Source organism: Faecalibacterium sp. 3, assembly GCF_048323735.1.
Classification (GTDB): domain Bacteria; phylum Bacillota; class Clostridia; order Oscillospirales; family Ruminococcaceae; genus Faecalibacterium; species Faecalibacterium wellingii.
This window is the reverse complement of the sequence record NZ_JBLWFN010000001.1, coordinates 228,802-690,174: the sequence shown is the minus strand read 5'-3', so window position 1 is coordinate 690,174 and position 461,373 is coordinate 228,802. Positions and strand designations below refer to the sequence as shown.

Here is a 461,373-nt window from a genome sequence, read left to right as displayed (position 1 = left end):
CTGCAGCAGCTTCCCGCCAACCCCGGGGCCGACACGGCAGAAAATATGAACCGTCTGGTGCTGCTCTCGGGCCGGATGCCTGAGACCCCGGACGAGTGCGTGGTGCATGTGATGGGCTACGGCGACCCGGTGGAGCCGGGCACGGTGCTCACCCTGCCGGAGGACACCGAACATGTGAGCAGGAAGCAGTTCACGGTAGTGGGCACCGTGCAGGACCCGCAGCATTTTTCCACGGACAAGGAGAGCAGCACCGCCGGTGACGGCCAGCTGGATGATATCGTATTCCTGCCGGAAGGCAGCCTGACCATGGATTATTATACGGCTTGCTATCTCAAGGTGAAAAATGCCGGCCTGTATGATAATTATTCGGACGAGTATCAGGCGACAGTGGATGACACAGCCGCAAGGGTAAAGGCCATCAGCGGGGCACAGTGCACAGCCCGGCGGGCGGAGCTGATCGAGGACGCCAGTGCAGAGCTGGCCGACGCCCGGGCCGAGTACAACGACAAAAAAGCCGAAGCAGACCGTCAGTTTGCGGAGGCAGAGCAGCAGCTGACCGATGCACAGGCGCAGCTGGACAGCGCCAAGGCCCAGCTGGACGCGGGCGAAGCGGAGCTTGCCGCCAGCAAAAAGGCCCTGCCGGATACCATGCAGGGCGGTGCGGACGAGCTGGTGAGCGGTGAGCAGCAGCTGCTGGAATTTGAGGATCAGCTGCAGCAGATCGAGATGCTGGTGAACCTGAAAAAGGTCGCCGACCCGCTGCTGGGCTATGCGGAAACGGCTCTGCACAACGCGCAGAAGGCGCTGGACGAGGCCGAGCCCGCCGATGAGGAATACACCGACCTGCGGGATGCCCTGCAGAAGGCGCAGGATGCTTACGACAACATCAGCGGCCAGCTGAACGGCTATCAGGCCCAGCTGGACGAGGGCAAGCGCCAGATGTATGCGCAGGGACTGATCTCTTCGCCCAGCCTTTCCAACGAGCAGCTGGTGACCGAAGCCAAAGCCGCACTGCGCCAGATGAAGGTAAAGCTTCTGCAGGGGCAGCTGCAGCTGACCACCGGCACGGCCACAGCCTACACCCAGTTCGATGCGGCGCGCACCCGGCTGGACGAGGGCTGGCAGGAATACAGGGACGGCGTGCAGCAGCTGGCCGATTCCCGCGCGGAGTACGAGAGCCGGAAGGCCGAAGCCGAACAGCAGCTGGCCGACGGCCTTGCCCAGCTGAACGACGCCGAGGAGCAGGTGAGCCAGATCAAGAGCGGCGAGTGGTATGTGCTGGACCGCGGCTCCACCATGAGCTTTGTCACCTTTGAGCAGTATGCCGACCGCATGGATGCCATTGCACGGGTGTTCCCGGTGTTCTTCTTTCTGGTGGCGGCACTGGTGGCCACTACTACCATGACCCGCATGGTGGACGAGAACCGCCTGCAGCTGGGCACCCTGAAAGCACTGGGCTACTCCAACGCAAAGATCGCAGGCAAGTACCTGTTCTATGCTCTCAGCGCCAGCGTGCTGGGCAGCATCGTGGGCATGATTATCGGCTTTGTGGTGTTCCCGCTCATCATCTGGTACGCCTACCAGATGATCTTCAGCATGTCCACCTTCACGCTGCACTTTTACCCCGGCATGGCGGCAGCCAGCGTGGCCATCAGCGCGGCCGTCATCGGTTTTGCCACATGGAGCGCCTGCCGCGCCAGCCTGAAGGAAAAGACCGCAGCCCTGCTGCTGCCCCGGGCACCTGTGGCGGGCAAGCGCATCTTTTTGGAGTACATCACCCCGCTGTGGCAGCACATGAGCTTCTCCCAAAAGACCACAGCCCGCAACCTGTTCCGCTATAAGAAGCGCTTTTTCATGACAGTGCTGGGCGTGGCGGGCTGCACGGCGCTGCTGCTCATCGGCTTTGGCATTCAGGATTCCATCCTGCCCATCGTGGACAAGCAGTCTGAGCAGCTGACCCACAACGATATGACCATCGTCCTCAGCGACGAAAAGGCACTGACCATGGAGCAGGGCCTTGCCAGCACGCTGGACAGCAGCAGTGCGGTCCGCAGCTGGGGCGCGTTCTACACAAAGTCCACCACCCTTTATAATGAAGAGGGCGGGAGCGCTGACGTCAGCATCGTGGGCGCGGAGGACGACGCCCGGATGACCGAATACTTCACCTTCCGCACCCGGGTGGGCCACAATCCCATTCCCTTTGAAGAGGACAGCGTGATCCTGACCGAAAAAACGGCCCTGAATCTGGGACTGAGCGTGGGTGATACGTTCTACGTGGAGGCTGCAGACGGGAGCCGTGTGCCGCTGACCCTGACCGGCATTGCCGAGAACTACATGTTCACCCGGCTGTATCTGTCCGGTGCGCAGCTGGAGAGCCTGCTGGGCGGCACACCGGAGTGGAATACCGTGTACGGCCTGACCGGCTGTGCCACCGAGGCGGAGTACAACGCCCTGCGCACAAAGCTGCTGGGCTGCAACTACGTCAGCAGCGTCAGCTTCACCGAGGACACCACCTCCATGTTCGGCAGCCTGATCGGCAGCCTGAACTACGTGGTGGTACTGATCATCGTGTGCGCGGCGGCACTGGCGGCGGTGGTGCTGTACAACCTGATCAGCGTCAACCTTGCCGAGCGCAAAAAGGAGCTTGCCACCATCAAGGTGCTGGGTTTCTATGACAAAGAAGTGTACCGCTACATCTTCCGCGAGATCGAGCTGTTGTCCCTCATCGGCTCCGGCGTAGGCCTGCTGCTGGGCGTGCCGCTGCACCGGTTCATCATCCTGACCGTGGAAATGGATCAGCTGATGTTCATTCGCACCATTGCACCCCGCAGCTACCTGCTGGCAGTGGCGCTGACCATGCTGTTCACCGTTGTGGTCTGCTTTGCCATGCGGCGGCATGTGCGCCATATCAGCATGGTGGAAAGCATGAAGGCACCGGAGTAATTGTTCACTCCTGCAGCGCGGCAAAGAACCGGTAAATTCATAAAAGCTTCATATAAATAACATGTTTTCGCTGAAATTATCTGGTATCCTGATATCACCGGACAGGCAGAGCCGCAACTGCCTGAATGGGTAACATGATTCCTCCTTTACAAACCAAATACCGCAAAAAATACCGCGCCCCGTCTGTTCCGCAGCAGACAGGGCGCGGCGTTTTGTTATGGACGAAAAGTACAGCGCGGGCTGCCGCTCAGACCGTCAGCCCTGCAGCCTCTTCCGCGATGGCATCTGCCTGCATCTGGGTGAGCACCCGGCACTTGACCATCCGCTTGAGCACGGTCTGGGTGCGCTTGAGGGCCAGCTCCGGGCTGCTGGCGTAGAGCGAGGGCGCGTTGGGCAGGCCCGCCAGAAACACGGCTTCGGCATCGGTCAGTTGGGCGGGTTCCTTGCCAAAGTATCCCTCGGCGGCCTGCGTGATGCCGTAGCAGCCGTTTCCAAAATAGATGGTGTTGGCGTACATCTCAAAGATCTGCTGCTTGGAGTAGGCCTTTTCCAGATCGAACGCGGCCAGCATTTCGGCGGCCTTGCGGGCCAGATGCTTGTCCTGCGTGAACAGCTCGTTCTTGGCCAGCTGCTGGGTCAGGGTGCTGCCGCCCTCGGCCAGAGAGTGGGTGCGCAGGTCGGCCAGCAGAGCGCGGGCGATGGCACCCGGGTCGATGCCCTTGTGGGTCATAAAGTGCTCGTCCTCGGTGCAGATGACCGCATTGATATAGGTCTGCGGCAGCGCATCGTAGGAGGTATAGCTCCCGCGGGCACGGATGGTGTCGTACATGGAAGCTACCGGGTAGCTGCTGGCGGCACTGCGGTACAGCTGCCTGCCCTGATAAAAGAACCAGCCGCCCGCCAGCAGTCCGCCGAGCAGCAGAATGCACAGGAAGGTGAGCAGACTCTGTGTTACAAAACGAAAGAAACGATGAAGCATCGAAAAACTCCTTTGATGATAAAAAAGAACGCTACCATAATAAACGATTTGCCGGGCTTTTGCAAGAACGGTTCCAGTATAGCAGCAAATTTTTAAGGTTTTATCAAGGAATGGAAAAAGTTCTCCGAAGAAGCAGAAAAAGTATGACTCCTGTTGCAACTGCACAAGGCTCTGCCGCAAATGCGGGCTGCGCATCGTGCAGAAAACTCAATTTGCAAAAAACTGGAATTAACCCATTGACAAACTAGGTAAGAAGGAATATAATGCAGACAACAAATCCACAAGCCTGATGGGAAATTGAAAGACCGGCTTGTAGAGGAGTGGGAAAGAGTTTTACGGGAAAGGAGGGCACGGATATGAAGCTGATTTGGAACGACCTGCTGCATGCAAACTTCCGCTGTGGGCGAATGTGCGGTGACCGGGCAGAACATCTGGCTGTGAACTGTACGATGCCCTCTTGTTGTGCACGAATGTGTGCCCGAATGTGACATGGGACAGTTTTACAGCTGAATTGTGATTGCCCGGTGCGCTTTTGTATCACGCATCGGGATTTTTTGTATCAGGAAATTATACTAAAAGTACAAATAGAGAGGTAAAATACAATGTCTAACTATAAATTTGAGACCCTGCAGCTTCACGTTGGCCAGGAGCAGGCCGATCCCGCAACCGATTCCCGCGCAGTGCCTATCTACCAGACCACTTCCTATGTGTTCCGCAACAGCCAGCACGCAGCAGACCGCTTTGGTCTGGCAGATGCCGGCAACATCTATGGCCGCCTGACCAACTCCACCCAGGACGTGTTCGAGAAGCGCATCGCTGCTCTGGAGGGCGGCGTGGCTGCTCTGGCAACCGCCTCCGGTGCCGCTGCCATCACCTACACCATCGAGGCACTGGCACAGGCCGGTGACCACATCGTGGCCCAGAAGACCATCTACGGCGGCAGCTACAACCTGCTGGAGCACACCCTGACCCAGTTCGGCGTCACCACCACCTTTGTGAACGCACACGATCTGGCCGAGGTGGAGAACGCCATCCAGCCCAACACCAAGGCGATCTATCTGGAAACTCTGGGCAACCCCAACAGTGATATCCCCGATATCGACGCCATTTCTGCCATCGCGCACAAGCACGGCCTGCCGCTGGTCATCGATAACACCTTCGGCACCCCGTACCTGATCCGTCCCATTGAGCACGGCGCAGATATCGTTGTTCATTCCGCCACCAAGTTCATCGGCGGTCACGGCACCACGCTGGGCGGCATCATCGTGGACAGCGGCAAGTTCGACTGGAAGGCAAGCGGCAAGTTCGGCAACATCGCCGATCCCAACCCCAGCTACCACGGCGTCTCCTTTGCCGATGCAGCAGGCCCTGCAGCCTTTGTCACTTACATCCGTGCGATCCTGCTGCGTGATACCGGTGCCACCATTTCTCCGTTCAACGCCTTCCTGCTGCTGCAGGGCACCGAGACCCTGAGCCTGCGCATCGAGCGCCATGTGGAGAACACCAAGAAGGTGGTCGAGTTTCTGGCAAACCACCCGCAGGTGGAGAAGGTCAACCACCCCTCCCTGCCGGATCACCCGGATCACGCCCTGTACGAGAAGTACTTCCCCAACGGCGGTGCTTCCATCTTTACCTTCAACATCAAGGGCGGCCGCGAGGAAGCATTCAAGTTCATCGATAACCTGAAGATCTTCTCTCTGCTGGCAAACGTTGCGGATGTGAAGAGCCTTGTCATCCACCCCGCTTCCACCACCCACAGCCAGCTGAACGATCAGGAGCTGGCCGAGCAGCAGATCTACCAGAACACCATCCGCCTGTCCATCGGCACCGAGCACATCGATGATATCATTGCCGATCTGGAGGCAGGCTTCGCAGCTGTCCGCGGTGAGTAAATCGCTTTCCCTTGAGCGTCTCCGACAGAGTGTGTATGTGCCTTGTCTTTTCTTCTTTTCTCTCCTTGTCTGATGAAACTATTCCCTGTATCCTGGGGCGTATCTGACACCTTAAACAGTTCCTGAACACAGCAAAAGGGCCCCTGCCAACCGGCGGGGGCTCTTTTGCGGTCAGATGTGCTTTAACCTTTGACACCGCCCAGCGCCACACCGCGGACGATGAACTTGGAGAGCAGCAGGTAGACGATGATCACCGGCAGGATGGCGATGGCCACCATCATGTACACCTTGCCCATATCGAACTTGAGGAAGTCTGCGCTGCGCAGCTGTGCAATGAGGATGGGCAGGGTCTTTTTGTCGGCGCTGTCCAGCACCAGAGCGGGGATGAAGTAGTTGTTCCAGCTGGCCACGAAGGAGAAGATGGCCTGCACGGCAAGGGCCGGCTTCATGATGGGCAGCACGATCTTATTAAAGGTATAGAACTCGCCTGCACCGTCGATGCGGGCAGCCTCCACGATCTCCATGGGCAGGGAAGCGTCCAGATACTGCTTCATGAAGAAGAACACCGTGGGTGCTGCGATGCTGGGCAGGATCAGCGGAACAAAGCTGTTTTTCAGACCCATTTTGGTGATGAGCTGCAAAAAGCCCAGAGCCGATACCTGCGTGGGCATGGTCATGATGAGCAGGATGATGGCAAAGGCGGCTTTTTTGAACCGGAAATTGTAGGCGTAGATGCCGTAAGCCGTCAGGGCCGAGAAATACACGCTGAGGGCTGCCGAGCAGGCGGAGATGATCAGGCTGTTGCGGATGCCGGTGCCCACCGGGATGTTGGCGTCTGCCAGCACGTTCCGGAAGTTGGTGACGAGGGACTTGCCCGGCAGCAGCGAGAAGCCCTTCTGAATCTCAAAATGGGTGCGGGTAGAGTTGATCACCAGCACATAGAAGAAGAACAGACACAGAAAGCTGATGAGCACCAGCACCAGATAGCACCAGGCGCGGCGTGCCGCCAGTGTTGCTTTTTCAGACTGCGTTTTCGGAGTGCGTGCCATATTCACTTGCCCCCTTTAGCTGCTGCCTTCCGGGCAGCTTTCAATTCCCTGCGCTGAGCTTTGGTCAGGCCGTCATCCTCCCGGGTGAGGGAGAAGTAGACCACCACGCACAGCACCGCACAAACGAGGAACAGCACCACCGAGACAGCACCGGCCATGCCGTAGTTCTTGCTGAACAGGTGGTTGTTCAGGTACATGATCATGGTGGTGGAGGTGCGGTCCGGCCCGCCCTTGCCGTTGGTGAGGATCTGCGGCACATCGAACATCTGCAGGCCGCCGATCATGGAGGTGATCATCACGTAGACCAGAATGGGCCGGATGAGCGGGATGGTGATCTTCCAGAACATCTGGTTCGGGGTGCAGCCGTCCAGCTCCGCAGCCTCGTACAGGGTGGGGTCCACGCCCATGATGGCTGCCATGAGCATGATGGTGGTGTTGCCGAACCACATGAGGAAATTCATCAGGCCGATGAGTCCCCGGTTGCCCCACACGGTGTTCAAAAAGCTGATGGGAGTCTTGATCCAGCCCATGCTCAGCAGCACGGCGTTCACCGGGCCGTTGTCCGAGAACAGCGCAAAGAACAGCATGGCAAAGGCCGAAGCCATGATCAGGTTGGGCATGTAGATGACCGTTTTGAAGAAGGTCTGGCCCTTCAGTTTCAGGCGCAGGTCGGTGAACCATGCCGCCAGCAGCAGCGAAACGGCGATCTGCGGGATAAAGCCGATGATCCACAGGATCAGCGTGTTGCTGAAATACTTGGGCAGGTCGGTGGCGAACAGGGTGATGTAGTTTTTCAGGCCCACAAAGCTGGGGCCGATGATCTTCAGGCCGCTGCGGTAATATTCAAAAAAGCTGTAGTAGATGGTGGATGCCAGAGGGATCAGCTGGAATACCGCGAAGATGATAAAGAACGGCGCAATGAAGATGTAGCCCCATTTCGCGTAGCTGATCGACCCTTTCTTTTTCTTTTCTCCCATAGGATCGCCTCCTGTTATCTGTAGAAAAGCAAAGAGGGCGGGCGAGATATGCCGCCCGCCCTCTGTATTTACTTTTCCGTGTCAGCGAATTGGGTCATGCCGCGATCATGCGGGCCAGACCACATCGGTCAGCTCGGGGTACTTCTCCTTGATGGCGGTCTCGAAGTTTGCCTTTGCGGTATCCTCGTCCACGTTGCCGGTGAAGTAATCCTTGAACGCATTCTGGAAGCTCTCGTTCAGGCCCTGATCGTAGGGGCCTGCGTTGGACATATCGATCTTCTTTGCAGCCTCGGCAAACAGGGCAATGTGGTTCTGGCCGCCAAGGAAGTCGGACTTGTAATCGCTGCCTGCGATCTCTTCCATGGCCTTCTCGTTGTTGGTGTAGTCCTGCGTATCCATGGTGATCTGCTTCATGATGGCTTCATCGCAGGTCAGCTTCTGCATAACATCCTTAATGGTCTCGATGTTGTCGCTGCCGGCTGCGCCGCAGATCCAGGTGCCGCCCCAGTAGTAGGGCTGAGGGCCTTCGCACACAGCGTAGTCGCCGTAGATGCCGTTGCCCACTTCCTCCTTGCCGCCCTCGGCCACAGGGGTCTCCAGCGAGTTGCCCAGTAGGGTGAAGTTGATGCCCCATGTGGAGTAGAAGAAGCCGAACACCTTGCCGGTGGGGCCCTGATCGGCCGCCCACTGGCTGTCCCACAGGCTGGACTTGTTGTTGTAGCCCTTGTCGGTGTATTCCTTGGTCTGTTCCACCCACTTCATGATGTTCTCGTCCACGGTGACGGTGGTGCCGTCCACCCACGGAGCGGCCACATTGTTGGAGAAGGTGCGGTATGCATCGTCAAAGCCGGACAGCATCTTGTAGCCCTTGGCAGAGGCCTGTGCCGCCACATCGTTGAACTTATCCCAGTCGGACAGGTGTGCCTGCACCTCGGTGGGGTCGTCGGTGCCCAGAACATCCTTGGCAATGCTGCGGCGGTATGCAAACAGGCCGGGCGTTGCCTGCCATGTGGTGCCGCGCTGGCTGCCGTCCACCGTGACGATGTCCTTGGTATACTGGTACTGACCGGCCAGATCGGAATCGGTCAGGCCGATGTCGGCCTTCACATCCAGAACGTAGTCGGAATCCACATACTTCAGCGCGTAGTCGGCCTCGATCAGGAAAATATCGATCTTGTCATCGTCGGCGGCGCTGTCCTGACTCAGCAGTGCTTCGTCCAGCTTGTTCTGATAGTTGTTGTTCTCGTTGGCGTTGATGGTCCACTTGACGGTGGTGCCGTCCTTCAGGGTGGTGGTGGACTTGTCCGCTGCGATCTCGGAGACTTCCGGATAGTAGTCGTTGAAGCGGCTCTGGAACTCGTCGTTCCAGCACCAGATGTTCAGCACCTTGCCGGCGGCAGAGGTGCCGGAAGCGGCTGCGCTGGATGCGGGAGCGGAAGAAGCGGTGCTGGTGGAAGCGGAGGAACCGCCGCAGGCAGCCAGAGCTGCACCAATGGTCACTGCGCCGGATGCGAGCAGGAAATTACGACGAGAGATCTTTTTCATAAGGGTAAACCTCCTTCATGGTTTTCCATTATCTGCAAAAAAGCTTTCTTCTTAAAAAAGGCTCCACGAACCAGAACCTTGGGAGACGGATCAGAGGCTGCGGACCGACCCGCCGTCCAGCAGCTTGCCGGAAACGCGGATCTGTTCCGGCAGGGTCACACGCGGGTGCTCGATGAACTCGATGAGCTTGTCGGCGGCGGTGCGGCCCAGCGCGGTGGTGTTCTGCCGGTAGGTCACCAGCTGGGGCTTGACCACCCGGGAAAGGTAGATGCCGTCGTAGCCCATCACCGAGATGTCCTCGGGGATCGAAAGGCCCGCTTCGCTGATGGCGTTGTAGCCGCCCAGCGCGGAGAAATCGTCCGGGAAGATGATGCAGGTGGGCCGCTGCGGCAGTGCCAGCAGGGCCATGGTCTCGGCGGCACAGCGGTCGGCATCGTGGTAGATGCCCTCCCGCACATATTCCTCCGGAACCTTCAGGCCCAACTCTTCGCTGGCCTGATAGAAGCCCGCCAGACGGTTCTCGGTGACGGCGGTCTTTTCGCCGTGGATAAAGGCGATGCGGCGGTGGCCGCAGGCCCATGCCTGCCGCACCAGAGCCTTCAGGCCGGAAACGTTGTCCGAGAGGATGGCCATGCGGTTGTTGAACACATGGTCGATGGTGACGACGGGCACCTCGCTGTTCACCAGCTCCACCACCTGCGGGTCGTAGAAGTTCACGCAGGCGATCACCACGCCGTCCACATTGCGGTAGCGGCAGTGCTCCAGATAGCTCATGCTCCGGCCGCTGATGTTGTGGTTGATGAAGGTGATGTCGTAGCCGTGCTTTTCCGCTTCCACCTTGAAGCTGTCCAGCACAGCAGAAAAATATTCGTGGGTCAGGCCGCTCTGCCGTTCGTCCACGAACAAAACGCCCAGATTGTAGGTGCGGTTGGTCTTGAGGGAACGGGCGGCGGCGTTGGGCAGGTAGCCCATGCGGTGCGCAGCGGCCCGCACCCGCTCCCGGGTGGCGGCCGAGATGTCCGGCTGGTTGTTCAGCGCCTTGCTGACCGTTGCCACCGATACACCGCATTCCTTGGCCAGATCTTTCAGGGACGGCATCACTTTGCTGCCTCCTTCAGGAAATATTGTGCGGGGATGTTCTCTGTCGATTGCTTAATCGTTTTCGCAATTTCATGATAGCGCATTGTGCATCAAAAATCAAGCGCATGAGAAAAACTTTCATTGCTTTTCATGAAAGTTTGGCGTTCTGTCCGTTTTCGGGGAAGCGGAATTGTGCATTCCGGATGGATTTCGTTACATTTCGATGAAAACTGAAAACATTTTCGCTGCGAGTTTCGCTGCCGATGTTATTACCTCTAAATGGGGTCCGGACGGTTTCGTTTCCCGCCGGCACCGGGAAGAACGGCAGCGGAACTGCGCAAGAAAGATGAAGATACGCGGGTTTGTGAACGCTGTTTCCGGAAATTTTTTTGCGGGACCCCTTGCTTTTTTGTGCGGCTTCGGCTATGCTAAAGGCGAAGAGAATGCTTCTGCCTGAGTTCTTAATCGTTTTCGCAAAACGATGCAGCCGGCTGTCCCGGCCGCTGATAAGGAGGAAGCATTTATGAGATTCGGCCATTTTGATGACGCACGCAGGGAATATGTCATCACCACCCCGCAGACCCCGCTGCCGTGGATCAACTACCTTGGCAGTGAAGACTTTTTCAGTCTGGTCTCCAACACGGCGGGCGGCTACAGCTTTTACCGGGACGCCCGGCTGCGCCGCCTGACCCGCTACCGCTACAACAGCTCTCCGCTGGACATGGACGGCCACCACATCTACATCAAGGATGGCGGCATGGTCTGGAACCCCGGCTGGCAGCCCACCAAGACGCCGCTGGACCGCTACAGCTGCCGCCACGGGTTGGGCTACACCATTCTGGAGGGCGAAAAGGACGGCATCTGCGCCGCGCAGGAGCTGTTCGTGCCCAAGGGCGATGCCTGTGAGCTGGACCGGCTGACCCTGACCAACCGCAGCGATCGTCCCCGGGAGCTGGACGTGTTCAGCTATGTGGAGTTCTGCCTGTGGGACGCTGTAGACGACAGCACCAACTTCCAGCGCAACTTCTCCACCGGCGAGGTGGAGGTGGAGCCGTGTGCCATCTACCACAAGACCGAGTACCGGGAGCGCCGCGACCACTACGCGGTGTTCTGGTCCAACACCCCCGTCACCAGCTTTGACACCGCCCGGGATGCTTTTTGCGGCGTGTACGGCGGCCCGGCAGACCCGCAGGCCGTCCGTGCCGGACACTGCAGCGGCAGCATCGCCCACGGCTGGGCACCGGTGGGTGCGCTGCACATCCATGTCACCCTTGCCCCCGGGGAGGAAAAGAAGATCCTCTTCGGTCTGGGCTACATCGAGAACCCGCAGGAGGAAAAGTTCACCGCCCCCGGCGTCATCAATAAGACCCGCGCCCACGCCATGATGGCCCGCTACGCCGACGATGCACAGGTGGATGCTGCCCGCGCCGCGCTGGCCGACCACTGGGAGAGCCTGCTGTCCGGCTACCGGCTGCAGTCCGGCGAGGAAAAGCTGGACCGCATGGTGAACCTCTGGCATCAGTACCAGTGCATGGTCACCTTCAACATGAGCCGCTCGGCCAGCTACTACGAGAGCGGCACCGGCCGCGGCATGGGCTTCCGGGACAGCTGTCAGGACCTGCTTGGCTTTGTGCACATCGTCCCCGCCCGGGCGCGGGAGCGCATTCTGGACATTGCCGCCACCCAGTTCGAGGACGGCAGCGCCTACCATCAGTATCAGCCCCTGACCAAAAAGGGCAACCGGGATGTGGGCACCGGCTTCAACGATGACCCGCTGTGGCTCATTGCTGCCACCGCCGCCTATCTGCGGGAGACAGGCGACTGGCCCATTCTGGAAGAACAGGTGGCCTTTGAGAACGACGAGCGCAAGGCACAGCCGCTTATGGAGCACCTGCGCCGCAGCTTTCGCTTTACCTGCACCCATCTTGGCCCCCACGGCCTGCCGCTCATTGGCCGTGCGGACTGGAACGACTGCCTGAACCTGAACTGCTTCTCGGAGCACCCGGGCGAGAGCTTCCAGATCACCGGTCCCAGCGAGGGCCCGGTGGCCGAGAGCGTGTTCATTGCGGGCATGTTCGTCAAGTACGGGCGCGAGTATGCAGAGCTGTGCGACCGCCTGCAGCTTGCCGATGAGGCCGCAGCTGCCCGCCGGAGCATCGACGCCGTGGAGCAGGCGGCCCTGACCGCAGGCTGGGACGGCGCATGGTTCCGGCGCGCCTACGATGCTTTCGGCAACCCTGTGGGCAGCAGGGAATGCACCGAGGGACAGATCTTCATTGAGCCGCAGGGCATGTGCGTCATGGCAGGCATCGGCAGGGAGACCGGGCAGGCCGCGCAGGCGCTCCGGAGCGTGGAGGAGCGGCTGGACACCCCATACGGCGTGGTGCTGCACCAGCCCGCCTACACCAGCTACCAGCTGAATCTGGGCGAAATTTCCAGCTATCCGCCGGGATACAAGGAGAACGCAGGCATCTTCTGCCACAACAATCCGTGGATCAGCTGCGCCGAAACCATGCTGGGCCATGGAGACCGGGCCTTTGAGGTGTATCGCAAGACCTGCCCGGCCTACATCGAGGATATTTCCGAGATCCACCGCACCGAACCCTACGTCTACAGCCAGATGGTGGCGGGCAGGGATGCACCCACCTTCGGCGAGGCGAAAAACAGCTGGCTGACCGGCACGGCCGCATGGACTTTCGTCAATGTGAGCCAGTACATTCTGGGCATCCAGCCCACGCTGGACGGCCTGCGGGTAGACCCCTGCATCCCCCACACCCTGACCGGCTACACCGTCACCCGCCGCTACCGGGGCGCAGTGTATCACATTGCAGTGGACAACACCGCCGCCGTGCAGCACGGTGTGCAGAGCATCACGGTGGACGGCAAAGCCCTTGCGGGCAATGTGCTGCCGCTGGCTGCTGCCGGGACTACAGTGCAGGTGCGGGTGACCATGGGCTAAACCGACTTTCTCTGCTTTTTCATAATAATCTCCTCATAGCCAGATCCGCTGCGCAGACCCCTGCACGGCGGGTTTGGTCTGTAAAGGCGTGAACTATCCGGCGGCATAACGATCAAAAATGCGCTCTGCGTTCACGATCATTCCCCTCCCTCTTGCAATTTTGGTGCAAAGGGTGTAGAATACAGTCACAATCAAATACAGGGGAGCTCGTGACAGCGGGCTGAGAGGAAGTATCCGAACTTCGACCCTTTTACCTGATGCGGATAATGCCGCCGTAGGAAGTCATCCATATGATTTTTTGCAGGAGGCCCCGCAGAAGGGGGTCTCCTGTTTTTTGTTGTAGCTTATTTTACTGTTTTGAGGAGGATGCCTTGTACCTTTCTGCGGGGGAGTGCCGCAGCGGACTGAGGGGGAGCGCCCTGAGTGCCGTGAATCGTCAGCGATGGGAAGCCGTGTTCCGGCGTGAGAGGAGACCAGAAAGTCTCGACCGCTTGTAGATCTTGCCTGTGCCATCCGGTACGGGCTGTTTGCGGGGGCGCTGTACGGTTTTGCTGCTCCCGCAGGAGAAAGGAGCCTTGCCTTATGAAAAATATCTCTGTGAAAAAGCTGGCGCTGGCCGGTATGCTGTGTGCTTTGTGCGTGGTGGGCAGCGTGTTCAGCTTCCCCATGTTTGGCAGCAAATGCGCACCCATCCAGCACATGGTCAACGTGACCTGCGCCGTGCTGCTTGGCCCGTGGTGGGGCCTGGGCGTGGCCTTTGTGGCCTCCCTGCTGCGCAACCTGCTGGGTCTGGGCAGCCTGATGGCCTTCCCCGGCAGCATGTTCGGTGCTTTGCTGTGCGGCCTTGTGTACGCTAAGACGAAGAACATCTTTGCCACCATGGTGGGCGAGGTGTTCGGTACCAGCATTCTGGGCGGTCTGTGCGCCTACCCGGTGGCCATCTTCCTCATGGGCAAGAGCGCCGGTGATATCGCGTTTTATGCCTACATCGTGCCTTTCCTCATCTCCACTGCCGTGGGTTCCATCATTGCGGGCGTGCTGGTGTACAGCCTGCAGCGCTCCGGCGCACTGCGCTCCATGCAGAACAGTCTTTCCTGACGGAGGGGCACCCGAATGTTCAAAACAGAATTCGAGAACCTGCGCCGCACCTGCCCGCTCATCCATAACATTACCAACTACGTCACCGTGAACGACTGCGCCAACATGGTGCTGGCCTGCGGTGCTTCGCCCATCATGGCTGACGATGCTGCCGAGGTGGAGGACATCACCACCATCTGCGGCGGACTGAACATCAACATCGGCACCCTGAACAGCCGCACCATCACCAGCATGCTGCTGGCGGGCAAAAAGGCTAACGCGCTGGGCCATCCTGTGGTGCTGGACCCGGTGGGTGCGGGTGCATCCCGCCTGCGCACCGATACGGCCTACCGCCTGCTCCGGGATGTGAAGTTCGCGGTGATCCGCGGTAATATCTCGGAGATCAAAACGCTGGCCTCCGGCGCGGGCACAACCAAGGGCGTGGATGCCGATGTGGCTGATAAAGTCACTGAGGAAAATCTGGATTCTGCCGTGGCCTTTGCCAAAAAGTTTGCGGCTCAGACCGGTGCCGTCATTGCCATCACCGGTGCCATCGACATCGTGGCCGATGCGCAAAAAGCCTATGTCATCCGCAACGGCAATCCCATGATGAGCAGCATCACCGGCACCGGATGCCAGCTCTCGGCCCTCACGGCGGCTTTCGTTACCGCCAACCCCGGCCATCCGCTGGAAGCTGCTGCAGCTGCAGTGTGCGCCATGGGCCTTGCAGGCGAGATCGCCCACAAGCGGCTCACCCCGCAGGACGGCAACGCCACCTACCGCAGCTACATCATCGATGCCATTTACAATATGACCCCGGAACAGCTGGAAGAAGGAGCAAACTATGAAGTGCGATAAGCAGAACATGCTTCTGTATGCCGTCACCGACCGCGCATGGGTGGGAAAACAGTCCCTCTATGAGCAGGTGGAAAGCGCCCTGAAGGGCGGTGTCACCTGTGTGCAGCTGCGTGAAAAAGAGCTGGACGACGAAGCTTTTCTGAAAGAGGCTGTGGAGATCCATGCTCTGTGCCAGCGCTACGGCGTGCCGTTCTTTGTGAACGACAACGTGGACATTGCCATCCGCTGCCACGCCGAGGGCGTGCATGTGGGGCAGGAGGATATGGCCGCAGCGCAGGTGCGCGCCCGTGTGGGCGAGGGAATGATGATCGGCGTTTCCGTCCACAGCGTGGAGGAAGCGCAGGAAGCTGTGAAGCACGGCGCAGACTGCCTTGGTGTGGGTGCGGCCTTTGCCACTCATACCAAGACCGATGTGGACGTTCTGCCCCACGAGACCCTGAAGGCCATCTGTGACGCCGTGGACATCCCGGTGGTGGCCATCGGCGGCATCCACAAGGAGAACATCCTGCAGCTCAAGGGCACCGGCGTGGACGGTGTGGCCCTTGTGAGCGCCATCTTTGCAGCAGATGACATCGAGACCGAGTGCCGGGAGCTGAAGGCGCTTTCCGAGCAGATCATCTGACCGATCCCGCGGCAAACCGGGGGCACCACCTTGGGCCGCGTTATAAAATTCATGGAGAAAACCAATATGAAAAGCGTATTTTGCGCAGGTGCCGGCATCCAGAACGTTCTGCTTTTTCTGAATGACGGCTACTTGCCTGCCGCCCTTGCCTGCGGGTCGGGAGTTTCTCCGAGGACCGTCCGCTGGGGTGGGACCCTGCTGCCGCAGGCAGTAGGGCGGGCGATGGAATGGCCCGATTCGTGTCCGAGGAGAAAGCTCCCGGCACGCAGACTTCCCCGCATCAATGTATGACCAGCACCCTGCTGTTCAGAGATAAACTGTCATTTGGAGGAACAGAGCGTATGCAGACTTATACCACCCAGATGGATGCCGCCCGCAAGGGCATCATCACGCCGCAGATGGAGATCGTGGCAAAAAAGGAATACCGCACCATCGAGGAGATCCGCCAGTGGGTCGCTGAGGGCAAGGTTGCCATCCCCGCCAACAAGCACCACGAGTGCCTGAACCCCGAGGGCGTCGGCTCCATGCTGCGCACCAAGATCAACGTGAACCTCGGCGTTTCCCGCGACTGCAAGGACTACAATGTGGAAATGCAGAAGGTGATGAGCGCCGTCAACATGGGCGCCGAAGCCATCATGGACCTGTCCAGCCACGGCAACACCCAGCCCTTCCGCCAGAAGCTGACCCACGAGTGCCCGGTGATGATCGGCACCGTGCCGGTGTACGATTCGGTCATCCACTACCAGCGCGATCTGGCAGAGCTGACTGCACAGGACTTCATCGATGTGGTGCGTCTGCACGCAGAGGACGGCGTGGACTTTGTCACCCTGCACTGCGGCATCACCCGCAAGACCATCGAGCAGATCCGCAAGCACAAGCGCAAGATGAACATTGTCAGCCGCGGCGGCTCTCTGGTGTTTGCATGGATGAGCATGACCGGCAACGAGAACCCCTTCTACGAGCACTTTGACGAGATCTGCGAGATCTGCGCCGAGCACGATGTGACCATCTCGCTGGGCGATGCCTGCCGTCCCGGCTGTCTGGCTGATGCCACCGATGTGTGCCAGATCGAGGAGCTGGTGCGTCTGGGCGAGCTGACCAAGCGCGCATGGGCACACAACGTGCAGGTGATGGTGGAAGGCCCCGGCCATGTGCCCCTGAATCAGGTGGCTGCCAACATGGAGGTGCAGAAGAGCATCTGCATGGGCGCACCCTTCTATGTGCTGGGACCCCTGGTCACCGATATCGCCCCCGGCTACGACCACATCACCGCTGCCATCGGCGGTGCCGTGGCAGCCGCCAGCGGTGCAGCCTTCCTGTGCTATGTGACCCCCGCCGAACATCTGGCTCTGCCCAACGTGGACGATGTGAAGCAGGGCATCGTGGCCTCCAAGATCGCTGCCCACGCCGCCGATATCGCCAAGGGCATCCCCCACGCCCGGGACATCGACGACAAGATGGGCGATGCCCGCCGCGTGCTGGACTGGGATGCGCAGTTCGCCTGCGCACTGGACCCGGAGACCGCCAAGGCCATCCGCGACGCCCGCCTGCCCGAGGACGACCACAGTGACACCTGCAGCATGTGCGGCAAGTTCTGTGCTGTGCGCAGCATGAACAAGGCGCTGGCCGGTGAGTACATCGACATTCTGTAAAAATCTTCTGTTTTGCGCGCTGCAGCGCGCATCTTCCTCCGCCGCCCGGTATGACCGCCGGGCGGCTTTTGTGTTGTAATTCCAAAAAGATTGTGTTAAAATAACAATAAGGCGCTGATTGCAAAATTGGTGGTCATGCTTTCTATCCCGTATCGCTGGTTTTTCTATTTCTACATAGAACAAGCAGAGGTCCGGGAGGAAACTTTTTTTGAAAGTACCCTGCCCGGAGCCTTGAAGGCGAAGAGCAACGGCAACGACCGCCGCCAGTGGCGGAAACAGGGAGTTGCTGTTGGGGCCGCGGCCTGCAAGATGCGAGTGCCGCCCAAGGCACGAAGCAGATGCAGGGAGCCGCAAACCGGATATATCGAATGAATCTGCTGGAGACTCTCGCGTTGCTCACGTTCATTCTCGCGTTGTTGAGCTTGATCGTGGATGTGATCCGTCTGACCGTTGAGGTTATGGCAAAGTTTTCCCATATGAAAAGCGATGATAACAAAAAAGATTGACCGCCTCACAGTTCCCCAACTCGAGCGGTCAATCTTTTTGACTAACGGGATGGAAAGCTGACCTTTGCAGTCAGCGCCCCTTCTGTTTGTAGTATAGTCGAAGCTATGTGATTTGTCAAGTTATCCTGTTCCATCGATTATTTCTATCAATATTTTAGATTTTACAATTCTTCTGTACTGTACTATAATGAAGTCATCGCCTTCATTCCATTGATCTACAGGAGGAATCTGCCTTGCTGGTAAATCTTATCGAATCCGTCTATCGCCTTTTGTGGGGCGATCTGTTCATCCTTCCGCTGGGCGGCGGCATCGGAATTTCGTTCATGGTGGTGCTGCTGCTTGCAGCGGGCATCTGGTTCACCAGCCGCACCCGTCTTCTGCCGGTGCGGCTGTTCCGGGATATGATCGCTGCCGTGTGTGAAAAAAAGCAGGGCAGGGACGGCCTTTCCTCCTTCCAGACCCTGATCATTTCCACCGCTACCCGCGTAGGCATGGGCAATCTGGTGGGCGTGGTGGCCGCTGTTTCCGCAGGCGGTGCGGGCGCTGTGTTCTGGATGTGGGTCACGGCCCTGCTGGGCGCATCCACCTCCTTTATCGAGTCCACCCTTGCCCAGAAATACCGCCAGCCCGATCCGCTGTATGGCGGCTGGCGCGGCGGCCCTGCCTATTACCTGCATGTGCTGGCTGAGCGCAAGCGCGGCAAAAAGCTCAAGCGCTCTGTGACTGCGGCCCTGTTCGCGGCGTCCGGCCTCATCTGCTGGTGCGGCATCAGTCAGGTCATCTCCAACTCGGTGAGCTCTGCCTTTGAAAATGCCTTCCACATCCCGCCGCTGGCTACAACGCTGGTGCTCACGGCTATTGCAGCGGTCATCGTGCTGCGCCGGAACGCCACCGTGAAAAGTCTGGACGTGATGGTGCCTATCATGGCGGTGTGCTATTTTGTCATCACCGTGGGCATCGTGCTGTTCAACCTGCCCAAGCTTCCGGCGGTGCTCGGACGCATTTTTACCGAGGCCTTTGGCCTGCGGCAGGCCGTGGCGGGCGGCTTTGGTGCGGTGCTGATGAACGGCGTCAAGCGCGGCCTGTTTTCCAACGAGGCGGGCAGCGGCTCGGCCCCCTGTGCGGCTGCCGCCGCAGAGTGCGACGACCCGGTCAAGATGGGCTTTGTGCAGGCGCTGGGCGTGCTGATCGATACGGTGGTGATCTGCAGCTGCACGGCGTTCCTGATGCTGCTGGTGCCGCAGGAGCGTACCGCCGGGCTGGCGGGCATGGACCTTCTGCAGAAGGCGATGCAGTACCATCTGGGCAGCTTTGGCATCGTGTTCATTGCGGTCACGCTGGCGCTGTTCAGCTTTTCCACCTTTCTGGGTGTTCTGTACTACGCCCGGGGCAATGTGGCCTACCTGTGCGGCGACAACTGGTGGAGCCAGACCGCATATAAGCTGATCGCGCTGGTCATGCTGGTGATCGGCGGAATGCAGGCCTACACGGTGGTGTGGGATCTGGGCGATGTGGGCATCGGCCTGATGACCATTTTCAATATGCTGGCGCTGGTGCCCATGGCGCATGAGGCACTGGACGCCCTGAACGACTACGAAAAACGCAAAAAGCTGCAGTAACGGCAAAGGGGCTGGTGCACCGGATGATGTGCACCAGCCCCTTTTGGTCTGTATTCAGGATGTGGGCGGCAGGCCTCAATGGGAAAAACGGCTGAGGAGAAGCCCGCCTGCAAGCCCGGCCAGTGCGGGCAGTACCCAGCCAAAGCCAATGCTGCCCAGCGGCAGAGCATTGGCAACGGCAGACAGGACTCCCAGCGGCAGGGCAGCCGCGATGCTCTGCAGGGCGGTCAGGCCCACGCACAGCGGGTACACGGCCCGGCGCTGCTCAAGGCCCGGCAGGAAGGAGAGCAGGATCAGCACGATGGCGGCGGGATAGATGGCGTTGAGCACCGGGGTGGACAGCCGGATGATGGCGGCAAGGCCAAGGTTGGACACCAGCATACTGGCCGCAGCAAAAAAGGCGGCAAGGGCAGGGTAGGGGATGTGGGGCAGCAGCTGGTGGAAATACTGTCCCACGCAGGCGATAAGGCCCACGCAGGTGTTGAAGCAGGCAATGACAAAGATGGCCGCAATGAGTACAAGGCCCGCCCGACCGAACAGCTGCTGTGCCAGAGCGGTGAGCACTTCGGCACCGGTGGCAAGGCCCGGGTATACCGCTCCGGTCTGGGCACCGGCATGGCTCAGCATGGCATAAACGGCCAGCAGCAGCCCGCCCGCCAGCAGTCCGGCCCGGATGGTGCCGCTCTCCACGGCGCGGCTCTCTGTGACGCCTCGGGCCCGGATGTTCAGCGCGATGACCGCGCCAAAGTTCAGCCCGGCCAGAGTGTCCATGGTCTGGTAGCCGTACAGGATGCCCTGCACGGTGGGCAGCGCGGCGTATTCTGCACTGGGCGCGCCGTAGTACGCGGCCAGTGGGTGGGCCAGACACCCGGCAAACAGCACCACGATGAGCAAAATCAGGCTGGGGCAGAGGATGCGGCCCAGCCAGTTGGTGAGCTTTTCCGGCCGCAGTGCCACCAGAAAGGCCGCTGCAAAAAACAGCACCGAGTAGGCCAGCTGCAGCCCGGAACCGCCGCCTATCAGCGGCACCAGCATCTGGAAGGAGGTGCTGGCGGTGCGGGGGATGGCAAGGCAGGGCCCGATGGAAAGATACACCAGAATGGTGAACACCGTGGCGAACACCGGATGGACGCGGCCGGCAAGCCTGTCCAGACCGCCCGCCCGGGCCACCGCCGTGACTCCTGCGATGGGCAGGCCGACGGCGCTGACGGCAAGGCCCGCAAAGGCAGGCCAGAGGCTGGTACCGGCCTGTGCGCCCAGATGCGGCGGGAAAATCAGGTTCCCGGCTCCGAAAAACATGGAAAATAGCGTAAAGCTGACCAAAAGCAGGCTTTTGCCGGAGAGCTTCTGCATAGGACAGACACCTCGTTTCTTTCCTGCATCAAGGATGACAGGGATTGATACAATTCAGTTTATCGTTTTATGCATTTCATGTCAAGAACTAAAAACGTGAAGAAATGTAATGCATGGCGTGACGATGTTGGATGCATTGCGGTGCACCGGTCATTGGCGTTTGGAAAAAGATGTGGTATGATACTTATACGATCCGCAGAGCGGAGGCCACTTCAGACCGTCAGGAGCAGGAAAGAACCATGAACCAACACAAACAACTTTTTGAGCGGCTGGCTGCTGCAGCCTTCTGGCTGGCGGTGTGGCAGTGCGCTGCCATGGCCGTGGGACAGGAGGTGTTTCTGGTCTCGCCGGTGCAGGCGCTGCGCACCCTTTTGCAGCTTCTGCCGCAGGCAGAGTTCTGGCAGCGGGTGGGCTTCAGCTCCGGACGCATCCTGCTGGGCTTCGGGCTGGGCGTGGTAGTCAGCGTGTTTCTGGCTGCGGCGGCGCAGGCGTGGCACGCGGCAGAGGTGCTGCTGGCACCGGTGCTGCAGCTGGTCAAGGCCACGCCGGTGGCAAGCTTCATCATTCTGGCGCTGGTGTGGGTGCGGGGAGCATCGCTTTCGGTGCTCATCAGCTTTCTGATGGTGCTGCCGGTGCTGTACGGCGCGGTGCGCACCGGCATCCGGAGCGCAGATCCACAGCTGCTGGAAATGGCAAAAGTGTTCCGCCTGCCGTTTGCCCGCCGCTTGCGGGCTGTGTGGCTGCCTGCGGTGCTGCCGGCTTTCCGGCAGGGGTGCAGCGTGGCCCTTGGCATCTGCTGGAAGAGCGGCGTAGCCGCTGAGGTGATCGGCCTGCCCAATGGCAGCATCGGCGATGCACTCTACCGGGCCAAGATCACCCTTTCCACCGGGGAGCTGTTCGCATGGACGTTTGTGATCATCCTGCTCAGCGCCGGGTTTGAAAAGCTGTTTCTGCTGTTTCTGGACCGCGTGACCCGCGCTGTGACCGGGGAGGTGCCGCAATGCTGACCATCGAGCATCTGACAAAACAGTTCGGGGAGAAAACGCTCTTCCGGGACCTCTGCCTCACGGTGGACGGCCCGGCGGTGCTGTGGGCCCCCAGCGGCTGGGGCAAGACCACCCTGCTGCGCATCCTCATGGGGCTGGACACGCCCACTGCAGGCCGGGTACGGGGCGTGGGCCGGGCCGCGGCAGTGTTTCAGGAGGACAGGCTCTGCCCGCAGCTGACGGCGCTCCAGAACGTGACGCTGGTGCTGCCCGGCAGCGAAAAACAATACAAAGGGCAAATCGAAGCGGAGTTTCAACAGCTTGGCATGGACACTGCGGCGCTGGCCCTGCCTGCAGCACGGCTTTCCGGCGGGCAGAAGCGGCGCACCGCCCTGCTGCGGGCCCTGTGGGCACCCAGTGACACCCTGCTGCTGGACGAACCCTTCACCGGCATGGACCCGGACACCCTTGCCGCCGCTGCTGCGCTGCTGCGCACCCGCTGCGGGACGGAGCCGGTGCTGCTTGCCACCCACGACCGGGAGGCCATCCGGCTGCTGGGCTGGCCGGTGATCGAGTTGGAAGCGCTGTAAAAGGCTTTAAATAAAAAGGGCTGCTGCACCGGATGATGTGCAGCGGCCCTTTACTATTTGAGAATGTTTTACAGAAAAATACGCAGAGGATGCAAAAAAAGGTCAGCCCAGCAGCTTTGCCGGGTCGAGGTAGGTGTCGCCCTGCATCACTTCCAGATGGATGTGCGTCTCCTCGGCGCATTCGTTGGGGATGCTGCCTGCGCGGCCCAGAGCCTGCCCCACGCTCACCTCGTCGCCGGTATGCACGGCAGGGTCGGCGGTGCCGCACACCCGCCAGATGCGCCCGGCACTGTCCTCGATGCACACCACACTGCCCCAGCGGCCATCGGTGTCCACGGCAGTCACTTTGCCGGCGGCAGGGGCGCATACCTGTGCGTCCTGTGCGCAGGCGTAGTCCACGCCGTTGTGGGTGCGCCAGTCGCCAAGGGTGCTGCTGTACACCAGCTCATCGCCGCTGTAGGCGTTCAAGACCCTGCCCGAGACGGGCTGCGTGGAGACAGGCGCAGCTGAACTGCTGGCAGGCGAGGATGCGCCCTGCAGTGCGGAGGGTTCGTGCACCGAACCAGAGCCAGACCGCGCCCCAGAAGAGGACGCAGAGGGTGCGGGCGGTTCGGGCTTGGGTACGTTTGCCGCAGATTCTGCGGCGTCGGTCACGGGCTGCTGCCATACATCGTCCTCCTGTGGGTCAAGGGTGAGCTGCGGCTCCGGGGCAGGTTCCTCCTGCGGGGTCGTCAGGTCGTCGTAGCTCTTTTTCAGTTCATCCCGCACGGTGCGCACTGCCCACACTCCCGCCGCTGCGGCTGCGACGAGACAGGCCAGCAGTGCCAGTGCAAAGCCCCTGCTGCGCAAAAACTTTTTGATCTGCTCCATTGTCGTTACTCCCATCTGCTGCATTGTGTACGCATTGCTTCTGGGCTTAGTGTGGGACAGCAGGGCAGGTTTTATGCATTCTTTTATTTAAATGCCCTTCGCGTTGCTCTGGGCATATTTAGAGAAAATGCTATTTCACGGGAAGGGCCGCAGCCGGAAAATGCATTTTCCCTCTGTGGCCTTCTGTGTTGATACCCAAAGCGAAGCGGAGGGTATTCTAAATGATATTACCAAACAAAAAAGGCCCTCCCTTTTCGGGAGAGCCCTTGCAGATCAAAAATCAGTTGCGGCGGCGGCTGTTCATGCCCAGCAGACGCACAACATACAGGAAGATGTTGATGAAGTCCAGATACAGGGTCAGTGCGCCGTAGATGGAAGCCTTCTCGGCCAGCTCGCCGTCATAGGCGTAGTAGGAGAACATCTGGCTCAGCTTCTGGGTGTCGTAGGCGGTCAGCAGCATGAACACTACCAGACCGACAGCGCTGTACAGCACCGTGGTAAGGAAGCTCATGCCGAACAGCATGCCCACAAAGCCGGTGATGATGAGCGCGAACAGGCCCATCATCAGCTTGGGGCCCCAGCCGGACAGATCCCGGTGGGTGGTGGTGCCGTAGACGGCCATCAGGCCAAAGTACAGCGAGGTGGCAAGGAAGGCCAGCACCAGAGTGCCCAGATCGAACACCAGGAAATAATAGCTCAGCACCATGCCGTTGAGCAGTGCATAGGCAAAGAAGGTGGCTCTTGCGCCGCCCACCGACATGCTCTGCACCCGGGAGCTCAGCACGTATACCAGAACCAGCTCGGCGATGGTGAACACCAGATACAGCGAATTGACCACATACAGCAGCGGGGTGGCAGCTGTGACAAAGGCGGCTGCAAAGGTGATGAGCAGGCCCACCGCCATCCAGCGGTAGGTGCGGTTCATATAGTCAGCCGAGGTCATAGCAGGCTCTGTATAGCCCCGATCGTAACCATTGTAATTGTAATCCATAGGGACTCCTCCAGTCTCTTTCTGCCGGAATACTTTTTTCTTGCTCCGGTCTACGGAATATAGTATACTGCATAGAAATGAACGTTTCATGAAAAAGGCTGTGATATTGTATGTCCCTTGGACTTTATTTACACATACCCTACTGTTTTTCCAAATGCAGGTACTGCGATTTCTATTCCCACCCCGGTGAGCGCGGCGTGCCGGATGCCTATGTGGAGGCTCTTGTGCGGGAGCTTGACCGCTTTGCACCGGAGAGGCCCCTGCAGCCGGACACCCTTTATTTTGGCGGCGGCACCCCCAGTCTGCTGCGCCCGGAGCAGGCAAAACGGCTCATCGATGCGGCCCGGCCCCTGCCCGGGGCAGAAATCACGCTGGAAGCAAACCCGGAGACGGTGACCGAACAGAGCCTTGCGGGCTTCCGGGAGGCGGGAGTGAACCGCATCTCCTTCGGGGTGCAGTCTGCCCGGGACACCCAACTGCGCACACTGGGCAGGCCGCACACGGCAAAGCAGGCGCGGGCTGCCTTTGCCGCCGCCCGGCGGGCAGGTTTTGCGAACATCAGCGGCGACATCATGCTGGCACTGCCCCACTACACCGAAGCCGAGTTTGACGAAACGCTGGAACTGATCGAGGAGGGCGGAGCCACCCACATTTCCGCGTATCTGCTGAAGATCGAGCCGGATTCGGCCTTTGGAAAGCACCCGCCCGAGGGTCTGCCTACCGGCGACGAGGCGGCTGATTTTTACCTCTACGCGGTGGAACAGCTGGAACACCACGGCTACCGGCAGTATGAGATCTCCAACTTTGCAAAGCCCGGCTATGAGGGGCGGCACAACCTCATCTACTGGGACTGCGGCGACTATCTGGGCCTTGGCCCGGCGGCGCACTCCTGCATGGGCGGCAGGCGGTTCTATTATCCGCCGGATACCGCTGCGTTCCTGAACGATGCCGCCGCCCCAGTGATGGACGGCAGCTGCGGCGCAGAGGATTACCTTATTTTACAGCTGCGCCTGCGCAAGGGGCTTTCGCTGGACGCCTATAAGCAGCTTTACGGCAAAGAATTTTCCACCGCACAGCTGGCCTTTGTGCAAAACTGCGTCCGGGCAGGCTATGCAAGCTTTGATGGCCACACCCTTGCCCTGACCCCGGCGGGTCTCATCGTGCAGAACAGCATCCTTGTCCAACTATTGTAATTGGTAGAAATACGGCAGAACATTGCTTTTGCGTGCCGGTTCTGGTATGATATACTCGATACAATAGGGGAATTTGGAGGAAAACAGATGGCGAAGGTGTTGATCGTAGGTGCAGGCGCGGCGGGTCTGATGGCAGCGGGTGCCGCTGTACGTCAGGGGCATCAGGTGACGGTGCTGGAACACATGGACAAGCCCGGCCAGAAGATCCTTGTCACCGGCAAGGGCCGCTGCAATGTGACCAACGACTGCCCGGCAGAGGAGTTTCTGCGCCATGTGCGCACCAACCCGCGCTTTTTGTATTCGTCGCTGGGGGCTTTCCCGCCCGCAAAGACCATGGAACTGTTCGAGGGTCTGGGCGTGGAGCTGAAGGTGGAGCGCGGACGCCGGGTGTTCCCGGTATCCGACAAGGCAGAGGAGATCCGGCAGGCCCTTCTGCGCTACGCGCAGGACGCCGACATCGTCCATGACGGCGCAAAAAAGCTGCTGCTGGAAGAGGTGGTGCCAGAGCCGGAAGCAGCTCCCGCTGCACCGGAAAACCCGCGCCACCCCAAAAAGAAAAAGGCAGGCCCGGCCCTGCGGTGCATCGGCGTGCGGGGCACCTCTGGCAGGGAGTACCGGGCAGACGCGGTGCTGGTGGCTACCGGCGGCGTGAGCTACCCCACCACCGGCTCCACCGGCGATGGCTACAGGCTGGCGCAGCAGGCCGGGCACACCCTTGTGGAGCCGGTGCCCAGTCTGGTCAGCCTTGTGAGCCATGACGCCGACTGCAAAAAAATGATGGGTCTGGCCCTGAAAAACGTCACCCTGACCCTGTTCGAGGACGACAAGGCCATCTTTGACGAGCAGGGCGAGATGCTGTTCACCCACTTTGGCATCAGCGGCCCGCTGACCCTGAGCGCATCCAGCCATCTGGGGGACATGAAAAAACACCGGTATCATGCGGAGATCGACCTCAAGCCGGCCCTCAGCGAGGAGCAGCTGTACGACCGCATCACCCGGGACTTTGCCCTGCTGGCAAACCATGCGGCGCAGGGCGCACTGGTCAAGCTTTTGCCCTCCAGCATGCAGCCGGTGATGGTGGCGCGCTGGGGCATCGACCCGGCCACAAGGGCCAACCAGATCACCCGGGAACAGAAGCGGGAGTTGGTGCAGCTGATGAAGCACTGGCGGGTGTCCATCGACGCCCGGGGCGACCTTGCCCACGCCGTGATCACCAGCGGCGGCGTGTCGGTGCGGGAGGTGGACCCCAAAACCATGCAGAGCAAAAAGGCGCTGGGCCTGTATTTTGCGGGCGAGGTGCTGGATGTGGATGCCTATACCGGCGGCTACAATCTGCAGATCGCCTTCTGCACCGCACAGAGCTTTGCAAATAATCTGTAATTACAGATAAAACAATTTTAAATGCCCTCCGCGCTGCTCTGGGCATATTTATAGGAATAGATTTTTTGATTTGTATTTTGAAAACGACTGCGGTCGTTTTCAAAATACGTTTTCACAGAAAGGGTTGTTGCCGGGATAGTCTCACAGACCGCTGCGCAACTGTTCCCGAAGGGAACGAGCAGCAGATTCAGTTGGCCGCTGCGGCCCCGCTTGTGAAAAATCAAATCTGGAAAATCTGCAGATTTTCCAGATTTGTAAATATTTAAAATAATTTTCCGCTTAAAAAGGAGAAGATATAAAATGGTATCTGTTGCAATCGACGGGCCTGCAGGTGCAGGCAAATCTACGCTGGCACGCCGTCTGGCGGCTGAAATGGGCTATATTTATGTGGATACCGGTGCCATGTACCGCGCCATCGGCTTGTATGCACTGCGTGCGGGCAAGGACCCCAAGGACAACGCAGCGGTCAACACACTGCTGCCCCAGATCAAGCTGCGGCTGGCCTCCATTGAGGGGGAACAGCACATTTATTTAAAGGAAGAGGACGTCAGCACCGCCATCCGCACCGAGGCCGCAGGCATGGCTGCTTCTGCCGTGGGCGCAAACCCGGCTGTGCGCGCCTTTCTGCTGGAGCTGCAGCGGGATATGGCCAAAAAGCAGGATGTGCTGATGGACGGCCGCGACATCGGCACGGTGGTGCTGCCGGACGCTACGGTGAAGATCTTCCTCACCGCCACGCCGGAAGCCCGCGCCACCCGGCGTTGGAAGGAGTATCAGGCCAAGGGCATCGATACTCCCTATGAAGAGGTGTTGGCCGATGTGAAGCAGCGGGACTATCAGGACACCCACCGTGCCGCCGCACCCCTGAAGCAGGCGGAGGATGCCGTGCTGCTGGATACCTCGGAGCTGGACTTCGAGCAGAGCCTTGCCGCCATGAAGAAGATCATTGCGGAGAAGGCCGGCTGAACGATTTAAAATGCCCTCCGTTTCGCTCTGGGCATATTGATCGGAAGCTTATTTTATTTCTTGTGCTTTGGAAACGACTGCGGTCGTTTCCAGAACACGCTTTCACCAGAAAAGCTGTAACGAAAAACGACATTTTCAAAAACTGCTGTATTGTCCGGTTTCGGCCCGCTTGCGAAACCGAGAATCGTATAAATTTAAGGAATAAAACGACACTATGATATTATATTACATCTTAGTACCCTTTGCATGGATCCTGTGGCACATCGGTTTCCGCATCCGTGTAGAGGGCCGCGAGAACCTGAAAAAGGTGCAGACCAAAGGCTGCATCCTTGCGCCGACCCATGTTTCCGCCATCGACCCGGTGTTCATCGTGGTCACCCGGTGGAGCAGGCGGATGGTCGTATTTGCCAAGAAGGAGCTGTTCGAGATCAACGGCTTCCTGACATGGTTCTTCCGGTGCTGCGGCGCGGTGTGCGTGCGCGGCACAAAGGATGAGATGGCTGCCATCGAGCAGACCGTTGAGGCCTGCAAAAACGGCAAGACCCTGCTCATCTTCCCGGAGGGAACCCGCGAAAAGGAAGGAAAGCTTTTGCCGCCCAAGAGCGGCCTGTTCGTCATTGCGGCGGGGGCCGGGGTGGATGTGGTGCCCTGCCGCATCCTGTACGATACGCCGGACGGAAAAATGCATCTGTTCTGCAGAGTGCGGGTGATCTACGGCGAGCCCATGCCTGCCGCCCAGTTTGCCATGGAAGGCCGGCGGGATACCAAAAAGCTGCGTGCCAACAAACAGGCTTTGCTGGATGCGTGGGAAAAGATGGGAGCGTAAAAGATGGAGATCCGAGTTGCCAAAACGGCGGGGTTCTGCTTTGGCGTCAACCGCGCCGTGGAGCTGACCTATGGACTTCTGACAGAGGGACACAGGGTCGCTACGCTGGGCCCGCTGATCCACAACCCGCAGGCGGTGGAGGATATGCAGCGCAAGGGCGCACAGGTGGTGGACACCGTGCAGGATGTGCCTGCCGGGTACGAGGTAGTCATCCGCAGCCACGGCGTGCCCCGCAGCGTTTATGACGAGCTGACGGTGCGCGGCATCCACTACCATGACGCCACCTGTCCCTTTGTGCAGAAGATCCAGCGCATCGCCGCCGAGGCCGAAAAAGCCGGGGCTGTGCTGCTGGTGGCGGGCGATAAGACCCACCCGGAAGTGCAGGGGATCGTGGGTCACACCCGCGGAGAGGTGTTCGTTTTTGCCGATCTGGCCGAATTGAAGGCGTGGAAAGGCCCCTCTGACCCGCAAAAACCCCTGTTTGCAGTTGCACAGACCACATTTCAGGTTACAAAATGGCAAGAAAGTTCGGAGTTTCTCAAAAAAGCCTATACAAACGCCCGGATTTTTGATACAATATGTAATGCGACGTGGGCGAGGCAACAGGAAGCGGAAGACCTCAGCCAAAAATGCGATATCATTGTTGTCATTGGCGGTCATCATTCTTCCAATACCCAAAAGCTGGTACAGGTCGCCGCAAAACACACGCGTGCCGTAACGGTCGAGACAGCGAGCGAACTTCGGCCGGAATGGTTTGCAGATGTTAAAGTGGCGGGCGTGACAGCCGGGGCTTCAACGCCATCGTCTATTATTGAGGAGGTACTTAACAGTATGAGCGCAGAAATCAATGACAGCATGAGCTTTGAGGAGATGCTGAATGCATCCGAGGAAAAGCGTGTTCATGCAGGCAGTATTGTGAAAGGAATCGTGACCAGCATCTCTGCCAACGAGATCCAGGTGGATATCGGAGCGAAGCAGACCGGCTTTGTCAAGCTGAGCGAGCTGACCGATGATTCCTCCGCCAAGGTCGAAGACCTGGTGAAGGTTGGCGATGAGCTGGACCTCATCGTCGAGAAGGTTATGGATCAGGATGGCGTCATCCAGCTCTCCCGCAAGAAGCTCGCATCTCGCAAGGGCATGGAAGAGATCGCTAAGGCCGCTGAGTCCGGCGAGGTCGTCGAGGGCGACGTCACCGAATTCAACAAGGGCGGCGTTGTGGTCAACGTCAAGGGCGTCAAGGTGTTCGTTCCCCGTTCTCAGGCTACTATGCGCCGTGATGAGGACTACACCGCTCTGGTTGGCCAGCACGTTCAGCTGGTTGTCACCGAGTGCTCCGGCCGCAAGATCGTCGGCAGCATCAACAAGGTGACCGCTGAGCAGAACAAGGCAAAGCGTGAAGAGTTCTGGGCAAACGTTGAGGTGGGCAAGACTTACACCGGCGTTGTCAAGAGCCTGACTTCTTACGGTGCATTCGTCGATATCGGCGGTGTGGACGGCCTGTGCCACATCAGCGAGCTGAGCTGGAACCGCATCAAGCATCCCTCTGAGGTCGTCTCCGTTGGCGACACCATCGAGGTGTATGTGAAGGACATCGACACCGAGAACCACAAGGTCTCTCTGGGCTACAAGAAGGCTGAGGACAACCCCTGGGAGCAGCTGAAGAACAACTACCCCATCGGCAGCACCTTCCATGCTCCGGTCGTGTCCCTGACCAAGTTCGGTGCATTCGTCCGTATCCTGCCGGGTATCGACGGTCTGGTCCACATCAGCGAGATCAGCAATGACCGCGTTGAGAAGGTCTCCGACGTACTGAAGGTCGGCGATATGGTCGATGTGAAGCTGCTGGATGTTGACTTCGACAAGAAGCGCATCAGCCTGTCCATGAAGGCTCTGCTGAACGACGCTGAGTAATCAGCCCCTCGTTCGGAAGAAAAGCTTCTGACACAATGCGATCAACAGCCCCGTTGCCGGGAAAACGGCGGCGGGGCTGTTTTTGTTAAGGAGAGAACCCTCTCAGTCACCTGCGGTGACAGCTCCCCCGAAGGGGAGAGCTTTTGGCAAAAGAGGGCAGGCTCGCCGCGCCCGCAATAAAACCTCGCCCTTCGGGAGAGGTGGACGCGAGCAGCGCGAGCGGACGGAGAGGGTTTGACGAACTATGATAAATTTTTTCAAGAAGCACTGGGAAGTGCTGAGCTATCTGGTTTTCGGCGTGCTGTGCACCCTGCTGAACATTGTGCTGTATGCGCTGTTCAACAAGCTGTTCGGCTACACTGCCGCCAACAGCTGGGGCAATGTGCTGGATAACATCCTGTGCATCCTGTTCGCCTACGCCACCAACCGCGCCTTTGTGTTCCGCAGCAAGACTACCGGCAAAGCCATGGCAAAAGAGTTTGGCACCTTTGTTACCTGCCGTCTGGGTACGATGCTGCTGGACACGGCGATCATGCTGGTGCTGGGCAATCTGCTGGCTGCGCAGGGTGCAGCGCTGATGGACAACTTAATGCAGGGGGCACTGAGCGTGGTGTCCCACTGGTTTGGCCCGGATACGGCCATCCAGATGGCAGCATCCTATGCAGGCACACCGGCGGGGGTCATGGATGGCTCTGCCGCTATTGCCGTCATCGGCGGTGCAGACGGCCCCACGGCGATCTTTGTTACCAGCCGCTACAATGCGCAGGCACTGTGGGGCCTTGCCGTGAAGGTCTTTTCCAATGTACTGGTGATCGTGCTGAACTATGTGTTCAGCAAGCTGATCATTTTTAAGAAAAAGTAAGCAGAACCCTCTCAGTCGCCTGACGGCGACAGATTCCCCTTTTTGCCGTCTGCGCGGCATCTTCCCCCGGACGGGGGAAGTCTTTCCTCGAAGGGCGAGCTTTTTTGCAGGAGAAGAAAAACTTCTCCTCCGAGCATAAAGCTCCCCCATTCGGGGGAGCTGGCATCGAGCGTATGCGAGATGACTGAGAGGGTTTTACAAATCATCAACACTTTAGGAGGTACGGTTTTATGAAGCGTGGTCTGAAAGGTTTTGCATTTCTGGTCTCCGGTCTGGTGCTGGGCATCATTGGTGCAACGGTCTCTGCAACTGCAATTGCCCTGAGTGCTGTCGGCATGGCAAAGGTGCGCCGTGCCAGCAAGTAAAACGGAGGAAACAAGATGAATCGTGAAGAAATTCTCTCCCATGTCGATCATACTCTGCTGAAGCCGGAGGCTACCTGGCCCCAGATCCAGACCCTGTGCGACGAAGCCATTGCAAACCACACCGCATCCGTCTGCATCAACACCTGCTATGTGAAGCAGGCGGTGGAGTATATGGCGGGCCGTATCCCGGTGTGCTGCGTGGTGGGCTTCCCTCTGGGTGCCATGGATACTGCCAGCAAGGCCTTTGAGGCAAAGACTGCCATCGAGAACGGCGCAGCCGAGGTGGATATGGTCATCAACATCGGTCGCCTGAAGAACAAGGAGTACGATGCCGTGCGCGAGGATATCCGCGCCGTGAAGCAGGCGGTGGGCGATAAGATCCTGAAGGTCATCATCGAGACCTGCCTGCTGACCGATGAGGAAAAGGAAAAGATGTGCGATATCGTCTGCGAGGCAGGCGCTGACTACATCAAGACCAGCACCGGCTTCTCCACTGCCGGTGCCAACTTCCACGATGTGGAGCTGATGGTCAAGGGCGTGCATGGCCGCTGCAAGGTCAAGGCTGCCGGCGGCATCTCCACTGTGGAGGATATGGAGACCTTCCTTGCGCTGGGTGCCGACCGTCTGGGCACCTCCCGTGCCGTTAAGATCCTAAACGGCGAACAGGCAAAGGGCTACTGAGCAAACTTTATGGAAAAGGCACGGCTGAGGCTGTGCTTTTTCTTTTTTGGGACCCCAAAAGCCGCAAAAGCTTCATCAAAATTGGAAGAATGTATAAAAAGAGTGATACTCTTCTTGACAATCTGACGAAGCAATGATAGAATATTCAACGTACCAACTGAATACCGACTTATCAAGAGCGGCTGAGGGGACAGGCCCTGTGAAGCCCGACAACCTGCGCGTGAGCGTAAGGTGCCAAATCCTGCGGGAAACCGAGAGATAAGAGTGCAACGCTCAGAGCTTTCGGGCTCTGGGCGCTTTTATTTTTCGTGCAAAAAAGCTTGAACGGAATGTTGGAGCAAGAAATACACACCCTGCTGTAAAAAATTAGGAGGCAAAACAAATGGCAAGACACCTGTTTACTTCTGAGTCCGTCACCGAAGGACATCCCGACAAGATCTGCGACCAGATCTCGGATGCCATTCTGGACGAGATCCTGACCCACGACCCCAATGCCCGCGTGGCCTGCGAGACCTGCGCATCCACCGGCCTTGTCCACATCATGGGCGAGATCACCACCAACTGCTATGTTGATTTCCAGAAGGTCGTCCGCGAGGTGGTGGCAGATATCGGCTACACCCGTGCAAAGTTCGGCTTTGACGCCGACACCTGTGCCGTCATCTCCAACATCGACGGCCAGAGCCCCGACATCGCACTGGGCACCAACGATCAGGTGGGCGGTGCAGGCGATCAGGGCATGATGTTCGGCTATGCCTGTGATGAGACCCCGGAGCTGATGCCCATGCCCATCAGTCTGGCTCACAAGCTGGCAAAGCGCCTGACCGAGGTGCGCAAGAACGGCGAGATGGACTATCTGCGTCCGGACGGCAAGAGTCAGGTCACTGTGGAGTATGACGAGAACAACAAGCCTGTGCGTGTGGATGCTGTGGTCATCTCCAGCCAGCACAGCGAGAGCGTCAGCATGGAACAGCTGCGCGCCGATGTGATGGAAAAGGTCATCAAGGCCACCATCCCCGCTGAGCTGCTGGACGAGAACACCAAGTACTATATCAACCCCACCGGCCGCTTCGTCGTGGGCGGCCCGCAGGGTGACACCGGCCTGACCGGCCGTAAGATCATCGTGGACACCTACGGCGGCTATGCCCGTCACGGCGGCGGTGCCTTCTCCGGCAAGGACCCCAGCAAGGTGGACCGCAGCGCTGCCTATGCGACCCGCTGGGTGGCAAAGAACATCGTGGCGGCAGGTCTTGCCAAGCAGTGCGAAGTGCAGGTGGCGTATGCCATCGGTGTGGCAAAGCCCGTGTCCATCATGGTGGATACCTTCGGCACCGGCACTGTTGCCGACGAAACGATCGAGAAGGCTGTGGAGAAGGTGTTTGACCTGACCCCCGCCGCCATCATCCGCGAACTTGACCTGCGCAAGCCCATCTACCGCAAGCTGGCTGCGTACGGCCACATGGGCCGCGAGGATCTGGGCGTGAAGTGGGAGAACACCGACCGCGTGGATGCGCTGAAGGCTGCGGTCGCTGCCCTGTAAGCGGAACACAAAAACGTTTTCCTTCTGGATAGAAGGTAAGTGAAGAGAAGTCCCTCTGCCTGAAAAGGCAGAGGGACTTTTTTTCGCAAAAGGAAATCTGACCATCGAGAACAGAAGGATCCAACACCGCTATAAAATCTGCTAAATCACCAAAGAAACCGGACGCATTTTATGCAAAGAAACGATTTTTCGTAGAACTCTTGCAAAATATGCGGGGGGGTAGAATACAAATTAAATTCAAAGGGGAAAATGCGTCAGAGGAGGTGACAGGGCAGGAATCGGATCATACACAGGAATTGTGAAATAAAAAAAGAAAGGAAGAACAAACAGTGAAACAGAAAAAGCAGAACCGGATCCTTGCAGCGTTGTTGGCGGTTGCCATGATGTTTCAGATGCTTCCGATGATGGCATTTGCGGCAGAGGATGCGCCTTTGAAAAAGGGTCAGGCAAAGATCGGCGAGAAAGTATACAACTCCGTACTGGAAGCGGTAAAAGATGCCCCTGCGGGTGGCACTACGACGACCATTACACTGGGTGAGGGCGAGTATACGCTGTATGACACGAATGTGACAGCAGGCAAAAACCTGACTTTTGTTGGTCAGGGAGCTGGCTTGACCACCTGGAACATCGGCTATCCGGACAGCGACCAAGGAAATCAGAACAATGCAGACTTCAGCTTTAAAGACTCGGGGACGATTACATTCCAGGATATGACGCTGAAAGCGGGTCCTTCCTATAATTATCAGGGATTTGCTCATACAGATACAACGGTCGTTGAGAATTGCGTAGTCGAGGGCATGACCGTTTATTGGGGATACAACAGTGCAACATTTAAGGATACGACTTTCAAGCCGGGTGGCTATAAATATGCACTCTGGACGTATTGCTCAAAAGACACGATCTTTGACCACTGCAAGTTTGAATGCGCGGGTAAGGCAATCTATGTTTATAACGAAGGCAACCCGCTTATCAAAATCCATTTTAAGGATTGCGAAGTAACGAACAGTTGGGCTAAGTCTGCACTGAGTGTTAATGATAGCTTCGCGAACTTCAAAATCTATATTTCGGGCGATAACAAGGTCAGCGCCCATAGAGACAGAAATACTTGCTCGAAGGTGTATGGATTTTCCGGCAACAACGGGAAAACTGAAGTCTACTATGGTGAAGAAAACGAGAATCCTGAGCTTGTGTGGCAAAATGGCCAGATGGTAACGCACAAACACAGCGATGGCGAAAAGGAAGGCAATTTCACAGTGACGCCCGGCGCTTGGAATATGACAAAGACCCCCCCGGAGCGCGAAGTGACCACGAAGTGCAACTACTGCGGCTATACAACAAAGAGCGTAGAGTACGGCTATACGCTTGGTTATGATCTGAACGGCGGTGAAAAGCCTGACGATGCCGCAGTGGATGAGTACGATACAAAGCTCCGCGGGACCAGCGATGCCCTTGCAAAGGCACCGGTTCAGGAGGGCTATCGGTTCCTGGGCTGGAAGAGCAGTGAGGACAGTTCCGTGTACCCTGCCGGTACAAAGATCTCTGAGATCACGAACCTGCCGCAGACGGGTGATATCACACTGACCGCTCAGTGGGAAGAGATCACCACCCCGGACGGTGGCTCCTCTGGCGATGGCGGCTCCGGCGACGGCGGCGCAGGCGTCGTGGTTGCCGGCGCTCTGCTGGGCGGTGCGGGCTACCTGCTGGGCACCCGCCTGTGGCTGGAGGGCACCTTTGGCTTTGTGCCCTCCAACCGCATCGAGCTGGCAATGGCTCTGTGGAAGCGCGCCGACTGCCCGGCCCCGGTGAGCACCGAGCTGTACCCCGACATTGACGAGGACGACACCGACGCACAGGCCGCCGCCCGCTGGTGCGTGGAGCAGGACCTGATGAAGGACTTTGCCCGTACCAACTCCGACGGTACCCAGACGGTCAAATTTAGACCCTATGACTATGTGTTCCGTCCCCAGTCGCTGGTCAAGTGGTACAAGCTGGAAAAACTGCTGAACGAGCAGCAGAGCACGAACGCATGAACCCACGATACTGACTGACAGACATCCAAAAGGCGCTGCCGCATTTTTGTGCGGCAGCGCCTTTTGCGCGGGGCGGCTGCGACCAAAGCAAAGGAAAAGTGTGCTTTTTGTAAAAAACACACAGACTGTGCCGAAAAACCGAAAAACAGCTGTGCAAGGCGCAGAAAATCGTCAGCTGAAACAAATTGATATGGCACAAATGTCAAATTGTGATAAAATAAAGGTAGATATGCACTTTCGTGTGACGATCATTCGGATTGTACAGCAGCAATAAGGAGTTGTGATTATGTCCATTGAAATTTCCCCGAAGTCGTTCTTTGAGCAGCCCAGCGTGGCCGATATGCGTCTCATCGCCTGCCCCGGTGCGGAGGAGCTTACCGGCCTGATCGACAAGCATCTGACCCGCTGGGCCAGAGAAGCCGGCATCGATAAGGATACCTTTATCATCCCCTGCGACTGCCCCCGCTTCCAGAGCGGCGACGCCAAGGGTCTGGTGAAGGAGTCGGTGCGCGGCGACGATATCTTCATCGTGGTCGATCCCGGCAACTACAGTGTGACCTATAAGCTGTTCAACTACGAGAACCACATGTCTCCGGACGATCACTTCGCCAACCTGAAGCGCCTGATCCAGGCAGTGGCCGGCAAGGCACACCGTGTGTCGGTCATTATGCCCAGCCTGTACGGCGGCCGTCAGCACCGCCGCGTGGTGCGCGAGAGTCTGGACTGCGCTGTGGCCCTGCAGGAGCTGCAGACCATGGGTGTGCGCAACATCATCACCTTTGATGCTCATGACCCCCGCGTGCAGAACGCTGTGCCGCTGATGAGCTTCGATAACGCAATGCCCACCTATCAGGTGCTGAAGAGCCTGCTGAAGAAGGACCCGGACATCTCCTTTGATAAGAGCAAGTTCACCGTGGTCAGCCCGGACGAGGGTGCGATGAACCGCAACATGTACTTCTCCAGTGTGCTGGGCTGCAATCTGGGCATGTTCTACAAGCGCCGCGATTACACCCGCGTGGTGAACGGCCGCAACCCCATCGTTGCCCACGAGTATCTGGGCGAGAGCGTGGAGGGCAAGACCGTCTTCATCGCTGACGATATCATCGCATCCGGCGAGAGCATGCTGGAGGTTGCCGGCAACCTGAAGGAGCGCGGCGCTGCCAACATCATCGCCAACGCCACCTTCCCCCTGTTCACCAGCGGTCTGGAGAAGTTCGACAAGGCTGTGGCTGAGGGCAAGCTGACCTACGTTGTGGGCACCAACCTGACCTACCGGATGCCTGAGCTGCTCACCCGCGACTGGTATGTGGATGTGGACGTTTCCAAGTACGCCGCATACTTCGTGGTGGCGCTGAACCACGATATGTCTGTTTCCAGCATCATCGACCCGCTGAAGAAGATCGAGAACCTGCTGGCAAGCCGTAAATAATCCATCGCATAACAAAAGCCGCCGTATCAAACGATACGGCGGCTTTTTTGCGCGCATTCTGAAAAAAATGACGATGCCGTTTGTCTGAACGATCCCTCCCGTGAAAATGCAATTCCCGGCAGACCGCAGCCTGCCGGGAATTGCTCTATCCATAAAAATAAAATTTCTGCTAAATATGCTCAGAGCGGAGAGCATGAAAATGATTTTACAGCTCGTCCTCATGGCTGCGCAGATACCGCACCAGCAGGGGCAGCTCGTAGGCCAGCATGACGACCCAGCCGACGACATAACTGTAGGGCAGCGCTTCGATCTCCAGCTTCCACATCAGCACGAACATGGCAGCTGCGGCTGCACGGAACAGCATGTTGATGGTGCTGGACACCAGCGTGACCTTCAGGTCGCCGACGCCGCGGAAGAAGCCCTGAATGCCGTTGGTGAAAGCAGGCATCAGATAGAACAGGGACACGGTGCGCAGGAAGCGCACGCCCAGATGGATGACCTCCGGGTCGGTGACGAACAGCTTCATGATGAAGGGCGCACCGCCGAAGCACACCACGGCGATCAGCACACCGTAAACACCTTCGATGCGCATGCCGCAGAGGAAGCCCTGCTTCACGCGGTCATGCTTGCCGGCGCCCCGGTTCTGTGCCATCAGGGTGGTCATGGCGTGGCCGATGTTCTGCTGCGGGGTGTAGGCAAAGTCGTCGATGCGGGAAGCTGCGGTAAATGCGGCCATGGTGCTCACGCCCATGGTGTTCACGATGGCCTGCACCGCGATCTTGCCCAGCTGCACGGTGGCCTGCTGCATGGCGCTGGCCCAGCCATAACTGACTGTTTTGCGCAGCAGACTGCCGTCAAATACCAGCCAGCGCCTGCCCAACTGCAGGATGGGCACCTTCCAGCGGATGTACAGCACGCACAGCACGCAGCACAGTGCCTCGCTGATCACGGTGGAAAGGGCGCAGCCGTTGCTGCCCCAGTTCAGAACCTCCACAAAAAACAGGTCGCCGCCGATGTTCAGCACCGAGCTGATCATCAGAAAATACAGCGCGCTTTTGCTGTCGCCCAGCGCACGCATGGTGGCGGCAAGGAAGTTATAGAAAAAGGTGAAGATCAGGCCCGCAAACACGATGCGCAGGTAGTTCACCGCAATGGGCAGGATATCGGCGGGCACCTGCATCAGCTGCAGCAGGGGCGTGGCCAGAATGACGCACAGCGCCGAGAACGCCAGCGAGAACACGGTGCCCGCAATGGCGGTGGTGGACACCTGACGTTCCACCAGCCGGGTGTCGCCTGCACCAAAGGCGGTGCTGACCAGAATGCCGGCACCCAGACACATGCCGTTGATGAACAGGATGGCCAGAGTCATGAGCGGGTTGGAGGTGCCCACAGCAGCAAGGGCTTCCTCGCCCACGAACTTGCCCACGATGATGCTGTCGGCGGCGTTGTAGGTGAGCTGGAACAGATTGCCCAGCACCAGCGGGATGGTAAAGCGGATCAGGAGCGGAGTAATGGCTCCCTTTGTCATATCGTTCGTCATTGGAATTTGGGAAGGTCCTTTCTTATAAGATGGGGAAGAGGAAGCAGGACGGAGCGGATGCGACCGGCCTGCTGTAATATTATAATGTGTTGATCAGCTGCCGCCCGGGCAGGATGGCAAGGGCGGAGCGGCTGGCCCCCACATGGATGAGCTGTGCGGCCGCCTGCAGAACAGCACCGGACGCCACCGAAGCCGGGATAGCATCGGTGTGCAGCACCTTTTGTGCGGCCCGCTGCGCGTCGGTGGTGTTTACCGCTACCACGTTGTCCACCACATAGGCGTTGAAGTTTTCCGGCACAAAGCCATAGCCTAGATCACTGATGCCGTGGGGGCCGGTGAGACCGCCGCCCAGCGCCTGCGATTCGTAAGGCTCCACGGCGGCGATGCGCACATCGTTGGTCCATGCCTTGATGGTCTCACCCACGCCCGTTACGGTGCCGCCGCTGCCCACGCCAATTACGATGGCATCCACGGCGCTCCTGCCCTCACGGGCGATGTTCTGCACGATGGCCGGGCCGGTGACGCGGCGGTGGTATTCGGGGTTGTCATCGTTGGCAAGCCAGTCCATGTAGTACCAGCCGTTGGCGGCGGCGGTCTGTGCCGCCAGACGGCGGGCACCGTTCACACCGCTGCGGGCCGGGCTGTGGCGGATCTGGGCACCCAGCCGCAGCAGGGTCTCCTGCCGCAGGGCGGGGGCGTCCTCCGGCATCACCAGCACCACCGGATGCCCGGCGGTAAGGCCCGCCAGCGTCAGCGCGGCGGCAAAGGGGCCGGAGGCAGCTTCGATGATGGGCTGGCCGGGATTCAGCTTCTTTTTCTCGATGGCGAGGGCGAGCATCCCCTCGGCAAGGCCGTCCCGGGCGGTGCCGGTGGGGCCTGCAAAGTCCAGATAGGCATACAAACGCCCTTTCAGCCCGCAGGCGGCGGCATAGCCCCGCAGCTCCACGATGGGGCAGGCGCTGAGCGTCTGGTAAAAATTGGGGTAGATCGGCACGGGAAAACTCCTTTCAAGAGGATGCATCCTGATCAGACGGTGTTTGGCAGAGGCCAGCCCTTCGGGAGAGCTGCCGAACGCAGCAAGATTGAGAGGATTTGTTTGGATACAACAATCTTATCCTAACGCAAAAGCCCCCGGTGCGTCAAGCGGTATTTTGGCAAAAACAGCGAATTTTTGCCGGATTTTCTGGAAAAAATCCCGGATTGCCCTTGACAGCAGACAGGGTATCTGCTATAATTCATCCGTAAAGCAGATGAACTTTACATCACTTCTCGAAAGCACAGGCACAAAACCGGGGGTCAGAGGATGGCAAAAGATCTGGAAATGGGCTATCTGCTGGACTTCTACGGCGAGGTGCTCACCGAAAAGCAGCGCGAGATGCTGCGCCAGTATTACAACGACGACCTTTCGCTGAGCGAGATCGGCGAAAACTTCGGCATCACCCGTCAGGGTGCGCGGGACGCCATCAAGCATGGCGAGAACGCGCTGAAGGAGCTGGAGGAAAAGGTCGGGTTTGCGGCCCGCTACCGCCGGGTGCAGCAGAAGCTGGAGGAGCTGGAGCAGATGGTCATTGATGCACGGTTCGAGTGCACCGGCCCAAATGGCCTGACCACCACCGAGTATGAACACCAGCTGACCGGGATGCTGAAGCTGATCCGTTCCATCGACGAAGCGAACGAGAGCTGAAACTTGTGAAAGGAGCACCGCACAATGGCATTTGAATCCCTTACCGACCGCCTTGCCGGTGTGTTCAAAAAGCTGCGCGGTCACGGCAAGCTGACCGAGGCAGATATCAAGGCCGCCATGCGCGAGGTGCGCATGGCACTGCTGGAAGCGGATGTCAACTATAAGGTCGCCAAGGACTTCTGCGCGAAGGTGTCCGAGCGCGCCATGGGTCAGGAGGTCATGGAGAGCCTGACCCCGGCCCAGCAGGTGGTCAAGATCGTCAACGAAGAGCTGGTTGCCCTGATGGGCGGCAGCGAAGCGGCCCGTTTGAACATCAAGAACAAGGGCCAGACCGTCATCATGCTCTGCGGCCTGCAGGGCAATGGTAAGACCACCCATGCCGCAAAGCTGGCTAAATACTTTATCAAACAGGGCCGCCGCCCCATGCTGGTGGCCTGCGATATTTACCGCCCTGCGGCTATCGATCAGCTGCAGGTGGTGGGCAAACAGGCGGGCGCACCGGTGTTCACGCTGCCGGGTGCAAAGCCGCCGGAAATTGCAAAGAAGGCGCTGGCACACGCCAGGGATTACGGCAATGACATCGTGATCCTGGATACCGCCGGCCGTCTGCAGATCGACGATGTGCTCATGCAGGAGCTGGTGGACATCAAGGAAGCCGTTCCTGTGGACGAGACCCTGCTGGTGGTGGACGCCATGGCCGGTCAGGACGCCGTGAACGTTGCCAAGACCTTCAACGAGAAGGTGAGCATCGACGGCATCATCCTCACCAAGACCGACGGCGATACCCGCGGCGGTGCGGCACTTTCGGTGCTGGCCGTCACCGGGAAGCCCATCAAGTTCCAGGGCACCGGCGAAAAGCTGGACGATCTGGATGTGTTCCATCCCGACCGCATGGCAAGCCGCATTCTGGGCATGGGCGATGTGCTGAGTCTCATCGAGCGCGCACAGGAAACGGCAGACGAAAAGGCTGCCGAAGAGACCGCCCGGCGGATGATGGAGAACAAGTTCGACATGAACGACATGCTGGACCAGTTCGCACAGATCCGCAAGATGGGCGGTGCGGGCGCGATGCTGAGCATGCTGCCCGGCAGTAGCGGCATCGATCCCAGTCAGGTCGATGAAAAGGCGTTCGATCGCATTGAGGCCATGATCTATTCCATGACCAAAGAAGAGCGCGAGAAGCCCTCCATCATCAATCCCAAGCGCAAGCGCCGCATCGCGGCCGGCAGCGGTACCACCGTGGCCGACGTGAACAAGCTGCTCAAGCAGTTTGAGATGATGCAGAAGATGATGAAGCAGTTCAAAAAGAGCCCCAAGGGCTTTGCCCGCCGCTTGGGCGGCATGATGGGAAATCCCGGTGCCTTCCGCGGGCTGAAATAATTTTTTTGTGATACAACCCCCTTGCGGGTTTGTACAATATAAACAACGCGCCCGCAAGGGCCGCACAAAACAATTTTTGGAGGATATTTACCATGGCAGTTAAGATTCGTCTGCGCCGCGTCGGCGCCAAGAAGGCTCCCTTCTATCGTGTTGTTGTTGCTGACAGCCGCTTCCCCCGCGACGGCCGTTTCATCGAGGAAATCGGCACCTACGATCCCAACCAGGAGCCCTCTGTGATCAAGATCGACGCTGAGAAGGCAAAGCAGTGGATCGCCAACGGCGCACAGCCCACTGATACCGTTCGCGTCCTGCTGAAGAAGTCCAACGTTCTGTAAGTAGGGAGGGCTGACTCATGCAGGAGCTGTTGCTGGCAGTTGCCCGCGGTCTCGTGGAGGACAAAGACGCCGTCAAGGTCACGGTGGACGAGCCCCGCGAGGACGGCACCGTCGTCTACCACCTGAGCGTGGCAGAGGGAGATATGGGCCGTGTCATCGGCAAGCAGGGCCGGATCGCAAAAGCCATTCGTGTGGTGATGCGCGCGGCTGCTGTGCGGGTCGATGAAAAGGTCCTTGTTGAGATCGACTGAGCACCCTACAGGCCCTTTGCCCTTGCGGCAAGGGGCCTTTTTGTTTCAGTGGAAGCACCCTCATCCGGCGCTGGCGCGCCACCTTCCCCCGACTGGGGGAAGGCTTTCCCGGCCGATGCACTTTCATAAGGCTTCCCCCGGCCGGGGGAAGCTGTCGAACGCAGTGAGACTGATGAGGGCGTATTGGCGCAAGTTTGATAACACAGGAGCAAAAATATGCAGCAATATCTGGAAGCGGGCAAGGTCGTGACCACCCACGGCGTGCGCGGCGAAATGAAGCTGGAGCTTTGGTGCGACGGCGTCAACTTTCTGAAAAAGGTGGGCAGATTGTACGCATCGGCCCAGGGCGGCAGGGCATGGAAGATCGTCTCCATCCGTGCGCAGGGTCAGATGGCGCTGCTGCAGCTGGAGGGCGTCAACGATATGGACGCCGCCCGTGCGCTGCGCGGGCAGGTGTTTTACTTTGACCGCAATGACGCCACCCTGCCCGCAGGCCGCTGGTATGTGGCCGATCTCATCGGGTGTGAAGTGCGGGATGCCGACACCGGCAGGGTGTACGGCGTTGTGACCAGCGTGGACCATCCCGGTGCACAGGATATCTACACCGTCAAAGCCCCCAGCGGCAAGGAATATATGTTCCCGGGCGTGGACGCCTTTTTGAAAGAGCGCAACCCGCCGGAGGGCTATCTCCTTGTCACCCCCATCCCGGGCCTGCTGGATGACGACTTTGACAGCGAACGGGAGGAAGAGTGAGCTATGGGGATGCGCGTGGACATCGTGACTCTGTTCCCGGAAATGTGCCAGCAGGTGCTGGATGCCAGCATCATCGGGCGCGCGGCAAAGAAGGGCTTTATTGAGACCCACTGCCACCAGATCCGGGACTACACCCTGAATAAACAGAAGCAGACCGACGATTACCCCTACGGCGGCGGCTGCGGCATGGTGCTGTATGCCCAGCCCATCGCAGACTGCCTGCGTGCCGTGCAGCAGGAAGTGGCTGCACAGGGCCGTCCGGCCCCGCATATCGTGTTCCTGACGGCAGGCGGCCAGCGCTATACCGAGGAGCACGCAAAGCGGCTGGCCCAGTATGATAACCTGACACTGGTATGTGGCCACTATGAGGGCATCGACGAGCGCGTGATCGAGGCATTTGCGGACGAGGAGATCTCCATCGGTGACTACATCCTCACCGGCGGCGAGCTGGCCAGCCTTGTGGTGGCAGACAGTGTGCTGCGCCTGAAGCCCGGCGTGCTGGCCGAGCAGAAGGGCTACGAGGAAGAAAGCTACTGGGACGGCCTGCTGGAGTATCCCCAGTACACCCGCCCCGAGGTGTGGGAGGGCCGCGCGGTGCCGCAGGTGCTGCTGGGCGGCGATCACCAGAAAATCGATGCATGGCGCAGTGAGCAGAGCCGGGAGCGCACCCGCCTGCGCCGCCCGGAGCTGTATGAGCAGTGGTGCAGGAGCCACCCTGTGGAGGAACTGCCCAAGTGGAAGCGCGGCGAGAACATGCGCCTTGTCAAGACCGATGAGCAGTTTGCCGCCGCCGCCCACATCTTTGTGGAGGGACGGCGTGCGACCTGTGCCGAGAACTGGACCCCGGAATACTGTGCCAGCCTCAACGAGGAAGAGTACCTGCTGCAGCTGCGGCAGGAAAAGGCCGCCGGCTGGGCATGCTATCTGCACACCACCAAGGAGGTGCCGGACGGCATCGTGAGCATTAACCACAAGGTGGGGCACATTGAACATCTGTTCGTCACCGAGGAGGCGCGCGGCAGGGGCATCGGCATGAAGATGCTGGACTTTGCCCGCAAAAAGCTCAGCGAGCACGAGCATCCGGTGCTGAGCGTGCTGAACACCAACACCCGGGCCATTGCGCTTTACACCCGCATGGGCTGGGAGCTGACCGGGGAAATGAAGCTGGAATTTGACCCCGACCGGTATCCTGCTGTGGTGCACAAATGTGCCCTTGTCCTGATGCGCTACGAGGGCGCACAGGAGCAGTAAACAGGCAGAAACAGACGGCGAGATGGAGAGCGCACAGTGCGGAAAACGCACAAAAATGGTCGAAAAACTGCACGGCCGTCGAAAAAATGTTGAAAACTTTTGTATTTACCCTCTAACCTTCGGGGAATAATTTTATTATCTTTGTACAAATAATGAAAAATGGGCCCCTTTTCATTGGAGAAACCGCCAAAAATACGCCGGAGGGCTGTACAACCGTTTCGACTTGCGCTAAAATAATCGTAACGCAACAGGCACAGGATACAGATTCTATACCCAAAACGATATTAGATAGGAGCGCTTTACTATGTACGTGAAAGAAGTTACCGTTGAAAATCAGGTTGGTCTGCACGCTCGTCCGGCTACCTTCTTCATCCAGAAGGCTAACGAGTTCAAGTCTTCCATCTGGGTCGAGAAGGAAGAACGCCGCGTGAACGCAAAGAGCCTGCTGGGCGTTCTGTCTCTGGGCATCGTGGGCGGCACCACCATCCGCATCATCGCTGACGGCGCTGATGAGCAGGCTGCAGTGGACGGCCTGATCAAGCTGGTGGAGTCCGGCTTTGCGGAGTAATCTGTACCAATAAAATGGAGCGGCGGGGGAACCTGCCGCTTTTTTGTTTTTTGCTTAAGGAGATGCCATGACCAAAGCGGAACTCTACCAGAAGGCCTGTATGCTGCCGCTGCTGCCCGGGGTGTATATCATCCGGGATAAAAGCGACACCATCATTTATATCGGCAAGGCAAAGCGGCTGCGCATCCGGGTGAGCCAGTATTTCCGCGAAGGCGTGCCCCACGACAACAAGGTCAGCCAGATGATCGCCCACGCCTATGCGTTTGATGTGATCGTGTGCCAGAGCGAGTTCGAGGCACTGGTGCTGGAAGCAAGCCAGATCAAGGCCCACACTCCCAAGTACAACATCCTGCTGAAGGACGACAAGGGCTACAGCTATATCAAGGTGACAAAGGAGCCATGGCCCCGGCTCTCCTTCGTGCTGCAAAAGGAGGAGGACGACGCCGAGTATATCGGCCCCTATACTTCCAGCTTTGCGGCCCGGCAGATGGCGGAAACGGCCATGGATGCCTTTCTGCTGCCGCGCTGCAATAAGCGCTTCCCGCAGGAGATCGGCAGGGGACGCCCCTGCCTGAATGCGCACATCGGCAAATGCATGGCGGTGTGCAGCGGAAAGATCCGCTGCGAGACCTACAACGAGGCGGTCAAGAATGCTGTGCACCTGATCCGCTATGGCAAAAAGGACATCCTGAAGATCCTTAACGAGCGGATGCAGGAGGCCTCGGACCGGCTGGAATTTGAGACGGCGGCCCTGCTGCGGGACCAGATCGCAGCCATCACCAAGGTGAGCGCCGGGCAGAAGGTCATTGTGGACCCGGATGTGGAGATGGACGTGGTGGCGCTGGCAGGCACGCCGGACAGCGTGTGTGCGGCGGTGCTGCGCTTCCGGGACGGACGGCTGACCGACAAGCGGGAGTTTTTGTTCCACGATACCTCGGACATCGCCGCCGTGCGGGAGGAATTTCTGCCCCGGTATTATCTGGATGACGAGCAGATCCCCAAGATCATTGCGGTGGATGAGCTGCCGCCGGACAGCGATGCTTTGCAGCAGGCGCTGAACGAAAAGCGCGGCAGTGAGGTGCAGCTGTATGTGCCCCAGCGGGGCGATAAGGCCCATCTGGTGGAGATGGCCCACACCAACGCGGTGGAGCGTCTTGCCCGGGAAAGCGGCCGTTACGCCCGGGAGGAAAAACTGCTGGACGAGCTGGCGCAGGTGCTGGGCCTTGCAAAGCCGCCCCGGGCTATTGAGAGTTACGATATCTCCAACTGGGGCGATGGCTCCAGCGTCTGCGGCATGGTCACCTTCAGGGATGGCAAGCCCTATAAGGCGGGCTACCGCAGATTCAAAATGAAGACAGTGGCGGGCACTGACGACTATGCATCACTGGCAGAGACCGTCTCCCGGCGGGCGGCAGAGTATGAAAAGTACGCAGAGCTTGCAAAAAAGGGAGAACCCTGCAGCAACTGGTTCGGGCAGAAGCCGGATCTGCTTTTGATGGACGGCGGCAGGGGGCAGGTGAGTGCGGCAAAAGAAGCACTGGCCGGGACTGCCCTTGCGGATGTGCCGCTCTACGGCATGGTGAAGGACGACCACCACCGTACCCGTGCCATCGTGGACAGCGAGGGGCGGGAAATTGCCATCAACATGAACCGGGGCACCTTTACCTTCATCACGGCCATTCAGGACGAGACCCATCGCTTTGCCAATGCCTACCGCAAGCAGCAGATGAAGCAGAAGAGTTATTCCTCCACCCTGACCGAGATCCCCGGCATCGGCCCCAAGACGGCCAAGGCGCTGATGGCCCAGTTTAAGAGCGTGACCGCGGTGAAGGAAGCCACGCCTGACCAGTTGGAAAACACCCCCGGCGTGGGGAAACAGACGGCACAGACCATCTACGAGTATTTTCACGCATAAAACCCTCTCAGTCATCGCTGCGCGATGCCAGCTCTCCCGAAAGGGAGAGCTTTTTGCATTCAGATGCAATGAATGTGCAGAGCTGAAAAAAACGCGATTGATGCATTTACCGGTTACGGCCCTTTCCGTGAAAAGGCAAAACCCGGCAGACCGCAGTCTGCCGGGTTTTGCAATATTAAAATGAATTTTCCGCTGAAAATGCCCAGAGCAAAGCGGAGGGCATTCAAATGATTCAGTTCTCCGCAGAAATATCCTGACCGAAATACTTCTCGCCCAGCTCTTTCAGGGTGCCATCGGCACGCAGCTCCTCAATGGCGGTGTTGATGGCTTCCAGCAGGGTGGCGCTGGCATCACCCTTGCGCAGGGGGATGGCAACGTGAGAAGCGTCCTCGGTCTGGGCCACCAGCTTGAAATCTGCGTCCGGATGGACGTTCAGGTAATCGTAGAAGGAAACATCGGCGTTCAGGGTGGCGTCGATGCGGCCGGCGGTGAGCAGCTGGATGGTCTCTTCCAGTGTGTCGATGCCCTGCACGGTGGCGCCATAGCTTTCGGCCAGCTCCATGTAGGTGGAAGCCAGACTGTTGGCGGTGGTCTTGCCCTTCAGGTCTTCAAAGCTGGTGATGTCCTCGTTGTCCTTGCGGACGGCAAGGGCGGTGTGGATGTAGCCGTAGGGCTCGGTGAAATCATAGGTCTTGGCGCGCTCGTCGGTCACTTCCACGCCGTTGCACACGATGTCGTAGCGGCCTGCGTCCAGACCGGCAAACAGGCTGTCCCAGTCGCTTTCCACGTACTCCGGCTCCACACCCAGCTTTTCGGCAATGGCGCGGGACACCTCCACGTCGTAGCCCACCAGAGTATCGGATTCGTCGTGGTAGCTCCAGGGCTGCCATGCGCCTTCCAGCGCAACGATCAGCTTGCCACTGGACTGGATGCTGGACAGCTGGTCGCCGGCAGCAGGAGCCACAGAGGCGGCCGTGCCGGAAGCAGCGGTACTGCCGGAAGAGTTGGAGCAGCCAGCCAGAGTCAGCACACCGGCAGCGGCCATAACGCTCATAAGAGAAATAAAGGTTCTGCGTTTCATAGTTGGATTCCCTTTCCTCTATAAAAATATTTGTGAAATAATCTCCTTCAGGCACAGCTGACGCTGCGCCAGCTCCCTCAAAGAGGGAGCCCTTGGCAAAGAGGGAGACTTTCTGGTTTTGCCAAAGGCCCCATCTCAGAGGGGGCTGTCTGCGAAGCAGGCTGGGGGAGTTGGTTAAACTTTACTCAGTGTGTGCGATCTTGCGCAAAAACTCGCGGGTACGCTCCTCCTTCGGGTCTGCAAAGAACTGGCGGGAGGGAGCCTGCTCCACCACTACGCCGTTCTCCATGAAAACGGTCTTGGAGGAAACATTGCGGGCAAAGCCCATCTCGTGGGTGACCACCAGCATGGTCATGCCCTCTTCGGCCAGCTGCCGCATGACCGAGAGCACCTCACCGGTCAATTCCGGGTCCAGCGCACTGGTGGGCTCGTCAAAATAGATGATCTCCGGGTCGGAGGCCAGTGCCCGGGCAATGGCCACGCGCTGCTGCTGACCGCCGGAAAGCTGACGAGGGTAGGCGTCTGCCCGGTCGGCAAGGCCCACCTTTGCCAGCATTTTCATACCCACGGCGTCCGCCTGCTCTCTGGGCATCCTGCGGGCCACGATCAGCCCCTCGGTCACGTTCTGCAGAGCGGTCTTGTTCCGGAAGAGGTTGTAGTTCTGGAACACAAAGGCCGTCTTTTTGCGCAGGCGGGCGATGTCAGCCCGGTTTGCATGGGCCAGATCAAAGCTCTCGCCGTCAAGGATCAGCTGGCCAGCGTCGGCAGTCTCAAGAAAGTTCAGACACCGCAGCAGGGTGGTCTTGCCGGAGCCGGAGGGGCCGAGAATGGCCACCACATCGCCCTTTTCTACGGTCAGGTCCACCCCGCGCAGCACCTGCAGCTCTTGGGCAGCCTTCCGCGCACTGGGACGGTGGAAGATGCCCGCATGCAGGCCGGGCTTTGCATTGGTGCGGAATGTTTTCTGCACATTGCGGATCTCTAACATTGCCATAAAACCCACACTCCTTTCTCACTGGAAGCCGTGGGCATTCAGCCGACGCTCCAGCAAAGCCTGCAGCTTGGTGATGACCGTGCAGAACAGCAGGTACACCACAGCCACCTCGCAGTAGATGGGCAGGAAGATGTAGGTGCGGGCGGCCACCCGCTGGCCCGCCATGAACAGCTCGGCCACCGTGATATTGGACGCCAGCGAGGTGTCTTTGATCATGCCGATGAGCGAGTTGGAGAGGGCAGGCACTGCCGTGCGCAGGGCCTGTGGCAGCACGATGCGGCGCATGATCTGCCACCAGCTCATGCCCACGCAGTAACCGGCTTCCAGCTGGCCCTGGGGCACGCTTTCCAGCGCACCGCGCATGGTCTCGGCACAGTAGGCACCCTCGTTGAAGGCAAAGGCGATGACCGCAGCCGGGAAAGCGTCCAGCATGATGCCCACGCTGGGCAGACCATAAAAGATGATGAACAGCTGCACCAGCAGCGGCGTGCCGCGGATGACCCAGATGTAGAACCGTGCGATCTGCCGCAGCACCGGCACATTGGCGTACTGCACCAGCGCGACGGCCACGGCAATGATCATGGCAAAAAAGAAGGAGACAAGGGTCAGCGGGATGGTCATGGTCAGGCCGGCTGTCAGGATACGCGGCAGGGCCTCCGCCAGCACGCTGACCGTGCGGTTGGAAAAAAATGCTTCAAACATGAAAAATGTTCCCTCAGAACGGTGTTCAGATACTCTCTGTGTTGTCCGGAATAAAGGTATTATAAACCTTGAAGTACACTTGAAGTCAAGGCTTTTTGCCAAATCCCTACAAAACCTACCAGAATACTATAGCATGAATCCGGATGGAGTGCAAACGGTTTGCGCAAAACGCGTGATGTGTACAAAAACGGACGACCCATCTGGAAAACTTTGTGCAATGCGGCAAGCGGTTGACGGCGCACCTGCTTTCGTGTACAATGGACGTGACAACGCGCACCGGGCAAAGCACCGGCATGGGCGCAAATTTACCGCCGGGCACAGCTGCCCTGTGCGGTGCAGACACGGAGGACACGAACGTGACAAAGAAAAAAATCGGCGTTTTGGGCGCAGGCACCTGGGGCATGGCGCTGGCACGGATGCTGTGCGTCAGCGGCAATGAGGTGCAGGTGTGGTCGGCACTGCCGGCCGAGGTGGACAGCCTTTCTGCTGCCCGGGTGCACCCCAACCTGCCGGGCATGAAGATCCCGGCAGAGCTGCAGTTCACCAAGAGCATCGAGGAGGTTTGCACCGGCAAGGATGTGCTGCTGTTTGCAGTGCCGTCGGTGTTTGTGCGCTCCACCACCGCCAAGGCCCGGCCCTATATCCCGGACGGACAGATCCTTGTGGACGTTGCCAAGGGCATGGAGCCGGATACCTTATATACCATGACCGAGGTCATCGCCGACGAGCTGAACCGTGAGGGCGGCCCCAAAGGAGTAAAGCTGGTAGCGCTCTCCGGCCCCACCCACGCCGAAGAGGTGGCGCTGGACATGCCCACCACTATCGTTTCGGCCTGCCCGGACGAACAGGCTGCAGAATTTGTGCAGGACGTGTTCAGCAACACCTGTATGCGGGTGTACACCAACCCCGATATCAAAGGCGTGGAGCTGAGCGGTGCGCTGAAGAACGTGATTGCGCTGGGCGTGGGCATCTCCACCGGCCTTGGCTACGGTGACAACGCCCGCGCGGCCCTCATCACCCGCGGCATTGCCGAGATCGCCCGGCTGGGCGTGGCCATGGGCTGCAACATCCACACCTTTGCGGGTCTGGCCGGCATCGGCGACCTGATCGTGACGGCCACCAGTATGCACAGCCGCAACAACCGCGCCGGCATCCTGATCGGCAAGGGCGAAAGTCCGGAGCAGGCCGTCAAGGAAGTCGGCATGGTGGTGGAGGGCATCAATGCACTGCCTGCCGCTATGGAGCTGGCTGCAAAGTACAATGTGGAAATGCCCATTGTGCAGACGGTGAACGCCATCGTGAAGGAGGGCATGAGCGCCAGCGATGCTCTGCGCACCCTGATGGATCGTAACCGCAAAAACGAAATGCCGCAGGGATACGAAAACAACGGGTAAAAACCAGTGAAAAGGCAGCTGACCGCAGGGTCGGCTGCCTTTTGTCCTTTTTATGGGCAGCCCGGCTGCCCTGCAGACACCGAAAACACAAAATAATTCAAATTTTTTACCAAAATCAGACGTAAAAGGGTAGAAGGTCGGGAAACTTTCTGCTATACTGAAACAGAACGCAAAAACCGGGGGACGTTTTGTGCACCCTGCCGGAGAGAAAGAGAGGAATCTGCCATGCCGTCAACCTATGCGCACCGCCGCTTTGGCGCCAATGTGCTGGAACATCTGCCGGATGAACTGCGTGCTCAGCTGGAACAGAACCGTGAGCTTTACGATATCGGCCTGCACGGGCCGGACCTGCTGTTTTATTACCATGCGGCCAAGTCCAACCCGGTGGGTGCACTGGGCAATGCCATGCACGAGGAGCCGGGGCGGGTCTTTTTTGACCGGGCGCGCAGGGTGGTGCACTGCGAGGCGGACCGGGATGCTGCGCTGGCCTATGCGCTGGGCTTTGTCTGCCATTTTGCGCTGGACAGCACCTGTCATCCCTATGTGGAGCAGTTCACCCGGGAAAGCGGTGTGACCCACTGCGAGATCGAGACCGAGTTCGACAACATGCTGCTGCGCCGGGACGGATACGACCCGCTGAAGTTTTTCACGGCCAGCCATATCCACCCGTCGGAGAAGAATGCGGGGATCATTGCGCCGTTCTACGAGGGCATCTCGGAGCAGACCGCGCTGGAAGCACTCAAGGGCATGATCTCGGTGCACAGACTCCTGCAGGCGTCCAACCCGGTCAAGCGCTGGGTGGTGCTGACCGGCATGAAGGTGGTGGGCAAATATGATATGCTGCACGGCCTTGTGGCAAATCCGCAGCCGAACCCGAAGTGCATGAAAAGCGGCAAGCAGCTGGAAGCACTGTACGCCAAGGCTCTGCCGCTGGCAGAAACGCTGATCCTGGAGTTTATGGCAAAGCTTGATACTGACGAACCGCTGGATAAGGCCTACGACCATACCTTTGGGGAGTTCTGAGTAAGTCGATGCAGGCCAGCAGGGAAAGATGCTGCTTCCCGCTGCGACCCTTTTGGTGAAAATGTGTTTGGAGCGCTCCGCGTTTGCACAGCAATGAAAGCCCCAGTGGGGCTTTTAAGCGGCGAGCGGTCTGCGTTAGCAGATGGAGGGGCTTTGCCCCGACAAGTTCCGCAGAGCGCGACAAACACGAAAATAAAAATAAAATTTCCGCTGAATATGGCCAGAACGTGAGCGGCGGCCATTTTAAATGGTGAAATCTAAAAAGAGGGGGCACCGCCCGGCGGTGCGAGAGGAAACAAGATGAAACATGAAAAATTCAAGGTGACACCTCTGGAACGCGCGTGGATCCTGTACGATGTGGGCAACTCGGCCTTTGTGCTGATGATCGCAACGCTGGTGCCCATCTTCTTCAACGCGCTGGCTGAGGCCGGCGGGCTGAGCTCGGTGGACTATCTGGCCTACTGGGGCTACGCAAGCTCGGTGGTCACGGTGATCACCGCCGTGCTGGGGCCCATTCTGGGCACGCTGGCCGACACCAGAGGCTTCAAGAAGCCCATCTTCATGCTCTGCCTGTTCGTGGGCGTGGCAGGCTGCTGTGCCATGGGCCTTGCCACGACATGGCTGCCGTTCCTGCTCATCTTCATCCTTGCAAAGATCGGTTTTTCGGGCAGTCTGGTGTTCTACGATTCCATGCTGGGCGATGTGACCACCCCGGAACGCATGGATGTTGTGTCTTCGCAGGGCTATGCATGGGGCTACATTGGCAGCTGCGTGCCCTTTGTGGTGTGCTTGGCGCTGGTGCTGGGCAGCGGAGCCATTGGCCTGAGCCAGATGACCGCCCTTTCCGTGGCACTGCTCATCACCGCCGTGTGGTGGCTGAGCACCAGCCTGCCGCTGCTGCGGAAGTATAAGCAGATCAACTATGTGGAGGTGGAGAAGCACGCCATCCAGCAGAGCTTTGTGCGCATCGGCCATACCCTCAAGCACCTGTACGAGGATAAGCAGGTGTTCTGGTTCCTGCTGGCTTTCTTCTGCTACATCGACGGCGTGTATACCATCATCGATATGGCCACCGCCTACGGCACGGCACTGGGGCTGGAGACCACCGGCCTTTTGCTGGCCCTGCTGGTGACGCAGATCGTGGCCTTCCCGTCGGCGCTGATCTTTGGACGTCTGAGCGCAAAATATCCGTCCAGCCAGCTTATCCCGGTCTGCATCGCAGCCTACACCGGCATTGCGGTGTTCGCCTTCTTCCTGACCAGCCAGTGGCAGTTCTGGGTGCTGGCCGTGCTGGTGGGCATGTTCCAGGGCGGCGTGCAGGCGCTCAGCCGCAGCCACTTTGCCAAGATCATCCCGGTGGAGAAATCCGGCGAATACTTCGGCCTGTTCGATATCTGCGGCAAGGGCGCATCCTTCCTTGGCACCATGATCGTGAGTGTGGGCAGCCAGCTGACCGGCAGCGCCAATGTGGGCATCGGAATGCTGGCGGTGCTGTTTGCGGTGGGCTTTGTGCTGTTCCGGGTCTCCTGCAGGACTGAGGACGCAAAGCAGGTGTAATAACACGATTTAAAATTGCCGATGCGTTCGCCTTGGCAATATCAGAGGAAAGATTGTTCTATAATTTTGCAAACAAGCCAGTCCTGCGGGGCTGGTTTGTTTGCTTTTTCACGGGAAGGGCGCAATGGCAAACGGCATTTTGCTGCCATTGCGCAGTAAAGATGCAGCTTTCGGCAGCGACTCTATTCGTGAAAGTGCGTTTGGAGCGGCCCGCAGGCCGCGACAAACGCGAAATAAAAATAAAATTTCCGCTGAATATGGCCAGAGTGTAACGGAGGCCATTTTAAATCGTTATTCTGGTTATTATTAACAAACCTGTAATTGTGTTTTTCGCCCTCGAATGATACAATAGAGGCAATGACTTCAAAACCGCAAAGGAGAAAACGAAATGGAACGATTTCCCGGTTATACCACCCTGCGCACCGAGCCCTGCCCGGAACAGCACGGGACCCTGACCGTGCTCACCCATGATGTGAGCGGTGCCACCGTGCTGCTGGTGGAAAATGAAGATATCAATAAGGCATTCGGCATCGGCTTCGGTACCTTCCCGTCCGATGACACCGGTGTGTTCCACATTCTGGAACACTCGGTGCTGGCGGGCAGCGAGAAGTACCCGGTCACTTCGCCGTTTCTGCAGCTGCTCAAAAGCAGCATGGCGTCCTTCCTCAATGCCATGACCTTCCCGGACAAGACCGTGTACCCCTTTGCCACTCCCAACGAGACCGACTTCAAGAACCTGATGGACGTCTACCTGAACGCGGTGTTCTGCCCGCTGGCCATGGTGGACAAGGCAGTGTTCGAGCAGGAGGGCTGGCACCGCAGTGCCGACGGCACCGTGAGCGGAGTGGTGTACAACGAGATGCAGGGTGCACTGGCCGCACCGGATGCACAGCTGGAAAATGCACTGGAACGGGCCATGTTCCCGGATACAGCCTACGGCTTTGTTTCCGGCGGTGACCCGGCCAGCATCCCGGCACTGACCTACGAAAAATATAAGCGGGTGTACCGCCGCCATTACAGTGCAGACAATTGCTGCATCACCCTTTACGGCAGGATGGATATGGCTGAAAAGCTGGAACTGCTGGACAGAGATTATCTCTCTAAAATGCCCAAGGGCACCAGCCGTCCGCGGCTGACCGTGCAGGACGAGCAGGCCGGAGCCTGCGTGGAGCTGCCCTACTACACGGAGAACCCAGAGCCGGACGAGGTGCAGTGTGCACTGGCATGGTACACCGGTGCCTTTGCGGACCGGGAGCGTCAGCTGGGCGTGGAGGTCCTGCTGGACGCCTTGCTGGGCACCAACAACTCGCCGCTGAAAGCCGCGCTGCTGGCGGAAAAGCTGGGTGCGGATATCGACATCGGCTTTGATGACAGCACCCTGCAGCCGGTGCTGGAGCTGGTGCTGCGCGGTGCTACCAAAGAGACTGCAGGCCGGTTCTCTGCCGCTGTGCGCAAGGCCGTGGACGGCATCCTGACCGAGGGCATCCCGCAGGAGCTGCTGCTGGCCTCGCTGAATGCGGCAGAGTTCGCGTCCCTTGAGCGCCCGGGCAGCCTGCCGGACGGCGTGCTGGATGCCATCAACGCTTCTACCGGCTGGCTGCACACCGGCGACCCGGCCCTGCTGCTGCACACGGACAGGCTGTTTGCTTCCCTGCGGGAAAAGATGGCCGACGGCTGGTTCGATGAGCTGCTGCGTGAGCTGTTTGCACCGGCCCCGGTGCAGGTGGTGCAGGTGCCCACCCTGCCCGGAAAGGACGAGGAGAACGCGCCTGTCCGCACAGACGGCAAGCTGGTGCTGGAACACCCGCTGACCGCCGCCGACCTTGGCGACGGCGCAAAGACTGCACCCGGAACGCGGGAACTGCTGGCCGGGGCACAGCTGCTGCATCATCCCTCGTCGGGCAGCCTGTATCTGAATTTCTACTATGACCTTGGCAATGTGAAGCCCGAGGACATGCAGTATCTTGACCTGCTGACCGATGTGCTGGACGAACTGGACAGCAGCAAGCATACCGCCCGGCAGCTGAACACCCTGCGCAGCACATGGCTGGGCGACAGCCGCGTGCAGCTGGACATCTGGACCGGCCGTCAGGAGGGCGCACCCTGCCACGCAAAGCTGAGCCTGTGCCTGAGCCTTCTGGAACGCAGTCTGGATAAGGCAGTGGAGCTGGGCGGCGAGTGGCTGTATGACACCATCCTCACCGGCCCGGCGGCAGAAGCAGCCTTTGCCCGGGTGCTGAGCCAGCAGAAGCTGAACATGGAACAGCAGTTCATCCAGCAGGGCAACGTATACGCAGCCACCCGCGCCGGTGCCCACTACACGGTGGACGGTGCGGTGAGCGAGCGCTGCAGCGGCGTGAGCTACTATAAGTTCCTGTGCGGCGTGCAGGAGCGGGGCAACTGGGCCGCTTTGGGCGAAAAGCTGGATGCTCTGCGCACCGAGGTGCTGCAGCACGCGCAGCTCACCGTCAGCCTGCACGGCAGCGAGGATGCCCTTGCCAGACTGCGCACCCTGCTGTCGGAAAGCCGCTTTGCCGCCGAGGGCCGTGCTGCGGCAAGACCCTACACCGAGCCGCTGACCCCGCCGGTGAATGAAGCCTTCGTGATCGATGGCGGCGTGAACTACGATGTGCTGGTGTGGCCCATGGAGCGCCGCAGCGACCGCAAGGTGCTGGCCCGCGTGATGAGCTACGAATACCTGTGGCACAACATCCGCGAGGTGGGCGGCGCTTACGGCACCGGAATGCTCTCCTCGGACGGTGTGGAGTACCTGTACACCTACCGCGACCCCCATGTAAAGGAAAGCTACGACACCTTTGCAAAAGGCCCGGCAGAACTGGCAGCCCGGGAGTACACCGAAAAAGATCTGAACGATTTTATCGTGGGTGCCGCAGCCAAGCTGGACACTCCCCGCAAGCCCCGCGCCGAGGCCCGGGAGATCGACCGCCGGTACTTCTGCGGCATCACGGACGAGATGGTGTCGGCCGACCGCAGAGCCCTGTGCGCTGTGGATGCTGCCCTGCTGAAGGAGCAGGCCGCAGAGCTGGGTGCCGCCATGGCAAACGGCGTGCGGGTGGTGTTTGGCAGCAAGGATGCTGTGGAAGCCGCAAAAGAATTGTTTGATACGGTAGAAACGCTGTAAGGGATGAAGGGCCAGTGTGCCGGTAGCTTTCTCCTCGGACACGAAATACGGGTTGCGGCACCCAGCAGCTGCTTCGCATCCGCTTGCATCTCGCTGGCCGCGGCCCCAACAACAGCTCCCTGTTTCCGCCACTGGCGGCGGTCACTGTTGTTGCAAGCCATTCCATCGCCCGCCCTATTGCCTTCGGCAATAGGGTCCCACCCCAACGGACGGTCCTCGGAGAAACTCCCGGCCCGCTGACCGGACGCATCTGCTGAACTGCCTACTGCAAAAGTATAAAAAGTGCCTGATGATACGAAAAATGTCATCGGGCACTTTTACTTTTTGTAAAGAAACGGAAAAATTTTAAAAGCAGGGTTGACGCGGCAAAAAAGCAGTGGTAAAGTAATGGGCGGAAAAGGCAAAAAGTGTCTTTTTACAACAGGAAAACGAGGTGGTTGTCATGGAACCTGCTGGCAGTAGCAGCAGTCTTTCTCCCCGATTATTTTATATGATGGCAGCCGCCGTTTCTGCTTTGCGCAGACCCTGCTGTGTGTGAATGCACACGGTGCGTGTTTGTGTTCCCTGAAAAGAAGAAACGAGAGCTGCCACTGAAAAGGAGGCAGCTTTTTTATGTCTGAAATTTCGATCGATACCCTCAAGACCATGCTGGCAAATCTGGATGATGCCAAAAAGTACCAGAGCCTGCGGGACGTGATGGAGACCCTGCCTGCACCCGATCTGGCTGCAGTGTTCGAGGATCTGCCTGTGGAAAAGCTCCCGGTGCTGTTCCGCCTGTGCCCCAAAGACCTTGCGGCAGATGTGTTCGCCGAGCTGACGCCCGCGGCCCAGCAGCAGCTCATCGACGGCCTGACCGATACCGAGCTGAAGGCGGTGGTGGATGAACTGTTCGTGGACGATGCCACCGACCTTGTGGAGGAGATGCCTGCGAATGTGGTCAAGCGCATTCTGGCTCAGGCAGATCCCGCTACCCGCCGCATGATCAACGAGCTGCTCAAGTATCCGGAGGACTCGGCCGGCGGCGTGATGACCACCGAGCTGATGGCGCTGCGGCCGGATATGACCGTGGCACAGGCCATGGACACGATCCGGGAAAACGGCTTTGATAAGGAGACCATCAACAACTGCTATGTGACCGACAGCAGCCGCAGGTTGGTGGGTGTGGTCTCCCTGCGGGCGCTGGTGCTGGCAAAGAACACGGAGGAGCCTATCAAGGACCTGATGGATTCCAATGTGGTCAGCGTGAGCACCACCACGGATCAGGAGGACGTCTCCAAGCTGTTCGAGAAATACGGCTTTCTGGCCATCCCGGTGGTGGACGCCGAGAACCGGCTGGTGGGCATCGTGACCATTGACGATGCCATCAGCATCCTGCAGGATGAGGCCAGCGAGGATATCGCAAAAATGAACGCCATCGGCCCCTCCGACAAGCCCTACTTCAAGCAGAGCATGTGGGACCTGTACAAGAGCCGTGCGCCGTGGCTGCTGTTCCTGATGATCAGCGCCACCTTCTCCAGTCTGGTCATTCGCGGCTACGAGGACGCACTGGCCGCTGTGACCGTGCTGACTGCATACATCCCCATGCTGACCGATGCAGGCGGCAACGCGGGCAGCCAGAGCACCTCCACCATCATCCGCGGCATGGCGGTGGGCGATATCCAGCCCCACGATCTGCCCCGCATCCTGTGGCGCGAGAGCCGCGTGGCCCTGCTGTGCGGCGGCACGCTGGCGGTGTGCAACTTTGCAAAGATGCTGCTGTTCGACCGCATTGCGGCTCCGGTGGCACTGGTGGTGTGCCTGACCCTGATCTGCACCATCCTGCTCTCGCAGATCATCGGCGGCATCCTGCCCGTGGCAGCAGAAAAGCTGCACGTAGACCCCGCTGTGATGGCTTCGCCCCTGATCACCACCATCGTGGATACCACCACGCTGCTGGTATACTTCAACATTGCAAAGGCACTGCTGCACCTGTAAAACTGAAAGAACCGCTGTCTGAGCTCCCGGAAAAGGCTGTATGACCCTTCCGGGAGCTTTTTTGAGCCAAAATACGATGCACGGCATTGCCGGGAACGGCAGACATTTGCAGAAATTTGCGGGAAAAGCGCTCAAAACCGCAAAAAGTGACGGCAGAACTGTCCCTGAAAATATTTTTCAAGATATACAAGAAATACACGGCGTCCCCAAAAGAGACCATGCAACATTTTGTAATCTTTTTGAGAGAAAAATGACATAATTTTTTGCTTTTGTAGGAAGGTTGCAAATGTATGAAAAATTGTGATGTTTCGAGAAAAGAAATTGGCGATCCCAAAAAGCATTTGTTGAAATGGCACAAAAGAACTCCTTCAATCTTGTGAACTTGTTCTCTTGCACAGGGGGCTCTGCAAGGGTATAATACGAACAGGAATTACAGGAACGTGCAAGAATGCTCCTGTGAAAATGCTGAGATACGAATTGAAGGAGAACACTATTATGAAAATGATTTCGCGTCGTGACTTCCTGAAGGCATCTGCTGTTGTTGGTGCAACTGCTGCTATGACCGCCTGCGGCGGCTCTTCCTCCACCAGCACCGCTGCTTCCAGCGTTGCTTCTTCCACCGCTGCTTCTGCCGCTGCTACCAACGGCTCTGCAAACATCGGCGTGTGCATCTATCAGTTTGCTGATAACTTCATGACCCTGTACCGCTCCGATCTGGAAGAGTACCTGAAGGACATGGGCTACTCCGTCACCATCATGGACGGCAAGAACGACCAGAACACCCAGACCGAGCAGATCAACACCTTCCTGCAGCAGGGCGTGGACGTGCTGGTCATCAACCCCGTGCAGACCACTTCCGCACAGACCATCGTTGATACCGTCAAGCCCTCTGAGACTCCTATCGTCTTCATCAACCGTGAGCCCGACAAGAGCGTTCTGGACTCCTACGCAGACAAGTGCTGCTACGTTGGTGCTGACGCACGTCAGTCCGGTACTTATCAGGGCGAGCTGATCCTGGAGACCGAGACTCAGGGCGATATCAACGGCGACGGCAAGATCACCTACATTATGTGCAAGGGCGACCCCGAGAACATCGATGCTCAGTACCGCACTGAGTACTCCATCAAGGCTCTGACCGATGCAGGCAAGGAAGTTGAGTGCCTGTACGAGTACCTGGACAACTGGGATCAGACCACCGCTCAGCAGGACGTTGCAAACGCTCTGTCTCAGTACGGCGACAAGATCGAAGTCGTCTTCTGCAACAACGACGCAATGGCACTGGGCGCTCTGCAGTCCATCCAGCAGGCTAGCCGCACCGTCGGCAAGGACATCTATCTGGTCGGCGTCGATGCTCTGGCAGAGGCTGTTCAGGACGTTCTGGATGGCAACATGACCGGTACCGTGCTGAACGACGACGTGGGTCAGGCTACTGCAGCTGCTGAGGCTACCAAGCTGTACGTCGAGGGCTCCAAGGTCGAGCAGTACTACTGGGTCGACTATGTCAAGGTGACCAAGGACAACGCTTCCGAGTACGTGAAGTAAGACCAAAGTTTCCGGAAACAATGCAAGGTGCGCAGTGGACCTTGACGGCTTGAACAAAGCTATAAAGCGCGTGCGTGCGAGAAATATTCTCCGCGCACGCGCCTTGTTTTGAAAAAAAGGTTTTTCTGCGGCCTGATGATAAACGACAAGGAGGCTCTGCGGAATGTCAGAATACCGTCTGGTAATGAAAGGCGTGGTCAAGACCTTCCCCGGCGTCAAAGCGCTGGATCACGCCCAGTTGGAGCTTCGCCCCGGTAAGGTCATGGCGCTGATGGGTGAAAACGGCGCCGGTAAGTCCACACTGATGAAATGCATGTTTGGCATTTACAAGATGGACGAGGGCGAAATTGAATACGAGGGCGAAAAAGTTACCATCACCACCCCTCTGGATGCACTGAACCGCGGCATTGCCATGGTGCATCAGGAACTGCAGCCGATTCCGGCACGTACTGTGGCCGAGAACATCTGGCTGGGCCGCTACCCCATCAAAAAGTACGGCCCTGTTACGGTGGTGGATCACGCCAAAATGTACAAGGATACGGAGGAACTGCTGAAAAAGCTGAAGCTGGAGATCAATCCCCATGCAAAGCTTGGCTCTCTGAGCATCGCACAGATGCAGATGGTGGAAATTGCAAAGGCTGTTTCCGCAAACTGCAAGGTGCTGATCCTGGACGAGCCCACTTCCTCGCTGACCGCAAACGAAGTTGAATCGCTGTTCCGCATCATGCGCGAGCTGAAGGCTCTGGGCGTGGCACTGGTCTATATCAGCCACAAGATGGACGAAATCAAGGTGATCGCGGACGAAGTCACCATCATGCGCGATGGCCAGTACATCGGTAAGTGGGACGTTGCCAACATGACCAAGGAGCAGATCATTGCAAAGATGGTCGGCCGTGAGCTGTCGAACCTGTATCCCCCGCTGGAGAACCATCCCTCGGACGAGGTGATGATGAAGGTGGAGGACTTTACCTCCATCCATCCGCGCTCCTTCCGCCACTGCAGCTTCGAGATCAAAAAAGGCGAGATCCTGGGCGTGGCCGGTCTGGTGGGCGCACAGCGCACCGAGCTGATGGAAGGCATCTTCGGCCTGCGTGCCCATACCTCCGGTAAGGTGTGGATCAAGGGCGAAGAGGTGAACATCAAGCAGCCCCGCGACGCCATCCAGAAGAGCGTGGCTCTGCTGACCGAGGACCGCCGTGCCACCGGCATCATGGGTGTGCTGAGTGTTGCGGATAACATCTCCATTGCATCGCTGGATGCCCTGCGCAAGGGCCCCATCATGCTGGACAACAAGAAGATCCTGGATCTGGTGGCTACCAACAAGGAAAAGATGGCCATCAAGGTGCCCAGTCCCAAGACCCAGATCAAGAGCCTTTCCGGCGGCAACCAGCAGAAGGTGCTGATCGCCCGGTGGCTGGCCAACAACCCCGATGTTCTCATTCTGGACGAGCCTACCCGCGGCATCGACGTTGGTGCAAAGTACGAGATCTACTGCATCATTGCCGATCTGGCAAAGCAGGGCAAGAGCATTATCATGATTTCCTCTGAAATGAGCGAGATCATCGGTATGTCCAACCGTGTCATGGTCATGTGCGATGGCCGCATCACCGGCTTTATCGACGGCAAGGACGCTACGCAGGAAAACATCATGGCGCTGGCTACCCAGTTCGAGACCGCACCTGATGCAGCTGCGGCAAATCAGTAATTAAGGAGGCTGTCTATCGTGGAAGCTACCAAAAAATTGAATGGCAAGGCTGTGGGCAAGTGGCTCAGCAACAACGCCATTATTATGATGATGCTGGCCATCACTCTGATCGTTGGCATCATTCACCCCAACTTCTTCTCCGGCACCAACATGATCAACCTGTTCAAGAACGTGTCTATCCGCTACATCATCGCGCTGGGCATTTCCGGCTGTCTGATCACCACCGGTAACGACCTGTCCGCTGGCCGTCTGGCTGGTTTTGCCGCATGTCTGGCCTGCATTTTTGCGCAGACCGAAGGCGCTTCCGGCAAGTTCTACCCCAATATGCCCACCCTGTCCACCCCCGTGGTGTTCATTCTGGTCATTGCCATCTGCGCCATCGTGGGTCTGTGCAACGGACTGGTGGTCAGCTACCTGAAGGTGCAGCCCTTCATTGCTACCTTGGGTATGCAGCAGGTGGTCTACGGTATCTGCCTTGTGTACACCGGCGGTACCCCCATCGGCTCTTTGAACAAAAACTTCACCTCTCTGGCCTCCAACACCATCATCGGTGTGCCCGTGCTGATCTGGATCGCTTTGGTGGTGGCTGCATGCTTCTGGTTCCTGTACAACAAGACCCGCCACGGCAAGTACATGTACGCCATCGGCGGCAACGAAGCTGCTGCTGAGGTGGCCGGTGTCAACGTGCACGCTACCAAGATCCGCATCTACATCCTGGCCTCCTGCATGTTCGGTCTGGCAGGCTGCCTGCTGGCTGCAAAGTCCGGCGGCGCATCCGTCAACACTGCAATGGGCTATGAGCTGGACGCCATCGCAGCCTGCACCATCGGCGGTGTTTCCACCACCGGCGGCGTTGGTACTGTTCCCGGCGTTCTGGTCGGCGTTCTGGTCTTTGAGCTGATGAAGGTGGCTCTGCAGTTCATGAACGTGAACTCCTCCTACACCTACATCGTTCAGGGCCTGGTCATCATTGTGGCTGTGGCCATCGATATCCGCAAGTATCTGGCAAAGAAGTAAGAGCTTTTTCTGTGGGTCGTCTGCTTTTGGGCAGGCGGCCCGCTTTTTTTATCTGCATTTGTGTGGTATTATAATAAAAACACCATCAGGAGGTACGTTATGGCACAGGAAAAACAGACGCCCGAAGAGCGCGAGGCTGAGCTTGCCCGGCGGGAAGCTGCCCTTGCGGCCCGGGAAGCACAGCTGGCGCAGGAACAGGCGGAGCTGGCAGACCGGAAGGCAGACTTTGAGGAAGGAAAAAAGAGCCTGCTGAACAACGGCGACAAAAACTTTGTGAATGCGAAGGAAAAAATGTACGACCATTTTCCGCTGACAGTGCACCAGATGGATATTATCATCAGGGTACTGTTTGCACTGATCGCACTGTTCCTTGTGCTGGGGGTGACCCATACCAGTTTCTTCGGGCTGTTCGGAGGGTAAGTGCATTCCTTTTCTGCAGCAGGTGATTGCATTTCATCCGCAATATGCGTATAATTTAGGATAAAAGCTCTGCCGCACTGCGGCGGCAGGAAGAGGAGTGGTGATCTTGAAAAAGAAATGGCTCGCGGCGGCACTGGCAGGCATTCTGCTGGCAGCTGCGGTTCTGAGCGGATGTGCATCGACAGAAAAGGCCAAACGGCTGCGCTTCGGTGTGGCTGGCGAGGGCGGCATCTACCGGGAGTTCGGTGAGCGGTTCGCAGCATTGGAAAACGAGACGGACAACGGGCAGGTGGAGCTGAAGGCTACCGCCGGTTCCGCAGCGAACCTGCGCCTGCTGACCGGCGAATACCTGCAGCTGGCCATTGCACAGGCAGACCTTGTGCAGGATGCCTATGACCAGACCGGCATCTTTGCCGACGAGGAGGAGGACCGCGGCTTTGGTGCCGTGGCGGCGCTGTACACCGAGACCTGTCAGGTGGTGGTGCGGGCGGATTCCGACATCCGGTCCATTGAGGACCTGCACGGCAGGACGGTGAGCATTGGCGCGGAAGAATCCGGCTCGGAGCAGAACGCGCTGCAGATCTTATCTGCCTATGGTCTGAACGACAAGATGGTGAGCATGGTAAACCTGAACTATGAGGATGCCGCTGCCCAGCTGAAGGCGGGCAGGGTGGATGCCATCTTTATGACGGTGGGTGCGCCCAGCCCGGTGCTGACCGCTCTGGCAGGCGAGTGCGGCATCCGGCTGCTGAAGGTGGACGGTGCGGCGGCACAGCGCCTGATGAGCGCTTACAGCGCCTACAACACGGTCACGCTGCCGGCAGGCACCTATCCCGGACAGACGGAGGAGGTGCAGACGGTGGGCGTGAAAGCCGTTCTGCTGGCCAGCAACGCGCTGCCTGCAAAGCAGGTGCAGCAGCTGACACAGCTTCTGTTCTCCAGCCGGGAAGGGCTGGAAGAGCAGCTGGGCATCCCGCTGGATCCGGAGGAAAACGCAGTAGAGGGCGTTGGCATCCCGTTCCATGCGGGTGCGGCCGCATACTATAAGGCGGCAGGAATTACGGTCGATCAAACGGCTGGGAACTGAGGGAAAGTAGAGCAATGAAGATCGAATTGGATATGTATCAGACACTGGCCGTTGCTGTGCTGGTGCTGATGCTGGGCAAATTTTTGCGGGAAAGGGTGCAGGTGCTGGAACGCTTCTGCATTCCGGCCCCGGTCATTGGCGGCGTGCTGTTCGCCATTTTTACCTGCGTGTGCTATGTGACCGGCGTTGCCGAGTTTGCATTTGATGATATTTTAAAGGAAGTCTGCATGGTGATGTTCTTCACCTCAGTGGGCTTTCAGGCAAACCTCAAGGTACTGAAAAGCGGCGGAAGAGCGATGATCGTGTTTCTGGGCGTGGTCATCGTGTTGATCGTCAGCCAGAACTTTGTGGCCGTGGGGCTGGCAAAGCTGCTGGGCGTGGATGCACTGGTGGGCCTTTGCACCGGCTCCATCCCCATGGTGGGCGGCCACGGCACCGCCGGTGCCTTTGGCCCGGTGCTGGAGGACTTTGGCATTCAGGGGGCCACCACCCTGTGCACGGCAGCGGCCACCTATGGCCTGATCGCAGGCAGCATGATGGGCGGCCCCATCGGCAAGATGCTCATTGAGCGGCACAACCTGCTGGCCACGGTGGTACCGGAGGATGACAGCCTGCTGGTGGAAGAAGAAATGAAGCACGAGCGCCACACCACCATGTACCCGGCGGCAAGCTTTCAGCTGATCGTCGCCATGGGCATCGGCACGGTGCTGTCCAGACTTCTGAGCCTGACGGGCATGACCTTCCCCATCTATATCGGTGCCATGATCGCGGCGGCGATCATCCGCAATGTGGGCGAATACAGCGGCCAGTACACCGTGTATATGGGCGAGATCAACGATATTGGCGGCATCTGCCTTTCGCTGTTCCTGGGCATGGCGATGATCACCCTGAAGCTGTGGCAGCTGGCAGAGCTGGCCCTGCCGCTGATCGTGCTGCTGGCCGGGCAGACCCTGTTCATGATTTTGTATGTGGTGCTGGTGGTGTTCAACATCATGGGCCGCGACTACGATGCGGCGGTCATCGTATCCGGCACCTGCGGCTTTGGCATGGGTGCAACGCCCAACGCCATGGCAAACATGCAGGCCATCTGCGATAAATATTCGCCCTCGGTCAAGGCGTATCTGCTGATCCCGCTGGTGGGCAGTCTGTTTGCGGACTTCCTGAACAGTCTGGTCATTACGGTGTTCATCAATTTTATCTGAGTGTATCTGGCGGTCCGGGCGGGGAGCCGCACCGGGAAAGGAGACGTGAAATGTCGCTTTATCACCATCTGAAAACGTGGCTCGGAAGAAAGCAGGAGCATCCCCATGAGGAAGAAACCGTGGCCTTGCCGGAGATCCATACCGGCAAGGTGGCACATCATACGGATGCAGACGGCACTCCGGCGGCAGATAAGCCGATCCACTATGATAACGTGGCTATCCCGGAAGTGCATATCCACCCGAGACGCAAATAACCCTGATTGCTAAAAAGAATAGTTCCACGCCGGACAGCCCGGAGCGAATGCGCAGGCTGTTCCGGATCACAGGAAGCAGAAAAGCTCCCGTCCATCATCAGGACGGGAGCTTTTTTGCTTGCGGTAAGATCAGCGGCTTAGAGGAACACGTACTTGAGGATGAACAGCACGGTCAGCACGTACATCAGCGGGCTGATCTTCTTTTCCTTGGCCTTGCCGGAGACGACGTTGATGATGGTCCAGGAAATGACGCCGATGGCGATGCCCTCAGAGATGCTGTAGGCAGTGGGCATGGCCAGAATGGTGAGGAAGGCGGGGATGCCCTCGCTGGGGTCGTTGAAGTCGATCTTGACGGCAGAGCCCATCATGTAGAAGCCCACGATGATCAGGGCGGGAGCCGTTGCAAAGGACGGGATGGTGAGGAACAGCGGGCTGAAGATGGTGGCCAGCAGGAACAGGATGCCGGTGGTCATAGCGGTCAGACCGGTGCGGCCGCCCTCGGTGACGCCGGAAGCGCTCTCCACGAAAGTGGTGGTGGTGGAAGTGCCCAGCACAGCGCCTGCGCAGGTGGCGATGGAGTCGGCCATCAGTGCGCCCTTGATGTGGGGCAGCTTGCCGTCCTCGTCCAGCATGTCGGCCTTGGAGGCAACACCGATCAGGGTGCCCAGCGTATCGAACAGGTCAACGAACAGGAAGGAGAACATAACGGCAAAGAAGTTCAGGATGCCAACGCCGGAGAAATCGGTCTTGAACACCTGACCAAAGGTCTTGCCCAGCGCGGAGAAGTCGAAGCTGACGAAGGCGGTGGGAATGACGGAGTACATACCTGCGTCGGGGTTGGGAACATAGATGCCGGCGATCTCGCAGAGGATGCCCAGCACCCATGTGATAAGGATGCCGTACAGGATGCCGCCCTTGACCTTCTTTACCAGCAGGATGGCGGTGATCACGATACCCAACAGGGCAAGGATCGCGCCCATGCCCACGCTGGAGAAGGTCTCGCCCTTGAAGTGCTGGTAGGTGACGAGGGTGGAATCGCTGTTGACGATCAGCTTTGCGTTCTGCAGACCGACAAAAGCAACGAACAGGCCGATGCCCACGCTGACGGCACTCTTCAGGGTCATGGGAATGGCGTTGAAGATGCCCTCACGGACGTTGGTGAGGGACAGCACGATGAAGATGATGCCCTCCACAAAGACGGCCATCAGGGCCAGCTGCCAGCTGTAACCCATGGTGAGAACGACCGTGTAGGAGAAGTAGGCGTTCAGGCCCATGCCGGGTGCCAGTGCAAACGGATAGTTGGCAAGCAGAGCCATAAGCGCAGTTCCAACAAAGGATGCCAGCGCGGTGGCGATCAGAACAGCCTCGGAATCCATGCCCGAGGCGGACAGGATATTGGGGTTGACCGCAAGGATGTAGGCCATGGTCATGAAGGTGGTGATACCAGCCATGATCTCGGTCTTGGCATCGGTGTGGTTTTCTTTCAGATGAAAGATGTTTTCTAACATGAAGAACCTCCTGATTTTAAATAAGAAGCCGTTTTCATAAACACAGCACACCGCCTGAAGGGGGTTGCCCGCATCCGTTCGGCACACCCTGCTTATAAACACAGCTCCCAAAACATCCCGCCGGTGCGTGCGGCGGGAAAGAACAAAAGCTATTGTAGCATGTTCCGCTTGGGTTTGTCCACAAAATAAACACACTTTTTTCATTTTTTGTCCAAAAATTGCAAATGAGTATGACTTTAAACGTTTCCGGGAGATTTGCCACAGGTTTCGCGTGGAAAAATACACTGCTTTCAAAAAATGACAGGATGACGTTGTTTAAAATACAACTTTGTTATACCACATGGATTTTTGCAAATCAAATATACTGTTCGGCCCTGAAAAAGTACACCCTGTCGGAATGCGGCAGACGGTGGTATCCTTTTGCCATAGCCCAGCACATCGGGGCAGAAAGGAGCTGATACCCACACCATGGGGCAGATAAAACAGGCCAAAGGGCTGGAAAGCCTGAGCCGGGCCACCGACACCCTGAGCACCCTGCTGGCGCAGGAGGTCCGGGAGCTGAATGCCCGCCAAAAGGCAGCAAAGAAAACCGGCGCGGCAGACGGCAGCACCATCAAGGGCCTCAAGGAGGCCACGGCGGTGCTCAAGGATCTGGCCGCTGTGGCCAAGACCCTGAACGATCAGGGCACGCAGACAGAGGGCACAGGATGCGGCGTGGTGATCCTGCCGCCCGTGGAGGAAGAAACATGAGCACACAGGAAGCAAGAGCGCCGGTGGTCTGGCGGCCACAACCCAGACAGGCCGAGTTCATGCGCCGCCCGGAGCCGGAAGCGCTGTACGGCGGTGCGGCAGGCGGAGGAAAAAGCGATGCGCTCATCATTGAAGCGCTGCGGCAGGTGCATATCCCGCACTACCGGGCGCTGATCCTGCGCAAGACCTACCCGCAGCTTTCCGATCTGGTGGACAAAAGCCAGATGTACTACCGCAGGGCTTTTCCGCAGGCGCAGTACAATGCCACCACCCATGTGTGGAACTTCCCCAGCGGGGCAAAGATCTATTTTGGTTCCATGCAGTACACCAAGGACCGCACCAACTATCAGGGCAAAGCCTTTGATTTTATCGGCTTTGACGAGCTGACCCACTTTGAATGGGAAGAGTACAGCTACATGATGAGCCGCAATCGTCCCACCGGCCCGGGCACCCGGGTGTACATGCGGGCCACCACCAATCCCGGCGGCATCGGCCACGGGTGGGTGAAGGCGCGGTTCATCACGCCGGCACCGCCCGGCACGCCCATTGTGGAGGAGTACACAGTCAGGCTGCCGGACGGCACCGAGCAGAAGCTGCAGCGCTCGCGGGTGTTCATCCCGTCCAGCATCTTTGATAACCCCGCCCTGCTGGCCAACGATCCCGGCTACCTTGCAAGCCTTGCCAGTATGCCGGAGGCGGAAAAGCAGGCCCTGCTCTATGGCAGCTGGGACAGCTTCAGTGGTCAGGTGTTCACCGAGTGGCGCAACGACCCGACCCATTATCAGGATCAGCGCTGGACGCATGTGATCGCACCCTTCACCATCCCGAAGCACTGGACCATCTACCGCGGGTTCGATTTTGGCTTCTCGAAACCCTTCTCGGTGGGGTGGTACGCTGCGGACGAGGACGGGCGGCTCTACCGTATCCGGGAGCTGTACGGCTGCACGGGCCGCCCCAACGAGGGCCTGCGTATCGACCCGGTGGAACAGGCCCGGCGCATCCGGGAGGCAGAGCAGAACGACCCTCTGCTGCGGGGCAGGGTGATCCACGGCATTGCCGACCCGGCCATCTTTGATGAGAGCCGCGGCGAGAGCATTGCTGCCATGATGGAGCGGGCCCCCGGCTTTTTGCACTGGGCCCCCGGCGACCACACCCGTCTGGCCGGAAAGATGCAGTTCCACTACCGGCTGAACTTTGACACGGACGGCAGGCCGATGCTGCAGGTCTTCAACACCTGCAAACACTTCATCCGCACCATCCCGAACCTTGTGTACGATGAGAGCAATGTGGAGGACATCGACACCCGGCAGGAGGATCACATCTATGACGAGTGCCGCTATGTGCTGATGGAAAACCCCATCAGCCCGCCCTGCCGCTGCGCTGCACCGCCCCTGCAGGACGACCCTCTGGAGCTGCACAAACAGGCAAGATTTTACAGAATTTAAAGGAGAAACGCGATGGACGATTATGAGAACGAGAGCCTGCCGGTGGGCGAAGCACAGGTGGCCGAGGCCATGCAGACGCTGCAGCGCTACAAGGCGGGCAAGGCCGCGCTGGACAAGCGCATTGTGGACAACGAGCTGTGGTTCCGCATGGGCCACTGGAAGAATTACCAGAACCCCATGATGCCCGGCAAGGCCCAGCCCTCCAGCGGATGGCTGTTCAACAGCATTGCCAACAAGCATGCGGACGCCATGGACAACTACCCGGAGCCCAACGTGCTGCCCCGGTCGGCAGATGACGAGGACACCGCACGGGCACTTTCCAGCGTATTGCCGGTGGTGCTGGAACAGGCCGACTACGAGCAGGTGTACAGCGACTGCTGGTGGCGCAAGCTCAAGACAGGCACCGGCGTGACCGGCATCTTCTGGGACCCGGCAATGCGCGGCGGCATCGGCGACATTGCGGTGCGCAGCGTGAACCTGCTGATGCTCTACTGGGAGCCGGGAGCAGCAGATATTCAGGCGTCGCCGGACTTTTTCAGCCTGAGCCTTGAGGATACGGCCCAGCTGAGCGCCCGGTATCCGCAGCTGCGGGGCCGCACCGCCAGTGTGCTGGATGTGCCCCGGTACATCCACGATGAAGGGCAGGACACCAGCACCAAGAGCGTGGTGGTGGACTGGTACTATAAGCGGCCAGATGCCAGTGGACGCATGGTGCTGCACTACTGCAAGTTCTGCAACGGCGTGGTGCTGTACGCCAGCCAGAACGACCCGGCACTGGCAGAAAGGGGCCTGTACGACCACGGACAGTACCCCTTTGTATTTGACCCGCTGTTCGTGGAGGAGGACAGCCCGGCGGGCTTTGGGTACATCGATGTGATGAAGGACTGCCAGACGGCCATTGACAAGATGAACCATGCCATGGACGAGAACGTGCTGCTGAGTGCAAAGCAGCGGTACGTGCTCAGCGACACGGCAGGGGTCAACGAGGAAGAGCTGGCCGATTTCAGCCGGGACATCGTGCATGTGGTGGGCCGTCTGAACGACGACAGCTTCCGTCCCCTGCAGACGGCCGGCCTGCAGGGCAACAGCCTGAGCTACCGCCAGAGCCGCATTGAGGAGCTGAAGGAGATCAGCGGCAACCGGGATATGACGCAGGGCGGCACCGCCGGCGGTGTGACCGCTGCCAGCGCCATTGCGGCCTTGCAGGAGGCAGGCTCAAAGCTTTCCCGCGATATGCTCAAGAGTGCCTACCGCGCCTTTGCCAAGCAGTGCTACCTGATCATCGAGCTGATGCGCCAGTTCTACGACGAACAGCGGGTGTTCCGCATCGTGGGCGAGAGCGGCGAGAACCGGTTCGTGCCCTTCTCGGCGCAGGCACTGCGGGCTGTGCCCGGCGGCAGCGTGGGCGGCGTGGAGCTGGGCAGCCGGGAACCGGTCTTTGATATCGTGGTCAGCGCCGCCAAGAAGAGCACCTTCAGCCGCCTTTCCCAGAACGAGACCGCAAAAGAATGCTATCAGCTGGGCTTTTTCAAGCCGGAGAATTCCGATGCCGCCCTTGCGGCACTGGACATGATGGATTTTGAAGGCATCGAGAAGGTGCGCCAGCGGGTGCGGCAGAACGGCACCCTTGCCCAGCAGCTGGCACAGCTGCAGGACCAGATGGTGCGGATGGCGGCAGTGATCGAGATGCAGGGCAGCGGCCAGAGCGATGCCGATGGCCTGACCCGCAGCGTGAGCAGCGCGTTCACGCAGAAAAACGGGCAGGCTGCAGCCGCAAAGCTGGCGGGCCTTGGCAGCGCACTGCCGGTGGCCGCTGCTGCAAGAGCCATGGATCTACATTGAAAAGGAGGTGAATTTTTATGATGAAGGTTGTTTACAGCGAAATGGATACCCCGGCCGGGATCAACTGCCGGTTGGAAGCTGCCGGTCACGCAGGCTATGCGCCTGCCGGGCAGGACATCGTGTGCGCCGGTGCCAGCACCGTAATGCAGGGGCTTGTGTGTCTGCTGGCAGGCGAAGAGAGTGCCCGCAGCGATGCCTTTGACGAGCCGGACGGCCCGCGTCTGGCGGTGCAGGCAGACGCGCCCTGCGCAGAATGGGTGCAGGGTGCCTTTGAACTGGCCAAGGCCTGCTTTGCACTGCTGGCTGAGCGCTACCCGGAGAATGTCCGCTTTGCGGATGTGAGCCGCCGGGGCGAGAAGAGCATGATGGACCTGCAGCTGTTTGCAAATGAAGGCGGCGATGCCGCCCCTGCTCCCCCGGCCCTGAGCGAAGCACAGACCCGGCAGGCAGTCGCTTCCGGCACAATGAAGCCCGGTGAAGCCGCCCCTGCCGTGCCCGCTGCGCCCCAGCCGGAACCGGAAGACCGGCCTGAGCCGCCCGTTCAGCGCCCGGAGCTGCCGCCGCTGTCCGGCCTTGCCTGCAGCACCCGGACGGCAGTGCAGGGCCTGCACGCCCGCTGGGCGGCAGAAGAAGCGGCCATGCGCCGCAGCCAGCCGGACTTCAATTTGCAGAAGGAGCTGCGCAGCCCGGAAATGCGCCGTCTGATGCAGCTGCCCGGGATGCGGGTGCAGGACGCTTACCGTCTGGCCCATTACGACGAAAACCTGCGCACCGCTGCACAGGCGGTGGAACAGGGGGTGGTGGAGCGGATCCAGCAGCGCGCCGCACGGCCCACCGAAAACGGCATCCGTCCCGGCGGTGCGGCCACCGTCCGCCCGGACGTTGCCAGCATGACCCGCGCCCAGCGCGAAGCACTGGAACGCCGTGTGCTCCACGGAGCACAGATCGAACTGTAACGTTTTGACAAGAGAAAGGAACCAGACTATGAACCACACTTTCAACATCCAGCTGTTTGCCGAGAACCTGAACACCACCGCGACCATGTCGCAGGAAATGAAGACCTTCTATGAGAAGCGTCTCATCGATCAGGCAGAGCCGCGTCTGGTGCACGACCAGTTTGCGGACTACTACCCGGTGCCCCAGAACGGCGGCAAGACCATCGAGTTCCGCAAGTATGACAGCCTGCCCAAGGCGTCCACTCCGCTGACCGAGGGCGTGACCCCCAATGGTCAGACCCTGAACGTGACCACCATTACCAGCGACCTGCACCAGTACGGCGGCTGGACCCCGCTGACCGATGTACTGCAGATGACTGCCATCGACAACAATGTGGTGCAGGCCACCCGTGTGCTGGCAAGTCAGGCGGGCCGCACCATGGACAGCATCACCCGCGATGTGCTGGCAGGCGGCACCAACGTCATCTATGCGCCCAAGCTGGCGGCAGACGGTGCCGAGACCGCCGTGACCAGCCGCAAGGCGCTGGACAAGACCTGCACCCTGACCCCGAAGCTGTTCTTCCAGGCGGCGGCACAGCTGGGTGCCATGAATGCGGACCCCATCGGCGACAGCTACATCGCCATCATCCACCCCTATGCCGCCTACGACCTCAAGACCAGCAAGGAGTTCATTGAGGTGCACAAGTACGCCGACCCGGACACCATGTTCCGTGGCGAGATCGGCAAGCTGGGCAATATCCGCTTTATCGAGACCAGCGAGGCCAAGATCTGGAAGGACGACACCTGCCCCACCGGTCTGGCTGTGTTCGGTACGCTGGTGCTGGGTGCCCATGCCTACGGTGTCACCGAGCTGGAGGGCGGCGGTCTGGAGCACATCGTCAAGCAGCTGGGCTACGGCGACGACCCGCTGAACCAGCGTGCTTCTGTGGGCTGGAAGGGCATGCGCGCGGCAGAGCGTCTGGTGGAGCAGTACATGGTGCGCATCGAGAGCGCATCCAGCTATTCCGCTTCGGCTGCTGCCAACTGAGGAACCCTCTCACCGTTGCAGTCCGCTGATGCGGCGCCGCAACGGAGCTCTCCCGAAGAACGAGCTTTGTTTAAAGGAAGGAGAAAATATGGCTGAAAAGAAAAATGTGCGCATCCGGCTGTTCAAGGACAACAGCCGCTACAAGGGCGACCTGTTCGTCAGCGTCAACGGCGTGAACTATAAGATCCGCCGGGGCGTGGAGGTGGAAGTGCCGCCCGAGGTAGCCGAGGTGCTGGAACACAGCCAGATGCAGGACGAGCTGACCGCCGCCCGCATCGCGGCAGCGGAAAACGCCGCACAGTAATCTGAAGAAAGGAAGCCCGGCTGGGAGCAGCTGCCCGGCCGGGCTTTTTCAGAAAAGGAGTGAGATCTATGACTGTAGGACAGGCGCTGGAGCGCGCCGAAGAGCTGCGCCCGGGCAGCCGCATTGCACTGGCCACCCGGCAGGCGTGGCTGCGGGAGGCAGATGCCATGCTGCGGGAACGCTTTTTCAAACACAGCATCACGGATGCCTACAACGATGTGGGCGCAGACCTTGCATGGGATGACAGCCTGCAGGATGAGGACGTTCTGCTGGCTCCGGCACCCTTTGACGCAATGTATCCCCACTATCTGTGTGCCATGACCGATGCGGCCCTTGGGGAGACCGACCGCTATGCCGGGGAACAGGCGCAGTACAACAGCATTCTGGCCGACCTTGCGGCGTGGCTGCGGCGCACCTATCCGCCGCTGACCGCCGTTCAGTGGCGCTGGTAAGGAGGTGATGGATATGGTCCTTGCAAACCGGACAAAGCTTGCAAACAGCCGCAGCCTTGTGCGGGTGTTCGGCGGGCTGAACGAGACCTACGCCTGCTCGGAAGCAGAGTACAGCGCGGGTGTGAATTTTTCGGCAAGGGATTTTCCCGCCCTGAGCACCCGCAAGCCCCGCCGGAAGCTGCACGCACTGACCGGCCTGAACGGCATGTACCACCTGAACGGTCTGCTGACCATCTGCGGGAAGGATATCATTTATACCCCGGACGCTGCCGGGGCCGACACGGTGGGCTGCACGAATGCGGTTTCCGACAGCCGCAAGGCGCTGGTAGGCATCGGCACGAAGATCCTGATTTTTCCGGACAAGCTGGCCTTTGATACGGCAGACGGCAGCGTTTCTGCGCTGGGCGCAGTATGGAAGGCAGAGGGCCAGAGCGTGCAGTTTACGCCCTGTGATGCCGCAGGCAAGACCTATCAGCCAGACAGCTATGGCAGGGAGGAACCGGAAAAGCCTGCAGACGGGCAGCTGTTTTTAAAGGTGGAGGATGAGGAGCACCCGTGGAGCAGCACCAGCACGCTGGAGGTGTACAGCGCATCCTCCGGCAACTGGACGGCAGTGCCGCTGGACTATTGCCGCATCACGGCAGCAGGCGCACAGAAGCTGTTTGCCCAGTGGGACACCGTGACGGTGTCGGGCACGGCGGCGCAGCAGGCCGGGATGTGGGAAGAACTGAACGGCGATCTGGTGGTGTATGATCTGCTGGAAAACGGCCTGCGGGTGAAGGTGACACCGAAGGGTGAATGCTTTTACGGCACACTGGTGCAGGGCGCGGACAGTGCCCGGTGGACCAGTCTGGACGGCAAAGAGACCCGCAGCTTTGCGGTGAGCACGCCGGTGCGGATGGAACGCCGCGTGCCGGATCTGGACTACATCACCGAGTGCGACAACCGGGTGTGGGGCTGCAGCAGCAAGGAAAACGTGATCTATGCCTGTAAGCTGGGCGACCCCACCAACTGGTTCTCCTACCGTGGCATCGCAGCGGACAGCTATGCCGTCACGGTGGGCAGCGATGGGGCGTTTACCGGAGCGGCCACCTGCATGGGTTATGCGCTGTTTTTTAAGGAGAACACCCTGCACAAGCTCTACGGCTCCAAGCCCTCGGACTTTCAGCTCACATCCCTGCGCTGCAGGGGCGTGGCTAAAAACGCGGCCCGCAGCCTGTGCGTGCTGAATGAGACGCTGTATTATCTTTCGCCGGACGGTGTGATGGCATGGGACGGCAGCATCCCCACCAAGGTGTCCGGTGTGCTGGATTCGGGACGCCTTTCCAATGTACAGAGCGCAGTGGGTGGCGCGCTGGATGGCCGGTATTACCTGCACATTGCCCGCGCGGCAGCGGGGGAAGGTGTGGCAAGGCTGCTGGTCTATGATACCGAGCGTGCGCTCTGGAGTGAGGAGGATGTCTGCTCCTACGAAATGACCAGCACCGGCGGACAGCTTTACCTGTGGGATGGTCAGGCCCTGTGGGCCGCAGACCCCAGCCGCGAGACCGACTGGCAGAGCACGGACGGCGTGGAGGAAAAGCTGAACTTTGAACTGGTCACAGGAGACATTGGTCTGGACGGTGCAGAGGACCGGTATCTTTCCCGGCTGACGCTGCGGCTGGATGCCGAATGCGGCAGCACGGTGACGGTGGCGGCAAGCTATGACGGAGGCCCCTGGGAAACGGTGGCGGAGCTGGCGGCGCAGAATGTGCGCCGGAGCTACGATATGCCGTTCGTTCCCCGGCGGCACGGTACATTGCGGCTGCGCCTGAAGGGCAGGGGACAGATCACCCTGCGCAGCATTGCAAAAACAGTGGCCGCTGCCAAAGGCGGCATTACAGGCGGGGAGGTGTGAAAAATGGCAAGCGTAATGGGCATCAATAAGATCGGTCTGCCCAAGCTCAGTGAGAACATGGACCCGGAGGACGCCCGCGCACTGCGCAGCTACCTGTACCAGCTGCAGGAACAGCTGCAGTATGTGCTGAGCAATCTGGATACCGAAAACATGTCAGAGGAACTGCGTACCAGACTGCAGGCTCTGTAAGAAAAGGAGTTTTTATGGCAAACAAAAAGAAACAGGACGAAGCGCTTGCTGCGGTGCAGGCACAGACGGAGGAAAATGGTCTGTCGGCGGTGCAGAGCGGTTATTCGGCTGCGGGACTGGGCAGCCGCTCGGAGGTGGAAAATGCACTGGCAAATGCCAGCTATAAGCCCAGTCAGACGGTGACGAGTGCAGAGAATGCCCTGAAGGAATGGCAGACGAACCGCCCCGACGACTACGAGAGCCGCTATCAGGATAAGATCGATCAGCTTCTGGGCCAGTTGCTGCAGCGCGGGAGCTTCCAGTACAGCTACACCAAAGACCCGCTCTACCGTCAGTACGAGCAGAACTATCTGCAGAACGCCCACAACGCCAGTGCGGATGCTGCGGCACAGGCGGCAGCACTGACCGGAGGCTACGGCTCCAGCTATGCCGCAAGTGTGGCGCAGCAGGCATACCAGCAGCAGATCGGCGCGCTGAGCAGTGCCATCCCTACGCTGTACAGTCTGGCGCTGGACACTTATACCAGCGGAGGCAACGAGCTGGTGAGCCAGCTGGACCAGCTGAACAGCAGTGAGCAGGACGCGCAGCAGCTGTACAACGACCGGCTGTCGGATTACTACACCCAGCTGCGGCAGAAGGGCGAAGCCTACAACAATGCATATGCGCAGGACTACGGACAGTATCAGGACTACCTGAACCAGCTGGGCACGCTGCACGACTACTACAGCGCACAGGAACAGCAGCAGGCAGCACGGCGCCAGCAGGCGTTCAACAATGTGGTGACTGTACTGGGCGTACTGGGCGATGCGGTGCAGATCGCCCTCAGCGGCACCACGGGTCTGGGTTCCATGGTCAGTGGACTGCTGAACACCGGCTACAACATCTATTCCGGCAACCGCCAGTACGAGGCAGACCGTGCCGACACCCAGTGGAACCAGCAGCTGCAGGAGCGGCAGTATCAGGACAGCCTGAAGCAGCAGCTCTATGAAAATGAGGCCAGCGAGCGGGAATATCAGGACAAGCTCAATCAGCAGAAGTTCAACAACGACGTCACCAGCCAGAAGCTGAACATTGCAATGGGCGAGTGGAACCTGAAAAAGAACAATGCGGCCCAGAAGGCCAGCCGGGCGGGCAGTGCGGCATCCGGCACGGCAGCTTCCGGCCGGGCGGGCAGCGGCAGCTCTTCCGGTACGGCCAACCGCAGCACGAGCAGTGCCACCCGTCTGGGCAGCGACACCTCTCGGAACGTGACGGTGCCCTACATGGCGATGCTGATGCGCAGTCAGGGCAAAAACGATACCAGCATCAGCAGTGCGCTGCGCAGGGATGGCTATTCCAGTGCAGAGATCGCGCAGATCCTGCAGCAGATGAAGCGCTGACTGCAATAAAGAAAAAGCGCTGAACAAAAAAGCATGTGCAGACCCCGGGAAACTACAGTTCTCCAAAGGGTCTGCACATGCTTTTTTAGCAGAAAATATTGGCGCGGGGGCAGAGTTCCACTGGGCATCCCGCCAAATAAAAAATCCGCCGATGCAAAGCATCAGCGGATTTTTTGGTGGGGTGCCCAGTGGGACTCGAACCCACGGTCTCCAGATCCACAATCTGGCGCGTTAACCGACTACGCTATGGGCACCACATAGATGCGCCCGAAGGGACTCGAACCCCCGGCCCACTGCTTAGAAGGCAGTTGCTCTATCCACCTGAGCTACGGGCGCACGTTGTTATCCCATTGGGTTCCTTTATGGCGGCAGCTGTGTGTCGGCACACGCTGCGAGAAGTATAATACCATATGGCCCCCATTCTGTCAAGCATAAAATGCAAAATTCTTTTTTCTTTTTTCAAAACCTGCCAGACCCGGCCTTTACAGCTGCCACATGCCCGCATAGCCCAACGCAAAACCCAGCACGGCTCCGCCAACGACATCCCGGATGTGATGCACGCCGGTCAGCACCCGGCCGATGCAGATGAGCACGGTGATGCCCACCATCGCCCAGCCGGCTTTCGGGTAGAAGTACATCCACACCATGGCCAGCACGGCGGCGCTCAGCGCATGACGGGAGGGAAAGGAGTGTCCCTTTGTTTCCTTGCGGCGCAAGGGCTCAAAGCCGGGCTGCTCATAGGGGCGGGGCAGATTGAGCTTATCGCGCAGGATGGTGCCGCCCCAGAAGGTGAACCCCGGTACGAACACCGCGCGCGCAATGGTCACCATAAAGTCCAGCGCAGCCTGACTGCCCAGCAGATGGAACAGCCGGACATTCAGCAGGCAGAGCAGCACGGGGTAGCATACAAAGGGGATGAGCGGCAGCCAGCGGTCCAGCGCCACCACACAGCGGCTGACAGCGGGGTGGGCATCCATCCAGCTGTGCAGGGCGTGATAATGTTCTGCAGTCAAAACAGATCCCTCCGCATCAGGTCGGAATTTTTACAACAGGTCAAAAGCAGGTATCCAGATAGTTTTCCACATCAAAGGGCTCCGGGGTGGAATCCTTGCGCAGATACAGCGGATGATGGGGATGTCCCTTTTTGCTGCGTCGGCCAAAGGTGACCCATGGGATCTCCCTTTCCCGGGTCAGGGCGACCATTTCCCGCATCAGGCCGGGCAGGTAGTCCCGCTTTTCGATCAGGGTGCCCCATGCCGCCCACATGGTGGGTTCGGTCTGGGCCAGAACTGCCCGGAGCCAGCGCAGATTTTCGTCGCACAGGGCACGGTCCGGCACGCGATCCATATCATTTGGGTCGGTGGCGCGCTGGGGATATACATTGAACATGATCCAGCTGTCAAAGCCGTTGGCGGCGGCAAGACGCTCCACACTTTTCAGGGTAGGGTCCAGTGCGCCGGGCTGTGCGGTGCTGGGGTTGATGCCGATGCACACCAGCGGGTGCCGGCCCACACGGCCCAGCACATAGCGGTAGGGCTGGTATGTATGGGGTTCGTAATACCAGATGCCGCCGGGGTATTCGTCGGCCTTGAGAACGGGAATCTGTTCGGTCTGCATGGGTGAGCTGCTCCTATCATCAATTACTTTCTATTATCGTACCTGAAAGTGCAGGATAAATCAACTCTTTTGTGCGGAAAATCCTCCCATAAAATCAAATTTCATGGTATACTGAAGCAGGACGCTGCGGCAGCTGGCTGCAGCGCATTGCAGCTGAAAAAAAGGAGCAACTATGCTGGAAGATTACAAGAACGCACTGAAGAGCGGCCAGCGTGCTTACCGCGCCTGCGTGGCGCGCGGCCAGTCGCCGTATCTGGCGGTGCTGGACGATATTCTGGTCAATGTGAACATTGTGGCGCAGGAGCCGCTGGGCCTTGTGGAGATCCCGGCGGAAAGCATCGTCGGCACAAAGACCAGCGGCCGTCACACCGCCTTTGCACCGAACTTTATGCCCCTGCTGGAGCCGGACACCGAGTTTGCAGGCAAGTGGTCGAACCTCTGCGATGCGCATTTGGACGAGGGCATCCACACCCCCATCATCGCCTATGAGTTCCTGAACAAATTCTATGTGCAGGAAGGCAACAAGCGGGTATCGGTGCTCAAGTATTTTGATGCGGTCAGGATCGCGGGCACGGTCACGCGGCTCGTCCCGGAACGGAACGACAGTCTGGAAAACCGTATCTACTACGAATTTCTGGATTTTTACAAGCTCTCCAAGGTCAACGATGTGCATTTCTCCCGTCTGGGGGGTTACGCAAAATTGCAGACGCTGGTGTGCAAGGCCAGCGGAGAAAGCTGGACGGATGATGATCGGCTGAGCTTTTCCTCCTTCTATACCATGTTCCGCCAGCAGTTTCTGGCTCTGGGCGGCGGCGGACTGAATCTGACTGCCGGCGATGCCATGCTGGTGTATCTGTCGGTCTACCGTTACGCGGACGCCTGCGAGAGCACGCCCAGCCAGATGAAGCAGAATCTGGAAAAGCTGTGGGATGAGGTGAAGGTGCTCACCGAGCCGCAGGCCGTGGCCCTTTCGCTGGAGCCGAAGCAGGGCCCCGGCGAACCGCTGCTGGCAAAGCTGAACATCTTTACAAAGCCCAGCGAGCTGAAGGTGGTGTTCCTGCACGAGCACAACGCCGAAAACAGCGCATGGGTGCGCGCCCACGACAAGGGCATCGAAGCGCTGCAGCAGGCGTTCCCGGACCGGGTATTCATCACCCGCAAAGAGAACATCGAGCCCGAGGTGGACGCGGAGCAGGTGCTGGAGGATGTGGCCCACGACAATGCCGACGTGGTGTTCACCTCAAGTGCCCGGATGCATACCGCCTGCCTGAAGGTGGCGGCCCAGCACCCCAAGACCCGCATCCTGAACTGTTCGCTCAACGCGCCGCATCCGCTGGTGCGCACCTACTATCCCCGCACGTATGAAGTGACCTATCTGCTGGGAATGCTGGCCGGCGTGATGGCAAGGACCGACCGCGTGGGTTATGTGGCGGCAAACCCGGTGTATGGCATCCCGGCGGCAGTAAATGCCTTTGCGCAGGGCCTGAAGACCGTGCGCCCGGAAGCAAAAGTGGTGCTGCGCTGGGCCTGCCTGCAGGACCCGGCGCACCCGCTGGATTTCTCCGACCGGCAGGATGTGGAGATCTTCTATGCCCGCGATAACCGCGAGCCGGAAGGCACCCACCGGGATTACGGCCTTGTGCGCCGCATGCCGGACGGCAGTTTGCAGCCGCTTGGCCTGCCCGTGTGGCGGTGGGATACGTTTTATATCGAGATCGTGCGTTCCATTTTTGACGGTGCATGGGACAGCGATGCTGCCGGTGCCCGGGCGGTGAATTACTGGTGGGGCATGCGCAGCGGTGCAGAGGAGATCGATTACAACAAAGACCTGCCCGCAGGCACCCTGCAGCTGCTGGATCTGATGGAAAAGATGCTGCACGAGGATGATCTGCGCATCTTCCCGGAAGACCTGTTCGCGCAGGGGCATGTGCTGCACTCGCCGGAAGCCACCCTCTACAGCCCCAAGGAGCTGATGGAGATGGACTGGCTGGACGAATGCGTGGAAGGCGGACTGCCCCACTACGATGAGCTGGATGTCAAAACCCATACGCTGATGTCCATCAACGGCATCAATACCCTGAAAGGATTTATAAAATAAGCGGCCCGCGGCCGAGAGAGAATGGAGCAAACCTGAAGTGAAAATTCTTGCAATTTCGGATGTGCCCTCTAAAGCGCTGTGGGATTACGGTACCCGGGAACATCTGGAGGGGATCGACCTGATCCTTTCCTGTGGAGACCTGCCGCAGAAGTATCTGGAATACCTTACAAACTTTACAGCAGCCCCTATTTTGTATGTCCACGGCAACCACGACGGCAGCTACCGCGAAAATGAGCCCGGCGGCTGCATCTGTGTAGACGACAGCGTTTATGTGTGGAAGGGCCTGCGCATCATGGGGCTGGGCGGCAGCATCCGCTACAACAACCGGGAGGACAGCTTTCAGTATACGGAACGGGAAATGCGCCGCCGTGCGCACAAGCTCTCGCGCAGGGCTCATCAGGTGGGAGGCATCGATCTGCTGCTGACCCATTCGCCGGCAGCGGGTCTGAATGATAGTACAGACCGCGCCCACAAGGGGTTTGAATGCTTCAACGATCTGATGGACGAATACGAGCCGCAGTGGTTCGTACACGGGCATGTGCACCTGAACTATGATGCCAAGCTGCCGCGCGTGTGCACCCGCGGCGGGACGACGGTCATCAATGCCACGGAGCGCTATGTGTTTGAGATCCCGGACCCGGACCCTGAGATCCGGAACCACCCGTTCTGGAAAAAGTGGTTTGGGGTGTAATACATCACAAAAAAGCAGCCCTGCATCGTGATGGTGCAGGGCTGCTTTTGCAATTGAAATGGAGCCATTTGTGGGAACGGAAGGCCCGCAGCGGAACAGGTGCGGAGTGCATCGCCGCAGGCCGGAAAAAGCAAGATGAAAATTACAGCTCCAGCTTGCCGGAAACTTTATTGATGACGTAGTAGGCGGCACCTTCCTCAGGCTTGATATAGACCTTGCAGGACTGCACGCCCACCTTGTGGGTGGCACGGTAATCGGCCTTGGCGCGGTCAATGATATCGGTCACGTTGTACTGCTTGCCGCTGAACTCCACGTACAGCTCCGGTGCAAGCGGGGGACGGCCGCGGCGTGCAGAGGCCTTGGCGGATTTGCGGGTCTTGGTCTCCTTCGTCTCCTTGGCCTCAGCGGCAGGAGCTTCCACAGCAGGAGCAGCCGCTGCGGTCTTTTTCTTTTCGGGCATAGATGAACCCCTCCTTGATCGTATTTGGATGCTGCACAATGGGTTGCACAGCATTGGCTCCATGAAATATATTACTTATATAATATGTTTTTGGAAATGGTTTGTAAAGTCTTTTTTGCAAAAAACTTTCGGAAAAAGGCAGGAAATCGGGAAACAAACTGTCCGGAATGCTTTTTGCGGACGCAGTGCCGTACAAATACCGCCAAAGCACAGAAAAAGGCAGACTTTTCACAGCACCTCCGAGGAAGCCGAAAAGTACAAACCTTTCGGGTTAAAAACGCGGTTTCCGGGTGCCGATTTACTCCCGGCAAAGCTTTTGCGCGTGCTGCACTACGGGCAGAAGAAGCTCCGCATCCCAGTCCTCTGCAAGGGTGAACAGCAGCTGATAAACGGCGGTCTGCGCCTGCCCCTGCGGGCGCTTTTGGGCCAGTGCGAATGCGGCGGAAAGCATTTGCAGTTTGAGGGTGCGGATCGTTTCCGGTGCGGCCCACAGGCGGGCAAGGTCGTAATCGTTCGTGTTGCCGCAGGGCATGGCGCAGGAGGCACAGCCCGGGGCAACGCGGTGCTTTTCGGTGTGTACGGTCTCCAGCATCCGGTGCAGCTTTTCCTCCGGTGCATCCGGCTGTGCGGCAAGACGAAGACCGGCGTTCAGCACCTCGTCGGTGTCGTCCGTTTTGGGCTCGCTAGTGGTGGCCCGGGCAAGCCCCACAAGGGCACCGAGAAGGGCATCTCTTGCCTGCTGGGCAGGGGTGACAGGCGCTTTTAAAAGTTCAGGCATGGCACAGTTCCTTTCAATGGATCTTTCTGCGGAAAGTATAGCCGATTTTATAGCTGTTTACAAGCGGGAAATATTTAAATCGGCGGAACACAAAAAATCCTCTAGCGTAGCGACTTGGATTTTTTGTATGGAGCCCAACTGCTTTGGGGTTACTAGGGGCGAGTAGCCCCTAGTTTGCAACGGCGACGACCGCGGCCAGCGGCCGAAACAGGGAGGAGCTGTTGGGGCAGCGGCCTGCAGGATGCGAGTGCCGCGCAAGGCACGAAGCAAACGCAGGGAGCCGCAACCCGCCGCCTCCCGCGCCTCGAAAGTAGCGGGCGCTTTTCTGGTACTCTTTTGTGCGCGCAAAAGAGTACATACTCGGCGGAGATGTTCTTTGCAAAAGGAGCGAAACTTTAAGTACGCGACTGTGCTCTACAAAAAATATTAAAATAAAAGTCCCCTCTTTCGAGGGGACAAAAGACGAAATTAAACCAACTCAGGAACCTTTGCAGCCAGCAGCTCCGCCAGCTGTGCGTGACCCTTGCGGGTCAGGTGCATGAAGTCCACCTGATTGAACTCGCAGTCCTTTGCGTCCAGGAAGTGCACGCCCTGCCGCTCGCAGATGATGCGGAGCTGCCCGGCTACACCAGCAGATTTTTCCACACAGCCATCGCCCATCACAGCGTCGTGGAAGCCTGCGCCGATGGGAGGAGGTGCCACCACCAGAATGTTGGGCTGCTTGGTGCCCCAGCAGTCCACGCTCTTGGCTTTGAGGATCAGCCGCTCCATGCCCGCAGCGATGCAGGCGGCGTTGGCACCAAAGCGCTCTTTGACGTCATTCGTGCCCAGCATGATGATAAGCAGGTCGATGACCTCATGGCTCTTGAGCAGGGCATAGATGACGCTGAGGGCATCCATGGATTCGTGGATGGGGTCCACAAACACGGTGGTGCGGCCGGAAAGGCCCTCTTCCGTCACAAGATATTCCTCGCCCAGTGCCTTCTGCAGGCGGCAGGTCCAGCGCTCCTCTTCATTGAAGCGGATGCCGTGGTCGGCGCAGTCGTTGGGGTCGGCACAGTAGCCGTGGGTGTTGGAATCACCCAGACAGAGGATATGTGTTTTCATATACAATTACTCCTTTTCCATGGTCTGTCGGAAGTAGTACACTGCGCCCACCATACCGGCGTCGTTGTGCAGCTGAGCGGCACGCACTTCCAGCCCCTCTGCAAAGGCGGGCATGACCGATGCTTTCACCTTTGCGGCAATGGGGTCGATCAGCAGTTTCTGCTGCGCGCTCACGCCGCCGCCGATCAGGATGAGCTGCGGGTTGAAGATGTGCACCATGCCGGCAAGGCCCTGTGCGATCTCGTCCGTCCATGCATCCAGCAGGGCAAGAACTGTTTCGTCGCCTGCTTCTGCGGCAGCAAAGATGGCGCGGCCATCCTTCCATGCCGGGTCTTTTTCCTGTGCGGCGCGCACCAGCGCGGTGGTGGCGGCGTAGCGTTCCCAGCAGCCCTTTGCGCCGCAGGTGCAGTTCACACCGTCCAGCGCGTGGGTGCGATAGTGGCCCAGCTCACCGCCAAGGCCCCGCGCGCCCTCCAGCAGACGGCCTCCGGTCAGGATGCCGCCGCCCACGCCGGTGCCCAGTGTCACGCCGATGACGTCCGTACAGCCCTGTGCGGCACCGACCCACACTTCACCCAGCGTCATGCAGTTGGCGTCGTTGGCCACTGTGACGGGCAGGCCGAAGTCTTCTTCCAGCGCAGCTTTGATAGGGCTGCCGATGTAGTTGGGAAAGTTGCCGCAGGTACCGGCCACGATGCCCTTGCGGCTGTCGATCTGACCGGTGGCCGAAACGCCGATGCCCGCAAGACTTTCCACCGGGATGGAATTTGCGGTCAAAAACTCCTTTGCGGCCCTGCGCACGGTGGTGAGAACAGGCGTCTGGTAGCCGTCAAAGCTGACGCTCTCTTCGCCCTTGAGCAGCACCCTGCCGGTCTCGTCCACGATGCCCAGCTTGACGGCGGTGCCGCCGATATCAATGCCAAAATACTGTTTCATCCGGCACACTCCATTTTATTTTTTTGCGGCGTTGATGGCACCGGTAAAGCGGGCCGTGATCTCTGCCGGGCGGGTGATGGCACCGCCCACCACCAGTGCGAATGCACCGGCTTCCAGCGCCTTGACCGCCTGCTCCGGGTAGTGGATGTGGCCCTCGGCAATGACCTTTGCCGGGCACTCTGCGGCCAGCCTATGGACGAAATCAAAGTCGATATCGTCAATGCCCTTGGTCTCCGGGGTATAGCCGCGCATGGTGGTGCCCACAAAGTCGGCACCGGCTTCGGCGCAGGCCATGGCGTTCTCAAAGTTGTCGCAGTCGGCCATCACCAGCTGGTCGGGGTACTTTGCCTTGATGGCGCGGATGAACTGAGCAGAGGTGGAGCCGTCCGGGCGCAGGGCACCGGTGCCCTGCACGGCAAGAATGTCCACCCCGCAGGCCACCAGCTCGTCCACTTCCTTCATGGTGACGGTGATGTACATGGGCGTGCCGGGGTAGTCCTTTTTGATGATGCCGATGACAGGCAGATCCACCACCTGCTTGATCTGGGTGATGTCCCGCACGGTGTTGGCGCGGATGCCCACAGCGCCGCTCATGGCGGCGGCTTTTGCCATCAGCGGCATCACGCCGCCCTCTTTCGTGTACAGGGGCTCGGTCTCCAGTGCCTGACAGGAGACGATCAGACCGCCCTTGATCTGAGCAAACAGCTTTTCCTTATCCATCGTTCAATCCTCCATCCGAATCTTTACAACAGCCTTGCGCACGCCCACACAGCCGTGCTGTACAAGGCCGGGTTTGTGCAGCTCTGTGGGGAAGAACAGCACAAAGCGTCCCTCACCCAGTGCACCGGTCACGACACTGGCGCTGTCCTGAAAACCGCAGTCGCCGGTAAAATCGCCGATCTCCCTGCCGGGATTTGTGGTAAAGCCCCAGCCCTCGCTGCCGGTGATGTCGAGCTGCAGGTCGGCGTACTTTTTGTGATATTCCGGGTGGTAGCCATCGTCCGAATGGAGCGTGGCATCCATCGTGTTGATAAAAACTTCCTCGCCATCCACCTCGGTGCGGCCCAGCGGCAGGCTGGCAGGATCGTGGGTCAGCAGGTAATCAATGGCCGTATCGAGATTTTTGCAAAGGCCCTTGTAGCGCGTCAGATGCTGCAGGGTATCACAGATCATAAAACGTCCCTCCAAAAATAAGCGCCCGCTCTCCCCTCTGAAAAGAGACGGAGAGGGGCGCTGCTTCAATTTTACAGCTTTGCGATGGCAGCTTCGATCATGGCCTGTGCTTCGGCCACGATGGCTTCATCTTCCGGGATCAGGCCGGGCATCGGCTCACGCACGCCGCCCAGCTCCAGACCGTACATCCGGCGCAGGATCTCCTTCTGCACTGCGTACAGGTTGCCGTGGGCTTCGCACATTTTGTAGATGATGCGGTCGGCCTCGTACTGGATCTCCTGAGCCTGCTTGATCTCGCCCTTGTTGATGTGATCGTTCATGGCCAGATACAGCTCGGGCATAACGGCGTAGGTGCCGCCGATGCCGCCGTCTGCGCCGATGACGCGGCCGGAAACAAACTGCTCATCGGGACCGTTGAACACCACAAAATTCCCCTCGCCGCGGGCGGCGATACCGGCATCCTTGAACATCTGGATGTCCTGGGTGGGCATGGAACTGTTCTTCACTGCGATCACGTTGGGGTTCTTCAGCATTTCCTTCAGCAGGCTCATGGTCAGGCCGGTGCCTGCCAGCTGCGGGATGTTGTAGATGACGAACTCGGTGTTGGGAGCAGCAGCGGACATATCGTTCCAGTACTTTGCAATGGCGTACTCCGGCAGGTGGAAGTAGATGGGGGGAATGGATGCAATGGCGTCCACACCCACGCTCTCGGCATGGCGGGCCAGCTCTACGCTGTCGGCGGTATTGTTGCAGCCGACATGCGCAATGACGGTCAGCTTGCCCTTGGCTTCGCTCATCACGGCTTCCAAAACGGCCTTGCGCTCATCCACATGCTGGTAGATGCACTCGCCGGAGGAGCCGCCTACATACACGCCCTTGACGCCCTTGGCGATCAGATGGCGGGTGAGGGCCTTGACGCCCTCGGTAGAAATATTGCCCTCTGCGTCGTAGCAGGCGTAAAAGGCGGGGATGACACCCTGATACTTTGTAATGTCTTTCATGGTTACATAATCCTTTCTTAGCCCTTAACAGCACCCATTGCGATGCCTTTGGTAAAGTACTTCTGGAAAATGAGGAAGATGATGATGATAGGCACAGCAGCCAGTGCGGCACCTGCCATGATCAGGCCAAAGTCGGTGCTGTTCTCAGCCTGCAGCTTTGCAATGCCCAGAGAAATAGTCAGGTTGCTGGTGCTGGACAGCATGATCAACTGCATGAAGTAGTCGTTCCAGCTGTTGATGAAGGTGAAGATGGCCAGCGCACCGATGCCCGGCTTGACCATGGGCAGCACGATGTCGATAAAGGTCTTGGCCTCGCTTGCGCCGTCGATGCGGGCCGCTTCCAGCATCTCAGTGGGGATGCCCTCACTGAACTGCTTCATCAGGAACACGCCAAAGGGCCAGCCCACGATGGGAAAGATAACGGCCCAGATGGTGTTGTACAGATTCAAAGAGCTCATTTCGCGCAGCAGGGGGATCAGGATGACCTGCTTGGGCAGAGCCATTGCACACACGATGAGGGTGAACAGCAGCTTGCGGCCTACAAAGCGCTTTTTTGCCAGTGCATAGCCGGCCATGGCGGCGGTGATGCAGGTGAGGATCATGGACATGACGGCCATGAACACGGTGTTGATCATCCAGCGGATGGCAGCGGGAGCGGTGGGGCCTACCGAGAAGTAGATGGGCTCGCCGTTAGCGCTGAACTTGGAGCCAAAGGGCACAGCCAGCTGCCACAGCGGGGCGCTCTTGCCGGAGAACAGCTTCTGATAGTTGGTCAGCACCCACTGGCTGGGCCACCATTCGGGGGTGGTGGCGTTGATGGCGGCACCGGTCTTGAAGGAACCGGTGATGATCCAGTACAGCGGGAAGGCGAACAGCACCGCAACGATGCTGATGAGGATCAGCGTCAGGATCATGTAGGCGCTCATCTTCTTGAGCTTGCTGGGGTGACGCTTCAACGGTTTTTGCTTTTTTGCAGCGGCATTTGCACTCATTGTCCGGCACCTCCTTTAATTATCCTGGTTGCCCAGCTTGAACTGAACAGCCGACAGAATGGCGATGATGACTGCCAGCACCACACCCATTGCGTTGCCGTAGCCGTAGCGGTACAGCTTGAAGGCGGTGTAGTAGATGTAGTACATGATGGTATCGGTGCTGTGGTTGGGGCCGCCGGAAGTCAGCAGCTGGATCAGCGCAAAGCACTGGAAGGAGTTGATGGTGGTAATGACCAGAATGTACAGGGTGGTGGGCATGATGGCGGGCCACTTGATCTTCCAGAAGCACTGGAAATCGGTGGCACCATCCACTTCTGCGGCTTCCACGATGGACTGGTCCACATTGCCCAGAGCGGAAACGTACAGCACGATGGGCTGGCCCACAGAGGTGGTGAGCAGGATCAGGATGATGCAGCCCAGAGCAAAGCGCTCATCGCCCAGCCAGTTGATGTTCTTGTCAATGAGGCCCAGAGTCTTGCCCAGATAGTTGAAGATGCCGTAGTAGTTGTTGTACATCCACTTCCACACCACGGTAACGGCCACGGAGCCGGTGACGACGGGCAGGTAGAACACGCAGCGGAAGAGGCTGGTGGCCCACTCGGGGAGGTCTACGATGGCAGAGGAGACCCACAGCGAGAAGGCGCAGGTGACGGGCACCGACACCACCACGATGATGAAGGTGTTCTTTAAGGCACCCAGAAAGATGGGGTCTGTGAACAGTTCCTTATAGTTTGCAAGCCCCACAAAGATATCGGCACGGTTCATGGTGGAATCGAAGAAGCTGGTCACCACGCACAGCACCATGGGATAGATGACGAAACCCAGGAAGAAGATCAGGCTGGGCAGCAGGAAACAGTAGGAGGCAAAGGTTTCGCGCCGTACCAGCGCACTGCTGCGCTTGGGCTCTTTGATCGCCGTTTTTGCAGCCAAAAGAATCACCGTTCCTTTCCGGTCGAGATGTTATTTTGCTTTTTTCACAAATAAAGCCCCTCCCTCGTCGGGATCTTCGAGGAAGGGGCGAAGAATCAGTAATTATCTGCCCCCGGCAGAGTGGATGGGCTTATGCCTGAGCAGCTGCGTTTGCGTTATCAACAAAGGTCTTGACGGCAGATTCAACGTCCTCACCGGAACCAACGCGCTGCAGCATGTTCCACCACTCGGTACGAGCAGTTGCCCAGCCCGGAGTGATCTGGTAGTAGTCGCCCAGATAAGCCATGAACTTGCTGTACTCGCTCATGATCTCGTTGTCGGCGTAGATATCGCCCACGCTGGTACGGACCGGGAAGTAGGTGGAAGCCAGCACGCTGTCCTTGACCTGATCGGGGTCGGCCGCGATGAAGTCGATGAAGGTCTTGGCTGCTTCGATCTTGGTCTCGTCGCCGTTATCAAAGATGCCGAAGCCCCAGATGCCGCCGCACAGCTTCGGGTCGCCGCTTTCGGTGGGGAAGGCCATGGGGAAGATCTCGTCGCCATCGTTGGTCAGACCGGCGTCGTTGTTGTCGCTGTTGGCCTGCTGTGCAATGTTCCAGCAGAAAGCCATCTGCAGGGTGCCGTTGCGGAACAGGGTGATCTCGTCGCCGCCTGCGATGGAAGCGTCAAAGTTGATGCCCTTGGTGTCGTGCAGGGTCTGGATGGCCTTGATGTTCTCGGCGGAGTCGGCAGTGTACTTGGTGTGGGCTGCATCAGTAAAGGTGCCGCCGTACATGTTGTTGATGATGGCGCGGGTGCCCTGGTCGCCGCCCTGACCTGCGCAGTAGATGGCTGCAACGTTCTCGTAACCGCCGTTGTACAGGGCGTCAACGGTCTTCAGGAAGCCGTCGGTGCTCCAGGTGTGCTTGTCGGTATCGATGTACTGGTCAGCGCCCACTTCCTTGACCTTGGTCATGTTCACGGCCATGCAGTGTGCGGTCATGCACAGGGGGTACTCGTAGTAGTTGCCGGCGGTATCCTTGCAGGCAGACTCAACGGACTCGTAGATGTCCTTCTTGGCATCGTCGGTCCACAGGTCGTTCAGCGGAGCCATGACGCCCTTTGCGCCCCAGTTTGCAACCAGACGCTCGGGACCTTCCATGATCAGGTCGGGTGCGCTGCCGCCCTCGATGGCGGTGTTCACCTGATCGTCGCCGTTGGTGTAGTCCAGATACTCCACAGTGACCTTGATGTCAGGATACTTGGCGTTGAAGCTGGAAACGAGGTTCTGAACGGTCTCGTCATTGCCCCAGCCGCCGATGGGGTATGTCCACAGCTTGATGCTGGTGGAGGAAGCGGCTGCGCCTGCAGCGGAGCTTGCGGGTGCAGAAGAAGCAGCGGTGGTAGAGCTGGAAGAACCGCCGCAGGCGGCCAGAGCGCCGGCTGCTCCCAGAATGCCAGCGGCCTTCAGGAACGAACGGCGGGAAATGCAGTTTTTCATAGTAGTTTCTCCTTCGCATTCAAGATGCTTCACGTTGATGGCGGCCTGCCGTGCCAGCGGCCGCTCTTGATGGCTCCATTATAGAAAAATATTTTCATTTTGTCCATTCACGGGTTTCATAAATTTTCAGAACAGCAATATGCATAGTGCACAAAAATGTGGGATATATGATAAAATGCAAAGAAAAGCTCCCTTTACTCTCCTGAATTTATTACAAAATGGTACAAACCTATCACTTCTGTGGTGAAAAAGAATTTCTGAACAAAAATGTAAAATTGAAAAGGTTTTTCACAAAATGGCCTGTTTTTCCATCAAAACTGTGTGCTCTGCACAGAACTGCAGGCCAAAATGTGGGCAATGCGTCTCTTGCGAAGCGGGGGTGATTCTTTTATACTTTTTATAGAAGGTGAATGAAACGGTCGGCAGCGGTTCCGGGTCTGTGGACTGCTGCGCCGGAAAAGAGGAAAAAGAAAAAATGGCAACGAATTTTTGGGAGCTGCTGCAGCAGCATCAAGGCGACCTGACAAAATCGGGCCGCACCGTGGCAGAGTACCTCCTGCAGCATGCGGGGGAAGCGCAGTACCTGTCCATTTCCTCACTGGCAAAGGAATGCTGCGTGGCAGAGGCCACCGTGTTCCGCTTCTGCCGGGCGCTGGGGTTTGAGGGCTACCACGAAATGCGCATTGCGCTGGCACAGGCCAATGCCACCGGTGCGCTGGTCAACCAGCGTGTGCCGGAACCGGACGCCGACACGGCCACCCTGTGTGAGCACGCCAGTGCCCTGCTGATGACCACCATCAACGGCACACAGAATGCGCTCTCGCCGGAAGCGGTGGACAGAGCCTCGGAGCTGCTGCGCAAGGCGCGGCAGGTGTACTGTCTGGGTCAGGGCGGCAGCATGCTGATTGCCAACGATATCTGCGCACGGTTCGCCTGCATTTCCACCAAGTTCCGCACGGCGGGCGACAGCCATCTGCAGCTGGTCACGGCCAGCCTGATGACGCCGGAGGATGTGGTGCTGTTTGTCTCCTATTCCGGTGCTACCCGGGATATGCTGGAGACCCTGCGCACAGCCAAGGCGGCAGGCGCAAAGATCATCCTGCTGACCCATTACGAGGACTCGCCCGGCGCAAAGCTGGCAGATGTCGTGCTGCTGTGCGGTGCACAGGAAAGCCCGCTGGACTCCGGCAACATCCCCATCAAGGTGGCACTGCTGTACGTGGCAGAGGTGCTTGTGCTGCGCTACACCATGGACGATCCCCAAAACGTCATGGATGCACAGGACCGCACCAGCGAAGCGCTGGCGGTGAAGATGCTGTAAGAGAAGGGCCGGCCGATCCGCAGCTCTCCCGGAAAAAACAAATGATCCGAACCGGTCACTCCATAAAGGAGGATCTGGTTCGGATCATTCTGGTTTATCGAGTGCCGATGGTGGGGGTCGAACCCACACGGTATTGCTACCAATAGATTTTGAGTCTACATCGTCTGCCATTCCGACACATCGGCTGATATCATGATTCTGAAAGAACATTGCTATTATAGCGGATTTTCGGAACAAAATCAAGACTGAGTTTCCTGCAGCTGCAAAAATCGAACGTCTGCCGAGAACGGCGGCGCCCTGCGCCGTCAGCCGGAAACACTGCCGGAGAGCCGCCCTGCACAGGGAGCAACTCTCCGGTTTCTTTGTGTCCGGGAGAAAAAACGAAAGTCCAGTCCTTGCCCGCAGGCGCAGGCTGTGTTACACTGTAAAAAACATGGGATACTAGGAGGAGATCACTTTTGAAACATCTGCATCGGTTTGTGCGCCGCGCGGCGGCGTTTGTGCTGGCGGCTGTACTGTGCGTTTGCGTACTGGCCCCGGCGGCTTCGGCAGCGGTCACCATTGGCGGGGCGGACACCACCCTGATCCCTGCCGAGGAGGAAAACTGCCTTGCGTGGCTGTTCGGCTCTTCGGATACCATCACCATGCCCTACCTGAACATCAAGGGGCAGGGCCTGCGGCGCAACGTCACGCTGGATCTGGTGGACTGTCTGGTGGGCATCACCTACACCGAGCTGGGGTCCATTGGCAGCTATGTCAGTGCCAGCGCCGCCCAGCAGGCGTGGAAGGCACAGGCTGTGGCCATCCATTCCTATCTGGAATACCACAAGCAGTACGGCTCCTCGTCCAATGCCCTCATCTACACCCCGGTGGATCAGATCCCGTCCTCGGCACGGGAGGCGATCCGCAGGGCGGTGGAGCCGGTGAAGAACGAGGTGCTCACCTATAACGGCGGCGTCTGCGACGCCGTGTGGTCGGCCAGTGCGGGCTACAACACCCAGACCGGCGTGTACGGCACCTGTTCCAGCCGGGACGCATGGGGCACCGATGTGCCGTATCTGCAGAGCGTGGAGAGCCCCTACGAGGAGCAGTACCACAACAAGCTGCGCCGGGTCATCGGAAAAGACTATACCTATAAAGAGTACAACGACAGCCGCACCGGGGAGCCCTACGTCAGCGCCGACACCACCCACAAGGATCTGGGCGGCTTTGTGCAGTACAACACCTTTGTGTCCAATGGCCGCAGCTACCGTTATATCGGCCAGTTCGTTTCCTCCCGTTACTGCTTCGACTTTGGCGCGGACGAAAGCGGCACGCCCTGCATGACCTACTACGGCTTCGGCCATGGCGTGGGCATGAGCCAGTGCGGTGCTGTGGGCTACGCACAGGAGCAGGGCATGGGCTACCGGGAGATCCTGCGCCACTACTACACCGGTGCAGGTATTTCCGCTTCCGGCAGCTCCGGCGATGGGTTCTTTGGCTGGCTGCACAGACTGTTCCACTGGTAAACAGCGGAAACTGGCAAAGAAATCCGGCAAAAACCTTCTCAAATCGTGCCGGATTTGGTATACTATAGATTATGTGATTTTTTGAGAGATCATTTTAAGATAAAAAAGTTCCATAGGAGCGGAGATCGGAATGGATCAGGAAAAAGAAACCAAACGACAGGCCGAGCGCTGCCGTGCACTGGCGCAGCGCATCGTGCGGGAGCTGACCCCCGCCAGCATTCAGGTGCTGGGCGGCAGCGGCGCACTGGCCGAAGAACTGGAAAAGACCGGCGCACAGCTGCTGCCGGAGAACGCAGAACTGGGCACCGCTGCCCTGCTGGTGGTGGAGGACCCGGAATGGGTGGACTTGCCCGCACTGCAGTGTGCACAGGTCTTGCTGGTGTGCACCGATGCATCGGCCATGGCTGACTGTGCAAAGCAGCTGGCTGCACAGGGCCTTTACCGTGATTTTGAGTGGAAGAACCGCGGCAAAGCCCTGCAGACCGCGCTGTTCTGCCGCAGCAGTGCAGTGCAGGACGTACAGCAGCTGCTGGCCGGCTATGAAATGACGCTGGATGAACTGCGGGAGCGGATGCAGCAGGCCGAACGCACCGGCGAAGAGCAGACGGCTCAGCTGGAGCGTCTGCGCAGCGACCTTTCCCTCAGCCGCAGCCACGAGAAGGATCTGGAAAAGACGCTGAACAATGTGACCAGCTCCACCTTCTGGAAGATGAGCTGGCCGCTGCGCTACTTTGTCAGCAAGGGCCGTCAGCTGACACACACCTTCCCGCCGTTCGTCTTTTTGGGTCAGCTGCGCCGGGTGGGCATTTCCGGCGTGCGTGCGCAGGCAAAGGCCAAAAAGGAATATGCGAAGCTGTTCCCGGGCAGGACCATGCGCGCCGACCGCTTTGCCAGCGCAGAGCTGCTGGTAAGGCAGGCGGCCGACCAGCCCGCCGCGCCGCGCATCAGCATCGTGGTGCCGCTGTACAATACGCCGCAGCAGTTTCTGGTGGAGCTGCTGGACTCGGTGCAGAACCAGACCTATCAGAACTGGGAGCTCTGCCTTGTGGACGCCGGTCAGGACGAGACGGTGGGCCAGACCGTAGCAGCCCGTGCTGCGGAAGACCCCCGCATCCGTTACCAGAAGCTGGAAAAGAACGAGGGCATTGCGGGCAACACCAATCAGGGCTTTGCACTGGCAACGGGCGAGTTTATCGCCCTGCTGGACCATGACGACATCCTGCACCCGTGTGCTCTGTGGTACGTGGCACAGGCCATTGCCGAACAGAGTGCAGACTTTGTGTACACCGATGAAGTGACCTTTGAGGGCGACATCGACCACCTGACTGTCTACCACTTCAAGCCGGATTATATGCTGGACAATCTGCGCTCCAACAACTATATCTGCCATCTGAGCGTGTTCAGCGCAAAGCTGCTGGCCGCTGTGGGCGGCGATGAGCGCGCTGCGTTCAACGGCAGTCAGGACTACGACCTCTATCTGCGTCTGACCGAAAAGGCGCACAAGATCGTGCATATCCCGCACCTGCTGTACTACTGGCGCTCCAGCCCCACCAGCGTGGCAAGCAACATTTCGGCCAAGACCTACTGTCTGGAAGCTGCGGTCAAGGCCCTGTATGCCCACTACGAGCGTATGGGCATCCCCGTGGACGAGGTGTCCATGATCCCGGGCACGCCGGGCTTTTACAAGACGGACTACACCATCACAAAGCCGGGCCGGGTCAGCATCCTGATCCCCAGCTGCGACCATTCCTCCGACCTGCGCACCTGCGTGGAGTCGATCTGCCGCAAGAGCACCTATGAGGATTTTGAAATCATCGTCATTGAGAACAACAGCAGGGAGCCTGCCACCTTCCGCTGCTATGAAAGGTTGCAGAAGGAACACCGGAACCTGCGGGTGATCACATGGCAGGGCACCGGCTTCAACTACAGCGCCCTGAACAACTTTGGCGCAAGGGAGGCCACCGGCGAATACCTGCTGCTGCTCAACAACGATACGGAGGTCATTTCTCCGCGCTGGATCGAAGAAATGCTCATGTACGCCCAGCAGGACCGTGTGGGCTGCGTGGGCGCAAAGCTGCTCTACCCGGACAACACCATCCAGCACGCGGGCATCGGCTTCGGCTTTTTGACCCTTGCGGCCCACATGCACAAGAACTTCCCGGTGGGCCACCCCGGCTATATGGGACGTCTGGTCTATGCACAGGATGTGTATGCAGTCACTGCCGCCTGCCTGATGGTGCGCAAGAGCGTCTACGAGCAGGTGAACGGTCTGGACGAGAGCTTTGCCGTGGCCTTCAACGATGTGGACTTCTGCGTGCGCGTGCGCGAGGCGGGCTATACCAACGTATTCACCCCCTTTGCCCAGCTGTACCACTATGAGAGCAAGAGCCGTGGTCTGGACGAGAACCCGGTCAAGCGCAAGCGCTTTATCTCAGAGGTGGAGCGCTTCCAGAAGCGGTGGGCAAAGCAGCTGGCCGCAGGTGACCCCTGCATGAACCCGAACTTTGACCTGATGAAAGAGGACTTCAGCTTTGACATCAAACCGCTGGAGTAAAACCCTCTCAGTCTGCTGCGCAGGCAGCTCTCCCGAAGGGTGAGCTTTATGAGGAATTTTTGATTGAAAAGAGGAACCCCGGTGGAGCTTTCTGCTTGTATCGTAGTTTATAACGGCGCGGATGAAGCGCTCAGGGCGGCACAGACCGTGCTGGACTGCACCCGCCGCCACCCGCTGACACTGTATCTGGTGGACAACGCCAGCCCGGACGGCAGCGGCCAGCGCCTTGCCAAGGCCGCGAAGGACGGCACCCTGCACATCCGCGAGGACCAGAAGGTGGAGGTGCTCTGCCGCACAGAGAACGGCGGCTTCGGCACCGGACACAACACGGTGCTCAGCCTGCTGCACAGCCGGGTGCACTTTATCCTGAACCCGGATATCCAGCTCACTGCGGATACGCTGAGTGACCTTGCGGACTGGATGGCACAGCACCCCGGTGTAGTGATGGCGCGGCCTGCACTTACCTTCCCGGACGGCAGGCCCCAGCGTCTGCCGCTGCGCCGGTGCAGCGTGCGGGCCATGGTATACCGCCAGCTGCCCTGCCTGAAATTCTGGGCCAAGTATAACGAGCGCTATCTGATGGCAGACAGGGACCTGACCAGCCCCACCGAGATCGAGTTCTGCACCGGCAGCTTCTCGGCGGTGGATACCGCAGCCTTCAAGGCCGTGGGCGGCTTTGATGAGGACTACTTCATGTATGTGGAGGACGCCGACCTGACCCAGAAGATGCGCACCCGGGGCAAGGCGTATCTGGTGCCCCAGTACACCGCCATCCATGCATGGCACCGCGCGGCGCACCGCAGCCTGAAGCCTTTTTTGTGGCAGCTGCGCAGCCTGCTGCGCTATTTTTCCAAGTGGGGCTTTGCGTGGTAACTCCCCCAGTCAATGCCTGCGGCATTGCCAGCCCCCTCGGAGAGGGGGCCTTTTGGGCGGAACAAATGCGAGACTGAAGGAGTTTCAGAACGGCTTTTCCGGAAAATTTTTCGGAAAAGCCGTTCTTTCTTGCTTTTTGTGTGATTTGATAGTAAAATAAAGTGAACTGCTATCCCATTTTGCCGTTCCGGGCAGGGGAGAGCAGCCCCAAAATCGTTTACAGCGGACGCAGCTCCGCTTTGAATCCATACGTCATCTGGGCGGCCTTCCGTCCGGGCGGCGTACAGCTGCACAACTTTTCAATCTATTTTAAAGGAGTGCACAAATATGAAAGGCATTATTCTCGCCGGCGGTGCCGGCACACGGCTTTACCCGCTGACCATGGTCACCAGCAAACAGCTGCTGCCGGTCTACGACAAGCCGATGATCTATTATCCTCTGTCCACGCTGATGCTGGCAGGCATTCAGGATATCCTGATCATCTCCACCCCGACCGATACGCCTCGCTTTGAGGCGCTGCTGGGTGATGGCAGCCAGTACGGCATCCATCTGCAGTATAAAGTTCAGCCCTCCCCGGACGGTCTGGCACAGGCCTTTATTCTGGGCGAAGAGTTCATTGGCGATGACTGCTGCGCCATGATCCTGGGCGATAACATCTTCTACGGCAACGGCTTCTCCAAGATCCTCAAGACCGCCGCCGCCAATGCGGAAAACAAAGGCCGCTGCACCGTGTTTGGCTACTATGTGCAGGACCCGGAGCGCTTTGGCATCGTGGAGTTCGACAAGGACGGCAAGGTGCTCAGCGTGGAGGAAAAGCCTCAGCATCCCAAGTCCAATTACGCCATCACCGGCCTGTACTTCTACAACAAGGAGGTCGTCCGGATGGCAAAGCAGGTCAAGCCCTCTGCCCGCGGAGAACTGGAGATCACCACTCTGAACGACATGTACCTGAAGAAGGACGAGCTGGATGTTCAGCTGCTGGGCCGCGGCTTTGCATGGCTGGACACCGGCACCATGGACAGTCTGGTGGAAGCAGCCGACTTTGTGCGCATGATCGAGAAGCGTCAGGGCATCAAGATCAGTGCGCCGGAAGAGATCGCATTCAAGTACGGCTGGATCGACCGCGACACCCTGATGGCAAGTGCTGAGCGCTATGGCAAGAGCCCCTATGGCCAGCACCTGAAGAATGTTGCAGACGGCAAGCTGCGCTACTAAGCAAAAGAGAGGCGTACCCATATGAAAATCATTGTTACCGGCTGCAAGGGCCAGCTGGGCACCGAGATCATCAAGCAGCTGCACGAAGGCCGCAGCGAGATCGGCCCCATCCCCGAAAAACTGCTCAACGCTACGGTGATCGCCGTGGACCTGCCGGATCTGGATATCTCCAACTATAAGATGGTGGACGAGTTCATCCGCCGCAACCGCCCGGACGTTATCATCAACTGCGCCGCCTACACCAATGTGGATGGCTGCGAGGTGAACCATGACGCCGCCTTCAAGGCAAATGCTCTGGGCCCCCGCAATTTGGCACAGGCAGCCGAAAAGACCGGTGCCCGTCTGGTGCACGTCTCCACCGACTATGTGTTCTCCGGCCGCGAGAACGGCGGCGTTGCACAGGACGAGGCCACCATTCCCGGCCCCATCAGCGCCTACGGCTCCACCAAGCTCATGGGTGAAAAGTACGTGGAACAGTTCTGCCACCGCCACTTCATCGTGCGCACCGCATGGCTCTACAGCTACTACGGCAAGAACTTCGTCAAGACCATCGTGAACGCGGGCAAAAAGTTCGGCAAGCTGGAAGTGGTCAACGACCAGTGCGGCAACCCCACAAATGCGGTGGATCTGGCCCACGAGATCCTGCAGCTGTGCGTCACCCACGAGTACGGCCTGTACCACTGCACCGGCGAGGGCATCTGCTCGTGGTATGATTTCGCTTCCGAGATCATCCGCCTGTCCGGCGTGGATGCTGCTGTGGCCCCCTGCACCAGCGAGGAATACAAGGCAAAGCACCCGGAAAGCGCCGACCGCCCCAAGTGGAGCGCACTGGACAATCGGATGCTGCGCTGCACCGTGGGCAACGATGTGCGCGACTGGAAGGATGCTCTGGCCTGCTTCTTCACCCACTGGGACGGCGACAACGGCATGAAAGACTGATGATGGATCATGTTGGATGCGATTTTTAGCAGACCTGTTAAGGCCCTGAAGCTCCTTGCAAAGGTGCAGTGTGTGCTGGCGTTTGTGCTTTCGGTCATGCTGTACGGCTATGTTTATGAGGGGCTGAAATACTTCAGTTTCTTTGCAGCCATTGTGCTGGGGTTGGTAGCTGCTGTGGTGCTCTGGATGCTGCAGATGTTCCTTGCATGGGCGATGTACGCTTTTGCAGAGCTGGTGGAGTATACCAGAGCCACCCACGAAGAACTAAGCAACATGAGCAGCGGTCTGGCAGAATATACCAAAGCAATGAGCAGGACGATCAATACCATGAACCGAGAGTTATGCGTGATTGCAAAGCACTATCATGCAGAAGAAGCCAGAGACAACAACACCGCCAGTGCGCAAGCTGCGGCGGATACAAACGATATAGAGGAAACTTGATTTATGAAAACCTATCTGATCACCGGCTGCGCCGGTTTTATTGGTTCCAACTTTGTGCATTATATGCTCAAAAAGTACCCGGAGATCCTGCTGGTCAATCTGGATAAGCTGACCTACGCCGGCAATCTGGAAAACCTGAAGGACGTGGAGGGCGACCCCCGCCATGTGTTTGTGCAGGGCGATATCTGCGACAAGGAGCTGGTAGAAAGCCTGTTCCAGAAGTATGATTTCGATTACGTCATCAACTTTGCCGCCGAGAGCCATGTGGACCGCTCCATCAAGAACCCCGAGATCTTTGTGCAGAGCAACGTGATGGGCACCGTCAACCTGCTGCAGCGTGCCAAGGAGGCATGGTACGACGCCGACGCCAAGACCTGGAAAGAGGGCAAGAAGTACCTGCAGGTGTCCACCGATGAGGTGTACGGCGCTCTGGGTGCGGACGGCTTCTTTATGGAGACCACTCCGCTGTGCCCCCACAGCCCCTATTCTTCTTCCAAGGCCAGCGCCGATATGTTCGTTATGGCGTTCCACGATACCTACGGTATGCCGGTGAACATCACCCGCTGCTCCAACAACTACGGCCCCTACCAGTTCCCGGAGAAGCTGATCCCCCTGATGATCAACAACGTCAAGCACCACAAGCAGCTGCCCGTCTACGGCGACGGTATGCAGATCCGCGACTGGCTGTATGTGGAGGATCACTGCAAGGCCATCGACATGGTGGCCAACGGCGGCAAGATCGGTGAGGTGTACAACGTGGGCGGCCACAACGAGCGCCCCAACATCTTCATCGTCAAGACCATCATCAACCAGCTGCACGACCGTCTGCAGGACGAGGGCATCAGCGAGGATCTCATCAAGCATGTGGCCGACCGTCTGGGCCACGACCGCCGCTACGGCATCGACCCCACCAAGATCAAGAACGATCTGGGCTGGTACCCCGAGACCCCCTTCGAGAAGGGCATCGTGCTCACCATCGACTGGTACCTGAACCATCAGGAGTGGATGGACCACGTCACCAGCGGCGATTACCAGAACTACTATCAGGATATGTACAAGAATAAGTAACAGCCTGTAGAGAAAAGCCCCCTCATATGGGGCTGCTGCAAAATGCGGCGTTCTGAAACTGCTGTTCTGACATCAAAGCAAGTGCAGCGCTTTTCATCAAAGACCGGAAATTTTTGATGGAGATGCGGGGCACTTGCTTTTTTGTGTTGGCTATATCGTTTTGCGGCAAAGTGTGTTAGAATAGAGCTATCAACATTTCAGGAGGGTACCTCATGCTCAAACGACTGCGCACTGCGCACCCGATCGTATTCTGTGTTCTGGCCGAAGTGGTCTTTCTGGCAAGCCTGTTTATCACCGACCTGATCTTTACCATTGTGCTGGTGCTGCTCCGGGCAGATTTTTCTGCACTGGATACATATCTCTACAGCACACTGCAGGAGCTGGTGGGCGCATTGGTGGCGGTGCTGTTTCTGGTGCGGACAGACCGTGCCGGGCTGCTGCGCCGCCGCGGCAGCGGCTTTTTCAACGGCCTGCTGGTGGGCATGTACCCGCTGGTATTCATCGGCTACAACACCTTTGGTTCGCTGCTGCTGGGCCGGCCGGAGAATGGCACGCTGCAGCCCGCTGTGCGCATCTGCACCTTTCTGGCCAACATGGCCATGGTGGGCGTGGCGGAAGAGTTCATCTTCCGGGGCGTCATCGCCCAGACCCTGCTGGAACACTTCGGCACCAGCCGTGCCGGTGTGTGGAAGGCCTGCCTGCTGTCCGGCGTGCTGTTTGGTGCGGCGCACCTGACCAATATTCTGGGCTCGGCACCTTTCGGCGTGCTGATGCAGTGCGTGTTTGCGGCTTCGCTGGGCACGCTGTTTGCCGCAGTCTACTTCCGCACCGGCAACCTCTGGGTGACGGTGTTCCTGCACGGCGCAATGGATATCTCCTCCATGCTCATCGGCGGGCTGTACGGCACCACCACGGTGGCCGAAGCTGTGAGCGGCTACGATGCCTCCATGCTTCTGTCGGTGCTGTTGTACCTGATCCCCACCGCATTTCTGCTGCGCAGGAAAAAGCTGCCGGAGGTGCAGCTGTATTGGCACCAGTACGTAAAAAAATAAAGGCAGGATGCAAAAAATATCCTTGCATTTTGCACAGGGTTCTGGTATACTGTATCTGTTACCGTGGTACGGGGCTGGGAGTATGCCCGCTTTTGGGAATGCCGTTTCCCGCCGCTGTTCCATTGGCACATAAAATTTTATAAAGAGGTATGTTACTATGAACAAGCAGGAAGTTATGGCCAAAGTCGCTCTGACCGAGAAGGACACTGGCTCTCCCGAAGTCCAGGTCGCTCTGCTGACCGCTCACATCAACGAGCTGAACGAGCACCTGAAGAAGAACCCGAACGATCACCACAGCCGCCGCGGCCTGATGAAGATGGTTGGCCGTCGCCGCAATCTGCTGGCTTATCTCCAGAAGAAGGACATCGAGCGTTACCGTGCTCTGATCGCAACTCTGGGTCTGCGTAAGTAATTTAAACAGAGGGCAGGTACCGCAAAGGTGCCTGCCTTTTGCTTTTTATATTTTCTGTACAAATGGCGGCGGCAGCGTGTTGCAGCAGTAAATCGAGCGCCTGTGCCTGCAGGCAGGGACGCTGGATTTATTGCTATGATGCGCGTGCCGCAGCCTTTGGAGAATAAAAGATCCGCAAAAATAAGGAGGCAAAAACAATGGCAATTGAATTTGGTTCCCGCAAAGAGACCTTTGAAAACTTCAAGGTCTACGAGACCATGCTGGCCGGCCGCCCGTTCAAGGTAGAAATGGGCAAGATGTGCGGCCTGTCCAACGCCAGTGCACTGATCCGCTACGGCGAGACCTGCGTCATGTGCAACGTGGTCATGAGCCCCAAGCCCCGCGAGGGCGTGGATTTCTTCCCCCTGAACGTGGAGTATGAGGAAAAGCTCTACGCCGCAGGCCGCATCCCCGGCAGCTTTATGCGCCGCGAGGGCCGCCCCGGCGAGCGCGCCATCCTGACCAGCCGCGTGGTGGACCGCCCCATGCGCCCGCTGTTCCCCAAGGAAATGCGCAACGACGTGTGCATCACCATGACCGTGATGAGCCTTGACCCGGACTGCAGCCCCGAGATCGCCGGTATGATCGGTGCCTCTCTGGTCACTGCCGTGTCCGACATCCCGTGGAACGGCCCCATCGGCGGCGTGCAGGTGGGTCTGGTGGACGGCGAGATCGTGCTGAACCCCACGCAGGAACAGCGCAAGGTGAGCGATCTGGCCCTGACCGTTGCCGCCACCATGGACAAGATCGTGATGATCGAAGCCGGTGCCAACGAGGTGGACGAGGACACCATGCTGAACGCCATCAAGGCCGCTCACGTGGAGATCAAAAAGATCATCGAGTTCATCAACAAGATCGTTGCTGAGCGCGGCAAGCCGAAGATCGATTTTCAGGTTGTGGGTCTGGATATGGACGTGTTCCACGCCATCCAGAACAAGTATCTGGACGACTTCAAGGCCGCCATGGACACCGACGACAAGAACGTGCGTGACGCCGCCCTGCTGCCCATCATGGACCGCATCGCCGAGGAGCACCCCGACCTGACCGCTGCGGACCTCGACCTCGTGAGCTACAAGATGCAGAAGTTCGTGGTGCGCCGCTGGCTGCTGGATGAGGGCAAGCGCGTGGATGGCCGCGGCATCAACGAGATCCGCCCGCTGGCTGCTGAGGTGGGCATCCTGCCCCGCGTGCACGGCTCCGGCATGTTCACCCGTGGCCAGACCCAGGTGCTGACCACCTGCACTCTGGGCGGTACCAAGGACAACCAGCTGATGGACGATCTGACCGACGAGCAGACCAAGCGCTATATCCATCACTACAACTTCCCGCCGTACTCTGTGGGCGAGGCCCGCGCACCGCGCAGCCCCGGCCGCCGCGAGATCGGCCACGGCGCACTGGCAGAGCGTGCTCTGGTGCCGGTGCTGCCCTCTCTGGAAGAGTTCCCCTACACCATCCGCTGCGTGTCTGAGGTGCTCTCTTCCAACGGCTCCACCTCTCAGGCATCCATCTGCGGCTCTACGCTGGCACTAATGGACGCAGGCGTGCCCATCAAGGCACCCGTTGCCGGCATTTCCTGCGGCCTGATCACCGAGGGCGACCGCTGGATGACCATGCTGGACATTCAGGGCGTGGAGGACTTCCACGGCGATATGGACTTCAAGGTGGGCGGCACCCGCAAGGGCATCACCGCCATCCAGATGGACATTAAGATCGACGGCCTGACCTACGACATCATTGCCGAGGCCTTCGAGAAGTGCCGCAAGGGCCGCCTGTATATTCTGGACGAGATCATTAAGCCGGTGATCGCAGAGCCTCGCCACGAGCTGAGCCGCTACGCACCCAAGATGTTCAGCATGATGATCCCCACCGATAAGATCAAGGACGTCATCGGCAAGGGCGGCAAGGTCATTCAGGACATCTGCGCCACCTGCAACTGCAAGATCGATGTGCAGGAGGACGGCCATGTGTTCGTCTCTGCCGTGGATCAGGAGGACGCAAAGCGCGCCATCTTTACCATCAAGACCATTGTGGAGGACCCCGAGATCGGTGCCATCTACAAGGGCAAGGTGACCCGCCTGATGAACTTTGGTGCTTTCGTGGAGATTGCACCGGGCAAGGAAGGTCTGGTGCACATCTCCAAGCTGGACACCAAACGTGTGGAGCGCGTGGAGGATGTGGTGGCCGTGGGTGACGCCATCGTGGTCAAGGTGACCGACATCGACCAGCAGGGCCGCATCAACCTGAGCCGCCGCGACGCCATTCTGGCTCTGGAAGCCAAGCGCGCCGAGCAGCAGGCACAGCAGTAAACAAAACCGGCTCTCCCTCCGGGAGGACCGCTGAACAGGCAAAAAAAGCATCTGCAGTCATTACGGCTGCAGATGCTTTTTTGTTGGAAAACTTATTCCGTGCAAAGCTGCGGATAAAAGCGGCTCCTCAGTGCGTTTTGTGCGTTTCATCCTTTGTGGAACTGCGTTTGCTGGGAGCGAACAGCAGCCAGAACAGCAGCACCAGAAGCAGGGGCAGCGCCATGATGGGCGCGGTGAGGATGGGCTCGATCTTGATGGCGTCAGAGGTCACACGGATGTGCTTGAGCTTGTCCGGTGTGGTGATGCGGCGTCCCCGCACCAGCAGCCGGTGAGTGTTGATGCCGTAGGGCGTGCAGGTCATCAGGGTGATGTAGTCCTTGCCCTCCGACACCTTCAGGCTGTCGGTCTCGGTGGGCAGGACGATGGAAATGTTGTCCACCTCGTAGGTGAGGGTCCGGTCCAGCACCGTGATGGTGAAGGTGTCGCCCACCTCCAGCTGATCCAGATTGGTGAACAGCTTGGCGCTGGGCAGGCCCCGGTGGGCCGAAATGACCGCGTGGGTGCTGGCACCGCCCACCGGCAGGCTGGTGCCTTCCAGATGACCGGCGGCCACCTGCAGCACGGCATCGCTGGTGCCGTGGTAGATGGGCAGCTCCACGCCGATCTTTTCAATGGTGATATAGCCCATGATACCGGTGCCGGTCACGTCCAGCGTGCTCTCGTAGGACGGGAACCGGTCCGGAAAATACAGGGCATCCGGGTCTGCGGCGATCTGCGCATTGAAGGCATCGGCCGCTTCAAAATAGGCGGTGTAATCCGCATCCGACAGTTTATCCACATCGGCGGCGTAATTGGCCACAGCACGGGTCTGGTGCAGCTGGTTGACGTAGTCGCTGATGGTGGGGTATAGCATCACGGATAGACCCACGAAAAAGACGAGGATCAGGATGATGGTGCTTTTGTTCTTTTTCATGGGCTACTCCCTAATGTTATAAGATTAAGGAAAGGATGCGGAGGCCGCTAGACCTCCGCATCTCCTGTTGCTATAGGATTTTTCCGGGGAGAAGAATTACTTGTTTTCCATGCGCTTCTTGGTGACCAGCAGGACCACTGCTGCCACCATCAGGCCGCCGCCGATGACGTAGAACAGGGTGGTGCCCATGCCGCCGGTGGAGGGCAGGGTGGTGCCGGTGTTATTGACGATATGGATACCGGCATTGTTTTCAGACACATAGGTGGTACTATCCATCGTTGCAACATTATTGCCGCTGGTCAAATCAACTTTGACACGTGCAGTAAGGCCATTGTAGCCCTGAGGTGCTTTGGTTTCCTCCAGCCAGTAAGTTCCCCTCTTCAGGCCCTTGATCGTGATTTTGGAAGCTGCATTTGTCACAATTTCAACGCCTGCTTCACCGTTAACTGCAACACGATAGGCGTTGTCACCATCAGCCACCAGATTGATCACGTTGCCGCCTTCGGAGCTGTCATACAGCTTAAACTTTGCATCAGCCAGCAGCTTGTTAGTGCTGTCGGTTTTAACTAAATCGAACATGTAGGTGTACGTATCGGTTTCACTCGTTGTGGTCTTGGCATCGTGACCGTACTTCAACTTAGCAGTGTTCTTGTTAGTGCCATTATAAACCACTGCGTCCTTATTCAAAGTGGCAGAATAAGTGACGGTAATATCGGTGCTATCGTTAGTCAGCGTGTTCAGGTAATCCGGTTTAAAAGTGACCGTAATAGTGGTGACGCCGGTAGTGCTATCGACAGCGGAAGTCATAGTGTAATCAATACCGGAAGTCAGAGTTTTATTGTTGTCGTCAGTAATAGCGATGTCATTGTTGAAGGTCAGGCCCTCGGTCATAGTATCGGTCAGTACATAACCGGTGGCACCCTTCTTGGCATAGATGACAACCTTATACTCAACCTTATCGCCGATGCTGGCATCGTTGCTCTTAACGTAGTCGCCAGTACCGTTTTTAACTGTCTTATCGATTGTGGGCTGCACATTCTTATCGTCGATTACGATCGTATCATTGGTGGTGTCCAGAGCGCACAACGTGCCAACGGTGGTGTTGATCAGATAATAGCCGGTAGGCAGGGATGCGAACTCGACCTTACCACCAGTAGCATCAGCAGTGCCATCGTTGGCAATGCTCTTCTCTTCTGCAAAAGCAAGAGCTGCTTTTGCAAAAGCAGCAGCATCCATGCTATCATTTGCCTTTACATATTTGTTGTTTACCAAAGTGAAGTAGTTCGTAAATGCCGTGCTGTTGGTAAAACCTGCATCGATCCATTTCTGGCTTACGGTGTAGGAATAGCGGCCGGGGTCGCCTTCGCCGGTGCTTTTATCATAACTCTCCAAATCAAAAATACGGTAGATCGTATAAGTCTCGCCATCGGTTGCTTGGTTGATGGTGATCTTGCCGTTATTATGTGCGCTTGCTGCAAACGCAGGCACCGCCATGGCGCACAGTAGGGCAACAGCCAGCAGAGCCGCCATGAGTTTTTTGAACGTCTTCTTCATCGTTTGTAAAAACTCCTCTCAATTTTTGCTTTTGATTCCTTTATCGGGTCCGCATACAGCGCAGGAATGACTTTGCCGCTGCGTAAGAAGGGTGCAGCCCTGCCTTCTGCATCTGCACACTCTGCAGACCCAGCACACCAGAGCGGTAAGCGTTATAGCTGTGCCGTCTGCTGTCACAAAGTAATACCGGCCCCGCCGGGACTAGGACATCAGCGAAAAACCGGACAAGGGCCAGACCCTCAGAAAGACCTTGCCCACGATCTGGCTTTTTTCCACCGTGCCGATCACACTGCTGCGGCTGTCAATGGAGGTGGCCCGATGGTCGCCCAGCACAAAATAGCGGTTTTCCGGCACCTGATAGGGGAACTTGATGTCGCATTCCCCCAAGGCAAGCTCGTCCACGTAAGGCTCGTCCAGCGTCTGACCGTTCACGGTAACAACGCCGTCCTCATCCAGCGTGATCACATCGCCCGGCAGGCCGATAACACGCTTGAGCAGAAGCTTGTTCTGCCAGTAAAAACCGCACAGGTCGCCGGTTTTCATGTCGCCGGTCTTGACCAGCAGGATGATGTCCTTGTCCTGCAGGGTGGGGTTCATGCTGTCGCCGGAGACCTGAAGCACCGGCAAAAACAGGGTGGCCAACAGCACCGCAATGGCTGCAACCACCAGCAGGGCATACACCGTGCTGCGCAGCACGCGGAGGTAGCGGCGGCGGTAAGCCAGCCGGTCACGCTCTGCCTTCACCTCGGCGGTGGAGGGGATGGGCGTGAACTTGATTTTTTGCTCTTTCATTTGTCGCATTTTTCGGCACGCTCCTCCGGCAGGAACTCCGTGCTGTGGTAGCCGTCCAGCAGCTCGCTGGCGCGGCGGTCAAAGGCGGCCCAGCGCTGCTGGATCTCCTGCTGGGTCCGCGCAAGCATGGCTTTGCAGTCGGCCTCGGTTTGGGCACGGCTGCGCGCCGCAGCCTCTGCCTGCTCGTCACACTCTTTCTGGGTGCGGGCCTTCAGGTTCGCGGCTTCGGTCTGGGCCTGCGCAAGGATCTGCTCCGCCTCGGCCTCAGCCTGTGCCCGCAGGGCATTGGCGGCGGCATCGGTGTTTTTGTTTGCGGCGCGCACCGATGCAACATACTCGTCCGCAGCGGCCTGTGCGGCTTCAAACACCTTGTTCAGCTCCAGCGCGGCCTGCGCAATGGAACCGGCGTTTTCAATATGAATCTGACGCTCCTGCAGCTGGGCAGACAGGGCAGCGTTCTCTGCCCGGAGCCTGTCCTCGGTCTGCTTGAGAGCCAGAATGATCTCGACTAATTCGGCGCGGCGCATCCGCCGCAGTTCACGGTCTGGCATAATGGTCTGTTTCTCCGCAAAAGATGGTCTGAGCGACCGGAAAAAAGTTATCAAACACAAATTTTCCGTTGTGAAAATGGCGGTTTTGAGATACCGTCTTTCCACCGGACTGCGTATATTTAAAAGTCAAACGCACAATCTATAGGATAGCATACGATGCGCAACAATACTGACACGAATGTGTAACAATATTATCACAGAAACTGCAACAGAAGCGCAACAAAAAGGACCGCTTTATGCATCTATCTGCAAAAATCATAAAAAATATTTTCCAATAAATAGAGTGCTGCTGCGGAAGATTGAAAGAATGGATGAAAACAAAAAGAACTGTCCCCTAAATGAGAACAGTTCTTGAAAATTACAGAAAACGCGGGATGCGCTCAGAAGCCCTTCAGCAGGTCGCTCAGGGTCAGGAAGGACTGATAGATCACGTTGACGTTGTTGATGATGGAGCTTGCACCCGAGAAGATGCGGGCGATGGCGTTGAACACCTTGCCCACATTCAGGAAGTCGTTGTACAGGTCGCTGGCACCGCCGTCCAGATAGACCATTTCCTCTTCATTGATGACGGCGTAATTAGCAGGCAGTTTCATAACAGACATGGGGGATCTTCCTTTCGATTGATGGTTTGATGAAGTGTAAGGCGAAAACAGGTCGTTACATAAAGGCAGCCACGGCCAGCGTGGTGAGCAGGGCACCGGCAACGGTAAGGATGCTCAGGGTCATGCCGTCATCCTGTTCCGTCTGCTCGGGCTGAGCAGGCTTGGAGGTGCTGGTGCTGCTGGAAGCGGCGGTGCTCTTGACGGTCCAGTGGGCATACACGGTGGTATCCCCCGTGAACACCGTTGAAGTGGTGACCTTTGTGCCGCCCACCGTCTCGGTGTACCAGCCATCAAAGGTGTAGCCGTCCAGCGTGGGCTGGGCGGGCAGAGCGCTGAGCTTGCCGTTCAGGTTGGTGGTAACGGCTACAACAGAGCTGGTGCCGCCCATGGCATCCAGACCAATGGTGTAGATCTGTGCGTCCTTTTGCTCTGCGGCAAAGGCGGAGGGCAGTGCACAACACAGCAGCGCCGCACTGAGCAGGCCGAGAACCAGCATTTTCAGGATCTTTTTCATAGGACTCCTCACTTTCCTGACGAGTTGGGGGATGGTGCAGCCGACTGCGGAAACACCAGAACAGACCTCGTGTCTCCCCGCCACAGGGCAGCAGACGAAAAAGTCGGGATGAGGAGGTTTATTCAGATTTATTTTTACCACACAGAGTGCAACAAAAGTGCAACAAATCGGGCAGGCTTTGATGCAGGAATGAAAAAAACCGCTTTTTTACAAATCAAGCAGCACAAAAGGCTGCGGAGGATGGCCGCAAAAGCGGAAAAGTGGAGCCTTCCCCTTGTGGAAAAACAAAGAATATGGTATAATATCTTGCACGATGCGCCATCGCCAAGCGGTAAGGCAGGGGACTTTGACTCCCCCATCGTAGGTTCGACTCCTGCTGGCGCAACCAAAAGCCCCGTCATCCTGAAAAGGCTGGCGGGGCTTTTTGCGTCACTTTTTCCACAAAGTGCGGCCGAACGGTGCAAAACTCAGCGGCGGTGGATCTTTCTGGTGGGCTTGCGGTGGTTCCAGCCATTCAGGAACGTCCACAAAAAGTAAATTGCGGCAGAGATAATACTTAGTGTTATCACAACTTTGAGATACAAACTGCCCAGAAACTCCCGGAACCGGGCCACCGTGAACAGCAGCGGGTTCAGACTGACGTCCTGCCCGGCGATCAGGTCCACCACGCCGATGGTCTCACCGGCCAGCTTCAGTTCCACGGTGCCCACCACATCGCCCTGCTGGATGGGCGCACTGACCGCATCCGGCAGGTGAAAATATTTCTGGGTCACGCTGCCGTCACCGGTGGAGGGCAGCAGGGTCATCATGCTGTCGGCGGGGTACAGCTGCAGGGAGCTGGTGTCGGAGGAATACTTCACCGGGATCTCGGCCAGCGTAAGGTCGGTGTCCAGCGCGGCCTGAATGGAAAAGCTGTCGAACACCCAGTCCATCAGCTTCACGGTCTCACACAGGGCGGGGCGGCGGTTGGCGTAGCCGAAATCGTCGCAGGTGTCGGGGCTCTGCATCACGCAGAAAATATAGGTGGCACCGTCCTTGTTGGCCCATGAAACATAGCTCTGGCGGCCGCTGTCGTTTTTAAAGGCGGTCACATCGCACATGCCGCCCTGCATGGCGCTGCGGTAGTATTTGCCGCCGCTGGATTTGCTCAGCGCGGCGTTCTGGCTGACCAGAATAGAGGACGACCGGTGCTTTTCCTTGGCGGGCATCGTAAAGGTGGGAGCACCGGAGATTTCGGCAAAGGCATCGAAGCTCATCAGGTAGCGCAGGATCAGGTACATATCCACGGCGCAGGTCACATTGCCGCTGTCGATGCCGCAGGCATCGGTCCATGTGCTGTGGGTGGTGCCGATGCGCTGGGACAGGGTGTTCATCTGGCTCACCCAGCCGGCCAGATCGCCGCCGGAAAGGGCGTAGGCCAGACCCATGGCGGCTTCGTTGGCGTTGCGGGTCAGCATGGCGTAGACGGCTTCCCGGTAAGTGAAGGTCTCGTTGGAACGCATGTCGGCGTTGTTGGTGTTGTATACATAATCCGAAATGGCGAACGGCATCTGGAAGGTGTCGTCCAGATGGTCGGCGTAGTTGGTCAGCAGCAGGGCGACGGTCATATACTTGGTCAGGCCGCCGGCCGGTACCTGCTTTGCGCTGTCCTTATCGTAGACGATGATGTTGGTGTCAGTGTTGACGATGTAGGCGCTCTGCGCCTGCACCTGATAGACCGGGGTGGGGTCGAACATAGCGCCGGCAGGCAAAAGCAGGCAGCTGAACAGGACAGCGAACGACAAAACCAGTGCAAAAATACGTTTCATGTGGACAATTCCTTTAAAAAGCGATAATATAAAACAACAGGCAGCACGGCACAAGCGCAGTGCGCCGGGTAAGAACGAGATCACAGCGGAAGGCTGTATTCTTTATAATAACAGGTTTAGCGGGGTGTGACAAGGCTTATTGTGCCGATTTCACATCCGGTCAGGGAGGACAGGAATGGTATATCTGACAGGGGACACCCACGGCGACATCGACCGCTTCAAACACGGCAAGCTGCGCTGGCTGGGCAAACGGGACACCGTGGTGGTGCTGGGCGATTTTGGTTTTGTGTGGGACGGCAGCAGGGAGGAACAGAAAAAGCTGGATTGGCTGCGCAAGCGCCCGTATACCCTGCTGTTTCTGGACGGCAGCCACGAAAACTATGATCTTTTGAAGCAGTATCCCACCGAGGAACGCTTTGGCGGCAAGGTGCAGGCACTGGGCGGCAATGTGTACCATGTGTGCCGCGGCAGCGTGCTGGAACTGGAAGGAAAAAAGTATCTGTGCTTTGGCGGTGCGGAAAGTCAGGACCGGGAGGACCGGGAACCCGGCGTGAACTGGTGGAAGGAAGAAATGCCCTCGGATGAGGAATACGCCTTCTGTGAGGAGAACCTTGCAGCCTGCGATTACAAAGTGGATTATGTGCTGACCCACGATGCGCCAAGCAGATTTTTGGATTTTACCGCCCTTGCCAGCGGCGAGAACAACCAGCTGCACAGTTTTCTGGATAAAATTTTGTTGAAGCTGACCTACGACCAGTGGTTTTTTGGCTGCTATCATAAGGATACCCAGCTTTCCACCAAAAGCCGCTGCGTGTTCTGCGATGTGATAAGCATGGGCGAACGGCACGCAAAGCGTTCCGTTCGATAACAGGGGCCGCTGCACCAGCCGTGCAGCGGCTTTTGCATTTGATGCTGTTTGTGCGCAAAAAACTCCGGATCAGTTCATGGCTCCGGCTTTCTCGAACATCTGCTGCACCTGCTGTTCCAGCAGTGCGTGCTCCGGCGCTTCCAGCAGAGGGTCTTCTGCCAGCATGGCGGCGGCCTCGCTCTGGGCGGCGTGAAGGGTGCGGGTGTCGTTCATCAGGTCGGCGATCTGCAGGGTGGGCAGGCCGTGCTGGCGGCTGCCGAAAAAGTCGCCGGGGCCGCGGGTCTCCAGATCGTACTGCGCCACCGCAAAGCCGTCCGTGGTGCTGCACAAAAATTTCAGCCGTTTTTGTACGTTTTCGCTTTGGTTGTCGCTGACAAGGAAGCACCAGCTTTCCGCAGCACCGCGTCCCACGCGGCCGCGCAGCTGGTGCAGAGCGCTCAGGCCGTAGCGCTCTGCGTTTTCGATCACCATTACGCTGGCATTGGGCACATCCACGCCCACCTCAATGACGGTGGTGGACACCAGTGCGTCCAGACGCCCGGCCTTGAAGTCCTCCATGACGGCGGCCTTCTCCTTGGGCTTCAGCTTGCCGTGCATCAGGCCTACCCGGCGGTCCGGCAGCAGGGCCTTGGCAATGTCCTCGTAGTAGCTCTTGACGGCGTTCAGCCCGCCGTCCGGCACATCCTCAATGGCCGGGCACACCAGATACACCTGCCGCCCTCTGCCGATCTCCTGATCAAGAAAATGATAGAGGTCACGCCGCTTTTTGCCGGTGATGCATCGGGTCTTGACCGGTGTGCGGCCCGGCGGCAGTTCGTCCAGAATGGAGATGTCCAGGTCGCCATAGATGAGCAGGCCCAGCGTGCGGGGGATGGGAGTGGCGCTCATCACCAGCAGATGCGGGTTCGCGGCTTTTTCGGCCAGCATCCCGCGCTGCCGCACCCCAAAGCGGTGCTGCTCGTCGATGACAGCAAGACCCAGCCGGGCAAATTCTACGCCCTCGCTGAGGATGGCGTGGGTGCCCACCACAAGGTCGGCTTCGTCGTTGCGGATGGCGGCAAGCGTGGTGCGTCGTGCAGCGGCCTTCATGCCGCCGGTCAGCAGGGCCACCCGCATCCCGAAGGGGGCAAGCATCCGGTTCAGGCCCTCGGCGTGCTGGGCGGCCAGAATTTCGGTGGGGGCCAGCAGCGCAGCCTGATACCCCGCCCGGATGCACGCCCAGATGGCGGCAGCCGCCACCAGCGTTTTGCCGCTGCCCACATCGCCCTGCAAAAGGCGGTTCATGGAGGTCTGGCCCGCCATGTCGGCCAGAATCTCGCTCACGGCCCGGCGCTGGGCACCGGTGGGGGAGAAGGGCAGACTGGCCCAGAACGGGGACGGGTCGGCAAGCTGCATGGGGGCACCGGTGGCAGCAGCACCCCGGTTTTTCATCCGGCCAATGCCCAGCTGCAGCACCAGCAGCTCTTCGTAAATGAGCCGCCGCCGGGCGGCATAGGCCTGCTCTTCCGTGGCAGGGCAGTGGATGGCCCGCACGGCATCTGCCTTGGAGAGCAGACGGTATTTTGCCAGCATTTCCGGCGGCAGCGGGTCGGGCAGCAGCTCTGCGTGGGGCAGAAGCTGACGCACACATTTGGCAATGGCATTGCTGGTCAGGCCCTCAGTCTGGGGGTAGACGGCTTCAAAAGGAGAAGCCTTGATCTGCTCGGCTGTGCGCACCTGCGGGTTGACCATCTGGCGGCGCAGCATCCCGCCGGTAACGATGCCCTGAAAATAGTATTCCTGCCCCAGCTGCAGCTTCTGGGCGGCATAGGGGTTATTGAACCATGTGATCTCCAGACTGGACACATCGTCCCCGGCGGTGAGGCGCTCCATCCGCCGCCCGCCCGGCAGGATGCGCCCGCCGGGCTTTGCGAACACCTCGGCCTTTACCACGCATTCCACATCGGCGGGGGCCTCTGCGATGGAGTAGGGCTTCGTGAAGTCGATATATCTGCGGGGGTAGTGGCACAGCAGGTCGGCCAGCGTCACGATGCCCAGCTTCTCAAATCGCTCGGCGGTCTTGGGGCCGACGCCCTTCAGGTAGCGCACCGGCGTATCCGGGGTGAGGGTGGTATGGTTTTCGGTGGGCATGGCGTCAGCTCCTTTCTATAGCAGTATAGCCATTGTAGCACGGACAGGGAACAGATGCAAACACTTTGCCTTTGCGCGGCGGCTGTGGTACACTGAATAGAAAAAAGAAAAGGGGAAATACCATGGAGATCCGCAACGCGACTATGGATGACCTGCCTGCCATTGCCGCCGTGGAGGCGGCCTGTTTTCCGGCAGCGGAGGCTGCCACGGCAGAGGAATTTGCCGGGCGGCTGGCACACTATGCAAACCACTTCTGGCTGCTGTTTGAGGATGGGCAGCTGGCGGCCTTTGTGGACGGCTTTTGCACCGACACGCCCGACCTGACCGATGCGATGTACGCAGATGCCGCCCTGCATGATGAAAACGGCGCATGGCAGATGATCTTTGGGGTGAACACCCTCCCGCGCTGCCGCTGCCAAGGCTACGCCGGGCTGCTGCTGCAGCGGGCCATTGCAGATGCCCGCGCACAGGGGCGCAGGGGGCTGGTGCTGACCTGCAAGGAAAAGCTTTTGCACTATTACGCCAAGTTCGGCTTTGTGAACGAGGGCGTTTCCGGCTCTACCCACGGCGGGGTGGTGTGGTATCAGATGCGGCTGCGGTTCTGAGAGAACGGTTTGGAATGCGCGCCGCGTGCGCTCTGCGCATAAATAGCGGAATTAGTTTTTTTATTCGGGATTCAGAAAAGCCTGCGGGCTTTTCTGAATCCCCTTTTCACGGGAGGGGTCGTGGAGGAAAACGGCATTTGCAATTCAGACCGCACTTTTAATCATTGCAGCCCTTCTGTGAAAATAGCGTTTGGAGCGCTCCGCAGAGCGCGACAAACGCGAAATAAAAATAATCATTCCGCTGAATATGTGCAGAGCGCAGCGGAGCACATTTTAAATCGTCCCACTCCCCGGCAAGGGCTACTGTTCAAAAATCCCTATGATACACAGGTGGGTTGAACAGTCACAGGCCTTGCCCCCGGCAGGAACAGCGCAAAACAAAAAATCCCGGAAGCCGAAGCTTCCGGGAATCTTTTGGAGGTGACGACCAGATTTGAACTGGTGGATGAGGGTTTTGCAGACCCTTGCCTTACCACTTGGCCACGTCACCATATAGGGAGTGATGAATACCACTCCATTGGAGCGGCCGACGAGGCTCGAACTCGCTACCTCCACCTTGGCAAGGTGGCGCTCTACCAGATGAGCTACGGCCGCATATTCGGTGCATTTTACCTTGCACCCATCATTTCTGATGCCCTGAAAACAAGTTTCAAAGTAGGTGAAAGCTTGCGCTTTCTTGGTGGCGACCCGGATCGGGCTCGAACCGACGACCCCCAGCGTGACAGGCTGGTGCTCTAACCAACTGAGCTACCGGGCCATATTGGAGCAACTTTTGCTGCTCCGTTATGGAGCGGCCGACGAGGCTCGAACTCGCTACCTCCACCTTGGCAAGGTGGCGCTCTACCAGATGAGCTACGGCCGCATATTCGGAAACCCTGCTGGGTTTCCTTGACTGGTGCCTCCGATCGGAATCGAACCAATGACACGGGGATTTTCAGTCCCCTGCTCTACCGACTGAGCTACAGAGGCGCACCGGACGATGATTATTATACCTGAAATTTCGATTTTGTAAAGGGGTAAATTCAAATTTTTTCAAGAAAATTAAAACTTTCTTAATTTTGGTCGCTTTATCGCACAAAATAAGAACGACTTTTTTGAACAGAAAGGAGAGCAAAAGGATGCGCAAAGAACATTTGACAAGATTAACAACCTATGGTTTAATAATAGAAAAAGAACACAGGCGCTTTTGCTCTTTACTCTTGCGTATACTTATATATAAGCAAAAAGAGCAAAGGCGTTTTGATTTGAAGCAAGACGGCTCCGGTTTTTAAAAGAGAGCGGGGCCGGGAGGAGCAGCATGGCAAAAAAACAGGAATATGGCAACGAGAGCATCACTTCTCTGAAAGGTGCCGACCGTGTGCGCAAGCGCCCGGCCGTCATCTTTGGTTCGGACGGCGTGGAGGGCTGTGCCCACTCCATCTTTGAGATCGTCTCCAACTCCATCGATGAAGCCCGGGACGGCCACGGCGACACCATCAACGTCACCCGCTGCAAGGACGGCAGCGTCATCGTGGAGGACTTTGGCCGCGGCATGCCTGTGGACTGGAACAACGGCGAGGGCCGCTACAACTGGGAGCTGCTGTTCTGTGAGATGTATGCAGGCGGCAAGTACGGCGAAGGCGAGGATAACTATGAGTTCAGCCTTGGCCTGAACGGTCTGGGTCTGTGCGCTACCCAGTATGCTTCTGCGTGGATGACGGCGGATATCTACCGTGACGGCTGCCACTATCACCTTGATTTTAAAAAGGGCGAGAACGTGGGCGGCCTGCACAAAGAGGAATACAAGGGCCGCCGCACCGGCAGCATCATCCACTGGAAGCCGGACGATGAGGTGTTCACCGACATTGATGTGCCCGGCAGCTATTATAAGGATGTGCTGCGCCGTCAGGCCGTGGTCAATGCAGGGCTTACCCTCAACTTTACCGATGAAAAGGAAAAAGACCCTGCCACCGGCAAGCCCTGGAAGGAGAGCTGGTGCTATGAGCACGGCATTGCGGACTATGTGGCCGAAACCGCCGGGGAGGACACCCTGACCCCGGTGTTCAGCTGCGAGAGCGAGGCGGTGGGCCGGGACCGCGAAGACCAGCCGGACTATAAGGTGCGCATGAGCGCCGCCTTCTGCTTTTCCAATAAGGTGCAGCTGCTGGAATACTACCACAACTCTTCGTGGCTGGAGCACGGCGGCAGCCCGGAGCATGCGGTGCGCACCGCCTTTGTCTACCAGATCAACAAGTACCTGAAGGAAAAGAATCTGTACAAAAAGGGCGAGAGCGCCATCAGTTTTCAGGACGTGCAGGACTGTCTGGTGTATGTGTCCTCCAGCTTTTCCACCCGCACCAGCTACGAGAACCAGACCAAAAAGGCCATCACCAACAAATTCGTCTCGCAGGCCATGACCGACTTCCTCAAGCACTATCTGGAAGTGTATTTTCTGGAAAAACCGGAGGAGGCCCAGAAGATCTGCCAGCAGGTGCTGGTGAACAAACAAAGCCGCGAACATGCGGAAAAAACGCGCCAGAGCATCAAAAAAACACTGTCCACCCAGATCGACCTTGCCAACCGGGTGCAGAAGTTCGTGGACTGCCGCACCAAGGACGCCTCCCGCCGGGAGCTGTACATCGTGGAGGGCGATTCCGCTATGGGCGCGGTCAAGTCCAGCCGGGACAGCGAGTATCAGGCCATCATGCCCATCCGCGGCAAGATCCTGAACTGCCTGAAGGCGGACTATGCCCGCATCTTCAAGTCGGACGTCATCGTGGACCTCATCAAGGTGATGGGCTGCGGCGTGGAGCTGGGCGGCAAGCACAACAAGGAGCTGGCGACCTTTAACCTCGACAACCTGCGGTTCAATAAAATCGTCATTTGTACCGATGCCGATGTGGACGGCTACCAGATCCGCACGCTGGTGCTCACCATGCTCTACCGCCTGACGCCGACCCTGATCGAGAAGGGCTATGTGTATATCGCCGAGTCGCCTTTGTACGAGATCACCACGAAGGAGCGCACCTATTTTGCCTATACCGAACCGGAAAAGGCCGCTTTTCTGGAAGAGATCGGAGAGAAAAAATATACCATCCAGCGCTCCAAAGGTCTGGGCGAGAACGACCCTGAGATGATGTGGCTGACCACCATGAACCCGGAGAGCCGCCGCCTTATTAAAGTGATGCCTACCGATGTGGTGCAGACCGCGCAGGTGTTCGACATCCTGCTGGGTGATAACCTTGCAGGCCGCAAGGAACACATTGCACAGCACGGCGCAGAGTATCTGGACGATCTGGATGTGAGCTGATGATTTTAAATTGCCTCCGCTTGCGCTCTGGCAATGACAGAGGTAACGTTATTTTAATTTGGTGATTTGTCGCAGCCTGCGGGCTGCTCCAAATCACGTTTTCACGAAGAAGGCCCCAACGGGTCACGGCATTTTAAGGGAAAAATGCAGAAAACCGGAACGGCTCCATCGGTGAAAGAGCGGCTCAGGATGGCCCGCAGGCCATCCTGAGCTGCAAAAATAAAAAATATTTTCCGCTGAATATGGGCAGAGCGAGAGCGGCGCCCATTTAAAATCGTCAAGAGGTTAGAAGATGCCTAGAAAATCGACCAAGAAAGCTATAAAGCCGGTGCGCCCGCAGCTGGGCGACGGCGTTGAAATTCTGAACGCGGGCAGCGTGCTGGAGGACCCCATCACCCGCACGCTGGAAACCAACTATATGCCCTACGCCATGAGCGTCATCGTCAGCCGCGCACTGCCGGAGATCGATGGCTTCAAGCCGGCGCACCGCAAGCTGCTGTACACCATGTACGAGATGGGCCTGCTCAAGGGCGCACGCACCAAGTCTGCCAACATCGTGGGCAGCACCATGCACCTGAACCCCCACGGCGATGCCGCCATCTACGACACCATGGTGCGCATGGGCCGCGGCAACGAGAGCCTGCTGGTGCCCTTTGTGGACAGCAAGGGCAACTTCGGCAAGGCCTACAGCCGCGATATGTCCTGCGCTGCTGCCCGTTACACCGAGGCAAAGCTGGAAGGCGTGTGCGAGGAGCTGTTCCGGGATATCGACAAGGAGACCGTGGACTTTGTGCCCAACTACGACAGCACCACCACCGAGCCTACCCTGCTGCCGGTCACATTCCCCACCATTCTGGCCAACAACACGCTGGGCATCGCGGTGGGCATGGCCTGCAACATCTGCTCCTTCAATCTGGCAGAGCTGTGCGCCACCACCGTGGCCCTGATGAAGGATGAAAAGCACGACATCTCCACCACTATGCCCGCCCCGGACTTTGTGGGCGGCGGCCAGATCCTGTACGATGAAGCGCAGATGCGTGAAATTTACGAGAACGGCCGCGGCAGCGTGAAGGTACGCGCCCGCTACAACGTGGTGCCCGGCGAAAACATGATCGAGGTGACCCAGATCCCGCCCACCACCACGGTGGAGGCCATCATGGATAAGATCGCAGAGCTGGTCAAGACCGGCAAGGTCAGGGAGATCAGCGACATGCGTGACGAGACCGACCTGAACGGCCTGAAGCTGACGCTGGACCTCAAGCGCGGCGTGGACGCCGACAAGCTGATGGCGAAGCTGTTCAAGGCCACCCCGCTGGAGGACAGTTTCAGCGCAAACTTTAACATTCTGGTGTCCGGTCAGCCCCGGGTCATGGGCGTGCGGGAAATTTTGAAGGAGTGGACGGCCTTCCGCGTGGAATGCGTGCGCCGCCGCACCTATTATGACCTGCACGGCAAGGAAAAGCGCCTGCACCTGCTGCAGGGTCTTGCCGCCATCCTGCTGGATATCGACAAGGCCATCCACATCATCCGGACCACCGAGGAGGAGACCGAGGTGGTGCCCAACCTGATGATCGGCTTTGGCATCGACGAGGTGCAGGCGGACTATGTGGCGGAGATCAAGCTGCGCCATTTGAACCGGGAATACATCCTCAAGCGCACCGGCGAGATCGAACAGCTGGAAAAGGACATCGCCGATTTGAACGATGTGCTGGCAAAGCCCGCCCGCATTCGCCGCATCATCATCAATGAACTGAACGATGTAGCGAAAAAATACGGCCAGCCCCGCCGCAGCGAGATTTTGTACGACCTGCCGGAGGAGGACGGCTCTGCCGAGGAGGAGGCTGTGCCGGATTATCCCGTGACCGTGTTCTTTACCCGGGAGGGCTACTTTAAAAAGATCCCGCCCCAGAGCCTGCGCACCGCCGGTGCCCACAAGCTGAAAGAGGGAGACGAGATCATCCAGCAGGTAGAGACCCGCAACAACGTGGAGGCGCTGTTCTTTACCGACAAGCAGCAGGTGTACAAGGTGCGTCTGGCTGAGCTGGAGGACGGCAAGGTGGCCCAGATGGGCATTTTCATCCCGGGCCGTCTGGGCATGGATGAGGGCGAAAATGTGCTGAGCATGGTCATCACCGGCGATTACAGCGGCTTTATGCTGTTCTTCTTTGCCAGCGGCAAGTGCGCCAAGATCCCCCTCAGCTCCTACGCCACCAAGCAAAACCGCCGCAAGCTTCTGAAAGCCTACTGCGACAAGGAGCCGCTGGCAACGATGCTGTTCCTGCCGGAGGAGACCGAGCTTGCCATCCGCACCAGCGCCAGCCGGATGCTGCTGGTGGGCACGGCACAGATCGCCGCAAAGGCCACTCGCGACAGTCAGGGCGTGGCGGTGGTCACCCTGAAAAAGAACCAGACCATCGCTTCGGTGGTGCCGGCGGACACGTTGGAGCTGGCGAACCCCCACCGCTACCGGGTGCGCAGCCTGCCCGCCACCGGTGCGCTGATTCGCGCCGAGGACGAGGGCGAGCAGATGAGCCTGCTGTAAAACGTTTTTTATTGCGAAATGGCTCCGCTTCGCTCTGCCATTCTCAGCGGAAGTTGATTTTAAGGATTGCAAATTGGAAAAATCTGCGGATTTTTCCAATTTGCCTTTTCACAAGAAAGGCCGCAACGGCAAACGGCATCTTGCTGCTGTCGGCTTGCAGCCGTCGTGCAGCGGAAAAATGCATTTTCCGGCAGCGACCCCACCCGTGAAAATGTGTTTGGAGCGGCCCGCAGGCCGCGACAAACACGAAAATAAAAATGGAAATTCCGCCATTATTGTCAGAGCGAAGCGGAGACAATTTTAAATCATTTCGATATAAAAGAGGAAACTGCAATGCAAAACATCGACCTGATCTGTGTGGGCAAGCTGAATGCCAGATATTTCGCCGAGGGCGTGGCCGAGTACCAGAAGCGTCTTGCCGCCTTCGCGTCCTTCCGCATCATTGAACTGCCGGAAGAGAAGATCGAAGAGAAAAACGCTTCCGATGCCGTGGTAAAAAAGGCACTGGACAAGGAGGGCAAAGCCATCCTGTCCAACGTGCGCAAGGGTGCTGCCATCGTGGCCATGTGCATTGAAGGCAGGCAGATCTCCTCCGACGAGCTGGCGCAGTTCCTTGCGGACCGCGCGAACAGCGGGGCAGGGGACGTGGCATTCGTCATTGGTTCGTCCCACGGCCTGTCCGATGAGGTGAAAAAGGCGGCTGCACTCAAGTTCAGCATGGGACGCATCACCATGCCCCACCAGCTGGCCCGCCTTGTGCTCACGGAGCAGATCTACCGTGCCTGCACCATCAATGCAGGAATGAAATACCATAAATAAGTGCAAAAACCGGTCTGTTCCCCAAAGCAGGCCGGTTTTCGGCTTTACAAGCGGCGCAAAACATGGTACAGTAAAGGTACTGTGCTTTCCCTTTGAAAAGCACGCCCGGCAGTGGGGAAAGCTGCCGGAACGATACAACAACGACACGGCAAACCAGCCGCGGACGGAAAGGATGTACTACAATGGAACAGAGCGAAAAGACCCTTGATATGATCGTCAATCTCTGCAAGAACCGTGGTTATGTGTTCCCCGGTTCCGAGATCTACGGCGGTTTGGCCAACAGCTGGGACTACGGCCCGCTGGGCGTCGAGTTCAAGAACAATGTCAAAAAGGCATGGCTGAAGAAATTCGTGCAGGAGAGCCCCTATAATGTGGGTCTGGATGCGGCCATCATCATGAACCCCCAGACCTGGGTGACCACCGGCCATGTGTCCAGCTTCTCGGACCCCCTGCTGGACTGCCGCGCCTGCAAGGCACGCCACCGCGCCGACAAGCTGATCGGTGAGGAGCACCCCGAGGTGAATGTGGATGCCATGAGCTTTGACGAGATGGATGCCTTCATCGCAGAGCATGAGGACATCGTCTGCCCCGTCTGCGGCAAGCATGACTTCACCCCCATCCGCAAGTTCAACCTGATGTTCAAGACCGCCATCGGCGTCACTGAGGACAGCTCTTCCACCTGCTATCTGCGTCCCGAGACCGCACAGGGCATCTTTGTCAACTTTGCCAACATCCAGCGCACCACCCGCCGCAAGCTGCCTTTCGGCGTGTGTCAGGTGGGCAAGGCCTTCCGTAACGAGATCACCCCGGGCAACTTCACCTTCCGCACCCGCGAGTTTGAGCAGATGGAGTGCGAGTTCTTCTGCAAGCCCGGCACCGATCTGGAATGGTTCGCTTACTGGAAGGACTACTGCGAGAACTGGCTGCTGAGCCTTGGCATCAAGAAGGAGCACCTGCGCCTGCGTGACCACGAGCCTGCAGAGCTGGCCTTCTACAGCCGCGCTACCACCGATATCGAGTACGCCTTCCCGTTCACCGACTGGGGTGAGCTGTGGGGCATTGCAGACCGTACCAACTACGACCTGACCCGCCATCAGGAGGCTTCCGGCAAGAGCCTGGAGTACTTCGACAGCGAGACCAACGAGCACTACATCCCCTACGTCATCGAGCCCTCTCTGGGCTGCGACCGTGTGGCGCTGGCCTTCCTGTGCGAGGCTTACGACGAGGAGCACCTGACCGACAGCAAGGGCAAGGAGGATATCCGCACCGTGCTGCATCTGCATCCGGCTCTGGCTCCCTACAAGTGCGCCGTGCTGCCCCTGAGCAAGAAGCTGGGCGAGAAGGCCATGGAGATCCGCAACGAGCTGAGCAAGTACTTCATGGTGGATTACGACGATACCGGTTCCATCGGCAAGCGTTACCGCCGTGAGGACGAGATCGGCACCCCGTACTGCATCACCGTGGACTTTGATACCGTGGGCGACGAGGCCAAGGGTATTGCTGCTGACAACTGCGTCACCGTCCGTGACCGCGACACTATGGAGCAGGTGCGTATGCCCATCTCCGAGCTGAAAGCTTATATCGAGAGCAAGATCGAGTTCTGAGAAAAATTCGCTTTCAGGCGATAAAAAACAGCCCCGCCGTTGCAATTTCGGCGGGGCTGTGCTATAATACAAATAAAGAAAGTGCTGTCTGGCAAACGGTCAGTACCTTTCCGGTTGGTTAATCAAAAGATGACCGCACGAGTTGGTAGCTGGGCGGTCATTTTTTGTTATTGAAGATCTTCCACGCGATATCGAAAATGCCAAAGCTCACGGTTGCAAGCAATGTGAGCAGAGCCAGAGTTTCTAAAAGCGTCATGAAGCATCACCCCCTTCGCTGCAAAGCGTCGGGGTACGACAAAAATGTTCGCCTTCCCGACGCAGGGCCGAAAAGGCATAGACCGCCTGCCGTATGTAGACAGCACTCTCAAAAGACAGTATAACAGACGTTTCCTGCTTTTTCAACAGCAGGAGGTGTCTGTTTTCTTTTTACTGGACAGAACGGCTTGTACCGGGTATACTGAAAAACAGAAAAACATGATTTTTACACCGCAGGAGGTTCTACCGTGGAAAACTTTGACGAACTGCTGAAAAAATATGCCGATTTCATCGTCCGGGTGGGGGTGAACCCGCAGCCCGGGCAGACCCTCATCATCAACTGCCCGCTGGAGGGCGCGCCGCTGGCGCGGCTGTGCGTGCGCAGCGCCTACGAAGCTGGTGCCCGGGATGTGCAGGTGAACTGGAGCGATGACGCTGTGTCCCGTGTCCGCATGGAGCTGGGCAGCGAGGAAGCGCTGACCGACCACAAGCCATGGCAGCTGCGCCGCTATCTCGACTATGCCGAAAGCGAGGGCGGCGTGTGTGTGCTGCACCTCATTGCGGACGACCCGGAGCTGTATGCCGGATTGGATGGCAACAAGATCAGCCGGGTAAATGCCGCCCGCCGCGCCTTTATGGAAGAGTGGCAGGAATACACCATGAACGACCGGGTGCAGTGGTCCATTGCGGCCCTGCCCAGCGTGCCGTGGGCAAAGAAGATCTTCCCGGAGCTGGACGCAGACGCCGCCATGGAAGCTTTGTGGAAGCTGATCTTTGACGTCTGCCGGGTCACCGGCGGCGACCCGGTGGGCGAGTGGCAGGCCCATATGGAGCGGCTCTCTACCCTGCGCGACAAAATGAATGCGCTGGATCTGGAAAGCGTGCATTTTAAAAGCAGCAACGGCACCGACCTGACCGTGGGTCTTGCGGATCAGGCTGTGTGGGAAAGCGCCGCCAGCAAGAGTGAAAAGGGTGTGGTGTTCCTGCCCAACATCCCAACGGAAGAGGTGTTCACTGCGCCCCATAAAGATAAGGTGGAGGGTGTCGTCTATGGCACCAAGCCCTATGTGTTCAACGGCCAGCTTATCAAGAACTTCCGCGTCACCTTTGAGAAGGGCCGGGTGGTGGACTACCACGCCGAGCAGGGACAGCTGCTGCTGGGCCGTCTGCTGGACGGGGATGAAGGCTCCCGCAGCATCGGCGAGGTGGCACTGGTGCCTGCAAGCAGCCCCATCAACCGCAGCGGAAAGCTGTTCTACAGCACTCTGTTTGACGAGAACGCCGCCTGTCATATCGCCTTTGGTGCCAGCTATCCCGGCACCACGAAGGGCGGCACGGCGCTTTCCAAAGAGGAGCTATTGGCCCGCGGCATGAACCAGTCGCATCTGCATGAGGATGTGATGATCGGTGCCGAGGACAGCCATATCACCGGCAAATGCCGCGATGGCCGCACCGTGGAGCTGTTCCGGGACGGCGTCTGGGTGCTGTAAAAGACTCTGCGGCGAAAAAAATCTGCGAAAATGCTTGCATAATCGCGGGATGTATGGTATATTCTAGTAGTACGATATAGTTTAACCTGAAACGTGGGCCGCAAGGTCCGCGTTTCTTGTTTGTATGGAGGTTTTTTATGGCGAAGCAGTCTGGCGGCAACACCGCCCAGAGAGTCGAAGCGCTTGTCCGCCCCACCGTGGAGGGCATGGGCCTGCGCCTGTGGGACGTGGTTTTTGAAAAGGAAGGTCCGGACTGGTATCTCCGCGTGCTCATCGATAAGGACGGCACCATGGACACGGACACCTGCGCGGATGTCTCCCATGCGCTGGACCCCATTCTGGATGAGGCAGACCCCATCGACCAGAGCTATTATCTGGAAGTTGGCAGCCCCGGCCTTGGCCGCAGGCTCACCCGCCCGGAGCACTACGAGGCCCTCAAGGGCCAGAAAGTCCGGGTAAAGCTCATTCGCCCGAACGCCGACGGCGTGCGCGAGTTTGCCGGTATCCTGACAGGCCGCGAGGGCAGCACCGTCACGGTGGACACTGATGCAGGCGCTGTCACCTTTGAGGTGAACGCCGCAGCCAGCGTGAACCTGTGCGATGATGAGAACCTGTTTGACTGATATTTGAAGACCCTCTCAGCCCGCCTTCGGCGACCGGGCACAGCCGTGCCGGAAGGGGAACAGGGCGGTATGGTGCAAGCCGTGACGGAGAGGGTCATACCAGAGAAAAGAGAACAAAAATTACAGGAGGAACCCGAAAAATGGCAGCAGCGAACAATGAATTTTTTGAAGCTCTCTCCATGCTGGAGCATGAGCGCGGCATCACCGCAGAGTACCTGATCGAGAAGATCAAGGCGGCGATCATCATTGCCGTCAAGAAGAACTATGAGGTGGAGGAAGACCATGTGAAGGTGGATATCGACCCCGCCGCAGGCCGCTTTGATGTGGCCCTGATCCAGGACGTTGTGGCTGATGAGGACTGGTACGACGAGCATTCTGAGATCGGCATCACCGAGGCACAGAAGATCCGCAAGACCTACGAGGTGGGCGACCGCATCATCACCCCGCTCAAGACCAAGGACTTTGGCCGCATTGCTGCACAGACTGCAAAGCATGTCATCCGTCAGGGTATCCGCGAGGCCGAGCGCAGCCAGCAGCTCAGCGAGATCCAGTCCCGCGCACACGACATCGTGCAGGCCACCGTCACCCGCGTTGACCCCGAGAAGGGCATCGTTGCTCTGGATCTGGGCAAGGGCGGCGAGGCCGTCCTGCCCCGCAACGAGCAGGTGCCCGGCGAGGTCTATACCGAGGGCGAGACCCTGCAGGTCTACGTTGTGGACGTGGTCAGCACCGAGCGCGGCCCCCGCGTCATGATCAGCCGCACCCACCCCGGCCTTGTCAAGCGCCTGTTCGAGCTGGAAGTGCCCGAGATCTTTGACGGCACTGTGGAGGTCAAGGCCATCAGCCGCGAGGCCGGTGCCCGCACCAAGATGGCTGTGTGGAGCAAGGACCCCAATGTCAACCCTGTTTCTGCCTGTATCGGTGAGCATGGTGCCCGCGTGGCTGCCGTGGTGGAGAAGCTGGGCGGCGAAAAGATCGATATCGTGAAGTGGAGCGAGGATATCTCCGAGTTCATCTCCGCAGCCCTGAGCCCTGCCAAGGTGGTCAAGGTGGAGCTGCTGCCCGGCGAGACCCGTTCCTGCCGCGTCACCGTGCCCGACCAGCAGCTGAGCCTTGCCATCGGCAACAAGGGCCAGAACGCCCGCCTGTGCGCACGTCTGACCGGCTACAACATCGATATCCGCCCCGAGAGCGGCTACTACGGTGAGGAAGAGCCCAAGAAGGAAGCCGAGACCGACGCCGAGTAATTCCGGCGCAGATGGCCAAAGGAGGGAAACCGGATGGCACAGAAAAAGATCCCTTCCCGCCAGTGCATCGGCTGCATGACCAGCCGCCCCAAAAAGGAGCTGGTGCGTGTGGTGCGTGCACCCAGCGGAGAGATCAGCATTGATCTGGTCGGCAAAAAGCCGGGCCGCGGAGCCTATCTCTGCCCGAACCCCGACTGCCTGACCAAGGCAAAAAAGAAAAAGGCGCTGGAGCGCTGCTTTGAGCAGCCGGTTCCCGCCGAAGTATACGAGGCATTGGCCGCACAGCTGGCCGAAGCCGCAAAGGAGGCAGCAGACAATGGCAAAGAAGAATAACACCCCCGCAAAACCCAAGCTGCCCCCGGAGGAAGCGCTGTTTCAGGCACTGAGCCTGTGCCGCAAGGCAGGCGCACTGACCATGGGCTTTGACGCCGTGGAAGATGCCTGCGTCAAGAGCAAGGCATGGCTGGTGATGGTGGCATCCGATGCCAGCGCCAAGACCGTGCAGCGCCTCAACTATTCTGTGGGCGATCTGGTGGATGTGATCACCATGCCGCTTACGCAGGATAAGCTGGCCGATATCAGCCGCAAGCCTGTGGCTGTTTATGCGGTGACCGACCGCAACCTCGCAAAGCTCTGCTTTGACCGCCTGTCGGACTGCGGAGCAATCAAAAATGAGGAGGATATGAGCGAATGATCGTAAAATATAAAGTGAGTGACTTTGCAAAGGACCTGAACGTTTCTGCCAAGAAGGTCCTGGATGAGCTGAACGCCATGGGCAGCACCGGCAAGAAGAACAGCTCCAATCTGGAAGAGAACGAGCTGAACTACCTGCTGGAGAAGTTCAGCAAGGCCGGCAGCGTGAAGGATCTGGACGAGTTCCTGAACAGCGCCAAGGCTCCCAAGGAAGAGCCCAAGGCTGCCGAGAAGAAGGCAGACAAGAAGGCAGACAAGAAGCCCGAGGCCCCCAAGGCCGAAAAGAAGCCGGAGCAGCCCGCTGCCAAGAAGGCTGAGCCTGCCCAGCAGAACAAAAACAACAATAAGCACAACGATAAAAAGCCCGAGCAGCACAAGAAGCGCGAGGAGAAGACCGTTTCCCTGAGCGAGCTGGCCCGCGAGACCGGTGCCAAGGCTGCAAATGCTCCGGCACAGGCTGTTTCTGTGCGCCGTGAGGACAATCAGGTGACCGTGGATACCCGTACCGTGGACATGAACGTGGATCGCTTCGATGCCCGCTACGATGATCTGGCTTCCACCAAGAACACCGAGAACCGCCGCAAGCCCACCCCGCAGGGCAACAAGCAGAAGTTCACCCAGCGCGGCCAGCGCCAGCGCCAGCAGTTCCAGAAGGGCAAGCGCGAGACCGAGTTCGAGCGTCTGCAGCGCATCCAGCTGGAAAAGGCCCGCAGCGCACAGCTGAAGGTGATGATCCCCGACGAGATCACCGTGGGCGAGCTGGCTGCCCGCCTGAAGCAGCAGGCCGGCAAGGTCATTGCCAAGTTCATGCAGATGGGCGAGATGCACGCCATCAACGACGTGATCGATTTCGATACCGCTTCTCTGCTGGCAGAGGAGTTCCACGCAAAGGTCGAGCACGAGGTGCATGTGACCATCGAAGAGCGCCTGTTCACGCAGGAAGAGGATTCGCAGGAGGATCTGGTGGAGCGTCCCCCGGTGGTCTGTGTCATGGGCCATGTTGACCACGGCAAGACCAGTATTCTGGACGCCATCCGCAAGACCAACGTCACCGCAGGCGAGGCCGGCGGCATCACGCAGGCCATCGGTGCATATCAGGTCAAGGTCAACGACAGCCTCATCACCTTCCTGGATACCCCGGGCCACGAGGCGTTCACCTCCATGCGTGCCCGCGGTGCCAACATGACCGATATTGCCGTTCTGGTGGTTGCTGCCGACGACGGCATCATGCCCCAGACCATCGAGTCCATCAACCACGCCAAGGCTGCAAATGTCAAGATTATCGTGGCAATGAACAAGATGGATAAGCCCACCGCAAACCCCGAGCGCGTGATGGAAGGCCTGACCAAGTACGGCATCATCACCGAGGACTGGGGCGGCGATGTAGCCTGCATCCCGGTGTCTGCCCTGACCGGCATGGGCATCAACGACCTGCTGGAGCGCATCGCTCTGGAAGCTGAGGTCATGGAGCTGAAGGCAAACCCCAACCGCCGCGCCAAGGGTGCGGTCGTCGAGGCCCGTCTGGACAAGGGCCAGGGCCCCATTGCCACCATTCTGGTGCAGAACGGCACCCTGCACTCCGGCGACGTCATCATTGCCGGTACCGCTGTGGGCCGTGTGCGCACCATGCGCAGCGACAAGGGCCAGCTGCTGAGCGATGCCGGCCCCTCTACCCCTGTGGAAATCACCGGCCTGACCGCAGTGCCGGAAGCAGGCGATCTGTTCGAGGCTGTTGAGGACGAGCGTCTGGCCCGTGAGCTGGCCGAACAGCGCGTTGCTGCCGCCAAGGAAAAGCAGTTCTCCTCCTTCCAGAAGGTCACGCTGGATAACCTGTTCAGCCAGATGGCTCAGAACGACATGAAGGAACTGGCCATCGTGGTCAAGGCCGATGTGCAGGGCTCTGCCGAGGCTGTGAAGCAGAGTCTGGAGAAGATCTCCAACGACGAGGTGCGTGTGCGCGTCATCCATGCCGGTGTCGGTGCCATCAGCAAGTCCGACGTGGATCTGGCCGATGCCTCCAACGCCATCATCATCGGCTTCAACGTCCGTCCCGACAACGTGGCCAAGGAAGAAGCTGCTGCCACCAAGGTGGAAATGCGTATGTACCGCGTCATCTATGATGCCATCAACGATGTCACCGACGCTATGAAGGGCATGCTGGCTCCCAAGTTCCGTGAGGTGTCTCTGGGCGAGCTGCAGGTGCGTCAGGTGTACAGGATCTCCAATGTGGGCACCGTTGCAGGCTGCCGTGTGACCAGCGGCAAGATCACCCGCGACAGCAAGGTGCGCGTGGTGCGTGACGGCATCGTGATCACCGAGGACGAGATCGCATCCCTGAAGCGCTTCAAGGACGACGTCAAGGAAGTGGCCGAGGGCTACGAATGCGGCGTTACTCTGGCAAAGTTTGCCGATGTCAAGGAAGGCGACGTGTACGAGGCCTTCAAGATGGAAGAGTACCGCGACTAAGATCTGAAATAACCCTCTCCGTCATTGCTGGCGCAATGCCACCTCCCCCGAGGTGGGAGGTTTGCTGAGAAACGGAACGTTTGCCGTATCCACGCAAAAAGCTCGCCCCTCGGGAGAGCTGCCGAGCGAAGCGAGGCTGAGAGGTTTTTCTTTTGTAAGGAGAATACTATGTCTCAGAAAAATATGGGCCGCCTTGCGCAGGACATGAAGCGCGAGGTCATTGCCATCATCAGCCGACTGAAGGATCCCCGGCTGGAGGGTGGTCTTTTGACTGTCACCCGTCTGGATGTGACCCCCGACCTGGATGTGGCCAAGGTATACGTGAGCGTCATGGGCCGCGAGGACGGCCCTAAGCCCGCCATCGAAGCACTGAACCGCGCAGCCGGTCATGTGCGCACCGAGGTGAGCAAAAAAATGCACATCCGCAAGGCTCCCCGCTTTATCTTTGTAGAGGATGACGGCGCAGCCTACGCAGCCCACATCAATGAGCTGCTCCGCACGCTGAACGTGAACGGCGATGCTGACACGGAAGCCGATGCACCGGAGGAGACCGAGGAATAATTCAGCCGGTGCGGAAAGGATGGATCATGGAATGACAGAGCAGTTGAATGTGCAGCAGATGGCCCAGCGCCTGATGACTGCGGACAACATTTTGATTCTGTGTCACAAAAACCCGGACGGCGATACCATTGGCTGCGGCAGTGCCCTGTACTGTGCCCTGAAAATGCTGGATAAGGAGGCAGCGGTGCTCTGCTCCGATGCCATTCCCACCCGGTATGCGTTCACCAATGCGCACATGTTCAAAGGAGAGTTTGAGCCCCAAACGGTGGTGGCTGTGGATGTTGCCAGCGTACAGCTGTTTGGCGAAAACAACGGCATGCCGCAGTATTCACGTCATGTAGACCTGTGTATCGATCATCATTCGGGCAACAGCGGCTATGCCGACTTCACCTTGCTGGATGGCAGCGCCGCAGCGGCGGCAGAGCTGCTGTACGAGGTCATCTGCGCCATGGGCGTGGCCATCACCCCACACATTGCGGACTGCCTGTACACCGGCCTTGCCACCGACACGGGATGCTTCCGCTTTTCCTCCACCACGGCCAACACCCACCTTGTGGCGGCAAAGCTCATTGAGGCGGGCTGTCATGTGGAGGAGCTGAACACCCTGCTGTTCGATACCAAGCCCCGTGAGCGCATGGAAGCGGAGCGCATCGCACGCAACCATCTGGAGTACTATCTGGACGGCCGGTGCGCGCTCATCTACCTCACCCGGGACGAGATCGAGCAGAGCGGGGTGGACCCGGCCGATCTGGAAGAATTGACCAGCCTGCCCGTGAGCATCGAAGGGGTCAAGGTAGGCCTGACCCTGCGGCAGCAGCCCGGTGGCAGCTACCGTATCAGCGTGCGCACCGCAAAGGGTGTGGATGCCTGCGCCATCGCCCGGCGTCTGGGCGGCGGCGGTCACAGCCGCGCTGCAGGCTGTGAGCTGCTGGGCAATCTGGAAAATGCAAAAAATGCAATTCTGGCAGAGGTGGAAGCCGAGCTGGACGCACCGCAGGAGGAAGCATAAATGCAGGGCATTCTGATCGTTGACAAGCCCATGGACTGGACCAGCTTCGATGTAGTGGCAAAGCTGCGCGGCGTGCTGGGCACCCGCAAGCTGGGCCACAGCGGCACGCTGGACCCCATGGCCACCGGTGTTCTGCCGGTGTTCTGCGGCGGGGCCAGCAAGGCGGTGGACCTGCAGCTGAACCACGATAAGAGCTACCGCGCGGTGCTCCGGCTGGGTGCACGCACGGATACCGGCGATGTGACCGGCACCGTGCTGGAGACCGCACCCGTCACCGCCGGGGAGCAGGAATTGCTGGCGGTGCTGCCGCAGTTCATCGGCCCGCAGATGCAGGTGCCGCCCATGTATTCGGCCATCAAGCTGAACGGCCAGCCGCTGTATAAGCTGGCCCGTGAGGGCGTGACCGTGGAACGCAGGGCGCGGCCCATTGAGATCTACCGCATCACCTACGGCGGCAGCCCGGCAGAAAATGAATATGTGCTGGATGTGCAGTGCTCCAAGGGCACCTATATCCGCACGCTGCTGGAGGATATCGCTGCCGCCATGGGTCAGAGGGGCACCATGAGCGCGCTGCGCCGCACCTCGGCCGGGGTGTACACCGAAGCTGACGCCCACACGCTGGAAGAGATCCTTGCCGCCAAAGAGCAGGGTCTGCCCGCACTGGAAGCACTGATGCTGCCGGTGGAGAGCGTGTTCGAGAGCCTGCCGCTGCTGGTGGTGGAGCCATGGGTGGAGCAGCATTTGTACAACGGCTGTCCCACCAGCCGCTACCCGGCGGCAGATGGCCGTTACCGGGTGCGCAATGCGACAGGACAGTTTTTGGGCCTTGCCAACATCGTGCAGGGCGTGCTCCGGGTAGAAAAGCTGTTCGTAGAACGAAATTGACACCCTCACCGGTCAGCTTCGCAAGAGCGGGTGAGGGCGTATCCCGAAAGAAAAGGAAACAAGACCCATGCAGATCATTTCACAGTTTGCGCCGCTGCCGCTGGCGCAGCCGGAAAAAGGCACCGCAGTGGCAATGGGCTTTTTTGACGGTATCCACATCGGCCACCGGGCAGTGATCAACGAGGCGGTGCAGTGGGCCGGAGCCAACGATGCAGCGTCGGCACTGTTCACCTTCAGGCTGCCGGTGGTGAACAAGATGAAGGGCAAACGGCTGCTCTCCACTGCAGATAAACACGCACTGGTGGCAAGCCTTGGCGTGGAGTATTACCTCACGCCGGACTTTGAGGAAATCAAGGGCCTGACGCCGGAGCAGTTCGTGCTGGGCATCGTGCGGGACTGCCGCGCCCGGGCACTGGTCTGCGGCGAAAACTTCACCTTTGGGGCCAAAGCTGCCGGAAACCCGGAGCTGCTGCGCACCCTGTGCGAGCCACTGGGCGTAAAGGTGATCGTGGTGCCCATGGCGCAGTTTGAGGAAAAGCCGGTGTCCTCCACCCGCATCCGCACCGCGCTGGAAGGCGGCGACATCCCGGCGGCAAACGCCATGCTGGGAATGCCCTACGCCATCCGGTTCGAGGTGCAGCACGGTGCAGGTCTGGGCCATACGCTGGGGGTGCCCACCATCAACCAGCTGTACCCCGAGGGCTTTCAACTGCCCCGCAGCGGCATCTATATCACCCGCACCTTCATCGGCGGCAAATGGTATCCTTCGGCCACCGGCCTTGGCAGCCGCCCCACCGTCAACGACGACGCCACCAAGGTGACCTGCGAAACCTTCATCCCGGGCTTTTCCGGCGACCTCTACGGCACCGACCCGGTGGTGGAGTTCCACGCCTACCTCAGCCCCAGCAAAAAGTTTGATACGCTGGACGAGCTGCGGGCTTGCATCAACAACGCTGCAAAGCGTGCGCAGGAATATTTTGCATAAGCGTGCATAAGAAAAAGACCTGTCCCTCCGGAGAACCCGGAAAGGCAGGTCTTTTTTGCTGCTTATTCGTAGTCGATGGGTAAAGTAGGCAGGCCGTTCAGCTCCAGCCCGGCGGTGTGTCCGGCAATGTACTGGTAATACCCCTGCGCCGCGATCATAGCGCCGTTGTCACCGCAGAATTTCAGCTCCGGCAGGTAGACCTTGGCGCCCAGCTTCTGGGCACCATCGTTCACCAGCTGGCGCAGCCGTCCGTTGGCGGCAACGCCGCCTGCCAGACACACCTGCTTTGCACCGGTATCTGCAGCAGCCAGCAGCAGCTTTTCGGCCAGAATGCCCGCAATGCGCTCCTGAAAGCTGGCGGCAAGGTCGGGTACGTTCACTTCTTCGCCCTTCATCTGAGCCTTGTTCACCTCGTTGAGCACGGCGGTCTTCAGGCCGGAAAAGCTCACGTTGTATTTGCCCTCCACATGGGGCACCGGCAGGCGGTAGGCCTTGGGGTCGCCGGTCTTGGCGGCGTTGGCCACGCTGGGGCCGCCGGGATAGGGCAGACCCAGCGTGCGGGCCACCTTGTCAAAGGCTTCACCGGCGGCATCGTCCACCGTGTGGCCGAGGATGTGGTAGTGGGTGTAGTCCTGCACCTCCACGATGTGGCTGTGCCCGCCGGAGGCCACCAGACAGAGGAAGGGCGGCTTCAGCTCCGGGTGGGTCAGGTAGAGTGCGGCGATGTGTCCCCGCAGATGGTGCACCGGCACCAGCGGCTTGCCCGCCGAGTAGGCCAGACCCTTGGCAAAGTTCACGCCCACCAGCACCGCGCCGATGAGCCCCGGCGCAAAGGTGACGGCTACGGCGTCCACATCGTCGATGGTCTTGCCTGCATCCAGCAGGGCTTTTTTGACGGTAGCACTGATAAATTCGCAGTGGCGGCGGCTGGCGATCTCCGGCACAACGCCGCCGTAAAGAGCCTGTTCTTTGACGCTGGTGGAGATGACGTTGCTCAGCAGATGCCGCCCGTCCTCCACAAGCGCTGCGGCGGTCTCGTCGCAGGTAGATTCAATTCCTAAGATGATCATTTTTCAGTGGGCCTCCAGCCAGTTTTTGCCTGCGTGCACATCGGTGCTCAGGGGCACGGCGTACTGCACGCAGCCTTCCATTTCCTCCCGCAGGATCTGCGCAGCCTTTTCGGCTTCGGCCTGCGGGGCCTCCACGATCAGTTCGTCGTGGACGGTCAGGATCAGGCGGCTTTCCATCTTTTCGTCCCGCAGCCGCTTCCATACCCGCACCATGGCCAGCTTGATCACGTCGGCCGCAGTGCCCTGAATGGGGGTGTTGCGGGCCATCCGCTCGCCGCTGGAACGGACGTTGAAGTTGGAGCTGGAAAGCTCCGGCAGGGCGCGGCGGCGGCCGAACAGGGTGGATACATAGCCCACGGCCTTGGCGTCCGCGATGGTCTTGTCCATGTAGCCGCTCACCTTGGGGAAGGCGGCCAGATAGTTCTTGAGGAAGGCGTCTGCTTCCTTCACGGTCACGCCGATGTCCTTGGCCAGACTGTAGGCACCCTTGCCGTACATGATGCCAAAGTTGATGGCCTTGGCAGAAGAGCGCAGACGGGAGGTGACCTCTTCCTGCGGGATGCCGTAAATTTTTGCGGCGGTGCTGCGGTGGATGTCCTCACCGTTCAAAAATGCCTGCTGCATGTGTTCATCACCGGTAATGTGGGCCAGAATGCGCAGCTCGATCTGGCTGTAGTCGGCATCCACCAGCACACAGCCCGGCTTTGCCACAAAGTAGGCGCGCAGCTGGCTGCCCAGCTCGGTGCGGATGGGAATGTTCTGCAGGTTGGGGTTGTCGGAGGAGAGCCGTCCGGTGCGGGCCTCGGTCTGGTTGAAGGTGGAGTGGATGCGGCCGTCCTCGCCGATCACCTTGAGCAGGCCCTCCACGTAGGTGGAGTTCAGCTTCTGGTAGGCGCGGTACTGCAGAATATCCTCCACCAGCGGGTAATCCCGCAGGCTTTCCAGCGTTTCGGCATCGGTGGACCAGCCGCGCTGAGTCTTTTTGCCGTGGGGCAGGCCCATGGTATCAAACAGCATTTCGCCCAATTGCTTCGGGCTGTTGGGGTTGAAGCTGGCGCTGCCGGTCTCCATGTGGATGCGGGTGAGCACCTGCTCCAGCTCGGTACGCAGCTTTACGCCGAACTGCTCGATGCCGTCTTTGTCCACCAGCACGCCGGTGCGGGTCATATCGGCCAGCACCTGTGCCAGCGGGAACTCGATCTCGTTGTAAAGGGCGTCCTCTCCGCAGGCGGTGATCTCGGCCTTCATCTTGCTGAACAGATCGGCAAGGCGGCCTGCGTCCGGGTAATCGGTGCAGGCAAAGGCGGCCGAGGCGCGGTAGCTGGACACCAGTTCACCGATCTGATATTTGGAGGCAGAAGCGTCCAGCAGGTAGGCGGCAAGCTTGCCGTCCCACACGATGCTGCTGCCCCAGCCGCCTGCGGCCATGGCTTTGGCGTACAGCGGCGCGGAGTTGAACACCTCCAGGGTTACGTCTGCGTTGTCCAGCAGGCGCACAAGGTCGGCGTCCTCCAGCGGGTAAACGGTGCAGTCCTGCACGGCGTACCAGCTTTCCGGCTGCAGCACCACGTTGCGGGTGCCCTGCTTGCCCATGACGGCGGGGCGGGAGGCAACCAGATAGGTACCGGAAGGAGCCAGCGGCAGGGCTTCCAGCTCTGCCTGTGCAAGCTCGATGCCGTCCTCGCCCTCCGGTGCGGCAGGGACAACGCCGGCCAGCCCAAAGCGGGGAATGAGGGAGTGGATCTCCAGCTCCTGCAAAAGGCGCACAGCCTCAGCCTTGCGGCCTTCGCCCACCTTGTAAGAGCCCTCGGCGGTGTCAATGGGCGCATCGGTGCGGATGGTGCCCAGCGTGTGGCTCAGCTCGGCCATTTCGCGGCATTCAAGAAGGTGCTCCCGCTGTTTTGGCTTGATGCGCTTGTCGTCGATGTGCTCGTACACACCCTCCAGCGAACCGAAGTTCTGCACCAGAGACAGAGCGGTCTTTTCACCGATGCCCCGCACCCCCGGGATATTATCGGAGGCATCGCCCATCAGGCTCTTTACCTCAATGAGCTGTCTGGGCTGGATGCCGTATTTTTCCTGAATGGCGTCCACATCCATCGTCACCGTTTTGCTGCGGCCCATGACAGTGGCGGCAAGCAGCACAGTGGTGGTGTCACTGACCAGCTGCAGGCTGTCCCGGTCTCCCGTGGCAAGGAAGCAGTCGTCCTTCCGGGCGGCACAGGCAGCGGCCAGCGTGCCAAGGATGTCGTCCGCCTCCCAGCCCTCGGCAGTGACGGTGCGGTAGCCAAGGTCTGCCAGCAGCTCCTTGAGCACCGGCATCTGCTGGGCCAGCTCTTCGGGCATGCCATGGCGGGTGGCCTTGTAGCCATCATACATTTTGTGGCGGAAGGTGGGGGCCTTCAGGTCAAAGGCCACGGCCACCTCGTCGGGTTCGCACTCCTTGAGCAGGGAGAGCAGGATATTCAGAAAGCCATAAATGGCGTTGGTGTATCGTCCGTCCTTGGTGGTCAGCAGCTTGATGCCGAAAAAGGCGCGGTTGGCAATGCTGTTGCCGTCAATGACCAGTAAACGCATAGTCGTGTTCCTCCGTTGCATTATTACTCATCTTATAGTATAGCACAAAACCGCACCCAGCGGGGGATTTTTGCGTAAAAAACTGCAACGGGAGCACGGGCGCTTTTGCCTGTAATTTGCAAAAAGAATGTCAAACGAAAACTGCCGCCCGGAAAGGCGGCAGTTGAGGTTCTGTCTGCAGGTGCAGGTGGTCGTGCTTCCCTCCGGCAAGCACCGGGAGAGCGTAAAAACGTATTGCCGGATCGTCGAGCGTTTACTCCTCAATGCGGATAGCGCTCACCGGGCAGGCATTGGCGGCATCCACAGCCTGCGGCACCTCCTCCGGCGGGATCGGCCCGGGCTCGGCCACTGCCAGAACGCCCTCCATGTGGAACACGGCGGGGCACAGCCCGGCACACTGGGTGCAGCCGATGCAAAGGTCTGGGTCAACGTATGCGTTCATAGAAAAAACCTCCTTGTAATCTTGCCTTGCAGGCAGTATGGCCCGTCTGGCTGCGAATTATGCCTATGCAACGGCCCGCAGCTGTGGTAAAATAGACTTTCAGGAGGGAAGTACCATGAACATTCAGATCTTCGGCACCAGTAAGTGCTTTGATACCAAAAAGGCCCAGCGCTATTTCAAGGAGCGGGGGGTCAAATTCCAGATGATCGACCTGAAGGAAAAAGAAATGAGCCGCGGCGAGTTCGACAACGTGGCTCGGGCGCTGGGCGGCTGGGAAAAACTGGTGAACCCCAAGGCCAAGGATAAGCAGACCCTTGCGCTTCTGGACGCACTGGTGGACTGGCAGAAAGAGGACAAGCTGTTTGAAAACCAGCAGCTGTTTTTAACGCCCATTGTGCGCAATGGGCGTCAGGCGACCGTGGGCTATCAGCCCGATGTCTGGAAAAGCTGGGAATGATGCAAGCTGCGTCCATTCGGCGCACTCCGCGTACTTTCACAAAAAAACCACGGGCATGGTTTTGCACAATGGGCCGGTATGTGGTATACTGAATACTGTACCATTTGACAACCCTGGGAGATACAACAAACATGAAACATTCTATTACCCCTGAAGAACATGCACGCGTGCAGCGCCGCCGCGGGCGTCAGGCACTGGGCCTTCTGGTCGCCATTCTGGTGGTCGTGGGCTTTGTTACTGTGTTGCGGGCCGGTGTGGGCGCTGTGGCCAACCTGTTCGACGATACGGCACAGAAGCAGGAATATGAGGATAAGCTGGAAGGGCTGGTGCTGTTTGACCCCATGCCCTTTGACGGCATTGAGAACATCGACGACCTGACCCTGCGCGAGGCAGCGGTGTGGGGCTGCATCTACAGCATCCAGGAAACGCAGGGCGGCTTTGACAACTACAATACCGACCCCGACACCGAACAGCTGCTGCTGCCCTCGCTGGATGTGGACGCCTACCTTGCAAAGCTGCTGGGCCCGGGCTTCAAGCTTACCCACCGCAGCTTTGAGATGGAGGACATGACCATCGAATTCGATGATGCCACCCAGTGCTACAAGATCCCCGTCACCGGCACCGTGGGCTATTACCGTGCAGTAGTGACCAAGCTGTTCAAGCGCAGCGGCAAGCTGCACGTTACCGTGGGCTACATCCCCACGGCAAGCAATGACGACAGCATCATCAATGTGTCCTCGGATACGCCCACCAAGTACATGGACTATCTGTTCGAGCGTCAGAGCGGCAGCTGGTATCTCACCGGCCTGACCGAGAGCGAGACCAAGGCCGAGAGCGCCGACAGCACATCTGCCGCAAGCCTGCCGGAGCCCATGGCAGAAAGCGATGTGCAGGATGCCATCCTTGCCACAGCCGGTTCGGATGCAGCAGATTCGGCGGCTTCTGCCGTTGAGCCGGAGACGCAGGCAGAAAACGGCGCAGACAGCGTCGTGGCCGAAGCCCCTGCTGCGGACGATGCCGCCAGCACCGCAGGGTAAAGTACAAATACAAAAGGGACCGCTGCATAGTTTTGGTGCAGCGGTCCCTTTTGCGTTTTGACCATATTCAGCGGAAATACTATTTATATTTGCTCCCCCGGGAAAATCTGCGGATTTTCCCGGCAGGGCGCAGCGGAAAATGACTTCCTGCCTGTGTGTTATTTCAGATCGAACCGTACCACCACCAGCCGGTACCACAGATACGGTACCATGTTCCAGATCATCCACAGCTCCATCAAAATGTAGTTGGGCAGATCTTTCAGGCGGAAGGGCCGCTTGCCCAGCTTGCCGGCTTTCAGCAGGGCAAAGGCCTCGTGCATCCCCTTGTCCCAGCTTTCCCCAAAGCCCTGCTTGTGGAACTTGTAGCACTTGAGCAGGTAGCCTGCAGCCAGAGGGATAAAGTTGAGCACCAGCATCAGCAGCGGCTCATTCTTGAGGGGCAGAAGGATGCTGTTGCGGCCGCTCTGCTGGCTTTTGAAAGCGTTGTACCGCACCGCGCCGGTGCTGGCACCGCAGATATGGTAGCATCTGGCAGTGGGGCAGAGCAGGTTTTTATAGCCTGCATTGTTGGCACGCCAGCTCAGATCCACATCCTCAAAGTAGGCAAAGAAGTTCTCGTCAAAATTGCCGATTTCGTCCAGAATGCTCTTGCGGTAGAGCGCCGCACCGCCGCAGGCCGAGAAGATGCGCCTGCACTTTGTGTAGCGGCTGGCGCGGCGGCCATCACCGGTCTTGCAGGCAAAGCCCATCCATGTGACATAATCGCCCGCGTCGTCGGCCAGCTCCCGGTCAAAGTGACGAATCATCAGGCTCTGCACTGCAAAAATTTTCGGGTCGGTCTCGGCGGTGCGGATGAGCTCGGCCAGCCACTGGGGCTCGGCAAAGGCGTCGTTGTTGAACAGCACCACATACTCGCTGTCGGCCAGAGCAATGCCCTGGTTCACCGCGTGGGAAAAGCCGGTGTTGGTGCCGTTTTCGATGAGGGTGAAATTTTCGCGGCTGCAATAGCTGCGGGCCTGCTCCAGACTTTCGTCGGTGGAGCCGTTGTCCACCACGATAAGCCGGAAGCTCTGCTCAGTCTGGGCGTAGACCGACTCGATGGAATCCTTGAGCCAGCCCTTGCCGTTGATGTTCGGGATCACGATGGTCGCTTTATACATAAAGACACTCCTAAGTCTGTGCACAATTACAATGCCAGTATAGCATATCCCGACGCAAAAAGAAACCGCATCCTGACAGGATGCGGTCTCCGGAACGCGAAATCACGCGGCAAGGGCTTTTTCGATGTTGGAAAGAATTGTGTCGTGATCCTCAGCACACACCAGGATCACCTCGCCGGTGGGGGCTACGGTGACGGTGGCTGCCTTGGCGACCTGATACTGGTCCTCAAGGTAGTGCTCCATGGACTGCTGTTCGCTCTGAACATAGGCTTCCAGTGCAGCCTTCACAGCGTCGGTCTTGCCCTCGGCGGGCTTCACGATGGCTATGGCATAGCTGCGCACCATCATGGAGGAAACCGAGGCGGCAAAACTCTCGTAGCTGCCGTCCTCAAGGCCCAGCAGGGGGAACACGATGTCTTTCAGCTCGTCGTTCAGCTGGTCGGCCTCATACTCGGCGCTGTAGCCGTCGATGGCGGTGAATTTGCCGTCTTCCCCTCTGGTAAAGATCATATCGTACTCGTTGTCCTCGTCGGTGCGGGCGTCGTGGATGATCTGGGAGTAGTCTTTGGGGGCGGCAGAGTCGGCCTTGCTGCCGGCAGAGCAGCCCACAAGGGCAAACAGGCACAGACCGGCAAGCAGTGCGGCGATGATACGTTTCATAAATGCATTCCTTTCCTGTGTAAAAACAGCTTCTGAAAACAGGTGCGGCGGCTTGGCATTAGTGTGTGCCGTTTTGCGCCTGCTATCCGTAATACGAACCACATCCCGGCAGGATTGCACCACAAACGTAACCTTTTTATGAACGGCTCACAGCATCAGGGCGTCCAGCTCGCCATGGTTCACGGGCGTGGAGAGAATGATCTGGGTGCTGGTGGTGCCCAGCTTCTGGAACTGCAGGATCAGATGCTCCAGCTGGGGCATGCTGCCGCAGCTCACCTTGACAAGGAAGGTGTAGGCACCGGTAACGTGGTAGCACTGCAGTACCTCCTTGCTGTTCTGCAGCAGCTCCAGAAAGGCGTCCTGCTTGGACGGTGCCACCGAAAGGCTGATGAGGGCGTCCACGTACACACGGTCGGCGGGGCGGTTCAGGGTGACGGTGTAGCCGCTGATGATGCCGTCCGTCTCCAGCTTATGGATGCGGCTGGACACCGCAGGGCTGGTCAGCGATATCTGCTCGGCAATCTCCTTGACCGGCATACGGGCATTCTTGGCAAGCAGGGAGAGAATCTTGCGATCCAGATCGTCCATGGGAATACTCCTTTTTGAAAATATGTTGGATTGTATAAAATTTTTTGAAAGTAAAGTTTTATTGTTGGTGCAAACATACAAATGCTGAAAAGGTTTGCTTTTGCTTGGGTTTGTGTTAATTATATAAAGTTTTGATGGAAAAGTAAAGACTTAATTTAAAGCAAAACCGGAAAAATCTGTTTGACAAGAAAACAAAAAGGGGTATAATACATCATGCAAGGCGGCGCGATGCACAATGTGCCTGCCGATTGGATTTGAGATTCACTACTTTATATACTTTCCCACCCCTCTATACACAAAAACCCGCTGCCAGGCGGGTTTTTGTGTTTGCTGGGGATTTTTTCTTTTTGAAAAAAGCAGTGGCAGACAATGTAATCGACCTATAGAGCAGCTGCTTTCGGCTGCGACCCCATCCGTGAAAATGCAGGCCCGGAAAGTCTGCAGACTTTCCGGGCTTGCTCTATCTCAAAATATTATTTCGCTGATGATAGCCGGAGCACAGCGGAGGCGATTTAAATCGTGTACGCCGATCAGACCAGATACCCTTCAAAGCAGTGCAGGTCCTCGGTCTTGACGATACCCTCCAGATACAGCCCGTCCTCCCGGTATTCTTCCAACTGCACGCTGCCCCGCTCCCGCATGGGGGCGGCAAGGCCCAGCTTATCGTAGGGCAGCAGCACCCGCAGAGTGTGCACCCGGTCGCTGAGCACCTCGTCCAGCTTTGCCAGCAGGGTGTCCAGACCATAGCCGGTCTTGGCGCTGGTGAGCAGGATGTCCGGGTCAAAGCTCATGGCACCCGGCTTGTCGCATTTGTTGTAGACGGTCAGGCGGGGGATGTCCGTACAGTCCAGCCCGTCCAGAACCTCGTCGGTGACGGCCAGCTGCTCTTCCCGCTGCTCATCGCCTGCGTCTGCCACCCGGATGATGACGTCCGACCATGCGGCTTCTTCCAGCGTGGACTTGAAGGCCTCCACCAGATTATGGGGCAGGCGGGACACAAAGCCCACCGTATCCACCAGCAGCACGGCCATGCCGCTGGGCAGCACCAGCTTGCGGCTGGTGGGGTCCAGTGTGGCGAACAGCATGTCCGCTTCGGCTACGCTGGGGCCGCACAGAGCATTCATCAGGCTGGATTTGCCCACGTTGGTATAGCCTACAAGGCTGATCACCGGCATACCGGTCTTGGCACGGGCCTTGCGGCTCTCGCCCCGGCGCTTTTCCATTTCGGCCAGCTTTTCAGCCAGCGCATCAATGCGGGCGTGCACATGGCGGCGGTCCAGTTCCAGCTTGGTCTCACCGGCACCACGGCGGGCACCGCCGCCGCCGCCACCGCCGCCGCCCTGACGGCTCAGTGCCTCGCCCATGCCCTGCAGACGGGGCAGACGGTAGCGCAGAAGGGCCAGCTCGGTCTGCAGCTTGCCCTCGTTGGTGACGGCGCGGCTGCGGAAAATTTCCAGAATGAGCATGGTGCGGTCGATCACTTCCAGTCCGCCCAGCGCATTGGAGATGTTGCGGATCTGGCTGCCGGTCAGTTCACCGTCAAATACGGCGCATTCTGCACCCAGACTTTCGGCGGCAAGGCTGGCTTCCTCCAGTTTGCCGCTGCCCAGCACGATGCCGGTCTCCGGGGTCTGGCGCTTCTGGGTCACCTGCGCCACGGCTTCCATGTGATTAGCTTCACACAGGGCAGAAAGCTCTGCCAGACTGCGCTCACAGTCCCACAGGCCCTGATCCAGTGCCAGCAGAATGACCTTCGTCGGGGGTGTTTCCACTAAGATATCGTAAAGTTCGCTCACGGTAAGTCCTTTCTATGTTCGTAACGCTCCCGCGTCAATAAATAGCTTTTGCATTCCACCGGTGTGCCGTCAAACTTGTGATCAACGGTGTCGTGGTGGTACACAAAACCGGCTTTTTCCATCACCCGGCCGCTGGCGGGGTTTGCCTTGGCATGGCAGCAGGTCAGCCAGTCCCCGTCAGTATGGCTGAACCAGTACGCGGTCACAGCCTTCAGCGCTTCGGTGGCAAGACCTTTATTCCACCAGCTCCGTCCGATGCAGTAGCCTGCTTCCCAGATGCCGCCCGAGGTGTCCAGCTCCGGCCAGAATGCTTTTTGACCGGCATCTCCCAACGCGGCGTTGAAGATGCCGATGCTGCCGAACACCTGTCCGGAGGCCTTTTCCACAATGGCCCACTGGTAGTAGTCCGGGTTCGGGTAGAGTGTGGCCCATGCCGCCAGCAGGCCCAGCGTTTCCAGAGCGTTTTTGTGGGGCTCCCACCGCAGAAAACGGGTCACCTGCGGGTCGGACGCCCAGTTTGCGTACATCATGTCGGCATCCTCCGGCAGCAGGCGGCGCAGAAAAAGCCGGTCAGTCTCAAACTCCTGCGTTCCGGCGTGGCGCATGGCACACACCTCCCTATTTTATAAAGTATGCATAGGATAGCACAAATTTGGCGTTCCTGCAAGCGCCGCCGCGAAAAAACGCTTGACCAGACTGCTTTTGTGCATTAAACTAAAAGCCAAGTGTTTTTGTGGGAAAAGGAGAACGCTCCATGAGTGATGTGCGTGAGATCTTGAAAAAACGCCCGCTGCTGTTCGATGGCGGCATGGGCACCTATTATAAAGCAAAGCCCGGGCAGGAGTGTGAGCAGGCGAATCTGCTGGACCCGGAAGGAGTTCTGGCCGTGCATGGTGCGTATCTGGAAGCAGGTGCCGATGCCATCAAGACCAATACCTTTGGTCTGCCGCGGATGGCGGCGGCGGGAAATCCGCTGTGGGAGGCCCTGACAGACGAGGGATGGAGGCTGGCCGCACAGGCCGCTGCAAAGACCGGCGCTGCCGTGTTCGCCGATCTTGGCCCGGCCCCGGATACGGAATCGCTCCCGGCGGCACAGATCTATACAGCCCTTGCCGAGCGGTTTGCCGCATTGGGTGCAAAGAACTTTTTGTTTGAGACGCTGAGCAGCGACGCCGGTGTGGCCGAAGCCGCGAAGCAGATCAAAGAAACGGTGCCGGACGCCTTTGTGCTGGTGTCCTTTGCGGTGCTGCCGGACGGTTACACCCGTGAGGGACGGCACTGCACCCAGCTGGTGCGCAGCATGACCGCCTGCGGCGCAGTGGATGCCGTGGGCCTGAACTGCGTTTCTGCTCCCGGTGCCATGCGCACACTGGTGCAGCAGCTGGGCAGAACAGAGCTGCCCCTGTCTGTCATGCCCAACGCAGGCTACCCGGTGGTCACCCGCACCCGGGTGCAGTATCAGGGCAGGCCGGAATATTTTGCCCGGGAGCTGGTCGGCCTTGCCGCCGAGGGTGTGCGCATTCTGGGCGGCTGCTGCGGCACTACGCCCGCCCACATTGCGGCCCTGCGCACGGCGCTGGATGCGCTGCCGGAGCAGCTGCCGGTGGCAGCGGCAGCGCCGGTACCCGCTGCCGCAAAGCCGGTAGTGGAAATGGACGATGCCTTTCTGCGCAAGCTGAACGCGGGCAAAAAGGTGATCGCTATTGAGCTGGACTCCCCCAAGGACGCCGACCTGACGGGCTATCTGGAGGGGGCCCGCCGCCTGCAGGCTGCCGGGGCCGATCTTTTGACCATTGCAGACTGCCCCATTGCCCGGGCACGGATGGATTCCTCGCTGGTGGCCTGCCGGGTGCACCGGGAGCTGGGGCTGAACGTGCTGCCCCACATGACCTGCCGCGACCGCAACCTGAACGCCACCAAGGCCCTGCTGCTGGGCCTGTATGCCGAGGGCGTGCGGGAGGTGCTGGCCATCACCGGCGACCCCATCCCCACCGCAGAGCGGGACGAGGTGAAGAACGTGTACCAGTTCAACTCCCGCAAGCTGGCGCAGTACATCGTCTCGCTGGCAGGCGAGGGTCGGGAAATGCCCTCGCCCCTCACCGTGTTCGGTGCGCTGAACCTGAACGCCCGCAACTTTGATGTGGAGCTGCGCCGTGCACAGGAAAAGCTGGAGAATGGCATGAGCGGCTTCCTCACCCAGCCGGTGCTCTCGGCACAGGCGGTGGAAAACCTGAAAAAGACCCGGGAAGCGCTGGGCAGCAGGGCAAAGATTTTGGCGGGCATCATGCCGGTGGTGAGCCAGCGCAACGCCATCTTCATGGAGAACGAGGTCAACGGCATCCATGTGGACGCTGAGATCGTCGAGCGCTTTGCCGGGCTGGACCGTGCGCAGGGCGAAGAGCTGGGACTGGAAGTCTCGGTGAAGGCTACACAGGCCGCAGCGCCCTATGCAGACGGCTTCTACCTGATGACCCCCTTCAACCGCATCGCCCTGATGGAGCGGCTCATTGCCCGGCTGAAAAAGGAAGGAATTGCAGATTAAAATGGCCGACGCGTTCGCTCTGGGACGGGTTGTGGCTCCCAGCGTATGCTACGGCCCTTGAGCGGGCCTTGCATTCTGCTGGCCACGGCCCCAACAACTCCTCTCTGTTTCTGCCACAGGCAGCGGTCGTCGTTGCATCTTCAGCGGAAAAATATTTTTTATATTTGCGTTTGTCGTGGCCTGCGGGCCACTCCAAACGCGCTTTCACGAATAAGGCCCAAACCGCAAGAGGCAGCAGGATAAATTCTTTTGAAGAAAAAGTAATTGACAAATCGCACAAAAAACGCTATATTCTTTTTATAAATGCGTTGAAGAAGAGTGCGCACTGCATTTGCCGTTCAGAGAGCCGGAGAATGCTGCGAATCCGGTACGGTCGGGCGGTGTGCTGTCACTTTGGAGCAGGAGCGGTGAGCTGAAGAGCAAGCCGCTCTCGGAGCTGTCCCACGTTACCGGGGCATCAAGGGGCGCAGGATGCTCTGCGCAATTTGGGTGGTACCGCGGTTATTACAGCCGTCCCATGGAACGTTCCGTGGGACGGCTTTTTTTCGTCCCACTTCATCATTTTTTACTGGGAGGACCCTATGAAAGAACTTGCAAAACAGTACGATCCCAGCCAGGTGGAAGACCGCATCTACCAGTTCTGGCTGGACGGCGGCTACTTCCACACGAAGGCAGACCCCGACAAGAAACCCTACACCATCGTCATGCCGCCCCCGAACGTTACCGGTCAGCTGCACATGGGCCATGCGGTGGATAACACCATGCAGGACATCCTCATCCGCACCAAGCGGATGCAGGGCTATGCCGCCCTGTGGGTGCCCGGCACCGACCACGCCTCGATTGCCACCGAGGCCAAGGTGGTGGAGGCCATGCGTGCCGAGGGCCTGACCAAGGAGATGGTGGGCCGCGATGGTTTTCTGGACCGTGCATGGGCATGGAAGACCAAGTTCGGCAACCGCATCGTCAGCCAGCTGAAGAAGCTGGGCAGCAGCTGCGACTGGGAGCGCGAGCGCTTTACCATGGACGAGGGCTGCTCTGAAGCCGTCAAGGAAGTGTTCGTGCGTCTGTACGACAAGGGCCTGATCTACCGCGGCAACCGCATGGTCAACTGGTGCCCCCACTGCAACACCTCCATTTCTGACGCCGAGGTGGAGTACGAGGAGAAGGACGGCAGCTTCTGGCACCTGCTGTACCCGGTCAAGGAGACCGGCGAGATGCTGGAGCTGGCTACCACCCGTCCCGAGACCATGCTGGGCGATACCGCTGTTGCCATCAACGGTGACGACCCCCGCTATGCCCATCTGCACGGCTGCCATGTGGTGCTGCCCCTGCTGAACAAGGAGATCCCCATTGTCTGCGATGAGCACGCCGACATGACCAAGGGCACCGGTGTGGTCAAGATCACCCCCGCCCACGACCCCAACGACTTTGAGGTGGGCCTGCGCCACAACCTGCCCATCGTGCGTGTGTTCACCTATGACGGTCACATGACCGGCGCTGCCGACAAGGCTGCTGCCGATGCTCTGTTCGCCGCCGGCAAGAACACCATCAACGAGCCTGAGGTGCTGGACTGCGGCAAGTACGCCGGCATGACCACCCTCGAGGCCCGCAAGGCCATTCTGGCCGATCTGGAAGCAGGCGGCTTCCTGAAGGAGATCGAGCCCCTCAAGCACGAGGTGGGCACCTGCTACCGCTGCCACTCCACCATCGAGCCCATGGTGTCCAAGCAGTGGTTCGTCAAGATGGAGCCGCTGGCAAAGCCCGCCATCGAGAGCGTGGAGAAGGGCGAGATCAAGTTCGTGCCCGAGCGCTTCACCAAGAACTATATGAACTGGATGAAGAACACCCGCGACTGGTGCATCAGCCGTCAGCTGTGGTGGGGCCATCAGATCCCGGCATGGTACTGCGATGACTGCGGCGAGACCGTGGTGGCAAAGTCCGCTCCCTGTGCCTGCCCCAAGTGCGGCAGCGCAAAGCTGACCCAGGACCCCGATACGCTGGATACCTGGTTCTCCTCCGCTCTGTGGCCCTTCAGCACGCTGGGCTGGCCCAATGAGGAGAGCGAAGACCTCAAGTATTTCTATCCCACCAACACCCTCGTCACCGGCTACGACATCATCGGCTTCTGGGTCAGCCGCATGATCTTCTCCGGTCTGGCCTACACCGGCAAGGCACCCTTCAGCACTGTCTGCATCCACGGCATCGTGCGCGACAGTCAGGGCCGCAAGATGTCCAAGAGCCTTGGCAACGGCATCGACCCGCTGGAGGTCATTGCCCAGTACGGCGCAGACGCCCTGCGCTTTATGCTGGTGGACGGCTCCACCCCGGGCAATGACATGCGCTATATCGAAAAGAAGGTGGAGGCTGCCCGCAACTTTGCCAATAAGCTGTGGAACGCTACCCGTTTTGTGCTGATGAACCTGCCCGAGGACTTTGAGCCGGGCCTGCCCAGCGAGGAGATGCTGGACATGAGCGACAAGTGGGTGCTCACCAAGCTGAATCAGGTGGCCGGTGCCATGACCGACAACCTCGACCACTACGAGATGGGTCTGGCCGCTGCCAAGATCAACAGCTTCATCTGGGACGTCTACTGCGACTGGTTTATCGAGATCGCAAAGCCCCGCCTGAATTCCGGCGACGCACAGCAGGCCGACACTGCCCGCCGCGTGCTGGTGTATGTGCTGGATAAGGCCCTCAAGCTGCTGCATCCCTTCATGCCCTTCATCACCGAGGAGCTGTATCAGGCTCTGCCCGGCTCTGCCGAGACCATCATGACCCAGAGCTGGCCCACCTTCGATGAAGCTCACAACTGGGCTGACGAAGAGGAAGCCTTTGAAAAAGTCATGGACTACATCAAGGCCGTGCGTACCATGCGCACTGAGATGAATGTCCACCCCGCCAAAAAGACCAGCATGATCATCGAGACTGCCGATGCAGCACCCTTCCAGAAGGCACAGGTCTATCTGGCAAAGTTCGCCTTTGCCACCGATGTGACCTTTACCGAGAAGTATGAGGGCAGCACCGACGGCATGGTGCAGGTGTCCACCCACGCTGCACGCGGCTTCATCCCCATGATGGAGCTCATCGACCGCGACAAGGAGCTGGCACGTCTGAACAAGGAAAAGGCCAAGGCCGAAAAGGAAATGGCCATGTTCGCAAACCAGCTGAACAACCCCAAGTTTGTGGAGCGCGCTCCGGCGGCACTGGTGGAGGAGATCCGCAATAAATACGCCAAGAGTCAGGACAAGCTCGCCAACATTGAACAGAGCATCAAGGCTCTGGGCTGATTTGAGCGGGGGTCGTCATAGCAGCGCACAGTGCGCTTTTCCGTGGGTCGCTGCAGGGCGGGTGCTCTTTACTCTTGCCCTCCTTGGCTGCATCGTGTTCATCTTTTCCAATTCCATGAAGATCGGCGAGGTCTCTCAGGGCTCCAGCGGCCGGGTGCTTGCCCTGCTGCAGGGAGTGCTGCGCCGTCTGGGCCATCCGGCCCTTGCCCAGCGCCTGACGGATCACATCGTGCGCAAGCTGGCGCATTTCTGCGAGTATACGCTGGAAGGCTTCCTGCTCATGCTGTGCATGCGGGTGTACACCCGGAGCTACATCTGGCACATCAGCGTGCCGCTGCTGGGCGGCGTGCTCACCGCACTGGCCGATGAGACCATCCAGATCTACTCGCCGGGCCGCAGCAGTCAGGTCACGGATGTGTGGCTGGACTCTGCCGGTGTGCTGGCAGGCATCCTTGCAGCGCTGGTGCTCATGGCGTTGTGCGGGCTGCTGTTTCATCATCGTAATAAGGAGTAACCAATGACCATCGAACAGGCAAATCAGTATTTTGCCGCCCTGCCGGACGGCTTTGCCTCCACCGAACAGCTGCGCACCGCGTTCACCGCGCCGGTGCAGAAGGTGCAGTTTGTGGGTGTGGCGGGCACGGCGGGCAAGACTGTGGTGGCCCGCCTGCTGGCGGCCATCCTGCACGCACAGGGCATCCATGCGGGTCTGTATCATGCGGGTTCCCGCCCGCTGTCGGAGCGCATCTGCATCGATGATGCTCCGGTGGACGAGGGCCTGCTGGCCTTGACGGCAGAAGCTCTTTCCGCCGCCGAGGCTCTGCCCCGGGACGCAGCAGAGCTGGCAGCAGCGGCCAACTGCTTTGGCGCAGCGGGCTGCACGCTGGCCGTGGTGGAGCTGCCGGATGCGGGCCTTGCCGAAGCGCTGCCCGGTATGCCGGTGTGCGCCGTCACCTCGGTCGGCCCGGACGGCGTGAGCCGCTCGGTGGAGCGCCTTGCCGCACTGGCGGCAGGTGTCATGCGCAAGGGCAGTATCTGCGTCACCGCGCCGGAGCAGCCTAAGGCAGTGCTGAGCGAGCTCATTGTAGCCGCAGGAAAATGCGGCTGTGAGCTGGTGGTGCCGGACCCGGAGGATATCACCTTTCTGGAAGCGGAAAAGTTTGCCAGCAAGGTGGACTACGGCGGGTACACTGTGCCGCTGGCCTTTCTGGGCCGTCACGCAGCAGGCAACGCCGCTGTGGCTGTGGAGCTTTCGCTGGCGCTCTGCCGCAAGGACTTCGACATTACAGATGAAGCCATTCTGGAGGGTCTGGCGGCGGTGGAAAACCGCAGCAGCATCCGGGTGGTCTCGCAGCGCCCGCTGGTCATTCTGGATGCCTGCCGCACTCCGCAGCAGGCAGCAGCTCTGCTGCGGGTGCTCAACATGGCCAAGGTGCGCCATATGAGTGCCATCATCGGCCTGACCGAAGAAGAAGGCGCCGAAGCATTCTTCTCCGCGCTGGAGACCGGCCTGACCCCGGAGGAACAGAAGAAGGATAAGTCCACCATGCCCGGCATGAGCGAGAATCCCTTTGATAAGGTGTATCTCGTCACGCCGCAGGGCACGGATACTGCTCTTACCGAGCGTCTGACCGAGAAGGCAAAGTATCACTTTGATGCGGAGCTGTGTGCCACTCTGGCCGAAGCGGTCAGACTGGCGCATGCCAACACCCGCCGCGGACTGCTGGTCTGCGGCAGTGAGGCTGCCGCACTGGAAGCTGCCGAACTGCTGGCAAACAGCTGAGCCGACACGCTTCCCTAAAAAATAAACGAAAGATCCCGTACACTGGAACTATGTGTACGGGATCTTTTATTTTGCAAAGGAGATGGACAAACCATGGCAACGGTAAGCTTCAGCCCGGCGGGCGAAGTGCTTTACGCCTATCTTGCAGGCGAGATCGACCACGATGCAGCGCAGAGCTTGCGCATCCAGCTGGATGATGCACTGGTCAGCCGCACCCCGCAGACCATGATCCTGGACTTTGGCGGGGTGGGATTTATGGATTCATCCGGCGTGGGGCTGATCCTGGGCCGTCAGCGCATTGCCCGCACGCTGGGCACGGCCCTGCGGGTGCAGCACACACCGTCCCAGATGGCAAAGGTGCTGCAACTGGCCCGCATCCCCTGTACGGACACAGAACAGAAGGAGGAATGACCTTATGAAAGCGGAAAATACGACAAAGCTCCAGTTCGACTCCCTCAGCGTGAACGAAAGCTACGCCCGGGGCGCTGCGGCAGCCTTTCTTGCCCGGTACGACCCCACCGTGCCGCAGCTGGCCGACATCAAAACGGCAGTGTCCGAAGCGGTGACCAACTGCATCGTCCATGCCTACCCGGATCACATCGGGCCGGTGGTCATGAGCATCGCGGTCTATCCCGGCCGGGAGGTGCATATCACGGTGTCGGACAAGGGAGTGGGCATCCCGGATATCCCGCAGGCCATGGAACCGCTGTTCACCACCGGCAACCCGGAGGAACGCTCCGGGCTGGGCTTTGCGGTGATGCAGAGCTTTATGGATAAGGTCAAGGTGACATCCAGACCCGGCAAAGGAACAAAGGTGCTGCTCATCAAGCGTCTGGCCCAGCGGGAATGATACATAAACAGGAAAGGCGGGCAGAAGCATGGTATCCGATAAGACCCGGAGGGACGCATTCATTGAACAGAACCTTGGACTGGTACACGCCTGCGCGGGGCGCTTCCGTGGGCGCGGCATGGAATACGATGATCTGTACAGTGCCGGATGCATGGGTCTTGTCAAAGCCTGCGATCACTTCGACGAAAACCGCGGCGTCTGCTTTTCCACCTATGCGGTGCCGGTGATCCTGGGCGAGATCAAAAAGCTGTTCCGGGACGGCGGCACCGTCAAGGTGAGCCGGTCTCTCAAGGAGCTTGGCATGCGGGTGCAGGCGGCACGGGAACATCATATGAAGCTCTGCGGCACAGAACCAACTCTCTCACAGCTGGCAGAAGAACTGGATGAACCGGTGGAGAACATCACCCTTGCCATTCAGGCGGCACAGCCTGCCATGAGCCTGACCCCGGAAAATACAGAGGATGGAGACCGGCAGCTGGATATCCCGGTGGATTCTCCGGAAGAAGCACTGGCCGAGCGTATCAGTCTGGAAGAGGTGCTCAGGGCTCTGCCGGAACAGGACCAGCAGCTGATCCGGCTGCGCTTTTATGGCAATAAGACCCAGAGCGAGACCGCGAAGGTGCTGCATACCACGCAGGTGCAGATCTCCCGGCGGGAACGCAGGATATTATCCCTGCTCCGGCGCCGCCTTTTGGAAGATTAGGTGTCATAATTTCCAGATTGAAAGGAAAAAACTGGGCAAAATGTAAAAAGCCGGATTTTTCAAAAAAATATGAAGAAAAAGCTTGCTTTTTGTAAAGGGCTGTGCTAAAATACATTACTGTCAGGCGGACGTCCGACAGAATGAAACAGTTCAGAACAGACGTCCTAACGTGAAGAATCGATGAGCTTCGACAAGAAACTCAAAAATAATTCAAAAAAGTGCTTGACAACTTATCACGAAAGTGATAAAATAAATAAGCTATCAGCCGCAAGGCTGAGGCGCACAGGACCTTGAAAATTGAACAATATCGAAAAACTTGTAAGGAACCTTTATGTGTTTGGAAAAACACTTAAAACAATTCCAAAAGTAATTCACACAGGACGCAAGCGATTGCGTGCTGAGCGAACAAGATTTAACACTTTTTAAGTGATAAATATCATTTATAAAGAGTTTGATCCTGGCTCAGGACGAACGCTGGCGGCGCGCCTAACACATGCAAGTCGAACGAGCGAGAGAGAGCTTGCTTTCTCGAGCGAGTGGCGAACGGGTGAGTAACGCGTGAGGAACCTGCCTCAAAGAGGGGGACAACAGTTGGAAACGACTGCTAATACCGCATAAGCCCACGGGTCGGCATCGACCAGAGGGAAAAGGAGCAATCCGCTTTGAGATGGCCTCGCGTCCGATTAGCTGGTTGGTGAGGTAATGGCCCACCAAGGCGACGATCGGTAGCCGGACTGAGAGGTTGAACGGCCACATTGGGACTGAGACACGGCCCAGACTCCTACGGGAGGCAGCAGTGGGGAATATTGCACAATGGGGGAAACCCTGATGCAGCGACGCCGCGTGGAGGAAGAAGGTCTTCGGATTGTAAACTCCTGTTGTTGGGGAAGATAATGACGGTACCCAACAAGGAAGTGACGGCTAACTACGTGCCAGCAGCCGCGGTAAAACGTAGGTCACAAGCGTTGTCCGGAATTACTGGGTGTAAAGGGAGCGCAGGCGGGAAGACAAGTTGGAAGTGAAATCTATGGGCTCAACCCATAAACTGCTTTCAAAACTGTTTTTCTTGAGTAGTGCAGAGGTAGGCGGAATTCCCGGTGTAGCGGTGGAATGCGTAGATATCGGGAGGAACACCAGTGGCGAAGGCGGCCTACTGGGCACCAACTGACGCTGAGGCTCGAAAGTGTGGGTAGCAAACAGGATTAGATACCCTGGTAGTCCACACCGTAAACGATGATTACTAGGTGTTGGAGGATTGACCCCTTCAGTGCCGCAGTTAACACAATAAGTAATCCACCTGGGGAGTACGACCGCAAGGTTGAAACTCAAAGGAATTGACGGGGGCCCGCACAAGCAGTGGAGTATGTGGTTTAATTCGACGCAACGCGAAGAACCTTACCAAGTCTTGACATCCCTTGACAGACATAGAAATATGTATTCTCTTCGGAGCAAGGAGACAGGTGGTGCATGGTTGTCGTCAGCTCGTGTCGTGAGATGTTGGGTTAAGTCCCGCAACGAGCGCAACCCTTATGGTCAGTTACTACGCAAGAGGACTCTGGCCAGACTGCCGTTGACAAAACGGAGGAAGGTGGGGATGACGTCAAATCATCATGCCCTTTATGACTTGGGCTACACACGTACTACAATGGCGTTAAACAAAGAGAAGCAAGACCGCGAGGTGGAGCAAAACTCAGAAACAACGTCCCAGTTCGGACTGCAGGCTGCAACTCGCCTGCACGAAGTCGGAATTGCTAGTAATCGTGAATCAGCATGCCACGGTGAATACGTTCCCGGGCCTTGTACACACCGCCCGTCACACCATGAGAGCCGGGGGGACCCGAAGTCGGTAGTCTAACCGCAAGGAGGACGCCGCCGAAGGTAAAACTGGTGATTGGGGTGAAGTCGTAACAAGGTAGCCGTAGGAGAACCTGCGGCTGGATCACCTCCTTTCTAAGGAGTCAGGCGAAAGAGCGACATCAAAGATGGAGATCTTTCGGACAGGTAACAAACGAGTAGAGTAGATATTGTTCGATTTTGAGGGCCCTGAAAAGGGAACTCAATTCCTAATGTGGGGGTTTAGCTCAGCTGGGAGAGCACCTGCTTTGCAAGCAGGGGGTCAAGGGTTCGATTCCCTTAATCTCCACCACATGGGCCAATAGCTCAGCTGGCTAGAGCACACGACTGATAATCGTGAGGTCGATGGTTCGAGTCCATTTTGGCCCACCATGTGATGGAAATCAAAGTACCGGGAGACCGGGCTTTGAGCAACATCACCAAGACGTACCTTGAAAACTGAATAATAACTGCGAAACAAAGATTATAGTAAGTTCTTTTTTAAGAAATATTGCAATTTCAAAAGGAAGGGTAACAATAATCTTCGTTGGCAAGAGAGAATCAAGAGGATACCAAATGTTCTTAAAAGAACGTTTGAAAGGTCAAGCGAACAAGGGCGCAGGGCGAATGCCTTGGCACTGGGAGCCGATGAAAGACGTGATAAGCTGCGATAAGCTTCGGGGAGCTGCAAATAAGCATTGATCCGGAGATTTCTGAATGAGGAAACTCACCTGGGTTCATACTCAGGTACGTTATACTGAACTTCAAAATAGGTATATCGAGGGAACCGCCTGAACTGAAACATCTAAGTAGGGCGAGGAAGAGACATCAAACGAGATTCCGTAAGTAGTGGCGAGCGAACGCGGAAGAGGGCAAACCGAGAGTAGAAATACTTTCGGGGTACGGACTGCTTTTAGGACTTAATCTGTTAACCGAACGGCATGGGAAGGCCGGTCAGAGAGTGTGAGAACCACGTAGGTGAAAACGGAGAGAGCTGCGCAGGATCCAGAGTACGGCCAGACACGTGAAACCTGGTCGGAATACGGGGGGACCACCCTCCAACCCTAAATACTACCCAGTGACCGATAGCGTATAGTACTGTGAAGGAAAGGTGAAAAGCACCCCGGGAGGGGAGTGAAAAAGAACCTGAAACCCTGTGCCTACAAGCACCTAGAGCGCGTCAAAGCGTGATAGGGTACTTTTTGTAGAACGGTCCGGCGAGCGATTGTATGCAGCAAGGTTAAGGACTTAAGGTCTGGAGCCGAAGCGAAAGCGAGTTTGAAAAGGGCGTTAAGTTGCATATAATGGGCCCGAAACCGGGTGACCTACCCATGGTCAGGTTGAAGTGGAAGTAAAATTCCATGGAGGACCGAACCGACCTCCGTTGAAAAGGCGGCGGATGAACTGTGGGTAGCGGAGAAATTCCAATCGAACCCGGAGATAGCTGGTTCTCCCCGAAATAGTTTTAGGACTAGCCTCAAGTTAGATACCTGGAGGTAAAGCACTGAATAGCCTAGCGGCCGAGAGGTTAGCGAAGCTTATCAAACTCAGAATGCCAGAGTATTGATGCTTGGGAGTCAGACAGTGTCAGATAAATGTCATTGTCAAAAGGGAAACAGCCCAGATCTACAGCTAAGGTCCCAAAGTCAGGTTAAGTGGAAAACGATGTGAAGATACGCAGACAACCAGGATGTTGGCTCAGAAGCAGCCACTCATTCAAAGAGTGCGTAATAGCTCACTGGTCGAGCGTCTTTGCGCGGAGAATTTAACGGGGCTAAACCTGACACCGAAGCTTAGGCAATACAGCAATGTATTGGGTAGGGGAGCGTTGTATACGCGGTGAAACAGTAGCGTAAGCGGCTGTGGAGTGTATAGAAGTGAGAATGCCGGAATGAGTAGCGCGAATGCAGTGAGAATCTGCATGGCCGAAAGCCTCAGGTTTCTGGAGGAAGGTTCGTCCGCTCCAGGTCAGTCGGGAGCTAAGGTGAGGCCTAACGGCGTAGCCGATGCACAGACGGTAGAGATTCCGTCACCACCAAAAGAGTTAAACACAGGGACACATATGAAGTCTCGGAGCCGGGTGTTGGTTCCGGTAGCGATCGAGGGAAATTAGTACCGAAGTCCGGGATGGAAGATGGCGAGAAAAGCTGTGTGTATTTCTGCGGTGCCCGTACCGCAAACCGACACAGGTAGGTAGGAAGAAGATTCTAAGGCCAACGGGAGAAGGGTTGTTAAGGAACTCGGCAAATTGACCCCGTAACTTCGGGAGAAGGGGTGCTGCAGCAATGCAGCCGCAGAGAATCGGCCCAAGCAACTGTTTACCAAAAACACAGGTTTGTGCTAAATCGAAAGATGACGTATACGAGCTGACGCCTGCCCGGTGCTGGAAGGTTAAGAGGAGATGTGCAAGCATTGAATCGAAGCCCCAGTGAACGGCGGCCGTAACTATAACGGTCCTAAGGTAGCGAAATTCCTTGTCAGGTAAGTTCTGACCCGCATGAAAGGCGTAATGATTTGGGCACTGTCTCAACAGCCCGCCCGGCGAAATTGTAGTACCGGTGAAGATGCCGGTTACCCGCGACAAGACGGAAAGACCCCATGGAGCTTTACTGTAGCCTAATATTGGGTTTCGATGTTGCATGCACAGGATAGATGGGACTCTGGGAAGCAGGTGCTTTGGCGCTTGTGGAGAGGCCGTTGGGATACCATCCTTGCGATATTGGAATTCTAACCTGCGCCTTTGAATCAAGGCGGGGGACATTGTTAGGTGGGCAGTTTGACTGGGGCGGTCGCCTCCTAAAGAGTAACGGAGGCGTTCAAAGGTTCGCTCAGCTTGAACGGAAATCAAGCAAAAGAGTGCAAACGCAGAAGCGAGCCTAACTGCGAGACTGACGGGTCGAGCAGTAACGAAAGTTGGAGTTAGTGATCCGGTGGTATGTGAGTGGAAATGCCATCGCTCAACGGATAAAAGTTACCCTGGGGATAACAGGCTGATCTCCCCCAAGAGTCCACATCGACGGGGAGGTTTGGCACCTCGATGTCGGCTCATCGCATCCTGGGGCTGTATTCGGTCCCAAGGGTTTGGCTGTTCGCCAATTAAAGCGGTACGCGAGCTGGGTTCAGAACGTCGTGAGACAGTTCGGTCCCTATCTGTCGTGGGCGCAGGATATTTGATGGGAGCTGTTCCTAGTACGAGAGGACCGGAGCGGACGTACCTCTGGCGCACCAGTTGTTCTGCCAAGAGCATAGCTGGGCAACTATGTACGGATCGGATAAACGCTGAAAGCATCTAAGCGTGAAGCCGACCCAAAGATAAGATATCCCATTGTTTCAAACAAGTAAGACCCCTTGAAGACTACAAGGTTGATAGGCACGATGTGTAAGTGGAGCAATCCATTCAGCAAGCGTGTACTAATAGGTCGAGGGCTTGACCACAATTCGCTTGAGACTCTCAAGAGTCAACGAAAAAATGCTAGCAGTGATTATTCAGTTTTGAAGGCACGTCCTTCTAAGAAACACTGGACAAAGTAGACCAGTTATGGTATACTGAACCAGTCAGATCGGTCGGTGTCAATGACGGTGAGGTTCCACCTGTTCCCATTCCGAACACAGAAGTTAAGCTCACTTGTGCCGAAGATAGTTCGCTGGAAACGGCGCGTGAAAATAGGTAGTCGCCGACTTTTATATGGCCCGTTGGTCAAGCGGTTAAGACAGAGGCCTCTCACGCCTTTAACATCGGTTCGATTCCGGTACGGGTCATCATATGCACCTCTAGCTCAGTTGGTAGAGCAACTGACTCTTAATCAGTGGGCCCAGGGTTCGAGTCCCTGGAGGTGCACCAATAAAAGAGCGTTGAATCGTAAGATTTGACGCTCTTTTTCGTTATGTAACCCCGAAAATTCGGGGCTTGCACGGTCAATGCACGGTTTTTGCACGGTCGGCTTTTTCGTGGGAATCCTCTGCATGGGCTGGAATTGCTTTGAAATGCGTGGTAAATTTTGCATCAGGTCAGAAGAGCCAGACGGAGCTGCGCCTTTACTTCGGGGTCTGCGTTCTTCAGAAGTTCCAGCAGAGCAGTCATAGAGATGGTCGGTTCGCCTGCGGCGGGTACAGCCTGTGGGCTGGGGCTTTCGGACTTAGCATAGAACCCTTCCTCGAACTTCTTCCCCAGTTCAACACGAGAGGACTGCTGGATATGGGCGTAGGTGTTCACCAGCATATCTGCCGTAGCGTGTCCAGTGGTTCCCTGAACGGCCTTCACATCGCCGCCGGAGATCATCAGCTGATAAGTCGCACTGGAATGCCGCAGACCGTGGAACACAATACGAGGGAACTCCGGGTGTGCATCCTGCCATTTGAGGAACTTTTTGCGAATCAGCACAGGCTCCACAGCCAGACCGTTGGGCAGACGGAACAGCATTCCGCTGTCATGGTAGCGTGCCGGATTTTTCATCTCGTCTGCCGCCAGCTGATTCAGCCACTTCTTCAGTTCCTCTTTCAGAGCAGAGGTCATGAAGATGGTACGGCAGGAGGACGCCGTTTTGGTGCTTTTCAGGATGAGAGAAGTGGTGCTGCGTTCCAGCTTGTCCGGGAATACCTTGATGATGCAGCCGTCGTCTACCTGATTCAGGGCTTCTTTACGCACTCGCTGCATGGATTTGTTGATACGGAATGTTCCGATGCCGTCCGCAGCGTCAAAGTCAATATCCTCTGGGGTCAGACCTACGATCTCGCCCTCTCGCAGTGCGCCCACCAGTGTGAGGTGGACTGCCAGATGCAGGATAGGGTCATCCATGCTGTCCAGAGCCGCCCGCATTTCCTCTACCGTCCAGATGGAGCGCTCCTGCGTGGACTTCTTGGGGCTGTCCACGGGAACAGGACTTTTGACAAGAATGCCCCATTCCACGGCGTACTGGAACGCTGTGCCCAGCAGCCGATGCACCTCATGGATCGTCGTGCCGGAAAGGAACCGCTGTTTCTGCTTTTCGGTCAATTCCTGCTTCTTTCCCTCGATATACGAACCGCAGGGCGTTTTGCTCAGGGTCGTATAGAGGTTTTCCATGTGGTAGGGCTTGAGTTTCTGCATCTCCATGCTGCCGATATAGGGGATAATAAGGTTCTGAATGGTGGAAAGATTGGATTCGTAGGTTTTGGGGGCCCACTTGTGCTTGCTGCACTGCTTGGGCAGCCAATCCATGAGGAACTCTGCTACCGTCACAGAGGACGGAATCAGGAATGTGCCAGCTGCCAGTTCATGCTCGATTTGCTTCTTTCGGTTCGTTGCCTCCTCTTTTGTGGGAAAACTTTCCCATTTGTCGCAGCTCTTGCCGTGTTCATCTTCGTAGGTGTATCGGACGCTGTAAGAGTTGCCGCGCTTCGTAATATATGCCATACTGTTTGCCTCCTTATCAAGCTGCCCGGTAGAGCCACGCATCGAAACTGTCTTTCGGTACACGGATGCTTCCGCCTACCCGTAGGACACGGAATTCGGTGGTGCTGTTGCACAGGTTGTAAGCAGAGCGCAGGCTGATGGCCAGCATTCGTGCAATATCGTTCACCGTGTACACCAGCTTCGTGGTTTCCGGGCTGTCAGTCGGAGACTTGACGGCATTGGTTTGAGTGACCACCTCCATTGTAGTGGGATTCAAGTCCTTTTGCAAGAACTTTTTCGTATAATCGGAAGATTGCACAGGGACGTTCATAGAATTACGGTCAAAATCCATAAGCATTGCTCCTTATATTGTCATATCATCTAAAAATTCAGATTAAAGTTCTACATCCTGCCTACGCCTGTGGTTTCGTTGCTGCACATTCATGGTGCGCTCCTGCTTGGGGGCAAGAATCTTTTCCAGAAAGCCGCGCACCAGTTCCGGCGCACGGTGGAGGGCATCCAGATAGGGCTTCACCTCGTACCAGAGTTCATGATACTTTTGACCCCAATGGGCTGCTTCCTTCTTGGCCGTGGAAAGTTCTTCTTTCAGGCGGCGGTTCTCCACGTCCATCATATAGCCGTGGTCAGCCTGCTTTTTCAGCTTGGAGAATTCTTCCTCGGTCAGCGAGTAGTTGCCGAGAAAGGTGCGCTTGCCAATATAATCCAGATCACGCGCATGAATGAGGGCTTCTTTCGTGAGCGTGGCCTTTTTCTGAACGGCGGCAAGCTCTTTCTCCTTTTTGGAGAGGGTTTGGCAGGTTTTAGCAAGCGACTGCGCCTGCTGGTTGGCTTGAGCAGTCAGGGCGTCCAGCCGTTCCTGCTCCCTCTGGACTTTAAACTGGGTGACAGTCAAGTGTTCTTCGGTGCTGCCGCGTTCACCGCGCTCTACATCCGTATACCCGGCATTGCGCATATAGTTGAAGAAATCGTCTTGCAGGACGCTGTACGACTTCTTCAGGACTGGTTTGCCGTTCTTTTGCAGCACAGGCTTTCCGGCATCGTCCAGCAGGGGCTTGGATGCCCACTTCTTGCTTCGGCTGACCTGCATGACGGTCTCCTTGACTGTGCCGACCAACGCCTTGTCCTTGCAGCGTTTCGACCAGAGGATCTGCTTTTCAACCACGGGCACATAGACCACATGGAGGTGGTAGTGGTAGACCTCCCGGCCTAATGCTTCGGTCATGGCACGGTTGACCTCATCGGCGTGCATGACTGCCGAGAGGATATACTGCTCACCACCCACGATTTGCACAGCAGCTTTGTAGGCATCCTCATAGAACTGCTTGGCGAACTCATAGCCGCCGTGGTTGTCAAAATAGGCAGAGTTGACATCAAAGACAAGCTCGCAATAATGGGTGGCATCCGGCTTCAGGCCGCGCGTTGAAATCGTGCCAGCGGTTTCCAGTTGGGAGAACAGGTCGGTGTAGCTGGCGGTTGGCTTTTTGAAGTGGACGTTCCATGCAGTGCGCTGGGGGATGATGTCGGGGTTCCGGTAGCTGTCCTTTTCGCGCTCGTTGTGCTGCTGGGTGTTGTCAACGGCTTTGTCTGAAACGGCGAGATTTCGGACACTGGTGCGGTCAATACCATCATTTCTTGCCAAAGGGCATCCCTCCTTTCGGGGTTCATCGAGAGGTGACGGGGAACGAAGATGCACTTCTTCGGAAGTGTAATAACCCACTATGACACTTTCATCCCTATGGTCTGCAAAGTGTAGTGGGCTCTCCGAGGGGGAACGTCTCCTGCGGGAGAGTTACAATCAAGTTCGCACAATGCGAACTTGATTGCTCCGTACGCATCCGAAAAAATCGCGTACGGAGTTCAAATAACCTGTACGGTTCGTACGGTGTACGGAAACCCGAAATATAAACGATAACACGCCTTAATTTATCTCGATTTGCCGTACGGGTGCGTACAAGTACAGACCGTACAGGTTGTACGAACTTCTTCCGTGAAAAAATGCACTTTTTATGGACAGGGGTGGACAAGCGGCTCGATGCCCACAAAGCCCCGCACCCTGCGGCCACCGGGCAGGGCGATGTTATGTACTGCACCAGAGTCCCTAGCGTGGGAACTCTGGTGTTTTTTGCTTCCTGCCTGAATATACGGAAAATTTTGCAGGAAAGGCGAAAAAGCGGCAGAACTGCAACGGAAAAAGAAAAAAGCCCTTACCGGTTGCAGGATTGCAACAGCAAGGGCGGAGAGGAAACCGTATATTGAACAAAACGGAAGAGCGTATTATAATGAGGAAAAAGCTCAAAAAGGAGGGCCGACCACATGGCACAGGAATATCTGCCCGCACCATCCAACATCCGTCTTGCGGACTTGATGAAAGAGCACAACATCAGCCAACCAGAACTCGCCAAGGAGATCGGCTGCTCCAAGAGCACCATCAGCCGTTTTATTAGTGGTGCGAAAGGAACCCTGACCCATGAGCAGGTGCTAAAGATTGCAAGGCTGTTCAAAGTGTCCACGGATTTCCTGCTGGGAGAAACCAACATCCCCGACCGCAAAAATTACGACATTGCCGAACTGGGCTTGTCCGTAGAAGCCGCAAAGAACCTCTACACAGGGCGCATCAATGCGGAGGTGGTCAACCTGCTGCTGGAAAACGCTCGCTTCGCAGAACTTACTTACCGCATATCGCAGTATTTTGATGATACTTTTGCGTCTGGTATCGCAGCACAGAATGCCATGCTTTCCACCCTGAGCAATCTGCTTCGCACGAAGGTCAAGACCCCGGAAGCAGCCAAAGCCGCAAAGGACATCAGCCTTCGGAGAAAGCCAGTATACCAAGGTGACCTTGATGACATTGAGATGTACTTCATGGCAGCGGTCAAGGAAATCAAAAAGGGCATCGGGAGCCATTACGCCGAACAGGAAGCCATGAGCAAGAAAGTGGCCGAGAAGATGTTCAATGAACTGACCAAGGGGCAGGATGTGCAGCACCCAACGATTACGGCAGAGCAGCTGACGGATGCAATGTTGGACAGTGTTTCGGGCATGGAGGGAGCTACGCCGGAAGCACTGGAACAGCTGCGGAACGGTCTGCTGGAAATCTTGCAGTCTGCCGCAGAGCAGGAAAACGCCCATGAAGCAGACGAATGAACGGCTTTGTGCGCTGGCACAGAAAGGCGATGCCGCCGCACTGGACAGCCTGATTGAAAACAACAAGTCCTTTATTGGCAAGGTGGCAAATGACCTCTTCCGCAGCATGAATCTGGCACAGTCTGGCCTGAACCTTGACACGAACGATTTGAAACAAGCGGGCAATCTGGGCTTATGGAAAGCTGTGCCGAAGTTCGATGCGGCGCGCGGCATGAAGTTCCTGACCTACGCAGCTCCGGCCATCCGCAACGCCATGATGGACATGGTGCGGGATGCCTTTGCCGCTTTTGAGCAGCGGATGGTGACGGAAGACAAGGACGGCGTCTGCTACCAGCGCGTTTCGCTGGATGAGGTTCTGCCGGGAGAAGAGCAGCTGCGGCGTATCGAAGCCATAGCCGACCCTTATGCCATGCAGCCGCAGAGTATTATGGAAGAGCAGGAATCGCGCCGGGAACTGTACGATGGCCTGAAACGGCTGACCCAACGGGAGCAGACCTATCTGCTGTACCGCTATGGCTTCACCGATGGCGAGGAACATCCGCTGATCGGCACGGCGATATACTTTCACCTGACAAAAGGCCGCGCAAAAAAGACGGAGGAACAGGTCATGGATAATTTGTGGCTGGAACTGCCGTGGTGGTTTCTTTGAATAAAAAGAAAAAATCGTGATTGTGCTACAAGTTTTCTGGAAATTTATGTGCAGCTATACGATTTTGAAAAATTTTGTGGACAAACGAAATAAATCAGGCTTAAATTTCGTTATCTAAACAAAAAGCAAGGAGGGAGCTTTGATGACTTGTAAAAATTGTGGTTATGAAAACAAGTTGGGTGTTCGATATTGCCAACGGTGCGGTCAGTATATTGAACCAAAACGGACATTGGCACAAGAAGTTAAATCGTTGGATTTTAGAAGCCTTGCTGGTGTTGGCCGTAGAGATGTGAATATTGCGCCGCTGTTTACTGCATCACCCGTTCAAACTCCAGCAAAAGCACACCAAACGCCCTCGCCTGTTGAACCGATGCCAGACGGAAGATGGTATTGCCCGGACTGCGGAACATTAAATGCTTCTTCTGAACTTTTTTGCAAAAACTGTGGAAAAGTCCGATAAATGTGAAGAAAAAACATAGAAGGAGGAAACCGTATGAAAAAGAGGGCTATAATAGTTCTTTGCCTTGCGCTGGTACTTACATTGATTGGCTGTGGAAATAATGCTCAAAGTTCAGATGAGCACAAATGTGAGGATGGATTTTTGTTTAAGTAAACAAATTTGGAAAATCCTGCAACAAATGTGTTGGTTGCTGCGTTGTCTAAGTAAAAGCTTCTGATGGAAACAAACGGGAGGTGTATGTTCTATATGAAAAGGAGCTTCATTGCAATTTCGGTTGCGACAATCATAGGATTGTCAGCTTGCTCAACAAAAGTATCCTCTTCAACTTCTATGAACTCTCCTATATCGACATCGGTGACAAGCGAGCAGGAATTTTTATCTAATCTTGAAAATGCCAGCACAAGCCAAGTACTGCAAAAGCTTAAAGAATCGGATGGTGGGTATACAGAAGATTGCTTTTCGGTGTTGACAAATCGTCTTATCAAATTCCCTCAAGACACACTGTATGTGTTGAAATATGACAAACTGATGAATGATAAAGACTTTCAGCAGCTTGTTTTATCCGGCATAAAAACAGAGCTTCCCTATAGAGGATCGGATGAAGAAAGAAATACGCTTTATCAGTATCTGGAATCCATCACTACTGATAAAGAATATGGACAAATCGCATCAGATATTTTAGGAGAACAAGCTGAAAACAAGGAGAAACCAAATCGGCAAATTGAATTTCAAACTGAAGAATTAGGACAAGCGAGCAGTGTTATTTCAATCGAACTTCCGCAAGGGTGGAAAATTCAAAAGAGAGAACAAACGCAACGTGCTGAAAATAAACCACTTGCTCTTGCAAGCCTGAATCCGTCTTATCCAGTATATGATATTTATGACAAAAATCATGTGTTGGTTGGCGCGGTTGGATACAGTACCTATGAACCATATGAAGGTGATAGAGATTCCGTGCAGATTGTTTACTCTGCACTTCGGCTAGGATCGGTTTACAGGTTTGACACGGATAATAAATACGATGTGATACAAACCACGGAACGCGGAACGACTGCACTTACAACGGTAATTTTTCAAGATGGTGCAAATTCAGAACCAGTAAACAATTTAGGCGTTCTCGCTTATGATAACGAGAAAGAATGCTTTGTTGCAATTGAACTTGAAGCAAGTTCTGTGTCGGAAAGCCAGGCATTGGAAATTGCAAAATCAATTCGCTTTTAGACATGATGGGAATAACGGTGTATAGGTGCCAGCAGATTAAGGAGAACAACTGTGAACAAAGTACCGTACTTTATGTCATTGCGGTACAGTCCTTGAAACCGGCAGCACTCCGAGATACTTTGACGGCAAGCCAATGGAGCAGTATGTGTTTCTTTCTTTGGCATTTTTCGCTGTCATTTTTATGGAAATGCTGTCTGATTTCTTGCTGGTTACAGAACGCCGCAATACATGGAAAGCGTTAAATGGAAATGTCAGCGAAGCCGAATTTCACAATCTTCAGCAAATTGTCTTGTGCGAAAATCAGAAAGTTTCCATTGAGAAAAAACTTGCAAGTACGATACTACTGGTTCTGATGATATGTGCAACTGCTGCATTTGTATGGCTCACTTTTTGGTATAAGGTTTTGTTATGAAAGAGATAATTATTGAACCACATATTGGAATTGGACAATTAAAATTAGGCATGACATCAGATGAATTAGAAAATGCTCTTCTACAAATGAAGAAACAGTGGTCGAATTCTTCTGATGAAGCAATGCAAATGGAATGTTGTGCGGAAACCGATGACCCTAATTTGATAACCGGACGATATATGGATAATGATTCGTTCTTTCTTGTGCAGTATCGGAACGGAAAAGCTGCTGAAATCGGCATCCAGCGTGATTTGTCTAAAGTGGCATCAATAAAATTGTTCGGGATGGATATGTTTAATACAGCCGCCGAGTGTATTATTGATAGCTTAATGAAAAAGGACAACGTTATTTGCAACGAAAAGGACTTGCAACTGGGAACGGAATATTTTTTTCCCGAAATTGGAGTCCGACTCTGGAGAGAGCGAGCATTTCATCCCAAACTGTTGAAAGACCCGCTATACATGGAAGAAATGCAGGCGGTATTAGAAGATGAATACCAGTATCAGTATTTTCAGATGGTTACCATAATAGGTTGAACTACTAACTAATCATGAGCCCTCTATTTGCAACGACTGCAAGTAGAGGGCTGTTGTTTTGCCTTGGATATTTTAATTAAAGGTCAATCTTCCAGTCTGCCATGGTCGCAGCCAAGTGAAAGGTAGTGTTCAATCTCACCACTCAGCACAAGCTGGGCGTACTCCAATGGCTTATTGTAGAGCAGCCAATCCAGTTCTGCCCGCTGTGCCGGGGTGTTGCCGTACTCGTCCTCAATGGCGATGCAGTCAAGGGAAAGGACAGTGCCATCCTCAAACCGGGCTTCCACCCGGTTGGTGTCCATATTGTAGCGGCAGGAAAGTAGTTTCATCATAGTAGTGTCCTCCTAGACTTGATTTTTGGTGTGCGGCCACTCAAACCAATGCCGTCAAGTCGATGGGGGATAGGTCGATTTTGTTTGTCAGAGAGTAAGTGCACGGTTTCTGCACGGATTTTGCACGGTTTCAAAACGTGCAAAGGGTACTTTTCGCTGCAAAATCCGACAAAGAGTGCAGAAATTACCAGGTGAAAAATCACGTTGCCTTGATTAAAAATAACGATAACTCGAAACTTCCATAAATTGAGACGAACCGGCGGCTTGCTCTCTTAATCAGTGGGCCCAGGGTTCGAGTCCCTGGAGGTGCACCACATCAACAAAATCCGAACTTTTTTCCGATAGGAGAAGGGTTCGGATTTTTTGTGTTCTTTGGAAAACAGAATGAATCCCTTGCTTCCATCGAAAAGCGTCCTGGACCTTATCATAAGAAAGCACGACAGACCACTGTAAGAGTGCCGTAAGGCAGAAAGGACACAAACATGAAGTACGATGAAAGAGCCTGCAAGTTCAACATGGATACCGGCTGCGTGGAGCTGCTGCTCCGGGATGGGAGAATGATCTCCATTGACTGCACTGGGGTCGAGGATGAATTGGACGTGACCATGGCGCAGAGGTCGGAGTTGGATTATCTCATCTACAATGACCCGCTGGGCTATGCGGATTTGATTCTGAATGGCGACCCGGAGGAATATTTGAAAAACGTAACCGGGAGCCATGGGTTAGAAGATTAAGGGCAAAACAAAAAACAGGGTGCGCCCTGCGGACGCACCCTGCCAAAGACCACATACGATAGCGATATGTACAACAGGGCGTTCCCCGTAGCAGAGTTCCCATAAAACAGTATTTGCAAAAGCTCCCGAAATGGGGAAGATTTGGCGTGACTTCGGTCACGCCTTTTCTTTTGCTTCCAGTTCATCCAGAGGGATGTACCCCAGCCCATCGTACTTGATATGGATGTGCTGCACCCGCTTTCCGCTGGACTTATCCGGGGCATCCACATAGATGGCCGACACCAGTTCACGGAGAGCATAAGGGGTGAGTTCTTCAATATGAACGTACTTGTGCGCTTTCTGGACGAACTTTTCAATATTCTCGATCTGCTGTTCCTGTACTTCAATTTCCTGCTGGATGGAGAGAACTTCCTCTTCCAGCTGCTTCTGTTCGGCATCGTAGCTCTGACTCATCATGTCGAAGCGGTCATCGCTAAGCTTTCCGTTAACATTGTCCTCGTAAATCTTCATGAACAGCCGTTTGAGGTCTGCGATCCGCTTCTCATTCCGGGCAAGCTGCTTCTTCAGGACAGTCAGCTTTTCGGTGCTTTCCACCCGAAGCTGCTCCTCCATGACCTTGCGGAAGTAGTCCTCATGACAGAGGATGTAGTCCGTCACCCGCTGAACATGGCTTAGCACACGGCCCTCCAAAACCTTTACCCGGATGAAGTGTCCCTTGCACTTGCTCCCGTTCTTCTTGTGCAGAGAGCAATCAAAGAAGTCTTGACTGAAGTCCCTGTGATTGGACGAACCATATTGCATCTTGGAACCGCAGTCAGCGCAGTAGACCATACCGGAGAAAATGCTGCTCTTGCCTGTCCGGGTCATGCGGTGACGCTGGCTACGAATCTCCCGAACCTTTTCAAACACATCATCGTCAATAATGCGCTCATGTGTATCCGGGAAGATAGCCTGATTTTCCACGGGATTCAGATGTCTCTTTTTATCCCAGATAGAGTTAGTATAGGTCTTAAAGTTGACTGTGCAGCCAGTGTACTCCAGGCGTTCCAGAATCGAACTTACTGCTCTTTTATCCCAGCGATAAGGGTCTTCCGGGGCGGGTGAGTTCGTACTCAGGCCATGGCTCAACTTATAGGCGGTGGGAGTCAGAACTTTGTCCACCCACAGTTGGTTTGCAATTTGGGTCGGGCCACGGCCTTCCATGCACATGGAGAAGATGCGCTTCACGATTGCAGCCGCTTCTGGATCAACAAGCCAATGTTTCAGGTTCTCCGGGTCTTTCACATAGCCGTACGGCACATTGACCGTCAGCGGTACTCCACGCTCTCCCTTGGCCTTCTGAACAGCCCGAATCTTGCGGCTGGTATCACGGGCGTAAAACTCGTTGAACCAGTTCTTAATGCCCGCAAAATCGTTGTTTACGCTGTTCGGGTCAATGGTGTCGTAGTTGTCGTTAATGGCAATGTAGCGAACGCCATACTGGGGAAAAGTGAAGTTTGTGTACAGACCTGTCAAGGCAGAATTGCGTCCCAGTCGGGACAAATCCTTCGTGATAACGATTCCTACACGCCCCGCTTCAATCTCGACCAGCATACTCTGAAAGCCGGGGCGGTCGTAGTTCGTGCCGGAATATCCATCGTCCACAAAGAACACCGGGTTCGGAAAGTGATTCTTCTTAGCGTATTCCAGAAGAATAGCCTTCTGGTTCTCAATGGACAGGCTTTCGCCGAGCCGTGCGTCCTCTTGCGACAGTCGGCAGTAAAGTGCGGTGATTTTATTCGTTGCTCCAGACATTGTTGTGTCCTCCTTACTCTGTGGAGCAACTGTCGGTACAGGATTGGTTACCGGGTCAAGTATAGCAGAATTGGACGCAGTTGTCATTCGTCTGCACCCTCATCTTCAAATTTTTGCTGGGCGTTCTTGGCAACAATGCGCTCCAGCTTCTTCAAAAAGGACTCCTTGCCCTCATAGCTGCCGGTCACGGTGTAGGTGGTGTGACCGACTTTCTCCGTGGTGGTCAGTTCTGGAATCCAGAAAGCGGACAGGTTCTTGACATGGAGGTTGCCGTTCTCGTCCACATAAGAGCTGTGTCTCTTCTGCTCTCCGGTCAAGGGCTTCCGCTTGAAATAGATTTCATTTTCGGAGATGTTCACAGTCTCGCTGGTCTGCTCTTTCGGGGCATCATCATACAGCTGTGCGAAAAATGCCAGTGCATCTTCGGGTGGTTCTTCCTCCATGAGCTGCTCGAAAACTCGCTGTTCCTCTGCCGAGAGGTTATTCCATGCGGCTTCCAACTCCTGCTCGTTGGCTGCGTTGACAAAGGCTTCGATTTCTTTTTTCATGGTGCATCCTCCTTTGGTTGCGGAAAGCATTTTTTCAAAAAGTATGGGTTTTCGTGAGAGCAAGAATCGTCCCGTGGCCACAAATTTTCAATTCTTGAAAAATTCCTGCCCCTTTGGGACAGCTTCTTGTTGGGGCGTGCCTGCCCCAAACCCTGCTAGGTGATTTCATTCTTGGTGGTTGCTATATTGCTTATATGCCTTTTCAAATCCTGATTTGTTATATATGATAAATTTATAACATTCTCCATCTTTCATGGAAATTGCTGCAACAGGAACGACCATCTGACTCCATGAAAGCTCCCTTATCTCGTTCATGGGTAATACAAGGTTGCGATACAGTGGACTGACTGTGAGCTTTTGAGTTGAATATGTAATGCTCTGTTCATCAATGTACAAACCACCGCCAATGATTCCATTATGGCATAAGCTACACACAAAAGTTTTTCCCATAATATTACCGCCTCCTATTAGTTGATGGTTGGTTAAGTTGAGTATATCATATTGATTTCCAGAAGAACACCCCTATATAGGAGATTTTAGCCGTTTTACTGCGTACGTGCGTACGAGAGATTGGTACGCACGTACGCAGCGATTTGCCCGAAGCGCACCCTATATAGCCGTTTCCCCCTCGGAGAGCCCACTACACTTTGCAGACCGCAGGGCTGAAAGCGTCATAGTGGGTTATTACACTTCCGCAGAAGTGCCTTTTCCTCGCCGCAGACAGCCCGGTGCACCTTTGTGAGAGCTTTCTGTCCGGCGAATCCACATCGCCCACAGGCGATGTGAGCAGGGATTCCAAAGGGGCGCAGCACCCTTGGCACACGACTTTGGTACAAAGTCTAGTGTGTTACACCTTTCCAGAGGTGTATACGTTCCTGAAATGCAAAAAGCCCCATACCCAACACCTTAACGGTGCGGACATGGGACTTGATGCTTCCTCGGCCTAGCCGGGTACTCCGTAACCAATCCTGACAGGCAGTTGCCGTGTCATTTTTCGAAAACTGTTTTACGGATACCCAGCAGTCGGGAACGCTCTGTTTCTCTTTGCTGGTAGTGTGATGAGCCTGTTCCGCCTGCCATGCGGCAAACTCCCGCTGGCCTTCCTCGCTGTTCCAGCAGGCAAGGATGGCCGGGTAGAACGCCCGTGCTAGACGGTCAATGACTTCATCGGGGTAGGGGGAAGTGTTTGTGGACTTTTTCTTTTTGTTCAAACGCACGCTCCTTTGATCGTCCCACCGTGGCAAAGTCGGGCGAGAAAATCAAAGTTCCAATTTTTATCAGGCGCAAGGGCGCGGAAGTTTTCCACCCTGCACTTGCGGCTGGTGGCTCATTGATGGCTTACAAGTGCCTGTCGTTATGCGGTCTTTTCAGTTTCTTCAAGGGTTTCAGCGAGAATCTGTTCCATGCAGGCTTCCAGCTCATTCAGATAGAGGGCAGGACGCTGCATCGCAAAACGGAGAACTTTCTGCTTTTCCGGGTCGGAGAGATAGCTCTGATTGTTCTTGAGCACTCGCTTCCATGTGTTCTTCATCATTTCAGTGGCTGTGCTCAAGGTTTTGTAGACCCGCATGAACTCGTCCGGGACTTGATAAGTCTTGAACTGTTCCGGGTCGGCTGTGGGCATCGGAACCGGAGTGTCGGCGTTGGGTTCTGCGTCAGCAGCTTCCATCGCTTTCGTGATCTCCGGGTGCATGATCTCGGCGAACACGTCCTGCCGCTTGTCGGGACTGCTCTGCACAAGTTTGGACATTTCATCGTTGGTGAACTTCACCTCACCGGAAAAGACTTTCTGCTTGATGCCGGGAGAGAGATTGTCTGCGATGTCGATGCCTCGTGTATAGTGGCTGGCACGAAGAACGGAGGCACGGCTGACACTGCTTTCCTCTGCGATCCGGTCGCAGGTTTTCTTCCCGGAGTGGTGGTTATCACCGTGATCACCACCACTTTTCTTTGCTAAAGTGTACTGATTGCCGTGAAAGATTTTCTCGGCTTTCTTTTCAGATTCGTACTGCTTCCCCAGCAGGTAACGCTTTTGTTCGGGGGAAAGATTGCGCCGCCCCAGCTGATTCTTGCAAATCCAAGCGAGTGCTTCCTCACGATTTGCAAAGCGGAGCGGCATGGTAGAAAAGCGGATTTCGGGATGTTTCTGAAGAATCGCATAACGGTTGTGACCATCAACAAGGGTGTTGTTCCACACGATCAAAGGAGAAATCAGCTTGCCCTCTTTGAGGATGTTTTCTTCAAGCTGCTTGAATTCATCATCGGTCAGTGGAGGGATCTGGGACTGGAACTCCGGGTCGATTTTCAGATTGATCATACGCACACTCCTTTATCTCTCCTGCTGCGCCGGTTCTTCCTCCCGGAAAAAGGACGCAACATTCTGCTTCGCGGTTTTCAGTTTGAGCAGTTCTTCCTTAGCTTCCTTGTACTGCTCGTAGAACTTTGCCTTTTCGGATGCCAGCTGCGCATACTCGGCTTCCAGCTTTTTCGGGCTGGGCAGCTTTGTGATGTTGTCTGCCTTGAAATAGGCTGCTGCCGCCCGGTATGCTGTCAGCTCTGCACGGTGCTGCTCCTCAAAGGCTGCGGGTCGCTTGGCGGTCTTTAACTGCTGTGTGATGTTCTTGGTGCTGGTGTAGGCTGCGACCTGATAGCGCAGCTCTTTGTTGGCCTTCATGCGACCTTCGAGGTCTTTCACCACTGCCAGCGAATCGTGATACTTGGTTTCCAGTTCGGCGATGCGCTGGTTCAAGGCATATTCAAAGTGTTTTATGCCATGTGGAGACACCGGAATAAATGTCTTCCGGAATGATAACGTCGGGCTCGTCGGCACTGGCGGTCTGGATCCGGGCGATATGCGCACGGCACACCTCCTCAGCGATGTTGCGGGTCGTCCGGGCATTGGAGAATTGCGGAATCTTAGTGATACCGGCGAGAAGCTCCCGAGCTGCGTCCAGACAGCTCTCTGCGAGGGGAATGTTTTTCTGTTTCAGTTGCAGCAGGAGGATCTGTGCACATTCTTCATCGCTGAAACTGCGGAAATGCACCTTCGTGAAGCGGTCGTGCAGGCCGACGTTACTTTCCATGAACCGGTTCATATCGGCATCATACCCGGCCAGAATCATCACTGTATCCTTGCGGTTTTCCTCAGCAAATGTCAACAAGTACTCTACGGCCTCTTTTTTGTAAGAATCGCCGGGGCTGTTAGCATCATAGGCAAGGGCGTAGGCTTCGTCGATGAAGATGACGCCGCCGCGCCCGCGGGCCAATGCATCCTTTGTTTTGAGCGCAGTCTGCCCTATAAAGCCGGCGATGAGATCGTTGGCCTTATAGCTGCAGAAACGGGAGGTGGAGACAAGCCCGAGGGCGTAGAATGCCTTGCCTAAAATCTTGGCAGCAGATGTTTTGCCAGTTCCGGGTGCACCCACAAAAACAGGATGTTCCAGTAAAAAGGAAAAGTCCGGATTGCGTTCTTTTTTATATTGGACGGAGCGATAAATAGCTTTGATCCAGTTGCGGATCTCGCTCATGCCGTACAAGTTGTCGAATTCCTGCATGGCTTCCTCAAAGGTGATTTGATGGCTCTGGGAGGCAATCAGCTGGGAGTAAGCTTCCGGGATATCTTGCGGCTCGAGCCAATGGACACTTTCTTGGGTGAACTGCTCTTCACAACAGCGGCCATAATAAGCGTTTTCCATTTCGGTACAAAGCCGCACCACTGCGCGGGCGTTGGAAAAGTCCGGTGTGGACTCTCTGGTATCGTACCAGTTCTTGAAGAGGATACGCAATGCAGCTTCGGTGTTGCTTTTGCAGACATAACTGGCTGCGTCTGCCTTGCTCTTGAAAATAGCCATCATCTGGTCGGTGGTATAATCCGGCAGATAATGGACGATACAACGCTCTTTCAGGCTGGAATCCATTTTCCAAAAGTTTTCCTCTTGACTGCGCTGGACGGCAAACACGCAGGTGAGCCGATGATCTTCGGTCATGGGATTGAGCAGGGCAGCAATGCTCTGCGCGCTGCACCGGTGGGCTTCGTCGATGAACAGAAGAGTGTTCTGCCGGACGGCCTGCTCGGCGGCCTCCTGCAGCTGGTCGGGGCGAATGGAGGAGGTGTTCGTGACCTCGATGGGATCACTGCGGCTGAGGAGATTAGCCGTGTACAGAGCGCGGCAGAGCAATTTGGCCAGCTGGGTCTTGCCGGTGCCGGGGTTCCCCACCAGAACGATGTGCTCTATCCGGCCGTCATTGGTCCCTTCAGCACGAAGACGTTTGCGGTAATTCAGATAACGGTCCAGAATGGGCAGGCCGGTTTCGTCCAGCCCGGGAAAGTGCCCGAACTCTTTGCGGACAGAGTCCATGGTAATGGTTTCCAATCGGCTGGCCCATTTGCCGAAATCTTCGCGCTGAATGGTGTGGCTGCCGCGCTTTACGGCAGAAGGGAGGAGCTGCCCTTCGATGAGTTCTTTCTCCACAAATCTTGCGTTGCCGAAGTGCTGGTCGCGGGACTGATATATGTTCTCCATCAATGTCTGAATGGAAGAATCGGGCATGGCGGGATCAAGGGAGTAACCAGTTTTTGCCAGAGCAGAATTAAAAATCTGGTGCAGGACATCCGGCGAATAGTCCGGAATGGTGAGAACATTCTGCTCGGTAATGCGGCTCTTCAGGCCGGGATTCATCTGGAAGAGACCCTGAATGCCGTCTGTGCTTTCTCCTTTGGAAGAAGAATAACCAGAGAAAATAAACAGGACATGGCGGGTGTCGTCGGTCATAAAATTAACAATGGCGTCGATCGCTTCCTGATTGAAGATATTGCCGCTGCCGCTGTTGCTGCTGTGGTTACGGCAAAGGGTGTAGGCTTCGTCGATGTGCAGAATGCCGCCTTCGGCTTTTTCGACCATCTGGTCTACTTTGATGGCCGTGCCGCCGATCACATCGCTGATGAGGTCGCTGGCCTTGGCCGTGACAACGTGACCAATGGGAAGAAGGCCCGCATCATGGGCGATGCGGCCGATAAGATGGACAGAAGTTGTTTTACCGGTCCCGGGATTTCCGGCGAGGAAGATACCGGGCAGATGCGGACAGGTGGGCCAGACTGTGGAGCCGGATCCTTCGAAACGCTCGGTCATCAGGCCGTGGGGTTCAGACGATGCCGGAGAAGCTTCGACGGGTTTCAGAATGCGGTGCAGCTCAGCGGTGACGCTCTCCCATCCGGCGCGGTGCTCGAGGACATACCATGGGTCAAACGCAAGCTTGCGAAGATCCTGACCAAGGAGCATGCTCAGAAAAGCATCGTCGAAGATGCGGGAAGTGCCGGGCTGGTCCAGCTGCTGGCAGATGCGGCTGTCCAGCGCACGCAGCGTAAGAGCGGAACCACTCTCGTGGTCAGAGGCTGCTTGGCGCTGGGCATAGAGCAGCTTGTCGGCGGCGGCGCGGACGCCATCGGGGAATGTTAAACCGTTCAGCAGCTGGCGACGACGCAGCAGATGGATGGTTTCATCAATGCCAAAGGAGCGGATGGAAAAAACTGCGTTGGCTTTTGGCACAAAGCGGTTCTCGCCGCAGCTTTCGAAGAAAAAGTCGAACCAGCTGCGGGTCTTTAAAAGCCCCGCAAATTCACAGCTCATGGGCTGTTTCTGCAAAAAGATCAGCAGGTTGTCCCCCCTCCATTTGTCATGCTGCAGAGAACTATAACGCGAGACGGAAGGATCACTTGCCATGAAGGCGTGGAGATCGGTAAAGACCACCGCAGTGCGATACGTGGTATTGCGCATAAAGCTGTCGCATTCGGCATAGAGGGTCTCTGGGGTCAGATTCTTCTGCTGGTAGATAAGCTTTTTTTCGGGGCTTTCCGGTGTGCTGGCCGGAGCCGGTGCCGGGGTCTTACCAGAAGGAGCAGGCTTGCGGGGGCGGCCAAAGCGGGGCATTCCTTCGGCGGGTGCTGCCGGCGCAGCGGCCGGAGCGGTCTCGTTGCCGGGGATGCTGTAACGGGCAGACTGGTCGTCATAGACATATTTGCCAAGAGCAAGGCCGGGGTCGAAATAGACCACATTGTCAAAACCTGCCTGACGCAGGAAATCCGTCAATGCAACATAGAATTCACGGGGACAGAGGTCGCGGGGAATGATGATGTCGCGGACATCACTGCACTGCAGCAGGATAACATTGCTGCCGCTGCCGCGCTGAAGAGCATCACTGAAACGGCTCATAGACAAGTTTCACTCCTTTCCAAAGGCTTCACTGGCTGACGGCATGCAGGTCTGCAGCCTGAGCAGCGGAGGAAGAAACGCCGCTGTTAGAACAGCTTGCGTGGCAAGGCACACGAAGTGCACCGCTCTGGTTCAGCGCCGCAACCAGATTATTACGCAGGGTGTCCTGTGCATGAGCACTCATGGGGGTGCCTGCCTGACGGCCGAAATTGTGTACGTTCAGGGCCACACCATGGTCGTCAGGGATAAGTTCCACAGTTACCTTTTCACCGGTGAGCGCTTTCTCGAAGTTGATATGCAGGGGTTGGCCTTCCAGACGATGCTTATAGGCATAGCCGGTACAGGTGTAGCCCTGCTGGAACATGGCACTTTGTACGAGTTCGCCGGAATCGTTTTCGCTGTAGGCATAGATCATCTGCCGTGCAGCCGTGCGTGTGGCACAATCGACATCCTGCAGCAGCTCACTGACATCGGCGCGGGCTTTGGCCAGCTCTGCAGAGCTGGCGCTTTCCAACGCATGTTCCTGCTGCTGCAGACAGGTTTTCAGTGCGGCGAAAACATCCGGCACAAAGCGAGTGAGGTCTTCGTTGTATTCGACGCCTTGATACGGCACGGTGCAGTTCTCAAGCGCATGGATGCGCGCCTGACCAGTCCGCACCATGGTGTGGATGGCAGTGCGCAGGAAGTCATCTTTCGCCTGCTGGACCAGTGCTTTTTCAAGCTGGGTGTAAACGTCTAAAGCCACTGCAGAAGCCAAACTGTGGGCGTTTTCATACAGACCGCCATTGAAGTACTCCACAGCGCGGTGGTAGTCCTCTGCAGCAGGGGAGCGGCCAAACTCAACTTCAAAGCTCTGGATGGCGATGCGGGCTGTGTCCAGCTGCTCCTGCGCAAGACGGCGGGTCTGGGCGTCATCACCTGCAAGGGTGCTGTGCAGGCGGCTCAGGTCTGCCTTGCGGGCTTCCAGCTGCGTGCGGGTCTCCTGAAACGATGCGTGCAGGTCGGCACTGTACTGGGCCAGCAGGGCGTCATTCTGGGTGCTCCATTTATGGGAAAGCGCCTCGGCTTTTGCCTGAGCAGTACGCTGCAGGCTGGCGGCATTTTCGGCGGTGGCCTTGCCGGAAGCGTGTAGTTCACGGGCGGCCTTCTGCGCGGCCTGCGCGATGTTTTGGCTGAGCGCGTCGGCAGCGGCACGCTGACGGCTCTGCAGAGCCGTATAGCGGCTTTGAAGCGCGCGGATGGCCTGCTGGTCTTCGGCGCTTTGGCGGGCGAGACGGGCCTGCTGTTCGCGCTGGCGGCTGGCCTGTTCAGCGGCGGCCTTGCGGCTGGCGTCAGCTGCAGTCTGTGCAACGACCGAAACGGCAGCTGCAGCACCGGCAACGGCGAGACCGGCAATAACGATGGGGGCGGCGAAGAAGAAGGCACCGGCAATGGCGAGAGGGATAAAGCTGTCTGCACTCATAAGAAACTCCTCTTTTATAAATCAGATGATGTCGGAACTGTATTTATTGACGGCCTGATCATCGTTGACCGTGGCAGTGAGCTGTTCGGCGGTCTGCAGTGTCATGGGGCGATCCGGCTGCAGCGGCAGCGGGTCAGCCCGCTGGGCGGCTGTGACCGGCTGGCCGGTAAGGTTGGAAAGCCTCTTTGCCATCTGTGCGGCGCGCTCCTGCGGGAGAAAACGGGTCTCAAGCTGCAGCAGAAACGCTGCACGCACGGTGGCCGCCTGCCGAAGCGGGATGGCGTAAAGGAAAACGGTGTCATGTTCTGTAGTGCCGGGGTAGCGCTTGGTCATGGTGAGCATGCGTTCTTCCCGGTAGTCGGGCGCACCGCCGGGCGTATGGCACTGCGCGCGAAAAAGGGAAGCTTTTTGGTAGTGAGCATATCCTTCGGAGATGTTGTTGCCGGGACGGCAGGCACCGTAAGTGACTGTCTCGGAAGCAAAACCCTGACTTTTCAGCAGGCCGACCGCAGACTCGAACAGATCGGCGGTATGGTTATAGCTGTCACAGGCAGAGAGCGCGTAGGAGATGCATAAACCGAGCTTGTCGGGCAGAGCGTTCAGCTTCTGGATCTCTTGATCAAGCAGAAGCGTAGGCGATACCGGTTGACCTGCGCATCTTTTGAGCCAGCCGTTGATGCCTGCATCCAGCACGGCACGGTGGCCATCCAACGTGGTGGACAGTTCGGTGTAGAGCTGATCGGACCAATAGCTGGTGTCCTGCTCACTGAGCTGCAGAAGAACGCTGCCGTCCGGGTCGGATAAGCAGCGTGTCTCCTCAGAATGGAGATGCTGCAAAATAACCTCGTAGCTCTGCCGGTAAAGGAGAAAGAGCGCTTCCAGCTCATTCTGACGGGCCTGCGTTTCGCTTGTCAGGCGGGTAACAAAGAGCCGGGCACAGTCGGCCTTGGAGAGGGCCAGAGTGTAGAGCCTGGCTTGCAGCAGGGCCTTGGCTTCCTCGCCGGCTTCGATGTAATGCTGTATGCAATGCGGGAAAAAGACGTCCACTGGCAGTGCGCATGCATCCGCGATCTGCCGCTCCAGACCAGTCAGTGCTTTCTGCGCCTTCTGCCGAAGTGCAAAGTTCCGGGCGTCGGCTTCGGCGATCAGGCGGTCCTGCTCGTTCTGCAGGGCGCGGATCTGTTCCGAGAGCTGCTGTTCATAGGCCTCTGCTTTTTCACGAAGGGCTTGGTACTGCTGACGGGAACGCTCGGCTTCGCGGATATAGACATTGCTGAAGCTTTCCTCGATGCGGCGCAGCCGTGCAGCGTAGTCCTGTTGCTGGTCGTTCCGTGCTTTTTCGTACTGCTTTTGAAGCTCGGTGATGGTTCGGCACAAGGCGGCCTGATTGCGGGACTCGTTCTCCTGAATGGTGCGGTTGGCATCTGCGATCTGGCGGCGCAGCTGCTGGATCTCCTGTTGAGGGGATGCCATTGAAACACCCCCTTTAAGTCACAGACTGAAAGCGGTCTGCGGCCTCCTGAGTGCGCTGCTGGATGAGCGTTTTCAAGGCGGCCTGTATGCGGGCGGTCAGAGATTCCGACTCCTGCAGCAGGGCGTTGACGCCGTCCTTGCCGGTGTAACAGCGCAGAGTGTCCTGATCCAGACCACTGGCGTCCAGAACCGTTTCCAGCTCCTTTTGCAGAGAACGGGCTGCAGCGGCGCGGTCAGCCAGCAGACTGCGGGCTGCTGCGATGTCGGACTGCTTGAGCTGGATCTCCTGCGCAAGCTGACCGCTTTCCTGCTTCAAAGCGGCCAGCTCGGCGGTTAGGCGGGCCAATTCTGCCTGCTGGCGGGTCAGCTGTTCCTGCTGTGCCTGAACCAGAGCTTTTTCCGGCAGAGGAGGACTTTCCTGACCGGGAGGATCAGGCACGCCCGTATCCGGTGTTGTCAGCGGCGCAGGCTCTGTGTCCGGCTGTGCGGGGGCGTCCACGATGGAAAGAAACTCGACCTGAAGGACGCCTTCACGGTCGCTCGTAATGCGCAGAGAAGAAGGGCAGGCGATCGGATAAACTTCAGAGTGAGAACCGTCTGGAAAGCAGAAGACCGCTTCAGTGCTCTCCTGTTTGCCGCGCACTTCGATGCACAGCGGGGGCATCGCGCAGCCGCCATCATAGGCCTGCACAAGAAGATTGGAAGGGTCTTCCTCGTACAGGTCGAGCTGCCAGCAGCAGCGCTGAAAAAGAGGGCGGTCCTGCGCGAGGGCTTCGGGGCCATCGCTGTTTTTCCAGAGAACAGAACAGAAATTGGGCAGTCCGCCGCTGCTTGCCTGCACCTCGCAGTCGTCCATGGCAAGCACAAAAACGGCCGGGCGCGTGGAATGAAGGATCATGGGATCATCTCTCCTTTTGAAAATTTGCGGTGAAGGCTGAGCCACTCTTCTTTGGCGCGTTCAGTGGGGATACCGGTGAGGCTGTAGACGCCGCCGTTTTTCTGGATGGTGGTGCGGCGTTCTGCAGGGACAGAAAAATAGGCGCGGTAGCGGGGTGTTAAGTGGTGGATGACCTGATTAGCTGAACCGCGAAAAGCTTTGCCGTCGTCCAGTTCGGCCCGGTAAGGGCCGTCGATGAGGGTGTCGGTGACGGCCAGCACCCGTTCGACGGCGGGTTCTTTCATAGCCCTGAGTTCGCTAAGGGTGAAGCCGGTGTAGACGATGATGCCAAGGCCGTGGCGGTGGAGATGTTCGGTCAGGTCAGCCAGAAAGGCGCTCTGACCAAACGGCTCTCCACCGCTGATGGTAATGCCCTCGGCATCCGGGCGGGCATCCAGCAGACGAGTAAGGGTCTGAAAGCTGAGTTCATACTCGGCGTCGGCATTGTTCCAGTCCGCGGCAATGCAGCCTGGACAGCTGCGGCAACAGCCATGAAACCAGAGCAGCCAGCGGCCCGGCGGCCCCAGCAGGCCGCTGGTATCATAGCTCAGCCGGTCGTAACGCAGGCGGGACATCTGCATTTTAGCGTGCTCCTTTCGAAGCCAAGATGCTCGCTTCCCACGCTTGGCCCCCTCGTCCACAATCGGTGCCAATTTTGTGCCGAATGACTGCCGTCTGCCGGTTCAGCTGGTTACGGCGGTCAAAAAGAAAGCTCTTGATGCTGCGCATGTTCTTCGCAATGGAACAAAGCTGTTCATAATCGCTCTTCTGCAGATGCGCCGGGTCTTTGCGATCGTTCAGGCGTTTGAACAGCGGGTCGATCTCACGGTTCAGGCAGGATTCTATCTCTTTCCCTTTGGCGTGGCAAAGGTCAGCAGCTGTAAAGCTGCGGAAATAAAGATTGTTATAATATTGAAAACGATCAGAGCTCAGTTTTTTGTTGCAGGTGAGCATGACGTTGGAGTAGAGCATGTCGGTCTGCTGAAGCAGGTCACTCAGGTCGTCCGCCCAAGTCATGTCGATACTGATTTGCGGGGAAGAAGGCGCACGATGGAAGGCCTTACGGGACACGGTGTTATAATTTTTTGCGGCAGCGATGTATTGCTTGACTTCAGCAGTCGTCTGGAGATGAAGGTCCTCGCGGTCGGTCAGGGTTTTCAGATTCTGGCGAAAGTTCTGTTTGGTGATGGGAGTGCGGGCGGCGCGGTTGATGTGGGTGGGAGCAGCGGGCTTGGAGGTGCTCTTAAGCGGTGCAGAGGGCTTCTGACCGGAAGAAGAGTGGGAAGAACTGCCGGAGGCCATGGCGCAAATGGCGAAGAAAATCACGAAGACAGCAATGATGATGATCATAGTGAACGGCCCTTTCTGTAAAATATGTTGTGTCATTCTGCGATGCGGAGCACGCCGTCGCTGCGGGTAAGCAGGCCGGCATCCACAAGGCGCTGCGCTTTGCGCTTGGCAGCACGGGGACTGTGAAGATAGAGCGCACGGCTCAGCTGCCGCAAGGTGATTCCTTCCGGGTGGAGTGCCACGGCGCTGAGCACCTTGGAAAGGCACTTGACCTGACGGCCCACGGCGGGAAGCTCCAGCACGTCGCACCGGAATGCGGGAGGAACGGCCGAGAACATACGGCCGACGAAACGCGTGTCGGCGAGCAGATGGAAGGAAAGGTCGTCTCCGGCACCGCTGCTCTGCATCAGATGGCAGAGCCCTTCCAGATCTTCCTGCATGGCGCCTTTGTGCAGAAAGCAGAACAGCTGCAGCATCAGCTGGACGTGGGGGTCGCAGCCCAGTTCATTTACAAGATGTTCTTCGGCGCCATCACTCATAAGCGCGAAGCCACAAAGTCTGCTTTCGCTCAGATGACCCTGCTGGAGAAAGTAAGGGGTGTCGGGCACCGTTACGAAAGTTGTGAGGTTGGAAGGGCCGTCGTGTTCATAGCGGGAGAGAACACGGCAGGTGCCGGAGCTGTTCAGACCGATAAGAGCGCCGTCACCAACATGGAATAACAGGTAACGGCCATCGTCGGGCACAGCGGCTGCGGCCAGAAGGGTGGAGGAGTATTCTTTGAGGTCGATGCCTCTGGCTGCGGCTTCTGCGGCCAGCTCGTGCAGGACAGCGTGAAGGATGTGCTGTGCTGCATCCTCGGGAGCCATCTTCCAGAGGGCGTCGAAGTGGACAGCCAGATAGCTGGCTGCGGCAGCGCTGGTGATCTGCGCGCCGGTGTCAGCCTTGGAATAGGAGCCTGCTCCGTCGGCAAGGGTGATGGCAGTGCAGCCGCCGGGGCCGATGCGCATGGCAGTGTGATCTTCACAGGGGCGGTGCTGCAGGGTGTGATGCAGGCCGGTCTTGCGGAAGTCGCAGGTTTTATAGTAGGTGAACATGTGCTTCCTCCTTACTGTTCTGCAAAATTTTTATAGTCGCGGAGATCGGTTTCGTTGAGCTCCTCACATGCATTTTTGAACTTAGAGCAGCTTACCAACATAGAACTGGAGAACTTAAAAAAGTCTACAAGAGATTTGGCGTTATCGGCACGCAGAACATGGCGGTCATCCCGCAGACCGGTAAGCTCCTGCATCAATGCGTGGTTGCAGTTGCGGCCGATCTCTACTGCAATGACTACGAGCTTGTTGGCGGCAACCTGCTCTTTGATGTATTTCTTGCTCCAAGTCATAGCGGCTTCTTCCTGATCACGAAGTTCGGGGGTGTACTCGGGCTTGCCGTCCGAGAGAAGGAACAGGATGGGCGCGGTGTATTTAATAACCGGAGAAGCATGGCGGAACTGGTCGATGCGCTGCTCCATTTGGAGCAGCGCGACCTGCAGGGCACAGCCGGTCAAAGTCAAACCTTCGCAGTGAAGGTCGATATCTTTGCCTTTCTTCTCCTGCGCTTTGACTTCAGACATCGGCTGGAGAATGAAGACATCGCTGTTGAATGTAATGATTGAGAGTTCAAGAATGTTGCTGGCAATGGGATCCTTCAGAACATCGTCATAAAATTCACAGATAAGGCGCTTGAGCAGATCCCGGTAGGGGTTCATGGATCCAGATGTGTCGATCACGATGGAGGCGGAACCGCGTTTATTGGTGTTCATCACGTTCACCGGCTGTTTGGTGGCAGCGATATAATTGCGGACGTTGGGGTTTCCCAGAATATTCTTGATCGCCATAAGATTAAAATCCTCCGTATAAATGATATTTTTTAATCAAAAAACGGCAAAATGCTGTTTTTGAAAACCTGCGATAGGGAATCAGACCATGCTGTCCCAGCTTTTGTTCTTTTTTGCCTCAAGCGGCAGTTTCTTGAGAAGCTCGTTGAAATCTGCAAGGCTGCTGCTTTCCTTCGAGATCACTTTTGCTTTGGGCGGCGGTGCCTTTTTGGCACGGGAAGGCAGGTATTTGCCGCTTTCTGCGTCATAAGCAGTAAGAGCGGGCAGATCTTCCTGGTAACGAACCAGAATGTTCAGCCAATAGCTGACGGGCCGACGCTCTTTCTCGTGAAACCATTTGCCTTCGCCGTGGAAGCTTTCCCAGAAGCCTTCCTTCAAGTAATAAGGCAGGTGGGAAATGACGTTATACCATGGACCTCCGCGAATTTTTTCTTCGGCAGGGTGCTTGTCGAACTGAAATGGGTAGATGCCTTTTTCGACATACTCGCGGTCATCCTCACAGTAAATAGAAGAGCTGTAAGGGTGACCACAGGGGGTGAGGATCTTGAAGATAAGGTTTTGCAGAATCCACACGTCATCACATTTCTTTTTGATAAAATCGAACGTACAGCTACGGATATGCTCGGGCGAGAGGTAGTCGGGCAGGCCGACATTGGTGGGAAAGACCTTCTCCTCGAAAGCAACTTGAGCCGAATCAAGGTCGATGAGATACGCATTCTGATCGTTGTCAAACAGGATGTTGCTGGTATTGATGTCGCAGAGGACAATGTTGTTGTAGTGGAGAAAATCCACTAGCTCCGTCAGAGCCACGCTCATGCGGATCTGATCGGCCTTGCTGACGTTTGGGATCAGCGCCGGGAAGGTATCATAGCTATAATCGGCAAAGGGATGTGTGTTGGAGAAGGCCGGCATGATATAGCCGATCCACTCGCGTTGCTCGTTGTACAGCATCTTTTCCGGCCACGCGAGACGGCTCATCAAAGCGGCGTCTACGGCACGCATGGCACCGAGCTTGCGTACCATGATGCGTATCTTCTCTTTTTTCATGACCGAGTTGTTTTTACTTTTGAAGATCTTCGCGCATTTGCCGTCCGGCAGCTGATACACCAGCGCTTCGCCGCCGAGACCGAGACGCTTGCCAAGCTGGACTGGCTCATAGGAACCGGTATCCTCACGGCCTTTTAGGATGTAGGCGGTACCGCCTTCACGGGGGATGCGGTCAGCTGCCAGAGCAGAGCTTTCGGGATAGGGCGCTTTGGTCTTGCCTTCCGGGTCGGGAAAGGCCGGACGCTGTTTGGCGGGGTTGGCCAAGTGCGATTTGTTGTCGATATCACGCTCGTAAATAATGCGATAACCGGGGTTTGTCTGGTTTACCTGATTGCGGTGTTCAATGAACATATGCAGGCTGCGGTTCGTACCAAGGACAAGAATGGAGGTGCTGAGATCCTGCTTTTTGATAAAGGCAGACAGCAGCTGGTTCTCACAGGCAAGCGAGCCGTTCAGCAGGTGGAGCGCATGATGCTGCTTCAGCTGCTGAACATGAGAAGCGACCGTTTCGAGGACCGGGAACTGCTGCGCATCCTTTTCCAGAGCGTCGGCTGCGGCCTTGCACAGCACGAGCTGGGTGCGAGTGCGCTGTGTGACCTTCAACTCAAGCACCTGATAGAGAATGCTGGCAGTCTGCGGTTTGCGGAGTGACATATAGGTAATGATAATGAGGTCGCGGCTCAGGATCGCGCGCTGACGCTGTTCGTGATCCACAGGGGCGGCCCGGGGTGCTGCGCCCGGGGGTGTCTTGGCCGGCAAAAAAGGAGACGGCCGCGGCGGCGTCGAGGAGGGTTTGGACGGCTTGGGGCTTGTACGCGGACCCGGCGAAGCTGCAGAAGAAAGGATCTTGCGATAAGAACCTTCTTTAAAAGCAGGAAGTTCAGCGTCTGGCGAAAGCACCAGAATGCCGCTGCTCTGCAAAGCGCTGGTGCCATCCGGGGTGGAGAGATGATATTCCTCGCAAAGGGTACGAAGGGTAGTACTCATATGGTTTCCTCCTGATCGGTTATTGAGAGTCGGCAAGAAAACCATCCGGGGTCAGCTTCTTGACCAGTACGACTGCCTTGGAATGACGTGATCGCAGATTGTTGATCTCGAGAACGTCTGCGGTCATGGCCTTGTCCTGCGTGATCAGCAGGAGAGAATGACCGTTATTGCGCAGGTAGAGAAGCTTCTCTACAAAGACCGGGTCTGCATGGACACGCTTCCTACCGCAGTCGCTGCGGCGCAGGTCCTCGTCACCGCCAAGAAGGATGATGTTGTTGTCGCGGTGGATGAGTTCCAGCACACGGCTGGCCTGTGTATGGAGCCGGGGGTCATGAAGCTTTTTCTCGAGCTCAAGCTTCACCACATAAGGAACGCAGAGGGGGCGGGAGACCGCTTTACGATAGAGCGCGTAAAAGGGAAAGAAACCGGTGTGAAGCAGGCTACAGGTGTCGATGAACACATCGTGATTTGAAACGCGGCGCAGAAACTGAAGGGTCTCGGTCCGCTGGCGCTCACGGTCAGGGCCGGGGCTGGGCTTACGGGGGTGCTGCTTTTTTGCCGGATGGGGAGGGGAACGAATGGCATATTCGGCAAGCAGTTCGGTCTCGGCTTCGGTGTTGACCGGTGCCAGTTCATGAAGAACGACACGGTGGTAGCGGTCGTGCAGGATCCCGCGAAGGTCTTCCGGCGGCAGGCCGGTCGCTTTGGAAAGTTCGAGCAGATTCATCATGAGTAGACCTCCAATCTGTAAAAGTGTGGGTCAGCGGCGAACGCTGTGCAGGATGATCCAGATGCCCAGAAGCACGATGGCAGAAGGACCAAGGATATCCAGCAGGCCACCGTTCATTGAGCGGCTGACCGCGCCCCTGACATCCAAAATGTTATACTGAATGGCAAAGGCAGTAACAGCGCCCAGAACAGCACCGGCGGTGTAGGCACCGGGAGAGAGCATCACATGTCCGTGAAAAAAGGCGGGGAGAAGCGGGATGATGAACGCACCCAGCAGCGCGCCGATGAAGATGCACTGCAAAAAAGCACGGATCGCTGCCCAGTTGACGAGGATGAACAGAAGGATGATCAAAAGAAGCACCACGGGCACCAGCCGCACCAGAAGGGGAGCGGCACGGTGGAGCATCCGACGCAGCGGGACACTGCGGCTGGGTGCTGCTTCAGGGGGTGCCGGGGCGGGAGCCGTGCTCTCTTCGCTGGCTGTGAAGTGGAGACCGCCTGTGGACGGAGCCGCTGCTTCAGGGGGTGCCGGGGAAGGCTCTGGATAAACCACCCGGCGGCGGGCAGGTGCGGGGTGTTCCTGCCCAAGATCGTGCGTGACATCCTCGATCAGGAATAACGCACAGTCTGGGCACATCGCTGCGGTATCGGGAAAGGTGCGATGGCATTTGACACACTTTTTCATGATTTGATGAAAACTCCCATGGATTTGTTGTGATGCTATTAAACAACTACGCTTCAAAAAATAATAGGGAAATAAATTTTGAACCTTTTTCGGATAATATAAGTGCGCTGCCGTCGTGGATATTTGCGGTCAGAAGCCGGTCGGGAGGAATGGGCGGCTCCTGCACTCCGGCAAACGTAAAGGCCGCATGGTGCCCCAAGCCGACGGTGACATGATGTACGATACCGTTGGTGATGAACATCTTGAAGATATCGTTGGCGTCCAGAGCACTGACACCAAGGCAGCACAGTGTGGGGTGAAGGATGATGCAGTTTGCAAGACCCAGACCCTGGAAGGTGCTGCCGATGAAAAGCATCTGCCCCGGCGCAGTTTGTAAAAGGGAAGAGGATTCCAGCGTTTTGCAGGAAACGTCGTAATCGATCAGGCAGAAGTCGCGGCGGCACTTCTGAAAAACTTCCATCTCGCCCAGCAGAGCGGCGGTGAGCATCTCCTGCCCGGCAGGGGGAGAGCACAGAACGCAGAGTTTGCCGTCGGCCAGACAGGAGTAAAGAGAACGGCGGCGCACGCCGGGCGATCCCAGAACGGCGCACTGGCTGCGGAATGCTTTCCAGAAGCCGTCAACGCCGGTGCTCCAGCTGAGATTCAGGGAATGCTCTGCCTGCTGAACAGCGTCGAGCGGCAGAGTGCTCAGGAATTCGGCGGCATTTTTGCCAAAGCTCTGCATCATGATGTCCAGATTGGAAAAGGTGAACATCTCCGGGGGCCAGTGCTCGTGCAGAAGCTGGAGCATGGTCCGCAGGAAGAAAAGGATCTCACCGGGAGATGCCTGCGCTTTCTGCACATAAATGTGCACCGGGCCCGAAAGGATGCGCATGGCATCCTCAACATCCACATTGCGGTCAAAAGGAAGGTAGGAGATATCCTGCCCCAGCCGCACGACCTTGTCGGGATACTGCTCGCGCAGCTGCCGAACGGCGGCGTCCGGCCCCTCTGACGGCAGAGTGCCGGAGTAAAGGCACAGCGTAGGGAGGCTCTTACGGGCGGCACGCTGCAGCCGGGAAGAAAAGGCGTGAAGCTTGATCTGTTTTGCATTGGAAAATTCGCCGCTGTCCACACCGCCGCAGAGGATGCAGCGGCCCTTTTCCGGCAGGGAACCGAACAAGCTGTTGGAAATGTGATTGACATGCTGATCATGCCGGCGCAACCCGGCAGCGAGGAGCATATCTGCAAAAATACCCATAAACTTCCTCCTGTTGAAGGTCTAACCGATGCAGTTTTTGGTGAAGCGGCAGCGGAAGGGCTGAGAAGAATCGGCCAGCTGAACAAAGCATTCGCCCTGCTGCAGGCCGGTAAAATCCCAAGACTCGATGCAGCGGCGGGGCGCAGGCGCGGTGTAGTCGATGCGGCCGTCGGCGCGCACAAAGCGCTGCTGTACCAGAGCGCTGCGCGTTCTGCCCTGCAAAAAGGTCTGGCTCGGTTCATCACAGTTGAAAACGAACAGATTTTGGAAAGCGCCCAGAATGGTCTGTGCTTCCCGATCGCCGTAAACGCTGTAAAGCTGGCTGACGGTCTGTAGGCCGGCCACGATGCAGCAGTTGGCCTGACGCATCAGGGTCATGGCAGGTTCCAGATACAGCAGCTTGGGCAGGCGTGCAAGTTCGTCAAGAAAGAAGTAGGTGCGGCCGCGGCCGTGATGGAAGCGGCAGCGATTGGCGATAAGGCTGTCCACGAAAAAACGAAAAGCGTAGGTCTGGCTGCGGGAGTAGTCGGGGTGGTAGTTCAGGAACAGCACTGTGGGGCCGGGACGATGTGCCACCGACTCGGCAGAGATGGAACGTTCGGGATGCGCTGCCAGCGCAAACGAACCCACAAAGACACGCTGGACCATGCGGGAGATCTCGCTCAGAACACCGTAGCCTTCGCGGCGGGCATCCGGGTCGGCCGGAAGATACATGCGCGAGCTGTAAAAATCCGGGTCGGAATTCAGAACTTTCAGAAATTCCTCATAGGTGTGGTCAAGCGCTTGGTCGGTGGTATCATCGGAAGGGGCAGCACCGCCGATCAGACGCAGAAAATTGGCGTTGTTCAGCTCGCTGTCAGCCGTGTCAGACTGCAGCAGGCACAAAAACAGGCATTCGGTAACGGCCTGCGCACCGTCCACAAAAAAGCGGTTCTGGCCCGCGTCGCGTGCGCTTTCCTCGTAGAGATAGCTGCACAGTTCGTGAACGCGCATCTTCAGCAGAAGGCTGTTGTTTTTATAAGGGAGAAGCTCGTCGAAGATGTTCCAGACGTAACGGCTGCTGAGAGAATCCAGCACCAGATCTCCCTCTTCATAGAAGGCACGCTGGTAGTCGCCCTTGATGTCGAAGAAAACGGCCAGATCATCCGGGCCCATATGGTTCAGCACCTGATCTGCCAGCAGGAAGATGGTGTTGGTCTTGCCGCAGCGGGGTTGCCCCAGAAAGAGCGTGCCGGTGGTGAGGGAGTTTTCCGGCAGGTGCAGGGAGATATACTGGTCATGGAAGTAACCCGGGAGCAGATAATCACGAGACTGCGCAGGAGAATCGCCCGGGTGCAGATAGCGGGCAGGAATGTCGTTCAGCACGGCAACGCTGCCGGAGAGTACACGTAAATTTTCCATAAAAGCTCCTTGAAAAATGTGATTAGCGTCCGTGGCCGCCAGACTTGCTGCAATGTCCAACACCGCTGCTGTGGCCGCCGGACTTGCTGCCGCCGACGGCGTGACCGCTGCAACCCGCCTGATGGGATGCGGCAATGGAACCGAGAGAAAGAGAACTGCCCGAGCTTTTGCTGTGGGCGGCAGCTGCACTTTTGTGAGAAGCCGCGATGTCGGACAGGCTGCGGGAACCTTGGGCGCTGCGGTGCGCGGGATGACCGGTGGAGTAACCGATGATGGCGTGTTTGCCGTCGGTATGCTGCACGGTGCTCTTGTAATGCGGCTTGTTGCCGTACTTTGCCTTGAGACGGGCTTCCACTACCGCTTCCCGCTGGGCAGAGCGCTGCTTGTTGTAGAACTGCCGGATGGTTTTAAAAGCTGCATGGACCTGCTCGGAGTAATTGGGACATTCAAATTTGTGAGAGCGGTTGTTGCGGCGGGTTTCCAGACGGTACAGCTTGGGATCATTCATCATCTTGCTGTAGTCTGCCTGAGACATGTTGACTCGTTCGGCTGCTTTGCGCATGACCCGTTCTTCGAACTGGTAGTTATGGCCGACATCGATCTGCCCCTTCACAAGGGGCTCCCATGTATTGGGGTCAACGGGCTGACCTTTGGTGTTGTGTGGAACGATGATGCTGTCTTTGGTGGTCTGGCTCGGGGACACCCGGCGAAGTCTTGTCATGAAATTCACCTCTTTCTGAAAGATGGAAGATTTTGAGATTTTCCCGGAACGCTGCGGTCGGAAACGCTTCGAAAATGATTCCTACTCTATACAAGCATAGATGGCTGCGGACGACTACGGGAATAAATTTTAATGATGCCAAAAGTTTATTGTGATGAAAAATATACAAATACGATAAATGACGCAAAAAATAAGCACCCTGAACCCGATAGAACAAATGTTGTTCTGGGTTCAAGGTGCTTTTGCGTACAGGGAGAAAATGCTACATCGCAATTCTGCAGCACAAAATCGCCACTGCATAAAAATAACATTTAAACGCTGAAAATTTATTCCGTCTGACAGGCCGCAAAAGAAAATGTATAATACAGCCATACTCCCCGAGGGGAGAAAATGCAAAGAAAGGAGGCGCATTGCCGTATGACGCGCATGATCGCATCGAACCGAATAGGCAGTCCCAGCCACGGTCCCCCTTGAAGGTTCAGCCGTGTGATGAATTGAACTCGTTTGTACATATTTTGCCTGCCCTCCTTTTCATAGATAGAAACCGTTTCCATAATAGATGATAAAATTCCCTTCAATTGCTTTGGTTTTCATACATGACTTTTCCTCCTTGAAATAATAAATATAAAGTTCGACAGCCGCTGCGGCATCCAAGGGAAGTGCCGCAGCGGTTTTTGCTGTCCAGACAGCCCATATAGAAAAAAGGACCCCTTCCATCCGGGAAGGAACCCTTCTTTGCGCGGGTCAGTTCAGAGACTGCCGAGCAGACCGCTGGCTTCCAGATCGACGAGGAAGGACGAATCGGTCTCATAATAGGTCTCGTAAAAGGCTGTCACGGTCCGGGCCTGATCGGCGCGGAGCACATGGATGCCGTACAGGCTGGGGATCAGCAGCAGAAGCGAGGTGATGAGCACGAAGATCCGCACGGCGGCCCGGCGGTTCCTGCGGCGAAGGATGTCGTATTCCTTGCCGCGTTTGCCCGCATCCCAAGCGTCCATATTGCGGCGGTAGCACTCATACCACAGCAGCCACAGAACGACACCGCACAAAAGAAGCACGGCGACCCCGACGAGGGGAAGGCGGTAGAGAAACTCACCTCCAAAGATGATCTCGGCGGGCAGCAGGTTCAGCGCGGTGCTTATCATACCGCCCTTGCGCCGACAGGCGTCATAGAAAATCGGGAGAAGCCACACGGCCAGCATCATGGCCATATAGAGCCATGCAGTCACGAGGGGAGACAGTGTCCCGCCGTACAGCGCGGGCTGTTCCTGGAACAAAAACCACTCCACGAGAAACGAAAACACCGCGGAGACGACCTCCGGCAGGACATGCAGAAAAAAATACATAAAAAACTCCCTTCCTTTTTGTGTGACCTTCGACCGCCGCAGAGCCAGAATTTTGGCCCGATCCTGCGGCGATTTGAGTGTAACACAGGGAAAAGAAGGGAATCTAAGGAATAAGTTTTCAGCGTTTTCTGGCGGGTCTGCGCTTCTTTTCGCGGTGCGTGCCCATCATGAAACCCAGTGTCCGGCGGGACTGCGGCACCGCCGTGGCCAGCGCACCGGCCAGCACATAGAACCGGTCGGTATAGGCGGGGCAGTAGATGTGGTGCCAGTTGGTCCCACTGGCATCGGACAGACTGTCCAGCAGGAAATTGTAGAGGCGGCAGAAGATAGCGGTCTGGTCCGACGTGACCTTACCGGCCTTCGGCTCTTCCAGAAGGCACTCAAGCTCCACATAAACGCTGGCGGACAGGGCGTCTTCCAGAAAGCTGCCGGTGGTGCGGCCCGGGCCGCCCAGCTTGTCCTCGGCGTTATCGCGCATGGCATCGAGCCAGACATGCTCCGCAGTGAACTCTGCGGGAGCCTTGCCGCGGTCTGCCGCATAGCAGTCATAGATGGCAAGGATGAGGAAAAAGAACAGCTGCAGGATATCATCGCGGGAAAGCAGGTTGCTGCCCAGAGCAATGTTCTCCTGCCAGCCGTCGAGCTTCTGCTCATCGGTCGGTCTCTTTCTGGAAGTATGATCCTCGGCATTCGGATAATACCGCTCCAGTGTACGCGAGATCTTGGAACAGAGGTTCGGCAGGCTCATTTCCAGATGGTCCTGAACGCGTTTGTAGCTGATATCTTCGCGGTCCGCCGAATAGATCGCCCGATAGGGAGCGTAGCTGGAAGGGGAAGTGAACACGGACTGGAGGGCGCTGCGCTGGCTCGGGTCCAGGATGCCGCAGGCCGTGCGGTCGCGGAAATTTTTGGGATCGGAGGAGACTTTGATCAGTTCCTGCCCCAGTTTATGGAGATATCCGGCCCAGCCGGATGCGTCTGTGGCTGTGTCCGGTCCGGCGGTGATATGGGCGGAAAGCGCATTCCGGCAGTGGAGACGACCGGCGATGTTCCAGACCGCAGCGCTGGTCCTCCGGGCACTTTCCGGATAGGCCGGGGCGGGAGCAAAGGAGGGGGCGAGCTCTTTTGCGCAGAGCAGAAAATCGTTCAGGAGCTGCAGCGCCGACTTGACTTCCTCCACATCCCACAGAGTGGCGCGCAGCAGCCACCGGCCCATCAGGAGGGCGGTGTCCTGCGGCGTGAGCCTGTCGGGAGAGGATGCCTGAAAAGAGTCTGTGTCCAGTTTGTTCTGGAACGCTTCCTTCAGTGGTTCCAGGTGGTCCATGGATGCCTTGCTCAGGACATCCACAAAATCCTCTGCGGAGAGCAGCTTTGGCGCGGCACCCTTTTCGCAGGGGAGCATCAGTTCGTCCTGCCGCTCCGGGACCGCAGCCTGAACGACCGCGTTCCAGCAGCCGTACAGCACCAGCAGATAACCGACCAGGATGCTCAGCTCCCTCTGGACAGTGTGGGAATAAGGGTAGCCCATGCGGAGCGCAAGGCAGCTCTGGCCCTGAGGCAGGGGGACCCGGTCAATCTTCATCTCCACAAGGTCCCGGCGGTGGGCGACAAGATATGCCAGCAGGTCCCGCCGGAGCGCGGGGATATCGACAGTGGGGTCCTGGGTGCGGTGCATATTGTCACAAAGCTTTCGGATATCGCTGCCCAGAAGAAGGGTGCCGCCCTTGTTTTTGTCCCCGGAGGAGGGCGGCGTGGTTTTGCCTGTATCAGCGTCGGCCTTTTTGCACTCATCCAGATAGCTCTGCAGAAGGTCAGTCACGTCATGCCAGTGGAAAGAATCTGCATGGTCCTGACCCTTGTCGAACAGCTTGAAGGTATAGCAGACGATATCCAGCGGGTCGCGCAGACTGAAACCTTCCTGACGGGTGAGGAGAAAATAGCGCTGCATCTCTTCCAGCGTCATTTTCAGCAGGAACGCGACATGGTAGGCCTCCTGGCGGTTGCCCATGCGGCGGTAAGAGATGGACCGTTTGAGGACGGACCTCCAGGCAGTGCCGGGGGCGTCGCAGCCAAGTTCTTCCCGGCACAGGAGCTTCAGATTCGCGGCGGCGGTCCGGATGATGTCTTCCGACCAGGGCTTCAGGTCTTTCGGCGCGCAGTGGACAAGATCGCTGGTCTGTGCCGTGGTGCCGTCGTTTTTGCGGAGAAGCTCCGGGTAGTGCGTCTGGATGCAGCGGCACAGGAAGATGCCCGGCGTCATGTTCTGGCCGGAGCAGGTCAGATGCTCATTGAGCTGTGATGCAGCATGGATGACCAGGTCCCAATGGATGTTGGAAAGGCCGTCGATGGGCCGCCGTGCGTTCCAGGCTTCGTTGCCCTTGCTGATCTCTTCGTCGATCCAGTCCTTTGTTTCCCGCGCCAGCAGTTCTGAAAATGTAGAGCTTCCGGTCATGAGACCACTTCCTTCCTTCGGTTCAGAGAGTGTGCGGCCCCGGCGCAAAAATTTATTCCATGGAAGAAAGGCTTCCCGGAAAGTAAAATAGACGCAGAAGTGCCGGGTCCGGAGTTCCATTATAAACGACCTGGAATGGAAAGTCCATTCGTCAGACCGCACAAATCTCAGGGAAAAACTTTGGCAGAGAGCCGTTTTTCGCTCTGGTCTGTGCAGAGGCCCGCAGGCCCCCGGGACCGGATGGCCCGAACACAGGAGGTTTGAGAGATGATAGGATCAAAAGAAGCCCAACGTGAGCCGCTGCCGGACGGAACGACCGTGATCTTCCTGAATAATAAGGAGATCGTGATCCGGTCACCCCTTGCAGAAAACAGGAACGCCCTGTTCTACGAAGCATTCGACCGGAATACCGGCCGGGTCATCGTGATGAAGGAGTTCTTCCCGGGCCATTGGGTGCGGCATGACAGTGCGCCTGTGCTGAATGGCTGGGAGCAGTACTCCGCAGAGGAGGTGAGGCGGGGCCGGCTCTATATCTGGCTGCGCCATCAGGCAGAGCGGGAACAGCAGATAAATTGGAAGCTTTGCTGCAGTGTCCGGTGCGTCATACCGGAAAAAAAGCCCCTGTATGTCGGCACGCTCCGCCTGCCGGACGGCACGGAATGGCAGAGACCGCTCGGTGTCTTTCTGGAAATGGACGGCATGACCGCAGAGCCGGGCTTCCCGCTGCGGGCGCTGATGCAGGAGTGTACCTGGCCCCGCAGCCCGGAGCATCCCTTCGGGAATCTGCGCAGGCAGGAGGGAAGCCCCGGCTCCGGAAGGAGCTGTGCGGTACCGGCGGCCGCTGTCACCATGCGGGTCTTCCGGGACATCCTGCTTGCCCTGCGCCAGCTGCACGATGCGGGATGGGTCATGGGAAAGCTGGACATCGGGGATGTTTTCGTGAAAGGGAACCTTGCGGGGGGGAGCATCCGTGGAGTGTCCTTTGTGGATGTCAGCTCTGCCCGGAAGACAGGGGAGAGCGCGGCTCCCTGCGGTCCAGGGCCGGGATTCTATGTCCCGGATCCGTTCCCGGGGCCCGCAGACGAAAAGACGGATGTCCTTCTGGCAGGATGGCTGCTGCTGAGCATGCTGTATCCTATCGCCGCCCAGAATATCCGGCTGGGCCGTCCGCTGGACTTTCTGGGAGAGATACAGACCCTGACCGAGGGCGAGAGCGTCCCGAGCGGTCTCCCGCGGGAGATGCGAGCAGAGGTGAACTGCCTGCTGCTACGGGCGACAGCACCCGACCCGGAGCAGCGCATCACACTGGACGAGATGCTGGCGGCAGTTGAGGACTGGTGCCGGAGGCTGTCCGATGCCGAAAGCTGAAACGATAAAAAATAAAGCAGGATACAGAAAAGGCCGGGAGCTGCGAAGAAACAGCTCCCGGTCCTCTTTTTGTTTATCGCTTGCCGCTCAGTCGTGGACGACGCCGTACACCTCGCGCTGACGGGCTTCCAGCGCTTCGTAGACCGAAGCGGGGAAGTGATGGCCCAGCCCGCCGTCATGGGTGGCGTTGCCGTCGCCGGGGCCGTGGAAGTCGGAACCCGCCGAGGGCAGCAGGTTGTACTGCGCCGCCAGTGCGGCCAGATGACAGCGCTGCTCGTCGGTGTAGCGGCCATAGTAGACCTCCATGCCGCTGCAGGGGCCTGCCAGCGCTTTGAAGGTGCGCAGCAGGCGGTGCTGTTCGGCATCGTCCAGCGGGTAGAAGAACAGGTGCGCCAGAATGGCGATGCCCTGTGCCTTCTGCAGGGCAGAGAGAACATCCTCGATGGGTGCATAGTCCAGCTCCGACTCGACATAGGCCAGACGCTGGCCGAAGCTGCCGATGTATATGTCGAACGCTTCATCCACCGTCTTGACATAGCCGTGGGCCACAAGGCTGCGGGCAATGTGCATTCGGCCAAGATGCTGTGGGCCGTTGCTGAAGGCCATGAGGTCTTCGTAGGTGCCGATGCCGACGCCCAGCGCGTCGAGCTTGTTCAGGATCTTGGTAACGTAGCTGCGGCGGTCGGGCTGGTTGCGGCGCAGCACAGCCTGAAGCTCCGGGCAGTCGGGGTCAAAGTTCAGGCCCACGATGTGGATCTCCACGCGGCGCTGGTCGGCGGTGCGATAAAAGCAGCTGAACTCGCAGCCGCGCAGAATGCGCAGCAGGGGGAACTGCAGGCGAAGGTCGCTCAGCTCGGCGGGGGAATAACTGTAGTTGTGGTCGGTATACGCCAGATACCGGATGCCGCTTTGAAGCGCCATCAAGCCCAGATGCGCGGGCGTATACTCGCCGTCGGAATGGATGGTGTGAGTGTGCAGATCAGCGTGATACATAGAAATATCCCTCCTTACCAGGTTCTGCGGAGGCCCGCAGCCGTCGTCAGCGAAACACCGATATACCCAAACTCCGGCCAGTCGGGTTCATCGTAGTTGTAGACCCACGCGAGCGGCTGCCCGGACTTGAGGTCCTTACGGTCCGTTTCCCACTCATCCGGGCGGTCGCTGACGAACAGATAGCTCTCGAGCTCACCGATATTCGTAAAGCTGTGGATCACATGATAAACGACCGCGTTGTAATTTTCCTCGAATTTTCTGACGCGCTCAAGCTGCTCTCCTTCGAGCTGGCTGCAGGTGCCCAGCGGAGGAGCGCTCTTGGAAACGATGCCCTCCTGCTCAAAGCACTTGATAATGGGCGGGTAGATGCCCCACAGCTTCATGCGCTCAACGGCCTCAGCCTTTTTTGCTTCGATACTTGCGTTCATAGAGTTCTCCTTTCTCATGTCCGGAAAAAAGCCGCCGGAAGTGCGGCTTTCTGCTTCAAAGCATAGCAGAGCGGCCCGGCAGCTTCTACGAGAATAAATATTTGGCGCAGGGCAGAAAGGGCGCGGCACCGCCTTGGAATATTTTGGAGGATACGCTATAATAAAGCCAGAATATCCAAACGGAGGAGGGCTTTTCATGTGGGACCAGCAAGAGACGCGCCGTGAGCCGCTGCCCGATGGAACAGTGCTGTGCACAGAGAACGGACGGTTCACGATCCAAAAGTACATCACGTCGGGCGGCTTTGCGCTGCTCTATCAGGCGCAGGAAGAAGGGCAGTTGTATCCGGTCATCCTCAAGGAGCATTTCCCACGGCAGGGTTATGTCCGGGTGGGCGGGGCTGTTCTGCCGGAGGAAGCCGCAGCCTTGCCGGAGAATGATCCGGAGCGTAAAAAAAGAATTGAAAAGATGCAGACGCTTTTTGACGAGCGGGCCAATCGCGAGATCCGCGTCGGGCAGCAGAGCCGCCAGCGCACCCGGCTCACGGTGCCGGTGGACCGAAAGCTTTCGGTACGGTCGATCCAGCTGCCGGGAAAAGACCCCTGCACGCCGCCGTACAGCTGCATTCTGGAAATGGAGTGCCTTACCGAACGGCAGGGCTTCTGGCTGAAAGATCTGTTGGAAGAAGCCGCCCAGCCCTGCAGTTCGGATCATCCTTTCGGCAACAGACGGCCGGGCTGCAGAAATTCTGTGCCGCAGTTCGCAAAGACGGTGGATCTGTTCTGCGCCCTGCTGGCGAACCTGAAACGCATCCACAGCGATGAGGATGGCAGCGGCTGCATCCATGGCGACATCAGCGCAGGCAATCTCTTTGTGGACGGCAGCCTGTCCGACGGCACGATCTTGGCCGTGTCCCTGCTGGACTTCGGCAGCGGCTGGGACGAAGAGACCGGGCCGGAGAGCGAGGTGTTCAGCACACCGGGCTTCCGTGCACCGGAACTGCAAAACGGCGGGACACCGACCCCGGCGTCCGACGTTTACGCGGTGGGGCGGCTGTTCTATGCCCTGCTGGACCCTACAGCGGCGCGCAATCTGCGGCTGGAGCGGGACCTGAGCTTCCTGGAAAGGGATGTGACGCTGACCGCAAGCCAAGCAAGACCTTCCGGGCTGGAAGGTTCCCTGCTGGCTCAGGTGAACGCGTTGCTGACCGCTGCCGCCAAGGAAGCCCCCGAAGAGCGCATCACGCTGGAAGAGATGGCGCGGCAGATGGACGAGTGGCGCCGCCGCCTGACGCCGCCGGTATGGAGCCTTGCTCAGAACGCAGGCGCGCTGAACGATGGCGAGGTGAGGGGCCGCGACGAGGACGTAAAGAACCTGCTGAACGAACTGGAAAACGAAAAGCGGAACCCCCATGTGCTGTGGGGCTTTGCGGGCATGGGCAAAACCAAAATGGCGCTTGCCGCCGCCGGCGAATGGCAGAAGCGCCACCCTCTGGGCAGAACGTATTTCGTGCGGTTCCCCGGCACGTTGGAAGCACTGTACACCACCACCTTTGCGCAGGCCATGTCGGTGGAAGCGGGCAGCAAAAAAGAAGAGTTGCTCCAGCTGGTGCAGAAACAGCTGAGCCAGTACCTGACCGAATTCGACTTGCTACTCATCGACAACTTTGACAATGACAATCTGTCTTGGGCAGAGCTGACCGGTGGCAGTGAGGACAGCATAGAACAGCAGCTTTATCGGCATCTGTGTGCGCTGCCCTGCCGTGTCCTGCTGACCACGCGTAAAGATCTGACCGCGATGACGGGCGGGTGCTTCTGTGAGGTCAAGCCGCTGAAAGACGAGGTGCTGCTGGACATCCTGCGGGACGGCTCCCGGGGGCTGCCGGACTCGGACGACGACACCCTCCGAGATATCCTCCGGCTGGTGGAGCGCCACACCATGACCGTCACCATGGTGGCCGCCCTGATGCAGTTCACCCACATCCCGGCCGGGCAGATCGCCGAGGACCTGAGCAAGGGCCAAACCATCCGGGACAACAGTCTGGAAATGCTCATCCCCAGCGAAAAGGACGGCGAGAGCCGCAACGGCACCGTGCTGCAGAACCTGACCACCCTGTTCGGGCTGGCGAAGCTGACCCCGCCGATGCGGACCCTGCTGCACCGCGCCATGTTCATCGGGGAGAGCGGGATCTCGCGGGAGCTGTTCCTCAACGCCTGCGGCCTGCGGCCGGACGACAGGGATTTCCACGCGCTGGTGGATCTGCGCTACCTGAACAGCACGGGCAGCGAGAAAGACGAGTACCTTGTCCCCCACACCCTCATCCGCAAGCTGTGCAGCCTGCGGGAGCCGGGGGCTGACGGAGAGGATGACGCCCATTTTCTGGACGGACTGTGGGAGTTTCAGGAGACGCCCGCCGACCGACGCAGCACCGCCGATATTTACTCCGCTGTGCTGGGAAAGTCCGACCCGGACGCCCGGCTCGACACCCCGCAGAAGAAGCTCTGGGCCTACCGCGCCGCGAGCCTGTACTTCCGACTTGCCGATTTCAAGAAGGCTGCGAAGTGGAACAACGCCATGATCATCGCGGAAAAGGCGCAGCCCGCCCTGCACTGGACGCTGCCGCAGCTGTATGAGAACCGGGCACTCATCTTCCGGGACCGGAAGCAGCCGCCGGAGGAGTTCGACGCCGCCATAAAAGCGATGGAATGCCTGAATGAGCTGGGCCCTTTGGAGCAAAACCCCAGTGCCGCAGCCTCAATTTATGAGACGCTTGGCCGGGCATACGGCGATGTTGGAGAGCTCCTGCTGCGGGGGCTGAGCCCCGAGGACCGGGAGGCCCTGCTGGAGCTGACCTGCCATGCCGACGCGCTTGCCTTTGGCGAGGACAGCGTGTGGGCAGGCCGGACGGATAAACGTGACTATGACGACCGCCAGCGTACCTGCTATGAGTACGCCGCAAGGCTGCGTGAAGAGCGGTTCACGTTCCACAGCTCGGACACCTTCCGCACCTACATCAATCTGGCCTACTGCGCCGGTGTGCGGGGCAAAAACGAGCCGGAGCATCTCCGGCAGGAGGCCGCACGGCAGCTGCGCTGGAGCCGGCAGGCCCTCGATATCTCCGAGAGATGCAGCACCGGCGCTTATAGCAACATCGGCCTTGCTTATGGCGCGCTGGGAGACCATGTCCCCGAGAAAGAGGCCTTCGAGACCCTGCTGGAGCGCCGCCGCCACAACTCGCAGCGCGGCGACAGCCGCCTGTACGAGCTGCAGGCCCTGTTGTATCTCATCGAAGCCTGCAAGCATGGCGGAGACAACGAAGAGGCGTCGAAACGATACAAGGAAGTTCAGGCGCTCGCCAAGCAGCTGGGCGTGGAGGAGCTATTTGCCCATAAGCTGGAGGAAGCCGGAGAGGGGCTTCTCTGACCCATAAGGAAACATTTGAACTTGGAGTTGTTCTTGAAAACACCAAAGATGCCGTTGACCTGAATCGAATGGTTCATACTCGGAGAACACTACGTTCAGAAGCAAGATTCTCGAAAGAGGATTTTCTGCACACTAGGACTTCTTTGTTTTTCTCTGGTTTACAGGTTTGAAACAACTTTCCCGAAGTGTACAGCCGGAGTAGTCTCATAAACGATGACTCGAAACTTTCAGAAATTGAGATGAACCGGCGGCTTGCTCTCTTAATCAGTGGGCCCAGGGCTCGAGTCCCTGGAGGTGCACTCACAAAAGAGCGTTGAATCGTAAGATTTGACGCTCTTTTTCGTTATGTAACCCCGAAAAATCGAGGAAAACTTTGGTAAAAAGAGAGAGGGCCGGACGGTGCCAGCCTACTTGACTTGATATGAAGTGCCGGAGATATTGTCGTTAGTTGCGTACGATAGAACGGCAATAGCGTTCACTACTTTCTGAAATCAAATTGGCAGAAGATCATGTGGCAACGAACTTTTTGCTTAATTGCACAAAAATATGCGCTGACTATGTGCAAATGAATGAAAACGTCGAAATGGTGTTGACTTTTTCAAAAGTTGTGATATCTTGTAAGCGTAGCTACGGACAATTGAATCAGCCGTCTTGATGCGGATTGTTACTGGAAGCAGGCAATACCAAAAGTACGGAACGTGTGTGAACTTTGGCACAGGTTTTGCTATTTTGGGATTGGCTGTATTTTTTTTGTCCTTTTTTGCGCAAAAATGCGATAAATCGTAAGAACGCTGCCTTGCGGCAGGCGGAGGAAACACCGTTGAAAATTGCAAAGGTTCTGAACAACAATATCGTCATTGCGGTCAATGAACGCGGCGAAGATGTCATTGCCATGGGCTGCGGAATCGCCTTTGGCAAAAAGCGCGGCGACGCGCTGGACCCCGCTAAGGTGGAGCGGCTCTTCACGAACAGCGTGCCGGAGCTTTCCGGCCGGTTCGAAGAGCTGGCAAAGGCCATCCCGGCGGAGTACATCGAAGCAGCCGAAAAGGTGATTGCCATGGCAAAGATGCAGCTGGGCAAGGAGTTGGCAGATAACCTGTATCTGTCGTTGGCCGACCACATCTATTTTACCATTCAGCGGTGGCACAGTAATATGCTGATCCGAAACCGTCTGCTGCTGGAAACGCGGATGCTCTACCCGGACGAGTTCCGGGCCGGGCAGGATGCAGTCAAATATCTGGACGAGCGGTTCAAGGTCGATCTGCCGGAGGATGAAGCGGCCTTTATTGCTTTGCATTTCGTGAATGCAAGCATGGGCATGCAGATGAATGAGACCGTGCAGATCACCCAGATCGTGCAGGAAGTCAGCAGCGTTATCCGTAACTATTTTCATCTGGAATTCGACCCTGATTCGTTGGATTACTTCCGTATGGTCACTCACATCAAATTTTTTGCGCAGCGTATCGTTGCGGGAACCTCGCTGACCTCGGATGAATCGGACATGCAGCTCTACGAGATGGTGCGCCAGAAATACGAACAGTCTTTTGCCTGCGTGCAGAGGATCGTGAGCTATCTGGAAAAGCAGTACCACACCGCCGTTTCCGGCACCGAGCAGATGTACCTGACCATCCATATAGAGCGTGTGCGCCGCAGCATACAGGAAAAATGTAAGGAGAAACTGTTATGAATGCAGATAAACTTGCCGAACGGATCGTAAAAGAAGTCGGCGGCAAAAACAATATCAAAGAGATGTTCCACTGTGTCACCCGTCTGCGCTTCTACCTGAAAGACCGCAGTGTGGTGGATGAAGAGCGCATCAAGAAGCTGGACGGTGTACTGGGCGTGCAGTTCGCCACCGATCAGTTACAGATCATCATCGGCAACGAGGTGGGCACTGTCTACAATGCCATCATCAACAAAGTTGGCTTTATCATGGACGATGCCACCGCCGAGAAGAAAAAGAAGATGCGCATCGGCGGCATCTTTGAGACCATTTCGGCTATCATCCTGCCGGTGATCCCCGCCATGGCCGGTACCGGCATCCTCAAGGGTATCATCACCATCATGACCAGCTATCTGGGCTTTGATTCGGCATCTACCCTCATCAAGATGATGACAATTGCCGCCGACTGTGTGTTCTACTTCCTGCCGTTCTTCATTGCATGGTCGGCAGCAAAGCGGTTCAAGACGGACACGGCGCTGGCTCTGATGTGCGCAGGCTTTATGCTGTACCCCACCATGACCGCCGGTCTGGCCGAGGGCGCTTCCCCGATGAGCCTGTTCGGCCTGCCCATCCCCTTTGTCAAGTACGCATCCAGCAGCATTCCCATCATTCTGACCGTGCTGGTGCTGAAATACGTGTACCAGTTCTTCGATAAGATCATTCCACAGATGCTCAAGCTGGTCTTTGTGCCCATGTTCACCGCATTGGTCATGTGCCCCATCGCTCTGGGCGTCACCGGCCCCATCGCAAACTACATCAGCAAAGGCATCGCATGGCTTTTCACTGGCATGTTCGCCGTTTCTCCGCTGCTGGCCGGTGCCGTCATCGGCGCTACCCGTTCTCTGCTGGTCTTTACCGGTATGCATCTGTCTCTGGGTGCTGTCTGCCTGCAGAACATTACCCAGTACGGCTATGACTACATCCTGCCTGTGAACACGATGGGTACTCTGGCCATCGTCGGCACCTGCCTGGGCGTCTGGGTCAAGGCAAAGAAGGAAGAAAACAAGTCCGTTGCAATGTCTGCCTTCATCTCCTCCTTCATCGGCATCACCGAGCCTGGTATCTACGGCGTCCTGCTCAAGTACAAGAAGGCTCTGATCGCTGACATCATCGCTGGCGGTGTGGCTGGTGCTTTCGTCGCTGTGGGCGGCGGCCATGCTACCGCATACGTCAACTCCTGCATCCTGTCTCTGCCCGTTTTCGTGGGCGACGGCTTCGCTTTCGTCTGCATCGGCATGGCAATTGCCGCTGCTCTGGGCTTCGGCCTGGTCATGGTCATGGGCATTGATGAGGGTGGCGACGCACCCGAGGCGGTCGCACCTGTCCATGCAGAAGTCCCCGCAGGTGAGTCCATCACGGAGACCGCCGCAGCTCCTGCGGACGGCACTCTGCTGCCCTTGAGTGAGGTGCCCGACAATGTGTTCGCTGCCGGTACTCTGGGCAAGGGCGTGGCTGTGGAGCCCACTGACGGCAAGTTCTACGCACCCTTCAATGGCACCGTCGGCACCGGAACCGGCGGCCACGCAGTGTGCCTTGTGTCTGATGGCGGCGTGGAACTGTTGATCCACATTGGCATCGACACCGTAAACCTCAAGGGCAAGCACTTTGCCATCAAGGTCAAGGAGGGCGACAAGGTGAAGGCTGGTGACCTGCTGGCCGAGGTGGATGTGGCTGCGGTGCGCGCCGAGGGCTACAAGACCACCACCCCGATCATTGTTACCAACAGCGATGATTATCTGGATGTGTTTGCAGCAGCCGAGAGCGGCAGTATCCGCCACGGTGACAAACTGCTGACTGTGATCAAGAAAGGATAAAAGCTATGGAAAACGCACGTTATACTTTCCCGGAAGGCTTTCTCTGGGGCGGCGCAGAAGCCGCTAACCAGTGTGAGGGTGCCTGGAACGAGGGCGGCAAGGGCATGACCGTTCAGGACTGCCTGCCTTACCGCAACGTAGGTGTGGCGGACTATACCAAGCAGTTTGCCTACAGCACTGCTGACCTGGAAGCCGCCCTCAAGGCCGGCCCCGAGGACAACTACCCCAAGCGCCATGGCACCGATTTCTATCACCATTATAAAGAGGATATCGCCCTGATGGCCGAGATGGGCTACAAGGTGTTCCGCACCTCCATCTGCTGGAGCCGCATCTTCACCGACCCCCGGGATGAAAAGCCCAACGAAGAGGGCATTGCCTTCTACGAGGATGTGTTCAAGGAGTGCAAGGCCCACGGCATTGAGCCGCTGGTCACCCTGAGCCACTATGACCCGCCGCTGGTCCTTGTGACTGACTTCAACGGCTGGGCATCCCGCGAGGTAATCGACCTCTTTATCAAGTACGCCCGCGTCTGCTTTGAGCGCTTTGGCAAGTACGTCAAATACTGGCTCACCTTCAACGAGGTGGACGCCATGCTGCGCCACTCCGTTACCAGCGGCGCGCTGATCCCGGACCGCTTCCCGGGCCAGAACTTTGACCAGATCGTGTATCAGGCCATGCATCACCAGATGGTGGCCAGCGCTCTGGCCGTCAAGCTGGGCCATGAGCTGTGCCCAGGGGCCATGATCGGCTGCATGATGACCCGCCTGTGCTTCTATGCCTACACCTGCAAGCCGGAGGACAACCTCGCCACCCAGCAGCGGATGCGCGGCATCTACCGCTACGTAGACATTCAGGTGTTCGGCGAGTACCCCCGCTACCTGCTCAAGGAGATCGAGCGCAAGGGCCTGCACATTAAGACGCAGCCCGAGGACGCCCAGATCCTGAAAGAGGGAACTGTGGACTTTGTGAGCTTCAGCTACTACATGACCAGCTGTATGGCCGCCCAGACCGACGGTCTGGAGATGTCCCCCGGCAACACGGTCAACGGCGTGAAGAACCCTTACCTGACCTCCAGCGAGTGGGGCTGGCAGACCGACCCCATCGGCCTGCGTATCTCTCTGGTGGAGCTGTACGACCGCTTCCGCAAACCGCTGTTCATCGTGGAGAACGGTCTGGGTGCCCGCGATACCCTGACCGAGGACGGCAAGGTGCACGACCCCTACCGCATCGAATACCTCAAGGAACACGTCAAGGCCATGAGCGATGCCATCAACATTGACGGCGTAGACCTGATCGGCTACACCTGGTGGGGCTGCATTGACCTGATCTCCGAGTCCACCCGCCAGATGTCCAAGCGTTACGGCTTTGTGTACGTCGATCTGGACGACGAGGGCCGCGGCACCTATAAGCGCTACCGCAAGGACAGCTTCTACTATTATAAAAAGCTCATTGCTGCAAATGGCAATGTGGATGCGGTAAATGAATAATCTGGACACATTGTAAACCAAAATAGAAAGCAAGCAAGTGTATCAGCTTTGGTAGGGATTTTATCAAAGATATGATGCACTTGCTTCTTTTTTCAAAAGGTAATATTCATTGAATGCCCAAATCCCTGCCATGAAGCCCCAGAACAACCGACAGAGTAAGCCCAAGCCGGCAGTGTTTCTGATGGATTTTGAACCAGAAATGCTGCTTTTTCTGTTCAAAAACCGGAAAAACAGCAGTTTGTGCCCTTGAATTGCCCGAAAAGCTTGCAGGAATGCAGGTTTTTGTGGTAATATTTAAGATATGTTCCCGTTGAGGGGAAGAAAGAGAGGGGTAATCAAATGATCAATATCTGCATCATTGCCACCATTGTGATCTATCTGGTGGGAATGCTGTTGGTTGGCTTTGTCTACAGCAAGTCCAACGAGGACAGCAGCGATTTCTACCTCGGCGGCCGTACGATGGGCCCGCTGGTCACGGCTATGAGCGCCGAAGCCAGCGATATGTCCAGCTGGCTGCTGATGGGTATGCCGGGCCTTGCATATCTCACCGGCATCGCGTCGCCGGGCTGGACGGCCATCGGCCTTGCTGTGGGCACTTGGCTCAACTGGCTCATCGTGGCCCGCCGCCTGCGCCGCTACTCGGCCAATCTGGATGCCATCACGGTGCCACAGTTCCTTTCCCTGCGGTTCCATGACCAGCGCAACCTGCTCAACGCGCTGGGCGCGGTCATCATCATCGTGTTCTTCATCCCGTACACCGCTTCCGGCTTTGCCGCCTGCGGCAAGCTGTTCAACAGCCTGTTTGGCGTGGATTACATGGCGGCCATGGTCCTGTCCGCTGTGGTCATCGTGGGCTACACCATCATGGGCGGCTTCCGCGCTGTGTCTACCACCGACCTGATCCAGTCCGTTGTCATGAGCATGGCGCTGATCGCGGTGCTGGTGTATGGCGTCAATGTGGCAGGCGGCTGGGACGTGGTTCTGGACAACGCCCGCAGCCTGCCCGGCTACCTGACTATGGCTGCAAGCCACAATGCGGCAGACAACACCGCCACCTCCTACAGTCTGCTGGACATCGCGTCCACGCTGGCATGGGGTCTGGGCTACTTCGGCATGCCCCACATCCTGCTGCGCTTCATGGCCATTGAGGACGAAAAGAAGCTGGTGCTCAGCCGCCGCATTGCAAGCGTGTGGGTGGTCATTGCCATGACCGCTTCCATCGTCATCGGCATGGTGGGTCTGGGCATGACCAAGGCGGGCGCGCTGGAGTTCCTGAGCGGCTCTTCCAGCGAGACCCTGATCGTGCGGGTGGCCAGCCTGATCGCTCAGCACGGCGTGCTGGCAGCCATTCTGGCAGGTCTGATCCTTGCCGGCATCCTTGCCGCTACCATGTCCACCGCCGACAGTCAGATGCTGGCAGCGGCCTCCAGCGTATCCCAGAACATCCTGCAGGAGTTCGGCCACATGAAGCTGACCGAGAAGCAGAGCCTGTTCGCCGCCCGCCTGACCATCATCTGCATCAGTGTGGTGGGCGTGGTGCTGGCCCGCGACCCCAACTCCAGCGTGTTCGGCATCGTCAGCTTTGCATGGGCCGGCTTCGGCGGCTCCTTTGGCGCGGTGGTGCTGTGCTCCCTGTTCTGGAAGCGCTGCAACTGGCAGGGCGCTCTGGCCGGTATGCTCTCCGGCGGCCTGATGGTCTTTGTATGGAAGTACATCATCAGCCCGCTGGGCGGCGTGTTTGGCATCTACGAGCTGCTGCCTGCCTTCCTGGTGTCTCTGATGGTCTGTGTTGTGGTGAGCCTTGTTACCCCGGCACCCTCGGCAGAGATCGAGGCAGAGTTCGACGCTGCCAAGTAAAAACGATTGGGAATGCCCTCCGCTGTGCTCTGGGCATCAATATCGGAAAAATATTTTTAGATAGTGCAAACCGGCAAAGCCTGCGGGCTTTGCCGGTTTGCTTTTTCACGGATGAGGTCGCAGAGGAAAACTGCATTTAATTCAAAAGGATCAGCCATGCTTCGCAGCATGGAAGCAGAAATCCAAAACAGAAAAAGAACAGAAGATCCAGCACGAGCCGCATCAGACGGGTAAGCGGCGTGCCGAAAGACATGGCATGAATGATAAAAAGATTCACCTCACCCCAGCGCCGGTAGTAACCGGTTTGCTCAAAATTGTTCCAGAGCTCAAGAGATAGAAATTCAAATCCGGCAAACAATGGAAAAATGACCAGGGAGGACATCCAGCCGTCGGCCTGAAGCGAACCATCGCTGAGAGTCCGCCAGTGCACAGCTAATCTGCCTGGACAGGCAAAAATTCCCCACAGGGCAAGTGCAATGCTTAATGCAAGAAGAGCAGTACGCACAGAATGCCAGTCTACAGTGTGCTGGCGGCGCAGCATGGTGAAAAAATCTTCCAAAGGAACGGGAGGAGTGTCATCTTTTTGACGGGAGTCATGACAGTGCATCAGGTCAGCGAGGGTCAGGCCCAGCACATCGGCCAGCGGCTCCAGCGTATTGATGTCTGGCAGCCCGATGCCGCGTTCCCAGCGGCTGACGGCTTTATCCGTAACGTGAAGCTGCTGAGCCAGTTCGGCCTGCGTCATGTTCCGCTCCCGGCGCACTTGTGCAAGGAATGCACCAAATTCTTTTGCATCCATTCTGCTCACATCCTTTTCCACAGGATAACACAGGAATGTGGAAAATACAACCGACGGAACGTTTACCTTCCGGTTTACAAAACAAAAAGGACGTGCTCCCTTGCGGGAACACGTCCTTTTTTATCGCTTCAGGATCAGGCGGAGATCAGCTTACAGCTGGGGGCCGGCAGAGACCAGAGCCTTGCCGTGCTCGTTGCCCTCATACTTCTTGAAGTTCTTGATGAAGCGGCTTGCCAGATCCTTGGCCTTCTCTTCCCACTGGGAAGCGTCAGCATAGGTGTCGCGAGGATCCAGAATGCCGGTGTCCACGCCGTTCAGCACGGTGGGAACCTCGAAGTCGAAGTAGGGGATCTTCTTGGTGGGCACATTGTTGATGTCACCGTTCAGGATGGCGTCGATGATGCCGCGGGTATCCTTGATGGAGATGCGCTTGCCGGTGCCGTTCCAGCCGGTGTTGACCAGATAAGCCTTGGCGCCGCTCTTCTGCATCTTCTTGACCAGCTCCTCAGCATACTTGGTGGGGTGCAGCTCCAGGAAGGCCTGGCCGAAGCATGCAGAGAAGGTGGGGGTGGGCTCGGTGATGCCGCGCTCGGTGCCTGCCAGCTTTGCAGTGAAGCCGGACAGGAAGTAGTACTGGGTCTGCTCGGGGCTCAGGATGGAGACCGGGGGCAGAACGCCGAATGCGTCAGCAGACAGGAAGATGACATTCTTTGCAGCGGGTGCAGAAGAAATGGGACGGACGATGTTCTTGATGTGGTTGATGGGGTAGGACACACGGGTGTTCTCGGTGACGCTCTTGTCGGCGAAATCGATGTGGCCCTCAGCATCCAGAGTAACGTTCTCCAGCAGAGCGTTGCGCTTGATGGCGTTGTAGATATCGGGCTCGGAGTCCTTATCCAGGTTGATGACCTTTGCGTAGCAGCCGCCCTCGAAGTTGAACACGCCGTTGTCGTCCCAGCCGTGCTCGTCATCGCCGATCAGCAGACGCTTGGGATCGGTGGACAGGGTGGTCTTGCCGGTGCCGGACAGACCGAAGAAGATAGCGGTGTTCTCGCCGTTCAGGTCGGTGTTGGCAGAGCAGTGCATGGAAGCCATGCCCTTCAGCGGCAGGAAGTAGTTCATCATGGAGAACATGCCCTTCTTCATCTCGCCGCCGTACCAGGTGTTCACGATGACCTGCTCCTTGCTGGTGATGTTGAACACAACAGCAGTCTCAGAGTTCAGGCCCAGCTCCTTGTAGTTCTCAACCTTGGCCTTGGATGCGTTGTAGACAACGAAATCGGGCTCAAAGTTCTCCAGCTCCTCAGCGGTGGGCTTGATGAACATGTTGGTGACGAAGTGTGCCTGCCATGCAACTTCCATGACAAAGCGGATGGCCATGCGGGTATCCTTGTTGGCACCGCAGAATGCATCCACCACGTACAGGCGCTTGTTGGACAGCTCCTTCTGAGCAATAGCCTTCACAGCAGCCCATGCTTCCTGAGAAGCGGGGTGGTTGTCGTTCTTGTACTCGTCAGAAGTCCACCACACGGTGTCCTTGGAGTTCTCGTCCATAACGATGAACTTGTCCTTGGGAGAACGGCCGGTGTAGATGCCGGTCATAACGTTCACAGCACCCAGCTCGCTGACCTGGCCCTTTTCGTAGCCTTCCAGACCGGGCTTGGTCTCTTCCTCGAACAGCTGCTCGTAGGAGGGGTTGTACACGATCTCAGTCGTGCCGGTAATGCCATACTTGGTAAGATCCAACTTTGCCATATTCGCTATACCTCTACTTTCGTTTGATCCATACGTCCTGTATAGGGCACAGCGTTTCCCGGCGGGCCGGGCGCTGCGCAGAAGGCTTGCAGTTTGTAAATGCAAATTCTCCTGTTTACCATTATACATAAAAGCCTTGCAAAATCAATAAATAAACCGTACTATTTGCAGAAAAGAAACAAATTTCATTAAGAAATTTAACTGCCTGAAACAATTTCAGGAAACAAAAGCAGGGGGCGAGGCCTGAAAAAATAAGGTGGAACGGCGGGAAAACAATTTTTTGATAAAATTTTGACGAGCCGGGATGCATGGCAGGATGCATGAAAAACTGCACATAAAAACGGCCCTTCCCGCAAAACGGCGCGGCAGGGAAGAGCGGAACAGGATCCACAGCCCGATTTGTGCAAAATTTACGAGATTTTGACGATTTTCATGGCAAAGAAACTTTGCCTGTGGTATACTGTATCTGACAAAAGAACAGCCCCGCTTTTTCTGTGTGCTGCATATAAAAAGGAAAAAGATCATGAAGACCATCTACATCCTGCTCACCCGGTCGGGTACCCTGCTTTCAAACCTTGTTTACGCTGCTACCGGTGCGAATTATACCCACGCTTCGCTGGCTTTTGACGAAGACCTGAGCTGCCTGTACAGCTCTACCCGCAAAAACGGCTATACCATGTTCCCGGCGGGGCCCAGCAGGGAATACCTGAACCGGGGTGTGTTCCGTCTGCGGGAGAATGTGCCCTGCGCGCTGTATGCGCTGGATGTGAGCGATGAAGCCTACATCCGTGCCCGCCGCCGTGCCGAGCACATGATGGCCCACGGCAGCCTTTACCGGTTCAACGTCATCGGTCTTGCACTCTGCGGGATGCATATCCGCTGGAACCGCCGCCGACACTATTTCTGCTCCCAGTTCGTCAGCGAGGTGCTGGAAAAGAGCGGTGCCATGGAGCTGCCCAAGCACAGCACCCTGATGCACCCGAACGACTACACCCGGCTGGAAGAGCTGCGGTGCGTATACAGGGGCACACTGGCCGGTCTGCCGCAGCGCCAGCAGATGGAATTTGACCAGAACGATACGGTGATCGGCGTATATCTGGGGCTGGCGCTGGGCCTGTTCCACACCGGCGCGGCCCGGGTGCGGGCGATTTTTTAAAAAAATGAAATTTTGTGTTGACAAAGCAGCTGCACTATGCTAAAATAGTCGAGTCGGGAGCGAACGCCCGATGCAAAATGGACGTATGGCCCGTTGGTCAAGCGGTTAAGACAGAGGCCTCTCACGCCTTTAACATCGGTTCGATTCCGGTACGGGTCACCATTTTATAGTAGTAAAACGGTCATGTGCCGTTTTATATAGATGCCTCTTTAGCTCAGTCGGTTAGAGCACCTGACTGTTAATCAGGGTGTCGCCTGTTCGAGTCAGGCAAGAGGCGCCAGCAAAGCGATGGAAGTTTTCCATCGCTTTTTTCTTTTTCCGCTGCTTTTGTTGACAGAAAATGCAGGGCGGGATATACTTAAAATAATAAGCGAAACAAGAGGAAACTCCTTCCGTCATTGCCTGCGGCAATGCCACTGCTCCCCTTTTTGTCACTTGCGTGACATCTTCCCCCGGCCGGGGGAAGTCTTTCTCATTGAGGGAGGCTTTGGCAGAACCGGAAACTTTGCCGCACCGCCAAAGGCCCCATCTCCGAGGGGGCTGGCACGGCGTAAGCCGTGACTGGGGGAGTTTGCCCTTTAAAAAAGGAGAACATCATGAAAAAAATCATTCTGACCGGCGACCGTCCCACCGGACGCCTGCATGTGGGCCACTATGTCGGTTCCCTGAAGGAGCGGGTGCGCCTGCAGAACTCCGGCGAGTACGATGAGATCTACGTTATGATCGCCGATGCACAGGCCCTGACCGACAACGCCGACAACCCGGAAAAGGTGCGCCAGAACATCCTGCAGGTGGCGCTGGATTATCTGGCCTGCGGCATCGACCCCGCCAAGACCCATATTTTCATCCAGTCCATGGTGCCGGAATTGACGGAGCTGAGCTTCTACTATATGAACCTCGTCACCGTGAGCCGCCTGCAGCGCAACCCCACCGTCAAGAGCGAGATCCATATGCGCAACTTTGAGACCAGCATCCCGGTGGGTTTCTTCTGCTACCCCATCAGTCAGGCTGCGGACATCACCGCCTTCCACGCCACCACCGTGCCCGCCGGTGAGGACCAGAAGCCCATGATCGAGCAGTGCTGCGAGATCGTGCGCAAATTCAACGCCGTTTACGGCGATACCCTGACCGAGCCGGAGATCGTGCTGCCCCAGAACGCCGCCTGCCTGCGCCTGCCCGGCATCGACGGCAAGGCCAAGATGAGCAAGAGCCTCGGCAACTGCATCTACCTGTCCGAGGAGCCGGAGGACATCAAAAAGAAGGTCATGTCCATGTACACCGACCCCAACCACCTGCGGGTGCAGGACCCCGGCAAGGTGGAGGGCAACCCGGTGTTCATTTATCTGGACGCCTTCTGCCGCCCGGAGCACTTTGCAGAGTTCTGGCCGGAATACCAGAACCTCGACGAGGTGAAGGCGCACTACCAGCGCGGCGGTCTGGGCGACGTGAAGGTGAAAAAGTTCCTGAACAGCGTCATGCAGGCCGAGCTGGAGCCCATCCGCACCCGCCGCAAGGAGTGGGAGCAGCGCCTGCCCGAGGTGGTGGAGATCCTGAAAGAGGGCAGCGCCTACGCGGAAAAGACTGCCGCCGCCACGCTGGCTGAGGTGCGCAAGTCCATGCGGATCGATTACTTCGAGAACGACAACCTGCTGAAATAAAATCTATGAGAGCGTCCGGGATGCCGCAGGTGTTCCGGACACTCTTTTCTTTTACATTTTCAAACCGGGAAGGCCTGCTGTACAAAAGCTTCCCCTTCGGGGGAGCAGGCAATGCCGAAAGGCATTGATTGAGAAGGTTCAGAAGGAGAATAAATATGTCAAAGACTGTATGGATCACCGGCGCAAGCTCCGGCATCGGGCAGGAGTTTGCACGCCGCTATGCAAAGCTGGGCTGCCGGCTCATCCTGACCGCCCGCCGCACCGACCGGCTGGAAGCGCTGGCCTCAAAACTGGGCACGCCCTGCCGCATCCTGCCCGCAGACCTTGCCCGGGAAGAGGACTGCCAGCGTCTTTTCAAGGAGCTGGAAGGGGAGACCATTGATATCTTTATCAACAACGCGGGCTTTGGCGTGTGCGGCAGCTATCTGGAGACCGACGACGCCCGGGAAGAGGAAATGATCCGGGTGAACGTGGAAGCCATGGCGCGGCTGTTCCGCTTTGCGGTGCGCAGGATGCACGCGGCAGGCGGCGGCACCATCCTGAACGTGGCGTCCTCGGCGGGGCTGCTGCCCGGCGGGCCCTATATGGCAGGCTACTATGCCAGCAAGGCCTATGTGGTCAGCCTGACCCGGGGTGTTGCCCGGGAGCTGCAGGAGCTGCACAGCCCGGTCTATGTGTGTGCGCTCTGCCCGGGGCCGGTGGATACCGAGTTCAACGACCGGGCAGGGGTGGTGTTTGCCCTCCGGGGCATCACGCCGGAGTTCTGCGTACAGGAAGCTATGCACGGCATGATGCACCGCAGGACCATCATTGTGCCTTCGGCCTTTATGCGGGCATGCACCACGGCGCAGAAGCTGCTGCCCGCCTCCCTGCTGATGCCCATTGTGGCACGGCAGCAGAAAAAGAAGATGGGATGATATAAGGAGACCGGACTGTGGGTTTGCAGTCCGGTCTTTTGCATCTGATATTAAAGTGCGATGCCCAGCAGCAGGAACAGCGCACCCAAAATACCCATGCCGCCCAGCGCGGCCTTGGTGAGCTGGCGGTCCCGCTTTTCATAATCCGCGGCGGCCTGCCCAACGTATACGGCACAGCCTGCGCTGCGGCCCTCCGGGGTACGGACCGTGACTATGGCTTTTCCGTCAGCCACGGCAGTGACGGTGCCGTCGGCGTCCACAACAGCTACAGAAGGGTCAGAGCTTGTCCATTGCAGTGCCACAGCGGAAGGTTCCTGTACAGCCACAGTGGGGATCAGGTCCTGCTGGCTGCCGATGCTGTGCAGCAAAAGAACGTCTGCATTCAGCGTGACTTTGCCAATTTCGGAAGTGACCGTTACGGTGCAGGTCAGCGTTTCTCCCTGCGTGGTGTATGCACTGATGACTGCCTTGCCGGGGGCCAGTGCCGTGACAAGGCCGCTGGCATCCACCGAAGCGACGACCGGGGCGGAACTGCTCCACCGGTAAACGGAACACCCGGCACGGGAGACAGACTTTAGTGCCAGTTGGCGGCGGGGATTGGGATTCTGCCATGTCTGGGTCATCTCCAGTGCGGTCAGTTCCAGCTCGGAACGCTCGGTCACAGGCAGTTCCGGCTGTACTGTAATGATGTAAAGCGAGGATGCTTCGGTCTGGCTGGAAGAGACGGCCCCGGCAGACAAAGGTGCGGACAGCACCAGACAGCTCAGAGCCAGAGAAGCAAAGATGATTGCGTGTTTTTTCATAGCAGGACTCCTTTTTCTTTATGAGAATTATTCTTGATTTTGAGGATACAGGAAAGTCATACTTATGTCAAGAAGAAACAGAGATAAGTCTGCAACTTTGTCAACAAGCCCAAATTTTTCCGCCGAAATTGTGCGCACCGCTAATGGCTGAAACCGTGTATACAAGATAAAACCGAAATTTTGCGGCTTTGCACGACTTTTCACGAAAAATTTTCCCGGGAAAATAAAAATACAGCAAAAATGCAGAAGAAAATGCCTTGACAGAGCCCAAAAAGAATGTTACCCTGTATACAAGAAGGATGCTAAAACCGAGAGCTCAGCTTTGGGCATCCTGCAAGGCAAGAACGGGGTTTCCCCGCAAAGGAACAATTTGATTGGAGGACTCTATTATGGCACAGTGCACTCCCAAATCTTTTGATCTGACCGGCAAGGTCGCGCTGATCACCGGCGCATCTTATGGCATCGGCATGGCGATTGCAAAGGCAATGGCAGCCAACGGTGCAACCATCGTGTTCAACGACATCAAGCAGGAGCTGGTGGATAAGGGCATCGCTGCTTACACAGAAGCAGGCATCAAGGCTCACGGCTATGTCTGCGACGTGACCGATGAGGATGCTGTCAACGCCATGGTGGCAAAGATCACCGAGGAAGTGGGCCACATCAACATTCTGGTCAACAACGCCGGTATCATCAAGCGCATCCCCATGACCGAAATGAGCGCTGCTCAGTTCCGTCAGGTCATCGATGTTGACCTGAACGCTCCCTTCATCGTGGCAAAGGCCATCATCCCCGACATGATCGCACAGGGCGGCGGCAAGATCATCAACATCTGCTCCATGATGAGCGAGCTGGGCCGTGAGACCGTCTCCGCCTACGCTGCTGCCAAGGGCGGCCTGAAGATGCTCACCAAGAACATCGCTTCTGAGTACGGCGCCTACAACATCCAGTGCAACGGTATCGGACCCGGCTACATCGCTACCCCGCAGACCGCACCTCTGCGCGAGATCCAGCCCGACGGCAGCCGTCATCCCTTCGACCAGTTCATCGTTGCCAAGACCCCCGCAGGCCGCTGGGGCGAGGCAGAGGATCTGGGCGGACCCGCTGTCTTCCTGGCTTCCGAGGCTTCTGACTTTGTCAATGGCCTGATCCTGTACGTCGATGGCGGCATTCTGGCCTACATCGGCAAGCAGCCCCAGTAAGTTCTGAGGGTATCCCACAGATCTGAAAAAACGGGGACTGTTGCACAGCGCGTGTGACAGTCCCTTTTTGCATTTGTACGGGAAAGGATGATATGCTATAATGGAGAAAAACCATCAGGACATGCCATGGGTGCCCCACGCCGACATTGCCCCGGAACCCTGCGGCCCCGGGGTGCAGCGCCGCATTCTGGCCTACGGCAGGGACGCCATGTGCGTGGAAAATACCTTTGAGACCGGCGGCGTGGGTGCCATGCACTGCCACCCCCACACCCAGATCACCTATGTGGTGTCGGGCCGCTTCCGCTTTACCATCGGAGACGAGACCCGCGAGGTGGGCCCCGGCGACACCCTGCTCAAGCAGGACGGCGTGATGCACGGCTGCGTCTGTCTGGAAGCCGGCATCCTGCTGGACTTCTTCACCCCCATGCGGGAGGACTTTGTATAACACCTGCACCTGCAGGAGAAGATCATAAAAGGAGAAGAAACTACTATGAAGATCGCACTCATCAACGAGAACAGTCAGGCCGCCAAGAATGGCATCATTGAAGCCGCCCTGAAAAAGGTGGTGGAGCCCATGGGCCACGAGGTGGTCAACTACGGCATGTACGCCGCCGATGACGCCGCACAGCTGACCTATGTGCAGTGCGGCATTCTGGCCGCCATCCTGCTGAACAGCGGCGCTGCCGACTACGTTATCACCGGCTGCGGCACCGGCGAGGGTGCCATGCTGGCCCTGAACAGCTTCCCCGGCGTTATCTGCGGCCATGTGGAGGATCCCGTGGACGCCTACACCTTTGCCCACGTCAACGACGGCAACGCCGTTGCCATGCCGTTTGCCAAGGGCTTCGGCTGGGGCGGTGAGCTGAACCTCGAGTACTGCTTCGAGAAGCTGTTCGGCTTCGGCCACGGTCAGGGCTACCCCAAGGAGCGCGTGGAGCCTGAGCAGCGCAACAAGAAGATTCTGGACGGCGTGCGTGCCGCCACCTTCAAGCCGCTGATCGAGTGCCTGAAGAGCATCGATCAGGACCTGCTGAAGGGCGCTGTGGCCGGTGCAAAGTTCAGCGAGCTGTTCTTTGCCTCCTGCAAGGATGAGGAGCTGGCAGCATACGTCAAGACCCTGCTGTAAGGGGATGCCGCTATGGGATGGCTTTATCATCTGAACACCGTTGTCACGGAAGTTCTGGAAGGATTTCTGGTGACGGCGGTGCCCATGATCGCGGGTCTGGCCGAAGTGATCGGACTGTTCATCATCATTACCAGTCTGGCCAAGGCGACCTACCACTATATCCGGACGATATTCTTCAACGATCATCATGATTTCCACCACGAGATGAGCAGCGGCCTGACCACGGCGCTGGAGTTCCTGATGTCGGCGGAGATCGCCAAGACCTTCCTTTTGCAGAATCTGGAGTCGGTGGTGCCGCTGGCCGCCACCTTTGCGCTGCGTGCCATGATGAGCCTGATGCTGCACTGGGAAATGCAGGGCGGACACCGCTCCGGTCACAAAAAAGCAGAAAACGACACAAAAGCGGAAAAGAATGACTAGGGTGCGGCTGAAAACAGAGTTTTGCCAAACTTTTGCCGCATTCCCTTTCTTCGTGTTGTGAAAAACGTAAAACCTTGACATGAGCCCTTGACACTTTTGCACAAAGGGACTATACTCTTGCCATCGAAAGCAAAGGCGCTGACGGAATTGATTCCGTCAGCGCCTTTTGTGTTTTCGGGGATATTGCCGCTCGGGGGAAGATAGAGGGTCTCCTGAGTGCAAATGAAGCGTTCCTGCGTGTGATCGGCACGGGGAACACCGCACACGCCAAAAGGTTCTGGTGGCCTTGCGGCATCACATTCGTGGGAGGTATGAAAAGTTATGTTCAGCTCCATCAACACCTGTTGGACGCTCGTGGGAGCGTTCCTCGTCTACTTTATGCAGGCGGGCTTCGCCTTGTGCGAAGCCGGTTTCACCCGTGCCAAGAACACCGGTAATATTCTGATGAAGAATATGATGGACTTCTGCATCGGCACCCCGTGCTACTGGATCATCGGCTTTGGCCTGATGTTCGGCGGCACCGGCGCACTGATCGGCGGCTTCGACCCGTTCATTCAGGGCGATTACAGCCATCTGGGTCTGGATATCCCGCTGTGGGTCTACATCGTGTTCCAGACCGTGTTCTGCGCAACGGCTGCCACCATCGTCTCCGGCTCCATGGCCGAGCGTACCAACTTCAAGGCTTACTGCGTTTACTCTGCTGCGATCTCGCTGGTGGTCTACCCCATCTGCGGCCACTGGATGTGGGGCGGCGGCTGGCTGCAGAGCATGGGCTTCCATGACTTTGCAGGCTCCGCAGCAGTCCACAATGTGGGCGGCGTCATCGCTCTGCTGGGCGCATGGATGCTGGGTCCCCGTATTGGCAAGTACGATAAGGACGGCAAGCCTCACGCCATTCCCGGCCACAACCTGACCGCCGGTGCTCTGGGCGTGTTCATCCTGTGGTTCTGCTGGTTCGGTTTCAACGGCGGCTCCTCTCTGAGCCTTGCCACCGACGAGGCCATGACCATGACCGGTCTGGTCTGCTTCAACACCAACCTTGCCGCAGCCGTTGCCACCTGTGTGACCATGATCTTCACCTGGCTGCGTTACGGCAAGCCCGATGTCTCCATGACCCTGAACGGTTCTCTGGCCGGTCTGGTGGCGATCACCGCAGGCTGCGATACCGTTTCTCCCTTCGGCGCATTCTTCATCGGCTTTGTGGCCGGCCTGCTCGTTGTTCTGAGCGTTGAGTTCTTCGATAACATCGCCAAGGTGGATGACCCTGTTGGTGCAGTTTCCGTCCACTTTGCAAACGGCGTGTGGGGCACCATTGCAGTGGGCCTGTTCTCCACCGGTGCCAACACCGAGCACGCCGGTCTGTTCTACGGCGGCGGTCTGGCACAGCTGGGCACCCAGCTGCTGGGCCTCGTGACCGTTGACCTCTATGTTGTGGTGGTGATGTTCGTTGTCTTCAAGCTCATCGATAAGTTCATCGGCCTGCGCGTTCCCGCAGAGGTGGAGATCGACGGTCTGGACATCCACGAGCATGGTCTGGCATCTGCCTACGCCGGCTTCTCCATCTCCGATGCAAACTCTGCTGTCATGGTGCCCAACGAGAACACCGACCTCGGCGAGGACGATGTGACCAAGGCCACCGACAAGCAGATCAGCGCTGCAGTCCCTGTGGTGCGGGAAGCTTCTCCCGTGATCCACGATGGCGTGTACGACACCGGGATGCACAAGGTGTCCATCATTGCAAAGCTCTCCAAGTTCGACCAGCTCAAGACCGCCCTCAACGATCTGGGTGTCACCGGCATGACGGTCACGCAGGTAATGGGTTGCGGCATCCAGAAGGGTACCAGCGAGAAATACCGCGGCGTCCCCGTGGATACTACCCTGCTGCCCAAGATCAAGGTGGAGGTCATCGTCTCCCGCATCAGCGTGGACGCTGTGGTGGAGGCCGCCAAGAAGGCTCTGTACACCGGCCATATCGGCGACGGCAAGATCTTTGTGTACAACGTGACCCGCGTGGTCAAGATCCGCACCGGCGAAGAGGACTTTGCCGCCCTGCAGGATGTGGAGTAAAACTCCCGGATTCTAACAGCTGTCCCGCTGCGGTGCAGCTGCACCGGCACGACACCGGCCTCTGCGCAGCAGCGTGATGATCGCGTTTGTGTCAGCAACGAAAGCCCCAGTGGGGCTTTCGAGTGACCAAACGGTCTGCGAAAGCAGATGGAGGGGCCTCGCCCCGACAAACTCCCTTTGTTCTCCTTTTTTCCTTTTTCCTTTTTCTGATCCGAAATCAGATCAAAGGCCCTGCTTCTGCGCACAAAGAAGCGGGGCCTTTGGCATTTGTTTTACCGGGCATGTGAAAGTTGTATAAGATCCTTTGCCATTCTTTGGTTGACATTGATAGAAAAACATGTTATGTTTTGGCGCGTATAGACAAAATCAAATCGAAATTAAGAGAGGTGCGGGGAAGAAACATGTGGAAAATAAAGGAATGGTTCCTGCATTATAAGGAAGCGATCCGGATCTCGCTGCTGGCGCTGTTCCGGTGGACGCTTCTGGCTGTGTGCACCGGCGTGCTGTGCGGCGGCATCGGAACGCTGTTCCATCTGGCAGTGGAATGGGTGACCGAGCAGCGCGCAGAGCATGTCTGGCTGCTATGGCTCCTGCCTGCGGCAGGCATCGCCATCACGGCTCTGTATAAGGTGACGGGCTGTGTCGGCAAGGGCACCAACGATGTGCTGCGGGCCGTGCAGGACGGCAGCTCGGTGACGCCGTGGCTGGTCCCGGCCATCTTTCTGGGCACTGTGCTCACCCATCTGTGCGGCGGCTCGGCCGGCCGCGAGGGCGCAGCGCTGCAGATGGGCGGCAGCATCGGCTGGAACATCGGCCGGGTGCTGCACTTCAACAATCATGACTGCCGCACGGCTACCGTGTGCGGCATGGCGGCATTTTTTTCGGCGCTGTTCGGCACGCCGCTGACCGCGACCCTGTTTGCGATGATGGTGGTGGATGTGGGCCTGATGCTGACCGTGGCCTTCGTGCCGGGCTTTCTGGCGGCGCTTATTGCATACAGCATCTCGCTGAAGGCCGGCATTGCGCCCACACGGTTTGTGATGGAAGCGCCGCCGCTGGATGCCTGGACGGTGGTGCGCACCGCCGTGCTGGCCATGTGCTGCGCGGTGGTGGCGGTGATTTTCTGCCAGATGCTGCACTTTTTTGAGCATGAGATCCCCAAACTGCTGCCGAATCCATGGGTGCGGGCTGCTGCAGGCGGTGCGGCTGTGGTGGCGCTGTCCTACCTGATGGGGGTGGGCCGCTATAACGGTGCCGGCATGGATGTCATTATGGATGCCGTTGAGCTGGAGCAGGCTCTGCCGTGGGACTTTGTGTGCAAAATGGTGCTTACGGTGCTGACCCTGAGCGTGGGCTTCAAGGGCGGCGAAGTGGTGCCGAGCTTTTACATCGGCGCGACGTTTGGCTGTGTGGTGGGGCCGCTGCTGGGGCTCCCGGCGGGCTTTTCTGCTGCAGTGGGTCTGGTGTGCGTGTTCTGCGGGGCAACCAATACGCTGGTGGCTTCCATTGTGCTGGCGGCTGAACTGTTCAGCGGGGCCGGGTTTGAGCTGATGGCGCTGGCCTGCGGCCTGAGCTATATGTTCTCCGGCTATCACAGCCTGTATTCCAGTCAGGGATTCCGCACCAGCAAGCTTTTTTCGGAATTCCTGCAGCCGAAGGAAGAAAAATGAAGAAAAAATTTCATGGCTGCGTCTCTTGATTTTTTCTGCGGGACGTGCTACAATCAGCGTAGTTTCATCCTGTAAAAGCGATGATGCGGACAAACTGAGTTCCTGTTCCTCCATGACCCAGAGAGGGCTGCCCCGCAAGGGTGCTGCAAGCAGCCTGCCATGAGCCGGAGCTCTACCACCGCAGAGCGCAGAGGAGAACCTCTGCCGGGTGCGCCCGTTACAGCACAGCGAGTGGCACGCAGAGGCGTGCAATTCGGGTGGAACCGTGGAACGTTTCTGATTTTTTCAGGCGCTTCATCCCGTGAGTAAGTGTGCGGGATGAAGCGCTTTTTTGTTTTACTTTATCTGTCAAAGGAGCAAACATTATGAAGATCATCTATAAGGACGGCCATGTGGACGAGTGCCCGCAGGACCAGGAACTGCATGTTATCCGCCACACCGCAGCCCACATCATGGCGCAGGCCATCAAGCGCCTGTATCCGCAGGCTGACTTTGCCTTCGGCCCTGCCACCGAGAACGGCTTCTACTACGATGTCGATCTGGGCGACCAGAAGCTCAGCGACGAGGATCTGGCAAACATCGAAAAAGAGATGCGCAAGATCGTCAAGGAAAACCTGCCCATCAAGCCCTTCATCCTGCCCCGCGCCGAGGCCGTGAAGCTGATGGAAGAGCGCAAGGAGAACTACAAGATCGAGCACATGGCGGATCTGGCCGAGGAGACCGAGTTCAGCTTCTTCCAGCAGGGCGAGTACGTGGATATGTGCATCGGACCCCACCTGACCTACACCAAGGCGCTGAAGGCCTTCAAGATCACCCAGCAGTCCGGCGCATACTGGAAGAACGACAAGGAAAACAAGATGCTCACCCGCATCAACGGCGTGGCCTTCCACAATCAGGAAGAGCTGGATGCATGGGAGAAGGAGCAGCAGGAGGCCCGTGAGCGCGATCACCGCAAGATCGGCAAGGAAATGGGCCTGTTCATGACCGACGATCTGGTTGGCCGCGGCCTGCCCATGTTCCTGCCCGCAGGCTACACCGTCTGGCAGGAGCTGGAGAACTATATCAAGGAGAAGGAGCGTGCACGCGGCTACCTGCACGTTATGACTCCCTGCATCGGCACTGTGAACCTGTATAAGACCTCCGGTCACTGGGATCACTACCGCGAGAACATGTTCCCCGCCATGGAGATGGAGGGCGAGAGCTATGTTCTGCGCCCGATGAACTGCCCCCATCACATGATGATCTACGCAAACCGTCCCCATTCTTACCGTGACCTGCCCATGCGCATCGGTGAGATCGCCCACGATTTCCGTTACGAGTCCTCCGGCACCCTGAAGGGCATCGAGCGCGGCCGTCACTTCTGCCAGAACGATGCTCACCTGTTCTGCACCCCGGAGCAGATCAAGAGCGAGGTCGCAAACGTGTGCGACCTGATCTTTGAGGTGTACAAGGACTTCAACATTACCGATTACCGCTGCGTGCTGAGCCTGCGTGATCCTGCCGATAAGAAGAAGTACCACGACGATGATGCCATGTGGAACCATGCAGAGCAGGCCCTGCGCGAAGTGCTGACCGAGCTGGGCATCCACTTCACCGAGGAGATCGGCGAGGCTGCTTTCTACGGCCCGAAGCTGGACGTGAACGTCAAGCCCGCCGTGGGTGCCGAGTACACCCTGTCCACCTGCCAGCTGGACTTCTGCCTGCCCGCCAAGTTCCACCTGACCTACGTGGACAAGGACGGCACCGAAAAGACCCCTGTGGTGCTGCACCGCGCCATCCTGGGCTCTCTGGACCGCTTCATGGCCTACCTGATCGAAGAGACCAAGGGCAAGTTCCCCACCTGGCTGGCTCCCACGCAGGTCAAGGTGCTGCCCGTCTCCGAAAAGACGCTGGACTACGCCGAGGGCGTGACCGAAAAGCTGGTGGAAGCCGGTGTCCGTGTTGTGCTGGACGACGACAACCAGAAGATCGGCTACAAGATCCGCGAGGCACAGCAGGTGGACCGTGTGCCCTATATGCTGGTTCTGGGTGCCAAGGAAGCCGAGGCCGGAAACATCTCGGTGCGTGACCGCAAGGGCGAGACCACCACGATGGAGCTGGATGCATTCATCGCAAAGGTGACTGCCGAGATCCGCAACCGCAGCCTGTAAGCAGACACTGCAAAACACAAAGCGCCGCTTTCCCGGCAGGGGAGAGCGGCGCTTTTTTGCATGGCAACAACGAATGTAAGGATCCGTATGGATGCCGCAAACTGAAAAAATAAAAAATACCGCTGCCTTGACTTTTTTGCAAGGATGCATATAATAAGGGTAGAGAAAGTTGATAGAGATTGAGGATTGCATCGGTCTCACACAAAAGTGAACCCCCTCGGAGTTGCCGCTCCAAGGGGGTTCTTGTGCTTACTTGCCCTTGCGGTGACGATCAAGCCACTTGCACAGATAGTTTGCCGTTACCTGCGCTGCGACAGCCACGAGAAAGTTGACTAAAATTGAGTTCATCGGTCCTCACCCCCTTCTGATGCCAGAATGGGAAGGGCAGCGTGACCAGTATAGCACAAAAATCGACAGTGTGCAATTTTTGGCAAATCACAACACATAAACGACGAAGGCCCTGTTCCGATGGGAACGGGGCCTTCGCTTATGTTATATACTCCATAAAGAGAGTTACGCGTTTTCCTTCTGGACGCTCTTGACGGCCAGAGCCTTGGCGGGCTTCATCAGCAGCACGCACACGCCGTTGAAGAGAACCGAACCCACGATGAAGGTGATGAAGAACTGGGGCAGGTGGGTGGCCAGAGCGGTGGTGTCGATGCAGGCCACGGTCAGGTAGGCAAAGCCCACGTTGTTCAGCACCTTGGGTGCGTAGGGGTGCAGGATGATGAGGATGAACAGCACCACGGCCAGCGGGATGAGGAAGCCGAAGAAGCCGCCCAGCACCGGGGTCAGGGCCGTGATGGAAAGCAGGGCGATCACGGTGAGGATCAGGCCCACGAGACCACCCAGCTCAACGGTGACGAAGCGATCTTTTACATCGCCTTCCAGCGTGAACATCATGATATTGCTCAGGAAGATCAGCCAGCTGTACTCCAGACCGGTCACATGGATGATGGCGTTGGCGATCAGGATCCACACCAGCAGCATCAGGCGGAAATACAGCAGAAAGCGCTTGGTAACGGCTTCATTCATAATAAAATACCTCTTTCTTGGTTGAATTGGAAAGCAATGCTTTCTCTTTTGAACGCATTTTGACAGGCAAAACCTGCGGTGAATGATACCAGTATACAATATTTGCATCGTAAAAACAATATTTTGCAAGCATAAATTGCATATTTTGGAAATTTTAGCTTGCAGAACGAAGAGACGATTGAAAAATGGCTCCGCTTCGCTCTGCCATTATCAGCGGAATGAATTTTATATTTTTGAGTTTGTCGCGGCCTGTGGGCCGCGACAAACTCATTTTCACACAGAGGCCCAAACGGATAGCCGCGATTGGCGGAACCCTCTCTGGCAAAACCTGACGGTTTTGCCAGCTCCCCCTTTGGGGGAGCTGGCATCGAGCAAAGCGAGATGACTGAGAGGGTCAGTCACCCAAGAGATGGCACAGCGCTTTTGATCCGGGTCAAGCTGCAAAAATTGATTTCCCTGAAGCGGAGCCATTTCAAATTGTTTTTCTGTCAAAAATGGAGTATAATGAGACCATGAATATTCTGCCGCGGCTGCGGCTCAGATATGGGAGGAACCTTATATGAAGAAACCGGTACTGGTGGTCATGGCGGCTGGCATGGGCAGCCGTTACGGCGGCATGAAGCAGATCGACCCGGTGGGCCCCAATGGTCAGGTCATCGTGGACTATTCCCTTTACGATGCCCGCCGCGCAGGCTTTGAGACGGTGATCTTTGTCATCAAGCATGAGATCGAGGACGCCTTCAAAGCAGCCATCGGCGAGCGGGTGTCCAAGGCAATGCAGGTGAAATACGCCTTCCAGCAGCTGGACGAACTGCCCGCAGGCTTTGCTGTGCCGGAGGGCCGTGTCAAGCCATGGGGCACCTGCCACGCCGTTCTGGCTGCAAAGGACCTCATCGACGGCCCCTTTGCGGTCATCAATGCCGATGATTATTACGGCCCGGAGGCCTTCCGGGTGATGTATGATTACCTGTCCACCCACGAGGACGGCAGTTATTACGACTACTGCATGGTAAGCTACCTGCTCCGGAACACCGTCTCCGAGAACGGCAGCGTGGCCCGCGGCGTGTGTGTGACCGACCCCGACGGCACCCTGCACAGCGTGACCGAGCGCACCCGCATTGAAACGTACGAGAACGGCGTGCACTTTACCGAGGACGGCGGCGAGAGCTGGACCGACCTGCCCGGCGATACCCCGGTGAGCATGAATCTGTGGGGCTTCGGCAAAAGCTTTCTGGATGAGGCTGAGCAGCGCTTTGCAGGCTGGCTGACCGAGAATCTGCCCAAAAACCCGCTCAAGTGCGAGTATTTCCTGCCGCTGGTCGTCACAGAACTCATCGAAGAGGGCAAAGCGAAGATCCAGGTGCTGCGCAGCACCGATAAATGGTACGGCGTCACCTATCGCGAGGACAAGCCGCTGGTGGTGGAGGCCATCGCCCGCAAAACGGCAGAGGGCCAGTACCCGGAAAATCTGTGGGCCTGACCATCTTGACCATTTAGAATGGCCTCCGCGTGCGCTCTGGCCATAATCAGTGGAATTATTATTTTATTTTGAACTCCAGAAAAATCTGCGGAACGTGTCGGGGCGAGGCCCCGCCATCTTGCTAAAAGCAAGACCGTTCTGCCGCTTGAAAGCCCCACTGGGGCTTTCATTGCTGCGCAAACGCGGATTTTTCTGGAGTTCTTTTTCACGGGGAGGGGGTCGAAATTGGTAAATGCTGCTGCCCGGCACAACTTTTCTGTAAAAACAAAAATCGGAAACGACCGCAGTCGTTTCCGATTTTTTAACGTTTAATTACTTATTTTGTCTGGGGGGGGGGTAAGGGATGCCCCTTCATCCGAGAAGATCCAGAGCGTTTCATCGATATGAGAGCCGCTCCTGGAGTAGGGCGTCACCTTGACGCGGAAGGTGGTGCCATCAGTCTTTTTATAGGTGTGCTCCACGATGTCGCCGGTCAGAACCTTGCTGCGGATATAGTTGTAGTCCAGCAGGTCTGCCAGACTCTCGCGGTAGGCGGGCTGCACCTGCGTATCACGGTACTGCTGCAGAACGGCGAGGAAAGAGCCGCCGGAGGTGTCCAGAATTTTCTGGAAATAGTCCGGGACGATCACACCGCGCATACGGTCGGTCTTCAGGTCCACAACGAACACGCTCTTGAACTTGGGGGCAAGGACCCGCAGGAAGTGCTCGGTATCCCGCTTTTCGGTCAGGGTCCGCTCCAGCTTCTCATTCAGGCCGCGCAGCTGGCGCTCCTGACCGTTGCGGGCGTAATAGGCCTGCTTGTCCTGCCGCATGGCAGTTTCAGCCTGATTTATGGCGTCGTCCAGCCGGTGCAGGTCATTGGTGTTCTGGATGCCCACCGAGATCTCGTACTCCTTCTCGCGCAGGAAAGCACGCATTCTGTCCACAGCCACCCACACACTGTAGGGGGGCTGGTTCGGGGTGAGGATCACAAATTCGTCACCGCCGATGCGGTAGATGCGGCTGGAAGCAAAGAACTTGCGGATCGCATTGGCAATAAAGCAGAGCATGGAGTCACCGCTGCGGTGGCCCAGATGGTTGTTGATCTCGTGCAGGCCCACCACGTCGATGCAGGTGCACACCATGGAGTCGTATTCGCTGGACTGCAGCGTCCGCAGATCGGTCTCAAAGAGGCTGCGGTTCAGCAGGCCGGTCAGGGTGTCGTGGCTGTAGGAGAAGTCCAGCTCCTCGCTGAGCTGGTCGGCCTGTGCATCCTCACGCACCACCACGGTGGCCCAGGGGTTCTGGGCGCAGCAGTTGCGGCAGGGCAGGAACTCCATGGTGATCCACACGAACTGGCCGGACACGTTTTTGCGGAAGCGGTAGGCCTCCGGCTGCTGGGTGCTGAAAACAGCAGAGCGCAGGGCCTCCAGATCGGTCTGGTCGGTGAACATCTCCGCGTCGTCCGGGTGAATCACCTTGTTCGTCACCATGCGCTCACAGTAAGCGGTAAAACCCTCCTCGGCGTCCGAACCGATACCGGGCAGGCGCGGATCCCGCTTGATGACCCGGTATTCGCCGGTGGAAAGGTTCAGCAGGGAAAGCTCCAGCACATTGTCTGCAAAGATCTGGTAGGCCTGCAGCGCCAGTGCGGTCTGCTCACTGTCGGAGACGGGGACCCGGCGGTCACGGCGCAGCAGGTCGCGGCGCATATCCCAGTAATCCTCGCTGTTGGGCTGGGCCAGCAGGGCCTCGGCGTTCTCCACCGGCATGGGCTTGTAGAAATAATAGCCCTGCGTATACAGGCAGTCGGCGGCCTGCAGCATGGAGACCTGCTCCGGCGTTTCCACGCCCTCGGCGATGATGGGCAGGTTCAGGCGGTGGGCCATATCCACCACCGATTCCACGATCTGCACGCCCTTGCTGCGGTTCTGCTGGTTCATATCGATGAGCTTCATGTCCAGCTTGATGGCGTCCACATTGGTGTCCTTGAGCATGTTCAGCGAAGAATAGCCGCTGCCGAAGTCGTCCATCATCACAGAGAAGCCCTTGCGGTGCAGGCCCTGAATGGCGTTTTCCACCAGAGAAGTATTTTCGGCCAGCATGGTCTCGGTGATCTCGGCCAGCAGGAGCTTGGGCTCCAGCTGATATTTTTCCACAAGGTCGGAGAAGATCTGCGGCACATCCAGATTGACGATATCCACCACGGAAACGTTCACGGATACCGGCACAAGATTGCTGCCGCTCTCCTGCCACTTGTGCAGGGTCTTGCAGACGGATTCCCAGATGTACTGGTCCAGCTGGGTCACAAGGCCGGTGCTTTCCAGCAGGGGCATGAACTCAGACGGGGGCACGCAGCCGCGGGTGGGGTGGTTCCAGCGCACCAGTGCTTCCATGCCCACGATGGCGCGGGTCATGCTGTTGCACTTGGGCTGCAGAAAGAAGCAGAACTCGTGATTTTTCAGGCCGTGTTCCAGCTCGCTCAGCAGCTGGCGCTGCTCCTTGATCCGGCTGAGCATGGTCGGCGTAAAGCGGTGCACACCGCCCACGGCCGGGCAGGGGTCTACCGATGCGATCTGCGCATAGCTGCACAAGGTCTGTACGTCGGCGTCCGGATGTTCGGCCACAGGGCACACACCAAAAGACAGGAAGGAGGTGACGTCCTGCCTGTGGCTGTTCACGCAGGTCTGCAGCTGGCTGATGATGGCCAGCTGCTGCTCCTTGTCGTCCGGCAGGCAGAGCACAAAATCGTCACTGCCAAAGTAGCCCACCGGAGAACCGGTCACCTTGCTGTGCTCCAGCAGAAGGGCGGCAAGGGACAGCATCAGGTTGCGCGCCTGCGGAGCACCGTACAGCTCGGTATACAGTTTGAAATGCTCGAGATCGATGGCGGCAACACACCAGTTCTCGCCCTTGTGCTGCGCCAGAAACTCCTGCAGCTGCTGCAGGAAGTCGTCTTTGCGAGCGATCCGTGCAAGCGCATCGGGCTGCGGTGCGCTGACATTTTCATTCAACTTCAGTTCTTCGGACATTGTAAATCCCTCGCTGTTAGACGTTTTCGACAAAATATGTCATTCTACAGAACAGTATAACACGATTTTAAACCTTTGGAAATAGATATTTAAAACTTTATAACAAAAAGAACGGAACGCCGGTCGGGTCCGGAAGACAGGGTATAAAAAGACCGCTGCACGGGATGCAGCGGTCTTTTGGGCAGCAGTCTCAGGCGTCCCTGCGGGTGTCGGAGTCGGCTTTCTTCGGTTCTTCTTTGGAACTTTCCCGGCGGGCAAGACCAAGGCGCAGGGCCTTGAGGGTGGTCTTTTTCACGCCGTGCTTCAGGCCGGGGAAGGCGCGCAGCATGCGGCGCGGGCCCACGATGCGGGGGGTGCGCAGCAGCTGGGCCTGCATTTCGTCGCTGCGGGCCTGCAGCTCCTCGGCCAGCTGTTCCAGACGCAGCAGCTCGGCAGCACGCTCCACCGTGCCCTTGGCGGCCAGCTGTGCGGCTTTGGCGGCTTCGGCGGTGTTGAGCTTGGCGATCTCGGAAGCATGCTTTGCGGCCTCGCGGGCCTCATCGGTCTTGGCGCGGACGGCGGCCAGCGTTTCACGCAGGGCGCGCTTTTCCGGAGCGGCTTCGCGGGCCTCGGCGGCAGCAAGCTTGAGCTGCAGGCGCTGCTCGTCCAGCTTCTGGTCGGCGTTCAGGGCGGTGGTGCCCAGCAGCTGGGTCATGGCGTCGCTGACGGCATGGATGCTGTCGGCCAGCTGTTCCATGGCGTCCAGTGTCTGGGCCAGACCAGAGGCGGCAAAGGCCGTAACGACCACGTCTGCCGCGTAGACTGCATAGAGCACACACATGACGATAAGGCCAATAAAGGGCGGGACCATGTCCACAAGGCCGGCGACGACCGGGTGGACGATGCGCATGACCACCAGCGTGCCCACGCCCCACAGCAGGCTGAATTGCAGGCAGATATAACCGCCGATGTTGAAGGGAAATTCGCTGTAGTCCCACCAGCGGGTGTGATAGAGCTTATACAGTGCCCAGCCGCCCACCAGTTCCAGCGCACTGGGCAGGATGACGCCGCCGATGTACAGCAGCAGGACGCTGTCCTGCAGAGGGGTCAGGGCGAACAGCACGATGATCATGCCGAAGCCGTAAATGGGGCACACCGGGCCGTTGAGAAAGCCGCGGTTCACCAGCTGACCGGTGGTGGCGGCGGCAAAGATGACCTCCAGACACCAGCCGGTGCAGGAATAAATGAGGAAGAAGGCCAGCACATGGTACAGCGAAAAGCCGCACACCGTGGTGGTCGTGAGAAAGTTGAGCATAAAACACCTCCCGTGAGAATCATGCTGCTGTGCAGGTCAGTTCTGCTTTTGTACGATCTTGTATTCATCGCCCGGCTCAAAGAACGGGCAGGCGGCTGTGCTGCGGGAAAGATAGCGGGCCATCTCGTCCTCGTCCAGACAGCCGCCCTGAGCACAGTACCAGCTGCCGTACTCGTCCTGCACATTGTTCAGGCAGATCTCGCAGGGGTCATTCATTGCCTTCGCCTTCCTGTGCAGCCCGGGCTTCGGCCTCGGCGGCTTCGCGGGCCTGACGCTTGAGGATCTTGGGCTCGATCCAGGTCACGCTGGCGGGGTCCGGGTTCTTGCGGGCGATCAGGGCCTTGATCTTGATGCCCATTTCGGTGAACATGCCCTCGTGCTCGGTGCGGATGTTCCACTCCGGCTCGTTCTCGTGGAGGTCGTAGGTCATCCACTCGATGTCGTAGCCGGAAGCGGGGAAGTATTCCAGACTGTCGCGGAACAGATCATCGTCGTCGGTCTTGAAGTAGATCTCGCCGCCGTCCTTGAGGAACTCGCGGTAGTTGATGAGCTGGCGCGGGTAGGTGAGACGGTGCTTGTGGGAAGAGCCGTTCTTGCTCCACGGGTTGCAGAAGTTGATGTAGATGCGGCTGACCGTATCCTCGGCGGTAATGACCCCCTTGATGCGCTCGATGTCGGTGCTCATGATCTTCACGTTGTCGATGGGGCGGCCCGCAGCCTGATAGGCGGCTTCGATCTTGCGCTTGGCGAGGATGAGCACCTTATCGGTGATATCGATGCCCAGATAGTTATTTTCCGGGTGGGCGCAGGCCAGCTGGGAGATGAAGCCGCCCTTGCCGCAGCCCAGTTCCAGCACAAAGGGCTGCTCCGGGCGGGCGTACTGACCGTGCCACTTGCCGCCCCAGATCAGCGGCTCATGCACATGGAAGTCGGCTGCCATCAGCTCGTCGTGGGCATAGGGTTTGAAACGCATTCTCATAGTTTGTTGTTCTCCTTGATGTTGTGAACCCTCTCAGCCTCGCATTCGCTCGGCAGCTCCCCCGAAAGGGGGAGCTTTTTGACTATAAGAGGGAAAGCTATTCGGTTTTGCAATAGAAGCCCCCCCACCTCGGGGGAGCTGGCAAACCCGTAAGGGTTTGACTGAGAGGGTTATTCCTGCTCCCGCAAAAATTCCTCCACCTGTTCCGGTGCAGCGGCGCAGCTGCCCTGACAGATGCCGGGCTTGCCGCCGCCGCGTCCGTTCAGGGCGGCGTTCAGGGCTTTGGTCAGGGCGCGCACGTCGCCGTCTGCCTGCGCGATGCAGTAGCCGGTGCCCTTTTCGGTGGGGGTCAGGGCGGCGCAGAGACCGGTGGTGGCTTCGGTCAGGCGCACCGCCAGTCGGTGCAGGCCGTCCGGGTCAAGGCCGGGCACTGTGCGGATGGCGTCCTCACCGGGGTTTGCCAGCTGGGCAAGCGCATCGAACAGCTGAGAACATACGCCAAAGTGTGTAAACTTGAGCGCAGTATACTCGTCGTAGACGCGATGCACCGCCACAGCGGTCTGGTCGGCCTTGGCGGAGAGCAGCGCCCCGATGTCGGCCTGACGGGCACGCATGGCCTGTGCCGCTTCCAGCGCACGGGCTCCGCATACCACACTCAGCCGCACGCCGCCCTTGTAGTTCTCGGATGCCAGAATTTTGATCTGTCCCACCTGACCGGTGGTGCGGGTGTGGGTGCCGCAGCAGGCGCAGACGTCCGCACCCGGGATGGTCACGATGCGCACCTGCCCTTCGATCTCCTTTTTGGAGCGGTAGACAAGGGCGGCAAGCTCCTCCCGGGTGGGGTAGCTGACCAGCACCGGCACATCCTGCCACACGATGCGGTTGGCGGCAAGCTCGGCTGCCCGCAGGTCCTCGGCAGAAATGGGCACGCTGGTGTCCATGCGCACGGCCTCGGAACCGATGTGGAAGCCCACGTTCTCGGCCCCGAACATCTGGTGCAGGATGCCGGAGAGGATGTGCTCGCCGGTGTGCTGCTGCATTTTGTCAAAGCGCCATTCCCAGTCGATGCAGCCGGAAACAGCGGTGCCGGGAACGGCGCTTTCCGGCAGAGCGTCCACGCTGTGCCAGAGGATGCCGTCGCGCTCGTGCACATCGGTCACATTCAGCGTGGTGCCGTCCGGCAGGGTCAGGGTGCCCCGGTCGGCGGGCTGACCGCCGCCCTCCGGGTAAAACACTGTGCCGTCCAGCGCAATGCGCCCGCCGCCGGTCTTTTCGTCCGGCTCTGCGGCAAGGATGACGCTTTCGCACTGGGTGCGGAAGGCGTCCGGTTCAAAGTATTTTTCTGTGCGCTGCATGGCGCGGGTACCTCCTGTTCAGGGTGCAGTTTGACGATTTAAAATGGCCGCCGCAGGCTCTGGCCATATTCAGCGGAAAATTTATTTTTATTTCGGGATTCAGGAAAGTCTGCGGACTTTCCTGAATCCCATTTTCACGGGTGGGGTCGTAAAGGGAAACAGCCGCTGCAACCTTTAGCGTCCTCGCCCTCTCAGGCGCTCCCGCGCAAGCCGTGACGGAGAGGGCAAGGACGGTTATCCCGTAAAAATAAGTATACCACGTTTTTTGCCTGTGGAAAATAGTCTGCGGATATGTTATGATAAGAAACAACGACATTCCCATAAAATGTTAAAAATGAGGAAGGTAATAGCATGCGTGAAAGTGGAATCCTGATGCCGGTGTCCAGCCTGCCCGGCCCTTACGGTATCGGCTGTTTTGGCAAGGAAGCCTTCAAGTTCGTGGATTTTCTGGCACAAGCGGGCCAGAAGATCTGGCAGATCCTGCCCCTGAGCCCCACCGGATACGGCGACAGCCCCTATCAGAGCTGCTCGGCCTTTGCGGGCAACCCCTATTTCATCGACCTTGACACCCTGAAGAAAGAAGGGCTGCTCACCGCCGCCCAGCTCAAGGCCGAAAAATGGGGCACGGACCCCAAAGAGGTGGACTACGGCACTTTGTATGTGAGCCGCTTTAAAGTCCTGCGCACCGCCTACGCCGCATGGCGCAAGCAGTGCGCCGGGCTGCATGGCTGTGCATATTACTTCCCGGATGATTATTATGCCTTTACCCTTGCCAACGAGGAATGGCTGGACGACTACGCCCTGTACATGGCCCTGAAAGTGGCCAACGGCATGAAGAACTGGGTGGAGTGGGACAAGCCCTACCGCCTGCGCGACAAGAAGGCCCTTGCCGCCTTTGCCGCCGAAAACGAGGAAGAGATCGGCTTCTGGAAGTTCGTGCAGTACAAGTTTGCGGCCCAGTGGCAGGCGGTGAAGGCCTACGCCAACAAAAAGGACGTGCAGATCCTGGGCGACATCCCCATCTACGTCTCTGCCGACTCGGTGGATGCATGGGTGGGCGGCGCGCTGTTTGAGTTGGATGCCGACGGCGGCTTTGCCCGTGTGGCGGGCTGCCCGCCGGATTACTTCTCTGCCGACGGTCAGCTGTGGGGCAACCCGCTGTACAACTGGGAATACCACAAAAAGACCGGCTACGCGTGGTGGGTGCGCCGGGTGCGCCACGCACTGGGCATCTACGACCTGCTGCGCATCGACCACTTCCGCGGCTTCGATACCTACTGGGCCATCCCGGCGGACAGCACCACCGCCCGCACCGGCAAGTGGGAGAACGGCCCCGGCATGGAGCTGTTCGATGCGCTGGAAGCTGCCCTTGGCAAGCTGCCCATCATTGCCGAGGACTTGGGCGAACTGTTCCCCAGCGTGCGAAAGCTGCTGGCCGACAGCACCTTCCCGGGTATGAAGGTGCTGCAGTTCGCCTTCGGCGGTGGGGACAGCGAGTATCTGCCCCACAACCACGTCAAGAACAGCGTGGTGTATCCCGGCACCCACGATAACACCACCCTGACCGACTGGTGGGAGAACGGCGCATCGGAAAAGGAAAAGGCTGCCGCTGCCGCTTACCTGCACCTGACCGGTGTAAAGCCCACCGCAAAGGAGCTGGCGGCCATCCGGACCGATGATGTCCGCATTGCTCTGCTGCGCGCAGCGCTGGGGTCGGTGGCCGACCGGGCCATCATCCCCATGTACGACTGGCTGGGTCTGGGCGCGGAAGCACACCTGAACACGCCCGGCAAGCTGGGCGGAAACTGGGCATGGCGCGCCGCAGACGGCTTTGCCGTCAAGGCACTGGCCAAGACCATTCACGACGAGTGCAGTGTGTACTGCCGCGTATAAACAGAAGGCACAGAGCGGCGGGCGCTTAGCAATTTGACGAAAATGTAAAAACTCCGGCAGAAAATTGTGCGTTTTGCTGGTAAAATCAGAAGCTGAATGGTATAATGTTGCTAAAGCGGCATTATGCCATTTTTCTTTGCCTGATGCGTTCCCGGGATTCCCGGAAACAGAGCGGCGGGCGCGGGATGCATAATGCGGCAGATGGTTCCTGAACGTATGGGGAACAGGTGACTGCACGCGGGATACGGGAGCGCCGCGTGCGCAGATGATGGGGAAAATTACATGAAGAAAGAATGTACCGAGCAGGATCTGCGGGAACTTGCGCGCTCAGCGCAGGCCGTATTTGAGGCAGTGACCCTGACCGAAGCGCCGCGTTGTGACGGCTGGCAGGACGATGGCCTGCGGGTGGACTACGAGCTGCGCAATGGCCGTGTGGACTGTGTGCTGCACCGCAGAGTGGAAGCGGACGGCAAATGCTGGGAGCTGGAAATGAGTGCACCGCTGGCAGGCAATGTGCTGCCGGAAGAGCGCATGACGCCCCGGGAGCGGGAGCTGTGCCGCGAGGATATGAGCCACGATTTCCTTACCGGCGTGTACAACCGCCGCTATCTGGAAACGGTGTTTGCCCAAAAGCTGGAACAGTGCGCAGCGCAGGGCCGCAAGGCGGCTGTGGCGCTGGTGAGCATCGACAACGGCCAGAAGCTGCGGGACACCTACGGCCAGCCTGTGATGGATCAGCTGCACTGCTTTGTGGGCAACCAGTGGAAAAAGAGCTTTGATACCCCTGCGGTCCGCGTGGTCTGCCGCCTGACCGGCAGCATCTTTGCGGTGGGCTGTCTGGACACCGACGGCAAACAGCTGGCAGAGGAGATGCGGAACCTGTATCGGCAGATGCCCCGGGAATGCATCACCACCACCGGCATGATGCGCCGGGTGCCCTTTACCCTGAGCTGCGGCGCAGCCGGGCTGGAGGATGTCTCCGCAAAGAACTGGCAGGCGCTGTACGAGCTGTGCGATGCACGTCTGCGGGAGGCACAGAACGCCGGCGGCGATCAGATGCGTGCAGAATAAAACCAGTGTATAAAATCCCCCTTTTGGCGCAGACTAAGGCCAGAAGGGGGATTTTTTGTATGGAAAACCAGAAGAACGACAATCTGAACCTGCTGGAAGCCGTGGTGCAGAACACGGAGATGGGCAAGAATACGTTGGAACAGATCGTGCCGATGACCGATGATGTGCAGTTCAAGGCCGAGCTGCTGCGCCAGCGCAATGTGTACCACCAGCTCAATCAGGAAGCACACACCGCCATCGAGGCCTGCGGCGGCACCGCGCAGGGGCAGAGCGCCATGGCAAAGCTGAACACAAAAATGGGCATCGGCATCAAGACCCTGACAGACAAGTCCACCCGCAATCTGGCCGAAATGCTCACGCAGGGCAGCGGCATGGGGGTGGTGGACTGCGTAAAGGCCCAGAAGGATTATCCCAATGCCGCGCCCGGCGCAAAGCGCCTTGCCCAAAGGCTGCAGGAGTTTCAGGAGGATAGCCGGGTAAAGCTGGAGCAGTTCTTGTAAAAGAAAACCCTCTCAGGCTCACTTTGTTCGCCAGCTCTCCCGAGGGGCGAGCCATTGGCAAAACGGAAAACGTTTCCGGAATGTCAAAAGCTCCCCCTTTCGGGGGAGCTGGCAATGCGAAGCATTGACTGAGAGGGTTCTTTTTTACAGTGCTTCCACCATCGCGGCCACGATCCTGGTGGCGGTGGCTACATATTCCGCAATGCTGAACTTTTTCACCACCAGCACCTCGTGGCCGTCCTCATCGGCGTTGTCGCTCATGGCGCGCAGGATGACGCAGGGCACACCGTTCTTGGCGGCGATCTGGCTCACAGCGGCACCCTCCATCTCCACGCAGTCGGGGGCGCATTTGGCTTCAATGGCAGCCTTGGTTTCGCTGTCGCCCACAAACAGGTCGCCGGTGGCGATCTTGCCCACCAGTGCCTTCACGCCTGCATCGGCGCAGGCCTTTTCGGCGGCGGCGATCAGCTCCGGGTCGCCGGTGTATTCCTTGAGGAACGGCGGGTTCTGGCAGATCATATCCAGCTGAGCGTCATGGTACAGTACGGTCTTGCCGATAACCACATCGCCAATGCCGATCTTCGAGGTCATATTGCCTGCGATGCCGGAGAAGATGATCTTCTCCGCGCCGAATTTTGTGATGAGCACCTGCGTGGTGGCGGCGGCATTGGCCTTGCCCATGCCGGCACAGCACACCACCACCTGTTTGCCGGCCAGCGTGCCCTTGTGGTAATCCACGCCGCCGTAGGGCTCCACGGTGACGTTTTCCAGCTTTGCACACAGCTGATCGACTTCATCGGGCATTGCGCCCATAATACCGAAAATCATAGGAAACCTCATTTACGATTTTAAATGGCCGACGTATGCGCTCTGGCCATATTCAGGGGAATGACTCTTTTTAATTCAGGAAGGCTGGGAGCGAACCCTCTCAGTCATCGCTGCGCGATGCCAGCTCCCCCTTTCGGGGAGCTGGCAAAACCGTCAGGTTTTGACTGAGAGGGTTTCTCCTTAAACGTTGAACAGGAACTCGATCACATCGCCGTCGTTGACAACGTACTCCTTGCCCTCAGTGCGCTGCAGGCCCTTGGCCTTGACGGCGGCATAATCGAAGTTGTTGGCTTCCAGATCGCTGTAGCCAATGACGCTGGCGCGGATGAAGCCGCGCTCGAAATCGCTGTGGATCTTGCCGGCAGCCTGCGGTGCCTTGGTACCCTTGCGGATGGTCCATGCGCGGCACTCCTTCTTGCCGTCGGTCAGGAAGGAGATCAGGCCCAGCAGGTCGTAGCTGGCGGTGATGAGGTTGTCCAGACCACTGGCTTCAATGCCCATTTCAGCCAGAAAAGCCTTCTTTTCCTCGGGGGAATAGTCGGCGATATCCTCCTCGGTCTTGGCGCAGATGGGAATGTAGCGTGCGCCTTCTTCCTTGGCGCGTGCGGCCACCAGCGGGACATACTTGTTGTTTTCGATGCCCTCCATCAGGTCGTCCTCGCCCACGTTGCAGGCGTACAGCACCGGCTTAGCGCTCAGCAGACCCATCTCGTGCAGCACGGTCTGCTGCTCGGCATCGCCCTCGTCAAAATCGAAGCTGCGGGCAGGCTTGCCGGCGCTCAGGTGATCGGCCAGCTGCTGCAGCCATGCGGCTTCGGCGGCAGCACCCTTGTTGTTGCCGCTCTTGGCGGCCTTTGCCATGCGGCCTGCGCGGTTCTGCACCACTTCAAGGTCGGACAGGATCAGCTCGTAGTCGATGGCATCGATGTCGGCAATGGGGTCCACGGCCTCGGCCTTGGAAACATCCTCCACCACATGGATGATGTTGTCATCGTCAAAGCAGCGCACCACATGCACAATGGCGTCGCACTCGCGGATGTGGCCCAGGAACTTGTTGCCCAGACCCGCGCCCTGACTGGCACCCTTCACAAGGCCCGCGATATCCACGAATTCCACGATGGCAGGGGTCTTTTTATTGGTCTGCCAGATCTCGGCCAGCTTGTCCAGACGCTTGTCCGGCACGGCCACGATGCCGCTGTTCGGCTCGATGGTGCAGAAGGGATAGTTTGCGGCTTCTGCATTCTTGGTGGAGGTGATGGCATTGAACAGAGTGGACTTGCCGACATTCGGCAGGCCGACGATACCTAATTTCATTTTATTATACTCCTTGCGAAAAAAGATTTTACGCTGCGGTAAAAAGCGATATTATAACAGGATAATTGTAGCACAATGGACGTTTTTTCTCAATACTCACTTCAGTGGAAACGAAAAGCCGCTCTTGGAAGAGCAGTACTGCTTTTCCAAGAGCGGTCCTTATAATTTAGGTTGTACGGGCCTTACTTGCTGATGGTAAGAGTGCCGGACGCGGTCTCTTCAAAGTGGCTGGCGTAGAATTCCTCCATCAGCCGGATGAGAGAAACGGTGTCCCGTGCACCGGCGGTCTCGTAGCAGGAGTGCATGGCCAGCTGCGGCAGGCCGATGTCCACGCAGTTCATGGATACCTGCGCCATGGCAAGGTTGCCCAGAGTGCTGCCGCCGACTTTATCGGAACGGTTGGCAAAATACTGCAGCGGGACACCGGCGCGGGCGGCAAGCTCTTTTGCCACGGCCATGCTCATGCCGTCGCTGGTGTACTTCTGGCCGGCGTGGACCTTGACCACAACGCCCTCGTTCATGTAGGTGCAGTTGTTCACATCGGTGTATTCCGGGTGGTTGGGGTGCACGGCGTGGGCGTTGTCGGCGCTGAACATGAAGCTGGACGCCACCGCACGGTGGAAGTCCTCATCGCCGGGGCAGACGTTCTGCGCGATGCGGTGCAATACATCGTACAGGAAGGTGGAAGCTGCGCCCTGCTTGGTGCCGGAACCCACTTCTTCGTTGTCGAAGAAGGCGGCAACGTTGATGGACTGGGCGCAGTGCGCGTTCAGAAAACCTTTCAGGATGCCGAACACACACTGCTGGTCGTCCAGACGGCCGGAGGAGATGAACTCCTCATTGCAGCCCCAGACGGAGGCCTTTTCGCGGATGCAGAGGAACAGGTCACTGCCAAGGATCTGCTCTTCTGCAACCTGCAGCTCGGCGGCGATCAGCTTTTTCAGCACGCCTTCCTCGGCGGCACCGCCCAGCAGGGGCAGCATATCCACCTGCTTGTTGTAGGAAGCCCTGTCGTTGACTTCGCGATCCATGTGGATGGCTACGCTGGGGATCATCAGCAGGTCGCGGTCCAGCGTGAGCAGGCGGGAGGTGATGGCATTGTTCTCCTTTATCAGCACGCGGCCTGCCACCGACAGCGGCCTGTCCATCCATGTGGAGCAGATCATGCCGCCGTAGCCCTCGGTGTTCAGCTTGGTGTACTTCCGGCCCATGTGGATCTCGGCGTTTTCCTTGATGCGGAAACAGGGGGAATCCGTGTGGGCAGCAGCCACGTTGAAGCTGTAGTTTTCCAGCTGCTCTCCCATGCGGAACGCAAGGATGCTGGAGCCGTTGCGGCAGACGAAATAGCTCCTGCCGGGCTCCAGCTGCCACCGGCGGCTCTCCAGCAGCTCGGAAAAGCCTTCCTTCAGCAGGATGTTCCGGACGGATGCAGTGGTGTGATATGCGGTAGGATTGCCGTCAATGAAGGACAGCAGCTCCTGTACTTCTTTTTCGATCATTTGGAAGAACCTCCGTGGATTTATCGGTTTGGATGCTCCTATTCTACTTCTGCGGTCTGCGCTTTGCAATAGCCGGTCCTGCGGGTGGGAAAGAATTTGTTTTACATTGCGCGGGTTCTATAGTATACTACTCCTGTTGGTAAATATCGAATCGACAGGAAAGGCAGGGAACCGTCATGGAACGCAGTGATCCGCGCTATCAGGCGTATGTGGAAATATTAAAAGAGGAGCTCATCCCGGCAATGGGCTGCACAGAGCCCATTGCACTGGCTTATGCTGCGGCCCGGGCACGCGAGGTGCTGGGCGCACTGCCCGAGAGCGTGCAACTGCAGGTGAGCGGCAGCATCATCAAAAACGTGAAGAGCGTCATCGTGCCCAACACCGGCCACCTGAAAGGCATGGAAGCCGCTGTGGCAGCGGGCATCATCGCCGGCTCGGCAGAAAAGGAGCTGGAAGTGATCTCGGAGGTCAGCGAGGACAAGAAGGCGGCCATCCGGGACTATCTGCAGACGGTGCCCATTTCCATCCAGCACATCGAGCAGGGGCATGTGTTTGATATCATCGTTACCGAGTGCAGCGGGGATTCCTACGCAAAGGTGCGCATTGCGGATTTTCACACCAACATCTGCCTGATCGAAAAAAACGGCCGGGTGCTCTACGAAAAGCCGCTGCTGAACGAGGAGGCCCGGCGGGACAGCCGGGCCGACCGCAGCCTGCTGAACATGAAGGACATCTGGGACTTTGCCGAGACCGCCGACCTGCAGGATGTGGCGGACCTGCTGGAACGTCAGATCCGCTACAACAACGCCATTGCAGAGGAGGGCCTTCTGGGCGACTATGGCGCGAACATCGGCCAGGTGCTGCTTTCCACTTACGGCAATGATGTGTCCATCCGGGCCAAGGCCAAGGCGGCCGCCGGTTCGGACGCCCGCATGAACGGCTGCGAGCTGCCGGTCATCATCAACTCCGGCAGCGGCAATCAGGGCATCACCTGCTCGGTGCCGCTTATTGAATACGCTAAGGAGCTGCACAGCGGCAAGGAAAAGCTTTACCGTGCCCTTATCATTTCCAATCTGGTGGCCATCCACGAAAAGACCGGCATCGGCACCCTGTCCGCCTACTGCGGCGCAGTCAGCGCCGGTGCGGGCGCAGGCGCGGGCATCGTATATCTGTGCGGCGACGGCTATCAGGCCGCCATCCACACGGTGGTCAATGCGCTGGCCATCGTGTCCGGCATCGTGTGCGACGGCGCAAAGGCCTCCTGCGCGGCAAAGATCGCATCCTCGGTGGACGCGGCCTTGCTTGGCTACAACATGTACAAGTGCCATCAGGAGTTCAAGGGCGGCGACGGCATCGTGATGAAGGACATCGAGACCACCATCAAGGGCATCGGGCGTCTGGGCAAGGACGGCATGAAGGAGACCAATGAGGAGATCATCCGGCTGATGATCGAGTAAGGCCGGGCCGGAATCGTGAAAAAATCATACAAATCCTTCTTTATTTTGTCATAACTCTTCCGTATAATAAGAAGTGGAATACTTTGCTGCTCTGTCCGCCCCGGCGGGCATCCGATAAAATGGGAGGAAATCATTATGGCCAACGAAAAGATCCTCGTTGTGGACGACGATACCAATATCTGCGAGCTGCTGCGGCTGTACCTGACCAAGGAGGGCTATCAGGTCACGGTGGCAAACGATGGCGAAGAAGGTCTGGAAAAGTTCAATCAGGTCAAGCCCGATATGGTGCTGCTGGATGTGATGATGCCCAAGATGGACGGGCTGGAGGTCTGCCGCCGCATCCGCAAGGCGGGCAACACCCCGGTGATGATGCTCACGGCCAAGGGCGAGACCTTTGATAAGGTGCTGGGCCTTGAACTGGGTGCAGACGATTACATGGTGAAGCCCTTTGACGCCAAGGAAGTGGTGGCCCGCATCAAGGCGGTGCTGCGCCGCTGCCAGACCACCACTGCCGCTGCCGAGAGCACCGAGGGCGTGATCGAATTCGACAACCTGCGTCTGGACATGAACAGCTATGAGCTGCGGGTCAAGGGCAAGGTGGTGGAGGCTCCCCCCAAGGAGCTGGAACTGCTGAACTGTCTGGCCTCCCATCCGAACCGCGTCTACACCCGCGACCAGCTGCTGGACGAGGTGTGGGGCTTTGAGTATTACGGCGACAGCCGCACCATTGATGTGCATGTCAAGCGCCTGCGCGAGAAGCTGGCTGGTGCTTCCGATAAATGGGAGCTGAAGACTGTATGGGGCGTTGGCTATAAGTTCGAGGTGCGTCAGTAATGCGCAAAAGTATCTCGGTGGCGTTCTTCTCGCTGGTGTCCACCCTGATGGTGCTGGGCATCGTGCTGATGGGAGCTTCGGAGTGGGTGCTGTTCAAAAACTACTTCGCCAAGGACCGCTACGAAACACTGGATCAGGTGGTGGGCGTCACCCAGCGCACGGCCCAGTATCTGGTCCAGCAGGCGGAGCTGCCGGAAGGCGATGAGCTGGACGCACTGAGCACCAAGCTGGAGATCATCGGCGAGAGCGCAGAGGCCTATCTGTTCTTTACCGACAATGACGGCCGGGTGATGATCGCTTCCAGCCCGGACAAGCTGGAGAGCCTGACCGTGCCGGAAGAAATGATGGAGAAGATCGACACTGCCGATGCGGACTACTACCATGTGTTCGGCACGCTGGACGGTATGCTGGACGGGAAAAGCTACATCACGGTCAGCGAAATGCGCAATGAGCACGGCCAGCCCAGCGGCTACCTGTTCCTGTGCTCTTCCGGCGAGCAGCTGACCCAGTTCAAGCAGCAGTTCTGGTCCAACTTTCTGCTGTCGGCCTGCGTGATGCTGCTGTGCGCCAGCATCCTGACCAAGATCCTGATGCGCCAGCTCACCGACCCGCTGCAGAAGGTGACGGACGCCGCCCAGCGCTTTGGCGGCGGAGACCTTTCGGTCCGCGTGGAAGGCGTGGAGGGCGAAGGCGAGGTGGCAGACCTTGCCCGCACCTTCAACCGCATGGCGGACAACATCCAGATGAACGACAACTCCCGGGGCCAGTTCATGGGCAACATCGCCCACGAGCTGCGCACCCCCATGACCACCATCAAGGGCTTTGTGGACGGCATTCTGGACGGTACCATCCCGCCGGATATGCAGAACCACTACCTGCAGCTGGTCAGCGAGGAAACGGGCCGTCTGGCACGGCTCATCCAGAACATGCTGGATCTCTCCAAGCTGGAAAGCGGCGAATATCAGGTGAACGCCCGGATGTTCAACATCTGGGAGACCATCACCGGTGTGGCGCTGTCGGCAGAGCAGCGCATCAACGACGGCATGATCGACATCGACGGCCTGACCATGGACGAAAAGGTGCTGGTCTACGCCGACCCCGACCTGATCCATCAGGTGGTGTATAACCTGCTGGACAACGCCATCAAGTTCACCCCGGCAGGGGGCACCATCCGCTTCAGGGTGGAAAAGCTGGGCCCGGAAGCCGAGATCTCCATCTGGAACTCCGGTCAGGGCATCAGTCCGGAGGCGCTGCCCTACGTGTTCCAGCGGTTCTACAAGGAGGACCGCTCCCGCGGCCTGCACGCCCGGGGCGCGGGTCTGGGCCTGAACATCTGCAAGGTGCTGGTGAACCTTTCCGGCGGGCAGATCCGGGTGGAGAGCCAGCAGGGCGAGTGGTGCCGGTTCGTGTTCACCCTGCCCACCGTGGCACCGAACCCCGGCGGCATGAAGCGCCTGCCGGATGAAGCCGGCGGAGAGCCCGTTGTGGAAGACCCCGCCAGCATGAAGCCCGTAGAATGAACTTCCAGCCAGACTGTCCCATGGAGCGGGGCGGTCTGGCTGTTTTGGCGTGGGGGGACCCTCTCAGTCTGCTCCCGCTGGTCGCAGCCAGCTCCCCCGAAGGGGGAGCTTTATCCGCGCTGATCGTGAGATGCATAAAAGCTCCCCCTTCGGGGGAGCTGGCATCGCGTAGCGATGACTGAGAGGGTTTTCCCGGCGACTGAGGGAGTTTACTTCGCAAATGGACAGATCTTTCCAAATACGTCATTTCGGTGAAAAAGCCGTTGGCGGGTTTGATTTTTTGGGCGTTTTCATGTAAACTAAAAGATAACCATGTCCATGCTGTTTCAGAGGCCGTGAACCGGCACAACAGCGGGACGATGGGGAATAATAAACTATAAAATAACGGAGCGTAAAGATAGAATATGGCGATCGTAAGTCCTTCGATTCTTTCTGCTGATTTTGGCAAACTGGGTGCAGACTGCCGCATGGTGCTGGATGCCGGTGCACAGATGCTGCATTACGATGTGATGGACGGCCACTTTGTGCCCAACATCAGCTTTGGTGTGCCGGTGCTCAAGAGCCTGCACAAAAACCTGCCGGATGCTTTTTATGATGTGCACCTGATGATCAGCCACCCGCTGCAGTATGCGGAAGCCTTCATCAAGGCCGGTGCCACCCTGTACAACTTCCACCTTGAGTGCGAGGACGATATTCAGGCCACCATCGATGCCGTCAGGGCGCTGGGCTGCAAGGTGGGCCTGACCATCAAGCCCGGCACCGCCCCGCAGGCGCTGGCACCCTATCTTGACCAGCTGGACCTTGTGCTGGTGATGAGCGTGGAGCCCGGCTTCGGCGGGCAGAAGTTCATGCCCTCGGCGCTGGACAAGCTGCGCTGGCTCAAGGCAGAGCGCGCGGCACGCGGCGCACACTACCTGCTGGAAGTGGACGGCGGTGTGGACAGCACCACCGCGCCCCAGTGCGTGGAAGCGGGTGCCGATATTCTGGTGGCGGGCAGTGCGGTGTTCGGTGCAGCAGACCCTGCTGCAGCGGTGCAGTACCTCGCCAGCCTTTGACCCTTGAAAGGAAAACCATTTATGGATGAATCTTTGATCCGGGAACAGGAAGCGCAGCTCCAGAAGACCGGCCGCTACTATAAGCATATCTGCTTTATGGCGGTGCCGGTGCTGTGGATGGCCTGCTTCCTGTACGGCGTGCGCCCGCTGCTGCTGTGCGGCATCGCGGTGCTCACCGGAAATCTGTGCGACCGTCTTGTTTCGCTGCTGCGCCGCCGCGTGTATCAGGCCGGTGACTTTTCCAATGAGAGCTTTGCACTCGTCATCGCCCTGCTGATGCCGGTAACAGTGGATATCTATGTTCTGATCATCGCAGTGCTTGCCGGTGTGCTCATCGGCAAGGAGATCTTCGGCGGCTACGGCAGCTACCCCTTCAACCCCGCCGCTGTGGGCTATGTGGTGGCGGCGGTGTCATGGCCGGAGCAGGTGTTCCGCTACCCCCAGCCCTACACCAGCATCCCCCTGTGGGACGCTTCCATGGTGCCGGTGTCCAGCACCATTGAGGACACCCTGCGCAGCGGCGGTATGCTGAACATCCGTTCGCTGGTGCTGAGTCTGGGCGAGTATGCCGCCCCCATGGGCACCGGCGCGGCGCTGGTGATCCTGGCCTGCGGCCTGTTCCTGTGGACCCAGAAGGACGCCCACATGTCTGCCTCGGTCAGCTTTCTGCTCACCTGTGCCCTGATCGCCTTCCTCTTCCCGCGGCAGGCGGGTCTGGCCGACAGTGCTGTGCTGGCAAATGTGCTGCCCCGCCTGCGGTGCGTGCGGGACGAGCTGCTCACCGGCGCGATCCTGTTCAGCGCAGTGTTCCTGCTCAACGAACCCTATACCTGCGTGCACCACCGCATGGGCCGCATCCTGTACGGTGTGCTGGTGGGTGTTGTGAGCATGGGCTTCCGCTACTACGGCGTGTATGAGACCGGCGTATGCTTTGCGCTGCTGGTGGTCAACAGTGTGTCGGCATGGATCGACCGCACCGAGGCAAAGCTGTATCACCTGACCCATCTGCAGGCAGATGCCGGAAAGGGGGCAGCACAATGAGACGCGCAACGGCTGAACTGATCGTAAAAGACCCCGGCAAATTTGCCCACCATGACCGGGTGTTCCTGAATAACCCGGTGGTCATGCAGGGCATGGGTCTGGCCCCGCTGGTGGTGCTTGCCACCAGCGGCCAGAATGCGGTGATGCTGGCGGCGGCGGTAGCGCTGCTGCTGGTGCCCTCCCGCGTGCTGGCCTGCCTGCTGAGCCGCCTTGTGCCCCTGTACGACGAGGACCCTGCCCCGGAAACGCTGCAGAAAAAGCTGCTGCCCCGTGCACTGGTGTACGGCTTCAGCACTGCTGTGGTGTATCTGGCGGTGTACCCCATCCTGAACATGCTGTTCGGCACCGGCCTGCTGAGCCTTGGCATCTATCTGCCCATGCTCACGGTGGAGCCGCTGCTGACCTACCGTTTCGGCCGCGTACAGGAGACGGTGCGCAAGGCCGTTTCCAAGGGCCTGCGCATCACCGTGGGCTATGCTTTGCTGCTGGTGCTGCTGGGCTGCATCCGTGAATGGCTGGCTGCAGGCACCGTGTTCGGCGTGGCAGTCAGCCGCCCGGTGCTGCCCATGGCCGGGATGCCGGCGGGCGGCTTTATCGTGCTGGGCGTGCTTTGCGCGGTATGGCGTGCGCTGGCCGCAAGGCGCAGGGCATATCTCACCAAAGAGGCGGGCAACCTTGTGGATGTGCATTCCCAGAAGGAGGCGGACCGCGAAGGATGAAAGATGTTGTTACGACCAGTGCAGTGTTCTTCAACTATGCACTGCTGGCGGTGTTCGCACAGAACGCCGTCTTTACCCGTGCGCTGGGCGTGTCCCGTCTGGTGCAGCTGGTGGGCGATGACCGCACCAGCAGCTGGCTGTTCGGTATGCAGCTGTGCATCACCCAGATCCTGGTAACGCCCTTTGCATGGTATGCCGGCAGCCGGATCGCGCCGCTGGCAAACCGTGTCCAGCTGCGCCCGCTGGTCTATATTGCCAGCATCGCCGTGGTGTGCCTGCTGGAACACGCGGTGCTGTGGCTGGCAAAGGGCCTGCCGCACCGCAGTGCACTGCTGCGCATCGTGCCGCTGGCGGGCCTGAACAGCTGTGTGCTGGGCACCGTGCTGGTGGAGCGCACCCAGAGCTTTACGCTGGGCCAGTCCTTCGGGTTTGGTCTGGGCAGCGGCCTTGGCTATGTGCTGGCGGTGCTGCTGGTAACGGAAGCCCGCCACCGCCTGCGCAGCAAGGCCATCCCGGAAGCCTTCCGCGGCCTGCCCATCACACTGGTGTACATCGGTGTGCTGGCACTGGCGATCTATGGTTTTACCGGACATTCTGTGATCCTGTGATTTTTGCAGGGAGGAGGATCGACAATGGCAAAGTATAAACGGCAGAAGGTCAAGCGCTACCACCGCAGCTTCTACAGCCGGGGCGCCCGCATCAAGCGCGGCGTTGGCATCCTGGTGCTGGTGCTGGTGGTGCTGGGCGCGGCATGGCTGGCAGCACCCCATGTGCTGGACTGGGCCACGCACACCTGGTACACCGTGGTGAAAAACCGGGATCTGGAAGCGGAATCTGCATCCCGCGCAGCGGCTTCCTCCGAAGCGGCTGCATCTGCGGCGGCAGAGGAAGCGGCCTCGTCCCAGCCGGAGCCGGAACAGCCCAAGGGACTGGACGGCAGGGCCGTCACCGGCGGCAGCTGGGCGGCGGTGGACGTGAGCGCCCTTGCCGATGACGCATCCATCCGTGCGGCGGCACAGCAGCTCAAGGCACAGGGGGCAGACTACGGCCTTGTGACCCTGAAAACACCGGATGGCAGCATCTGCTACGCTTCGCAGGTGCCGGCTGCCGCCCAGAGCATTGCCGGTACCACCGTGGACCCGGCCCGCATCGCGGCCATCTTCCGGGAAGAGGGCGTGATCCCTGTGGCCCAGCTTGCAGCCTTTAAGGACCCCATCTCCTCCCGCACCGACCGCAGCATGGCCATCCACTACGGCGACGGCCTGTGGCTGGACGCCCAGAAGGACGGCAATGCATGGCTGAATCCCTACTCCGCTGCGGCAGTGGAGTATGTGGGCGATCTGGTAGCCGAGGTGCAGGGCATGGGCTTTGAGCAGGTGGTCCTGACCAATGTCCAGTTCCCGAAGCTCAGCCGCAAACAGGACTACGGCGAGACCAGCGGCGTTTCCCGCGCGGACCAGCTCAAGGCGGATATCGCCGCCCTGCAGAGCCGCTTTGCGGGCAGTATGACCCTGTGGTTCAGCTACACGCTGGATCAGTGCAATACCAACAGCGTGTCGCTGGATGTGCCCGCTGTGACGCTGGGCATGGATAACCTGCTGGTGACGGCAGACAAGGCGGTGGACGCCGACAGCCGCACCGCACTGGAGCAGTCTGCCGCCGGACAGGGCGTGCAGCATCTGGTGCTGCACAGCGCCGACATCTTCCAGTAATGTCTCTGGTTTTATAAGAGGGAGGAATCTGCTATGAATACCAAATCCTGCTTTGCACCGGCCCATATCCTTCTGCCTTCGGCACAGATCCCGCTGGAAAAGTGGGGCTGCATCGCCTGCGACCAGTTCACCAGCGACCGGGATTACTGGCAGAAGGCCGAGGCCGCAGCAGCGGGCAGTCCCAGCACCCTGAACCTGATCCTGCCGGAGGTCTATCTGGAGGACGGCGATGCGGACGCCCGCATTGAAAAGATCCACGCCGCCATGGATGATTACGCACAGAATGTGCTCACCCGCGCGGTGGACGGCTTTATCTACGTAGAGCGCACCGAGCAGAGCGGCAAGGTGCGGCAGGGCCTTGTGGGCATGGTGGATCTGGAAGCCTACAGCTACCGCCGGGGCGAGAAATGCACGGTGCGCCCCAGCGAGAGCACCGTGGAAAGCCGCATCCCGCCCCGCATGAAGGTGCGCACCGGTGCCAGTCTGGAAACGCCTCACATCATGATGCTGGCCGATGACCCGGGCTGCACCCTCATCGAGCCGGTGGCAGCGCACAAACAGGAGCTGCCCAAGGTATACGAGGGCGAATTGATGATGAACGGCGGCCACATTGCGGGCTGGGCTGTGGAAGACCCTGCCCTCATCGCGCAGATCGAGGATGCACTGGCCGTGCTGGGCAGTCAGGAAGAGTTTGACAAAAAGTATCCGGATGCCACCCGCCGCGACCCGCTGACGCTGGCCGTGGGCGACGGCAACCACTCGCTGGCCACCGCAAAGGCCTGCTGGGAGGAGCTGAAAAAGACCCTGACGCCGGAGCAGGCAGCGGTGCATCCCGCCCGCTGGTGTCTGGCTGAGGTGTGCAATGTACACTCGCCCGCCATCGAGATCGAGCCCATCCACCGGGTGCTGTTCAATGTGGACTGCGCCACGGTGCTGCTGAGCCTGATCACGTGGAGCGACTCCAATATGGTCGGCTGCTGCTTCGGCGGCAGCAAGCAGCAGCCCTTCACGCTGGCAGGGCCGCACATGTCCAACGTGCTCAGCTTCGAGAACCCCACCGAGCCGCTGACCGTGGGCACCATCGACGATTTTATTGCGGACTATATGGAACGCCACACGGAGGCACGGGTGGATTACGTCCACGACGAGCCAGCCGTCCGCGCCCTGTGCAAAAAGGGTGCTGTGGCCTTTCTGATGCCGCCGTTTGCCAAGAGCGACCTGTTCAAGGGGGTCGTGATGGGCGGCGTGCTGCCCCGCAAGACCTTCAGCATGGGTCACGCCGAAGAAAAGCGGTACTACGTGGAGTGCCGGAAAATTACGGAATAAGCCTCTCAGTCAAAACCTGACGGTTTTGCCAGCTCCTCCAAAGGGGGGAGCTCTTCGGGATGTGCACAAAAGGGATCCTTCTTGTAAAAGTTCCCCCTTCGGGGGAGCTGGCGAGCGAACGCGAGCCGGAGAGGGTTTGTGTGCCGAACGAATCACATGAGAAATAATTAGGAGAACCATGACTTTTAAAGAATTGAATCTGTCCGCCCCGCTCCTGCGCGCTGTGCAGGAAGCAGGCTATGAGACCCCGTCGCCCATTCAGGCGGCGGCGATCCCGCCGGTGCTGTCCGGCCGGGATCTGATGGGCTGTGCCCAGACCGGTACCGGAAAGACGGCTGCTTTTGCGCTGCCCATGCTGGACCGGCTCACGGCCAATGCGCCCCGCAGAAAGGGGGCCATCCGCGCCCTGATCCTGACCCCCACCCGTGAGCTTGCCCTGCAGATCGGCGAGAGCTTTGACGCCTACGGCAAGTATCTCAAGCTGCGCAGCACCGTCATTTTTGGCGGCGTAGGGCAGGCACCGCAGGTGGAAGCGCTCAAAAAGGGGGTAGACATCCTCATTGCCTGCCCGGGACGGCTCAACGACCTGATCGGGCAGGGCTTCATCGACCTGTCGGACCTTGAGATCTTTGTGCTGGACGAAGCCGACCGGATGCTGGATATGGGCTTTGTGCACGACGTGAAAAAGGTGATCGCAAAGCTGCCCGGGGAGCGCCAGAACCTGATGTTCAGCGCCACCATGCCCACCGAGATCGAGCAGCTGGCGGCCGGCATCCTGCGCAAGCCCGCCTTTGTGAAGGTGGACCCGGTGTCCAGCACCGTGGACCGCATCCAGCAGAGCCTGTATCATGTGGAAAAGGGCAACAAGAAATTCCTGCTGCCCTGGCTCATCAAGAACCTGCAGCCCCCGGTGGTGAATGCGCTGGTGTTCAGCCGCACCAAGCACGGCGCGGATAAGATCGCAAAAGACCTCACCAAGCAGGGCATCCCGGCTGCGGCGATCCATGGCAACAAGAGCCAGACCGCCCGCGTCACCGCACTGGAAAACTTCAAGGCCGGCAAGACCAAGGTGCTGGTAGCCACCGATATCGCCGCCCGCGGCATCGACATCAGCGAGCTGTCCCACGTGTTCAACTACGACCTGCCCGAGGTGCCGGAGACCTATGTGCACCGTATCGGCCGCACGGCCCGCGCCGGTGCCGACGGTACGGCGGTCAGCTTCTGCGCACCCGAGGAGCAGGAGTATCTGGCGGGCATCGAAAAGCTGAACCGCCGCAAGATCCCTGTGGTGAGCGGCCACCCGTGGGACGGCGTGCCCGCGCCGGTGCGCCCGGAGCCGCCCGTGCGCGGCAAAAAGCCCAAGGCCGCTGCCGCCGAACCGGCAGAAAAGCAGGCCGCAAAACAGGCAAAGCCCGCAAAGAGCGAAGCAAAGCCTGAAAAAAAGGCGGCACCCGCACCCAAAGTGCAGGCGAAGCCTGTAAAAATCGAAAAAGAGGAACCACTCATGGATGATACCAAGCGCACTTCCGGCGGACGCAGCAGCGACCGCCGTTCCAATACTGGCAGCCGCCCGCGCCGGGAACAGAATGCTCCTGCCCGCGGCAGCAATGCACAGCCCAAGTTTGACCCGCACTTTGTCAGTGCGCCGGAGGCCACGCCGCTGCGCCCGGCCAAGAAGGCCCCGGCTGCACCTGCCGCCCCGGCCATCCGCACCGCCGCGCAGCCTGCACAGCAGTCCGGCGGCAGTCAGGGCCCGCGCGGCCGCCGCAATGAACGCCCGGCACGCCAGAACGGTCAGCCTGCCGCCCAGAACCAGAACGCGGAGCAGGGCCGCAGCGCAAACAACGGCCCCCGCAGCCGTCAGAACGCCCCCCGCAGTGCCCAGCCCGCAGCGGCTCGCGCACCTAAAACGGAGTCCGGCCGCCGCAGCCGTGCCGCTGTACGGGATGATGACCCGGGTCTGGTGCTCATCAGCCGCCGGCCGCCGCAGCAGAAGTTCACCAACTTTGAGGAATATATGAATGCCCACGGCGGCGCAACTGCCCCCATTGAGGATCACAGCGACGAAGTATGAGCAAAAATGAACCGTTTGCCCCATGGCAGTGCCCGCTGTGCGGGGAAAAACTGACCGGCGACAGCACCCTGAAATGTACAAAGGGCCACTGCTTCGACCGCGCAAAGGAGGGCTACTGGCACCTGCTGCCGGTGCAGAGCATGCGCACCAAGGCCCCCGGCGACAGCAAAGAGATGGTGGCGGCCCGCCGCGCGTTTCTGAATGCCGGATACTACAGCATCTTCGGCAGGGCGCTGGGAGAGCTGTGTCTGGAATACGGCCGGCCTGCCGCGCCGGATGCGCCGCTGCACCTGCTGGATGCGGGCTGCGGCGAGGGCTGGTACGACCGGTGCATCGCACAGGCCTTTGCCGAAAAGGGCAGCCGGGTGCAGCTGGCGGGCTTTGATATCGCAAAGCCTGCGGTGCGTCTGGCCGCAAAGGCCCTGCCCACGGCACAGTATGCGGTGGCGTCCAGTTTCAGCCAGCCGGTGCACACCGGCTGGGCCGACCTGCTGCTGAACTGCTTTTCGCCTTTTGCGCAGGAGGAGTTCCTGCGGGTGCTGCGCCCGGGCGGGCGGATGATCTACGTGGTGCCCGGTGCGGAGCACCTCTATCAGATGAAAGCGGTGCTTTACGAAAAGCCGTATAAAAACCCGGTGCAGCAGATCGCCTACGCAGGCTTCCGGGCCATTGGAGAGCGGGAGGTGTCGGGCCGCATCACGGTGCCGCAGGACCAGCTGGAAGCCCTGTTCGCCATGACGCCTTACTACTGGAAAACGCCCCGCGGCGGTGCAGAACGTCTTGCCGCCCTGCCGGAGCTGGAGACTGAGATCTCGTTCCGGTTCCTACTGCTGGAAAAAGAATGATGCTAAAACGCAGGGGCCGTCCACGATTTGTGGACGGCCCCTGCGTCTCTTTTTTATTTGTTCGCGGCCTTTTCCAGCTCTGCTTCCTCTGCAGCGGCTTCCGCTTCTTCCTGTTTCTGGTATTCCGGGAAGGCCGACCACATGGGCTCAATGTCCTTGCCCTTGACCCTGCGGTCGAAGTAGTTTCTGGTAATGGCCACCACGGTGCCGGACAGGGCCAGCACACCGATGAGGTTCGGGATCATCATCAGGCCGTTGAAGGTATCGGAGAGGTCCCACGCAAGACCCAGTTTCATGGTAGCGCCCACCACGGTCATGCACACGAACACCACCTTGTAGATGCGGCTTCCGGTGGTGCCGAACAGGTACTCCACAGCCTTGGTGCCGTAGTGGCTCCAGCCCAACGTGGTGGAGTAGGCGAACAGCAGGATGGAGATGGCAATGAACTTGGGGCCGAAGCTGCCAAAGGCTGCGGTGAACGCCTGACCCACCAGCGCGTTGTCCTGCACGCCGACCAGCACCGCACCGCTCTGCAGATCCACAACGCCGGTGGTCAGAATGACCAGCGCGGTGAGCGTGCAGACCACGATGGTATCCGCAAACACCTCAAACACGCCCCACATGCCCTGATGCACCGGCTCCTTGACGTTGGAGGCCGAGTTGACCATGACGGCGGAGCCGAGACCGGCTTCGTTGGAGAAGGCACCGCGCTTGAAGCCCCATGTGATGGTCTGGCTGATGCCGTAGCCCAGCGCACCGCCGCCTGCGGCGTTCAGGTTGAAGGCACCCCTGAAGATGGCGGCAAATGCTGCCGGGATATTGACTGCGTGGAGCACCACGATCACAAGTGCACCTGCAATGTAGAACAGTGCCATCAGCGGCACCAGCTTCTCGGTGACAGCGGCCACCCGCTTCAGTCCGCCAATGACGATGAGGGCTGTGACCACCATCAGGCACAGGCCGGTGACGAGGGTCGGCACGCCGAAGGCGGCGTTCATATTGCCGGCAATGGAATTGACCTGGCTCATGTTTCCGATGCCGAAGGATGCAAGGATGCAGAAGCAGGCAAACAGCACCGCCAGCACTCTGCCGATCTGCCGGCAGCCCTTTTTCGCGCCCAGACCGTCGGTGAGGTAGTACATGGCACCGCCCGACCACTCGCCCTTTTCGTTTTTGCGGCGGAAGTAGACGCCCAGCACATTCTCGGAAAAGCTGGTCATCATGCCAAGCAATGCCATGACCCACATCCAGAAGATGGCACCCGGGCCGCCGGAGACGATGGCCGTTGCCACACCCACGATGTTGCCGGTGCCGATGGTGCCCGCCAGCGCCGTGCACATGCTCTGGAACTGGCTGATGGCCATATCCTCCTTGCTGGTGTGCGCGGTGATGTCCTTGTTGGTGAAGATCGCACCGATGGTGTGCCGGAGCCAGTAGCCCATTTTACGGAACTGGAAAAAGCCCGTGCGGGCGCTCATCCAGAAGCCGGTGCAGAACAGCAGCGCCAGACCAAAGGGCCCCCACACCACACCGTTGACGGCGTTGTTCACCTGTGTGATCATCTCGACCATTCTCTCTTTTCCCCCTATACACAAAACAAAAGCGGACAGAACCTGCCAAAGGCTCTGTCCGCAAAATTCGGAGCGCTCTCATTTTCCGCAGCCGGGGCGCGCCGCATTCCCGGCTGCGCCCCATTGCGCAAAGACGATGGCTCTGTCCTTTTGCCTGAGAGATACAGCCGCCTTTCCCTGCGGCCTTACACCTTCGGCACCCGCCGCTCTGAAACGCGGGCTTCTCCAGAGTGCACGGACACTGCCTGCCGTACACGTCTTTTTCAGTTCTTCCGGCGCACAGCTGTGCGCGATAGAAAGACTATACCATATTCTGTCCTTGTGCGCAAGACATTTTATATATCATATGCTGCTTTTTCATCTGTTATGCAGACAGATGAATTTAATTTTGGTGTGACTTTTCAGGGCCGGTCGATGGGCGGCAGATCATCCCAAGGTTCCAGTGCGGGGCTATCCGGCGCAGCTCCACGGGGGCCGGTGCCCGGCTCTGCGCCGTCAAAGCCAAGCCGCTTCCCGTCCGGGCTGGCATCGCCGTTTTCTCTGGCTGTTTCATAGGAATCTGTGCCGTAATAGGCACTGGCCGGGCCGATCTCCAGCCAGAAGTCCTCCCGCTCTTTCTCTGTGATCGGTGCGGTCTCTTTGTTGTGTTTCATCTGCAAACGCCTCCTTTTCTGCATAAAGTCTTGCCTATGGGCCAAAGCTTTATGCAAAAACCGAAAGGCGGTATGTACCATGCGCAGTGGAGGTTGGAGACCTTTCTGGACATCGCTGCTGGCGTCGCTGCTGGTTCTGGTCCCGCTGGTGGGCGGCACGGTGCTGCTGTCCCGCCAGCAGCTGCGTGCCCAGCTGCGGCAGGCGGCCCGCAGCGAGAGCGGCGTGCCCGTTCAGCTGCCCCGGACGACCGATCAGCTCACAGTGCTGTTGTGCGTCTCCGGCGAACAGCCCGGCTTCGTGCTGGCCTACCTGAACGCCAGCCAGAACTGCGTGCACCTGCTCGGCGTGCCCGCCGTGCTCACAGTGCCCTTTGCCGATGAGCAGGCGGCCCTTGCGCAGTGCTATGCCGCTGCAGGCCCGGCCCGCTGCCGGGAAGCACTGATGCAGGTGCTTGCCCTGCCGGAAGATACCCGGTATCTGGCCTTCTCTCCCGATGTGCTGGAGCGCATTGCCAGCCGCTACGGTCCGGTCCGGATCGGCTTTTCCGGCGCACTGACCGAAGACGAGCTTGCCCACTATGGCCGCAGCCGGGCGGTGCAGGGCATTTCGGCCGGGGACGCCCATGCGTTTCTGTGCCAGCTGCAGGCGGACACTGCGCTTTCGCCCCAGCGCACTGCGGCGGCCCGTGCAGCCGCGTGGGACGCCTTTTTTCGGCAGAATGCAGAGCTGCTGCCCACCACCCTGCCGGACGCGCTACGGGGCGTCAGCTCTTTGCTGCTCACCGACCTGACTGCGCTGGACTACGACGCGCTGGGCCGCACGCTGGAATTTCTGGCCAACAACGGCGCCGCCGTGGAAGCGCAGGCTCTGCCCGGCCGGTGGAATGCCGCCAGCGGCACCTACACGGTCACGGATGCTTCCCGCGCCGCCGTGCAGACCTTTTTCAATGTTTCGCCCACCGAGGCACAGGACTCGTCCTTCAAGGAGCCGTAGCCCAGCACCAGTGTGCCCGCCGCCGAGGGAGCTTCGCCGGTCAGGTCATAATCGCTCAGCAGGCCCAGCTGCACGCCTTCGGCTTCGGCGGCGCGGCGCAGGGCGTCGTCCGGAGGCGGGTCCCTGAGCTTTGCCAGCAGATGCAGACCGGTGTGCAGGCCCGCAAGGGTCAGCTCCTCCGGCCCGAAGGCTGCCGTCAGCGCTGCAGCCAGTGCGTCCCGCCGGGCCTTGTAGGCCACCCGCTCCCGGGCCAGATGCCGGGTAAAATAGCCTTCTGTGATGAACCGGGCCAGCGTCTGCTGCTCAAAGCGGCTCACGGTGCCGGAATAGAGCCGGTACTTTTCTCTCCATGCGGGCAGAAGGTGCTCCGGCAGCACCATATAGGCAATGCGGATGCTGGGGGCCAGACTGCGGGAGCAGGTGGAGAGGTACACCACCGGGCCGTCTGCACCCGCCATGCCCTGCAGGCTGGGCAGGGGACGGGTGTCAAAACGGAACTCGGAGTCGTAGTCGTCCTCTATGATGTACCGCCCGCCCGGCCTGCGGGCTGCCCAGTGCAGAAGCTCGGCTCTGCGGCCCGCCGGCATGGTGACGCCGGTGGGGAACTGATGGCTGGGCGTGACGTAGCACACCGCCGCATCCGACCGGTTCAGCGCCTCCACCGAGAGGCCGTCGCCGTCCACCGGCAGACAGCAGCAGTGCACGCCGCTGTTTTCCAGCACCTGCTTTGCGCGGGGGTAGCCCGGCGTTTCCACTGCGGCCATGCCCGGCAGCAGCGGGGCCAGCAGGCTCAGCAGGTATTCCAGACCGGCTCCCACCACGATCTGGTGCGGCCCGCACTGCACGCCCCGGTATTCGGAAAGATATTCGGCCAGTGCCCGCCGCAGGGCCGGGTCGCCCTGCGCATCGCCGTGAGTGAGCAGCTCCGGCGAAGAGTACAGCAGCTCCTTCTGCAGCCGCGCCCATGTGCGGAAGGGGAACAGCCCCGGGTCCACGCCCCGGGTGGAAAGGTCGTACCGCACCGGCGGCGCGGGGGACGGCACCGGCGGCGCCGGCGGCTGGGGCAGACCGGCCGGGCGGGAGGGCAGGGCCAGATACTCCTGTACATAAAAGCCGCTGCGCTCCCGGGACTCCAGATATCCTTCCGCCGCCAGCATCTGATAGGCGGCATCCACCGTGTTCACCGAGACGGACAGCTCTGCCGCCAGACGCCGCTTGCCGGGCATCCGGACGCCTGCCGAAAGCGTACCGCTGCGCATCTCTCCGGCAAGGCTGTGGTACAGCTGTTCGTACAGCGGCACGCTGGAAGACGGGTCCAGCGCTGTGGTCAGATGGACCATAAATCATCCCTCCTGTTTGGGGATTGCACCAAACTGATACCATAAAAAAACTTTGTTCTGGGTATTTTCATGGTGTCAGTTCTGCGTATAATAGGAGCATACCCGCTGGACACCCAAATGTCAAGTAGGATTGTAGGTAAGCGGTTGCGAAGCAATCAAAGCCCCAGTGGGGCTTTGAAGCGGCGAACGGTCTTGCCGCAGGCAAGATGGAAGGGCCTCGCCCTGACAAGTTCGCATGGGTTTGGGCTGGTATTTTGGAAAATTGGAGGGAAAGTAAATCATGTCTACTACTGCAATGTGGCTGCTGCTGGCAGTCGTTGTCATCGCCATCGTCATTGGCAGTGTGCTGTACAAGCGCACCTTCACCACCGAGGAGCTGGCCCTCACCGGCGTCATGGCCGCTTTGAGCCTTGTGGCCTATCTGTTCTTCCGTGTGCCGTTCTACGGCGGCTCGTCGTTCCATCTGGGCAACACCTTCACCGCCCTGACCGCCCTGCTGCTGGACGGTGTGTCCGGCGGTCTGGCCGGTGCCATTGGTCTGGCGCTGGCCGATATCCTGGCCGGTGACCCGGGCTACGCCGTCACCACCTTTGTGCTGAAGTTCATCATCGGCATCACCTGCGGTGCTGTGGCGCACAAGGTCTTCAAGCTGCGCGAGCTGGACAGGCACAGCTCCGGCTATCTGGCAAAGGTGATCGTCTCTGCCGGTTCCGGCCTGTTCCTGAATGTGCTGACCGACCCCTTCCTTGGCTACTTCCGTAATGTGTACATCTTTGGTCAGGAGTACACCGTGGCACAGGCGCTGACCAAAATTGCAGGCGGCATCACCTTTGTGAACAGTGTGGCTTCTACCGTGTGCGTGGTGATCCTGTACCTTGCCCTGCGTCCGGCTCTGGAACGCGCCGGTCTGCTGCCCAAGGGCAAAAACTAAGCGATCTCTCTATCCTGATACAGCGCTGCTGCCCTCGTCTGCCGGACTTCTCCTATCCCCCGGCGGGCGGGGGCAGTGGTGCGTCTGCCTGCCGGGTCTGTTACGCAGGGAACGAAAAAGCGGACGGCCCTTGCTTTTGCCTGCACGGCTGCCTTATAATAAGCTCAAAAAAGGGGAGGGAGCACCCATGAGCGAATTTTCCCATCTGAAAAACAAGCTTCTGGCCGAGCAGGTGGAGGATGAGATCTACCATTATATTCTGGACACGCCGCTGGAACCGGGCACCAAGCTGCCCAATGAATTTGAACTGGGCGAAAAGTTCGGCGTGGGCCGCAGCACCGTGCGCGAAGCGGTGAAGCTGCTGTCCAGCAAGGGCATCGTGGAGGTGCGGCGGGGCTCCGGCACCTATGTGGTCACGACCGCCAAGGGTCTTTCGGACCCGCTGAACCTGCGCAGCGTGCAGGACAAGAACGCGCTGGCGCTGGATCTGGTGAATGTGCGCCTGCTGCTGGAGCCGGGCATGGCCGAGATGGCAGCGCTGAACGCTTCCGACGAGGACATCGAGCGCATCCAGCGCCTGTGCGACCGGGTGGAGAACAAGATCCACAGCGGCGATCTGTACATTGAGGACGACATCGCATTCCATACCTGCATCGCAGAGAGCAGCAAGAACATGGTGGTGGAGCAGCTGATCCCCATCATCGATACGGCGGTCATGATGTTCGTGAATGTCACCCACAAAAAGCTGACGGAGGAGACCATCCTGACCCACCGCATGATCACCGAAGCCATTGCCCGGCATGACCCCATTGGTGCCCGGTCTGCCATGGTGATGCACCTGAACTTCAACCGCAACTGCATCCGAAAGCTTTACGACGGCGAATGGGAAACCTGACGCCGCCGCATTTTACGTCCCCGCACAGCGCAAGGTCTGTGCGGGGACTTTTTATGCCTGAAGTTGTCTGATGACTTTTTAGGACGAATGACCCGGAAAAGTTGGAAAATGGTTTGAATTGTATGATGTATCCAAGATTTCAGAGCAGTATGCACGAAAAACTGGGCTGGTTATTGTCATAAAGTGGGTTCCGGCTGTGACAACTTGCAAACGATGCGGGAGTCGATTAAAATGAACATGTAAGATGTCCGACAGTCAAAAGGACGATTTGCAAAGCAGAAAAAAGAGTATTTTGGAGGTATGATCATGGAACTGCGTTCTCAGGCAGTGCGTAAACTGGCACCGGAAAACGATCCGCTGAAGATCGGCATGGGCTGGAAGGTGGACGACCTTGCAAAGCCCCAGATCATGGTGGAGAGTACCTTTGGCGACAGCCACCCCGGCAGCGCCCATCTGGATCAGTTCGTGAAGGAGGCTGTACAGGCAGTCAACACCCACGGCGGCAAGGCTGCACGCTATTTTGCAACCGATATGTGCGACGGCATCGCACAGGGCCACGACGGCATCAACTACTCGCTGCCCCACCGTGACGCCATCGTGAATCTGGTGGAGGCTCAGGCCAACGCCACCGTGTACGACGGCGGTGTGTTCATCGCCAGCTGCGACAAGTCCATGCCCGCCATGCTGATGAGCATTGGCCGCCTGAAGGATATGAGCGCCATCGTGGTCACCGGCGGCGTGATGGAGGCCCACACCCTGCCCAAGAAGTACGTGGTCAACGACCCCGCCTGCGCCATCAACGACCTGCTGACGCTGGAACAGATCGGCAAGTTCGACGCATGGGAAAAGACCGGCGTCATCCCCAACGAACAGCTGGACTACTACAAGCACAACGCCTGCCCCAGCTGCGGTGCCTGCTCCTTTATGGGCACCGCTTCCACCATGCAGATCATGGCCGAGGCACTGGGCCTGATGCTGCCGGGCACCGCCCTGATGCCCGCCACCGCCCCGGAGCTGAAGCAGGCCGCCTACGATGCCGGCGTTCAGGTGATGAAGCTGGTAGCCGAGGGCATCAAGGCCAAGGACATCGTTACCATGAAGAGCTTTGAAAACGCCATCATGGTGCACGCCGCCATCTCCGGCTCCACCAATGCCACCATGCACCTGCCCGCCATCGCCCACGAGTTCGGCTTTGAGATCGACGCTGATACCTTTGACCGGATGCACCGCGGCGCACACTATCTGCTGAACATCCGTCCCTCCGGCGACTGGCCTGCACAGTACTTCTACTATGCAGGCGGCGTGCCCCGCGTGATGGAAGAAATCAAGTCCATGCTGCATCTGGACGTGATGACCGTCACCGGCAAGACGCTGGGCGAAAATCTGGAAGAGCTGAAGAAGAACGGCTTCTACGAGCACTGCGACGAGATCCTGCAGGAAAAGACCAAGGGTCTGGGCATCAAAGTCACCCGCGAGGACATCATCCACAGCTTTGACAACGCCAAGGGCACCGACGGCAGCATCGCCATTCTGAAGGGCAATCTGGCCCCGGAGGGCAGCGTCATCAAGCACACCGCCTGCCCCAGGAACATGTTCCACGCCACCCTGCGCGCAAAGCCCTTTGACAGCGAGGAAGAGTGCATCAGCGCTGTTCTGAACAAGCAGGTCCAGCCCGGCGACGCCATCTTCATCCGTTACGAAGGCCCCCGCGGCAGCGGCATGCCCGAGATGTTCTACACCGGCGAGGCCATCTGCGCCGACCCCAAGCTGGCTTCCAGCGTAGCCCTCATCACCGACGGCCGCTTCTCCGGCGCAAGCCGCGGCCCGGTCATCGGCCATGTCAGCCCGGAGGCTGCAGTGGGCGGCCCCATCGCTCTGGTGGAAGAGGGCGACCTCATCCGCATCGATGTGCCGAACCGTCAGCTTGCCATCGTGGGCGTGAACGGTGAGGAAAAGACCCCCGAAGAGATGGAGGCCATCCTTGCCCAGCGCCGTGCCAACTGGAAGCCCAAGGCTCCCAAATACACCAAGGGCCTGCTGAAGCTCTACTCTCAGCACGCCGTCAGCCCCATGAAGGGCGCTTACATGGAGTAAGAGACGCTCCTGCGGAGGCTGGACACAAACTCAAAAATCAACTGCTCAGCGATGTTTTACTGAACGGTCTGGTGAAGGTTACGCCAAAAATAAAAAAGCGGATATTGCTTCGTCTATAAAAATCCATCGGAATCCGGTGTCCGTCTGCGGGGACGGCGCTGAAATAAGACCCAAAGCAAACATAACATCAAAAATGGAGGATATGTTTATGACAGCTGTTGCAACCCCGGACGCCGCACGGCTCGTGTTCGCCGCAGTGGCGGGCCTGATCCTTTTGCTCATCCTTATCATCAAGTTCAAAGTGCATGCCATGATCTCCATCCTGATCGGTGCGGTGGGCATCGGCCTGATGGCCGGTATGCCCCTGTCTGACATCATCGGCTCGGTCAACGAAGGCATCGGCAACACCTTAAAGGGCATCGCTCTTCTGGTGGGCCTTGGCTCCATGTTCGGCGCCATTCTGGAAGAATCCGGCGGCGCACAGACGCTGGCCGTGACCATGGTGCGCAAGTTCGGCGACGAAAAAGCCGCATGGGCGCTGGGCATCACGGGTCTGGTGGTGGCCATGCCGGTGTTCTTTGATGCCGGTCTGATCATCCTGATCCCGCTGGCCTTCTCGCTGGCAAAGCGCACCAAGCGCTCGGTCCTGTACTATGTTATCCCCCTGCTGGCCGGTCTGGCTGTCGGCCACGCCTTCATCCCTCCCACGCCGGGCCCCGTTCTGGTGGCCAGCATGCTGGGCGTTGATCTGGGCTGGGTCATCCTCATCGGCATCTTCTGCGGCATCTTCGCCATGATCGCTGCCGGTCCCATCTGGGGCTCCATCTGCGGCAAGAAGTATATGATCGAGGTGCCTGAGCACGTTGCACAGCAGGCAGATATCGACGAGAGCAAGCTGCCCAAGTTTGGCACCATCGTGGGCATCATCCTGATCCCGCTGGTCCTCATCATCGCAAACTCTGTGGCAAAGGTGGTGCCCGCTCTGGCTGGCATCCAGCCCGTTCTGGCCTTCCTCGGCGAGCCCTTCATGGCTCTGCTGCTGGCTACCATCGCTGCCATGTATCTGCTGGGCACCCGTCACGGCTATAACAATGCCCAGCTGGAAAAGATCATGACCAAGTCCCTTGAGCCCACCGGCATGATCCTGCTGGTCACCGCCTGCGGCGGCGTGCTGCGCTACATGCTGCAGAACTCCGGTCTGGGCGATGTCATCGGCAACGCCGTGGCAAACGCCAGCCTGCCGCTGGTGCTGGTGGCCTTCATCGTGGCTGCTCTGGTGCGCATCTCTGTTGGTTCCTCTACCGTGGCTATGACCATGGCAGCCGGTATCATCTCCGCAATGCCCGGCATCAGCGAGCTGAGCCCGCTGTATCTGGCCTGCGTCACCGCTGCCATCGCCGGCGGCTCCACCGTGTGCTCTCACTTCAACGACTCCGGCTTCTGGCTGGTGAAGAGCCTGGTGGGCATGGATGAAAAGACCACCCTCAAGACCTGGACCATCATGGAAACTCTGGTGGGCGGCGTCGGCTTCCTGGTGGCACTGGTCATCTCCTTCTTTGCCTGATCATCCTCATCTGCGGGGCTGTGCCTGCACACAGTCTGCGCAATGCTTTGCAAATTCCTGAAATCTCCTCAGCACAGCAGACCCCCGGGCGGTGAACCGCCCGGGGGTCTGCTGCTTTCTGTATTATAAAAGAGGCAGGTCCGGCCCGGAGGCCAGCTGGATAAAGGCGTCCATTTCCCGGGTGCAGCATTTATCCTTGTGGTAGAACATCTGGCGGTACATGGTCAACCGGAAGTCCGACACCTCCAGAATGCGCAGATCTCCTCTGGACGCAGGCTCGGCCACAGCGAAGCGCGGCAGCAGGGAAATGCCGGAGGAGCGCTCCAGCATCTTGATGATAAAGGAGGTATCGCTGATCTCAAGGCTGGGGGTCAGCTCGATCTGGCGGGAAGCCAGAAACCGGTCAAAGGTGCGGCGGTAGTTGGCATTGCGTTCGGTGAGGAAAAAGGGCTTGTCCAGAAGCTCTGCCACCCGGTAGGGCCCGGGGTGGCCCAGATCGATGTCCGGCGACGCCGCAAACACCACTTCTTCCGGGATCTCGTTGCATTTGTGCCAGCTGTTGGAGTAGCGGGGCTCGTCCAGAATGCAGATCAGGTCCACCTGACCGCGCTCCATTTTTTCAATGAGCTCTTCCGGGGAGCCGGTAGTGATCCGCAGGCTGACCTTGGGGTGCTCCAGCCGGAACTGATGCATCAGGCCGGGCAGACGGAAAAAGCAGAGGGATTCCAGTGTGCCGATATGCAGGCAGCCCTCCAGCTCGGCGTCCTCGCTCAAGGCGCGGCGGGCGTTGTGGATGGTGTCCAGAATGCTGTTGGCGTATTCCAGAAAGCACTGGCCCTGTGCGGTCAGGATCACCCGCTTGCCCATGCGGTCGAACAGGCGCACGCCCAGCTCTTCTTCCAGCGCCTTGATCTGCACGGTAACGGCAGACTGGGAATAGCCCAGACTTTCCGCTGCCTTGGAAAAGCTCTGGAACTGGGCGGCACGGATCAGGGTGTTCAGCTGGCGCACTTCCATGACAAAGCTCCTTTGCTATTAAGATTTTTAAACTATAACTTTATTTTTATGAATTTGAATCATGCGTATGTCTATGTTAAACTAAATGTGTCAACACGTCAAGTAAAAATTTGACGTTTCGTGAAAGGCTGGCCGTGCGGGCTGCGGTGGAGAGAGCGCTGTCAGGTGCCGCACAAAGGTCAGAATAGGAAAAGGAGGATTTTATTCTTATGGAAAAGAAAAAATTCAAGCTCGGACTGCTGCCGAAGCTGCTCATCGCCATCGTGCTGGGCATCATCATCGGCCAGTTCTTCCCGGTGTGGTTCTGCCGGGTCGTCGTCACGGCATCCAGCATCTTCAGCTCGTTCCTGAAGTTCATCATCCCGCTGATGATCGTGGCCTACGTCACCATGGGCATTGCCGACCTGAAGAGCGGCGCAGGCAAGCTGCTGCTCATCACGGTGGCTCTGGCCTACGGCTCCACCCTGATCGCAGGCTCGGCATCCTATCTGGTGTCTGCAAGCCTGTTCCCCAGCTTCATGAGCGAAGGCGCTCTGGAACAGATCGCCGCCACGGCTGACAACTCTCTGGCCAGCTACATCTCCATCTCCATCCCTCCGCTGCTGGACACCCTGTCTGCCGTGGTGCTGGCCTTCGTGCTGGGCCTGTGCATGTCCACCTTGCGCGGCAAGACCATCGGTGATACACTTTATAATAGCATGAAGGACTTCTCCGGCATCATTGATCAGGTGCTGCACAGCGTCATCATCCCGCTGCTGCCCCTGTACGTCTGCGGTACCTTCATCGACATGACTAAGTCCGGCAAGACCTACGCCATTCTGGGCATCCTGTGGAAGGTGTTCCTGGTGGTCATCATCATGCATCTGGTCTGCATCTTCCTGCAGTTCTGCGTTGCAGGCGCTGTGAGCCACAAGAGCCCCTTCAAGATGATCCGCAACCAGATCCCCGGTTACACCACCGCTCTGGGCACTCAGTCCTCTGCAGCCACCATCCCGGTCAACCTGCAGTGCGCTGCGGCTGATGGCGTGAGCGAGCAGATCCGCAACTTCGTGGTGCCTCTGTGCGCCAACATCCACATGGCAGGCTCCATGATCACCATTACCGCCTGCGCAACTGCCGTCTGCCTGATGAACCAGCTGCCCATCAGCCTTGCTACCGTGGTGCCCTTCATCATGACGCTGGGCGTTGCCATGGTGGCTTCTCCCGGTGCTCCCGGCGGCTCCATCATGACCGCTCTGCCCTTCCTGTACATGATCTTTGGCGCTGAGGCCGGTGACCCCAATGGCCCCATCTGCGCCATCATGGTGGCTCTGTACATCACGCAGGATTCCTTCGGCACTGCCTGCAACGTCTCTGGCGACAACGCCATCGGCGTTATCGTGGAGACCATCTACCAGAAGTTCATCAACAAGAGCAGCGCAAGCGTCTGATGCGCGGCGCGCGGTTCTTGACCTGACAGGAGTGACACCCCATGGCATTTATCAGTGTTTTTGATGTTCTGGGCCCGAACATGATCGGCCCTTCCAGCTCCCACACCGCAGGCGCGGAGATCATCGCCTTTCTGGCACAGAAGATGATCGCCCCGCCGCTGAAGCGGGCGGACTTTACCCTCTACGGTTCCTTTGCCAAGACCTACCACGGCCACGGCACCGACCGCGCCCTGCTGGGCGGCATCATGGGATTTTCGGCCGATGATACCCGCATCCGGGATTCCTTTGCCATTGCCACCGACCGCGGCCTTGGCTACAGCTTCACCCCCAATGAGGTGGAGACCGATATCCACCCCAACACGGTGGATATCCGCATGGAGAATGCGGCCGGTCAGGTAATGACCGTGCGCGGTGAATCGCTGGGCGGCGGCAAGGTGCGCATCGTGCGGATCAACGGCGTGGAGGTGGACTTTACCGGCGAGTACAATGCCCTCATCGTGGTGCAGAAGGACAAGCCCGGCGTGGTGGCGCATATCTCAAAGATCCTCAGCGACCGCGGCGTGAATATCGCATTCATGCGTCTGTTCCGCGAGGGAAAGGGACACACGGCTTACACCATCGTGGAGTCGGATGAGCGCCTGCCCGAGGGTGTGGATCAGCTGCTGCTGGCAAACCCGAACATCAACGATGTAATGGTCGTGCAGCCGTAAGGAGGGACGAGCGATGAACATGGATTTCAAGTCCGCCAAGGAGCTGCTGGACCTGTGCGAGGAAAACCAACTGCCCATTTCGGAAGTGATGCGCCAGCGGGAATGCATTCTGGGCGAAGTGCCCCGGGATGCTGTGGATCACCGCATGGCAAAGGCATGGGAGATCATGCGCGCTTCTGCCACCCAGCCGCTGAAAAAGCCCATCAAATCCATGGGCGGGCTCATTGGCGGCGAGGCCAAAAAGCTGGAAACACATTATAATAAGAAGAAAAACATCTGCGGCGATGTGCTGCAGAAGGCCATGACCTACGCCATGGCCGTGCTGGAAGTGAACGCTTCCATGGGCCTGATCGTGGCTGCACCCACCGCAGGTTTTGCAGGCGTGGTGCCGGGCATGATGCTGGCGCTGCAGGAGTGCTACCGCATCTCCGACCAGCGCATCGTGGATGCCCTGTTCAACGCCGGTGCCGTGGGCTATCTTGCCATGCGCAACGCCACCGTGGCCGGTGCCGTGGGCGGCTGTCAGGCCGAGGTGGGCATTGCGTCCGCCATGGCTGCTTCTGCCGCCGTGGAGCTGATGGGCGGCGACCCGCAGCAGTGTCTGGATGCGGCTTCCACCGTGCTGATGAACATGCTGGGCCTTGTGTGCGACCCCGTAGGCGGGCTGGTGGAGTACCCCTGCCAGAACCGCAACGCTGCCGGTGTGGCCAACGCCCTCATTGCAGCGGAACTGTCCCTGAGCGGCATCCGCCAGCTGATCCCCTTCGACCAGATGCTGGACGCCATGTACGCCGTGGGCAAGCGCCTGCCTGCCGAGCTGCGCGAGACCGCCCTTGGCGGCTGTGCCGCCACCCCCGCCGCCTGTGCCGCCTGCGGCCTGTGCAGCGGAAACTGATCTTTCAACATGCAGCGCCGCCGGTGTGGAAACGCCCGGCGGCGTTTTTGCGCATTCATGACCGGAAATGCCGGCCCAAAGGGTGGAACTTTGCATCTTTTTGTGCAAACACGCCGAAAAGATGGCCGGGATGACTGGCGCTTGTCTGCGAAATGTGATAAACTAAATGCAGAAGTGCTCTGCGCAGCCCGTGCAGAGCGGCAAAAAAGATGATAAGTGAGGTCGTTTGTGATGAAGATCATTCGTGCAAAAGATTATGCGGATATGTCCCGCAAGGCAGCCAATATCATTTCGGCACAGGTCATTATGAAGCCCAACTGCGTGCTGGGTCTGGCGACCGGCGGCACCCCCGTGGGCGCGTATGCACAGCTGGTGGACTGGTACAACAAAGGCGATTTGGATTTCTCCGAGGTCACTACTGTCAATCTGGATGAGTACCGCGGCCTGCCCAAGGAGCACCCCCAGAGCTACTGGTATTTCATGAACGAGAACCTGTTCAGCAAGGTGAATATCGACCCGGCCAAGACCAACCTGCCGGACGGCACCAATCTGGACACTGCCGCCGAGTGTGCCCGCTACAATGGCATCATCCACAAGCTGGGCGGCATCGACCTGCAGCTGCTGGGCATCGGCCCCAATGGTCATATCGGCTTCAATGAGCCGGGCGAAGCCTTTGAGCTGGAGACCCACTGTGTGGACCTTGCGCCCACTACCATCGAAGCCAACAAGCGCTTCTTTGACGGCAACGAGGCCCTTGTCCCCAAACAGGCATACACCATGGGCATCAAGACCATCATGCAGGCACGCAAGGTGCTGGTGGTAGCCAACGGTAAAGCCAAGGCACAGGCCGTCAAGGACGCCGTGACCGGCCCTGTGACCCCTGCCTGCCCCGGCAGCATCCTGCAGCTGCATCCGGACTGCGTCCTTGTGGCAGACGAGGAAGCACTGAGCCTGATCTGATCGTTCCGCGCTCTGACTGCCGCACGGTGCAATGCCGTGCGGCAGTTTTTTGCTGCCAACGGCTTTACAATCGCGTAAAAAGGCGGTATTCTTTATACGATACTTTTCTCAGGGAGGAAACCATGGATATCCGCCAGCTGCACTACTTTCTGGTATTGTGCGATGAAATGAATTACAGCCGCGCGGCACAGCGGCTGTTTTTGTCACGGCAAGCACTGCGGCAGAGCATCTCTGCGCTGGAAGCCGAGCTGTGCGGGCCGCTGTTCCTCAGCGCCCACCACAGGCTCACCCTTACCGACCGCGGCATGAGCCTGCAGCGCCATGCCGCGCCGGTGGTGGAGCAGTTCCAGCAGATGCAGGCATCCCTGCGGGCCGAGATCCAGTCGGCACAGCCGGTACGCATCGGCATCAGCGTGTCGCTGGTGCCGGACTACCTGCCCGGGCTGGAGACCCAGCTGGACAAGTTCCGCCAGCAGTACCCCCATGTGGAGATGCGCTTCCGCATGATGGACAACGATGCGGTGGCGGACGATGTGGAGCAGGGGGAGCTGGACGCGGGTCTGGTCATCGATCTGGGCTGCGCTGCGCCGGTGCTGGCCCGCACCACCCTGCGGGCAGACCCCGCCTGCCTGCTGGTGCCCCGGGGGCACGCGTTCTGGGATAAGGAGAGCATCCCGCTGGCAGAGCTGCGGGGTCAGCGGGTGCTGCTGCCCAGCCTGCGGCAGGATCTGTTCAGCCCGCTGTGGTCGGCCTGCGCCCGGGCGGGCTTTGCGCCGAATGCGGAGATCGGCCCCAGCTTCTATCAGGCCTATTACCTTGTGCAGGAGCAGCTGTGCACCTGTCTGACCCGCTACGAGCCGGGTGCCCGGCGGGAGCTGGACCGCGTGCGGGATGTGCTGCTGGAAGACCTGCCCCCGCTGTGCGTCTCTCTGGTGCAGCGGCGGGATCATTCCTCTGCCTACATCGACCTGCTGCGCGGCTACCTGATGGAGATGCTGGGTGGTTCGGCCAGCCTGCCGCCCCGCCGCGGACGGCCCGCAAAGCCGTTCTACAACTTCCCGGTGCTGTCCAGCGCTGCGGCAAAGGCTGCACCGGCCCACCCGGTGCCCGGCACCCAGCTGGACTTTGCCGGCGGCACCAACTTCCGGGAGCTGGGCGGCTATGAAGCCGACGAGGGCAAGCATGTGAAGTGGGGCCAGATCTGGCGCGGTATCCCTACTTGCAAGCTCACCGGGGAGGCCGACCGCGCGAAGCTGGATGCGCTGGGCCTGCGCCTGATCCTTGATCTGCGCAGCACGGAAGAGGCCCGCAGAGAGCCGGACTATGTGCCGGACGGCGCACGGCTGGTGCAGATCTGCGGCCTGTGCGCCGAGGATGGCCGCGAGATCTCCTTTGCGCCGGATGACATCGCCGCCCTGATGAATGGCCGCAAGGAGAACCCGGACGGCAGCTTTTTTGTGGAGACCATGTACGAGCGGATGCTGTTTGGCAATAAGGCTTTCAAGGAGCTGTTCCGCGCACTGGAAGCGGGCGAGACCCCCATCCTGTTCCACTGCTCGGCAGGAAAGGACCGCACCGGCGTGGCGGCCATGCTCATCCTGCTGGCACTGGGCGCGTCGGATGAGACCATCTGCGCGGACTATGAGCGCACGAACCTCTGCCGCAAGGCGGAGATCGAAGCACGCCTGGCAGCCCACGCCGATGAGATCGCCAGAGACCCCCGCCGCGAGAACTTCCACCGCAGTGCGGCGGGCGTCAGCCCGGAGGCAGCCCCCTTTGTGCTGCGCACCATCCGCGCAAAATACGGCAGCGCAGAAAATTATCTGGAAGCCGAATACGGCCTGACCCCGGCGCGCCTGATGCGGCTGCGCAGGATGTATCTGGAATAATATTTTTTGTTGTATATCGTGAGAAACCGGCATGGAAATCTTGAATTTCATGCCGGTTTCTGCTATTCTGTGAATCACAAAAGACATTTTCCTGCAGAAACGGCGCTTTTACGGCGCACAAAGGAGAAACTGACGATGAAACATACCCCCCCCCCGTAAGATCTCCCGCAGAACATTCCTGAAAACCGGTGCGGTTGCCGCAGCGGTCATGGCCTGCGCCGGTGCACTGAGCGCCTGCTGGGTACCGGTGGACGGTAATAGCGATATCGTGGTGACCGAAAAGATCAAAACGATCGAGGGCGTGAAATATACGATGTCGGTCGACATCATCACAGGTATAAACTTTAACCTGAATGCAGAAGCCGGAGAGGGCGTGGCTGCACCGATTTTTGATGAGAATAAGTTCAGCGTATCGTTCTATAGCGATAAAAAGAAAGGATACTATATTCAGGACGCAAAAGCTGATAGCTTTACTTTTAATAAGGAAAACGGTTCCTGCTGGGGCCGCGTATCTTCGAGCACAGTAGAGAATGCAGCCGGAATCGGCTTTGTCGATTCTGACTTTACCACGAATGACCGGGTCGAGGTGAAGTATCAGCTCGCCCCGGGAAAGAACATCATCTGGAAGATCGGGCTGGAAAGCACAGCAACTACCAGCGCGCGGTAAAAATCACGACCCGGCCCGGGCGGCGATGCCCGGGCCGGGCATTTTTGTTTTTCTGTACAAAATATTGCACGCGGGACAGGCTTTTCCTCTTGACAAGCGGGCAAATGTTTCGTACTATAAATAGTAGTATGGAATAAAAGACGCTGTGTGCAGGTCGTTCCCGTGACGCGTGTCCCTTACAGGCAGAGCCTGCCTGTTTTTATATAAGATAGAACCGTAGATAGAAAAGCTTGCAGCCTGTTCGTGCGGCATTTGCCGTGCGTGTGGTCTTGTTGCCACTTTTTGCATTGAAAGCTCACTTATAAAAAATGTTTGCAGCCTACACCTGCCCTACAGCGTCTCCTGCTTATGATTCAGAATTTTGAATTTTAACAAAGGAGAGTGAAATGCGATGTCCACGATCATCTGGATCGTGATCTTGATCGTCGCGCTTGCTGCGGGCATCGGTGCAGGCTATTTTATTGGTTACAACAACCGTAAAAAGACCGCCGAAGCCCAGATCGGCAGCGCGGAAGCCGAGGCCACCCGTCTGGTGAACGAAGCGATCAAGACCGCAGAACAGAAGCGCAAGGAAGCGGTTCTGGAAGCAAAGGACGAGGCCTTCAAGCTGAAGGCCGAGGTGGATGCCCAGAAGGCAGAAGCCGACAAGGAGATCAAACAGCGCCGTGCGGAGATCAGCCGTCAGGAGAACCGCATCGACCAGAAGGAGACCGCCCTCGACCGCAAGACCGAGGCGCTGGAACGCAAGGAAGAAGAGCTGAAAAAGCGTTCCGCTGAGGCCGAAGAGCGTCTGGCGGAGATCGACGCCCTGCGTGCCAAGGAGATGGAGCGTCTGGAAACGCTGGCCGGTCTGAGCCAGGAGGATGCCCGCGAAGTGCTGTTGCACAAGGTGGACGAGGAGCTGACCCACGAAAAGGCAGTGCGCGTTGCCGCCTATGAGACCGACCTGAAGGAGAACTGCGACAACATTGCACGCAACCTGATCGGTCAGGCCGTCAGCCGCTGCGCTGCCGACCACTGCAGCGAGACCACCGTCAGCGTGGTGCCGCTGCCCAGCGACGAAATGAAGGGCCGCATCATCGGCCGCGAGGGCCGCAACATCCGTGCGCTGGAAACGGCTACCGGTGTGGACCTGATCATCGACGATACCCCGGAGGCCATCACCCTGTCCTCCTTCGACCAGACCCGCCGCGAGGTTGCCCGCATGACGCTGGAACGACTGATCGGCGATGGCCGCATCCACCCCGCCCGCATTGAGGAGACGGTGGAAAAGTGCCGCCACGATCTGGAGCTGCAGATGAAGCGCGAGGGCGAGCGTGCCGTGATGGAGCTGGGCATCCATGGCCTGCACCCCGACCTCATCAAGCTGATCGGCCGACTGAAGTACCGCACCAGCTTTGGCCAGAACGCCCTGACCCACAGCATGGAGGTGGCATGGGTGGCCGGTCTGCTGGCAGGCGAAATGGGTGTGAATGTGACCATGGCACGCCGTGCCGGTCTGCTGCATGATATCGGCAAGGCACTGGATCACGAGATCGAGGGCAGCCATGTGCAGATCGGTGTGGATATCTGCCGCAAGTATAAGGAAAATACCCAGATCATCCATGCCATTGAGGCCCACCACGGCGACGTGGAGCCCAAGACCCCGCTGGCCTTCATCATTCAGGCTGCCGACGCCATCAGCGCTGCACGCCCGGGTGCCCGCCGCGAGAATGTGGAAAGCTACGTCAAGCGTCTGGAAAATCTGGAGGAGATCTCTTCCAGCTTTGAGGGTGTGGAGCAGGCCTTTGCCGTGCAGGCAGGCCGCGAAGTGCGCATCATGGTAAAGCCTGACGTCATCAGCGACGATCAGGTGATCCTGCTGGCACGCTCCATTGCCAAGAAGATCGAGGATACGCTGGATTACCCCGGCCAGATCAAGGTCAACGTCATCCGCGAGAGCCGCGCTGTGGAATACGCAAAATAAAGATTTGGGATCAGAGGGCCGCTGTACGATTGGGTGCAGCGGCCCTTTTTGCTGCGGAAAGCACTTGCGATCCGGCTGCAAAAAGGGTATCATGGAGAAAAACAGCTCGAAAGGGGAGACCACCGCATGAAACACACAAGGATGATCCTGACGGCGCTGATGGCGGCGGCACTGGCGCTGGCTGTGCTGGCCGGATGCAGCAGCGTGCTGGCAGGTACGGTGCACGAGGATACGGAGCAGGCCGCGGCCCTGATGAAGGAGATCGACACCGGTCTTGCCTACAGCACAGAGCTGGAAGCTTCGGCCAGCCGTCTGGCAGAATGGCTGGTGGAAGAACCCGGACAGCTGGGCACCCAGTCCGGCCTGCTTGCCCGCAAGGTGGAGCTGACAGCGGACTCCGGCAACATGACGGATACGGACCTGAATTCTTTTATCGATCATTCCAGCATATCCTCCAACATCTGGGTCAATATCCCCATCAGCGTGACCATCGGCCTTGTGCTGGATAACCAGAGCCGGGCCTTTACCGGCTACCTGTATGCACCGGCTGCCGGTCAGGCTGCCCGGAGCCTGAGCCGCTGCGCGGCAGGCTGCAGCCGGATGGGCGCTGTGTTCATCCAGTACGGCGGCGAGACCTATGTGGTGGCGCTGTTTGCGTAAAGAATAAAAGCTGATTTCCCTGCCGGAACCATGGGCCCCGGCAGGGATTTTTTGTGCTCTGCATGTGGACAGGAAAAACCGCAGAAGGCTGTTTTATGCGCAGAAAACACGAATAAACAGATGAAAATTCTTCATTTGTTTGCCTGAAAAACACAAAAAACTCATGTTTTCATGAAACTGTATTTTCTGGGAATACACCGCATCTTCAAATCTGCACAAAAATAAAAACATATTTTTCACTGACCATTGGTCAAAGCACAGAAAAACAGCCGGAAGCCTTTCTTTTTTAGGCGGAACAGCGTATAATGCGGGTATCGCACAAAGGTGTGCAAGGCTCCGGAGGAGGAGTATAAAAACCTTTGTGCATTTTTTAGAACTTACTGCTTTACCACAATAAAGCAATGAGGCATGAGAGAGAGGGAAAAAATATGAAATTCGATCGTCGTATTTCTCGCCGCAGCTTCCTGGCTGCTGCAGGCGTATCGGCTGCTGCACTGGCTCTGACTGCCTGCGGCGGCTCTTCCAGCACCGCTGCTTCCGGCTCCACCGCTGCTTCTGGTGCAGCCGCCTCTGCTGAGGGTGGTGTGCTGAACGTCATGCTGGAGACCGAAGTCCAGTCTCTGGACCCCCAGCTGGCTACCGACGGCACCTCCTTTGAGGTCATCGCCAACTACACCGACGGCCTGATGCAGATGGATGCGAACGGTGCAGCTGTGGAGGCTCTGGCAGAGAGCTATGAGCTGAGCGAGGACGGCAAGACCTACACCTTCCACCTGAAGGATGCAAAGTGGTCCAATGGCGATGCCGTTACCGCAGCCGACTTCGTGTTTGGCTGGCAGCGTGCTGTTGACCCCGCAAACGCATCCGAGTATGCCTACATGCTGAGCGATATCGGTCAGGTGGTCAACGCCGCCGACATCATTGCAGGCAGCAAGCCTGTCACCGATCTGGGCATCACCGCAGTGGACGACAAGACCCTGAAGGTGGAGCTGAATGTTCCGGTCAGCTACTTCCTGAGCCTGATGTACTTCCCCACCTTCTACCCCATGAACCAGAAGTTCTTTGAGAGCTGCGGCGATACCTACGGCACCAGCGCAGACACCGTGCTGTCCAACGGTGCATTCGTGCTGACCAGCTATGAGCCGGCCGCCACCGCTTTTGAGCTGGTGAAGAACGCCGACTACTACGATGCTGACCGCATTGCTCTGGACGGCCTGAACTATCAGGTCATCAAGGACAGCCAGCAGGCTCTGATGAGCTATCAGAACGGCGATCTGGATATCACTCTGCTGAACGGCGAGCAGGTGGAGCAGGTCAAGGACGACCCCGAGTTCACCAGCGTGGGCGCCGGCTACCTGTGGTACATCAGCCCCAACATGGATGCTGTGCCGGAGCTGGCAAACCTGAACCTGCGCCGTGCCATCACCTTTGCACTGGATCGTGATTCCATCACCAATGACGTGCTGAAGGACGGCTCTTCTCCCGCCTACACCGCAGTGCCCGCACAGTTCGCCACCGGCCCGGATGGCAGCGATTTCAGCGCCGACCAGACCAAGTTTGCAGAGTTCTGCGCATACGATCCCGACAAGGCTGCAGAGTACTACGAGCAGGCTAAGGCTGAGCTGGGCAAGGATTCCTTCTCCTTCACCATGGTCGTCGATGCCGACGATGCTCCCCAGAAGGTCGCTCAGGTCGTTCAGGAGCAGCTGCAGACCACTCTGCCCGGCTTTACTCTGGAGCTGAAGGTGGAGCCCAAGAAGCAGCGCGTGCAGGATATGCAGGACGGCAACTTTGAGATCGGCCTGACCCGCTGGGGCCCCGACTACGCCGATCCCATGACCTATCTGGGCATGTGGGTCACCGGCAACTCCAACAACTACGGTCTGTGGAGCGACGCTGACTACGATGCCATCATCGCAGAGTGCACCACCGGTGATCTGTGCACCGATCCCGAGGGCCGCTGGGAAGCCATGTATGACGCCGAGTCCATCGTGCTGGAGCAGGCCGCCATCTTCCCGCTGTATGGTCAGTGCAACGCCGAGATGATCTCTTCTGCCGTGACCGGCGTGGACTTCCACCCGGTTGCTCTGAACCGCGTCTACAAGGACGCAAAGAAGAGCGTCTGATCCTGATCGAGAACTGAAATGCCGCACAGTGGCAGCGTGATTGCCGCTGTGCGACTTTTTGGCTTTTGCACTGTCCGCGTGCGGCGCACGGCTGACCACGGCAGGCGGGAGCAGTTCTGCCCCGTGCGGGGCGGAGAAGAAACTTTAAGGGGGTCTACCCAACGTGAAAAAATACACGCTCAAGCGTATCATCACTTCGTTGTTTACGCTGCTGGCCATCCTGCTGGTGTTGTTCATCCTCATGCAGCTGATGCCCGGTTCGCCCTTCAACGATGAAAAGCTGACGCCGGAAATGCGCGCATCCCTGTACGCAAAGTACGGTCTGGATCAGCCCATTTATGTACAGTTCTTCCGCTATGTGACCAACATGCTGCGCGGTGACTTCGGCGTCAGCTACAATATCTCCAAGAACACGCCCATCTCCCAGCTGATCCAGTCCCGTCTGCCCATTTCCATCCGTGTGGGCGGCATGGCTGTTACACTGGGTGCCATCGTGGGCCTTGTGCTCGGCATCATTGCAGCCCTCAAGCGGGACACCATCTTCGACACTCTGGCCACCATTATCTCGGTCATTGGCGTGTCGGTGCCGTCTTACGTGATCGCACTGGCCCTGAGCTATACCTTTGGCTTCAAGCTCAAGTGGTTCCCCATGCTGTTCTCCGCAAAGGATGTGTTCGGCTCCAGTGTGCTGCCCAGCATCTCGCTGTCCATGTTCACCATGGCTTCCATTGCCCGCTTTACCCGCAGTGAAATGATCGAGGTTCTGGACTCCGATTATATGCTGCTGGCCGAGAGCAAGGGCATTTCCGGCCCGGCGCTGATCTTCCGCCACGCGCTGCGCAATGCGCTGATCCCCATTATCACCGTGCTGGCCCCGCTGATCGTGGACCTGATGACCGGCTCGCTGGTGGTGGAGAAGATCTTTGCCATTCCCGGTGTGGGCAGCCTGCTGGTGACGGCCATCCAGTCCAACGACTACAATGTGGTCATCAGCCTGAGCTTTATCTACAGCGCCATGTACATTGGCATCATGCTGGTCGTTGACCTGCTGTACGGCATCATCGACCCGCGCATCCGCTTGGCAAAGGGGGACGACTGATATGGCAGAAAAAGCGATTCACCTGGGCGGCGAAGCCACGGCTGATGCCATCGTCAGCGCAGTGGATACCATGTATTCCGAGCATACCTTCAACGAGAAGGACTTTGCGCTCAAGCATAACGACGCAGAGATCGCAATGGACTCGAACTTTGCCGCACAGAGCTTCTGGAAGGATGTGCGGGTGCGCTTCTTCCGCAAAAAGAGCGCGGTGCTCGGCCTGATCCTCGTGGTCTTTATCGTGCTGCTGGCGGCATTTGGCCCCGGCATGAACGAGTATACCTACTCCGGTCAGGAGCTGAGCCAGAAAAACTTTGCGCCCCGCGTGCAGGTGCTGGAAAACTTCGGCATCTTCAACGGTGACGAGAAAATGAGCACCACCACCGGTTCCAAGACGGTCAATGCCTATGTGGAAAAGGGCAAGGAGGATGTCTACTACTGGTTCGGCAGCGACACCTATGGCCGCGATATCTGGACCCGCACCTGGGAGGGTGCCCGCGTGTCCCTGATCATCGCGGTTGCCGCCGCCATCATCGATATGGTCATCGGCATGAGCTACGGCCTGATCTCCGGCTACTTTGGCGGCAAGGTGGATATGATGATGCAGCGTTTTCTGGAAGTTGCCAACGGCATTCCCCGTCTGGTGATCGTCACGCTGCTTTTGCTGGTGCTCAAGCCCGGCATGATCACCATTATCTTTGCCCTGATGCTCACCGAGTGGGTGGGCATGAGCCGCATTGCCCGCGCTGAGATGCTCAAGCTGAAGGATCAGGAGTTCGTGCTGGCTTCCCGCACGCTGGGCGCAGGCAGCTTCTTCATCATCTTCAAGGAAGTGCTGCCCAACATCATCGGACCCATCATCACGCAGGTCATGTTCAGCATCCCCACCGCAATTTTCACTGAGGCATTCCTGTCCTTTGTGGGTCTGGGCATCCCGGTGCCGCAGTGCTCGCTGGGTTCTCTGATCAGCGAGCTGTACAACAGCTTTACCACCCATCCCTATCAGATCATCCCGCCGATGGTGGTCATGAGTCTGCTGATGATGAGCTTCAACCTCGTGGCCGACGGCCTGCGCGAGGCTCTGGACCCCAAGATGAAGAGTATGTAAGGAGGAACACCCCATGCCTGAAAAGAAAAAAGAACAGGTCTTGTCGGTGCGAGACCTTGATATCACCTTTAAGACCACCGCAGGCCCGGTGCACGCCATCCGCGGCGTGAACATCGACCTGTACAAGGGCGAAACGGTGGCGCTGGTAGGCGAATCCGGTTCCGGCAAGTCCGTTACCATGAAGGCCGCCATGGGCATTCTGGCACAGAACGCCATTGTGAACAGCGGCTCCATCCAGTTCAGCTACCATCACGCCGACGGCAGCCCCGAGACGGTGAACCTGCTGCAGAAGGACAAAAAGTGGATCCGCCGCCACATCAACGGCAAGCGCATCGCCATGGTGTTTCAGGACCCCATGACCAGCCTTGACCCCACCATGCCCATCGGCAAGCAGATCATGGAGGGCATGCTGTGGCACTACAAGATGCCCAAGGATGCCGCCTACAAAAAGGCTGTGCAGCTGCTGGAAGAGGTGGGCATCACCGATGCCGAAAAGCGCATGAAGAGCTACCCGCACCAGCTGTCCGGCGGTATGCGCCAGCGTGTGGTCATTGCCATTGCACTGGCCTGCGACCCCGACCTGCTGATCTGCGACGAGCCCACCACGGCACTGGATGTGACCATTCAGGCCAAGATTCTGGAGCTGATCCGCAGCATCCAGCGTGAGCGCGGCATCTCGGTCATTTACATCACCCATGATCTGGGCGTTGTGGCAAAGGTGGCCGATTATGTGGACGTGATGTACGCAGGCAAGATCGTAGAGACCGGCACCATCGACGAGATCTTCTACGAGCCGCGCCACCCCTACACATGGGGCCTGCTTTCCGCCATGCCCGATCTGGACACCGCAGACGACCGTCTGTACACCATTCCGGGTTCGCCGCCGAACCTGCTGCATGAGAAGCAGGGCGATGCCTTTGCGCCGCGCAACCATTTTGCCCTGAACATCGACGACGAAGTGGACCCGCCCATGTTCAAGATCAGCGACACCCACTATGCAGCTACATGGCTGCTGGACCCCCGCGCACCCAAGGTGGACATGCCGCCTGAGCTTGCTCAGCGCATTGCCCGCATGCGTGCCGAGGCAGAAAAGATCAAGGAGGCGGAATAAATGGCAGGACAGAATGCTGCTCCGCTGCTGAAGGTCGAGGGCCTGAAGCAGTATTTCCGCGTGAGCAAGAGCTATACCGTCAAGGCTGTGGACAATGTCAGCTTTGAGATCTATCCCGGCGAGACCTATGGTCTGGTGGGCGAGTCCGGTTCCGGCAAGTCCACCATCGGCCGCAGCGTCATCCGCCTGTATGACCCCACTGCCGGCAAGATCACCTTTGAGGGGCAGGATATCAGCGGCAGGCTGAACCACAGCCAGAACAACACCCTGCGCACCCAGATGCAGATGATCTTTCAGGACCCCATGGCGTCCCTGAACCCCCGCAAAAAGGTGGAGGATATCATCGGCGAGGGTCTGGACATCCACCACATGTACAAGACCCGCGAAGAGCGCCGCGAAAAGGTGGAGAAAATTCTGGCCAAGGTGGGCCTTGCGCCCGAACATGCCGAGCGCTATCCCCACCAGTTCTCCGGCGGCCAGCGCCAGCGCGTGGGCATTGCCCGCGCCCTCATCATGAACCCCAAGCTCATCATCGCAGATGAGTGTATCTCGGCGCTGGATGTGTCCATTCAGGCACAGGTGGTCAACCTGATGAAGGATATCCAGCAGGAGACCGGCACGGCCTACCTGTTCATTGCGCACGACCTTTCCATGGTCAAGTACATTTCGGACCGCATCGGCGTGCTGCATCTGGGCCATCTGCTGGAGACGGGTACCACCGAAGAGATCTTCGAGAACCCCATCCATCCCTACACCCGCAGCCTGCTGTCGGCCATCCCGCTGCCGAACCCGGTGGTGGAAAAACGCCGCGTGGCTGAGACCTACGACTACGCATCTTCCGGCATCGACTACAATAAGGGCACCGATCACCTTGTGAGCGGCAGCCACTATGTCAAGTGCACCGACGAAGAGTTTGCAAAGTGGTGCAGATAAGAACAAAATGAGAAAGGCATCTGCAGCGCTGTTTCGTTGACCGAAACCACTGCAGATGCCTTTTGTTTGTCATGAACTGCATCCGACACTTTTTGACATTCCTACTGAAACGCCCCTTTTCCATTTTTTGCTCTGCCCGGCGGACACGTTTCCGCTGCGGCGGGCCGACTGATGTTTCCTATCCTCTGCTGCGGACCCCCTCTATCTGTCCGCAGCAGAACAACAAAATGCAAAAAAGCCCAGAGCGATACCGCTCCAGGTTCCTTTGTCTGTATGTACATATCATATTATAATGTCCGGGGCGGATATTATGTCCGGGGCGGATATTGTCAAGAGAAGTGAACGGGTTTCATCTCTAGGTACCCACCGATTCATCTTGTTTGGTGTTTTGCATCCACCGCACCAGCGCTTCGGCGTCCTGTTTGCCTTTGGCGTACATTTTTTCAAGGCCGGCGCGGTTCTTGGTCAGGGTGGACATTCCCTCGGTGCTGTCCGGGGCGATGATGCAGACAAGGCCCTGTCGCTCCAGCTCCCGCGCCCGCTGGACAGCCGTGTTGTACCGCCATGCCCGGCGGCGCAGCCCCTCGGCTGCAGCGGGGTAATGCGACTGCAGCAGGTGTGCCAGATGCTTGTCCCGGGCATCACTGCTCGCCAGCCCGATGGGCTTGGTCAGGATGAGAGCCACCCGGTCGCAGCCGTGGGCAAAGGCCCATTCCAGCGGGACGGGGTCGGCCAAGCCGCCATCAAAATAAGGTACGCCGTCGATGACGCAGGGCTGGTCGATGACCGGGATGCAGCAGGACGCCATGAGGATACGGTAGTCGTCCGGGTGGAGGTCTGCCTTGGTGAAATACTGCGCCTCGCCGTTCTGTGCATTAGCGGCCACCACGCAGAGCTCTGCCGGGCTGCGGGCAAGCGCCGCGTAATCCAGCGGATTCTCGCCGCCTGCATTGCTGAGGGTGCCGTAGACATAGCCCAGATCGAGATAGGAGTGCTTGCGGATGAGGTTGTGCACGCTCATGTACTCCCTGCGGAAGGAGTATTCATCGTAAAAGGGCTTATTCCGCCCATGCTGGCCTGCCAGATAGGACGTCATATTGGCGCTGCCCGCCGAAACGCCGATGCAGAGATCGAAGCGGAGGTCCTCCTCCAGGCAGCGGTCCAGCACGCCAGCGCCGTAAATGCCCCGCAGGCCGCCACCCACATCGATGACACCGTATTTCATGGTCTGTTCCTCCATCGTTTAATTCCATTTCCCTCCCAGTATAACGGGACGGCGGGAAATACTCATTGAGCAAACGGCGGGATCTGATGCAATTTGCGGCAGAAAGCAGGATCTGCCGCAATGGGGGCAAACAAAAACGGCCAGCGTATCATGTGCTCTGTGATATGTACCCCTAATCGAGAAAATCCATCCGCATATGTTCCGGCACACCTTCGTGAGCATCCTGCTGTCCAATCCCAATATCGGTGTGGCAACGGTGGCCGCAGAAGCCGGACACGCACAGCCCAGTACGACCCTTGCAATTTACACGCAGGTCTATGACAAGCGGCGCAAAGAGATCCGCAAACAGATGAGCAAAGAATTGTACAAGTAAAGCGCCTATTCATGCAAAAAGAAAAGCACGAGAGCAAAATCTCGTGCTTTTTTCTATGGGCCAGCCAGGACTTGAACCCGGGACCAAGCGGTTATGAGCCGCCAGCTCTGACCAACTGAGCTACTAGCCCGCATATTCTGCGCTGCGGCATATACCAGTATACCAAATTCCGCGCAAAATGAAAAGCACTTTGCTGCAAAAGTTTATTTTGTGCGGTGGGCTGCCAGCTTTTGCTGCATGAATTTGTCCAGCATCTCCTGCGGGAACAGCGGCTCCTTGTAGCCAAAGGCCTCGCGGATGAAGATCAGGGTCACCACAGTCTGACGGCCCGGGTCCAGCCGCAGGGAGTACAGGGTATCCAGCGGCTGCTGGGTGGGCTGGTGCAATGTCAGGTGCAAAAGGAACCCGCCGTCCTTTTCCCGGCGGCACTCATACAAAAACTCGTCCGTGTCCGGATGCTCGTCCAGACGGTCAAAGCATTCGTCAAGGGGCAGGTCGGTGCGGAACTCCGACAGACCGGAGGGCCCATACTGGCTGCGGCGGCCGTTCTCGCGCCGGGAGAGCAGAAAAACGATCACGCCCAGCACGGCGGCAAGCAGGACGATGGAAACAGCAGTGTTCATGAAGATCCTCCCAAAGAGTTTTTCTTATTGTAACACAACCCGCATCCATTTGTGCTATAATATTTTTAATTCTTTGAAAATTTTGTCAGGAGCCTGCACTCTGCTGCGGGCGGGAGGAACGCAATGAAGCTCAAATTCACACGCAAGACCTGGTACTTTTTCCTGCTGGCGGCAGCGGCAGTGTCCATGCTGGGCGGCTTTGCCGTGCTGAGCGGCATGGATTTTTCGGGGCTGGAACTGATCGTGTTCTGCATCACCGGCATCGCAGTACTGTTTCTGGCGGCGCAGAAGGGGGCACCGGCCAAGGATAAGCGCAATTACACGCTGGTGTTCGTGCTGCTGATGCTCAGCAAGCTGGCGGCAGGCGGCTGGGCGGGCGACCTGTGCTCGGCGCTGGTGTGGCCCGGCCTCCTTGCCATTGAGTACAGCCACGGAAAGCCCATCCAGCGCCCGCTGCAGCTGGTATGCATTTCGGAGGCGCTGCGCCTTTTGTTCTGGCTGCTGACCCGCTATGCGGGCATGAGCGGCCTTGCCTTCTGGACGAACATCATGTTCGTGCTGCTGGCCTGTGCCCGGGGCTGGGCGGCGCTGACCCTGTATAAGACGCAGGAGGAGACCCTGTGACCCAGCGGCGCAGGTCGAAAAAAACGGAAGTGGAGCCGCACCGCTTTGGCCGGCGCAGCTTTTTGCTGGGGGCCGGTGCCGCCGCCTGCGTGGGCGCGGGGCTGTGGCTGCGCCGCAAAGAGCTTTCCGGACAGGATAAAACAGAAAACCAACAACAAAACGTTGACAACCCGGCTCTGCCTGCAGGCGAGTGGCGGGCTGTGTGGATCAGCTATCTGGAATGGGCACTGCTGGATTTCTCCACGGCAGACACCTTCCGCGCCGGGTGCGCACAGATGCTGGACAATTGTGCGGGCCTTGGGCTGAACACGGTGCTGGCGCAGGTGCGGCCCTTCGGGGACGCGCTGTATCGCAGCAGCCTGTTCCCATGGAGCCACCTGTGCACCGGGGTGCAGGGGGCAGACCCCGGCTTTGACCCGCTGGACATCCTCCTGCAGGAGGCCCACGGGCGGGGACTCTCGGTGGAAGCGTGGCTGAACCCCTACCGGCTGCGGTCCTCTGCCGCCATGCCGCCCAGCCTTGCGGAGAATAACCTTGCCAACACCCATCCGGAGTGGGTGTGTGCGGTGGGCGACGGGCTGTATCTGAACCCGGCAGAGCCTGCCGCTGCGGATTATGTGGTGCAGGGCGTGGCAGAGCTTTTGCAGAACTATGCGGTGGATGGCATCCACTTTGACGATTACTTTTACCCCACCACCGAGGAAAGCATCGACGCGGTGCAGTTTGCGGCCAGCGGTGCGGTGGACCTTGCCGCGTGGCGGCAGCAGAATGTGACCGCACTGGTAAAGGCGGTGCACGACACGGTAAAAGCCGCAGACCCGACTTTACGGTTCGGCATCAGTCCGCAGGGGAATCCGGACAACGATCTCAACAGCCAGTACAGCGCTGTGACCGCGTGGCTGGCCGCAGGCGGCGAAGAGCAGGTGGTGGACTATCTCTGTCCGCAGGTCTACTGGGGCTATGGCTACACGCTGCAGAGCGGCAGCACCCGCTTTGCCTTTGAGAACATCGTGCCCGCGTGGCTGGCGTACCCGCGCGCAGAGGGCGTGGCGCTCTATTTTGGCTTGGGCGCGTACCGCATCGGCGTAGGTGATGGCGGCGCGAACCCGGACAGCGTGAGCGGCTGGAGCACCGGCGATGCGCTGGCCAGGCAGGTGCAGGACCTGCGCGGTCAGAACGCGGGCGGCTGGGCGCTGTACCGGTATGGCAGTCTGTTTGGTGCGGGCGCACCGGAGCAGGCCGCTGCCGAATGCGCTGCGCTGCGGGCGCTGACCGGCAAAGAAGGGTAAAATCGGGCGGCAAACCGCACAAAACAAAGCCGTCTGTCTTGTGCAGTGCGGCGAAATGCGGTATACTATAATTGTATCTGCCCGAAAAATGGGCAGAAGGATGAAAAGCAAAGAGAAGCGCGTTGCTTCGTGAGGAAACGTATGAAGATGAAAAAAAGGATCATTGCGCTGCTGCTGGCGGTCCTGCTGGCAGTGGGGCTGATTGGCTGCAAGGATGTCCTGAAGGGCATTGTGCACAAGGCGACGGGCACCTCGGACGAGGTGCAGGAAGAGGACACCACCCGCTGGGCAGATGCGACCGCCGACCCGCTGATCATTCAGGGGATCGCAGACTCCTCTGCCAAGTTTGCCGCGGCCACGGCAGACGGCTGCCTGTACGCCGTGTTCAACGGCATCTGGAGCCGCAGCACTGACTATTTCACTGCGCCCACCGGCAGCCTGAATATCATGGCCTGCGGCACCGCTGAGGGCACCCAGAAATTCAAGGTGGCACTGTGGAAAAAGGTGGATGGCGGCGCAGAGTATGTGCCGGACAGCACCTACTATATCCATACCGACGGCACCAACTACCGCTGCACCGTTTCCGGGCTGGACCCGGCGGCACAGTACCGTGTGACCATCTCCTATGATTCCAGCCGCTACTACCTGTACGGCCTGATGAAGGTGGAGGGCGTCGGCTGATGAATACACAGACTAAAAACTCTCTGCTCCTGCTGCTGTGCTCCTTTATCTGGGGTACGGCCTTTGTGGCCCAGAGCGCAGGCTCCGGGATGGGTGCCTACAGCTTTCTGGCGGGGCGCAGCTGGCTGGCTGTGCTGGTGCTGATCCCCACGGTGCTGGTATTTGACGCCATCCGCCGCAAAAACGGCACGGATGCAAAGCCAAAGACCGCCGCCGAAAAGAAAAAGCTGCTGGCGGCAGGCTTTGTGTGCGGCACCCTTCTGTTTGCTGCATCCGCTGCACAGCAGATCGGCATTACCATCAATCCGTCCACGGCAAAGGCCGGCTTCCTGACCGCCATGTATGTGGTGCTGGTGCCGGTGTTCGGCCTGTTTCTGGGCCGGAAGGGCAGTGCGCAGCTGTGGGTCAGCATGGTGGTGGCCGTGCTGGGCCTGTATCTGCTGTGCATGAAAAACGGCTTTGGCAGCATCGAATCCAGCGACTGGCTCCTGCTGAGCTGTGCAGTGCTGTTCAGCTTCCAGATCATTGCGGTGGACCACTTTTCCCCGCAGGTGGACGGCGTTCGGCTGAGCCTTGCCGAATTTCTGGTGGTATCGGTGGAAAGCACCGCTGCGGCTCTGCTGTTCGAGACACCTTCCGCAGCGCAGTTCGCGGAGAATGCGCTGCCGATCCTCTACTGCGGCATCATGTCCAGCGGCGTGGCCTACACCCTGCAGATCTTGGGCCAGCGGGACCTGAACCCCGCCATTGCCAGCCTGATCATGTGTCTGGAAAGCGTGTTCAGTGCGCTGGGCGGCTGGATGCTGCTGCACCAGAACCTTTCTGCCCGGGAAGTCTTTGGCTGCGTGCTGATCTTTGCAGCCGTGGTGCTGGCCCAGCTGCCGCTGGAAATGCTGCGCCGGGTCAAAAAGGCGTCCTGACCCATGGCAGAAAAACAGCCGGGGCCGCAGCTGCGCACGGCAGGCGGCATCCGGTACGAGCTGACCCGCAAAAAGGTGAAGAACCTGAACATCCGTGTGCGGGAGGACGGCACCGTGGCGGTGAGCGTGCCGCTGCGCACGAGCGCGGAAGCTGCGGACCGCTTTGTGGCCGAGCGCGCCCAATGGGTGCAGGAGGCCCGGGAACGTGCCCGGCGGCGTGCCGCCCGGGACGCACAGCCCCTGCCGGACAGGGAGACCGCGCTGGCGTACTTTACGGCCATGAGCGATAAGGTCTACCCGGCCTTTGCCGAAGTGCTGGGCGGACACAAACCCGTCATCAAGGTGCGCAGCATGACCAGCCGGTGGGGCGTGTGCTTTATGGCAAAACGGCAGATCACCTTTGCTTTGCAGCTGTATCATATGCCCCCGGCGGCGCAGATCTATGTGGTAGTGCATGAGTACTGCCACTTTTTGCAGCCCAACCACAGCCCGGCTTTCTGGGCCGAGGTGGCAAAGCTGCTGCCGGACTGGAAAGCCCGGCGGGCGCTTTTAAAGTAACAAAATAGTGGGAAAGCGGATGCGGGCGGTCACAGACCGGCCCGCATCCGAATTGTAAAACAGGAGGGGAGTACCCTTGGAAAACGAAAAAAAGTCCGGCGATAAATATTCAAAGCTTGCCGGCAACACATTGATCTTTGCCATTTCCAGCTTTTCGTCAAAGCTGCTCACCCTGATCGTGCAGCCGTTCCTGACCTATGCAATGGCGGAAATTTCCGATCTGGGCCTTTCCAAGATCCTGAGCCAGTACGCGAACCTGCTCATCCCGTTCGTGTCCATGGGCATGTCCAACGCCATCATCCGCTTTGGTCTGGACAAGGGCAACAGCGAAAAACAGGTGTTCACCAACGGCCTGCTGACCATTCTGGGCGGCTTTGGCCTTCTGGTGCTGTGCTGGCCCATTGCGCAGTTTCTGCCCGATATGGCACAGTACGGCCTGCTCATCTACATCTATGTGCTCATGAGCTGTCTGCGTACCCTGTGCACCCAGTTCGTGCGCAGCCGCCAGTGGAACAAGCTGGTGGCCGTGGATGGCGTGCTGTGCACCGTGGCCACCATGGCTTTCTACGTGCTGTATCTGGTGGGCTTCAAGTGGGGCGCCAACGGCTACCTGCTGGCCATCATCAGCGGCGACCTTGTCAGTGTGCTGTTCCTCTCCGTTACCGGAAAGCTGTGGAACTATGTGGAGCTGAAGGGCGTCAACAAAAACCTCTGGAAGCAGATGCTGCGCTTCTCGCTGCCCATGATCCCGGCACAGATCAGCTTCTGGATCATCAACGCATCCGACCTGTTCTTTGTGCGCGAAATGTGCAGCGGTCTGGACGGCCACAACGGCGACGCATGGAGCGGCCTGCTTTCCACCGGCTACTTCCTGCCCACCATCCTGACCACGCTGGGCCTGATCTTCTACGATGCATGGCAGCTTTCCGCTGTGACCGAGGAGGAGGGGCGCGCAAAGTTCTTTACCCAGATCTTCCGCACCTATTCCAGCGTGCTGTTCTGCTGTGCCGCCGGTATCATCTGGCTGTGCCGTCCGGTGATGCACGTGATGAAGGCCAACTACTACTATGCATGGCACTTTGTGCCCTTCCTTGTCATGGCGTCCACCTGCAGCTGCTTCAACCAGTTCATGAACAGCGTGTACGTGGTGAATAAAAAATCCACCCGCAGCATGATCACCATGATGGCGGGCGCTGTGAGCAACTGCATCATGAACTACTTCTTCATCAAGTGGTGGGGCCCGGTGGGTGCGACCTATGCCTCCTTCCTTGGCCTTGCGCTGGTGTTCACCCTGCGCGCCATCGATGCCCACAGGATGATCGGGATGCAGGTGCATCCGGGCCGCGTGCTGGTGAATGCGGCCGCACTGGTGGCAGAAGCCTTTGTGCTGCTGGCCGAGCCGCCGCTCTACGGCCTGTGGACCGGCCTGATCACGGCGGCTGTTATCCTGTACAACTTTGCAGGCGTGTGGGCCATGGCCCGCATCCTGCTGCCCCGCCTGCTGGGCCGCCGCGGCAAGGCGCTGGTGTCGGCTGTGGATGGCTGGCTGAAACGGTAAAATGTGCAAACGAAAGGCCCCGGGACATTGCGTCCCGGGGCCTTTCGCCTTTTATAAATGTGCGATACGGATGAAGCGGATAGCGGTATTACAGGGAGCCAAAGGCTCAGTGTCTGCTGTTCTTGCCCAGCAGGCTTGCCCATGCACCGGCAATCGTTAGTGCAAAGCCTCCGAGAGCCATTGCCAAGGCGGCAAACAGGCTGGTGCCGGTCTGCGGCAGGGCGTGAGCGTCCTGCACAGCGGGATTCGTGCGGTTGGCGGGCAGAACAGGGGAGTCCGGCGTATCGGCCCGTGCATCCTGTACAGGATGCAGCTGCGGGTCTTCCGGGGTGATGGAGGTATCCGGGCCGGGCTTCGGTTCCGGCTTCAGGTTGGGGTTCGGGGTGGGAGTGTCGGGCCCGTCCGGGTCAGGGGTAGGCGCGGGCAGCTCCGCATGAGCGGCTTTCAGGGCAAAGCCATTGCCAGCAGTTTTATCTACAGCGATAGTATACAGGCCAGTGGCTTGATCGTAATTGACAGTGACGCCTTCGGGCAATTCGTCCAGACTGTCAAGGAAGGCCTGAGCGGCATCGGCGTCGGCATCGAAGTTCCAGCGGCTGCCGTTGGCGTCGATGTACCAGCCGTCGATCTTGTGGCCGCAGTCAGCATCTTCCGGGCCCTTGTTCAGGATATCGCCGATGCCTGCATTGCCTACGGAGAAGGTCAGCTTGCCGCCCTTCTCAATAAAGATGTCGGCGCCTGCCTTGTCAGCACTGTTATTGTTGATGACGGTGCTGCGGCCCAGAACGGCAGAGCAGCCCGCTTCAATGCGCAGGCCGCCGCCAACAGCACCCTTGGCGTTGAAGCCGTTTCTGGGCGTGGCGTTGTTGTTCTGGATGGTGACACGGGAAGCGTCGTCGATGGTCAGGCTGCGGTGGAAACCGCCATAGGTTAGGCATGCAATACCGGTGGCATTGTTATCCGAGATGTTCAGGGTGCTGTTCCGGACGCTCAGCGAACCGTTCAAAAGTCCTGTCTCGGTGTCATTGACACCCCATGTGATCTCAACGGAAGCATTGCCTTTTTCTTCTGTGCCGGTAACAGTGACAGTGGAATTGGTGAACTCGCCCTTGCCGGTGATGCGGATGCCGCCATAGCCGTTGTCGTTGGCCGTGAGGGTGGAATTTTCTACAAGCAGATTATTGGCGTGGATGCCGTAGCCGCCGTGGTTGCCGCTGATGTTGGCGGTAGAGCCGTTCACGATCTTGACATCGGCACCATTGAAGCCGCTGCGGCCCTCCCAATCGCCGCGGTTGGCGCAGTTGGTGACGGTCAGGGTGCTGTTGTCCACCAGAACATCCAGAGCTTCCCTGCCAATGATGCCGCCATTGTTGCCATCGGCGGTGAAGGTGGAGCCATCGGTGATGTTGATGAAGTAGGTGCTGCCTTCGTTGCCGCCGCCAACGCCGTCCCATGCAATGGCATTGAAGCAGTTGTTGATGGTCAGGGTGGAGTGGTTGTTCACATTGAGCTCGTTGCGGCCGCGACCAGCCATGTAGATGCCGTGTGCCTCTGTGGCCAGACCTGTGCCATCCATGGAAAACTTGGTGTTGTCCAGCGTCAGGGCGGCATCGTGGGACATGCAGACGGCGTTCCACTTGTTATAGGTCGTGGAGCTGGCCCCCGTCATGTCAACATCCATATTCTGGAAGGTGAGATCGGAACCCCGGAGCGTGATACCAAAGATCTGAGGCTGGCCGTCTTTCGCTACGAACTTCAGCTTGGGCTTGACGGTGGTTTTTTCCTCGGTACCGCTGTCAGTTGTTGTGGTGACCGTTTTGCCTTTGATCGTCAGGTTTTTGTTCTGGAGATCGATACCGGTGGAAGTGGCATCTTTAATCACTTCAATGGTGTCGCCGCTTTCGGCTGCTTCGACGGCTGCATCAAAGCTCTTATAGCCCTTACCGTTAATGGTGGCAACATCCTCAGCGGCAGTGTTTTCCTCCGCAGGAGCGGTGGGCGCACCAGTGGGCGCAGCCGGAGCTTTTGCCAGCATCAGTACCGGGGCCTTTGCTGCGGCAAGGCCGTTGTTCTCAACGGCAGCTTGCGGCTTGGACTCGTCAGCAGGATTCTGCTTGGTTTCGTCAGTAGGATTCTGCTTGATTTCGTCAGTAGGATTCTGCTTGGTCTCGTCAGTAGGATTCTGCTTGGTCTCGTCAGTAGGATTCTGCTTGGTTTCGTCAGTAGGATTCTGCTTGATTTCGTCAGTAGGATTCTGCTTGATTTCGTCAGTAGGATTCTGCTTGGTTTCGTCAGTAGGATTCTGCTTGATTTCGTCAGTAGGATTCTGCTTGATTTCGTCAGTAGGATTCTGCTTGATTTCGTCAGTAGGATTCTGCTTGATTTCGTCAGTAGGATTCTGCTTGATTTCGTCAGTAGGATTCTGCTTGATTTCGTCAGTAGGATTCTGCTTGATTTCGTCAGTAGGATTCTGCTTGGTCTCGTCAGTAGGATTCTGCTTGGTCTCGTCAGTAGGATTCTGCTTGATTTCGTCAGTAGGATTCTGCTTGGTCTCGTCAGTAGGATTCTGCTTGATTTCGTCAGTAGGATTCTGCTTGGTTTCGTCAGTAGGATTCTGCTTGGTGTCTTCGCCAGTAGCATTCTGCTTGGTGCCTTCGCCAGTAGCATCCTGCTTGGTGTCTTCGCCAGTAGCATCCTGCTTGGACTCGCCAGTGGAAGTCGCAGTTGTAGAAGCAGAGCTGTTTACCTCAGCGTCCGCAGATTCTGCATTTGCTGCCAGAGGGCTTGCCGCAACACAGGCGGTCAGAGCCAGAGACATTGCCGCAAGCTTGAATTTTTTGTTGGTCATGATCACTCTCTCCTTCCAGATCTTCACATGTTATAAAAGGGACATAAACCGTACCGGCCCCCCATTGGCCGATCCCGGAGTTTATGCTTGTGATTTGGGTATATCACACTTTTGGAAGCCTGTCAACAAGAGGGAGAGTGCTTGAAAAAACGCTGAAAATTAGACTGAATATCTAAAAATTACAGGTATAATCCTGACAAATAGCACAAAAAGACAGAAAAATGGTAGAATGTGGGAATTTGAACGGAACGGTTTGAAACGCTTTTGAAACGGTAATGAAACGGTGCTGAGACGGTGCTGTTGCAGAACCACCGAAAGAACAAAATGTGAAACATTTGTGAAAAAGCGCGGCGCGCCCGGAAACCGGCGAAAAAAAGAAACCGCCGCACAAAACGCTGTGCAGCGGTTTCGGGATGTGGGGTACAGTTTGCATTCAATGTTCTGCACACCGGCGTCTTTCAGGCTGTGGATGTTTTTGCTTTGGCAAAACTGTACAAAGAAAGGCTTGAAAGTTTGGCATCCCTGCGTGAATGGCCCTGAAAACGGCGTGAATGTCCGTTGTGCAAAAAGAAAAGAACTGGTATACTGAAAAAAAGAGAAACGCTTTACGACCAAAGGAGGAAACACCATGCTGCAAGAAATTTCCCGCCGAAAATTTATGGAACTGACCGGTGCCGGAGCGCTGCTGCTGACTTCTGCCGGGATGATGACCGGCTGCTGCAGAGAATACCCGACCTTATTTGGCGAGTTGATCGACATGGGTGATCTGTGGATAAGATTTTCCAGAGCGGGTGTTGTCCCAGCCGGCGAAGATGGTGCAGTGTTCACCTGCACGATCAATATAAGAGCAAAAGACGCCACGCAGACCATTACGTTGAAAAAAGATGATTTTACGATAGTGGTCAACGGAACGGAACTGAAAGATTATGCTTTGAATGTTCAGTACGGGAATAATGTGCCGAACGAGATCCAGTTCACGGGAGATAAAGACTTTCTCCTCTATGGACTTAATGCCGATATCAAAACCGATGAGCAATTTGCTGAAATTATAAAAGAATTTAAAATGCAGGCAACATTCCAGCATAATGGAAAGCGCGTCAGCGCCGTAACCGGCGAGCTTAATATCGGTGGTACGTAAAACAAAGATCCCCCGTCAAGAGGCCGGAAAAGCCACTTAACGGGGGGATTTTTTTCAGTGCTGTAATTGTTTGCCCAGCCAGTTGCCGATGTCGGCAAACACTTCCTGCTTGTTCGTTTCCACCAGCAGCTCGTGCCGGGCACCGGGGTACAGCTTGCATTCAATGTTCTGCACACCGGCGTCTTTCAGGCTCTGGATGGCGCGGCGCACGCCCTTGCCCTGTTCGCCCACCGGGTCGGCGTCACCGGCAAGGAAGAGCAGCGGCAGGTCTTTGGGCATTTTTGCAAGGAAGGCCGGGTCGTGCAGGCGCAGGATGCCGCTGAACATGCTGTAGTAGGCGTTCAGCGTGAAGGTAAAGGTGCAGCGCTCGTCCGCCAGATATTTGTCCACCTCGGCGTGGTCGCGGTTGAGCCAGTCGTGGGTGGTGCGGCCCTCCAGCCCCTTATTGTAGCCCAGAAACGAGGTGTGCGCCACAAAATTGCTGCGGTAGTGCCAGCCATGAAAGACCGCCAGCACCCGGCAGAGGGTCTTGGCAAACTGCACCAGCGCTTTGGGCTGGAAGCCGGTGCCCATGATGATGGCTCCATCCAGCTCATGGCCGTATTCGCACAAATACTGCCGGGCATAAAAGGAACCCATGCTGTGGCCCAGCAGGAAATAGGGCACCCCCGGGTAAAGCTCTTTGGTGCGCACCGTCATGGCGTGCAGGTCGGCCAGCACCGCGCGGTTGCCGTCCGGCTCGGCAAAATAGCCGTAATCGTCTCTGGTGCGGATGGAACCGCCATGACCCAGATGGTCGTGGCCGGTGACCAGAATGCCCCGCCCGGCAAGATATTCTGCCAGCGGCTTATACCGGTCGATGTACTCCACCATGCCGTGGGACAGCTGCAGAATGGCTTTCACCTCGCCGTCCGGCACGCAGCGGAAGGCGTGCAGAGACCGCCCCGGCACGGTGGACGGGACGGTGAAATCGATCATCTGGCTCATGGCAGAGCCTCCTTTTTGCGTTTTTTACTATGGGAATCAACTTTTGCAGCTTGACCCGGAGCTAAAGCCTTCACCCCTTGGGGACAGATTTCCCCCGACCGGGGGAAAATGTCGCGCAGCGACAAAAGGGGGAACAGGTGGCGCGTAGCGCCGGATGAGGGGTATTTAGGGCAAAATGCTGCTGTCCTGCGCCCTCATCAGTCACCTGCGGTGACAGCTTCCCCCGACCGGGGGAAGCCTTCATGCGGAAAATTGATTTCTGTGCGTTTTTACAGTGCGCTGATCTTGCGGCGGCAGGCCGGGCAGATGCAGTAGCCTGCAAACTGCACCGAGGCTTCGTCCACCTCGCCGCAGAAATCGCAGCTGCCGGCGGGACGGTGCTTTTTGAGCACGATGGAATCACCATCCACAAAGATCTCGAGCTTGGTGTCGGTGTCCAGATGCATACTGGTGCGCAGCTCCTTGGGCAGAACGATGCGGCCCAGCGCATCGATGCCGCGGACAATTCCGGTACTTTTCATAGTTTTCCTTTCTCCTTTATCCTTTTCCTTTTTCCTGTGATAGCCAATCTGTGACACAATAGGAAAATTGTTCCAGTGGCGCTATGCTCAGTATACAAAAAAGAACAGCGTTCGTCAATGATTACGTGCTGTTTCGACAAAAAATAACCTTTTACGCGGAAAAGTAGAGAAAATAAGGCCGGGCAGACAAAAAGAAACTCCTTCCGTCATCGCTGCGCGATGCCACCCATTCCCCTTCTGGCACTTTCGTGCCACCTCCCCCGGCCGGGGGAGTCTTTCTCACGGAGGGAGGCTCTGGCGAGAAGGAGAAGTGTTCCATTCTGCCAAAGGCTCCCTCTTTGAGGGAGCTGGCACGGCGTAAGCTGTGACTGAAGGAGTAAATTTCAAAGAATCAGTTGAATTTGAAGATCTTGCGCAGCTGGCGGTAGACGCCCAGCGTGAGCTTGTCGCCGCCGGGGAACTTCAGGTCGGTCAGACCGCCCAGATTGTAGCGCACGGCGCGGTAAACGCCGGTGCTCACGTGGTCCTTGAGGTACTGCCACAGCCCGGTGCGCTTGGCCTTTGCCTCGTCGCTGCCGTCCAGCAGCAGGAAGATGTCGCTCACGGCCATCATCACGGACAGATAGTGCACCATGTAGGCATGCAGACGTCTCTGATCCTTCAGTGCGTCCAGATCCTGACAGTCGATCATATGCTTGGTGACCCGCAGCTGCTGATCCACCCGCTTGACCATGATACTCTCGTTCACGCTCTGGTCGGCACGGCCGATGAAGTAGCGGTACAGATCCAGATCCATGTAGTACATGCTTTTGACGTAGGGCAGGGGCTGGTAGACAAAGATGTTGTCCACATAGAAGGTGTGCTTGGGCAGCACCATGCCGCACTTGCGCAGCACCTCGGTGCGGTACATCACCGAGTGCATCAGGATGTTCTGGTCCGGGCGGAAGTGGCCCACATGGGTCCAGTTGAACAGGCGGTTCTGAGGGAACACGTTGGTGTAGCGCACGGTCAGGGTGGTGTTGTCCTCCACATGCTCGTACACGTAGTTGCAGATCATCATGTCCGGCGCGGTGCCGCGGGCCACCAGAGTGGTCAGGCGGGCCAGAACCTTTTTCAGGGCGTCAGTGTCCAGCCAGTCGTCGCTGTCCACTACCTTATAGTACAGGCCGGTGGCGTTGCGGATGCCCTGATTGACGCCCTCACCGTGGCCGCCATTTTCCTGATGGATGGCCTTGACGATGGTGGGATATTTGGCGGCGTACTCGTCGCAGATGGCGGGAGTATCGTCCTTCACGGAACCGTCGTCCACAAGGATGATCTCGGCCTGCTCTCCGGCAGAAAGCAGGGTCTCGATGCAATGGCGCATATATGCCGCCGAGTTGTAGCACGGAACGGCAAAGGTGATGAGTTTCTGCTGCATAAGATGATTGCTCCTTTTTCTATCAACAGTCGGCGCACAAAAAAACCGCCGGACATGGAGTTATGTGCTCCTATTATATCATTTTCGCGCCTGAAAAGCTATCATTTGCAAAAAAATTACTTTTGACATTTCGTGCTTTTTGCTGAAAAACAGGCTCTGCGCCCGCGCAAAAGCCCGGCTTTTATGGTATACTGATAGGGCTTTGAGGACACGGCGCAGAGAACTGCCCGTCAGATACAACGGAGGCAACCATGGAAAACCCGCACAGCATCCTGAAAAAAGTTTTTGGCTACGACAGCTTCCGCCCCGGGCAGGAGGAGATCGTCAGCCGCCTGCTTGCCGGGCAGGATGTACTGGCGGTGATGCCCACCGGTGCGGGCAAATCCATCTGCTATCAGGTGCCGGCACTGCTGCTGCCGGGCATCACCATCGTGGTGTCACCGCTGGTCAGCCTGATGAAGGATCAGGTGGGGGCACTGGTGCAGGCCGGCGTGGCGGCGGCGTTTCTGAACAACAGCCTCACCGACAACCAGAAGGCCCTGATGCTGTACCGCGCCCGGGAGGGCTGGTATAAGATCATCTATGTGGCTCCGGAGCGGCTGGAAATGCCCGGCTTCCAGCGGTTTGCGCAGGAACGGCCCATCAGTATGGTGACGGTGGACGAGGCCCACTGCATCAGCCAGTGGGGACAGGACTTCCGGCCCAGCTACCTGCGCATCAAAGCCTTTGTGGACAGCCTGCCCAGCCGTCCGGTGGTGGGCGCATTCACGGCAACGGCCACCGCCCATGTGCGGGACGACATCCGGGAACAGCTGGCCTTGCAGAAACCCTATGAGGTGACCACCAGCTTTGACCGTCCGAACCTCTATTTTGAGACCCGGCGGGCCCTGCCCAGCCAGAAGCCGAAGGAACTGCTGGATCTTGTGCTGAAAGAGGGCAGCAACGCGGGCATCGTCTACTGCAGCACCACCCGGCAGGTGGATGAGACCGCCCGCCTTCTGCAGAGCAGGGGCATCCGGGCTGCGGCCTACCACGCCAAGCTGGACGCGGATACCCGGCGGCAGAATCAGGACGATTTCCTCTACGACCGGGTGCAGGTCATGGTGGCGACCAATGCCTTCGGCATGGGCATCGACAAGCCCAACGTGCGGTTTGTGATCCACTATAATATGCCCAAGGATCTGGAAAGCTATTATCAGGAGGCCGGGCGTGCAGGCCGCGATGGACAGCCCGCCCGGTGCACGCTGCTCTATTCCGGCACCGATGTGCGCACCATCCGGTTCTTCATCGAGAAGGAAATGGAGGCAGACAACGGCCTGCCCGCCGATGTAAAGGCCGAAGCGGCCCGCAAGGCGGAAGAGCGGCTCAAGTATATGACCTTCTATTCCACCACGCAGGACTGCCTGCGGGGATTTCTGCTGCACTATTTCGGCGAAGCGGCACCCAAAAAATGCGGCAACTGCTCCTGCTGTCTGGCTGCAGAGCAGGAAGCCCAGCTGCAGGTGGAGTATTCCCGCCGCCGTGCGGCTGATAATGCAAGACGGCTGAGCGAGAAGCCGCGTCGTGCCAGAACGACCGCTGGAGAGCTGAGTGAGTTCGACCAGAAGCTGCTGAATGCCCTCTATGCTCAGCGCAAGCGGCTGGCTGGAAAACAGAATATCCCGGCCTTTATGGTGTTCAGCGATGCCACCCTGCGGGAGATGGTGGAGAGAAAGCCGCTGAGCACCGACGAACTGCTGAATATCAGCGGTGTGGGCGAGAAGAAAGCCGCCCGCTACGGCAATGCCTTCCTGCGCATCATCGAAGATGCCGTGGGCAGCCGGGAATAAAACATAAAATAAGAGCGCCCTGCTTTTCCACACTTGAAACCGAACTTGTGGAAAACAGAACGCTCTTTTTGTTTTGATTATTTTTCCATGGTATGGGTGGCGAATACCTTTTCGTCCTCCCACCACACGGGCTGACCGGCGGCAAGGGTCTTTTTCACATCCAGCAGACGCTGGTTGCTGCTGCCCCGGAACCGCAGGGAGATATCGTGCTTGGCTTCAACAAATTCGCCGTCCACCAGCACATCCAGCAGGCTCAACAGCTCGTCGGTGGCTTCGCACCGGGCAAGACTTGGCTCTTTGCCGGTCAGCTGTTCCCAGGTGTAGCCGGAATAGCACCACACCGTTTTGTTGGGGTACAAGGCCTTGAAGTTGCGCACAAAGGGCAGCAGCTCCCGCTGATTTTCCGGCTCCATGGGTTCGCCGCCCAGCAGGGAAAGGCCCGCGATATAGTCCGGCTGGCAGGATGCAAACACCTCGTTGCGGGTGGGTTTGTCGAAGGGCTGGCCGTAGTCAAAGTCCCACGCCACGGCATTGAAGCAGCCGGGGCAGTGGTGGCGGCAGCCGGACACGAACACGCTGGTGCGCACCCCCGGGCCGTTGGCGATGTCATAGTATTTGATGGTTGCGTAGTTCATAGATAAAACTCCATATAAAAAGCTCCCCCTCTCGGGGGAGCTGTCAATGCGAAGCGTTGACTGAGAGGGTTACAGATGCAGCACGCGGTCCTTGATCTCCTGCGTGCGGCCCTGATTCCAGAACTGGGTGCCGATATAGCCGCAGGTGCGGCGGGCAACGTTCAGCTTGTTCTGGTCGCGGTTGCCGCACTTGGGGCACTCCCACACCAGCTTGCCGTCATCCTCCACGATCTTGATCTCGCCGTCATAGCCGCAGACCTGACAGTAATCCGATTTGGTGTTCAGCTCCGCATACATGATGTTGTCATAGATGAACTGCAGCACACTTATGACGGCTTCCAGATTGTCCTGCATGTTGGGCACTTCCACATAGCTGATGGCACCGCCCGGAGACAGGCGCTGGAAGTCGCTCTCGAACTTCAGCTTGGTGAAGGCATCGATCTGCTCCGACACATGCACATGGTAGCTGTTGGTGATATAGTTCTTGTCGGTAATGCCGGGCACGATGCCAAAGCGCTTCTGCAGGCACTTGGCGAACTTGTAGGTGGTGGATTCCAGCGGGGTGCCATAGAGGGAGTAGTCGATATTCTCGGCCTTTTTCCAGGCGTTGCACTTGTCGTTCATGTGCTGCATCACGCTCAGAGCAAAGGGCTTTGCACCGGCATCGGTGTGGCTCTTGCCGGTCATATACTTCACGCACTCATACAGACCGGCATAGCCCAGACTGATGGTGGAGTAGCCGCCGAACAGCAGCTTGTCGATCTTTTCGCCCTTCTTCAGGCGGGCCAGTGCGCCGTACTGCCACAGGATGGGTGCGGCATCGCTGGGGGTGCCCAGCAGCCGCTTGTGCCGTGCCTGCAGTGCGCGGTGGCACAGGGCCAGACGGTCGTCGAAGATCTTCCAGAACTTTTCAAAGTTGCCCTTGGAGGAGAGCGCCACGTCCACCAGATTGATGGTGACAACACCCTGATTGAACCGGCCGTAGTACTTGGGCTTGCCGGTCTCGGGGTCCACATAGGGGGTCAGGAAACTGCGGCAGCCCATGCAGGTGTAGCAGTGGCCTTCGCCGTTTTTGTCCACCTTGAGCTCCAGCATCTTCTTCTCGGAGATATAGTCGGGCACCATGCGTTTTGCGGTGCACTTTGCGGCCAGCTCGGTCAGGTAGTAATAAGGAGTGCCGGGGCGGATGTTGTCCTCTTCCAGCACATAGATCAGCTTGGGGAAAGCGGGGGTGATCCACACACCGGCCTCGTTCTTCACGCCCTGATAGCGCTGGCGGATGGTCTCCTCGATGATGATGGCAAGGTCTGCCTTCTCCTGCGGATTGCGCGCCTCACCCAGATACATGAACACGGTGATAAAGGGGGCCTGACCATTGGTGGTCATCAGCGTGACCACCTGATACTGGATGGTCTGCACACCGCGGTTGATCTCGCTGCGCAGGCGGCGCTCCACGATCTCCTTCTTGCGCTCGGCAGAAACGTCCAGACCGGCCATTTCCACTTCTACCTCAGCGGCGATCTTCTTGCGGGAGACATCCACAAAGGGGGCGAGGTGGGTCAGGCTGATGCTCTGGCCGCCGTACTGGTTGGATGCCACCTGTGCAATGATCTGGGTGGCGATGTTGCAGGCGGTGGAGAAGCTGTGGGGCTTTTCAATATAGGTGCCGGAAATGACGGTGCCGTTCTGCAGCATGTCCTCCAGATTCACCAGATCGCAGTTGTGCATGTGCTGGGCAAAGTAGTCAGAATCGTGGAAGTGGATCAGACCCTCCTGATGGGCCTTGACGATCTCCGGATCCAGCAGCAGACGGGCGGTCAGATCTTTGGAGATCTCACCGGCCATATAGTCGCGCTGCACGCTGTTCACGGTGGGGTTCTTATTGGCGTTCTCCTGCTTGACCTCTTCGTTCTGGCACTCGATCAGGCTCAGAATGCGCTCATCAGTGGTGTTGGTCTGACGCTTCAGGCTCTGGATATAGCGGTAGGTGATATAGTGACGGGCGATGTCGTGGGCTTTGATGTCCATGAGCTGGTTCTCCACCATATCCTGAACCTCTTCCACACTGACAGCACGGTTCAGTGCCTGACACTGGTCAGTCACATCTGCCGCGATTTGGGTGATCTGATCCTTGGTCAGACGGCTCTGACCGCCGACCGAATCGCTGGCCTTGGTAACAGCGGTAATGATCTTGGTGATATCAAAGGGGACCTCTGCACCGTTGCGTTTGATGATCTTCATCGGCTCTCCTCCTTGTAAATAAAAGCACAGTGTGAACGGGTACCTCTTACAATAAGAGATACCCGTCTGCGCGCACGATATCCAACAAACTGAATGTAGCTCTATTCTATCACTATCTAGTGGCAAGTCAAGAAAAATACCACTACATTTTGCGTTTTGGAGTTTTAGCCAAAATTCATGGATAATTTTCAGGATAAAATCTGAGCCAAGACCTCTTGACAACGCACACCCGTTTCCATGGTGTAATATCGCAAAATATTATACGGAGAAAGCCTTATAATACATTATATAAATAAAAAGAGACACTGAGCTGCGGCGCAGTTTTCCCTGCGGTTTGCTGCTGTTTTGGGGTGAACGCAAAAAAGAATGGAAAAAATCTGTCAAAAAGTGTTGACAAGGAGGCGGGGGTGTGGTATTATACTTGAGCGCCAAGCGCTGAGGCAAAAGAATGACTTCCGGAGCCACAGCAGGAAGCCCTTGAAAAGAACCAATAGACGCTGAAAAAGTTCCAGTTTGTTCTGAGAAACTTCTTGAGTGTCCAAGTTCAGAAAGCTCAAAAGCTTCTAAAAAATAAGGCTTGACAAAAAACCACTTCGGTGGTACAATAAACAGGTCGTCAGCCGCAAGGCTGAGGCGCTACAGGACCTTGAAAATTGAACAATATCGAAAAAACTTGTAAGGAACCTTTATGTGTTTGGAAAAACACTTAAAACAATTCCAAAAGTAATTCACACAGGACGCAAGCGATTGCGTGCTGAGCGAACAAGATTTAACACTTTTAAGTGATAAATATCATTTATAAAGAGTTTGATCCTGGCTCAGGACGAACGCTGGCGGCGCGCCTAACACATGCAAGTCGAACGAGCGAGAGAGAGCTTGCTTTCTCGAGCGAGTGGCGAACGGGTGAGTAACGCGTGAGGAACCTGCCTCAAAGAGGGGGACAACAGTTGGAAACGACTGCTAATACCGCATAAGCCCACGGCTCGGCATCGAGCAGAGGGAAAAGGAGCAATCCGCTTTGAGATGGCCTCGCGTCCGATTAGCTAGTTGGTGAGGTAACGGCCCACCAAGGCGACGATCGGTAGCCGGACTGAGAGGTTGAACGGCCACATTGGGACTGAGACACGGCCCAGACTCCTACGGGAGGCAGCAGTGGGGAATATTGCACAATGGGGGAAACCCTGATGCAGCGACGCCGCGTGGAGGAAGAAGGTCTTCGGATTGTAAACTCCTGTTGTTGGGGAAGATAATGACGGTACCCAACAAGGAAGTGACGGCTAACTACGTGCCAGCAGCCGCGGTAAAACGTAGGTCACAAGCGTTGTCCGGAATTACTGGGTGTAAAGGGAGCGCAGGCGGGAAGACAAGTTGGAAGTGAAATCTATGGGCTCAACCCATAAACTGCTTTCAAAACTGTTTTTCTTGAGTAGTGCAGAGGTAGGCGGAATTCCCGGTGTAGCGGTGGAATGCGTAGATATCGGGAGGAACACCAGTGGCGAAGGCGGCCTACTGGGCACCAACTGACGCTGAGGCTCGAAAGTGTGGGTAGCAAACAGGATTAGATACCCTGGTAGTCCACACCGTAAACGATGATTACTAGGTGTTGGAGGATTGACCCCTTCAGTGCCGCAGTTAACACAATAAGTAATCCACCTGGGGAGTACGACCGCAAGGTTGAAACTCAAAGGAATTGACGGGGGCCCGCACAAGCAGTGGAGTATGTGGTTTAATTCGACGCAACGCGAAGAACCTTACCAAGTCTTGACATCCCTTGACAGACATAGAAATATGTATTCTCTTCGGAGCAAGGAGACAGGTGGTGCATGGTTGTCGTCAGCTCGTGTCGTGAGATGTTGGGTTAAGTCCCGCAACGAGCGCAACCCTTATGGTCAGTTACTACGCAAGAGGACTCTGGCCAGACTGCCGTTGACAAAACGGAGGAAGGTGGGGATGACGTCAAATCATCATGCCCTTTATGACTTGGGCTACACACGTACTACAATGGCGTTAAACAAAGAGAAGCAAGACCGCGAGGTGGAGCAAAACTCAGAAACAACGTCCCAGTTCGGACTGCAGGCTGCAACTCGCCTGCACGAAGTCGGAATTGCTAGTAATCGTGGATCAGCATGCCACGGTGAATACGTTCCCGGGCCTTGTACACACCGCCCGTCACACCATGAGAGCCGGGGGGACCCGAAGTCGGTAGTCTAACCGCAAGGAGGACGCCGCCGAAGGTAAAACTGGTGATTGGGGTGAAGTCGTAACAAGGTAGCCGTAGGAGAACCTGCGGCTGGATCACCTCCTTTCTAAGGAGTCAGGCAAGGACAGAACATCAAAAGATGGACAGTTCTTGGACAGGTTTGAACGAGTAGAGTAGATATTGTTCGATTTTGAGGGCCCTGAAAAGGACACTCAAAGACGTACCTTGAAAACTGAATAATAACTGCGAAACAAAGATTATAGTAAGTTCTTTTTAAGAAATATTGCAATTTCAAAAGGAAGGGTAACAATAATCTTCGTTGGCAAGAGAGAATCAAGAGGATACCAAATGTTCCAAGAGAACGTTTGAAAGGTCAAGCGAACAAGGGCGCAGGGCGAATGCCTTGGCACTGGGAGCCGATGAAAGACGTGATAAGCTGCGATAAGCTTCGGGGAGCTGCAAATAAGCATTGATCCGGAGATTTCTGAATGAGGAAACTCACCTGGGTTCATACTCAGGTACGTTATACTGAACTTCAAAATAGGTATATCGAGGGAACCGCCTGAACTGAAACATCTAAGTAGGGCGAGGAAGAGACATCAAACGAGATTCCGTAAGTAGTGGCGAGCGAACGCGGAAGAGGGCAAACCGAGAGTAGAAATACTTTCGGGGTACGGAGCGCATTTAGGACTTAAGTTGTTAACCGAACGGCATGGGAAGGCCGGTCAGAGAGTGTGAGAACCACGTAGGTGAAAGCGACAAGAGCCGAGCGAATTCCAGAGTACGGCCAGACACGTGAAACCTGGTCGGAATACGGGGGGACCACCCTCCAACCCTAAATACTACCCAGTGACCGATAGCGTATAGTACTGTGAAGGAAAGGTGAAAAGCACCCCGGGAGGGGAGTGAAAAAGAACCTGAAACCCTGTGCCTACAAGCACCTAGAGCGCGTCAATGCGTGATAGGGTACTTTTTGTAGAACGGTCCGGCGAGCGATTGTATGCAGCAAGGTTAAGGACTTAAGGTCTGGAGCCGAAGCGAAAGCGAGTTTGAAAAGGGCGTTAAGTTGCATACAATGGGCCCGAAACCGGGTGACCTACCCATGGTCAGGTTGAAGTGGAAGTAAAATTCCATGGAGGACCGAACCGACCTCCGTTGAAAAGGCGGCGGATGAACTGTGGGTAGCGGAGAAATTCCAATCGAACCCGGAGATAGCTGGTTCTCCCCGAAATAGTTTTAGGACTAGCCTCAAGTTAGATACCTGGAGGTAAAGCACTGAATAGCCTAGCGGCCGAGAGGTTAGCGAAGCTTATCAAACTCAGAATGCCAGAGTATTGATGCTTGGGAGTCAGACAGTGTCAGATAAATGTCATTGTCAAAAGGGAAACAGCCCAGATCTACAGCTAAGGTCCCAAAGTCAGGTTAAGTGGAAAACGATGTGAAGATACGCAGACAACCAGGATGTTGGCTCAGAAGCAGCCACTCATTCAAAGAGTGCGTAATAGCTCACTGGTCGAGCGTCTTTGCGCGGAGAATTTAACGGGGCTAAACCTGACACCGAAGCTTAGGCAATACAGCAATGTATTGGGTAGGGGAGCGTTGTATACGCGGTGAAACAGTAGCGCAAGCGGCTGTGGAGTGTATAGAAGTGAGAATGCCGGAATGAGTAGCGCGAATGCAGTGAGAATCTGCATGGCCGAAAGCCTCAGGTTTCTGGAGGAAGGTTCGTCCGCTCCAGGTCAGTCGGGAGCTAAGGTGAGGCCTAACGGCGTAGCCGATGCACAGACGGTAGAGATTCCGTCACCACCAAAAGAGTTAAACACAGGGACACATATGAAGTCTCGGAGCCGGGTGTTGGTTCCGGTAGCGATCGAGGGAAATTAGTACCGAAGTCCGGGATGGAAGATGGCGAGAAAAGCTGTGTGTATTTCTGCGGTGCCCGTACCGCAAACCGACACAGGTAGGTAGGAAGAAGATTCTAAGGCCAACGGGAGAAGGGTTGTTAAGGAACTCGGCAAATTGACCCCGTAACTTCGGGAGAAGGGGTGCTGCAGCAATGCAGCCGCAGAGAATCGGCCCAAGCAACTGTTTACCAAAAACACAGGTTTGTGCTAAATCGAAAGATGACGTATACGAGCTGACGCCTGCCCGGTGCTGGAAGGTTAAGAGGAGATGTGCAAGCATTGAATCGAAGCCCCAGTGAACGGCGGCCGTAACTATAACGGTCCTAAGGTAGCGAAATTCCTTGTCAGGTAAGTTCTGACCCGCATGAAAGGCGTAATGATTTGGGCACTGTCTCAACAGCCCGCCCGGCGAAATTGTAGTACCGGTGAAGATGCCGGTTACCCGCGACAAGACGGAAAGACCCCATGGAGCTTTACTGTAGCCTAATATTGGGTTTCGATGTTGCATGCACAGGATAGATGGGACTCTGGGAAGCAGGTGCTTTGGCGCTTGTGGAGAGGCCGTTGGGATACCATCCTTGCGATATTGGAATTCTAACCTGCGCCTTTGAATCAAGGCGGGGGACATTGTTAGGTGGGCAGTTTGACTGGGGCGGTCGCCTCCTAAAGAGTAACGGAGGCGTTCAAAGGTTCGCTCAGCTTGAACGGAAATCAAGCAAAAGAGTGCAAACGCAGAAGCGAGCCTAACTGCGAGACTGACGGGTCGAGCAGTAACGAAAGTTGGAGTTAGTGATCCGGTGGTATGTGAGTGGAAATGCCATCGCTCAACGGATAAAAGTTACCCTGGGGATAACAGGCTGATCTCCCCCAAGAGTCCACATCGACGGGGAGGTTTGGCACCTCGATGTCGGCTCATCGCATCCTGGGGCTGTATTCGGTCCCAAGGGTTTGGCTGTTCGCCAATTAAAGCGGTACGCGAGCTGGGTTCAGAACGTCGTGAGACAGTTCGGTCCCTATCTGTCGTGGGCGCAGGATATTTGATGGGAGCTGTTCCTAGTACGAGAGGACCGGAGCGGACGTACCTCTGGCGCACCAGTTGTTCTGCCAAGAGCATAGCTGGGCAACTATGTACGGATCGGATAAACGCTGAAAGCATCTAAGCGTGAAGCCGACCCAAAGATAAGATATCCCATTGTTTCAAACAAGTAAGACCCCTTGAAGACTACAAGGTTGATAGGCACGATGTGTAAGTGGAGCGATCCATTCAGCAAGCGTGTACTAATAGGTCGAGGGCTTGACCACAATTCGCTTGAGACTCTCAAGAGTCAACGAAAAAATGCTAGCAGTGATTATTCAGTTTTGAAGGCACGTCCTTCTAAGAAACACTGGACAAAGTACAACAGATATGTTATACTAGGCCAGTCAGATCGGTCGGTGTCGATGACGGTGAGGTTCCACCTGTTCCCATTCCGAACACAGAAGTTAAGCTCACTTGTGCCGAAGATAGTTCGCTGGAAACGGCGCGTGAAAATAGGTAGTCGCCGACTTGAACAAAACGCTGCAGAAGAAATTCTGAGGCGTTTTTTGTTGTCTGAACGGCTGGTTTGAAAAATGTCGTAAACGATAGAAAATGAGAGCTGCAGAGGAAACCTTTGCACTGCAGTAAAAACAGATAAAACAAGCCCGCGTCCCGGTATGCGCAGTTGCATGACCGGAACGCGGGCCGTTGCTTTTATAGGATCAATCGTCGTCGCTGTCCAGCTTGAGCACAGCGGTGAAGGCCTCACTGGGCAGGGAAACGCTGCCCAGCTGACGCATCTTCTTTTTGCCTTCCTTCTGCTTTTCCAGCAGCTTCTTTTTGCGGGAGATGTCGCCGCCGTAGCACTTGGCCAGCACGTCCTTGCGCATGGCCTTGACCGTCTCGCGGGCAATGATCTTGCCGCCGATGGCGGCCTGCACCGGGATCTCGAACAGGTTGCGGGGGATGTTGTCCCGCAGCTTCTCGCAGATGCGGCGGCCCTTGGCGTAAGCGTTATCGCGGAACACGATCATGGACAGCGCGTCCACAGGTTCGCCATTGAGCAGGAAGTCCAGCTTGACCAGATCGCTCTCACGGTACTCCTTAAACTCATAGTCGTAGCTGGCGTAGCCCCGGCTGCGGCTCTTGATGGCATCGAAGAAGTCGTACACGATCTCGCCCAGCGGCAGAGCATAGTGCAGGTCCACCCGCACATCGTCCAGATACTTCATGTCGATCAGCACGCCGCGCTTGTTCTGGCACAGATCCATCAGGCCGCCCACATAATCGTTGGGGGTGTACAGATGCACGTCCACAAAAGGCTCTTCCTGCTTGACGATGTTGGAGGGGTCCGGATAGCTGGAAGGATTGTCGATCATCTCCACGGTGCCGTCGGTCAGGGTCAGGCGGTAGCGCACGCTGGGGGTGGTGGTGATGATGTCCAGATCGAACTCTCGTTCCAGACGCTCGGTGATGATCTCCATATGCAGCAGGCCAAGGAAGCCGCAGCGGAAGCCAAAGCCCAGCGCGGCGCTGGTCTCCAGCTCAAAGGTGAGGGAGGCGTCATTCAGCTGCAGCTTTTCCAGCGCGTCCTTCAGGTCGGGGTACTTGGCGCCGTCGGCGGGGTAGATGCCGCAGAACACCATGGGCTTGACCTGACGGTAGCCGGGCAGCGCCTCCGGAGTGGGGCGGTCGGCCAGCGTGACGGTGTCACCCACGCGGGTGTCCTGCACGGTCTTGATGCTGGCGGTCAGATAGCCCACCTCGCCGGCCTGCAGCTGTGTGCAGGGGGTCAGGCTGGTGGCACCCATGTGGCCTACTTCCACCAGCGTGAACTCGGCACCGGTGGCCATCATACGGATGGTGTCGCCGGGCTTGACCGTGCCTTCAAACACGCGGATATAGACGATGACGCCCTTGTAGCTGTCGTAGATGCTGTCAAAGATCAGGGCCTTCAGGGGGGCATCCGGGTCGCCGGTGGGGGCGGGAATGTCGGTAACGACACGCTCCAGCACCTGATCCACATTCAGACCGGTCTTGGCAGAAACGCGGGGCGCGTCCAGACAGGGCAGGCCGATCACGTCCTCCACCTCCTGTGCCACCTCGTCCGGGTGGGCACTGGGCAGATCGATCTTGTTTAGGATGGGCACCAGCTCCAGATCATGTTCCAGCGCCATGTAGGTGTTTGCCAGCGTCTGGGCTTCCACGCCCTGCGTGGCGTCCACCACAAGGATGGCACCCTCACAGGCAGCCAGACTGCGGCTGACCTCATAGGCAAAGTCCACATGGCCCGGGGTATCGATAAGGTTGAACTCGTAGGTCTTGCCGTCCTTGGCGGTATAGTTCATGGTGACGGCACGGGCCTTGATGGTGATGCCGCGTTCGCGCTCGATGTCCATGTTGTCCAGAATCTGGTCTTCCATGGTGCGCTCGTCCACGCTCTTGGTCAGCTCCAGAATACGGTCCGACAGGGTGGATTTACCGTGGTCGATGTGTGCGATGATGCAGAAGTTGCGGATATTATCTCTTGCCATTCAGTTCCTCCGAAAAAGTTGAGAAGCTATGATAGAGCGGCCTGTGGTGCCGGTCATGCTTTCAGGATCCAGTCCTCGACATCCACGATCTTTCCGTGCTCAAGGTAAACGCGGGGCACGCGGCGGGACACGCCGCACAGCACCTCGTAGGAAATGGTGTCGGTCTTGCGGGCGATGGTTTCAGCCGTATCACTGACGCTGCCGCCCCACAGGATGGCTTCATCGCCCTCGCGGATGTCCGGGATGCCGGTCACATCCACCATCATCTGGTCCATGCACACGCGGCCCAGCACCGGGCAGGCCTTGCCGTGGATCTCCACGATGCCCTTGCCGCAGCTCAGCTGGCGGGGATAACCGTCAGCGTAGCCGGTGCACAGGGTGGCCACCAGCGTGGGCTTTTCGGCGGTGAAGCGGCGGCCATAGCTGGCGCTCTGACCGGGCTGCATTTCCTTGACCATGCTCACCACGGTCTTGAGGGTCATCACCGGCCGGAACTGCCCGAAGCGCACCTCGTCGCTGGGGTCGTAGCCGTAGAGGATGATGCCGGGCCGGGCCATGCAGCGCTCCCGGGCCAGTCCCTCGGGCCAGTCCGGGTGCAGCATCACGCCCGCAGAGTTGTCGCAATGAACGGTCTGCGGCTCATGGCCTGCCGCCTTGAGCGCATGGAATGCTCTGACGAACAGCGCGTGCTGCTCCGCGGTATAGACAATGTTTTCTTCGGCGGTGTCGTCGGCCACCGAGAAGTGCTGGAACATGCCGGTCATTTCCAGCCCCGGCAGCGCACAGACCGCCAGCATTTCGCGGATGGCGGCGTCAAAATCGGTGCGCAGGGCAAAGCCGATGCGGCCCATGCCGGTATCGGCCTTGAGGTGGATCTTTACCCTGCCGCCTGCCTTTACCGCAGCAGCGGAAAGGTTCTGCGCCTGCTCGGTGGAGTAGCATGCCACGGTGATATCCTCGTGGATGAGGGTCTGGGCGTACTCCGGCTGCACATGGCCCAAAATGAGGATGGGCAGAGTCTGCCCGTCCTGACGCAGCTGCATGGCCTCGGTCAGGCAGCTGACGGCCAGACAGACCGCGCCCTCCTCGGCAAAGATGCGGGCACACTGCACGGCACCGTGGCCGTAGCTGTCGGCCTTGACCACCGCGCACAGCGGCAGGGCACCGGCCCGGGCCTTGACGGCCCGGAAGTTATGACGCAGGGCGTCCAGATCGATCTCGGCCCAGACGTGTTTTTCAAAAGGTTGAGTCTGCATGATTCATTCTTCCTCGTTTGTAATTGCAAAGCTGCCGCGTCCGGTGTGGACGGGACGCCAGCCGTCGATGCCGCTCTCCTGCAGGGCGTGCAGGGTCTTTTGCCGGAAGGCGTGGTCGGTGCGGCAGCGCTCCTTGACGAACTCCTTGGTCTGTTCGCGCACGGTCACGCCGTCGGCAGGGCAGACGCTCTTGACGATGGGCAGCCCCTCGGCGTGCACTGCGGAAATGACCTCCTGCTCGGTGGCCAGCAGCATGGGCCGGATGAGGGTCAGGTCCCGGCGCGAAAGATAAGTGACCGGCGAGAAACAGCCGATGCGGCCCTCCCGCCAGAGATTCATGTAAAAGGTCTCCACGGCATCGTCCAGATGGTGGCCCAGCGCCACCTTGTTGCAGCCCAGTTCCTGCGCCGCCGTGTGCAGCGCGCCGCGCCGCAGTTTGGCGCACAGGGCGCAGGGGTTCTTCTCCTTGCGGTAGTCGAACACCACGGGGCCGATCTCGGTGCGGCGGATCTCATAGGGGATGTCGTACCGGGCAAACAGCTCCTGCAATACGGTGTAATCCATGGGCTTGCCGCCGAATTGCGGGTCCAGCGTGACGGCCTGCACCGTAAAATCAAAGCCGATGTACTTGCGCAGCTCCGCGAGGCCAATGGTCAGCGCTACGCTGTCCTTGCCGCCGGAAACGCCCACCATCACCTTGTCGCCGGGGGCGATCATTTCATAGTCCTGCACAGCCTTGCGCATCAGGCCGCACAGACGCTGCATCGCACGGGAACTGCTCATGACAGGGTCACACTTTCCACAAGATTCACAATGTCGTTGATGGAGGCCAGTTTGGTCAGGCCGGAAACATACACCACGTCACCGCTGGGGTAGGTAATGGTGGCCAGCACCGCATAATATGCCTGAATGTCGCAGCGCACGGCCTCCACCTCGGCACCGTCCACGGTCAGGTTCACCTTGCGGGGCTTGATGACGCCATAGGCCTGCTTGAGGTCTTTCTCGGACGCATCGATAAAGTCCGCGTAGCTGTCGGCGGTGCCGCGCTGCAGCAGCACGGCTTGGTAGTCCTCGCCGTCGGCACTGTCTGCCGTGGCAAGTTCCAGCACGGTGCCAAGGGTGCTGTCCTCGGTCATCTGGCACACCTTCCAGATGGAACTGTCGTAGTAAACGGAAACGCCGTTGGAGCCGGTATAGTGGGTGTCCGGGTTTGCGGGCACACTGCGGTTGACCAGCAGCGTTAATATAATGTAAGCGACGATGCCAAGGGCAACAAAGATGCCCATGGCGGCCAGCAGTTTGGAGGTGCGGCGCTGGGCAGAAGCATTGCGGTCGATCTCGTTTGACATGTAGAAAGCTCTCCTTATCCGTGTGCACAGCAAAAGCTGCCATATCCTTTATAGTATACCACACCAAGGGGCAAAATTGTAGCGGGCAGAGGCAGAAAATGTGCGGCGGCGGGCAGAAAATTTTACAGAAAATGCGTTTTTAGAAAACAAGAGGATTCAAGAGAAAACGAGAGCATTCGAGAGATTGAAAAAATTACAGCGAAAAAATCAAAAAATGCTGTTGACAGGTGCCTTTTTATGATGTATACTGACACTCGCGCCCCACAAAGGCGCCTGAAACGTTACAAAAAGCTTATCAGGAGGAAATAGATATGAGCACTACTCTCGTAAAGCCCGCTGAAGTCGAGCGCAAGTGGTACCTGCTCGACGCTGCCGGCAAGAGCCTGGGCCACGTCGCTGCTGAGGCCGCTGTTCTGCTGCGCGGCAAGCAGAAGGTCGATTACACCCCCAACGTGGACTGCGGCGATTTCGTTGTTGTCATCAACTGCGATCAGGCTGTTCTGACCGGCAAGAAGGCCGAGCAGAAGTTCCACATCACCCACAGCAAGTACATCGGCGGCCTGAAGAAGGTCCAGTACAGCAAGCTGATGGCTGAGCACAGCGATCTGGCCATGACCTACGCTGTCAAGGGCATGATCCCTTCCAACACCATCGGTGCTAAGGCTCTGACCCGCCTGCACTGCTACCAGGGTGCCGAGCACGCTCACGCAGCTCAGAAGCCCGAGAAGATCGAGTTCTAAGAAGGAGGCAATCGAACATGTACGAAACCAAACCTTATTTCTACGGCACTGGTCGTCGTAAGGATTCCGTTGCCCGCGTTCGCGTTTACACCGGCACTGGCAAGATCACCATCAACGATCGTGATATCGACAACTACTTTGGTCTGGAGACCCTGAAGCTGATCGTCCGTTCTCCGCTGGTCCTGCTGGGCCTGGAGGGCAAGTACGACGTCGTCGTCCGCGTTTCCGGCGGCGGTGTTTCCGGTCAGGCTGGCGCTATCCGCCACGGCCTGAGCCGCGCTCTGCTGCAGCAGAACGAGGAGAACCGTCCTGTCCTGAAGAAGGCTGGCTTCCTGACCCGCGATCCTCGTATGAAGGAACGTAAGAAGTACGGTCTGAAGGCTGCACGTCGTGCACCCCAGTTCTCCAAGCGCTGATTATATTTCAGATGCATTTTTACGGCTCTGCTTCGGCAGGGCCGTTTTTTGCTGTCTGTTTTCCGGAGAACTGGGGGGCACGACATCCCGCGTCAGCGGCACAGCTCAGTGCACCGCAGTTCTCCAAGTGCAACGGCGACGACCGCAGCCAGCGGCTGAAACAGGGAGGAGCTGTTGGGGCCGCGGCCAGCAAGACACGAGCACCGCTCAAGGTGCGAAGTGGATGCTGGGAGCCGCAACCCGGAGGAACTTTTCCTACGGCTCTGCTTCGGCAGGGCCGTTTTTGTTATATCTGGCAAAATATATTTTGACGTAAAAATGAACTTTTTGCCGGAGGCTTGACTTTTGCACGGAGTCGCGTATACTAGAAGTAGGCAATCACAAGGTTGATGAAGATTACCACAGGCACACAAAAGCGAACCCCCTCGGAGAGGCAACTCCGAGGGGGTTCTTCTGTGCTTACTGTCCTTTGCCGCGGCTGTCAAGCCACTTGCAAATGTAATAGGCAATCACATTTGCTCCGACAGCCACAAAAATAAACAAAGCGCCCCCACTCCGGTTTTGGAGCGGGGGCGCTTTGTCTGTGAGGGTTTACAGCCGGAAAGCTGTATGCGGAATAGGAGATTGGGACATATCAGCCAGAGCGTTCCGGCTCAGTCTGTCCGGCGGTGCAAAGCAGGGAGACACAGGTTTGTGAAAGGGGGGAAAGGTGCGGCTCAGTGCTTTGCGTTTTTGCCGAGCAGGCTGGCGAACGCGCCAGTGATCATCAGGGTCATGCCGCTGAGGGCCAGACCGATGGCGGCCAGCCAGTTCACGCCGGTCTGCGGCAGGGCATGTGCGTCCTGCACAGCGGGCAGAGCGGGGTCAGCAGGCAGAACAGGGGCGTCCGGCTTTGCGTCCTGCACGGGCGGCAGCTCGGGGGTGCCGGGCAGTACGGGCGAGTCGTGATCCTTTTCTTCAATGATCTTGTCGCCGCCGTCGTCGTCGTCGCCGTCATCGTCGGCAGGGGTCGTTACGGTTTTGGTTTCCGTAATGGGATCAAGCTCCTGACGCTCCACGTAGGAGTAGTGGTACTTCACCGAGGAGTCGGTTTTCACACAGGCCTTCTTGGAGGCTTCGGTCACTTCGGCATCCTTCGTGGTGGTGTAGTTGAACCCGAAAGCGCCGGTAAGCTTTTCAAACTCGCCATCCCACTCGGCGTTGGTGTCCGCCCAAGTCCGGTAGGTGGTGTATTCGGCAGTGCCTGCACCCGTGAAAGGCTTTTCGTAGTTGTGGTCTTCGCGGTGGTCCTGATCATACGAGCCAAACAGGCCGCTGCCGGTATCAGTATTTGTGGTCTCAGTGGGTACGGTCTTGGTGCCGGGAATCACGTCCAACAGACGGTTCGCCAGAGGTCTGGAAGTCTGTTCCACGGTCTTGTACTTGGTGATATCGGCATAGTAGTCGTAGTAGTTCTTGCCGTGTGCGGACGATTCGGTCTTGGTGACCTGTGTCAGGCCGCTGATGCGCAGGTCAAAGCCGCCAGCCCACGCACGCCCATATCCGGTATCGCCATACCCGGAGTTGACGCAGGTGTTGCTGTCTTTCGACATATAACCATATGCAGTCAGAGAGGACTCGTAGGTGTAGGCTTTATAAACCGTAGTTTCGTATTCGATGCCCAACCAGTCTGTTTCAGTTTTCGTCAGTGCCACAATGTTCGGCTTATAGTCTTCGGCGTCCGGGTGTTCGGCTCGCCATTTTTCCAGAGCCTTTTCTGCAGCTCTCTTTGTGCCGTATTCCTTGCCGTTTTCCAGAGAATTGTAGGCGATGGTGCCGGTCAGGCGGTAGTAGGCACTTTCATGAGGGTAATTGTTAGAATCAGGAGCGATCCAAGAGCCTGTATCTTGGCGCTCATACTCGTAATGGCCCTTGGAACCATCGCCGCCGTTCTGCTTGCCATCATCGTAAGAAATGGAGTCTTGGAACTTTGCCCGCTTGTCCTTTATATCCTTATTGACAAGATCCTCAGCGCTCTCGTTCCACTCGAACTTGAACTTCTTGTCGCCCTCGTTCAGCAGGATCGCATCGGCGGTGGTTTTGCCATCTTCCAGAAGCAGGTCGGAATCGGTAGCAAGGTCAAGGTGGCCGATATAGTTCGGCGTCTCACCGGTATCGTAATGGCGGCCCCAGTAGTCATGACCAATGCCTGCACCGGTATAGGATTTGTGCTCTGCATCAGCATCATCTTTCTGCTTTTTGAGCATGGCAACGATCTCATCATCGCTCATGTTTTTGTAGTTCATGGCAGTCGTGAAGGCGCGGATGATCGTTTCGATCTCGGTGTGCCGATCGAAGCGTTCGCCGTTCACTTTGATGTACTCACCCTCTTTGAGATCAGCCTGAAGCTCTGCGATTTTTGCTTTCAGTGCTGCCTCAGCTTCCTTCTGATTGGTGTCAGAAACGGAAATTGTGAAACGGGAGTCCTCGACAGCTTCTTTTGTCTTGACGGTGATGGTCTCAACGGTGGTGTTGTACTTGACGTTGTAGGTCACATTGCCGTCTTTATAGCTGGCATTGCCGTCCGAATTGACGATGACATCCGTATAACCCTTGCCTTCCAGAGCTGCCTTGATCTCCTCAGTGCCGAGCGTCGAGGTGCTGACTGTGATCGTGACAGTACCATCATCGTTGCTGTAGACGTTATCCGTGCCAGCAACCTTTTTCAGACCGCTATAGGTTTTGCCGCCTTTCTTGGTTTCGGTAAAGGTGAAGGTGCCATTTTCTTCGGTTTTCTGGAAGTTCCGCTCGATCTCGATATGAGTGGGCTCACTGGTGTCCGGAGAGGTAATGGAATCTACCTTCTTTTCGGTCATCGTCCACGTAACCTTGGTAAAGTTGGGGTTGGAGATGTCCTTCAAATCTTCAGGAGCAGAACCCTTTTCATACCTAAACTCATAGGTCTTTCCGTCCTTGGTTTTGAAGCTCTTCAACGTGCCATCTTCGTTAAGTTCAGCCTCACCGTCAAGCTCAAAACCGCCCGGAACACTCCGGAAGTCGAAGTCCTTTCCAAAGGTGGAATCCGTCTTTTCATCGTTCTGAATGAAGGTCTGGTCTTTATCGGTCCAGATCACGGTGGAGCCAGTCACTTCGGCGGAGCCGGTCTCAGTGTTCTTCTCGGCAGAAGAAGCGTTCGGCTTAACAGTGGTGGGGTCGCTGATCTTTTCAGGGCTGCTGCTGACGGTGCCCGTTTCCGTATAGATGAAGGTGTACGTTTTGCGGGTGGCGGTATCTGTCCACTCAAACTTGCCGTCTCGCACTTCGGGCAGGGTGATGTCAGCCTTCGTCAGGCTCTTGCCAGTCTCTTTGTTGATGGCTTGTGCCAGTGCATCCTTCAGGGCCTCGTCCTGTGCCGCCTTTTCGGCATCGGCCTTGGCCTGCTCCGGGGTCTTTTCGCTGCCGTCCACCTTCTGGGTGTCGGACTCCTTGCCGTGGTGGTCGGTGATGGTGATACCCAATTTGAGCACGCTGCGCAGCAGAGCGTTCTGCTCGTCGGTCACGCGGCACTTTTCGCCCTTGTCGGTGATATAGCAAAGGTTGCCTTCGTTGTCCAGAGTGTATTTTTCACTGCCGGCGTGATCGTTCAGCAGGTCCCGAAGCTCGGTGTCAGTAAGGCTGTCCAGCTTCGTGTCGGTCTCGTTCTTTGTGATGGTATAGGTCAGGTTGTTTTCCTTGTCCTCATAGGTGAAGGTGCCATCCTTGTTTTCATGGGCCTTACCCAGAATATACGTCACATTAAAGGTGTGCTCCTTGCCCTTGTCGTCCTTCACAGTGATATCGGTGGAAGGATAGGGGTAATTCGTATCTTCCTTGGTGCCGAGCTCCTCGGTTTTCTCGTGCTCCTGGCTTTCCATCGTGACGTACAGGGTGGTGCTGGTGGTCTTGGTGGCCTTGCTGGAATCCACCTTGACGGTGGTGGTCTGCTTCTGGCCCTGAGAGTCGGTGTACTCTTTGGTCAGGGTGTAGGTGCCGTCGCCGTTATCCGTGTAACCGGCTTCGATCAGCTTGGAAATGTCCAGCCCGGTCATTTTGCCAGTTTCAATTTTGTCTTCTTTGGTCAGGGTGAATTCCTTTTTGCCGTCCTTTTCCACGGCGCCGGTTACAGTGTAATCACCGAACTTGGTATCGGGTTTGGTATCCCAGCTCAGGTCTTTGCCGTCCAGTTCCTCCTTCAGGCTTTCCTTCTTCACGTCCTCAGAAGAGTCTTCCTCCGTCTTGGCGCTGGCCTCACCCTCGACCTTGGTGGTGGTTTCAAGCGCGGCATCGGTGGTGGTGGTAGTCGTGGTCGTGGTAGAACCGTCCGGGTTGGTGGTTGTGGTGGTCGTGGTGGTCGGCTTGCTCAGCACAAGCTCCGTGTCCTTGGTCTCCGTCTCGGACTTTTTAGCGTCGCCAATGGGCTTTTTCTCTGTCTCGCTGCCGCCGTCCTTGGGGCCTTCCTGCTCATTGTTCAGGTCGGTCTCAGGCTCGCCTTTCTGCTCGTTGTTCAGGTCGGTCTCGTGATTGCCGTCCTGCTGGCCGTCGCCGGAGGGCTGCTGCGCGCCGGGCTCGCTCTCTTTGGGCACATCGCGGTTCACAGGGCCGGTGCTCTCGGTGGTGGTGGAAGAATCGTCCTTGGTGACCTTGTCGTTGTCGTGGTTATAATCCACGCTGATATCCGGGTCGCCGATCACATCCACAGCGCCCTCGCTCTGCTGGTTGGTCACCGGATCGGACGACACACTGGCAGCAGCAACGGGTGCAGAAGCCGTGCTTTCCCCTTCCGATTGGGACTCGTTGACGTTTGCGTCATTCGAGTTGATGTTCTCATCTGCCGCATTCGCGATCAGGGGCTGGGCCGCAACACATGCGGTCAGTGCCATAGACATTGCAGCAACTTTAAATTTTTTATTCGTCATGATCCCAGGTCTCCTTTCCTGTCGCCATGTGTATAATAGTCCGATAAATCGGACAGCGAAAACTGCTTCCACCAACTGCTTACGTTATAGCATTTTCGGGAATTTTCGTCAAGAAAAACCATCACGTACCGTTGAAATTCTGCGTTCTGTATAAATCGGAACCCCGCAGATTTGGTACTAATTCCAAGGGCTTGTTGCACGTTTGGTGCGACTTGTTGCAGACGTGTGCGTTTATGTGACGTTTGTGTTGCAGATGCATGGAATTACCATAGAAATTCCTCCCTTTCGCTTCTGTCTGGATTATACATGATTTGGGCGCGAAAATCATCAAAACCTGCGTGAATCGCCCTCGAACCTGCGTGAATCGCTCAAACGGACAGCAAAAAAGCCCCGGGAAGGGCCGCTGCGCACCTCCCGGGGCTGCTGTGAAAGATGACTAAAAAAGTAATACTTTCAATTTAAAAAGTGCTACTTTTGCACCGTTCGGGTGCCGGTTCACTCGCCTTTCTGCTTCAGGCGGGCGTATTCGGCGTCTGCCTGAATGGCGGCGGCGGTGAAGCTGTTGTTGTTCCACCAGCTCACCAGCGCGGCAACGGTGGTGATGCCGGCGGTGACCAGCTGCTCCACGGTCTGGCTCTCGATGGGCAGCACGGGCTTGCCGCAGGCGCTCAGCAGCTGATTGGTCAGGGCCAGCAGCAGGCAGGCGGTGCGGGCGATGGTTGCGGCGGAGATCTTATGGATGTTCATGTCAGTTCCTCACTTTCTCGTTGTGTTCAAGGTCTGCGATGCGGTGGTTGGCCACCTTCATCTGTTCTTCTAAGATGGGTACGCGGCGGGCAAAATTGTTATGCTCGCGCACCTCACGGGTCAGTTCTTCCAGCTTGGTGTCGGTCACGGCCTGACTGCGGCTGTTGGCGATCAGCACGCCGATCAGGGTCACGGCACCGGCGATCACGGCGGACAGGATGCTTTCCACTGGTTTCACCCCCCTCAGCCTGTCCACCGGCTCTTGACGGGGCGCACGTCCACATGCACCCAGCCCGCTGCCCGGCCCGCCTTTGCCGGGTAGCGGCCAATGCCGCCGGTGCCGGGCAGCAGAGTCTCCGCGTAGGCGGCAAGCTGCTCCACCGGAACACCGGCCACCCGGATGTCGGCGGCTCTGCCGTAGCAGTGCTGACTGTAGGGGGCACCGCCCACGGCTTTGTTGTGGGCGGCGGTGCGGTAGCCGCTGGTAATGACCACCGGCGCACCGAAGTGATCCCGGATATCCTGCAGCAGCTGTACCAGCACGCTGTCCACGAAAAGCGGGTCGGAGCCGTCCCTGCAGGCAAATTCCCGCACCCGGAAGCTGCGGCTCAGCAGGGCATTGCCGTCCTTCCGGCGGGAATAGGCGTTAAGCATGGGCGTCCTCCTGCAGCAGGGCTGCCACCGCGTCCCGTAGCCGGGCGGGGACATCGTCCGGCGTTTTGAGCCCCTTGCGGATCAGGGTCGCATAGATCTTTGCCATCAGGCATCACTCCTTTCGTACAGTTCACACAGGGCAAGCTGCAGGTCGGTCAGCTGCTGCATCAGGTCGGCCACCGTCTCCGGCAGCTTGTCCTTTGCTTCCTGCTTTTTGCGTGCTTCTTCCTGCGCGGCCAGTTCCTCGGCGGTGTAGCGGATGTACTTCTGGATTGGCACTTTCTCAACCCATTCCTCCTGCGCCTGAACGCCGGGGCGGTCAATGATTTTCTGCACGTCCTTGCCACCGTTCGGATACTCGGTCACGGTCTCCCAGTGCCACTGCTCTTCCACGCCCTCTACGGCGGGGTGGGTGACTTCTTCGGTGCTGCCGGTCAGGTAGCCAAGGGTCAGGTCGGGGCTTTCCACGACCGCGCCGGTCTCGTCAAGAATTTTCATAAGTCAAAACCTCCTTTCTCAGGCCACGCGGTGCCAGATGTGCACATAGTAGGCGGCGGGCTGCACGGTGCTGCTGCGTCCGTAGATGGCATTGGACTTGGATGCGTCAAAAGATACGGTGCAATTACTGCCGTATGAACCGCCTTCGTAACCAGTCAAACCGACATTGTTTGTGTTTATAGAAAGAGCGCCGCTGTTAGATAAATTTGGGTATGCTGTGCTCGCCACACCAGAGAATGAGCCCTTGAGGTTCGGCAGACCGGCCTTAACAGTGCTGCCTGCCGCGTGGGTGCTGGACGCGCCCATCAGCACTCGCTCGGACGCGATCTCCTCCCAGCTGCCGCCGAACAGCGCGGCGGGGCTGGTGGGGTCGGTGCTCTGGTAGATGCTGCCCACGGGATACGCGCCGGAGCTGGGGGCCGAGAGCAGCGTGTCGATATCTTCCTTTGTATAATAGGAGGAAAGATCGGCACCGAGGGTGCGCAGGGCAGCGGCCTTCTCGTCCGCCGTCCATTCCCCGGCAGAGGCGGCAGCGGTCAGGGCCTTTTTCACGCCGTAGGGCAGCAGGGCAGGGGTCAGCGGCAGAACGGTGCTGTCCATGCTGTCCAGCTGGCTGCGGTCAGCGGGGGCCGTGGTCAGGGTGCCGTCACTGCGCACGTTGATGCCGCAGGCCGGGTCCACCCGCACCGCTCCGGGAACCGATGCGGTGGGTACGGTGCTGCTGCGCAGATAGGGGGACAGGTCCGGCATGGCGGCGGTGTCGGTGAGCACCGCTCCGGTGTTGGGGTCTACGCTCAGCACCCGCAGCAGCTGGCCGGACACCGGCTGCGCAGGGCAGGGCAGTGCGCCCACCTCCTGCGCGGTGAGCTTTACGATGCCGCTTTTGCCGTTGACGCTGACCACCTGCCCGTCCGTGGGCACAAGCTCTTCGGCGCGGGCGGCAGCGGCCTCTGCACGGGCAGCGCACTGGGATGCGTTGGCGCTGTCGGTGCTGGTGCGCTGTGCGGCGGTCTGGGCCTGCGCTGCGTTGGCCGCAGTGGAAGCTGCACTGGCTGCAGCACGCTGCGCCGCCGTGGAGGCGCTGCTGGAGCTTTCCAGCACGCGGGCCACGAACTGCTCGTACAGCGAGGGCGGCAGCTCCTCTGCGTCATCATCGATGGGCAGAATGGCGTAGCAGTCATAGCTGCCGGGCCGGGTGTAGGCGGTGTAGCCGTTTTCACCCATGGCGGCCAGCATCCACTGCCCGCCGGTGCTGCCGGTCAGGCGGCGGTCCACCGTGACGCGGTGCTGGGTGTCCAGCGCCACCGGCGCCAGCAGGGTGCCGTCGCTGCGGCGCAGATACAGCGCAAGGGAGCACCCGGCCCATGCGTCCGGCAGCTGGAACAGCAGCTCGTCCACCCCGGCGGCGTTCTGCGCACCGAGATGCAGCCGGTGCGGCTGGGCAAGGAACTCGGTGCCGCCGCACTGCTTTTGAATGATCTGGATCTTCACTTGAAAACCTTCCTTTCTGTTTTTTGTTTGATTGTATCGCGGCCGGACAGCGGCGGCGAGAGTGTACTTTATTTCCACAAGTTTCTGTGCTTCGGCATTTTGCCGGAAGGCATTTTTCGGGGGAAATTCGCACAGATCCCGGTGGGGCAAAGGCGGGGCAGCGGAAGGAAATGCCGCTGTGCAAAACCAGCGATTCAGGGCCGCTTGCCGTGCTGCCGGAACGGCCCAAAAGTGCAGTTTCCGGTGCGAAAAATCCAAAATAAATGTTAAAAATTCATGAACAAAACATCCCACAAAACAAAAGGAAAATCGGAAGGAAATAACCGAAATAACAATAATTTGGAGAAAACAATGTATAAATTGCACAAAAAATATCGTCAAAAAACTAACGAAAAGCGGCCCCCTGATTTGACAAACGGCCTCCGGGCTGGTAAAATAAGACCCGCTCAACGGAGCCAACAAACGTTGCAGCGTCTAAAATTTATCTGGATGAAGTGAAAACCATCTCACACATGGTGCGGCGCGGGCAGATGCGGCTCGGGCCGGGAGGGAAATGACACCTTCCGCAGCGGAGTCCAAATTGCATACGATGCTCGGTCTTATCATAAAGAGGGCATCGTATTTGATTGTGGGGCCAGAGTGCTTCTGCCCGCCCTGCAGTCCGGGCGGCCGGGGCATGGAACACCGTGTCTGCGGCCGCACCCAACTTTGAAAAGAGAGGAGTTGTCTCGTATCGCTTCCGTAAAAGTAAAGAAAGCTCTGACCGCCTGCAAGCAGGCTGTCTCTTCCCGTGTGCTGGCGTTCTGTGTCATGGTCGTGTGCCTTGTGGCTACACTCAGTGTGACCGCTGCGAATCTGCGGCTGACCTACGTCACAGACTCCAATGGTGCCCGGCAGGTGATCCTCACCTCCGAGACCGACCCTGCACAGGTCATGAACCTCTCCGGCATCCAGTCCGAAGAAGGTGATCGGGTCTATTACACGGCCTACAGCGGCAACCTTGCCGCCCTGAACATCGAGCGCGCATTCTCCGTCAGCATCACCGCCGACGGTCAGGAGTACCCCGTCAAGATGGTGTTCGGCACCGTCGCCGACGCTCTGAAGCGCGCAGGTATCACTCTGGAGGGTGACGACTACACCGAGCCTGCTCTGGACCAGCTGGTGAGCGCAGGTTCCACCATCACGGTGCACCGCGTGGACTACACCGACCGTGTGGAGACGCAGGCCATCCCCTATGATACCGAGTACGTCTACACCAGCCTGTATTTCCGCAACACCGGCCGCGCCACCACGGTGCGCCATGGTGCGGAAGGCCAGCAGACCATCACCACCCGCGACCGCTATGTGGACGGCGAACTGGAGAACAGCATCGTGGTGGATTCCACCACTACCGTGGAGCCCACCAACCATGTCATCAAGACCTATGGCGCGGGCGCACCGGTCTCCCCGCTGACAGGCCCGGACGGCACCACCAATGCACCGGCTTCCTACAGCAAGGTGCTCACCGGCAAGGCTACCGGCTACTACTCCAGAACCGGTAAAGGTTCCTCCGGCCTCGGTCTTGGCTATGGCACGGTGGCCGTGGACCCGGATGTGATCCCCTACGGCACCAAGCTGTATATCACCTCCACCGACGGCAAGTTCGTGTATGGCTACGCAGTGGCCACCGACACCGGCATTGCAGTGCAGAAGGGCGAGATTTTGGTAGACCTGTTCTATGAGACCTACGCCGAGAGCGTGATCAACGGTGCTATTCAGGTCAACGTCTACGTTGTGGGCTGAGAAACCTGAAAAAGCCTGAAAAAACCCGGAACCGAAAATTTTTAACAGAAACAGAGAGCTTCTGTGCATCCTCCCCTTGGGGGAGGGCGCGCAGAGGCTCTTTTTGTTTGCGGATTGGTAGGATTCACCATAAAATTTGTAAAAATTTAGAGGGTGTGTATATAAGGGAGAAATATCACCGAAAAGATTATGGTAAATTTTGATGAAATCCCCTTGAAAAACAGTCCGAAATTCTTTAATATAAAAGAGTAAAAAGCTACAGGTGCGCTTTCCGGCACATCTGTACGGGGAGGAGCAGTCTATGAAACCGACCGAGGAAAAGATCCAGAGCAATGCATCGGACCTTCCGGTGTATCTGTTTAAACAGGGCAATAACTGTGAAGCATACCGTTACTTCGGCGCACACATGGAAACACGCGCCGGTGAAGCGGGCGTGGTGTTCCGCGTGTGGGCACCCCATGCTGTGGCGATCAGCGTGGTGGGTGACTTCAACAGCTGGAAGCCGGGCAGCCACCCGATGCGCAAGGTGGATGGCGATTCCGTATGGGAATTGTTCATCCCGGGCATGAAGGAATATGATGTTTACAAATATTGCGTGACCACCCGTGCAGGTGATCTGGTCTATAAGGCCGATCCCTATGCATTCCACGCCGAGACCCGCCCGTCCAACGGCAGCAAGGTCTACGATATCACCGGCTTTGTGTGGCACGATGACGCATGGCAGGCAGCACAGAAAAAGGCAGACGTGATCAACGGCCCCATGAACATCTACGAGATGCATGCCGGCAGCTGGAAGATGAAGGAGGGCAGCAAGCCCTATAACTATTCCGAGCTGGCAGACGAGCTGATCCCGTATATCACCGATATGGGCTACACCCACGTGGAGCTGCTGCCGGTCATGGAATACCCCTTTGATGGCAGCTGGGGCTATCAGGTCACAGGCTATTTTGCACCCACCAGCCGCTACGGCACCCCCAAGGACTTTATGGCCTTTGTGGACAAGCTGCACGCCGCCGGCATCGGCGTGATCATGGACTGGGTGCCTGCTCACTTCCCGAAGGACCAGTTCGGCCTGTACAACTTTGACGGCGAGGCCTGCTACGAGGACCCGAACCCGAAGCGCGGCGAACATAAGGAGTGGGGCACCATGGTGTTCGACTTCGGCCGCAGCGAGGTGCAGAGCTTCCTGATCTCCAGCGCACTGTACTGGCTGGAGCAGTACCACATCGACGGCCTGCGGGTGGATGCCGTGGCATCCATGCTGTATCTGGACTACAACCGCAAGCAGGGCGAATGGGAGCCCAACAAGGACGGCGGCAAGGAGAATCTGGAGGCCGTTGCCTTCCTGCGCAAGCTGAACGACACCGTGCTGGGCCGTCATCCGCACAAGTACATGATCGCAGAAGAGTCCACCGCATGGCCCATGGTCACAAAGCCTGCTTCGGACGGCGGCCTTGGCTTCAACTTCAAGTGGAACATGGGCTGGATGAACGATATGCTCAGCTACATGAAGACCGACCCGCTCTTCCGTTCCGGCAACCACAACAAGGTCACCTTCAGCTTCTTCTACGCCTTCAGCGAGAACTTTGTGCTGCCCATCAGCCACGATGAGGTGGTGCACGGCAAGGGCAGCCTGATCAACAAGATGCCCGGCGAGTACGACGCCAAGTTTGCAAACCTGCGTACCTTCTTCGGCTACATGATGGCCCACCCGGGCAAGAAGCTGCTGTTCATGGGTCAGGAGTTCGGCCAGTTCGCCGAGTGGAACGAGACAAAGCCGCTGGACTGGATGCTGCTGGGCTACGATAAGCACAACGAACTGCAGACCTATGTCAGGACCCTGAATGCCTTCTACAAGGAGCACCCCGCCTTCTGGCAGGTGGACTACAGCTGGGAGGGCTTCCAGTGGATCGTGCCGGACGACTCGCAGCAGAGCGTGATCGCCTTCCTGCGCAAGGACACTTCCGGCAAGCAGATCCTGGTGGTCTGCAACTTCAACCCCGTCCTGCGCGAGGGTTATACTCTGGGCGCACCGGTGGCAGGCTCCTACAAGGAGATCCTGAACAGCGACGATACAGAGTTCGGCGGTTCCGGCGCAGTCCACAACAAGGCTGTGCGCACCCACAAAAAGCCGCTGCACGGGTTTGAGCAGAGCATCACGATCACCCTGCCGCCCATGAGCACGCTGTACTTTGAGGTGCCCGCCAAGCGCACCCGCAAGGCTGCAGAGGACAAGACCGATAAGGCGGGAAAAAAGACCGCAGCCAAAAAGGCAAAGACCGCTGCTGAACCGGAAAAGACCGTGAAAAAGACCACCCGCAAGGCCAAGGCCGGGCCGGAGACCGCTGCAGAAGCACCCAAAAAGCGCGGCCGCAAGCCCAAGGCAGAAGCCGCCGCTGCAGAGGAAAAGCCGGTGAAAAAGACCGCCCGCAAGGCCAAGACTGAGCCGGAGGCTGCCGCAGAGGCACCCAAAAAGCGCGGCCGCAAGCCGAAGGCAGAGGCTGAGCCTGCAGCGGAAAAAGCACCCGCAAAGCGCACCCGCAAACCGAAGGAGCCCAAGGAATGACCCGGCACTTCGGCTGACCCATACCGCACACGTTGACGATCATTTCCGAACAACGGAAATGTTAATGTTAAAGGGGAGAATAAAGCTATGGCAAAAGAAATTGTGGCAATGATCCTTGCCGGTGGACGTGGCTCGCGCTTGTATGCGCTGACACAGAAAACGGCAAAACCCGCAGTGTCCTTCGGCGGCAAGTACCGCATCGTGGACTTCCCGCTGTCCAACTGCGTGAACTCCAACATCGACACCGTTGGCATCGCGACCCAGTATCAGCCCCAGAAGCTGAACGAGTACATCGGCAATGGCCAGCCCTGGGATCTGGACCGTCTGCACGGCGGTGTGCACACCCTTCCGCCCTACGAGCAGGCAAAGGGCACTGACTGGTACAAGGGCACTGCAAACGCCATCTACCAGAACATCGGCTTCATCGACAGCTACGATCCCGAGTATGTGATCATCCTGTCCGGCGATCAGATCTGCAAGCAGGACTATGCCGACTTCCTGCGCTTCCACAAGGAGAAGGGCGCAGAGTTCTCTGTGGCTGTTATGGAAGTGGACTGGAAGGAAGCCTCCCGCTTCGGCCTGATGGTGGCTGACGAGAACGACCGCATCACCGAGTTCCAGGAGAAGCCCCCGGTACCCAAGTCCAATCTGGCTTCCATGGGCATCTACATCTTCAACTGGGATGTTCTGAAGAAGTATCTGGAAGAGGACGAGGCAGACCCCAACTCCAAGAACGACTTTGGCATGAACATCATCCCGGCCCTGCTGCGGGACGGCCGCAAGATGTATGCTTACCGCTTTGCCGGCTACTGGCGTGACGTGGGCACCATCGACAGCTTGTGGGAAGCCAACATGGAGGTGCTGGACCCCGAAAACTCCGGCATCGATATCTTCGACGAGGAGTGGAAGATCTACAGCCGCAACCCGGTCCTGCCTCCGCAGAAGATCGGCCCCCGTGCTGTGGTGCAGGATTCCCTCGTCACCGAGGGCTGCAAGATCTACGGCAATGTGCATCACTCTGTGCTGAGCGCAGGCGTTGTTGTGGAAGAGGGCGCTACCGTTGAGGACGCAGTCCTGATGGACGGCGTTGTGGTCAAGGCTGGTGCTGTTGTCAAACGCTGCATCCTGGCGGAGGATGTTGTGATCGGTGCAGGCGCACGTGTGGGCGGCGATGGCCCCATTGCCCATGTGGGCACCGGCCTGACCGTCGGCGCAGGCGCAACCGTCAAGGAAGGTGCCAAAGTCTTTGAATCCGTCAAGGAGGGTATGGAAGTATGCTGAGCCAGAACACCAATGCGTTGGGTATTATTTTCCCCAACAGTTATGATAATACCGTCCCCGAGCTGGTGACCGAGCGCGCAATGGCTTCGATCCCCTTCGCGGGCCGCTACCGTATGGTGGACTTTGTTCTGTCCAGCATGGCAAACTGCGGTATCTCCAATGTTTCCATCGTGGTGCGCAAGAACTACCACTCCCTGATGGATCATCTGGGCACCGGCCGTGAGTGGGATATGGCCCGCCGTCACGGCGGCCTGAACATCGTGCCTCCTTTCGCTGAGAAGGGCGTGCGCATCTATTCCGGCCGTGTGGAAGCTCTGGGCTCCATCATGAACTTCCTGGAGAACCAGAAGGAAAAGTACGTGGTCATGAGCGACGCCAATGTTGCCCTGAACTACGACTTCAACGCCCTGCTGGCCGCCCATCAGGCAAGCGGTGCCGATGTGACCGTCGCTTACCAGAAGACCGAGATCCCCGAGGGCCGCAAGAATGACAACTACACCCTGACCGTTGATGCCGACGGCCGTGTGACCGAGCTGCTGTTCAACGATTACCGCCCCGGCGTGCAGAACCTTGACCTGAACATCTATGTTCTGGAGCGCGAGACCCTGCTCAAGCTGGTCCGGGATGCGACCTCCCGCGGCCTGATCTACTTCGAGCGCGATATTCTGGCCCACAATGTCAACATCCTGAACATCCACGCTCTGGAGTACACCGGCTATGTGGCACATGTCTGTGACATGAAGAGCTACTTCGACGAGAACCTCAAGCTGACCGATGACGAGAATCTGGAAAAGCTGTTCCCCAAGACGAGCCCGGTCTACACCAAGATCCGCGACGACAACCCCACCCGCTATGTGCCGGGCTGCAAGGTGACCGACTCCATTCTGGCCGACGGCTGTGTGATCGAAGGCACAGTGGAGAACTGCGTGCTGTTCCGCGGCGTCAAGGTCAAGAAGGGTGCCGTCGTCAAGAACTGCGTGCTGATGCAGGATACGGTGGTGGAAGTCAATGCCGAGCTGGACTGCGTTGTTACCGATAAGAACGTGAAGATCACTGCCGGCAAGAAGCTGTCCGGCACCGAGAGCTTCCCGGTGTACGTGCAGAAGAACCACACCGTCTGATCTGTTGCATTATCCATAGGGGCGGCTTCCTCCCCGGTAGCCCCTCTTGAGAGGGGCGGGGGCACCTGTGTGCCCCCGCCTGCTCTTTTGCAAAATGGTTCGTGCCGCTGAAAAATGCGGCGGGGAGCACGAAATGACCCAAACATATGAAAGGAGCGATCCTATGAGAATCCTGTATGCTGCTTCGGAAGCTGCACCCTTTGCAAAATCCGGTGGTCTGGCCGACGTTGCGGGCGCACTGCCCAAGGCTCTGGTCAAGGACGGCGTGGACGCCCGCGTCATCATGCCCCTGTACGGCGATTTGAAGTTCCGCGATACGCTGGAGTACGTGACCAATTATTCCGTCCCCGTGGGCTGGCGCAGCCAGTACTGCGGCCTGTTCAAGACCGAGCGGAACGGCGTGACCTACTACTTCCTGGACAATGAGTATTACTTCAAGCGCCGCGGCCTGTACGGCTTCTACGATGACGGCGAGCGTTTCGCCTTCTTCTCCCGCGCCGTTTTAGAGACCCTGTTCTACATCGATTTCACCCCCGATATCATCAACTGCAACGACTGGCAGACCGCACTGGTGCCGGTGTACCTGAACCTGTACTACCGTCATCTGGATAAGTTCAACCGCATCAAGACCATTTTCACCATCCACAACATCGCTTATCAGGGCAAGTACGGCACCGACATTCTGGAGGACACCTGCGGCATCGGCCGCCGGGATCAGCACATCGTGGAGTACGATGGCTGCGCAAACTTTATGAAGGGCGCCTTCGAGACTGCCGATAAGATCACCACCGTCAGCCCCACCTATGCTATGGAGATCCTCGACCCGTGGTTCAGCTATGGTCTGGACGCCCTGCTGCGGGAGAAGCAGTACAAGCTGTGCGGCATTCTGAACGGCATCGATACCGATTCCAACGATCCCGCTACGGATAAGAACATCCCCTTCAACTACGACATCACCAACTTTGAAGAGGGCAAGGCAAAGTGCAAGGAAGCCCTGCAGGATAAGTTCGGCCTGAACAAGGACGGCAGCCCCGTCTTTGCCATGGTCAGCCGCATGGTCGGCATGAAGGGCTTTGATCTGGTGCAGAGCATCGCCGATGGTCTGGTGGACCGCGGCATCGAGCTGGTCATTCTGGGCAGCGGCGAGAGCCAGTATGAGAACTTCTTCTCCGACCTGTGCGCACGCCACCCGGGCCGCGTGGGCACCTACATCGGCTTTGAGCCGGCCCTGTCGCAGGAGATCTACGCAGGCGCAGATGCCTTTATCATGCCTTCCAAGAGCGAGCCCTGCGGTCTGGCACAGATGGTGGCCTGCCGCTACGGTACGCCTCCCATCGTCCGCGAGACGGGCGGCCTGCGCGACTCCATCCACGACAGCACCATGGGCGAGGGCAACGGCTTCACCTTTGCGGGTTACAATGCCCACGAGCTGTATGTGGCCTGCTGCAACGCACAGAATGCTTACTATGACAAGGAGAACTGGAAGAACCTCGTGCATCACTGCATGGAGTGCGATTTCAGCTGGGATGTCTCCGCCAAGAGCTACGAGGGCCTGTACAACGAGACGGCAAACCTCTGGTAATGTTCTGAAAACTGCATAACAGCTGCCGCCCGGTTCCCAAAGAGCCGGGCGGCTTTTTTGTGTGACCCTCTCAGCTTCGTTTCGCTCAGCAGCTCCCCCGAAAGGGGGAGCTTTATTTGTGCTGCCCGAAAGATGCATAAAAGCTCGCCCTTCGGGAGAGCTGGCGCGTCAGAGCCTGAGAGGGTTCGCCCGCTTTTTTGCATTCTGCACAACAGAACCATCAAACTTTTGGTATTGATGTGCCCGCAGACGCACAAACTCAATACAGGGCGTACAGTTACGGCATTAGTGTGAACAAACTATGAAATTTTACTAGAAAACAGTGGAAAATTGATTGAAAAAACGGCCGGTTTGAATTATACTATCGTTATAAGATTTTTTGCTGATTGCAAATCTGTGGCATAAAATCCAGAATCTGGCTTTTGCACAGGAAGACCACACAGGGAGGAATTGCAGATTGAAGGGCTGGTATAAGGCGCTGGAGGATCTTGTCTGGCTGACCCAGCTGGGCCTGAATATGCTGCTGCCTCTGGTCATGTGTCTGGGCGGTGCATGGTGGGCGGTGAACAGCTGGAGCTGGCCGGAATGGGTGTTCCTTCCAGCGATCCTGCTGGGCCTTGCTGCCGGAGCACAGAACTTCTGGTATTTTGCCAAGGAACACATGGACCGCACCAAAAAGGAAAAACCAAAGCGGGTGGGGTTCAATTCGCATCAGTAAACTTAACAGGAGGTTTCCCTTTATGAAACTGCAGCCGGAATCCAAAAAGGAGCTGACCCGCATCGCCTGCGGCACGGCCATCTGTACCGCCGTCATGTGGGTGATCTTTGCAGCTCTGCACCTGGTTGGCTGGGTGAAATTTGATTACACTGTTGTTCTGGGCAGTCTCATCGGCGCGGCGGTGGCCATCGGCAACTTTGCGGGCATCTGCATCGTGTGCCAGAAGGTCATTGACGAGCAGGATGAGAAACGGCGCAAAGCGACATTGCAGGCTTCCTACAATGTCCGGATGCTTCTGCAGGCGGTGTGGATCATCGTGTCCATCGGGGCACCCTGCTTCCAGCCCTTTGCCAGTGTTCTGCCCCTGCTTTTCCCGCGCGTTACGATCTACTACCTGCAAATAACCGGAAAGTACAAGCCTCTTGCACCGGCCGGGCCTTCGGTGGAAGTCTCTGTGGAGGACGACCCCGAACCCGCACCGGAGCCGGAAGCCGGACCCCGTGACGAAGGGGGTGAAACGTAACAAATGGAACTGAACGGCGCAAAGATCCTGTATACCATCCATACGGACATCCCCCTGCTGGGTGATTTCAAGATCACCCAGACCTTAGTCAGTACCTGGATCGTCATGGCGCTGCTTTCGGGTTTTGCCATCTGGCTGGGCAGAAATCTCAAGCTGGAAAATGTCTCAAAGCGGCAGGCTGCAGCCGAGTTCATCGTAGAACGGCTGGACCAGTTCGTGCACGACAACATGGGCTATCACTTTGATCAGTATATCCCGCTCATCGGCGCGATCTTCGCTCTGAGCATCGGCTGCAACCTCATCAGTGTCATCGGCCTGTGGAGCCCCACAGCCGACCTGAACACCGAGGCGGCGTGGGCCATCGTGGTGTTCGTGCTGATCATGTACTACAAGATCAAGACCAACGGCATCCTTTCCTACGTGAAAGGTCTTTTGGACCCCATCTTCATCATGGCACCCATCAATGTGCTGTCGGAGGTTTCCACCCCCGTCAGTATGGCGTTCCGTCACTTTGGCAACATCTTGTCCGGTACGGTCATCTCCACACTGCTGTACTGGGCGCTGGCAAGCCTGAGCCACGTCATTTTCGGCTGGCTGCCCGGTGCCTTGAGCCAGATCCAGCTGTTCCAGATCGGCATCCCGGCCTTTACGGGCCTGTATTTCGACTGGTTCGGCGGCTGCATTCAGGCGTTCATCTTCTGTACCCTGACCGCAATTTTCATCAAACGTGCTGCTGGTGAGGACTAAGCCCTCACAACGGCATCTCCCAAAACAAAAAACTTTTTTGGAGGACAAATCTTATGACTGACTTTCAGTACCTCGCTCGTGGTATCGCTCTGGCAGGCTGCGGCATTGGCGCAGGCTGCGCACTGATCGCAGGTATCGGCCCCGGTATCGGCGAAGGCAACGCAGCAGCTGCTGCCTGTGAAGCTGTGGGCCGTCAGCCCGAGTGCAAGAGCGACGTTACCAGCACCCTGATCCTGGGCGTTGCACTTTCCGAGACCACCGGTATTTACGGCTTCGTCACCGGCCTGCTGCTGATCTTCCTGGCACCCGGTATGTTCATGAAGTTCCTGGCATAAGCGGAACCTTTTACAAAATAACGAAAGGAGACGCTTATGGAACTGTACCAGGCGTTGATCACGCTGGACGGCTGGACCTTTCTGGCCCAGATCTGCAACCTGATGATCCAGCTGTTCATCTTCAAAAAGTTCCTGCTGAATCCGGTCAAAAACGTGATCGCAGAGCGCAAGGCGAAGGCAGACAGCCAGATCGCCGATGCCACCAAGCTGCGCACTGAAGCCGAAGCCATGAAGGCAGAGTACGAGCAGAACCTGCAGAATGCCCGCACCGATGCCAACGAGATCGTTGCCAATGCGCAGAAGACGGCCACCGCCCGCGGCGAAGAGATCGTGGGCGAGGCCCGCGCGCAGGCTGCTGCCCTCAAGCAGAAGGCCGAAGCCGACATTGCGCAGGAGCGCAAGAAGGCCGTGAACGAGGTCAAGGACGAGATCGGCGGCATCGCCATGGAGATCGCCTCCAAGGTGGTGGAGCGTGAGATCAGCGAGAAGGATCACAAGGATCTGATCGACGAATTTATCAAAAATGTGGGTGAAGCATCATGACCGAGACTGCAAGGATGTACGGCGGAAGCCTGTACGATCTGGCGGCGGAGGAAGGGCTGGAGGCCCGCATTCTGGGTGAGCTGGACGAAGCCGTGGCGCTTTTTAAGGCGAATCCGGACTACCTGCATCTGCTCAGCACCCCCAGCATCCCGAAAAGAGAGCGCTGCGGCCTGCTGGATGAAGCACTGCGGGATCAGGTCCACCTCTATGTGCTGAACTTTTTGAAGATCCTGTGCGAGAAGGGCACCCTGCGGGAGCTGTCCGGCTGTGCACGGGCTTACCGTGTGCGCTACAATCAGGCGCACGGCATTCTGGAAGCAACGGCGACCACTGCAGTGGCAATGACGGAGCAGCAGGCAAAGAGCCTGCACGAAAAGCTGGAAAAACTCACCGGCAAGACCATCGACCTGAAAACAAAGGTCGATCCGGCAGTGCTGGGCGGCATCCGGCTGGATATCGAAGGCACCGAGCTGGACGGCACGGTGCAGAACCGTCTGTCCGCCCTGCGCAGGGATATTGCTTCCGTGACCCTGTAAAAATGAATCGAATTTCCACCCGAAAGATTTTTAAGAATTGAGTGGTGAACAAACAAAGATGCAACTGAAACCTGAAGAGATCTCCAAGATCATCCGTGCGCAGATCAAGCATTACGAAAATGCCATCGAGCAGAGCGAGACCGGCACGGTCATTATGGTGGGCGACGGCATCGCCCGCGCCAGTGGTCTGGAAAAGTGCATGGCAGGTGAGCTGCTTCAGTTTGATAACGGCGAATACGGCATGGCCCAGAATCTGGAGGAGAATACCGTCTCCATCGTTCTGCTGGGCTCCGACGTCGGCATCAAGGAAGGCAGCACTGTCAAGCGCACCGGCAAGGTGGTGTCCGTGCCGGTGGGCGAAGCCATGATCGGCCGCGTGGTCAACGCGCTGGGCCAGCCCATCGACGGCGCAGGCCCCATTGAGACCACCGAGTTCCGCGCCATTGAAAGCCGCGCTCCCGGCATCATCGACCGTCAGCCGGTCAAGGAGCCGCTGCAGACCGGCATCAAGGCCATCGACTCCATGATCCCCATTGGCCGCGGCCAGCGCGAGCTGATCATCGGCGACCGCCAGACCGGCAAGACCACCATCGCCTCCGATACCATCATCAACCAGAAGGGCAAGGACGTCATCTGCATTTACGTTGCCATCGGTCAGAAGCGCTCTACCGTGGCAAATCTGGTGCAGAGCCTGACCGAGGCCGGTGCTATGGGCTACACCATCGTGGTGTCCGCAACGGCATCCGAGCTTTCGCCCCTGCAGTATATCGCACCCTACTCCGGCTGTGCCATGGGCGAATATTTCATGCATCAGGGCAAGCACGTCCTCATCATCTACGACGATCTGTCCAAGCACGCCGTGGCCTACCGTGCACTGTCACTGCTGATCCGCCGTCCCCCGGGACGTGAGGCTTACCCCGGCGACGTGTTCTATCTGCACTCCCGTCTGCTGGAGCGCGCGGCCAAGCTCTCCAATGAGCTGGGCGGCGGCAGCCTGACGGCTCTGCCCATCATCGAGACGCAGGCGGGCGATGTTTCCGCCTACATCCCCACGAATGTCATTTCCATCACCGATGGTCAGATCTTCCTGGAGACGGAGCTGTTCCACTCCGGTGTCATGCCGGCAGTCAACCCCGGCATCTCGGTGTCCCGCGTGGGCGGCAATGCTCAGATCAAGGCCATGAAGAAGGTCGCCGGCACCCTGAAGCTGATCTACTCCCAGTACCGCGAGCTGCAGAGCTTTGCACAGTTCGGTTCCGATCTGGACGCCGACACCAAGGCCCGTCTGGCACAGGGCGAGCGCATCGTGGAAGTGCTCAAGCAGAACCGCTCCGCTCCCGTGCCTGTGGAAAAACAGGTGGCTGTCCTGTACGCGACCATCCACGATTACCTCGTGAAGGTCAAGGTGCCGGATGTGGCCGAGTATGAGAAGGGCCTGTACGAGCATCTGGACAACGATGCCGCTGGTGCCGCCGTCATGGAGACCATCCGCACCACCGGCAATCTGGATAAGGATACCGAGGAGCAGCTTAAGAGCGTGCTCACAGCCTATACCGACAGCTTCGTCAAGGCACACTAAGGAAGGAGGCGTAACGCATGGCTGGTTCCATGAAGGACATCAAGCTGCGCATCAAAAGCGTAGAGAGCACCATGCAGATCACCAAGGCAATGGAACTGGTGGCTTCCTCCAAAATGCGCCGCGCCAAGGAACGGGTGGAGCACAGCCGCCCCTACTTTGAAACGCTGCATGAGACCCTGACCAAGATCGCTGCGGCAGACCCCCGTGCCCGCAACCCCTACCTGCGCCGTGACGAAGTGAAGCGCACGCTGCTCATCGTCATTGCAGGCGACCGCGGCCTTGCCGGTGGATACAATTCCAACGTGCTCAAGCAGGCTGCAGCCGAAGAGGGCGAGGTGCTGGTGCTGCCCATCGGCAAGCGCTCGGCAGAGTATTTTGTCCATCACGAAGTGCCCCTGTTCACGCAGGAGGTGCTGCTGGCGGCAGATGTCTCGGTGGGCGAGTGCTTCCAGCTGTCCCACCAGATCACCGAGGGCTACCTCAAGGGCGAGTACGATGCGGTGAAGATCTGCTACACCCGGTTCGATTCCATGATGACCCAGACCGCAGCCACCATGGAGGTGCTGCCGCTGTCCATCGAACCCACCGAGCAGCAGAAGGCAGAAGCCCGCCGCAGCCAGATCCTGTACAAGCCCAGCAGCGAGGAAGTATTCAGCGCGATCATCCCGGAGTATGTGGCCGGCATCGTCTACGGCACCGTGTGCGAGAGCGTGGCAAGTGAGCTTGCCGCCCGCCGCACCGCCATGGATGCCGCCACCAAGAACGCCGGTGAGATGATCGATCATCTGAACCTGTATTATAACCGTGCCCGTCAGGCCGCCATCACGCAGGAGATCACTGAGATCGTGGCCGGCGCGGAGATTTAACAACCTATCAAAAAGGAGTTGTAGCCTATGTCCGAAAAACATATCGGCAAGGTGCTCCAGGTCATCGGCCCGGTGCTGGACATCCAGTTTGAGGATGGCCAGCTGCCGGAGCTGCTCAACGCCATCGAGATCGACAACCACGGCGAAAAGCTGGTGGTCGAGGTGGCACAGCACACCGGCGATAACGTGGTGCGCTGCATTGCAATGAACAGCACCGATGGTCTGGTGCGCGGCACCGAAGCCGTGGATACCGGCGAACCCATCAAAGTGCCCGTGGGCGACCAGTGTCTGGGCCGCGTGTTCAACCTGCTGGGTGAACCCGTGGACAACAAGCCCGCCCCGGCCCCGGAGGCCTACTGGCCCATCCACCGCCCTGCTCCCAGCTACGAGGAGCAGCAGTCCACCACCGAGATCCTGGAGACCGGCATCAAGGTCGTGGATCTGATCTGCCCCTACGCAAAGGGTGGCAAGATCGGTCTGTTCGGCGGTGCAGGCGTCGGCAAGACGGTCCTGATCCAGGAGCTGATCTATAACATCGCCACCGAGCACAACGGCTACTCGGTGTTCACCGGCGTTGGCGAGCGCACCCGTGAGGGCAACGACCTGTACGGCGAAATGACCGAGAGCGGCGTTATCAACAAGACTGCGCTGGTCTACGGCCAGATGAACGAACCCCCAGGAGCCCGTATGCGCGTGGCACTGTCCGGCCTGACCATGGCGGAGTATTTCCGCGATGTGAAGAATCAGGATGTGCTGCTCTTCATCGATAACATCTTCCGCTTCACCCAGGCAGGCTCTGAGGTGTCCGCACTGCTGGGCCGTATGCCCTCTGCCGTCGGCTACCAGCCCACGCTGGCCACCGAGATGGGTGCTCTGCAGGAGCGCATCACCTCCACCCGCAAGGGCTCCATCACCTCGGTGCAGGCCGTCTACGTGCCCGCCGACGACCTGACCGACCCGGCCCCTGCCACCACCTTTACCCATCTGGATGCCACCACGGTCCTGAGCCGTGACATTGCTTCGCAGGGCATCTACCCCGCTGTGGACCCGCTGGATTCCACCAGCCGCATCCTCAGCCCGGAGGTCGTGGGTCAGGAACACTACGAGATCGCCCGCGCCGTCCAGAAGGTGCTGCAGCGCTACAAGGAGCTGCAGGATATCATTGCCATCATGGGCATGGACGAGCTGAGCGAGGAAGACAAGCGCACGGTCAGCCGCGCCCGCAAGGTGCAGCGCTTCCTGAGCCAGAGCTTCCACGTGGCAGAGCAGTTCACCGGTATGCCTGGCCAGTATGTGCCGCTCAAGGAGACCCTGCGCGGCTTCAAGATGATCCTGAACGGCGAGTGCGACGAGCTGCCCGAGAGTGCATTCCTGTTCGCGGGCACCATCGATGACGTGTTCGCAAAAGCGAAGAAAGGGTAAACCATGACGACCTTTCATCTGACGGTGGTCACGCCGGACGGCTGCGCCTTTGACGGGCAGGCCGAGCGCATCGTCTGCCGCGCCATCGACGGCGATATCGCCATCCTTGCCCGACACGGGGATTACTGCACCGCGCTGGGCATGGGCGAAGCGCATATCGTGGACGCGGACGGCCAGCGCCGCCGCGCCGCCTGTATGGGCGGCCTGCTGAGCGTGCTGGACGGCGAAGTGCGTCTGGTCGCAACCACATGGGAGTGGGCCGAGGAGATCGATCAGGCCCGCGCTGAGGCTTCCAGGAAGCGTGCGGAGGAGATCCTTGCGCAGAAGAACCTCGCTCAGCGGGACTACGAGCTGGCTCAGGCACGCCTCAAGCGCGCTCTGGTGCGCACCTCTATCCACTGAACCCTGTATACAAAAAGGCACCCGCAGCGATCCGGCTGTGAGTGCCTTTTGTTTTGCATGGGATGATTTTAAATGCGCGCCGAGGTCAGCAGCCTCGCCCTCTCAGTCTCGCTACGCTCGCCAGCTCTCCCAAAGGGAGAGCCCTTGGCATGGCGGTACAGTTTCAGGCTAAAGCCTTCACCCGCCGGGGGAAGGTGGTGCGTAGCGCCGGATGAGGGGCAGACTGTCAGTGATTTCCTGTAGCGCCACGCTTTCGCAGAAAGCGGCGCTACAACTGCCGTTTTCCTCCACGACCCCTCTCGTGAAAAAAGGGGTTCGGGAAAGTCCGCAGACTTTCCTGAACCCCCAAAATTTAAATAACTCTTCCGCTGAATATGCGCAAAGCGAACGCGGAGCGCATTCCCAATCGTCTCACAGCCGATTTGCCTTCTCGATCAGGTTGCGGATGTGATGGGCCAGCATCTCCACCGCAGCGGTGTTCTCGCCGCCGTTGGGCACAATGATGTCTGCATTGCGCTTGCTGGGCTCCACAAAGGCCTCGTGCATGGGCTTGACGGTGGTCAGGTACTGCTCAATGACGCTGTCCAGACTGCGGCCCCGCTCCTTCACATCCCGCACCAGACGGCGCAGGATGCGCTCGTCGGCGTCGGTGTCCACATAGATCTTGTAGTCGAACAGGGCGCACAGCTCCGGCTCCACAAAGGGCAGGATGCCTTCCACGATCAGCACCGGTGCGGGCTCGATGTGCTGCACCTTGTCGCTGCGGTTGTGGTTGGAGTAGTCGTACACCGGGCAGTCGATGGCGCGGCCTGCCTTCAGCTCCTGCAGATGGTAGATCAGCAAAGCGTTGTCAAAGGCGTCCGGATGGTCGTAGTTCAGCTTGCAGCGCTCCTCAAAAGGCAGCTCATCGTGGCGCTTATAGTAGCTGTCATGGGAGATCAGGCGCACTTCATCCTCGCCAAAACGCTCCTTCAGCCGCAGAGCAAGGGTGGTCTTGCCGCTGCCGGAGCCGCCTGCAATGCCAATAATCAGATTATTCATAGGGGTCCCTCCTGCATTATCCTGCCGCTTTGGGTGGAAAAAAGGGCAGGAATGGATTATAATAGGTGCAAAGCTGCCTGTCCGGGACACAGCGCCGGGCGGGCTTGTTCCTGTACATCATAACACAAACCGGCACATTTTTACAGCCCCGGAGCTGCAAATGTGCGAGATAAGGGAAAATGCCATGCAGAAAAAACAATTTCAGCAAAATATGAAGGACAAGGTCCGGGTGTTTGAGGATGGCGGCATCCGCCTGCTCAAACGGGGACAGAAGGGCGTGGTACACGCTATTTTCAGCCGTTTTGGTCTGGTGCTGGTTCTGCTGCTTTTACAGGCGTTCGCGCTGTTCAGCCTGCTGCAGTGGTTCGGCGGGCTGCTGCCGCATTATTTTGGCGGCACCCTGCTGGTAACAGCGGCAATGATGGTCTATCTGCTCAATCAGGACATGGACAACAGCGTGCGCATCACATGGCTGGTGGTCACGGCGCTGATGCCGGTGCTGGGCGTGCCGCTGTTCTGGTACACCAAAAGTGATGTGGGCCACAATGCCCTGAAGCGCCGCCTGCTGGATCTGGAAGGCCGGACCCGCGCCCAGCTGCCGCAGGATGAGCAGACTGTGCAGCTTTTGCAGGAGCAGGCACCCGAAGCGGTGCCGCTGGCACGGTATCTGCGCGGCAAGGGCGGCGGCTTTCCGGTCTATGCCGACACGACGGCCACCTACTTCAACGGCGGCGAAGCCATGTTCGATGAAATGCTGCGCCAGCTGGAAACGGCAAAAAAGTACATCTTTCTGGAATATTTCATCGTGGATGAAGGCCTGATGTGGGGCCGCATTCTGGAAGTGCTGGCCCGCAAGGCGGCGCAGGGGGTGGATGTGCGTGTGATGTATGACGGCACCTGCGAGTTCTCCACCCTGCCGCGGGATTACCCCAGCCGGCTGGAAGCGCTGGGCATCCAGTGCAAGGTGTTCTCGCCGGTCACGCCCTTCGTCTCCACCCACTACAACTACCGCGACCACCGCAAAATTCTGGTCATCGATGGCCAGGTGGGCTTTACCGGCGGCGTGAATCTGGCAGATGAGTACATCAACCACATAGAAAAGTATGGCCGCTGGAAGGACTCGGCCCTGATGCTGGAAGGCGAAGGTGTGCGCTCCATGACGGCGCTGTTCCTGCAGATGTGGTGCATCCTGCGCCAGCCGGAGTTTGAGCAGTTCCTGTCCGATCCCATCCCGGCGGCAGCAAACGCCAAGGGCTTTGTGGTGCCCTACGGGGACTGCCCGCTGGACGGTGAGCGGGTGGGCGAAATGGTGTACATGGATATGCTCAACCGCGCCCGGAAGTATGTGCACATCATCACGCCGTATCTGATCCTGGACGGCGAGCTGGAAACGGCCCTGCGCTTTGCGGCAGAGCGCGGTGTGGATGTGCACCTGATCCTGCCCGGCAAACCGGATAAGTGGTTCGCTTATGCACTGGCAAAGACCCACTACGAGGCACTGCTCTCCTCAGGCGTGAAGATCAGCGAGTGGACGCCCGGCTTTACCCATGCCAAGGTAGTCATTGCGGACGGTGTGGAAGCCGTGGCAGGCACCATCAATCTGGACTACCGCAGCCTGTACCATCACTTTGAAAACGCGGTCTGGATGTGCGGCACCGACTGCATTGCCAACATGGAAGCGGATTTTCAGGATACGCTCACCCGGTGCCGCAGGGTGGAGCGGACGAAAGAAAGCATCTGGCAGGGCAAAAAGCTGCTGCATCTGGCGGGCATCCTGCTCAAGTTCATTGCGCCGCTGGTGTGAAGGACTCCCTCCGTCATGGCTGCGTAAGCAGACTGGAGAAGCTCTGAATACAAAAAGGCCCGCTGCCTTTCGACAGCGGGCCTTTTGTTACCGATTTAAATAAAAATCAGCGCTTAGTTCTGCTTCATGCGAGCGAAGCAGTCAGAGCAGTAGACCGGACGGTCCTCACGGGGCTGGAAGGGAACCTTGCAAGCCTTGCCGCAAGCTGCGCAGACAGCATCGAACATCTGACGCTCACCGCTGTTGCTGCGTGCGCCGCCGTTCTTGCGGGCGTCACGGCAGGGCTTGCAGCGCTGGGGCTGATTCTCGAAGCCGCGAGATGCGTAGAACTCCTGCTCACCAGCAGTCCAAACAAATTCCTTACCGCAGTCCTTGCAGACCAGAGTCTTGTCTTCAAACATAGTAGTATCTCCTCTTTAGTTAGTTCTTGCCCACGGAAGGATTGTAACCATACCTTTGGTTTTGGGACCATCGCGCTGATCAGTAAGCTTACCAGGGGCTTGAATGAATAGACGTCCTCCAATTGAGGACTTTTCTATTGTACCGTTCTTTTTGAAATTTGTCAACCAAAAAACAACCATTCGCCTTGTTATTTGTATAGATAGCACAATCCGACAGGGCTGATTTGGGTAAAATAACTGCCGGAAGTCAGAAAAGTGGAATGTTGCACAGTCTTTTCGCAGCGGCAGCTTTTGGACGCAGACGATTGGAAATGGCCTCCGCTTGCGCTCTGGCCATAAATAAAGGAAGATTTGTTTATACTTTGCGTTTGTTGCGGCCTGCGGGCCGCAACAAACGCATTTTCACAGAAGGGGCCGTAAAGGAAAACGGGAAATTTTCCCACCGAGAAGTCGTTTACGGTTGGGATTTTTCTCGTGAAAAAGTGGTTCAGAAACACCCGCAGGTGTTTCTGAACCACAAATTAAAAATAATCTTTCCGCTGAAAATGGCCAGAGCGCAGCGGAGGCCATTCCAATCGTTCTACGCAAAAGGGGCTGCCGCACAATCCGTGCAGCAGCCCCTGCAAAGCCCTTTGGGAAACGATTACTTCTCGATGACTTCCTTGGTGTCGCGGGCGATCATCAGCTCCTCGTCGGTAGCGATGACAAGAGTGCGCACCTTTGCGCCCCAGGCAGTGATCTCGCACACATCGCCCACGGGGTGCTTGTTCTTCTCGGTATCGATGCGGATGCCCAGCCAATCCATGTGGTGGCAGACCTTTGCACGGGCAATTGCGTCGTGCTCGCCGATGCCGCCGGTGAAGACGATGGCATCCACGCCGCCCATTGCAGCGATGTAAGCGCCAACGGTCTTCTTGATCTGGTAGTTCAGCATGTCGGAAGCCAGCTGTGCGCGCTTGTTGCCGGCAGCAGCTGCCTCTTCCACGTCACGCTTGTCGCTGGAAACACCGGAGATGCCCAGCAGGCCGGACTTCTTGTTCAGGATCTCGTCCAGCTCGTGGCCGGTGATGTTCAGGGTGTACTTCAGGTAGTTGACCACAGAAGGATCCAGGTCGCCGCAGCGGGTGCCCATCATCAGGCCGGCCAGCGGGGTCATGCCCATGGAGGTGTCCACGACCTTGCCCTGGTCCACAGCGGCAATGGAGGAACCGTTGCCCAGATGGCAGGTGATCAGCTTCAGGCGCTCAATGGGCTCTTCCAGATACTCGGCAGCCTTGTGCGCAACGTACTTGTGGCTGGTGCCGTGGAAGCCGTAGCGGCGCACGCCGTACTTCTCGTAGTACTCATACGGAATGGCGTACATATAAGCCTTCGGAGGCATGGTGCTGTGGAAAGCGGTATCGAACACAGCCACCATGGGGATGTTGCCGAACACCTTGCGTGCGGCCTCGATGCCCAGAATGCCGGCGGGGTTGTGCAGGGGAGCCAGAGGGCTCAGCTCGCGGATGGTCTCGATGACCTCGTCGGTGATCAGGCAGCTCTCCTTGAACTTCTCGCCGCCGTGCACGACACGGTGACCGATGGCATCGATCTCGCTGACGTCGTTGATGCACTTGCCTTCGCCGGTGGTCATCTTCTTCACGACCTCGGCAAAAGCCTCGGTGTGGGTGGGGAAGATGGCGGGCGTGGTGGCCTTGTGGCCGTTGGCCTCGTGGGTGATCATGCTGCTTTCCATGCCAATGCGCTCGCACAGGCCCTTGCACAGCACCTTCTCGCCGTCCATATCGATCAGCTGATACTTCAGAGAAGAAGAGCCGCAGTTAATAACCAGAACTTTCATCTGTGTTGCCTCCTGTATGTTTTTGCTCTGCCCACGTGTGAGGACAGAATTTTACAGATTCCTGTGTTTATTATATAATAGGGTGGGCAGCTTTTCAAGCCGCAACCCGGGCAAAGCGATAAAACTTGTGTACAAGGTTTTTGTACATCCTGCCTATTATTGCAGAATAGCCGGGCTTTTTTCTGTGAATACGATATAAATTTAACAATCTTTTCGGGACACAGCGGCCCTTTTTAAGGAGAACTCTATGAAGTTTGCAGGCATCATTGCGGAATACGACCCCTTTCACAACGGCCATGCATGGCAGCTGGCGCAGGCAAAAGCGCTGGGCGCAGAGCATGTGGCGGTGGCCATGAGCTGCGGGCTGACCCAGCGCGGGAGCCTGCCGCTGCTGCCGGAAGCGGTGCGGGTGCAGGCCGCACTGCAATGCGGGGCAGATCTGATATTTGCCCTGCCTGCACCCTGTGCCTGCGCGGGGGCAGAGGCTTTTGCCCGGGCGGGGGTGCGCATCCTTGCCGCCGCCGGATGCGATGCGCTGGTGTTCGGGGCAGAGACGCCGGACGCGGCCCTGTTGATGGACGCGGCCCGGGTGCTGTGCAGCGCCGCCTACCGCACCGAGCTGAAACAGCAGCTGGCCGCCGGTGCCCGAAGCTTTGCCGCCGCGCGGCAGGCAGCGGTGGAAGCGCTTTGTCCGGGCACGGCGCTGGCCGCACTGCTGGATAAGCCCAACAACAATCTGGCAGTGGAATACTGCAAGGCCATTCTGGAACAGGAGGCACCCATGACCCCGGTGCCGCTGCCCCGCGTGGGGGCGGGCCACGGGCAGACTCTTGCCGAAAGCGGCCACGCACAGTTTGCCAGCGCCAGCGCGCTGCGCACCCTCTGGGCAGAGCAGGGAGCGGATGCGCTGGCTCCTTATGTGCCGGAGAAAGCACTGAAACTGTATAAAAAAGTGGAAATTGACGGAACGTATACCGACTACACCGCTGCGGGCCGGTGTCAGCTGACTCTGCTGCGGGCGGCCTGTGCCCGGCCGGAACCCTTTGCCGCAGTGCGGGGCGTTTCCGAGGGGGTGGACCACCGGCTGGAAAACGCCGTGCGCAGCTGCACCGGCCTGCCCCAGCTGCTGGACGCGCTGACCACGGTGCGTTACCCCCGGGCCCGGATGCGCCGTCTTGCCATGGACGCCGCACTGGGCTATGCGGCAGAGACAGTGCCCGCTCTGCCGCCGTATCTGCACCTGCTGGGGGCCCGGCGGGAAGCTTTGCCGATGCTCAAAAATACGGCCCTGCCGGTGAGCCATTCGCTGGCAAAGCTGGAAAAAGAAAATGCAGACTGCGCCCGCATGGCGGCGGCACAGGCAGCAGCCAGCGATTTTGGCGCACTGTGCCGCCGGGTGCCCGGGCCGATGGGGGGAGTATATCGTCAAAAAATTATCTTTTTGACGAATTGACAAAAAATAATCGAAGAAATTTTATGCAGAAACACTTGTGTCCGGACGGTTTGTGGTGTATGATTAAAGCAATGCAATGTTGGATACAACAAATGAGAACGGAATCAGAAAACCGCATGCAATAAGGAGGAAACTTCATGGCACTTCACGTTCTGGACGAAGCCAACCGCTGCCTGGGCTGCAAAAAGCCGCTGTGCCAGCAGGGCTGCCCCATCCACACCAATATCCCGGAGGTCATCCGTCTGCTCAAGGCAAACCAGATGGACGAAGCCGGCAGGATGCTGTTTGAAAATAACCCGCTGACCACCGTTTGTGCGCTGGTGTGCAACCACGAGAACCAGTGCGAAGGCCACTGTGTGCGCAACCGGATGCCCAGCCACGACCCGGTGCACTTCTCCATTATTGAAGACTACATTTCCACGACCTACGCCAACAAAATGACCGCCGGCCCTGCCCCCAAAAACGGCATGAAGGCGGCAGTCGTTGGCTCCGGCCCGGCGGGCCTGACCATTGCGGTGCTGCTGGCACGCTGGGGCTACGATGTGACCATCTTTGATGCCCGTGATAAGATCGGCGGCGTCATGCGCTACGGCATTCCCAACTACCGCCTGCCGGACAGCGTGCTGGACGATTTCCAGTACCGCCATCTGGAGCTGAAGGGCATCAAAGTGCGGCCCAACACCACCATCGGCAAGACCATCACCATCGATGATCTGTTCCGCGACGGCTACAAGAGCGTGTTCATCGGTGCCGGTCTGTGGAAGGCAAACGCCATGCATATCAAGGGCGAGACGCTGGGCAATGTAGCCTTTGGCATCGACTATCTGGCAAACTCCAAGGCGTTCCGTCTGGGCGATGATATTGCCGTGATCGGCGTGGGCAACTCTGCCATGGACTGTGCCCGCACCGCCATCCGCAACGGTGCCCGCCACGTCACCTGCTATGCCCGCCGTGACGAGAGCTGCATCAGCGCCTCCGAGTACGAGGTGAGCTATGCAAAGCTGGAGGGTGTGGGCTTCCGCTTCTGCAAGGCACCGGTGGAGATCCGGGAGAACGGCCTGATCTGCCGCGATACCGTCAAGGGCGAGGACGGTAAATTTACGCAGGTGGAGGGCAGCGAGACCTTCTACCCCCACACCGGCGTCATCGTCTCGGTGAGTCAGGGCTCTGAGAGCAACCTCGTCAAGACCACCACCGGCATCGAGACCAACCAGAAGGGCCTGCTCACCGTCAGCGAGGACGGCAGCACCACCCGCGAGGGCGTGTTTGCCGGCGGCGACGCCGTGATGGGCGCCCGCACCGTGGTGGAGGCGGTGGCTGTGGCCAAGAAGGTGGCCGAATCCATGGACGCCTACATGAAGAGCCTGCCCGCAGAAGAAGCAGCTGATCCCTATGCCGATATCCCGGTGTTCCAGACCCCCACCTCGGACGTGCTGGCAAAGCAGGAGATCTGACGAAATAAAGACAAAGTTGGAAGAAACTGTAAAGCTTCTGCGTCTTTGCCAATCTTTGCCGCTCCGTTTGTTGACGGGGCGGCTTTTGCCTTGTATACTATTCATATACTTGTTTTCGATTTGTACAAACTGGAAACAAAAAACAGCGAAAGGCGGTGGACGCTATCCTGAAAGCATCCCTCCCGAAACTGCGGGAAAAACTATTGGAAGCGCTGCAGGCAGTGCTGCCCATTGCAGCCATCGTGCTGGTGCTCTGCTTTACCATTGCACCGGTGTCACCCAGTATCCTGCTGTGCTTTCTGCTGGGCGCAGCCATGATCGTGCTGGGCATCATGTTCTTCACCCTGGGCGCGGAGATGAGCATGACCCCCATGGGCGAGCGCGTGGGCGCGGTGATCACCAAAAGCCGGAAGCTGCCGGTGATTTTGGGCATCGGCTTCCTGCTGGGCTTTCTCATCACCATCTCGGAGCCGGACCTGCAGGTGCTGGCAAATCAGGTACCCGCGATCCCCAACACGACCCTTATCCTGTCGGTGGCGGCAGGCGTGGGTCTGTTTCTGGTGTTTGCCTTCCTGCGAATGCTCATCGGCATCTCGCTGCCCCGGCTGCTGGTGCTGTTTTACAGCATCATCTTTCTTCTGGCGGTCTTTGTGCCCAGGGAGTTTCTTGCCGTGGCCTTTGATTCCGGCGGCGTGACCACCGGCCCCATGACGGTGCCCTTCATCATGGCACTGGGTGTGGGTGTGTCAGCGATCCGCGGCGACCGCCACGCGGCGGATGACAGCTTTGGTCTGGTGGCCATGTGCTCCATTGGCCCCATTCTGGCTGTGCTCATTCTGGGCATCGTATTCCGTGCCTCGGACAGCACCTATATCCCGCCGGTGCTGCCGGAGGTAAGCGACTCGGTGGAGCTGTGGCAGCTGTTCCATGTCAGTCTGCCTACTTATTTAAAGGAGATCGCCGGTTCTCTGCTGCCCATCATCGTGATGTTCGGCATTTTTCAATTTGTGGCCCTGCACATGGACGGCCGCTCTCTGGGCCGCATTGCGGTGGGCCTTGCCTACACCTATGTGGGTCTGGTGCTGTTCCTCACCGGCGCAAACGTCGGCTTTATGCCTGCCGGTAATTATCTGGGTCAGGTGCTGGCCGGGCAGAGCTTCCGCTGGATCATCATTCCCATCGGAATGCTCATCGGTTACTTCATCGTCAAGGCCGAGCCGGCTGTCTATGTGCTGAACAGGCAGGTGGAAGAGGTGACCGACGGTGCCATTTCGGCGCAGGCCATGGGCACGGCCCTCTCGGCAGGCGTGTCCATTTCGGTGGGCCTTGCCATGGTGCGGGTGCTCACCGGCGTTTCCATTCTGTGGTTTCTCGTGCCGGGCTATGTGTTTGCCATCGGCATCTCCTTTGCGGTGCCAAAGCTGTTCACCGCCATCGCATTTGACGCGGGCGGCGTGGCATCCGGCCCCATGACGGCCACCTTCCTGCTGCCGCTGGCACAGGGTGCCTGCGTGGCCGTGGGCGGCAATATCGTCACCGATGCCTTTGGCGTGGTGGCGATGGTCGCCATGACGCCGCTCATCACGGTGCAGCTGATGGGCCTTGTGGCACAGCTCAAGACCCGCAAGGCACGGCAGGCGCAGCATGCCGCCGCACAGGCCTTTGCCTTTGCCGGTCTGGCGGACGATGATATCATTGAACTGTAAGGAGGGCGCGGCATGAGTTCGTTGTTTTTGATGGTGACCATCACCGACCGCCGCTCCACCGATGCCTTTTTGCAGCTGTATGAGCAGCACGGCGTGGATGTGAACCTGCGCACGGTGGGCAGCGGCACAGCGGTGCGGGAGACTCTGGCCACGCTGGGTCTGGAAAAGACCGAGAAGGCGGTGCTGCTGGCGGTGGCGACAGAGGATACGTGGAAGGCCGTCCGGACAGACCTGCGCCGCAAAATGCGCATCGACGTGCCGGGCACCGGCATTGCATTCACGGTGCCGCTGAGCAGCATCGGCGGCAGAAGGGCGCTGATGTTCCTCACCCAGCACCAGCCGCTGACATTGAAGGAGGAGAGCACCTTGAAGGATACCCGTTACGAACTGCTGCTGGTGATCGCCAATCAGGGCCACACCGGTGCCATTATGGACGCCGCCCGCGCAGCGGGTGCCGGCGGCGGCACGGTGATCCATGCCAAGGGCACCGGCATGGAGGGCGCAGCCCAGTTCCTTGGCGTGGAGCTGGTGAACGAAAAAGAGCTGGTGCTCATCGTGGCCCGCACACCGGAAAAGAACCGCATCATGAAGGCCATCATGGACGGTGCCGGGCCCAAGGCGGGCGCGATCGTATTCTCGCTGCCGGTAACGGATACCGCCGGTCTGCGTCTGCTGGAGGACGAGGAGCCGGTGCAGGAGACCTCTGCGCAGTAAACAACAAAATGTAATTTATTCCGGGATTATTCCGCATTTATGGGCGAAACGCTTGATAAATGCGGATTTTTTCGTTATCATAGAAGAAAGAAATTCAAGAATGAGGGACAAAAGATGATAAAGCTTTCATATGAGCAGCAGATCGCATTCAATTCGCTGTCCATCATCGTGGGCAATGCACTGTATGCGCTCACGGTGGTGCTGTTTCTTGTGCCGTCAGGCCTGATCACCGGCGGTGCTACCGGCATCGCACTGGGCATCAACCGTGCATTGGGACTGCCGGTGTCCGGTGTGCTGTTCGTCATCAACATGACCATGCTTGCGGTGGGCTGGGTGCTGCTGGGGCGGCGCTTTGCGGTCACCACCGTTGCCAGCACCCTTCTGAGCCCCCTGTTTCTGGCCCTGTGGGAGCGGGTGTTCGCGGACTTTGTGCTTACCGATGATCTGGTGCTCAACACCATCTTTGCAGGCCTCGGCGTAGGCATTTCGCTGGGCATCACCATCCGGGCAGGCGCATCCACCGGCGGCATGGACATCCCTCCGCTGGTGCTGAACAAATATTTCCACATCCCGGTGTCGGCCAGTATGCTGGTGTTCGATATGCTCATCCTCTGCCTGCAGGCGGCGTTCAGCCCGCTGCAGCAGTGTCTGTACGGCATCGTGATGGTCATCGTGTATACGGTGGTGCTGGACAAGGTGCTCCTCTTCGGCACTACCCGCACCGAGGTAAAGATCATCAGCCAGCACGCCGATGACATCCGGGAAGCCATCTTCACCCAGCTGGACCGGGGTGTGACCGTGCTGCATGGCGAGGGCGGCTACAGCCACGAGCCGGAGCAGGTGCTGCTGAGCATCGTGAGCAACCGCCAGCTGCCGAAGCTGGAAAAGCTGGCCCATGCCATCGACCCCACCTGCTTTATGATCGTGAGCCATGTGACGGAGGTGAGCGGGCGCGGCTTCTCGCTGGAAAAGGACTATCAGGCGGAAAAGTGAGCGAACCCTCTCAGTCACGCCTGACGGCGTGCCAGCTCCCCCGAAGGGGGAGCTTTATGGGTACTGACCGGAAGATGCATAAAAGCTCCCTCCCTTGGGGGAGCTGGCGAACGGAGTGAGCCGGAGAGGGTTGACTGCAAAAGCCTTCGGAGGCGGGCGGATTTTCCGCAAGGCTCTTGCAAAACTGCTCCGGTTTGGGGTATATTATAGAGGAACAGCAGGGTTTGCTGTCAATGCCCCCAAACAGAAAGGAAAAAACATCATGTTTGATATTTTCAATATGCTCAAAAAGGAAGAACACAAGGACGCAAAGCAGGTGACCCGCGATACCATCATCGGCGATATCCTGGATATGGACCAGACGACCGCTCCCTACTTCATGGAGATCGGCATGCATTGTCTGGGCTGCCCCGCATCCCGCGGCGAGAGCATCGAGGAGGCCTGTGCTGTCCACGGCGTGGATTGCGATGAGCTGATCGAGAAGCTGAACGAGCATCTGGCAGCAAAGAAGGCATAAATTGCTGCCCACACTGGATGCGCGTCTGGCTGCCGCCGCAGAGCTTGTGCGGCCGGGAGAGCCGGTGGCGGACATTGGCTGCGACCACGGCAAGCTGACAGCGGTGCTGGCAGCTTCGGGCCGGTATCCGAAGGTGATCGGTGCCGACCTGCGGCCCGGCCCGCTGGCAAAGGCAGAGCAGACGCTGGAACATGCAGGCTGTAAAGACCGCGCTGAGCTTCGGCTTGGCGACGGTCTTTCTGTGCTTACGGAGAATGAGGTGGGCAGCATCGTGCTGGCGGGCGTTTCCGCTCAGACCACATGGGAGATCCTGGAGAAGGCACCGTGGGTGTTCACTGCACGCGGGCCGCGGATCATCATGATCCCGGCCACCCGCCACGACGCGCTGCGCCGCTGGCTGTGGGAGCACGGCTTCCGTTTTGTGGCAGACCGCCCGGTGCAGGCGGCGGGCCGCTGGTATGCGGTGATGGCGGCAGAGTACACCGGCGAGGTGTATGCACCCACCTTTGCCGAGTGCCTGTTCGGCGGCACAGGCGTCTGGCCCGAGGGAAAAGGCTACGCCGACTGGCAGAAGGCAAAGCTGCCCCGGATGCGCCTTGGCGTACCGGATGGCAGCGCACTTGCCGCCGAGATCGATGCAATTTTAAAAGAGGGGACAGAGCGATGATAACAGTACGGCAGGTATACGAAGCAATGCAGGCCATCGCGCCGCTGGAACTGGCCGAAAGCTGGGACAATCCCGGCTTGCTGGTGGACTGCGGCGGCGCGGTGCACCGGGTGCTGACGGCGCTGGACATCACCCCTGAGGTGGTGGAGGAAGCCGCCGCAAAGCAGTGTGAGATGATCGTGTCCCACCACCCGGTCATTTTTGACCCGCTCAAAAGGCTCGGTCCGCAGGATGTGCCGTTCCAGCTGGTGCGGGCGGGCATTTCTGCCGTCTGTATGCACACCAATCTGGACGCTGCAGAGGGCGGCGTGAACGAGGTGCTTGCGGGCATTTTCGGCATGAAGGACATGGAGATCTTTGCCGAGGGCTGCGGCCGCGTGGGTGCCATTGAGAAGATCACGGTCCCGGAACTTGCCCGCAAGGCGCAGCAGGAGCTTACCGTGCGCTGCAACGCACCCGCCGTCGGCCCGGCGGTGCAGGTGAAGTTTGCGGATGCCGGCCGGCCGGTGAAACGGCTGGCGGTCATCAGCGGCGCAGGCGGGAGCCTGTTTGCCGATGCCCTCGCCATGGGGGCCGACTGCCTGCTGACCGGCGAAGCCAACCATCACCATGCCATCGACGCAAAGCGGCTGGGGCTTTCGCTCATTGCTGCGGGCCACTACGCCACCGAATTCCCGGTGACCGCCGCTGTGGCGGCAAAGCTGCGTGCCGCCCTGCCGGAGCTGGACGTGCTGGTGAGCACCGAAAACCGGGACCCGTATACGTATTTGTGAGGGAAAGCTGCTGCTATTTCTTGCAGCGATTTTCCGGCTGAGATGAAGATTGCCGCTGCGGCCCCTTCTGTGAAAGAGTAATTCGGCAAAGCCCGCAGGCTTTGCCGAATTACAAATACAAATAAAAATTCCGCTGATTATGGCCAAAGCGAACGCGGCGGCCATTTAAAATCGTTAAACGAGGTAAACACTATGGCATTGGATGCCGCGACACTGGCCCTTACGGCAGCAGAGCTCAAAGCGACGCTGACCGACGCCAAGATCGCAAAACTATTTGAACCCACCCGCGATGAGCTGGTGCTCACCCTGCGCACCCGCACGGATACCTATGCGCTGCTGCTTTCGGCCCGCAGCGGTTCCGCCCGGGTGTGCCTGACCGAAGAAAGCTTTGAAAACCCAGAGACGCCGCCCTCCTTCTGCATGCTGATGCGCAAGCACCTGACCGGCGGCAGGCTGCTGGATGTGCACATGGAGCCGGGAGACCGCATCGTCTACTTTGATTTTCAGTGCACCAACGAGATGGGCGACCTTGTGCGCAACACCCTGTGTGCCGAGCTGATGGGCCGCTACTCCAATCTGGTGCTGGTGCAGAACGGTAAAATCATCGATGCACTCAAGCGGGTGGATTTTGAGGACAGCGATGTGCGCCAGCTGCTGCCGGGCCTGCCCTACACTACGCCCCCCAAGCCCGCCCGTCCGGATTTTCTGCTGGTGAGCGCGGCGTCCATCGTATCGGCCGCCTGTGAGCGGGATCTGCCGGTAGCGGATGCCCTGAACAAGACCGTGGCTGGCGTGGGCCCGGTGGTCTGCCGGGAAGCCGCATGGCGCGCCTTCGATGGGGAGCACCTGATCGCCAACGAGCTGACCGGGGAGCAGAAGCGCCGCCTGATGGCCTCCATCGATGAACTGAAGGAGATCCATGAGAACGGCGGCTGTCCGTGCAGCATCACCGACCCCAGCGGAAAGCCCATTGAGTATACCTTCTTCCGCCCGCAGCAGTACGGTGAGAAGTACAGGATAAAGGAGTGGCCGTCCTTCAATGCCATGCTGGAGGGCTACTACGCCGAGAAGGACCGTACCGAGCGCCTGCGCACCAAAAGCAAGGAGCTGCACAAGGCGGTGCACAATATGTACGAGCGTGCCGTCCGCAAGCAGGCGGCACGTCAGGAAGAGCTGGCCGCCAGCGGCAAGAGCGAAAAGCTGCGGCTGTACGGCGAGCTGCTTTCGGCCAACCTCTATCTGGCCCAGAAGGGCATGAAGAGCATCACGGTGCCCAACTGGTACGACGAGGGCAAAGAGGTGACCATCCCGCTGGACCTGCGCTTCACCCCCAGCCAGAACGCCCAGAACTTCTTCAAGAACTATAAAAAGAAGCAGACCGCTGCCCGGATGCTGGTGGATCTGCTGGCAGAGGGTGAAAAGGAGATCGCCTATCTGGAAACGGTGCTCTACGAGGTGGAGTCCGCTTCCGGCGAAGCGGCCCTCAACGAGATCCGGGCAGAGCTGAAGAGTCAGGGCTACCTGAAATACTACAAGCAGCGGGATAAGCGCCAGAAGCCTGCAGATTTCCTGCGGTTCACTTCCACCGATGGCTTTGAGATATTGGTGGGCCGCAACAACGCCCAGAACGACAAGCTCACCCTCCACACCGCCCGGGGCAAAGACCTGTGGTTCCATGTGCAGAAGGCCCCCGGCAGCCACGTTGTGGTCATGAGCCGGGGCGAGGAGATCCCGGACACCACCAAGCAGGAAGCCGCGGAGCTGGCAGTCATCTACTCCAGCACCTACAAAGCAGGCACCGGCGCCAAAGTGGCGGTGGACACCACTGAGGTGAAGAACATCTGGAAAGCCAGCGGTGCCAAGCCCGGCATGGTGCTGTACGAGGTGTACACCACGGTCTACATCACGCCCCGGGATGGGCTGGCGGAACAGCTGAAGAAGAAGTGACGATTTGAAATTGTCTCCGCTTCGCTCTGACAATATTAGAGGAAAAATTATTTTTAATGTTTGCAAACCGGCAAAGCCTGCGGGCTTTGCCGGTTTGCTTTTTCACGGGAAGGGGTCGTAGAGGGAAGCGGCAGCTTGCCGACGCTTGTTTCCTTCGGAAACGGTCGCGTGGCAGGGAAGCAACCTCGCCCTCTCCGTCTGCTCACTACGTTCGCATCCACCTCTCCCAAGGGGAGAGGCCTTGGCAAAGAGATGAAGCTTGCGTGGACTGCCAAGGGCTCACCCTTTGGGAGAGCTGGCAAAGCCGACAGGCTTTGACTGAGAGGGCGAGGACGGTAGAGCTCCGGCCCTGCCTTTTATTATATATGTATAAAAGCGGCAGAATGGTCCATACTAAGAACTGCGCAGCGGGCGCGGCAGAGTTTTCCACCGGCAGAAAAGCCTGCGGATTGTGCATCTTGCACAGAAAATGCGCTCTTTGACAAAACGGAGAAAATAAAAAAGAAAATTCGTTCTTTTTTCTAAAAAACACTTGCCAAATGCACGAAGGTGTGATAGAATAACTCTCGGCTGCAAAGGGCTTGTGCGATACAAGTCGTGCAGGCCAGCGATATGCGTAGATGCGGGAGGTTGTCATCCGGCGATAGCTGCGATGGGTTATTTCCGCGGAGTATGTCCGATCTTAGAACCGGGCGAAAGAATTACTGACAGCGATGGAATACGTTCCCTCGGCAGAGAAGTTACTCCTCTGCGAAACGGGCGGAACCAATGTTCGGATTTGATTTGCTAATATGTTTCCGGGAGAACTGCCATGCGGTTCACCGGTTTTTATAGTGCCAAATCGAGGAACACCCGGAACTGTGTAGAGCAATTTATCGGCTCGCCTAGGGCAAAATCAATTTTTTCAGGAGGCGTAAGCAATGGCAGTCAAAGAGAAAATCAGAATCCGTCTGCAGAGCTATGATGCTCAGCTGATCGATGCCGCAGCAGAGAAGATCGTGGAGACCGCAAAGCACACCGGTGCACGCGTGTCCGGCCCCATCCCCCTGCCCACCGATCGTGAGATCGTTACCGTTCTGCGCGCTACCCACAAGTACAAGGATAGCCGCGAGCAGTTCGAGAGCCGCACTCATAAGCGTCTGATCGACATTCTGAAGCCGTCCAACAAGACGGTCGAGGCTCTGATGAGCCTCCAGCTCCCCGCTGGCGTGGACATCGAGATCAAGCTGTAAAAGACACTCGATCAAATTCGATGCCCTCGTTTCCCGAGGGGTCATGTTGGCAGTGACGTGCGCTGCCAACCAATAACCTTTACAGGAGGAAAAGAAAATGGTTAAAGGCATTATCGGCAAGAAAGTCGGTATGACTCAGCTGTTCGACGCGAACGGCAAGGTCGTTCCCGTCACCGTCATCGAGGCTGGTCCCTGCACCGTCGTGCAGAAGAAGACCGTCGAGAGCGATGGCTACCAGGCTGTTCAGCTGGGCTTCGGCGAGGTTTCCGCCAAGAAGGTCAACAAAGCAGCTGCAGGCCACTTCAAGAAGGCAAACGTTGCCCCCAAGAAGACCCTGCGCGAGTTCCGTCTGGAAGATGTTTCCGCAATGAACGTTGGCGACGTGCTGAAGGCTGATGTCTTCGCAGAGGGCGACAAGGTGGACGTTGTGGGCGTTTCCAAGGGCAAGGGCTACCAGGGCGTTATCAAGCGCTACGGTCAGCACCGTCTGCGTGAGAGCCACGGCACCGGTCCTGTTGCTCGTCATGCAGGTTCTAACGGTTCCACTTCTACCCCTGCTCGCGTGTTCCCCGGCAAGCGCCTGCCCGGCCACATGGGCTTTGTGCGCGTCACCGTGCAGAACCTGACTGTTGTCAAGGTTGACACCGAGAACAATCTGATCGCTGTCAAGGGTGCGGTCCCCGGTTCCAAGGGCACCATCATCACCCTGGCCAACAGCGTGAAGGCGTAAGGAGGAAAGCTACAATGGCAAAGTTTAACGTAGTCGATATGAACGGTCAGCATGTTAGCGAGATCGAGCTTTCCGACGCCGTGTTCGGTATCACCCCGAACGAGAAGGCTGTCCACATTGCTGTGGTGAACTTCCTGGCCAACCAGCGTCAGGGCACCCAGAACACCAAGATCCGCATGGAAGTTTCCGGCGGCGGCAAGAAGCCCTGGCGTCAGAAGGGCACCGGCCACGCTCGTCAGGGTTCCATCCGTGCACCGCAGTGGACTCACGGCGGCGTCGCTCTGGGCCCCAAGCCCCGCAGCTACAACTACCACATCAACAACAAGGTCAAGCGCCTGGCTCTGCTGAGCGTTCTGTCCGACAAGGCTGCCAATGGCAACATGGTCGTTGTTGACAAGTTCGCTTGCGATGAGTACAAGACCAAGACCGTGGTTGCAATGCTGAACGCTGTTGGCGCCGGCAAGAAGAACCTGCTGGTCAATGAGACTGTCGATGCAAAGTTCGTCAAGAGCGCTGGCAACATTGCCGGTGTGAAGACCACCTTCGCAGGCAGCGTGAACACCTACGATGTGCTGAACGCCGACAAGCTGATCATCAGCGTCGACGCAGCTAAGAAGCTCGAGGAGGTGCTTGGCTAATGAAAACCGCACATGATATCATCCTGAAGCCGGTCATTACCGAGAACTCCATGGCTGGCATCGCTGACAAGAAGTACACCTTCAAGGTCGCTACCGATGCTACCAAGGTCGAGATCGCTCAGGCCGTTGAGGTCCTGTTCCCGGGCGCTAAGGTCGCAAAGGTCAACACCATCTCTGTGCGCGGTCGTTTCCGCCGCCAGGGCATGCACGCCGGTTACACCGCTGCATCCAAGAAGGCTATCGTGACCCTGACCAAGGACTCCAAGGAAATCGAGTTCTTCAACAGCATGGTCTAAGCAGAACCCGCCGAGGGTTCCTCTATGGGGATATGACCCCGATAATAATTCATAAGATAAACAAAGGAGAATAGCACTATGGCTATCAAGAAGTATGGCCCCACTACTCCGGGCCGCCGCGGCATGACCGTCACGGATTACAGCGTCCTGTCTAAGGTCGCTCCCGAGCGCAGCCTGCTGGAGCCCATGAAGAAGCACAGCGGCCGCAACAACACCGGTCGCATCACCGTCCGTCATCAGGGCGGCGGCAACCGCACCAAGTATCGTGTCATCGACTTCAAGCGTCAGAAGACCGATATGCCCGCTACCGTCAAGACTCTCGAGTACGATCCGAACCGCAGCGCATTCATCGCTCTGGTCGAGTACACCGATGGCGTCAAGAGCTACATCATTGCTCCCGATGGCCTGAAGGTGGGCGATGTGGTCATCAGCAGCAAGTCTGCCGACATCAAGCCCGGCAACTGCCTGCCCTTCGAGAACATCCCCGTCGGTACCATCATCCACAACATCGAGCTGTATCCCGGCCGCGGCGCTCAGCTGGTTCGTTCCGCTGGCAACATGGCTCAGCTGATGGCTAAGGAGAACGGCTACGCTCTGGTTCGTCTGCCCTCCGGTGAGATGCGCAACGTGCCCCTGAACTGCACCGCAGTCATCGGTCAGGTTTCCAACATCGACCACGAGAACGTCAACCTGGGCAAGGCTGGCCGCAAGCGCCACATGGGCGTGCGTCCCGGCAGCCGTGGTACCGTCATGAACCCCTGCGACCATCCCCACGGTGGTGGCGAGGGCCGCGCACCTGTTGGTCACTCCGGTCCTATGACTCCCTGGGGCAAGCCCGCTCTGGGTCTCAAGACTCGCAAGCATCATAAGCGCTCCGATAAGCTGATCGTGAAGCGTGCAGGTAAGTAAGAGAGGAGTTTAAGACAATGGGTAGAAGCATTAAAAAAGGACCTTTCGTCCAGGCTGCTCTTATGAAGCACGTTGAAGCGATGAACGCTTCCGGCAAGAAGCAGGTCATCAAGACCTGGAGCCGCGCCTCCACGATCTTCCCCGAATTCGTTGGTCACACCTTTGCCGTCCACGACGGCCGCAAGCATGTGCCTGTGTATGTGACTGAGGACATGGTTGGCCACAAGCTGGGTGAGTTCGTTCCCACCCGTACCTTCAAGGGCCACACTGGTAATTCTAAGTAATAGAGGGAGGAACACAACATGGAAGCTCGGGCAATTCTTCGTTATGCCCGCATTAGTCCTCGTAAGGTGTCTATCGTTATGGACCTGATCCGTAACAAGCCCCTGGACGAAGCGCTGGCAATCCTGCAGTACACCCCGAAGGCAGCTTGTGAGCCCCTTCTGAAGCTGGTGAAGTCTGCAGCCGCTAATGCGGAAAACAACTTCAATATGGACAAGAACAACCTCTACGTCGCCGAGTGCTACGTCTGCCCCGGCCCGACGCTGAAGCGCATGATGCCTCGTGCACAGGGCCGCGGCTACCGCATCCTGAAGCGCACCAGCCACATGACCGTTGTTCTGAAAGAGAAAGAGTAAGGAGGGAAAACAATGGGCCAGAAAGTAAATCCGCACGGCATTCGTGTCGGCGTTATTAAAGACTGGGACAGCCGCTGGTTTGCCTCCAAGAAGGATTTCAGCGATAACCTCGTCGAGGACCACAAGATCCGCACTGAGCTGAAGGCTCAGCTGAAGGATGCTGGTGTGCCCAAGATCGAGATCGAGCGTACTGTGGACCCGTCCACTTCCGCTCCTCGCGTAACTGTCAACATCTACTGCGCTAAGCCCGGCATGGTCATCGGCAAGGGCGGCGAAGAGCGCGTTGCTCTGCAGAACAAGCTGACCAAAGAGTATGGCAAGACGGTCATCGTCAACGTCATCGAGGTCAAGAGCGCTGCTACCAACGCTCAGCTGGTTGCTGAGGATATCGCTCGTCAGCTGGAGAACCGCGTGACCTTCCGCCGTGCCATGAAGCAGTGCATGCGCAATGCCATGAGCCCCCGCGATCGCGCAACCGTTCCCGCAAAGGGCATCAAGGCAATGTGCTCCGGCCGTCTGGGCGGCGCTGATATCGCTCGTACCGAGAGCTATCACGAGGGCACCATCCCCCTGCAGACCCTGCGTGCTGACATTGACTACGGCTTTGCAGAGGCTGCTACCACCTACGGCCGCATCGGCGTCAAGGTGTGGGTCTACAAGGGCGAAGTCCTGAAGAGCGCTAAGACCGCTCAGAAGAAGGAAGGAGGCAACAAGTAATGTTACTGCCTAAGCGTGTTAAGTACCGCCGCGTCCAGCGCGGCCGCATGACCGGCAAGGCTACCCGCGGCAACGTGGTGTGCCAGGGCCAGTACGGCCTTGTTGCTCTGGAGCCGGCATGGATCTCTTCCACCCAGATCGAGGCTGCTCGTGTTGCCATGACTCGTTACATCAAGCGTGGCGGCAAGGTGTGGATCAAGATCTTCCCCGATAAGCCCGTGACTGAAAAGCCCGCTGAGACCCGCATGGGTTCCGGTAAAGGCTCTCCCGAATACTGGGTTGCAGTCGTGAAGCCCGGCCGCGTTCTGTTCGAGCTGGCAGATGTCGATGAGGCAACTGCTCGTGAGGCACTGCGTCTGGCTATGCACAAGCTGCCCATCAAGTGCAAATTTGTTGTCCGTGAGGACTCCGTGAAGGAGGATGGCACCAATGAAGGCTAATGAACTCCGCGAAATGCAGACCGCAGAGCTGACCAGCAAGCTGGCAGACCTGAAGGCCGAGCTGTTTAACCTGCGCTTCCAGCATGCCATCAACCAGCTGGAGAACCCCGGCCGCATCGAAGCAGTCAAGAAGGACATCGCCCGCGTGATGACCGTTCTGGCTGAGAAGCAGTAAGGAGGTTAAACGATGGAAGAACGTAATCTGAGAAAGACCCGCGTCGGCATCGTCGTGTCCGACAAGATGGATAAGACCATCGTGGTTGCCGTTAAGGATAGCGTGCAGCACCCCCTGTACAAGAAGATCCTGAAGCGTACCGCCAAGTTCAAGGCTCGTGATGAGCAGAACGAGTGCGGCATCGGTGACCGTGTTGAGATCATGGAGTGCCGCCCCCTGTCCAAGGATGTGCGCTGGCGCCTGGTCCGTATCGTTGAGAAGGCAAAGTAATTTGCCCGCTGCTTTGAACAGTTTGAAAGGAGATATCTGATATGGTTCAGATGCAAACTTATCTCAAAGTTGCCGACAACACCGGTGCCAAGGAGCTGATGTGCTTCCGCGTGCTGGGCGGCACCCGCAAGAGATACGCAAACATTGGTGACGTCGTGGTCTGCTCTGTCAAGAAGGCAGCCCCCGGCGGCTCCGTTAAGAAGGGCGACGTCGTCAAGGCTGTCATCGTGCGCAGCAAGCATGGCGTCCGCCGCGACGACGGTTCCTACATCCGTTTCGATGAGAACGCCGCCGTTATCGTCATGGCCGACAAGAGCCCCAAGGGTACCCGTATCTTTGGACCCGTTGCTCGCGAGCTGCGCGATGCCGGCTACACCAAGATCCTGAGCCTGGCTCCGGAATCGCTGTAAGGAGGTTTTAAAAATGAATAATCTTCATGTTAAAACCGGCGACAACGTTATGATCATCAGCGGCAAGGACAAGGGCCACACTGGTAAGGTCCTGCAGGTCAGCCCCTCTGAGAACAAGGTCATCGTTGAGGGCCAGAACATGGTTACCAAGCACGTCAAGCCTCGTCGTCAGGGCGAGCAGGGCGGCATCGTCAAGGCTGAGGGTGCTATGTACGCATCCAAGGTCATGCCCATCTGCCCCAAGTGCGGCAAGGCCGTGCGTGTGGGCCACGTCGAGAAGGACGGCAAGATGGTTCGCGTCTGCAAGAAGTGCGGCGCTGAGCTGTAAGAAAGGAGTAAGGAACAATGGCTCGTTTGAAAGAACAGTATGTCAATGAAATTGCTCCTGCTCTGAACTCCAAGTTCGGTTACAAGAGCGTTATGCAGATCCCCAAGCTGGACAAGGTCGTCATCAACGTTGCCTGCGGCGAAGCCAAGGACAACGAGAAGATCCTGGAAGCTGTCATGAAGGATCTGGGCCAGATCACTGGCCAGAAGGCAGTCGTCTGCCGTGCCAAGAAGAGCGTTGCTAACTTCAAGCTGCGCCAGGGCACTCCCATCGGCTGCAAGGTCACCCTGCGCGGTGAGCGTATGTATGAGTTCGTCGATCGCTTCTTCAACATCGCACTGCCCCGTGTCCGCGACTTCCGCGGCATCAACGGCAACGGTTTTGACGGCCGCGGCAACTTTGCATGCGGCATCAAGGAGCAGATCATCTTCCCCGAGATCGACTTCGAGAAGGTCGATGCAGTCCGCGGCATGGATGTCTGCTTTGTCACCACTGCCAAGACTGACGAAGAGGGCAAGGAGCTGCTGAAGGCTCTGGGCGCTCCGTTCGCAGAGAACAACTAAGGGAGGAGATTTCTACAATGGCTAAACTGTCTATGAAGCTGAAGCAGTCTCGTCCTGCTAAGTTCTCTACCCGTGCATACACCCGCTGCCGCATCTGCGGCCGTCCCCACTCCGTGCTGCGCAAGTACGGCGTGTGCCGTGTGTGCTTCCGTGAGCTGGCCTACAAGGGCGAGATCCCGGGCGTGAAGAAGGCTTCCTGGTAATCAAGCCAGAGGGCCGGATAATTTGTCGGATATCCGCCCCGGGGCAACGATGTTTCGGGGCGGTATCATTATAAAACAAACGAGAGCTAATCTAAGGAGGTTAGTGGCAAATGCAGATTACTGATCCTATCGCGGACCTGCTGACTCGCATCCGCAACGCTAGCACTGCCAAACACCCTTCTGTGGAGATCCCCGCTTCCAACATGAAGAAGGCTATCTGCCAGATTCTGGTTGACGAGGGCTACATCAAGGGCATGCAGGTCAAGAACGACACCGTTCAGGGCACCATCGTTGTCACCCTGAAGTATCAGGCTAACGGCGAGCCCGTTATCGCTGGTCTGCGCCGCGTGTCCAAGCCCGGCCTGCGCATCTACACCAACTGCGAGGATATGCCCAAGGTCATGAAGGGCCTGGGCACCGCAATCATTTCCACCTCTAAGGGCATCATGACTGATAAGGCTGCACGCGCTGAGCACGTCGGCGGCGAAGTCCTGGCCTACGTGTGGTAAGAAAGGGGTAAAAGACAATGTCGAGAATTGGAAGAAAACCCATCGTCATTCCTGCCGGCGTCACTGTTACTGTCGATGAGGCAGCACACCAGGTTGCCGTCAAGGGCCCCAAGGGCAGCCTGAATTCCAACTATCATCCCCTGATGACCGTCAAGGTCGAGGGCAATGAAGTTCTGGTTACCCGCCCCAATGACGAACCCCAGGCCCGCAGCCTGCACGGCCTGACCCGTACCAACATCGCCAACATGGTGAACGGTGTTGTGAACGGCTACGAGAAGAAGCTGGAGATCGTGGGCGTCGGCCTGCGCTGCCAGAAGCAGGGCTCCAACCTGGTCATGAACCTGGGCTTCTCTCATCAGGTAAACATTCCTGATACTGAGGACTGCACCATCGTGTGGCAGGATCCCAACCACTTCACCGTTACCGGTATTGACAAGCAGAAGGTCGGCCAGTATGCTGCCGAGATCCGCGCCAAGAAGCCGCCCGAGCCTTACAAGGGCAAGGGCATCCGCTACGAGGGCGAGGTTGTCAAGCACAAAGAAGGCAAGGCCGGCAAGGGCAAGAAATAAGGTAAGGAGTGAAAGACAATGGTTAAGCAGATCGACAAGAACGAAGCTCGTCTTCGTCGTCATCGCCGCGTTCGTAACAAGATCAGCGGCACCGCAGCACGTCCTCGCCTGGATGTTTTCCGCTCCGCCAAGCATATTTACGCTCAGATCATCGATGATGAGCAGGGCGTGACTCTGGTGTCGGCTTCTACTATGGACAAGGACTTCAACGGCAACGGCGGCAACGTCGAGGCCGCTGCTGAGATCGGTAAGAAGATCGCAGCAAAGGCTCTGGAAAAGGGCATCACCGAGGTCGTGTTCGACCGTGGTGGCTACGTTTATCATGGCCGTGTTAAGGCCCTGGCTGATGGCGCCCGTGAGGGCGGCCTGAAGCTGTAATGAGAGGAGGAAACACATTATGGCTATGAGAAACCGTGAAGACGACGGCATGATCACCAAGGTTGTCTCCATCAACCGCGTTTCCAAGACTGTCAAGGGCGGCCGCATCATGAAGTTTGCCGCTCTGGTTGTCGTGGGCGACGGCAAGGGCAACATCGGTTACGGCATCGGCAAGTCCGGCGAAGTGCCTGAGGCAATCCGCAAGGGCGAAGCTGCTGCTAAGAAGAACATGCACAAGGTTGCCCTGAAGGGCACCACCATCCCCCACGAGATCGTCGGCAAGTACGGCGCAGGCGCCGTTCTGCTCAAGCCGGCTGCACCCGGTACCGGTATGATCGCCGGCGGCCCTGTGCGTGCCGTCATTGAGGCAGCTGGCATCAAGGACATCCGTGCGAAGTCTATGCGTTCCAACAACCCCATCAACGTTGTTTCTGCTACCTTCGCAGGTCTGTGCGGCCTGGTCAGCGCTGAGTCTGTCGCTGAGAAGCGCGGCAAGACCGTGAAAGAAATTCTGGGTTAAGGAGGTAACAAACCATGGCAGATAAGATGCTCAAGATCGAGCTGAAGAAGAGCCTGATTGGCCGCGGCGCTAAGCAGATCGCTACCGCTGAGGCTCTGGGCCTGAAGAAGCCGGGCGACGTTACCGTTCAGCCTGACAATGCCGCTACGCAGGGCAAGATCGCAAAGATCGGCTTTATGCTCAGCGTCACCGAAGCCTAATAGCAGGGGGTATACGCATAATGAAACTTCATGAATTGCACGCGATTCCCGGCGCAAACAAGGCTGTGACCCGCAAGGGCCGCGGCATTGGCTCCGGCAATGGCAAGACTGCCGGCTTCGGCAGCAAGGGCCAGAAGGCCCGTTCCGGCGTGAAGCACGCTGGTTTCGAGGGCGGCCAGATGCCTCTGGCACGCCGCCTGCCCAAGGTTGGCTTTAACAACATCTTTGCTACCCAGTACGCCATCGTCAACGTGGCTGATCTGGAAGCTGCTTTCAATGCCGGCGATGTCGTCGATACCGAGGCTCTGAAGGCAAAGGGTCTGGTCAAGAAGACTCTGGACGGCGTTAAGGTTCTGGGCAACGGCGAGCTGACCAAGGCTCTGACCGTGAAGGCCGCAGCCTATTCCGCTTCTGCCAAAGAGAAAATCGAGAAGGCAGGCGGAAAGGCTGAGGTGATGTAAGGTGTTCCAAACATTCCGTAACGCATGGAAGATCCCCGAGCTTAAAAATCGTCTCCTGTTCACGCTGGCGATCCTCGTGGTGTACCGTCTGGGCTGTGCCATCCCCGTTCCGTTCGTTTCCGGCTCTGCGCTGACGCAGATGTTCGCAAACGGCGACATGCTCTCTTATCTGAACATGATGAGCGGCGGTGCACTGGCTCGTTGCACGCTCTTCGCGTTAGGTGTGACACCCTATATCAACGCCTCCATTATTGTGCAGCTGCTCACCGTGGCGATCCCCGCGCTGGAAAACATGGCAAAGGAAGCCGACGGCCAGCAGAAGCTGCAGCAGATCAACCGGTACGCAGGTGCTGTGGTCGCTCTGATCATGAGCATCGGCTACTACTTCGTGATCCGCAATATGGGCGCACTGAAGTACGTTTCCGGCGGTGCTGGCATCTTTGCCGCCATCGTCATCATCGCAACCTTTGTGGCCGGCGCACAGCTGATCACATGGTGCGGTGAGCAGATCGATGACAAGGGCATCGGCAACGGTGTCTCGCTCATCATCTTTGCTTCGATCGTCTCCAACTGGTCTTCGCTGTACACCTCTGTCAAGGGTCTGCTGACCCAGGCAGCGTCCGGCAAGCCCCAGTACTACTTCTTCCTGCCGCTGCTGATCGTGCTGGCACTGGTGGCTGTGGTCTTCGTGGTCGTCATGACCAACGCAGAGCGCCGCATCACCATTCAGTACGCAAAGCGCGTGGTAGGCCGCAAGCAGATGGGCGGTCAGAACAGCTATCTGCCCCTGAAGCTGAACATGAGCGGCGTCATGCCCATCATCTTCGCTTCGGCTCTGGTGTCCATCCCGGGCACCATCGGCAGCTTCCTGCAGATCGACCAGCAGGCACACCCGGTGTGGTATGCATTCTTCCACACCTTCAACTACACCTCCTGGCTGTATGTTGTGATCTACCTGCTGCTGATCCTGGCATTCAACTACTTCTATGTGGCCATCCAGTACAACCCCGTTGAGATCGCCAACAATCTGCGCCGCAACAACGGCTCGATCCCCGGCTTCCGTCCCGGCAAGCCGACCAGCGATTTCATCACCCGCACCCTGAACAAGATCACCCTCATCGGTGCCATCTTCCTGGCTGCGGTGGCTGTGCTGCCGATCATTCTGGGCAACCTGACCGGTATGAGCATCCAGCTGGGCGGTACCAGCCTGCTGATCGTGGTTGGTGTGGCACTTGATACCACCCGCAGCCTCGACAGCTTCATGACGATGCGCAACCACAAGGGCTTCCTTGGTTGATCCACAATAATTAAGATGTGAGAAAGCACTGGAAAGGAGAGTACGCTCGAACTTTTCAGTGCTTTTTTGCTTTTTTGGAGTTTACATCCTCTAACAAAGGAAAGGAATGATCCTATGAACCTGATCCTGTTGGGCGCACCTGGTGCCGGTAAGGGCACGCAGGCCGAGATCATCTGCGCCAAGCTGAACATCCCCTCCATCAGCACCGGCAACATCCTGCGCGCTGCTGTCAAGGAAGGCACCGAAATGGGCCTGAAGGCCAAGAGCTTCATGGACGCCGGTGCACTGGTGCCCGATGAGGTCATCATCGGCATCCTGAAAGAGCGTCTGGCTCAGCCGGACTGCGCAAACGGCTTCATTCTGGACGGTGTGCCCCGCACCATCGCTCAGGCCGAGGCCATCGAGACCATGGGCATCCGCATCGACAAGGTGCTGGAGCTGCAGGTCGAGGACAATGTGATCGTTGACCGCATGAGCGGCCGCCGCGTCTGCGAGAAGTGCGGCGCAAGCTACCACATCGTCAACAAGAAGAGCAAGGTCGAGGGTGTGTGCGACCTGTGCGGCGGCAAGACCGTCATCCGCAAGGACGACCAGCCTGCCACCGTGCTGGATCGCCTGAAAGCATATCATGAGCAGACCGAGCCGCTGGTGGAGTTCTACCGTACCCGCGGCAAGCTGGCAGAGATCAAGTTCTGCCCCTCCATCGAGGAGACCACGGCTGAAGTCATGAAGGCTTTGGAGGCATAATTGTGATTCAGATCAAAAATGCGAAAGAGCTGGACGGCATGCGCAAGGCAAATGCCCTGAGCGCAGCTGCCCTGAAGTATGGCGGTGAGCATATCGAAGCAGGTATGACCACATGGGAATTGGATAAGCTGATCTACGACTTCATCGTGAAGCACGGCGGCATCCCCAATTTCAAGGGTCTGTATGGCTTTCCGGGCACGGCCTGCATCAGCCTGAACGATACCGTTATCCACGGTATCCCTTCGCATGACATCGTCATCCGCCCCGGTGACATCGTCAGCATCGACACCGGTGCAAAGATCGATGGCTTCAACGGCGACAATGCCTGCACCTATGCGGTGGGTAAGGTCGATCTGGAAGCACAGCGTCTGCTGGACGTGACCAAGGCTGCTCTGTATAAGGGCATCGAGCAGGCTGTGGCCGGCAACCGCATCGGCGACATCGGCTATGCGGTGCAGAGCTACTGCGAGGACGCCGGTTTCTCGGTCGTCCGGGAGTTCGTGGGTCACGGCACCGGCCGTGAGCTGCACGAGGACCCGGAGGTGCCCAACTACGGCCATCAGGGCCGCGGCCCGCGTCTTGTGCCCGGCATGACCATTGCCATCGAGCCCATGATCTGCCAGTACGACTGCAAGATCACCCAGTCCAAGGACGGCTGGACCGTCAAGACCAAGGACGGTGGTCTGGCTGCGCACTTTGAGCACTCCAATGCGATCCTGAAGGATCACACCGAGATCATGACCCGCTTCTGGGATGACCCGGACTTTGACCCGGAAAAGTTCAGCCTGAAGTAAGCGACCATAAAAAGGGAGCCGCTGCACGAAACCATGTGCAGTGGCTCCTTTTGCGTATGGAGTATTCTTGTCGCAGCTGCTTTTTTGGTTAGCAGGCTTGCCCTCTCAGTCAAAGCCTGTCGGCTTTGCCAACTTCCCCAAAGGGGACGGCAAACCCTCTCAGTCCGCTCCCACTCCCGCGCCTGAGAGGGTTCAGCCTGCTGAAAGCTGGTAGAAGCTTTCTCCGCAGCGCCGCGCTTTCGCAGAAAGCGGCGCTGCAAATGTCGTCTTCCTCTACGACCCCTCCCATGAAAATGGGATATCGGAACGCCCGCAGGCGTTCCGATATCCCGAAATTTAAAATAATACTTCCTCTGACTATGCCCAAAGCACAGCGGAGGGCATTTTAAATCGTTTTATTTGCCGGAAAAGAGCCGTCTGCTGTTCCTCAGCAGACGGCTCTTTTCCCTCTCCACTCCTGCAATTTGTGCAATTACAACAACTTTTCGTGAAAAAGTTTCATCTCCGCGGTGGAGAAAACCGAAGGTGGGAGCAGGGGAGAGCTGCTTTTGAATCGGAAGAATTTTTTATCGGAAATACGGAAAAAAGCTCTTGCAAATTGACAACAAAAGGTGTATAATCTATAAATGGCTGTGGAAGCCAGATACTTCCTCGGCGGACAGGGATTTTCTGCCCGTTTTGCGGATTTTGTGCCGCGAAAGATGAAGTATGTGGCGATCATCGCCGCCTGTCCGTCTGTGGACCGGCACCGGAGCAAAGGAACACTGAAGCGGCAAACTGCTGAAGATCGGGCGCAGGCACGAAGGATGCGGTGCTTTCAGGGCTTTGGAGCGAAGGCGCTGGCCCAGGTTCAACGACAAACTGAGCAGATCCAATGAGGAGGCAAATAGCTTGTCTAAGGAAGACGTTATCGAGATCGAAGGCATTGTGCGTGAAGCCATGCCCAACGCCATCTTTAAGGTGGAAATGTTGAGCGAGGATAAGAACACCGGGAAGCTCACTCCCAGCGGCCATATCCTCTTAGCGCACATCTCCGGCAAGCTGCGGACCAATTTCATCCGTATCCTGCCCGGGGACAAGGTAACCGTGGAAATGTCGCCCTATGATCTTTCTAAGGGCCGCATCACCTGGCGCTCCAAATAAGCACCAGGGTATCAACCAAAAGGAGGTTCAACATCATGAAGGTCAAGCCTTCCGTGAAACCCATCTGCGAAAAGTGCAAGGTCATCCGCCGCAAAGGCCGCGTGATGGTCATCTGCCAGAACCCCAAGCATAAGCAGCGCCAGGGCTAATTCGGGCGCCTGGGGGTCAAGTGCGTAGAGTCCCGGCGCAGACCCCGACACTGACATGGGATGATTTTTGGAGGAAACTACTATGGCACGTATTGCCGGCGTTGACCTGCCCCGCGAGAAGCGCGTTCAGGTGGGTCTCACCTACGTTTATGGTATCGGCCAGACCACTGCTAACAAGATCCTGGAAGCAACTGGCATCAACCCCGATACCCGCGTCAAGGACCTGACTCTGGAAGAAGAGGCTAAGATCCGTGACTACATCGATCAGGCTAACATCATCGTTGAAGGCGACCTGCGCCGCAACGTTGCTCTGGACATCAAGCGCCTGGTTGAGATCCAGTCCTTCCGTGGCACCCGCCATCGCAAGAATCTGCCCTGCCGCGGCCAGCGTACCAAGACCAATGCACGTACCTGCAAGGGTCCCAAGCGCACTGTCGCTAACAAGAAGAAGTAAGGAGGATTTGAGAAATGGCAAGTGCAAATAATGCCAAGAAGGGCGCTAATGTCCGCATGAAGCGCAAAGAGCGCAAGAACATTGCTGCTGGTCAGGCTCATATCCAGTCTACCTTCAACAATACTGTTGTTACCATCACCGACCTGCAGGGTAATGCAGTGTCCTGGTGCTCCTCCGGCTCCCTGAACTTCCGCGGCAGCCGCAAGAGCACTCCGTTTGCAGCCCAGTCTGCTGCTGAGACCGCAGCTAAGGTTGCTATCGAGCATGGCATGAAGACCGTTGAGGTCTACGTCAAGGGCCCCGGCGCTGGCCGTGAGTCCGCTATTCGTGCGCTGCAGGCTACCGGCCTGGAAGTCACCCTGATCAAGGACGTGACTCCCATCCCCCACAATGGCTGCCGTCCCCCGAAGCGCCGTCGTGTCTGATCGAAGGAGGAAATTGAATTATGGCAAAGAATACGCAGCCTATCGCAAAGCGTTGCAAGGCCCTGGGCATTTCTCCTGCGGTCATGGGCTATGCAAAGAAGAATACCACCCGCAACTCCAATGGCAACATGCGCAAGAAGCAGTCTGAGTACGCATCTCAGCTGAAGGAGAAGCAGAAGGTCAAGTTTATCTACGGCGTTCTGGAGAAGCAGTTCCACAACGCTTACCTGCGTGCAGAGGCTCGCCCCGGCAAGACCGGTGAGAACCTGCTGCAGATCATGGAGTGCCGTCTGGACAACGTCGTGTTCCGTCTGGGCTTTGCTCAGACCCGCCGCGATGCCCGCCAGCTGGTGTCTCACGCTCACTTCACCGTCAACGGCAAGAAGGTCAACATCCCCTCTTACCAGGTGAAGGCCGGCGACGTGATCGAAGTGCGCGAGTCCAGCCGCAGCTCTGCAAAGTTTGCAAAGCTGACCGGCCCCGAGGCTCCCGTTGTTGCTCTGCCCGCATGGCTGAACCGTGAGACCGGTTCCCTGAAGGGCGTCGTTGCAAAGCTGCCCGAGCGCAGCGACATCGACTACGAAGTTGCAGAGCACCTCATCGTCGAGCTGTACTCCAAGTAATCCATTAAGAAGGCTGGGCCTTCCCCGTGGACGGCTCACTTTCGCATTCTTTTCTTTGAAAGAATTTAATAATGGGCCGGCGGCAGCGCCGGTTTGACAAGGAGGGCATAGATATGATGGAGATTGAACGTCCCAAAATCGAAACGGCAAGCCTGTCCCCGGACGGCCGCTACGGTAAATTCGTGGCAGAACCGCTGGAGCGTGGCTTTGGCATCACACTGGGCAATAGCCTGCGTCGTGTGCTTCTTTCCTCTCTGCCCGGTGTCGCCGTGACCAGCGTCAAGATTGATGGCGTGGTTCACGAGTTCTCCACCATTGAGGGCGTCAAGGAAGACGTTACCGAAATTGTCCTGAACCTGAAGGGTATCGCTGCAAAGCTGTACACCGATGGTCCGAAGACAGTGCGTGTTGAGGCAGTCGGCCCCTGTGAGGTCACCGCTGACAACATCAAGCAGGGCGATGACATCGAAATTCTGAACCCTGAGTGGCACATCGCAACCCTGGGCGAGGGCGGCAAGCTCGTCATGGAGCTGACCTTCGATAAGGGCCGCGGCTATGTGCCCGCAGAGCGCAACAAACAGGCTATCATCGAGAAGAACGATATCAACACTCTTCCCGTTGACAGCATTTACACCCCCGTGCTCAAGGTGAATTATAACGTCGAGAGCACCCGTGTTGGCCAGGCGATCGATTACGACAAGCTGACCATCGAGGTTTGGACCGATGGCACGATCAATGCGCAGGAAGCCGTTTCTCTGGCTGCCCGCGTGCTGACCGAGCACCTGAACCTGTTCGTCAACCTGTCCGATGAGGCCGCTGGCACCGAGATCATGGTGGAAAAGACCAACGACGACAAGGAAAAGGCTCTGGAGATGACCATTGAAGAGCTGGATCTGAGCGTGCGTTCCTTCAACTGCCTGAAGCGTGCCGGTATCAACACGGTGGAAGATCTGGTCAGCAAGAGCGAGGACGAAATGATGAAGGTTCGCAACCTCGGCCGCAAGAGCCTGGAAGAAGTCATGGCAAAGCTGGACTCCCTGGGCTTCAAGCTGAACACGGATGATGACAACTAAAAATAATTAAGGAGTGAAACGGGATGCCCGGTACCAGAAAGCTCGGTAGAACCAGCGACAGCCGCAACGCTATGATGCGCGCTATGGTTACCTACCTGTTAGAGAATGGCAAGATTGAGACCACTGTCACTCGCGCTAAGGACGTTCGTTCCATGGCCGAGAAGATGATCAGCCTTGGCAAGGCAAGCGACCTGCACACCAAGCGTCAGGTTTATGCCTACATCACCAAGGAAGATGTTGCAAAGAAGCTGTTTGATGAGATCAGCCCCAAGTACGCTGACCGCAACGGCGGCTACACCCGCATCATCAAGATCGGCGCTCGCCGCGGCGACGCTGCTGAGATGGCAGTTCTGGAGCTCGTCTGATCTGCTCTGACTGTTTACAGCCGTTTTTAAAGTCCTTTCCCAGAAATGGGAAGGGACTTTTTTGTTTAGCCCCATTTATAGCGGCACTTCAAAGAACGCTTCCCACACAGGGCACATTTTAAATCCTTCTCTTTCGTGTTTTCAGGTGTTGGCATTGCGCCCGCCCCGTGGTATACTGACAATAGCATAATTTTGCCGTTTGACCGGAACGGATTTTCCACACAGAGGAGGTGCGGCAGTTGAAACATTCCAAACGGTTTTGCCGGTGGCTGCTGTGCACCCTGCTGTGCCTGTGCCTTGCAGGCTGCAGTATGCCGGGCGAACAGGTGCAGGTGGAAGAGCTTCTGCGTGCACCCAAGCTCTCGGGTGATTACGGCGATGTGCAGACGGCGCTGAACGACTGGCTGGGGGAGAGCGCACAGCTCAAGTACCCCATGCAGGGCGACCTGCTTTCGCCGTTCCTCATCCATGATCTGGACGGTGACGGCCAGCAGGATGCGGCGGTGCTCTATACCACGGCCCAGAGCTCCAATGTCTGCGTTGCGATCCTGCAAAAGGGCAGCGATGGAATGTGGCAGGTGCGCCAGAACGCGGAGGGCCTTGCCGACACGGTGGATTCTGTAGGCCTTGCGCAGCTGCAACCGGGCGATGCCAGCCAGCTGGTGGTGGGCTATGTGGCCGCACAGGGCGACCACTATCTGGCGGTGTATTCCTACACAGACGGAGAGCTTTCCACCATTCTGGAACAGCAGTATCAGCAGTATCTGGTAGAGGATATCACCGGCGGGGGCAGTCAGGATTTGATCCTGATGTCCACGCTGGAGGACGGCGGCGTGCAGATCGAGCTGCTGACCGTAGATAAGGAGGGCTCCTTCCAGCAAGTAGCAGTCATGGGCCTTTCTGCCGACCGCTTCTCGGGCTGCGCCTCGGTGGCGGCAGGCGTGGGCGCGGATGGCAAGCACTATCTGGTGCTGGATGGCTGGACCGGCATTTCCGGCAACAATCTGGCGTCGGTGCTGCTGTACTTTGACGAGGACACGCAGCAGATGGTGCCCGCCGACCAGATCAGCACCGAAAAGCTTTACACCGCATCCCTGCGCAATGTGCCCAGTCTGGTCAGTCAGGATCTGGACGGCGACGGCATCGTGGAGATCCCCACCCAGCCCGATGAGGCCGGCCTTTTGAACATGAGCCAGAGCCGCCGCATGGACTTTATCGTCTGGATGGATTATACCAGCCCGAACCCGGAAAAAAGTTTCGGCCTGCTGGACGAGGAGACCAACTGTTATATCGAACTGCCCATGGAGTGGGAGGGCAACCTGAAGCTTACCGACAGCGAACAATACGACGGCGCCGTGGAGCTGCGCACGGTGGATGAGGATGAGCTGGTAATGACCCTGCGTTTGGTGCGCACCACATCCAGCCTGAAGGGCTGGACCCGCCTTGGCATCGTGGCGTCCCGCCAGATGCAGGCAAAGCTTGCCCCGGATGTGGAGATCAGCGATAAGAACTACCGCCTGTCCAAGGCGCTGCATCTGCTCAATTAAGGAACGGAGGAACAGTTCATGGTACGAGTGCTTGTGGTAGAAGATGAAGCCAATATCCGCGAAATGATCGCGCTGAACCTGCGTCTTGCAGGCATGGAGGCGGTGGAAGCCGAGAGCGCCGAGGCGGCTCTGCCTCTGCTGGAGCAGAAACCGGGCTGCGATGCGGCCATCCTGGATGTGATGCTGCCGGGCATGAACGGCTTCTCGCTGTGCGAGACCATCCGCCGCACCGACCAGAAGATCGGCATCATCATCCTCAGTGCCAAGGGACAGGAACAGGATAAGATCCGCGGCCTGTCCATCGGCGCAGACGACTATATGACCAAGCCCTTCAGCGTCAGCGAGCTGCTGGCCCGGGTGGAAGCGCTCTGCCGCCGCGTCAGCCGCACGGCAGGCGGGGACGAAAAGGAAAAGTCCAGCCCGCTGGGAATGCTCACCAGCGGCGAATTTGTGCTGGACGAGAACCGCCGTGTGCTGCTCAAGGCAGGCCAGCCCATCGAGCTGACACAGGTGGAATTCCAGATCATGGAGCTGTTTTTCCGCAATCCCGGCATTGCGCTGGTGCGCGAGAAGATCCTGAAGGGCGTGTGGGGCGAAAATTACTTTGGTGACGTGAAGATCGTGGATGTGAACATCCGCCGCCTGCGTATGAAGGTGGAGGACGAACCCAGCAAGCCCGCCCACATCCTCACCGTCTGGGGATACGGTTATCGTTGGGAGGAATAACCGCGAGGGTGGGCCAACAGGTAGATTTCTCTTCGGACACGAGTACGGGTTGCGGCACCCAGCGGATGCTTCGTGCTTTGAGCAGCACTCGCATCCTGCTGGCCGCTGTCCCAACAGCAACTTCCTGTTTCCGCCACTGGCGGCGGTCGTTGCTGTTGCAGGCCATTCCATCGCCCGCCCTATTGCCTGCGGCAACAGGGTCCCACCCCAGCGGACGGTCCTCAGAAAAATTACCTGTCGTCCCGCAAATAAAATCCATTTTCCAGTTACGACCCCTTCCGTGAAAAAGTAAATTAGAAAAATCCGCAGATTTTTCTAATTTACAAATATAAAAATAATATTTCCGCTGATATTGCAACGGCGACGACTGCGGCCTGCGGCCGAAGCAGGGAGGAGCTGTTGGGGCCGTGGCCAGCAGGATGCAAGACCCGCTCAAGGGCCGTAGTAGCCGCTGGGTGCCACAACTCGTCCAGAGCGAAGCGGAGACAATTCTAAATCATTTGAAAGGAGGAGAACGCCATGCGAAGCGGAATCACCCGTCGATGGCTGTGCGGCAGCCTGCTCATCACTGTGCTGCTGGTGCTGCTGGCCGAAACCATGTTCCTGTACAACTACACACGCAGCTATTATAACAGCGTTCAGCAGACCATGTACCGGCGGTTCTCCTCGGTATCCGGCCAGCTGAAAATGTACACCGGCGACACCGTGCAGAGCACCGCATCGATCCGCAGCATGGCGCTGCGCCGCATGGTGGAGCAGTTTGCCGACAAGGATAAATATGAATTCATGCTGCTGGACAGCTATGGCGGGGTCATTGCGTCTTCCAGCGGCACGAGCGCGGACGGCATTGTGACCGGAACCGACTTTGAGCAGGCGCAGGAGGCTTCCGATGGTCTTGGCGTGGCAGTCTACCGCACCCAGTCCGGCGAGCTGGTGATGGCGGCCTGCTATCTGGTGCCCTATGCCGCCGAAGATGTGGCGGCGATGCGTCTTGTCACCAGCCTGACCCTTGTGGGTGCGCAGATCAAGAACGCCATCGCGGTAAGTGTTGTGATCGCGGCGGTGATCCTTGCCTTCACCGTGATGTCCGGCCTGTACTTCATCCGCAGCATCGTGGTGCCGCTGGGTCAGGTGGAGCGCACCGCAGCCAGCATCGCCCGGGGTGAGCTGGACGTGCGCCTGCCGGTCACCGGCGACGAGCGGGACGAGGTGGACCGCCTGCGCGGTACCATCAACCAGATGGCGGAAGGTCTGGAAGAGACCGAGAAGATGAAGAATGAATTCATCAGTTCGGTGTCCCACGAGCTGCGTACCCCGCTCACCTCCATCCGGGGCTGGGTGGAGACCCTGCGCACACTGGATGACCCGGCGGATGAAAACTACCGCAAGGGCCTTGAGATCATCAACAACGAGACCGGACGCCTTTACAACATGGTGGAAGAGCTGCTGGACTTCAGCCGCCTGCAGAACGGCCGCATCCGCATGGACTGCCGCCCGCTGGATCTTGTGGCAGAGCTGACCGACGCAGTGCTCTTCTGTGAGGCACGGATCCAGCGGGAGGGACTCATCCTCAGCTACACGGAGCCGGAGGAAATGATCCCGGTCTATGCAGACCCGGATCGTCTGCGGCAGGTGTTCATCAACATCATGGACAATGCCATCAAATATTCGGCGCCCGGCGGACGCATCACGGTCAAGCTGTGGGCAGGGGAGTACAAGGCCTTTGTGGAGATCATCGATCAGGGCCGCGGCATCCCGCCGGAAGATCTGGAAAACGTCAAGACCAAGTTCTACAAGGGCAGCAACTCGGTGCGGGGCAGCGGTATCGGTCTTGCGCTGGTGGATTCCATCATGACGGCGCTGGACGGCACCATGGACATCAAGAGCACGCTGGGCCGGGGCACGGTGGTCACACTGGGCCTGCCGCTGTACCATAAGGTATAAAGCCTGCATGAGCATTGCACACCGGCGGCTTTTTGTGCTTTGCAGATACAGATTTTGTCACAATTATGTGGTAAAATGACCGGGAAAAATATGATCCGATAGGAGAACCCAATGAATCAACCAAAAAAGGAACGTTTCAAGACCAGTGTGGGCGGTCAGGCACTGATGGAAGGCATTATGATGCGCGGCCCAAAGCTCATCTGCTGCGCGGTGCGCAAGCCGGACGGCACCATTGAGACCAAACTCGACCCCGTGAAGAACCATGGCATCTGGGCGAAGATCCCGCTGGTGCGCGGTGCCATCTCCATGATCGAAAGCCTGATCGTGGGCTACCGCTACATGATGTACTCCGCTCAGGTGAGTATGGGGGACGACTATGACCCCAAGGAAGAGGAGACCGCCTTTGAAAAATGGGTGGGAGAGCATTTCGGCCAGAAGGCTGAGGATGCCCTGCTGGCCTGCGCCGCCGTGGTGGGCGGCCTGCTGGCGATCTTGCTCTTTACGGTGCTGCCCACCCTCATCGTGGGCGGCGTGAGCCGTTTTATCACGCTGGGCCGCTGGGGCAAGGTGGTGCTGGAAGCTGTGCTCAAGGTCGCTATCTTCCTGAGCTATATGGTGGGTATTTCCAGAATGAAGGAGATCCACCGGGTGTTCGAGTACCACGGTGCCGAGCACAAGACCATTGCCTGCTACGAGGCCGGTGACGCGCTGACCGTGGAGAATGTGCGCAAATACACCCGCTTCCATCCCCGCTGCGGCACCAGTTTCCTCATTCTGGTGGTCATCGTCAGCGTGTTTTTGTACAGCGTTCTGCCCTGGGGCAGCATCGGCCTGCGGGTACTGTTCAAGCTGCTGCTGCTGCCGGTGGTCATGGGCATCAGCTACGAGCTGCTCAAATGGTGCGGCCGGTCGGACAACATCGCCACCCGCATCATCCGCCAACCCGGCATCTGGGTGCAGCACCTGACCGTGTTTGAACCGGACGACAGCATGATCGAGGTGGCCATTGCCGCCGTGACCCCTGTGCTGCCCGAGGACCCGGAGGACGGCAAATGGTAAGTGCAGGTCTGTCTCCGCGGGAAGCGGTGCGCAGGGTGGAAGCGCGGCTTGCCGCCGCAGGCTGTCCGGATGCGGATTATGATGCACGGGAGCTGTTCCGTGCGGCGTCCGGGCGGGATGCCCGCCTTTCTGACCGGGTGCTGACCACGCAGGAAGCGGAAAAGCTGGAAAACCTCTGCACGCGCCGTGAGCAGCGGGAACCGCTGCAATACCTGTGCGGGATCTGGAGCTTTCTGGATTTTGACCTTGCCGTTGGCCCCGGCGTGCTCTGCCCCCGTGCAGACACCGAGGTGGTAGCGGAAGCGGCTGCCAATACCCTGACGGGCATTGCCACGCCCCGGGTGCTGGATCTCTGCGCGGGGACCGGCTGTCTGGGGCTGGGCGTCAAGCGCTTCTGCCCGGCGGCGCAGGTGACCTGCGTGGAAAAAAGCCCGGAAGCCTTTGTTTATCTGGAAAAGAACTGCCGCTGTGCCCTGAAAGGGCAGGGCGGGCAGACGGAGGACTTGCTGGAGCCTGCTGCCTTTGAGCAGGAGGCTGCACCGGCCTTTGACTGGGGCCCGGCACTGAATGCCCTGCGCGCAAAGGCAAAGCCGGCCTATGCGGTGGAGCCGGTGCAGGGAGATCTGTTCACCTACTGGAAAAGTGCACCGGAAGGGGAGCTTGACCTCATCGTATCCAACCCGCCGTATCTCACCGCCGAGGAAATGCGGCACCTGCAGCCCGAGGTGGCACAGGAACCGGCCATGGCGCTGGAAGCGGGGGAGGACGGCCTTGTGTTTTACCGTGCCCTTGCACAGCATTACCAGAAGCTGCTGCGGCCCGGCGGCGCACTGGTGCTGGAGATCGGCTGGCAGCAGAGGGAAGCTGTGACGGCACTGCTGGCTGCAAACGGCTGGGCAGACATTGCGTGCCGCAAGGATTTTGGCGGCAACGACCGGTGCATGATCGCCCGCAGACCCGGCTGATCAAACGAAAAAAGCAAACAACTTCTTGTTGTAATATTTTGATTTTGTGGTATACTATACTGGAAGGTATACGGACAGCCCGCGCACGGCGGGCAGCAGGAAGAAAAGGAGCAGCACGCTATGGCGAAAAATCAGAACAACAACACCGTTGTCCCGGCCACCAAAAAGACCGAGCCGGAGGCAAAAAAGGACGCACTGGCCACTGCGCTGGCCCAGATCGAAAAGCAGTTCGGCAAGGGTGCCGTGATGAAGCTGGGCGACAACGCCTCCATGCAGGTGGATGCCATTTCCACTGGCAGTCTGGGTCTGGATCTGGCTCTGGGCGTGGGCGGTGTGCCCCGCGGACGCATCATTGAGGTGTACGGCCCGGAATCCAGCGGTAAGACCACGCTGGCACTGCACATTCTGGCCGAGGCCCAGAAGCAGGGCGGCGAAGTGGCCTTCATTGACGTGGAGCACGCACTGGACCCCACCTATGCCGAAGCGCTGGGCGTGGACATCAATAATCTCCTGGTCAGCCAGCCGGACACCGGCGAGCAGGCCATGGAGATCTGCGAAGCGCTGGTGCGCTCCGGTGCCATCGATGCCATCGTGGTGGACTCGGTTGCCGCCATGGTGCCGAGGGCTGAGATCGAGGGCGAAATGGGCGACAGCCATGTGGGCCTGCAGGCCCGTCTGATGAGTCAGGCCATGCGCAAGCTGACCTCGGTCATCGGCAAGACCAACACGGTCTGCGTCTTCATCAACCAGCTGCGCGAGAAGGTGGGCGTGATGTACGGCAACCCGGAGGTCACCACCGGCGGCCGCGCCCTGAAATATTACGCCTCGGTGCGCATCGACATCCGCCGCGTGGAGGGCCTGAAGGATTCCTCCGGCCAGTTCATCGGCAACCACACCCGCGCCAAGATCGTCAAGAACAAGGTGGCACCTCCGTTCCGTGAGGCAGAGTTCGATATCATGTTCGGCGAGGGCATCTCCAAGATGAGCGAGCTCATCGATGTGGGCGTGAAGCTGGGCATCGTGCAGAAGAGCGGCGCATGGTTCAACTATGGCGATGTCCGTCTGGGTCAGGGCCGCGACAACGCAAAGCAGTTCCTGAAGGACAATCCCGAGATCGCAAACGATATCGAGGGCCAGATCCGCGCCAATGCCGACAAGCTGTACGCTTCCCGCCGCCCGGCTGGCAAGAATGCTTCTTCCAAGGCCGAAGAGCCTGCAGAAGCGGCAAAGGACGCTAAGGAGCCGGTGGTCAAGGCACCTGCCCGCAGCAGCGAGAGCGAGCTGGATATCATGGTGGAGGATTAAATGTCCTTTTGTAAACGCCGCCGCCCGAAGCCGGAAGAGGAAAAGTGTGCCGACCCGGCCAAGGCCCGCGCCCGCGCACTGGATGCGCTGGCCTCGCGGGAGATGTCCTCGGCCCAGCTGTATGAGCGGTTGTGCTATGGCTTTACGGAGCAGGCTGCGGCTGCAGCCGTGGCAGAAATGGTGGAGCGGGATTACGTAAACGATGACCGCTATGCCGAGGCCCGTGCCCACAGCCTGCTTGCCGCCCGCAAGAGCCGCCGTGCGGCGGCCCAGAACCTGCGGCAGAAGGGTCTTTCCGGTACGCAGATCGAGCAGGCACTGGAGAGCGTCTATGCCCCGGATGAGGACGGCGAAAGCCCGGAGCTGGAAGCAGCCGCCGCGCTGGTGCGCAGCCGCTACATGAAAAAGCTGGCCGATGGCCGCCGCGACCTTGTGACTGCCGCCCTCATGCGCCGGGGCTTTGCGTATTCGGTCATAAAAGAAGCGATAAAAAGAGCGGAAGAAGAATAAAAAGCACCCCCTCAAAAGAGAAAGAGAGTATCACCCCCTATGAAAATTGCATGTATCTCCCTTGGCTGCCCCAAAAATCAGGTCGATCTGGATGTGATGGTGCACATCCTGCTGTCTGCCGGCCATGAGACCGTGGCAGATCTGGCCGAAGCAGATGTGATCCTTGTGAACACCTGCGGCTTTATCGAGAGCGCCAAGACCGAAGCCATTGAAAACATTCTGGAAGCCTGCTCCTACAAGCAGCAGAATCCGGAGCTGAAGGTCATCGTCACCGGCTGTCTTGCCGAGCGCTACCGCAGCCAGATCGAGGAAGAGATCCCCGAGGTGGACGCGGTGGTGGGCTGTGCCTCCAACAAGGCCATCGACACCATCGTGGCCCGCCTGTTCCATGGTGAGGATCATCTGGAAAGCTACGGTGCCAAAAAGGACTTTCCGCTGGGCGGCAAGCGTGTCATCGGCACGCCCGCCCACTATGCGTACTTAAAAATTGCAGAGGGCTGCAACAACCGCTGCCACTACTGCGCCATCCCCGGCATCCGCGGCCCGCTGCACAGCCGCGATATGGCCGACTGCGTGGCCGAGGCCCGCTGGCTGGCCGGTGAGGGCGTAAAAGAGCTGATCGTGGTCGCGCAGGACCCCACCGCCTACGGCGAGGACTGGGGCAAGCCCGGCAGCATCTGCGAGCTGCTGGATAAGCTGAACAAGGTGCCGGGCCTCGAGTGGATCCGCATTATGTACGCTTACCCGGAGCGCATCACGGACGAGTTCATTGCCGCTATGAAGCGCAATGAGAAAGTGGTGCCCTACCTTGACCTGCCCATCCAGCACTGCAACGATACCATCCTTAAGAATATGAACCGCCGTTCCAACCGCGCCGAGCTGCTGGAGGTGATCGGCAAGCTGCGCCGCGAGATCCCCGGCATCACCCTGCGCACCACCCTGATCGCAGGCTTCCCCGGCGAGACCGAGGAGCAGTTCGAGGATCTGTGCAATTTTGTCAAGGAAGTAAAGTTCGACCGTCTGGGCTGCTTTGCCTACTCGGCCGAGGAAAACACCGTTGCCGCCAGAATGGACGGTCAGATCGATCAGGAGACCAAGGACAGGCGCGCCGAACTGGTGATGCAGATCCAGACCGGCATCATGGCCCAGAAGCAGGCCGAAAAGGTGGGCCAGACCGTGCATGTGCTTTGTGACGGCATCGACGAGGAGAGCGGCCTGTATCTGTGCCGCACCACCGGCGACGCCCCTGAGGTGGACGGCAATGTGTGCGTTTCCAGCGAGGAACCGCTGTATCCCGGCCAGTTCTATGATGTTCTGGTGGACGACAGCGACCTTTACGATCTGTATGGCACTGTTGCAAAATAACAAATTGGAGGAATCTGTATGAATCTGCCCAATAAGCTTACCCTGACCCGCATCCTGCTGGTGCCCGTGTTCATGATCTTTGCGTCCCTGACCGGTCTGAACGGCATCGCGGATGGCTCCTTCCAGCCGACGTATTACCTGATCGCAGGCATCGTCTTTGCCGCTGCCAGCTTTACCGATTTTCTGGACGGCCATCTGGCCCGCAAGTGGAACATGGTGACCGATTTCGGCAAGTTTGCCGACCCGCTGGCTGACAAGCTGCTGACCACCGTGGCCTTCATCTACATGATGCGGGACGGCGTGTGCAGCCCGGTGGTGCTGTGCATCATTCTGGCCCGCGAATTTGCCGTGTCCGGCCTGCGCATGGTGGCCGCCGGCGCCAAGGACGGCAAGGTGATCGCCGCCAACATGTGGGGCAAGGTGAAGACCGTGCTGCAGATGCTGAGCATCATCTTCTACTTCTTTGGCATGGCGATTGCGGCGAATGTGTCCTGGGATGCCACGGTCATGGTTGTGGGAGCCTCGGTGGTGCTGTGCTGGCTGGTGGCTGCCGTGACGGCCATTTCCGGCATCAAGTACCTGTGGGACAACCGCAGCTTCATCAACACCGCAAAATAAAGCGTTTTTTGAAAAAGGGCAGGGAGACCTGCCCTTTTTCAAATTTTCGAGGAAATATTACAAGACGGAAAGGCTTTCCATGAAAAAATTTGCTGATACAGTGCGCCGCCTGCTCTCCATCGTGCTGAACCTGTTCATCGTCTGGGCGGAGCCCATTGCCCTGCCCATGAGCTGGGATTGGGGCAAAGAGCAGATGTTCATTTTCTACACGGAGGATTCCAACATCCTTTCGGCCTGCATCTGCGCCATGGTGGCGGTGGGCCAGCTGGTGTGCATCTTTACCGGCAGGGAACTGCCGCGCTGGCTGCACACCCTCAAGTATATCGCCACCTGCTGCCTGACCATGACCTTTCTCACGGTGGTGTTCGTGCTGGGCCCCATGTATGAGGACGGAAACGGCTGGTACATCATGCTGTGCACCAGCTCCATGCTGTACCATCATCTGCTCAACCCGCTGGCGGCCATCTTCTCCTTTGTGCTGCTGGAGCGCACACCGCGCCTGCCCCGCAGCACGGTCAAGTGGGCGCTGCTGCCCACGGTGCTGTATGGCGGCATCATTTTGTGGCTGAACATCCAGCGCGTGGTGGATGGGCCGTATCCCTTCATGAAGGTGTATGACCAGAGCGTGCAGGCGTCGGTGCTGTGGTGCATCGCTATCCTGCTGATGAATTACTTCTATGCATGGCTGCTCTGGAAGCTGAACGGCGGAAAGAAAGAGAACGCTTGACGATTTGAAATACCCGCCGCTCCGCTCTGGGCATAAATAGCGGAAATACTATTTTTTATTAGAGCAATACCGGACAGACTGCGGTCTGTCCGGTATTGCTTTTTTTCCAGAAGGGGCCGCAAAGAAAAACAGCATCTGAAAGCTCCGGCCCTTCCTGTGAAAAAGCAGCTCCGAAAAGCCCGCAGGCTTTTCGGAGCTGCAAATGAAAGATAAATTTTCCTCTGTTTTTACGCTACGGTGGCATTCTCTTCCAGCCAGGCCAGTACACAGGCCTGCAGAGCGTTCAGGTGCGCACGGTTCTCACCGTAGGTGTCGGCATAGGTGCTGTTGGCGTCGTCCAGTTCTTCCTGCGTGGGAGCAAGGCTCTTGGCTTCGGCCACGGCCTGAAAGATCAGATCCTGCTTTGCCAGATGCTCAAAATAGGCATCCGAAGCGGCCAGCATGGCATCCGCACTGGTGTAGCCCTGCGTCTGGGCAAAGGCGTTCAGATCCATGCTGTAGGCGGTGGCATACTGGTTGTAGTGGTTCAGGAACATGCGGATGTAGTAGCTGGTGATCTCGGCAGGCAGCTCCTTGAAGGTGGAATTGGCCATCAGGTAGTCCACGATGGCGTTGTCGTAGTTGTTGGCATACAGCGCATCGCTGAAGTAGCTGCGCAGCTGGTCGGCGGTGTGCAAATCGTCGCTGACGCCAAAGTTGGACTCCACCCATTCATCGGTCAGTTCGGGGATCACGTTCTCGGAAAGGGAATTCAGGGTCACGCTGAACACGGCTTCCTTGCCGCTGAGGGTGATCGTGTTGCCCTCGGCGTCGGTAGAATCGCCGTAGCCGTCCGGGAAGGTGACGGTCACATCAAAGGTATCGCCCACATTGTGGCCGATGATCTGGTCCTCAAAGCCATCGATGAAGGAACCGCTGCCCAGCGTCAGGTCGTAGCCGGTGGCAGTGCCGCCGGTAAAGGCCACGCCGTCCACGGTGCCGGTGTAATCGATGTTGGCAACATCCCCGCTCTGGGCGGCACGGCCGGTAACGGGCTGGGAGGTGGTGTACTGGTTCAGCAGGCTGTCCATCTGCTGCTGCAGCTCATCTTCGGTGGGGGTCAGGTCGCTCTCCTTCAGGGCGATGGAGCCGAAGTTCTCCGGCAGGGTCACATAGTCCAGCGCTTTGATGCCGCTCCAATAGCCGTTTTCGTCCAGACCATCGCTGTAATCAAAGGTCTCATAGTCGAAGTCGGCCACAGAACCAAACTGTGAGACGGACGCAACAGTGGAAGATGCACTGCCGGAAGATGCACTGTCGGTCTGCTTGCGTCTGCTCAGCGTGAAGCAGGCAACGATGATGCACACCACTGCGGCAAGGGCCAGCAGGATGCACAGGAGTTTTTTGGTGTTGTTTTTCAAAAGAAATACCTCCATAAAAATCGGCCCGCAGGATGCTCGGGCCGTAAAACCGGGATAGACTCCCATCCATTATATACGTTCTGACGGCAAAAGAAAAGTTTTTTGCAAAATTTCCACAAATCCTGCGGCGGGTTTGTATCACTTTTGCCTGCCTGTGGGCGCAAAAATGGGCAAAAGCGGTGGAAATGGGCAGGCGGTTCTGTTACAATAAAAATAAGTGAGCCTTCCCGGGAACATAAGGCCCCTCCCTCAATGAGGGAGGCTTTTCCGCTGAGAGAGGGCGAGGATGCGAACCGCAATGGAGGAAATTTAAATGGATTACAATAAAGCTGCTCTGGAAATGCACGAGACCCACAAAGGCAAGGTGGGCATCGTGAGCAAGGTGGAGGTCGCTACCCGCGACGACCTGTCCACCGCCTACACCCCCGGCGTGGCAGAGCCCTGCCGCAAGATCAAGGAAAACCCCGAGGACGTGTATAAGTACACCTTCAAGGGCAACATGGTGGCGGTCGTTTCCAACGGCACGGCTGTGCTGGGCCTGGGCGATATCGGCCCGGAGGCCGGTCTGCCGGTCATGGAGGGCAAGGCGGTGCTGTTCAAGGAGTTCGGCGGCGTGGATGCCTTCCCCATCTGCATCGACGCCCACGATGCTGCCAGCGTCATTGCTGCCTGCAAGGCCATTGCGCCCACCTTTGGCGGCATCAATCTGGAGGACATCAAGAGCCCCGAGTGCTTTGAGATCGAGGAAACCTTGGAGCGGGAGCTGGACATCCCGGTGTTCCACGATGACCAGCACGGCACCGCGATCGTGGTCACTGCTGCCCTCATCAACGCCCTGCGTGTGGTGGGCAAGAAGATGGAGGATGTGCACATCGTGCTGAACGGCCCCGGTGCTGCCGGTACTGCCATCATCAAGATGCTCATGACCGCAGGCGCAAAGGACATCATTGCAGTGGATCAGTTCGGCACCCTGTACAAGGGCTGCAACAGCGCCGAGGCCCACAAGAACTGGCTGGGCGAGGTGACCAACCCCCGCCAGATCAAGGGCGGCCTGAAGGAGGCACTGGAAGGTGCCGATGTGTTCATCGGCGTGTCCAAGCCCGGCATCCTGACCACGGAGCTGTGCAAGACCATGAACAAGGACGCCATCGTCTTTGCCATGGCCAACCCCACCCCGGAGATCATGCCGGACGAGGCCAAGGCCGGCGGCGTGCGGGTGATGGCCACCGGCCGCAGCGACTTCCCCAATCAGGTCAACAACGTGCTGTGCTTCCCCGGCCTGTTCAAGGGCGCGCTCAGCGTCCGTGCCCGGGACATCAACAATGAGATGAAGCTGGCCGCTGCCTACGCCATCGCCGACCTCATCACCGATGCCGACCGCAGCGAGGAGAACATCATCCCCGGCGCGTTCGACCCCCGCGTGGCCGAGGCTGTGGCAAACGCCGTGGCAAAGGCTGCCCGTGAGACCGGCGTGGCCCGTCTGTAAGCGGAGGACAGGGTTATGAGAACCATTTCCGCACAGGAGATCACGGATACCGTTGCACGGCTGTGCATCGAAGCCAATACACGCCTGCCGCAGGACGTGCAGGCGGCGCTGGACAAGGCCCGGCAGGAAGAGCCGTGGCCGCTGGCCAAGAATACCCTTGACCTTTTGTGGTCCAATCTCTCTGCAGCCAGAGAGGAAAACCTGCCCATCTGTCAGGACACCGGCATGGCCTGCGTGTTCGTGGAGCTGGGCACCGATGTGCACATCGACGGCAGCTTTGAAGCTGCCATCCATGAGGGCGTGCGCCGGGGCTACACCGACGGCTATCTGCGCAAGAGCATCGTAGCCGATCCGCTGCGCCGGGGCAATACCGGCGACAACACCCCGGCGGCCATCACAGTGCATCTGGTGGACGGCGAGGGCTGCCGCATCACGGTGGCACCCAAGGGCTTTGGCAGCGAGAACATGAGCCGCATCCAGATGCTCAAGCCCGCCGACGGCGTAGAGGGCTTCAAGAGGTTCGTGCTGGACACGGTGAAGCTGGCAGGCTCCAATCCCTGCCCGCCCATCGTGCTGGGCATCGGCGTGGGCGGCAGCTTTGACAAGGTGGCGTATCTGGCAAAGAAGGCCCTGCTGCGTCCGCTGGATGTCCCGAACCCCGACCCCTATTACGCACAGCTGGAACAGGAGCTGCTGGCCGCCATCAATGAGCTGGGCATCGGCCCCCAGGGTTTTGGCGGCAAAACCACCTGTCTGGGCCTTGCCATCGAGCAGATGCCTACCCATGTGGCAGGCCTGCCTGCGGCAGTGAACGTTTCCTGCCATGTGACCCGCCGCGCCAGCGCGGAGCTGTAAGGAGGGGAGAGCTTATGGAATACAGACTGACCACCCCCTGCACCGTGCAGGATCTTGCCCCGCTCAAGGCGGGCGATACGGTGCTGCTTTCCGGCGTGGTGTACACCGCCCGGGATCAGGCTCACAAGCGCATGACCGAAGCGCTGGATAAGGGGGAAACGCTGCCCTTTGAACTTGAAGGCAGCGCCATCTACTACGTAGGCCCTACGCCGGAGCGGCCGGGCGAGGTGATCGGCTCGGCAGGGCCCACCACCAGCGGACGCATGGACGCCATGAGCCCGCGCCTGCTGGACCTTGGCAACAAGATCATGATCGGCAAGGGCAAGCGTGACGACGCCGTAAAGGCTGCTGTGGTACGCAACGGCGCGGTGTATCTGGCCGCTCTGGGCGGTGCCGGTGCCCTGATGGCAAAGAGCGTCCAGACGCTGGAAGTCATCGCATGGCCGGATCTTGGCTGTGAAGCGGTGCGCCGCCTGACCGTGAAGGATATGCCGCTGACGGTGATCCTGGACGCCCACGGCGGCGATCTGTACCAGTCCGGCCCGGCGGCATATCTGGAGAGCAGATAAAAGACAAACGGGCTTCGCCCTCTCCGTCTGCTCCCGTTGGCCGCATCGAACTGCTTTTTATGCAAACAAGCCAAAACCAAACCGGCTAAGATGTGGTCAAAACAGCAGATTTATGCAGAAGAAAATTGGTTTGCTTTAACAAACTTCCGCGAATTGCTTGCACATCGGTCAAAAGTGTGATATCTTGTACTATATGAAACCGTGGTGCTTTGCATCCCGGCACAGACAGGAGGCAAACATACCATGCAGATCCACCAATCCGCAGAAGATTATCTTGAAACGATCCTTATGCTCACCCAGCGGATGGGCCGTGTGCGTTCCATTGACGTTGTCAATGAGCTGGGCTTTACCAAGGCAAGCGTCAGCATTGCCATGAAAAAGCTGCGCGAGAACGGCTATATCGCGGTGGACGGCGAGGGCAACCTGACCCTGCTGGCACCGGGCCGCGAGATCGCAGAGCGTATCTATGGCCGTCACCGTCTGCTGACCCACTTCTTTATGCAGCTGGGCGTGGACGAAAAGACTGCCGCCGAGGACGCCTGTAAGGCAGAGCATATCCTGAGCGAGCAGACGCTGGAAAAGATTCGCGAGCGCGCCCTTGAGACCGACTCCGAGCTGACCAAGCCTGCCGAGTGACCGTAAAACCGGAAAATGATCCCGCTTCTTTAAAAGGAGCGGGATTTTTTGTACCCAAAAGGAGCCGCAACTTCCACTTGCATCCGGGAGCGGGGTGCGGTATTCTTATAAGATAAAAAGGTTTATTACCAGCTTCTGAGACCGGGAGGGAACAGCCATGGATGCAGACGAGATCCGCGCGCTTTTGGGCGAAACTGTTTTTGAGCGGGTCAAAAAATACCGCAGGCGCATCCAGCAGAGCACCTGCACCGTCAACGCCGATGGGGTGCGCCACATTTCGGCCATGGTGCAGGGCAGTGGTGGCAGCTATTACTACACGCAGGCATGGCTGCGGGAAAACGGCAGCTTTGTCAGCGCGTCCTGCAGCTGCCCGTATAACCAGAACGGCGAGGGTGCCTACTGCAAGCATATCGGCGCATTGCTGCTGGACGATGCCGAAAAGAATGCCCCTGCACCGGCGGCAAAGCCGGATGCCATTCCGGGCGTGGTGCGGGGCACTGCCGGGCTGGGAACAGAGCCATCCCGCCGCGACAGCTACGCTTCCGGTCTGGAGATGCTGTTTGGCAAAAAGTGGCACGGAGAAGCGCCGGTGTCGGACCACGAAGCCCGCAGGCTGCTGGATACCTATAAGGAAGCCGCGCTGGAGGATCTTGGCGGCGGCGAGGTGCCCCAGCGCACCGGTTTTGTCCGACTGGAACCGGAGCTGACCCTGCTGCCCGGCGCGCAGCCATGGCTGCGGCTGCGCATTTCGGACGGCGGGCGGCAGTATGTGGTCAAGAGCATCCCGGATCTTTTGGAAAACATCGAACACGGCCGCAGCGTCAGTTACGGAAAGGCGCTGGCCTTTGTGCACCGGTGGGATGCCTTTGATGAGGAGTCCCGCGCCCTTTTGCAGCTGCTGCGCCGTCAGGTGAGCGCAAGGCAGAGTCTGGATAAGGCTGCAGTGCGGGTGTATGGCGGGGCCGAGCAGGGCCCGGCAGGCGGCATGATCCTGACTGGAGAAAACTTTGACGCCTTGGTTCAGATGTACGCACACACCGGCTTTCTGGGCGGCTACGAGCTGCGGGAGGGTCTGCCCGCAGTCACCCTGACCGTGGCACGCAGCCGCGGCGGCGTGCAGGTGGAAGGCGAACCCGCACTTTCCGCTGTGCAGGGGCTGGATTATGATTACCTGTTCAGCGAGGATACGCTCTGGCGGCTGCAGCGGCCCGGGTGCACCCGCATCCTGCCCGCATTGCAGGCGCTGGGCGGCAAGAGCCTGTTCTTTACCAGCGCAGATGCCACGGCCTTTTGCAGCTATGTGCTGCCGGAGCTGGGCAGCAGGCTGAACATCGTGGACCCGGAACGCCTGCTGCTGAACCAGATCCCGCTGGAGCCGGTGGTGCAGTTCTATCTGGATGCGCCGGACAGCTTCCGCATTGAGGCCCACGCGGAATTTCTGTACGGAGAGGATAAGGTCACGCCGTTTGCCCCGGCCCCGGCGGGCCTCTTGCGGGATGTGCGTGCCGAGAGTCGTGCAAAGCGGCTGCTGGCTTCCTATCTGCAGCCCGGCGTCGGCGGCAATGAGGAAGTGTACGGCACCGCCGACGAGGAAGAGATCTGCCGTCTGCTGGAAGAAGGCATCCCGGCCCTGCTGGCAGAGGGCGAAGTCTACCTGAGCGATGCATTCCGCAGCCTGCAGGCCGCGCCGCCGCGCATCACGGTGGGTGTTTCGGTGCACGGCAGCGTGCTGGATCTGGAAGTGGATACCGGCGAGTTCCCGGTGACCGAGCTGAAAGAGCTGCTGCGCTCCCTTCACCAGAAAAAGCGCTACCACCGCCTGCGGGACGGGAGCCTGCTGCGGCTGGACGACAGTCTGGAAGGGCTGGATGAGTTGAACGATACGCTGGAGCTTTCCGGCGTCCGGCTCCGGAACGGCCACGCCGAACTGCCGCTTTACCGGGCACCCAGTCTGGACTGGGCGCTCTCGGGCCAGAACGGCCTGCGCTTCAACCGCGACGATGCCTTCCGCCGCATCAGCCGCAGCTTCCATGCCGTGAAGGACAGCGAGTATACCCCGCCGGAAAGCCTGCACAACGTGCTGCGCAAGTACCAGAGGGACGGCTACCGCTGGCTGCGCACGCTGGACGGCTACGGTATGGGCGGCATTCTGGCCGATGATATGGGCCTTGGCAAAACGGTGCAGGTGCTCAGCTACCTGCTGGCCATGAAGGAAAGCGGGCAGACCCTGCCCAGCCTCATCGTCTGCCCGGCGTCGCTGGTGCTCAACTGGCAGGAGGAATGCAAAAAGTTCACGCCGCAGCTCATCTGTGTGGCGGTGGACGGCGACGCCGCCCACCGTGCCGAGCTGGCAAAGCAGTGGCAAAACGCCGACCTTGTGGTGACCAGCTACGACCTGCTGCGCCGGGACGAAGAGCGGTATGCGGAACAGGCGTTCTATGCCTGCATTCTGGACGAAGCCCAGGCCATCAAGAACCACACCACCCAGAAATACAAGGCGGTGTGCGGGGTGAACAGCAAAGTGCGGTTCGCCCTTACCGGCACCCCGGTGGAAAACCGTTTGGGCGAATTGTGGAGCATCTTCTCCTTCCTGATGCCGGGGTATCTGCCGCCCTACAAGAGCTTCTGCGCCCGGTTTGAAAAGCCCATCGTGCAGGAGGAGGACAAGGATGCCCTGCGGCGGCTGAACCAGCTGACCGGGCCGTTCATCCTGCGGCGCATGAAGTCCGAGGTGCTTAAAGAGCTGCCGCCCAAGACCGAGAACCTCCACCGCATCGAGCTGGACGAGCAGCAGCGCAAGCTCTACCTTGCCGCTGTGGTGGACGCGCGGGAAAAGCTGCGCGCCGCCAAGCCCGAGGATAAAATGGCGGTGTTCGCGGTGCTCATGCGCCTGCGGGAGATCTGCTGCGACCCCCGCCTTGTGGCGGACAACTGGGACGGCGGCAGCGCCAAGCTGGACGCCTGCATGGAGCTGGTGACGGCTGCTGTGGAGGGCGGACACCGCATCCTGCTGTTCAGCCAGTTCACCTCCATGCTGGAACTGCTGGCAAAACGGCTGGACGAAGCAGGCGTGAGCCACTTTACCCTGCAGGGCTCCACCCCAAAGCCGGTGCGTGCGGAGCTTGTGCGCCGGTTCAACAGCGGCGAAGCGGATGTGTTCCTCATCTCGCTGCGGGCGGGCGGCACCGGCCTGAACCTGACGGCGGCAGATATCGTCATCCACTACGACCCGTGGTGGAACGTGGCCGCGCAGAATCAGGCCACCGACCGCGCCTACCGCATCGGCCAGCGCAATCCGGTGCAGGTGTACAAGCTCATTGCGCAGGACACCATTGAAGAAAAGATCGTGGAGCTGCAGCAGGCAAAGCAGGACCTTGCCGAGACGGTCACCGGCTCGGCAGACGGAGCGATCCTGTCCATGAAGCCGGAAGAGCTGCTGCAGCTGCTGCAGGAAGAATAAGGAGAGACTGCCATGAAAGTCTGGGATCTGCACTGTGACACCCTCAGCGAGCTGCGCCGCGCCGAAAAGGCGGGACGGCCCAAGAGCTTTGCGCAGAACGATCTGCACATCGACCTTGAAAAATTACAGAAAGGCGACTATCTGCTGCAATGCTTTGCAGCCTTCGTCAATCTGGACGACCCCGCCCCGGGGGCGGACCCGCTGGTGACGGCACTGGAGGAGATCGACTGGTTCAAGCGGATCATGGCGGCATACCCGGACTCCATTGCCCCGGTGTACACGGCGGCAGACATCCGCCGGAATGCTGCGGCGGGAAAGATCAGCGGGATGCTCACCATCGAGGAAGGTGCCTGCTGCAAGGGCAGCGTGGGGGTGCTGCGCCGGATGTATGAGCTGGGTGCGCGCATGATGACCCTGACATGGAACCACGAAAACGAGCTGGCAAGCCCGCAGCGGAACCCCGGCGGCGTACTGGTGCCCCAGACCGAAAAGGGTCTGACCGGAACAGGCTTTGAATTTCTGGCCGAGATGGAGCGGCTGCACATGATCGTGGATGTGAGCCATCTTTCGGATAAGGGCTTCTGGGATATCGTGGAGCACGGCACCCGGCCTTTTGCGGCCAGCCACTCCAACTGCCGTGCACTGGCACCCCACACCCGCAACCTGACCGATGAGATGATCCGTGCGCTGGCAGAGCGCGGCGGCATTGCGGGCCTGAACTACTATGCGCCCTTTCTGGACGCCGACCCCACCCATCCGGAACGCTGCCGCAGCACGGCGGCGCTCATTGCGAAGCATGCGGCCCACTACAAACAGGTGGGCGGTGCCCAGATGATCGCTCTTGGCAGCGATTTTGATGGCATCGATGGCCCCCACCAGCTGGAAAATGCATCCTTCCTGCCGCTGCTGGCGGATGCCCTGCGCAAAGAGGGATTCACCGAGGACGAGGTGGAGGGGATCTATTTCCGCAACGCCATGCGCTTTTTTGAGGAAAACCTGTAATAACAACGGAGAATATGCCGATATGGATAAAAATATGACGCTGGAAAAGCGCATTGCTGCGGAGCTGTACTGCTATCAGGGGAGAATGAGCGTGTTCGTGGACGACCTGCAGGGCCATACCGTGGAGGTGGGCGCGGACGAGGAGTTCGAGACCGCATCCACCATCAAGGCGTTCCTTCTGGCGGCGCTGTATTTGCAGGTGCAGCGGGGCAGGGCCAGCCTTACGGACGAGCTTGCCTACGAGCAGAGCCAGTTTGTGGACGGCAGCGGCATGCTGCGGGCGCTGGGCGTGGGCGCAAAGCTCAAGGTGAAGGACACCGCCACCATGATGATCATTTGTTCGGACAACATCGCCACCAACATGCTCATCGACTATCTGGGGCTGGACACCATCAACGCCTGCATCCGGGAGCTGGGCTTTGCCCACACGGTGCTGCACAATCCGCTGCACTTTGACCGCTACCGCCAGCTTGGCACCACCACGCCCCGGGACTATGCGGCGCTGTTCGCCCGCATTGCAAAAGGGGAGCTGGTCAGCCGGGAAGCCAGTGCCGAGATGCTTTCCATCCTGCGCCAGCAGCACTACAATACCATGCTGACCCACGATTTTCCCCAGTATTATCTGGACTGCGAGGAGACCGGTGCGCCGGAGCTCATCTGGGTGGCCAGCAAGAGCGGCAGCATGAACGCCTGCCGCAACGATGGCGGCATCGTCCATACCCCCTACGGCGAGTATGTCATCGTGCTGATGAACAAGGACTTTCAGGATATCATCGAGTACAATGAACATCCCGCCATGGTGTACGGTGCAAGGGTGTCCCGCATGATCCTGGATCAGGTGCTGGCCTGTGAGGGACGGCTGTTCCTGTCCTGAAATGCACGTGCAAAAAACAAAAAACTGGAAAAATAGAGAGAATTATAACAATGGGTATCACACTCTCGCCATGGATGATGGCGTTTCTCATTCTGATGACGGGCTTTGCAGGCTTTGTGGACTCGGCAGCCGGAGGCGGCGGCCTTATCAGCCTGCCGGCCTATCTGTTTGCCGGACTGCCGCCCCACTACACCTATGCTACCAACAAATTCAGCGCCGCCTGCGGCACCACCTTTGCCACAGCCAACTTTTTCAAAAACGGTGCCATGAACCTGAAGGTGGGCATCCTTGCAGCCATTGGCAGCTTTGCGGGCAGTGCGCTGGGGGCGCATGTCGTGCTGCTGCTCAGCGATGAGCTGCTGCGCACCATGATGTTCCTCATCCTGCCGGTGGCGGCAGTGGTCATTTTGTGGCAGCGCGACCTGCCGGACCAGAACCGGGACGACGGCACCCTGAACCTGAAAAAGATCCTGCTGGCGCTGGGCATCGGCTTGGGCATCGGCCTGTACGACGGCATCGTGGGCCCGGGCACCGGCACCTTTGCCATCATTGCCTTTACCACCCTGATGGGTTTTGACCTGCGCACCGCCAACGGCAACGGCAAGGTGCTGAATCTTGCCAGCAACTACGCCAGCCTGTTCACCTATCTGATGAACGGTCTGGTGGTGTTCCACATCGGCATCCCCTGCGCCGTCAGCAACATTCTGGGCAACCTGCTGGGCTCCCATTTCGCCCTGAAAAAAGGTGCACGCTTCATCCGCCCCATGATGCTGGTGGTGCTGGTGTTGCTGCTGGGCAAGCTCATCTCGGACGCAGTGCTGTGAGCGCCAGGCGCGCCAGAGGCTCCCTCTCCGAGGGAGCTGGCAAAACCGTCAGGTTTTGACTGCGGGAGTTTGTGGCCCCCAACAAAAAAACAAGCCGGGCAGCCCGCAGGGCTGCCCGGCTTTGGTCGGATGATCTTTTTTCGGTGGTCGCTTATTCCAGCACCAGCCCCTTGTCGAAGAATGCCAGACCGAACGCGCCGGGGCCCGCGTGGGTGCCAATGACGCAGCCGATCTGCCGCACCAGCGGTTCGGGCAGATCCAGAGTATCCCGGAAGTAGTTCTGGATGGGCTGCACTTCGCGCAGGCTGGCAGAGTAGCCTGCAACCGTGGCAAAATCCGGACTGATGCCGCCCAGTTCGTCGATCTTCTTGAACAGGGCTACATAGGCACCGGGCAGGCCGCGGGCCTTGCCGGCCATGGCTACCTTGCCCTCCTTGATGGTGATAAGGGGCTTGATGCCCAGCATCCCGCCCGCGACGGCCACGGCGGCAGGCAGACGGCCGCCCTTGCGCAGATACTTCAGATCGTCGATGGCGGCAACCAGATGCAGATGCTCCTTGGCATGCTCCAGATCGGTGGCGATCTGCACCAGCGTCTTGCCTGCGTCCCGCAGCTGTACGGCCAGACGCACCAGCAGCGCTTCGCCCAGACACACGTTGGCACTGTCCACAAACAGCACGTTGTCCACATTGGCAAGGTCTGCAGCCAGCTTTGCGCACTGCCATGTGCCGGACAGCTCGTGGGACAGGAAGATGCCCAGCACTTCGTCCCCGGCAGCAGCGGCTTCCAGATAGAACTTCTCGAACAGTTCCGGGCTGGGCTGGCTGGTGGTGGGCAGCTTGCGGCAGGAAGCCAGATGGTCATAGTAGGCGCTGGGGGTCATGTCGATGCCGTCCCGCAGGACGACGCCGTCCTCCAGCGTCACGTTTAAAGGAATCACGGTCACGCCCAGCTGCTCTGCCTCGGCAGGCAGGATGTCGGACGCAGAATCGGTAAGAATGCGGATCATAAAAATACCTCCGGATCTCCGGTGAGTGAGAGCTTAAATCATGTTAGTCAACGATTTTTGATAAAAGGTCGGAAAACATTATACCAGAACCGGCAGGGAAAAGTCAATCGTTTTCCAGTACACTCTGGCCAAAATTGCTTCGTCACAGCGCAAAATACTTGCGCGGCGGCCAATGGATGTGATAAGATAGACGCTGACTGATGCGGCAGGGAGGGCAGGGCCATGGAACGAAATGAAAAAACAAGGGCCCTGCTGGCCGCATTCGGCTGTGCGCTGGCTTACCTGCTGGCGGGCAAGGTTCTGACGGCGGTCCTGCCGCAGGTGCCGGAGGAAGCCGCCCGGATGTGGGCCTTTGTGCACCGCTGTGCCGCTGCGCCCATCGTAGAAGAACTGGTGTTCCGCGGCATCATCCAGCAGCTGGCTCGGCCGCTGGGTGAGAGGCAGGCCGTGGCTTTGCAGGCGGTGCTGTTTGCCGTGCAGCATAGGGGCCCGGCAGGCATGGCCTATGCGCTGGTGTGCGGCCTTGTGCTGGGCACCATCCGCAGCCGCACCGGAAGCGTATGGCCGGGGATGCTTTTGCATACATTGAATAATCTGCTGGTTTTTGCAGCAGGATAAAGGGGAGCCTATGACCGATTTTGAATTGATGGGCCTTGCGCTGGAGGAAGCCCGCAAGGCGGCGGCGCTGGGCGAGGTGCCGGTGGGGGCGGTAGTGGCCCGCAGGGGCGAGGTGGTCGCTGCGGCCCACAACACCCGCGAGACCGAAAAAAACGCGCTGCACCATGCAGAGCTGCTGGCCATCGATGCGGCGTGCAAAAAGCTGGGCGGCTGGCGGCTGTGGGAGTGTGAGCTGTTCGTTACACTGGAGCCCTGCCCCATGTGCGCCGGAGCGATCCTCAACAGCCGGGTGCGGCGGGTGGTATACGGTGCGGCAGACGCCAAGGCGGGCTGCTGCGGCAGCGTGACCGACCTGTTCGCCATGCCCTTCAACCACCATCCGGTGGTGGAAAGCGGTCTGCGTGCCGAGGAGGCACAGGCGCTTTTGCAGGCGTTTTTCAAAGACCTGCGGGCACGGCTTGCGGCAAAGCCGAAGTGGAAACCGCCGGTACAGCCGGGGCAGAATATGAAAAAACCGTAAAAAAGTGGAAGCTGCGTGAAAAAGCAGGCGGCTTCCACTTTCTTTTTTCGGCAAATTGTGCTATATTATTTAATGGTGTTTTGTCGAAACCCATCTTGCGCACCTGCCTGTCACGCCAAGCGCCGGACTTTGACCGGAAAAGAAATGGACGTTGACCGGGGGAGATGGGCGGCAGAACATCTCCTGCACGGCGCACAGCTGCTGTGCAGAGAACACGACAGGAGGACCATACTCTTGTACGAAGATGAATTTGAACTGACGTTCAATCTGTCGGGCGAGGAGCCGCAGCCGGAACAGGCTGCGCAGGAACCGCCTGCAGCGCCAAGGCCGAAGGAGACACCGGCAGCATCTGCGGTGGACGAACCCACCCGGGTGATGGTGCTGGAAAAACCTGCGCCGCAGCCGGTCCCGGAGCCGGAGACGCCAGAACCGCCGCAGGAGCCGGAGAAACCGGCAGCCGAAGAGGCAGCTGCGGCGCGTCCGTCTGCGGGCAATGGCCGGGGCGTTTTGATCTCCGGCGGCGACCGGGGCATCGGTGCGGCTGCGGCCCGGGTGTTTTATGAGGCCGGTTTCCGCGTGGCGGTGCTGTACCACAGCAACGCCGAAGCCGCTGCGGCACTGGAAAAGCAGCTGCCCGGCATTACCGCCGTGCAGTGTGATGTGGCGTCCCGCGCCAGCTGCGAGCTTGCGTTCCGCACCGCAGAGCAGGCGCTGGGCCATGTGGATGTGCTGGTGAGCAATGCGGGCATCGCCCAGCAGAAGCTGTTCACCGACATCACCCCGGAGGAGTGGCAGCACATGCTGGATGTGAACCTGACCGGTGCATTCCACCTGTGTCAGCTGGCGCTGCCGGGCATGATCCGCCGCAAGGCCGGACGCATCCTGACGGTGAGCAGCATGTGGGGCCAGACCGGCGGCAGCTGCGAGGTGCACTACTCCGCAGCAAAGGCGGGCCTGATCGGCCTGACCAAGGCTTTGGCCAAAGAAGAAGGCCCCAGCGGCATCACAGTGAACTGTGTTGCGCCCGGGGTCATCGATACCGATATGATGGCAGCGTTCACCGCCGAGGATAAGGCGGCGCTGGCCGAGGAGACCCCGGTGGGCCGTCTTGGCAGCGCAGATGAGGTGGCAAGGCTGCTGGTGTTTCTGGCGGGTGAGGATGTCGGCTACATCACCGGACAGGTGTTCGGTGTGAACGGAGGACTTGTGATCTGATGCACAGGAACACGTTATTACAGGATTTTCCCCGGAGCAAGAAGGAGAGAGCAAAATGGGCATGACTTTAAAGGAACTGTTGACGAAAGGCGAAGGCACCATTTCGGCCAAGGAGGCCAAGGCGCTGGCTGCGCAGTGCAGAATGGATGAGGAAACGCTCTATACCCTTCTGGAAGAACGCGGGATCAAGGTGCTGGAAGAGGACACGGAGCCGATGCTGGATGTGGACAGCATCATGGCAGAGGTGGAGAGCGCCGAGAACAACAACGATGATCTGGGCATCACAGAGGACGAGGACGAGCAGAGCGAGGAGAACCCCGCAGACCTGAAGGCTGCCATGGACGAGCTGCTGGACGACCCTGTGAAGAACTACCTCAAGCAGATCGGTCAGATCCCGCTGCTGAGCGCCGAGCAGGAGGTGGAGCTGAGCCGCCGCATCCATGCCGGTGCCGAGGCAGCGCATATCCTGCAGGCCGACCGTCAGAAATACGGCGGGCCGGAGTACATCAAGAAGAACAGCGCCCGCTTCTCCTTTGAAGAGGACGAGAACAGCCGCAGCTATACCGAGGATCTGGACGAGGAAGGCAACGAGAAGCCCACCGAGGATGCCGAGGAAAAGGCCGCAGAAGAGGAAGCCATGGAGGCCGTGGAGAACGGCCCCCTGACCGACGAAAAGCGCGCAGAGCTGCTCAAGACCCGCCGCGACGGCCTGAACGCCCGCCGCAGCCTGAGCGAGGCGAACCTGCGTCTGGTGGTGTCCATTGCCAAGAAGCATGTGGGCCACAATCTGGCATTTCTGGATCTGATCCAGGAGGGCAACATCGGCCTGATCAAGGCTGCGGAGAAGTTTGACTGCGACCGTGGATTCCGCTTCTCCACCTATGCGACATGGTGGATCCGTCAGGCCATCACCCGCGCCATTGCGGATCAGGCCCGCACCATCCGTATCCCGGTGCACATGGTGGAGACCATCAACCGGATGCGTCAGGCCACCAACCAGCTGGTGTACCAGAACGGCCACGAGCCGACCCCGGAAGAGCTGGCAAAGGCCATGGATATGAGCGTGGAGCGCGTGCGTGAGATCCAGCGCATGGCACAGGAGCCGGCAAGTCTGGAAAGCCCCGTGGGTGAGGAAGAGGATTCCTCTCTGGGCGATTTCGTCGCAGACGAAAATGCCGAAGCTCCCGGCAAAGCCGCAGACCGCGCCATGGTGGCACAGCAGATCAATCTGGCGCTCAAGAGCCTGACCCCCCGTGAGGAAAAGGTCATCCGCCTGCGTTTTGGTCTGGACGATGGCCGCCCCCGCACGCTGGAAGAGGTGGGCCGCGACTTTGGCGTTACCCGTGAGCGCGTGCGCCAGATCGAGGCAAAGGCCATCCGCAAGCTGCACAGCCGCAAGTGCCTGTCCCTGCTGAATGGCCTGATCGAGTGATACAGATCGAGTTTTGAACATGCAAACCGCCCGGCCGTGGAAAACGGCCGGGCGGTTTTTGCGTAAAAACCGACTTTTTGCAAAAGACGCAAACTATTTTGCAAAAAACACTTGCAAAACAGCAAAAGCTGTGGTATTATAATTGAGCTGTGATTGTGCTGCTATAGCTCAGTTGGTAGAGCGCATCCTTGGTAAGGATGAGGTCTCCAGTTCGAATCTGGATAGCAGCTCCAGCTCAGACGCCTCGAAGCGGAAACGCTTCGGGGCGTTTTTGTCGTATAAAAGCAGGCCGGACAAAACAAAAACCGGCTGTCGGCTCACAGAAGCGCGAGACCGGCAGCCGGAATGGGAGGCTTATGCAGTTAGGCGGTCAGGCTCAGAAATCCACCTCGGTGTCGTAGTAGCAGCACTTGAGCAGCTTTTCCATCTCTTCCTGACTGGGCTGGCGGGGGTTGGAGCCGGTGCAGGCATCGGCAATGGCGTTCTTTGCGATCTCGGGCAGGCGCTGCAGGAACACGTCCTCCGGCACAAAGCCCTGCTCGGCGGGGTAGGAGTCCGGGCCGTAGTGCTGGATGCAGTGGGGGATGTTCAGCGCATCGTTCATGCCGCGCAGGTACTCGATGAGCAGCGTTACCTTCTCGTCATCGTTGGCGCCGCCCAGCTTCATCTCGTCTGCAATGACGCCGTAGCGCTTCCTGGCTTCGGGGTCCTTGGCGTTGAACGCGATGACCTTGGGCAGATACATGGCGTTGGCGGCACCATGGATAATGTGTGCGCCGTAGTCCGCAAAGGCAGCGCCGGTCTTGTGGGCCATGGAGTGCACGATGCCCAGCAGTGCGTTGGAGAAGGCCATGCCGGCCAGACACTGGGCGTTGTGCATGGAGTCACGCTTGGACATGTCGCCGTTGTAGCTGTCCACCAGATCGCCCTGGATCATGCGGATGGCAAAGATGGCCAGCGGGTCGGTGTAGTCGCAGTGTGCGGTGGAAACATAGGCCTCGATGGCGTGGGTCATGGCGTCCATGCCGGTGTGGGCCACCAGCTTTTTGGGCATGGTCTCGGCCAGATCCGGGTCTACGATGGCCACGTCGGGCGTGATCTCAAAGTCCGCGATGGGGTACTTGATGCCCTTCTGGTAATCGGTGATGATGGAGAAAGCCGTCACCTCGGTAGCGGTGCCGGAGGTGGAGGAAATGGCGCAGAAGTGGGCTTTGCGGCGCAGCGGCGGGATGCCGAACACTTTGCACATCCCCTCAAAGGTGATCTCGGGATACTCGTACTTGATCCACATGGCCTTGGCGGCATCGATGGGAGAGCCGCCGCCCATGGCGATGATCCAGTCCGGCTCAAATTTCAGCATGGCCTCAGCACCGCGCATGACGGTCTCCACCGAGGGATCGGGTTCGATGCCTTCAAACAGTTCTACTTCCATGCCTGCTTCCTTCAGGTAGGAGACCGCACGATCCAGAAAGCCGAACCGCTTCATGGAGCCGCCGCCCACGCAGACGATGGCCTTTTTGCCGGTAAAAGTCTTCAGGGCTTCCAAAGCGCCCTTGCCATGGTAAAGATCACGGGGCAGGGTAAAACGAGCCATAGTAGTTACCTCCAAAAGTTCCAATACTCTCTATGCGGCCAGACTGCCGCCAAATGCATTATGTTAATTGTATAACAACTGTACGGTGACATCAATTGACGGCAGCGGAAGAAAGTTTCCGCTGCTTTTGGGCAGAGTAGACAACCAGATGGATGCAACAAAGGACCGCAAACAAAAAAACACCCCGAAGTCCTAAGACTTCGAGGTGTCTGCGCATGGAGCTGCTATCCAGATTCGAACTGGAGACCTCATCCTTACCAAGGATGCGCTCTACCAACTGAGCTATAGCAGCAAATGGCGACCCGGATCGGGCTCGAACCGACGACCCCCAGCGTGACAGGCTGGTGCTCTAACCAACTGAGCTACCGGGCCATGATCGCTCAAGTTTCGTGCGGTGCTTACCGCCGGAACGTGCTTTATTATATCGAAAAACCGCCTGCTTGTCAAGCATAAATTTCAAAAAATGCAAAAAACATGCTGTTTTCCTCTCCGGTCCCTTCCCGTGAAAAAGTGTTCCGGAAATGACCGCAGTCATTTCCGGAACACGAACATAAAAATGATATTTCCGCTGAAAATGGCCAGAGCGAATGCGGAGGCCATTCTAAATGGTTCGGCCTTGCCGCAGGCGTACAAAAACAAACCGCACAGGCTCCGAAGAACCTGTGCGGTTATGGCAGGGGTAGTAAGTTTCGAACTCACGGCACGCGGTTTTGGAGACCGCTGCTCTACCAGCTGAGCTATACCCCTATAGGCATTCGCTGAATGCTTAGTTATTATAGCCGATGCAAAGGCGAATGTCAAGCATTTCTTTCAAGATTCAGGCATTTTTCGTGCCGCAGCTGCAGCAGCCCTCTTTTTTGTCTGCGGTGGGCAGCTGACGGGCAAGCTGCTCCAGCGTTACACTGTCGATATACTGGTTGATGACCTCGTCAAGGCCGGTCCAGAACGGCAGGGTGAAGCACTGCTCCCACATGGGGCACTCGTTGGTCTCGCTGCCAAGGCAGGGAATGGGGGCCACACTGCCCTCGATGGCGCGCAGGATCTCACCGGCGGTGTAGGCGGCAGGGGTTTTGGTCAGGCGGTAGCCGCCCTGACTGCCGCGCTCACTCTTGACAAGGCCTGCCCGGGCCAGCGGCGTGACGATCTGCTCCAAATATTTCAGGCTCAGGTTCTGCCGCTCACTGATCTCCTTCAGGCTGACGGTGGTGCCCGGCGCATAGCGTGCCAGCTCGGCCATCAGGCGCAGGGCGTAACGGCTTTTGGTCGAAAATTTCATGGCGATCCTCTCCTTATTGCTTCCTATAGTATAGCACGTTGCTCGGATTTTGCAAAGGTATCCTCTTGTGCAAACAAAAAAGGTCTGCTATCATAGGATGGATAAGAGGATAACATAAGGAGTGAGAGTATGACTGAGAAGATCACTGCTGCCGACGCCATCCGTCTGCTGGATGCACACGAGGCAACCGCCGTGGACGTCCGGGAGCCGGACGAATTTGCTGTGGGCCACATTCCGGGGGCAAAGCTGCTGCCGCTGAGTCAGGTGCTGAGCCGTGCCGCCGAGGTGCTGCCGGATAAGGATGCCATGTGGCTCGTCTACTGCCGCACCGGCCGCCGCAGTGCCGATGCCGTGCAGAAGCTGGAAGCGCTGGGCTACACCAATCTGCGGGATCTGGGCGGCATCCTGAGCTGGCCCTACGAGATCGAGGGAGATTTTGAGGGGCATTTTTAAAGCTGCCCGGCGTGACTCCCTCAGTCAAAACCTGACGGTTTTGCCAGCTCCCTCGGAGAGGGAGCCTGGCGCGCCCGCAAGCTTTGCGGTTTAGCCGGAAACTGCATCGTTATGCCAAAGGCCCCATCCCAGAGGGGGTTGGCACGGCGTAGCCGTGACTGGGGGAGTTCCTGAGAGAGCGCAGCGGAGGATATTCCAGATCGTCCCGCGAAAAGCCGCCGTGTACTTTATATAAAAAGTAAACGATCCTACCAGAAAGAAAGGAAACCACGCCATGTCGTTCCATGCAAAAGACTTTGCCGGCAGCCACTGCGGCTGCCGCTATCAGCAGGATTACCGCCCCACCCTTGGCCGGGACGGCAAAAAGGAATCCGGTACGCTGGAGGTCATCAAGTTCTACTATGATGGCGCTATCCGGTTCGAGCAGCACTGCTACGGCGAAGCGGCTACCTTCGTGTTCGGCGTATGGGCGTCCGGCATGGACGAGGACGGCACCCTGCACTGGGTGCTGCCCGACCGCCGCAAGAGCTACTACGATGAGGCGTATCTGCCCAAAAAGCTGGACCGCGTGGACGAACAGGGCAATCTGTACTTCGACGGCGGCGTTTTTCCCTGGAAGCTGGCAGACGATTTTGCCGAAGATAAGCGCTGGGGCTACCCCAAGTGGAAGGTGTTACTGGGAAAACTGACCGGAAAGGGCAAAAAAGGTGACTGAATCACGAAAATCCAGTATTCATATTGACATACTAGGGAATGATATGGTATAACTTATCCGTTGAAAGGATTCCGCATCTGCACAGGGCATTCAAGGCTCCTGCAGACGCGTTCAATAAGAAAGGATCATTCCTATGGAAAACATGGAAAAAGTGGTTTATCTGGATAATGCTGCCACCACTCCCTGTGCTCCCGAGGCACTGGAAATGATGGTCAAAGCCCTGAGCGGTGCCTGCGGCAACCCCAGCAGCCATTACAGTGTGGGCTATGAGGCCAAGGAATTCGTGGACACCGGCCGTGCGCAGGTGGCAAAGGCCATCAATGCAAGTCCGGCTGAGCTCTTCTTTACCAGCTGCGGCTCCGAGGCCGACAACTGGGCCGTAAAGGGCACTGCCTTCACCAAGGCACGCCAGAACAAAAAGCACCTCATCACCAGCGCTTTTGAGCATCATGCCATCATGCACAGCATGGCTGCACTGGAGCGCATGGGTTTTGAAGTGACCTATATCAAGCCCACCGCCGAGGGCTACATCCGTCCCGAGGACGTGGAAGCTGCCATCCGTCCCGATACCGCGCTGGTCAGCATTATGATGGCCAACAACGAGATCGGCACCATCCAGCCCATCAAGGAGATCGCAGAGGTCGCTCACAAGCACGGTGTCTGGATGCACACCGACGCGGTGCAGGCTGTGGGTGCCATCCCCGTGGATGTGAAGGAGCTGGGCGTGGATATGCTGTCCATGAGCGCCCACAAGTTCAATGGCCCCAAGGGCATGGGTGCGCTGTACTGCCGTAAGGGCGTATGGCCCCAGAACCTGATCGATGGCGGCAGTCAGGAGGCCCGCCACCGTGCAGGCACCGAGAACGTGGCCGGCATTGCTGCCATGGGCAAGGCACTGGAGATCGCCACGGCGCATCTGGACGAGCGCATGGCCCACGAGAGCGAGCTGCGCGATTACGTCATCGACCGCGTCCTCAAGAACATCCCGGAAGCCCGCCTGAACGGCGGCCGCAGCCCCCGTCTGCCCAACAATGTGAACATCAGCTTCCCGGGTCTGGAGGGCGAGACCATCCTGCTGGATCTGGATATGCACGGCATCTGCGCCTCCACCGGCTCTGCCTGCAACTCCGACAGTCTGGACCCCAGCCACGTCCTGCTGAGCATCGGCGTGCCGGAGGAGATCGGCCACGGCTCCATGCGGTTCACCTTTGGCCCGCAGAACACCATGGAAGAAGCAAAATATCTGTGCGACGTGCTGGAGGAGGTCATTCCCCGCCGCCGTGCTATGAGTTGTATGTGGCTGCAGGGCCAGAACACGGCCCGCCAGTTCAGCCTGAAGGGAGAGCAGTAATTATGGCAAGCATGTATAGCGCAAAGGTCATGGAGCATTTTGCAAATCCGCACAACGTGGGTGAGATCCCCGACGCAAACGGCGTGGGCGAAGTGGGCAACCCCAAGTGCGGCGATATCATGCGCATGTACCTGAAGATCGAGAACAACGTGATCGTGGATGTCAAGTTCCTCACCTTCGGCTGCGGTGCCGCCATCGCCACCAGCAGCATGGCCACCGACCTCATCAAGGGCAAGACCATCGACGAGGCCCTCAAGCTGACCAACAAGGCTGTTGTGGAAGCTCTGGAAGGTCTGCCTCCCATCAAGGTGCACTGCTCTGTTCTGGCCGAGCAGGCCGTCAAGGCTGCTCTGTCCGACTACTACCGCCGTCAGGGCATCGATCCGGAACCCATCGTGGGTAAGCTGGAAGAGGACTGCGACCACTGCGAGAGCTGCGGCCACTGATCCCCGCATTATGGAAGCCTGCTATTGGACAATGTGCCCGATGGCAGGCTTCTTTTTTGTGGAAATGGGAATCTTTTACAGCATATTGAAAAATGATATAATAGAGAAAAGATTGTTGCCTTTTCAAAAAAGGAGGAAATTACCTGTATCTGAATGCCAGTGAGAAGGTGCGTGCAAAAGCACTTGCAGATATTTCGTATACAGAAGTCGAATCGTGAATAGGAGGAGATAAAAATGCGGAGAAAAATTTCAGCGATCCTTGTAACAGTGCTGATAATGCTGATGGTAATGCCAATGGGGGCTTTTGCGGCAGTGCCTTCGGTACAGGAAGTGGAAACGCTGATTGCACAGATCGGGACAGTCACGCGCGAGAACCGCAGTGCAGTCGAAAAGGCTGTCAATGCTTATAACCAGTTAGACGATGCTTCTAAAGCGGGCGTGTCAAATTTTGATGTGCTGGCCGAAGCACAGCAGATTCTTGGCATCAAGGACGCGCTGGCGAAATTGAATGTCGAACACGACAGAGTAGAAAATAATTACACAATATCGGATTCTTATGCTGAGAGTACGCTGAATACAGGGCTATGTATGGTTGCACCGAGCATTTGTGTTTATGGTGACAGGGACGAACTGGTTTTAATGATTTCTTTTGTCTATGTTGGAGATGAGCTCCTAAATGCAAATAGGGTCATCGTGCGAGCAGGGGATAACAAATATACTTATAATCAAGATGCCTTTAGTGCAATCGGCCGAGATGTTTGTAAAATCAATACGGGTAAACTCAAATGGGTGGAGGGCTTTGTAACAAGAGCAGAAGATTTCGATATTGAACTGCTGCGGGATGCATTAAGTTCACAGGAAGCAATTTTCCGATTTAGCGGATATCAGAACTATGACTATGTATTAACGCAGCAAAATCGTCAGGCTATCACGGATGTGCTGAATGCCTACAACCTTATGTGCTCTGTCAGCCCGGACGTATTGCGCAAAGCGCTGGCATGACTTTTGAACTGTGAGAACAGGCCGTTTTGAAAAGTCGGCACTGTTGTATCCTATCCAATTTGTAATAAACTGGCTATAAAATATTACAAGTTTACAAAAACACCCTGTTCACTTACTCGTTCATGAAAAGTTCATATATTGTTCAGAATGAGTTCACCACTTTTCGGTATAAGTAGGGCAACACAGGCGCAAAGAGCGCCGAACTCCCACGGAAGCGGACGAAGAACAGGGCAAAGAATGGGTTCGCGGCACCCACTGCAAAGCGGATGCGTCGGCTCCGGAAAACGTCCCGCCGCACAGGAAAGGAAACGAGTTAGTATGAAAATTGGTTTTTGGGAACTTGTCGTCATCGTGATCGTGGCGTTCGTGTTCATCGGCCCGGATCAGCTGCCCGTCTACGCAAAGAAGATCGGCAAGATGCTGCGTGAACTGAAAAAGTACACTGGCGCTGCTTCTGAGGAGATCCAGAAGAACGTTGTGGAGCCGCTGAATGAGATCCAGGCTCCCCTGAAGGAAGCCGTTGCCCCGCTGACCGATATCAAGAAGGATATCGACAACAGCGTCAAGGATGTGACCAAGAGCTTTACCGGTATCGGCAAGACCAGCAAGGAGGAAGCTGCCAAGGCAGAAGCTGCCGAGGAAGTGACCGAGCTGACCGAGGAGCCGGTGGAAGAGCTGGAAGAGGACGCTGCACCTGCCGCCAAGGCCGAGGAGAACGCTCCCGCTGAGGAGACCGCTGCACCTGCCGAAAAGGCCGAAGAACCCACTGCCCCGGTTGAAAAGGCTGAGCCTGCCGCTGCACCCGCAGAGGAAAAGGCCGAGCCTGCCGTAGAAGCGGCTCCCGCACAGGAAGCTGCCGAGGCTGCTCCTGCGGCCGAGCCGGTGGAGGAAGACCCTCGTCAGAATGATGTTCTGCCGAAGGACTGATTACTTACTGGATGCACCCGCGCCCGCGGTTGCCTGATACATGCAATAAGCCCGCCACGCGGCGCGGCAAAGTAAAAAGGAGATTTTTATTATGCGTATTGGTACTAACGAACTGCTGATCATCCTGGTCGTCGCTCTGCTGATCTTTGGACCCAAGAACCTGCCGAAGCTGGGCAAGATGTTCGGCAAGACCATCAACGGCTTCAAGAAGGGCATGGAGGACGAGGAAGGCTCCTCCGATGATTCCGAGGAGAAGACCGAGAAGAAGGTTTCCAAGAAGGACGAAGACGAGGAGTAATTGTGGCTACGAACGTTAAGCGCAAAAAGAAAAAAGCCGAAGTAATGGCAGAGGACGGCAGCATGACGCTGACCGGCCATCTGAAAGAACTGCGGAACAGGCTGATCATCTGCGCGGTGGTGTTCGTGGTGGGTGTTGTGGTCTCGCTGGCATACGCCGACCGTCTGATCGATCTGCTCACTGCCATGGGCCGCGACTATTACGAGTTTGTTTCCATTGCCCCGCAGGAAAAGCTGATGCAGTATTTCCGCGTCTCCATTCTGGCAGGCGTGGTGGTCACTGTGCCGGTGGCATTCTACCACATCTATGCATTTGCAAAGCCGGGCCTGAAACGGAGCGAGAGCACCTTCTTCAAGCTGGTCATGCTGCTGGGCCTTATCCTGTTCTGCGTGGGCGTGCTGTTCGCCTACAAGCTCATGATGCCCTTCATGCTGCGTTTCCTCAGCACCGGCATCGAGGGTGCAGAGTACATCCAGACCACCACCAGTATCGAGAGCTATGTCAACCTCTGCTTGACCATGTTCATCATTTTTGGCTGCGTGTTTGAGATGCCTCTGATCACCATCATCCTGTCCAAGATGGGCATTATCAACCCGCAGCTGCTCAAGCAGGTGCGCGGCATTGCCATCGTGATCATCTTCTTCATCGCAGCTGTTGTCACCCCGCCGGATATCGTGTCTCAGTGCATGGTGGCCGGCCCCATGGTGCTGCTGTACTTCATCAGCATCTTCCTGAGCGGCATCTTCTATAAGCCGAAAAAGGACGATGACGACGAAGAGGATGACGAGGATGAGGGCGAGGACGAAGAGTAAGCTCTGACTTCAGGTTTTCTGTTTTATCATTGCAAAAGCAAAGGCTGCTGTGCCATTTGGTGCAGCAGCCTTTTTGTATGTGGAAAATGTTTTCGGTGCAGAGCGTAATCGCGTGGGAGCGGGTTTGCGTGTTTAACGCTTGCATTATCTGCTGTTTGCCGCCGCATCGTTGCTGCTCAGTCTATACAAGCCATCTGCCTTGTGCTAGAATGAAACCAACAAATCAAAGGCGGTGAAACCATGCACCCACTCCCGGAATATCCTCGCCCGGCCATGCGCCGGGACAGCTATGAGAACCTGAACGGCCTGTGGAAGTACGCCATTACCCAGACAGCTGAATACCCCGCTGCGTGGGACGGCAGCATTCTGGTGCCCTACTCGCCGGAAACAAAGGCCTCCGGCGTGGGCCGCACCCTGCAGCCCGGCCAGTGGCTGCACTACCACTGCACCTTTGCTCCCCCTCCGGGAGAAGGGAGCCGGGTGCTGCTGCACTTCGGCGCAGTGGACTATGCCTGTGCGGTGCAGGTGAACGGCCATCTGGTGGGCGGCCATCGGGGCGGCTACTGGCCCTTCACACTGGATGTCACCGCCCAGCTCAACGATACGGGCCGCAACAGCCTGTGGGTGGCCGTGCAGGACCCCACGGACAGCGGCATGCAGGCCCGGGGCAAGCAGACCCTGAAGCCCGGCGGCATGTTCTACCCGGCCCAGAGCGGCATCTGGCAGACGGTCTGGTTGGAGCGTGTGCCGGAAAATTACATCCAGTCGCTCACGGTCACGCCGGACTACGATGCCCGCACCGTGACCGTGAAAGCCCATACTTCCATGCCCGGCGGTGCGGTGAACCTGTGGGCCGTGGTGCGGGCCGGGGGCGTGACCATTGCCGAGGACTGGGGCAGCGACGAAGCGGACCGGGACGGCGAGGTGACGCTGAACATCCCGGAGGAACATTTCTTTCCGTGGAGCCCGGATACCCCGTTTTTGTATGACCTGACCGTGGGAACCACGCAGGGAGAGGAGGAACAGTTCGACACCGTGCACAGCTATTTTGCCCTGCGCAAGTGGAGCTGTGAGCCGGATGCGCAGGGTGTGCTGCGCTTCTGCCTGAACGGAAAGCCCATCCTGCTCAACGGCCTGCTGGATCAGGGCTACTGGCCGCAGGGCCTGTATACCCCGCCTTCCGATGCGGCGGTGGAGCGGGAGCTGAGCGAGGTGAAAGCGCTGGGCTTCAACCTGCTGCGCAAGCACGCAAAAATCGAGCCGGAGCGCTGGTATTACCACTGCGACAGGCTGGGCCTTGTGGTCTGGCAGGACATGGTGAACGGCGGCAGCGCCTACAAGCTGTGGTTCGTCACCTACCTGACCAATGTGCTGCAGCCGCTGCTGCGCCGCCTGCCCGATGCAGAGCCACTCTGGGGGCTGCTGAGCCGGGGAAAGGAAAGCAGCCGGGAAGAATACCGCCGGGAGCTGGAAGCCACGGTACAGGTGCTTTCCGGCCATCCCTGTGTCGGCTGCTGGGTGCCTTTCAACGAAGGCTGGGGCCAGTTTGATGCGGCCGGGGCAGTGCAGGCCATCCGCACGCTGGACGATACCCGCCTTGTGGACGAGGCCAGCGGCTGGTATGATCAGGGCGGCGGAGATGTGTGCTCCATCCACAACTATTTCTATCCGCTGCATGTAAAGCCCGGAAAGCGCACTGTGGCCCTGAGTGAATACGGCGGCATTGCATGGCCCATGCCGGGGCACGAAGCTCCGGGCAGGACCTACGGCTACGGTACGGCCAAGAGCCGTGCAGAGCTGACGGCCCGCTGCAAAAAGCTGCAGTTGGGCACAGTGCTGCCCCAGCTGAAAAAAGGACTCTCGGCGCTGGTGTATACCCAGCTGACGGATGTGGAGGATGAGGTGAATGGGCTGTTCACCTATGACCGGGCCGAGATCAAGCCGGACGCGAATGCCATCCGTTCGGTGAATGCTGCCCTTGCCGCAGAGTTCGCGAAAGTGACGCTGTGAAAGAAAATCGGTCTCGCCCAGCGATGACGGAGAGGGCAAGCACGCTAAACAATAAAAACCGCCTGCGGTTTTCCACAATGCTTTTGCAAACGGTGGAAAACCACAGGCGGCTCTTTTTTCATAGAGGCTCTCAGCTGTTGGCGCTGCTGTTCACGATCTTTTTGGCGGGCAGTTTGTTCATGGCGGAGCTGTTCAGGCTGTGGGCCAGCTCTGCACCGCTGGAAGCCAGTGCATCGTCCAGCTCGCTGCCCTTCATATCGCTCAGGACCTGCTCCCGCAGATCATCCAGAGAGGATACGCTCAGCGGGTCCACACGCACCAGCAGGAGCAGGGTGTAGCCGTTGATCTGCACGGCAGCGGCTTCGCCGTAGGAAAGGCTGCGCAGAGCATCGGCAGCACCGTCCTGCGTAAAGGTCGAAGCAACATCGCTTTCGGTCAGCAGTTCGGTCTGGACGCTGGCGCTGTCGTCGGAAGTTTTGCCGTCCAGCACAGCGTAGATGTCCGGCAGGGCATTCTGTGCGGCCTCATGCAGGGCACTCACCTGATCCGAGACCGTCTCGCCGCCTGCAGCGTTGACGCTGTCGGCAGCAGTCTGGGCCAGCCGGAGCATTTTGGTTTTCTGGTCGTCGTTCGCAAAGGCATAGGTGCTGGTGTTGTACAGCGGGATGCTGATGTAGCAGATCTCGTACATGCTGTCGTCCAGATGGCTGGTCAGCTCGTCGTCCTCCACCGGGGTCTCGCCGTCCGGGCCGTAGACCATATCCAGCAGAGCGGTGTGCTCCACCTGCAGGCGCTGGTAGGCCTTGATGGTCTCCAGACCGATGCCGTTGGCGGTGTAGGTGTCGCCGTACTGGTCCATCATCTGCTGGGCATAACGGTCGGCAGTGGCGATCTGCTCGTCGGTCAGCTCACCGCCCAGTGCCTTGAAGCGGGCATCCACAGCAGCCAGCGTTTCCAGCGTCTGCTGGGTCTGCTGGGCCACGTAGTCGCTGACCACGGCGGTCTCGCCGCTGTCAGAGTCGGTGGTGATCGTCTCCTTCAGAAAGGCTTTTGCATCCGAGGCATCCTGATCGCTGCCGGCCAGCTGTGCCGCCTGCTGATAGGCTCCGTACTGGGCCAGCAGATACATGCCGGAGGTGATCTCAAAATCACCGATGCTGCCCACGGTATCCGGGGTGGAAATGGTGCAGCCTGCAAAGCTGAAGGTGAGTGCCAGCGCGCAGACCAGTGCAAGAAGTTTCTTTTTCATGGTTGTTGCTCCTGTTTTTAGAATTGAAAGAGACCCTCTCAGTCATCGCTGCGCGATGCCAGCTCCCCCGAAGGGGGGAGCTTTTTCACTGTGGAGGGGAAAGCGGGTGCGGTTCTCAGAAATTGCTTCTTAAATTTCCTTTGAAGCTCCCCCTTCGGGGGAGCTGGCGCGTCAGCGCCTGAGAGGGTTCGTTATTTAGACGCTTTTGCTTTTTCTCCGCCATTCAGGATCTCCGCCATCGCCTTGAGGATGCTCTGCAGCAGCTCCAGCGGCTTTTCGTCGGGCTGCAGGGTGACAGAAAGATAGGGCCGGTTGCCTGCACCGGCGGTGACGCGGCCGTTGAAGGCTACCAGCAGGCCCCGGATCATGGGCAGATCCAGACTTTCCAGCTGCAGGGTGAGGGTGTCCTTTTTCTGGGTCACTTCGGTCACGCCCACAGCGCTGGCCTGCACGCGCACCAGTGACACGTTCACCAGATCGCTCACCGAGGGCGGCGGGTCGCCGTAGCGGTCGATGAGCTCGTCCAGCACATCGGCGGCATCCTCTGCCGTCTGGATGGCGGCAATGCGCTTATAAGCTTCAATGCGGCCCGGGCCGTCTGCGATATATTTCTCCGGGATGAAGGCATCCACCCGCAGGTCCACAAGGCATTCGCTCTTGTCCCGCCGGACAGGTTCGCCCTTGGCCCGGGCGATGGCCTGCCCCAGCATCTTCACGTAGAGGTCGTAGCCCACGGCCTCCATGTGGCCGTGCTGGCTGTGGCCCAGAAGACTGCCCGCACCCCGGATCTGCAGATCCCGCATGGCGATGCGGAAGCCGGAACCGAAGGCCGTGAACTCCCGGATAGCGGAGAGCCGCTTCTGGGCGATGTCGGTCAGGGTCTTGTCCCGCCGGAAGGTGAAGTAGGCATAGGCTTTGCGGCCGGAGCGGCCCACCCGGCCTCTGATCTGGTACAGCTGGGCAAGGCCCATGCGGTCGGCGTCCTCGATGATGAGGGTGTTGCAGTTGCGCACATCGATGCCGGTCTCGATGAGGGTGGTGCACACCAGAATGTCGATCTCACCGTTCAGCAGATGCTGCCACACGGGGTTCAGCTCTTCCTCGGTCATCTTGCCGTGAGCAATGCCGATGCGTGCGCCGGGCACCAGCTTGCTCACATGGGCGGCGCAGGCTTCGATGTTGTCCACCCGGTTGTGCAGGTAGTACACCTGCCCGCCCCGGGCAAGCTCCTTCTTCATGGCCTCGGCAAGGATGACGTCGTTGTATTCCAGCACAAAGGTCTCCACGGGCTGCCGCTCGATGGGCGGCTGTTCGATGGTGGAAAGGTCCCGGATGCCGCTCATGGCCATGTTCAGGGTGCGGGGGATGGGAGTGGCCGACAGGGTGAGCATGTCCACCCCGATGAAGTTCTCCTTGAGCTTTTCCTTGTGCTTGACGCCGAAGCGCTGCTCCTCATCGATGATGACAAGGCCGAGGTCGTGGAACTTCACGTCCTTGGACAGCAGCCGGTGGGTGCCCACCACGATGTCCACACTGCCCGACTGCAGGCCCCGGAGGGTCTCCTTCTGCTGCTTTGCGGTGCGGAAGCGGGACATCATCTCCACCTTCACGGGAAAAGCTTCCATGCGGGAGAGGATGGTGTTGTAGTGCTGCCACGCCAGCAGGGTGGTGGGGGCAAGGATGGCGCACTGCTTGCCGCCCATCACGCACTTGAAGGCGGCGCGCAGGGCCACTTCGGTCTTGCCCACGCCCACGTCGCCGCACAGCAGGCGGTCCATGGGATAACCCTTTTCCATGTCCTGCTTGATCTCGGCGGTGGCGTTCAGCTGGTCATCGGTCTCGTCGTAGTCAAAGCGGGTCTCAAAGTCCCGCTGCCAGTCGCCGTCCGGCGGGAAAGCGTAGCCCGTGGCCTGACGGCGGCGGGCGTACAGCTCAATGAGCTCCTGCGCCATTTCCTCGGTGGCTTTTTTCACCTTGGCGCGGGTACGCTGCCACTCGGCGCCGCCCAGCTTTGCCAGCTTTACCTTTTCCTCGTCGCCGGGGGCGGTGTAGCGGCTCAGCAGGTCCAGCTGGGTCACCGGCACGTACAGCACGTCCGAGCCGGAATACTGTACCTTGAGGTAATCTTTCGTGGCACCCTGCACTTCCAACCGCTGGATGCCCGCATACATGCCGATGCCGTGGCTCTGGTGCACCACATAGTCCCCGGGCTTGATATCCGAAAGGCTGGAAAGGGCATTCTTGTTCTTTTTGCGCTTTTTGGTCTCGGCGGCGGTCTCTTCCTCCAGACCGTGCCGACGGCTGGACAGCACCGCCGCATGGGCAAAGGGGAAGGTGCACCCGGCGGTCAGATGACCCGGCAGCACCTGCACGATGCCTTTTGTGGGCCGCACATCTCGGCTCATGCTCACGGAGTAGCCCTTGTCGGCAAGGTCGCGGGTGAGGGCGGCGGCACCCTTGGGCGTGCCGGAGAACAGGGTGACGGCATAGCCCTGCGCAATAAGGGGGTCCAGATCCTCCCGCAGGGAAGCAAGGTCGCCGTTCCAGTTGGGTGCGGCAAAGGCTTCGGCGTTGATGAGATTTTTCAGCTTGAACTCGTTCATGCCGCGCAGAAAGTTCTCGCACAGCAGGGTGCTCTGCTTCTGAGCGGCAGCGGCAAGGTCGTCCATGGTCTGGTAGAGCACATCCAGCCCGGGGCAGAGCACGCCCTCCTCCAGCAGTCCGGTCAGCTCCTCGCTGCGGCGGAACTCGGTGGCCTTCTGGGCGTCCCGGATGCCGCCCACCTCGTCCAGAATGAACAGCGGTGTGTCCAGATGATCCAGCAGGGTGGCCGGGCTCGGATAGCGCAGGCCGTAGTATTTATCCATGGCTTCCGGCATCAGGCCGGAGTCCAGCTGAGCAAGGTCGGCTTCCGTGGCCTTTTCCAGTGCGGTGCGATGCCGGCCGCGCGCCTTTTTGATGGCGGCACGCAGGGCTTCGGCGGTCTCGGCTGTGTCGCCGAACAGCACCTCGCGGGCAGGGGAAAGATAAATTTTATCCAGTGCGCTGTCCCGCCGCTGGGTGAGCAGGTCAAAGGAGGAAATGGAATCGATCTCATCGTCCCAGTATTCCACGCGGGCGGGCTGGCGCATATCCGGCGCATAGATATCCACGATATCGCCGCGCACACTGAACTGTCCCGGGCCGTCCACCTGACTGCGCCGCACATACCCGGCGGCGAACAGCCGGGCCACAAGACCCTCGCGGTTGTACACCATGCCGGGTTTGAGGGTGAGGGTGTTCTTTAAAAATTCATCCCGGGGCACGGTGTACTGCAACAGCGCTTCGGCGGGCACGCAGACCGCGTTCAGCCGCCCGCCTGCAAGGGAACCCAGCACCGAAAGGCGGCGGTACTCGTACTCGCGGCCCGCGCCCTCCACCGGGCGCAGCATAAAGTCCCGGGGCGGGAACACGGCGGCAGAAAGGCCCAATGCCTTGAGGTCGTCCGCAAAGTGGGTGGCCTCGGCCTCGCCGGGGGTCACGATGCAGAGCACCCGGCCAAGGTCTTTTTGCAACGCGGCGTACAGCAGGGCACGGCCTGCAGGCGGCAGACCGAACAGCGCGGCAGGGCCGGGCTTTGCAAAGCTGGCGGCGATCTTCTGATATTCCGGTGTGGCCTTGAGCAAGGCTTCGTACATGGAAAAACCTCCTTTCCTGTCAGGGTGCGGGAGAATAACGATTTTGAATATCCTCCGCTTGCGCTCTGGATATTTTCAGCGGAAAAATGATTTATATTTTGCAATTCAGGAAAATCTGCGGATTTTCCTGAATTGCTTTTTCACGGGTGGGGTCGTAAAGGCAAACGGCAGCTGCCACGCTGGTTTCTTGCGGGAACCGAAGGTGCTTTTACCCGTTATATTTGCTCTGTGCCAGACTCAGCTTGCCGTCCATGATGAGCTTTGCGGCGGCCTCAAGGTCGGGGTAGCGGTCGGCGATGGCTTTGGCGTCCTCCGGCGGGAACTTGCCCAGCACCCATGCGGCAAGGTCGTAGTCCGGGTGGGGCTTTGCGCCGATGCCGATGCGGATGCGGGGAAAGTTCTCCCCGCCCAGCCGGGCGATGATGCTCTTCAGGCCGTTGTGCCCGCCGGCAGAACCGGAGGGGCGGATGCGCAGCTTGCCGGGCGCCTGCGTGATATCATCGCACAGCACCAGCACATGGTCGGCAGGGATCTTGAAAAAGCCCGCCATGGGGGCGATGGAATCGCCGGAGAGGTTCATGTAGGTCAGGGGCTTCAGCAGCACCACCTTGTGGCCGTTCACCTCGCCCTGTCCCCACAGGCCCTGAAATTTGGTCTTGCCAACAGAGATGTTCCACTTGTCGGCCAGCGCGTCCAGCGCGGCAAAACCGGTGTTGTGGCGGGTGCCGTCATATTTTGCTTCGGGGTTGCCCAGCCCTGCAATGAGCCAGATATCGTTTTCATTCATGATATGGTAATACCTTTTCCTGATAATAGTGTGATACAACATCTAAGTATAACATACGCGCGCGCAAAAAGATATACATTATAAGCAAAAAATGCCCCCGTGCCGCAGGACACAGGGGGCAAAAGGGCTTATTGCAGCTTCAGCGTGAGGGCAGAGCGTTACTTGTTCTGCTCGTTTTCCAGCTTCTGCTTTTTGGCAATGTAGGCTTCCATCTTGGGTTCTGCCCAGCCCTCCAGATTGGTCTGGCGCTCCCGGGCGATGCCCAGTGCCTGTGCGGGCACATCCTTGGTGATGGTGCTGCCGGCGGCGGTGTAAGCACCGTCGCCCACCTTGACCGGGGCCACAAGGTTGGTGTTGCAGCCGATAAAGCAGTAATCGCCGATCTGGGTGCGGAACTTGTCCTTGCCATCGTAGTTGCAGGTGACGGTGCCGCAGCCGAAGTTGCAGTACTTGCCCACATCGCTGTCGCCGATGTAGGTCAGGTGGCTCACCGTGTTGCCCCGGGCAAAGTTGGAGTTCTTGGTCTCCACGTATGCACCCAGATGCACGCCGTAGTCGGTGACGGTGTTCACCCGCACATGGGTGAAGGGACCGATATTGTTGTGGGGGCCGATGTGGCTGCTGTACACCTGACTGGCGTTGACGGTGCTGCCCTCATCTACGATGCTGTCCTCGATGAGGGTGTTGGGGCCGATGATGCAGCCTGCACCGATGACTGTTCTGCCCCGCAGGATGGTACCGGCCAGAATGACGGCACCCGGGGCAATGACCACGTCCGGTGCGATCTGAACGGTGCGGCTGTCGATGATCACGCCGTTTGCGATATGCTGCAGCAGAATGACCTCGCGGGCGGCTTCGGCAGCATCCAGCTGCTCACGCGCTGCGTTCAGCGCAGCAGAAGATACAGAATTTTCCATACGATAGATCTCCCTTCCGGCACGGTGCTCTCCCGGCGGGCAGACCAGCTTTTTCTGCCCGGAGAAATGTTGCATCCATATCCAAAGATGGATACAACAGGAGATATGTGCCGACAAAAAAGAAAAGCTGAAATTACAGGGATAGAAAGTTGTATCCAACAGGCGGGGAAACCGCGTCAGAAAACGAAAAACCTCTCGAACTTTCTCCCATTCTATACTACCTTAAAACTTGGCAAATTTCAAGGGATTTGCATAAAAAATAACAGACAAATTCGGGATTTTGCATGGTGGAAAGGAATGGATTTTCTGGTATAATAGTTTAGCATTCACAAACAATGTTCATCGGTCGAGTTTTTAAGACAAGGCAAACGATGAGACTGCGGTGCGGCTGTGCTGCAGTCACGAATGGGAGGTAAACAACGCATGAGCAAAAAGTATCTGTACTACTTCAGCGAAGGCAATGATGCTTTCGGCGGCGACAAAGTCACCATGAAGAATACTCTGGGCGGCAAGGGTGCTGGTCTGGCAGAAATGACCGCAGCCGGTATGCCGGTGCCGCAGGGTTTCACCATCACCACCGACGCCTGCACCCAGTATTATGCAGACGGCCGTCAGATCAATGACGAGATCACTGCTGATATCTTTGAGCACCTCAAGGGTCTGGAAGAGATCACCGGCAAGAAGTTCGGCGATAACCAGAACCCCCTGCTGGTCTCTGTCCGTTCCGGCGCACGTCAGTCCATGCCCGGCATGATGGACACCATCCTGAACCTGGGCCTGAACGACGAGGCTGTTGAAGGTCTGGCAAAGAAGACCGGCAACGCCCGTTTTGCATACGACTGCTACCGCCGCTTCGTGCAGATGTTCGCGGACGTCGTTATGATGGTCCCGAAGAGCCTGTTCGAGGTCGAGATCGACAAGATGAAGGAAGCCAAGGGCGTCAAGAATGACGTTGACCTGACTGCTGACGACCTGAAGGAACTGGTCGGCACCTTCAAGAAGATCTACGAGGAGAACGAAGGCCGTCCCTTCCCGCAGGATCCCCGCGATCAGCTGATCGAGGCTGTCAAGGCCGTCTTCCGCAGCTGGGATAACCCCCGTGCAAACGTCTACCGTAAGATGAACGAGATCCCCTACGAGTGGGGCACCGCAGTCAACGTTCAGCAGATGGCATTCGGCAACTCCGGCGACCGCTCCGGCACCGGCGTTGCATTCACCCGTGACCCCGCCACCGGCGCTAAGAAGCTGATGGGCGAGTACCTGATCAATGCACAGGGCGAGGACGTCGTCGCAGGCGTGCGCACTCCTTCTCCCATCAGCCACCTGAAGGATCAGATGCCTGAGGTGTACGATCAGTTCGTTGAGATCGCAACCCGTCTGGAGAACTACTTCCGCGATATGCAGGATATGGAGTTCACCATCGAGGACGGCCACCTGTACATGCTGCAGACCCGTAACGGCAAGCGTACCGCTCAGGCCGCTCTGCAGATCGCATGTGATCTGGTGGACGAGGGCATGATCACCGAGCAGGAAGCTGTCCTGCGCGTGGAGCCCAAGCAGCTGGATACCCTGCTGCATCCCCAGTTCGACGCCGCTGCCCTGAAGGCCGCCGAGGTCGTCGGCAAGGGTCTGGCAGCTTCTCCCGGTTCTGCCTGCGGCCAGATCGTCTTTACTGCTGAGGAAGCAGAGGAGATGGTCAAGTCCGGCAAGATGAAGAAGGTCGTTCTGGTCCGTCTGGAGACCAGCCCCGAGGATATCGTGGGCATGCAGGTCTCTCAGGGCATCCTGACCGTCCGCGGCGGCATGACCAGCCACGCAGCCGTTGTTGCCCGTGGTATGGGCACCTGCTGTGTCTCCGGCTGCGGCAATGACAACGAGGTCAAGATCGACGAGGAAGCAAAGACCTTCGAGATTAATGGTCACAAGTTCGCCGAGGGCGACTGGATCTCCATCGATGGTTCCACCGGCAACATCTACGGCGAGCAGGTCGCTACCGTGGCCGCTACCGGCAATAAGAACTTCAACCGTTTCATGGGCTGGGCAGACGCTGCTCGTCAGCTGCTGGTCATGACCAACGCCGACAACCCGCGCGACGCACAGCAGGCAGTGGATCTGGGTGCTGAGGGCATCGGCCTGTGCCGTACCGAGCACATGTTCTTCGCAGAGGATCGCATCAAGGCTGTCCGTGAGATGATCTGCGCACGTACCGTGGAAGAGCGCGAAGCTGCTCTGGCCAAGGTCGAGCCGTTCCAGCAGGGTGACTTCGAGGCCATGTACCGCATCATGGGTGAGCGCCCGATGACCATTCGTTATCTGGACCCGCCTCTGCACGAGTTCCTGCCCACCAAGGACGAGGACATCAAGGAGCTGGCTGCCGATATGGGCATGACCTTCGATGACCTGAAGAACGTGGTTACTTCTCTGCACGAGTTCAACCCCATGATGGGTCACCGCGGCTGCCGTCTGGCTGTCACCTACCCCGAGATCGCTGCGATGCAGACCCGCGCTGTCATCAAGGCTGCTCTGAACGTCTCTGCTGAGACCGGTTATATGATCACCCCGCACATCATGATCCCGCTGGTCGGCGAGGTCAAGGAGCTGAAGTTCGTCAAGGACGTTGTGGTCAAGGTCGCAGACGAGCTGATCGCTGCCGCAGGCGTTGAGATGAAGTATCAGGTCGGTACCATGATCGAGATCCCCCGCGCAGCCCTGACTGCCGGCGAGATCGCCAAGGAAGCTGAGTTCTTCAGCTTCGGCACCAACGACCTGACCCAGATGACCTTCGGCTTCAGCCGTGATGATGCCGCCAAGTTCCTGGGCGCATACTACGAGAACAAGATCTACGAGAGCGATCCGTTCCAGCATCTGGATCAGATCGGCGTTGGCAAGCTGGTCAAGATGGCTGCCCACGACGGCCGCGAGACCCGTCCCGATCTGGGTCTGGGCATCTGCGGCGAGCACGGCGGCGACCCCACGAGCGTGGAGTTCTGCCACAATGTCGGTCTGGACTACGTCAGCTGCTCTCCCTTCCGTGTGCCTATCGCACGTCTGGCTGCCGCTCAGGCTGCTATCAAAAATCCCCGCAAGTAATTGCGTGAGCGCTTGAAAAAGCACAAATAAAGCAAACGAACCGCCCCGGTTTCCGAAGCAGGAAGCCGGGGCGGTTTTTTGCACAAAGAAGAAAGCTCTTTTTCGGAACTCTGATGAATTTGAGCGGTGCCGTTGACAGCAGAAAGGCAGAGGCGTATCTTTGAAACGGAAATCAGAGTATGGCAGGATGGAAATGCCGACCGGATGAGAATGGAACGGACGGGCTGTTTTTCATTTCCGGAGATAAAGCCATGAAAGTACGGATTATGGGACATGTCGTCTGCTATGCTTACTACATGGGATACACGACCCATCAGGAAAGGAGCAAAAATGAGACGGATGCTGGATCGATCACGGCTTCTGGCCGGCAAAACGGATCCGGAAAATAGCAATCTGTGGCTGCCGCTCTGGATGCACCTGCGGGATACGGCAGAGATCATGGAGCTTCTGGTGCGGAAATGGCTGCCCGACAGCGTAAAAAAGGCATCCGGATTGGAAGAGGAAGAATTGGTGCAGCTGGCTCGCTTTTTGGGCTGGGGGCACGATCTGGGTAAGGCAATTTTAATCTTCCAGAGCACGATCATGCAGTGCTTGCCCGAGGCGAAACAACGGCTGGAACGCCTGACACCGCTGAGCTGCCAGAAACTGAACCGGTGCGAAACGCCCCATGCCCGGGCGAGTGAAGCAATTTTGAGAAAACTGGGGTGCCCTGACGGGATCGCTTCGGTCGCGGGTGCCCATCATGGCAAGCCGCAGGACGGCACAGAAGTTGACAAACAGTTTACATGCTGGGAAGTCAACTACTACCCGGAAGAGCAAAAGGGCATCTGGGAGGGCTTTTGGAACGAATTGCTTCAAGAGGCACTGCAGGACAGCGGCTATTCCGGGGTGGACGCGCTGCCGGTGCTCAACCAGCCCGAAGAGATTTTGCTGACGGGGCTTTTGATCATGGCGGACTGGATCGCCAGCAACACGGATTATTTCCCGCTGATCCCTGTGGAAGAGACGGGCAGTGAGGAGGTTTATCCGGAACGTGCGGATCGGGCGTGGCGCGAATGGGATAAACAGGAGACTGCTTCACCCTGGGCGGCGCAGACCACCATTGCAGAGCCGGAGGAATTTGCAAAGCGGTTTGGCTTTGCGCCCAATGCGGTGCAGCAGGCGGCCATGGAAGCCGCCAACACCATGGATGCACCGGGCATTTTGATTCTGGAAGCACAGATGGGCGTGGGCAAGACCGAGGCGGCGCTGGCGGCAGCGGAAATTCTGGCGGCACGCTTTGGAGCGGGCGGCATCTTCTTTGGTCTGCCCACGCAGGCAACGGCAAACGGGCTTTTTCCGCGTCTGCTGCAATGGGCAGAAAACCAGCCTGATGACCTGCCCAGATCGATCCGGCTTGCGCACGGCATGGCGGAACTGAACGAAGAGTATATCCGCCTGCAGCAACGGCCGGTGCGGGTGCAGGACGACTGGGACGACCCGGAAGCAGAAGAGCAGCGGGTGCAGGTGCATCAGTGGTTCCGGGGCAGCAAGCAGGCACTGCTGGCAAACTTTGTCATCGGCACGGTAGACCAGCTGTTGATGGCGGCTCTGTGCCAGAAGCATGTGATGCTGCGCCATCTGGGCCTTGCGGGCAAGGTGGTGATCGTGGACGAATGCCACGCTTATGATGCGTACATGAACCGCTATCTGGACCGTGCGCTGGAATGGCTGGGCTGGTACAAGGTGCCGGTGATCCTGCTGTCGGCCACGCTGCCTGCCCGGCGGCGTGCAGAGCTGATCGAGGCTTACCAGCAAAAGCGCCGCCCCGGCCCGGATGCGCCTTGGAAAACCAGCTGTGGCTATCCGCTGCTGACATGGACGGACGGTGCACAGGTGCAGCAAAAGACCATCCCGCTGGATACGGCCGCCCGGAATGTGCAGACAGTGCGCCTGACAACGGAAGAACTGCCCGATTTCCTGTCCCAGAAAATGCAGGCTGGCGGCTGCGCGGGCGTCATCGTCAATACGGTGCGCAAAGCGCAGGAGGTGGCGCAGCGGCTGCGTCAGGTGCTGCCCGAAAAGGAAGTGCAGGTGTTCCATGCACAGTTCCTGATGCCAGACCGCGCCGCGCGGGAACAGGAGCTGATGCGGCGCATCGGCAAGCGCTCCACCGCTGCAGAGCGTGATGGGCTGATCGTGGTAGGTACGCAGGTATTAGAGCAGTCGTTGGATGTGGATTTCGATGTGATGGTTACAGAGCTTTGCCCGATGGATCTGCTCTTACAGCGCATCGGCCGTCTGCAGCGCCACCCAAATCGGTCTCGTCCGCAGCCGCTGCAAACAGCGGTCTGTGCTGTGCTGGACACGGGCACAGAGGAATTTGACAGGGGCAGTGAGGCAGTGTATGGTCAATGGCTGCTCTGGCGCACCCGGGCATGCCTTCCGGAGAACATCTGCCTGCCGGAGGATATCTCTCCGCTGGTGCAGAAAGTCTACGGCTGGGAACAGGCCGATGCCCTGCCTGAAGCGGAACGGAGTGAGGGGATGTGCAAAGCCTATGAGTTTGCGCAGGCCCAGCGCAAAGAGCGGGCACAGGTGTATCTTGTGCCGCAGCCCAAAGTGCACAAAAGATTCAAACAACTCAATACCTTGGATGGCTGGATGCAGAATGTGGGGGCACATTCTGATGCAGCTGCCCGGGCGGCAGTGCGGGACGGCGACCCCTCGGTGGAGGTGCTGGTGATGCAGCGCCGGGCAGACGGAAGCATCCACTTCCTGCCGTGGCAGGAAAACGGCAGAGCGGTCGCATCCGACCAGCCGCCGCAGCCCGAAGACGCTTTGCAGATCGCCCGGCAGAAGCTGCGGCTCCCGGCGGTGTTCGGCAAAGTGTGGAAGGTGGACGAAGTCATCCGGAAACTGGAAGCGGACAACCGCAGCGGCCTTGCGGCGTGGCAGCTGTCTCCGCTGCTGCACGGAGAGCTGGTGTTGCTGCTGGACGAAAACCTGACCGCCCATCTTGCGGGCATGGAGCTTTGTTATGACCGTGAAAACGGCCTGACCTACCAAAAGGAGGAAACGGATGAAGGAGATCGAATTTAACCTGTTGACGGAGCCGTGGGTCCGGGTTCGGCTGCCGGACAATACGGTGCAGGAAGTTTCTCTGACGGACGCACTGCTCCATGCGCAGGATTATGTGGATCTGGCAGGCGAAATGCCCACGCAGGATGCCGCCATGCTGCGGCTGCTGCTGGCGGTGCTGTTTACCGTGTTTTCCCGCGTGAATGTGGAAGGTGAGCTAGAACCGTTTGAAGAAGAGGATGATGCTCTGGCTCGCTGGGGAGATCTGTGGCAGCTGGGGCATTTCCCGGAGCAGCCGCTGCGGGACTATCTGGAACAGTGGAAGGAACGCTTCTGGCTGTTCCACCCGACACATCCCTTCTGGCAGGTGCCGGGGGCTGAAATCGGGACAGCCTGCAGCGCGGCGATGCTCAACGGCGAAATGATAGAGAGCAAAAATAAACTCCGACTCTTTCCGTTGTATGCAGGGCAGAGCAAGGAGCGGCTGAGCTACCCGCAAGCCGCCCGGTGGCTGCTGTCCGTGAACGGCTTTGATGATACGTCTTTGAAGCCGAAAGAAAAGAATCTGCCATCTATAAGTGTTGGCTGGCTGGGGAGTCTTGGCTATATTCAGGCGCTGGGGAACAACCTGTACGAAACATTGATGCTGAATCTTACCCTGCTGAAGGATGGCCGGGAATACTGGAGTGAAAACCGCCCGTGCTGGGAACTGGAGACCCCAAGGAGCGCAGAGCGCACGAAAATCCCCTGCCCGGACGACCCGGCACAGCTGCTGACCCTGCAATCCCGACGGCTTCTGCTGCACAGGACAGAGGGAATGGTGGATGGCTACTTTGCATTGGGAGGCGATTTCTTCTCCAAAGAAAATGCTTTTGCGGAGCAGATGACCGTCTGGCGCAACGCTGCCAAAAAGAACGAGCCGGCGGTGTTTGTGCCCTGCCGCCATGACCCGGCCCGGCAGTTCTGGCGGGAGTTTCCGGCGGTGTTTTGTCAGGACAGTGGCCACCGCCCCGGCGTGGTACGCTGGACGGAGAAGCTACAAGAACAGCGGCTGGGAATCCTGGACTCCCGGCGGAAGGTCCATTTCCGCATCGTTGGAGTGCTTTATGCCACCCAAAACCACATCGAAGATATCTTCAGTGACAGCCTGACCTTTCAGGCAGGGCTGTTGGACGAACTGAGCTGCAAATGGCAGGAGCGCATCGTAAGAGAGGTCAATAACTGCGAAAAAGCAGCACAGTGTGTGGGGTATCTGGCGCAGGATATCGCTATTGCGGCCGGGAACAAAAATGAAAATGTCGGCGGCTCTGTCCGTGCACAGTTCTACTTTGCGGTGGACCAGCCCTTCCGGCTGTGGCTGCAAAAGATCGATGCAAATCAAAAGAACTATGATGAAATGGAACTGCGCTGGCAGGCGCAGGCGCGCAACATCGCGGAGAAGCTGGGGAAACAGATGGTGATGGAGGCCGGAAACGCCGCCCTGAAGGGCCACCGCATTGAGGTGGAAAAGACCAAAAAGACCGAAAACAAATCGAAAACCATTCTGTATACCTCGCCAAGGGCCTATAACATTTTTCGCGCAAAGCTTTGGGAAATCTATCCCAAAACAGAATCATAAAGGGGGAATTGGATGAAAACACAGAACGTCAGAATCTATACGGCGCAGCGGCTGCACTGGCTTTGGGCCCTGCCGGACAACCAGCGGCGGGCTGAGCTGGCAAAGCTGCGGCGGGGCGTTGGACACGCACCCGGCGATCTGCCGGAGCTGTGGGGGAGTTTTCTGCGGGGAATGCCAGAAAGCTTTCAGGGTCGCAGCGGCCCTTCCCACGCAGAGTGGGCGGTCTACCTTGCACTGACTTTATATGCTATGCATCAGCAGGGAAACAACCAGCCCATGAACCGCCCGGGCAATACGCTGGGCCGGGCGGTGCGGCAGCTGGCAGAGCGGAACACCCCTGCCGGACAGGATTGGACCGAAGCCAGCGTGCTGCGGCGGTTCAATGCGCTGGCCACCGCAGAAGAGATCACCGAGATCAGCCACCATCTGCGGGGGATGATCCAGCTGCTGAGCGCCGCAAAGGATGGCGGCATCCCGTTGGACTATCCGCAGCTTGCGGCAGATCTGTATGAATTACAATGCACCGACCCGCGGTATGCGCAGGTCCCCGCCAACGTCCGTCTGCGGTGGGGACAGGACCTGTACCGTGACTCGAAGCCTGCACCGGAAGAGAATGAAAAGGAGAATTGACCATGAACAAGCGCCTGTATGTTGATTTCCACATTTTGCAGACCGTACCGCCCAGCTGCATCAACCGGGACGACACCGGCAGCCCCAAAACAGCCGTGTACGGCGGTGTGACCCGTGCCCGGGTATCCTCACAGGCGTGGAAGCACGCCATGCGCGCTGCCTTTGCGGATGACGCCCGGCTGGACGTGGGCAAGCGCACCAAAAAGGTTGCAGAATTGGTAAAAGAGCAGATCCTTGCACTGGCTCCGGAAGCGGATGCGGACAAGCTGGCAAAGAAAGCACTGGAGAATGCGGGCATCAAGAGCGATGATAAAGGTACCAAAGCCCTGTTTTTCATGAGCACTGCGCAGGCAAAGGCATTGGCAGAGCTGGCTGTGGCGGGCAGCACCGACAAAAAAGAATACCAGAAGGCCCTGAAAGCAGCCCCTTCGATGGATATGGCGCTGTTTGGCCGCATGGTGGCAGATGACCCCTCCCTGAACTATGATGCCGCTGCGCAGGTGGCCCACAGCATCTCTACCCATGCCGTGCAGAACGAGTACGATTACTTTACCGCAGTGGACGATTGTCAGGCAGAGGACAATGCCGGTGCAGGCCATCTGGGCACGGTGGAGTACAACTCCTCCACCCTGTACCGCTATGCCACGGTAAACGTGATGGAGCTGGCCGGGCAGCTGGGTGCAGAGCAGGCAGCGGAAACGGTGCGGGCCTTTGGCGAAGCGTTTCTGTTCTCCATGCCCACCGGCAAACAGAACAGCTTTGCAAACCGCACTCTGCCGGATGCAGTGTATGTGACCATCCGGGAAGATCAGCCGGTGAACCTGTGCGGCGCATTCGAGCGTGCCGTGCCCCGCAGTACGCAGGGGTATGCCGAACCTTCCAAGGCAGCGCTGGCACAGTATGCACAGCAGATGTACAGCAGCTTTGCCGAGGCCCCGGCCCAGAGCTTTACCGTGGGCAGCGGTCTGGAGGCGCTGGCTCCGGCACAGACGGCAAAGGCCATGCTGGATGCGCTGGAAAAGGCTGTCCGGGATGCGCTTGCCGGAAATGAGGTGGGGTAATGGCAACGCTGTTGCTTCGGCTGGCAGCGCCTTTGCAGGCGTGGGGCTCGGACTCCAAATTTGAGACCCGCAAAACCAATCGGGAACCCACCAAGAGCGGCGTCATCGGCCTTTTGGCGGCGGCTCTGGGGCTGCGGCGGGACGAGAGTGAAGCGCTGGCCCGGTTGGCACAGCTGCGGTTCGGCATCCGCGTGGAGCGGGAAGGACAGCTGCTGGTGGACTACCACATCGCAAAGACGCAGGACCAAAAGACCTCTTATGTGACCTACCGCCACTATCTGCAGGATGCCGTGTTTCTGGCTGGGATCGAAAGCGAAGACACCGCCCTTTTGCAGCAGCTTCAGCAGGCGCTGCTGCACCCGGCCTTTCCGCTGTATCTGGGCCGCCGTTCCTGCCCGCCCACACTGCCGCTTTGTCTGGGACTACGGCAATGTTCTTTGCAGGAAGCACTGCAGACAGAACCGCCTCTGTGTCCGGGGCGGCATTGGCGGTTGGTGCTGGACGCCGACCCGCTGGAGCCGGGCACGGCTGTGCAGCGGGATGTGCCGGTCAGCTTTGACCCGCGCCATCGGCAGTACGGCTACCGTTCGGCGCGGGAGCTCTGGCAGACCATGCCGGACAGCCCGGAAAAGACGGAGCATGACCCGTTCCGGGAATTGTAAAGGGGGCGAGAGAATGTATTTATCACGGGTAGAGCTCGATCCCACCCGCCGCAGCACCATGGCTGCACTGGCGGCACCGCAGAAATTGCACGGCGCAGTGGAAAGCGCCTTTACGGGGGAGCGCCGCCGCAGGCTGTGGCGGCTGGATCGTCTGGGAGAGCGGCTGTATCTGCTGCTGCTCAGCGAGGATGTGCCGGAGCTGTCCGGTGTGGTGGAGCAGTTCGGCACCGGAGCGGCTGCGGAGACCCGCAGCTACGACCCGCTTTTGCAGCGGGTGGAGCCGGGCAGCAGCTGGCAGTTCCGGCTGACCGCAAACCCCACCAAATGCTGCAAAGACCCCAAGGCACCCGCAGAGCGGGGAACTGTGGCGGCGCACTGCTCGACAAAGTATCAGAAGCAGTGGCTGCTGGACCGCGCCGCAAAGCATGGCTTTGCTTTGCGGGAAGAGGAATTTACCGTGACCCGGGTGCAGTGGCAGCACTTTGCCAAGCACGGCACCCGGCCTGTGACCCTGCTGGCAGTGACCTACGAGGGTGTTTTGCAGGTGACCGACTCAGAGCAGTTCCGGGCACTGCTGTGTCAGGGCATGGGACGCGGCAAGGCCTACGGCCTTGGGCTGATGACCGTCATGCGCGGAGAAAACTGAGATGGACGAGATGCCGGGCATGATCCGGCCGGACCTGCAGGCACTGCCGCAGGTGAAGGATCGGATCTTTTCCCCGCACATGCGGGGGTGATCCCCGCAGGTCTGCGCTGGTAACGGTCTTTGTGCCCTTTTCCCCGCACATGCGGGGGTGATCCCGAGCCGCAGTTTATTGCCGACTTCCTTGTGAACTTTTCCCCGCATACGCGGGGGTGATCCTACCATTGCCGATATGCCCGGCGACTGTTATACCTTTTCCCCGCACATGCGGGGGTGATCCGGTGACCATAAGCCAGCGCCACGGAGCGCCCGTCTTTTCCCCGCATGTGCGGGGGTGATCCCATCCTGCACATTATGAACCGGGAGCGATCAGGCTTTTCCCCGCATACGCGGGGGTGATCCCTGACCGATGAGCACTACGCCGAGCTGACCGGCTTTTCCCCGCATACGCGGGGGTGATCCCGGTATGCTGGAAGCCAGCCAGACCTTCAGCGGCTTTTCCCCGCACATGCGGGGGTGATCCTCTGCCCACCCGGCAGGAGAAGGAAGCCGCAGACTTTTCCCCGCACATGCGGGGGTGATCCCAGGTTTTTTGCCTGTCCTGCGATTGACAGGCCCTTTTCCCCGCATACGCGGGGGTGATCCCTGCCCAACGCCGAGGAAAAAGTCATCGGCAGCCTTTTCCCCGCATGTGCGGGGTTTGCGAGAAGGAGTCACGGGCAGTGCCGCTGCGGATGCTTTTTTGTCGGCTGCAGATCCTTTGCGGGCCGGCCCTCTGACGCAGGCTGGGCAGAACGTTTTTTATCATTCCGCTGAAATTGCACAAGAAAATTCCGGTTCCGTTCACAAAGAGACGACTACACAGTGCTATACTTTTACCAGATCATTCCTTCTGAAAGGAGCCTGTTCTCTTTATGAGCCAACCCACCTCTGCCGCACCTTCCCGCAAAAAGACGACATTTTCGCTGCTGGTGCTCGCCGCACTCACCGGCATCATCGTGCTGCTGTTCAAGGACCACTGGGCCGAGATCACCGCAGCACTTTCGCAGCTGTCCGCATGGCAGGTGCTGGTGGTGCTGGCCATCGGCCTCAGCTATCCGCTGCTGGAAGGGTGCGTGGCGTGGGTCATCGTGCGCAGCCGCATTCCGGGTTTCAGGCTCCGGCAGGGCATCGATACCGCGTGGTGCGGCATCTTTGGCAATGTGGTCACACTGGGCGCAGGCGCCGTGCCGGTGCAGACCTGGTATCTCCACCGCTGCGGCCTGCCGGTGGGCCCGGGTGTGGGCCTGATGACCCTGCAGTACGTGTTCCACAAAACCACCGTGCTGCTGTATGCCACGGTGATGCTGCTGTTGCAGCACAGGTGGCTTGCCGCCAACACCACCGGTGTGATGAATTATCTGCCCATGGCATACGCTGTAGTGGCGGCCATCATTGTGGTGCTGGTGCTGGTGTGCGTATCGCCGCTGGTGCAGGACCTTGCCCGCTGGCTGATGCGTCTGCTGCCCAAAACGGAAAAATGGCAGCAGCGCCGCGCCGACTGGCAGCAGCAGCTGGATGTTCTGGGCGAGGAGAGCCGCCGTCTGCTGAAGGATAAGCCCCGCTGCGCTGAAATTCTGGCATTGCAGGCGGTCAAGCTGTTCGGGCTGTTCTGCCTGCCCTACCTGTGCATCCGGTTCATGGGGCTTTCCCCACTGGGGTTCTGGCAGGTGCAGCTGCTCACCAGCCTGATGCTGTTTTTGTCCAATGCCCTGCCCAATGTGGCCGGTATGGGCTCCATCGAGACGGCATTCCTGCTGGTGTTCGGCAGCTTTCTGGAGCGGGGCGAGGTGATGAGCATGATGATGCTCTACCGCATCGCCAGCTATTATGTGGTGTTCGCCGCCAGCGCCGTGGGCTTCTTCTTTGCCCAGCGGCATCTGGGCCAAATGGAGCCGCCAAAGGAGGCATGACTCTTATGAAGGAAAAAGGCATTCTGTCCCGGTTCGGCATCGTTTTGCTCATCCTGCTGGCGCTGGTGCTCATCCTTCCCTCTGCCCGGATCGATCTTGCATCCGGGATCAAGGCCAGCACACAGGCCGGTGTCCGGGTGGAGCACATTCAGAACTTTGCCCGCTCCGCAGAGATGGACTATCAGGTGCTCTCTGCCGACGACCCGGCCTATCAGCAGATCGCAAACGTGCTCTCCGGCCTTACCTGCGTCAAGCGGTTCAACCAGCAGTATTCCTCCTACAGCCACGAATACCCGGTGGACTCCGTCACCGTGAGCTATTACGATGCGGATGAAAACAACCGCTTGCTGGTCACGGTCTACTCCGACGGCACCGCCATCGTGAACAGCCAGTTCGTGAAGATCAAAACGCCCAAGGGCGGCGCGGAAGAAGTGTACCGTCAGCTGGCGGAGATCGTGAAGTAAAACTCCTTCCGTCTGCTCGCTGCACTCGCATCCACCTCCCTCAGTGAGGGAGGCTTTGGCAAAACCGTAAAGTTTTCCGCACTGCCAAGGGCTCCCTCTTTGAGGGAGCTGGCATGGCGTCAGCCATGACTGAAGGAGTTAAAAACAAAAATCGGGGCACGCAGGTGGTCAAGCTGCATGTCCCGTTTTTGTTTTTCTTTTGCATTCTGTGCGGTACCAATCACACCGAATGCCGCGCATCGAGCCGTGGGAGCAAACTAAAACCACAGCTCACTTGAAAAAAGAGAATGGAATGGAGGAATTGGCGTTTGCGCAGCAATGAAAGCCCCAGTGGGGCTTTTAAGCCACAAAGCGGTCTTGCGTAAGCAAGATGGAGTGGCCTCGCCACGACAAACTTGGGGATCACCTGACACAGCTCCGCAGCTCTGCCATGGCGGATCCGGTTTTCGCAGAAGCCCTTGCAGAGGCTCCCGCTTTTCTGGTGCAACGTAGTCCGGCATATCGGTTAGATTTGCCTAACCTCGTTGCGAGAACAGAATACCATAGCCGGTTAGTCTTGTCAACCCTTATTTTGCGATTTTTTTCGCAAAAGGGGTGTGCCGCCGGGATTTCGGCGCTTTTTCTACATTCTGCCCAAAGAAAGCCCCTTGCTTTGGCAGAAAACCCACTTGTTTTCTATTGCATTTTAAAGTGGTTCTTGCTATTATAATAACGCAAGATTTTGTGGGCAGGTTTTCATTTTTGTCTACACCTTGTAGTCGGGGCTGCCGCAGCTGGCAGTTCAAGACCGTTTTGCCCCCAGAAAGCCGCCATACAGAGCGGTTTTTCAAAGGCTCATTAGTTAGAAAACGCTAACTGCGTAATGGAGCAAGGAGGTTCCAATGATCAATTTTGAACAGTGGGAAGGCTTTGAGGGCCGCATCTGGAAAGAAGAAGTCAATGTGCGCGACTTCATCCAGAAGAACTACACCCCGTATGACGGCGACGAAAGCTTTCTGGCCGGCCCCACCGAGGCGACCGACAAGCTGTGGGGTGCCCTGCAGAAGCTGCAGAAGGCCGAGCGCGCCAAGGGCGGCGTGCTGGATATGGAGACTGAGGTGGTCAGCAGCCTGACTGCTTACGGCCCCGGCTATATCGATGAAAGCCTGAAGGATCTGGAGCAGATCGTGGGTCTGCAGACCGACAAGCCCCTCAAGCGCGCCTTCATGCCCTACGGCGGCATCAAGATGGCGGAGCAGGCCTGCACCACTTACGGCTACCAGCCCAGCGAGGAGCTGCACAAGATCTTTACCGACTACACCCGCACCCACAATCAGGCAGTGTTTGACGCCTACACTCCTGAAATGAAGGCAGCCCGCCACACCCATATCATCACCGGCCTGCCGGATACCTATGGCCGCGGCCGCATCGTGGGCGATTACCGCCGCGTGGCCCTGTACGGCATCGATGCACTGATCAAGTTCAAGCAGGAGGACTTCGCTAACTGCGGCGACGGCACCATGACCGATGACGTCATCCGCCTGCGCGAGGAGATCGCCCGCCAGATCAGCGCCCTGAAGGGCATGAAGAAGATGGCCGAGGCCTACGGCTATGATATCTCTCAGCCCGCAAAGAACGCCAAGGAGGCCTGCCAGTGGCTGTACTTCGGCTATCTGGCCGCCATCAAGACCCAGAACGGCGCCGCCATGAGCGTGGGCCGCATCTCCACCTTCCTGGATATCTACATCCAGCGTGATCTGGACAACGGCACCCTGACCGAGACCCAGGCACAGGAGCTGATCGACCACATGGTCATGAAGTTCCGCATGGTCAAGTTTGCCCGCATCCCCAGCTACAACCAGCTGTTCTCCGGCGACCCCGTGTGGGCAACGCTGGAAGTGGGCGGCATCGGCATGGATGGCCGCAGCATGGTCACCAAGAACTGCTACCGCTTCCTGCACACGCTGGAAAACATGGGCCCTGCACCGGAGCCGAACCTGACTGTTCTGTACTCCTCCGCTCTGCCGGAGAGCTTCAAAAAATATGCCGCCAAGGTGTCCATCGATACCAGCTCTGTCCAGTACGAGAACGATGACGTGATGAAGCCCGTCTGGGGCGACGATTACTCCATCTGCTGCTGCGTGTCTGCCACCCAGACCGGCAAGGAGATGCAGTTCTTCGGTGCCCGCGCCAACCTTGCCAAGTGCCTGCTGTACGCCATCAACGGCGGTGTGGACGAGAAGAGCCACGAGCAGTGCGGCCCCAACTATGCCCCCATCACCAGCGAATACCTGAACTACGACGAGGTGTTGCCCAAGTATGTCCAGATGCTGGACTGGCTGGCTGGCCTGTACGTCAATGTGCTGAACCTGATCCAGTATATGCACGACAAATACTACTACGAGGAAGCCGAGATGGCCCTCATCGACACCGATGTGCGCCGCACCTTTGCCACCGGCATTGCAGGCTTCTCCCACGTCATCGACTCCCTGAGCGCCATCAAGTACGCCAAGGTCAAGGTGGTGCGTGACGAGAGCGGCCTTGCCACCGGCTTTGAGACCGAGGGCGACTTCCCCAAGTATGGCAACGACGACGACCGCGCCGACGAGATCGGCGTGTGGCTGCTGCGCACCTTCCTGGAGATGATCAAGAAGCGCCACACCTACCGCAACTCCGAGGCGACCACCTCCATCCTGACCATCACCTCCAACGTGGTGTACGGCAAGTACACCGGCGCTCTGCCGGACGGCCGTGCCGCCTTCACCCCGTTTGCTCCCGGTGCAAACCCCAGCTACGGCGCAGAGCAGAACGGCCTGCTGGCTTCCCTGAACTCGGTGGCAAAGCTGCCCTACCACTGGGCACTGGACGGTATCTCCAACACCCAGACCATCAACCCGGACGCTCTGGGCCACAGCGAAGGCGAGCGGGTGGAGAATCTGGTACAGGTCATGGACGGCTACTTCGATCAGGGTGCACACCACCTGAACGTGAACGTCTTTGGCAAGGAAAAGCTGCTGGACGCCATGGAGCATCCCGAGAAGGAGGAGTACGCCAACTTCACCATCCGCGTCTCCGGCTACGCCGTCAAGTTCATCGACCTGACCCGCGAGCAGCAGATGGACGTTATCTCCCGCACCTGCCATGCAGCCCTGTAATCCCATCGGCTATGTCCACTCGCTGGAATCCTTCGGCTCTGTGGACGGCCCCGGTGTGCGCTTTGTGGTGTTTTTGCAGGGGTGTGCCCTGCGGTGCAAATACTGCCACAACCCGGAAACGTGGGCTGCGGAGGGCGGCGAGGAATGGACGGCAGAAAAGCTGTTCCAGCGGGTCTACCGCTACCGCAACTACTGGGGCAAAAAGGGCGGCATCACGGTCAGCGGCGGCGAGCCGCTGCGCCAGATGGAGTTCCTGACGGCATTCTTCGAGCTGGCCCGCTCCAAAGGCGTGCACACGGCTCTGGATACCGCCGGGCAGCCCTTCCGGCCCGATGACCCGGATTATCTGGCCGGTTTCGACCGGCTGATGAAGTCCACCAGTCTGGTCATCCTCGATCTGAAGGAAATCGACCCGGAACGCCACCGGCAGCTCACCGGCAAAGACAATGCCAACATCCTTGCGATGGCGCGCCGCATCTCGGACCTCGGCATCCCGCTGTGGATCCGGCATGTGCTGGTGCCCGGCCTGACCGACGACGAGGAGGGCCTGCGCAGGACCGCAGACTTTATCCGCAGCCTGAAAACGGTGCAGCGGGTGGAGGTGCTGCCCTACCACACACTGGGTCTGTTCAAGTGGCAGAAGCTGGGCATCCCTTATCCGCTGCCGGACGCCGTGCCGCCCACAGCGGAGCAGGTGAAGCGTGCAGAAGAACTGCTGGAAGTGAGCCGGTATCCCGGGTAAGGCAAGACGATTTTAATTGCGCTCCGCTTCGCTCTGCGCATTCTGAATCCTTCCCCGTTCCACCTTGACTTCCCTGTGCGGCACCGCTATAATAAAGAGGTAAAAGGATAAATGCGTTTATCCGGGCAGAGTAGCGCCGCATATCGTCTGCGCAGAGAGAACAGGCCACTGGCTGGAAGCCTGTTTGCAGACTGCCGCGCAAAGTGCGCCCGGACAGCACGCGGCGGGAACCCCTACGGGAAGTATCGCCGTGCGGTGCGCCGCCGTTACCGGCTTTGAGCGACAAACAGAAGTGGAACCGCGATTTTGATAAAAAACCGCCTTCGGAGCTGTGCTTTGTGCACCGCTCCGGGGGCGGTTTGTTTTGCGGCTTCTGTCTGCCACAAAAAGGAGAATTGACCATGCAGATCTTCAACACCCTGACCCGCCAGAAAGAAGAATTTGTTCCGCAGGTGCCCGGTGAATACCGCATCTACGTCTGCGGCCCTACCGTTTATAACTATATCCACATCGGCAACGCCCGCCCGCTGATCGTGTTCGACACTCTGCGCCGCTACCTGGAGTACCGCGGCAACAAGGTGATCTACGTTTCCAACATCACCGACATCGACGATAAGCTCATCAAGAAGGGTCAGGAGGAGGGCACCTCCATGAAGGAGGTCGCTCAGCGCTTTGAGGCTGAGTACCTCAAGGATGCCGCCGGTCTGAACTGCAAAAAGCCCACCGTCCAGCCCCGGGCTACCGAGCATATCCAGCAGATTCTGGACATCGTGAAGGACCTGATCGACTCCGGCCATGCCTACGTTGCAAAGAACGGCGACGTGTATTTCCGGGTGAAGAGTGACCCCGGCTACGGCAAGCTGAGCCACCTGAAGCTGGACGATCTGGAAAGCGGCAACCGCGAGCTGCGCAGCCGCATGGACGACGACCTGAAGGAGGACCCCGCCGACTTTGCTGTGTGGAAGGCCGCAAAGCCCGGTGAGCCTGCATGGGAAAGCCCCTACGGCATGGGCCGCCCGGGCTGGCACATCGAGTGCAGTGCCATGAGCCGCACCCATCTGGGCAAGACCATCGACCTGCACTGCGGCGGTCAGGATCTGATCTTCCCTCACCACGAGAACGAGATCGCCCAGAGCGAGTGCGCCAACGGCTGCGAGTTCGCCCGCTACTGGATGCACAACGGCTTCATCAACGTGGACAATCAGAAGATGTCCAAGAGCCTGCACAACTTCTTCACCGTGCGGGACGTGGCGGACGTCTACGGCTACGAACCCATCCGCTATTTCATGCTGACCGCAGGCTACCGGATGCCCCTGAACTACACCGTGGACCTCATTGAAAGCTGCAAGAACAGCCTGGAGCGCCTGTACACCTGCCGCGAGAATCTGGATTTTGCCCTGACCAAGGACACCTTTGGCACCGACGAGACCCTGAAGGAAAAGGCTGCCGAGGCCCGCACCAAGTTCTGCACCGCCATGGACGATGACCTGAACACCCCGGATGCACTGGCTGCCGTGTTCGATCTGGTCAAGGAGATCAATACGCTGTCGGCTGTTTCCTCCAAGGACGCCCTGCAGACCGCTGCCGCCGCCTTTGACGAGATCACCGGCGTGCTGGGCCTGCTGTACAACCGCAAAAAGGACGAGGTGCCCGCCGAGGTGACTGAGCTGGTTGAGAAGCGCGCCGCCGCCAAGAAGGCCAAGGACTGGGCCACCGCCGACGCCATCCGCGCACAGCTGACCGAGCTGGGCTGGGCGGTCAAGGACACCGCACAGGGCCCGCAGCTGAGCAAACTGTAACACGTTCTAAAATGCCCTCCGTTTCACTCTGGGCATCTTTAGCGGAATTAGTATTTTAAATTTACAGCCCGGAAAGATCTGCGGATCTTTCCGGGCTGTTTTTGCCGCTTTTCTCTTTACATTCCAAACGCAATTTGCCATAATAAAACCAGAAATAACATGAGCGGAGGCAGGCACAATGAAGATCATGGTTTTTGATGTGGGCGGCACTGAGATCAAGTATTCGGTGATGGACGAAGGATTGAACCGCACCGATGCCGGGTCTGTGCCTACACCGCAGGATACGCAGAAGCATTTTCTCGACACATTATACGCTTTGTATTCGCAGCACCGGGATGAAGTAAGCGGCATCGCCATGGCCCTGCCCGGCTTTGTGGACACCCGCACCGGCTTTGTCTCCAACGGCGGGGCACTTCTGTATAACACCGGTACGCAGGTGGGGCAGCTGGTGCGCGAAAGATGCGGCTGTCCGGTCACGCTGGAAAATGACGGCAAGGCCGCTGCCCTTGCAGAGCTGCAGGCTGGTGCGCTGCAAGGCTGCTGCAACGCGGCGGTGTTTATCATCGGCACCGGTGTGGGCGGCGGCATCATCGCCAACGGCCAGCTGGTGCGGGGCATCCATTTTACCGCCGGGGAATACAGCTTTGTGAACACCAACGCTGACGAGTGGGAGAACACCGGAAAAACCATGGCCTGTCAGTGCAGCACCACCAATCTGCTGCAGTGGTACCGCGCCCGCAGGGGCCTGCCCGCCGATGCGCCCATGAATGGCAGACAGTTTTTTGATGCCGCCAATGCCGGAGAGCCGGAAGCGCTGGAAGTGCTGGAAAGGTTCTGCAAAGCGGTGGCGGTGCAGATCTACAATCTGACCGTCCTGCTGGATGTGGAAAAGGTGGCCATTGGCGGCGGTATCAGCAAGCAGCCGCTGCTGCTGGACAGCCTGCGCCGGGTATATGCCGGGCTGTTCGCTTCCCGGGGAGATTCGCCCTACATGATCGGTCTGCCGCGCACCGAGATCGTGCCCTGCCATTTCAGCAGTGAAGCCAATCAGGTGGGCGCGCTGTATGCCTGTCTGCACACGGTGGGCAGGATGGACTGAATCCGCTTCTGCCCTGCTCCTTCTGCGAAAAAAGAGGAAGATCCCGCCGGATCTTCCTCTTTTTTTCATGCTGCACAAAAACAGCGGACACTCAGGTGGTCAGTTCGTTCACCAGCCGCGTCAGAGTGGCAACGTAAGCTTCGTTGGAGTAATATTTCTCGTACATTTTCCGGCAGTCGGCCTTCATGGCGGCCAGCTGATCGGGGTGCAGGATGGCATGTTCCAGCACCTTTGCCAGCTGGTCGGGGTCGTCGTCCCGGTACACAAAGCCGTCCACGCCCTCGGTGATCAGCCCGGCAGTGCCGGTGTGCTCCGACACGATGGAGGGCTTGCCGAAGATCAGGCCCTCGGTGACGAAGGTGGGCATGGGGTCGTCGCGGGAGGCGCACACCACACAGGTGCACTGATCCATCAGGGACTTGATCTCCGGGCGTTCCAGCCGCTTGCGGTAGAACACGGTGTCCGGGTAATCCTCCACCAGTGCATCCACGGCACTCTTCAGGCTCTTGTCTGCGGCCTTGCCCACGAACAGGAAAGCGGCTTTCTGGCGCACTTCGGGCTTGAGCAGACGGATGGCGTTGCAGAAGATATCCTGACCCTTGCGGGGCTCAAAGGAGCCTACGGTCACGAACAGAGGGCGTCCGCCCGCGTAGCTGATATCATAGACCGGGAAGCTCTCCTGCGCGTAGTCCGGCAGGCCGTAGATCAGCTGTTCGATGTTAAAATCCGGCCGCACCGAATGCATGGCGGCAGTGGCGTGGGAGCCTACGGCGCACACATGCACATTGGAGTCCAGCGTTTTGGGGATCTTGTGCGCAATGAACGGATAGCCTGCAAAGGCATCGTGCAGCCACCACAGCACCGGCACAAAGGAGCCGTTCAGGGTGCTCACGGCGGCGGCCTCCACCACAGTATTGGCCAGCACAAAATCCGCACTGGTGGCAAGCCCCCACAGGGAGGAGCTCATCACGCAGTCGCTGCGGGTGACAACGGCCGCACCGGCATCCAGAAACAGCGGCAGAGAGCCATCGTCCGCAGGGCCCAGAACCACGACCTCGAAGCCCATGCTGCGCAGCACCGGCACGGCGCTCACCAGCACGATGGGGGCACCGGTCATGGTGAGCTCATGGCTCAGGATCAGAGCACGCTTTCCGGAGGCAGAGAACACATCATCGGCACACAGCTCCCGCCGGAAATGCAGCAGGGACTCCGGGATGCGGCGGCAGTTTTCTGCCATGGCGGTGGCAAGGCGCAGCAGCTCGGTCACGCTGTCCCTGCCGCGGGCAGCGGCGCGGATGCGGTCCAGAAGCTTCCGCGATACCATGGCACAGCGGCTGCAGGGGATGTGCTGGGTGCTCAGGTACAAGGCGGTGGAACCGTCAAAGCCAAAGGCGGCGTCGCACACCACAAGGTCTGCACCGGTGCGCAGGGCACCGGCAAAATAGGTCAGGGCAGTGGAGGTGCACTCCAGATCTTCGCTGACCAGCAGCACGCCCTCCACCGAGTCGGTCAGGGCGGGGGCCAGCTCCGTCACCAGCCGAAACTTGCGGTGCAGCTGGTTTTCCAGTGCGTGCTCCAGCGCCTGATGGCGGCCGGGCGCATACACCAGCAGATAGGTGCTCTGGGTATCGGTATACACCTGCTTCGTCAGCTGTTTACGCTGCAGGGTGCTGTAACTTGTGTACATAATGACACTCCTCTGCAAATCGTATCAATGACGGAACAGCCGGTGCAGCGCACGCAGCGGGGCGGTGAGCCGCCAGCTGCTGCTTTCGTACAGGTTTTCCAGCGAGTTTTCGTAGGCGGCGCGGCTGTTCTGCAGCTCGGTCAGCTGATTGTTCAGCCGGGTGTTCTCGGCAAGGGCGGCCTGCAGCTGCCCGCGGAGATCGTTCTGCTCCGCTTCGGCCCGCAGCTTGATGGCACTCAGGGCCTGCAGCAGGGCCTTGCCGGGCTGTTCGTGCTGGAAGCGGCCCAGCGGATAGTAATGATAGGTTACGGCAAACTTCATCCCGGCCGCAAAGGGCACTGTGCTCTGCACGGTCAGGTTGGGGTCCACATCCAGAAACAGCAGGCAGTCTTCCTGCAGCTGGATGCCGTTCATGGCGCGGCATTCCAGCCGCTCGTCCGAGATGCTCAGGTCAGTCACGCAGCAGGCCAGCTCACCGGGGTCCAGCCGCAGCGCACGGGCATCCGTGGGCAGGGTGAACACCGCAGAGACCTCGTGGGTCAGCTCGTCGTAGGCGTCCTCGGCAACGGTCAGGCATTCCCGCGGGGAATAGCCGGAGCCGGAATCGTAAAACAGCTGCGGCAGGGTGAGGGCGGCAGGCTCGTTGTCGCTGCCGTGCCTTGCCAGTGCGGCCTGATAGTTCAGCACCTGCTGTTCCAGCTCCAGACACCGCTGTGCCAGCCGGGATACGCCTTCGTCAGAGAGCTTGAGCTGCTGCTCAAGGTCGGCAGCGCGGCTGCGGGCCGCAGCAAGGGTCTCGGGGGCATCGTTGTTCATAACGGGATTCTCCTCTTACTTTTATGATAGGCTGCACCGCAGCAGCCGGAAAAACACCTTAATGCCGGGCGGTATAGTGCACGGCAGGGCTTTTGCGCCGTGCAGGGAAAAACCGGATGATGAGTGCACGGCGTGCACGCAGCAGCTCACACACCAGCCAGATGGAGCCCAGAGCGATGGCATATTGCAGCCACATGCCCAGCACCGGCCGGTCCGAAAATCTGGCTACCATCAGATACCAGGGAATGGCGATGATTTCCACGGTATGTATACAGAAGATGTGGAGCGAGCGTCGGCCCACCGCCTCCAGAAAGCGCACGATGCGGCCGTGGAAATGGCTGAGCCGCATGAACAGCCGGATGAATAAAAGACCGGCAGCACCGTCCAGAAAGATGCTCAGGGGGCCCAGCGACCACTCGGCCAGCGAGATGCAGTCGGTGGTGCGGGTGGCAAGAGCGCCTACGGCAATGAGTGCTGAGGCCCCCAGCAGCCCGGCAAAGACTTTGGGCGGCAGGGGCTCGTCCAGCAGATGCTTCTTTTTGGCAAGGAAGCCGATATAGAGATAGGGGACGATCACCGCGCCCTGGATCAGGCAGAAGGGCGGCTCCCACACAAGGCTGACGCCCCAGCCCAGCAGCGCACACCCGGCCACAGCCCAGGGAACGTACTGTTCCGGGAAGATGTTCAGGATCACATCCAGCAGGATCCAGCCCACCATGAGGGCCAGCAGATACCACATGGGCCCGCAGGAGAAAAATTCCTGCCCGAAATACTCTGCCGTGTGGGGCAGGCCCAGCAGAAAACCGCCGGTGACCTTGACCGACTCGCCGATGGTGCCGGGCAGGTACCGGAACGTTTTATAGTGGATGATAAAGTGCAGCACGCAGGTGAACAGTGCAGTATAGAGGTAAGGCTTGAGCAGACTTTTCAGCTGCTGGTGGATGCATTTGCCGATGGAGCGCTTGCGGAAGCCGTAGCCGCTGGCAATAAAGAAAGCGGCCATCAGCGCTTCGCGGTAGATGAACGGGAAAAACGCGGTCAGGGACAGGCCGCTGACCGCCTGCATGGGATAAAGCTCGGCGGTATGCGCAAAAACGATGATCAGCATACCGGCACCCTTGAGCATGTCGAACATGCCGATGGAGCTGACGGTGCGAGGTTTGGTTCCTTCCATGGAGGTTCCTTCCTTGCGCGGGACATTCCCTCAGAGCCGGACGCCGCACAATGCGTAGATTTTGAATGAAAAAGATAAAAATTTGTATGGATATGAACCCAGTATAATGCTTTTTGCACAGACTGTCAATTTTGAATTGCAGTCTGGCGGGCGGGGGACACATGCCGCCTGCAATAAGAGCATAGCACAGGCCGGGCGGCTTCGCAACGAAAGGCAGAATTTACATCTGGAAACGGTATGATGTGCAAGGCTTTGTTGTCAATGTTGGAAATTAAATGTTGCAAAACTCTTGCATTGACACGGGTCTTATTGTATACTGGGCACAGTTGGAAATGTCTGGAAGGATCTGTGTGGGCTTACACCGGTGCACCGGATCGGATGATAAAAATGGAGGAAAAAAATGATTACATCGCTGTATCAGTCCCTTTGCAATATGGAAACCAACATTGCAGACCGTGTGGCTCTGCGCTGGTATGATGAAGAAAAGCAGGGCGTTGCCGAGGTGCACTACGCACAGTATGCCCAGGATCTGCGCCGGTTCGTGGCGTTCCTGCGTGCAGAGTATGGCGACGTGCGCGGCAAGCGTGTGGCGATCCTGGCCCGCAACAGCTACCAGTATGTCATCTGCATGTACGGCACCGTGATCGCAGGCGGCGTGGCTGTGCCGCTGAACCTTGGCAAGGACTGGGATGCCATCTCCTACGAGCTGGGCCTCACCGAGCCGGTGTGCATCCTGCAGGATGGCGAGTTCGCGGAGCGGGAGCCTGCCCTCACCGAGACCTACGGCAGCATCCTGAAGCCCATGGACGCTTTTTCTGCCTATGAGCCTGCCGAGGACGTGACCGAGGTGGAGGACCTCTCTGCTCTGGCCTTTATCATGTTCACCTCCGGCACCACCGGCCGCAGCAAGGGCGTCATGCTGAGCCAGAAGAACCTGTTCAGCGCCATGCCGGCTTTCCTGAACCCCTTTGACGATGTGAAGAAGTACACAGGCTGGAACACCGACGAGTTCTCGTCCCTGTCCGCCCTGCCCATGTTCCACATCTCCGCCATGACCAGCCTTGTTTCGTGGAGCATCACCGGCCACTCCATCAACCTGTGCAACAACCTGAAGTATTTCTACCGTGATCTGGGTGCCATGCACAGCGAGGTGATGGCGGTGGTGCCGGTGCTGCTGAAGAGCATCTACAGCGATGTGATGAGGGGCCGCCGCGACCGCCTGAACGGCCTGTGCATGCTGACCTGCGGTGCTGCCATGTTCGACCCCAAGATGCTGAGTGATATGATGGAGAAGGGCTTCTTTGTGGCTCAGATGTACGGCCTGACCGAGACCTGCGGCGACGGTGCATGGAACTCCTCGCAGGAGGCAAAGTACCTGACCAGCGTGGGCCATGTGGACCTCAGCTGTGAATACAAGCTGGACGACGGCGAGCTGTGCATGCGGGGCGGCCCCATCATGCTGGGCTACTACAAGGACCCGGAAGGCACTGCAGAGGTCATCGATGCAGAGGGCTGGTTCCACACCGGCGACATTGCCCGGGTGGAAGAGGACGGCTACATGTACCTGACCGGCCGCAAGAAGAACGTGATCATTCTGGACAGCGGCGAGAACGTGAGCCCCGAGGAGCTGGAAAAGCTGCTGGTGCCCTGTGCGGACATTCGGGAGTGCATCGTGAAGGAAAAGGACAAGAAGATCTGTGCCCTCATCTACTGTGACCCTGCAAAGCAGGAGACTGTGAAGGAGTTCGTCACCGGGGTCAACCGCGGCCTGCCGCTGTACAAGCGCATGGTGCCGGAGCTCAGCGCACAGCCGCTGCCCCGCAACGCCATGGGAAAACTGCTGCGCCAGTGATACGGATGCGATAGAATGCCCACATGCATAAATGGGCCGGCAGACCGGAAGACTGATGACAGGAGTTCCGACAAAAAACAAGGCTTTGTTGCCGGAACCCTTGCGCACAGGAGAGAATCAGGGTATTATTATGGAAAGGCACAGGAGATTGTGCCTATTATCCGTCACGGAAAGGAAGAAAATTTCTATGGAACGAGCAGAGATCATTTCCCAGATCCTGGCCATCCTGGAGGATGTTGCCGAGGTCTCTCCCGAAGATGTGAACGAGAACAGCGTCCTGATGGACGATCTGGATCTGTCCTCAATGGAGATCCTGACCATTGTGGCAGACCTGGAGGAGACCTTCGGCCTGCGCATCCCCGAAAAGGAGCTGCGCAACTTTGTGACCATAGGGGATCTGGTGGATTATCTGGCGGCAAACGCGGGGTAACAGTTCATGAATGAGTCGCAGCGCTCGACGGAGTACATCTTTCAGGGAACGATGTATTTCTTCCGTCGGGAGAAGATCCTGTGCCGGTACCAGTTTGCGCTGCAGGACGCGGTGGAACCCGCTCTTTTGCAGCGTGCACTGGATACGGCGCTTTCGGCCGCACCGTACTATCAGGTACAGCTGGTGCAGGAAAAGCGGAGCTTTTTTCTGGAGCCGAACCCGAACCCCTGCCTTGTGTATCAGGGCAGTGCACAGCGCGATATCCCGGAGGAAACGAACGGCTATCTTTTCAGCGTGAGCTGTGAGGGAGACACCATCTATTTTGACTGGTATCATTTCCTCATGGACGGCCACGGGGTGTCGCCCTTCCTCACCCGCATTCTGGAACAGTACTGCAACCTGCGCTATGGCACGGCGTTTGCAAACACGCCCATCCTGTGCAGCCCGGCCTATGACATCGAGGCCATGATGGAAAAATATCCATCCCCCGCAGCCACCGAGAACACGATGCAGAGGGATGTGGTGCAGACCTACGAGGGCAGGATGCGCCGCACCCGGGTGCGGCTGACCAAGCAGAGCCTTGTGGACCGGGCAGTGGAGAACGGCGTCAAGCCCTTTACGGCGCTGGCAGGTCTGCTGAGCCTTGCACTGCGCAGCTATCTGGGCAAGGACGAGATCCAGTATTCCTACTCGGCAGATACCCGCAGGGAAGCGGGCGTGCCGGATGCCCTTTACAACTGCGTGTGCTCCTTCCAGAGCAGCGTGAAGCTGAACGATGATACCCGCCTTGCGGACATCGTGCCGGGCATGGACGCCTTTGTGCGCCGCAGCCTGCAGCCCGAAGTCAAGCTGCAGCGCATGGCCGAGCAGATGAGCTGGGTGTACAAGGTGGACCGGCAGAAAGCGCCCCTGCGCATCAAGCAGAGGGTGTTCCAGATGGGCGAGTACATCAGCGGTGTCTCGGCGGATTTCTGGCTCAGCTATCTGGGCAATCCGCTGCTGCCGGCCACGCCGGAGCTTCAGAAGTACACCAAAGACTTCAATGTCTGGGTCCCGCCGGATGGCGGCTCCATGGGCGTGGAAGCCTCCAGCCTGAACGGCATTATCACCCTGTGCATCGAGAACAAGGCCGAAATGCCCGGCCTTGCCGGGATGATCCGCACCGCCTTTGAAAAAGAGGACATCACGGTGCTGGAAGCCGTGGATCTGGATACATAAGTGCAGAACATAAAAAGCACTCTTTCCGGGCAGGAAAGGGTGCTTTTTTGCGTCTTATTCGGTCCGTGCAGGCCGTGTGGTCACCTCGCCGCAGCGCAGAGCCTCCTGTCGGCCGTTCTCCCGCTGGATGACCAGCCGCCCTTCCTCGTCGATGGCAAGGGCCTTTGCGGCGTAGGTCTCGGTCTCGGCACACACCGTCACCCAGTGGCCGGGCACAAAGCACCGGGCGCGGTACTCATCCAGACAGTCAAAGCCGGGGCAGAGGGCCAGCAGCTCCCGGGCAATGGCCCCGGCCAGTGCGGCCCGGCTCACCGGGGCAGGCCCGCCGGGGTACAGGCTCCCGGCCCTGCGGGCCAGCTCCTCCGGCCAGTCGGCGGCGGTAGAGGTAAGGTTCAGCCCGATGCCCACCACCAGCCATTCCAGCTGTCCGCTCTCGAGGTCGGTCCCCGCCTCGGTCAGGATGCCGCAGACCTTTCGGCCCTGATAGTACAGGTCGTTGACCCACTTGATGGCAAGCTCCAGCCCGCAGAGCTTTTTCACGGCACGGCAGACCGCCACCGCGGCGCTGATGGTAGCGGTCTGGGCATTGGCGGCGGGCATTTCCGGGCGCAGCAGCACAGAGCAGTAAACGCCCTTGCCTGCCGGGCTTTCAAATCTCCGGCCCAGCCTGCCGCGTCCGGCGCTCTGGTGGGCGGTGAGCACCAGCGTGCCATGGGGTGCCCCATCCAGCGCCAGCAGCTTTGCCGTGCGGTTGGAGCTTTCCAACGTGTCATATAAATAGATGGGTGCAGGGTAGTCCCCGATGGCTTCGGTGCAGAACGGGTCACCGCCAGCCAGCCGGTAGCCCCGGCGGGGCGCAGCTTCCAGCGCGTACCCTTGGGCCGTGAGGGCCGCAGCGGCCTTGTGTACCGCCGCGCGGCTCACGCCGAGGGTCTCGGCCAGCTGCTGGCCGGAAACGTAGCTGCCCCCGGCAGAGGAAAGTGCCTGCAAAAGTGCCTGACGGGTACTGACAGCCATGGCCGAATGCCTCCTTTTGTGCTATACTATTTCTATTGTATCATAAAAATAAAATTTTTTGCAGGATTTTGAATGGCTGTTTCGTATGAATGTGCAGAAGGGCAATGCAGGGGCTGCACTTCGTCGGACCGGGACGAAACCGAAAGGAGGTGGGTGGATCGTTGACGACCTTGGAATTCAGCGCGATGGTGCAAAAATACCAGTCGCTCGTGTATACGGTCTGCCACCAGCTGGTGCCGGATGCCGGCGATGCGCAGGACCTGACTCAGGAGACCTTTCTGGCGGCATGGCGGGCCATTGACCGCTGCCCGCCCGGGTTTGAAAAACAGTGGCTGGCGCGCATCGCTTCCAACAAGGCAAAAGACTATCTGCGCAGCGCATGGGTGCGCCGGGTGAACACCCCCGGCGATGAGGTGCTGGCACTGGAGGGAGCGCCGCCCGGCACCCAGCCGGAAAAGCAGGTGCTGGATGCTCTGGGCGAAGAAGAGCTCACCGCCATGATCCTGGACCTGCGGGAGCCCTACAGAACGCCCTGCCGTCTGGTGCTGCTGGAACAGCACACCATGGCCGAGGCGGCACAGCTGTGCGGCCGCCCGCCCAAGACGGTGGAGGCGCAGATCTACCGGGCCAAAAAGATGCTGGCACAGCAGATATTACAGCGTGAGCGCTGCGGAGGGGAGTGTGTACATGGAACTGTTTGACAAAAACGGCTGCCTGACCGACGAAGGCCTGCAGGCCCTGCAGGCAGGCGGGCTGGATGAGCTGGGACGGCTGGAAACAGCCGAGCACCTTGCCTACTGCGATAAATGCATGGACCGTTACACGGCCCTGCTGACGGCAGATGCACTGGAAACGCCGCCGCACTCCGCGCACAAGGCTGTGATGGCCGCCGTCTGGGTGCGGCTGATGCAGAACACATGGGGCCGCGCTGCAGTGGCCGGTGTGGCAGCAGTGCTGGCGTTCACCATGTGGCGCTCCGGTACCGTGGAGCAGCTGCTGGACTTCCGGCAGGAGCTGCGCAGCTGGACACAGGAAGCCAGCCAGAGCCAGACCGAAGAACCTGCGCAGCTGGGCCGACCGGTGGAGGATGGCCGTCGGCCTGCCGAGCCGAAAACACTGGGTCGACCGGTGGAGGACGAAGAGCCGAAGCCGCAGGCGTCTTTTTCAAAGGCGGTCAATGATCTGCTGTTCGGGGCCCACAGCCCGGCGGCAGAGAACAACAGAGATCTGCCGCTTACCGATCAAACGAAATGAGGGAATCAATCATGATGAAAAACGGGATTTTGACCTTTATCTTTGCCTTCTGCCCGGGCGCAGGCCAGATGTATCAGGGCTATATGAAGCGCGGCCTTTCGCTGATCACAATGTTCTGCCTGTTCGTTGTAATTGGCGTATCTACGCTGGAAGTGCTGACCATCGGCTGTGTCATCGTGTGGATGTACAGCTTTTTTGACACCTTCAATCTCCGGGCGCAGATCGGCGCAGGCACCGCCCCGGAGGACGATTATCTGGTGCATATCAACTGGAAGGACCAGCGGATGCAGGAGTTCATGATGGACAGCCACAAACTGCTGGGCTGGGGCCTGATCGTGCTGGGCGCACTGGTGGCCTACCAGAACATCCTTATGAACACGCTGGGGGATATCGTGTGGCGCTGGGGCCAGAGCAGCCCCTTCTTCCGCGCACTTTACCTGATGATGGATCAGCTGCCGGAGATCGTGGTGTGCGTGGCCCTGATCATCTGCGGTGCGTGGCTGGTGCGCGGCCCCAAGGGCAGAAAGCCGAAGCAGAAGGCCGCGGACGCCGATTTTACCGAGTATGCCGCACAGGAAACACCGGCCGGGCCGGAGAAAAAGGGCTTTACAATGCCCAAGCTCTCGGCCCTGCTGGGCAAGCCTGTGACCCCGGAGGACGAGACGGAGGACGAGGATGGACGAGAAGAATGAGACCGGCTCTGCTGCCCCGGAAATGCCCGGGAAACAGCCGCCGCTGCGCCGGGTGGGCAGCTTTACGCTGGGTGCATGCCTGATCGCGGCGGGCATCTTCTTTCTGCTCACCTATTTTGTGCCGGGCTTTCCCACACAGCCGGTGCTCCGGATCGTCCCGGCAGCAGGCCTTGTGATGCTGGGCGGCGAGGTGCTCTTTTTTGCCGCTCGGCCGGGCCGCTGGAAATACGATTTCTGGTCGGTGCTGATCTGCCTTGTGCTCATGGGCGGGTGCTTCTGCCTGTCCCTGCTGCCGGTGGTGTGGGAGGAGATCGGCCCGGAGCGGGATCAGGCAAGCATGAAGCTCAGCCAGCAGTACACCGCCGATGCCTATGCGCAGATCCGGAAATCTGACCCGGATGCCCCGGTAAAGGACATCAGCGGGAACGTGTATCTCTATACCGGAGCGGTGAAAACGCTGGAGGACATAGATGGTGGCAGCGGCTATGTGACCCTCGATGTGGAGCTGTCCGGCAGCTACGGCAGTGCAGAGCAGTTTGCACAGGCCTGCCGCAGCATGACGGATGCGGTGCAGCAGTGCCGCCCGCAACCCGATACGCTGATCTTTGCATGGTCGCCGGACAACGACCCGGGCCAGAGCCTTGGTACGGGAACACTGCAGCAGGTGGAGCAGTACACGCTGAAGCTGGTGGGCATTGCGCAGCTGGACTGGACAGCGGAGCAGATGGCAAAGCAGACCGAGGTGCAGTACCTGCTGGACGAAGAAAACGAAGAAACGGCAGAGTCCGAAGATGCTTCCGTGGAAAGCGCAGAGCTGAGCGAGTGAAACAAAAAAATGCTTCCGTGCGCCGCACGGAAGCATTTTTTTGTTGAAATCAGCCGAAAACGATGTTATGCTATCTCTGCTGCTGAAAGGCGGCGGGGCACTGCAAACAACGGCAGGCGGTTCGGCCCTCACTTCCGAAAGGAGGTGAGTACATGCCAATTACTTTGACATTCCACTTGTTTGGATTGACATTCACCATTCGCGTGAAAAAGTAAGAACCGCCACCCGGCACGGTGACGGTTCTCAAAAACTGTAAACCTTGAACTGGGGCCAACCGCTTGTCGCAGTGCCCTTTCTATAGACATTATAGCGAATCCCGGCAGAGCTGTCAAGCATCTGCCGGGATTCGTTTTATCGTAAAATTTACAGCTTTTTGCCGGTGAGCAGCTCGTAGGCCTCCAGATACTTGGCAATGGTCTTGTCAATCACGTCCTGCGGCAGGTCGTAGTTGCTGTCGGGGTTGGCCTTGAGCCAGTCGCGAACGAACTGCTTGTCGAAGGAAGGCTGGCTGTGGCCCGGCTCATAGCCCTCCAGCGGCCAGAAGCGGGAGGAATCCGGGGTGAGCATCTCGTCGCCCAGCACTACGTTGCCGTTCTCATCCAGACCAAACTCAAACTTGGTGTCGGCAATGATGATGCCGCGGGAGAGCGCATACTCAGCACACTTCTTGTACAGGGCAATGGTGTAGTCGCGCAGCTTGGTGGCATACTCCTCGCCGTGGCCGGGGAACTGCTTTTCCAGCACCTCGATGCTCTTTTCGTAGGAGATGTTCTCGTCGTGGTCGCCGATCTCGGCCTTGGTGGAGGGAGTGTAGATAGGCTCGGGCAGCTTGTCGGATTCCTTCAGGCCCTCGGGCAGCTGGATGCCGCACACCTTGCCGGTCTTCTGGTAGCTGGCCCAGCCGCTGCCGGTGATGTAGCCGCGCACGATGCACTCGATGGGCAGCATGGTCAGCTTACGGCACATCATGCTGTTGCCGTCGAACTGGGGCTGCTGGAAGAACTCCGGCATATCCTTCACGTCCACGCTCAGCATGTGGTTGGGCAGCAGATCGCGGGTGTAATCGAACCAGAACTTGCTCATCTGGGTCAGAACAGTGCCCTTTTTGGTGACCTTGTTTTTCAGGATGACGTCAAACGCGGAAATGCGGTCGGTAGCAACCATGATGAGGCTGTCACCGTTATCATAGATCTCACGGACCTTGCCTTCTTTAATGGGCTTGAACTCAGTCATAATCAAACACTCCATTTTCCAATGCCGAAAAAGCGGCGGTGTATCTTACCTGATTATTGTACCATGTCTGCGGACAGTTTGAAAGAAACAGAATGAAAGGAAAATAGGGCTGTTTTTGCATTTTTCTCGTGAAAAATGTACGAAAAATAAAAGTGAAATTCGGCGATTTGACGATAAAAGTCGTACTTTCACAACAATGAAGCAGTTTTTTGTAAAATGCGGGCATAGACACAGAGCGGATTGTGCGGTATTTTATACTAGATAAAGCAGGGCCCCGGCCTGTCCGGTGCCGGAAAGATAGAAAACAGGGAGGTTTTACGTATGGGCAGTTTCCCGAAAGATTTTCTGTGGGGCGGTGCCACCGCTGCCAATCAGTGCGAAGGCGCATGGCAGGCGGGCGGCAAGGGCCTTGCCACCGTGGATGTGACCCCGTTTGGCGCTGACCGCTTTCCGGTAGCGCTGGGCCGGCTGGAAATGCTGGAATGCGACGACAGGCACTATTACCCCAGCCACGAGGCCATTGACCTGTATCACCACTACAAAGAGGATATCGCCCTCTTTGCCGAGATGGGCTTCCGGTGTTTCCGGCTGTCCATCGCATGGACCCGCATCCTGCCAAACGGCGATGATGCCCAGCCGAGCGAAGAGGGCCTTGCCTTCTACGATGCAGTGTTCGATGAATGTCATAAATATGGGATCGAGCCGCTTGTTACCATCTGCCACTTTGATACGCCCATTGCCCTCATCAAAAAATACGGCGGCTGGAAGGACCGCCGCATGGTGGATGCCTATGTGCACTACTGTGAGGTGCTGTTCGACCGGTACAGGGGCAAGGTGAAATACTGGCTGACCTTCAACGAGATCAACATGCTGCTGCATCTGCCCTTCACCGGCGCAGGGCTGGTGTTCCATCCGGGTGAAAACGTAAAGCAGGTGCAGTATCAGGCGGCACATCATGAGCTGGTGGCCAGCGCAAAGGCCGTGAAGCTGGCCCACGAAAAGATGCCCGGTGCCATGGTGGGCTGTATGCTGGCAGCGGGCCAGTATTACCCGCGCACCTGTGCACCGGAGGATATCCGCGCCGCACAGGAAGCGGACCGCGACAACTACTTCTTTACCGATGTGCAGGCCCGTGGGGCCTACCCGGTGTGGGCCGGAAAACGGATGGAGCGGGCAGGCATCGTGCTGCAGACCGAGCCGGAGGACGAAAAGACCCTGCGGGATGGTACTGTGGACTTTGTTTCCTTCAGCTACTATTCCAGCCGCTGCATCACCACGGACAAGGAGATCCTGGCAGAAGAAAAGGCCGACGGCAATGCGGTGATGGAAGCTGTAAAGAACCCCTACCTCAAGGCCAGCGAGTGGGGCTGGGCCATCGACCCGGTGGGCCTGCGCGTGACGTTGAACACCATCTATGACCGGTATGAGAAGCCCATGTTCATTGTGGAGAACGGTCTGGGTGCGGTGGACACGGTGGAGCCGGATGGCTCCATCCACGACAGCTACCGGATCGATTATCTGCGGGCCCACATTGAACAGATGGAAAAGGCCATCAACGAGGATGGCCTGCCGCTGATGGGCTACACCACATGGGGACCCATCGATCTGGTGAGCGCCTCTACCGGCGAAATGAAAAAGCGCTACGGCTTTATCTATGTGGATAAGGACAACGACGGCAGGGGCACTCTGGCCCGCAGCCGCAAGGACAGCTTTTACTGGTACAAAAAGGTCATTGCTTCAAACGGCTCTGACCTTGCATAAAATACAAAAACAAACGAGAGAGGAATCAGAAAAGAATGATGCCTGAGATCATTGCACACCGTGGTGCGTCCTACCTTGCACCGGAAAATACCCTTACCGCATTCCGCAAGGCGATGGAGATCGGCGCGGACGGCGTGGAGATGGACGTACAGCAGACCGGAGACAAAAAGCTGGTCATCCACCATGATTTTCTCATTGACTGGCACACCGATATGCGGGGCCAGATCTACGACATGACCATGGAGGAGTTGAAGGCGCTGGACTTTGGCAGCTGGAAGGATGTGAGCTACAAGGATGAGCGGATCGCCACCCTGCAGGAGGCACTGGCACTGTGCAGGGAAATGGAAGGCACTGTTGTCCAGCTGGAATTGAAGGCCACCATCGATAACGACCCGGACTTTGTGCCCCGGGTGATCGAAGAGATCCGTGCGGCGGATATCACCGATCGGCTGGTGGTGATCTCGTTCAACCACGACCTGCTGCGGCAGGCAAAGCAGCTGATGCCGGAGCTGAAGGTGGGCGTGCTGGTCTACGGTGCCATGGAGACCATGGCTCTGCCCACCGCCATGTGGGAGATCCTTGGTTTGCAGAACAGTCTGGAAGAGGGCGATTTTCCACAGCTGCCCATGTTCTCGGTGGAAAATGTGGACGATGAAAACTGCAGCTGGCTGCTGCGCCAGATAGGCAGTCAGGTCAGTATGCTGCAGGTGGAGTTTCCGAACGAGAGCCTGATAGAAGTGATCCAGCACCTGCTGGATCAGCGGGACCCGGTGAAGTATGTCCAGACGCTGGATTTCAAGCCGGACTGGGTGAGCTGTGAGTACCACACCGCCTATCAGCAGCCCAGCATGGTGCAGAAGCTGCATGATCTGGGCATCAAGACGGCATACTGGACGGTGGACGGGGAAAAGACGGTAAAAGACCTCTGGCCGCTGCAGCCGGATGCCATCGTGACCAACCGTCCCGACCGCGTGCGGGAATGGATCGCTGAACTGGAAATGACCGAATAAAAGGCAGAAGCTGCATCCGTTCGGTGCACCCTGCTTCCCCAATAGCTTCTGAAAAGCAAACAGCGGACAGCCTGCAGGCTGTCCGCTGTTTTGCTATGCAAAAGAGGTTATAAAATATACCCGAGGCTCCGCAGCACGAACAGCCAGAAGGTCAGGCTGAAGGCACTGAACAAGGTGGTGGTGACGCACACGCTGCCGGTAAGGACGCCTTCGTGCCCCATCTGTTTTGCCATGACGTAGCACGCCGGGGTGGTGATGCTGCCCAGCATCACCAGCAGTGCCACCAGCTTTTCGTCTGTAAAACCAAGGTGCACCGCCAGCGGCAGGAACAGTGCGGGCAGGATCATCAATTTGACCACGGTGGCGATGGTGGTGGGCTTGAGATAGCCCAGCGCCTTGCGGCCCTTGAAGCCCGCACCGATGGCAAGCAGGGCCAGAGGGCTGGTCAGCCCGGCCACATTGGAGAGGGTCTTATCCAGCATGGCAGGCATGGAAATGTGCAGCATGCTCCATGCAAAGCCTGCCGCAATGCCCAGCAGGATGGGGTTGGTCAGGACGCCTTTGGCGCTTTTTTTCAGCTTTGCGGACATGCTGCCGGTCTGGGCGGCAGCCGGACTTTCCAGCGTCAGGATGACCACGGCCATAATGTTGTAAAGCGGCACGCTGCCTAAGATCATCAGGCTGGACATGCTGGCGTTGCCGTAGATGCTCTGCAGAAAGGCCGAGCCCAGAATGGCGGCAGAGGAGCGGTAGCACGCCTGCACGAACTCGCCCACAAGGCCGGTGCCCTTTAAAAATACCTTTGCCAGCGCCCAGATCACAAGGATGCTCACCAGTGTGACCACAAAGCAGAACAGGACGTACCGGCCGTCAAAGGTGGTGCGGACGTCATTTTTGCCAAGGTCGCGGAAGAGCTGCACCGGCAGTGCAACGTAAAAAACAAATTTGTTGGCCCCTGCCACGAATGCGTCGCTCAGAAAGCCGGTGCGGTGCAGCACATAGCCCAGCAGCATGATAAAGAACAGCGGCAGGGTGCTGTTCAGGCTGAACAGAAGATTTTCCAGCATGGCTCACACCCCGCCGTGGCGGCGCTGCTCTGCCGCCAGCTCCTGCTGCAGGGCAGCTTTGCGGTGGTCCAGCAGCAGATCCTTGTTGTACTGGAAGTAGCGCTCACAGCCGTTCTCAGTGAGGAAAGCGTGGGACGCAGGGTCCACGGTAAGCTCGGTGACGAACACCACCATCTCCTGACTTTCGGCAAAGGCCTGCTCCATAAAGTCAAAGGCGGCTTCCAGCGCGGCGCTGGCGGCCTGCTGGGCCTTTTCGCGCTTATCGGCAAGGGACTGGAACTGCCCGCGCAGCAGGTCGAAGGCTTCCTGTGTCCCGGCGGCGCTGGCGCGGCGCAGTTCGCCCTCCCACTGGCGCAGTACGGCCAGGACCTGCAGACGGGTGGTCAGGCTGTCTTTGGAGAGCAGCCCCGCCGCGCGCTTTTGCTGGGTCTCGGCATCATAGTCCACGAGCTGCTGGTGGAACAGCTCCGCGGAGCCGTCCGGGATATCCTCCGGCAGGGTGGCAAGGGCTTTTTTGATCTCCCGCAGAAGGGCGTAGCAGCTGTCGGCCACAGCGTCCGCCTGCCGGGATGCGGTGAACCGGGTGCCCAGCCCGGCCAGCAGCAGGCTGACAAGGCTGAGCCGCTCGTCAAAGGGGGCCTGCAGCAGCCGTGCGAACACGGCGGGCTTTGCCTGCCCGGCAAGGATCTCCTCCACGCCGTAGTCGTCGCGGTACTTATAGTAGAGGTCGAGGTACGCCGAGAAATCCTCAGCGATCTTCGGGTGCTGGATGTATTCCCGGATCAGCTCCTCGTCTGCCTGCAGACCCAGCGCTTCGTAGGTGTCCAGCAGATTGGACAGGTCTTCCCAGCCGCGGGCGGTGACGAACTGGGTGCCGTCCACGTCTGCGTTGATCTGGTAGAAGTTCTGGGGGTGCAGCTCCAGATAGCTCAGGATGGCGCTGTGGATGTGGGCCGCGCGGGCGTAGTCCTTCCACACCGGCAGATCCGGCTCAATGTCCATGCGGCGCACACGGTCCAGCGTCACGATGTCAAAATCCCGCACCGACTTGTTGTACTCCGGCGGGTTGCCTGCCGCCACAATGACCCAGCCTGCAGGCACAGCCTGATTGCCGAAGGTCTTGCACTGCAAAAACTGCAGCATGGTGGGGGCCAGCGTTTCGGACACGCAGTTGATCTCGTCGATGAACAGGATGCCCTCCGCAAGGCCGGTGGCCTCCATTTTGGCGTAGATGCTGGCGATGATCTCACTCATGGTGTATTCGGTCACCGAGACGTCCTTTCCGCCATAGTTGCGCTGGCGGATGAAGGGCAGGCCCACAGCGCTCTGGCGGGTATGGTGAGTGATGGTGTAGGCCACCAGCGCCACCCCGCATTCCCGGGCCACCTGCTCCATCACCTGCGTCTTGCCAATGCCCGGAGGCCCCATCAGCAGGATGGGGCGCTGCCGGATGGCCGGGATGGCGTATTCGCCCAAGGCGTCCTTGGCAAGGTAGGCTTTTACGGTGTGTTCGATCTCTTCTTTGGCACGTTTGATGTTCATAACAGATGTTCCCCTCTTTATCAGGAGTTGTTCAGGTCACGGTACAGGTCGTCCTCTTCGGCCAGCGCGTCTGCAAGAGCGCTTGCCGGGCGGGCGGCTGCACCGGTAAATTCTTCTTCGTCCAGAACCACCTTCATGGCCCACGGCGGCACGTTGGCGTCATCGAACCGCTCCCCCAAAAACAGAAAAGCGGTGTCGTAGGCCGGGCGCCTGGCGGGGTAGGTGCCCATGCCGTCGGTGAAGTATAAGAGCCCCCGCAGATTTGCAAACTTCTTTTCAGCGCAGAGCTGGTTCACGTACTCGAATGCCGGGCGGAAGTCCGTTCCGCCGCCGCCCCGCAGCTCAAAATGGTTCATGGCGTGGATCAGTTCGTCCTCGTTGTGGATGAGGATATCCTGCCGGATGGCGTTATCCGCCTGAATAAGGTGCAGGTTCATGCGGTGGAAAAAGTTTTCCCGCCCTTTCAGCAGGGTGTAGGTCTCGGCAAGGAACGCCCGCACCAGCTCGCCGGAGGTGGAGTAGCTGGTGTCGATGACAAGGGCCAGCTCCTCGATCTTTTTGCTCTCCCGGCTTTCCAGCGGCTCGATGAGGGGCAGGTTGCCATACACCGAAAGACCGTAGGTGTAGAAGTTCAGGTCGAACTCGTCCGGGTCCAGCTTGACTTCCTCCCGCAGCACGCAGAACCGGCGCAGGAAGTCTCTGTAGCTGCGGCGGCTGCGGTTGGCGGCCTTCACCTGCTGCTTCAGAGCATCGGCCCCATCGCCCGCTTCCTTGTCCCGCAGGTCCAGCTCGGTCTGCATCCGCTCCCCGATCTTCTGCCACGTTTTCTGGGGCAGGGGAGTGGGCATCTGCTGGGGCTGGTCGGGGGCGTCCTTGGGCCACAGGCGGTGGTCGTCGGTCACGAACTCCCGCTCCAGCTGCCGCAGCACGCCGGGGGTCTGCCGGGTGAGCCATCGGTACACCGGCGCAGCTGCCACCACGGTTTCCTCTGCGGTGATTTTCTGATAGGCGTTCTGCCGCACATAGGTCAGCGGCCGCTTGACGCTGGTGCGGTTCAGGCTGTCGATGACATTCTCCACCGCGATATCACAGGCAAGGCTCCACAGTTGCGGCTCCCGGCGGCCTTTCAGCCAGAGATGACGGAATACGCAGTGGAATATGGTGTGCAGATACAACCGGTTGAGATATTTTGGATTGTCCTGATAGAGCCGCAGCAGGTGGCTGGGCTGATAAAACAGGGCCTGACCGTCCGTAGCCAGCACCCGGCAGCGCTCGTCCGGGGCGGGGGACAGGGCGCTGAGTGCCATATCCAGAAACCGGAAGTCCAGATACAGCCCGCTGCGCACCACCGCCAGCACCTCGCCGCCCATGCGTGCCTGCCATTCCTCGTGGGTCTCGGGCCGCTGGGACTGGAAGGGCTTGCGGGGGTCGAAAAATTTTTCTTTTTGGATGGTTTGGGGCAAAGGTGTCACCTCACTTAGAACCCTCTCAGCCTCGCAGCAAACTCCCCCCAATCATCGCTGCGCGATGCCAGCCCTCTTAGAGGGAGCTGGCGCACGAAGTACGACGGAAGGAGGTTTTTACTGCTTAAAAATCAAAATCGTACCGCTGCTTTTTGGGCTGAGGGGCATATTTTTTGTACTCTGCATCTGCCAGCAGGGCGGCGGCAGCGGCGTTCTCTGCCTTGGCGGCAAGGGCGGCGGCGGACGCAAAACCGGCTTTGTCCAGCACATCCAGCGCCAGCAGGGCGCGGATGCCGTCAAGGTCCTGCGCCTTTAAAAGGCGGGCCAGCACCCGGTCGGTGTTGGCTGCCAAAAACGCCCGGTAATGCCCGGCGGCGGCTTTGGTCAGCTGCCACGGATACCGCAGGCGGTCAAAGCAGAGCATTGCCATCACATTGGCATCGTCGGCATCGTGACCCTGCGGGAAAATGCTGTCATATTCTGCAGGCAGGAATATATTGTTGAGAAAACACTGTCGGTAATGGTATCCCTGCCCGGAAAAGGTGTGCAGCAGGATGTGGGCGGGGGTCTCCTCAATGTCCTCCCAGTAGGCGGGATACCACAGCGCCGCCAGCGGCGCGGCGGTACCGGCAGGCCGGAACTCCACCCGCACGGCCTCGGTGATGTTGTTCACGAGGGCAAACAGACCGGTGGAGTCCCCGGGCGCGGCCTGCACCCGGATGGTCTCCAGCGCGAAGCAGTTTAAAAACACATCGCTGCCTACGATCAGGCTGCCGCTGCCCACCGTGAGCAGGCGCAGGCTGCGGCAGTTGTAAAAGGCGCAGCTGCCAATGACCTGCAAACTGTCCGGCAGGGTGACCTCTTCCAGAAAATTGCCGCACACCGGGTGCAGTGCTTCTTCGTCCGCTGCCGGGGCGTCAAAGTCGAAGTCATACCGGCGGCAGGCACCGCCCACCGCCTGCCCGAATGCCCGGGTCAGCCGCACCGTGCCGTCCGGCTCCACTGTATAGCGGCAGGTCTTGTCTGCCGCAGGCAGGCTGCGGGGCTTTTCCGAGAAGCAGTAGCCGCCCAGCTCGGTGACGGCAAAACTGCCGCCCTCCGGCGCAGGCAGGACGGCAGGCAGCACCACGCAGGGTGCAGTGCCGTACACCCGCACCAGCCGGGCCGTGTCTGCCGAAAGGGGCAGGATGTCTAATGTCAACTTGCTTTCCGAAACCACAGTGTAAAACCCCTCAATACGATAGAATCATTCAGCTTTCAGTATAAACCAACGGCAAAGCCTTGTAAAGTATAAAAAATTCTGACGTAACATGGTAGAAAAACAGATTGGAAACCTCTTGACTTTTGCATGAAAGTGCGTATAATAAGGGTAGGCAACGCGATAAAGCCGAACGTGTTTACCACGTAAAAAAATCGAAGCACCCCGGTACTGGTTCTACCGGGGTGCTTCTTTTCATCAGTGCTTGCTGCCCTTGAAGAACAGGCTGTCAAGCCACTTGCATAAATAGTAGGCTACTACCTCTGCTGCGACAGTCTGAAAAAACGCGATAAAGCTAGGCATGTTTACCACCTCCTTTCCGCGACAGGGGGATCGGAGAAGGGCCGCAGAGCCAGTATAACACAAAAAGCGGCAGCGCGCAATTTGATGCACGCTGCCGCTTTTTCATTGAGGAGGCAGAAAAAGCTTAGTTTTCGGCCAGATTGCCGGTGTAGAGCTGGTAATACTTGCCCTTTTTGGCGATCAGCTCGTCGTGGCTGCCGCGCTCGATGATGCGGCCCTGCTCCAGCACCACGATGCAGTCTGCATTGCGGACGGTGGACAGGCGGTGTGCAATGACAAAGCTGGTGCGGCCGTACATCAGGCCGTCCATGCCGCGCTGCACCAGCGCTTCGGTGCGGGTATCGATGGAGGAGGTGGCCTCGTCCAAAATCAGCACCGGGGGATCGGCCACGGCCGCGCGGGCGATGGCCAGCAGCTGGCGCTGCCCCTGCGAAAGGTTGGCACCATCGCCGGTAAGCATGGTGTTGTAGCCCTCCGGCAGGCGCTTGATGAAGCTGTCGGCGTTGGCAAGGCGGGCGGCGGCGATGCACTCTTCATCGGTAGCCTCCAGCCGGCCATAGCGGATGTTCTCCATCACCGTGCCGGTGAACAGGTGGGTGTCCTGCAGCACGATGCCCAGCGAACGGCGCAGGTCGGCCTTTTTGATCTTGTGGATGTTGATGCCGTCGTAGCGGATCTTGCCCTCCTGAATGTCGTAGAACCGGTTGATGAGGTTGGTGATGGTGGTCTTGCCCGCACCGGTGGAGCCGACAAAGGCGATCTTCTGGCCGGGGCGGCCATAGAGGTTGATGCCGTGCAGGACGGTCTTCTCCGGCACATAGCCGAAGTCCACGTCCGTAAAGGTGATGTCACCCGCCAGCTTGTGGTAGGTAGTGGTGCCATCGTGGTGGGGGTGCTTCCATGCCCACAGGCCGGTGCGCTCGTCCGTCTCCACCAGCTGGTCGTTGCGGTCGTACTTTGCGTTGACAAGGGTCACATAGCCTTCGTCGGTCTCGCTGGGCTCATCCATCATCTTGAAGATGCGCTCAGCACCGGCCAGTGCCATGATGACGCTGTTGGCCTGCATGGACACCTGACTGATGGGCATGTTGAAGCCCTTGTTCAGGCTCAGGAAAGCCACCACCGTGCCAAGGGTCGTGCCGCCCATGCCGCTCACGGCCATGGCTGCGCCTGCCAGCGCGCAGACGGCATAGCTGATATTGCCCAGCTGGGCGTTGACCGGCATCATGATGTTGGCAAAGCTGTTGGCTTTGTTGGCGCTGTCCTTCAGCTGGTCGTTCAGCTGGCGGAAACCGTCCAGCGCCTTCTGCTCGTGGGTGAACACCTTGACGACCTTCTGGCCTTCCATCATTTCTTCGATGTAGCCGTTCAATTTGCCCAGATCCCGCTGCTGCTGGATGAAGTATTTGCCGGACTGCTGGGTGATCTTTTTGGAGCAGAACATCATCAGCGCCACCATCAGCATGGTGACGATCGTCAGCTGCCAGCTGAGCATGCACATGCTGAAGAACACCGAAACAATGGTAATGGCGCTGGACACCAGCTGCGGGATGCTCTGACTGAGCATCTGGCGCAGGGTATCCACGTCGTTGGTGTACACGGACATGATATCGCCATGGGGATGCTGGTCAAAATACTTGATGGGCAGGCTCTCCATGTGGGTGAACAGCTGGGTGCGCAGGTTGCGCAGGGTGCCCTGCGTCACGTTGACCATGATGCGGGCGTTGCCCCACGCTGCCAGAATGCCAATGACGTAGATGATGCCCACCCGCAGCAGAGCTGCAGCCAGCGGGGCAAAATCCGGGTCCTGCTGCTGGGTCATGGGTACGATGTAATCGTCCATCAGGGTCTTTAAGAACAGACTGGCCTGTACGTTTGCCAGTGCACTGACCACGATGCAGACAAGCACAAGGATGCAGTGGGGCAGATAGTGCCGGAACACCTCATCCATGATGCGCTTCAGCAGCTTGCCCGGGTTTTCCACCTTGGGGCGCGGGCCGCCCATGCGGGGGCCGGGGCCGCGAACTTCTTTTGCCTGAGCCATTACTGTTCACCTCCCTGTTTGTCAAAGTCGCCGCCGCCCTGTGTCTGACTGCTGTAGACTTCCTGATAGATGGCGTTGGTCTTCAAAAGCTCCTCATGGGTGCCCAGACCATCGATGCGGCCGTTGTCCAGCACAAGGATGCGGTCGGCGTCCTGCACCGAGGAAATGCGCTGTGCAATGATGATCTTGGTGGTGCCGGGAATTTCTTCGCGGAATGCCTTGCGGATCTTGGCATCGGTAGCGGTATCCACGGCGCTGGTGGAGTCGTCCAGAATCAGCACCTTGGGCTTGCGCAGCAGGGCGCGGGCGATGGTCAGGCGCTGCTTCTGGCCGCCGGACACGTTGGAACCGCCCTGCTCGATCCATGTATTGTATTTGTCCGGGAAGCGCTCGATGAACTCATCCGCGCAGGCAAGCTTTGCCACACGGATGCACTCTTCCTCGCTGGCGTTCTCGTCGCCCCAGCGCAGGTTGTCCAGAATGGTGCCGCTGAACAGCACGTTCTTCTGCAGCACCATGGATACCTCGCGGCGCAGCACATCGAGATTGTAGTCCCGCACATCCACGCCGCCCACGCGCACAGTGCCGCTCTCGGCATCGTACAGGCGGGGGATCAGCTGCACCAGACTGGATTTTGCGCTGCCGGTGCCGCCGATGATGCCCAGTGTCTCGCCGGGCCGGATGGTAAAGCTGATGTCGTTCAGCACCGGCTGACCGCTGCCGTGCTTATACTTGAAGGTGACATGGTCGAACTGGATGCTGCCGTCGGCCACCTGCTGCACCGGCTGCTTTGCGGGGGGCAGGTCGGTGGTCTCGTCCAGCACTTCCACGATACGCTTGGCGGAAGCGGCAGACATGGAGATCATGACAAAGGCCATGCTGAGCATCATCAGGGCCATGAGGATGTTCATGATGTAGCCGAACAGAGCGTTCAGCTGGCCGGTGGTAATGGCACCGTGCAGCACATATTTTGCGCCCAGCCAGCTCAGCGCAAGGTTGCAGCCGTAGACAGCGACCAGCATGGCGGGGTTGTTGAAACTCAGGCGGCTTTCGGCGTTGACGAACTGGTCATACAGGCTCTGGCAGGCTTTGGTGTACTTTTCGTTCTCAAAGCCCTCGCGCACGAAGCTCTTCACCACGCGGATGGCGGAGACATTCTCCTGCACGGACGCATTCAGGGCGTCGTAGTTTTTGAACACCCGGTCAAAGATGTGGAAGGTGGGCACCATGATGCCTGCCAGCACCGCCACCAGAAAGACCACAGCCACCACGAAGATCAGCGACAGCGGGCCGCCGATCATCACGGCCATGAACAGGGCGAACACCAGATGCACCGGGGCACGCACGCACATGCGCTCGATCATCTGGAAGGCGTTCTGCACGTTGGTCACATCGGTGGTCATGCGGGTGACAAGACCCGCGGTGGAGAATTTGTCGATGTTGGAGAACGAATAATGCTGGATGTTCTCATACATGGCATCGCGCAGGTTGCCGGCAAAGCCGGTGGATGCCTCGGCGGCGTATTTGCCGGCCAGAACGCCCAGCGCCAGCGCGACCACAGCCACCAGAAAGGTGAGCAGGCCGTACTTGAGAATGGCGTTCATATCGCCCTTTTCAATGCCCTGATCGATGATGAAGGCCATGATGGTGGGCAAAAGCACATCCATCACGGCTTCCAGAGCGGCAAAGAGCGGTGTCAGGACTGCGGCGCGTTTATACTCGCCCAGATGCGACACTAACTTTTTGATCATCTGAGTTACCTCCTGTTGCTTTTATTTGTTTGGTACAGAACAATTTTATACAAAACATTTTAATTGTCAAGACGTTTCAAAAAATGTTCATAATTACTAATTTAGCAAGCCGATTTTAGGCAAGTTGACAAACCCTCTCAGTCAAAGCCTGTCGGCTTTGCCAGCTCCCCCAAAGGGGGGAGCTTTTCTTGCTCTGAACGATACGACCTGCTTTGAATTGGACGCATCACCCTTTGTATTATGGTGCATATAGCTCCCCCTTCGGGGGAGCTGGCGAGCAAAGCGAGCCTGAGAGGGTTCATTTCAGTGCATCCCGCAGCTTGTTCAGCAGCCGCAGCAGCTCGGTGTTCTCTTCCTCCGTCAGCAGTCCGGCCACATAGTCGTCGGTCTGATGGAAGGAACGAATCGTGTTCTCGTGGAAGCGGATGCCCTCTTCGGTGAGCACCAGCTGCTTGAGCCGGGCGTCCTGCGGAACACTGCGCCGCTCGATATACCCCTTGCGCTCCATCAATTGCAGGATGTTGGTCACGGTGGAGCGGGTGATGGAGAACTCCCGCTCGATGTCCCGCTGGAACACGGCTGCGTCCCGGTGGCGGTAAAGATACTCAATGATCCACCCGTGCATGGGGGTGGCCTGCTCCACGCCGTTTTCGCGGGCAAACTGGTTGATCTTGCGGAAGATCAGGTTGTCCACCCGGCGGATCTGTGCCGGGATGACCTGTGGGCTTTCCCAGGGCGGGTCCGTGCGTTTGCAGCACTCGATTTTGATTTCGTCACACATAATGATCGGTTCCTTTGATTTGTTTGAAGCTGGACAGTTTTGAATGAAACTGTTTGATAACATACATATTATACGGCAGACAAAGTGAATGTCAAGGGGAAGTGAACGATTTTAAATGAAGTATTATTTTTTATATTGCAAACCAGCCAAGCCTGCGGGCTTGGCTGGTTTGCTTTTTCACGGAAGGGGCCGTAGTTGCAAGCGGCATATTTTCCGGTTGCACGGTCATTTCCAAAGGAAATAAGCGCAACAGATGGAGTTTCCCTTTTGGGCCATTACTGTGAAAAGGCAACAGCAGACAGCCCGCAGGCTGTCTGCTGTTGCCCTATTATAAAAACTAAATATGCCCAGAGCGAAGCGGAGGGCATTCTAAATGATTATTCCAGATTGTGCTTCTTGCAGAACTTTTTGCTCACCCAGTACATGCCTGCCCATAAAAGAATGGCCAGCACCAGATACACCGGGTTTTTCAGGGAACTGACAAGCGACTGCCCGAACAGCGCGATCAGAGCCACCATGACGCCTTTGCCCAGCAGCATGGTGATGAGGTACCGCTTTTCGTCAAAGTCTGAGATGCCAAAGGCCAGATGCATAAAGGAGCTTGGTGTGAAGGGCAGAAGCGTGAGCATGAACAGCGACGAGGTGTCAAAGCGGTTCACCCACTGCTGGGCTTTTTCCAGTTTGGGCGAGCGGGAGGCGAACTTCCAGAAGAAGCGCTTGACTACCCGCCGCCAGAGCAGGAACATGATGCAGCCGCCCAGTGCCACACCGGCCCAGCTGTACAGAAAGCCCAGCAGGCCGCCGTGGGCCGCCACATTCAGCGCCACAATGGCGATCAGCGGCAGCGGCGGGAAAAAAGACTCCACCATGGCCAGCACGATGGGGGCAATGGGGCCAAGGCCGCCAAAACTGTCCAGTAATGCTTTCCAGAATCCCAGCGTTCCAAGCTGACGCAGCCAAACGTTCATCGTGCGTATTCCATCCCTTCTGCCTGCGCCCCTTCTCAAAGCGCGGGCCGTCTATCCGTAGTATATCCACATTGTATGACAGAGCCATGAACAGAAAACGACTTTTTTGCCCTGCACACAGCTTCCTTGGGATACTACGAAGCAGAGAGGTGATTTCCTGCAAAACAGGGGAGAAACGACACCGGCTGCTCCGGCAAGCTGCGCGAAGCCATGTCTGGCGTGCAGGCTGCACTTACGGCAATCTCTTTTTTTACGACGGCAATCTCCTGCCGGGGTCTATTTTTATCATCACACGGAACACCGGCGAATTTTTTTCGCGTCACATTCTCTGTAAGGAAAACACGTCAGAACAAAGCACCTCTCCACTGCATGAAATCATTGAGATACCGCTGCTTTATCCTCTGGCCACGATCTTCTGAGCGCCGCATAGGAAATAAGGAAGTTTGCAAGCCAACCTGCCGGGACTGCAAGCCAAACAAAAGCAATGCCAAAACGCGGTGCACAAATCAAGGCAACAGACAAGCGGATTGCAAGGTTTACCATATTTGCAATAAGAAACGGCCGCATGATTCCAAGTCCGCGAAGAACGCCATCCGTTGCCATCTTGATGCCCATGAAGATGAAAAAGTAACCAAGCCATCTCATATAATCACCGGACACCTGATAGGCCAACGCGGTTCCGTCTTTTCCCAAGAACAGCGAGGAAATCTGTGTGTGCAGTGTTTCAATGACCACGAAAGCAAGAACTGCAAAGCATAGATCCAACACCAGTGCAGCATGATAACCTTTTTTGATACGCTCAAGTTTCTTTGCGCCAAGATTCTGGGATACAAACGGCGAAACTGCATTGCCGATGGATACGAAGATCAGCGAAAAAACATTTTCTACCCGCATCGTTGCCGCATACCCGGCAAGTGCCTGTGTGCCGAAGGGATTTACCACTGCCTGCACGATCATCATACCGATAGACACTGTGGACTGCTGCAAAACCGATGGTACCGCAATGCGAAGCATGGAATACAGCTCCTGCCGGTCGAACCTGCTAAAGGAGCTCTTGTATTGCCGCATCCGAGACAGAAAGATCAAAAACGAAAACACGGCAGAAATTCCTTGTGCGATCAAGGTCGCAAGGGCTGCACCAAACACCCCCAGACCAAGACCGGCCACCATCCAGAGATCCATAAAAATATTCAGGATCGATGAGAATATCAGCAGTCCCAACGGAATTTTGGATTCACCGATGGAAGTGAACATGGTGGAAAGAATGTTGTACATGAATAGGAACGGGAAACCCACAAAGTAGACACGCAGATACAATACGGCTTCTTCCAATATATCGGCAGGGGTCTGTAATCCGTTCATCATGAAATGGGAAAAGCAAAAGCCAAAGACACCAAGGACAACGCTTAAGATCAAAAAGCTGATCAGGGACGTTGACACAATGGTTTTCATTTTACCATAATTTTTTGCACCAAAATAGCGGCTTATAAGCACACCTGCGCCCACACCAGCACCAAGCGCCACACAAATAAAAACATTGGTCAGCGCAGCACAAGCACCAACAGCCGCAAGTGCCGAGGAGCCAACAAATTGACCAACGATTATGGAATCGGCCATATTGTATACTTGTTGAAAAAAGCTGCCAAGGATCATCGGCAGCGCAAAAACAGTCAGCGCTTTAAGGGGTGGATCTGTGATCAAATATTCATCTTTCGACATGATTCTATTCCTTCCCAAAATCGTTTATCGCAAATTTTATCGCAACTCAAGAAATGAGTGCAGCATTCAAACGGCATCTTTGCGATATGCAATTCACCGCTGTTGCATTAAAAAGTTGAATTGCTATAAAATCGACCAGACAGCCTTAATGGGAAGTGCGAAGGCTTCTCACGCTGGTGGACTGGCGAGTGCAGGCGGGACGGAGCAGCCGGTGCCGCTTTTACTCCGCAGCCTGTTTTTCTGCGCGGGCCTTCATCCGCTCCAGCTGGGCGGTGCGCTGCTTCTCCCAGCGGTCAAGGGAGGCGTCATCCGGCATCTGGAGACAGCGGGCGTAGCTCCAGTGCAGGCCGTCGCGGCGGGCAAGCTTGTACCGCTGGAATACGCCTTTGCCTGCAGCGCTGCCGCTGCCGGCGCACCGGGGGCACTGGCTCAGGGTGTACCAGCTGTTGCTGCCCTTTTTCAGCCACACATCGTCCGGCTTGAGCGGTGCACCGCACTCCGGGCAGTTCATGGTGTAAATTTTGGGGTCGGTGCGCCAGGTGTACTGCTCCACGTAGCCGTGGAACACCTCAAAATCCCGGTAGTCGCCGGGGGCCGGGCACAGGCTGGCCCGCAGGGCTTCGTCCTCGGTGGGGTAGGCCGCAAGGCCCGCCCGCAGGTCCAGCAGACGGCAGACATCGGCGGTGTACAGCGTATCGGAAAGTGCATCGTGGAACTGCCGCTCCATGGGGATACCCATGCGGGTGACGACGCTTTCCAGCGTCATGCCCTCGCCCTCCTTGCGGGGGTGCTCCCGCAGGAACACCTGCTGCAGGTCGTACCAGACGGTGGGCCTGGACTCGTCAATATTGCACAGGTAAAGGTTCTGCTTGAGCACGGGCACATCGTCCATGCCCCACTCAGCAAACTCGGCGTCCGGGCCGCACCACTGCATAAAGCGGCGCAGGCCCTGCACGATGGGCTCCCCCTTGTCCAGATCGGCCTGCGTCAGGCCGGTGACCTTGGCGATGTGGTGCTGCAGCTTGCGGAAGATGCGGGGGCGCAGATGGATGGAAAAGGTATCCAGCACGTTGGCGTCCTCGTCGATCTTTACGGCGCCGATCTCTACGATCTCGCCCCGGAAGGTCTGCTGCACGCCGTGATAATTAAAGGTATACGGCTGGTAGCCGATGTTCCATTCCAGATCAAATAAAACCAGATTGCGCGGCATTGTTTTGTGTTCCTCTCGTTACTTTAAAATAAACTTCTCCACGGCCTCAGCCACGCCGTCGTGATCGTTGTCGGCAGCGGTCACATAATCGGCGCAGTCCTTTACCGGGTCTTCGGCGTTCTGCATCGCCACGCCCACACCGGCGTAGGCGATCATGGAGCGGTCGTTCAGGCCGTCGCCGCAGGCCATCAGGTTATCGCGGGTCAGGCCCATGCGCTCCAAAAGGGCGGCAAGGCTGCCGTCCTTGGCCACGCCCAGCGGTACGGCTTCAATGAAGAACGGGCTGGAGGGGTACAGGTCGATGCGGCCATCGAACTGCTGCCTGCCTGCGGCCCACACTTCGTCCCGGCGGGCAGGGTCCAGTGTGATGAGCATTTTGCAGATGGGGTAATCCACATACTTTGCCAGATCGTCCACGCCGGTCATGGGCAGCTTGCAGGTAAAGCATTCGCGCAGGGCCCACTTGTCATCCGGGTGCTCGGTGACAACGCCCTCTTTATTATAGGTGATAATGGTCACGTTCTGTGCGGCGGCAAAGGCGCACAGCTCGGGTACGTACTGGGCATCCAGCTGTTTCTGGTACAAAGTCTCGCCGGTGCGGCAGTCGATGATCTTGCCGCCGTTGTAAGACAGGATGCAGCCGCCTTTTTTGTCCAGCCCCAGTTCCTTTGCCAGCGGCAGCACGCCCGCGGTGGGACGGCCGGATGCCAGCACGATGGTAACGCCCTTTGCAATGGCGGCATCCAGTGCAGCCCGGGTGCGGGGCGTGACCTCCTTTTGGCTGTTGGTCAGGGTGCCGTCCAGATCCAGCGCCAGAACTTTGATCTCTGCCATAAAAATACATTCCTCTCCATCTATATAAAGGTAAAAAAGCACTTACTCTTTTATTGTACAATGAAATGCGTCCGATTTTCAACCCTTCCGGCGCGGTTTGTGGAAAAAGAGCGCCGCCTGCACAGGATTTTACATCATTTTCCGGGTTTTTACGTTGAAGGGGCAGCGCACGCACCGGTTTTACCAAAGCTTTGCGGCGGCATGGTTTTTCCGCAGGCGGCGGTGCGCTACAATATAGACGTTCCCGAAAGACAAAAAACGGTGCCTGAGGCAGGCCCGCCGCATTTGATTGGATAAAAAGAGAGGATCACGTTATGAAAGAAAATAAGATCTCCCGCCGCAGTTTTCTGAAGTTTGGTGCAGCCGCTTCCGCTGCCGGCATGATGGCCGCAGCACCCGTGGCTGCAAGTGCAGCCCAGCCGGACGCCGCTGTTGCCGAGGATGAGGAGAACGGCCTGCTGGACCTGTTCAAGAAACCCAAGTACATCTTCCTGTTCATCGGTGACGGCATGGGCACCGCCCAGATCCAGTCTGCCCGCTTCTACAAGGGCACCGTGGACAACAACGGCGCTGTGACCGAGGCCGACCTGAGCTTCACCGGCTTCCCCACCGTGGGCAGCGTGACCACCTACGACAGCACCTCCTTCTGCCCGGACTCCGCATCCACCGCAACCTCCATTGCTACCGGCCACAAGACTGAGAGCGGCGTCATCAACATGTGCCCCTGGACCCGCGATGTGCCCTATGAGACCATTGCCGAAAAGCTGCACGCCCAGAAGGGCTACAAGGTGGGCGTCATCTCCTCGGTCAACATCGACCACGCCACTCCCGCCGCCTTCTACGCCCATCAGAAGACCCGCAAGAACTACTACCAGATCGGCGTGGAGCTGGCAAACTCCGGCTTTGAATACTTTGCCGGCGGCGAGTTCCAGAAGGTGAACGGCGACGGCACCGGCCCCAACAACCACGAGGTGGCTGCTCAGGCAGGCTACAATGTGGTCACCACGCAGGCAGGCGCGGCTGCCCTGACCGCAGGCGCAGACAAGACCCTGATCATTGCCGAGAATCTGGCAGACGGCAAGGCCATGAACTACGCCATGGACGCCGCTGCAGGCGAGTGGCAGCTGACCGATTACGTCAAGAAGGGCATCGAGCTGCTGGAAAACCCCAAGGGTTTCTTCCTGATGACCGAGTCCGGCAAGATCGACTGGGCCTGCCACGCCAACGATGCCGCTGCTTCCATCCACGATGTGCTGGAGCTGAGCAACGCCGTGCAGGCAGCTGTGGAGTTCCAGAACAAGCACCCCAACGAGACCC

At 58.2% G+C, this 461,373-nt stretch carries 406 protein-coding genes, 20 tRNA genes, 6 rRNA genes, 1 CRISPR repeat array, 3 riboswitches and 1 other annotated feature (2 of these 437 cut by a window edge); of the genes, 287 read left to right on the top strand and 145 right to left on the bottom strand.

Annotated elements, in window-relative coordinates; all coding sequences use genetic code 11:
- Nucleotides 1-2,943, top strand: the 3' portion of a protein-coding gene (locus tag ACNSPV_RS03185; protein ID WP_348584656.1) for an FtsX-like permease family protein. 330 nt of this gene lie to the left of the window's left edge; the window shows 2,943 of its 3,273 coding nt (coding positions 331-3,273); the start codon falls outside the window, past its left edge; its stop codon occupies nt 2,941-2,943.
- Between the two features lie 247 nt (nt 2,944-3,190).
- Here the strand turns inward: ACNSPV_RS03185 and ACNSPV_RS03180 are convergent, their stop codons facing one another.
- Complete coding sequence (locus ACNSPV_RS03180; protein WP_249238077.1) at nt 3,191-3,922, bottom strand: biosynthetic peptidoglycan transglycosylase; 732 nt, start codon at nt 3,920-3,922, stop codon at nt 3,191-3,193.
- A 356-nt stretch (nt 3,923-4,278) separates the two neighbouring features.
- Here ACNSPV_RS03180 and ACNSPV_RS03175 point away from each other — a divergent pair, with 356 nt between their 5' ends.
- Nucleotides 4,279-4,410 (top strand): hypothetical protein, encoded by a 132-nt coding sequence (locus tag ACNSPV_RS03175; protein ID WP_339395399.1) that lies wholly within the window; start codon nt 4,279-4,281, stop codon nt 4,408-4,410.
- Nucleotides 4,411-4,524: 114 nt separating this feature from the next.
- Nucleotides 4,525-5,814, top strand: a complete 1,290-nt coding sequence (locus ACNSPV_RS03170; RefSeq protein ID WP_249238078.1) for an O-acetylhomoserine aminocarboxypropyltransferase/cysteine synthase family protein — start codon at nt 4,525-4,527, stop codon at nt 5,812-5,814.
- Between the two features lie 182 nt (nt 5,815-5,996).
- Here ACNSPV_RS03170 and ACNSPV_RS03165 read toward each other — a convergent pair whose 3' ends face one another.
- The 4 genes from ACNSPV_RS03165 to ACNSPV_RS03150 form a co-directional block, all read right to left on the bottom strand.
- Entirely contained in the window at nt 5,997-6,863 is an 867-nt protein-coding gene (locus ACNSPV_RS03165; protein WP_348584657.1) for a carbohydrate ABC transporter permease, read from the bottom strand.
- 2 nt (nt 6,864-6,865) lie between these two features.
- On the bottom strand, nt 6,866-7,840 hold the full coding sequence (locus tag ACNSPV_RS03160; RefSeq protein WP_117529995.1) for a carbohydrate ABC transporter permease: 975 nt from the start codon (nt 7,838-7,840) through the stop codon (nt 6,866-6,868).
- A 105-nt stretch (nt 7,841-7,945) separates the two neighbouring features.
- Nucleotides 7,946-9,385, bottom strand: a complete 1,440-nt coding sequence (locus ACNSPV_RS03155; protein WP_348584658.1) for a carbohydrate ABC transporter substrate-binding protein — start codon at nt 9,383-9,385, stop codon at nt 7,946-7,948.
- Between the two features lie 90 nt (nt 9,386-9,475).
- Entirely contained in the window at nt 9,476-10,483 is a 1,008-nt protein-coding gene (locus ACNSPV_RS03150; RefSeq protein WP_339395395.1) for a LacI family DNA-binding transcriptional regulator, read from the bottom strand.
- A gap of 505 nt (nt 10,484-10,988) precedes the next feature.
- On the opposite strand from ACNSPV_RS03150, the gene ACNSPV_RS03145 reads away from it, so the two are divergent.
- The 6 genes from ACNSPV_RS03145 to ACNSPV_RS03120 all read left to right on the top strand — a co-directional run bounded on the left by ACNSPV_RS03145 (nt 10,989) and on the right by ACNSPV_RS03120 (nt 19,758).
- Nucleotides 10,989-13,424: a GH36-type glycosyl hydrolase domain-containing protein gene (locus ACNSPV_RS03145; RefSeq protein WP_348584659.1), complete on the top strand. Its 2,436-nt coding sequence runs from the start codon at nt 10,989-10,991 to the stop codon at nt 13,422-13,424.
- A gap of 189 nt (nt 13,425-13,613) precedes the next feature.
- Nucleotides 13,614-13,722: riboswitch (TPP riboswitch) on the top strand.
- 284 nt (nt 13,723-14,006) lie between these two features.
- A complete protein-coding gene (thiW, locus tag ACNSPV_RS03140; protein ID WP_348584660.1) occupies nt 14,007-14,522 on the top strand; it encodes an energy coupling factor transporter S component ThiW in 516 nt (171 codons plus the stop codon).
- Nucleotides 14,523-14,537: 15 nt separating this feature from the next.
- Complete coding sequence (gene thiM / locus ACNSPV_RS03135) at nt 14,538-15,359, top strand: hydroxyethylthiazole kinase (protein WP_339395391.1); 822 nt, start codon at nt 14,538-14,540, stop codon at nt 15,357-15,359.
- On the top strand, nt 15,346-15,981 hold the full coding sequence (gene thiE / locus ACNSPV_RS03130) for a thiamine phosphate synthase (protein WP_249238087.1): 636 nt from the start codon (nt 15,346-15,348) through the stop codon (nt 15,979-15,981). The genes thiM and thiE overlap by 14 nt, the downstream gene beginning before the upstream one ends.
- 341 nt (nt 15,982-16,322) lie before the next feature.
- Nucleotides 16,323-17,633 (top strand): phosphomethylpyrimidine synthase ThiC, encoded by a 1,311-nt coding sequence (gene thiC, locus ACNSPV_RS03125; RefSeq protein ID WP_348584661.1) that lies wholly within the window; start codon nt 16,323-16,325, stop codon nt 17,631-17,633.
- 739 nt (nt 17,634-18,372) lie between these two features.
- Nucleotides 18,373-19,758: an alanine/glycine:cation symporter family protein gene (locus ACNSPV_RS03120; RefSeq protein WP_348584662.1), complete on the top strand. Its 1,386-nt coding sequence runs from the start codon at nt 18,373-18,375 to the stop codon at nt 19,756-19,758.
- 75 nt (nt 19,759-19,833) lie between these two features.
- Here the strand turns inward: ACNSPV_RS03120 and brnQ are convergent, their stop codons facing one another.
- Nucleotides 19,834-21,111: a branched-chain amino acid transport system II carrier protein gene (gene brnQ / locus ACNSPV_RS03115; RefSeq protein WP_348584663.1), complete on the bottom strand. Its 1,278-nt coding sequence runs from the start codon at nt 21,109-21,111 to the stop codon at nt 19,834-19,836.
- 239 nt (nt 21,112-21,350) lie between these two features.
- Between brnQ and ACNSPV_RS03110 the strand changes: the two genes are divergently transcribed.
- Nucleotides 21,351-22,118 (top strand): ABC transporter permease, encoded by a 768-nt coding sequence (locus tag ACNSPV_RS03110; protein WP_348584664.1) that lies wholly within the window; start codon nt 21,351-21,353, stop codon nt 22,116-22,118.
- The gene (locus tag ACNSPV_RS03105; protein WP_348584665.1) at nt 22,112-22,687 is read left to right on the top strand and encodes an ATP-binding cassette domain-containing protein; all 576 of its coding nucleotides are present in this window, start codon (nt 22,112-22,114) and stop codon (nt 22,685-22,687) included. Before ACNSPV_RS03110 ends, ACNSPV_RS03105 begins: the two co-directional genes overlap by 7 nt.
- A 102-nt stretch (nt 22,688-22,789) precedes the next feature.
- On the opposite strand, the gene ACNSPV_RS03100 is transcribed toward ACNSPV_RS03105, so the two are convergent.
- Nucleotides 22,790-23,557: a M23 family metallopeptidase gene (locus ACNSPV_RS03100; protein WP_348584666.1), complete on the bottom strand. Its 768-nt coding sequence runs from the start codon at nt 23,555-23,557 to the stop codon at nt 22,790-22,792.
- 280 nt (nt 23,558-23,837) lie between these two features.
- Nucleotides 23,838-24,548 carry a Bax inhibitor-1/YccA family protein gene (locus tag ACNSPV_RS03095; RefSeq protein WP_339395384.1) on the bottom strand — a complete coding sequence of 237 codons (711 nt, stop codon included), beginning with the start codon at nt 24,546-24,548 and terminating at the stop codon, nt 23,838-23,840.
- Nucleotides 24,549-24,658: 110 nt separating this feature from the next.
- On the opposite strand from ACNSPV_RS03095, the gene hemW reads away from it, so the two are divergent.
- From hemW to ACNSPV_RS03040, 11 genes are all read left to right on the top strand, one after another.
- On the top strand, nt 24,659-25,741 hold the full coding sequence (gene hemW / locus ACNSPV_RS03090) for a radical SAM family heme chaperone HemW (protein ID WP_348584667.1): 1,083 nt from the start codon (nt 24,659-24,661) through the stop codon (nt 25,739-25,741).
- Between the two features lie 63 nt (nt 25,742-25,804).
- Nucleotides 25,805-27,121, top strand: a complete 1,317-nt coding sequence (locus tag ACNSPV_RS03085; protein ID WP_348585162.1) for an NAD(P)/FAD-dependent oxidoreductase — start codon at nt 25,805-25,807, stop codon at nt 27,119-27,121.
- 300 nt (nt 27,122-27,421) lie between these two features.
- On the top strand, nt 27,422-28,087 hold the full coding sequence (cmk, locus tag ACNSPV_RS03080) for a (d)CMP kinase (RefSeq protein WP_348584668.1): 666 nt from the start codon (nt 27,422-27,424) through the stop codon (nt 28,085-28,087).
- 214 nt (nt 28,088-28,301) lie between these two features.
- A complete protein-coding gene (locus ACNSPV_RS03075) occupies nt 28,302-28,913 on the top strand; it encodes a lysophospholipid acyltransferase family protein (protein WP_348584669.1) in 612 nt (203 codons plus the stop codon).
- A 3-nt stretch (nt 28,914-28,916) separates the two neighbouring features.
- On the top strand, nt 28,917-30,824 hold the full coding sequence (locus ACNSPV_RS03070; protein WP_348584670.1) for a bifunctional 4-hydroxy-3-methylbut-2-enyl diphosphate reductase/30S ribosomal protein S1: 1,908 nt from the start codon (nt 28,917-28,919) through the stop codon (nt 30,822-30,824).
- Nucleotides 30,825-31,068: 244 nt separating this feature from the next.
- A complete protein-coding gene (locus ACNSPV_RS03065) occupies nt 31,069-31,686 on the top strand; it encodes a GtrA family protein (RefSeq protein ID WP_348584671.1) in 618 nt (205 codons plus the stop codon).
- Between the two features lie 230 nt (nt 31,687-31,916).
- The gene (locus ACNSPV_RS03060; RefSeq protein ID WP_005944717.1) at nt 31,917-32,051 is read left to right on the top strand and encodes a hypothetical protein; all 135 of its coding nucleotides are present in this window, start codon (nt 31,917-31,919) and stop codon (nt 32,049-32,051) included.
- A 15-nt stretch (nt 32,052-32,066) separates the two neighbouring features.
- A complete protein-coding gene (gene deoC, locus ACNSPV_RS03055) occupies nt 32,067-32,732 on the top strand; it encodes a deoxyribose-phosphate aldolase (RefSeq protein WP_339395377.1) in 666 nt (221 codons plus the stop codon).
- Between the two features lie 166 nt (nt 32,733-32,898).
- Nucleotides 32,899-32,997, top strand: a riboswitch (SAM riboswitch).
- A gap of 117 nt (nt 32,998-33,114) precedes the next feature.
- Nucleotides 33,115-34,269 (top strand): methionine adenosyltransferase, encoded by a 1,155-nt coding sequence (gene metK / locus ACNSPV_RS03050; RefSeq protein ID WP_348584672.1) that lies wholly within the window; start codon nt 33,115-33,117, stop codon nt 34,267-34,269.
- A 329-nt stretch (nt 34,270-34,598) separates the two neighbouring features.
- A complete protein-coding gene (locus ACNSPV_RS03045; RefSeq protein WP_348584673.1) occupies nt 34,599-36,299 on the top strand; it encodes an InlB B-repeat-containing protein in 1,701 nt (566 codons plus the stop codon).
- 286 nt (nt 36,300-36,585) lie between these two features.
- Nucleotides 36,586-37,728 carry a ribose-phosphate pyrophosphokinase gene (locus tag ACNSPV_RS03040; protein WP_348584674.1) on the top strand — a complete coding sequence of 381 codons (1,143 nt, stop codon included), beginning with the start codon at nt 36,586-36,588 and terminating at the stop codon, nt 37,726-37,728.
- A gap of 205 nt (nt 37,729-37,933) precedes the next feature.
- On the opposite strand, the gene ACNSPV_RS03035 is transcribed toward ACNSPV_RS03040, so the two are convergent.
- Complete coding sequence (locus ACNSPV_RS03035; RefSeq protein ID WP_348584675.1) at nt 37,934-39,268, bottom strand: MATE family efflux transporter; 1,335 nt, start codon at nt 39,266-39,268, stop codon at nt 37,934-37,936.
- 79 nt (nt 39,269-39,347) lie between these two features.
- Nucleotides 39,348-40,262 (bottom strand): pyridoxal-phosphate dependent enzyme, encoded by a 915-nt coding sequence (locus ACNSPV_RS03030; RefSeq protein WP_348584676.1) that lies wholly within the window; start codon nt 40,260-40,262, stop codon nt 39,348-39,350.
- Nucleotides 40,263-40,571: 309 nt separating this feature from the next.
- Here ACNSPV_RS03030 and ACNSPV_RS03025 point away from each other — a divergent pair, with 309 nt between their 5' ends.
- The 8 genes from ACNSPV_RS03025 to uvrC all read left to right on the top strand — a co-directional run bounded on the left by ACNSPV_RS03025 (nt 40,572) and on the right by uvrC (nt 47,405).
- A complete protein-coding gene (locus ACNSPV_RS03025) occupies nt 40,572-40,952 on the top strand; it encodes a sigma factor-like helix-turn-helix DNA-binding protein (protein WP_249238107.1) in 381 nt (126 codons plus the stop codon).
- A gap of 24 nt (nt 40,953-40,976) precedes the next feature.
- A complete protein-coding gene (gene ffh / locus ACNSPV_RS03020) occupies nt 40,977-42,332 on the top strand; it encodes a signal recognition particle protein (RefSeq protein ID WP_348584677.1) in 1,356 nt (451 codons plus the stop codon).
- A gap of 92 nt (nt 42,333-42,424) precedes the next feature.
- Entirely contained in the window at nt 42,425-42,667 is a 243-nt protein-coding gene (gene rpsP / locus ACNSPV_RS03015; protein WP_249238109.1) for a 30S ribosomal protein S16, read from the top strand.
- 17 nt (nt 42,668-42,684) lie between these two features.
- Nucleotides 42,685-42,918 (top strand): KH domain-containing protein, encoded by a 234-nt coding sequence (locus ACNSPV_RS03010; protein WP_348584678.1) that lies wholly within the window; start codon nt 42,685-42,687, stop codon nt 42,916-42,918.
- Nucleotides 42,919-43,134: 216 nt separating this feature from the next.
- Entirely contained in the window at nt 43,135-43,671 is a 537-nt protein-coding gene (gene rimM / locus ACNSPV_RS03005; RefSeq protein WP_249238110.1) for a ribosome maturation factor RimM, read from the top strand.
- A 3-nt stretch (nt 43,672-43,674) separates the two neighbouring features.
- Entirely contained in the window at nt 43,675-44,922 is a 1,248-nt protein-coding gene (gene trmD, locus ACNSPV_RS03000) for a tRNA (guanosine(37)-N1)-methyltransferase TrmD (protein ID WP_348584679.1), read from the top strand.
- A gap of 304 nt (nt 44,923-45,226) precedes the next feature.
- Nucleotides 45,227-45,490, top strand: a complete 264-nt coding sequence (locus ACNSPV_RS02995; RefSeq protein ID WP_005920365.1) for an HPr family phosphocarrier protein — start codon at nt 45,227-45,229, stop codon at nt 45,488-45,490.
- 67 nt (nt 45,491-45,557) lie between these two features.
- Nucleotides 45,558-47,405 (top strand): excinuclease ABC subunit UvrC, encoded by a 1,848-nt coding sequence (gene uvrC / locus ACNSPV_RS02990; RefSeq protein ID WP_339395370.1) that lies wholly within the window; start codon nt 45,558-45,560, stop codon nt 47,403-47,405.
- 232 nt (nt 47,406-47,637) lie between these two features.
- On the opposite strand, the gene ACNSPV_RS02985 is transcribed toward uvrC, so the two are convergent.
- From ACNSPV_RS02985 to ACNSPV_RS02975, 3 genes are all read right to left on the bottom strand, one after another.
- Entirely contained in the window at nt 47,638-48,486 is an 849-nt protein-coding gene (locus tag ACNSPV_RS02985) for a transporter substrate-binding domain-containing protein (protein ID WP_348584680.1), read from the bottom strand.
- 181 nt (nt 48,487-48,667) lie between these two features.
- Complete coding sequence (locus tag ACNSPV_RS02980; protein WP_348584681.1) at nt 48,668-49,480, bottom strand: amino acid ABC transporter ATP-binding protein; 813 nt, start codon at nt 49,478-49,480, stop codon at nt 48,668-48,670.
- Between the two features lie 18 nt (nt 49,481-49,498).
- A complete protein-coding gene (locus ACNSPV_RS02975) occupies nt 49,499-50,182 on the bottom strand; it encodes an amino acid ABC transporter permease (RefSeq protein WP_005944676.1) in 684 nt (227 codons plus the stop codon).
- Nucleotides 50,183-50,538: 356 nt separating this feature from the next.
- On the opposite strand from ACNSPV_RS02975, the gene ACNSPV_RS02970 reads away from it, so the two are divergent.
- From ACNSPV_RS02970 to ACNSPV_RS02905, 14 genes are all read left to right on the top strand, one after another.
- Nucleotides 50,539-51,576: an NAD(P)H-dependent glycerol-3-phosphate dehydrogenase gene (locus ACNSPV_RS02970; protein WP_418268251.1), complete on the top strand. Its 1,038-nt coding sequence runs from the start codon at nt 50,539-50,541 to the stop codon at nt 51,574-51,576.
- A gap of 225 nt (nt 51,577-51,801) precedes the next feature.
- The gene (locus ACNSPV_RS02965) at nt 51,802-52,599 is read left to right on the top strand and encodes a zinc dependent phospholipase C family protein (RefSeq protein ID WP_348584682.1); all 798 of its coding nucleotides are present in this window, start codon (nt 51,802-51,804) and stop codon (nt 52,597-52,599) included.
- A gap of 300 nt (nt 52,600-52,899) precedes the next feature.
- Nucleotides 52,900-54,156 (top strand): MFS transporter, encoded by a 1,257-nt coding sequence (locus ACNSPV_RS02960; RefSeq protein ID WP_348584683.1) that lies wholly within the window; start codon nt 52,900-52,902, stop codon nt 54,154-54,156.
- A 124-nt stretch (nt 54,157-54,280) separates the two neighbouring features.
- The gene (locus tag ACNSPV_RS02955; protein WP_348584684.1) at nt 54,281-54,466 is read left to right on the top strand and encodes a hypothetical protein; all 186 of its coding nucleotides are present in this window, start codon (nt 54,281-54,283) and stop codon (nt 54,464-54,466) included.
- 78 nt (nt 54,467-54,544) lie between these two features.
- The gene (locus ACNSPV_RS02950) at nt 54,545-57,298 is read left to right on the top strand and encodes an insulinase family protein (RefSeq protein WP_348584685.1); all 2,754 of its coding nucleotides are present in this window, start codon (nt 54,545-54,547) and stop codon (nt 57,296-57,298) included.
- A gap of 612 nt (nt 57,299-57,910) precedes the next feature.
- Nucleotides 57,911-59,272, top strand: a complete 1,362-nt coding sequence (gene mgtE / locus ACNSPV_RS02945) for a magnesium transporter (protein ID WP_348584686.1) — start codon at nt 57,911-57,913, stop codon at nt 59,270-59,272.
- 40 nt (nt 59,273-59,312) lie between these two features.
- Nucleotides 59,313-59,531 carry a hypothetical protein gene (locus tag ACNSPV_RS02940; RefSeq protein WP_348584687.1) on the top strand — a complete coding sequence of 73 codons (219 nt, stop codon included), beginning with the start codon at nt 59,313-59,315 and terminating at the stop codon, nt 59,529-59,531.
- Nucleotides 59,532-59,767: 236 nt separating this feature from the next.
- Entirely contained in the window at nt 59,768-60,814 is a 1,047-nt protein-coding gene (locus tag ACNSPV_RS02935) for a substrate-binding domain-containing protein (RefSeq protein WP_348584688.1), read from the top strand.
- 163 nt (nt 60,815-60,977) lie between these two features.
- On the top strand, nt 60,978-62,519 hold the full coding sequence (locus ACNSPV_RS02930) for a sugar ABC transporter ATP-binding protein (RefSeq protein ID WP_348584689.1): 1,542 nt from the start codon (nt 60,978-60,980) through the stop codon (nt 62,517-62,519).
- Between the two features lie 18 nt (nt 62,520-62,537).
- Nucleotides 62,538-63,536, top strand: coding sequence for an ABC transporter permease subunit (locus ACNSPV_RS02925; protein WP_097776390.1), 999 nt, complete (start codon nt 62,538-62,540; stop codon nt 63,534-63,536).
- 99 nt (nt 63,537-63,635) lie between these two features.
- Nucleotides 63,636-63,956 (top strand): hypothetical protein, encoded by a 321-nt coding sequence (locus ACNSPV_RS02920; protein WP_348584690.1) that lies wholly within the window; start codon nt 63,636-63,638, stop codon nt 63,954-63,956.
- Nucleotides 63,957-64,056: 100 nt separating this feature from the next.
- Nucleotides 64,057-65,043 (top strand): TAXI family TRAP transporter solute-binding subunit, encoded by a 987-nt coding sequence (locus ACNSPV_RS02915; RefSeq protein ID WP_348584691.1) that lies wholly within the window; start codon nt 64,057-64,059, stop codon nt 65,041-65,043.
- Nucleotides 65,044-65,057: 14 nt separating this feature from the next.
- Nucleotides 65,058-66,245, top strand: a complete 1,188-nt coding sequence (gene gltS / locus ACNSPV_RS02910) for a sodium/glutamate symporter (RefSeq protein ID WP_339395356.1) — start codon at nt 65,058-65,060, stop codon at nt 66,243-66,245.
- Between the two features lie 50 nt (nt 66,246-66,295).
- The gene (locus ACNSPV_RS02905; protein ID WP_348584692.1) at nt 66,296-66,499 is read left to right on the top strand and encodes a hypothetical protein; all 204 of its coding nucleotides are present in this window, start codon (nt 66,296-66,298) and stop codon (nt 66,497-66,499) included.
- Nucleotides 66,500-66,636: 137 nt separating this feature from the next.
- Here the strand turns inward: ACNSPV_RS02905 and ACNSPV_RS02900 are convergent, their stop codons facing one another.
- Entirely contained in the window at nt 66,637-68,007 is a 1,371-nt protein-coding gene (locus ACNSPV_RS02900; protein WP_348584693.1) for an NCS2 family permease, read from the bottom strand.
- Between the two features lie 468 nt (nt 68,008-68,475).
- Between ACNSPV_RS02900 and ACNSPV_RS02895 the strand changes: the two genes are divergently transcribed.
- The 10 genes from ACNSPV_RS02895 (at nt 68,476) to ACNSPV_RS02850 (ending at nt 78,248) form a co-directional block, all read left to right on the top strand.
- Complete coding sequence (locus ACNSPV_RS02895; RefSeq protein WP_249238127.1) at nt 68,476-68,757, top strand: chemotaxis protein; 282 nt, start codon at nt 68,476-68,478, stop codon at nt 68,755-68,757.
- Nucleotides 68,754-70,202: a phage terminase large subunit gene (locus ACNSPV_RS02890; RefSeq protein ID WP_348584694.1), complete on the top strand. Its 1,449-nt coding sequence runs from the start codon at nt 68,754-68,756 to the stop codon at nt 70,200-70,202. Before ACNSPV_RS02895 ends, ACNSPV_RS02890 begins: the two co-directional genes overlap by 4 nt.
- A gap of 12 nt (nt 70,203-70,214) precedes the next feature.
- Complete coding sequence (locus ACNSPV_RS02885; RefSeq protein WP_348584695.1) at nt 70,215-72,044, top strand: portal protein; 1,830 nt, start codon at nt 70,215-70,217, stop codon at nt 72,042-72,044.
- A 17-nt stretch (nt 72,045-72,061) separates the two neighbouring features.
- Nucleotides 72,062-73,000, top strand: a complete 939-nt coding sequence (locus tag ACNSPV_RS02880; RefSeq protein WP_348584696.1) for a ribosomal-processing cysteine protease Prp — start codon at nt 72,062-72,064, stop codon at nt 72,998-73,000.
- Nucleotides 73,001-73,028: 28 nt separating this feature from the next.
- Nucleotides 73,029-74,027, top strand: coding sequence for a N4-gp56 family major capsid protein (locus ACNSPV_RS02875; protein ID WP_249238131.1), 999 nt, complete (start codon nt 73,029-73,031; stop codon nt 74,025-74,027).
- 88 nt (nt 74,028-74,115) lie between these two features.
- Nucleotides 74,116-74,331 carry a hypothetical protein gene (locus ACNSPV_RS02870; protein ID WP_097775085.1) on the top strand — a complete coding sequence of 72 codons (216 nt, stop codon included), beginning with the start codon at nt 74,116-74,118 and terminating at the stop codon, nt 74,329-74,331.
- A gap of 68 nt (nt 74,332-74,399) precedes the next feature.
- Nucleotides 74,400-74,783 (top strand): hypothetical protein, encoded by a 384-nt coding sequence (locus tag ACNSPV_RS02865; protein ID WP_339395349.1) that lies wholly within the window; start codon nt 74,400-74,402, stop codon nt 74,781-74,783.
- Between the two features lie 13 nt (nt 74,784-74,796).
- On the top strand, nt 74,797-76,680 hold the full coding sequence (locus ACNSPV_RS02860; RefSeq protein WP_348584697.1) for a hypothetical protein: 1,884 nt from the start codon (nt 74,797-74,799) through the stop codon (nt 76,678-76,680).
- A gap of 3 nt (nt 76,681-76,683) precedes the next feature.
- On the top strand, nt 76,684-76,869 hold the full coding sequence (locus tag ACNSPV_RS02855) for a hypothetical protein (protein ID WP_339395347.1): 186 nt from the start codon (nt 76,684-76,686) through the stop codon (nt 76,867-76,869).
- 14 nt (nt 76,870-76,883) lie between these two features.
- Nucleotides 76,884-78,248, top strand: coding sequence for a cell envelope biogenesis protein TolA (locus tag ACNSPV_RS02850; RefSeq protein WP_348584698.1), 1,365 nt, complete (start codon nt 76,884-76,886; stop codon nt 78,246-78,248).
- 177 nt (nt 78,249-78,425) lie between these two features.
- Here the strand turns inward: ACNSPV_RS02850 and ACNSPV_RS02845 are convergent.
- From ACNSPV_RS02845 to ACNSPV_RS02830, 4 genes are all read right to left on the bottom strand, one after another.
- Nucleotides 78,426-78,502 (bottom strand) — tRNA-His (locus ACNSPV_RS02845).
- 8 nt (nt 78,503-78,510) lie between these two features.
- Nucleotides 78,511-78,584, bottom strand: a tRNA-Arg gene (locus tag ACNSPV_RS02840).
- Nucleotides 78,585-78,730: 146 nt separating this feature from the next.
- Nucleotides 78,731-79,261 carry a phosphatase PAP2 family protein gene (locus ACNSPV_RS02835; protein ID WP_348584699.1) on the bottom strand — a complete coding sequence of 177 codons (531 nt, stop codon included), beginning with the start codon at nt 79,259-79,261 and terminating at the stop codon, nt 78,731-78,733.
- Between the two features lie 40 nt (nt 79,262-79,301).
- On the bottom strand, nt 79,302-79,865 hold the full coding sequence (locus ACNSPV_RS02830; protein ID WP_249238137.1) for a DUF1643 domain-containing protein: 564 nt from the start codon (nt 79,863-79,865) through the stop codon (nt 79,302-79,304).
- Nucleotides 79,866-80,037: 172 nt separating this feature from the next.
- On the opposite strand from ACNSPV_RS02830, the gene ACNSPV_RS02825 reads away from it, so the two are divergent.
- Together ACNSPV_RS02825 and ACNSPV_RS02820 are read left to right on the top strand one after the other, a co-directional pair.
- Nucleotides 80,038-81,963, top strand: a complete 1,926-nt coding sequence (locus tag ACNSPV_RS02825; RefSeq protein ID WP_348584700.1) for a BMP family ABC transporter substrate-binding protein — start codon at nt 80,038-80,040, stop codon at nt 81,961-81,963.
- Between the two features lie 37 nt (nt 81,964-82,000).
- Nucleotides 82,001-82,654, top strand: a complete 654-nt coding sequence (locus ACNSPV_RS02820) for a metallophosphoesterase family protein (RefSeq protein ID WP_348584701.1) — start codon at nt 82,001-82,003, stop codon at nt 82,652-82,654.
- A gap of 142 nt (nt 82,655-82,796) precedes the next feature.
- Here ACNSPV_RS02820 and ACNSPV_RS02815 read toward each other — a convergent pair whose 3' ends face one another.
- From ACNSPV_RS02815 to ACNSPV_RS02770, 10 genes are all read right to left on the bottom strand, one after another.
- The gene (locus tag ACNSPV_RS02815) at nt 82,797-83,114 is read right to left on the bottom strand and encodes a DUF6465 family protein (RefSeq protein ID WP_249238140.1); all 318 of its coding nucleotides are present in this window, start codon (nt 83,112-83,114) and stop codon (nt 82,797-82,799) included.
- Nucleotides 83,115-83,412: 298 nt separating this feature from the next.
- Complete coding sequence (locus tag ACNSPV_RS02810) at nt 83,413-83,892, bottom strand: hypothetical protein (RefSeq protein WP_348584702.1); 480 nt, start codon at nt 83,890-83,892, stop codon at nt 83,413-83,415.
- Nucleotides 83,893-84,360: 468 nt separating this feature from the next.
- Nucleotides 84,361-84,999, bottom strand: coding sequence for a GDSL-type esterase/lipase family protein (locus ACNSPV_RS02805; protein WP_339395341.1), 639 nt, complete (start codon nt 84,997-84,999; stop codon nt 84,361-84,363).
- Nucleotides 85,000-85,005: 6 nt separating this feature from the next.
- Nucleotides 85,006-85,935 (bottom strand): ROK family protein, encoded by a 930-nt coding sequence (locus tag ACNSPV_RS02800; protein ID WP_348584703.1) that lies wholly within the window; start codon nt 85,933-85,935, stop codon nt 85,006-85,008.
- A gap of 15 nt (nt 85,936-85,950) precedes the next feature.
- Nucleotides 85,951-86,655 (bottom strand): N-acetylmannosamine-6-phosphate 2-epimerase, encoded by a 705-nt coding sequence (locus tag ACNSPV_RS02795; RefSeq protein WP_348584704.1) that lies wholly within the window; start codon nt 86,653-86,655, stop codon nt 85,951-85,953.
- Between the two features lie 3 nt (nt 86,656-86,658).
- Nucleotides 86,659-87,108, bottom strand: a complete 450-nt coding sequence (locus ACNSPV_RS02790; RefSeq protein WP_249238144.1) for a YhcH/YjgK/YiaL family protein — start codon at nt 87,106-87,108, stop codon at nt 86,659-86,661.
- 71 nt (nt 87,109-87,179) lie between these two features.
- Complete coding sequence (locus tag ACNSPV_RS02785; protein WP_249238145.1) at nt 87,180-88,109, bottom strand: dihydrodipicolinate synthase family protein; 930 nt, start codon at nt 88,107-88,109, stop codon at nt 87,180-87,182.
- A 17-nt stretch (nt 88,110-88,126) separates the two neighbouring features.
- Nucleotides 88,127-89,101 (bottom strand): carbohydrate ABC transporter permease, encoded by a 975-nt coding sequence (locus ACNSPV_RS02780; RefSeq protein ID WP_154256055.1) that lies wholly within the window; start codon nt 89,099-89,101, stop codon nt 88,127-88,129.
- Nucleotides 89,102-89,116: 15 nt separating this feature from the next.
- Nucleotides 89,117-90,040, bottom strand: coding sequence for a carbohydrate ABC transporter permease (locus ACNSPV_RS02775; RefSeq protein WP_005944588.1), 924 nt, complete (start codon nt 90,038-90,040; stop codon nt 89,117-89,119).
- Nucleotides 90,041-90,161: 121 nt separating this feature from the next.
- A complete protein-coding gene (locus tag ACNSPV_RS02770) occupies nt 90,162-91,511 on the bottom strand; it encodes an ABC transporter substrate-binding protein (protein WP_348584705.1) in 1,350 nt (449 codons plus the stop codon).
- A 475-nt stretch (nt 91,512-91,986) separates the two neighbouring features.
- On the opposite strand from ACNSPV_RS02770, the gene ACNSPV_RS02765 reads away from it, so the two are divergent.
- Complete coding sequence (locus tag ACNSPV_RS02765; protein ID WP_339395337.1) at nt 91,987-92,832, top strand: MurR/RpiR family transcriptional regulator; 846 nt, start codon at nt 91,987-91,989, stop codon at nt 92,830-92,832.
- 102 nt (nt 92,833-92,934) lie between these two features.
- On the opposite strand, the gene ACNSPV_RS02760 is transcribed toward ACNSPV_RS02765, so the two are convergent.
- A tRNA-Leu gene (locus tag ACNSPV_RS02760) sits at nt 92,935-93,017 on the bottom strand.
- 273 nt (nt 93,018-93,290) lie between these two features.
- Between ACNSPV_RS02760 and ACNSPV_RS02755 the strand changes: the two genes are divergently transcribed.
- The 10 genes from ACNSPV_RS02755 (at nt 93,291) to ACNSPV_RS02710 (ending at nt 105,239) form a co-directional block, all read left to right on the top strand.
- Nucleotides 93,291-94,340: a SpoIID/LytB domain-containing protein gene (locus ACNSPV_RS02755; protein ID WP_348584706.1), complete on the top strand. Its 1,050-nt coding sequence runs from the start codon at nt 93,291-93,293 to the stop codon at nt 94,338-94,340.
- Between the two features lie 130 nt (nt 94,341-94,470).
- Nucleotides 94,471-96,894, top strand: a complete 2,424-nt coding sequence (locus ACNSPV_RS02750) for a glycosyltransferase family 2 protein (protein ID WP_348584707.1) — start codon at nt 94,471-94,473, stop codon at nt 96,892-96,894.
- Between the two features lie 63 nt (nt 96,895-96,957).
- Nucleotides 96,958-97,767 (top strand): glycosyltransferase, encoded by an 810-nt coding sequence (locus ACNSPV_RS02745; protein WP_348584708.1) that lies wholly within the window; start codon nt 96,958-96,960, stop codon nt 97,765-97,767.
- Between the two features lie 327 nt (nt 97,768-98,094).
- Nucleotides 98,095-98,982, top strand: a complete 888-nt coding sequence (rfbA, locus tag ACNSPV_RS02740) for a glucose-1-phosphate thymidylyltransferase RfbA (RefSeq protein WP_249238165.1) — start codon at nt 98,095-98,097, stop codon at nt 98,980-98,982.
- Nucleotides 98,983-99,003: 21 nt separating this feature from the next.
- On the top strand, nt 99,004-99,921 hold the full coding sequence (rfbD, locus tag ACNSPV_RS02735; RefSeq protein WP_348584709.1) for a dTDP-4-dehydrorhamnose reductase: 918 nt from the start codon (nt 99,004-99,006) through the stop codon (nt 99,919-99,921).
- A gap of 9 nt (nt 99,922-99,930) precedes the next feature.
- On the top strand, nt 99,931-100,362 hold the full coding sequence (locus ACNSPV_RS02730; protein WP_348584710.1) for a hypothetical protein: 432 nt from the start codon (nt 99,931-99,933) through the stop codon (nt 100,360-100,362).
- A gap of 3 nt (nt 100,363-100,365) precedes the next feature.
- Complete coding sequence (gene rfbB, locus ACNSPV_RS02725) at nt 100,366-101,430, top strand: dTDP-glucose 4,6-dehydratase (RefSeq protein ID WP_339395331.1); 1,065 nt, start codon at nt 100,366-100,368, stop codon at nt 101,428-101,430.
- Between the two features lie 212 nt (nt 101,431-101,642).
- A complete protein-coding gene (locus ACNSPV_RS02720; protein ID WP_348584711.1) occupies nt 101,643-102,482 on the top strand; it encodes a CPBP family intramembrane glutamic endopeptidase in 840 nt (279 codons plus the stop codon).
- A gap of 157 nt (nt 102,483-102,639) precedes the next feature.
- Nucleotides 102,640-102,894, top strand: a complete 255-nt coding sequence (gene rpsO, locus ACNSPV_RS02715) for a 30S ribosomal protein S15 (RefSeq protein WP_005933138.1) — start codon at nt 102,640-102,642, stop codon at nt 102,892-102,894.
- Nucleotides 102,895-103,091: 197 nt separating this feature from the next.
- Nucleotides 103,092-105,239, top strand: a complete 2,148-nt coding sequence (locus tag ACNSPV_RS02710; RefSeq protein ID WP_348584712.1) for a polyribonucleotide nucleotidyltransferase — start codon at nt 103,092-103,094, stop codon at nt 105,237-105,239.
- Nucleotides 105,240-105,366: 127 nt separating this feature from the next.
- On the opposite strand, the gene ACNSPV_RS02705 is transcribed toward ACNSPV_RS02710, so the two are convergent.
- From ACNSPV_RS02705 to ACNSPV_RS02680, 6 genes are all read right to left on the bottom strand, one after another.
- Nucleotides 105,367-106,212, bottom strand: a complete 846-nt coding sequence (locus tag ACNSPV_RS02705; protein ID WP_348584713.1) for a class C sortase — start codon at nt 106,210-106,212, stop codon at nt 105,367-105,369.
- A 96-nt stretch (nt 106,213-106,308) separates the two neighbouring features.
- Nucleotides 106,309-107,766, bottom strand: coding sequence for a SpaH/EbpB family LPXTG-anchored major pilin (locus ACNSPV_RS02700; protein ID WP_348584714.1), 1,458 nt, complete (start codon nt 107,764-107,766; stop codon nt 106,309-106,311).
- A gap of 201 nt (nt 107,767-107,967) precedes the next feature.
- A complete protein-coding gene (lepB, locus tag ACNSPV_RS02695; protein WP_348585165.1) occupies nt 107,968-108,558 on the bottom strand; it encodes a signal peptidase I in 591 nt (196 codons plus the stop codon).
- Complete coding sequence (locus ACNSPV_RS02690; RefSeq protein ID WP_348584715.1) at nt 108,555-109,109, bottom strand: hypothetical protein; 555 nt, start codon at nt 109,107-109,109, stop codon at nt 108,555-108,557. Before ACNSPV_RS02690 ends, lepB begins: the two co-directional genes overlap by 4 nt.
- A gap of 380 nt (nt 109,110-109,489) precedes the next feature.
- Nucleotides 109,490-109,711 carry a hypothetical protein gene (locus tag ACNSPV_RS02685; RefSeq protein ID WP_339395324.1) on the bottom strand — a complete coding sequence of 74 codons (222 nt, stop codon included), beginning with the start codon at nt 109,709-109,711 and terminating at the stop codon, nt 109,490-109,492.
- A gap of 55 nt (nt 109,712-109,766) precedes the next feature.
- Complete coding sequence (locus ACNSPV_RS02680) at nt 109,767-110,225, bottom strand: InlB B-repeat-containing protein (RefSeq protein WP_249238175.1); 459 nt, start codon at nt 110,223-110,225, stop codon at nt 109,767-109,769.
- 314 nt (nt 110,226-110,539) lie between these two features.
- Between ACNSPV_RS02680 and ACNSPV_RS02675 the strand changes: the two genes are divergently transcribed.
- Nucleotides 110,540-110,613 (top strand) — tRNA-Gln (locus tag ACNSPV_RS02675).
- A gap of 79 nt (nt 110,614-110,692) precedes the next feature.
- Here ACNSPV_RS02675 and ACNSPV_RS02670 read toward each other — a convergent pair.
- Entirely contained in the window at nt 110,693-112,033 is a 1,341-nt protein-coding gene (locus ACNSPV_RS02670) for a D-alanyl-D-alanine carboxypeptidase (protein ID WP_348584716.1), read from the bottom strand.
- A 175-nt stretch (nt 112,034-112,208) separates the two neighbouring features.
- Between ACNSPV_RS02670 and ACNSPV_RS02665 the strand changes: the two genes are divergently transcribed.
- Entirely contained in the window at nt 112,209-112,901 is a 693-nt protein-coding gene (locus tag ACNSPV_RS02665; protein WP_348584717.1) for a metallophosphoesterase, read from the top strand.
- Nucleotides 112,902-112,970: 69 nt separating this feature from the next.
- Here ACNSPV_RS02665 and recG read toward each other — a convergent pair whose 3' ends face one another.
- Nucleotides 112,971-115,031, bottom strand: coding sequence for an ATP-dependent DNA helicase RecG (gene recG, locus ACNSPV_RS02660; RefSeq protein WP_348584718.1), 2,061 nt, complete (start codon nt 115,029-115,031; stop codon nt 112,971-112,973).
- Between the two features lie 122 nt (nt 115,032-115,153).
- On the opposite strand from recG, the gene ACNSPV_RS02655 reads away from it, so the two are divergent.
- Nucleotides 115,154-115,636 carry a GNAT family N-acetyltransferase gene (locus ACNSPV_RS02655; RefSeq protein ID WP_339395319.1) on the top strand — a complete coding sequence of 161 codons (483 nt, stop codon included), beginning with the start codon at nt 115,154-115,156 and terminating at the stop codon, nt 115,634-115,636.
- A gap of 415 nt (nt 115,637-116,051) precedes the next feature.
- Here ACNSPV_RS02655 and ACNSPV_RS02650 read toward each other — a convergent pair.
- The 5 genes from ACNSPV_RS02650 to ACNSPV_RS02630 all read right to left on the bottom strand — a co-directional run bounded on the left by ACNSPV_RS02650 (nt 116,052) and on the right by ACNSPV_RS02630 (nt 116,605).
- A tRNA-Cys gene (locus ACNSPV_RS02650) sits at nt 116,052-116,126 on the bottom strand.
- A gap of 28 nt (nt 116,127-116,154) precedes the next feature.
- Nucleotides 116,155-116,230, bottom strand: a tRNA-Gly gene (locus ACNSPV_RS02645).
- An 86-nt stretch (nt 116,231-116,316) separates the two neighbouring features.
- Nucleotides 116,317-116,393 (bottom strand) — tRNA-Asp (locus ACNSPV_RS02640).
- A gap of 29 nt (nt 116,394-116,422) precedes the next feature.
- A tRNA-Gly gene (locus ACNSPV_RS02635) sits at nt 116,423-116,498 on the bottom strand.
- Nucleotides 116,499-116,529: 31 nt separating this feature from the next.
- A tRNA-Phe gene (locus tag ACNSPV_RS02630) sits at nt 116,530-116,605 on the bottom strand.
- 149 nt (nt 116,606-116,754) lie between these two features.
- Here ACNSPV_RS02630 and ACNSPV_RS02625 point away from each other — a divergent pair.
- The 16 genes from ACNSPV_RS02625 to ribF all read left to right on the top strand — a co-directional run bounded on the left by ACNSPV_RS02625 (nt 116,755) and on the right by ribF (nt 134,104).
- Nucleotides 116,755-116,907 carry a hypothetical protein gene (locus ACNSPV_RS02625; protein WP_348584719.1) on the top strand — a complete coding sequence of 51 codons (153 nt, stop codon included), beginning with the start codon at nt 116,755-116,757 and terminating at the stop codon, nt 116,905-116,907.
- A gap of 26 nt (nt 116,908-116,933) precedes the next feature.
- Nucleotides 116,934-118,925, top strand: coding sequence for a DNA gyrase/topoisomerase IV subunit B (locus ACNSPV_RS02620; RefSeq protein WP_339395318.1), 1,992 nt, complete (start codon nt 116,934-116,936; stop codon nt 118,923-118,925).
- 292 nt (nt 118,926-119,217) lie between these two features.
- The gene (locus tag ACNSPV_RS02615; protein WP_348584720.1) at nt 119,218-121,467 is read left to right on the top strand and encodes a DNA gyrase subunit A; all 2,250 of its coding nucleotides are present in this window, start codon (nt 119,218-119,220) and stop codon (nt 121,465-121,467) included.
- A 73-nt stretch (nt 121,468-121,540) separates the two neighbouring features.
- Complete coding sequence (locus tag ACNSPV_RS02610; RefSeq protein WP_348584721.1) at nt 121,541-121,771, top strand: hypothetical protein; 231 nt, start codon at nt 121,541-121,543, stop codon at nt 121,769-121,771.
- A gap of 29 nt (nt 121,772-121,800) precedes the next feature.
- Nucleotides 121,801-122,286: a 23S rRNA (pseudouridine(1915)-N(3))-methyltransferase RlmH gene (rlmH, locus tag ACNSPV_RS02605; protein ID WP_339395316.1), complete on the top strand. Its 486-nt coding sequence runs from the start codon at nt 121,801-121,803 to the stop codon at nt 122,284-122,286.
- 182 nt (nt 122,287-122,468) lie between these two features.
- Nucleotides 122,469-123,890: a glycine--tRNA ligase gene (locus ACNSPV_RS02600; protein WP_097773884.1), complete on the top strand. Its 1,422-nt coding sequence runs from the start codon at nt 122,469-122,471 to the stop codon at nt 123,888-123,890.
- A 503-nt stretch (nt 123,891-124,393) separates the two neighbouring features.
- A complete protein-coding gene (locus tag ACNSPV_RS02595; RefSeq protein ID WP_348584722.1) occupies nt 124,394-125,635 on the top strand; it encodes an aminopeptidase in 1,242 nt (413 codons plus the stop codon).
- A 137-nt stretch (nt 125,636-125,772) separates the two neighbouring features.
- The gene (gene rimP / locus ACNSPV_RS02590; RefSeq protein WP_348584723.1) at nt 125,773-126,258 is read left to right on the top strand and encodes a ribosome maturation factor RimP; all 486 of its coding nucleotides are present in this window, start codon (nt 125,773-125,775) and stop codon (nt 126,256-126,258) included.
- Nucleotides 126,259-126,398: 140 nt separating this feature from the next.
- Nucleotides 126,399-127,505, top strand: coding sequence for a transcription termination factor NusA (gene nusA, locus ACNSPV_RS02585; protein WP_249238183.1), 1,107 nt, complete (start codon nt 126,399-126,401; stop codon nt 127,503-127,505).
- A 33-nt stretch (nt 127,506-127,538) separates the two neighbouring features.
- Entirely contained in the window at nt 127,539-127,838 is a 300-nt protein-coding gene (gene rnpM / locus ACNSPV_RS02580) for an RNase P modulator RnpM (protein ID WP_339395313.1), read from the top strand.
- A complete protein-coding gene (locus tag ACNSPV_RS02575; RefSeq protein ID WP_249238185.1) occupies nt 127,822-128,199 on the top strand; it encodes a L7Ae/L30e/S12e/Gadd45 family ribosomal protein in 378 nt (125 codons plus the stop codon). Before rnpM ends, ACNSPV_RS02575 begins: the two co-directional genes overlap by 17 nt.
- Nucleotides 128,196-130,664: a translation initiation factor IF-2 gene (gene infB, locus ACNSPV_RS02570; RefSeq protein ID WP_348584724.1), complete on the top strand. Its 2,469-nt coding sequence runs from the start codon at nt 128,196-128,198 to the stop codon at nt 130,662-130,664. The genes ACNSPV_RS02575 and infB overlap by 4 nt, the downstream gene beginning before the upstream one ends.
- A 168-nt stretch (nt 130,665-130,832) precedes the next feature.
- Nucleotides 130,833-131,225 (top strand): 30S ribosome-binding factor RbfA, encoded by a 393-nt coding sequence (rbfA, locus tag ACNSPV_RS02565; RefSeq protein WP_348584725.1) that lies wholly within the window; start codon nt 130,833-130,835, stop codon nt 131,223-131,225.
- A gap of 19 nt (nt 131,226-131,244) precedes the next feature.
- Entirely contained in the window at nt 131,245-132,234 is a 990-nt protein-coding gene (locus tag ACNSPV_RS02560; RefSeq protein ID WP_348584726.1) for a bifunctional oligoribonuclease/PAP phosphatase NrnA, read from the top strand.
- Entirely contained in the window at nt 132,235-133,119 is an 885-nt protein-coding gene (truB, locus tag ACNSPV_RS02555) for a tRNA pseudouridine(55) synthase TruB (protein WP_348584727.1), read from the top strand.
- A 67-nt stretch (nt 133,120-133,186) separates the two neighbouring features.
- Nucleotides 133,187-134,104, top strand: coding sequence for a bifunctional riboflavin kinase/FMN adenylyltransferase (ribF, locus tag ACNSPV_RS02550; RefSeq protein WP_348584728.1), 918 nt, complete (start codon nt 133,187-133,189; stop codon nt 134,102-134,104).
- A gap of 62 nt (nt 134,105-134,166) precedes the next feature.
- Here ribF and tsaD read toward each other — a convergent pair whose 3' ends face one another.
- From tsaD to ACNSPV_RS02535, 3 genes are all read right to left on the bottom strand, one after another.
- A complete protein-coding gene (gene tsaD / locus ACNSPV_RS02545; protein ID WP_339395310.1) occupies nt 134,167-135,174 on the bottom strand; it encodes a tRNA (adenosine(37)-N6)-threonylcarbamoyltransferase complex transferase subunit TsaD in 1,008 nt (335 codons plus the stop codon).
- A 3-nt stretch (nt 135,175-135,177) separates the two neighbouring features.
- Entirely contained in the window at nt 135,178-137,751 is a 2,574-nt protein-coding gene (gene polA / locus ACNSPV_RS02540; RefSeq protein ID WP_348584729.1) for a DNA polymerase I, read from the bottom strand.
- 253 nt (nt 137,752-138,004) lie between these two features.
- Nucleotides 138,005-138,193 (bottom strand): ferredoxin, encoded by a 189-nt coding sequence (locus ACNSPV_RS02535; protein ID WP_097801364.1) that lies wholly within the window; start codon nt 138,191-138,193, stop codon nt 138,005-138,007.
- 115 nt (nt 138,194-138,308) lie between these two features.
- Here ACNSPV_RS02535 and ACNSPV_RS02530 point away from each other — a divergent pair, with 115 nt between their 5' ends.
- Both ACNSPV_RS02530 and ACNSPV_RS02525 read left to right on the top strand, forming a co-directional pair.
- The gene (locus tag ACNSPV_RS02530) at nt 138,309-138,650 is read left to right on the top strand and encodes an arsenate reductase family protein (protein WP_249238193.1); all 342 of its coding nucleotides are present in this window, start codon (nt 138,309-138,311) and stop codon (nt 138,648-138,650) included.
- A gap of 131 nt (nt 138,651-138,781) precedes the next feature.
- Nucleotides 138,782-139,687: an Ice-structuring protein gene (locus ACNSPV_RS02525; RefSeq protein ID WP_348584730.1), complete on the top strand. Its 906-nt coding sequence runs from the start codon at nt 138,782-138,784 to the stop codon at nt 139,685-139,687.
- A 158-nt stretch (nt 139,688-139,845) separates the two neighbouring features.
- On the opposite strand, the gene ACNSPV_RS02520 is transcribed toward ACNSPV_RS02525, so the two are convergent.
- From ACNSPV_RS02520 to ACNSPV_RS02500, 5 genes are all read right to left on the bottom strand, one after another.
- The gene (locus ACNSPV_RS02520; RefSeq protein WP_348584731.1) at nt 139,846-140,847 is read right to left on the bottom strand and encodes a glycosyltransferase family 2 protein; all 1,002 of its coding nucleotides are present in this window, start codon (nt 140,845-140,847) and stop codon (nt 139,846-139,848) included.
- Nucleotides 140,848-140,949: 102 nt separating this feature from the next.
- Nucleotides 140,950-141,507 (bottom strand): DUF4358 domain-containing protein, encoded by a 558-nt coding sequence (locus ACNSPV_RS02515; protein WP_348584732.1) that lies wholly within the window; start codon nt 141,505-141,507, stop codon nt 140,950-140,952.
- Nucleotides 141,508-141,654: 147 nt separating this feature from the next.
- Complete coding sequence (locus ACNSPV_RS02510; protein ID WP_249238197.1) at nt 141,655-142,095, bottom strand: Lrp/AsnC family transcriptional regulator; 441 nt, start codon at nt 142,093-142,095, stop codon at nt 141,655-141,657.
- 530 nt (nt 142,096-142,625) lie between these two features.
- Complete coding sequence (gene hflX, locus ACNSPV_RS02505; protein ID WP_348584733.1) at nt 142,626-143,891, bottom strand: GTPase HflX; 1,266 nt, start codon at nt 143,889-143,891, stop codon at nt 142,626-142,628.
- Complete coding sequence (locus ACNSPV_RS02500; RefSeq protein ID WP_348584734.1) at nt 143,888-144,496, bottom strand: GNAT family N-acetyltransferase; 609 nt, start codon at nt 144,494-144,496, stop codon at nt 143,888-143,890. The genes hflX and ACNSPV_RS02500 overlap by 4 nt, the downstream gene beginning before the upstream one ends.
- 149 nt (nt 144,497-144,645) lie before the next feature.
- Between ACNSPV_RS02500 and ACNSPV_RS02495 the strand changes: the two genes are divergently transcribed.
- The 14 genes from ACNSPV_RS02495 to ACNSPV_RS02430 all read left to right on the top strand — a co-directional run bounded on the left by ACNSPV_RS02495 (nt 144,646) and on the right by ACNSPV_RS02430 (nt 158,730).
- Entirely contained in the window at nt 144,646-146,433 is a 1,788-nt protein-coding gene (locus ACNSPV_RS02495; protein WP_348584735.1) for a bifunctional homocysteine S-methyltransferase/methylenetetrahydrofolate reductase, read from the top strand.
- A 299-nt stretch (nt 146,434-146,732) separates the two neighbouring features.
- Nucleotides 146,733-146,954 (top strand) — a binding site (T-box leader).
- A gap of 60 nt (nt 146,955-147,014) precedes the next feature.
- Nucleotides 147,015-149,720 (top strand): valine--tRNA ligase, encoded by a 2,706-nt coding sequence (locus ACNSPV_RS02490; RefSeq protein WP_339395302.1) that lies wholly within the window; start codon nt 147,015-147,017, stop codon nt 149,718-149,720.
- Nucleotides 149,721-149,781: 61 nt separating this feature from the next.
- Nucleotides 149,782-150,234, top strand: a complete 453-nt coding sequence (locus ACNSPV_RS02485) for a VanZ family protein (protein WP_348584736.1) — start codon at nt 149,782-149,784, stop codon at nt 150,232-150,234.
- 3 nt (nt 150,235-150,237) lie between these two features.
- Complete coding sequence (locus ACNSPV_RS02480) at nt 150,238-151,503, top strand: folylpolyglutamate synthase (RefSeq protein WP_339395300.1); 1,266 nt, start codon at nt 150,238-150,240, stop codon at nt 151,501-151,503.
- A gap of 93 nt (nt 151,504-151,596) precedes the next feature.
- Nucleotides 151,597-151,914, top strand: a complete 318-nt coding sequence (locus tag ACNSPV_RS02475; RefSeq protein ID WP_249238204.1) for an STAS domain-containing protein — start codon at nt 151,597-151,599, stop codon at nt 151,912-151,914.
- A gap of 4 nt (nt 151,915-151,918) precedes the next feature.
- Entirely contained in the window at nt 151,919-152,353 is a 435-nt protein-coding gene (gene spoIIAB, locus ACNSPV_RS02470) for an anti-sigma F factor (RefSeq protein ID WP_339395299.1), read from the top strand.
- A 28-nt stretch (nt 152,354-152,381) separates the two neighbouring features.
- Nucleotides 152,382-153,056: a sigma-70 family RNA polymerase sigma factor gene (locus tag ACNSPV_RS02465; protein WP_249238206.1), complete on the top strand. Its 675-nt coding sequence runs from the start codon at nt 152,382-152,384 to the stop codon at nt 153,054-153,056.
- A 439-nt stretch (nt 153,057-153,495) separates the two neighbouring features.
- A 16S ribosomal RNA gene (locus ACNSPV_RS02460) occupies nt 153,496-155,006 on the top strand.
- A 120-nt stretch (nt 155,007-155,126) separates the two neighbouring features.
- A tRNA-Ala gene (locus tag ACNSPV_RS02455) sits at nt 155,127-155,202 on the top strand.
- A gap of 3 nt (nt 155,203-155,205) precedes the next feature.
- Nucleotides 155,206-155,282: transfer RNA gene (locus tag ACNSPV_RS02450), tRNA-Ile, on the top strand.
- 207 nt (nt 155,283-155,489) lie between these two features.
- A 23S ribosomal RNA gene (locus tag ACNSPV_RS02445) occupies nt 155,490-158,324 on the top strand.
- A 128-nt stretch (nt 158,325-158,452) separates the two neighbouring features.
- A 5S ribosomal RNA gene (rrf, locus tag ACNSPV_RS02440) occupies nt 158,453-158,569 on the top strand.
- The 16S, 23S and 5S rRNA genes sit together here with 4 tRNA genes alongside, the layout of an rRNA operon.
- 7 nt (nt 158,570-158,576) lie before the next feature.
- Nucleotides 158,577-158,648, top strand: a tRNA-Glu gene (locus ACNSPV_RS02435).
- 6 nt (nt 158,649-158,654) lie between these two features.
- Nucleotides 158,655-158,730, top strand: a tRNA-Lys gene (locus ACNSPV_RS02430).
- Between the two features lie 162 nt (nt 158,731-158,892).
- Here ACNSPV_RS02430 and ACNSPV_RS02425 read toward each other — a convergent pair.
- The 3 genes from ACNSPV_RS02425 to ACNSPV_RS02415 are packed head-to-tail and all read right to left on the bottom strand — an operon-like array spanning nt 158,893 to nt 161,920.
- Nucleotides 158,893-160,281: a site-specific integrase gene (locus ACNSPV_RS02425; RefSeq protein WP_418268250.1), complete on the bottom strand. Its 1,389-nt coding sequence runs from the start codon at nt 160,279-160,281 to the stop codon at nt 158,893-158,895.
- Nucleotides 160,282-160,297: 16 nt separating this feature from the next.
- Nucleotides 160,298-160,612 (bottom strand): helix-turn-helix domain-containing protein, encoded by a 315-nt coding sequence (locus tag ACNSPV_RS02420; protein WP_370866644.1) that lies wholly within the window; start codon nt 160,610-160,612, stop codon nt 160,298-160,300.
- Between the two features lie 42 nt (nt 160,613-160,654).
- On the bottom strand, nt 160,655-161,920 hold the full coding sequence (locus ACNSPV_RS02415) for a plasmid recombination protein (protein ID WP_348584066.1): 1,266 nt from the start codon (nt 161,918-161,920) through the stop codon (nt 160,655-160,657).
- 674 nt (nt 161,921-162,594) lie between these two features.
- Between ACNSPV_RS02415 and ACNSPV_RS02410 the strand changes: the two genes are divergently transcribed.
- The 6 genes from ACNSPV_RS02410 to ACNSPV_RS02385 all read left to right on the top strand — a co-directional run bounded on the left by ACNSPV_RS02410 (nt 162,595) and on the right by ACNSPV_RS02385 (nt 166,703).
- Complete coding sequence (locus tag ACNSPV_RS02410; RefSeq protein WP_207697963.1) at nt 162,595-163,425, top strand: helix-turn-helix domain-containing protein; 831 nt, start codon at nt 162,595-162,597, stop codon at nt 163,423-163,425.
- Nucleotides 163,409-164,074, top strand: coding sequence for a sigma-70 family RNA polymerase sigma factor (locus tag ACNSPV_RS02405; RefSeq protein WP_207697964.1), 666 nt, complete (start codon nt 163,409-163,411; stop codon nt 164,072-164,074). The genes ACNSPV_RS02410 and ACNSPV_RS02405 overlap by 17 nt, the downstream gene beginning before the upstream one ends.
- A gap of 142 nt (nt 164,075-164,216) precedes the next feature.
- Complete coding sequence (locus ACNSPV_RS02400) at nt 164,217-164,534, top strand: zinc-ribbon domain-containing protein (protein WP_348584064.1); 318 nt, start codon at nt 164,217-164,219, stop codon at nt 164,532-164,534.
- A 237-nt stretch (nt 164,535-164,771) separates the two neighbouring features.
- Nucleotides 164,772-165,755: a hypothetical protein gene (locus ACNSPV_RS02395; RefSeq protein ID WP_242699430.1), complete on the top strand. Its 984-nt coding sequence runs from the start codon at nt 164,772-164,774 to the stop codon at nt 165,753-165,755.
- A 133-nt stretch (nt 165,756-165,888) separates the two neighbouring features.
- Entirely contained in the window at nt 165,889-166,167 is a 279-nt protein-coding gene (locus ACNSPV_RS02390) for a hypothetical protein (protein ID WP_242699431.1), read from the top strand.
- Nucleotides 166,164-166,703, top strand: coding sequence for a hypothetical protein (locus tag ACNSPV_RS02385; RefSeq protein ID WP_112091226.1), 540 nt, complete (start codon nt 166,164-166,166; stop codon nt 166,701-166,703). The genes ACNSPV_RS02390 and ACNSPV_RS02385 overlap by 4 nt, the downstream gene beginning before the upstream one ends.
- An 83-nt stretch (nt 166,704-166,786) precedes the next feature.
- On the opposite strand, the gene ACNSPV_RS02380 is transcribed toward ACNSPV_RS02385, so the two are convergent.
- Nucleotides 166,787-167,035 carry a DUF6061 family protein gene (locus tag ACNSPV_RS02380; protein WP_097783552.1) on the bottom strand — a complete coding sequence of 83 codons (249 nt, stop codon included), beginning with the start codon at nt 167,033-167,035 and terminating at the stop codon, nt 166,787-166,789.
- A 482-nt stretch (nt 167,036-167,517) separates the two neighbouring features.
- On the opposite strand from ACNSPV_RS02380, the gene ACNSPV_RS02375 reads away from it, so the two are divergent.
- Nucleotides 167,518-167,769, top strand: coding sequence for a DUF6061 family protein (locus ACNSPV_RS02375; protein ID WP_348584737.1), 252 nt, complete (start codon nt 167,518-167,520; stop codon nt 167,767-167,769).
- A gap of 156 nt (nt 167,770-167,925) precedes the next feature.
- Here ACNSPV_RS02375 and ACNSPV_RS02370 read toward each other — a convergent pair whose 3' ends face one another.
- From ACNSPV_RS02370 to ACNSPV_RS02260, 23 genes are all read right to left on the bottom strand, one after another.
- Complete coding sequence (locus ACNSPV_RS02370; protein WP_120020449.1) at nt 167,926-169,650, bottom strand: recombinase family protein; 1,725 nt, start codon at nt 169,648-169,650, stop codon at nt 167,926-167,928.
- Nucleotides 169,647-170,111 carry a hypothetical protein gene (locus ACNSPV_RS02365; protein ID WP_348584738.1) on the bottom strand — a complete coding sequence of 155 codons (465 nt, stop codon included), beginning with the start codon at nt 170,109-170,111 and terminating at the stop codon, nt 169,647-169,649. The genes ACNSPV_RS02370 and ACNSPV_RS02365 overlap by 4 nt, the downstream gene beginning before the upstream one ends.
- 165 nt (nt 170,112-170,276) lie before the next feature.
- On the bottom strand, nt 170,277-170,561 hold the full coding sequence (locus ACNSPV_RS02360; RefSeq protein WP_348584739.1) for a hypothetical protein: 285 nt from the start codon (nt 170,559-170,561) through the stop codon (nt 170,277-170,279).
- Nucleotides 170,562-170,950: 389 nt separating this feature from the next.
- On the bottom strand, nt 170,951-171,328 hold the full coding sequence (locus ACNSPV_RS02355) for a hypothetical protein (protein ID WP_242651888.1): 378 nt from the start codon (nt 171,326-171,328) through the stop codon (nt 170,951-170,953).
- A 137-nt stretch (nt 171,329-171,465) separates the two neighbouring features.
- The gene (locus ACNSPV_RS02350; protein ID WP_348584740.1) at nt 171,466-172,428 is read right to left on the bottom strand and encodes a hypothetical protein; all 963 of its coding nucleotides are present in this window, start codon (nt 172,426-172,428) and stop codon (nt 171,466-171,468) included.
- A gap of 12 nt (nt 172,429-172,440) precedes the next feature.
- Nucleotides 172,441-172,860, bottom strand: coding sequence for a hypothetical protein (locus ACNSPV_RS02345; RefSeq protein ID WP_348584741.1), 420 nt, complete (start codon nt 172,858-172,860; stop codon nt 172,441-172,443).
- Nucleotides 172,861-172,867: 7 nt separating this feature from the next.
- Nucleotides 172,868-176,320 (bottom strand): AAA family ATPase, encoded by a 3,453-nt coding sequence (locus ACNSPV_RS02340; RefSeq protein ID WP_348584742.1) that lies wholly within the window; start codon nt 176,318-176,320, stop codon nt 172,868-172,870.
- 28 nt (nt 176,321-176,348) lie between these two features.
- Nucleotides 176,349-177,782 (bottom strand): hypothetical protein, encoded by a 1,434-nt coding sequence (locus ACNSPV_RS02335; protein WP_348584743.1) that lies wholly within the window; start codon nt 177,780-177,782, stop codon nt 176,349-176,351.
- A gap of 21 nt (nt 177,783-177,803) precedes the next feature.
- A complete protein-coding gene (locus ACNSPV_RS02330) occupies nt 177,804-179,255 on the bottom strand; it encodes a hypothetical protein (protein WP_348584744.1) in 1,452 nt (483 codons plus the stop codon).
- Between the two features lie 13 nt (nt 179,256-179,268).
- The gene (locus ACNSPV_RS02325; RefSeq protein ID WP_348584745.1) at nt 179,269-180,153 is read right to left on the bottom strand and encodes a hypothetical protein; all 885 of its coding nucleotides are present in this window, start codon (nt 180,151-180,153) and stop codon (nt 179,269-179,271) included.
- Entirely contained in the window at nt 180,150-180,773 is a 624-nt protein-coding gene (locus tag ACNSPV_RS02320) for a 4Fe-4S single cluster domain-containing protein (RefSeq protein ID WP_348584746.1), read from the bottom strand. The genes ACNSPV_RS02325 and ACNSPV_RS02320 overlap by 4 nt, the downstream gene beginning before the upstream one ends.
- Nucleotide 180,774: 1 nt before the next feature.
- Nucleotides 180,775-181,542, bottom strand: coding sequence for a hypothetical protein (locus tag ACNSPV_RS02315; protein ID WP_348584747.1), 768 nt, complete (start codon nt 181,540-181,542; stop codon nt 180,775-180,777).
- Nucleotides 181,543-181,574: 32 nt separating this feature from the next.
- Nucleotides 181,575-182,576: a protein phosphatase 2C domain-containing protein gene (locus ACNSPV_RS02310; RefSeq protein WP_348584748.1), complete on the bottom strand. Its 1,002-nt coding sequence runs from the start codon at nt 182,574-182,576 to the stop codon at nt 181,575-181,577.
- Nucleotides 182,577-182,587: 11 nt separating this feature from the next.
- Complete coding sequence (locus tag ACNSPV_RS02305; protein ID WP_348584749.1) at nt 182,588-183,361, bottom strand: vWA domain-containing protein; 774 nt, start codon at nt 183,359-183,361, stop codon at nt 182,588-182,590.
- Between the two features lie 81 nt (nt 183,362-183,442).
- Nucleotides 183,443-185,440: a protein kinase domain-containing protein gene (locus tag ACNSPV_RS02300; protein ID WP_348584750.1), complete on the bottom strand. Its 1,998-nt coding sequence runs from the start codon at nt 185,438-185,440 to the stop codon at nt 183,443-183,445.
- Complete coding sequence (locus tag ACNSPV_RS02295; RefSeq protein WP_348584751.1) at nt 185,415-186,125, bottom strand: hypothetical protein; 711 nt, start codon at nt 186,123-186,125, stop codon at nt 185,415-185,417. The genes ACNSPV_RS02300 and ACNSPV_RS02295 overlap by 26 nt, the downstream gene beginning before the upstream one ends.
- Before the next feature lie 30 nt (nt 186,126-186,155).
- On the bottom strand, nt 186,156-186,809 hold the full coding sequence (locus tag ACNSPV_RS02290) for a hypothetical protein (RefSeq protein WP_348584752.1): 654 nt from the start codon (nt 186,807-186,809) through the stop codon (nt 186,156-186,158).
- 46 nt (nt 186,810-186,855) lie between these two features.
- Complete coding sequence (locus ACNSPV_RS02285) at nt 186,856-188,049, bottom strand: hypothetical protein (RefSeq protein ID WP_348584753.1); 1,194 nt, start codon at nt 188,047-188,049, stop codon at nt 186,856-186,858.
- 21 nt (nt 188,050-188,070) lie between these two features.
- Nucleotides 188,071-189,450 (bottom strand): type IV secretory system conjugative DNA transfer family protein, encoded by a 1,380-nt coding sequence (locus tag ACNSPV_RS02280; RefSeq protein WP_348584754.1) that lies wholly within the window; start codon nt 189,448-189,450, stop codon nt 188,071-188,073.
- A gap of 22 nt (nt 189,451-189,472) precedes the next feature.
- Complete coding sequence (locus ACNSPV_RS02275) at nt 189,473-190,171, bottom strand: GH-E family nuclease (protein WP_348584755.1); 699 nt, start codon at nt 190,169-190,171, stop codon at nt 189,473-189,475.
- Nucleotides 190,172-190,702: 531 nt separating this feature from the next.
- Nucleotides 190,703-190,888 (bottom strand): hypothetical protein, encoded by a 186-nt coding sequence (locus ACNSPV_RS02270; RefSeq protein WP_418265136.1) that lies wholly within the window; start codon nt 190,886-190,888, stop codon nt 190,703-190,705.
- A 32-nt stretch (nt 190,889-190,920) separates the two neighbouring features.
- Nucleotides 190,921-191,517 (bottom strand): hypothetical protein, encoded by a 597-nt coding sequence (locus tag ACNSPV_RS02265; protein WP_348584756.1) that lies wholly within the window; start codon nt 191,515-191,517, stop codon nt 190,921-190,923.
- A gap of 118 nt (nt 191,518-191,635) precedes the next feature.
- Nucleotides 191,636-193,969 (bottom strand): hypothetical protein, encoded by a 2,334-nt coding sequence (locus tag ACNSPV_RS02260; protein ID WP_348584757.1) that lies wholly within the window; start codon nt 193,967-193,969, stop codon nt 191,636-191,638.
- A gap of 267 nt (nt 193,970-194,236) precedes the next feature.
- On the opposite strand from ACNSPV_RS02260, the gene ACNSPV_RS02255 reads away from it, so the two are divergent.
- Complete coding sequence (locus ACNSPV_RS02255) at nt 194,237-195,337, top strand: hypothetical protein (RefSeq protein WP_348584758.1); 1,101 nt, start codon at nt 194,237-194,239, stop codon at nt 195,335-195,337.
- An 87-nt stretch (nt 195,338-195,424) separates the two neighbouring features.
- On the opposite strand, the gene ACNSPV_RS02250 is transcribed toward ACNSPV_RS02255, so the two are convergent.
- Nucleotides 195,425-196,330: a hypothetical protein gene (locus ACNSPV_RS02250; protein WP_348584759.1), complete on the bottom strand. Its 906-nt coding sequence runs from the start codon at nt 196,328-196,330 to the stop codon at nt 195,425-195,427.
- Nucleotides 196,331-196,344: 14 nt separating this feature from the next.
- Nucleotides 196,345-196,758: a hypothetical protein gene (locus tag ACNSPV_RS02245; protein ID WP_348584760.1), complete on the bottom strand. Its 414-nt coding sequence runs from the start codon at nt 196,756-196,758 to the stop codon at nt 196,345-196,347.
- 196 nt (nt 196,759-196,954) lie between these two features.
- On the opposite strand from ACNSPV_RS02245, the gene ACNSPV_RS02240 reads away from it, so the two are divergent.
- From ACNSPV_RS02240 to ACNSPV_RS02220, 5 genes are all read left to right on the top strand, one after another.
- Nucleotides 196,955-200,179, top strand: coding sequence for a protein kinase domain-containing protein (locus ACNSPV_RS02240; protein ID WP_348584761.1), 3,225 nt, complete (start codon nt 196,955-196,957; stop codon nt 200,177-200,179).
- Between the two features lie 820 nt (nt 200,180-200,999).
- Nucleotides 201,000-201,866, top strand: a complete 867-nt coding sequence (gene licT / locus ACNSPV_RS02235) for a BglG family transcription antiterminator LicT (protein WP_348584762.1) — start codon at nt 201,000-201,002, stop codon at nt 201,864-201,866.
- Nucleotides 201,863-203,716, top strand: coding sequence for a glucose PTS transporter subunit IIA (locus ACNSPV_RS02230; RefSeq protein WP_348584763.1), 1,854 nt, complete (start codon nt 201,863-201,865; stop codon nt 203,714-203,716). The genes licT and ACNSPV_RS02230 overlap by 4 nt, the downstream gene beginning before the upstream one ends.
- A 5-nt stretch (nt 203,717-203,721) precedes the next feature.
- Nucleotides 203,722-205,203 (top strand): family 1 glycosylhydrolase, encoded by a 1,482-nt coding sequence (locus ACNSPV_RS02225; protein ID WP_348584764.1) that lies wholly within the window; start codon nt 203,722-203,724, stop codon nt 205,201-205,203.
- A gap of 339 nt (nt 205,204-205,542) precedes the next feature.
- A complete protein-coding gene (locus ACNSPV_RS02220; RefSeq protein ID WP_348584765.1) occupies nt 205,543-207,060 on the top strand; it encodes a sodium/proline symporter in 1,518 nt (505 codons plus the stop codon).
- A 136-nt stretch (nt 207,061-207,196) separates the two neighbouring features.
- Here the strand turns inward: ACNSPV_RS02220 and ACNSPV_RS02215 are convergent, their stop codons facing one another.
- On the bottom strand, nt 207,197-207,859 hold the full coding sequence (locus ACNSPV_RS02215; protein WP_249236528.1) for a helix-turn-helix domain-containing protein: 663 nt from the start codon (nt 207,857-207,859) through the stop codon (nt 207,197-207,199).
- Nucleotides 207,860-208,009: 150 nt separating this feature from the next.
- Nucleotides 208,010-209,614 (bottom strand): phosphoenolpyruvate carboxykinase (ATP), encoded by a 1,605-nt coding sequence (pckA, locus tag ACNSPV_RS02210; RefSeq protein WP_097774186.1) that lies wholly within the window; start codon nt 209,612-209,614, stop codon nt 208,010-208,012.
- A 523-nt stretch (nt 209,615-210,137) separates the two neighbouring features.
- On the opposite strand from pckA, the gene ACNSPV_RS02205 reads away from it, so the two are divergent.
- The 5 genes from ACNSPV_RS02205 to ACNSPV_RS02185 all read left to right on the top strand — a co-directional run bounded on the left by ACNSPV_RS02205 (nt 210,138) and on the right by ACNSPV_RS02185 (nt 213,345).
- Nucleotides 210,138-210,770, top strand: a complete 633-nt coding sequence (locus ACNSPV_RS02205) for a hypothetical protein (RefSeq protein WP_348584766.1) — start codon at nt 210,138-210,140, stop codon at nt 210,768-210,770.
- 87 nt (nt 210,771-210,857) lie between these two features.
- Nucleotides 210,858-210,932: transfer RNA gene (locus ACNSPV_RS02200), tRNA-Glu, on the top strand.
- Nucleotides 210,933-210,973: 41 nt separating this feature from the next.
- Nucleotides 210,974-211,050 (top strand) — tRNA-Asn (locus ACNSPV_RS02195).
- Between the two features lie 316 nt (nt 211,051-211,366).
- Nucleotides 211,367-212,428, top strand: a complete 1,062-nt coding sequence (gene trpS, locus ACNSPV_RS02190) for a tryptophan--tRNA ligase (RefSeq protein WP_249237577.1) — start codon at nt 211,367-211,369, stop codon at nt 212,426-212,428.
- 155 nt (nt 212,429-212,583) lie between these two features.
- Nucleotides 212,584-213,345 carry an SDR family oxidoreductase gene (locus ACNSPV_RS02185; protein ID WP_348584767.1) on the top strand — a complete coding sequence of 254 codons (762 nt, stop codon included), beginning with the start codon at nt 212,584-212,586 and terminating at the stop codon, nt 213,343-213,345.
- Nucleotides 213,346-213,395: 50 nt separating this feature from the next.
- Here the strand turns inward: ACNSPV_RS02185 and ACNSPV_RS02180 are convergent, their stop codons facing one another.
- Nucleotides 213,396-214,148 (bottom strand): Ig-like domain-containing protein, encoded by a 753-nt coding sequence (locus tag ACNSPV_RS02180; protein ID WP_348584768.1) that lies wholly within the window; start codon nt 214,146-214,148, stop codon nt 213,396-213,398.
- A gap of 389 nt (nt 214,149-214,537) precedes the next feature.
- Here ACNSPV_RS02180 and ACNSPV_RS02175 point away from each other — a divergent pair, with 389 nt between their 5' ends.
- The 7 genes from ACNSPV_RS02175 (at nt 214,538) to thrS (ending at nt 222,780) form a co-directional block, all read left to right on the top strand.
- A complete protein-coding gene (locus ACNSPV_RS02175; protein ID WP_005938335.1) occupies nt 214,538-215,347 on the top strand; it encodes a gluconate 5-dehydrogenase in 810 nt (269 codons plus the stop codon).
- 100 nt (nt 215,348-215,447) lie between these two features.
- Entirely contained in the window at nt 215,448-215,792 is a 345-nt protein-coding gene (locus ACNSPV_RS02170) for a cupin domain-containing protein (RefSeq protein ID WP_339395980.1), read from the top strand.
- A 45-nt stretch (nt 215,793-215,837) separates the two neighbouring features.
- Entirely contained in the window at nt 215,838-216,473 is a 636-nt protein-coding gene (locus ACNSPV_RS02165) for an RpiB/LacA/LacB family sugar-phosphate isomerase (RefSeq protein ID WP_097781014.1), read from the top strand.
- Nucleotides 216,474-216,485: 12 nt separating this feature from the next.
- On the top strand, nt 216,486-216,893 hold the full coding sequence (locus ACNSPV_RS02160) for a DUF1622 domain-containing protein (RefSeq protein WP_348584769.1): 408 nt from the start codon (nt 216,486-216,488) through the stop codon (nt 216,891-216,893).
- 321 nt (nt 216,894-217,214) lie between these two features.
- Complete coding sequence (locus ACNSPV_RS02155; protein WP_348584770.1) at nt 217,215-218,960, top strand: ammonium transporter; 1,746 nt, start codon at nt 217,215-217,217, stop codon at nt 218,958-218,960.
- A 401-nt stretch (nt 218,961-219,361) separates the two neighbouring features.
- Nucleotides 219,362-220,630 (top strand): chloride channel protein, encoded by a 1,269-nt coding sequence (locus ACNSPV_RS02150; protein ID WP_348584771.1) that lies wholly within the window; start codon nt 219,362-219,364, stop codon nt 220,628-220,630.
- A 365-nt stretch (nt 220,631-220,995) separates the two neighbouring features.
- Nucleotides 220,996-222,780: a threonine--tRNA ligase gene (gene thrS, locus ACNSPV_RS02145; RefSeq protein WP_348584772.1), complete on the top strand. Its 1,785-nt coding sequence runs from the start codon at nt 220,996-220,998 to the stop codon at nt 222,778-222,780.
- A gap of 513 nt (nt 222,781-223,293) precedes the next feature.
- Here thrS and ACNSPV_RS02140 read toward each other — a convergent pair.
- A complete protein-coding gene (locus ACNSPV_RS02140; RefSeq protein WP_005938352.1) occupies nt 223,294-223,815 on the bottom strand; it encodes a hypothetical protein in 522 nt (173 codons plus the stop codon).
- A 559-nt stretch (nt 223,816-224,374) separates the two neighbouring features.
- Between ACNSPV_RS02140 and ACNSPV_RS02135 the strand changes: the two genes are divergently transcribed.
- Nucleotides 224,375-225,295: a nucleotidyltransferase family protein gene (locus ACNSPV_RS02135; protein ID WP_348584773.1), complete on the top strand. Its 921-nt coding sequence runs from the start codon at nt 224,375-224,377 to the stop codon at nt 225,293-225,295.
- A 308-nt stretch (nt 225,296-225,603) separates the two neighbouring features.
- Here the strand turns inward: ACNSPV_RS02135 and ACNSPV_RS02130 are convergent, their stop codons facing one another.
- From ACNSPV_RS02130 to ACNSPV_RS02110, 5 genes are all read right to left on the bottom strand, one after another.
- Nucleotides 225,604-228,306 carry a sensor domain-containing diguanylate cyclase gene (locus ACNSPV_RS02130; protein ID WP_348584774.1) on the bottom strand — a complete coding sequence of 901 codons (2,703 nt, stop codon included), beginning with the start codon at nt 228,304-228,306 and terminating at the stop codon, nt 225,604-225,606.
- A gap of 190 nt (nt 228,307-228,496) precedes the next feature.
- Nucleotides 228,497-229,600, bottom strand: a complete 1,104-nt coding sequence (locus ACNSPV_RS02125; protein WP_348584775.1) for a putative ABC transporter permease — start codon at nt 229,598-229,600, stop codon at nt 228,497-228,499.
- A gap of 36 nt (nt 229,601-229,636) precedes the next feature.
- Entirely contained in the window at nt 229,637-229,816 is a 180-nt protein-coding gene (locus ACNSPV_RS02120) for a DUF6472 family protein (protein ID WP_097777082.1), read from the bottom strand.
- On the bottom strand, nt 229,809-230,579 hold the full coding sequence (trmB, locus tag ACNSPV_RS02115; RefSeq protein ID WP_348584776.1) for a tRNA (guanosine(46)-N7)-methyltransferase TrmB: 771 nt from the start codon (nt 230,577-230,579) through the stop codon (nt 229,809-229,811). Before trmB ends, ACNSPV_RS02120 begins: the two co-directional genes overlap by 8 nt.
- A 170-nt stretch (nt 230,580-230,749) precedes the next feature.
- The gene (locus tag ACNSPV_RS02110) at nt 230,750-231,934 is read right to left on the bottom strand and encodes an alanyl-tRNA editing protein (RefSeq protein WP_348584777.1); all 1,185 of its coding nucleotides are present in this window, start codon (nt 231,932-231,934) and stop codon (nt 230,750-230,752) included.
- A 351-nt stretch (nt 231,935-232,285) separates the two neighbouring features.
- Here ACNSPV_RS02110 and malQ point away from each other — a divergent pair, with 351 nt between their 5' ends.
- The 3 genes from malQ to ACNSPV_RS02095 all read left to right on the top strand — a co-directional run bounded on the left by malQ (nt 232,286) and on the right by ACNSPV_RS02095 (nt 235,398).
- The gene (gene malQ / locus ACNSPV_RS02105; protein ID WP_348584778.1) at nt 232,286-233,827 is read left to right on the top strand and encodes a 4-alpha-glucanotransferase; all 1,542 of its coding nucleotides are present in this window, start codon (nt 232,286-232,288) and stop codon (nt 233,825-233,827) included.
- 282 nt (nt 233,828-234,109) lie between these two features.
- A complete protein-coding gene (locus ACNSPV_RS02100) occupies nt 234,110-234,898 on the top strand; it encodes a GGDEF domain-containing protein (protein ID WP_348584779.1) in 789 nt (262 codons plus the stop codon).
- A 59-nt stretch (nt 234,899-234,957) separates the two neighbouring features.
- Nucleotides 234,958-235,398, top strand: a complete 441-nt coding sequence (locus tag ACNSPV_RS02095) for a hypothetical protein (protein WP_249237563.1) — start codon at nt 234,958-234,960, stop codon at nt 235,396-235,398.
- 144 nt (nt 235,399-235,542) lie between these two features.
- Here ACNSPV_RS02095 and ACNSPV_RS02090 read toward each other — a convergent pair whose 3' ends face one another.
- From ACNSPV_RS02090 to ACNSPV_RS02080, 3 genes are all read right to left on the bottom strand, one after another.
- Complete coding sequence (locus tag ACNSPV_RS02090) at nt 235,543-236,226, bottom strand: 5'-methylthioadenosine/adenosylhomocysteine nucleosidase (RefSeq protein WP_348584780.1); 684 nt, start codon at nt 236,224-236,226, stop codon at nt 235,543-235,545.
- 180 nt (nt 236,227-236,406) lie between these two features.
- Nucleotides 236,407-237,540, bottom strand: a complete 1,134-nt coding sequence (gene ychF / locus ACNSPV_RS02085; RefSeq protein WP_097777075.1) for a redox-regulated ATPase YchF — start codon at nt 237,538-237,540, stop codon at nt 236,407-236,409.
- 182 nt (nt 237,541-237,722) lie between these two features.
- The gene (locus ACNSPV_RS02080) at nt 237,723-239,039 is read right to left on the bottom strand and encodes a M18 family aminopeptidase (RefSeq protein WP_348584781.1); all 1,317 of its coding nucleotides are present in this window, start codon (nt 239,037-239,039) and stop codon (nt 237,723-237,725) included.
- A gap of 176 nt (nt 239,040-239,215) precedes the next feature.
- Between ACNSPV_RS02080 and ACNSPV_RS02075 the strand changes: the two genes are divergently transcribed.
- From ACNSPV_RS02075 to ACNSPV_RS02025, 11 genes are all read left to right on the top strand, one after another.
- The gene (locus ACNSPV_RS02075) at nt 239,216-240,496 is read left to right on the top strand and encodes a serine dehydratase subunit alpha family protein (RefSeq protein ID WP_348584782.1); all 1,281 of its coding nucleotides are present in this window, start codon (nt 239,216-239,218) and stop codon (nt 240,494-240,496) included.
- Between the two features lie 135 nt (nt 240,497-240,631).
- Nucleotides 240,632-241,330 carry a response regulator transcription factor gene (locus ACNSPV_RS02070; RefSeq protein ID WP_005938284.1) on the top strand — a complete coding sequence of 233 codons (699 nt, stop codon included), beginning with the start codon at nt 240,632-240,634 and terminating at the stop codon, nt 241,328-241,330.
- Complete coding sequence (locus tag ACNSPV_RS02065; RefSeq protein ID WP_348584783.1) at nt 241,330-242,850, top strand: HAMP domain-containing sensor histidine kinase; 1,521 nt, start codon at nt 241,330-241,332, stop codon at nt 242,848-242,850. Before ACNSPV_RS02070 ends, ACNSPV_RS02065 begins: the two co-directional genes overlap by 1 nt.
- A 404-nt stretch (nt 242,851-243,254) precedes the next feature.
- A complete protein-coding gene (gene rpe, locus ACNSPV_RS02060; protein WP_348584784.1) occupies nt 243,255-243,905 on the top strand; it encodes a ribulose-phosphate 3-epimerase in 651 nt (216 codons plus the stop codon).
- Nucleotides 243,906-243,926: 21 nt separating this feature from the next.
- Complete coding sequence (locus ACNSPV_RS02055; protein ID WP_348584785.1) at nt 243,927-244,946, top strand: RnfABCDGE type electron transport complex subunit D; 1,020 nt, start codon at nt 243,927-243,929, stop codon at nt 244,944-244,946.
- Complete coding sequence (locus ACNSPV_RS02050) at nt 244,943-245,665, top strand: Rnf-Nqr domain containing protein (protein ID WP_348584786.1); 723 nt, start codon at nt 244,943-244,945, stop codon at nt 245,663-245,665. The genes ACNSPV_RS02055 and ACNSPV_RS02050 overlap by 4 nt, the downstream gene beginning before the upstream one ends.
- A complete protein-coding gene (locus tag ACNSPV_RS02045; protein ID WP_348584787.1) occupies nt 245,662-246,273 on the top strand; it encodes an Rnf-Nqr domain containing protein in 612 nt (203 codons plus the stop codon). The genes ACNSPV_RS02050 and ACNSPV_RS02045 overlap by 4 nt, the downstream gene beginning before the upstream one ends.
- A gap of 24 nt (nt 246,274-246,297) precedes the next feature.
- Complete coding sequence (locus ACNSPV_RS02040; protein ID WP_249237553.1) at nt 246,298-247,377, top strand: putative glycoside hydrolase; 1,080 nt, start codon at nt 246,298-246,300, stop codon at nt 247,375-247,377.
- Between the two features lie 33 nt (nt 247,378-247,410).
- Entirely contained in the window at nt 247,411-248,703 is a 1,293-nt protein-coding gene (locus ACNSPV_RS02035; RefSeq protein ID WP_348584788.1) for a DUF1015 domain-containing protein, read from the top strand.
- A 178-nt stretch (nt 248,704-248,881) separates the two neighbouring features.
- Nucleotides 248,882-250,777 carry a DEAD/DEAH box helicase gene (locus tag ACNSPV_RS02030; protein WP_348584789.1) on the top strand — a complete coding sequence of 632 codons (1,896 nt, stop codon included), beginning with the start codon at nt 248,882-248,884 and terminating at the stop codon, nt 250,775-250,777.
- Nucleotides 250,774-251,622: a putative RNA methyltransferase gene (locus ACNSPV_RS02025; protein ID WP_348584790.1), complete on the top strand. Its 849-nt coding sequence runs from the start codon at nt 250,774-250,776 to the stop codon at nt 251,620-251,622. The genes ACNSPV_RS02030 and ACNSPV_RS02025 overlap by 4 nt, the downstream gene beginning before the upstream one ends.
- A gap of 53 nt (nt 251,623-251,675) precedes the next feature.
- Here ACNSPV_RS02025 and ACNSPV_RS02020 read toward each other — a convergent pair whose 3' ends face one another.
- Together ACNSPV_RS02020 and ACNSPV_RS02015 are read right to left on the bottom strand one after the other, a co-directional pair.
- Nucleotides 251,676-253,193, bottom strand: a complete 1,518-nt coding sequence (locus tag ACNSPV_RS02020; RefSeq protein ID WP_348584791.1) for a sodium:alanine symporter family protein — start codon at nt 253,191-253,193, stop codon at nt 251,676-251,678.
- A 132-nt stretch (nt 253,194-253,325) separates the two neighbouring features.
- A riboswitch (glycine riboswitch) is annotated at nt 253,326-253,432 on the bottom strand.
- A 162-nt stretch (nt 253,433-253,594) separates the two neighbouring features.
- On the bottom strand, nt 253,595-253,846 hold the full coding sequence (locus ACNSPV_RS02015; protein ID WP_348584792.1) for a hypothetical protein: 252 nt from the start codon (nt 253,844-253,846) through the stop codon (nt 253,595-253,597).
- Between the two features lie 79 nt (nt 253,847-253,925).
- On the opposite strand from ACNSPV_RS02015, the gene ACNSPV_RS02010 reads away from it, so the two are divergent.
- A complete protein-coding gene (locus ACNSPV_RS02010; RefSeq protein ID WP_348584793.1) occupies nt 253,926-254,840 on the top strand; it encodes a hypothetical protein in 915 nt (304 codons plus the stop codon).
- On the opposite strand, the gene ACNSPV_RS02005 is transcribed toward ACNSPV_RS02010, so the two are convergent.
- Nucleotides 254,747-256,180, bottom strand: coding sequence for a PLP-dependent aminotransferase family protein (locus ACNSPV_RS02005; RefSeq protein WP_348584794.1), 1,434 nt, complete (start codon nt 256,178-256,180; stop codon nt 254,747-254,749). The genes ACNSPV_RS02010 and ACNSPV_RS02005 overlap by 94 nt on opposite strands.
- Nucleotides 256,181-256,460: 280 nt before the next feature.
- Here ACNSPV_RS02005 and ACNSPV_RS02000 point away from each other — a divergent pair, with 280 nt between their 5' ends.
- The 4 genes from ACNSPV_RS02000 (at nt 256,461) to ACNSPV_RS01985 (ending at nt 261,664) form a co-directional block, all read left to right on the top strand.
- Entirely contained in the window at nt 256,461-257,111 is a 651-nt protein-coding gene (locus tag ACNSPV_RS02000; RefSeq protein WP_348584795.1) for an ECF transporter S component, read from the top strand.
- Between the two features lie 187 nt (nt 257,112-257,298).
- Nucleotides 257,299-258,006, top strand: a complete 708-nt coding sequence (locus ACNSPV_RS01995) for a FadR/GntR family transcriptional regulator (protein ID WP_339396015.1) — start codon at nt 257,299-257,301, stop codon at nt 258,004-258,006.
- A 306-nt stretch (nt 258,007-258,312) separates the two neighbouring features.
- Nucleotides 258,313-260,100 (top strand): dihydroxy-acid dehydratase, encoded by a 1,788-nt coding sequence (gene ilvD, locus ACNSPV_RS01990; protein WP_348584796.1) that lies wholly within the window; start codon nt 258,313-258,315, stop codon nt 260,098-260,100.
- Between the two features lie 208 nt (nt 260,101-260,308).
- Entirely contained in the window at nt 260,309-261,664 is a 1,356-nt protein-coding gene (locus ACNSPV_RS01985) for a gluconate:H+ symporter (RefSeq protein ID WP_337679926.1), read from the top strand.
- A 123-nt stretch (nt 261,665-261,787) separates the two neighbouring features.
- On the opposite strand, the gene ACNSPV_RS01980 is transcribed toward ACNSPV_RS01985, so the two are convergent.
- Nucleotides 261,788-262,681 carry a LysR family transcriptional regulator gene (locus ACNSPV_RS01980; RefSeq protein WP_339396017.1) on the bottom strand — a complete coding sequence of 298 codons (894 nt, stop codon included), beginning with the start codon at nt 262,679-262,681 and terminating at the stop codon, nt 261,788-261,790.
- Nucleotides 262,682-262,890: 209 nt separating this feature from the next.
- Between ACNSPV_RS01980 and ACNSPV_RS01975 the strand changes: the two genes are divergently transcribed.
- The 13 genes from ACNSPV_RS01975 to ACNSPV_RS01915 all read left to right on the top strand — a co-directional run bounded on the left by ACNSPV_RS01975 (nt 262,891) and on the right by ACNSPV_RS01915 (nt 278,232).
- Nucleotides 262,891-264,111 carry a dicarboxylate/amino acid:cation symporter gene (locus tag ACNSPV_RS01975; RefSeq protein WP_348584797.1) on the top strand — a complete coding sequence of 407 codons (1,221 nt, stop codon included), beginning with the start codon at nt 262,891-262,893 and terminating at the stop codon, nt 264,109-264,111.
- A 41-nt stretch (nt 264,112-264,152) separates the two neighbouring features.
- Entirely contained in the window at nt 264,153-264,821 is a 669-nt protein-coding gene (sdaAB, locus tag ACNSPV_RS01970) for an L-serine ammonia-lyase, iron-sulfur-dependent subunit beta (RefSeq protein WP_154256401.1), read from the top strand.
- A 19-nt stretch (nt 264,822-264,840) separates the two neighbouring features.
- Nucleotides 264,841-265,716 carry an L-serine ammonia-lyase, iron-sulfur-dependent, subunit alpha gene (sdaAA, locus tag ACNSPV_RS01965; protein WP_348585167.1) on the top strand — a complete coding sequence of 292 codons (876 nt, stop codon included), beginning with the start codon at nt 264,841-264,843 and terminating at the stop codon, nt 265,714-265,716.
- Between the two features lie 231 nt (nt 265,717-265,947).
- On the top strand, nt 265,948-266,676 hold the full coding sequence (gene nagB, locus ACNSPV_RS01960; protein ID WP_348584798.1) for a glucosamine-6-phosphate deaminase: 729 nt from the start codon (nt 265,948-265,950) through the stop codon (nt 266,674-266,676).
- Nucleotides 266,677-266,798: 122 nt separating this feature from the next.
- Nucleotides 266,799-268,565, top strand: coding sequence for a tyrosine-protein phosphatase (locus tag ACNSPV_RS01955; protein WP_348584799.1), 1,767 nt, complete (start codon nt 266,799-266,801; stop codon nt 268,563-268,565).
- A 142-nt stretch (nt 268,566-268,707) separates the two neighbouring features.
- Complete coding sequence (locus ACNSPV_RS01950; protein WP_418268289.1) at nt 268,708-269,232, top strand: twin-arginine translocation signal domain-containing protein; 525 nt, start codon at nt 268,708-268,710, stop codon at nt 269,230-269,232.
- A 391-nt stretch (nt 269,233-269,623) separates the two neighbouring features.
- Entirely contained in the window at nt 269,624-271,198 is a 1,575-nt protein-coding gene (gene rny, locus ACNSPV_RS01945; RefSeq protein ID WP_249237536.1) for a ribonuclease Y, read from the top strand.
- A 126-nt stretch (nt 271,199-271,324) separates the two neighbouring features.
- Nucleotides 271,325-271,858: a hypothetical protein gene (locus ACNSPV_RS01940; protein ID WP_348584801.1), complete on the top strand. Its 534-nt coding sequence runs from the start codon at nt 271,325-271,327 to the stop codon at nt 271,856-271,858.
- Nucleotides 271,859-272,286: 428 nt separating this feature from the next.
- Nucleotides 272,287-273,984, top strand: coding sequence for a peptide ABC transporter substrate-binding protein (locus ACNSPV_RS01935; RefSeq protein WP_348584802.1), 1,698 nt, complete (start codon nt 272,287-272,289; stop codon nt 273,982-273,984).
- A 163-nt stretch (nt 273,985-274,147) separates the two neighbouring features.
- Nucleotides 274,148-275,083: an ABC transporter permease gene (locus ACNSPV_RS01930; RefSeq protein WP_005936865.1), complete on the top strand. Its 936-nt coding sequence runs from the start codon at nt 274,148-274,150 to the stop codon at nt 275,081-275,083.
- Nucleotide 275,084: 1 nt separating this feature from the next.
- Nucleotides 275,085-276,188 (top strand): ABC transporter permease, encoded by a 1,104-nt coding sequence (locus ACNSPV_RS01925; protein WP_097780984.1) that lies wholly within the window; start codon nt 275,085-275,087, stop codon nt 276,186-276,188.
- Between the two features lie 13 nt (nt 276,189-276,201).
- Nucleotides 276,202-277,299: an ABC transporter ATP-binding protein gene (locus tag ACNSPV_RS01920; protein ID WP_348584803.1), complete on the top strand. Its 1,098-nt coding sequence runs from the start codon at nt 276,202-276,204 to the stop codon at nt 277,297-277,299.
- On the top strand, nt 277,300-278,232 hold the full coding sequence (locus ACNSPV_RS01915) for an ABC transporter ATP-binding protein (protein WP_249237533.1): 933 nt from the start codon (nt 277,300-277,302) through the stop codon (nt 278,230-278,232).
- Between the two features lie 355 nt (nt 278,233-278,587).
- Here ACNSPV_RS01915 and ACNSPV_RS01910 read toward each other — a convergent pair whose 3' ends face one another.
- Complete coding sequence (locus ACNSPV_RS01910) at nt 278,588-279,457, bottom strand: patatin family protein (RefSeq protein ID WP_348584804.1); 870 nt, start codon at nt 279,455-279,457, stop codon at nt 278,588-278,590.
- A 175-nt stretch (nt 279,458-279,632) separates the two neighbouring features.
- On the opposite strand from ACNSPV_RS01910, the gene ACNSPV_RS01905 reads away from it, so the two are divergent.
- Nucleotides 279,633-279,830, top strand: a complete 198-nt coding sequence (locus tag ACNSPV_RS01905; protein ID WP_418268288.1) for a tyrosine-type recombinase/integrase — start codon at nt 279,633-279,635, stop codon at nt 279,828-279,830.
- Between the two features lie 56 nt (nt 279,831-279,886).
- On the opposite strand, the gene ACNSPV_RS01900 is transcribed toward ACNSPV_RS01905, so the two are convergent.
- Nucleotides 279,887-279,960, bottom strand: a tRNA-Ile gene (locus ACNSPV_RS01900).
- Nucleotides 279,961-280,033: 73 nt separating this feature from the next.
- Nucleotides 280,034-280,453 carry a hypothetical protein gene (locus ACNSPV_RS01895; RefSeq protein ID WP_249237530.1) on the bottom strand — a complete coding sequence of 140 codons (420 nt, stop codon included), beginning with the start codon at nt 280,451-280,453 and terminating at the stop codon, nt 280,034-280,036.
- 123 nt (nt 280,454-280,576) lie between these two features.
- Between ACNSPV_RS01895 and ACNSPV_RS01890 the strand changes: the two genes are divergently transcribed.
- The 6 genes from ACNSPV_RS01890 to ACNSPV_RS01865 all read left to right on the top strand — a co-directional run bounded on the left by ACNSPV_RS01890 (nt 280,577) and on the right by ACNSPV_RS01865 (nt 286,083).
- Nucleotides 280,577-281,077 carry a conjugal transfer protein TraD gene (locus ACNSPV_RS01890; protein ID WP_249237529.1) on the top strand — a complete coding sequence of 167 codons (501 nt, stop codon included), beginning with the start codon at nt 280,577-280,579 and terminating at the stop codon, nt 281,075-281,077.
- On the top strand, nt 281,074-282,366 hold the full coding sequence (locus tag ACNSPV_RS01885) for a glycoside hydrolase family 10 protein (protein WP_348584805.1): 1,293 nt from the start codon (nt 281,074-281,076) through the stop codon (nt 282,364-282,366). Before ACNSPV_RS01890 ends, ACNSPV_RS01885 begins: the two co-directional genes overlap by 4 nt.
- A 147-nt stretch (nt 282,367-282,513) precedes the next feature.
- Nucleotides 282,514-283,047, top strand: a complete 534-nt coding sequence (locus ACNSPV_RS01880) for a hypothetical protein (RefSeq protein WP_348584806.1) — start codon at nt 282,514-282,516, stop codon at nt 283,045-283,047.
- Nucleotides 283,047-283,967, top strand: coding sequence for a DMT family transporter (locus tag ACNSPV_RS01875; RefSeq protein ID WP_348584807.1), 921 nt, complete (start codon nt 283,047-283,049; stop codon nt 283,965-283,967). Before ACNSPV_RS01880 ends, ACNSPV_RS01875 begins: the two co-directional genes overlap by 1 nt.
- Nucleotides 283,968-283,970: 3 nt before the next feature.
- Nucleotides 283,971-284,525 (top strand): M48 family metallopeptidase, encoded by a 555-nt coding sequence (locus ACNSPV_RS01870; RefSeq protein WP_348584808.1) that lies wholly within the window; start codon nt 283,971-283,973, stop codon nt 284,523-284,525.
- A gap of 76 nt (nt 284,526-284,601) precedes the next feature.
- Nucleotides 284,602-286,083 carry a lipopolysaccharide biosynthesis protein gene (locus ACNSPV_RS01865; protein WP_348584809.1) on the top strand — a complete coding sequence of 494 codons (1,482 nt, stop codon included), beginning with the start codon at nt 284,602-284,604 and terminating at the stop codon, nt 286,081-286,083.
- 106 nt (nt 286,084-286,189) lie between these two features.
- On the opposite strand, the gene ACNSPV_RS01860 is transcribed toward ACNSPV_RS01865, so the two are convergent.
- On the bottom strand, nt 286,190-288,931 hold the full coding sequence (locus tag ACNSPV_RS01860; RefSeq protein ID WP_348584810.1) for a hypothetical protein: 2,742 nt from the start codon (nt 288,929-288,931) through the stop codon (nt 286,190-286,192).
- 628 nt (nt 288,932-289,559) lie between these two features.
- Here ACNSPV_RS01860 and ACNSPV_RS01855 point away from each other — a divergent pair.
- Nucleotides 289,560-290,069, top strand: coding sequence for a hypothetical protein (locus tag ACNSPV_RS01855; RefSeq protein ID WP_348584811.1), 510 nt, complete (start codon nt 289,560-289,562; stop codon nt 290,067-290,069).
- A gap of 54 nt (nt 290,070-290,123) precedes the next feature.
- On the opposite strand, the gene ACNSPV_RS01850 is transcribed toward ACNSPV_RS01855, so the two are convergent.
- From ACNSPV_RS01850 to ACNSPV_RS01840, 3 genes are all read right to left on the bottom strand, one after another.
- Nucleotides 290,124-291,056, bottom strand: a complete 933-nt coding sequence (locus ACNSPV_RS01850) for an alpha/beta fold hydrolase (protein WP_348584812.1) — start codon at nt 291,054-291,056, stop codon at nt 290,124-290,126.
- Between the two features lie 269 nt (nt 291,057-291,325).
- Nucleotides 291,326-291,577 (bottom strand): AbrB/MazE/SpoVT family DNA-binding domain-containing protein, encoded by a 252-nt coding sequence (locus tag ACNSPV_RS01845; RefSeq protein WP_249237520.1) that lies wholly within the window; start codon nt 291,575-291,577, stop codon nt 291,326-291,328.
- A gap of 391 nt (nt 291,578-291,968) precedes the next feature.
- Nucleotides 291,969-292,997, bottom strand: a complete 1,029-nt coding sequence (locus tag ACNSPV_RS01840; protein WP_348584813.1) for a glycosyltransferase family 2 protein — start codon at nt 292,995-292,997, stop codon at nt 291,969-291,971.
- Between the two features lie 251 nt (nt 292,998-293,248).
- Between ACNSPV_RS01840 and ACNSPV_RS01835 the strand changes: the two genes are divergently transcribed.
- Entirely contained in the window at nt 293,249-294,826 is a 1,578-nt protein-coding gene (locus ACNSPV_RS01835; protein ID WP_348584814.1) for a RecQ family ATP-dependent DNA helicase, read from the top strand.
- A gap of 77 nt (nt 294,827-294,903) precedes the next feature.
- Here the strand turns inward: ACNSPV_RS01835 and nrdG are convergent, their stop codons facing one another.
- Both nrdG and nrdD read right to left on the bottom strand, forming a co-directional pair.
- On the bottom strand, nt 294,904-295,461 hold the full coding sequence (gene nrdG / locus ACNSPV_RS01830; protein ID WP_348584815.1) for an anaerobic ribonucleoside-triphosphate reductase activating protein: 558 nt from the start codon (nt 295,459-295,461) through the stop codon (nt 294,904-294,906).
- Between the two features lie 69 nt (nt 295,462-295,530).
- Nucleotides 295,531-297,702 carry an anaerobic ribonucleoside-triphosphate reductase gene (gene nrdD, locus ACNSPV_RS01825; protein WP_348584816.1) on the bottom strand — a complete coding sequence of 724 codons (2,172 nt, stop codon included), beginning with the start codon at nt 297,700-297,702 and terminating at the stop codon, nt 295,531-295,533.
- Between the two features lie 795 nt (nt 297,703-298,497).
- On the opposite strand from nrdD, the gene ACNSPV_RS01820 reads away from it, so the two are divergent.
- The 3 genes from ACNSPV_RS01820 to rrf (ACNSPV_RS01810) all read left to right on the top strand — a co-directional run bounded on the left by ACNSPV_RS01820 (nt 298,498) and on the right by rrf (ACNSPV_RS01810) (nt 303,353).
- A 16S ribosomal RNA gene (locus ACNSPV_RS01820) occupies nt 298,498-300,008 on the top strand.
- Between the two features lie 265 nt (nt 300,009-300,273).
- A 23S ribosomal RNA gene (locus ACNSPV_RS01815) occupies nt 300,274-303,108 on the top strand.
- Between the two features lie 128 nt (nt 303,109-303,236).
- Nucleotides 303,237-303,353, top strand: a 5S ribosomal RNA gene (rrf, locus tag ACNSPV_RS01810).
- Nucleotides 303,354-303,546: 193 nt separating this feature from the next.
- Here the strand turns inward: rrf (ACNSPV_RS01810) and lepA are convergent.
- From lepA to ACNSPV_RS01790, 4 genes are read right to left on the bottom strand one after another with little or no spacing between them, the layout of a single operon-like run.
- Entirely contained in the window at nt 303,547-305,358 is a 1,812-nt protein-coding gene (lepA, locus tag ACNSPV_RS01805; protein WP_339396346.1) for a translation elongation factor 4, read from the bottom strand.
- A gap of 53 nt (nt 305,359-305,411) precedes the next feature.
- Entirely contained in the window at nt 305,412-306,614 is a 1,203-nt protein-coding gene (gene alr, locus ACNSPV_RS01800; RefSeq protein WP_348584817.1) for an alanine racemase, read from the bottom strand.
- 3 nt (nt 306,615-306,617) lie between these two features.
- Complete coding sequence (locus tag ACNSPV_RS01795; RefSeq protein ID WP_249237514.1) at nt 306,618-307,397, bottom strand: tRNA 2-thiocytidine biosynthesis TtcA family protein; 780 nt, start codon at nt 307,395-307,397, stop codon at nt 306,618-306,620.
- On the bottom strand, nt 307,394-307,963 hold the full coding sequence (locus tag ACNSPV_RS01790) for a hypothetical protein (RefSeq protein WP_348584818.1): 570 nt from the start codon (nt 307,961-307,963) through the stop codon (nt 307,394-307,396). Before ACNSPV_RS01790 ends, ACNSPV_RS01795 begins: the two co-directional genes overlap by 4 nt.
- Before the next feature lie 311 nt (nt 307,964-308,274).
- Here ACNSPV_RS01790 and rplM point away from each other — a divergent pair, with 311 nt between their 5' ends.
- Both rplM and rpsI read left to right on the top strand, forming a co-directional pair.
- A complete protein-coding gene (gene rplM / locus ACNSPV_RS01785) occupies nt 308,275-308,703 on the top strand; it encodes a 50S ribosomal protein L13 (RefSeq protein WP_005938158.1) in 429 nt (142 codons plus the stop codon).
- 17 nt (nt 308,704-308,720) lie between these two features.
- Nucleotides 308,721-309,119, top strand: coding sequence for a 30S ribosomal protein S9 (gene rpsI, locus ACNSPV_RS01780; RefSeq protein ID WP_249237512.1), 399 nt, complete (start codon nt 308,721-308,723; stop codon nt 309,117-309,119).
- Between the two features lie 716 nt (nt 309,120-309,835).
- On the opposite strand, the gene ACNSPV_RS01775 is transcribed toward rpsI, so the two are convergent.
- From ACNSPV_RS01775 to ACNSPV_RS01745, 7 genes are all read right to left on the bottom strand, one after another.
- The gene (locus ACNSPV_RS01775) at nt 309,836-314,053 is read right to left on the bottom strand and encodes a hypothetical protein (protein WP_348584819.1); all 4,218 of its coding nucleotides are present in this window, start codon (nt 314,051-314,053) and stop codon (nt 309,836-309,838) included.
- Between the two features lie 495 nt (nt 314,054-314,548).
- Entirely contained in the window at nt 314,549-314,800 is a 252-nt protein-coding gene (locus tag ACNSPV_RS01770; RefSeq protein ID WP_249237510.1) for a phage holin, read from the bottom strand.
- Between the two features lies 1 nt (nt 314,801).
- Nucleotides 314,802-315,029: a hypothetical protein gene (locus ACNSPV_RS01765; RefSeq protein ID WP_249237509.1), complete on the bottom strand. Its 228-nt coding sequence runs from the start codon at nt 315,027-315,029 to the stop codon at nt 314,802-314,804.
- Between the two features lie 14 nt (nt 315,030-315,043).
- Nucleotides 315,044-315,454 (bottom strand): YcbK family protein, encoded by a 411-nt coding sequence (locus ACNSPV_RS01760; RefSeq protein ID WP_348584820.1) that lies wholly within the window; start codon nt 315,452-315,454, stop codon nt 315,044-315,046.
- On the bottom strand, nt 315,447-315,560 hold the full coding sequence (locus ACNSPV_RS01755) for a CD1375 family protein (protein ID WP_339394944.1): 114 nt from the start codon (nt 315,558-315,560) through the stop codon (nt 315,447-315,449). The genes ACNSPV_RS01760 and ACNSPV_RS01755 overlap by 8 nt, the downstream gene beginning before the upstream one ends.
- Nucleotides 315,560-315,952 (bottom strand): hypothetical protein, encoded by a 393-nt coding sequence (locus ACNSPV_RS01750; protein ID WP_348584821.1) that lies wholly within the window; start codon nt 315,950-315,952, stop codon nt 315,560-315,562. The genes ACNSPV_RS01755 and ACNSPV_RS01750 overlap by 1 nt, the downstream gene beginning before the upstream one ends.
- A gap of 18 nt (nt 315,953-315,970) precedes the next feature.
- Nucleotides 315,971-317,443, bottom strand: a complete 1,473-nt coding sequence (locus ACNSPV_RS01745) for a phage baseplate protein (protein WP_348584822.1) — start codon at nt 317,441-317,443, stop codon at nt 315,971-315,973.
- Between the two features lie 723 nt (nt 317,444-318,166).
- Between ACNSPV_RS01745 and ACNSPV_RS01740 the strand changes: the two genes are divergently transcribed.
- The 15 genes from ACNSPV_RS01740 to atpC all read left to right on the top strand — a co-directional run bounded on the left by ACNSPV_RS01740 (nt 318,167) and on the right by atpC (nt 333,446).
- A complete protein-coding gene (locus ACNSPV_RS01740; protein ID WP_249237505.1) occupies nt 318,167-319,225 on the top strand; it encodes a 3D domain-containing protein in 1,059 nt (352 codons plus the stop codon).
- Between the two features lie 301 nt (nt 319,226-319,526).
- Nucleotides 319,527-321,791: a 1,4-alpha-glucan branching protein GlgB gene (gene glgB / locus ACNSPV_RS01735; protein ID WP_348584823.1), complete on the top strand. Its 2,265-nt coding sequence runs from the start codon at nt 319,527-319,529 to the stop codon at nt 321,789-321,791.
- Between the two features lie 87 nt (nt 321,792-321,878).
- On the top strand, nt 321,879-323,072 hold the full coding sequence (locus ACNSPV_RS01730; protein ID WP_348584824.1) for a glucose-1-phosphate adenylyltransferase: 1,194 nt from the start codon (nt 321,879-321,881) through the stop codon (nt 323,070-323,072).
- Nucleotides 323,066-324,193, top strand: a complete 1,128-nt coding sequence (glgD, locus tag ACNSPV_RS01725) for a glucose-1-phosphate adenylyltransferase subunit GlgD (protein ID WP_348584825.1) — start codon at nt 323,066-323,068, stop codon at nt 324,191-324,193. Before ACNSPV_RS01730 ends, glgD begins: the two co-directional genes overlap by 7 nt.
- Nucleotides 324,194-324,356: 163 nt before the next feature.
- Nucleotides 324,357-325,775: a glycogen synthase gene (locus ACNSPV_RS01720; protein ID WP_097774381.1), complete on the top strand. Its 1,419-nt coding sequence runs from the start codon at nt 324,357-324,359 to the stop codon at nt 325,773-325,775.
- Between the two features lie 457 nt (nt 325,776-326,232).
- Nucleotides 326,233-326,493: an AtpZ/AtpI family protein gene (locus tag ACNSPV_RS01715; protein ID WP_249237502.1), complete on the top strand. Its 261-nt coding sequence runs from the start codon at nt 326,233-326,235 to the stop codon at nt 326,491-326,493.
- A 22-nt stretch (nt 326,494-326,515) separates the two neighbouring features.
- Complete coding sequence (locus ACNSPV_RS01710; protein ID WP_348584826.1) at nt 326,516-327,016, top strand: ATP synthase subunit I; 501 nt, start codon at nt 326,516-326,518, stop codon at nt 327,014-327,016.
- Nucleotides 327,017-327,019: 3 nt separating this feature from the next.
- Complete coding sequence (locus tag ACNSPV_RS01705; protein WP_348584827.1) at nt 327,020-327,763, top strand: F0F1 ATP synthase subunit A; 744 nt, start codon at nt 327,020-327,022, stop codon at nt 327,761-327,763.
- A 53-nt stretch (nt 327,764-327,816) separates the two neighbouring features.
- Nucleotides 327,817-328,098 carry an ATP synthase F0 subunit C gene (gene atpE / locus ACNSPV_RS01700; RefSeq protein ID WP_005930278.1) on the top strand — a complete coding sequence of 94 codons (282 nt, stop codon included), beginning with the start codon at nt 327,817-327,819 and terminating at the stop codon, nt 328,096-328,098.
- A gap of 36 nt (nt 328,099-328,134) precedes the next feature.
- A complete protein-coding gene (atpF, locus tag ACNSPV_RS01695) occupies nt 328,135-328,641 on the top strand; it encodes a F0F1 ATP synthase subunit B (protein ID WP_348584828.1) in 507 nt (168 codons plus the stop codon).
- Entirely contained in the window at nt 328,638-329,177 is a 540-nt protein-coding gene (atpH, locus tag ACNSPV_RS01690) for an ATP synthase F1 subunit delta (RefSeq protein ID WP_097774384.1), read from the top strand. Before atpF ends, atpH begins: the two co-directional genes overlap by 4 nt.
- A gap of 58 nt (nt 329,178-329,235) precedes the next feature.
- Entirely contained in the window at nt 329,236-330,756 is a 1,521-nt protein-coding gene (gene atpA, locus ACNSPV_RS01685) for a F0F1 ATP synthase subunit alpha (protein ID WP_348584829.1), read from the top strand.
- Between the two features lie 17 nt (nt 330,757-330,773).
- Nucleotides 330,774-331,622, top strand: a complete 849-nt coding sequence (gene atpG / locus ACNSPV_RS01680; protein WP_348584830.1) for an ATP synthase F1 subunit gamma — start codon at nt 330,774-330,776, stop codon at nt 331,620-331,622.
- A gap of 27 nt (nt 331,623-331,649) precedes the next feature.
- Nucleotides 331,650-333,044 (top strand): F0F1 ATP synthase subunit beta, encoded by a 1,395-nt coding sequence (gene atpD / locus ACNSPV_RS01675; RefSeq protein WP_005938088.1) that lies wholly within the window; start codon nt 331,650-331,652, stop codon nt 333,042-333,044.
- A gap of 3 nt (nt 333,045-333,047) precedes the next feature.
- Nucleotides 333,048-333,446: an ATP synthase F1 subunit epsilon gene (gene atpC, locus ACNSPV_RS01670; protein ID WP_339394954.1), complete on the top strand. Its 399-nt coding sequence runs from the start codon at nt 333,048-333,050 to the stop codon at nt 333,444-333,446.
- 411 nt (nt 333,447-333,857) lie between these two features.
- Here atpC and udk read toward each other — a convergent pair whose 3' ends face one another.
- Nucleotides 333,858-334,487, bottom strand: coding sequence for a uridine kinase (gene udk, locus ACNSPV_RS01665; RefSeq protein WP_249237495.1), 630 nt, complete (start codon nt 334,485-334,487; stop codon nt 333,858-333,860).
- A 184-nt stretch (nt 334,488-334,671) separates the two neighbouring features.
- Between udk and ACNSPV_RS01660 the strand changes: the two genes are divergently transcribed.
- Nucleotides 334,672-336,291: a phospholipase D-like domain-containing protein gene (locus tag ACNSPV_RS01660; protein ID WP_348584831.1), complete on the top strand. Its 1,620-nt coding sequence runs from the start codon at nt 334,672-334,674 to the stop codon at nt 336,289-336,291.
- Nucleotides 336,292-336,404: 113 nt separating this feature from the next.
- Here the strand turns inward: ACNSPV_RS01660 and ACNSPV_RS01655 are convergent, their stop codons facing one another.
- Nucleotides 336,405-336,692 carry a zinc-ribbon domain containing protein gene (locus tag ACNSPV_RS01655; protein WP_005921120.1) on the bottom strand — a complete coding sequence of 96 codons (288 nt, stop codon included), beginning with the start codon at nt 336,690-336,692 and terminating at the stop codon, nt 336,405-336,407.
- 643 nt (nt 336,693-337,335) lie between these two features.
- Nucleotides 337,336-338,532: an acetate/propionate family kinase gene (locus tag ACNSPV_RS01650; protein WP_097774388.1), complete on the bottom strand. Its 1,197-nt coding sequence runs from the start codon at nt 338,530-338,532 to the stop codon at nt 337,336-337,338.
- A 247-nt stretch (nt 338,533-338,779) separates the two neighbouring features.
- On the opposite strand from ACNSPV_RS01650, the gene ACNSPV_RS01645 reads away from it, so the two are divergent.
- From ACNSPV_RS01645 to ACNSPV_RS01395, 51 genes are all read left to right on the top strand, one after another.
- Complete coding sequence (locus tag ACNSPV_RS01645) at nt 338,780-339,985, top strand: nucleotidyltransferase family protein (RefSeq protein WP_348584832.1); 1,206 nt, start codon at nt 338,780-338,782, stop codon at nt 339,983-339,985.
- A gap of 137 nt (nt 339,986-340,122) precedes the next feature.
- Entirely contained in the window at nt 340,123-341,439 is a 1,317-nt protein-coding gene (locus ACNSPV_RS01640; protein WP_249237491.1) for an NAD(P)-dependent oxidoreductase, read from the top strand.
- Between the two features lie 155 nt (nt 341,440-341,594).
- The gene (locus tag ACNSPV_RS01635; protein WP_348584833.1) at nt 341,595-343,145 is read left to right on the top strand and encodes a DUF1538 domain-containing protein; all 1,551 of its coding nucleotides are present in this window, start codon (nt 341,595-341,597) and stop codon (nt 343,143-343,145) included.
- Between the two features lie 12 nt (nt 343,146-343,157).
- The gene (locus ACNSPV_RS01630; RefSeq protein ID WP_348584834.1) at nt 343,158-343,859 is read left to right on the top strand and encodes a P-II family nitrogen regulator; all 702 of its coding nucleotides are present in this window, start codon (nt 343,158-343,160) and stop codon (nt 343,857-343,859) included.
- Nucleotides 343,860-343,973: 114 nt separating this feature from the next.
- Entirely contained in the window at nt 343,974-344,852 is an 879-nt protein-coding gene (locus ACNSPV_RS01625) for a YitT family protein (RefSeq protein ID WP_348584835.1), read from the top strand.
- Between the two features lie 262 nt (nt 344,853-345,114).
- Nucleotides 345,115-345,369 carry a DUF1858 domain-containing protein gene (locus tag ACNSPV_RS01620; protein ID WP_249237487.1) on the top strand — a complete coding sequence of 85 codons (255 nt, stop codon included), beginning with the start codon at nt 345,115-345,117 and terminating at the stop codon, nt 345,367-345,369.
- 1 nt (nt 345,370) lies between these two features.
- On the top strand, nt 345,371-346,036 hold the full coding sequence (locus ACNSPV_RS01615; protein WP_339394960.1) for a class I SAM-dependent methyltransferase: 666 nt from the start codon (nt 345,371-345,373) through the stop codon (nt 346,034-346,036).
- Complete coding sequence (locus ACNSPV_RS01610) at nt 346,033-346,809, top strand: Nif3-like dinuclear metal center hexameric protein (protein ID WP_348584836.1); 777 nt, start codon at nt 346,033-346,035, stop codon at nt 346,807-346,809. The genes ACNSPV_RS01615 and ACNSPV_RS01610 overlap by 4 nt, the downstream gene beginning before the upstream one ends.
- 192 nt (nt 346,810-347,001) lie before the next feature.
- Complete coding sequence (locus ACNSPV_RS01605) at nt 347,002-348,756, top strand: Rqc2 family fibronectin-binding protein (RefSeq protein WP_348584837.1); 1,755 nt, start codon at nt 347,002-347,004, stop codon at nt 348,754-348,756.
- Nucleotides 348,757-349,676: 920 nt separating this feature from the next.
- Nucleotides 349,677-349,988 (top strand): 30S ribosomal protein S10, encoded by a 312-nt coding sequence (gene rpsJ, locus ACNSPV_RS01600; RefSeq protein WP_005934923.1) that lies wholly within the window; start codon nt 349,677-349,679, stop codon nt 349,986-349,988.
- Between the two features lie 97 nt (nt 349,989-350,085).
- Nucleotides 350,086-350,718: a 50S ribosomal protein L3 gene (gene rplC, locus ACNSPV_RS01595; protein ID WP_005938036.1), complete on the top strand. Its 633-nt coding sequence runs from the start codon at nt 350,086-350,088 to the stop codon at nt 350,716-350,718.
- Nucleotides 350,719-350,732: 14 nt separating this feature from the next.
- Complete coding sequence (gene rplD / locus ACNSPV_RS01590; RefSeq protein ID WP_005938033.1) at nt 350,733-351,356, top strand: 50S ribosomal protein L4; 624 nt, start codon at nt 350,733-350,735, stop codon at nt 351,354-351,356.
- Nucleotides 351,356-351,652, top strand: coding sequence for a 50S ribosomal protein L23 (gene rplW, locus ACNSPV_RS01585; protein ID WP_005938030.1), 297 nt, complete (start codon nt 351,356-351,358; stop codon nt 351,650-351,652). The genes rplD and rplW overlap by 1 nt, the downstream gene beginning before the upstream one ends.
- 78 nt (nt 351,653-351,730) lie before the next feature.
- Nucleotides 351,731-352,561 carry a 50S ribosomal protein L2 gene (rplB, locus tag ACNSPV_RS01580; protein WP_339394962.1) on the top strand — a complete coding sequence of 277 codons (831 nt, stop codon included), beginning with the start codon at nt 351,731-351,733 and terminating at the stop codon, nt 352,559-352,561.
- Nucleotides 352,562-352,578: 17 nt separating this feature from the next.
- Nucleotides 352,579-352,845 carry a 30S ribosomal protein S19 gene (gene rpsS, locus ACNSPV_RS01575; protein ID WP_005921883.1) on the top strand — a complete coding sequence of 89 codons (267 nt, stop codon included), beginning with the start codon at nt 352,579-352,581 and terminating at the stop codon, nt 352,843-352,845.
- Nucleotides 352,846-352,863: 18 nt separating this feature from the next.
- A complete protein-coding gene (gene rplV, locus ACNSPV_RS01570; RefSeq protein ID WP_005921882.1) occupies nt 352,864-353,199 on the top strand; it encodes a 50S ribosomal protein L22 in 336 nt (111 codons plus the stop codon).
- Nucleotides 353,200-353,211: 12 nt separating this feature from the next.
- A complete protein-coding gene (gene rpsC, locus ACNSPV_RS01565; protein ID WP_005938023.1) occupies nt 353,212-353,916 on the top strand; it encodes a 30S ribosomal protein S3 in 705 nt (234 codons plus the stop codon).
- A complete protein-coding gene (rplP, locus tag ACNSPV_RS01560) occupies nt 353,916-354,356 on the top strand; it encodes a 50S ribosomal protein L16 (RefSeq protein ID WP_005938020.1) in 441 nt (146 codons plus the stop codon). Before rpsC ends, rplP begins: the two co-directional genes overlap by 1 nt.
- Nucleotides 354,346-354,531, top strand: coding sequence for a 50S ribosomal protein L29 (gene rpmC / locus ACNSPV_RS01555; RefSeq protein WP_005921879.1), 186 nt, complete (start codon nt 354,346-354,348; stop codon nt 354,529-354,531). Before rplP ends, rpmC begins: the two co-directional genes overlap by 11 nt.
- 12 nt (nt 354,532-354,543) lie before the next feature.
- A complete protein-coding gene (gene rpsQ, locus ACNSPV_RS01550; RefSeq protein ID WP_249237483.1) occupies nt 354,544-354,801 on the top strand; it encodes a 30S ribosomal protein S17 in 258 nt (85 codons plus the stop codon).
- Between the two features lie 41 nt (nt 354,802-354,842).
- A complete protein-coding gene (rplN, locus tag ACNSPV_RS01545; RefSeq protein ID WP_005938014.1) occupies nt 354,843-355,211 on the top strand; it encodes a 50S ribosomal protein L14 in 369 nt (122 codons plus the stop codon).
- Nucleotides 355,212-355,224: 13 nt separating this feature from the next.
- Nucleotides 355,225-355,539 carry a 50S ribosomal protein L24 gene (gene rplX, locus ACNSPV_RS01540; RefSeq protein ID WP_005934911.1) on the top strand — a complete coding sequence of 105 codons (315 nt, stop codon included), beginning with the start codon at nt 355,225-355,227 and terminating at the stop codon, nt 355,537-355,539.
- 17 nt (nt 355,540-355,556) lie between these two features.
- Entirely contained in the window at nt 355,557-356,102 is a 546-nt protein-coding gene (gene rplE, locus ACNSPV_RS01535) for a 50S ribosomal protein L5 (protein WP_005938011.1), read from the top strand.
- Nucleotides 356,103-356,119: 17 nt separating this feature from the next.
- Entirely contained in the window at nt 356,120-356,305 is a 186-nt protein-coding gene (locus ACNSPV_RS01530; RefSeq protein WP_005921866.1) for a type Z 30S ribosomal protein S14, read from the top strand.
- Between the two features lie 110 nt (nt 356,306-356,415).
- A complete protein-coding gene (gene rpsH, locus ACNSPV_RS01525) occupies nt 356,416-356,814 on the top strand; it encodes a 30S ribosomal protein S8 (RefSeq protein WP_005921861.1) in 399 nt (132 codons plus the stop codon).
- 17 nt (nt 356,815-356,831) lie between these two features.
- A complete protein-coding gene (gene rplF / locus ACNSPV_RS01520) occupies nt 356,832-357,383 on the top strand; it encodes a 50S ribosomal protein L6 (protein WP_249237482.1) in 552 nt (183 codons plus the stop codon).
- Between the two features lie 18 nt (nt 357,384-357,401).
- On the top strand, nt 357,402-357,761 hold the full coding sequence (rplR, locus tag ACNSPV_RS01515) for a 50S ribosomal protein L18 (protein ID WP_005938000.1): 360 nt from the start codon (nt 357,402-357,404) through the stop codon (nt 357,759-357,761).
- 19 nt (nt 357,762-357,780) lie between these two features.
- Entirely contained in the window at nt 357,781-358,281 is a 501-nt protein-coding gene (rpsE, locus tag ACNSPV_RS01510; protein ID WP_249237481.1) for a 30S ribosomal protein S5, read from the top strand.
- A 14-nt stretch (nt 358,282-358,295) separates the two neighbouring features.
- Nucleotides 358,296-358,481: a 50S ribosomal protein L30 gene (gene rpmD, locus ACNSPV_RS01505; RefSeq protein ID WP_005934904.1), complete on the top strand. Its 186-nt coding sequence runs from the start codon at nt 358,296-358,298 to the stop codon at nt 358,479-358,481.
- A 20-nt stretch (nt 358,482-358,501) separates the two neighbouring features.
- Nucleotides 358,502-358,942, top strand: a complete 441-nt coding sequence (gene rplO / locus ACNSPV_RS01500; RefSeq protein WP_005934902.1) for a 50S ribosomal protein L15 — start codon at nt 358,502-358,504, stop codon at nt 358,940-358,942.
- 1 nt (nt 358,943) lies between these two features.
- Nucleotides 358,944-360,239: a preprotein translocase subunit SecY gene (gene secY, locus ACNSPV_RS01495; protein WP_249237480.1), complete on the top strand. Its 1,296-nt coding sequence runs from the start codon at nt 358,944-358,946 to the stop codon at nt 360,237-360,239.
- Nucleotides 360,240-360,353: 114 nt separating this feature from the next.
- A complete protein-coding gene (locus tag ACNSPV_RS01490; RefSeq protein WP_005937991.1) occupies nt 360,354-360,986 on the top strand; it encodes an adenylate kinase in 633 nt (210 codons plus the stop codon).
- Nucleotides 360,987-360,988: 2 nt separating this feature from the next.
- A complete protein-coding gene (map, locus tag ACNSPV_RS01485) occupies nt 360,989-361,780 on the top strand; it encodes a type I methionyl aminopeptidase (protein WP_339394964.1) in 792 nt (263 codons plus the stop codon).
- A 626-nt stretch (nt 361,781-362,406) separates the two neighbouring features.
- Nucleotides 362,407-362,658 (top strand): hypothetical protein, encoded by a 252-nt coding sequence (locus ACNSPV_RS01480; protein ID WP_348584838.1) that lies wholly within the window; start codon nt 362,407-362,409, stop codon nt 362,656-362,658.
- Nucleotides 362,659-362,671: 13 nt separating this feature from the next.
- Nucleotides 362,672-362,923: a translation initiation factor IF-1 gene (gene infA, locus ACNSPV_RS01475; protein ID WP_005937979.1), complete on the top strand. Its 252-nt coding sequence runs from the start codon at nt 362,672-362,674 to the stop codon at nt 362,921-362,923.
- A gap of 35 nt (nt 362,924-362,958) precedes the next feature.
- Entirely contained in the window at nt 362,959-363,072 is a 114-nt protein-coding gene (rpmJ, locus tag ACNSPV_RS01470; protein ID WP_005921832.1) for a 50S ribosomal protein L36, read from the top strand.
- Between the two features lie 82 nt (nt 363,073-363,154).
- Nucleotides 363,155-363,526: a 30S ribosomal protein S13 gene (gene rpsM / locus ACNSPV_RS01465; RefSeq protein ID WP_005937976.1), complete on the top strand. Its 372-nt coding sequence runs from the start codon at nt 363,155-363,157 to the stop codon at nt 363,524-363,526.
- Between the two features lie 14 nt (nt 363,527-363,540).
- The gene (gene rpsK, locus ACNSPV_RS01460) at nt 363,541-363,951 is read left to right on the top strand and encodes a 30S ribosomal protein S11 (RefSeq protein WP_005934894.1); all 411 of its coding nucleotides are present in this window, start codon (nt 363,541-363,543) and stop codon (nt 363,949-363,951) included.
- Nucleotides 363,952-363,971: 20 nt separating this feature from the next.
- Nucleotides 363,972-364,574 carry a 30S ribosomal protein S4 gene (gene rpsD / locus ACNSPV_RS01455; RefSeq protein ID WP_005937973.1) on the top strand — a complete coding sequence of 201 codons (603 nt, stop codon included), beginning with the start codon at nt 363,972-363,974 and terminating at the stop codon, nt 364,572-364,574.
- Between the two features lie 113 nt (nt 364,575-364,687).
- On the top strand, nt 364,688-365,647 hold the full coding sequence (locus ACNSPV_RS01450; RefSeq protein WP_249237478.1) for a DNA-directed RNA polymerase subunit alpha: 960 nt from the start codon (nt 364,688-364,690) through the stop codon (nt 365,645-365,647).
- A 23-nt stretch (nt 365,648-365,670) separates the two neighbouring features.
- Nucleotides 365,671-366,012 carry a 50S ribosomal protein L17 gene (gene rplQ, locus ACNSPV_RS01445; RefSeq protein WP_005921819.1) on the top strand — a complete coding sequence of 114 codons (342 nt, stop codon included), beginning with the start codon at nt 365,671-365,673 and terminating at the stop codon, nt 366,010-366,012.
- Between the two features lie 239 nt (nt 366,013-366,251).
- A complete protein-coding gene (locus ACNSPV_RS01440; protein ID WP_348584839.1) occupies nt 366,252-367,559 on the top strand; it encodes a hypothetical protein in 1,308 nt (435 codons plus the stop codon).
- 18 nt (nt 367,560-367,577) lie between these two features.
- Nucleotides 367,578-368,285: a response regulator transcription factor gene (locus tag ACNSPV_RS01435; RefSeq protein WP_249237474.1), complete on the top strand. Its 708-nt coding sequence runs from the start codon at nt 367,578-367,580 to the stop codon at nt 368,283-368,285.
- 519 nt (nt 368,286-368,804) lie between these two features.
- Entirely contained in the window at nt 368,805-370,229 is a 1,425-nt protein-coding gene (locus ACNSPV_RS01430) for a sensor histidine kinase (protein WP_249237473.1), read from the top strand.
- A gap of 111 nt (nt 370,230-370,340) precedes the next feature.
- Nucleotides 370,341-371,288: a DUF1385 domain-containing protein gene (locus ACNSPV_RS01425; protein WP_348584840.1), complete on the top strand. Its 948-nt coding sequence runs from the start codon at nt 370,341-370,343 to the stop codon at nt 371,286-371,288.
- The gene (locus ACNSPV_RS01420) at nt 371,282-372,253 is read left to right on the top strand and encodes a HemK/PrmC family methyltransferase (RefSeq protein ID WP_348584841.1); all 972 of its coding nucleotides are present in this window, start codon (nt 371,282-371,284) and stop codon (nt 372,251-372,253) included. The genes ACNSPV_RS01425 and ACNSPV_RS01420 overlap by 7 nt, the downstream gene beginning before the upstream one ends.
- Before the next feature lie 120 nt (nt 372,254-372,373).
- Nucleotides 372,374-373,558, top strand: coding sequence for a recombinase RecA (gene recA / locus ACNSPV_RS01415; RefSeq protein ID WP_249237470.1), 1,185 nt, complete (start codon nt 372,374-372,376; stop codon nt 373,556-373,558).
- Nucleotides 373,559-374,068 carry a regulatory protein RecX gene (locus ACNSPV_RS01410; RefSeq protein ID WP_348584842.1) on the top strand — a complete coding sequence of 170 codons (510 nt, stop codon included), beginning with the start codon at nt 373,559-373,561 and terminating at the stop codon, nt 374,066-374,068.
- Between the two features lie 39 nt (nt 374,069-374,107).
- A complete protein-coding gene (rimO, locus tag ACNSPV_RS01405) occupies nt 374,108-375,433 on the top strand; it encodes a 30S ribosomal protein S12 methylthiotransferase RimO (protein ID WP_348584843.1) in 1,326 nt (441 codons plus the stop codon).
- Between the two features lie 18 nt (nt 375,434-375,451).
- Nucleotides 375,452-376,051 carry a CDP-diacylglycerol--glycerol-3-phosphate 3-phosphatidyltransferase gene (gene pgsA / locus ACNSPV_RS01400; RefSeq protein ID WP_348584844.1) on the top strand — a complete coding sequence of 200 codons (600 nt, stop codon included), beginning with the start codon at nt 375,452-375,454 and terminating at the stop codon, nt 376,049-376,051.
- 79 nt (nt 376,052-376,130) lie between these two features.
- Nucleotides 376,131-376,778, top strand: coding sequence for a hypothetical protein (locus ACNSPV_RS01395; protein ID WP_097777153.1), 648 nt, complete (start codon nt 376,131-376,133; stop codon nt 376,776-376,778).
- Nucleotides 376,779-377,005: 227 nt separating this feature from the next.
- Here the strand turns inward: ACNSPV_RS01395 and ACNSPV_RS01390 are convergent, their stop codons facing one another.
- Nucleotides 377,006-378,178, bottom strand: coding sequence for a trigger factor (locus ACNSPV_RS01390; protein WP_348584845.1), 1,173 nt, complete (start codon nt 378,176-378,178; stop codon nt 377,006-377,008).
- A 313-nt stretch (nt 378,179-378,491) separates the two neighbouring features.
- Here ACNSPV_RS01390 and ACNSPV_RS01385 point away from each other — a divergent pair, with 313 nt between their 5' ends.
- From ACNSPV_RS01385 to ACNSPV_RS01350, 8 genes are all read left to right on the top strand, one after another.
- Nucleotides 378,492-379,664 carry an NAD(P)-dependent malic enzyme gene (locus tag ACNSPV_RS01385; RefSeq protein WP_348584846.1) on the top strand — a complete coding sequence of 391 codons (1,173 nt, stop codon included), beginning with the start codon at nt 378,492-378,494 and terminating at the stop codon, nt 379,662-379,664.
- Nucleotides 379,665-379,679: 15 nt separating this feature from the next.
- Nucleotides 379,680-380,519, top strand: coding sequence for a fumarate hydratase (locus ACNSPV_RS01380; protein WP_348584847.1), 840 nt, complete (start codon nt 379,680-379,682; stop codon nt 380,517-380,519).
- A gap of 14 nt (nt 380,520-380,533) precedes the next feature.
- The gene (locus tag ACNSPV_RS01375) at nt 380,534-381,088 is read left to right on the top strand and encodes a Fe-S-containing hydro-lyase (RefSeq protein ID WP_348584848.1); all 555 of its coding nucleotides are present in this window, start codon (nt 380,534-380,536) and stop codon (nt 381,086-381,088) included.
- A 243-nt stretch (nt 381,089-381,331) separates the two neighbouring features.
- A complete protein-coding gene (locus ACNSPV_RS01370; RefSeq protein WP_249237461.1) occupies nt 381,332-381,724 on the top strand; it encodes a metal-dependent transcriptional regulator in 393 nt (130 codons plus the stop codon).
- A gap of 157 nt (nt 381,725-381,881) precedes the next feature.
- Entirely contained in the window at nt 381,882-385,184 is a 3,303-nt protein-coding gene (locus tag ACNSPV_RS01365; protein ID WP_348584849.1) for a DEAD/DEAH box helicase, read from the top strand.
- Nucleotides 385,185-385,196: 12 nt separating this feature from the next.
- Nucleotides 385,197-386,186: a dipeptidase gene (locus tag ACNSPV_RS01360; RefSeq protein ID WP_348584850.1), complete on the top strand. Its 990-nt coding sequence runs from the start codon at nt 385,197-385,199 to the stop codon at nt 386,184-386,186.
- A 22-nt stretch (nt 386,187-386,208) separates the two neighbouring features.
- Nucleotides 386,209-387,060, top strand: a complete 852-nt coding sequence (locus ACNSPV_RS01355; protein ID WP_348584851.1) for a serine hydrolase — start codon at nt 386,209-386,211, stop codon at nt 387,058-387,060.
- Between the two features lie 50 nt (nt 387,061-387,110).
- Nucleotides 387,111-387,884: a TSUP family transporter gene (locus ACNSPV_RS01350; protein ID WP_348584852.1), complete on the top strand. Its 774-nt coding sequence runs from the start codon at nt 387,111-387,113 to the stop codon at nt 387,882-387,884.
- Nucleotides 387,885-388,035: 151 nt separating this feature from the next.
- On the opposite strand, the gene ACNSPV_RS01345 is transcribed toward ACNSPV_RS01350, so the two are convergent.
- Complete coding sequence (locus ACNSPV_RS01345) at nt 388,036-388,893, bottom strand: DegV family protein (RefSeq protein WP_348584853.1); 858 nt, start codon at nt 388,891-388,893, stop codon at nt 388,036-388,038.
- A 222-nt stretch (nt 388,894-389,115) separates the two neighbouring features.
- Here ACNSPV_RS01345 and ACNSPV_RS01340 point away from each other — a divergent pair, with 222 nt between their 5' ends.
- From ACNSPV_RS01340 to ACNSPV_RS01320, 5 genes are all read left to right on the top strand, one after another.
- A complete protein-coding gene (locus tag ACNSPV_RS01340) occupies nt 389,116-389,511 on the top strand; it encodes a CPBP family intramembrane glutamic endopeptidase (RefSeq protein ID WP_348584854.1) in 396 nt (131 codons plus the stop codon).
- Between the two features lie 10 nt (nt 389,512-389,521).
- The gene (locus ACNSPV_RS01335; protein ID WP_339394986.1) at nt 389,522-390,031 is read left to right on the top strand and encodes a nucleoside deaminase; all 510 of its coding nucleotides are present in this window, start codon (nt 389,522-389,524) and stop codon (nt 390,029-390,031) included.
- Between the two features lie 234 nt (nt 390,032-390,265).
- Nucleotides 390,266-391,246, top strand: coding sequence for an elongation factor P 5-aminopentanone reductase (ymfI, locus tag ACNSPV_RS01330; protein ID WP_348584855.1), 981 nt, complete (start codon nt 390,266-390,268; stop codon nt 391,244-391,246).
- 55 nt (nt 391,247-391,301) lie between these two features.
- Complete coding sequence (locus tag ACNSPV_RS01325) at nt 391,302-392,678, top strand: sigma-70 family RNA polymerase sigma factor (RefSeq protein ID WP_249237452.1); 1,377 nt, start codon at nt 391,302-391,304, stop codon at nt 392,676-392,678.
- 157 nt (nt 392,679-392,835) lie between these two features.
- Nucleotides 392,836-392,911: transfer RNA gene (locus ACNSPV_RS01320), tRNA-Thr, on the top strand.
- 143 nt (nt 392,912-393,054) lie between these two features.
- On the opposite strand, the gene ACNSPV_RS01315 is transcribed toward ACNSPV_RS01320, so the two are convergent.
- The 5 genes from ACNSPV_RS01315 to ACNSPV_RS01295 all read right to left on the bottom strand — a co-directional run bounded on the left by ACNSPV_RS01315 (nt 393,055) and on the right by ACNSPV_RS01295 (nt 395,548).
- Nucleotides 393,055-394,272 (bottom strand): iron-containing alcohol dehydrogenase, encoded by a 1,218-nt coding sequence (locus ACNSPV_RS01315; RefSeq protein ID WP_348584856.1) that lies wholly within the window; start codon nt 394,270-394,272, stop codon nt 393,055-393,057.
- 216 nt (nt 394,273-394,488) lie between these two features.
- A tRNA-Thr gene (locus ACNSPV_RS01310) sits at nt 394,489-394,564 on the bottom strand.
- 3 nt (nt 394,565-394,567) lie between these two features.
- Nucleotides 394,568-394,644 (bottom strand) — tRNA-Asp (locus tag ACNSPV_RS01305).
- Nucleotides 394,645-394,943: 299 nt separating this feature from the next.
- Nucleotides 394,944-395,019, bottom strand: a tRNA-Trp gene (locus ACNSPV_RS01300).
- Between the two features lie 70 nt (nt 395,020-395,089).
- Entirely contained in the window at nt 395,090-395,548 is a 459-nt protein-coding gene (locus ACNSPV_RS01295; RefSeq protein WP_348584857.1) for an Rrf2 family transcriptional regulator, read from the bottom strand.
- Nucleotides 395,549-395,677: 129 nt separating this feature from the next.
- On the opposite strand from ACNSPV_RS01295, the gene ACNSPV_RS01290 reads away from it, so the two are divergent.
- The 9 genes from ACNSPV_RS01290 (at nt 395,678) to ACNSPV_RS01250 (ending at nt 403,562) form a co-directional block, all read left to right on the top strand.
- Entirely contained in the window at nt 395,678-396,001 is a 324-nt protein-coding gene (locus ACNSPV_RS01290) for a rhodanese-like domain-containing protein (RefSeq protein ID WP_348584858.1), read from the top strand.
- A 274-nt stretch (nt 396,002-396,275) separates the two neighbouring features.
- Complete coding sequence (locus ACNSPV_RS01285) at nt 396,276-396,716, top strand: hypothetical protein (RefSeq protein ID WP_249237448.1); 441 nt, start codon at nt 396,276-396,278, stop codon at nt 396,714-396,716.
- Nucleotides 396,717-396,849: 133 nt separating this feature from the next.
- Nucleotides 396,850-398,067, top strand: a complete 1,218-nt coding sequence (locus ACNSPV_RS01280; protein ID WP_005937861.1) for a cysteine desulfurase family protein — start codon at nt 396,850-396,852, stop codon at nt 398,065-398,067.
- A gap of 2 nt (nt 398,068-398,069) precedes the next feature.
- Nucleotides 398,070-398,513, top strand: coding sequence for a Fe-S cluster assembly scaffold protein NifU (gene nifU, locus ACNSPV_RS01275; protein WP_005937858.1), 444 nt, complete (start codon nt 398,070-398,072; stop codon nt 398,511-398,513).
- A gap of 234 nt (nt 398,514-398,747) precedes the next feature.
- The gene (locus ACNSPV_RS01270) at nt 398,748-399,515 is read left to right on the top strand and encodes a hypothetical protein (protein ID WP_348584859.1); all 768 of its coding nucleotides are present in this window, start codon (nt 398,748-398,750) and stop codon (nt 399,513-399,515) included.
- Between the two features lie 318 nt (nt 399,516-399,833).
- Nucleotides 399,834-400,442, top strand: coding sequence for a Sec-independent protein translocase subunit TatA/TatB (locus ACNSPV_RS01265; RefSeq protein WP_348584860.1), 609 nt, complete (start codon nt 399,834-399,836; stop codon nt 400,440-400,442).
- Nucleotides 400,443-400,533: 91 nt separating this feature from the next.
- Nucleotides 400,534-400,740: a twin-arginine translocase TatA/TatE family subunit gene (tatA, locus tag ACNSPV_RS01260; protein WP_348584861.1), complete on the top strand. Its 207-nt coding sequence runs from the start codon at nt 400,534-400,536 to the stop codon at nt 400,738-400,740.
- A gap of 2 nt (nt 400,741-400,742) precedes the next feature.
- A complete protein-coding gene (gene tatC, locus ACNSPV_RS01255) occupies nt 400,743-401,552 on the top strand; it encodes a twin-arginine translocase subunit TatC (RefSeq protein ID WP_348584862.1) in 810 nt (269 codons plus the stop codon).
- 240 nt (nt 401,553-401,792) lie between these two features.
- Nucleotides 401,793-403,562 carry a glycoside hydrolase family 2 protein gene (locus ACNSPV_RS01250; RefSeq protein WP_348584863.1) on the top strand — a complete coding sequence of 590 codons (1,770 nt, stop codon included), beginning with the start codon at nt 401,793-401,795 and terminating at the stop codon, nt 403,560-403,562.
- Nucleotides 403,563-403,692: 130 nt separating this feature from the next.
- On the opposite strand, the gene ACNSPV_RS01245 is transcribed toward ACNSPV_RS01250, so the two are convergent.
- The 4 genes from ACNSPV_RS01245 to ACNSPV_RS01230 form a co-directional block, all read right to left on the bottom strand.
- On the bottom strand, nt 403,693-404,811 hold the full coding sequence (locus ACNSPV_RS01245) for a foldase (protein ID WP_348584864.1): 1,119 nt from the start codon (nt 404,809-404,811) through the stop codon (nt 403,693-403,695).
- A 191-nt stretch (nt 404,812-405,002) separates the two neighbouring features.
- Nucleotides 405,003-408,488, bottom strand: a complete 3,486-nt coding sequence (gene mfd, locus ACNSPV_RS01240) for a transcription-repair coupling factor (protein ID WP_348584865.1) — start codon at nt 408,486-408,488, stop codon at nt 405,003-405,005.
- Between the two features lie 208 nt (nt 408,489-408,696).
- Nucleotides 408,697-409,275: an aminoacyl-tRNA hydrolase gene (pth, locus tag ACNSPV_RS01235; RefSeq protein WP_348584866.1), complete on the bottom strand. Its 579-nt coding sequence runs from the start codon at nt 409,273-409,275 to the stop codon at nt 408,697-408,699.
- 158 nt (nt 409,276-409,433) lie between these two features.
- Complete coding sequence (locus tag ACNSPV_RS01230; protein ID WP_348584867.1) at nt 409,434-410,192, bottom strand: UDP-N-acetylglucosamine diphosphorylase; 759 nt, start codon at nt 410,190-410,192, stop codon at nt 409,434-409,436.
- 423 nt (nt 410,193-410,615) lie between these two features.
- Between ACNSPV_RS01230 and ppdK the strand changes: the two genes are divergently transcribed.
- From ppdK to ACNSPV_RS01165, 13 genes are all read left to right on the top strand, one after another.
- Nucleotides 410,616-413,282: a pyruvate, phosphate dikinase gene (gene ppdK, locus ACNSPV_RS01225; protein ID WP_348584868.1), complete on the top strand. Its 2,667-nt coding sequence runs from the start codon at nt 410,616-410,618 to the stop codon at nt 413,280-413,282.
- 339 nt (nt 413,283-413,621) lie between these two features.
- The gene (cas3, locus tag ACNSPV_RS01220; protein ID WP_348584869.1) at nt 413,622-416,363 is read left to right on the top strand and encodes a CRISPR-associated helicase Cas3'; all 2,742 of its coding nucleotides are present in this window, start codon (nt 413,622-413,624) and stop codon (nt 416,361-416,363) included.
- Nucleotides 416,344-417,960, top strand: coding sequence for a type I-E CRISPR-associated protein Cse1/CasA (gene casA, locus ACNSPV_RS01215; protein WP_348584870.1), 1,617 nt, complete (start codon nt 416,344-416,346; stop codon nt 417,958-417,960). The genes cas3 and casA overlap by 20 nt, the downstream gene beginning before the upstream one ends.
- A 12-nt stretch (nt 417,961-417,972) precedes the next feature.
- Nucleotides 417,973-418,590, top strand: a complete 618-nt coding sequence (gene casB / locus ACNSPV_RS01210) for a type I-E CRISPR-associated protein Cse2/CasB (protein WP_348584871.1) — start codon at nt 417,973-417,975, stop codon at nt 418,588-418,590.
- A gap of 2 nt (nt 418,591-418,592) precedes the next feature.
- Nucleotides 418,593-419,651, top strand: coding sequence for a type I-E CRISPR-associated protein Cas7/Cse4/CasC (gene cas7e, locus ACNSPV_RS01205; RefSeq protein ID WP_348584872.1), 1,059 nt, complete (start codon nt 418,593-418,595; stop codon nt 419,649-419,651).
- A complete protein-coding gene (gene cas5e, locus ACNSPV_RS01200; RefSeq protein ID WP_348584873.1) occupies nt 419,651-420,313 on the top strand; it encodes a type I-E CRISPR-associated protein Cas5/CasD in 663 nt (220 codons plus the stop codon). The genes cas7e and cas5e overlap by 1 nt, the downstream gene beginning before the upstream one ends.
- 13 nt (nt 420,314-420,326) lie before the next feature.
- Entirely contained in the window at nt 420,327-420,959 is a 633-nt protein-coding gene (gene cas6e / locus ACNSPV_RS01195; protein WP_348584874.1) for a type I-E CRISPR-associated protein Cas6/Cse3/CasE, read from the top strand.
- Between the two features lie 66 nt (nt 420,960-421,025).
- Nucleotides 421,026-421,601: direct repeats of the CRISPR family, unit length 28 nt; unit sequence CTTTTCCCCGCACATGCGGGGGTGATCC.
- Between the two features lie 269 nt (nt 421,602-421,870).
- Nucleotides 421,871-422,908, top strand: a complete 1,038-nt coding sequence (locus tag ACNSPV_RS01190; protein ID WP_348584875.1) for a lysylphosphatidylglycerol synthase transmembrane domain-containing protein — start codon at nt 421,871-421,873, stop codon at nt 422,906-422,908.
- A 5-nt stretch (nt 422,909-422,913) separates the two neighbouring features.
- Nucleotides 422,914-423,372, top strand: a complete 459-nt coding sequence (locus tag ACNSPV_RS01185) for a hypothetical protein (RefSeq protein WP_348584876.1) — start codon at nt 422,914-422,916, stop codon at nt 423,370-423,372.
- Nucleotides 423,373-424,253: 881 nt separating this feature from the next.
- Nucleotides 424,254-426,506 carry a formate C-acetyltransferase gene (pflB, locus tag ACNSPV_RS01180; protein WP_120080538.1) on the top strand — a complete coding sequence of 751 codons (2,253 nt, stop codon included), beginning with the start codon at nt 424,254-424,256 and terminating at the stop codon, nt 426,504-426,506.
- On the top strand, nt 426,493-427,248 hold the full coding sequence (gene pflA, locus ACNSPV_RS01175) for a pyruvate formate-lyase-activating protein (protein WP_348584877.1): 756 nt from the start codon (nt 426,493-426,495) through the stop codon (nt 427,246-427,248). Before pflB ends, pflA begins: the two co-directional genes overlap by 14 nt.
- Before the next feature lie 401 nt (nt 427,249-427,649).
- The gene (cysS, locus tag ACNSPV_RS01170; protein WP_339395032.1) at nt 427,650-429,047 is read left to right on the top strand and encodes a cysteine--tRNA ligase; all 1,398 of its coding nucleotides are present in this window, start codon (nt 427,650-427,652) and stop codon (nt 429,045-429,047) included.
- Between the two features lie 178 nt (nt 429,048-429,225).
- Nucleotides 429,226-430,146 carry an ROK family protein gene (locus ACNSPV_RS01165; RefSeq protein WP_348584878.1) on the top strand — a complete coding sequence of 307 codons (921 nt, stop codon included), beginning with the start codon at nt 429,226-429,228 and terminating at the stop codon, nt 430,144-430,146.
- A 91-nt stretch (nt 430,147-430,237) separates the two neighbouring features.
- Here ACNSPV_RS01165 and ACNSPV_RS01160 read toward each other — a convergent pair whose 3' ends face one another.
- The 3 genes from ACNSPV_RS01160 to ACNSPV_RS01150 are packed head-to-tail and all read right to left on the bottom strand — an operon-like array spanning nt 430,238 to nt 433,823.
- Nucleotides 430,238-431,833, bottom strand: coding sequence for a glycosyltransferase family 4 protein (locus tag ACNSPV_RS01160; protein ID WP_348584879.1), 1,596 nt, complete (start codon nt 431,831-431,833; stop codon nt 430,238-430,240).
- A 24-nt stretch (nt 431,834-431,857) separates the two neighbouring features.
- The gene (locus ACNSPV_RS01155) at nt 431,858-432,649 is read right to left on the bottom strand and encodes a hypothetical protein (protein WP_348584880.1); all 792 of its coding nucleotides are present in this window, start codon (nt 432,647-432,649) and stop codon (nt 431,858-431,860) included.
- A 58-nt stretch (nt 432,650-432,707) separates the two neighbouring features.
- Nucleotides 432,708-433,823 carry an acyltransferase gene (locus tag ACNSPV_RS01150; protein ID WP_348584881.1) on the bottom strand — a complete coding sequence of 372 codons (1,116 nt, stop codon included), beginning with the start codon at nt 433,821-433,823 and terminating at the stop codon, nt 432,708-432,710.
- Nucleotides 433,824-434,223: 400 nt separating this feature from the next.
- Here ACNSPV_RS01150 and ACNSPV_RS01145 point away from each other — a divergent pair, with 400 nt between their 5' ends.
- The 3 genes from ACNSPV_RS01145 to ACNSPV_RS01135 all read left to right on the top strand — a co-directional run bounded on the left by ACNSPV_RS01145 (nt 434,224) and on the right by ACNSPV_RS01135 (nt 437,323).
- Nucleotides 434,224-435,675 carry a class I adenylate-forming enzyme family protein gene (locus ACNSPV_RS01145; RefSeq protein WP_348584882.1) on the top strand — a complete coding sequence of 484 codons (1,452 nt, stop codon included), beginning with the start codon at nt 434,224-434,226 and terminating at the stop codon, nt 435,673-435,675.
- A gap of 187 nt (nt 435,676-435,862) precedes the next feature.
- The gene (locus ACNSPV_RS01140; RefSeq protein ID WP_044953961.1) at nt 435,863-436,105 is read left to right on the top strand and encodes an acyl carrier protein; all 243 of its coding nucleotides are present in this window, start codon (nt 435,863-435,865) and stop codon (nt 436,103-436,105) included.
- 6 nt (nt 436,106-436,111) lie between these two features.
- Nucleotides 436,112-437,323: a hypothetical protein gene (locus ACNSPV_RS01135; RefSeq protein ID WP_348584883.1), complete on the top strand. Its 1,212-nt coding sequence runs from the start codon at nt 436,112-436,114 to the stop codon at nt 437,321-437,323.
- 54 nt (nt 437,324-437,377) lie between these two features.
- Here the strand turns inward: ACNSPV_RS01135 and ACNSPV_RS01130 are convergent, their stop codons facing one another.
- Nucleotides 437,378-438,340 (bottom strand): biotin--[acetyl-CoA-carboxylase] ligase, encoded by a 963-nt coding sequence (locus ACNSPV_RS01130; RefSeq protein ID WP_348584884.1) that lies wholly within the window; start codon nt 438,338-438,340, stop codon nt 437,378-437,380.
- Between the two features lie 161 nt (nt 438,341-438,501).
- On the opposite strand from ACNSPV_RS01130, the gene ACNSPV_RS01125 reads away from it, so the two are divergent.
- The 4 genes from ACNSPV_RS01125 to ACNSPV_RS01110 are packed head-to-tail and all read left to right on the top strand — an operon-like array spanning nt 438,502 to nt 441,112.
- Nucleotides 438,502-439,041, top strand: coding sequence for an RNA polymerase sigma factor (locus tag ACNSPV_RS01125; RefSeq protein ID WP_348584885.1), 540 nt, complete (start codon nt 438,502-438,504; stop codon nt 439,039-439,041).
- A complete protein-coding gene (locus ACNSPV_RS01120; protein WP_348584886.1) occupies nt 439,028-439,594 on the top strand; it encodes a hypothetical protein in 567 nt (188 codons plus the stop codon). The genes ACNSPV_RS01125 and ACNSPV_RS01120 overlap by 14 nt, the downstream gene beginning before the upstream one ends.
- A gap of 11 nt (nt 439,595-439,605) precedes the next feature.
- Nucleotides 439,606-440,286: a hypothetical protein gene (locus tag ACNSPV_RS01115; protein WP_348584887.1), complete on the top strand. Its 681-nt coding sequence runs from the start codon at nt 439,606-439,608 to the stop codon at nt 440,284-440,286.
- Nucleotides 440,270-441,112, top strand: coding sequence for a hypothetical protein (locus tag ACNSPV_RS01110; protein WP_348584888.1), 843 nt, complete (start codon nt 440,270-440,272; stop codon nt 441,110-441,112). The genes ACNSPV_RS01115 and ACNSPV_RS01110 overlap by 17 nt, the downstream gene beginning before the upstream one ends.
- Nucleotides 441,113-441,475: 363 nt before the next feature.
- On the opposite strand, the gene ACNSPV_RS01105 is transcribed toward ACNSPV_RS01110, so the two are convergent.
- Entirely contained in the window at nt 441,476-442,345 is an 870-nt protein-coding gene (locus ACNSPV_RS01105; RefSeq protein ID WP_044953963.1) for a phosphoribosylaminoimidazolesuccinocarboxamide synthase, read from the bottom strand.
- Nucleotides 442,346-442,666: 321 nt separating this feature from the next.
- On the opposite strand from ACNSPV_RS01105, the gene ACNSPV_RS01100 reads away from it, so the two are divergent.
- Nucleotides 442,667-444,106 carry a 6-phospho-beta-glucosidase gene (locus ACNSPV_RS01100; protein WP_348584890.1) on the top strand — a complete coding sequence of 480 codons (1,440 nt, stop codon included), beginning with the start codon at nt 442,667-442,669 and terminating at the stop codon, nt 444,104-444,106.
- Nucleotides 444,107-444,141: 35 nt separating this feature from the next.
- On the top strand, nt 444,142-445,116 hold the full coding sequence (locus ACNSPV_RS01095) for a glycerophosphodiester phosphodiesterase (RefSeq protein ID WP_348584891.1): 975 nt from the start codon (nt 444,142-444,144) through the stop codon (nt 445,114-445,116).
- A gap of 107 nt (nt 445,117-445,223) precedes the next feature.
- Here the strand turns inward: ACNSPV_RS01095 and ACNSPV_RS01090 are convergent, their stop codons facing one another.
- From ACNSPV_RS01090 to ACNSPV_RS01040, 11 genes are all read right to left on the bottom strand, one after another.
- The gene (locus ACNSPV_RS01090) at nt 445,224-446,183 is read right to left on the bottom strand and encodes an AEC family transporter (RefSeq protein WP_348584892.1); all 960 of its coding nucleotides are present in this window, start codon (nt 446,181-446,183) and stop codon (nt 445,224-445,226) included.
- A 3-nt stretch (nt 446,184-446,186) separates the two neighbouring features.
- Nucleotides 446,187-447,725: an AAA family ATPase gene (locus ACNSPV_RS01085; RefSeq protein ID WP_348584893.1), complete on the bottom strand. Its 1,539-nt coding sequence runs from the start codon at nt 447,723-447,725 to the stop codon at nt 446,187-446,189.
- Nucleotides 447,726-447,745: 20 nt separating this feature from the next.
- Complete coding sequence (locus tag ACNSPV_RS01080) at nt 447,746-449,197, bottom strand: VWA-like domain-containing protein (protein ID WP_348584894.1); 1,452 nt, start codon at nt 449,195-449,197, stop codon at nt 447,746-447,748.
- 115 nt (nt 449,198-449,312) lie between these two features.
- Nucleotides 449,313-450,389, bottom strand: coding sequence for a leucine-rich repeat protein (locus tag ACNSPV_RS01075; RefSeq protein WP_348584895.1), 1,077 nt, complete (start codon nt 450,387-450,389; stop codon nt 449,313-449,315).
- A gap of 484 nt (nt 450,390-450,873) precedes the next feature.
- Nucleotides 450,874-452,793, bottom strand: a complete 1,920-nt coding sequence (locus ACNSPV_RS01070; RefSeq protein WP_348584896.1) for an ABC transporter ATP-binding protein — start codon at nt 452,791-452,793, stop codon at nt 450,874-450,876.
- Nucleotides 452,793-454,544 carry an ABC transporter ATP-binding protein gene (locus tag ACNSPV_RS01065; protein WP_348584897.1) on the bottom strand — a complete coding sequence of 584 codons (1,752 nt, stop codon included), beginning with the start codon at nt 454,542-454,544 and terminating at the stop codon, nt 452,793-452,795. The genes ACNSPV_RS01070 and ACNSPV_RS01065 overlap by 1 nt, the downstream gene beginning before the upstream one ends.
- 298 nt (nt 454,545-454,842) lie before the next feature.
- Nucleotides 454,843-455,325, bottom strand: a complete 483-nt coding sequence (locus tag ACNSPV_RS01060) for a MarR family transcriptional regulator (RefSeq protein WP_339395051.1) — start codon at nt 455,323-455,325, stop codon at nt 454,843-454,845.
- Between the two features lie 377 nt (nt 455,326-455,702).
- Nucleotides 455,703-456,293, bottom strand: a complete 591-nt coding sequence (locus tag ACNSPV_RS01055) for a TVP38/TMEM64 family protein (RefSeq protein ID WP_348584898.1) — start codon at nt 456,291-456,293, stop codon at nt 455,703-455,705.
- Between the two features lie 375 nt (nt 456,294-456,668).
- The gene (locus ACNSPV_RS01050) at nt 456,669-458,012 is read right to left on the bottom strand and encodes an MATE family efflux transporter (protein ID WP_348584899.1); all 1,344 of its coding nucleotides are present in this window, start codon (nt 458,010-458,012) and stop codon (nt 456,669-456,671) included.
- A 220-nt stretch (nt 458,013-458,232) separates the two neighbouring features.
- Nucleotides 458,233-459,222, bottom strand: a complete 990-nt coding sequence (locus ACNSPV_RS01045; RefSeq protein ID WP_348584900.1) for a 3'-5' exonuclease — start codon at nt 459,220-459,222, stop codon at nt 458,233-458,235.
- Nucleotides 459,223-459,240: 18 nt separating this feature from the next.
- Complete coding sequence (locus ACNSPV_RS01040) at nt 459,241-460,056, bottom strand: Cof-type HAD-IIB family hydrolase (protein WP_348584902.1); 816 nt, start codon at nt 460,054-460,056, stop codon at nt 459,241-459,243.
- Between the two features lie 99 nt (nt 460,057-460,155).
- Between ACNSPV_RS01040 and ACNSPV_RS01035 the strand changes: the two genes are divergently transcribed.
- Both ACNSPV_RS01035 and ACNSPV_RS01030 read left to right on the top strand, forming a co-directional pair.
- The gene (locus ACNSPV_RS01035) at nt 460,156-460,353 is read left to right on the top strand and encodes a hypothetical protein (protein ID WP_348584903.1); all 198 of its coding nucleotides are present in this window, start codon (nt 460,156-460,158) and stop codon (nt 460,351-460,353) included.
- A gap of 17 nt (nt 460,354-460,370) precedes the next feature.
- Nucleotides 460,371-461,373 carry the 5' portion of an alkaline phosphatase gene (locus ACNSPV_RS01030; RefSeq protein ID WP_348584904.1) on the top strand. Its footprint extends 545 nt past the window's final position, so 1,003 of the gene's 1,548 nt are visible here — the first part of the coding sequence; the start codon lies at nt 460,371-460,373; its stop codon lies off the right edge, out of view.

Excerpts from the sequence above, each read along its gene's own strand:
- ACNSPV_RS02260 (WP_348584757.1), bottom strand. The coding sequence starts at position 193,969 with ATGACCGGAAGCTCTACATTTTCAGAACTGCTGGCGCGGGAAACAAAG.
- rplQ (WP_005921819.1), top strand. The coding sequence starts at position 365,671 with ATGCCCGGTACCAGAAAGCTCGGTAGAACCAGCGACAGCCGCAACGCT.
- ACNSPV_RS02800 (WP_348584703.1), bottom strand. The coding sequence starts at position 85,935 with ATGAAACAGTATTTTGGCATTGATATCGGCGGCACCGCCGTCAAGCTG.
- ACNSPV_RS01230 (WP_348584867.1), bottom strand. The coding sequence starts at position 410,192 with ATGGAAAATTCTGTATCTTCTGCTGCGCTGAACGCAGCGCGTGAGCAG.
- trmB (WP_348584776.1), bottom strand. The coding sequence starts at position 230,579 with ATGAGAATGCGTTTCAAACCCTATGCCCACGACGAGCTGATGGCAGCC.
- cas5e (WP_348584873.1), top strand. The coding sequence starts at position 419,651 with ATGGCAACGCTGTTGCTTCGGCTGGCAGCGCCTTTGCAGGCGTGGGGC.
- ACNSPV_RS01270 (WP_348584859.1), top strand. The coding sequence starts at position 398,748 with ATGCGGAGAAAAATTTCAGCGATCCTTGTAACAGTGCTGATAATGCTG.
- nifU (WP_005937858.1), top strand. The coding sequence starts at position 398,070 with ATGGCAAGCATGTATAGCGCAAAGGTCATGGAGCATTTTGCAAATCCG.
- rpsO (WP_005933138.1), top strand. The coding sequence starts at position 102,640 with ATGAACAAGCAGGAAGTTATGGCCAAAGTCGCTCTGACCGAGAAGGAC.
- lepA (WP_339396346.1), bottom strand. The coding sequence starts at position 305,358 with ATGGCAAGAGATAATATCCGCAACTTCTGCATCATCGCACACATCGAC.
- ACNSPV_RS01705 (WP_348584827.1), top strand. The coding sequence starts at position 327,020 with ATGGAACTGAACGGCGCAAAGATCCTGTATACCATCCATACGGACATC.
- ACNSPV_RS02410 (WP_207697963.1), top strand. The coding sequence starts at position 162,595 with ATGGCACAGGAATATCTGCCCGCACCATCCAACATCCGTCTTGCGGAC.
- ACNSPV_RS02515 (WP_348584732.1), bottom strand. The coding sequence starts at position 141,507 with ATGAAACGTATCATCGCCGCACTGCTTGCCGGTCTGTGCCTGTTTGCC.
- ppdK (WP_348584868.1), top strand. The coding sequence starts at position 410,616 with ATGAGCAAAAAGTATCTGTACTACTTCAGCGAAGGCAATGATGCTTTC.
- ACNSPV_RS02280 (WP_348584754.1), bottom strand. The coding sequence starts at position 189,450 with ATGGAAAATTTACGTGTACTCTCCGGCAGCGTTGCCGTGCTGAACGAC.
- ACNSPV_RS02310 (WP_348584748.1), bottom strand. The coding sequence starts at position 182,576 with ATGTTCACCTACTATAAAACCTGCGACTTCCGCAAGACCGGCCTGCAT.
- ACNSPV_RS01895 (WP_249237530.1), bottom strand. The coding sequence starts at position 280,453 with ATGAACACTGCTGTTTCCATCGTCCTGCTTGCCGCCGTGCTGGGCGTG.
- ACNSPV_RS03065 (WP_348584671.1), top strand. The coding sequence starts at position 31,069 with ATGATAAATTTTTTCAAGAAGCACTGGGAAGTGCTGAGCTATCTGGTT.
- trmD (WP_348584679.1), top strand. The coding sequence starts at position 43,675 with ATGGGGATGCGCGTGGACATCGTGACTCTGTTCCCGGAAATGTGCCAG.
- rpsI (WP_249237512.1), top strand. The coding sequence starts at position 308,721 with ATGTACGAAACCAAACCTTATTTCTACGGCACTGGTCGTCGTAAGGAT.
- ACNSPV_RS02250 (WP_348584759.1), bottom strand. The coding sequence starts at position 196,330 with ATGTATCACGCTGATCTGCACACTCACACCATCCATTCCGACGGCGAG.
- rplP (WP_005938020.1), top strand. The coding sequence starts at position 353,916 with ATGTTACTGCCTAAGCGTGTTAAGTACCGCCGCGTCCAGCGCGGCCGC.
- ACNSPV_RS01650 (WP_097774388.1), bottom strand. The coding sequence starts at position 338,532 with ATGAAAGTTCTGGTTATTAACTGCGGCTCTTCTTCTCTGAAGTATCAG.
- ACNSPV_RS02065 (WP_348584783.1), top strand. The coding sequence starts at position 241,330 with ATGCGCAAAAGTATCTCGGTGGCGTTCTTCTCGCTGGTGTCCACCCTG.
- pckA (WP_097774186.1), bottom strand. The coding sequence starts at position 209,614 with ATGGCAAAGTTGGATCTTACCAAGTATGGCATTACCGGCACGACTGAG.
- ACNSPV_RS01245 (WP_348584864.1), bottom strand. The coding sequence starts at position 404,811 with ATGAAAAAGAAACTTCTTGCACTGGTCTGCGCGCTGGCACTCACCTTC.
- ACNSPV_RS02140 (WP_005938352.1), bottom strand. The coding sequence starts at position 223,815 with ATGAATGAAGCCGTTACCAAGCGCTTTCTGCTGTATTTCCGCCTGATG.
- ACNSPV_RS03095 (WP_339395384.1), bottom strand. The coding sequence starts at position 24,548 with ATGGATTACAATTACAATGGTTACGATCGGGGCTATACAGAGCCTGCT.
- nrdG (WP_348584815.1), bottom strand. The coding sequence starts at position 295,461 with ATGAACTACGCAACCATCAAATACTATGACATCGCCAACGGCCCGGGG.
- ACNSPV_RS02720 (WP_348584711.1), top strand. The coding sequence starts at position 101,643 with ATGCTCAAACGACTGCGCACTGCGCACCCGATCGTATTCTGTGTTCTG.
- rimO (WP_348584843.1), top strand. The coding sequence starts at position 374,108 with ATGAAAATTGCATGTATCTCCCTTGGCTGCCCCAAAAATCAGGTCGAT.
- ACNSPV_RS02350 (WP_348584740.1), bottom strand. The coding sequence starts at position 172,428 with ATGATCAATCTGAAAATCGACCCGGAGTTCCAGTCCCAGATCCCTCCA.
- ACNSPV_RS02865 (WP_339395349.1), top strand. The coding sequence starts at position 74,400 with ATGACTGTAGGACAGGCGCTGGAGCGCGCCGAAGAGCTGCGCCCGGGC.
- rpsM (WP_005937976.1), top strand. The coding sequence starts at position 363,155 with ATGGCACGTATTGCCGGCGTTGACCTGCCCCGCGAGAAGCGCGTTCAG.
- ACNSPV_RS02135 (WP_348584773.1), top strand. The coding sequence starts at position 224,375 with ATGAAGAAACCGGTACTGGTGGTCATGGCGGCTGGCATGGGCAGCCGT.
- ACNSPV_RS01100 (WP_348584890.1), top strand. The coding sequence starts at position 442,667 with ATGGGCAGTTTCCCGAAAGATTTTCTGTGGGGCGGTGCCACCGCTGCC.
- ACNSPV_RS01480 (WP_348584838.1), top strand. The coding sequence starts at position 362,407 with ATGGCTGTGGAAGCCAGATACTTCCTCGGCGGACAGGGATTTTCTGCC.
- ACNSPV_RS02160 (WP_348584769.1), top strand. The coding sequence starts at position 216,486 with ATGGGATGGCTTTATCATCTGAACACCGTTGTCACGGAAGTTCTGGAA.
- ACNSPV_RS02575 (WP_249238185.1), top strand. The coding sequence starts at position 127,822 with ATGGCAAAGAAGAATAACACCCCCGCAAAACCCAAGCTGCCCCCGGAG.
- ACNSPV_RS01050 (WP_348584899.1), bottom strand. The coding sequence starts at position 458,012 with ATGTCGAAAGATGAATATTTGATCACAGATCCACCCCTTAAAGCGCTG.
- rpsP (WP_249238109.1), top strand. The coding sequence starts at position 42,425 with ATGGCAGTTAAGATTCGTCTGCGCCGCGTCGGCGCCAAGAAGGCTCCC.
- ACNSPV_RS02285 (WP_348584753.1), bottom strand. The coding sequence starts at position 188,049 with ATGGGTATTTTTGCAGATATGCTCCTCGCTGCCGGGTTGCGCCGGCAT.
- atpD (WP_005938088.1), top strand. The coding sequence starts at position 331,650 with ATGTCCGAAAAACATATCGGCAAGGTGCTCCAGGTCATCGGCCCGGTG.
- rlmH (WP_339395316.1), top strand. The coding sequence starts at position 121,801 with ATGCAAAACATCGACCTGATCTGTGTGGGCAAGCTGAATGCCAGATAT.
- ACNSPV_RS02050 (WP_348584786.1), top strand. The coding sequence starts at position 244,943 with ATGAGACGCGCAACGGCTGAACTGATCGTAAAAGACCCCGGCAAATTT.
- ACNSPV_RS02185 (WP_348584767.1), top strand. The coding sequence starts at position 212,584 with ATGTCAAAGACTGTATGGATCACCGGCGCAAGCTCCGGCATCGGGCAG.
- ACNSPV_RS01370 (WP_249237461.1), top strand. The coding sequence starts at position 381,332 with ATGCAGATCCACCAATCCGCAGAAGATTATCTTGAAACGATCCTTATG.
- ACNSPV_RS01040 (WP_348584902.1), bottom strand. The coding sequence starts at position 460,056 with ATGGCAGAGATCAAAGTTCTGGCGCTGGATCTGGACGGCACCCTGACC.
- ACNSPV_RS02020 (WP_348584791.1), bottom strand. The coding sequence starts at position 253,193 with ATGGTCGAGATGATCACACAGGTGAACAACGCCGTCAACGGTGTGGTG.
- rplW (WP_005938030.1), top strand. The coding sequence starts at position 351,356 with ATGAAAACCGCACATGATATCATCCTGAAGCCGGTCATTACCGAGAAC.
- ACNSPV_RS02995 (WP_005920365.1), top strand. The coding sequence starts at position 45,227 with ATGTACGTGAAAGAAGTTACCGTTGAAAATCAGGTTGGTCTGCACGCT.
- ACNSPV_RS02710 (WP_348584712.1), top strand. The coding sequence starts at position 103,092 with ATGGCAATTGAATTTGGTTCCCGCAAAGAGACCTTTGAAAACTTCAAG.
- ACNSPV_RS02985 (WP_348584680.1), bottom strand. The coding sequence starts at position 48,486 with ATGAAACGCAGAACCTTTATTTCTCTTATGAGCGTTATGGCCGCTGCC.
- ACNSPV_RS02025 (WP_348584790.1), top strand. The coding sequence starts at position 250,774 with ATGAGCAAAAATGAACCGTTTGCCCCATGGCAGTGCCCGCTGTGCGGG.
- ACNSPV_RS02130 (WP_348584774.1), bottom strand. The coding sequence starts at position 228,306 with ATGTCCGAAGAACTGAAGTTGAATGAAAATGTCAGCGCACCGCAGCCC.
- ACNSPV_RS02220 (WP_348584765.1), top strand. The coding sequence starts at position 205,543 with ATGATCAATATCTGCATCATTGCCACCATTGTGATCTATCTGGTGGGA.
- ACNSPV_RS01085 (WP_348584893.1), bottom strand. The coding sequence starts at position 447,725 with ATGAACATCAAACGTGCCAAAGAAGAGATCGAACACACCGTAAAAGCC.
- ACNSPV_RS02010 (WP_348584793.1), top strand. The coding sequence starts at position 253,926 with ATGCGCAGTGGAGGTTGGAGACCTTTCTGGACATCGCTGCTGGCGTCG.
- ACNSPV_RS02225 (WP_348584764.1), top strand. The coding sequence starts at position 203,722 with ATGGAAAACGCACGTTATACTTTCCCGGAAGGCTTTCTCTGGGGCGGC.
- rplB (WP_339394962.1), top strand. The coding sequence starts at position 351,731 with ATGGCTATCAAGAAGTATGGCCCCACTACTCCGGGCCGCCGCGGCATG.
- ACNSPV_RS02810 (WP_348584702.1), bottom strand. The coding sequence starts at position 83,892 with ATGCCTGAACTTTTAAAAGCGCCTGTCACCCCTGCCCAGCAGGCAAGA.
- ACNSPV_RS02805 (WP_339395341.1), bottom strand. The coding sequence starts at position 84,999 with ATGAAAACACATATCCTCTGTCTGGGTGATTCCAACACCCACGGCTAC.
- atpF (WP_348584828.1), top strand. The coding sequence starts at position 328,135 with ATGGAACTGTACCAGGCGTTGATCACGCTGGACGGCTGGACCTTTCTG.
- ACNSPV_RS02090 (WP_348584780.1), bottom strand. The coding sequence starts at position 236,226 with ATGATTTTCGGTATTATGGGCGCAATGCCCGATGAAGTCGATCAGCTG.
- ACNSPV_RS01385 (WP_348584846.1), top strand. The coding sequence starts at position 378,492 with ATGGATTACAATAAAGCTGCTCTGGAAATGCACGAGACCCACAAAGGC.
- spoIIAB (WP_339395299.1), top strand. The coding sequence starts at position 151,919 with ATGAAAGCGGAAAATACGACAAAGCTCCAGTTCGACTCCCTCAGCGTG.
- ACNSPV_RS01875 (WP_348584807.1), top strand. The coding sequence starts at position 283,047 with ATGAATACACAGACTAAAAACTCTCTGCTCCTGCTGCTGTGCTCCTTT.
- rpsD (WP_005937973.1), top strand. The coding sequence starts at position 363,972 with ATGGCAAAGAATACGCAGCCTATCGCAAAGCGTTGCAAGGCCCTGGGC.
- casA (WP_348584870.1), top strand. The coding sequence starts at position 416,344 with ATGAAGGAGATCGAATTTAACCTGTTGACGGAGCCGTGGGTCCGGGTT.
- ACNSPV_RS02035 (WP_348584788.1), top strand. The coding sequence starts at position 247,411 with ATGAATACCAAATCCTGCTTTGCACCGGCCCATATCCTTCTGCCTTCG.
- ACNSPV_RS02535 (WP_097801364.1), bottom strand. The coding sequence starts at position 138,193 with ATGAACGCATACGTTGACCCAGACCTTTGCATCGGCTGCACCCAGTGT.
- ACNSPV_RS02680 (WP_249238175.1), bottom strand. The coding sequence starts at position 110,225 with ATGAAAAAGATCCTGAAAATGCTGGTTCTCGGCCTGCTCAGTGCGGCG.
- ACNSPV_RS02685 (WP_339395324.1), bottom strand. The coding sequence starts at position 109,711 with ATGTCTGTTATGAAACTGCCTGCTAATTACGCCGTCATCAATGAAGAG.
- polA (WP_348584729.1), bottom strand. The coding sequence starts at position 137,751 with ATGCGTTTACTGGTCATTGACGGCAACAGCATTGCCAACCGCGCCTTT.
- ACNSPV_RS02785 (WP_249238145.1), bottom strand. The coding sequence starts at position 88,109 with ATGAAAGACATTACAAAGTATCAGGGTGTCATCCCCGCCTTTTACGCC.
- brnQ (WP_348584663.1), bottom strand. The coding sequence starts at position 21,111 with ATGCAGAAGCTCTCCGGCAAAAGCCTGCTTTTGGTCAGCTTTACGCTA.
- ACNSPV_RS01985 (WP_337679926.1), top strand. The coding sequence starts at position 260,309 with ATGACAGCTGTTGCAACCCCGGACGCCGCACGGCTCGTGTTCGCCGCA.
- ACNSPV_RS02795 (WP_348584704.1), bottom strand. The coding sequence starts at position 86,655 with ATGGATAAGGAAAAGCTGTTTGCTCAGATCAAGGGCGGTCTGATCGTC.
- ACNSPV_RS03110 (WP_348584664.1), top strand. The coding sequence starts at position 21,351 with ATGAACCAACACAAACAACTTTTTGAGCGGCTGGCTGCTGCAGCCTTC.
- lepB (WP_348585165.1), bottom strand. The coding sequence starts at position 108,558 with ATGAAAGAGCAAAAAATCAAGTTCACGCCCATCCCCTCCACCGCCGAG.
- ACNSPV_RS02815 (WP_249238140.1), bottom strand. The coding sequence starts at position 83,114 with ATGCCCGAAAAGAAAAAGACCGCAGCGGCTGCTCCTGCTGTGGAAGCT.
- rpe (WP_348584784.1), top strand. The coding sequence starts at position 243,255 with ATGGCGATCGTAAGTCCTTCGATTCTTTCTGCTGATTTTGGCAAACTG.
- ACNSPV_RS02150 (WP_348584771.1), top strand. The coding sequence starts at position 219,362 with ATGTGGAAAATAAAGGAATGGTTCCTGCATTATAAGGAAGCGATCCGG.
- cas7e (WP_348584872.1), top strand. The coding sequence starts at position 418,593 with ATGAACAAGCGCCTGTATGTTGATTTCCACATTTTGCAGACCGTACCG.
- ACNSPV_RS01105 (WP_044953963.1), bottom strand. The coding sequence starts at position 442,345 with ATGACTGAGTTCAAGCCCATTAAAGAAGGCAAGGTCCGTGAGATCTAT.
- ACNSPV_RS01160 (WP_348584879.1), bottom strand. The coding sequence starts at position 431,833 with ATGTACACAAGTTACAGCACCCTGCAGCGTAAACAGCTGACGAAGCAG.
- rpsC (WP_005938023.1), top strand. The coding sequence starts at position 353,212 with ATGGGCCAGAAAGTAAATCCGCACGGCATTCGTGTCGGCGTTATTAAA.
- ACNSPV_RS02665 (WP_348584717.1), top strand. The coding sequence starts at position 112,209 with ATGGTATATCTGACAGGGGACACCCACGGCGACATCGACCGCTTCAAA.
- casB (WP_348584871.1), top strand. The coding sequence starts at position 417,973 with ATGAAAACACAGAACGTCAGAATCTATACGGCGCAGCGGCTGCACTGG.
- ACNSPV_RS01980 (WP_339396017.1), bottom strand. The coding sequence starts at position 262,681 with ATGGAAGTGCGCCAGCTGAACACCCTGATCCGTGCCGCCCAGTTCCAG.
- ACNSPV_RS02180 (WP_348584768.1), bottom strand. The coding sequence starts at position 214,148 with ATGAAAAAACACGCAATCATCTTTGCTTCTCTGGCTCTGAGCTGTCTG.
- cysS (WP_339395032.1), top strand. The coding sequence starts at position 427,650 with ATGCAGATCTTCAACACCCTGACCCGCCAGAAAGAAGAATTTGTTCCG.
- ACNSPV_RS01530 (WP_005921866.1), top strand. The coding sequence starts at position 356,120 with ATGGCTAAACTGTCTATGAAGCTGAAGCAGTCTCGTCCTGCTAAGTTC.
- ACNSPV_RS01860 (WP_348584810.1), bottom strand. The coding sequence starts at position 288,931 with ATGACCAACAAAAAATTCAAGCTTGCGGCAATGTCTCTGGCTCTGACC.
- ACNSPV_RS02400 (WP_348584064.1), top strand. The coding sequence starts at position 164,217 with ATGACTTGTAAAAATTGTGGTTATGAAAACAAGTTGGGTGTTCGATAT.
- ACNSPV_RS01720 (WP_097774381.1), top strand. The coding sequence starts at position 324,357 with ATGAGAATCCTGTATGCTGCTTCGGAAGCTGCACCCTTTGCAAAATCC.
- ACNSPV_RS01345 (WP_348584853.1), bottom strand. The coding sequence starts at position 388,893 with ATGATCCGCATTCTTACCGATTCTGCGTCCGACATCCTGCCTGCCGAG.
- ACNSPV_RS02155 (WP_348584770.1), top strand. The coding sequence starts at position 217,215 with ATGTTCAGCTCCATCAACACCTGTTGGACGCTCGTGGGAGCGTTCCTC.
- ACNSPV_RS02950 (WP_348584685.1), top strand. The coding sequence starts at position 54,545 with ATGGAACGATTTCCCGGTTATACCACCCTGCGCACCGAGCCCTGCCCG.
- ACNSPV_RS01940 (WP_348584801.1), top strand. The coding sequence starts at position 271,325 with ATGAAACACACAAGGATGATCCTGACGGCGCTGATGGCGGCGGCACTG.
- ACNSPV_RS01250 (WP_348584863.1), top strand. The coding sequence starts at position 401,793 with ATGCACCCACTCCCGGAATATCCTCGCCCGGCCATGCGCCGGGACAGC.
- atpE (WP_005930278.1), top strand. The coding sequence starts at position 327,817 with ATGACTGACTTTCAGTACCTCGCTCGTGGTATCGCTCTGGCAGGCTGC.
- udk (WP_249237495.1), bottom strand. The coding sequence starts at position 334,487 with ATGAATAATCTGATTATTGGCATTGCAGGCGGCTCCGGCAGCGGCAAG.
- ACNSPV_RS02885 (WP_348584695.1), top strand. The coding sequence starts at position 70,215 with ATGGACGATTATGAGAACGAGAGCCTGCCGGTGGGCGAAGCACAGGTG.
- ACNSPV_RS02300 (WP_348584750.1), bottom strand. The coding sequence starts at position 185,440 with ATGGTTTTCTTGCCGACTCTCAATAACCGATCAGGAGGAAACCATATG.
- rpmD (WP_005934904.1), top strand. The coding sequence starts at position 358,296 with ATGGCAGATAAGATGCTCAAGATCGAGCTGAAGAAGAGCCTGATTGGC.
- ACNSPV_RS01870 (WP_348584808.1), top strand. The coding sequence starts at position 283,971 with ATGGCAGAAAAACAGCCGGGGCCGCAGCTGCGCACGGCAGGCGGCATC.
- rimP (WP_348584723.1), top strand. The coding sequence starts at position 125,773 with ATGGCGAAGCAGTCTGGCGGCAACACCGCCCAGAGAGTCGAAGCGCTT.
- recG (WP_348584718.1), bottom strand. The coding sequence starts at position 115,031 with ATGCCCACCGAAAACCATACCACCCTCACCCCGGATACGCCGGTGCGC.
- ACNSPV_RS02110 (WP_348584777.1), bottom strand. The coding sequence starts at position 231,934 with ATGCAGCGCACAGAAAAATACTTTGAACCGGACGCCTTCCGCACCCAG.
- ACNSPV_RS02380 (WP_097783552.1), bottom strand. The coding sequence starts at position 167,035 with ATGATGAAACTACTTTCCTGCCGCTACAATATGGACACCAACCGGGTG.
- ACNSPV_RS02425 (WP_418268250.1), bottom strand. The coding sequence starts at position 160,281 with ATGGCATATATTACGAAGCGCGGCAACTCTTACAGCGTCCGATACACC.
- ACNSPV_RS02215 (WP_249236528.1), bottom strand. The coding sequence starts at position 207,859 with ATGGATGCAAAAGAATTTGGTGCATTCCTTGCACAAGTGCGCCGGGAG.
- ACNSPV_RS01775 (WP_348584819.1), bottom strand. The coding sequence starts at position 314,053 with ATGACGAATAAAAAATTTAAAGTTGCTGCAATGTCTATGGCACTGACC.
- ACNSPV_RS02325 (WP_348584745.1), bottom strand. The coding sequence starts at position 180,153 with ATGATCCTTCATTCCACGCGCCCGGCCGTTTTTGTGCTTGCCATGGAC.
- pflA (WP_348584877.1), top strand. The coding sequence starts at position 426,493 with ATGCAGCCCTGTAATCCCATCGGCTATGTCCACTCGCTGGAATCCTTC.
- ACNSPV_RS01135 (WP_348584883.1), top strand. The coding sequence starts at position 436,112 with ATGAATGAGTCGCAGCGCTCGACGGAGTACATCTTTCAGGGAACGATG.
- ACNSPV_RS02655 (WP_339395319.1), top strand. The coding sequence starts at position 115,154 with ATGGAGATCCGCAACGCGACTATGGATGACCTGCCTGCCATTGCCGCC.
- ACNSPV_RS02700 (WP_348584714.1), bottom strand. The coding sequence starts at position 107,766 with ATGAAGAAGACGTTCAAAAAACTCATGGCGGCTCTGCTGGCTGTTGCC.
- ACNSPV_RS02335 (WP_348584743.1), bottom strand. The coding sequence starts at position 177,782 with ATGAGTGCAGACAGCTTTATCCCTCTCGCCATTGCCGGTGCCTTCTTC.
- ACNSPV_RS02395 (WP_242699430.1), top strand. The coding sequence starts at position 164,772 with ATGTTCTATATGAAAAGGAGCTTCATTGCAATTTCGGTTGCGACAATC.
- ACNSPV_RS02405 (WP_207697964.1), top strand. The coding sequence starts at position 163,409 with ATGAAGCAGACGAATGAACGGCTTTGTGCGCTGGCACAGAAAGGCGAT.
- hemW (WP_348584667.1), top strand. The coding sequence starts at position 24,659 with ATGTCCCTTGGACTTTATTTACACATACCCTACTGTTTTTCCAAATGC.
- rplF (WP_249237482.1), top strand. The coding sequence starts at position 356,832 with ATGTCGAGAATTGGAAGAAAACCCATCGTCATTCCTGCCGGCGTCACT.
- rpsE (WP_249237481.1), top strand. The coding sequence starts at position 357,781 with ATGGCTATGAGAAACCGTGAAGACGACGGCATGATCACCAAGGTTGTC.
- ACNSPV_RS02765 (WP_339395337.1), top strand. The coding sequence starts at position 91,987 with ATGGCAACGAATTTTTGGGAGCTGCTGCAGCAGCATCAAGGCGACCTG.
- ACNSPV_RS01155 (WP_348584880.1), bottom strand. The coding sequence starts at position 432,649 with ATGAACAACGATGCCCCCGAGACCCTTGCTGCGGCCCGCAGCCGCGCT.
- rpsS (WP_005921883.1), top strand. The coding sequence starts at position 352,579 with ATGGGTAGAAGCATTAAAAAAGGACCTTTCGTCCAGGCTGCTCTTATG.
- thiC (WP_348584661.1), top strand. The coding sequence starts at position 16,323 with ATGCAGACTTATACCACCCAGATGGATGCCGCCCGCAAGGGCATCATC.
- ffh (WP_348584677.1), top strand. The coding sequence starts at position 40,977 with ATGGCATTTGAATCCCTTACCGACCGCCTTGCCGGTGTGTTCAAAAAG.
- ACNSPV_RS01760 (WP_348584820.1), bottom strand. The coding sequence starts at position 315,454 with ATGCTTAACGCCTATTCCCGCCGGAAGGACGGCAATGCCCTGCTGAGC.
- rpsQ (WP_249237483.1), top strand. The coding sequence starts at position 354,544 with ATGGAAGAACGTAATCTGAGAAAGACCCGCGTCGGCATCGTCGTGTCC.
- ACNSPV_RS02975 (WP_005944676.1), bottom strand. The coding sequence starts at position 50,182 with ATGTTTGAAGCATTTTTTTCCAACCGCACGGTCAGCGTGCTGGCGGAG.
- ACNSPV_RS02525 (WP_348584730.1), top strand. The coding sequence starts at position 138,782 with ATGAAACATTCTATTACCCCTGAAGAACATGCACGCGTGCAGCGCCGC.
- ACNSPV_RS01060 (WP_339395051.1), bottom strand. The coding sequence starts at position 455,325 with ATGTGTGACGAAATCAAAATCGAGTGCTGCAAACGCACGGACCCGCCC.
- ACNSPV_RS01420 (WP_348584841.1), top strand. The coding sequence starts at position 371,282 with ATGGTAAGTGCAGGTCTGTCTCCGCGGGAAGCGGTGCGCAGGGTGGAA.
- ACNSPV_RS01660 (WP_348584831.1), top strand. The coding sequence starts at position 334,672 with ATGCAGAAAAAACAATTTCAGCAAAATATGAAGGACAAGGTCCGGGTG.
- ACNSPV_RS02315 (WP_348584747.1), bottom strand. The coding sequence starts at position 181,542 with ATGATCATCATCATTGCTGTCTTCGTGATTTTCTTCGCCATTTGCGCC.
- ACNSPV_RS02385 (WP_112091226.1), top strand. The coding sequence starts at position 166,164 with ATGAAAGAGATAATTATTGAACCACATATTGGAATTGGACAATTAAAA.
- ACNSPV_RS02790 (WP_249238144.1), bottom strand. The coding sequence starts at position 87,108 with ATGATCTGTGATACCCTGCAGCATCTGACGCGCTACAAGGGCCTTTGC.
- rplN (WP_005938014.1), top strand. The coding sequence starts at position 354,843 with ATGGTTCAGATGCAAACTTATCTCAAAGTTGCCGACAACACCGGTGCC.
- ACNSPV_RS01935 (WP_348584802.1), top strand. The coding sequence starts at position 272,287 with ATGAAATTCGATCGTCGTATTTCTCGCCGCAGCTTCCTGGCTGCTGCA.
- ACNSPV_RS03100 (WP_348584666.1), bottom strand. The coding sequence starts at position 23,557 with ATGGAGCAGATCAAAAAGTTTTTGCGCAGCAGGGGCTTTGCACTGGCA.
- ACNSPV_RS03180 (WP_249238077.1), bottom strand. The coding sequence starts at position 3,922 with ATGCTTCATCGTTTCTTTCGTTTTGTAACACAGAGTCTGCTCACCTTC.
- ACNSPV_RS02965 (WP_348584682.1), top strand. The coding sequence starts at position 51,802 with ATGCCGTCAACCTATGCGCACCGCCGCTTTGGCGCCAATGTGCTGGAA.
- ACNSPV_RS01410 (WP_348584842.1), top strand. The coding sequence starts at position 373,559 with ATGTCCTTTTGTAAACGCCGCCGCCCGAAGCCGGAAGAGGAAAAGTGT.
- ACNSPV_RS02690 (WP_348584715.1), bottom strand. The coding sequence starts at position 109,109 with ATGCCAGACCGTGAACTGCGGCGGATGCGCCGCGCCGAATTAGTCGAG.
- ACNSPV_RS02730 (WP_348584710.1), top strand. The coding sequence starts at position 99,931 with ATGTTGGATGCGATTTTTAGCAGACCTGTTAAGGCCCTGAAGCTCCTT.
- ACNSPV_RS02620 (WP_339395318.1), top strand. The coding sequence starts at position 116,934 with ATGGCAAAAAAACAGGAATATGGCAACGAGAGCATCACTTCTCTGAAA.
- ACNSPV_RS01710 (WP_348584826.1), top strand. The coding sequence starts at position 326,516 with ATGAAACTGCAGCCGGAATCCAAAAAGGAGCTGACCCGCATCGCCTGC.
- rplV (WP_005921882.1), top strand. The coding sequence starts at position 352,864 with ATGGAAGCTCGGGCAATTCTTCGTTATGCCCGCATTAGTCCTCGTAAG.
- ACNSPV_RS03060 (WP_005944717.1), top strand. The coding sequence starts at position 31,917 with ATGAAGCGTGGTCTGAAAGGTTTTGCATTTCTGGTCTCCGGTCTGGTG.
- ACNSPV_RS01190 (WP_348584875.1), top strand. The coding sequence starts at position 421,871 with ATGAGCCAACCCACCTCTGCCGCACCTTCCCGCAAAAAGACGACATTT.
- ACNSPV_RS02015 (WP_348584792.1), bottom strand. The coding sequence starts at position 253,846 with ATGAAACACAACAAAGAGACCGCACCGATCACAGAGAAAGAGCGGGAG.
- ACNSPV_RS02295 (WP_348584751.1), bottom strand. The coding sequence starts at position 186,125 with ATGATGAATCTGCTCGAACTTTCCAAAGCGACCGGCCTGCCGCCGGAA.
- ACNSPV_RS01755 (WP_339394944.1), bottom strand. The coding sequence starts at position 315,560 with ATGGCAAAGATCTATGCGACCCTGATCCGCAAGGGGCTCAAAACGCCG.
- ACNSPV_RS02875 (WP_249238131.1), top strand. The coding sequence starts at position 73,029 with ATGAACCACACTTTCAACATCCAGCTGTTTGCCGAGAACCTGAACACC.
- ACNSPV_RS01995 (WP_339396015.1), top strand. The coding sequence starts at position 257,299 with ATGAGCGAATTTTCCCATCTGAAAAACAAGCTTCTGGCCGAGCAGGTG.
- ACNSPV_RS02230 (WP_348584763.1), top strand. The coding sequence starts at position 201,863 with ATGAATGCAGATAAACTTGCCGAACGGATCGTAAAAGAAGTCGGCGGC.
- ACNSPV_RS01750 (WP_348584821.1), bottom strand. The coding sequence starts at position 315,952 with ATGAAAATTCTTGACGAGACCGGCGCGGTCGTGGAAAGCCCCGACCTG.
- sdaAA (WP_348585167.1), top strand. The coding sequence starts at position 264,841 with ATGGATTTCAAGTCCGCCAAGGAGCTGCTGGACCTGTGCGAGGAAAAC.
- tsaD (WP_339395310.1), bottom strand. The coding sequence starts at position 135,174 with ATGATCATCTTAGGAATTGAATCTACCTGCGACGAGACCGCCGCAGCG.
- ACNSPV_RS01115 (WP_348584887.1), top strand. The coding sequence starts at position 439,606 with ATGATGAAAAACGGGATTTTGACCTTTATCTTTGCCTTCTGCCCGGGC.
- ACNSPV_RS02850 (WP_348584698.1), top strand. The coding sequence starts at position 76,884 with ATGGCAAACAAAAAGAAACAGGACGAAGCGCTTGCTGCGGTGCAGGCA.
- ACNSPV_RS01315 (WP_348584856.1), bottom strand. The coding sequence starts at position 394,272 with ATGGCTCGTTTTACCCTGCCCCGTGATCTTTACCATGGCAAGGGCGCT.
- ACNSPV_RS02960 (WP_348584683.1), top strand. The coding sequence starts at position 52,900 with ATGAAACATGAAAAATTCAAGGTGACACCTCTGGAACGCGCGTGGATC.
- ACNSPV_RS02055 (WP_348584785.1), top strand. The coding sequence starts at position 243,927 with ATGGATGAATCTTTGATCCGGGAACAGGAAGCGCAGCTCCAGAAGACC.
- ACNSPV_RS01380 (WP_348584847.1), top strand. The coding sequence starts at position 379,680 with ATGAGAACCATTTCCGCACAGGAGATCACGGATACCGTTGCACGGCTG.
- ACNSPV_RS01880 (WP_348584806.1), top strand. The coding sequence starts at position 282,514 with ATGAAAAAAAGGATCATTGCGCTGCTGCTGGCGGTCCTGCTGGCAGTG.
- ACNSPV_RS01835 (WP_348584814.1), top strand. The coding sequence starts at position 293,249 with ATGGAAAACCCGCACAGCATCCTGAAAAAAGTTTTTGGCTACGACAGC.
- pflB (WP_120080538.1), top strand. The coding sequence starts at position 424,254 with ATGATCAATTTTGAACAGTGGGAAGGCTTTGAGGGCCGCATCTGGAAA.
- ACNSPV_RS02320 (WP_348584746.1), bottom strand. The coding sequence starts at position 180,773 with ATGCAGATGTCCCGCCTGCGTTACGACCGGCTGAGCTATGATACCAGC.
- mgtE (WP_348584686.1), top strand. The coding sequence starts at position 57,911 with ATGTCTGAAATTTCGATCGATACCCTCAAGACCATGCTGGCAAATCTG.
- ACNSPV_RS01045 (WP_348584900.1), bottom strand. The coding sequence starts at position 459,222 with ATGCCGCGCAATCTGGTTTTATTTGATCTGGAATGGAACATCGGCTAC.
- rnpM (WP_339395313.1), top strand. The coding sequence starts at position 127,539 with ATGGCACAGAAAAAGATCCCTTCCCGCCAGTGCATCGGCTGCATGACC.
- ACNSPV_RS02075 (WP_348584782.1), top strand. The coding sequence starts at position 239,216 with ATGGAACGCAGTGATCCGCGCTATCAGGCGTATGTGGAAATATTAAAA.
- ACNSPV_RS02070 (WP_005938284.1), top strand. The coding sequence starts at position 240,632 with ATGGCCAACGAAAAGATCCTCGTTGTGGACGACGATACCAATATCTGC.
- ACNSPV_RS02890 (WP_348584694.1), top strand. The coding sequence starts at position 68,754 with ATGAGCACACAGGAAGCAAGAGCGCCGGTGGTCTGGCGGCCACAACCC.
- ACNSPV_RS02750 (WP_348584707.1), top strand. The coding sequence starts at position 94,471 with ATGGATCAGGAAAAAGAAACCAAACGACAGGCCGAGCGCTGCCGTGCA.
- ACNSPV_RS02900 (WP_348584693.1), bottom strand. The coding sequence starts at position 68,007 with ATGTTAGAAAACATCTTTCATCTGAAAGAAAACCACACCGATGCCAAG.
- ACNSPV_RS02870 (WP_097775085.1), top strand. The coding sequence starts at position 74,116 with ATGGCTGAAAAGAAAAATGTGCGCATCCGGCTGTTCAAGGACAACAGC.
- tatA (WP_348584861.1), top strand. The coding sequence starts at position 400,534 with ATGCGTATTGGTACTAACGAACTGCTGATCATCCTGGTCGTCGCTCTG.
- ACNSPV_RS03160 (WP_117529995.1), bottom strand. The coding sequence starts at position 7,840 with ATGGGAGAAAAGAAAAAGAAAGGGTCGATCAGCTACGCGAAATGGGGC.
- rpmJ (WP_005921832.1), top strand. The coding sequence starts at position 362,959 with ATGAAGGTCAAGCCTTCCGTGAAACCCATCTGCGAAAAGTGCAAGGTC.
- ACNSPV_RS02305 (WP_348584749.1), bottom strand. The coding sequence starts at position 183,361 with ATGGCGATCAAGAATATTCTGGGAAACCCCAACGTCCGCAATTATATC.
- ACNSPV_RS02175 (WP_005938335.1), top strand. The coding sequence starts at position 214,538 with ATGGCACAGTGCACTCCCAAATCTTTTGATCTGACCGGCAAGGTCGCG.
- atpG (WP_348584830.1), top strand. The coding sequence starts at position 330,774 with ATGGCTGGTTCCATGAAGGACATCAAGCTGCGCATCAAAAGCGTAGAG.
- ACNSPV_RS01640 (WP_249237491.1), top strand. The coding sequence starts at position 340,123 with ATGGCACTTCACGTTCTGGACGAAGCCAACCGCTGCCTGGGCTGCAAA.
- ACNSPV_RS01360 (WP_348584850.1), top strand. The coding sequence starts at position 385,197 with ATGAAAGTCTGGGATCTGCACTGTGACACCCTCAGCGAGCTGCGCCGC.
- atpC (WP_339394954.1), top strand. The coding sequence starts at position 333,048 with ATGACGACCTTTCATCTGACGGTGGTCACGCCGGACGGCTGCGCCTTT.
- ACNSPV_RS01855 (WP_348584811.1), top strand. The coding sequence starts at position 289,560 with ATGCTGCAAGAAATTTCCCGCCGAAAATTTATGGAACTGACCGGTGCC.
- ACNSPV_RS01355 (WP_348584851.1), top strand. The coding sequence starts at position 386,209 with ATGGATAAAAATATGACGCTGGAAAAGCGCATTGCTGCGGAGCTGTAC.
- ACNSPV_RS02240 (WP_348584761.1), top strand. The coding sequence starts at position 196,955 with ATGTGGGACCAGCAAGAGACGCGCCGTGAGCCGCTGCCCGATGGAACA.
- ACNSPV_RS03070 (WP_348584670.1), top strand. The coding sequence starts at position 28,917 with ATGGAGATCCGAGTTGCCAAAACGGCGGGGTTCTGCTTTGGCGTCAAC.
- ACNSPV_RS01140 (WP_044953961.1), top strand. The coding sequence starts at position 435,863 with ATGGAACGAGCAGAGATCATTTCCCAGATCCTGGCCATCCTGGAGGAT.
- rpsJ (WP_005934923.1), top strand. The coding sequence starts at position 349,677 with ATGGCAGTCAAAGAGAAAATCAGAATCCGTCTGCAGAGCTATGATGCT.
- ACNSPV_RS01840 (WP_348584813.1), bottom strand. The coding sequence starts at position 292,997 with ATGCAGCAGAAACTCATCACCTTTGCCGTTCCGTGCTACAACTCGGCG.
- ACNSPV_RS02935 (WP_348584688.1), top strand. The coding sequence starts at position 59,768 with ATGAAAATGATTTCGCGTCGTGACTTCCTGAAGGCATCTGCTGTTGTT.
- ACNSPV_RS02080 (WP_348584781.1), bottom strand. The coding sequence starts at position 239,039 with ATGATCGAAAAAGAAGTACAGGAGCTGCTGTCCTTCATTGACGGCAAT.
- ACNSPV_RS02560 (WP_348584726.1), top strand. The coding sequence starts at position 131,245 with ATGGATCATGGAATGACAGAGCAGTTGAATGTGCAGCAGATGGCCCAG.
- rny (WP_249237536.1), top strand. The coding sequence starts at position 269,624 with ATGTCCACGATCATCTGGATCGTGATCTTGATCGTCGCGCTTGCTGCG.
- ACNSPV_RS02370 (WP_120020449.1), bottom strand. The coding sequence starts at position 169,650 with ATGACAACTGCGTCCAATTCTGCTATACTTGACCCGGTAACCAATCCT.
- ACNSPV_RS01375 (WP_348584848.1), top strand. The coding sequence starts at position 380,534 with ATGGAATACAGACTGACCACCCCCTGCACCGTGCAGGATCTTGCCCCG.
- trpS (WP_249237577.1), top strand. The coding sequence starts at position 211,367 with ATGAAAAAAATCATTCTGACCGGCGACCGTCCCACCGGACGCCTGCAT.
- ACNSPV_RS01790 (WP_348584818.1), bottom strand. The coding sequence starts at position 307,963 with ATGTCAAACGAGATCGACCGCAATGCTTCTGCCCAGCGCCGCACCTCC.
- ACNSPV_RS01325 (WP_249237452.1), top strand. The coding sequence starts at position 391,302 with ATGGGCATGACTTTAAAGGAACTGTTGACGAAAGGCGAAGGCACCATT.
- infB (WP_348584724.1), top strand. The coding sequence starts at position 128,196 with ATGATCGTAAAATATAAAGTGAGTGACTTTGCAAAGGACCTGAACGTT.
- ACNSPV_RS02005 (WP_348584794.1), bottom strand. The coding sequence starts at position 256,180 with ATGGTCCATCTGACCACAGCGCTGGACCCGTCTTCCAGCGTGCCGCTG.
- ACNSPV_RS01425 (WP_348584840.1), top strand. The coding sequence starts at position 370,341 with ATGAATCAACCAAAAAAGGAACGTTTCAAGACCAGTGTGGGCGGTCAG.
- atpH (WP_097774384.1), top strand. The coding sequence starts at position 328,638 with ATGACCGAGACTGCAAGGATGTACGGCGGAAGCCTGTACGATCTGGCG.
- ACNSPV_RS03035 (WP_348584675.1), bottom strand. The coding sequence starts at position 39,268 with ATGACGAACGATATGACAAAGGGAGCCATTACTCCGCTCCTGATCCGC.
- ACNSPV_RS03145 (WP_348584659.1), top strand. The coding sequence starts at position 10,989 with ATGAGATTCGGCCATTTTGATGACGCACGCAGGGAATATGTCATCACC.
- ACNSPV_RS02930 (WP_348584689.1), top strand. The coding sequence starts at position 60,978 with ATGTCAGAATACCGTCTGGTAATGAAAGGCGTGGTCAAGACCTTCCCC.
- cmk (WP_348584668.1), top strand. The coding sequence starts at position 27,422 with ATGGTATCTGTTGCAATCGACGGGCCTGCAGGTGCAGGCAAATCTACG.
- ACNSPV_RS01845 (WP_249237520.1), bottom strand. The coding sequence starts at position 291,577 with ATGAAAAGTACCGGAATTGTCCGCGGCATCGATGCGCTGGGCCGCATC.
- rpsH (WP_005921861.1), top strand. The coding sequence starts at position 356,416 with ATGCAGATTACTGATCCTATCGCGGACCTGCTGACTCGCATCCGCAAC.
- rplR (WP_005938000.1), top strand. The coding sequence starts at position 357,402 with ATGGTTAAGCAGATCGACAAGAACGAAGCTCGTCTTCGTCGTCATCGC.
- ACNSPV_RS01290 (WP_348584858.1), top strand. The coding sequence starts at position 395,678 with ATGACTGAGAAGATCACTGCTGCCGACGCCATCCGTCTGCTGGATGCA.
- ACNSPV_RS01625 (WP_348584835.1), top strand. The coding sequence starts at position 343,974 with ATGATAAAGCTTTCATATGAGCAGCAGATCGCATTCAATTCGCTGTCC.
- ACNSPV_RS02170 (WP_339395980.1), top strand. The coding sequence starts at position 215,448 with ATGGAGAAAAACCATCAGGACATGCCATGGGTGCCCCACGCCGACATT.
- ACNSPV_RS02510 (WP_249238197.1), bottom strand. The coding sequence starts at position 142,095 with ATGGACGATCTGGATCGCAAGATTCTCTCCCTGCTTGCCAAGAATGCC.
- ACNSPV_RS01890 (WP_249237529.1), top strand. The coding sequence starts at position 280,577 with ATGAAGCTCAAATTCACACGCAAGACCTGGTACTTTTTCCTGCTGGCG.
- ACNSPV_RS02495 (WP_348584735.1), top strand. The coding sequence starts at position 144,646 with ATGAGTGATGTGCGTGAGATCTTGAAAAAACGCCCGCTGCTGTTCGAT.
- ychF (WP_097777075.1), bottom strand. The coding sequence starts at position 237,540 with ATGAAATTAGGTATCGTCGGCCTGCCGAATGTCGGCAAGTCCACTCTG.
- ACNSPV_RS02905 (WP_348584692.1), top strand. The coding sequence starts at position 66,296 with ATGTCGCTTTATCACCATCTGAAAACGTGGCTCGGAAGAAAGCAGGAG.
- rplD (WP_005938033.1), top strand. The coding sequence starts at position 350,733 with ATGGCAAAGTTTAACGTAGTCGATATGAACGGTCAGCATGTTAGCGAG.
- ACNSPV_RS02120 (WP_097777082.1), bottom strand. The coding sequence starts at position 229,816 with ATGAATGACCCCTGCGAGATCTGCCTGAACAATGTGCAGGACGAGTAC.
- ACNSPV_RS02895 (WP_249238127.1), top strand. The coding sequence starts at position 68,476 with ATGGGGCAGATAAAACAGGCCAAAGGGCTGGAAAGCCTGAGCCGGGCC.
- ACNSPV_RS03170 (WP_249238078.1), top strand. The coding sequence starts at position 4,525 with ATGTCTAACTATAAATTTGAGACCCTGCAGCTTCACGTTGGCCAGGAG.
- glgD (WP_348584825.1), top strand. The coding sequence starts at position 323,066 with ATGCTGAGCCAGAACACCAATGCGTTGGGTATTATTTTCCCCAACAGT.
- rplO (WP_005934902.1), top strand. The coding sequence starts at position 358,502 with ATGAAACTTCATGAATTGCACGCGATTCCCGGCGCAAACAAGGCTGTG.
- ACNSPV_RS02825 (WP_348584700.1), top strand. The coding sequence starts at position 80,038 with ATGCTGGAAGATTACAAGAACGCACTGAAGAGCGGCCAGCGTGCTTAC.
- ACNSPV_RS01350 (WP_348584852.1), top strand. The coding sequence starts at position 387,111 with ATGGGTATCACACTCTCGCCATGGATGATGGCGTTTCTCATTCTGATG.
- ACNSPV_RS01145 (WP_348584882.1), top strand. The coding sequence starts at position 434,224 with ATGATTACATCGCTGTATCAGTCCCTTTGCAATATGGAAACCAACATT.
- ACNSPV_RS01605 (WP_348584837.1), top strand. The coding sequence starts at position 347,002 with ATGGCATTGGATGCCGCGACACTGGCCCTTACGGCAGCAGAGCTCAAA.
- ACNSPV_RS01910 (WP_348584804.1), bottom strand. The coding sequence starts at position 279,457 with ATGAAATACGGTGTCATCGATGTGGGTGGCGGCCTGCGGGGCATTTAC.
- ACNSPV_RS02475 (WP_249238204.1), top strand. The coding sequence starts at position 151,597 with ATGGCAACGGTAAGCTTCAGCCCGGCGGGCGAAGTGCTTTACGCCTAT.
- nrdD (WP_348584816.1), bottom strand. The coding sequence starts at position 297,702 with ATGAAGATCATCAAACGCAACGGTGCAGAGGTCCCCTTTGATATCACC.
- ACNSPV_RS02670 (WP_348584716.1), bottom strand. The coding sequence starts at position 112,033 with ATGAAACGTATTTTTGCACTGGTTTTGTCGTTCGCTGTCCTGTTCAGC.
- ACNSPV_RS01920 (WP_348584803.1), top strand. The coding sequence starts at position 276,202 with ATGCCTGAAAAGAAAAAAGAACAGGTCTTGTCGGTGCGAGACCTTGAT.
- ACNSPV_RS02030 (WP_348584789.1), top strand. The coding sequence starts at position 248,882 with ATGACTTTTAAAGAATTGAATCTGTCCGCCCCGCTCCTGCGCGCTGTG.
- pgsA (WP_348584844.1), top strand. The coding sequence starts at position 375,452 with ATGAATCTGCCCAATAAGCTTACCCTGACCCGCATCCTGCTGGTGCCC.
- ACNSPV_RS02165 (WP_097781014.1), top strand. The coding sequence starts at position 215,838 with ATGAAGATCGCACTCATCAACGAGAACAGTCAGGCCGCCAAGAATGGC.
- ACNSPV_RS01090 (WP_348584892.1), bottom strand. The coding sequence starts at position 446,183 with ATGCTGGAAAATCTTCTGTTCAGCCTGAACAGCACCCTGCCGCTGTTC.
- ACNSPV_RS02360 (WP_348584739.1), bottom strand. The coding sequence starts at position 170,561 with ATGGGAAAAACTTTTGTGTGTAGCTTATGCCATAATGGAATCATTGGC.
- ACNSPV_RS01620 (WP_249237487.1), top strand. The coding sequence starts at position 345,115 with ATGTTTGATATTTTCAATATGCTCAAAAAGGAAGAACACAAGGACGCA.
- ACNSPV_RS01120 (WP_348584886.1), top strand. The coding sequence starts at position 439,028 with ATGGAACTGTTTGACAAAAACGGCTGCCTGACCGACGAAGGCCTGCAG.
- nusA (WP_249238183.1), top strand. The coding sequence starts at position 126,399 with ATGGCAGCAGCGAACAATGAATTTTTTGAAGCTCTCTCCATGCTGGAG.
- ACNSPV_RS03175 (WP_339395399.1), top strand. The coding sequence starts at position 4,279 with ATGAAGCTGATTTGGAACGACCTGCTGCATGCAAACTTCCGCTGTGGG.
- gltS (WP_339395356.1), top strand. The coding sequence starts at position 65,058 with ATGAAGATCGAATTGGATATGTATCAGACACTGGCCGTTGCTGTGCTG.
- ACNSPV_RS02205 (WP_348584766.1), top strand. The coding sequence starts at position 210,138 with ATGAAGACCATCTACATCCTGCTCACCCGGTCGGGTACCCTGCTTTCA.
- ACNSPV_RS02955 (WP_348584684.1), top strand. The coding sequence starts at position 54,281 with ATGGCAAACGGCATTTTGCTGCCATTGCGCAGTAAAGATGCAGCTTTC.
- rplX (WP_005934911.1), top strand. The coding sequence starts at position 355,225 with ATGAATAATCTTCATGTTAAAACCGGCGACAACGTTATGATCATCAGC.
- ACNSPV_RS01130 (WP_348584884.1), bottom strand. The coding sequence starts at position 438,340 with ATGGCTGTCAGTACCCGTCAGGCACTTTTGCAGGCACTTTCCTCTGCC.
- rplM (WP_005938158.1), top strand. The coding sequence starts at position 308,275 with ATGAGCACTACTCTCGTAAAGCCCGCTGAAGTCGAGCGCAAGTGGTAC.
- ACNSPV_RS03165 (WP_348584657.1), bottom strand. The coding sequence starts at position 6,863 with ATGGCACGCACTCCGAAAACGCAGTCTGAAAAAGCAACACTGGCGGCA.
- ACNSPV_RS02000 (WP_348584795.1), top strand. The coding sequence starts at position 256,461 with ATGTCTACTACTGCAATGTGGCTGCTGCTGGCAGTCGTTGTCATCGCC.
- rplE (WP_005938011.1), top strand. The coding sequence starts at position 355,557 with ATGGCTCGTTTGAAAGAACAGTATGTCAATGAAATTGCTCCTGCTCTG.
- ACNSPV_RS02520 (WP_348584731.1), bottom strand. The coding sequence starts at position 140,847 with ATGTATAAAGCGACCATCGTGATCCCGAACATCAACGGCAAGGGCTGG.
- ACNSPV_RS01055 (WP_348584898.1), bottom strand. The coding sequence starts at position 456,293 with ATGAACGTTTGGCTGCGTCAGCTTGGAACGCTGGGATTCTGGAAAGCA.
- ACNSPV_RS02100 (WP_348584779.1), top strand. The coding sequence starts at position 234,110 with ATGAAGAAAGAATGTACCGAGCAGGATCTGCGGGAACTTGCGCGCTCA.
- ilvD (WP_348584796.1), top strand. The coding sequence starts at position 258,313 with ATGGAACTGCGTTCTCAGGCAGTGCGTAAACTGGCACCGGAAAACGAT.
- malQ (WP_348584778.1), top strand. The coding sequence starts at position 232,286 with ATGCGTGAAAGTGGAATCCTGATGCCGGTGTCCAGCCTGCCCGGCCCT.
- recA (WP_249237470.1), top strand. The coding sequence starts at position 372,374 with ATGGCGAAAAATCAGAACAACAACACCGTTGTCCCGGCCACCAAAAAG.
- ACNSPV_RS01110 (WP_348584888.1), top strand. The coding sequence starts at position 440,270 with ATGGACGAGAAGAATGAGACCGGCTCTGCTGCCCCGGAAATGCCCGGG.
- ACNSPV_RS02245 (WP_348584760.1), bottom strand. The coding sequence starts at position 196,758 with ATGAACGCAAGTATCGAAGCAAAAAAGGCTGAGGCCGTTGAGCGCATG.
- ACNSPV_RS02390 (WP_242699431.1), top strand. The coding sequence starts at position 165,889 with ATGGAGCAGTATGTGTTTCTTTCTTTGGCATTTTTCGCTGTCATTTTT.
- truB (WP_348584727.1), top strand. The coding sequence starts at position 132,235 with ATGCAGGGCATTCTGATCGTTGACAAGCCCATGGACTGGACCAGCTTC.
- ACNSPV_RS01430 (WP_249237473.1), top strand. The coding sequence starts at position 368,805 with ATGCGAAGCGGAATCACCCGTCGATGGCTGTGCGGCAGCCTGCTCATC.
- ACNSPV_RS02040 (WP_249237553.1), top strand. The coding sequence starts at position 246,298 with ATGGCAAAGTATAAACGGCAGAAGGTCAAGCGCTACCACCGCAGCTTC.
- ACNSPV_RS02500 (WP_348584734.1), bottom strand. The coding sequence starts at position 144,496 with ATGCGCCACGCCGGAACGCAGGAGTTTGAGACTGACCGGCTTTTTCTG.
- ACNSPV_RS01150 (WP_348584881.1), bottom strand. The coding sequence starts at position 433,823 with ATGGAAGGAACCAAACCTCGCACCGTCAGCTCCATCGGCATGTTCGAC.
- ACNSPV_RS02045 (WP_348584787.1), top strand. The coding sequence starts at position 245,662 with ATGAAAGATGTTGTTACGACCAGTGCAGTGTTCTTCAACTATGCACTG.
- ACNSPV_RS02275 (WP_348584755.1), bottom strand. The coding sequence starts at position 190,171 with ATGACAAGACTTCGCCGGGTGTCCCCGAGCCAGACCACCAAAGACAGC.
- ACNSPV_RS01975 (WP_348584797.1), top strand. The coding sequence starts at position 262,891 with ATGGAAAAGAAAAAATTCAAGCTCGGACTGCTGCCGAAGCTGCTCATC.
- ACNSPV_RS01490 (WP_005937991.1), top strand. The coding sequence starts at position 360,354 with ATGAACCTGATCCTGTTGGGCGCACCTGGTGCCGGTAAGGGCACGCAG.
- ribF (WP_348584728.1), top strand. The coding sequence starts at position 133,187 with ATGCAGATCATTTCACAGTTTGCGCCGCTGCCGCTGGCGCAGCCGGAA.
- ACNSPV_RS01645 (WP_348584832.1), top strand. The coding sequence starts at position 338,780 with ATGAAGTTTGCAGGCATCATTGCGGAATACGACCCCTTTCACAACGGC.
- ACNSPV_RS01630 (WP_348584834.1), top strand. The coding sequence starts at position 343,158 with ATGAGTTCGTTGTTTTTGATGGTGACCATCACCGACCGCCGCTCCACC.
- thiM (WP_339395391.1), top strand. The coding sequence starts at position 14,538 with ATGTTCAAAACAGAATTCGAGAACCTGCGCCGCACCTGCCCGCTCATC.
- ACNSPV_RS01165 (WP_348584878.1), top strand. The coding sequence starts at position 429,226 with ATGAAGATCATGGTTTTTGATGTGGGCGGCACTGAGATCAAGTATTCG.
- ACNSPV_RS02940 (WP_348584687.1), top strand. The coding sequence starts at position 59,313 with ATGACCCTTCCGGGAGCTTTTTTGAGCCAAAATACGATGCACGGCATT.
- ACNSPV_RS01435 (WP_249237474.1), top strand. The coding sequence starts at position 367,578 with ATGGTACGAGTGCTTGTGGTAGAAGATGAAGCCAATATCCGCGAAATG.
- thiE (WP_249238087.1), top strand. The coding sequence starts at position 15,346 with ATGAAGTGCGATAAGCAGAACATGCTTCTGTATGCCGTCACCGACCGC.
- ACNSPV_RS01795 (WP_249237514.1), bottom strand. The coding sequence starts at position 307,397 with ATGAGCAGTTCCCGTGCGATGCAGCGTCTGTGCGGCCTGATGCGCAAG.
- ACNSPV_RS02480 (WP_339395300.1), top strand. The coding sequence starts at position 150,238 with ATGACCATCGAACAGGCAAATCAGTATTTTGCCGCCCTGCCGGACGGC.
- rplC (WP_005938036.1), top strand. The coding sequence starts at position 350,086 with ATGGTTAAAGGCATTATCGGCAAGAAAGTCGGTATGACTCAGCTGTTC.
- ACNSPV_RS01295 (WP_348584857.1), bottom strand. The coding sequence starts at position 395,548 with ATGAAATTTTCGACCAAAAGCCGTTACGCCCTGCGCCTGATGGCCGAG.
- ACNSPV_RS02920 (WP_348584690.1), top strand. The coding sequence starts at position 63,636 with ATGGCACAGGAAAAACAGACGCCCGAAGAGCGCGAGGCTGAGCTTGCC.
- ACNSPV_RS02860 (WP_348584697.1), top strand. The coding sequence starts at position 74,797 with ATGGTCCTTGCAAACCGGACAAAGCTTGCAAACAGCCGCAGCCTTGTG.
- ACNSPV_RS02625 (WP_348584719.1), top strand. The coding sequence starts at position 116,755 with ATGCGCAAAGAACATTTGACAAGATTAACAACCTATGGTTTAATAATA.
- ACNSPV_RS01915 (WP_249237533.1), top strand. The coding sequence starts at position 277,300 with ATGGCAGGACAGAATGCTGCTCCGCTGCTGAAGGTCGAGGGCCTGAAG.
- sdaAB (WP_154256401.1), top strand. The coding sequence starts at position 264,153 with ATGGCATTTATCAGTGTTTTTGATGTTCTGGGCCCGAACATGATCGGC.
- rbfA (WP_348584725.1), top strand. The coding sequence starts at position 130,833 with ATGTCTCAGAAAAATATGGGCCGCCTTGCGCAGGACATGAAGCGCGAG.
- ACNSPV_RS03075 (WP_348584669.1), top strand. The coding sequence starts at position 28,302 with ATGATATTATATTACATCTTAGTACCCTTTGCATGGATCCTGTGGCAC.
- ACNSPV_RS01065 (WP_348584897.1), bottom strand. The coding sequence starts at position 454,544 with ATGATCAAAAAGTTAGTGTCGCATCTGGGCGAGTATAAACGCGCCGCA.
- ACNSPV_RS03150 (WP_339395395.1), bottom strand. The coding sequence starts at position 10,483 with ATGCCGTCCCTGAAAGATCTGGCCAAGGAATGCGGTGTATCGGTGGCA.
- ACNSPV_RS01955 (WP_348584799.1), top strand. The coding sequence starts at position 266,799 with ATGGATATCCGCCAGCTGCACTACTTTCTGGTATTGTGCGATGAAATG.
- mfd (WP_348584865.1), bottom strand. The coding sequence starts at position 408,488 with ATGTACGAAGCCTTGCTCAAGGCCACACCGGAATATCAGAAGATCGCC.
- ACNSPV_RS02770 (WP_348584705.1), bottom strand. The coding sequence starts at position 91,511 with ATGAAAAACTGCATTTCCCGCCGTTCGTTCCTGAAGGCCGCTGGCATT.
- thrS (WP_348584772.1), top strand. The coding sequence starts at position 220,996 with ATGAAGATCATCTATAAGGACGGCCATGTGGACGAGTGCCCGCAGGAC.
- ACNSPV_RS01095 (WP_348584891.1), top strand. The coding sequence starts at position 444,142 with ATGATGCCTGAGATCATTGCACACCGTGGTGCGTCCTACCTTGCACCG.
- rfbB (WP_339395331.1), top strand. The coding sequence starts at position 100,366 with ATGAAAACCTATCTGATCACCGGCTGCGCCGGTTTTATTGGTTCCAAC.
- alr (WP_348584817.1), bottom strand. The coding sequence starts at position 306,614 with ATGCAGACTCAACCTTTTGAAAAACACGTCTGGGCCGAGATCGATCTG.
- nagB (WP_348584798.1), top strand. The coding sequence starts at position 265,948 with ATGAAGATCATTCGTGCAAAAGATTATGCGGATATGTCCCGCAAGGCA.
- ACNSPV_RS01395 (WP_097777153.1), top strand. The coding sequence starts at position 376,131 with ATGAAAAAATTTGCTGATACAGTGCGCCGCCTGCTCTCCATCGTGCTG.
- ACNSPV_RS02330 (WP_348584744.1), bottom strand. The coding sequence starts at position 179,255 with ATGGCATCCCCTCAACAGGAGATCCAGCAGCTGCGCCGCCAGATCGCA.
- cas3 (WP_348584869.1), top strand. The coding sequence starts at position 413,622 with ATGCTGGATCGATCACGGCTTCTGGCCGGCAAAACGGATCCGGAAAAT.
- glgB (WP_348584823.1), top strand. The coding sequence starts at position 319,527 with ATGAAACCGACCGAGGAAAAGATCCAGAGCAATGCATCGGACCTTCCG.
- ACNSPV_RS03155 (WP_348584658.1), bottom strand. The coding sequence starts at position 9,385 with ATGAAAAAGATCTCTCGTCGTAATTTCCTGCTCGCATCCGGCGCAGTG.
- ACNSPV_RS02270 (WP_418265136.1), bottom strand. The coding sequence starts at position 190,888 with ATGGAAGGGGTCCTTTTTTCTATATGGGCTGTCTGGACAGCAAAAACC.
- ACNSPV_RS02290 (WP_348584752.1), bottom strand. The coding sequence starts at position 186,809 with ATGAAAAAGTGTGTCAAATGCCATCGCACCTTTCCCGATACCGCAGCG.
- ACNSPV_RS01610 (WP_348584836.1), top strand. The coding sequence starts at position 346,033 with ATGATAACAGTACGGCAGGTATACGAAGCAATGCAGGCCATCGCGCCG.
- ACNSPV_RS02600 (WP_097773884.1), top strand. The coding sequence starts at position 122,469 with ATGGAACAGAGCGAAAAGACCCTTGATATGATCGTCAATCTCTGCAAG.
- ACNSPV_RS02095 (WP_249237563.1), top strand. The coding sequence starts at position 234,958 with ATGGAAAACCAGAAGAACGACAATCTGAACCTGCTGGAAGCCGTGGTG.
- ACNSPV_RS01070 (WP_348584896.1), bottom strand. The coding sequence starts at position 452,793 with ATGGCTCAGGCAAAAGAAGTTCGCGGCCCCGGCCCCCGCATGGGCGGC.
- ACNSPV_RS03040 (WP_348584674.1), top strand. The coding sequence starts at position 36,586 with ATGTCCATTGAAATTTCCCCGAAGTCGTTCTTTGAGCAGCCCAGCGTG.
- ACNSPV_RS02420 (WP_370866644.1), bottom strand. The coding sequence starts at position 160,612 with ATGGATTTTGACCGTAATTCTATGAACGTCCCTGTGCAATCTTCCGAT.
- ACNSPV_RS03025 (WP_249238107.1), top strand. The coding sequence starts at position 40,572 with ATGGCAAAAGATCTGGAAATGGGCTATCTGCTGGACTTCTACGGCGAG.
- ACNSPV_RS02780 (WP_154256055.1), bottom strand. The coding sequence starts at position 89,101 with ATGAGTGCAAATGCCGCTGCAAAAAAGCAAAAACCGTTGAAGCGTCAC.
- ACNSPV_RS02530 (WP_249238193.1), top strand. The coding sequence starts at position 138,309 with ATGAACATTCAGATCTTCGGCACCAGTAAGTGCTTTGATACCAAAAAG.
- ACNSPV_RS02880 (WP_348584696.1), top strand. The coding sequence starts at position 72,062 with ATGATGAAGGTTGTTTACAGCGAAATGGATACCCCGGCCGGGATCAAC.
- ACNSPV_RS01265 (WP_348584860.1), top strand. The coding sequence starts at position 399,834 with ATGAAAATTGGTTTTTGGGAACTTGTCGTCATCGTGATCGTGGCGTTC.
- atpA (WP_348584829.1), top strand. The coding sequence starts at position 329,236 with ATGCAACTGAAACCTGAAGAGATCTCCAAGATCATCCGTGCGCAGATC.
- ACNSPV_RS02830 (WP_249238137.1), bottom strand. The coding sequence starts at position 79,865 with ATGCAGACCGAACAGATTCCCGTTCTCAAGGCCGACGAATACCCCGGC.
- ACNSPV_RS01280 (WP_005937861.1), top strand. The coding sequence starts at position 396,850 with ATGGAAAACATGGAAAAAGTGGTTTATCTGGATAATGCTGCCACCACT.
- ACNSPV_RS02340 (WP_348584742.1), bottom strand. The coding sequence starts at position 176,320 with ATGAGCCGTTTCAGTGATGCTCTTCAGCGCGGCAGCGGCAGCAATGTT.
- rfbA (WP_249238165.1), top strand. The coding sequence starts at position 98,095 with ATGAAAGGCATTATTCTCGCCGGCGGTGCCGGCACACGGCTTTACCCG.
- metK (WP_348584672.1), top strand. The coding sequence starts at position 33,115 with ATGGCAAGACACCTGTTTACTTCTGAGTCCGTCACCGAAGGACATCCC.
- ACNSPV_RS02490 (WP_339395302.1), top strand. The coding sequence starts at position 147,015 with ATGAAAGAACTTGCAAAACAGTACGATCCCAGCCAGGTGGAAGACCGC.
- rpsK (WP_005934894.1), top strand. The coding sequence starts at position 363,541 with ATGGCAAGTGCAAATAATGCCAAGAAGGGCGCTAATGTCCGCATGAAG.
- ACNSPV_RS01730 (WP_348584824.1), top strand. The coding sequence starts at position 321,879 with ATGGCAAAAGAAATTGTGGCAATGATCCTTGCCGGTGGACGTGGCTCG.
- ACNSPV_RS02855 (WP_339395347.1), top strand. The coding sequence starts at position 76,684 with ATGGCAAGCGTAATGGGCATCAATAAGATCGGTCTGCCCAAGCTCAGT.
- thiW (WP_348584660.1), top strand. The coding sequence starts at position 14,007 with ATGAAAAATATCTCTGTGAAAAAGCTGGCGCTGGCCGGTATGCTGTGT.
- deoC (WP_339395377.1), top strand. The coding sequence starts at position 32,067 with ATGAATCGTGAAGAAATTCTCTCCCATGTCGATCATACTCTGCTGAAG.
- ACNSPV_RS01185 (WP_348584876.1), top strand. The coding sequence starts at position 422,914 with ATGAAGGAAAAAGGCATTCTGTCCCGGTTCGGCATCGTTTTGCTCATC.
- ACNSPV_RS03010 (WP_348584678.1), top strand. The coding sequence starts at position 42,685 with ATGCAGGAGCTGTTGCTGGCAGTTGCCCGCGGTCTCGTGGAGGACAAA.
- rfbD (WP_348584709.1), top strand. The coding sequence starts at position 99,004 with ATGAAAATCATTGTTACCGGCTGCAAGGGCCAGCTGGGCACCGAGATC.
- ACNSPV_RS02125 (WP_348584775.1), bottom strand. The coding sequence starts at position 229,600 with ATGCTCAACTTTCTCACGACCACCACGGTGTGCGGCTTTTCGCTGTAC.
- ACNSPV_RS02365 (WP_348584738.1), bottom strand. The coding sequence starts at position 170,111 with ATGAAAAAAGAAATCGAAGCCTTTGTCAACGCAGCCAACGAGCAGGAG.
- ACNSPV_RS02980 (WP_348584681.1), bottom strand. The coding sequence starts at position 49,480 with ATGGCAATGTTAGAGATCCGCAATGTGCAGAAAACATTCCGCACCAAT.
- ACNSPV_RS02255 (WP_348584758.1), top strand. The coding sequence starts at position 194,237 with ATGATAGGATCAAAAGAAGCCCAACGTGAGCCGCTGCCGGACGGAACG.
- rimM (WP_249238110.1), top strand. The coding sequence starts at position 43,135 with ATGCAGCAATATCTGGAAGCGGGCAAGGTCGTGACCACCCACGGCGTG.
- ACNSPV_RS01365 (WP_348584849.1), top strand. The coding sequence starts at position 381,882 with ATGGATGCAGACGAGATCCGCGCGCTTTTGGGCGAAACTGTTTTTGAG.
- ACNSPV_RS01335 (WP_339394986.1), top strand. The coding sequence starts at position 389,522 with ATGACCGATTTTGAATTGATGGGCCTTGCGCTGGAGGAAGCCCGCAAG.
- ACNSPV_RS01925 (WP_097780984.1), top strand. The coding sequence starts at position 275,085 with ATGGCAGAAAAAGCGATTCACCTGGGCGGCGAAGCCACGGCTGATGCC.
- ACNSPV_RS02465 (WP_249238206.1), top strand. The coding sequence starts at position 152,382 with ATGGTATCCGATAAGACCCGGAGGGACGCATTCATTGAACAGAACCTT.
- ACNSPV_RS01340 (WP_348584854.1), top strand. The coding sequence starts at position 389,116 with ATGGAACGAAATGAAAAAACAAGGGCCCTGCTGGCCGCATTCGGCTGT.
- ACNSPV_RS01285 (WP_249237448.1), top strand. The coding sequence starts at position 396,276 with ATGTCGTTCCATGCAAAAGACTTTGCCGGCAGCCACTGCGGCTGCCGC.
- rpmC (WP_005921879.1), top strand. The coding sequence starts at position 354,346 with ATGAAGGCTAATGAACTCCGCGAAATGCAGACCGCAGAGCTGACCAGC.
- ACNSPV_RS02705 (WP_348584713.1), bottom strand. The coding sequence starts at position 106,212 with ATGAAAAAGAACAAAAGCACCATCATCCTGATCCTCGTCTTTTTCGTG.
- pth (WP_348584866.1), bottom strand. The coding sequence starts at position 409,275 with ATGAATGAAAACGATATCTGGCTCATTGCAGGGCTGGGCAACCCCGAA.
- ACNSPV_RS02375 (WP_348584737.1), top strand. The coding sequence starts at position 167,518 with ATGAAGTACGATGAAAGAGCCTGCAAGTTCAACATGGATACCGGCTGC.
- ACNSPV_RS03105 (WP_348584665.1), top strand. The coding sequence starts at position 22,112 with ATGCTGACCATCGAGCATCTGACAAAACAGTTCGGGGAGAAAACGCTC.
- ACNSPV_RS01850 (WP_348584812.1), bottom strand. The coding sequence starts at position 291,056 with ATGAGCCAGATGATCGATTTCACCGTCCCGTCCACCGTGCCGGGGCGG.
- ACNSPV_RS01450 (WP_249237478.1), top strand. The coding sequence starts at position 364,688 with ATGATGGAGATTGAACGTCCCAAAATCGAAACGGCAAGCCTGTCCCCG.
- ACNSPV_RS01655 (WP_005921120.1), bottom strand. The coding sequence starts at position 336,692 with ATGTTTGAAGACAAGACTCTGGTCTGCAAGGACTGCGGTAAGGAATTT.
- uvrC (WP_339395370.1), top strand. The coding sequence starts at position 45,558 with ATGACCAAAGCGGAACTCTACCAGAAGGCCTGTATGCTGCCGCTGCTG.
- cas6e (WP_348584874.1), top strand. The coding sequence starts at position 420,327 with ATGTATTTATCACGGGTAGAGCTCGATCCCACCCGCCGCAGCACCATG.
- ACNSPV_RS01770 (WP_249237510.1), bottom strand. The coding sequence starts at position 314,800 with ATGAACATCCATAAGATCTCCGCCGCAACCATCGCCCGCACCGCCTGC.
- ACNSPV_RS02265 (WP_348584756.1), bottom strand. The coding sequence starts at position 191,517 with ATGTATTTTTTTCTGCATGTCCTGCCGGAGGTCGTCTCCGCGGTGTTT.
- ACNSPV_RS02615 (WP_348584720.1), top strand. The coding sequence starts at position 119,218 with ATGCCTAGAAAATCGACCAAGAAAGCTATAAAGCCGGTGCGCCCGCAG.